This window comes from Dactylosporangium sp. NPDC051087, assembly GCF_055586325.1.
On record NZ_JBVJIJ010000001.1, the window covers coordinates 401,303 to 741,028 of the forward strand.

General features: G+C 70.5%; 312 protein-coding genes, 6 tRNA genes, 1 other RNA gene and 2 pseudogenes (1 of these 321 running past the window's edge). 187 read left to right on the plus strand and 134 right to left on the minus strand.

The window, feature by feature from the left end; genetic code table 11:
- The 3 genes from ACZ6TV_RS01865 to ACZ6TV_RS01875 all read right to left on the minus strand — a co-directional run.
- Positions 1–2,223, minus strand: the 5' portion of a protein-coding gene (locus ACZ6TV_RS01865) for a hypothetical protein (protein WP_465294277.1). It extends 102 nt beyond the left edge of the window; 2,223 of the gene's 2,325 nt are visible here — the first part of the coding sequence; the start codon lies at positions 2,221–2,223; its stop codon lies off the left edge, out of view.
- A gap of 65 nt (positions 2,224–2,288) precedes the next feature.
- Positions 2,289–3,095, minus strand: coding sequence for a MaoC family dehydratase (locus tag ACZ6TV_RS01870; protein WP_465294894.1), 807 nt, complete (start codon positions 3,093–3,095; stop codon positions 2,289–2,291).
- A 10-nt stretch (positions 3,096–3,105) separates the two neighbouring features.
- Complete coding sequence (locus tag ACZ6TV_RS01875; protein ID WP_465294279.1) at positions 3,106–4,419, minus strand: 3-oxoacyl-ACP reductase; 1,314 nt, start codon at positions 4,417–4,419, stop codon at positions 3,106–3,108.
- A gap of 101 nt (positions 4,420–4,520) precedes the next feature.
- On the opposite strand from ACZ6TV_RS01875, the gene ACZ6TV_RS01880 reads away from it, so the two are divergent.
- From ACZ6TV_RS01880 to ACZ6TV_RS01925, 10 genes are all read left to right on the plus strand, one after another.
- Positions 4,521–5,807: an acetyl-CoA C-acetyltransferase gene (locus tag ACZ6TV_RS01880; RefSeq protein WP_465294896.1), complete on the plus strand. Its 1,287-nt coding sequence runs from the start codon at positions 4,521–4,523 to the stop codon at positions 5,805–5,807.
- Between the two features lie 34 nt (positions 5,808–5,841).
- The gene (locus ACZ6TV_RS01885; protein ID WP_465294281.1) at positions 5,842–7,437 is read left to right on the plus strand and encodes a sugar ABC transporter permease; all 1,596 of its coding nucleotides are present in this window, start codon (positions 5,842–5,844) and stop codon (positions 7,435–7,437) included.
- Positions 7,438–7,476: 39 nt separating this feature from the next.
- Complete coding sequence (locus ACZ6TV_RS01890) at positions 7,477–8,058, plus strand: MarR family transcriptional regulator (RefSeq protein ID WP_465294283.1); 582 nt, start codon at positions 7,477–7,479, stop codon at positions 8,056–8,058.
- Between the two features lie 13 nt (positions 8,059–8,071).
- Positions 8,072–8,269: a hypothetical protein gene (locus ACZ6TV_RS01895; RefSeq protein WP_465294285.1), complete on the plus strand. Its 198-nt coding sequence runs from the start codon at positions 8,072–8,074 to the stop codon at positions 8,267–8,269.
- Between the two features lie 5 nt (positions 8,270–8,274).
- Complete coding sequence (locus ACZ6TV_RS01900) at positions 8,275–8,535, plus strand: hypothetical protein (RefSeq protein WP_465294287.1); 261 nt, start codon at positions 8,275–8,277, stop codon at positions 8,533–8,535.
- 33 nt (positions 8,536–8,568) lie between these two features.
- Positions 8,569–10,032, plus strand: a complete 1,464-nt coding sequence (gene purB / locus ACZ6TV_RS01905; protein ID WP_465294289.1) for an adenylosuccinate lyase — start codon at positions 8,569–8,571, stop codon at positions 10,030–10,032.
- Between the two features lie 173 nt (positions 10,033–10,205).
- Complete coding sequence (purS, locus tag ACZ6TV_RS01910; protein ID WP_465294291.1) at positions 10,206–10,472, plus strand: phosphoribosylformylglycinamidine synthase subunit PurS; 267 nt, start codon at positions 10,206–10,208, stop codon at positions 10,470–10,472.
- Complete coding sequence (purQ, locus tag ACZ6TV_RS01915; protein ID WP_465294293.1) at positions 10,469–11,149, plus strand: phosphoribosylformylglycinamidine synthase subunit PurQ; 681 nt, start codon at positions 10,469–10,471, stop codon at positions 11,147–11,149. Before purS ends, purQ begins: the two co-directional genes overlap by 4 nt.
- Positions 11,146–13,587 (plus strand): phosphoribosylformylglycinamidine synthase subunit PurL, encoded by a 2,442-nt coding sequence (purL, locus tag ACZ6TV_RS01920; RefSeq protein WP_465294295.1) that lies wholly within the window; start codon positions 11,146–11,148, stop codon positions 13,585–13,587. The genes purQ and purL overlap by 4 nt, the downstream gene beginning before the upstream one ends.
- Positions 13,588–13,589: 2 nt before the next feature.
- Positions 13,590–14,345: a 2-phosphosulfolactate phosphatase gene (locus ACZ6TV_RS01925; protein ID WP_465294297.1), complete on the plus strand. Its 756-nt coding sequence runs from the start codon at positions 13,590–13,592 to the stop codon at positions 14,343–14,345.
- A gap of 208 nt (positions 14,346–14,553) precedes the next feature.
- Here the strand turns inward: ACZ6TV_RS01925 and ACZ6TV_RS01930 are convergent.
- A tRNA-Ser gene (locus tag ACZ6TV_RS01930) sits at positions 14,554–14,641 on the minus strand.
- 851 nt (positions 14,642–15,492) lie between these two features.
- On the opposite strand from ACZ6TV_RS01930, the gene ACZ6TV_RS01935 reads away from it, so the two are divergent.
- Positions 15,493–16,443, plus strand: a complete 951-nt coding sequence (locus tag ACZ6TV_RS01935) for an NAD(P)H-quinone oxidoreductase (protein ID WP_465294299.1) — start codon at positions 15,493–15,495, stop codon at positions 16,441–16,443.
- On the opposite strand, the gene soxR is transcribed toward ACZ6TV_RS01935, so the two are convergent.
- Together soxR and ACZ6TV_RS01945 are read right to left on the minus strand one after the other, a co-directional pair.
- Positions 16,424–16,867, minus strand: coding sequence for a redox-sensitive transcriptional activator SoxR (gene soxR / locus ACZ6TV_RS01940; protein WP_465294301.1), 444 nt, complete (start codon positions 16,865–16,867; stop codon positions 16,424–16,426). The genes ACZ6TV_RS01935 and soxR overlap by 20 nt on opposite strands.
- A 6-nt stretch (positions 16,868–16,873) precedes the next feature.
- Positions 16,874–17,572 (minus strand): glycosyltransferase family 2 protein, encoded by a 699-nt coding sequence (locus tag ACZ6TV_RS01945; RefSeq protein WP_465294303.1) that lies wholly within the window; start codon positions 17,570–17,572, stop codon positions 16,874–16,876.
- 102 nt (positions 17,573–17,674) lie between these two features.
- Here ACZ6TV_RS01945 and ACZ6TV_RS01950 point away from each other — a divergent pair, with 102 nt between their 5' ends.
- Positions 17,675–18,055 carry a PPOX class F420-dependent oxidoreductase gene (locus ACZ6TV_RS01950; RefSeq protein WP_465294305.1) on the plus strand — a complete coding sequence of 127 codons (381 nt, stop codon included), beginning with the start codon at positions 17,675–17,677 and terminating at the stop codon, positions 18,053–18,055.
- A 120-nt stretch (positions 18,056–18,175) separates the two neighbouring features.
- Here ACZ6TV_RS01950 and ACZ6TV_RS01955 read toward each other — a convergent pair whose 3' ends face one another.
- Both ACZ6TV_RS01955 and ACZ6TV_RS01960 read right to left on the minus strand, forming a co-directional pair.
- The gene (locus tag ACZ6TV_RS01955) at positions 18,176–18,385 is read right to left on the minus strand and encodes a BldC family transcriptional regulator (RefSeq protein WP_033365012.1); all 210 of its coding nucleotides are present in this window, start codon (positions 18,383–18,385) and stop codon (positions 18,176–18,178) included.
- Between the two features lie 730 nt (positions 18,386–19,115).
- Positions 19,116–19,955 (minus strand): DUF8083 family protein, encoded by an 840-nt coding sequence (locus ACZ6TV_RS01960; RefSeq protein ID WP_465294308.1) that lies wholly within the window; start codon positions 19,953–19,955, stop codon positions 19,116–19,118.
- Between the two features lie 99 nt (positions 19,956–20,054).
- On the opposite strand from ACZ6TV_RS01960, the gene ACZ6TV_RS01965 reads away from it, so the two are divergent.
- Both ACZ6TV_RS01965 and ACZ6TV_RS01970 read left to right on the plus strand, forming a co-directional pair.
- On the plus strand, positions 20,055–21,113 hold the full coding sequence (locus tag ACZ6TV_RS01965) for a Glu/Leu/Phe/Val dehydrogenase dimerization domain-containing protein (protein WP_465294310.1): 1,059 nt from the start codon (positions 20,055–20,057) through the stop codon (positions 21,111–21,113).
- 197 nt (positions 21,114–21,310) lie between these two features.
- A complete protein-coding gene (locus ACZ6TV_RS01970; RefSeq protein ID WP_203849284.1) occupies positions 21,311–21,541 on the plus strand; it encodes a DUF3073 domain-containing protein in 231 nt (76 codons plus the stop codon).
- 138 nt (positions 21,542–21,679) lie between these two features.
- On the opposite strand, the gene amcA is transcribed toward ACZ6TV_RS01970, so the two are convergent.
- From amcA to ACZ6TV_RS01995, 5 genes and pseudogenes are all read right to left on the minus strand, one after another.
- Positions 21,680–21,817 (minus strand): multiple cyclophane-containing RiPP AmcA, encoded by a 138-nt coding sequence (gene amcA / locus ACZ6TV_RS01975; RefSeq protein ID WP_442788709.1) that lies wholly within the window; start codon positions 21,815–21,817, stop codon positions 21,680–21,682.
- 33 nt (positions 21,818–21,850) lie between these two features.
- Positions 21,851–22,952 (minus strand): annotated as a pseudogene (amcB, locus tag ACZ6TV_RS01980) (cyclophane-forming radical SAM peptide maturase AmcB); the annotation flags it as partial.
- Positions 22,953–23,099: 147 nt separating this feature from the next.
- The gene (gene purM / locus ACZ6TV_RS01985; protein WP_465294313.1) at positions 23,100–24,254 is read right to left on the minus strand and encodes a phosphoribosylformylglycinamidine cyclo-ligase; all 1,155 of its coding nucleotides are present in this window, start codon (positions 24,252–24,254) and stop codon (positions 23,100–23,102) included.
- A gap of 57 nt (positions 24,255–24,311) precedes the next feature.
- On the minus strand, positions 24,312–25,871 hold the full coding sequence (purF, locus tag ACZ6TV_RS01990) for an amidophosphoribosyltransferase (protein ID WP_465294315.1): 1,560 nt from the start codon (positions 25,869–25,871) through the stop codon (positions 24,312–24,314).
- 183 nt (positions 25,872–26,054) lie between these two features.
- Positions 26,055–26,408 (minus strand): sterol carrier family protein, encoded by a 354-nt coding sequence (locus tag ACZ6TV_RS01995; RefSeq protein WP_465294317.1) that lies wholly within the window; start codon positions 26,406–26,408, stop codon positions 26,055–26,057.
- A gap of 205 nt (positions 26,409–26,613) precedes the next feature.
- Here ACZ6TV_RS01995 and ACZ6TV_RS02000 point away from each other — a divergent pair, with 205 nt between their 5' ends.
- Positions 26,614–28,707, plus strand: coding sequence for a carboxypeptidase regulatory-like domain-containing protein (locus ACZ6TV_RS02000; RefSeq protein WP_465294319.1), 2,094 nt, complete (start codon positions 26,614–26,616; stop codon positions 28,705–28,707).
- A gap of 111 nt (positions 28,708–28,818) precedes the next feature.
- On the opposite strand, the gene ACZ6TV_RS02005 is transcribed toward ACZ6TV_RS02000, so the two are convergent.
- From ACZ6TV_RS02005 to ACZ6TV_RS02025, 5 genes are all read right to left on the minus strand, one after another.
- A complete protein-coding gene (locus ACZ6TV_RS02005) occupies positions 28,819–29,004 on the minus strand; it encodes a hypothetical protein (protein WP_465294321.1) in 186 nt (61 codons plus the stop codon).
- A gap of 143 nt (positions 29,005–29,147) precedes the next feature.
- Positions 29,148–29,663 (minus strand): NUDIX domain-containing protein, encoded by a 516-nt coding sequence (locus ACZ6TV_RS02010; RefSeq protein WP_465294323.1) that lies wholly within the window; start codon positions 29,661–29,663, stop codon positions 29,148–29,150.
- Positions 29,664–29,878: 215 nt separating this feature from the next.
- Positions 29,879–30,802, minus strand: coding sequence for an anti-sigma factor RsbA family regulatory protein (locus tag ACZ6TV_RS02015; protein WP_465294325.1), 924 nt, complete (start codon positions 30,800–30,802; stop codon positions 29,879–29,881).
- Entirely contained in the window at positions 30,799–31,686 is an 888-nt protein-coding gene (locus ACZ6TV_RS02020; protein WP_465294327.1) for an MEDS domain-containing protein, read from the minus strand. Before ACZ6TV_RS02020 ends, ACZ6TV_RS02015 begins: the two co-directional genes overlap by 4 nt.
- 38 nt (positions 31,687–31,724) lie before the next feature.
- Entirely contained in the window at positions 31,725–32,513 is a 789-nt protein-coding gene (locus tag ACZ6TV_RS02025; protein WP_465294329.1) for a hypothetical protein, read from the minus strand.
- 347 nt (positions 32,514–32,860) lie between these two features.
- Between ACZ6TV_RS02025 and ACZ6TV_RS02030 the strand changes: the two are divergent.
- A pseudogene (locus ACZ6TV_RS02030) lies at positions 32,861–33,856 on the plus strand (helix-turn-helix domain-containing protein); the annotation flags it as partial.
- An 84-nt stretch (positions 33,857–33,940) separates the two neighbouring features.
- Here the strand turns inward: ACZ6TV_RS02030 and ACZ6TV_RS02035 are convergent.
- Positions 33,941–34,531, minus strand: a complete 591-nt coding sequence (locus ACZ6TV_RS02035) for a peptide deformylase (protein ID WP_465294331.1) — start codon at positions 34,529–34,531, stop codon at positions 33,941–33,943.
- A 640-nt stretch (positions 34,532–35,171) separates the two neighbouring features.
- Positions 35,172–35,645, minus strand: a complete 474-nt coding sequence (locus tag ACZ6TV_RS02040) for a pyridoxamine 5'-phosphate oxidase family protein (RefSeq protein WP_465294333.1) — start codon at positions 35,643–35,645, stop codon at positions 35,172–35,174.
- A 235-nt stretch (positions 35,646–35,880) separates the two neighbouring features.
- On the opposite strand from ACZ6TV_RS02040, the gene ACZ6TV_RS02045 reads away from it, so the two are divergent.
- From ACZ6TV_RS02045 to ACZ6TV_RS02055, 3 genes are read left to right on the plus strand one after another with little or no spacing between them, the layout of a single operon-like run.
- Positions 35,881–36,993, plus strand: coding sequence for a globin domain-containing protein (locus ACZ6TV_RS02045; RefSeq protein WP_465294335.1), 1,113 nt, complete (start codon positions 35,881–35,883; stop codon positions 36,991–36,993).
- A gap of 57 nt (positions 36,994–37,050) precedes the next feature.
- Positions 37,051–37,800 carry a CPBP family intramembrane glutamic endopeptidase gene (locus tag ACZ6TV_RS02050; protein ID WP_465294337.1) on the plus strand — a complete coding sequence of 250 codons (750 nt, stop codon included), beginning with the start codon at positions 37,051–37,053 and terminating at the stop codon, positions 37,798–37,800.
- A 28-nt stretch (positions 37,801–37,828) separates the two neighbouring features.
- Positions 37,829–40,822, plus strand: a complete 2,994-nt coding sequence (locus ACZ6TV_RS02055; protein ID WP_465294339.1) for a S8 family peptidase — start codon at positions 37,829–37,831, stop codon at positions 40,820–40,822.
- Between the two features lie 67 nt (positions 40,823–40,889).
- On the opposite strand, the gene ACZ6TV_RS02060 is transcribed toward ACZ6TV_RS02055, so the two are convergent.
- A complete protein-coding gene (locus ACZ6TV_RS02060; RefSeq protein WP_465294341.1) occupies positions 40,890–42,152 on the minus strand; it encodes a hypothetical protein in 1,263 nt (420 codons plus the stop codon).
- A gap of 738 nt (positions 42,153–42,890) precedes the next feature.
- Between ACZ6TV_RS02060 and ACZ6TV_RS02065 the strand changes: the two genes are divergently transcribed.
- A tRNA-Ser gene (locus ACZ6TV_RS02065) sits at positions 42,891–42,981 on the plus strand.
- Between the two features lie 44 nt (positions 42,982–43,025).
- A tRNA-Arg gene (locus ACZ6TV_RS02070) sits at positions 43,026–43,098 on the plus strand.
- Positions 43,099–43,212: 114 nt separating this feature from the next.
- Here ACZ6TV_RS02070 and ACZ6TV_RS02075 read toward each other — a convergent pair.
- Positions 43,213–43,641 (minus strand): hypothetical protein, encoded by a 429-nt coding sequence (locus ACZ6TV_RS02075; RefSeq protein ID WP_465294343.1) that lies wholly within the window; start codon positions 43,639–43,641, stop codon positions 43,213–43,215.
- A 265-nt stretch (positions 43,642–43,906) separates the two neighbouring features.
- Between ACZ6TV_RS02075 and lysS the strand changes: the two genes are divergently transcribed.
- Positions 43,907–45,598, plus strand: coding sequence for a lysine--tRNA ligase (gene lysS / locus ACZ6TV_RS02080; protein WP_465294345.1), 1,692 nt, complete (start codon positions 43,907–43,909; stop codon positions 45,596–45,598).
- Between the two features lie 67 nt (positions 45,599–45,665).
- On the opposite strand, the gene ACZ6TV_RS02085 is transcribed toward lysS, so the two are convergent.
- Both ACZ6TV_RS02085 and ACZ6TV_RS02090 read right to left on the minus strand, forming a co-directional pair.
- Positions 45,666–47,027 carry an FAD-binding oxidoreductase gene (locus ACZ6TV_RS02085; RefSeq protein ID WP_465294347.1) on the minus strand — a complete coding sequence of 454 codons (1,362 nt, stop codon included), beginning with the start codon at positions 47,025–47,027 and terminating at the stop codon, positions 45,666–45,668.
- A gap of 267 nt (positions 47,028–47,294) precedes the next feature.
- Positions 47,295–49,166, minus strand: a complete 1,872-nt coding sequence (locus ACZ6TV_RS02090; protein ID WP_465294349.1) for an adenylyl cyclase — start codon at positions 49,164–49,166, stop codon at positions 47,295–47,297.
- A gap of 736 nt (positions 49,167–49,902) precedes the next feature.
- On the opposite strand from ACZ6TV_RS02090, the gene ACZ6TV_RS02095 reads away from it, so the two are divergent.
- From ACZ6TV_RS02095 to ACZ6TV_RS02105, 3 genes are all read left to right on the plus strand, one after another.
- Complete coding sequence (locus tag ACZ6TV_RS02095; RefSeq protein ID WP_465294351.1) at positions 49,903–50,421, plus strand: ricin-type beta-trefoil lectin domain protein; 519 nt, start codon at positions 49,903–49,905, stop codon at positions 50,419–50,421.
- 835 nt (positions 50,422–51,256) lie between these two features.
- Positions 51,257–53,323 (plus strand): DUF8189 domain-containing protein, encoded by a 2,067-nt coding sequence (locus tag ACZ6TV_RS02100; protein ID WP_465294353.1) that lies wholly within the window; start codon positions 51,257–51,259, stop codon positions 53,321–53,323.
- Between the two features lie 84 nt (positions 53,324–53,407).
- Positions 53,408–56,467: an ATP-binding protein gene (locus tag ACZ6TV_RS02105; RefSeq protein ID WP_465294355.1), complete on the plus strand. Its 3,060-nt coding sequence runs from the start codon at positions 53,408–53,410 to the stop codon at positions 56,465–56,467.
- On the opposite strand, the gene ACZ6TV_RS02110 is transcribed toward ACZ6TV_RS02105, so the two are convergent.
- On the minus strand, positions 56,435–57,238 hold the full coding sequence (locus ACZ6TV_RS02110) for an ABC transporter permease (protein WP_465294357.1): 804 nt from the start codon (positions 57,236–57,238) through the stop codon (positions 56,435–56,437). The two genes, ACZ6TV_RS02105 and ACZ6TV_RS02110, sit on opposite strands and share 33 nt — an antisense overlap.
- Entirely contained in the window at positions 57,235–58,197 is a 963-nt protein-coding gene (locus tag ACZ6TV_RS02115) for an ATP-binding cassette domain-containing protein (RefSeq protein WP_465294359.1), read from the minus strand. The genes ACZ6TV_RS02110 and ACZ6TV_RS02115 overlap by 4 nt, the downstream gene beginning before the upstream one ends.
- Positions 58,198–58,273: 76 nt before the next feature.
- Here ACZ6TV_RS02115 and ACZ6TV_RS02120 point away from each other — a divergent pair, with 76 nt between their 5' ends.
- Complete coding sequence (locus ACZ6TV_RS02120; RefSeq protein WP_465294361.1) at positions 58,274–58,882, plus strand: FMN-binding negative transcriptional regulator; 609 nt, start codon at positions 58,274–58,276, stop codon at positions 58,880–58,882.
- Between the two features lie 26 nt (positions 58,883–58,908).
- Here ACZ6TV_RS02120 and ACZ6TV_RS02125 read toward each other — a convergent pair whose 3' ends face one another.
- Positions 58,909–59,949 (minus strand): suppressor of fused domain protein, encoded by a 1,041-nt coding sequence (locus ACZ6TV_RS02125; protein ID WP_465294363.1) that lies wholly within the window; start codon positions 59,947–59,949, stop codon positions 58,909–58,911.
- Positions 59,950–60,008: 59 nt separating this feature from the next.
- Between ACZ6TV_RS02125 and ACZ6TV_RS02130 the strand changes: the two genes are divergently transcribed.
- Complete coding sequence (locus ACZ6TV_RS02130) at positions 60,009–60,470, plus strand: PPOX class F420-dependent oxidoreductase (protein WP_465294365.1); 462 nt, start codon at positions 60,009–60,011, stop codon at positions 60,468–60,470.
- Positions 60,471–60,496: 26 nt separating this feature from the next.
- Here the strand turns inward: ACZ6TV_RS02130 and ACZ6TV_RS02135 are convergent, their stop codons facing one another.
- A complete protein-coding gene (locus ACZ6TV_RS02135) occupies positions 60,497–61,882 on the minus strand; it encodes a hypothetical protein (protein ID WP_465294367.1) in 1,386 nt (461 codons plus the stop codon).
- Positions 61,879–63,189 (minus strand): helix-turn-helix domain-containing protein, encoded by a 1,311-nt coding sequence (locus ACZ6TV_RS02140; RefSeq protein WP_465294369.1) that lies wholly within the window; start codon positions 63,187–63,189, stop codon positions 61,879–61,881. The genes ACZ6TV_RS02135 and ACZ6TV_RS02140 overlap by 4 nt, the downstream gene beginning before the upstream one ends.
- A 148-nt stretch (positions 63,190–63,337) precedes the next feature.
- On the opposite strand from ACZ6TV_RS02140, the gene ACZ6TV_RS02145 reads away from it, so the two are divergent.
- The gene (locus ACZ6TV_RS02145) at positions 63,338–64,639 is read left to right on the plus strand and encodes a carbohydrate-binding protein (protein WP_465294371.1); all 1,302 of its coding nucleotides are present in this window, start codon (positions 63,338–63,340) and stop codon (positions 64,637–64,639) included.
- 7 nt (positions 64,640–64,646) lie between these two features.
- On the opposite strand, the gene ACZ6TV_RS02150 is transcribed toward ACZ6TV_RS02145, so the two are convergent.
- The 3 genes from ACZ6TV_RS02150 to ACZ6TV_RS02160 form a co-directional block, all read right to left on the minus strand.
- Positions 64,647–67,046, minus strand: a complete 2,400-nt coding sequence (locus tag ACZ6TV_RS02150) for an ATP-binding protein (RefSeq protein ID WP_465294899.1) — start codon at positions 67,044–67,046, stop codon at positions 64,647–64,649.
- 1,255 nt (positions 67,047–68,301) lie between these two features.
- Complete coding sequence (locus ACZ6TV_RS02155) at positions 68,302–69,243, minus strand: hypothetical protein (protein WP_465294373.1); 942 nt, start codon at positions 69,241–69,243, stop codon at positions 68,302–68,304.
- An 80-nt stretch (positions 69,244–69,323) separates the two neighbouring features.
- Positions 69,324–69,980, minus strand: a complete 657-nt coding sequence (locus ACZ6TV_RS02160) for an alpha/beta fold hydrolase (protein WP_465294375.1) — start codon at positions 69,978–69,980, stop codon at positions 69,324–69,326.
- 53 nt (positions 69,981–70,033) lie between these two features.
- Here ACZ6TV_RS02160 and ACZ6TV_RS02165 point away from each other — a divergent pair, with 53 nt between their 5' ends.
- Positions 70,034–70,969: a helix-turn-helix transcriptional regulator gene (locus ACZ6TV_RS02165; protein WP_465294377.1), complete on the plus strand. Its 936-nt coding sequence runs from the start codon at positions 70,034–70,036 to the stop codon at positions 70,967–70,969.
- Here ACZ6TV_RS02165 and ACZ6TV_RS02170 read toward each other — a convergent pair.
- The 3 genes from ACZ6TV_RS02170 to ACZ6TV_RS02180 are packed head-to-tail and all read right to left on the minus strand — an operon-like array spanning position 70,956 to position 72,792.
- Positions 70,956–71,267 (minus strand): DUF5808 domain-containing protein, encoded by a 312-nt coding sequence (locus tag ACZ6TV_RS02170; protein ID WP_465294379.1) that lies wholly within the window; start codon positions 71,265–71,267, stop codon positions 70,956–70,958. The two genes, ACZ6TV_RS02165 and ACZ6TV_RS02170, sit on opposite strands and share 14 nt — an antisense overlap.
- A 32-nt stretch (positions 71,268–71,299) precedes the next feature.
- A complete protein-coding gene (locus ACZ6TV_RS02175; RefSeq protein WP_465294381.1) occupies positions 71,300–72,466 on the minus strand; it encodes an RNA polymerase sigma factor in 1,167 nt (388 codons plus the stop codon).
- A complete protein-coding gene (locus tag ACZ6TV_RS02180) occupies positions 72,463–72,792 on the minus strand; it encodes a YciI family protein (RefSeq protein ID WP_465294383.1) in 330 nt (109 codons plus the stop codon). Before ACZ6TV_RS02180 ends, ACZ6TV_RS02175 begins: the two co-directional genes overlap by 4 nt.
- Before the next feature lie 65 nt (positions 72,793–72,857).
- Between ACZ6TV_RS02180 and htpG the strand changes: the two genes are divergently transcribed.
- The 6 genes from htpG to ACZ6TV_RS02210 all read left to right on the plus strand — a co-directional run bounded on the left by htpG (position 72,858) and on the right by ACZ6TV_RS02210 (position 82,270).
- The gene (gene htpG, locus ACZ6TV_RS02185; protein WP_465294385.1) at positions 72,858–74,696 is read left to right on the plus strand and encodes a molecular chaperone HtpG; all 1,839 of its coding nucleotides are present in this window, start codon (positions 72,858–72,860) and stop codon (positions 74,694–74,696) included.
- Positions 74,697–74,944: 248 nt separating this feature from the next.
- Complete coding sequence (locus ACZ6TV_RS02190; protein ID WP_465294901.1) at positions 74,945–75,403, plus strand: hypothetical protein; 459 nt, start codon at positions 74,945–74,947, stop codon at positions 75,401–75,403.
- Entirely contained in the window at positions 75,403–76,773 is a 1,371-nt protein-coding gene (locus tag ACZ6TV_RS02195) for a hypothetical protein (RefSeq protein WP_465294387.1), read from the plus strand. Before ACZ6TV_RS02190 ends, ACZ6TV_RS02195 begins: the two co-directional genes overlap by 1 nt.
- Positions 76,770–78,272 carry a vWA domain-containing protein gene (locus ACZ6TV_RS02200; RefSeq protein ID WP_465294389.1) on the plus strand — a complete coding sequence of 501 codons (1,503 nt, stop codon included), beginning with the start codon at positions 76,770–76,772 and terminating at the stop codon, positions 78,270–78,272. Before ACZ6TV_RS02195 ends, ACZ6TV_RS02200 begins: the two co-directional genes overlap by 4 nt.
- Positions 78,273–78,281: 9 nt before the next feature.
- Entirely contained in the window at positions 78,282–79,397 is a 1,116-nt protein-coding gene (locus ACZ6TV_RS02205) for an ATP-binding protein (protein WP_465294391.1), read from the plus strand.
- Positions 79,394–82,270: a DUF5682 family protein gene (locus tag ACZ6TV_RS02210; protein WP_465294393.1), complete on the plus strand. Its 2,877-nt coding sequence runs from the start codon at positions 79,394–79,396 to the stop codon at positions 82,268–82,270. The genes ACZ6TV_RS02205 and ACZ6TV_RS02210 overlap by 4 nt, the downstream gene beginning before the upstream one ends.
- A gap of 533 nt (positions 82,271–82,803) precedes the next feature.
- On the opposite strand, the gene ACZ6TV_RS02215 is transcribed toward ACZ6TV_RS02210, so the two are convergent.
- Entirely contained in the window at positions 82,804–83,475 is a 672-nt protein-coding gene (locus ACZ6TV_RS02215) for a DUF1963 domain-containing protein (protein WP_465294395.1), read from the minus strand.
- Positions 83,476–83,617: 142 nt separating this feature from the next.
- Here ACZ6TV_RS02215 and ACZ6TV_RS02220 point away from each other — a divergent pair, with 142 nt between their 5' ends.
- Entirely contained in the window at positions 83,618–84,307 is a 690-nt protein-coding gene (locus ACZ6TV_RS02220) for a hypothetical protein (protein WP_465294397.1), read from the plus strand.
- Here ACZ6TV_RS02220 and ACZ6TV_RS02225 read toward each other — a convergent pair.
- A complete protein-coding gene (locus ACZ6TV_RS02225) occupies positions 84,304–84,672 on the minus strand; it encodes a winged helix-turn-helix transcriptional regulator (protein WP_465294399.1) in 369 nt (122 codons plus the stop codon). The genes ACZ6TV_RS02220 and ACZ6TV_RS02225 overlap by 4 nt on opposite strands.
- An 80-nt stretch (positions 84,673–84,752) precedes the next feature.
- Here ACZ6TV_RS02225 and ACZ6TV_RS02230 point away from each other — a divergent pair, with 80 nt between their 5' ends.
- The 4 genes from ACZ6TV_RS02230 (at position 84,753) to ACZ6TV_RS02245 (ending at position 89,215) form a co-directional block, all read left to right on the plus strand.
- Positions 84,753–85,589, plus strand: coding sequence for an SDR family oxidoreductase (locus ACZ6TV_RS02230; RefSeq protein WP_465294401.1), 837 nt, complete (start codon positions 84,753–84,755; stop codon positions 85,587–85,589).
- Positions 85,590–85,638: 49 nt separating this feature from the next.
- Positions 85,639–86,124 carry a SigE family RNA polymerase sigma factor gene (locus tag ACZ6TV_RS02235; RefSeq protein ID WP_465294403.1) on the plus strand — a complete coding sequence of 162 codons (486 nt, stop codon included), beginning with the start codon at positions 85,639–85,641 and terminating at the stop codon, positions 86,122–86,124.
- Positions 86,121–87,191 (plus strand): hypothetical protein, encoded by a 1,071-nt coding sequence (locus ACZ6TV_RS02240; protein ID WP_465294405.1) that lies wholly within the window; start codon positions 86,121–86,123, stop codon positions 87,189–87,191. The genes ACZ6TV_RS02235 and ACZ6TV_RS02240 overlap by 4 nt, the downstream gene beginning before the upstream one ends.
- A 101-nt stretch (positions 87,192–87,292) precedes the next feature.
- Positions 87,293–89,215: an IPT/TIG domain-containing protein gene (locus tag ACZ6TV_RS02245; protein ID WP_465294407.1), complete on the plus strand. Its 1,923-nt coding sequence runs from the start codon at positions 87,293–87,295 to the stop codon at positions 89,213–89,215.
- A 50-nt stretch (positions 89,216–89,265) separates the two neighbouring features.
- Here ACZ6TV_RS02245 and ACZ6TV_RS02250 read toward each other — a convergent pair whose 3' ends face one another.
- Positions 89,266–90,333 carry a hypothetical protein gene (locus ACZ6TV_RS02250; RefSeq protein WP_465294409.1) on the minus strand — a complete coding sequence of 356 codons (1,068 nt, stop codon included), beginning with the start codon at positions 90,331–90,333 and terminating at the stop codon, positions 89,266–89,268.
- Positions 90,334–90,510: 177 nt separating this feature from the next.
- Between ACZ6TV_RS02250 and ACZ6TV_RS02255 the strand changes: the two genes are divergently transcribed.
- From ACZ6TV_RS02255 to ACZ6TV_RS02265, 3 genes are read left to right on the plus strand one after another with little or no spacing between them, the layout of a single operon-like run.
- The gene (locus ACZ6TV_RS02255; RefSeq protein WP_465294411.1) at positions 90,511–91,488 is read left to right on the plus strand and encodes an efflux RND transporter periplasmic adaptor subunit; all 978 of its coding nucleotides are present in this window, start codon (positions 90,511–90,513) and stop codon (positions 91,486–91,488) included.
- A complete protein-coding gene (locus ACZ6TV_RS02260; protein WP_465294413.1) occupies positions 91,485–92,159 on the plus strand; it encodes an ABC transporter ATP-binding protein in 675 nt (224 codons plus the stop codon). The genes ACZ6TV_RS02255 and ACZ6TV_RS02260 overlap by 4 nt, the downstream gene beginning before the upstream one ends.
- On the plus strand, positions 92,156–93,475 hold the full coding sequence (locus ACZ6TV_RS02265) for an ABC transporter permease (RefSeq protein ID WP_465294415.1): 1,320 nt from the start codon (positions 92,156–92,158) through the stop codon (positions 93,473–93,475). Before ACZ6TV_RS02260 ends, ACZ6TV_RS02265 begins: the two co-directional genes overlap by 4 nt.
- A gap of 49 nt (positions 93,476–93,524) precedes the next feature.
- Here the strand turns inward: ACZ6TV_RS02265 and ACZ6TV_RS02270 are convergent, their stop codons facing one another.
- Positions 93,525–95,840: an AbfB domain-containing protein gene (locus ACZ6TV_RS02270; RefSeq protein ID WP_465294417.1), complete on the minus strand. Its 2,316-nt coding sequence runs from the start codon at positions 95,838–95,840 to the stop codon at positions 93,525–93,527.
- A gap of 178 nt (positions 95,841–96,018) precedes the next feature.
- Positions 96,019–98,859 (minus strand): PQQ-dependent sugar dehydrogenase, encoded by a 2,841-nt coding sequence (locus ACZ6TV_RS02275; protein WP_465294419.1) that lies wholly within the window; start codon positions 98,857–98,859, stop codon positions 96,019–96,021.
- Positions 98,860–99,483: 624 nt separating this feature from the next.
- Between ACZ6TV_RS02275 and ACZ6TV_RS02280 the strand changes: the two genes are divergently transcribed.
- Together ACZ6TV_RS02280 and ACZ6TV_RS02285 are read left to right on the plus strand one after the other, a co-directional pair.
- Positions 99,484–100,128, plus strand: coding sequence for a DUF6230 family protein (locus ACZ6TV_RS02280; RefSeq protein WP_465294421.1), 645 nt, complete (start codon positions 99,484–99,486; stop codon positions 100,126–100,128).
- Between the two features lie 79 nt (positions 100,129–100,207).
- Positions 100,208–101,737, plus strand: a complete 1,530-nt coding sequence (locus tag ACZ6TV_RS02285; RefSeq protein ID WP_465294423.1) for a DUF6114 domain-containing protein — start codon at positions 100,208–100,210, stop codon at positions 101,735–101,737.
- Here the strand turns inward: ACZ6TV_RS02285 and ACZ6TV_RS02290 are convergent.
- Both ACZ6TV_RS02290 and ACZ6TV_RS02295 read right to left on the minus strand, forming a co-directional pair.
- A complete protein-coding gene (locus tag ACZ6TV_RS02290; RefSeq protein WP_465294425.1) occupies positions 101,734–102,795 on the minus strand; it encodes a CaiB/BaiF CoA transferase family protein in 1,062 nt (353 codons plus the stop codon). The genes ACZ6TV_RS02285 and ACZ6TV_RS02290 overlap by 4 nt on opposite strands.
- 4 nt (positions 102,796–102,799) lie before the next feature.
- Positions 102,800–104,473, minus strand: a complete 1,674-nt coding sequence (locus tag ACZ6TV_RS02295) for a DUF885 domain-containing protein (RefSeq protein WP_465294427.1) — start codon at positions 104,471–104,473, stop codon at positions 102,800–102,802.
- A 133-nt stretch (positions 104,474–104,606) separates the two neighbouring features.
- Here ACZ6TV_RS02295 and ACZ6TV_RS02300 point away from each other — a divergent pair, with 133 nt between their 5' ends.
- Positions 104,607–105,599 carry a DMT family transporter gene (locus tag ACZ6TV_RS02300; protein WP_465294429.1) on the plus strand — a complete coding sequence of 331 codons (993 nt, stop codon included), beginning with the start codon at positions 104,607–104,609 and terminating at the stop codon, positions 105,597–105,599.
- On the opposite strand, the gene ACZ6TV_RS02305 is transcribed toward ACZ6TV_RS02300, so the two are convergent.
- Together ACZ6TV_RS02305 and ACZ6TV_RS02310 are read right to left on the minus strand one after the other, a co-directional pair.
- A complete protein-coding gene (locus ACZ6TV_RS02305) occupies positions 105,495–106,529 on the minus strand; it encodes a PHP domain-containing protein (RefSeq protein ID WP_465294431.1) in 1,035 nt (344 codons plus the stop codon). The two genes, ACZ6TV_RS02300 and ACZ6TV_RS02305, sit on opposite strands and share 105 nt — an antisense overlap.
- A gap of 3 nt (positions 106,530–106,532) precedes the next feature.
- Positions 106,533–106,985: a hypothetical protein gene (locus tag ACZ6TV_RS02310; RefSeq protein WP_465294433.1), complete on the minus strand. Its 453-nt coding sequence runs from the start codon at positions 106,983–106,985 to the stop codon at positions 106,533–106,535.
- A 70-nt stretch (positions 106,986–107,055) separates the two neighbouring features.
- Between ACZ6TV_RS02310 and mtnA the strand changes: the two genes are divergently transcribed.
- The 5 genes from mtnA to ACZ6TV_RS02335 all read left to right on the plus strand — a co-directional run bounded on the left by mtnA (position 107,056) and on the right by ACZ6TV_RS02335 (position 110,758).
- Positions 107,056–108,009: an S-methyl-5-thioribose-1-phosphate isomerase gene (mtnA, locus tag ACZ6TV_RS02315; protein WP_465294435.1), complete on the plus strand. Its 954-nt coding sequence runs from the start codon at positions 107,056–107,058 to the stop codon at positions 108,007–108,009.
- Positions 108,010–108,278: 269 nt separating this feature from the next.
- The gene (locus ACZ6TV_RS02320; RefSeq protein ID WP_465294437.1) at positions 108,279–108,551 is read left to right on the plus strand and encodes a DUF6232 family protein; all 273 of its coding nucleotides are present in this window, start codon (positions 108,279–108,281) and stop codon (positions 108,549–108,551) included.
- Positions 108,552–108,845: 294 nt separating this feature from the next.
- Complete coding sequence (locus ACZ6TV_RS02325) at positions 108,846–109,769, plus strand: helix-turn-helix domain-containing protein (protein ID WP_465294439.1); 924 nt, start codon at positions 108,846–108,848, stop codon at positions 109,767–109,769.
- Positions 109,770–109,831: 62 nt separating this feature from the next.
- On the plus strand, positions 109,832–110,035 hold the full coding sequence (locus ACZ6TV_RS02330) for a DUF397 domain-containing protein (protein WP_465294441.1): 204 nt from the start codon (positions 109,832–109,834) through the stop codon (positions 110,033–110,035).
- A gap of 522 nt (positions 110,036–110,557) precedes the next feature.
- The gene (locus tag ACZ6TV_RS02335; RefSeq protein WP_465294443.1) at positions 110,558–110,758 is read left to right on the plus strand and encodes a DUF397 domain-containing protein; all 201 of its coding nucleotides are present in this window, start codon (positions 110,558–110,560) and stop codon (positions 110,756–110,758) included.
- 32 nt (positions 110,759–110,790) lie between these two features.
- Here ACZ6TV_RS02335 and ACZ6TV_RS02340 read toward each other — a convergent pair whose 3' ends face one another.
- From ACZ6TV_RS02340 to ACZ6TV_RS02350, 3 genes are all read right to left on the minus strand, one after another.
- Positions 110,791–111,006 (minus strand): DUF397 domain-containing protein, encoded by a 216-nt coding sequence (locus ACZ6TV_RS02340; RefSeq protein WP_465294445.1) that lies wholly within the window; start codon positions 111,004–111,006, stop codon positions 110,791–110,793.
- 381 nt (positions 111,007–111,387) lie between these two features.
- On the minus strand, positions 111,388–111,867 hold the full coding sequence (locus ACZ6TV_RS02345) for a DUF6232 family protein (RefSeq protein WP_465294447.1): 480 nt from the start codon (positions 111,865–111,867) through the stop codon (positions 111,388–111,390).
- A 479-nt stretch (positions 111,868–112,346) separates the two neighbouring features.
- Positions 112,347–113,327, minus strand: a complete 981-nt coding sequence (locus ACZ6TV_RS02350; RefSeq protein WP_465294449.1) for a prephenate dehydrogenase/arogenate dehydrogenase family protein — start codon at positions 113,325–113,327, stop codon at positions 112,347–112,349.
- A gap of 141 nt (positions 113,328–113,468) precedes the next feature.
- On the opposite strand from ACZ6TV_RS02350, the gene ACZ6TV_RS02355 reads away from it, so the two are divergent.
- The 6 genes from ACZ6TV_RS02355 (at position 113,469) to ACZ6TV_RS02380 (ending at position 118,232) form a co-directional block, all read left to right on the plus strand.
- Complete coding sequence (locus ACZ6TV_RS02355) at positions 113,469–114,626, plus strand: NHL repeat-containing protein (protein WP_465294451.1); 1,158 nt, start codon at positions 113,469–113,471, stop codon at positions 114,624–114,626.
- A 76-nt stretch (positions 114,627–114,702) separates the two neighbouring features.
- Positions 114,703–115,326 carry a hypothetical protein gene (locus ACZ6TV_RS02360; RefSeq protein ID WP_465294453.1) on the plus strand — a complete coding sequence of 208 codons (624 nt, stop codon included), beginning with the start codon at positions 114,703–114,705 and terminating at the stop codon, positions 115,324–115,326.
- Between the two features lie 96 nt (positions 115,327–115,422).
- Positions 115,423–115,590, plus strand: a complete 168-nt coding sequence (locus ACZ6TV_RS02365) for a hypothetical protein (RefSeq protein ID WP_354779491.1) — start codon at positions 115,423–115,425, stop codon at positions 115,588–115,590.
- Positions 115,591–115,658: 68 nt separating this feature from the next.
- On the plus strand, positions 115,659–116,180 hold the full coding sequence (locus ACZ6TV_RS02370) for a tRNA adenosine deaminase-associated protein (protein ID WP_465294455.1): 522 nt from the start codon (positions 115,659–115,661) through the stop codon (positions 116,178–116,180).
- 28 nt (positions 116,181–116,208) lie between these two features.
- A complete protein-coding gene (locus ACZ6TV_RS02375) occupies positions 116,209–116,634 on the plus strand; it encodes a nucleoside deaminase (protein ID WP_465294457.1) in 426 nt (141 codons plus the stop codon).
- Between the two features lie 392 nt (positions 116,635–117,026).
- On the plus strand, positions 117,027–118,232 hold the full coding sequence (locus tag ACZ6TV_RS02380) for a Fic family protein (protein WP_465294459.1): 1,206 nt from the start codon (positions 117,027–117,029) through the stop codon (positions 118,230–118,232).
- 91 nt (positions 118,233–118,323) lie between these two features.
- Here the strand turns inward: ACZ6TV_RS02380 and ACZ6TV_RS02385 are convergent.
- Positions 118,324–118,410 (minus strand) — tRNA-Ser (locus ACZ6TV_RS02385).
- A 67-nt stretch (positions 118,411–118,477) separates the two neighbouring features.
- Between ACZ6TV_RS02385 and deoD the strand changes: the two genes are divergently transcribed.
- Positions 118,478–119,185 (plus strand): purine-nucleoside phosphorylase, encoded by a 708-nt coding sequence (deoD, locus tag ACZ6TV_RS02390; protein ID WP_465294461.1) that lies wholly within the window; start codon positions 118,478–118,480, stop codon positions 119,183–119,185.
- Here the strand turns inward: deoD and ACZ6TV_RS02395 are convergent.
- The 4 genes from ACZ6TV_RS02395 to ACZ6TV_RS02410 are packed head-to-tail and all read right to left on the minus strand — an operon-like array spanning position 119,178 to position 122,486.
- Complete coding sequence (locus ACZ6TV_RS02395; protein ID WP_465294463.1) at positions 119,178–120,353, minus strand: ABC transporter permease; 1,176 nt, start codon at positions 120,351–120,353, stop codon at positions 119,178–119,180. The genes deoD and ACZ6TV_RS02395 overlap by 8 nt on opposite strands.
- Positions 120,350–121,000, minus strand: coding sequence for an ABC transporter ATP-binding protein (locus ACZ6TV_RS02400; RefSeq protein WP_465294465.1), 651 nt, complete (start codon positions 120,998–121,000; stop codon positions 120,350–120,352). The genes ACZ6TV_RS02395 and ACZ6TV_RS02400 overlap by 4 nt, the downstream gene beginning before the upstream one ends.
- Positions 120,997–122,025 (minus strand): peptidoglycan-binding protein, encoded by a 1,029-nt coding sequence (locus ACZ6TV_RS02405; RefSeq protein ID WP_465294467.1) that lies wholly within the window; start codon positions 122,023–122,025, stop codon positions 120,997–120,999. Before ACZ6TV_RS02405 ends, ACZ6TV_RS02400 begins: the two co-directional genes overlap by 4 nt.
- Positions 122,022–122,486 carry a hypothetical protein gene (locus ACZ6TV_RS02410; protein ID WP_465294469.1) on the minus strand — a complete coding sequence of 155 codons (465 nt, stop codon included), beginning with the start codon at positions 122,484–122,486 and terminating at the stop codon, positions 122,022–122,024. Before ACZ6TV_RS02410 ends, ACZ6TV_RS02405 begins: the two co-directional genes overlap by 4 nt.
- Before the next feature lie 87 nt (positions 122,487–122,573).
- Between ACZ6TV_RS02410 and ACZ6TV_RS02415 the strand changes: the two genes are divergently transcribed.
- From ACZ6TV_RS02415 to ACZ6TV_RS02440, 6 genes are all read left to right on the plus strand, one after another.
- On the plus strand, positions 122,574–123,230 hold the full coding sequence (locus ACZ6TV_RS02415; RefSeq protein WP_465294471.1) for a response regulator transcription factor: 657 nt from the start codon (positions 122,574–122,576) through the stop codon (positions 123,228–123,230).
- A 166-nt stretch (positions 123,231–123,396) separates the two neighbouring features.
- A complete protein-coding gene (locus ACZ6TV_RS02420; RefSeq protein ID WP_465294473.1) occupies positions 123,397–124,509 on the plus strand; it encodes a sensor histidine kinase in 1,113 nt (370 codons plus the stop codon).
- A 36-nt stretch (positions 124,510–124,545) separates the two neighbouring features.
- A complete protein-coding gene (locus ACZ6TV_RS02425) occupies positions 124,546–125,172 on the plus strand; it encodes a TetR family transcriptional regulator C-terminal domain-containing protein (RefSeq protein WP_465294475.1) in 627 nt (208 codons plus the stop codon).
- Positions 125,169–125,603 (plus strand): acyl-CoA thioesterase, encoded by a 435-nt coding sequence (locus tag ACZ6TV_RS02430; RefSeq protein WP_465294477.1) that lies wholly within the window; start codon positions 125,169–125,171, stop codon positions 125,601–125,603. The genes ACZ6TV_RS02425 and ACZ6TV_RS02430 overlap by 4 nt, the downstream gene beginning before the upstream one ends.
- A 51-nt stretch (positions 125,604–125,654) precedes the next feature.
- Positions 125,655–127,310 (plus strand): methyl-accepting chemotaxis protein, encoded by a 1,656-nt coding sequence (locus ACZ6TV_RS02435; RefSeq protein WP_465294479.1) that lies wholly within the window; start codon positions 125,655–125,657, stop codon positions 127,308–127,310.
- A gap of 44 nt (positions 127,311–127,354) precedes the next feature.
- Positions 127,355–127,861, plus strand: coding sequence for a hypothetical protein (locus ACZ6TV_RS02440; RefSeq protein WP_465294481.1), 507 nt, complete (start codon positions 127,355–127,357; stop codon positions 127,859–127,861).
- A 56-nt stretch (positions 127,862–127,917) separates the two neighbouring features.
- Here ACZ6TV_RS02440 and ACZ6TV_RS02445 read toward each other — a convergent pair.
- Positions 127,918–128,005, minus strand: a tRNA-Ser gene (locus tag ACZ6TV_RS02445).
- A gap of 55 nt (positions 128,006–128,060) precedes the next feature.
- Between ACZ6TV_RS02445 and ffs the strand changes: the two genes are divergently transcribed.
- From ffs to recR, 4 genes are all read left to right on the plus strand, one after another.
- Positions 128,061–128,154, plus strand: an RNA gene (ffs, locus tag ACZ6TV_RS02450) — signal recognition particle sRNA small type.
- A 101-nt stretch (positions 128,155–128,255) separates the two neighbouring features.
- Positions 128,256–131,462, plus strand: coding sequence for a DNA polymerase III subunit gamma and tau (locus ACZ6TV_RS02455; RefSeq protein ID WP_465294903.1), 3,207 nt, complete (start codon positions 128,256–128,258; stop codon positions 131,460–131,462).
- Positions 131,463–131,933: 471 nt separating this feature from the next.
- Positions 131,934–132,254 (plus strand): YbaB/EbfC family nucleoid-associated protein, encoded by a 321-nt coding sequence (locus ACZ6TV_RS02460; protein ID WP_465294905.1) that lies wholly within the window; start codon positions 131,934–131,936, stop codon positions 132,252–132,254.
- A 9-nt stretch (positions 132,255–132,263) separates the two neighbouring features.
- On the plus strand, positions 132,264–132,857 hold the full coding sequence (gene recR, locus ACZ6TV_RS02465; protein ID WP_033364926.1) for a recombination mediator RecR: 594 nt from the start codon (positions 132,264–132,266) through the stop codon (positions 132,855–132,857).
- Positions 132,858–132,913: 56 nt separating this feature from the next.
- On the opposite strand, the gene ACZ6TV_RS02470 is transcribed toward recR, so the two are convergent.
- The 4 genes from ACZ6TV_RS02470 to ACZ6TV_RS02485 all read right to left on the minus strand — a co-directional run bounded on the left by ACZ6TV_RS02470 (position 132,914) and on the right by ACZ6TV_RS02485 (position 137,186).
- Positions 132,914–133,156: a hypothetical protein gene (locus ACZ6TV_RS02470; protein WP_465294484.1), complete on the minus strand. Its 243-nt coding sequence runs from the start codon at positions 133,154–133,156 to the stop codon at positions 132,914–132,916.
- Positions 133,157–133,567: 411 nt separating this feature from the next.
- A complete protein-coding gene (locus ACZ6TV_RS02475) occupies positions 133,568–134,272 on the minus strand; it encodes an HNH endonuclease family protein (protein WP_465294486.1) in 705 nt (234 codons plus the stop codon).
- A gap of 248 nt (positions 134,273–134,520) precedes the next feature.
- Entirely contained in the window at positions 134,521–136,227 is a 1,707-nt protein-coding gene (gene leuA, locus ACZ6TV_RS02480) for a 2-isopropylmalate synthase (RefSeq protein ID WP_465294488.1), read from the minus strand.
- Between the two features lie 155 nt (positions 136,228–136,382).
- A complete protein-coding gene (locus ACZ6TV_RS02485; RefSeq protein WP_465294490.1) occupies positions 136,383–137,186 on the minus strand; it encodes a hypothetical protein in 804 nt (267 codons plus the stop codon).
- 120 nt (positions 137,187–137,306) lie between these two features.
- Between ACZ6TV_RS02485 and ACZ6TV_RS02490 the strand changes: the two genes are divergently transcribed.
- Both ACZ6TV_RS02490 and ACZ6TV_RS02495 read left to right on the plus strand, forming a co-directional pair.
- Complete coding sequence (locus ACZ6TV_RS02490) at positions 137,307–138,572, plus strand: aspartate kinase (protein WP_465294492.1); 1,266 nt, start codon at positions 137,307–137,309, stop codon at positions 138,570–138,572.
- An 11-nt stretch (positions 138,573–138,583) separates the two neighbouring features.
- Complete coding sequence (locus ACZ6TV_RS02495) at positions 138,584–139,648, plus strand: aspartate-semialdehyde dehydrogenase (RefSeq protein ID WP_465294494.1); 1,065 nt, start codon at positions 138,584–138,586, stop codon at positions 139,646–139,648.
- 919 nt (positions 139,649–140,567) lie between these two features.
- Here ACZ6TV_RS02495 and ACZ6TV_RS02500 read toward each other — a convergent pair.
- Positions 140,568–142,211, minus strand: coding sequence for a DNA repair helicase XPB (locus tag ACZ6TV_RS02500; RefSeq protein ID WP_465294496.1), 1,644 nt, complete (start codon positions 142,209–142,211; stop codon positions 140,568–140,570).
- Between the two features lie 298 nt (positions 142,212–142,509).
- Here ACZ6TV_RS02500 and ACZ6TV_RS02505 point away from each other — a divergent pair, with 298 nt between their 5' ends.
- Both ACZ6TV_RS02505 and ACZ6TV_RS02510 read left to right on the plus strand, forming a co-directional pair.
- Positions 142,510–142,704, plus strand: a complete 195-nt coding sequence (locus ACZ6TV_RS02505) for a hypothetical protein (protein WP_465294498.1) — start codon at positions 142,510–142,512, stop codon at positions 142,702–142,704.
- 43 nt (positions 142,705–142,747) lie between these two features.
- Positions 142,748–142,999, plus strand: coding sequence for a hypothetical protein (locus ACZ6TV_RS02510; protein ID WP_465294500.1), 252 nt, complete (start codon positions 142,748–142,750; stop codon positions 142,997–142,999).
- 397 nt (positions 143,000–143,396) lie between these two features.
- On the opposite strand, the gene ACZ6TV_RS02515 is transcribed toward ACZ6TV_RS02510, so the two are convergent.
- A complete protein-coding gene (locus tag ACZ6TV_RS02515) occupies positions 143,397–145,757 on the minus strand; it encodes a helicase-associated domain-containing protein (protein ID WP_465294502.1) in 2,361 nt (786 codons plus the stop codon).
- Positions 145,758–145,834: 77 nt separating this feature from the next.
- Positions 145,835–147,466 carry a glycosyl hydrolase family 18 protein gene (locus ACZ6TV_RS02520; RefSeq protein ID WP_465294504.1) on the minus strand — a complete coding sequence of 544 codons (1,632 nt, stop codon included), beginning with the start codon at positions 147,464–147,466 and terminating at the stop codon, positions 145,835–145,837.
- 42 nt (positions 147,467–147,508) lie between these two features.
- On the opposite strand from ACZ6TV_RS02520, the gene ACZ6TV_RS02525 reads away from it, so the two are divergent.
- Positions 147,509–148,240, plus strand: coding sequence for an HAD family hydrolase (locus tag ACZ6TV_RS02525; RefSeq protein WP_465294506.1), 732 nt, complete (start codon positions 147,509–147,511; stop codon positions 148,238–148,240).
- A 50-nt stretch (positions 148,241–148,290) separates the two neighbouring features.
- Positions 148,291–148,689 carry a cold-shock protein gene (locus ACZ6TV_RS02530; protein ID WP_465294508.1) on the plus strand — a complete coding sequence of 133 codons (399 nt, stop codon included), beginning with the start codon at positions 148,291–148,293 and terminating at the stop codon, positions 148,687–148,689.
- A gap of 15 nt (positions 148,690–148,704) precedes the next feature.
- On the opposite strand, the gene ACZ6TV_RS02535 is transcribed toward ACZ6TV_RS02530, so the two are convergent.
- From ACZ6TV_RS02535 to ACZ6TV_RS02545, 3 genes are all read right to left on the minus strand, one after another.
- Complete coding sequence (locus tag ACZ6TV_RS02535) at positions 148,705–149,523, minus strand: 1,4-dihydroxy-6-naphthoate synthase (protein ID WP_465294907.1); 819 nt, start codon at positions 149,521–149,523, stop codon at positions 148,705–148,707.
- 161 nt (positions 149,524–149,684) lie between these two features.
- The gene (locus tag ACZ6TV_RS02540; RefSeq protein ID WP_465294510.1) at positions 149,685–150,377 is read right to left on the minus strand and encodes a futalosine hydrolase; all 693 of its coding nucleotides are present in this window, start codon (positions 150,375–150,377) and stop codon (positions 149,685–149,687) included.
- Complete coding sequence (locus ACZ6TV_RS02545) at positions 150,374–152,647, minus strand: MFS transporter (protein ID WP_465294512.1); 2,274 nt, start codon at positions 152,645–152,647, stop codon at positions 150,374–150,376. The genes ACZ6TV_RS02540 and ACZ6TV_RS02545 overlap by 4 nt, the downstream gene beginning before the upstream one ends.
- Positions 152,648–152,719: 72 nt before the next feature.
- Here ACZ6TV_RS02545 and ACZ6TV_RS02550 point away from each other — a divergent pair, with 72 nt between their 5' ends.
- Together ACZ6TV_RS02550 and ACZ6TV_RS02555 are read left to right on the plus strand one after the other, a co-directional pair.
- Positions 152,720–153,571 carry a DUF3027 domain-containing protein gene (locus ACZ6TV_RS02550; protein ID WP_465294514.1) on the plus strand — a complete coding sequence of 284 codons (852 nt, stop codon included), beginning with the start codon at positions 152,720–152,722 and terminating at the stop codon, positions 153,569–153,571.
- A gap of 31 nt (positions 153,572–153,602) precedes the next feature.
- Positions 153,603–154,253 carry a helix-turn-helix domain-containing protein gene (locus tag ACZ6TV_RS02555; protein WP_465294516.1) on the plus strand — a complete coding sequence of 217 codons (651 nt, stop codon included), beginning with the start codon at positions 153,603–153,605 and terminating at the stop codon, positions 154,251–154,253.
- On the opposite strand, the gene ACZ6TV_RS02560 is transcribed toward ACZ6TV_RS02555, so the two are convergent.
- Both ACZ6TV_RS02560 and ACZ6TV_RS02565 read right to left on the minus strand, forming a co-directional pair.
- Entirely contained in the window at positions 154,243–154,638 is a 396-nt protein-coding gene (locus ACZ6TV_RS02560) for a VOC family protein (RefSeq protein WP_465294518.1), read from the minus strand. The two genes, ACZ6TV_RS02555 and ACZ6TV_RS02560, sit on opposite strands and share 11 nt — an antisense overlap.
- Before the next feature lie 9 nt (positions 154,639–154,647).
- Positions 154,648–154,881, minus strand: a complete 234-nt coding sequence (locus ACZ6TV_RS02565) for a DUF2530 domain-containing protein (RefSeq protein ID WP_465294909.1) — start codon at positions 154,879–154,881, stop codon at positions 154,648–154,650.
- A 105-nt stretch (positions 154,882–154,986) separates the two neighbouring features.
- Between ACZ6TV_RS02565 and ACZ6TV_RS02570 the strand changes: the two genes are divergently transcribed.
- The 5 genes from ACZ6TV_RS02570 (at position 154,987) to thpR (ending at position 159,810) form a co-directional block, all read left to right on the plus strand.
- Entirely contained in the window at positions 154,987–155,427 is a 441-nt protein-coding gene (locus ACZ6TV_RS02570) for a MarR family winged helix-turn-helix transcriptional regulator (protein ID WP_465294911.1), read from the plus strand.
- Entirely contained in the window at positions 155,424–156,749 is a 1,326-nt protein-coding gene (locus ACZ6TV_RS02575; protein ID WP_465294520.1) for an MFS transporter, read from the plus strand. The genes ACZ6TV_RS02570 and ACZ6TV_RS02575 overlap by 4 nt, the downstream gene beginning before the upstream one ends.
- Positions 156,750–156,796: 47 nt before the next feature.
- Positions 156,797–157,573 carry a maleylpyruvate isomerase family mycothiol-dependent enzyme gene (locus tag ACZ6TV_RS02580; protein ID WP_465294522.1) on the plus strand — a complete coding sequence of 259 codons (777 nt, stop codon included), beginning with the start codon at positions 156,797–156,799 and terminating at the stop codon, positions 157,571–157,573.
- A gap of 1,164 nt (positions 157,574–158,737) precedes the next feature.
- Positions 158,738–159,262 carry a hypothetical protein gene (locus tag ACZ6TV_RS02585; protein ID WP_465294524.1) on the plus strand — a complete coding sequence of 175 codons (525 nt, stop codon included), beginning with the start codon at positions 158,738–158,740 and terminating at the stop codon, positions 159,260–159,262.
- Complete coding sequence (thpR, locus tag ACZ6TV_RS02590; RefSeq protein ID WP_465294526.1) at positions 159,259–159,810, plus strand: RNA 2',3'-cyclic phosphodiesterase; 552 nt, start codon at positions 159,259–159,261, stop codon at positions 159,808–159,810. Before ACZ6TV_RS02585 ends, thpR begins: the two co-directional genes overlap by 4 nt.
- Positions 159,811–159,827: 17 nt before the next feature.
- Here the strand turns inward: thpR and sepH are convergent, their stop codons facing one another.
- The 3 genes from sepH to ACZ6TV_RS02605 all read right to left on the minus strand — a co-directional run bounded on the left by sepH (position 159,828) and on the right by ACZ6TV_RS02605 (position 163,463).
- Positions 159,828–160,943, minus strand: coding sequence for a septation protein SepH (sepH, locus tag ACZ6TV_RS02595; protein ID WP_465294528.1), 1,116 nt, complete (start codon positions 160,941–160,943; stop codon positions 159,828–159,830).
- 192 nt (positions 160,944–161,135) lie between these two features.
- Positions 161,136–162,248, minus strand: a complete 1,113-nt coding sequence (gene serC, locus ACZ6TV_RS02600; RefSeq protein ID WP_465294530.1) for a phosphoserine transaminase — start codon at positions 162,246–162,248, stop codon at positions 161,136–161,138.
- Positions 162,249–162,365: 117 nt separating this feature from the next.
- Entirely contained in the window at positions 162,366–163,463 is a 1,098-nt protein-coding gene (locus ACZ6TV_RS02605; protein ID WP_465294532.1) for a citrate synthase 2, read from the minus strand.
- A gap of 204 nt (positions 163,464–163,667) precedes the next feature.
- Between ACZ6TV_RS02605 and pdxH the strand changes: the two genes are divergently transcribed.
- The 13 genes from pdxH to ACZ6TV_RS02670 all read left to right on the plus strand — a co-directional run bounded on the left by pdxH (position 163,668) and on the right by ACZ6TV_RS02670 (position 176,372).
- A complete protein-coding gene (gene pdxH, locus ACZ6TV_RS02610) occupies positions 163,668–164,264 on the plus strand; it encodes a pyridoxamine 5'-phosphate oxidase (RefSeq protein WP_465294534.1) in 597 nt (198 codons plus the stop codon).
- Entirely contained in the window at positions 164,261–165,496 is a 1,236-nt protein-coding gene (locus ACZ6TV_RS02615) for an MFS transporter (RefSeq protein WP_465294536.1), read from the plus strand. Before pdxH ends, ACZ6TV_RS02615 begins: the two co-directional genes overlap by 4 nt.
- A gap of 16 nt (positions 165,497–165,512) precedes the next feature.
- The gene (locus tag ACZ6TV_RS02620) at positions 165,513–166,451 is read left to right on the plus strand and encodes an aldose 1-epimerase family protein (protein WP_465294538.1); all 939 of its coding nucleotides are present in this window, start codon (positions 165,513–165,515) and stop codon (positions 166,449–166,451) included.
- Positions 166,438–167,052, plus strand: a complete 615-nt coding sequence (locus ACZ6TV_RS02625) for a nitroreductase family protein (protein WP_465294540.1) — start codon at positions 166,438–166,440, stop codon at positions 167,050–167,052. Before ACZ6TV_RS02620 ends, ACZ6TV_RS02625 begins: the two co-directional genes overlap by 14 nt.
- Before the next feature lie 67 nt (positions 167,053–167,119).
- Positions 167,120–167,410 carry a type II toxin-antitoxin system VapB family antitoxin gene (locus ACZ6TV_RS02630; RefSeq protein WP_033364898.1) on the plus strand — a complete coding sequence of 97 codons (291 nt, stop codon included), beginning with the start codon at positions 167,120–167,122 and terminating at the stop codon, positions 167,408–167,410.
- Positions 167,411–167,504: 94 nt separating this feature from the next.
- Positions 167,505–168,671, plus strand: coding sequence for an acyl-CoA dehydrogenase family protein (locus ACZ6TV_RS02635; RefSeq protein ID WP_465294543.1), 1,167 nt, complete (start codon positions 167,505–167,507; stop codon positions 168,669–168,671).
- Between the two features lie 68 nt (positions 168,672–168,739).
- Positions 168,740–169,588: a DUF4230 domain-containing protein gene (locus ACZ6TV_RS02640; RefSeq protein ID WP_465294545.1), complete on the plus strand. Its 849-nt coding sequence runs from the start codon at positions 168,740–168,742 to the stop codon at positions 169,586–169,588.
- Positions 169,589–169,752: 164 nt separating this feature from the next.
- Entirely contained in the window at positions 169,753–171,075 is a 1,323-nt protein-coding gene (locus ACZ6TV_RS02645; RefSeq protein WP_465294547.1) for an ABC transporter ATP-binding protein, read from the plus strand.
- Between the two features lie 138 nt (positions 171,076–171,213).
- The gene (locus tag ACZ6TV_RS02650) at positions 171,214–172,002 is read left to right on the plus strand and encodes a hypothetical protein (protein WP_465294549.1); all 789 of its coding nucleotides are present in this window, start codon (positions 171,214–171,216) and stop codon (positions 172,000–172,002) included.
- A gap of 29 nt (positions 172,003–172,031) precedes the next feature.
- Entirely contained in the window at positions 172,032–172,496 is a 465-nt protein-coding gene (locus ACZ6TV_RS02655) for a DUF4442 domain-containing protein (protein WP_465294551.1), read from the plus strand.
- Between the two features lie 87 nt (positions 172,497–172,583).
- Complete coding sequence (locus ACZ6TV_RS02660; protein WP_465294553.1) at positions 172,584–174,059, plus strand: glycoside hydrolase family 3 protein; 1,476 nt, start codon at positions 172,584–172,586, stop codon at positions 174,057–174,059.
- 62 nt (positions 174,060–174,121) lie between these two features.
- Entirely contained in the window at positions 174,122–174,841 is a 720-nt protein-coding gene (locus ACZ6TV_RS02665; protein ID WP_465294555.1) for an LppX_LprAFG lipoprotein, read from the plus strand.
- A 4-nt stretch (positions 174,842–174,845) separates the two neighbouring features.
- Complete coding sequence (locus ACZ6TV_RS02670; RefSeq protein ID WP_465294557.1) at positions 174,846–176,372, plus strand: MFS transporter; 1,527 nt, start codon at positions 174,846–174,848, stop codon at positions 176,370–176,372.
- 6 nt (positions 176,373–176,378) lie between these two features.
- Here ACZ6TV_RS02670 and ACZ6TV_RS02675 read toward each other — a convergent pair whose 3' ends face one another.
- Complete coding sequence (locus ACZ6TV_RS02675; RefSeq protein WP_465294559.1) at positions 176,379–176,726, minus strand: DUF6401 family natural product biosynthesis protein; 348 nt, start codon at positions 176,724–176,726, stop codon at positions 176,379–176,381.
- Positions 176,727–176,791: 65 nt separating this feature from the next.
- Positions 176,792–176,992 carry a PspC domain-containing protein gene (locus tag ACZ6TV_RS02680; protein WP_465294561.1) on the minus strand — a complete coding sequence of 67 codons (201 nt, stop codon included), beginning with the start codon at positions 176,990–176,992 and terminating at the stop codon, positions 176,792–176,794.
- Positions 176,993–177,210: 218 nt separating this feature from the next.
- Between ACZ6TV_RS02680 and ACZ6TV_RS02685 the strand changes: the two genes are divergently transcribed.
- The 3 genes from ACZ6TV_RS02685 to ACZ6TV_RS02695 are packed head-to-tail and all read left to right on the plus strand — an operon-like array spanning position 177,211 to position 179,642.
- Complete coding sequence (locus ACZ6TV_RS02685; protein WP_465294563.1) at positions 177,211–177,870, plus strand: CAP domain-containing protein; 660 nt, start codon at positions 177,211–177,213, stop codon at positions 177,868–177,870.
- A gap of 20 nt (positions 177,871–177,890) precedes the next feature.
- Positions 177,891–178,409, plus strand: a complete 519-nt coding sequence (locus ACZ6TV_RS02690) for a hypothetical protein (protein WP_465294565.1) — start codon at positions 177,891–177,893, stop codon at positions 178,407–178,409.
- Positions 178,410–178,442: 33 nt separating this feature from the next.
- The gene (locus tag ACZ6TV_RS02695; RefSeq protein WP_465294567.1) at positions 178,443–179,642 is read left to right on the plus strand and encodes an esterase-like activity of phytase family protein; all 1,200 of its coding nucleotides are present in this window, start codon (positions 178,443–178,445) and stop codon (positions 179,640–179,642) included.
- Between the two features lie 3 nt (positions 179,643–179,645).
- On the opposite strand, the gene ACZ6TV_RS02700 is transcribed toward ACZ6TV_RS02695, so the two are convergent.
- Positions 179,646–179,969, minus strand: a complete 324-nt coding sequence (locus ACZ6TV_RS02700) for a DUF6401 family natural product biosynthesis protein (protein WP_465294569.1) — start codon at positions 179,967–179,969, stop codon at positions 179,646–179,648.
- Between the two features lie 105 nt (positions 179,970–180,074).
- Here ACZ6TV_RS02700 and ACZ6TV_RS02705 point away from each other — a divergent pair, with 105 nt between their 5' ends.
- Together ACZ6TV_RS02705 and ACZ6TV_RS02710 are read left to right on the plus strand one after the other, a co-directional pair.
- Entirely contained in the window at positions 180,075–180,524 is a 450-nt protein-coding gene (locus ACZ6TV_RS02705) for a DUF6328 family protein (RefSeq protein ID WP_465294571.1), read from the plus strand.
- A 128-nt stretch (positions 180,525–180,652) separates the two neighbouring features.
- A complete protein-coding gene (locus tag ACZ6TV_RS02710; protein WP_465294572.1) occupies positions 180,653–183,148 on the plus strand; it encodes a glycoside hydrolase family 9 protein in 2,496 nt (831 codons plus the stop codon).
- An 83-nt stretch (positions 183,149–183,231) separates the two neighbouring features.
- Here ACZ6TV_RS02710 and ACZ6TV_RS02715 read toward each other — a convergent pair whose 3' ends face one another.
- From ACZ6TV_RS02715 to ACZ6TV_RS02745, 7 genes are read right to left on the minus strand one after another with little or no spacing between them, the layout of a single operon-like run.
- On the minus strand, positions 183,232–184,029 hold the full coding sequence (locus tag ACZ6TV_RS02715) for an SRPBCC family protein (protein ID WP_465294573.1): 798 nt from the start codon (positions 184,027–184,029) through the stop codon (positions 183,232–183,234).
- The gene (locus tag ACZ6TV_RS02720) at positions 184,013–185,170 is read right to left on the minus strand and encodes a vWA domain-containing protein (RefSeq protein ID WP_465294575.1); all 1,158 of its coding nucleotides are present in this window, start codon (positions 185,168–185,170) and stop codon (positions 184,013–184,015) included. Before ACZ6TV_RS02720 ends, ACZ6TV_RS02715 begins: the two co-directional genes overlap by 17 nt.
- Positions 185,157–186,023: an AAA family ATPase gene (locus tag ACZ6TV_RS02725; protein ID WP_465294577.1), complete on the minus strand. Its 867-nt coding sequence runs from the start codon at positions 186,021–186,023 to the stop codon at positions 185,157–185,159. The genes ACZ6TV_RS02720 and ACZ6TV_RS02725 overlap by 14 nt, the downstream gene beginning before the upstream one ends.
- Positions 186,020–186,934 (minus strand): XdhC family protein, encoded by a 915-nt coding sequence (locus ACZ6TV_RS02730; protein WP_465294579.1) that lies wholly within the window; start codon positions 186,932–186,934, stop codon positions 186,020–186,022. Before ACZ6TV_RS02730 ends, ACZ6TV_RS02725 begins: the two co-directional genes overlap by 4 nt.
- A complete protein-coding gene (locus tag ACZ6TV_RS02735; protein WP_465294581.1) occupies positions 186,931–189,306 on the minus strand; it encodes an aerobic carbon-monoxide dehydrogenase large subunit in 2,376 nt (791 codons plus the stop codon). The genes ACZ6TV_RS02730 and ACZ6TV_RS02735 overlap by 4 nt, the downstream gene beginning before the upstream one ends.
- Positions 189,303–189,788: a (2Fe-2S)-binding protein gene (locus tag ACZ6TV_RS02740; protein WP_465294583.1), complete on the minus strand. Its 486-nt coding sequence runs from the start codon at positions 189,786–189,788 to the stop codon at positions 189,303–189,305. The genes ACZ6TV_RS02735 and ACZ6TV_RS02740 overlap by 4 nt, the downstream gene beginning before the upstream one ends.
- 2 nt (positions 189,789–189,790) lie before the next feature.
- Positions 189,791–190,669: an FAD binding domain-containing protein gene (locus ACZ6TV_RS02745; RefSeq protein ID WP_465294585.1), complete on the minus strand. Its 879-nt coding sequence runs from the start codon at positions 190,667–190,669 to the stop codon at positions 189,791–189,793.
- A gap of 120 nt (positions 190,670–190,789) precedes the next feature.
- Between ACZ6TV_RS02745 and ACZ6TV_RS02750 the strand changes: the two genes are divergently transcribed.
- Positions 190,790–191,635 carry a spermidine synthase gene (locus ACZ6TV_RS02750; RefSeq protein WP_465294587.1) on the plus strand — a complete coding sequence of 282 codons (846 nt, stop codon included), beginning with the start codon at positions 190,790–190,792 and terminating at the stop codon, positions 191,633–191,635.
- A 66-nt stretch (positions 191,636–191,701) separates the two neighbouring features.
- Positions 191,702–192,775, plus strand: coding sequence for a branched-chain amino acid aminotransferase (locus ACZ6TV_RS02755; protein WP_465294589.1), 1,074 nt, complete (start codon positions 191,702–191,704; stop codon positions 192,773–192,775).
- Here ACZ6TV_RS02755 and ACZ6TV_RS02760 read toward each other — a convergent pair.
- Entirely contained in the window at positions 192,772–193,779 is a 1,008-nt protein-coding gene (locus ACZ6TV_RS02760; protein ID WP_465294591.1) for a coiled-coil domain-containing protein, read from the minus strand. The genes ACZ6TV_RS02755 and ACZ6TV_RS02760 overlap by 4 nt on opposite strands.
- Positions 193,780–193,858: 79 nt before the next feature.
- Positions 193,859–194,455 (minus strand): DedA family protein, encoded by a 597-nt coding sequence (locus ACZ6TV_RS02765; protein WP_465294593.1) that lies wholly within the window; start codon positions 194,453–194,455, stop codon positions 193,859–193,861.
- 75 nt (positions 194,456–194,530) lie between these two features.
- Here ACZ6TV_RS02765 and ACZ6TV_RS02770 point away from each other — a divergent pair, with 75 nt between their 5' ends.
- The 7 genes from ACZ6TV_RS02770 to ACZ6TV_RS02800 all read left to right on the plus strand — a co-directional run bounded on the left by ACZ6TV_RS02770 (position 194,531) and on the right by ACZ6TV_RS02800 (position 201,445).
- Positions 194,531–195,697, plus strand: a complete 1,167-nt coding sequence (locus ACZ6TV_RS02770; protein WP_465294595.1) for an MFS transporter — start codon at positions 194,531–194,533, stop codon at positions 195,695–195,697.
- A 59-nt stretch (positions 195,698–195,756) separates the two neighbouring features.
- Positions 195,757–195,978 (plus strand): hypothetical protein, encoded by a 222-nt coding sequence (locus ACZ6TV_RS02775; RefSeq protein ID WP_465294597.1) that lies wholly within the window; start codon positions 195,757–195,759, stop codon positions 195,976–195,978.
- Positions 195,975–197,291: a hypothetical protein gene (locus tag ACZ6TV_RS02780; protein WP_465294599.1), complete on the plus strand. Its 1,317-nt coding sequence runs from the start codon at positions 195,975–195,977 to the stop codon at positions 197,289–197,291. Before ACZ6TV_RS02775 ends, ACZ6TV_RS02780 begins: the two co-directional genes overlap by 4 nt.
- A 147-nt stretch (positions 197,292–197,438) precedes the next feature.
- Positions 197,439–197,801 (plus strand): response regulator, encoded by a 363-nt coding sequence (locus ACZ6TV_RS02785; protein ID WP_465294601.1) that lies wholly within the window; start codon positions 197,439–197,441, stop codon positions 197,799–197,801.
- Positions 197,798–199,837, plus strand: a complete 2,040-nt coding sequence (locus ACZ6TV_RS02790; RefSeq protein ID WP_465294603.1) for an ATP-binding protein — start codon at positions 197,798–197,800, stop codon at positions 199,835–199,837. The genes ACZ6TV_RS02785 and ACZ6TV_RS02790 overlap by 4 nt, the downstream gene beginning before the upstream one ends.
- A gap of 68 nt (positions 199,838–199,905) precedes the next feature.
- Complete coding sequence (locus ACZ6TV_RS02795; RefSeq protein ID WP_465294605.1) at positions 199,906–200,904, plus strand: hypothetical protein; 999 nt, start codon at positions 199,906–199,908, stop codon at positions 200,902–200,904.
- Between the two features lie 184 nt (positions 200,905–201,088).
- Positions 201,089–201,445 carry a response regulator gene (locus ACZ6TV_RS02800; RefSeq protein WP_465294607.1) on the plus strand — a complete coding sequence of 119 codons (357 nt, stop codon included), beginning with the start codon at positions 201,089–201,091 and terminating at the stop codon, positions 201,443–201,445.
- On the opposite strand, the gene ACZ6TV_RS02805 is transcribed toward ACZ6TV_RS02800, so the two are convergent.
- The gene (locus ACZ6TV_RS02805) at positions 201,411–202,070 is read right to left on the minus strand and encodes a response regulator (protein ID WP_465294609.1); all 660 of its coding nucleotides are present in this window, start codon (positions 202,068–202,070) and stop codon (positions 201,411–201,413) included. The genes ACZ6TV_RS02800 and ACZ6TV_RS02805 overlap by 35 nt on opposite strands.
- Positions 202,071–202,111: 41 nt before the next feature.
- Here ACZ6TV_RS02805 and ACZ6TV_RS02810 point away from each other — a divergent pair, with 41 nt between their 5' ends.
- Together ACZ6TV_RS02810 and ACZ6TV_RS02815 are read left to right on the plus strand one after the other, a co-directional pair.
- Positions 202,112–204,022: a CHASE3 domain-containing protein gene (locus ACZ6TV_RS02810; RefSeq protein WP_465294611.1), complete on the plus strand. Its 1,911-nt coding sequence runs from the start codon at positions 202,112–202,114 to the stop codon at positions 204,020–204,022.
- Positions 204,023–204,160: 138 nt separating this feature from the next.
- Entirely contained in the window at positions 204,161–204,400 is a 240-nt protein-coding gene (locus ACZ6TV_RS02815; RefSeq protein ID WP_465294613.1) for a hypothetical protein, read from the plus strand.
- Between the two features lie 121 nt (positions 204,401–204,521).
- On the opposite strand, the gene ACZ6TV_RS02820 is transcribed toward ACZ6TV_RS02815, so the two are convergent.
- The 5 genes from ACZ6TV_RS02820 to ACZ6TV_RS02840 all read right to left on the minus strand — a co-directional run bounded on the left by ACZ6TV_RS02820 (position 204,522) and on the right by ACZ6TV_RS02840 (position 209,474).
- Positions 204,522–205,208 carry a hypothetical protein gene (locus tag ACZ6TV_RS02820; RefSeq protein WP_465294615.1) on the minus strand — a complete coding sequence of 229 codons (687 nt, stop codon included), beginning with the start codon at positions 205,206–205,208 and terminating at the stop codon, positions 204,522–204,524.
- A 155-nt stretch (positions 205,209–205,363) separates the two neighbouring features.
- Positions 205,364–206,821, minus strand: coding sequence for a DUF1996 domain-containing protein (locus ACZ6TV_RS02825; protein ID WP_465294617.1), 1,458 nt, complete (start codon positions 206,819–206,821; stop codon positions 205,364–205,366).
- Positions 206,822–206,927: 106 nt separating this feature from the next.
- A complete protein-coding gene (locus ACZ6TV_RS02830) occupies positions 206,928–207,761 on the minus strand; it encodes a class II fructose-bisphosphate aldolase (RefSeq protein ID WP_465294619.1) in 834 nt (277 codons plus the stop codon).
- Entirely contained in the window at positions 207,742–208,590 is an 849-nt protein-coding gene (locus ACZ6TV_RS02835; RefSeq protein ID WP_465294621.1) for a 1-phosphofructokinase family hexose kinase, read from the minus strand. Before ACZ6TV_RS02835 ends, ACZ6TV_RS02830 begins: the two co-directional genes overlap by 20 nt.
- 8 nt (positions 208,591–208,598) lie before the next feature.
- Entirely contained in the window at positions 208,599–209,474 is an 876-nt protein-coding gene (locus ACZ6TV_RS02840) for an SIS domain-containing protein (protein ID WP_465294623.1), read from the minus strand.
- Positions 209,475–209,563: 89 nt separating this feature from the next.
- Between ACZ6TV_RS02840 and ACZ6TV_RS02845 the strand changes: the two genes are divergently transcribed.
- Positions 209,564–210,340 carry a DeoR/GlpR family DNA-binding transcription regulator gene (locus tag ACZ6TV_RS02845; RefSeq protein ID WP_465294625.1) on the plus strand — a complete coding sequence of 259 codons (777 nt, stop codon included), beginning with the start codon at positions 209,564–209,566 and terminating at the stop codon, positions 210,338–210,340.
- 16 nt (positions 210,341–210,356) lie between these two features.
- On the opposite strand, the gene ACZ6TV_RS02850 is transcribed toward ACZ6TV_RS02845, so the two are convergent.
- On the minus strand, positions 210,357–211,730 hold the full coding sequence (locus ACZ6TV_RS02850; protein WP_465294627.1) for a VWA domain-containing protein: 1,374 nt from the start codon (positions 211,728–211,730) through the stop codon (positions 210,357–210,359).
- A 148-nt stretch (positions 211,731–211,878) separates the two neighbouring features.
- On the opposite strand from ACZ6TV_RS02850, the gene ACZ6TV_RS02855 reads away from it, so the two are divergent.
- Positions 211,879–212,388 carry a hypothetical protein gene (locus ACZ6TV_RS02855; protein WP_465294629.1) on the plus strand — a complete coding sequence of 170 codons (510 nt, stop codon included), beginning with the start codon at positions 211,879–211,881 and terminating at the stop codon, positions 212,386–212,388.
- Between the two features lie 74 nt (positions 212,389–212,462).
- Entirely contained in the window at positions 212,463–212,852 is a 390-nt protein-coding gene (locus ACZ6TV_RS02860) for a hypothetical protein (RefSeq protein WP_465294631.1), read from the plus strand.
- 68 nt (positions 212,853–212,920) lie between these two features.
- Here the strand turns inward: ACZ6TV_RS02860 and ACZ6TV_RS02865 are convergent, their stop codons facing one another.
- A complete protein-coding gene (locus tag ACZ6TV_RS02865) occupies positions 212,921–213,484 on the minus strand; it encodes an HdeD family acid-resistance protein (protein WP_465294633.1) in 564 nt (187 codons plus the stop codon).
- An 89-nt stretch (positions 213,485–213,573) separates the two neighbouring features.
- Positions 213,574–213,939, minus strand: a complete 366-nt coding sequence (locus ACZ6TV_RS02870; protein ID WP_465294635.1) for a DoxX family protein — start codon at positions 213,937–213,939, stop codon at positions 213,574–213,576.
- Positions 213,940–214,047: 108 nt separating this feature from the next.
- On the opposite strand from ACZ6TV_RS02870, the gene ACZ6TV_RS02875 reads away from it, so the two are divergent.
- Positions 214,048–214,425, plus strand: a complete 378-nt coding sequence (locus ACZ6TV_RS02875; protein ID WP_465294637.1) for a winged helix-turn-helix transcriptional regulator — start codon at positions 214,048–214,050, stop codon at positions 214,423–214,425.
- On the opposite strand, the gene ACZ6TV_RS02880 is transcribed toward ACZ6TV_RS02875, so the two are convergent.
- Positions 214,404–215,180 (minus strand): DUF899 domain-containing protein, encoded by a 777-nt coding sequence (locus ACZ6TV_RS02880; protein WP_465294639.1) that lies wholly within the window; start codon positions 215,178–215,180, stop codon positions 214,404–214,406. The genes ACZ6TV_RS02875 and ACZ6TV_RS02880 overlap by 22 nt on opposite strands.
- A 125-nt stretch (positions 215,181–215,305) precedes the next feature.
- Positions 215,306–215,602: a hypothetical protein gene (locus ACZ6TV_RS02885; RefSeq protein ID WP_465294641.1), complete on the minus strand. Its 297-nt coding sequence runs from the start codon at positions 215,600–215,602 to the stop codon at positions 215,306–215,308.
- Between the two features lie 92 nt (positions 215,603–215,694).
- Here ACZ6TV_RS02885 and ACZ6TV_RS02890 point away from each other — a divergent pair, with 92 nt between their 5' ends.
- The 3 genes from ACZ6TV_RS02890 to ACZ6TV_RS02900 all read left to right on the plus strand — a co-directional run bounded on the left by ACZ6TV_RS02890 (position 215,695) and on the right by ACZ6TV_RS02900 (position 217,991).
- The gene (locus ACZ6TV_RS02890; protein WP_465294643.1) at positions 215,695–216,216 is read left to right on the plus strand and encodes a DM13 domain-containing protein; all 522 of its coding nucleotides are present in this window, start codon (positions 215,695–215,697) and stop codon (positions 216,214–216,216) included.
- A gap of 105 nt (positions 216,217–216,321) precedes the next feature.
- Positions 216,322–216,957, plus strand: coding sequence for a response regulator (locus tag ACZ6TV_RS02895; RefSeq protein WP_465294645.1), 636 nt, complete (start codon positions 216,322–216,324; stop codon positions 216,955–216,957).
- Positions 216,954–217,991, plus strand: coding sequence for a sensor histidine kinase (locus tag ACZ6TV_RS02900; protein WP_465294647.1), 1,038 nt, complete (start codon positions 216,954–216,956; stop codon positions 217,989–217,991). Before ACZ6TV_RS02895 ends, ACZ6TV_RS02900 begins: the two co-directional genes overlap by 4 nt.
- A gap of 6 nt (positions 217,992–217,997) precedes the next feature.
- Here ACZ6TV_RS02900 and ACZ6TV_RS02905 read toward each other — a convergent pair whose 3' ends face one another.
- Positions 217,998–218,438: a hypothetical protein gene (locus ACZ6TV_RS02905; protein WP_465294649.1), complete on the minus strand. Its 441-nt coding sequence runs from the start codon at positions 218,436–218,438 to the stop codon at positions 217,998–218,000.
- Positions 218,439–218,562: 124 nt separating this feature from the next.
- Between ACZ6TV_RS02905 and ACZ6TV_RS02910 the strand changes: the two genes are divergently transcribed.
- The 6 genes from ACZ6TV_RS02910 (at position 218,563) to ACZ6TV_RS02935 (ending at position 223,751) form a co-directional block, all read left to right on the plus strand.
- The gene (locus ACZ6TV_RS02910; RefSeq protein WP_465294651.1) at positions 218,563–219,420 is read left to right on the plus strand and encodes an ATP-binding cassette domain-containing protein; all 858 of its coding nucleotides are present in this window, start codon (positions 218,563–218,565) and stop codon (positions 219,418–219,420) included.
- Positions 219,417–220,895 carry a hypothetical protein gene (locus tag ACZ6TV_RS02915; RefSeq protein ID WP_465294653.1) on the plus strand — a complete coding sequence of 493 codons (1,479 nt, stop codon included), beginning with the start codon at positions 219,417–219,419 and terminating at the stop codon, positions 220,893–220,895. Before ACZ6TV_RS02910 ends, ACZ6TV_RS02915 begins: the two co-directional genes overlap by 4 nt.
- A gap of 59 nt (positions 220,896–220,954) precedes the next feature.
- The gene (locus ACZ6TV_RS02920; protein ID WP_465294655.1) at positions 220,955–222,073 is read left to right on the plus strand and encodes a hypothetical protein; all 1,119 of its coding nucleotides are present in this window, start codon (positions 220,955–220,957) and stop codon (positions 222,071–222,073) included.
- 22 nt (positions 222,074–222,095) lie between these two features.
- Positions 222,096–223,139 carry a hypothetical protein gene (locus ACZ6TV_RS02925; protein WP_465294657.1) on the plus strand — a complete coding sequence of 348 codons (1,044 nt, stop codon included), beginning with the start codon at positions 222,096–222,098 and terminating at the stop codon, positions 223,137–223,139.
- 89 nt (positions 223,140–223,228) lie between these two features.
- Positions 223,229–223,603 carry a helix-turn-helix domain-containing protein gene (locus ACZ6TV_RS02930; RefSeq protein ID WP_465294659.1) on the plus strand — a complete coding sequence of 125 codons (375 nt, stop codon included), beginning with the start codon at positions 223,229–223,231 and terminating at the stop codon, positions 223,601–223,603.
- Positions 223,596–223,751 (plus strand): hypothetical protein, encoded by a 156-nt coding sequence (locus ACZ6TV_RS02935; RefSeq protein ID WP_465294661.1) that lies wholly within the window; start codon positions 223,596–223,598, stop codon positions 223,749–223,751. The genes ACZ6TV_RS02930 and ACZ6TV_RS02935 overlap by 8 nt, the downstream gene beginning before the upstream one ends.
- Positions 223,752–223,909: 158 nt before the next feature.
- Here ACZ6TV_RS02935 and ACZ6TV_RS02940 read toward each other — a convergent pair whose 3' ends face one another.
- The 8 genes from ACZ6TV_RS02940 to urtA form a co-directional block, all read right to left on the minus strand.
- The gene (locus ACZ6TV_RS02940) at positions 223,910–224,485 is read right to left on the minus strand and encodes a TetR/AcrR family transcriptional regulator (RefSeq protein WP_465294663.1); all 576 of its coding nucleotides are present in this window, start codon (positions 224,483–224,485) and stop codon (positions 223,910–223,912) included.
- 13 nt (positions 224,486–224,498) lie between these two features.
- Positions 224,499–225,065 (minus strand): TetR/AcrR family transcriptional regulator, encoded by a 567-nt coding sequence (locus tag ACZ6TV_RS02945; protein WP_465294914.1) that lies wholly within the window; start codon positions 225,063–225,065, stop codon positions 224,499–224,501.
- Positions 225,065–226,747 carry a purine-cytosine permease family protein gene (locus ACZ6TV_RS02950; protein WP_465294665.1) on the minus strand — a complete coding sequence of 561 codons (1,683 nt, stop codon included), beginning with the start codon at positions 226,745–226,747 and terminating at the stop codon, positions 225,065–225,067. The genes ACZ6TV_RS02945 and ACZ6TV_RS02950 overlap by 1 nt, the downstream gene beginning before the upstream one ends.
- A gap of 86 nt (positions 226,748–226,833) precedes the next feature.
- Positions 226,834–227,517: an ATP-binding cassette domain-containing protein gene (locus ACZ6TV_RS02955; RefSeq protein ID WP_465294667.1), complete on the minus strand. Its 684-nt coding sequence runs from the start codon at positions 227,515–227,517 to the stop codon at positions 226,834–226,836.
- Positions 227,510–228,331 carry an urea ABC transporter ATP-binding protein UrtD gene (urtD, locus tag ACZ6TV_RS02960; protein ID WP_465294669.1) on the minus strand — a complete coding sequence of 274 codons (822 nt, stop codon included), beginning with the start codon at positions 228,329–228,331 and terminating at the stop codon, positions 227,510–227,512. The genes ACZ6TV_RS02955 and urtD overlap by 8 nt, the downstream gene beginning before the upstream one ends.
- A complete protein-coding gene (gene urtC / locus ACZ6TV_RS02965) occupies positions 228,328–229,410 on the minus strand; it encodes an urea ABC transporter permease subunit UrtC (protein ID WP_465294671.1) in 1,083 nt (360 codons plus the stop codon). The genes urtD and urtC overlap by 4 nt, the downstream gene beginning before the upstream one ends.
- Positions 229,407–230,291, minus strand: a complete 885-nt coding sequence (gene urtB / locus ACZ6TV_RS02970) for an urea ABC transporter permease subunit UrtB (protein WP_465294673.1) — start codon at positions 230,289–230,291, stop codon at positions 229,407–229,409. Before urtB ends, urtC begins: the two co-directional genes overlap by 4 nt.
- A gap of 85 nt (positions 230,292–230,376) precedes the next feature.
- A complete protein-coding gene (gene urtA / locus ACZ6TV_RS02975) occupies positions 230,377–231,672 on the minus strand; it encodes an urea ABC transporter substrate-binding protein (RefSeq protein ID WP_465294675.1) in 1,296 nt (431 codons plus the stop codon).
- 1,523 nt (positions 231,673–233,195) lie between these two features.
- Between urtA and tcmP the strand changes: the two genes are divergently transcribed.
- Positions 233,196–234,311: a three-Cys-motif partner protein TcmP gene (gene tcmP, locus ACZ6TV_RS02980; protein ID WP_465294677.1), complete on the plus strand. Its 1,116-nt coding sequence runs from the start codon at positions 233,196–233,198 to the stop codon at positions 234,309–234,311.
- A gap of 19 nt (positions 234,312–234,330) precedes the next feature.
- On the opposite strand, the gene ACZ6TV_RS02985 is transcribed toward tcmP, so the two are convergent.
- The 3 genes from ACZ6TV_RS02985 to ACZ6TV_RS02995 form a co-directional block, all read right to left on the minus strand.
- The gene (locus ACZ6TV_RS02985) at positions 234,331–235,077 is read right to left on the minus strand and encodes a DUF5131 family protein (protein ID WP_465294679.1); all 747 of its coding nucleotides are present in this window, start codon (positions 235,075–235,077) and stop codon (positions 234,331–234,333) included.
- Between the two features lie 160 nt (positions 235,078–235,237).
- Positions 235,238–236,212: an SUMF1/EgtB/PvdO family nonheme iron enzyme gene (locus tag ACZ6TV_RS02990; RefSeq protein ID WP_465294681.1), complete on the minus strand. Its 975-nt coding sequence runs from the start codon at positions 236,210–236,212 to the stop codon at positions 235,238–235,240.
- Between the two features lie 32 nt (positions 236,213–236,244).
- On the minus strand, positions 236,245–237,024 hold the full coding sequence (locus ACZ6TV_RS02995) for an aminotransferase class IV family protein (protein ID WP_465294683.1): 780 nt from the start codon (positions 237,022–237,024) through the stop codon (positions 236,245–236,247).
- A 372-nt stretch (positions 237,025–237,396) separates the two neighbouring features.
- On the opposite strand from ACZ6TV_RS02995, the gene ACZ6TV_RS03000 reads away from it, so the two are divergent.
- From ACZ6TV_RS03000 to ACZ6TV_RS03050, 11 genes are all read left to right on the plus strand, one after another.
- The gene (locus tag ACZ6TV_RS03000; RefSeq protein ID WP_465294685.1) at positions 237,397–237,663 is read left to right on the plus strand and encodes a hypothetical protein; all 267 of its coding nucleotides are present in this window, start codon (positions 237,397–237,399) and stop codon (positions 237,661–237,663) included.
- A complete protein-coding gene (locus ACZ6TV_RS03005) occupies positions 237,660–238,049 on the plus strand; it encodes a hypothetical protein (RefSeq protein WP_465294687.1) in 390 nt (129 codons plus the stop codon). Before ACZ6TV_RS03000 ends, ACZ6TV_RS03005 begins: the two co-directional genes overlap by 4 nt.
- 142 nt (positions 238,050–238,191) lie before the next feature.
- Positions 238,192–238,920 (plus strand): GntR family transcriptional regulator, encoded by a 729-nt coding sequence (locus ACZ6TV_RS03010; protein WP_465294689.1) that lies wholly within the window; start codon positions 238,192–238,194, stop codon positions 238,918–238,920.
- Between the two features lie 127 nt (positions 238,921–239,047).
- Complete coding sequence (locus tag ACZ6TV_RS03015; RefSeq protein WP_465294691.1) at positions 239,048–239,431, plus strand: transcriptional regulator; 384 nt, start codon at positions 239,048–239,050, stop codon at positions 239,429–239,431.
- Between the two features lie 283 nt (positions 239,432–239,714).
- Positions 239,715–241,316: an FtsK/SpoIIIE domain-containing protein gene (locus ACZ6TV_RS03020; RefSeq protein ID WP_465294693.1), complete on the plus strand. Its 1,602-nt coding sequence runs from the start codon at positions 239,715–239,717 to the stop codon at positions 241,314–241,316.
- Positions 241,313–241,549: a spread protein gene (locus ACZ6TV_RS03025; RefSeq protein ID WP_465294695.1), complete on the plus strand. Its 237-nt coding sequence runs from the start codon at positions 241,313–241,315 to the stop codon at positions 241,547–241,549. The genes ACZ6TV_RS03020 and ACZ6TV_RS03025 overlap by 4 nt, the downstream gene beginning before the upstream one ends.
- Positions 241,550–241,557: 8 nt before the next feature.
- Complete coding sequence (locus ACZ6TV_RS03030; protein WP_465294697.1) at positions 241,558–242,058, plus strand: DUF2637 domain-containing protein; 501 nt, start codon at positions 241,558–241,560, stop codon at positions 242,056–242,058.
- Between the two features lie 14 nt (positions 242,059–242,072).
- Positions 242,073–242,309 carry a hypothetical protein gene (locus ACZ6TV_RS03035; protein ID WP_465294699.1) on the plus strand — a complete coding sequence of 79 codons (237 nt, stop codon included), beginning with the start codon at positions 242,073–242,075 and terminating at the stop codon, positions 242,307–242,309.
- On the plus strand, positions 242,306–244,009 hold the full coding sequence (locus ACZ6TV_RS03040; RefSeq protein WP_465294701.1) for a replication initiator: 1,704 nt from the start codon (positions 242,306–242,308) through the stop codon (positions 244,007–244,009). Before ACZ6TV_RS03035 ends, ACZ6TV_RS03040 begins: the two co-directional genes overlap by 4 nt.
- Complete coding sequence (locus tag ACZ6TV_RS03045) at positions 244,002–244,214, plus strand: helix-turn-helix domain-containing protein (RefSeq protein ID WP_465294703.1); 213 nt, start codon at positions 244,002–244,004, stop codon at positions 244,212–244,214. The genes ACZ6TV_RS03040 and ACZ6TV_RS03045 overlap by 8 nt, the downstream gene beginning before the upstream one ends.
- On the plus strand, positions 244,214–245,371 hold the full coding sequence (locus ACZ6TV_RS03050) for a tyrosine-type recombinase/integrase (RefSeq protein WP_465294705.1): 1,158 nt from the start codon (positions 244,214–244,216) through the stop codon (positions 245,369–245,371). Before ACZ6TV_RS03045 ends, ACZ6TV_RS03050 begins: the two co-directional genes overlap by 1 nt.
- A gap of 10 nt (positions 245,372–245,381) precedes the next feature.
- Here ACZ6TV_RS03050 and ACZ6TV_RS03055 read toward each other — a convergent pair.
- A tRNA-Arg gene (locus ACZ6TV_RS03055) sits at positions 245,382–245,457 on the minus strand.
- A 254-nt stretch (positions 245,458–245,711) separates the two neighbouring features.
- Between ACZ6TV_RS03055 and ACZ6TV_RS03060 the strand changes: the two genes are divergently transcribed.
- The 3 genes from ACZ6TV_RS03060 to ACZ6TV_RS03070 all read left to right on the plus strand — a co-directional run bounded on the left by ACZ6TV_RS03060 (position 245,712) and on the right by ACZ6TV_RS03070 (position 246,886).
- On the plus strand, positions 245,712–246,083 hold the full coding sequence (locus tag ACZ6TV_RS03060) for a type II toxin-antitoxin system RelE/ParE family toxin (RefSeq protein WP_465294707.1): 372 nt from the start codon (positions 245,712–245,714) through the stop codon (positions 246,081–246,083).
- Positions 246,080–246,412 (plus strand): helix-turn-helix domain-containing protein, encoded by a 333-nt coding sequence (locus ACZ6TV_RS03065; RefSeq protein ID WP_465294709.1) that lies wholly within the window; start codon positions 246,080–246,082, stop codon positions 246,410–246,412. Before ACZ6TV_RS03060 ends, ACZ6TV_RS03065 begins: the two co-directional genes overlap by 4 nt.
- 186 nt (positions 246,413–246,598) lie before the next feature.
- Complete coding sequence (locus ACZ6TV_RS03070) at positions 246,599–246,886, plus strand: antitoxin VbhA family protein (RefSeq protein WP_465294711.1); 288 nt, start codon at positions 246,599–246,601, stop codon at positions 246,884–246,886.
- Positions 246,887–247,009: 123 nt separating this feature from the next.
- Here the strand turns inward: ACZ6TV_RS03070 and ACZ6TV_RS03075 are convergent, their stop codons facing one another.
- Positions 247,010–247,636 (minus strand): hypothetical protein, encoded by a 627-nt coding sequence (locus ACZ6TV_RS03075; RefSeq protein WP_465294713.1) that lies wholly within the window; start codon positions 247,634–247,636, stop codon positions 247,010–247,012.
- A 306-nt stretch (positions 247,637–247,942) separates the two neighbouring features.
- Between ACZ6TV_RS03075 and ACZ6TV_RS03080 the strand changes: the two genes are divergently transcribed.
- From ACZ6TV_RS03080 to ACZ6TV_RS03090, 3 genes are all read left to right on the plus strand, one after another.
- Positions 247,943–249,256: a hypothetical protein gene (locus ACZ6TV_RS03080; RefSeq protein WP_465294715.1), complete on the plus strand. Its 1,314-nt coding sequence runs from the start codon at positions 247,943–247,945 to the stop codon at positions 249,254–249,256.
- 2 nt (positions 249,257–249,258) lie between these two features.
- Entirely contained in the window at positions 249,259–251,547 is a 2,289-nt protein-coding gene (locus ACZ6TV_RS03085) for a 2OG-Fe(II) oxygenase (RefSeq protein ID WP_465294717.1), read from the plus strand.
- Positions 251,548–251,610: 63 nt separating this feature from the next.
- Positions 251,611–251,922 (plus strand): hypothetical protein, encoded by a 312-nt coding sequence (locus tag ACZ6TV_RS03090; RefSeq protein ID WP_465294719.1) that lies wholly within the window; start codon positions 251,611–251,613, stop codon positions 251,920–251,922.
- A gap of 45 nt (positions 251,923–251,967) precedes the next feature.
- Here the strand turns inward: ACZ6TV_RS03090 and ACZ6TV_RS03095 are convergent, their stop codons facing one another.
- Positions 251,968–252,459: a DUF6933 domain-containing protein gene (locus ACZ6TV_RS03095; RefSeq protein ID WP_465294721.1), complete on the minus strand. Its 492-nt coding sequence runs from the start codon at positions 252,457–252,459 to the stop codon at positions 251,968–251,970.
- 172 nt (positions 252,460–252,631) lie between these two features.
- Between ACZ6TV_RS03095 and ACZ6TV_RS03100 the strand changes: the two genes are divergently transcribed.
- Both ACZ6TV_RS03100 and ACZ6TV_RS03105 read left to right on the plus strand, forming a co-directional pair.
- Complete coding sequence (locus tag ACZ6TV_RS03100) at positions 252,632–252,967, plus strand: helix-turn-helix transcriptional regulator (protein WP_465294723.1); 336 nt, start codon at positions 252,632–252,634, stop codon at positions 252,965–252,967.
- A 19-nt stretch (positions 252,968–252,986) separates the two neighbouring features.
- On the plus strand, positions 252,987–254,234 hold the full coding sequence (locus ACZ6TV_RS03105) for a type II toxin-antitoxin system HipA family toxin (RefSeq protein WP_465294725.1): 1,248 nt from the start codon (positions 252,987–252,989) through the stop codon (positions 254,232–254,234).
- Positions 254,235–254,318: 84 nt separating this feature from the next.
- On the opposite strand, the gene ACZ6TV_RS03110 is transcribed toward ACZ6TV_RS03105, so the two are convergent.
- Together ACZ6TV_RS03110 and ACZ6TV_RS03115 are read right to left on the minus strand one after the other, a co-directional pair.
- Positions 254,319–254,657, minus strand: a complete 339-nt coding sequence (locus ACZ6TV_RS03110) for a hypothetical protein (protein ID WP_465294727.1) — start codon at positions 254,655–254,657, stop codon at positions 254,319–254,321.
- Positions 254,651–254,947: a helix-turn-helix domain-containing protein gene (locus ACZ6TV_RS03115; protein WP_465294729.1), complete on the minus strand. Its 297-nt coding sequence runs from the start codon at positions 254,945–254,947 to the stop codon at positions 254,651–254,653. Before ACZ6TV_RS03115 ends, ACZ6TV_RS03110 begins: the two co-directional genes overlap by 7 nt.
- Before the next feature lie 1,316 nt (positions 254,948–256,263).
- On the opposite strand from ACZ6TV_RS03115, the gene ACZ6TV_RS03120 reads away from it, so the two are divergent.
- From ACZ6TV_RS03120 to ACZ6TV_RS03150, 7 genes are all read left to right on the plus strand, one after another.
- Entirely contained in the window at positions 256,264–257,151 is an 888-nt protein-coding gene (locus ACZ6TV_RS03120) for a replication-relaxation family protein (protein WP_465294731.1), read from the plus strand.
- Positions 257,148–258,455, plus strand: coding sequence for a BREX system ATP-binding protein BrxD (gene brxD / locus ACZ6TV_RS03125; RefSeq protein ID WP_465294733.1), 1,308 nt, complete (start codon positions 257,148–257,150; stop codon positions 258,453–258,455). Before ACZ6TV_RS03120 ends, brxD begins: the two co-directional genes overlap by 4 nt.
- Positions 258,452–260,572, plus strand: a complete 2,121-nt coding sequence (locus tag ACZ6TV_RS03130; protein WP_465294735.1) for a DEAD/DEAH box helicase — start codon at positions 258,452–258,454, stop codon at positions 260,570–260,572. Before brxD ends, ACZ6TV_RS03130 begins: the two co-directional genes overlap by 4 nt.
- 467 nt (positions 260,573–261,039) lie before the next feature.
- Positions 261,040–261,294 (plus strand): type II toxin-antitoxin system Phd/YefM family antitoxin, encoded by a 255-nt coding sequence (locus ACZ6TV_RS03135; protein WP_465294737.1) that lies wholly within the window; start codon positions 261,040–261,042, stop codon positions 261,292–261,294.
- Complete coding sequence (locus ACZ6TV_RS03140) at positions 261,291–261,614, plus strand: type II toxin-antitoxin system VapC family toxin (RefSeq protein ID WP_465294739.1); 324 nt, start codon at positions 261,291–261,293, stop codon at positions 261,612–261,614. The genes ACZ6TV_RS03135 and ACZ6TV_RS03140 overlap by 4 nt, the downstream gene beginning before the upstream one ends.
- Positions 261,615–261,656: 42 nt before the next feature.
- Entirely contained in the window at positions 261,657–261,944 is a 288-nt protein-coding gene (locus tag ACZ6TV_RS03145) for a helix-turn-helix domain-containing protein (protein ID WP_465294916.1), read from the plus strand.
- A gap of 21 nt (positions 261,945–261,965) precedes the next feature.
- The gene (locus ACZ6TV_RS03150; protein WP_465294741.1) at positions 261,966–262,136 is read left to right on the plus strand and encodes a hypothetical protein; all 171 of its coding nucleotides are present in this window, start codon (positions 261,966–261,968) and stop codon (positions 262,134–262,136) included.
- A 65-nt stretch (positions 262,137–262,201) separates the two neighbouring features.
- Here the strand turns inward: ACZ6TV_RS03150 and ACZ6TV_RS03155 are convergent, their stop codons facing one another.
- On the minus strand, positions 262,202–262,675 hold the full coding sequence (locus ACZ6TV_RS03155) for a DUF6933 domain-containing protein (protein ID WP_465294918.1): 474 nt from the start codon (positions 262,673–262,675) through the stop codon (positions 262,202–262,204).
- Between the two features lie 107 nt (positions 262,676–262,782).
- Here ACZ6TV_RS03155 and ACZ6TV_RS03160 point away from each other — a divergent pair, with 107 nt between their 5' ends.
- Both ACZ6TV_RS03160 and ACZ6TV_RS03165 read left to right on the plus strand, forming a co-directional pair.
- Positions 262,783–262,992 carry a type II toxin-antitoxin system VapB family antitoxin gene (locus ACZ6TV_RS03160; protein WP_465294743.1) on the plus strand — a complete coding sequence of 70 codons (210 nt, stop codon included), beginning with the start codon at positions 262,783–262,785 and terminating at the stop codon, positions 262,990–262,992.
- Positions 262,989–263,414, plus strand: coding sequence for a PIN domain-containing protein (locus ACZ6TV_RS03165; protein ID WP_465294745.1), 426 nt, complete (start codon positions 262,989–262,991; stop codon positions 263,412–263,414). Before ACZ6TV_RS03160 ends, ACZ6TV_RS03165 begins: the two co-directional genes overlap by 4 nt.
- Positions 263,415–263,672: 258 nt before the next feature.
- Here the strand turns inward: ACZ6TV_RS03165 and ACZ6TV_RS03170 are convergent, their stop codons facing one another.
- The 3 genes from ACZ6TV_RS03170 to ACZ6TV_RS03180 form a co-directional block, all read right to left on the minus strand.
- Entirely contained in the window at positions 263,673–263,825 is a 153-nt protein-coding gene (locus ACZ6TV_RS03170) for a hypothetical protein (protein WP_465294747.1), read from the minus strand.
- Between the two features lie 91 nt (positions 263,826–263,916).
- Positions 263,917–264,828: a hypothetical protein gene (locus tag ACZ6TV_RS03175; protein ID WP_465294749.1), complete on the minus strand. Its 912-nt coding sequence runs from the start codon at positions 264,826–264,828 to the stop codon at positions 263,917–263,919.
- Between the two features lie 3 nt (positions 264,829–264,831).
- Positions 264,832–265,140, minus strand: coding sequence for a calcium-binding protein (locus ACZ6TV_RS03180; RefSeq protein WP_465294751.1), 309 nt, complete (start codon positions 265,138–265,140; stop codon positions 264,832–264,834).
- Between the two features lie 59 nt (positions 265,141–265,199).
- On the opposite strand from ACZ6TV_RS03180, the gene ACZ6TV_RS03185 reads away from it, so the two are divergent.
- From ACZ6TV_RS03185 to ACZ6TV_RS03215, 7 genes are all read left to right on the plus strand, one after another.
- Positions 265,200–267,581 carry a TOTE conflict system archaeo-eukaryotic primase domain-containing protein gene (locus ACZ6TV_RS03185; RefSeq protein ID WP_465294753.1) on the plus strand — a complete coding sequence of 794 codons (2,382 nt, stop codon included), beginning with the start codon at positions 265,200–265,202 and terminating at the stop codon, positions 267,579–267,581.
- Positions 267,582–267,717: 136 nt separating this feature from the next.
- Positions 267,718–269,007: a helicase-associated domain-containing protein gene (locus ACZ6TV_RS03190; RefSeq protein ID WP_465294755.1), complete on the plus strand. Its 1,290-nt coding sequence runs from the start codon at positions 267,718–267,720 to the stop codon at positions 269,005–269,007.
- A 251-nt stretch (positions 269,008–269,258) separates the two neighbouring features.
- Positions 269,259–269,513: a type II toxin-antitoxin system Phd/YefM family antitoxin gene (locus ACZ6TV_RS03195; protein ID WP_465294737.1), complete on the plus strand. Its 255-nt coding sequence runs from the start codon at positions 269,259–269,261 to the stop codon at positions 269,511–269,513.
- Positions 269,510–269,884 (plus strand): type II toxin-antitoxin system VapC family toxin, encoded by a 375-nt coding sequence (locus ACZ6TV_RS03200; protein WP_465294757.1) that lies wholly within the window; start codon positions 269,510–269,512, stop codon positions 269,882–269,884. Before ACZ6TV_RS03195 ends, ACZ6TV_RS03200 begins: the two co-directional genes overlap by 4 nt.
- A 6-nt stretch (positions 269,885–269,890) precedes the next feature.
- Entirely contained in the window at positions 269,891–270,343 is a 453-nt protein-coding gene (locus tag ACZ6TV_RS03205) for a hypothetical protein (RefSeq protein ID WP_465294759.1), read from the plus strand.
- Between the two features lie 143 nt (positions 270,344–270,486).
- Positions 270,487–270,798, plus strand: coding sequence for a helix-turn-helix transcriptional regulator (locus ACZ6TV_RS03210; protein ID WP_465294761.1), 312 nt, complete (start codon positions 270,487–270,489; stop codon positions 270,796–270,798).
- A gap of 43 nt (positions 270,799–270,841) precedes the next feature.
- Positions 270,842–272,065, plus strand: coding sequence for a type II toxin-antitoxin system HipA family toxin (locus ACZ6TV_RS03215; protein ID WP_465294763.1), 1,224 nt, complete (start codon positions 270,842–270,844; stop codon positions 272,063–272,065).
- A gap of 30 nt (positions 272,066–272,095) precedes the next feature.
- Here ACZ6TV_RS03215 and ACZ6TV_RS03220 read toward each other — a convergent pair whose 3' ends face one another.
- Together ACZ6TV_RS03220 and ACZ6TV_RS03225 are read right to left on the minus strand one after the other, a co-directional pair.
- Complete coding sequence (locus ACZ6TV_RS03220) at positions 272,096–272,431, minus strand: hypothetical protein (RefSeq protein WP_465294765.1); 336 nt, start codon at positions 272,429–272,431, stop codon at positions 272,096–272,098.
- Complete coding sequence (locus ACZ6TV_RS03225; RefSeq protein WP_465294767.1) at positions 272,428–272,964, minus strand: helix-turn-helix domain-containing protein; 537 nt, start codon at positions 272,962–272,964, stop codon at positions 272,428–272,430. Before ACZ6TV_RS03225 ends, ACZ6TV_RS03220 begins: the two co-directional genes overlap by 4 nt.
- Positions 272,965–273,883: 919 nt before the next feature.
- On the opposite strand from ACZ6TV_RS03225, the gene ACZ6TV_RS03230 reads away from it, so the two are divergent.
- The 5 genes from ACZ6TV_RS03230 to ACZ6TV_RS03250 all read left to right on the plus strand — a co-directional run bounded on the left by ACZ6TV_RS03230 (position 273,884) and on the right by ACZ6TV_RS03250 (position 278,259).
- Complete coding sequence (locus ACZ6TV_RS03230) at positions 273,884–274,708, plus strand: replication-relaxation family protein (protein WP_465294769.1); 825 nt, start codon at positions 273,884–273,886, stop codon at positions 274,706–274,708.
- Positions 274,705–275,406 carry a replication-relaxation family protein gene (locus ACZ6TV_RS03235; protein ID WP_465294771.1) on the plus strand — a complete coding sequence of 234 codons (702 nt, stop codon included), beginning with the start codon at positions 274,705–274,707 and terminating at the stop codon, positions 275,404–275,406. Before ACZ6TV_RS03230 ends, ACZ6TV_RS03235 begins: the two co-directional genes overlap by 4 nt.
- Complete coding sequence (locus ACZ6TV_RS03240; protein ID WP_465294773.1) at positions 275,393–275,605, plus strand: helix-turn-helix transcriptional regulator; 213 nt, start codon at positions 275,393–275,395, stop codon at positions 275,603–275,605. Before ACZ6TV_RS03235 ends, ACZ6TV_RS03240 begins: the two co-directional genes overlap by 14 nt.
- 105 nt (positions 275,606–275,710) lie before the next feature.
- Positions 275,711–277,168 carry a site-specific integrase gene (locus ACZ6TV_RS03245; protein ID WP_465294775.1) on the plus strand — a complete coding sequence of 486 codons (1,458 nt, stop codon included), beginning with the start codon at positions 275,711–275,713 and terminating at the stop codon, positions 277,166–277,168.
- A gap of 173 nt (positions 277,169–277,341) precedes the next feature.
- The gene (locus ACZ6TV_RS03250) at positions 277,342–278,259 is read left to right on the plus strand and encodes an HNH endonuclease (RefSeq protein ID WP_465294777.1); all 918 of its coding nucleotides are present in this window, start codon (positions 277,342–277,344) and stop codon (positions 278,257–278,259) included.
- Positions 278,260–278,279: 20 nt separating this feature from the next.
- Here the strand turns inward: ACZ6TV_RS03250 and ACZ6TV_RS03255 are convergent, their stop codons facing one another.
- Both ACZ6TV_RS03255 and ACZ6TV_RS03260 read right to left on the minus strand, forming a co-directional pair.
- On the minus strand, positions 278,280–280,475 hold the full coding sequence (locus ACZ6TV_RS03255) for a DEAD/DEAH box helicase (protein ID WP_465294920.1): 2,196 nt from the start codon (positions 280,473–280,475) through the stop codon (positions 278,280–278,282).
- An 865-nt stretch (positions 280,476–281,340) separates the two neighbouring features.
- Positions 281,341–281,868: a hypothetical protein gene (locus tag ACZ6TV_RS03260; protein ID WP_465294779.1), complete on the minus strand. Its 528-nt coding sequence runs from the start codon at positions 281,866–281,868 to the stop codon at positions 281,341–281,343.
- 204 nt (positions 281,869–282,072) lie between these two features.
- On the opposite strand from ACZ6TV_RS03260, the gene ACZ6TV_RS03265 reads away from it, so the two are divergent.
- The 8 genes from ACZ6TV_RS03265 to ACZ6TV_RS03300 all read left to right on the plus strand — a co-directional run bounded on the left by ACZ6TV_RS03265 (position 282,073) and on the right by ACZ6TV_RS03300 (position 306,533).
- On the plus strand, positions 282,073–284,001 hold the full coding sequence (locus tag ACZ6TV_RS03265) for an N-6 DNA methylase (RefSeq protein ID WP_465294781.1): 1,929 nt from the start codon (positions 282,073–282,075) through the stop codon (positions 283,999–284,001).
- A gap of 351 nt (positions 284,002–284,352) precedes the next feature.
- Positions 284,353–285,423, plus strand: coding sequence for a serine/threonine-protein kinase (locus ACZ6TV_RS03270; protein ID WP_465294783.1), 1,071 nt, complete (start codon positions 284,353–284,355; stop codon positions 285,421–285,423).
- Positions 285,424–285,698: 275 nt separating this feature from the next.
- Positions 285,699–288,236, plus strand: coding sequence for a helicase-related protein (locus ACZ6TV_RS03275; RefSeq protein WP_465294785.1), 2,538 nt, complete (start codon positions 285,699–285,701; stop codon positions 288,234–288,236).
- A complete protein-coding gene (locus ACZ6TV_RS03280; RefSeq protein ID WP_465294787.1) occupies positions 288,233–293,134 on the plus strand; it encodes a DNA methyltransferase family protein in 4,902 nt (1,633 codons plus the stop codon). The genes ACZ6TV_RS03275 and ACZ6TV_RS03280 overlap by 4 nt, the downstream gene beginning before the upstream one ends.
- Complete coding sequence (locus ACZ6TV_RS03285) at positions 293,131–299,547, plus strand: DEAD/DEAH box helicase (RefSeq protein WP_465294789.1); 6,417 nt, start codon at positions 293,131–293,133, stop codon at positions 299,545–299,547. Before ACZ6TV_RS03280 ends, ACZ6TV_RS03285 begins: the two co-directional genes overlap by 4 nt.
- Positions 299,544–301,721 (plus strand): UvrD-helicase domain-containing protein, encoded by a 2,178-nt coding sequence (locus tag ACZ6TV_RS03290; RefSeq protein ID WP_465294791.1) that lies wholly within the window; start codon positions 299,544–299,546, stop codon positions 301,719–301,721. The genes ACZ6TV_RS03285 and ACZ6TV_RS03290 overlap by 4 nt, the downstream gene beginning before the upstream one ends.
- 91 nt (positions 301,722–301,812) lie before the next feature.
- Positions 301,813–303,198, plus strand: a complete 1,386-nt coding sequence (locus ACZ6TV_RS03295; protein WP_465294922.1) for a protein kinase domain-containing protein — start codon at positions 301,813–301,815, stop codon at positions 303,196–303,198.
- A gap of 266 nt (positions 303,199–303,464) precedes the next feature.
- On the plus strand, positions 303,465–306,533 hold the full coding sequence (locus tag ACZ6TV_RS03300; RefSeq protein ID WP_465294793.1) for an N-6 DNA methylase: 3,069 nt from the start codon (positions 303,465–303,467) through the stop codon (positions 306,531–306,533).
- 263 nt (positions 306,534–306,796) lie between these two features.
- Here the strand turns inward: ACZ6TV_RS03300 and ACZ6TV_RS03305 are convergent, their stop codons facing one another.
- A complete protein-coding gene (locus ACZ6TV_RS03305) occupies positions 306,797–307,690 on the minus strand; it encodes a LysR family transcriptional regulator (RefSeq protein ID WP_465294794.1) in 894 nt (297 codons plus the stop codon).
- Between the two features lie 70 nt (positions 307,691–307,760).
- Between ACZ6TV_RS03305 and ACZ6TV_RS03310 the strand changes: the two genes are divergently transcribed.
- The 3 genes from ACZ6TV_RS03310 to ACZ6TV_RS03320 all read left to right on the plus strand — a co-directional run bounded on the left by ACZ6TV_RS03310 (position 307,761) and on the right by ACZ6TV_RS03320 (position 310,389).
- Positions 307,761–308,702 carry an SLAC1 family transporter gene (locus ACZ6TV_RS03310; RefSeq protein WP_465294796.1) on the plus strand — a complete coding sequence of 314 codons (942 nt, stop codon included), beginning with the start codon at positions 307,761–307,763 and terminating at the stop codon, positions 308,700–308,702.
- Positions 308,703–308,848: 146 nt separating this feature from the next.
- On the plus strand, positions 308,849–309,334 hold the full coding sequence (locus tag ACZ6TV_RS03315; protein ID WP_465294923.1) for a SigE family RNA polymerase sigma factor: 486 nt from the start codon (positions 308,849–308,851) through the stop codon (positions 309,332–309,334).
- Positions 309,331–310,389, plus strand: coding sequence for a hypothetical protein (locus ACZ6TV_RS03320; protein WP_465294798.1), 1,059 nt, complete (start codon positions 309,331–309,333; stop codon positions 310,387–310,389). The genes ACZ6TV_RS03315 and ACZ6TV_RS03320 overlap by 4 nt, the downstream gene beginning before the upstream one ends.
- Before the next feature lie 5 nt (positions 310,390–310,394).
- Here ACZ6TV_RS03320 and ACZ6TV_RS03325 read toward each other — a convergent pair whose 3' ends face one another.
- Positions 310,395–310,931, minus strand: coding sequence for a hypothetical protein (locus tag ACZ6TV_RS03325; RefSeq protein WP_465294800.1), 537 nt, complete (start codon positions 310,929–310,931; stop codon positions 310,395–310,397).
- Positions 310,932–311,095: 164 nt separating this feature from the next.
- On the opposite strand from ACZ6TV_RS03325, the gene ACZ6TV_RS03330 reads away from it, so the two are divergent.
- Positions 311,096–311,461 carry a YciI family protein gene (locus ACZ6TV_RS03330; protein WP_465294802.1) on the plus strand — a complete coding sequence of 122 codons (366 nt, stop codon included), beginning with the start codon at positions 311,096–311,098 and terminating at the stop codon, positions 311,459–311,461.
- Here the strand turns inward: ACZ6TV_RS03330 and ACZ6TV_RS03335 are convergent.
- On the minus strand, positions 311,451–312,137 hold the full coding sequence (locus ACZ6TV_RS03335) for an RluA family pseudouridine synthase (RefSeq protein ID WP_465294804.1): 687 nt from the start codon (positions 312,135–312,137) through the stop codon (positions 311,451–311,453). The two genes, ACZ6TV_RS03330 and ACZ6TV_RS03335, sit on opposite strands and share 11 nt — an antisense overlap.
- 17 nt (positions 312,138–312,154) lie before the next feature.
- Here ACZ6TV_RS03335 and ACZ6TV_RS03340 point away from each other — a divergent pair, with 17 nt between their 5' ends.
- From ACZ6TV_RS03340 to ACZ6TV_RS03350, 3 genes are all read left to right on the plus strand, one after another.
- Complete coding sequence (locus ACZ6TV_RS03340; protein WP_465294806.1) at positions 312,155–313,024, plus strand: RNA polymerase subunit sigma-70; 870 nt, start codon at positions 312,155–312,157, stop codon at positions 313,022–313,024.
- A gap of 83 nt (positions 313,025–313,107) precedes the next feature.
- Positions 313,108–313,722, plus strand: coding sequence for a DedA family protein (locus ACZ6TV_RS03345; RefSeq protein ID WP_465294808.1), 615 nt, complete (start codon positions 313,108–313,110; stop codon positions 313,720–313,722).
- A complete protein-coding gene (locus tag ACZ6TV_RS03350; RefSeq protein WP_465294810.1) occupies positions 313,688–313,891 on the plus strand; it encodes a CsbD family protein in 204 nt (67 codons plus the stop codon). The genes ACZ6TV_RS03345 and ACZ6TV_RS03350 overlap by 35 nt, the downstream gene beginning before the upstream one ends.
- Before the next feature lie 57 nt (positions 313,892–313,948).
- Here ACZ6TV_RS03350 and ACZ6TV_RS03355 read toward each other — a convergent pair whose 3' ends face one another.
- The 4 genes from ACZ6TV_RS03355 to ACZ6TV_RS03370 form a co-directional block, all read right to left on the minus strand.
- Positions 313,949–314,359, minus strand: a complete 411-nt coding sequence (locus tag ACZ6TV_RS03355) for an SPW repeat domain-containing protein (protein ID WP_465294812.1) — start codon at positions 314,357–314,359, stop codon at positions 313,949–313,951.
- Between the two features lie 35 nt (positions 314,360–314,394).
- Positions 314,395–315,984, minus strand: coding sequence for a glycoside hydrolase family 10-like protein (locus tag ACZ6TV_RS03360; RefSeq protein ID WP_465294814.1), 1,590 nt, complete (start codon positions 315,982–315,984; stop codon positions 314,395–314,397).
- Between the two features lie 43 nt (positions 315,985–316,027).
- Positions 316,028–317,236 (minus strand): DUF4407 domain-containing protein, encoded by a 1,209-nt coding sequence (locus tag ACZ6TV_RS03365; RefSeq protein ID WP_465294816.1) that lies wholly within the window; start codon positions 317,234–317,236, stop codon positions 316,028–316,030.
- 136 nt (positions 317,237–317,372) lie between these two features.
- Positions 317,373–317,885, minus strand: coding sequence for a GNAT family N-acetyltransferase (locus ACZ6TV_RS03370; RefSeq protein WP_465294818.1), 513 nt, complete (start codon positions 317,883–317,885; stop codon positions 317,373–317,375).
- Between the two features lie 238 nt (positions 317,886–318,123).
- Here ACZ6TV_RS03370 and ACZ6TV_RS03375 point away from each other — a divergent pair, with 238 nt between their 5' ends.
- The gene (locus tag ACZ6TV_RS03375; protein WP_465294820.1) at positions 318,124–319,266 is read left to right on the plus strand and encodes a helix-turn-helix domain-containing protein; all 1,143 of its coding nucleotides are present in this window, start codon (positions 318,124–318,126) and stop codon (positions 319,264–319,266) included.
- Complete coding sequence (locus tag ACZ6TV_RS03380) at positions 319,263–320,396, plus strand: hypothetical protein (protein ID WP_465294822.1); 1,134 nt, start codon at positions 319,263–319,265, stop codon at positions 320,394–320,396. Before ACZ6TV_RS03375 ends, ACZ6TV_RS03380 begins: the two co-directional genes overlap by 4 nt.
- A gap of 4 nt (positions 320,397–320,400) precedes the next feature.
- On the opposite strand, the gene ACZ6TV_RS03385 is transcribed toward ACZ6TV_RS03380, so the two are convergent.
- Positions 320,401–321,573: a hypothetical protein gene (locus tag ACZ6TV_RS03385; protein WP_465294824.1), complete on the minus strand. Its 1,173-nt coding sequence runs from the start codon at positions 321,571–321,573 to the stop codon at positions 320,401–320,403.
- The gene (locus ACZ6TV_RS03390; RefSeq protein ID WP_465294826.1) at positions 321,570–322,073 is read right to left on the minus strand and encodes a SigE family RNA polymerase sigma factor; all 504 of its coding nucleotides are present in this window, start codon (positions 322,071–322,073) and stop codon (positions 321,570–321,572) included. The genes ACZ6TV_RS03385 and ACZ6TV_RS03390 overlap by 4 nt, the downstream gene beginning before the upstream one ends.
- A 118-nt stretch (positions 322,074–322,191) precedes the next feature.
- Between ACZ6TV_RS03390 and ACZ6TV_RS03395 the strand changes: the two genes are divergently transcribed.
- Positions 322,192–323,661 carry a glutamate-cysteine ligase family protein gene (locus ACZ6TV_RS03395; RefSeq protein ID WP_465294828.1) on the plus strand — a complete coding sequence of 490 codons (1,470 nt, stop codon included), beginning with the start codon at positions 322,192–322,194 and terminating at the stop codon, positions 323,659–323,661.
- Positions 323,662–323,677: 16 nt separating this feature from the next.
- Positions 323,678–324,436, plus strand: a complete 759-nt coding sequence (locus ACZ6TV_RS03400; RefSeq protein WP_465294830.1) for an enoyl-CoA hydratase/isomerase family protein — start codon at positions 323,678–323,680, stop codon at positions 324,434–324,436.
- Here the strand turns inward: ACZ6TV_RS03400 and pdxR are convergent.
- Positions 324,417–325,796 (minus strand): MocR-like pyridoxine biosynthesis transcription factor PdxR, encoded by a 1,380-nt coding sequence (pdxR, locus tag ACZ6TV_RS03405; protein WP_465294832.1) that lies wholly within the window; start codon positions 325,794–325,796, stop codon positions 324,417–324,419. The two genes, ACZ6TV_RS03400 and pdxR, sit on opposite strands and share 20 nt — an antisense overlap.
- 710 nt (positions 325,797–326,506) lie before the next feature.
- On the opposite strand from pdxR, the gene ACZ6TV_RS03410 reads away from it, so the two are divergent.
- Both ACZ6TV_RS03410 and ACZ6TV_RS03415 read left to right on the plus strand, forming a co-directional pair.
- The gene (locus tag ACZ6TV_RS03410; RefSeq protein ID WP_465294834.1) at positions 326,507–326,851 is read left to right on the plus strand and encodes a hypothetical protein; all 345 of its coding nucleotides are present in this window, start codon (positions 326,507–326,509) and stop codon (positions 326,849–326,851) included.
- 28 nt (positions 326,852–326,879) lie between these two features.
- Positions 326,880–327,272, plus strand: coding sequence for a peptidase inhibitor family I36 protein (locus ACZ6TV_RS03415; RefSeq protein ID WP_465294836.1), 393 nt, complete (start codon positions 326,880–326,882; stop codon positions 327,270–327,272).
- A 55-nt stretch (positions 327,273–327,327) separates the two neighbouring features.
- On the opposite strand, the gene ACZ6TV_RS03420 is transcribed toward ACZ6TV_RS03415, so the two are convergent.
- From ACZ6TV_RS03420 to ACZ6TV_RS03445, 6 genes are all read right to left on the minus strand, one after another.
- Complete coding sequence (locus tag ACZ6TV_RS03420) at positions 327,328–328,557, minus strand: bifunctional glycosyltransferase family 2/GtrA family protein (protein ID WP_465294838.1); 1,230 nt, start codon at positions 328,555–328,557, stop codon at positions 327,328–327,330.
- A 112-nt stretch (positions 328,558–328,669) separates the two neighbouring features.
- On the minus strand, positions 328,670–330,649 hold the full coding sequence (locus ACZ6TV_RS03425; RefSeq protein ID WP_465294840.1) for a glycosyltransferase family 39 protein: 1,980 nt from the start codon (positions 330,647–330,649) through the stop codon (positions 328,670–328,672).
- Positions 330,650–330,717: 68 nt separating this feature from the next.
- Positions 330,718–331,407, minus strand: coding sequence for an NRDE family protein (locus ACZ6TV_RS03430; RefSeq protein ID WP_465294842.1), 690 nt, complete (start codon positions 331,405–331,407; stop codon positions 330,718–330,720).
- 11 nt (positions 331,408–331,418) lie between these two features.
- Positions 331,419–333,908, minus strand: a complete 2,490-nt coding sequence (locus tag ACZ6TV_RS03435) for a putative bifunctional diguanylate cyclase/phosphodiesterase (RefSeq protein WP_465294844.1) — start codon at positions 333,906–333,908, stop codon at positions 331,419–331,421.
- Between the two features lie 49 nt (positions 333,909–333,957).
- The gene (locus tag ACZ6TV_RS03440; protein ID WP_465294846.1) at positions 333,958–335,742 is read right to left on the minus strand and encodes a S8 family serine peptidase; all 1,785 of its coding nucleotides are present in this window, start codon (positions 335,740–335,742) and stop codon (positions 333,958–333,960) included.
- A gap of 119 nt (positions 335,743–335,861) precedes the next feature.
- On the minus strand, positions 335,862–336,371 hold the full coding sequence (locus tag ACZ6TV_RS03445; protein WP_465294848.1) for a PaaI family thioesterase: 510 nt from the start codon (positions 336,369–336,371) through the stop codon (positions 335,862–335,864).
- Positions 336,372–336,437: 66 nt separating this feature from the next.
- On the opposite strand from ACZ6TV_RS03445, the gene ACZ6TV_RS03450 reads away from it, so the two are divergent.
- Complete coding sequence (locus ACZ6TV_RS03450; RefSeq protein WP_465294850.1) at positions 336,438–336,932, plus strand: winged helix-turn-helix transcriptional regulator; 495 nt, start codon at positions 336,438–336,440, stop codon at positions 336,930–336,932.
- Here ACZ6TV_RS03450 and ACZ6TV_RS03455 read toward each other — a convergent pair.
- On the minus strand, positions 336,906–337,709 hold the full coding sequence (locus ACZ6TV_RS03455) for an SDR family NAD(P)-dependent oxidoreductase (protein WP_465294852.1): 804 nt from the start codon (positions 337,707–337,709) through the stop codon (positions 336,906–336,908). The genes ACZ6TV_RS03450 and ACZ6TV_RS03455 overlap by 27 nt on opposite strands.
- Before the next feature lie 124 nt (positions 337,710–337,833).
- Positions 337,834–338,466 (minus strand): DUF998 domain-containing protein, encoded by a 633-nt coding sequence (locus ACZ6TV_RS03460; protein WP_465294854.1) that lies wholly within the window; start codon positions 338,464–338,466, stop codon positions 337,834–337,836.
- Between the two features lie 171 nt (positions 338,467–338,637).
- Between ACZ6TV_RS03460 and ACZ6TV_RS03465 the strand changes: the two genes are divergently transcribed.
- Positions 338,638–339,600: a LysR family transcriptional regulator gene (locus tag ACZ6TV_RS03465; protein ID WP_465294856.1), complete on the plus strand. Its 963-nt coding sequence runs from the start codon at positions 338,638–338,640 to the stop codon at positions 339,598–339,600.
- The last annotated feature ends 126 nt before the right edge of the window (positions 339,601–339,726 follow it).

Genomic DNA, 339,726 nt, shown 5'->3' on the forward strand with positions numbered 1-339,726 from the left:
GAACAGCCAGCGTACCCCGTAGCGGTCGCGCAACAGTCCTACCGTTTGGGGTGACGGGTTGCTGAACGCTGCGTCATTGTCGGCGAGGATCTCGGGGCGCCAGTAGGGCACGTAGCCGACCCAGGTCTTGAGCCTCGCGGCCTCGACGTGCGCGGTCGTGGTGAAGCCCCAACCCTCCAGCAACATGCGGCGTTCGCTGTATGCGGTCATCGAGAAATGAAGATCCGTGCAGTCCTTGTTCCACCGCTGGCAGTGCGCGTTTGTGGCGACGAGATCGTCGGGGTCGGAGTGGTCGCGCAGCCAGCGGCCGGCCTCCAGGACGCCGTCGGAGACGATGACCTCACCCTTGACGACGTTCTTCCAGCCGACGTGCGTCGAGTCCCACAGGATCTTGTAGTAGTTCTGGAAGCTGGTGTTGATCCCATATCCCGCGAGGAGCGCCACGACCAGGGCGACGACCATCCCCCGGGAGGCCGGGACCTTGCGGCGGGCCAGCAGCAGCCCGGCGGCGACCAGGACCGCGACGACGGCGAGCGCCGCATAGGGCAGGACGATGTCGCGGGTCAGCGCCGCATAGGAGCCGGTGTTGGCGATGTTGGGCACGTCGCCGCGGCCGGTGATCTGGATCGCCTGGGTGACGGCCATGCCGAGCACGACGAACCCGACGAGGGTCCACGCCCGGCGGGCGGTCAGCCGGCCCGCGGGCAGCAGCGAGTGGAGACCGACGATCGCGGCGACGGCGAGATAGGGCCGGGCGGCCTCGATGAAGAACCGCTGGCTGTCACCGGACTGGCCGGTCAGGATCGTCGCGCCGGCACCCGCGACCCCGATGCCGATCATGGCGACGACGGCGGGCTCCGGCAGGCGGCGGCGCAGCAGCCCGGCGAGCCCCGCCCAGATGCACACCCAGCAGAAGAACAGCAGGACGGCGAGGACCGCCATCCGGCTCGCGACCTCGCCCGTGGCATAGCCGGTGCTGGTGCCGAGCGCGCCGGTGACCAGCGTGAAGAACGGCTTGAGCTCGGTGCCCTGGCTGGTGCCGCCGAAGAGCACGATCTGCGAGAAGACCAGCGCGCCGAACGTGATGCCGAGCCCGATCAGCGCGCCGCGGTGCAGAGTGCGGTGGAAGACCAGCTCGACGCCGATGACCAGCAGCAGGCCGCACAGCAGCAGCGGCAGATAGGTGGCCTTGGCGCCCATGAGACCGGCCAGCAGGACCGTGAAGAACACCCAGCCGCGCAGGTCGCGCCACTCCCGCAGGCGGTCGACGAGCACGATCGTCAGCGGCACCATGAGCAGCGCGCCGAAGGTCTGCGTCGGGCCGCTCCACACGGTGAGCCGCAGCGACGAGCCGTCCTCCAGGGTGCTGAACGCGAGGTTCGTGTAGAACTCCCAGGTGACCCACTGATACGGGTTGGGTGAGAGCACGAACAGGGTCAGCACGCTCGCCGCGACGCCGCTCCACCAGCCGCCGGTGACCTTGCGGGCCAGCACGGCGACGAGCACGGCGAAGGCCATCAGCATCGGCAGCATCGACAGGCGCAGCAGCAGGACCTGCGGCTCGATCCCGGTGACCCAGCTGGTGGCGGCCATCTCGGGATAGACGAACCAGTGATACCAGAGCGGCTCGTCGGTGATCCACGGGACCATCATCGGCATGTGGTGCTTCGCCTCGCCGACCAGCGCGAGGTGGAAGGTCGAGTCGGTGTCGGGGGTCGAGTTGTACGGGAACCGCAACCCATACAGCCGGTAGAACTTGAAGCTCCACAGCAGGGTCATGCCCGCGATCAGCGTCAGCATCCAGCGCCACAGCAGCGGCGGGACGGGCGCGTCGGCGGCGCTGCGCCAGAACCGGCGCAGCGACGGCACCAGCAGGAACGCCGCGACGGTGCCGATCGGCCAGGCCAGGACCAGCAGCGGCAGCCCGAGGAACCGGGCGCCGATGTAGACGAAGACCTCACCGATGTAGCCGAGCGCGAGCCCGGCCGCGACGTCGGCGACGAAGAACCCGCCGCCGCGGCTGAGGAACCGCCACCACAGCGTCCCCGGCAGCGCGATGCCCGCCGCCAGATACAGCGTGAACACGATCGTCGTGGTGGGTGGCACCTCGAAGAACCACAGGGCGGCGGTCGTCGCGACCCACAGCAGCGCCGGCGGCAGCCAGCCCGAGGTCAGCACGCCCCACCGGCGGGTGACCGACGGCTCCGCGGCAGGGCCGGTCACGCTGGGCGAGGTGGCGGTCTGCACGGTCTGGGCCCCCCGAAACGATGGCTCTGGCGCTGAGCAGGTTACCTGACGGTCCCGGCCAGATGCGGTCTGCCGGAACGCCCATCATGCACCCCGAAATCCCACCCCTTACCCTGCGCGACCGCCTCGAAGCCGACCGTGGCGGGCAGCAGGATCGGCAGCTTGAAGGCCACGTCGACGGTGTACGTGTCCGGCAGCCGCCCCTCCAGCGCCGCCAGGCAACGGGCCTTCGTCCACATGCCGTGCGCGATCGTGCGCGGGAACCCGAACACCTTCGCCAGGACCCGCGACGTGTGGATCGGGTTGCGGTCCCCGGACACGGCCGCGTAGTCGGTGCCGACCCGCCGCGGTACCCGCCACACAGCATGCGGCGACGGTGCGGCGGACGGGACACCCGGCGAGGAGGAGCGGTTGGTGCGCCGCAGGTACGTCGACGTGGACGACCACACGAGCCCGCCGTCGACCGTGGCCGTGGCGATGATGTCCAGCTGCGTGCCCTTGTCGTGGGGGCGCAGGGCGTCGGCTCGCACCGACACCTCGAAGGCGGCGGAGGCCGGCAGCGGACCGTGGACCTCGGCACGGTTCTGCACGTGGATCAGCCCGAGCAGCGGAAACGGGAAGTCCCGCCCGGTCATCAGCGCCATGGCCAGGGGAAACGCCACGACGTGCAGGTAGGTGGCGGGCAGCTCGTCGCGCAGCCGGAAGCCGCAGACCCGGTTGTATTCGGCCAGGTGGGCACGGTCGACGGTGACCCCGCCGACCGTGAGCGCGTCCGCCGGCAGTGCGGGGTCCGCCGAGACCCCGCGCCGCAGCGCCGCGGCCCGGTACAAAGGCCCCAGGCGGGGCATCCGCTCCAGGTCAGGCACCGAGCAGGCTCTGTCCGCAGACCCGCACGACGTTGCCCGTGACGCCGCCCGAGGCGGGGTTCGCCAGCCACGCGACCGTCTCGGCGACGTCGACCGGCAGCCCGCCCTGCGACATGCTGTTCATGCGGCGGCCCGCCTCGCGGATGAACATGGGCATGGTGGCCGTCATCTTCGTCTCGATGAAGCCGGGCGCGACCGCGTTGAGGGTCAGGCCGGCCGCGGCGAGCGCCGGGGCGTGCGCCTGGACGAGCCCGATGACGCCCGCCTTCGACGTCGCGTAGTTGGTCTGCCCGCGGTTGCCCGCGATGCCGGACACGGAGGAGACCGCGACGATCCGGCCGTTGCCGCCGAGCAGGTTCTCGGCGAGCAGCACCTCGTTGATCCGCTCCTGGCTGCCGAGGTTGACGTCGAGCACCGACTGCCACTGACCGGCGTCCATCTTGCCGAGCGTCTTGTCGCGGGTGATCCCGGCGTTGTGCACGAAGATGTCGGCGTGCACGTGCCGGGTCGCGATGAAGTCCGCGAGCCGGCGCGGCGCGTCGCCGGCGGTCAGGTCGAGCTGCAGCGCGGTGCCCTTGAGCTCGTTGGCGACCCTGCTCAGGTCCTCGCCGGCGGCGGGCACGTCGAGGCAGACCACGTGCGCGCCGTCGCGGGTGAGCACCGCGGCGATCGCGGCACCGATACCTCTGGCGGCGCCGGTCACGATGGCGGTCTTGCCGACGAGCGGCTGGTCCCAGTCCTCGGGCACGTCGATCGCGGCCGGCCCGACCCGGACGACCTGGCCCGACACGTACGCCGACCGGCCGGACAGCAGGAAGCGCAGCGTCGACTCGATCGCCTCCTCGGCGCCGGGCGCGACGTAGACGAGCTGCGCGGTCCCGCCGCGGCCGATCTCCTTGCCGACGGACCGGACGAAGCCCTCCAGGGCCCGCTGGGCGGTGGCCTCCCGCGCGTCCGCGCACAGCTCGGGCTGGCTGCCCAGGACGATCACCCGGCCGCTGCTACGCAGGGTGCGGATCAGCGGGTGGAAGAAGTCGTACAGAGTGCGCAAACCGTCTGTGTCAACGATGGCGGTCGCGTCGAACACGAGCGCCGCGGTGGGTCCTTCCAGTGGCGCGCCGAGCCTCTCCAGGAGCTTGCGGACCGGCTCGACCAGGCGGCCGCCGCCGTTGACGATGACCTGGCCGTCGATGAGTGGTCTGTCCGGATCGTGCCGCCGCAGCCTCGGCGGGTCGGGCAGGCCGAGCCGTCTGATGAAGAACTTCCCGGCGCCCGAGTGGGCGAAGTTGGCGTAGCGATCGGTCATTGCAGTGCCTCCCCAGTCACAACAAACGCGCTAACCTACTCACGAGTAGGGTAGCGCCAGGCTGCCCTGTCGCACTGAAGGAGACTCCGATGGCCCCCGAAATGACCACGGAACGAGTGGCGATCGTCGGCGGTAATCGCATCCCCTTCGCGCGCTCGGGCAGTGCCTACGCCATTGCATCAAACCAGGACATGCTGACTGCCGCTATAGATGGACTGGTGGCGCGGTTCGGCCTGGCCGGGGAGCGACTCGGCGAGGTCGCGGCGGGTGCGGTGCTCAAACACAGCCGCGATTTCAACCTGACGCGTGAATCCGTGCTCGGCTCCCGCCTCGACCCGCGGACTCCCGCGTACGACGTCCAGCAGGCCTGCGGAACCGGTCTCGAGGCGACGATCCTCGTCGCCAACAAGATCGCCCTCGGCCAGATCGAGTCCGGCATCGCCGGCGGCGTCGACACCACCTCCGACGCGCCCCTCGGCGTCAACGAGGACATGCGGCGGGTGTTCATGGAGCTCAACCGGGCCCGCTCGCTCGGCGCCAGGCTCCGCGCCGTCAGCAAGCTCCGCCCCACCCAGCTCAAACCGGACATCCCGCGCAACTCCGAGCCCAGGACCGGGCTGTCGATGGGCGACTCGGCGGCGCTGACCGCGCTGGAGTTCGGGATCACCCGCGCGGCGCAGGACGAGCTGGCGCTCGCCTCGCACCTGCAGCTGGCCGCCGCCTACGAACGTGGCTTCTTCGACGACCTGATCACGCCGTACCTCGGCCTCCAACGCGACCAGAACCTGCGGCCCGACACGTCGCTGGAGCGGCTCGGCACCCTGAAGCCCGTCTTCGGCCGTGGAGCGTCGGCGACGATGACGGCCGGAAACTCGTCACCCTTGACCGATGGCGCCGCCGTGGTACTGCTGGCGAGCGAGTCCTGGGCCGCGGCGCACAACCTGCCCGTCCTGGCCTACTTCGACACCGCGGAGACCGCCGCGGTCGACTTCGTCCACGGCGGCGACGGCCTGCTCATGGCGCCGACCTACGCGGTGCCCCGGCTGCTCGCCCGCACCGGGCTGAAGCTGCAGGACTTCGACTTCTACGAGATCCACGAGGCCTTCGCCTCGCAGGTCCTCGCCACCCTCAAGGCCTGGGAGGACCCCGCGTTCTGCAAGGAGCGCCTCGGCCTCGACGAGCCCCTCGGCGCGATCGACCGCTCCCGGCTCAACGTCAACGGCTCGTCGCTCGCGGCCGGGCATCCCTTCGCCGCGACCGGCGGCCGGATCGTCGCGACCCTGGCCAAGCTGCTCGCCGAGCGCGGCTCCGGCCGGCGCAAGGTCCGGGGCCTCATCTCCATCTGCGCCGCGGGCGGGCAAGGGGTGACCGCGATCCTTTCGAGGTGAGCGCCGCCGTGGATTCACCCATATCGTTGACGCCATGACGATCCAGCCGACGATGCTCCGGCCGCCGACGCCCCGCCCCGGCTGGCAGGTCGCCGTCGGCCTGATCCTCGCCCTGCCCGCGCTCGTGCTGCTGCTCACGTCCTACGTCGAGCCGCTGTACTGGACCGTGCGCTCCAGCTTCCGCGAGTTCAACGGGCTGCGACTGTCCGAGGGCGGCGCGGCCGCCGGCTGGGACAACTACGACGACGCCTACGCGCAGGGCCGCCTCGCCGACGCCCACTGGTTCGCGCTCAGCCTCGCCGTCGTGCCGATTCTGCTGGTACTGATCCTGTCCCCGGCCCTCGCGTGGGCCGCGAACGCCGGCGGCACCCGGGCGAGATGGATCACCCGGATCATCCTGGCGCTGCCGATCGCCGCCTACGCGCCCGTCGCCATCGCCGTCGCCCTGCGTGACTCGACGTCGACCCGGGCGTCGTACTGGCTGGGCACCTTCGGCCTGGTCGTGGCGCTGGCCACCACCGCCTACCTGGCCACGCTGCGCCGCCGCACCCTGGACTCGCCCCGCAGCCCCGTCCCCGCCGCCCTCGTCGTCGGCGGCCTGGCCGTGCTCACCGTCATCGCGGTCGCGCTGCAGGACTTCACGTTCGCGTTCCTCGGCGGCTTCGGCTCCCGCGCCGACCTCACCCCCGCCCGCCTCATGTACGAGGTCTCCTTCCGCACGATGAGCTTCGGCGCCGGCGCGGCCACCTCGGTGACCCTCCTCGTGCCGCTGATCCTGCTCGGCCTGGTCGCGACGCTCCTGGTGATCCTGCCCCGCACCCGCCTCGAGGTGGACGCGCCGCTCGCCGCCGTCTCCAAGACCCAGCCGATCGTCGCCTGGGTCGTCGGCGGCGTCCTCCTGCTCGCCACGCTTGGCACCGTCTGGTCCGGCCTGTCGCCGTGGCTGTCGGAGATCACCAGCACCGGCCGCGAGGGCGCCCCGTCCACGTTCGTCAACACCTGGCTGCCACCGGTCATCTCCACCCTGATCGGCGTCACCGTCGCCGCCCTCGCCGCGTTCGGGATCAGCGGCCTGCGCCCCCTCGGCCGGCACAGCGAGTGGCTGCTGCTGCCGTTCGGCCTGTTCCTCTTCGTCGGCTCCGCCCCCCTCGCCCTGCGCAACTACGCCGCGGGCGCCACCGCCGACCGGCTCAACTCGTTCCTCGGCCTGATCCCGCCGTCCCGGGTCGCGATCCCGGCCCTGTTCATCCTGGCGCTGCTCTTCCGCGGCCAGGCCCAGCGCCGCGAGGTCCTCCTCCAGGAAGGCCGCCCCGCCCCGTGGACCGGCGTCCTCCTGCCGGCGCTGCCGATGCTCGGCCTGGCCTACGTGGCGACCTGGCTCGTCCAGGTCCAGGACCTGATCTGGCCCCTGATCACCGCCGCCGGCGACCACGCGACCGCGCAGAACCGGCTCCTGCAGGAGACGTTCATGCGCCGCACCGCGAGCACGGACCTGCCCTACGCCCAGCTGATGCCGGTGTGGCTGGTCCTGCTGCTCTTCCTGGGCGTCGCCGCCGCCCAGGTCTTCTACCTGGACCGCGTCGCCCTGCGCGTCGGCCTCCCCGAACGCGACCACCCGCCACGCACCTGACCTGCCAACTTGCACACCCTGCAAGGTAGTATGCAGGGTGTGCAAGCTTCGTCGTTGCTGCTGCCGATCCTGCGTTCGCCGTTCCAGGGTGAGCTGCTGGCGTGGCTCTACCTGCACCCGGACGAGGAGTTCCCGCTCGTCGACCTGGCGCGGCGGCTCGGCGTGTCGCATTCGACCGCCAGCCGCGAGGCGGACCGCCTCGTCGACGCCGGCCTGGTGCTCGACCGCCGTCAGGGCAACCTGCGGCTCATCCGCTCCAATCAGGCGACGGTCGTGACCCGTCCACTCACCGACCTGCTTGCGGTAACATACGGCCCTATGGCCATTATCGGAGAAACGCTCGCCCCGGTCGCCGGCATCGAGCGCGCCTACATCTACGGCTCCTGGGCCGCCCGGTATCGCGGCGAGCCGGGCCCCGTCCCGGGCGACCTGGACGTCCTTGTCGTCGGTGCCCCTGACCCCGACGACGTGTTCGATGCCGCCGCCGCCGCCGAGCGCAGGCTCGGCCGGGAGGTCAACGTGCACACCGTGACGCCTGCCGCCTGGCGCGAGCCGGGCGACGACCCGTTCCTGCGGTCGGTGCACGGCAGGCCGTCCATCGAGCTCGACCTGGCGGCCTGAGATGCGGCCTGAGATGCGCTGGGAGCAGGGCCGCGCGACGCTCGACGACATGCTGGCGAAAGGTTCGCTGGAGCGGGTGCCGCCGAGCCGCGAGCAAGCCGAGGCGATGCTGGACCAGGCCCGCCGCCACCTGGCGGCCGCCGGCACGATCGCCACGGCAGACCCCGTCGGCGCGTATCAGCTGGCGTATGACGCCGCGCGAAAGCGCTGACCGCGGTGCTGGAGAACCAGGGCCTGCGGCCGACCCGCTCCGGCGGCCACATCGCCGTGCTCGACGCGGTGCGAGCCCAGCTCGACCCGCCGCTCGGCGGCGTCCTGCGGCCCTTCGACCGGATGCGCCGGCGGCGCAACGACGCGGAATACCCGTCCGCCCACCGTCCTGAGGTGACCGCGGACGAGGTGGTCGTCGACCGGGTGAAGGTCTCCGAGATCATCGACCTGGCCGCGAAGGTCGTGGACCAGATGAGTCCCTACTGACCCGCGCCGGGTTGCGGCGGCGGGCGGGGTGGGATGCCCCGCGCCGTCGCGTCGGTGGGGCGGGAGAGAATAGGGCACGTGATTCCTAATGTGCTTGCTGGTCGGTACGCGTCGCCTGAGCTGGTGGCGATCTGGTCGCCTGAGGAGAAGGTGCGGTTGGAGCGGCGGCTGTGGCTCGCCGTGCTCACCGCGCAGCGGGACCTCGGGGTCGCGGTGCCGGACGGGGTGGTCGAGGACTACCGGCGGGTGCTCGACGACGTCGACCTGCACAGCATCGCGGAGCGGGAGCGGAGCACCCGGCACGACGTGAAGGCGCGGATCGAGGAGTTCTCCGCGCTCGCCGGGCACGAGCACATCCACAAGGGCATGACGTCGCGGGACCTGACGGAGAACGTCGAGCAGCTGCAGGTCAGGAAGTCCCTGGAGCTGGTCCGGGACCGGATGGTGGCGGCGCTCGCCAGGCTCGCGGCGCGCGCCAGGCAGTACGACGACCTGGTCATGGTCGGCCGGTCGCACAACGTCGCGGCGCAGGCGACCACCCTCGGCAAGAGGTTCGCGAGCGCCGCGGAGGAGCTGCTCATCGCGTACCAGCGGATCGAGAACCTGCTGGAGCGCTACCCGCTGCGCGGGATCAAGGGGCCGGTCGGCACGGCCGCGGACCAGCTGGACCTGCTCGGCGGTGACGCTGACAAGGCCGCCGAGCTGGAGCGCCGGGTCGCGGAGCACCTCGGCTTCGGCACCGTGCTGACCAGCGTCGGCCAGGTGTACCCGCGCTCCCTGGACTTCGACGTGGTGTCGGCCCTGGCGCAGGCGGTCGCGGGACCGTCGAGCCTGGCCACCACGATCCGGCTGATGGCCGGCTACGAGCTGGCGACCGAGGGCTTCAAGAAGGGGCAGGTCGGCTCGTCGGCGATGCCGCACAAGATGAACACGCGCTCCTGCGAGCGGGTCAACGGGCTCGCCGTGATCACCAGGGGCTACCTGTCGATGGTCGGCGAGCTGGCCGGCGACCAGTGGAACGAGGGCGACGTGTCGTGCTCGGTCGTGCGCCGGGTGGCGCTGCCGGACGCGTTCTTCGCCGTCGACGGGCTGTTCGCCACATTCCTGACCGTGCTCGACGAATTCGGGGCATATCCGGCGGTCGTCGCCCGTGAGCTGGACCGGTACCTGCCGTTCCTGGCCACGACGCGGGTCCTGGTCGCCGCCGTCGGCAAAGGCGTCGGCCGTGAGGATGCTCACGAAGCGATCAAGGAGCACGCCGTCTCCGTGGCGCTCGCCATGCGCGAAAAGGGCATCCAGGACAACGACCTGCTGCGGCGGCTGGCCGGCGACGAGCGGCTGCGGTTGACCCAGGACGAGATCGACGCCCTGGTCGCGGACCCGCGGCAGTTCGTCGGAGCGGCATCCGCGCAGGTCAGCGCCATTGCGGACGCGGTGACAGCGGTGGTGGCGAAGCACCCCGAGGCAGGGAGTTACGTGCCGCCGCCCATCCTGTGAGCGCTGGATCTTGGCGCCTGAGCGGGCCGCTAAGATGCGTGTCGGGCGATGTTTCGGGCCTCGCCGCGTGATCAACCGAACCGTGACACGGCCGGTGATCTGCGGCGGAGCCCCGCCCGGTAGGCTCGTGTCGCTCGCCCTCGAGCGCCCGACTCAACTGTCAGGAGTGCCCCGTGGCCCGCGTCGTGGTGGACGTCATGCTCAAACCGGAGATCCTGGACCCCCAGGGTCAGGCGGTCGCGAACGCGCTGCCACGTCTCGGCGTCGCCGACGTGGCATCCGTGCGCATCGGCAAGCGGATCGAGATCGAGTTCGACGGCGCCGCCGACCTCGACCGGGCCCGCGAGATCGCCGACAAGCTCCTCGCCAACCCGGTGATCGAAGACTTCACGCTGCGGGTCGAGGAGACGCCGAGCCTCGTCGAACAGGCGGAGCAGTGACCGCCCGCATCGGCGTCGTCACGTTCCCCGGTTCGCTCGACGACCGCGACGCCGCACGCGCCGTGCACCTGACCGGCGCGGCGCCGATCTCGCTCTGGCACGCCGACGCCGAGCTGTATGGGGTGGACGCCGTCATCCTGCCGGGTGGCTTCTCCTACGGCGACTACCTGCGGGCCGGTGCCATCGCCCGGTTCTCCGCGGTGATGGACTCGATCGTCAAGGCGGCCGGCGACGGCCTGCCCGTGCTGGGCATCTGCAACGGCTTCCAGGTGCTGTGCGAGGCGCACCTGCTGCCGGGCGCGCTGACCCGCAACCAGCACCTGCACTTCCGCAACCGTGACCAGGCGCTGCGCGTGGAGAGCACCGCGACCGCGTGGACGGGCGGGTTCCAGCAGGGCCAGGAGATCGTCATCCCGGTCAAGAACGGCGAAGGCTGCTACATGGCCGACGAGCGCACGCTCGACGAGCTCGAAGGCGAGGGGCGGGTCGTCGCGCGGTACGTCCGCGGCAACCCCAACGGCTCGCTGCACGACATCGCCGCGATCACCAACGCTGCCGGCAACGTCGTCGGGATCATGCCCCACCCGGAGCACGCCGTCGAGGTGCTGACCGGCCCGTCGATCGACGGGCTGGGCATCTTCACGTCCGTGCTCGCACACCTGGGAGCTCGTGTATGACCGCCACGCTGGGTTTCGACACCGTCCCGCACGCCACCGAGACCCCGGACGAAGAGCAGCCCTACGAGGAGCTCGGTCTCCGCGAGGACGAATACGAGCGGATCAAGCAGATCCTGGGCCGCAGGCCGACGAGCTCGGAACTCGCCATGTACTCGATCATGTGGAGCGAGCACTGCTCGTACAAGAGCAGCAAGGTCCACCTGAGGCAGTTCAGCGAGAAGGCCCCGCCCTCCGACCTGATGCTGGCCGGGATCGGGGAAAACGCCGGGGTCATCAAGATTTCCGACGAGATCGCGGTCACGTTCAAGGTCGAGTCGCACAACCACCCCAGCTTCGTCGAGCCGTATCAGGGCGCGGCGACCGGCGTCGGTGGCATCGTCCGCGACATCCTTGCCATGGGCGCCCGCCCGGTCGCCGTGATGGACCCGCTGCGCTTCGGCGCCGCCGACCATGAGGACACCAAGCGCGTCCTGCCCGGCGTCGTCGCCGGCGTCGGCGGCTACGGCAACTGCCTCGGCCTGCCCAACATCGGCGGCGAGGTCGTCTTCGACCCCTGCTACCAGGGCAACCCGCTGGTCAACGCGCTGTGCGTCGGCGTGCTGCCGGTCAACCGCCTGCAGAACAAGGAAGCGCACGGCCCCGGCAACGTGGTCGTCCTGCTCGGCGCCAAGACCGGCCGCGACGGCATCGGCGGCGTGTCCGTCCTGGCCAGCGCCACCTTCGACGCCGACGGCCCGGCCCGCCGCCCGTCGGTGCAGGTGGGTGACCCGTTCATCGAGAAGCTGCTCATCGAGAGCTGCCTCGAGCTGTACGAGCGGGACCTCATCGTCGGTGTGCAGGACCTCGGCGGGGCGGGCCTGACCTGCGCGCTGACCGAGACCAGCGCGTCGGCCGGCACCGGCATGGACGTCAACCTCAACCTGGTGCCGCTGCGCGAAGCGTCGATGGACCCGCAGGAGGTGCTGGCCAGCGAGTCGCAGGAGCGCATGCTCCTCATCGTCGAGCCCGGCAAGCTCGACGAGGTGCTCCGCGTCGCCGAGCGCTGGGGCGTCATCGCCACCGCGATCGGCCGGGTCACCGACGGTGGCCGCCTGGTCATCAGCTGGCACGGCGAGGTCGTCGTCGACGTCCCGCCCGGCTCCCTCGTCGACGACGGCCCGGTCTACGCCCGGCCGATGCGCGAGCCCGCCGACCTGATCCTGCTGCAGGCCGACCGCGCCGAGACGCTGCCCCGGCCGCGCACCGGCGTGGAGCTGCGCGAGACGCTGCTGCGCCTGGCCGCCAGCCCCAACCTGTGCGACAAGAGCTGGGTGACCGAGCAGTACGACCGCTACGTGCAGGGCAACACGATCCTCGCGCAGCCGGAGAACTCGGGCATCATCCGCATCGACGAGCAGACCGGCCTCGGCATCGCGATCTCCACCGACGGCAATGCCCGCTTCGCGCGGCTCGACCCGTACAACGGCGCGAAGCTCGCCCTCGCGGAGTCCTACCGCAACGTGGCCGCCTCCGGCGCCACCCCGCTCGCCGTCACCAACTGCCTCAACTTCGGCTCGCCGGAGGACCCGCAGGTCATGTGGCAGTTCGCGGAAGCGGTCCGCGGCCTCGCCGACGGCTGCCAGGAGCTCGGCATCCCCGTCACCGGCGGCAACGTCAGCTTCTACAACTCCACCGGCTCCCAGGCCATCCACCCCACCCCGGTCGTCGGCGTCCTCGGCGTCCTGTCCAACGTCGGCTCCCGCGTCCCGATGGGCTTCGGCGGCGACAGCGACGTCATCATGCTGCTCGGCGAGACGCAGGAGGAGCTGTCCGGCTCCGAATGGGCCTGGGTGACGCACAACCACCTCGGCGGTCAGCCGCCGCGGGTCAACCTGGTCCGGGAGCGCATCCTCGCCTCCGTCCTCACCGAGGCGGGCGAGCGCGGCCACCTGTCCTCCGCGCACGACCTCTCCGACGGCGGTCTCGCGCAGGCCCTTGTCGAGACGACGCTGCGGTACGACCACGGCGCCAACATCACCCTGCCCGAGGGGCTGAACCCGTTCGTCGCGCTCTTCTCCGAGTCGACGGCCCGGGCCCTGGTGTCCGTGCCCCGCGGCCACGAGAAGGCCTTCGCGGCCCTGTGCGCCCAGCACGGCCTGCCGGCCGTCACGATCGGCACGGTCGACGGCCGCAGCCGCGCGCTGGACGTGCGGGGACAGTTCACGATCTCGCTGGACGAGCTGCGCTCGGCCTGGAAGGGCACGCTGCCGTCTCTGTTCGGCGATGTGTCCACGGACGCTCCCGAGTACGCGTCTGCGTCTTCGGTTGCGTCTTCGGACTCCGCTGAACCGGCTTCCCCTGACGCGTCGTCGGCTGACCAGGTTTCCTCCGACCAGGTTTCGTCCGACCAGGTTTCCTCCGAGCCGGACGACGTGCCGCCCGCCGATCCTGACGCCTGACGATGACCGAGGGCGTCTTCAGCCAGCCCGGCTCGGGCGCCCGCTTCGACTGGGGCCCGGCGGGCGCCGCTGAGCTGGCACGCGTCTGCTCGGTCCTGGTCGTCGTCGACGTCCTGTCCTTCTCCACCGCGGTCGACATCGCCGTCGGCCGCGGTATGCGGGTCCACCCGTTCCCGTGGAGCGACCAGGCCCGCGCGTACGCCGACCGCATCGGCGCCGCGGTCGCCGTCGGCCGTGGCCAGGTCTCCAAGACTTCCCCGTGGTCACTGTCCCCAGCCGCACTGCAGGCCGCCCCCTTCACCGCGGAACTCGTCCTGCCCTCCCCGAACGGCGCCGCCATCTGCTCCGCGGCCGCCTCCACCGGCGTCCCGGTCGTCGCCGCCTGCCTCCGCAACGCCCCCGCCGTGTCCCGCTGGCTCCACGCCAACGGCCACGGCACTGTTTCGTCTCCCGTCGGCGTCGTGGCCGCCGGCGAACTCTGGCCCGACGGCACCCTCCGCCCCTGCGTCGAGGACCTCCTCGGCGCCGCCGCGGTCCTGGACGGCCTGTCGATGCTCGGCGTCCCGCTCTCGGTCGAGTCCGCCGTCACCCTCGCCGCCCTGGCCGCCGTCCGCAACGTCACAGCCGCCGTCCGCCGCTGCGTCAGCGGCCAGGAACTCATCCAGCGCGGCTTCACCGACGACGTCCGCCTGGCCGCCCAGTCCGGCATCTCCCACACCGTCCCGGTCCTGAGCGGCCAGTCCTTCGCCCCCGCCTGAGACCCGCCAGACGCCGCTGACAGGCCGCCTGGGCCACAAGCGCTCGGCGTGGCTGAGCGCCGCCCAGACGAAGCGCAGCCACCCTGATGCCGCGCGCACGCGCGTGAGCCTGCCGCGCGCGAGCGCAGGCAGTGCGAGCTTCAGCGAGCATTGGGGGTGTGGGGTGAGAATCCCCTACGGGGGACGGCCGGAGGCCGGCGGAACACTGCGGAGGGCGTGGGATTCGAACCCACGGAGACGCGGAACGCCTCACCGGTTTTCAAGACCGGCGCCATCGGCCACTAGGCGAGCCCTCCAGTGGAACGTCGAACAGTCTGCCAGATCGTCCCGGGGCGGTGTTGCTCACCCGTGTGAGGGACGCCGGACGTGTTGGGGCGGTGGCGGACCGGGCGACCGCGACCAGATGACATCGTGACACTCCGCCCCAAATGTCGCACCTGAATAGCGTGCGCTGCGCAGACTCAGGGCCAGGGGAAATCTAGGGGCGGGGGCCAAGGGTATGCATCTCTTCTTCAACGATCCACGGGTCGCGTACGTCACCAGGCACCGGCGGATCGTCCGGCATCCGTTGATGGCGCTGGTCGCCGGTGGGGTCGGGGTGGCAGCGCTGGGAGTGGTGATCGGCGCGGCCGGCTGGGAGCCGCCACAGCAGGGGAGCACCACCGGGCCGCGGGCGGCAACCCATCAGGACAGAGCGTTGGGCATGGCCGTGCCGGACCCGGTCAACCTGTATGGCGTCCCGGCCGCCCCCCAGCCGGTCCTCGACCTGGGTGAGCCGCCAAAGACGTTTGCCGCGCCGGCCCGGCCGCAACAGCAGGCGGCCAAGACTCAGGTCAAGCGGGTCGAAAAGGCGAAGGTCCCCCAGGTACCGAAGCCGCAAACGACGACCGAGCCGGCCCCGGAACCCACAAAAGAGCCCACAGCGCAGCCCACAACGCAGCCCACAACGCAGCCCACAACGCAGCCCACAACGCAGCCCACAACAGAGCCGACAGCTGAGCCCACAGCGCAGCCGACCCAAGGACCGGCCCAGGGCCAAGGATGGCCGCACCGCGGGCCGTGGGGGCAGTGGGGGCCATGGGGGCAGGAGCGGTCAGAGCAGAGGCAGGATCAAACGGCGGTCACGCCGTAGCGCAAAATGGACGCCATGCGCGCGATCACGATCGAGCAGCCTGGTGGTCCTGAGGTACTGCGGTGGACGGAGGTCCCCGATCCGGTGCCCGGGCACGACGAGGTGCTGATCGAGGTGCGGGCGGCGGGTGTCAACCGTGCTGATCTCCTGCAGCGGCAGGGGCTCTATCCGCCGCCTGAGGGGGCGCCGCCGTATCCGGGCATGGAGGTGTCCGGCCGGATCGTCGAGTCGAAGGCGCAGCACTGGCACGTCGGCCAGGAGGTGTGCGCGCTGATCTCCGGTGGTGGCTACGCGGAGCTGGCGGTGGCTCCGGCGGGGCAGTTGCTGGCGGTACCGAGGAACGTCAGTCTCGACGACGCCGCCGCGCTGCCCGAGGTGGCGGCGACGGTGTTCTCCAACGTCGTCGAGGTGGCCGGGATCAGGCCGGGGGAGACGCTGCTGGTCCACGGCGGCGGCAGCGGGATCGGCACGTTCGCGGTGCAGCTGGGCAAGGCTCTCGGCGCGCATGTGGTGACGACGGCGCGGGCGGCGAAGCATGAGGCGCTGACGAGGCTCGGCGCGGATCGGGTGATCGACTACACGGCCGAGGATTTCAGCGAGACCGTGAAGGCCGACGTCATCCTCGACATCATCGGCGGCGCCTATCTCAAGGGCAACGTGAAGGCGCTCAACGAGGGTGGCCGCCTGGTCGTGATCGGGATGCAGGGCGGCAGGAAGGCGGAGCTCGACCTCGGGGCGCTGCTGGCGAAGCGGGGCAGCGTGTTCGCGACGGCGTTGCGCTCCAGGACGCCGGCGCAGAAGGCGGCGATCATCCGAGGTGTACGGGAGGAAGTCTGGCCCCTCATCGACGAGGGGTTGATCGGTCCGGTGGTGCACAGCCGGGTGCCGCTGCCGGACGCTGCCGACGCTCACCGGCTGATGGAGTCCAGCGAACACCTCGGGAAGATCATTCTGACCCGGCCGTGAGGATCACCGGGCCGGGGCCGCGGGCGGCGAGCCTGTCGGCGGTGTTGGCGAGGGTGCAGCTGCGCAGCGACAGACAGCCGCATCCGATGCAGCCGGTCAGGGTGTCGCGGAGCCGCTCGAGCAGGGCGATCTGCTCATCGAGGTGGCCGCGCCAGTTGCGGGACAGGCGGGCCCAGTCGGTGCGGGTCGGGGTGCGGCCGGCCGGCAGCGAGGCGAGCGCCTCCTTGATCGTCTCGAGGGGGATGCCGACCTGGGCGGAGATCCTGATGAACGAGACCCGGCGCAGCACGGTGCGCTCGTAGCGGCGCTGGTTGCCGCCGGTGCGGGTGGAGGCGATCAGGCCGAGCTTCTCGTAGAACCGCAGCGCGGAGGGGGCGACCCCGCTGCGCGCCGACAGTTCGCCGATCGTGAGGAGCTCAGCCATGCGGGGTCAGCGCTTTTTGGACGGCTTACGGACGCGCTCGCGGGAGAGGATCCACAGCGCTTCGACGCCGTCTTTCCAGGTGATCTTCTTGCCCTCTTCGCGGGTGCGGGCGCGGTAGCTGATCGGGACCTCGTAGGGCCGGTGCCGGTTGCGCAGGAGCTTGCCGGTGACCTCGGCTTCCATGCCGAACCCGGCGGATTTGATCTGCAGCGACCGGTAGAGCTCGACGGGCATGAGTTTGAAGCAGGTCTCGAGGTCGCCGAGGTAGCAGTTGTACAGCATGTTGGCGGCGGTCGTGACGGCCTTGTTGCCCATGACGTACCAGAACGAGAAGGAGCTGTGGCTGCCGAAGGTGCGATTGCCGTAGACGACGGTGGCGCGGCCGTCGAGGACGGGTTCGAGCAGCTTCGGGATGTCCTGCGGGTCGTATTCGAGGTCGGCGTCGAGGATGACCATGTAGTCACCGGTGGCGTGCTCGACCGCGGTGCGGATCGCCGCGCCTTTGCCTTTGTTGCGTGGGTGCAGGACGACGCGGATGCGTTCGTCGTGCAGCCCGTTGAGGATCTCCGCGGTGCGGTCCCGGCTACCGTCGTCGACGATGACCAGCTCGGTCTCGGTCGGGTAGTTCACGTCCAGCGCTTGTTTCACGGCGTCGGCGACGCGGACTTCCTCGTTGTAGACCGGCATCAGGATCGACAGCTTCATCACGATCTCCGAAGGGTTCGGGCTGGGACCATCAGACTAGCTTCCCATCACCCGTGCGTGTGATTCCGCGTTGGGGGTCGCTGACCTCGTACGGTGTCGCGTATGACGAGCGCAGCGAAGCAGTTGGGCGACGAAGCGTACATCGCGGTGACGACATTCCGCCGCGACGGCACTCCCGTGTCGACGCCTGTGTGGGTGGCGCCGGAGGACGGGGCGTTGATGGTCTGGACCGTCCGCGACTCCGGCAAGGTCAAGAGGATCCGCCGGGACGGCAAGGTGACGGTCGCGCCGTGCACGGTCCGGGGCGTGCCGACCGGCGAGGCGGTGCCGGGGCACGCGACGATCCTCGACGCCGAGGGCGGGAAGACCGCCCGTGAGCTCATCAAGCGCAAGTACGGCCTGCGCGGCCGCCTCTTCGTCTGGATGAGCGTCCGCCGGCGGGGCGCGGACGGGACGGTGGGGGTGCGGATCACGCTGGTCTGAACGGCCGGACCCGCACAAAGCAACGCGCTCGGATCACCGGGGGGTGACGATCCGAGCGCGTTGCTTGTGCAGAAGCGTGTTGTTTTGGCACCGGAGGAGGGTGCGAGGTAGGGTTGCGCCTCAGTCGCCCTGGCGCTGCTGCGGGATCTGCCCCTGGAGCAGGGCGCGCACCTCGGATTCGCGATAGCGGCGGTGCCCACCGAGCGTGCGGATGGCGCTCAGCTTGCCCGCCTTCGCCCATCGGGTGACGGTTTTCGGGTCGACGCGGAACATCGACGCGACCTCAGCCGGCGTTAGCAACGGCTCAGGCTCATGCGTGCGAGATGGCATCGGTCACTCCTCCACAGGTACCCAGGAACGTCGGACGGGGTCCCGCCGGCCGACGCGTTTCCTATGGTCCGGCTAGTCCCCGATGTCCGACATGGGCCGAACGGCTGAAGGTCCCTGTATGGACGGATGATGAATAAGTGAATTTTCCCAATTTGATGACACGAAATGGGATAAAGCGGGACCGGATGTGACGCTCTGTGGGTGAGCAGATACGAATCTAGCTCACCCGACCGGGTGAGCGGTAGCCCACAAAGTCCTCCCAATAACCCATAACGGACACCCCTTCGGAGCGATTCGGTTGCGAAGGGTGACACCCGTTCGGGGATGCCCGGATTCGGACATCCACACCAAGCTATGCCCCGACGGGAGCCGCCGAGGGGTGGTCCGGCGGGTGATTTCCGGGTGGGCTCGCGGCCCGCGGCCACCCACGGGCGCGGCCAAGGTCATGCCGAGCGCCTCGACCGGTCATCGTGCCGTTATTCCACGGATCGAGCAGCGCCCGACTGCGGACCGGCCGGAGTCGTGCGGACCAACCGGGCGGCGACAGGCGGCGACAGGAGCCGGCCAGGGCAGGCCGGACGGGTGGGATGCCTCGGCGAAGGCGGCCCGGGTGGGATGCCCCGGTCGAAGGCGGCCGGGTGGGCGCGGACCTCGACCGATCGTCCCGAGCGCCGACCCGGCCGAAGAGCGTCCCTGCGCGGCGGGCCGGATCATGCGGAGGGGGCGGTGGCTAGTTGCAGCGCTCCAGGAGCTGGACCGCGCGCCAGCGCTCGACGAGCTTCTCGTAGACCTCGGTGGCCTCGTCGGCGTCGCCGCGGGCCACGCTGGACAGGCCGGCCGAGACCAGGCCCGGGGAGTCGTCCTCGACGAGGGTCTCGTCGGGCAGGAGACTGACCAGGCCGCCGTAGTCCAGCTCGACGATCGAGCGGGAGTGGAACTCCTCCAGCCAGCGCGCCGTCTCCTCGACCGCCACCGTGATCGGCGCGTCGCCGATGGCCCGGCGCAGGACCGCATAGGCGCGGTGCGCGCGGCGGCGGGCCTTGGAGATCTCGGTGCGGTAGCGCAGGACCCGGCGGCCGGGGCGCAGCGACAGCTCCCGCTCCTCCAGGTCGACGAAGACGAACCAGCGCAGCGGCACCCCCCACGTGGCGACCTGCTCGTGGACGCGGGGCATGCCGCGCTCCAGGACGTGGTCGCCGCTGCGCCAGTCGTCGACGATGGTCTGGGCGAGGCCGGCGAGGGCCGGTGGGACGAAGGCGTCGGCGATCACGCTCGGCACGCCGTCCCGCGCGGTGAGGGCCGCCTCGGCGACCCGGATGCGCAGATTCCACGGGCAGACGAGGAGCGTGTCGTCGGCCTCCAGGACATAGGCCTCGTCGGGGAGGTCGGGCAGCCGGGTCCAGCTGGCGCCGAGCGCCTCGATGACCGCGGTCCGCTGGCGGCCGGGGCCGTCGGACAGCGCGACGGCCCTGCCCTCCTTCACGTAGCGACGCCAATACAGCTGGTGGTCGCGGTCGAAGGCGGCCAGCGGCTCGTACACCCGCAGGTATGACGCGAAGAGCGACGGCACGGCCCGATCGTCGCACGAAACAGTCGTCTGTCGGTATTAGGGTCGGTATACAGGCGCCGTCTCACGAGGATCGGGCCCCCCACCGACACAGGAGCATCCATGGGTGTCTTCACCACCAGCCACGAGCAGGTCGTCTACTGCCACGACCGGCCGTCCGGCCTGCGCGCGATCATCGCCATCTACTCGACGGCGCTCGGTCCCGCGTTGGGCGGGACCCGGTTCTATCCGTACGCGTCGGAGGACGACGCCCTGCACGACGTGCTCGAGCTGTCGCGCGGGATGGCGTACAAGAACGCGCTCGCGGGTCTGGACCTCGGCGGCGGCAAGGCCGTCATCTGGGGCGACCCGGAGAAGGACAAGAGCGAGGCGCTGCTGCGCGCCTACGGCAGGTTCGTGCAGTCGCTGGGTGGCCGCTACTTCACCGCGTGCGACGTGGGCACGTATGTGCAGGACATGGACGTGGTGGCGAAGGAGACCAGGTTCGTCACGGGACGCTCCGAGTCGCACGGCGGAGCGGGTGATTCGTCGGTCCTTACCGCCTACGGGGTCTTCCAGGGCATGCGGGCCGCCGCCGAGCACCGCTGGGGCAGTCCCACGCTCGCCGGCCGGCGGGTCGGCATCGCCGGTCTCGGCAAGGTCGGCAAGCACCTCACCGAGCACCTGATCGAGGACGGCGCGTCGGTCGTCGCGACCGACGTCGACGAGCGGGCCGTGGACTGGGTCCGCGCCACCTATCCCCAGGTGGACGTCCTGGACAGCAACGAGGCTCTGGTCGCGGCGGATCTCGACGTGTACGCGCCGTGTGCGCTCGGTGGTGCGCTCAGCGACGAGACCGCGGCCGCGCTGAAGGCGAAGATCGTCGCCGGCTCGGCGAACAACCAGCTGGCTCACCCGGGGGTGGAGAAGCTGCTCGCCGAGCGGGACGTGCTCTACGCACCCGACTACGTCGTCAACTCGGGCGGGGTCATCCAGGTGGCCGACGAGATCGAGGGCTTCAACTTCGCCCGGGCCCAGCAGCGGGCGTCCAGGATCTTCCACACGACGCGGGAGATTCTGCAGCTCGCGGAGGCCGAGCGGGTCCCACCGGCGGTTGCGGCCGATCGACTCGCCGAACGGCGGATGGCCGACGTCGGAAGGCTCCGTACGATCCTGTTGTAGGACGTGACGACCACGGTACGACGGTGGTGCTTACCCAACCGGTCCGGTCGGGTAAGCAACGCCACCGAATTGGTCGGTAGGGGCGAGATGCCGAAAGGTGCCCTCGACATGTACCGTAAGAGCCACGAGAGATGCCTGACGTTGTCGGGGCCTGCCGGTAATGGCTGCCCCGTAATTCTGTGCGAGGGGGTCGAGCCATGGGGCGCGGCCGTGCGAAGGCCAAGCAGACTAGGGTGGCCAGGGAGTTGAAGTATCACTCCCCAAACACCGACCTCGACGCGTTGCAGCGCGAGCTCGCGGGCAGCCCGAAGTCTTACGACGACTACGCCGGTTCCGGCGAGCAAGTCGACGATGAGGCCGACGACGAGGACGACGGTAACTACGACGACTCCTCCAGCGACAGCGATTGGCGCTCACGGAGTCGTTGATCATCGGTCTACCCGGCTGACGGGCACGTGGCGACCCCACGTGCCCGCGTCATGTCCGAGACACCCGCGCGGTGGCCGTTCTCTCGACGGCTCACCGCGCGGGTGTTCAGACGTAGCCTGACGCTTCTGGAGCAACCCTCAACGGGGACGGTTGTTCCAGTTGTAGAAGGTCGGGATGTTCTCGAAGTGGTTCCAGGCGCAGACGGCGTTCGCGCCGTCCTCACCACTCGCCTCTGAGCGGGCGGCCCTTGCCACGGCGGCCTCATCGAGCAGCACACGAAGGCCGTCAGCGGCTCCGTGGACGCGCTCGGTGACCGGGTCAGCGTGCTCCGGCATGGTCCAGCACTCCCTCCAGAAGGCAAATCTTGCTGTTCCGGCAGTGATTCGTCTCCGTACCGTCGAACCTGCCGTGCTCGAAGTAGCGGTTCGCCGCGTGGGCGCCACCGCAGAAGCCGAAGTACGGGCAGGTCGAGCGGCACGCCTCGACACCGCGCAGATACTCCGGCACCCATCCGGCCGAGCCCGCCGCGCCGGCCAGGATGGCGGACAGCGGCGTCTCCAGGACGTTGCCGGACGAGAAGTCGCCGTAGTGGGCGTCGGTGAAGCCCGCCAGCTCGGGTGAGAGCAGGAAGACCCGGCCGTCGGCGGCGATCGTCGGGATCGGGTCGAGCGCCGCGGGCAGGACACCGTCGGCGCCGCCGGACAGGACCGCGCCGGCGTAGCGCAGCGTCCACTCGATCTCCCGCACGTGGATGCGCGGGTCGCGCCGCCACGCCGCCACGAGCTCGGCCCAGAACGCGCGGACCGCGCCGGCGCCGAAGTCGTTGTCGCGCGCGTTGACGCCCTCCTGCTCCTCGATGTTGATCCCGAGGACGTCGCAGCCGAGGCCGAGGAAGTAGTCGTAGAGCCGCGTGGCCAGGCCCGGCGCGGGGGCCTTCACGACGCACAGCGCCGAGAAGGGGATCTCGCGGCGCCGCAGCGTCTCGATGCCGCGCTGGATCCGCTGGTACGCCGGGGAGCCCGCCCGATCGATCCGCTCATCATTCAGGTCGGGTGGCCCGTCGACGCTCACACTGACGTGCATCCGGTGCTCGGTGAAGAAGTCGCACCAGTCGTCGTCGATGAGCGTGGCATTCGTCTGCACGTGATGCTCGACGCCCTCGAAGGGGGCCATCAGCTCCAGAAGGGCGGCCCGGCCCGCTGCCAGGGGCTCGCCGCCGTGCCACACCACGGAGAAGCGGTCGTTGCCGGCGGCCCAGCCGTTGACGGACGCCGCCACCGCGGCGGCGGTCGAGGGGCTCATCCGGTCGTTGCGGGACCGGAATGGCAGGTAGCAATACGTGCAGTCAAGGTTGCACAACGTCGTGGGCTGCATCACGACATAACCTGGGATCTGCGAGATGCCCCGCATGCCGCTCCACGACACCGCCCCGTCCTCCTTTTGGGTGTAGGGACGTGTCGCCTCAGCCTAGGTCTCTTGCAGCGCTGCGGTAAGACCCCCGGTGACCGGAATAGGCGAGATTTCCCCAAATCCCGCCTATTCCGACAGCGACAGTGGTCAGCCCCGCGTGTGCGAGCCGACCATCTGCACCTGGCCGGTGCCCTCGATGACCTCGCCGACCTGCCAGGCGTCCAGGCCGCGGCCGGCGAGGAACGCCAGGGTGCGGTCGGCGTCCTCGGCGGAGACGACGGTCAGCATGCCGATGCCCATGTTGAAGGTGCTCTCCATCTCCATGTCGTCGATGCGCCCCTTGGTGCGCACGAGGTCGAAGATGGGCTGCGGCCGCCAGGTCGAGCGGTCGACGACGGCGTCCACGTTCTCCGGCAGGACACGGACCAGGTTGCCCGGGATGCCGCCGCCGGTGACGTGGGCATACGCGTGGACCTCACTCTCGGTGATGAGGTCGAGGCAGTCCTTGGCGTAGATCCGGGTCGGGGTGAGCAGCTCCTCGCCGAGGGTCCGCTGCGAGCCGAACTCGTCGATGACGCTGTCCAGCCGCATCCGGCCGGCGCCGAGCAGCACGTGCCGGACCAGCGAATAGCCGTTGGAGTGCAGGCCGGTGGAGCGCAGGGCGATGACGACGTCGCCGACCTCGACCCGGTCGCGGCCGAGGATCTTGTCCTCTTCCACGACGCCGACGCCGGTGCCGGAGATGTCGTACTCGTCGGGGCGCATGACGCCCGGGTGCTCGGCCGTCTCGCCGCCGAGCAGGGCGCAGCCCGCGTAGCGGCAGCCGTCCGCGATGCCCGCGCCGATCTCGGCGACCCGGTCCGGCACGACCTCGCCGCAGGCGATGTAGTCGAGCAGGAACAGCGGCTCGGCGCCGCAGGCCACCAGGTCGTCGACGACCATCGCGACGAGGTCGATGCCGACCGTGTCGTGGATGCCCATCGCCTGGGCGATGGCGAGCTTCGTGCCGACGCCGTCGGTCGACGAGGCGAGGATCGGGCTCTTGTACTTCTTGAGGTCGAGCCGAAACAGCCCCGCGAACCCGCCGATGTCACCCATGACCTCGGGCCGGTGCGTGCGGTGCACCTTGGTGCGGAGCAGCTCGACGGCCTTCTCGCCGGCGTGGATCGACACGCCCGCGTCCGCATACGTCACGGTGCGCCTGCGGCTCCTGCCGTTGCCGGCGGTCCACAACTGCCGCTCGGGGGTGCTGCCCTGGCCGGTCTCACCGGCCTTCTCGGCGCGCTCATCCACGTGCGTCACTTTCTCCCCTTTGATTGCCTTGGCGGCGACCACCGCATGGTGCTACGGGTGGGCGGGTCACGGGCGCAGCAGTGCGCCCGAGCCGCCCGGACTGGCGGCGACGCTGATCGCGCCGCCGTCCGTCGTGGTGGAAGCGGCCCCCGCAGCGCGCGCCACACCTTCCAGGACGTGCTTGCCGATCACGTTGTCGGCCGGCAGTTCAATCGGATACTGACCGTCGAAGCACGCGCTGCACAGCCGGTTGGCCGGCTGCTCGGTCGCGGCGATCAGGCCGGGCAGCGACACGTAGCCGAGCGAGTCGGCGCCGATCGACCGGCGGATCCCTTCCAGGTCGAGCCCGTTGGCGAGCAGCTCCGCCCGGGTGGCGAAGTCGATGCCGTAGAAGCAGGGCCATTTGACCGGCGGCGACGAGATGCGGACGTGCACTTCGACTGCGCCAGCTTCTCGCAGCATACGCACGATCGCACGTTGGGTGTTCCCGCGCACGATGGAGTCGTCGACCACGACGAGGCGCTTGCCCCGCACGTTGTCGCGCAGCGGGTTGAGCTTGAGCCGGATGCCCAGCTGACGGATCGTCTGGGACGGCTGGATGAAGGTGCGCCCGACGTAGGCGTTCTTGACCAGGCCGTGGCCGAACGGGATGCCGGACTCGGTCGCGTAGCCGATCGCCGCCGGGGTGCCCGACTCGGGCACCGGGATGACCATGTCGGCCTCGACCGGGTGCTCCCTGGCGAGGGTGCGGCCGATCGCCACGCGCGCGGCGTGCACGTTGCGCCCGACGATCGTCGTGTCGGGACGGGCCAGGTAGACATACTCGAACAGGCAGCCCTTGGGGTCGGGGGTGCCGAAGCGCGTCGAGCGCAGGCCGTGCTCGTCGATCGCGATCAGCTCGCCGGGCTCGATCTCCCGCACGACGCTGGCGCCGACGATGTCGAGCGCGGCGGTCTCGCTCGCCACCACCCAGCCGCGCTCGAGCCGGCCGAGGACCAGCGGGCGGACACCGTTGACGTCGCGCGCCGCATACAGGGTGTCCTCGTCCATGAAGACGAAGCAGAACGCGCCCTGCAGGGTCGGCAGCACGTCCATGGCGGCGGCCTCGACCGACAGGTCGGGGCGGGCCGCGAGCAGCGCCGTCACCAGTGCGGTGTCGTTGGTGGAGTTCATCTGGTCGCGGTCGCCCAGCTCGGCCACGCGGCGGGCCAGCTCGGCGGTGTTGACCAGGTTGCCGTTGTGCGCCAGGGCGATCGTCGTGCCGCCGCGGTCCTCGCCGGGGGCGGTCGAACGCAGCGTGGGCTGCGCGTTCTCCCAGTTGGACCCGCCGGTGGTGGAATAGCGCGCGTGGCCGATGGCGATGTGCCCGTGAAGGCTCGCCAGGGTCGGCTCGTCGAAGACCTGCGACACCAGACCGAGGTCCTTGTACACCACCACGCCTGAGCCGTCGGACACTGCGATGCCGGCCGCTTCCTGGCCACGGTGCTGCAGCGCATACAGCCCGTAGTAGGTCATCTTCGCGACCTCTTCGCCCGGCGCCCAGACGCCGAACACACCGCACTTGTCCTGTGGACCTGGACGCTGGGGGTCGAGCTCGTGGCTCAACCGGCCATCGCCTCGGGGCACGTTGCCGCTCCTGTCGTCGCAGTTGCTGAGGGTTGTCGGCGGTGTGGGTCGAGGGGAATCCGACCTGATAGGCGCCGGAATTCGGTCGCCTTCGCGTCCCAAAGTGTACGCGAGGAATTTGGCTTGACGCACAGCCACAGTTCGTGCGCTGTTCGTAGTCGGCGTTGTGCGCGAATCGCGCAGTTACAAGGGCAGATAGCCAGATAAATCAGCACGAACTCCGCTGGCGCGGATCTTCCCGCTGGTGACTGCTTCATGCCACGATTTCCGACCCGTGGCGATCTCGAGCCAGGTGGTGGGGTCGGTCTCCACGACGTTGGGTGGTGTACCTCTCGTATGGCGCGGACCCTCGACACATTGAATCGCACCGTATGGAGGAACCCGCACCTCCACCGAACGGCCGGGAACACGGGACCGCAGGTCAGCCAGGAGCTCCCGCACCGCGTCACGCAGCGCGAACCGGTCCGGCGCGACTCCGGCATCCATCGCATCAAGGACGGTTTGCACCGTTTCGGAATATCGGTGCGGAGTGGACATGCCCGGACAATACGACCGGGTGTGGGCCGGTCGCAACACCCTGCGCCTTTCGCCGACCCCTGTGGACAAGGCATAGTTTGCTGCGGCGCACCATGCAAAGCGAGCCCCGCTCGCATGTTGGACCATCGACAGACATGCTCGGCAGAGACGCTCGGGTGAAGTCAAGATCCGGAGGGGTGTGGACGTGACTACCCACCGACGAGCCTTGCTGCTCCGCGCAGGGGCGGCGGCCGTACTGGTGACGGGCGCGCTGGTCGGCACGGTGGCGACACCGGCCTTCGCGGCGGTCTCCTCAAGCGTGTCCCCGGGCTCGTTCGACATCAACCCTGGCGACACGAAGAACATCGTGGTGACGCTCACGGGCGGACCGCAGGACAACGCGGTCGTTTCGATCTCGATCGACTCCGGCAACGGCAACCTCACCGTCAGGTCGAACGGCAACGGTTGCGACTCCGGTGGCACCTCCGTCACGTGCAACGACGTCGACGTGCCCGAGTCCGGCGACAAGACCGTCACCTTCCAGGTGCAGGCCAAGAACCCGAGCACCCTGCAGGCCGGCACGAACATGAACGGCCTTCAGGCCACCATCACCGCCCCTGGCCTCACCGGTGGCGGCAAGGTGACGATGAACCTGAAGGGCCCCGCGGCGACGCAGCCCGCGTCGAACACCGTGACCGAGGTCTCAGGCACGGTCAACGACTCGACGACCGGCAAGGCCCTCAAGGGCGCCTCGGTCTCCATGGAGGACGGCGCCGGCAAGAGCCGCACCACGACCACCAACGATGCCGGCCAGTACCGCTTCCTCGGCACCGAGGCCAACCCGATCGCGCCCGGCAACATCTCCCTCGCGGTCACGATGAACGGGTACGACGCGGGTTCGAAGACCGTCTCGGTGCAGGCCGGTAAGGGCGCCACCAACCAGCGGATCGCCATCGTGCCGGTCGGCTCGACCGCGTCGCCGATGATCCCGCCGAGCGCCGACGAGTCGACGCCGGTCGGGGAGGACTCGCAGTCGGCGGCGCCGAACGCGGCCAACACGACCAGCACCTCCAGCGACGGTGGCAGCGGCCTCTCCTCTTACATCCTGATCGCGCTCGGCGCGCTCCTGGTCATCTTCGGCATCGTCGCGATCGTGCTGCTCCTGCGCCGTCGCGGTGACGACGACGAAGAGGACCTCGACGAGGAGCCGGCCCCGCGGCGCGGCGGCGGTGGCGGCGCACGCCCCGGCTACCGGCAGGCCCAGGCCGACCCGACGATGGTCGGCGCGATGGGCGGCGCGCCCACGATGATCAACCGGGGCGCCGCCAACGACGCCACCGCGATCGTGCGGCCCGGCCGCGTCAACGACTACGACGTCCCGCCGGACCCCTACGGCGCACCGCTGCCGCGGGCCGGCTCGGGCTACGGCGCGAACGCCGCGGGTGCGGGCTACGGCGCCGCGAACGGCGGCGGCTACAACGACCAGGCGGGCTTCGCGCAGGGTGCCCCCTCGGCCGGCGCGGGCTACGGCCCGTCGTCCCGCCCGGCGGTCGACCCCTACAGCCCCGAGTACGGCGCCGGCGGCGGCTACAACGACCAGGCCGGCTACGGCGGCGGCAACGGTGGCGGTGGCGGCGGCGGTTACGCCGACTCCACCCAGCGCTGGGAGCCGAGCGCCGGCAACGGCTACGCGGGCGGCCAGGGCGGCCAGGGCGGCCAGGGCGGCGGCGCGGGCTACGGTGCCGGCGGCGGTGCCAACGGCTACGGGGCCGAGTCCGGCCAGAACGGCTACGGCGGCGGGTACAACGGCGGCAGCGGCGCGAACGGCTACGGAGCCGACCAGGGCGGCTATGGCCAGGGCGGCGACCAGGGCGGTTACGGCCAGGGCGGCGGTCAGGGCGGTTACGGCGCAGGCGGCGGCCAGGGCGGCTACGGCGGCCAGGGCGGCGACGGCTACGGTCCCGGCGGCGGCGCCAACGGTGGCGGTCAGGGCGGTTACGGCCCGAGCGCCGGCAACGGCTACAACGCCCAGGGCGACTACGACGGCCCGTACGCCGGCCGCGGCGGCTACGAGCCGGCCGCCGGATACGAGCGCGACGGCTACGAGCGCGTCCCCGAGCCCCCGCGCGCCGGCAGCGGGTACGACGGCGGCAACGACAACTACGAGCAGCGCGGCGGTTACGGCGACCCCCAGGGCGCCCGCGGCGCGGCCGGCAACAACAACTACGAGCAGCGCGGCGGCTACGGCGACCCGCAGGGTGCACCTCGCGGCGGCGCGTCGGGCAACAACCGCCGGTCCCTGGACTGGCTGGACGACTGACCCACCCCGGTACATGACGAGAACGGCGCCCCGAGTGGGCGCCGTTTCTCATATCGGCGACCGACCGGGTCGGGGGCTCCGTCGCACCGGCGCCCCCGACCCGTCCGTGCCCTATGTGATGTGGGTGTGGAACGCGACCGCCGCGGGCCGGGAGACGCACGCGGGATCCATGCCCGCGTCCAGGCTCACGTCCAGGCTCGTCGACGGGCGCGGGTGCATCACCCGGAGCCAGCGCACCTTGCGCAGCATCTTGGCGGTGGGGCCGGGCTCCCGGTGGCGGGGCGTGTGGCCGATCATGCTGCTTCCTCAATGAACCAAGTCACGCGACAGAGTGTGCGCGTCCGGCCACGCGATCGTCAGCATGCGAACGGTTCACCTCCCGCACTGGTCAGCTTCCCCCGGAAGGAGGCGAGTAGGTAAGACCGGTGCGTTGAGTAGACCTACCGGTAGCGGTGGCCCATCTCGGCGTGGACGGGCTCACCGGTGGTGAGCGCCGTCAATGCCAGCGACAACCGGCGGCGCAGGGACGCGCGGATCGTGGCGGCCTCCAGCGGCAGCCACCGGAAGCCGTCGAGCTCGTCGGCGGCGGGGCGCACCACCTCGGCGGGGTCGAGGACGCCGCCGTCGAAGACGAACTGCACCTGGTCGCTCCAGGGGCCCCGGCCGGGCGTCCAGTCGACGACCAGGAGGCGGCCGGTGGGCCGGTCGAGGCCGAGCTCCTCGAGTACTTCCCGCCGGCAGCCGGCGGACGGGGACTCGCCGGTCTCGACGATGCCGCCGGGCAGGTCGAGGTAGGGCTTGTAGTTGGGCACGACGAAGAGGATCCGGTCCGCGGAATCCCTGATCAGGGCGCCCGCGGCGACCGTCTTGTGGGCCATGCGCCGGGCGATGCCGGGGTTGAACTCGGCCTCGGGCGGGCCTTCCCCGGCGAAGAACGACGCGGTCTCAGAGTCCATGCAGTGTCCATCCAATGGGGTACGCCGGTCTGCTGATGGTGAACGCATCTTGCGTAATGCAAAGGTTACTGGGCGTCAACCGAGGGGGGAGGTGGTGGCCGATCGGACCGGCCCTCACTGCAACGGGTCCCGCGCGCTGGGGGTAGTACGCGGGACTGGGGGCGGTGCCCGCGCGGGGCACCGCCCCCATGAGACCCACGAAAAGGACGGCCGGGCTAACCGGCCCGGCGCATGTGCAGGCGGACCGTGGTGCCGGCCGGACCGGTGCGCATCTCCAGCAGGTCGCAGATCTGCCGGGCGATCCACAGGCCGTGGCCGCGCTCGGAGTGCGGGTCGGAGCGCAGGAAGCCCAGGAAGTTGCCGGTGGCGGTGCCGGTGTCGGTGATCTCGCAGATGACCCGGCGGTCGGTCGCCCACATGCGGGCCTCGCCCCTGCCCCCGCCGTGGCGCAGGACGTTGGTGGCGATCTCGTTGACGGCGAGGACGAAGTCGTCGATCCGGCCCTCGGCGACGCCGAGCCGCGGGGCGTGGTCGGCGACGAACTGCCGCACCGGCGCCAGGTCGGGATGGATGGGGATCCACTCGACGCCGCCGGTCGGGTACGGCGCGAGCGGCGTGTTCCGGGCCTCGTAGTACGACGCGGGCTCGGTGAAGTCGACGCTGATCTCGCTGGCGGTGCCGACGGCGAGCCGGGGGTGGGTGCGCCGGGCGTCCTCGAGGATCGTGCCGGCGAGGGTGCTGCTGTCGTAGCCGCACATGACCCACGCGCGGGAGTCGGCGAGCGCGACGTTGACGATCGACTCGTACCGGCCCCACTCGGACGTCTCGAGGTCGTCGCGGCCGGCCCAGACGGGCTCGCCGATGACCCGGAGGAAGGCGCTGTCGCCGGCGAGGGCGTCGATGCGGCGGTGGTGCGCGTCGAGGGTGCGGCCGGGGGAGTCGAACCAGCCGGCCGGCTCGAGGAAGGTGACCTGGTCGGCGGCCCCGTTGAGCCGCTCGCGCAGGAGGTCGGTGTTGCCGGTGGAGGTGACGGCGAGGACGGTGTCGCCGCGGTGCACGCCCTCGACGATGAACGGCACGGCCGCCGCGAGGAACTGCTCAGGCGAGTCGAACAGCAACGCCTGGTGGATCAGGGTCATGTCGCCGGCACCCCCGCATCCCCGATGATCAGGCCGGGCGTGGGGTCCCAGCCGGCCATCCGCAGCACGTTGTGCGGTGTCTGGGCCAGGTGGCGGATGTGCAGCGCGCGGTCCGGCGGGAGCGCCTCGGCGGCGCGGACCAGCGTGCGGATGCCGGCGACGTCGATGAAGCGCAGCTCGGCGAGGTCGATCACGACGATCGGCTCGGGCCACCCGGCGGTGTGGGCGAGCGCCTCGCCGAATGCCCCGGCGGTCGACTCGTCGACGGTGCCCACGATGCGCAGGCCGCGCGGCGAATGCGTGGGCACGATGCGCAGGCGGCGGTCGTCGTGCAGCGGGTCGATGCGCACCACGCCCGGGTGCAGGGCCACCAGACCGGAGAAGTCGACCTTGTCGAAGAGGCGTTCGTCGTACTGGCAGATCGCCGCGAGATCGCCGGAGCCGGTGACGGTAGACGCCACCTCCGACTCGTATTCGTGCAGCCGGACCGTGTCGGACAGCGTGCGCAGCGCCCAGCTCATCTCGCCGGTGAGACGCAGGCCCTGGAAGCCGGCGGCGCGGGCGTCGCGGACCGCGTCCCTGATGTTGTCGACGACGGCGCCGGGGTCGAAGTGGTCGTCGGCCGTCGGGCGGATCTCCAGCTGACCGCGGGCGACCGCGAGGGCACCGTCGACGCCGCGCGGGTCGAGCCAGGCGTCGATGGCGCCGGGAGCGGTCCGGTCGGAGAAGTAGAGGACCCGCTCACCACGGACGAGGCCGTCGGCGATGTAGGCGGACACCACCTCGCGCTGCTCGAGATCGCTCGCGAACGGCAGGCACAGGTGATCGCCCAGGCGGACGTGCCCGGTGTGCTTGGTGGAGAAGCTGTCGTTGATGCCCCTCAACTTACCCAGAAGCCCCGGAAATGATGTTTCGCAGACCCCTAGGAGCGGATGCAGCAGGTGGAGCAGACCTTCGGGGTGGGCAACGTGAACGCGAGGCAGCAGGTGCGGCGCCTGATGTCCAGGCCGCCCCCGTCCCGCTCGCTGAGGTCGACGAGGTCGTCGGCGCCGAGCGCGGACAGCACGCGGTGCGCCGTGGACAGGACCGTGGGGGCCGGCGCGACGTAGCCGCGGGAGATCGCGTAGGCGACGCCGGAGGCGACCGAGCCCCAGAGGGTCCGCCGGCCGAGCCGCGCCTGTTTGCGTACCTCGTCGAGCATCGGGTCCAGGTGCGCGTCGACGAGCGAGCGCCGCATGACGCCCAGCAGCTCCTCCTCGTCCTCGACGATGAGCAGCCCGTGGGTCTCGGTGGCGACGATCGGGTCGGTCGCGAGGACGGCGGTGACCGGGCGGCGCAGCGCGAGGGTCAGGAAGGGCTGCCGGTCGGAGAACCGGACCAGCACGTGGTCCGGGGTCATCAGCGGCACCCGTCGCGAGCCGGTGAAGCCGACCACCGCGGGCAGCGCGAGCCAGTACGAGTAGCACTTCCAGGCAAGGGCGGCGGCCGCGTGCGGCTGGGCGTCCCAGCGCCTGGCGGCGGCGGCGAGCCACTCGCCGACCCCACCGGGGGTCAGCATCTCCCCGGCGCCGCGCCAGCCGGGGGTGTGGGAGAGCAGCCCGGTCGACAGCCCCTGGAGTGATTCTTTTCCGTGCCTGAGCCCCATCTGGGCCAGGGTGGCGACCACCGGCGCGAGGGGGTCGACAGCCGTGGGGCTGATCAGGGCGGTCACGTTGGGTCGCCGATCGAGCAGGGGGACACGCTGCGGTGACGCCGCGGAGCGGCGCTCGCCGACTGCGTGTGTGCGGTGCTCACCACCGGTGTGTACCCCCAGACGTGCATGCCAAGCGCTCACGATACCGCGATTAGGTAAGCCTAACCACTCTCTGATTGTCCGACATCCGATGTCACTTTGTGTGACTTCACGGAAGCATGTTGCTGATCTGAGAACGTTGATCAACGCCGATGAGGTGGTGTTGTCAACCCTTTTGTCGGCAAATTGTCCGCTTGACCTGTTCGGCCGGTGACCCACGGGACACTGATCGGGCAGGGGCCGTCTCCCTGCGGGCTGGGCCGGACATGACAACGAGCGACTCTCCCGTGCAGCGGGCGTCAGAGGCGTTCGTCGCGGAGTTCGCGCGGTGGCGCCTCGACCGCGGCATGTCGAAGAAGCAGCTGGCCGCCGCGATGGGGTTCGACGCCTCCTACGTGAGCCACGTCGAGGCCCGCCGTCACCGCCCCACCGAGGACTTCGCCCGGCGTGCCGAGTCGATCCTGCAGAGCGGTGGGGTGATCTGGCAGCGGTACAAGGAGTACGACGAGCTGCGCGCGACCGCCCGTAGCCGGGTCGGGCCGCCCGGGCGTGACCCACCGGTGCCCGACCAGTGGCTGCCGCCTGGCACGGGGCTGGTCGTGGAGCGGGAGACCGCCCGGCTGTCCTACGTCGACGGCAAATATCGGTGCACGGTCCGTCGTGCGCTCTACAACGCCGGCACCGAGCCGGTCACGCGCTACCTGGTGCGGATCTCCGTGGACCGCTACCCGGACGATCCCGCGCGCTCCAACCGCCATCACCATGACCATCCTCTGTCACTGGATGAGCTGCGGCTGGTCGCGTCGTGCGCCGGCGAGCCGATGGAATGGCGGGCGAAGACCGACCGCGACACCCTCAAGGAGTTGTGGCTGCTCTTCGAGAACTCCCAGGGACGCTTTCCGTTGTATCCAGGTCAGCGGACCACCATCGCCTACTCCTGGCACATCGGCATCGACAAGTGGGGACACTGGTTCGAGAGGGCCATCAGGCTGCCCACCCGCCAGCTGACCGTGGAGGTGGATTTCCCGGCGCACATGCGTCCGGTCGTGTGGGGTGTCCAGACCTCGCTCACCGCGGAAGAGGTCCCGCTGCGGACCCCGATCACGCAGGAGCTCGGCCCGGGCGACCGTGCGACGTTCTCGTGGCACACCGAGTCGGCGACCCTGCACGACTTCTACCGGCTGGAATGGCGCTTCAGAGGGGTCAGGCCGGAAGGGGCGGTCGAGGAGCCGGACGGCTGGGACGAGGCCGCCGACAGCATGACGACGGGACCGGCCGACCATTCGTGAAACCCGGGTCCGCGGTGCACCGCCCACCACCGCGGACCGGGCTCGGAGCAACCCCCGCTACGCCACGAAGATCGCCGGGCTTCCTGCCTCGACATGGTCGAGGCAGAGCACGCCGTTGAGGTGGTCGACCTCGTGCAGCACGTCGCGGGCCAGCCGGCCCTGGTCGAAGGTCGCGACGGCGGCCTCGCCGGTGATCGTCCGGTAGCGCACGACCGCGGTGCGGGGGCGGCGCAGCACGCAGCGGAAGTCGAAGAAGCTCAGGCAGCCCTCGCTGGTCTCCTCCCAGTCTTGCCGGTCGGCCGGCCCGACCGTGACCACCTGGGGATTCACCAGCACCAGCTGCGGCGTCCCGGCGGCCCGGAAGACCGCCATCGAGCGCGGCTCGCCGACCTGCGGCGCCGCCAGGCCCATCGCGCCGGTGGTGAACTCGTGCTCCCGCTCCACGGCGTCGGCGACGCTCGTCAGCCGGTCGAGGATCCGCAGCGCCTCATCGCGGTCGTCGGGAAAGCTGAACGGCCTGGTGCCGGACGTGAGGATCGGGCTGCCGAGCTGGACGATGCCCAGACCCGCCATCACCTCGCTGGCTCTGCGCCTGCCGGGGCGCAGGCTGTCCGTCGTGTCACGGCCGGAGGCCACGTCGCTGGTCATTGCTCGCTCCTATGGTTGCCGAGAGGGCGGGTTGCCGAATCGCCACTCAAAGCGGGACCGGTGACCGAACCCCGGATCCGCGTTTGACCATGACCAAATGGACCGGCCGTCATCCGGTCGTTCATCGATCTGCGAACCCGTCGGCCCGAGGAGCCCGCCGGCGGCCATGGTCGTGCCCGGACGCGCGGCGGCAGGCGGTGCGGGAAGTCCGGCGGCACGCCGAGCCGGCGGGACCGCCCGGCGTCGTGCGGCAAGGCGCCGGCGTGGATCCGGAACTCGGCAGGAGAAGCGGGCGACGCCCGCAGGGCCGGCGGATCACCTCCGCCGGCCCTGGGCCATGCCTTCCGCGGGTCTTCGATGTCCCCGCCGCCGAGCAGTACGTCATCGGCGAGCCCGGCGAACCGACCCGTTTTCGTCTTCGAAGCGGACCTGTGGGGCCGGCCCTGCCGGCGGTGCGTGCGCGGCTCGGCGGCGCAGGCCACCTGTGCGGCCGTGACGTCGGTGTCCGCGCGGTCCGCACCGCGGGGAGCCCGGCTCGCACCCATCTACCTAGTGTGAATGACGGTGAACCGGGTGTGAACCCTTGCATAGCTGGCCGGGAATATGTGGCAGCGACCTCCGTCGCTGTCCGGGAGCGCGGCTAGAGCTCGCCCGCGGCGGAGATGTAGGCCGACTCGACGTAGACGGTGATCCAGCGCGCCGGGCGGCGGTCGGCGACCAGGTCCAGCGTCGGGTCGAGGTTGAGGGCACGGTAGGCGCGGCGCATCGCGTCGTCGTCGAGCACCTTCGCCTTGCCGTTGACGTGCAGGCCGATCGCGCCGCGGGCGAAGTCGACGAAGAGGAGGCCGACCCGCGGGTCGCGCTCGATGTCGGTGATCGCCTCGGACAGGCTCGCGTCGTCGAACTCCGGCCACGCGAGCCGGTCCGGGGACAGGACGCGCACGAAGCCGGCGCCGCCGGTGACGAAGGTGCAGTCGTGCCCGTCGTCCGGCTCGCCGGTCGCGACGAACAGCATCTCCTGGCGGCGGACGAAGAGCTGCATCCGGTCGTCGAGCTCGGTGGAGACCTCGCGGGAAAGGTCCTGGGCAAGGTCGCGGTCGGACAGGGTCGGCACGATGCACCTCCGTGAAACGGTCACCTGTCCACAGCCAAACACCGGCCGTGTGCGACGGCCGGACAGTCAGTGCGACGCAGCCGAACGGCCCACCTGTCCAGTGCCTACCAGCGGCGCGTCGAGTGGAAAACAATCGGCGAACACGAGACGTCGCACAGTCAGTGCGATGCGTGGTCGTCCCTGGTAGCGACGCTGGCTCTCCTACGGCACCTACGTTTGACCGCGAAGGGCACCGATGAGCGATCTGTCGCGTTTACTGAAGGAGAGCTGGAGCCTCGTCGAGGAGCAGCAGGACAAGCTCGCCAGCTACTTCTACGCGCGCATGTTCCTGAACAACCCGCAGCTGAGGGACCTCTTCCCGGTCCAGATGGACGTACAGCGCTCCCGGCTTCTCGGCGCGATCGTCACCGCTGTGCAGACCGTCGACGACCCTGACACGTTCGCCGAGTACCTGCTGTCCCTCGGCCGGGACCACCGCAAGTTCCACGTCCAGCCCGAACACTACGACGTCGTCGGCGACGCGCTGATGGAGGCCCTGCGCACGTTCGCCGGCGAGGAGTGGACGATCGAGTTCGACCAGGCGTGGCGCGACGCGTACGCGGTGATCGCCGCCAAGATGATCGCCGGCGCCGAGGCCGACTCCACGAACCCGCCCTACTGGCACGCCGAGGTGCTCTACCACGAGCGCCGTAACCAGGACATCGCCGTCATCACGTGCCGGCCGCTGCAGCCGCTGGAGTACCGCGCGGGGCAGTACATCAGCGTCGAGTGCAAATACCAGCCGCGGCTGTGGCGCGTGTACTCCGCGGCGAACGCCCCCCGCAAGGACGGCTCCATCGACTTCCACGTCCGCGCCGTCGGCGCCGGCTGGGTGTCCTCGGCGCTGGTCAGGAAGGTCCAGCCGGGCGACATGATCCGGCTCGGCGCCCCGATGGGGTCGATGGTGCTGGACCGCCGCTCGACCCGCGACATCGTCTGCGTCGCCGGCGGCACCGGCCTCGCCCCGATCAAGGCGCTGATCGAGGAGATGACCCGGGCCAACCGGACCCGCTGGGTGCACGTCTTCTTCGGCGCCAGGAACCGCGACGACCTGTACGACCTGGCCTGCCTCAACCGGCTCGCGGCCCGCTACCCGTGGCTCTCGGTGGTGGCCGCCACCGCCGACGACCCCGAGTTCCCCGGTGAGCACGGCAAGATCTCCGACGTGGTCGCCCGTTACGGCCCGTGGAACGACCACGACTTCTTCGTCTCCGGCTCGCCGCAGATGGTGCGTTCGACCCTGCGCACCCTCGCGGAGATGCAGGTCCCCGCAATTCGCATCAAATACGACGCCTTCGGGGACTCGTGATACCGGCGGGGGCGCCGTTCGTGCGGGCGGCGCCCCCGCCGAACTACAGTTTCGCCCGTGATCGAAGGGCTGATCGACAAGCGCGCCGTCCGCGTCGAGGTGCTGCTGCTGCTCGGCGTGTCGCTCGGCAGATCCGCGATCCTGTCGATCCTCGCGATCATCGACCGGCTCACCTACGTGAAGCCGCTCTCGGAGCAGACCGCGACGCTCAACCCGTCGATCACCCCGGACCGGCCCTGGCTCGATCTCGCATACCAGCTGGTCTACACGGGTCTGGGCTTCGTCGCTCCGTTGCTCGCCGTGTACCTCCTGCGCCGCGACCACGCGAACTGGCGCCTCGACGTGCGGCCGGCCTCCGACCTCGGCTACGGCACCGGTCTGGCCGCGCTGATCGGCCTGCCGGGGCTCGCGCTCGTCTGGGCCGCGAAGGAACTGGGGATCAGCGCGCAGATCGTGCCGGAGGCGCTCGGCACCCACTGGTGGTCGGTGCCGGTGCTGCTGCTCGCCGCACTGCAGAACGGCGTCCTCGAAGAGATCGTCATGATCGCCTACCTGCTGACCCGGCTGCGGGATCTGGGGTGGAACCCGTGGGTGGCGATCGTGACCAGCGCGGCGATCCGCGGGTCGTACCACCTCTACCAGGGCTTCGGCGGGTTCATCGGCAACTTCGTCATGGGCCTGGTCTTCGGCTGGTTCTACCAGCGGACGAAGCGGGTCATGCCGCTCATCGTCGCCCACACGATCCTGGACATCGTCTCCTTCGTGGGGTACGCGCTGCTCAAGGATCATTTGGCGTTCCTGAGATAGGGCAAATCGCCACAATTAGTCTGGCTGAGTGGGCCGAATCCTTCTCGCCATCACCCTCGTCGCCTCATCCGTCTTCGCGGTGCCGGTCGCGGCGCAGGCGAGGTCGGACACGTCGCTCTACATCGTGCAGCTGGATGGCGACCCGGCCGGCCGGCAGGAGAGCGCGCGGGCCCCGATCCGGGACAACCGCGCGACCGTGCTCCGGCGGGCCGGCATCCGCGAGACCGTCGCCGAATACGACTCGGCCTTCAACGGCTTCGCGGCGGCCCTGACCCCGGCGCAGAAGGCCCGCGTCGAGCAGACCCCCGGCGTCCGGCACGTGTGGGCCGACGAGCGGCGCACCGTCGACACGATCTCCACCCCCGGCTTCCTGGGCCTGACCGGCCCGGCGGGCGCCTGGGCGAGCCAGTTCGGCGACCCGTCCCGCGCCGGCGAGGGCATCATCATCGGCGTCATCGACACCGGCTTCTGGCCGGAGAACCCGAGCCTCGCCGCGCTCCCCGAGCCCCGCCCCGACCAGGCGGTCATCGACAAGAAGTGGAACACCGGCGGCGACAAGTGCGACGAGGGCACCGGCACCGCCCAGCAGCGGATCACCTGCAACAACAAGGTCATCGGCGCCCGCTTCTACGACGGCAGCGGCTTCGGCGGCTGGGAGTCGGAGTTCCACTCGCCGCGCGACTACGACGGGCACGGCACCCACACCGCGACCACCGCCGGCGGCCTGCACGACATCCCCGCCACCATCAACGGCGACGCCGTCGGCAACGTCTCCGGCATGGCACCAGCCGCCCGCATCGCCGTCTACAAGGCGCTGTGGCGGCAGGCCGACGGCGACGGCTCCGGCGGCACCGCCGACCTGCTCGACGCCGTCGACGACGCGGTCAGCGACGGCGTCGACGTCATCAACTACTCCGTCTCCGGCTCCGAGTCGCTGATCGTCGACCCGATCGAGCTGGCCTTCTACAACGCGGCCGCGGCCGGCGTCTTCATCGCCACCTCCGCCGGCAACAGCGGCCCCGACCCGTCGACCGTCGCGCACAACGCGCCCTGGGTGACCACCGTCGCCGCCAGCTCCCACGACCGCGGCGCCGACAAGTCGGTGACCCTCGGCAACGGCAAGACCTACCAGGGCGCCGGCCAGGGACCCGCGGTGCCGTCCGCGCCCCTCGTCGACTCCGTCACCGCCGGCCTCAAGACCGCCGAGGCGGACAAGGTCGAGCTCTGCTACCCGGGCGCGCTCGACCCCGCACTGGTCAAGGGCAAGATCGTGCTCTGCAAACGCGGCGTCAACCCGCGGACCGACAAGAGCATCGCCGTCCGCGACGCCGGCGGGATCGGCATGATCCTCTACAACGCCGACGAGAACTCCCTCAACGCCGACTACCACGTCGTGCCCACGGTCCACGTCGACCACGTCGCCGGGGCCGCGATCAAGGCGTACGTGCGCGGGACGAAACCGACCGCCGCGCTGTCCGCGGTGTCGAAGGTGGTGCCGCGCGCCCCCGCGATGGCCGCCTTCTCCTCCGCCGGGCCCGCCCTCGCCGGCGGCGGCGACCTCATCAAGCCCGACATCACCGCACCCGGCGTCGACATCGTCGCCGGCGTCTCCCCGGCCGGGCACCACGGCAACCTGTACGACGGCGAATCCGGCACCTCGATGTCCAGCCCGCACATCGCCGGCATCGCCGCCCTGATCCGCGCCGCGCACCCCACCTGGTCGCCGTCCGCGGTCCAGTCGGCGCTCATGACGACCGCGAGCGTCTTCGACAACAGCGACGGCATGATCCAGCGCGCCGGGAAGATCGCCGGCCCGTTCGACTACGGCGCCGGACACGTCGCCCCCGCCCGCGCCTTCGACCCCGGCCTCGTCTACGAGTCGGGCCCGCAGGACTGGGCCCGCTACGCGTGCGGCCTCGGCCAGCTCCAGCTGGTCAGTGACTGGTGCGCCACCGTCGGCGAGGCCGACCCCAGCGACCTCAACTACCCGTCGATCGCCGTCGCCGCGCTGCCGGGGACGCAGACGGTCACCCGTACCGTCACCAACGTCTCCGACCAGCCCAGCGTCTACGTCGCCTCGGTCACCCAGCCGCAGGGCCTCGCCGTCACCGTCAGCCCCAGCACCATGACCGTCGGCGCCGGCCAGACCGCCACCTTCAAGGTCACCATCAGGCGCACCGACGGCGCCTTCCGCACCTGGACCTTCGGCTCACTGACCTGGACCGACCTGCGCGGGCACACCGTGCGCAGCCCCATCGGCGCCCGTCCCGTCGCGCTCGCCGGCCCCGGCGAGGTCACCGGCTCCGGCGCGGCCGGCAGCACCACGATCGACCTCACCGGCGGGTACACCGGCAACGTCACGACGAAGCTGTTCGGCCTCACCGCCTCGACGGTCAACCAGCAGAACCTCGTCGGCAGCACGGCCGCCTTCGTGCCCACCGCGCCCGCCACCGGCCCCGCCGTCTTCAAGTTCACCGTCACCGTCCCGGCGGGCACCGAGTTCGGCCGCCTCGCGACGTACGCGGCGGACCACGCCCCGGGCACCGACGTCGACCTCTACGTCTACCAGGACGGCGAACTCGTGGGCCGCAGCGACGGCACCACCGCCGACGAGGAGGTCGCGCTCACGTCACTCGGCGTTTTCGACGTGTACGTGGTGCGCTTCAACGCACCGGCCGCCGCCGACGGGCAACCGGTGAAGGCGCACACGTTCCTCGTCGGTGCCGCTCCGGCCGGCAACTACACCGTGACGCCGTCGGTCGCCCCTGTGAAGCCCGTCCAGAAGGTCACCTTCACCGCCGCCTGGAAGGGCCTGGACCCGGCGAAGCGCTACCTGGGCATGGTCGAGTTCGGCGACGGCACCGCGGCTCGGGCCTGGACCACGATCGCCATCGGCAAGCAGCCCGCCGGGCCGGCTCTTTCCTCCGGGCCCTCTTTCGGGGCCTTGCCCTCCGGGGCTCGTGGGGCACTGCCTTCCGGGGCTCGGGCTTCGGCTTTTGCCGGCACGGACCTGCGGCGGTGATGCCGGTCGTGGCCTCGGGTGTCCGTGGCCTCGGGTGTCCGTGGCTTGGGCGTCCGGGGCCTCGGGGTCAGTCCTCGGCGGCTTGGGTCAGCAGGCCTGACCTGCGGCGGTAGTAGCGGGTGGCACGCATCGCGATGGCCTCGGTCGACCTGACCGCGGCGACCGCGCCGAGCACCGGCCCGATGCCGGGCACCGCCCTGCGGGCGACCTTGACCCCCACGGCCTGCAACAGCCCGCCGCCGATCGTCCGCCCCAGCGGACCCGCGAGTCTCGACACCCCGACCCCGGGCCCGGCCCGCCGCGACCGCTGCGCCTGCTCCGCCGCCATGATGGCGGCCTCCGCGGTGGCGACCTCGGCGTACACCCGCTGCAGCACCAGCAGCTCAGCCGCCCGCTGCCGATCCAGCGGATCGTGCCCGTGCGCCGCGGCGAGGTGCAGCACCAGCTTCGCGTGCAACCAGTTGACCCCGGCCGCCTCGATCAGCAACCCCAGCGACCCGGCCGCCCCCGCCGCGAACCCCTGCCTCCTGGCCCGCCGCACGAACTCCCGCGTGATCGCCCTGGACACCGCGTCCCCGCCGGCCCCGGGATAGTTCAGCGCATACCACTCGACCCGCTGCCGGGCCCCTTCCCCGAGCCTCGCCACGGCGGCCAGGGCGAGCAGCTCCGGCAGGTACGCGGGATTGATCCCCCGCCCCTCCGCCTCGACCACCCCGAGGTCGGTCGGGTCAGCCTCGCCCACCGTGACCGGCCCCTCCTCCGCCACCTCGACAGGCGTCGTCGTGGCGGCCGCCGCGCCGGCGGGCTCCGTCTGAGCGACGGGTTCTGCCTGAGCTACGGGTGTGGGCTCCGCCTCCGCGGCGGGTGTGGGCTCCGCCTGCGTGGCGGGTTCTGCCTGAGCGACGGGCTCCGCCTCTGCGGCGGGTGTGGGCTCCGCCTGCGTGGCGGGTTCTGCCTGAGCAACGGGCTCCGCCTCCGCGGCGGGCGCTGTCTGGGTGGCGGGGATCGCTTGAGTCGTGGGGTCCGTCGGCGCTGTGGGCTTCGGGAAGAGGACCTCTTGGGTCGAGGTCGCCTTGACGGCCGCCTTCTTCGCGGCGGCGGCCTTCGTCGCCGGGGCCTTCTTGGCCGGAGCCTTCTTCACCGGGGCGCTCTTCGCGGGAACAGCCTTCGCCACCGGCTCGACCTCCGCCGGGGGCTCGACGACCGGTGTGGGTGCCTTCTTCGCGGGTGCCTTCTTCGCTGTTGCCTTCTTGGCCACCTTCTTGGCCGGAGCGACCACCTCTGCGGGAGCGACCGTCTCTGCCGGCGGGACCGCCGCTGCGGGAGTCACCACGTCTGCCGGAGTCACCACCGTCGGCGGGGCCACTGGCTCGATGGCTGCCGGTGGCGCGGGCTGCCGAGCCGCTGGAACGTTCTTCGCCGCTGCCCTCGTCACAGGCGTCGCCGCCTTCTTCACGGGCGCCGCCTTTGCCGTGGGCGCTGCCTTCGTCACAGGTGCTGCCTTGGTCGCGGGCGCTGTCTTTGCCGTGGGCGCCGCATTGCTCACCGGCGGGGGCGCCTGCACGGGTGTGGGCTTCGTCGCTGGAGCCGCCTTCAGCGCGGGTGGTGGCCCGGCGGGTGCTGCCTTCTTGACGGGTGCGGGAGCCGGCGGCGGGGTGAAGGGGGTGACCGGCTTGGCCGCCGGGCGCGGGGAGCGGGGTTGCGGTGCCGCCTGACGGTCGGTCTCCGGGACCGGCGGCGGGGCACCGAACGGGGTGGTCGCCGGGCGTGGCGAAGCGGCCGCCGGCGGCGGCGTGTCCGCGGCGGTCTCCTGCGGCGGAGGTTCGAAGCGCAGGGAAGTGTCGCCGAGGACCCGAGGACGGGAAGGGGTCTCGTTGGAAGCCGGAGGCTCGGTGGACTTGGGATCCTCTTCCATTCGCAAGAGCGTAATGCGCCTGCGGGTTTGGCACCTGTCGTGCGACCGGCGGGACCGCCGGACGGGGGCGACGCGCCGGGGGTACACCCACTTTGCCCGGTCCTTCGCTGTCCCTGTATCCTCGGACGGCGGCTCCTGGTGACAGGGGTTGTTGGAGGCTTCGCCTAGTTCGGTCTATGGCGCCGCACTGCTAATGCGGTTTGGGTTTTAAAGCCCATCCCGGGTTCGAATCCCGGAGCCTCCGCGTAAGACCCGCAAAACCTGGTGTGTACACTAGGCGAGCACCGAGCGCCCGTAGCTCAACGGATAGAGCATCTGACTACGGATCAGAAGGTTAGGGGTTCGAGTCCCTTCGGGCGCGCAACATCAAGAGGCGGTTGGGCTGCGGAAACGCAGGTCAACCGCCTCTTTTCCGTAGGAACCCCACCCGGACTCGCCGGCGCGGCTTCGCCACCCGCAGCCCGAGCCTCAGGGCTCAGGTCTGTGCCGCACGGCCCGTCTTGGCCACCCACGTCCCGCTGAGTGCGACCAGAAGCACGACGGCGGCAAGGATCCAGGCGAGCCAGGAAGGACCGTCAGGGCGGACCACGGTCCACGCGACGATCAAGGACCCGATCACCGCGACCGTCAAGACCACCAGATAGCCGACGCCGGCAGCGCCGGCCGGGACGGGCAGCGAAGTTCCCGAGGCCTTCGCCGCGATACGGCTGATCACTCCCACGAGCAGGGCGGCAGCGACGAGAAAAATGCCCGCGATCTGTTGCGGCAGGAGGGCGGCTGCCACGACCGCGGCGCCCGCGATGAATCCGGTTGTCGCGTAATACCACCACGGAACGACGATCTGGCGGTCAGTCCCAATCGACCGGACGACCGGTTCTTGTTCTTCCGCTGAGGCCGGTCCCATAGCCACAGGTCAACACGTGGCCTCATGCCATGTCAATGCCGCACCTCCCGGGGACGGGCGCACGGAACGCAACCGGCCAGGCCGGCTCGCCCGCGGCCCGGCCCCGGGGCGAGCCCGCAGGGGGCTTGCGAAAACGGCTCGCCCGGTCGGAATAGAATTCAGGAGGTCAGGGGTTCGAATCCCTTCGCGCTTACGGCAGAAGAGGCCCCCCACCGCAGGTGGGGGGCCTCTTCTATTTGAGTCGGTGACGGAAGAGTGGGCGATCGTGGCGAGTGAGACAGACAACGACTGGGTCGACCGGTTCGCGGACGAGGTCATCGCGGCATCGGAGCGCCGGGCGCCGGGGAAGCCCGTGGTCTGCGCGTCGGGGCTGAGCCCGTCGGGTCCGGTCCACCTCGGCAACCTTCGTGAGGTGATGACGCCGCACCTGGTCGCGGACGAGATCCGGCGGCGCGGGCACGACGTGGTGCACATCATCTCGTGGGACGACTACGACCGGTTCCGCAAGGTGCCGGCCGGGATCGACCCGTCGTGGGCCCAGCACATCGGCAAGCCCCTTTCGGGCGTACCGGCGCCGCAGGGAAGCCCGCACGCGAACTGGGCCGAGCACTTCAAGGCCGCGATGATCGAGTCGCTCAAGGAGCTCGGCGTCGAATACCGGGGCATCAGCCAGACGGAGATGTACACGTCCGGCGCCTACCGCGAGCAGATCCTCCTCGCCATGCGCGAGCGCGCCAAGATCGATGCCGTTCTCGACCGGTACCGGACGAAGAAGAAGGCGGCCAAGGAGGTCAGCGCCGAGGAGGCCGAGGCCGCCGAGGGTTCCGGCGCCGCGAGCGAGGACGACGGCACCGCCGCGACCGGGTACTACCCGTACAAGCCCTACTGCGGCGGCTGCGGCACCGACCTCACCACCGTCGTGGCCTACGACGACGACACGACCGAGCTGACCTACACGTGCGTGTGCGGGTTCACCGAGAGCGTCCTGCTGTCGGAGTTCAACCGGGGCAAGCTGGTGTGGAAGGTCGACTGGCCGATGCGCTGGGCGTATGAGGGAGTGATCTTCGAGCCGTCCGGCGTCGACCACTCGTCGCCCGGGTCGTCGTTCCAGGTCGGCGGGCAGATCGTGACCGAGGTGTTCGACGGCGAGCAGCCGATCGGCCCGATGTACGCGTTCGTCGGCATCAGCGGCATGGCGAAGATGAGCAGCTCCCGCGGCGCCGTGCCGACCCCGGCCGACGCGCTGGAGATCATGGAGGCGCCGCTGCTGCGCTGGCTGTACGCCCGGCGCCGGCCCAACCAGTCGTTCCAGGTCGCGTTCGACCAGGAGATCCAGCGTATCTACGACGAGTGGGACGCGCTGGAGAAGCGGTTCACCACCGACGCCGCCGGGCCCGCCGACCGTTCGGCCTACCTGCGGGCGTCGCGGACGGCGACCGTCGAGCTGCCCCGCACGCCGCGCCCGGTGCCGTACCGGACGCTCGCCTCGATCGTCGACATCACCACCGGTCAGGCGGAGCAGACCCTGCGCATCCTGCGGGACCTCGACGCCGAGCAGCCGATCACGTCGCTCGACGAGGTCCGGCCGCGCCTGGACCGGGCGCAGCACTGGGTGAACACGCAGGTGCCGGCCGAGTCGCGGACGAAGGTGCGCGACGAGCCGGACAAGGCGATGCTCGACTCGCTGACCGACGAGCAGCGCGAGTCGCTGCGCCTGCTGCTCGACGGCCTGGACGACCACTGGTCCCTCGACGGCCTGACGACGCTGCTGTACGGCGTGCCGAAGATGATGGCGGGCCTGCCGATGGACACCAAGCCGACGCAGGAGCTGAAGGTCGCCCAGCGCGGGTTCTTCGCCCTGCTGTATCACCTGCTGGTCGGCCGCGACACCGGCCCGCGCCTGCCCACCCTGCTCCTCGCCGTCGGCGCCGACCGCGTCCGGGCCCTGCTCAGCTGACCCGGAAGCACCCGACCACCGGTTCCCGGCGACTCGCCGGGGCCGGTCGGTCCGGTTGGCTTTCGCGTCACAGCAGCGCCGGGATCGCGGAGAAGGCGTTGTCCGGGTCGTAGGTGCGCTTGGCGGCCATCAGCCGGGCGAGGTTGCCGGCGTACGAGTCGCGGGCCCGCTCGTCGTCGTCCGGGCCGACCAGGTTCGGGTAGGCGCCGGGCAGCGCGACCGGCTCGAGGGCCTCGACGACCGAGTCGGCCCACGCGCGGTGCCGGTCGGCGGGGTCGCCCGGCGGGAAGACCGCGATCACCTCGACGGGATGGTGCGGCCGGCGGTTCGCGAACGCGGTCGCGCCCGGGTCGACCCGCGCGGCGGCGCCGTGGAAGTGGTTGACGACCAGCGTCGAGAACGGTGAGGTGAGCGCGGCCGCGGCCGTGCTGAGCGCCCCGGCGGCGGCCGGCGACACGTCCGGGAGCCAGCGGCTGCGCAGCAGGTAGTGGTTGCCGCCGGCGATGCTGGCGTCGAACATGCTCAGCGCCGCCGCGTACGGCAGCACACCCACCTGGTCGACGAACGGGTGCCCGAGCGACCGCAGCCGGGCGATCTGCCGCTCCCCTTCGGCGACGTCGGCGCCGGACCAGAACGGGCACAGGAACGGCATCGGCCCGTCCGGCCCCGGCAGGAACCCGGTCATGACGGTCAGCTCGTCGGGGCCGCCGGCGACGACCTCCGCATAGCCGGCGAGGACCGCGGCGGCCTCGGGGAACGGGAACAGCAGCATGCCCGCGAGCACGGTCGGCTGCTCGTACAGGCGGAACCGCAGCCCGGTGACGACCCCGAAGTTGCATCCGCCGCCGCGCAGCGCCCACCACAGCTCAGGGTCGCCGTCCGGTCCGGCGGTCACGGTGCTGCCGTCGGCGAGGACCACCTCGGCGCCGAGCAGGTTGTCCAGGGCGAGCCCGTAGCGGCCGATCAGCGGCCCGTACCCACCGGCGGTGGTCAGCCCGGCCATGCCGACGCCGCCGACGACGCCGGTGGCGGTGACCATGCCGTACGGGCCGGCCGCCGCGAGCAGGTCGGTGGCCGTCGCGCCGCCCTGGACGGTGACGGTGCGCCCCGACGGGTCGGCCGCCGCCCGGCGCATCCCGGTCAGGTCGACGACCAGCCCGCCGTCGCGCAGCGCCCGCCCGGCCCAGTCGTGCCCGCCGGCCCGCACCGACAGCGGCAGCCCGGCCTCCCGCGCCGCCCTGACCGCCGCGCCGACCTCGGCCGCGTCGGTGCACCGTGCGATCACCGCCGGCCGCCGGTCGACGGCCGCGTTCCACACCCGCCGGCCCGCGTCGTAGCCGACGTCGTCCGGCACGAGCAGCCGCTCCCCGAGCAGTGGCCGAAGCCTTGCGACAGCGGTCCCGATCCCGGACACACCGATGGCGGTCATTGCGCCTCCCAGGGTTTGCGATGTCCGGCGACGGTATCTCTGAGTGACGCTCGGTGCCGTCACGAACACGACCCGCTGCGATTGAACCGCCGGGCCGGCCGATCCGTGCGACCACGGCCGCCGGGGGGTCAGTCGCCGTTCATGGCGGCACCGCCGCCGGTGTCCAGGCGGCGGCGCCGCGACCAGGGGACACGGCCGAAACTTTCAGAAACGGTGATGGGCCCACCGCGAGGATCGCGATGGGCCCACCGTGGTGGTGCCGGGGCGTTACGCCGCCGGGTAGTCCGCCAGGTAGATCGGCACGCCGATCATGCTGGTGTCGGCCGGGTTGCCCACGCCGTTGACGACGTGGTTGATGACGCCGGCGCTCAGGTTGACCGTCATGATGTGGTGCAGCTTGACGCCCGGGGTGCTCGGGACCTCGAAGCCGTTCTCGGTCTGGATCGACGGGTTGTTCTGGTTGAAGACGTACACGCCCGCGCCGTACAGGTTGTGGGTCTTCACCTTGTTGTTGACCTTGTAACCGGCGTAGCCCTTGACGCTGCCGTTCATCCAGTCGGCCTGCGTCGGCGGGTCGTAGGGCAGCTCGTTCTGGTACAGGACCGTCGTGCCGCGCTCGCCGTTCCAGACGGTGTTGTACTTCTGGAAGTGCTCGACGAAGAGGCCGGTCGCGGTCACGTTGTCGCCGTTGATGACGGCGCCGTAGCGGCCGGTGTTGGTGACCCAGCGCTGGTTGTCGCCGTTGACGCCGCCGGTGAAGCCCTCGACGCCGTGGTCACCGCGCCACACCCAGGTGTGGTCGATGAGCACGTTGTCGCTGTTGACCTCGAGCGCGGTGTCGGTCTTGCCGATGTGCGGGCCGCCGACGCGGAAGTACACGTCGGACAGCGTGGTCGGGTTCTTCGGGTCGCTGATGCGCAGCCAGTTGTGCTCGCGGCCGACACGCAGCAGGACGTCGGACTCCTTGAGGCCGGCGTCGATGGTGACACCGGCGACGACGATGCCCGGGACGTCGGCGATCTCCAGCGGGGTCGCGCCGTTGACCGCGGTCAGCGTGGCGTGGCCGATGCCGAGGACCACCTGGTTGGGCCAGCGGACCTGGATGCTGTTGGCGACGTCGTACACGCCGGGGGTCAGCAGCAGGTGCTTGCCGGTGAGCAGCGCCAGGTTGATCTTCGCGATCGAGTCGCCCGGCTTGGCGACGTAGAAGTCCGACAGCGGGATGTTGCGGCCCGCGGTCTGGCCGTTCGCCCAGGAGATGCCGCTGGTGCCCTTCGCGGCGCTCGGCACGCGGACCTGGTACCTGCCCTTGGCGTCCACGAAGAGGTACGGCTTCTCCCGGCTGAGCGGGGTCTGCGCGAGAGTGGTGTACGGCGGGTTCGGGAACGCCGAGTCGTCCGGGGCGCCGACGACGCCCGAGAAGACCTGGTTCCACACGCCGTTGGACCAGTTGTCGACCTGGCTGTTACGGGTCAGCCACTGCTGCTGCGAGCCGTTGACGATCGTCCCGGCCTTCGAGTCGGCGATGAAGCCGCCGCTGGCGTACTGCGGGCCGGCGGTGCAGTAGTCCATCAGCGACAGGTTGCCGCCGGTGACGTTGAGCCGGCGCAGCGAGACGGCCTGCGACACGGCCCAGAAGTTGGCCGAGCCGCGGCAGCCGTCCTGGCCCTTGCCGTTGACGTTGATCGACAGGTTGGACAGCGTGCGCCAGAAGTTGACCAGCGCGAGGCAGTTGCTGGTGCCGCCGTTCTCGAGGCAGCGGTTGTACACCTCGACCTTGCCGTTGATGACGACGTCGTTGGGGGACGCGCCCAGACCGGCGATCTCGGTGTAGTAGCCGACCTTGAACTGCAGCGGCTGGTCGGCCGTGCCGTACGTGCCGGGCTTGAAGTAGTACGCGTAGCGGGCGGTGCCCATCTCGTTGTCGACCTGCTTGGCGTAGGTCGCGTCGAGCTTGGCCTGGATCTCGCTGACCGGCGTGCTCGGGTCGAACACGGTGACGTTGGGGCCCAGGTCCTGCGAGCCGCCCTGCGACGGGTGGGCGCCGGCCGCCGTCCCCATCGTGGCGGTGGCGGTCGTCAGCGCAACGCCGAGCACGAATGCCCTGCCGATGTTGCGCCGGCTGTACCACCGCCTCACGGAATGCTCGGACTGGATCGTCATAGGGGTGCGTCCTCTCGATCGTGCGGGCGGGTGAGGTACACGGTGATGGGGTGTAGGAGGAGCTCGCGGTCCTCGCCGGGCGCCACGTGAGAGCGCTCTCTCCAGCGTGTTGTTTCTACCGTGTAAATCCGCCGTGCGCTACGTTCTCGCGCCCCCGATTTCGCCGAAACCGCGCTCCGGGCATGCGAAATACGGACGTTTCCGCGCGATCCATCCGGGGATACTTCGGCGGACACGGTTGTGAAAGCGCTCCAACGCACAGGGTGAGGCGGAGGGTGATTCTTCTGTTCACCCTGCTCGGACGGGATCGGTCGGCGCTGATGCCCGTTACGTTCGCTGCATGTCTCCGGTCCTGGTCCGCCCTTATGTGCGCGTCATCGCGCACCACCAGATACCGCCGCCCGCGCACCTGAACAACACGCCGGTCGCAGCGCGGCCCGTGCCGCCGGAATACCATCCGCGGCATTCCTGGATGACCTTCGTGAACCCGGCATCACCGCCCGCGCCGCGGTCGCGCCGGCACGTGTCGCCGTCGCGCCGCAGAGCGTCGGCCCTGCGCCGGGGGATCTCCCCGTCCCGGCGCGAGACCCCCGTGTCGCGTCGCGAGGCCACGCTGCCGGGGCGCGGGATCTCCCCGTCCCGGCGCAGGGTGCAGTGGCGGCGGAGGGCCCGGTCGCGGCACCATCCGGCGGTCGCCTGGACCGTGCTTGTCATGACGCTGTCCATGACGGGACTCGCGCTGGTCGCCGGCGACCGGGCCGCCACGTCCGCGCCGTCCGGCGAACCCGCCGCCCCCGCGGCACCCGTCGTCGCCGCCGAGGCGGGCCGCCTGCAGACCGCGCTGGTGCCGGCGCCGGGAGAGGCCGGCCTCGCGCCGGCCTCGGCGCCGGCCGCCGCCGCGTCTGTGGTGGTCGCCGGTCCGCTGGTCGGCCCGTCGGGTCTCTGCCTGGACGCGCGTGCCGGCGTGCAGCTGCGCCGCTGCACCGGCGGGGAAAGCCAGATCTGGACCGCGCCGGCCGACGGCACCCTGCGCACCGCGGGCCGCTGCCTGCAACCGGTCTCCGGTCGCCTCAGCCTGGTCCGCTGCACCGGCTCCGCCGCGCAGCAGTGGTACACGACCGGCGGCACGCTGGTCGCCCGCGCGTCGAAGCAGTGCCTGACCGGTCGCGGAGACCGGCTGATCCTGACCCGCTGCGCGGGTGGCACCAGCCAGCGCTGGCAGCTCCCTTAAGACACCGCGCGGCCGCTGTTCGCCGGGCTTCCCTTGGCGGAGCGGCCGCCGTGGCACGAGAAAGGGCCGGCGCCCCGTCGAGCGTCGCCACCATGCCGATCACGACGGCGCGGTCAGCAGCCCGCCGTCCCACCACAGGGTGCCGGCCGGCCCTGCTCCCGTACACGATGAACGGCCGCACGAGTGGCGGCACCAGGGCGCCGACCGCCCCGTTGTGCCGGCCTTGACGGGCGGCGATCACGACGCCGGTGAGAACCCCGAACAGAACCGCGGCGCTGCACACGCCGCCCGGCGCGAACCGCGACACGAGCCGTGCCGCCGGGCCCGTAGCGGCGCCGGCGCGGTGCTCTGCGGCCACGCGGCCGGGGGTGCGCGAATGCGTGGCGGGCGGACGGGATGTCGAAGCTGACCGCTGCCCGGGCGGGGCGCCCACGGTCAGCGGCCCGCGAAAGACGATCTCACGCCTGCGCATGCGTGGAATCGTGCCGCCGGCGCGCCCCGCCGTGGTATTCCCGGCAATGCGCCGCTGAGCTGGGAAGACACGGACCCCGTGCTGCGGATCGGGCGGATCGCGGCGCCTGGGGCGAACGTCCTCACTAGCACGTCCAGGGCCTTGGCCACCTGTCAAAAGGCCTTATTACCCAATTTGCTCCGAAAAGTACAGGACCGCCATACATTGCTAGGAGATGGCGCGTCGGCACCGTAGCTGGCGCCTCGCAACGGGGGGTTGGACGCAATGATTCAAGTGAGCAAACCGCGCGACCGCCGGGCAGGGCCCAGACGCGGCCTGCTCGGCTCGGCGGCTGTTTTGACGATGACCGCGAGCTCCCTCTTGGTGGCGCAACCGGTCTGGGCAGCAAACCTCGCGTCCCTGACGGCGGTGTCCGCTGCGGGCAACGAGCGGCTGACCGTCACCGTGACCCCGAACACCACCACGCCCGACGACGCCACCAGCTACGTGGTCAGCGCGGACGGACCGGACGCCGGCTCCGCGGCCGACGCGACGTGCACCGTCATGTCGGCGGCCGGCGGTCCGTGCGACGTCATGGGTCTGGTCGCCGGCACGACGTACACCGTCACCGTCGCCGCGGCCGGCGGTGGCACGACGGTCACCGGCACGGCGACTGGCGTGATGGTGCCGCTGCTGAGCCCGCCCACCATCGGCACCCCGGTCGCCACCGGCGTGAGCGGCGAGGTCAACGTGGTGTGGACGGGCGTGGCGAACACCCTCGCCACCATCGCCAACTACACCGCGACGGCCTACCTCGGTGGCGCCACGACGGGCAAGACCTGCACGAGCCCGACCAACGCGCTGAGCAACAGCTGCAAGATCTCCGGCCTGACCAACGGCACGGAGTACACGTTCAAGGTCGTGGCGAACGGCGCCAACTCGATCCCGAACTCCGCGGCCAGCAGCGCCAGCGTCGGCGCGACCCCGGGCATCGGCCCCGAGGCGCCGACCGGCGTGGTCGCCAGCGTCACCGCCGCCGGTGTGCCGACGGTGTCGTGGGAAGCGTCGCCCACTGCCGGCGTCACGTACACGGTCGCCGCGTACAAGGAAGGCGTCGCGATCCCCGGCATCACGTGCCCCGTCACCGCCGGATCGATGGCGACGACCTGTGGCGGCACTGCGGTCGCGGCCGGCTTCTCGTACGAGTTCAAGGTCACCGCGGTCAAGGACGGGCTCAGCTCGACCACCGGTGACTCGGGCCCGATCTACATCCTGGGCACGGTCAACCCGCCCACCGACGTCACCGTCACCGGTGGCGACACCGAGGCCACGCTGACCTGGGTCGCGCCCGCCTCGGGCAGTACGGTCACCAAGTACCGGGCGGCCGCGACGGCCGGCGGTGTCTCCAAGGTCTGCGTCACCGACAAGCTGACCTGCACGATCACCGGCCTGACCAACGCGACGGTCTACTCCACTGGCGTTCAGGCCATCAACGCCAACGGCACGCAGGCGACCTCCGCCACCTCCACGCCCACGACGGTGACCCCCGCCGTGGTGCCGAAGCCGGCCCCGGTCGTCGTCACGCCGCCGGCCGACGATGACATCACCGCGACCTCGGCGACCATCGCCTGGACCGCGGCCGCCCCCGTCGGTGGTGCCGCCGTCGTGTACTACGTCGCGACCGCGACCCCGTCCGACCCGGCGGCTGCCGCTGCCGCGGCCCTGAGCTGCACGGCGGTCGCTCCGGCCGTCACCTGCACCATCAACGGCCTCGCGGCCGGCACCGCGTACGACGTCAAGGTCGTCGCCTACGCCAGCGCCACGGCGTTCAGCACCGCGGCCGCCACCACGATCACCACCGCCGCCGCCGCTCCCGGCACCGACGGTGCGATGAAGGGCCCGATCGTCAACAACCACGACGGTCTGGCGCAGATCTTCGCCCGTGGCGGCGACAACAACCTCTACACCAGCGTCCAGGCCGCCAACGGCACCTGGGGCGCCTGGACCAACCTGAGCGGCCTGATCTACAGCGAGCCCGTCGCGGTCAAGAACGCCAACGGCTGGCTCACGGTCTTCGCCATCGGTGGCGACCACTCGATCTGGTCCCGGACGCAGAAGGCCGACGGATCGTTCAACTGGTGGACCCGCCTAGGCAGCGAGCGCTACGCCTCGAAGATCGAGACGGCGCAGAACGCCAACGGCACCATCGCGGTCTTCATCAAGGGCACGGACGGCAACCTGTACTCGAACTGGCAGACCGACGCCGCCGACCCGACCCAGTGGAGCGGCTGGACCAACCTCAGCGGCCTGATCTACAGCGAGCCCACCGCCTTCACCCGGGCGGACGGGATCATGGAGGTCTTCGCCGTCGGTGGTGACGGCCAGGTCTGGCACCGCGTCCAGTCCGCGCCGAACTCCGGCACCTGGAACTGGTGGTCGCACGTTTCCTGAACCACCGCACCACGAGTAGCGGCGAACGCCCCGGGGCCCTCCCCCGGGGCGTTCGTCTGCCCGCAACCCGGGCATGATCGGACCATGCGCGTCACGACCCTCGGGGAGCTGGCCGTCGACGGCCGGCCCGTGAAGGGCGCCCGGCTGGCCGCGGTGGTGCGCTCGCTCGTCGACGCGCGCGGCAGGGCGGTGTCCGTCGGCGCGCTCGTCGACGCCGTCTGGGCCGCGGACCCGCCGGACGACGCGCCCGGCGCGGTGCAGGCGCTGGTGTCCCGCGCCCGGCGGCTGGGGCTGCCCGTGACCGCGGCGCCCGGCGGATATCTGCTGCCCGCCGACGCGGTCGAGGTCGACGCCGTCGTGGCGAGGACACTGCTGGACCGCGGGCGCCGGGCGCTCGACGGCGGCGACCACGAGCAGGCGCGCGAAGCGGCCCGGCGGGCCCGGGCGCTCTTCCCCGAGGTGCCCGACGCCGCCACGAAACTGCTCGCGGACGTCGCCGCGCTCGCCGCGGAGGCCGCGCTCGCCGCCGGCCGGCCCGCCGACGAGACCGACCTGCGCCGACTGGTCGCACACCAGCCGCCGCACGAGCCGTCGGCGGTGCTGCTGGTCCGGGTCCTCGCCGCGCAGGGCCGCGACGCCGAGGCCCTCGACGTGGTCGAGCGGCTGCGCGCCGCGCTCGCCGACGACTACGGCGCCGACCTGTCCGCGCCGGTCGCGGCCGTCCACGTGGCGCTGCTGCGGGGCGAGCTCACCCCGCGGCCCGAGCCGAGGACCACGCTGCCGGCGGGCTGGCGACGCGCGATGACCGCCCTGGTCGGCCGCGAGGACGACGTGACGGCCGTGCTCGCCGCCCTCGGCGCCGCGCCCCTCGTCACCGTCGTCGCCTCGGGCGGCGCCGGCAAGACGCGGCTCGCCGCCGAGGTCGCCCGCCGGGCCGTGGCCGCCGGGCGGGCCGTCCACGTCGTCGAGCTCGCCGGCCTGCGCACCTCCGCGGAGGTGGTCCCCGCGGTGCTGGCCGCGGTCGGTGCCGCGGACCCCGGTGCGGCCCGGGCGGAGTGGCGGGGGCTCGGCGCCGAGGAGCGGCTCCGGCTGGCGGTACCGGAGCTGCACGGGCTCGTCGTGCTCGACAACTGCGAACACGTCCTGGAAGGCGCGGCCGACGCCGTCGCGGAACTGTTCGCCGCGCCGGACCTCGCCGTCCTCGCCACCAGCCGGGCGCCGCTGAGCCTGCCCGGCGAGGTCGTGCACCGGCTCGGGACGCTGCCCGACGCCGCCGCGCTCGACCTCATCGACGCGCGGATCCGGGCCGGCGGGGCGACCCCGGGCGACCCGGAGCGCACCCTGGAGCTGTGCCACCGGCTCGACAACCTCCCGCTCGCGCTGGAGCTCGCCGCGGCCCGGCTGCGGCACATGCCGATCGACGACGTCCTCGCCGGCCTCGCCGACCGGTTCGGGCTGCTCGACGACGCGCTGCGCGGCCTGCCGGACCGGCACGCGAGCCTGTGGGCGATGGTCGACTGGAGCCGCGAACTGCTCGGCGACCCCGACCGGGAGCTGCTGGAGCGGCTGGCGGTGATCCCGGCGCCGTTCACCGCCGCGCTCGCCGGGGCGGTCGCCGGCGGCCGGGACGTCCGCCGCGGGCTGGCGACGCTGGTCGAGCAGTCACTGCTGTCCCTGGCCGCCGGTGAGGACGGCGCACCGCGGTACCGGATGCTGGAGACGGTCCGCGAATACGGCGAGGTCCGGCTCGACGGCGCGGGCACCCGCGACGCGGCGATGGCCGGCCTGGTGCGCTGGGCGGCGGAGCTGACCGCGCGGCTCGGCGCGGACTTCCGCGGCCCGGCCCAGCTGCCGGCCTTCCGGCAGGCCGCCGTCGAACAGGACAACCTGGTCGCGGCCCTGCGCTGGGCGCTGCTGCGCGAGGACGACGGCGCGACGGTCGACATCATGATGGCGCTCGCGCACCTGTGGACGGTCCGCGGGCTGCACCAGGAGGTGGTCACCTGGGCGCTGCTGGTGTTCCGGGCCACCGACCCGGCGGCCCGGCGGCGCTCGGCGCTGCTGCACGCCGGCCCGGCCGTCGACGCCGAACGCGCCACCTGGCTGTGCCTGTTCACCGGGCTCAACGCGTTCGTCGACGACTCGTCCCGCATGTTCGCGCTGGTACTGCACACGCTGCGGTCCCTCGCGGCCCGGCGCGCCGAGGTGTCCGCACGGGCGTGGACGCTCGCCTCGGCGCTGCGGGCACTCGGCTCGCCGGACCTCGACGCGGCCGTGGACGCCGCCGGGGAACTGGTCGCCGATCCCGACCCGTACGTGCAGGGCTTCGGGCTCTTCTTCCGGGCCATCATCAACGAGAACCGCGGCGCGCTCGCCGAGTCCGTCGCCGACGCGACGCGCGCCTACCGGCGGTTCGAGGAGGTCGGCGACCACTGGGGGATGGGGTCGGCGGCGCAGAGCATCGGCACCCGCGGCGGGCCCGGCGCGCACGAGTGGCTGCGGCACAGCGAGCGGCACATGGACCTGCTCGGCGCCGAGCTCGACCTGGGCGCGATCCGGGTCATGCTGGACGCGCGGGCGGCGTTCGAGGGCGACGACGCCGCGGTCGGCCGGCTCCTGGCGGTGACCCGCTCGCCGGACGCGCAGGACTCGGACATCGGCCTGGCGTACCTCGTGCTCGGCCAGCTCGCGCTGTCCCGCGGCGACCTGCCCGGGGCGGCGGCGCACGCGGCGCGGGTCCTGGCCGTCGTCGAGGGATCCACCGTCGGGGTGGTGCAGGTGCGGGTGCTGTACCGCAGCGCCGTCGCCGTCGTGTTCCTGCGGATGGGCGCCGCGGACCGAGCCGCCCAGCTGCTGCTGCAGGCGCGCGACGAGGCGCTGTCCGCCTACGACATCCCGGTCGTCGGGGCCTGGGCCCTGGCCGGCGGGGCGCTCGCCGCGCACCGCGGCGACCCCGCGGCCGGCGAGCTGTGGACGATCGGGCTGCGCATCGGCGGCAACGCCGAGCACCTGTTCCCCGACGGCACCGGGGTCCTCGAGCCGGTCGCGGACCGCTGGAAATGGCACGAGCGGCCGGTGACCGAGGCCACCGACCGCATCCGCGTGCTCATGTCAGACCTTCTTGCGGTAGGCGGCGAGCGCTAGTGGCATGAACACCACCACGAAGCCGGCGCACCAGGCGAGCGTCCACCACACGTGGTTGCCGACCGGCGTGCCGAGGAACAGCCCGCGCATCGACTCGACCAGGTGCGTCAGCGGGTTGACCTTCACGAACCCCTGCATCCAGCCCGGCAGCGTCATCGTGCCGACGAACACGTTGGAGGCGAACGTCAGCGGCATCATCACCAGGAAGCCGATGCCCTGCACCGCGCCGGACGTGCGCACGAGCATCCCGACGAAGACCAGCGCCCAGCTCAGGCACAGCCCGAACAGCACCGCCAGCAGCGCGCCGGCCACCGCGTGCAGCGGGTTCGCGTGGATGCGGAAGCCCATCAGGTACGCGAAGCCGAACGTCGAGATGGTGACGATGACGTACCGGACGACATCGCCGAGCACCGCGCCGATGAGCGGTGCCGAACGGGCGATCGGCAGCGACCGGAACCGGTCGAAGATGCCCTTCTCCAGGTCGCTGTTGAGGTTGACGCCGATCGAGATGGCGCCCATCGCGACCGTCTGGGCGAGGATGCCCGGCATCAGGAACTGCAGGTACTGGTGCGTGCCGCCGGCGACCGCGCCACCGAAGATGTAGACGAAGATGAGCAGGAACAGCGCCGGCTGCACGGTGACGTCGATCAGCGCCTCCGGCGTCCGCCACGTCTTGATCAGGCTGCGTTTCGTGAGCTCCAGCGAGTGGCGTACGAGCCGCAGCGGCTTGAACTGGCTCTTGAGCTGAGGCTGCAGGGCGATGGCGGTCATGCGTTGACTTCTTCCAGGTTGCTGGGGCGGCCGGTCAGGGTGAAGAAGACCTCGTCGAGGCTGGGCAGGTGCAGGGAGAGCTCGGTGACGGCGATCCCCGCCGTGGCGAGCCGGGCGACGGCCTCGGTGAGCGCCTCGTCGCCGCTGACCGGCACCGACAGGACACCCTTGCGGGCCTGCTCGGCCGGCTGCTGCCCGGTCGCGACCGACGCGAGGATCAGCCCGGTCTTCTCCAGGTCCGCGGGGTCCGCGGGGCGCACCTCGAGGGTCTGCCCGCCGACCTTGCGCTTGAGCTGCTCGGGCGTGTCGTTGGCGATGACCCGCCCGTGGTCGATGACGGTGATCTCGTCGGCGAGCGCCTCGGCCTCCTCCAGGTACTGCGTGGTCAGCAGCACCGTCGAGCCGTCCCGGACCAGGGTCCGCACGACGCCCCACATGTCCTCGCGCTTCGACGGGTCCAGCCCGGTCGTCGGCTCGTCCAGGAAGATCACGTCCGGCCGCCCCACCAGGCTCGCGGCCAGGTCGAGCCGCCGGCGCATGCCACCGGAGTAGGTCTTCGCGGGCCGGTCCGCGGCCCCGGTCAGGTCGAACCATTCGAGCAGCTCCCTGGCGCGCTCCTTCGCGTCCCGCTTGCGCAGGTCGAGCAGCGTGCCGAAGAGCACCAGGTTCTGCCGGCCGGTCAGGTCCTCGTCGACACTGGCGTACTGACCGGTCAGCCCGATCCGGGACCGGACCTTCTCGGCGTCGCGGACCACGTCGAAGCCCGCGATGCGGGCCCGCCCGGCGTCCGGCCGCAGCAGCGTCGACAGGATGCGCACGGCGGTCGTCTTGCCGGCGCCGTTGGGCCCGAGCACGCCGTGCACGGTGCCCCGGGGGACCTTGAGGTCGACGCCCTGCAGCGCCCTCGTCTCCCCGAACCGTTTGACGAGGCCCTCGGCCTCGACCATCAGATCTGTCATGCGACCACCGTGCGCGCCCCCGCTGACACGGCACCGACACCGCACCGACACGGCGCCGCTCACTACGCTTGCCGGCATGTACGTGCCCGCGCATTTCGCCGCCCCGTCCGACACCGCCGTGCACGAGCTGCTGTCCAACGCCGGCGCGAGTGACCTGGTCACCTGGGACGGCCAGGGCATGGTGGCCACCACGCTGCCGCTGCTGTTCCACGCGCCCGGCTCCCTGCTCGGCCACGTGGCGCGCAACAACACCCAGTGGCGGCACACCGCCGGCGAGGCGCTCGTCATCGTCCGCGGCCCCGACGCGTACGTGTCGCCGTCGTCGTACGCCACGAAACGCGAACACGGCCGGGTCGTGCCGACCTGGAACTACATCACCGCCCACGTCTACGGCACGCTGATCGCCCACGACGACCCCGCGTGGACCGAGGACCTCGTGCGCCGCCTCACCGACCGCCACGAGTCGGACCGCCCGGCCCCGTGGTCCGTCGACGACGCGCCCCGTCCCTTCATCGAGGGCCAGCTCCGCGCCATCGTCGGCATCGAGCTCGCGATCACCCGCATCGAGGCGAAGTGGAAGCTCAGCCAGAACCGCAGCGCCGAGGACATCGCCGGGGTCAGCGCCGCCCTGCACGCCGGCACCGCCACCGAACGAGCCGTCGCCGCGGCGATGGACCCCGCCTGATCCTGACCGGCGTCTCCGCCGGGGGCTCAGCCGATGCGCTCGACCACGTTGCCGTCGCTGTCGCGGATGAGGGACTGGCGGACCTCGACGATCAGGCCGGGGGCCTCCGGCACGGGGGACACGCCGGCCAGGGGGACCAGGACGCCGGTCAGGTGGTCCAGCGCCTCATCGGTGAGGACGATGCGAAGCGTGTGGGAGTCGTTGGCCTCGCCGAGGCCGTAGCTGCCCGACGAGAACTCGACGCTGCTGTCCGGACCGCTGACGACCAGGGTGCGGCCGAAGCGGAGCCGGCCGCGCAGGATCGCGGCGATGCGCTCGACCGCGTGGGCGCCGACGATCAGGCGATACCCGTCGCCGTCAGGCAGCCAGGCGAACTCGGCGACCGCCAGGCTGCCGGTCGAGGAACCGTAACGGCGGCGGCCGGCGGCGACCTTGTCGGCGAAGTCGCGGATCTCCGTGAACGACGTGCGCCGCAGGTCGGTGACGAACAGCGGCGCGTACGCCGCGGCGAGCTTGAGCACCGCCTCCACGCTCCACGTCTGGGTCGCCGCGTACTCGCCCAGCGTCAGACCGAACACCTGCAGGAACCGCACCCTGCCGAAGGGCGAGTCGATGGTGCCGAGCTCGGGGTCCTCGACGAACGCGACGGCGCGGATCGGCGTCTGGTACCCCAGCGCGATCGGCCCGTTGAGATCCATCTGATGGTTGGCCGCGAACCCGTTGCCGCTGCTGAAGTTGTACCTGGCAAGGTTCTGCAGGAAGTTGGCGGCCCAGATGGGCGGCTCCGTCTCACCCGGCGCCCGCCGCACCCGGAACGTGAACTCGTAACCCCAGCCGGACCACTCGGCGTCAGGATTCGGCGCCGAGTAGAGCTCGCTCATGCCGTAACTGACGATGTGCCAGTGCGGGACCGGCGTCTCACGGGCGTAGAAACTGATCCCGTCGAGCGGATCCGGGCCGCCGAGCGACCATTTCAGCAGCGTGGCGTAGTGCTTGGGCTCGACGCCGGGGTAGAGGCGTTCGAGCGCGGCGTCGATGGCGTCCCAGCCGGGTGCTTCGGAGGTCACCAGCCGACCTAACCACAGTTCGGAAATCCTTCAACCCTTGCTGGGACTAGGGTTGGGGCATGGGTCGTACCATCGCGACAAACACAGACGTGGATCGCTCCGCACTGATCGACTTCCTCTCCAGCAGACACCGGGCGTTGGTCATCACCACCCGGGCCGACGGCCGGCCGCAGGCCTCACCGGTCACCAGCGGCGTCGACGCCGAGGGACGCATCGTCATCTCGACATATCCGGAGCGCGCGAAGATCCGCAACGCCCGCCGCGACAGCCGCGTCTCGGTCGTCGTGCTCTCCGACGAGTGGAACGGGCCCTGGGTCCAGGTCGACGGGGTGGCCGAGGTGCTGGACCTGCCCGAGGCGTTGGAGCCGCTGGTGGAGTACTTCCGCTGCATCTCCGGCGAGCACCCCGACTGGGACGAATACCGCGAGGCGATGCGCCAGCAGGGCAAGTCCCTGCTGCGGATCACCATCGAGTCGTGGGGCCCGATCGCCACAGGCGGATTCCCCGCGCGGCTGGCCTAGTCGGACGGCTTACTCAGACGGCCTGGTCAGACGGCGTGCGTGTCGACGGCGGTCAGGCCGTCGGCGAGGACGGTGAGCGCCTCTTCGGGGCGACGCATCGAGGTCAGCAGGTCGGCCAGGTCGAGCGAGAGCTGGGCAAGTTCCCGCCGCGGCCCGGTCCTGCGAAGGACAGCGATCGCGGCGCGCAGATGCCCCTCAGCCGCCCCGAGATCACCGGCGTCCTGACTCAGCAGCGCATGCACGCGATGCGCCCGCCCCCGCCGAACCTCAGCCGCCGTCGCCCCACCACCGCGCCCGCCGTCCTTGTTCGTGTCGCGTGTCGCAGGGGCGTTGTTGGCGTCGCCGGTGCCGCGTCTGCTGTAGTCGCCGCCGGGTTGGGTCTGGCCGCTGTCTATGCCGGTGACGTCGCCGCCCGCGGAGCCAGTGGGCGCGTCGGCGTGGCCGTCGATCTGCTGGAGCAGGGCGCGCGCCGTCGACGGGTCGCCCAGCGCGCGATGCACCTCCGCCAGGTCCACCAACGCGTCCAGCGCCGCCGGCCCCGCCGACCTGTCCCGCGCCGCCGTCAGATCCGTCAACGCCCCCGCCAGGTCGCCCCTGGAAAGCCGCGCCCGCGCCCGGATCCGATAAGCCCCCGCGATCTCGTCCGCCAGCCACGCCTCCAGCCGGGCCGAAGAAGCCACCGCCAGTGCCGCCCGCGCTTCCGGCAGGTGGCTCGACGCGGCCAGCACGCGAGCCGTCGCCACCTGCGCGGCGACCACCCCGCCGGCAGGCCCGGCCAGCGCCAGCGCCGTCTCCGCGGCCGGTGTCGGGTCCTCGCCCAGGTCGTGCTGGCACAGCGCCAGCAGCGCGTGGATCGCCAGCGTCGCGGCCGGATCCGGCAGCCCCGCCCGCCGCAGCTCGTCGCGGAACCCGGTCAGCAGATACGCCGCATACCCCGGGTCTCCCTGCAGCCGGGCGCACAGGGCGAGCCCGGCGACGGCCGGCGCCCGCAGGTGGGCGAGCGTCGGCGGAATGAGCCGGCGGGCCCGGTCGAAGCAGGCGACGGCGTCGTCGGGCGCGCCGGCCGCCAGGCGCAGGCGGCCCAGCACGACCTCGGCCGTCGCGCGCCGGACGCTGTGCTCGGCCGGGTCGGCGGCGCGTTGCTCATACCAGAGCGGGGGGCGCACCTCCTCCAGCAGGTCGATCTCGATGGACAGGGCGTCGCCGGGGTGGCGGCCGGTGGTGAGCTGCGTGACGTCGACGGACAGGCGGGCGGCGAAGTGGGCGAGGGCGTCGCTGGACGGGACGCGGTGACCGTTTTCGACGGAGGAGACATAGGCGGCGGTGTAGTTGGGCTCGGCGAGGTCGCGCTGCGTCAGCCCCTTGCCGGTGCGCAGGGCCAGGATCCTGCCCCCGACGTCAGCGGCCGTCACAGGGAGCCCGCCTCGGGCAGGCGCGCGGCGGCGAGAAGGCCTCGCCGGAAGCTCTCCGCCGCGCCCTCGACGTTACCCCCGGCCCGCCGCTCCTCGCCCAGCAAGCGGCTCGTCGTCACAAGCTCGGCAACCAGCCCTGACTCCGCGTAACGATCAGCCGCCCTGCTGAGCAGTTGATCGGCGTCCGGTGAGCCGGGAGTGCGGGCACCGGCGATCCGGCCGAGGATCCGGTCCGCCTCGGCCATGCACTCCTGGTGGCGGGTGCGGTGGCAGATGCCGGCGGCCTCCGTCGCGAGCCGCTCCGCCTCGCCCAGGTCGCCGTCGAGCCGCAGTGCCTCGGCGAGCTCGAGCGTCGCACCGGCGAGGTCCTGCACCGCGCCGACCTCGAGCAGGATCGTCCGGGCCTGTTCGAAGCGGCCGGCGGCCTCGCGGACCCGCCCGACGCGCCGCAGCACGTACCCGTGCGCCCACTGGCAGATGCCGATCTCCCGGGTGAGCCCGAGCGAGGTGTAGATGGCGAGGGCCTCGCCGAGGAGCCGCTCGGTGTCGGCGAGGTCGTGGTCGCGGCGCAGCTGGGCGACGGTGACGCTGAACTGCGCGAGCCATTCGCGGTTGCGCACCCGGGGCAGGAGCGGCAGGGCCTCCCGTTCGAGGCGGCGGGCGCGCTCCCGCCAGTCCAGCTCCAGGAACGTGTACACCAGCGCGCTCGTCAACCGGACCAGCGCGTCGGGATCGGGGTCCGTCGCCGCGCGGACGGCGCGCAGCTCGGTCTCCAGCAGCGCGATGGCGTCGCCGGTGGCGCCGGTGATCTGCAGGCAGTAGGCCTCCCGCGCGACCACGGCGGCCCGCAGGGTGACCTCGTCGTCCCCGAGCAGGGTTTTCGCCGTCCTGTACTGCTCGATCGCCGCACCCACGTCGCCGGTGTGCAGGGCGACGTCCCCAGTCAGGTGGACGGCCCGGCACTGCAGCTCGGGCAGCGCGTACCGCCGGGCTTGCAACGCCACGGAGGACGCCTTCGCGGCCGCCTCGGCGGTGCGCCCGCGGGACAGCTCACGGCGTGCCTCGGCGAGCACGTCGGACAGCGTGCCGGCGACGTCGGCGGGCCGGCCGTGCCGCAGGTCGCCGGGGTCGACGCCGAGCGCGCCCGCGATGTGGGCGAGGGTCTCATCCGTCGGGACGCGGACGCCTGCCTCGATCGCGGCCAGGAACGCGCGCGTGTACCGCGGCTCCGCCAGATCCCGCTGCGTCAGCCCGCGGTCGAGGCGCAGCCGCTTGATCCGCGCACCGAGCGGCTCGTCGTCCGTCACCGCGTCACCTTCCCACATCAGCTGCGTATTGACAGCCGACTGTACGAGTCCTAGCGTTCACGCAACAACGACGGTAACTGGAGTTAATTGACCAGTTGCGCACCTGATGCCAGCACCCCCAACCGCACGCCTCCGGGAAGGAACTGCGATGCGCAGAACTGCCCTCGTGCTGTCCGTCACCGTGACCGCCGCCCTGGTCACGACCGGCGTACTCACCCACAACGCACTGGCGGCGGCCGATCCCGCCGCCGCGCCACCGGCGGGCATCGCCCCCGCCGTCTTCACCGCCATGCAGCGTGACCTGCGCCTGACCCCCGCGCAGGTCCGCGACCGGCTGACCCTCGACCAGCGCGCGGCGACCACCCAACAGGTCCTGCGCAAGACCCTCGGCGCCGGCTACGGCGGGACCTGGGTCAGCGCCGACGGCCGCACCGTCACCGTCGGCATCACCGACCGCACCCAGGAGGCGAGCGTCCGCAACCTCGGCGCGACCCCGACCCTGGTCAGCCGCGGCGAGGCACAGCTCGACGCCGTCGTCGCCCGGCTCGACCGGCACTCGGCGTCCGCGCCGCGCACCGTCAAGGGCTGGTATGCGGACCTGCCCACCAACACCGTCGTCGTCCTCGGCTCCGGCGCCTCGGGCTTCCTGGCGGTGGCCGCCGTCGACCCCGCCTCGGTTCGCGTCGAGGCGACCAGCGAGGACCCGAAGCCGTACATCGACGTGGTCGGCGGCAACGCGTACTACATCGGCAGTGGGACCAGGTGCTCGGTCGGCTTCTCCGTCAACGGCGGCTTCGTCTCCGCCGGCCACTGCGGCACCACCGGCGCCCGCACGACCACGCCGAGCGGCACGTTCCGCGGGTCGAGCTTCCCCGGTAACGACTACTCGTGGGTCCAGGTCGACGCCGGCAACACCCCGCGCGGCCTGGTGAACAACTACAGCGGCGGCACGGTCGCCGTGGCCGGCTCGACCGAGGCGGCGGTCGGCGCGTCCGTCTGCCGCTCCGGCTCCACCACCGGCTGGCGCTGCGGCACGATCCAGCAGAAGAACGCGTCCGTCACGTACTCGCAGGGCACCGTGACCGGGCTCGTGCGCTCCAACGCGTGCGCCGAGCCGGGCGACTCCGGCGGCTCGTGGCTGTCCGGCAGCCAGGCGCAGGGCGTGACCTCCGGCGGATCAGGCAACTGCACGTCCGGCGGCACGATGTACTACCAGCCCGTCAACGAGATCCTCCAGGCGTACGGGCTGACCCTGGTCACCTCGGGTGGCGGCCCGAGCCCCACCGCGACGGCCACGACGACCCCGCCGCAGGGCGGAACGTGGGCGCCGAACACCGTCTACGCGACCGGCGCGACCGTCACCTACGGCGGCCGGTCCTACCGCTGCCTGCAAGGCCACACCTCGCAGGTCGGCTGGGAGCCGCCGAACGTCCCGGCGCTGTGGTCATGACACCGGCTTAGTTCGCGGGAATGGGGAGGAGCGGGCCCGACAGCGTCGTCGGGCCCGCTCCGCGGTCCTGCAGCTTCGTGCGTACCTCACCCGCCTTCGGGTGCGCGAGCACGTCCAACGTCCGTAACGACCGCGTCCACGCGGCCCGCGCCTTGTCCCACCGTCCCGTGGCGGCCCAGGTGTCACCGAGCCGGATCGACGCGTCGGCCTCGTTGAACCGGTCGCCCTGCTCGGCGTACCGCAGCAGCGCGTCCTGATAGCGCTCGATCGCCTGGTCGTGCTCGCCGAGCCGGTGGTGGATGTAGCCCAGACTGTCCAGCGTCGCCGCGACCCCGGGCGCGTCGCCGAGCGCCCGCTGCAGCTCAAGGGCCTCCTCGCAGCACTCCAGGGCCAGGTCGTTGTGCCCGAGCCGGGCGTGGTGCCAGCCCACCGAGTTGAGCGCCCTGGCCTGGCCGACCGGGTCGTCCGCCAGCCGGAAGAGCTCCAGCGCCAGCTCGTCGTGCGCGACCGCCTCCGCGAACCTGTCCTGCGTCTCCAACAGCCACGCCAGCGCGTGCACGCACCGCGCCGCCCCGGCATGGTCGGCCAGCTCGACGAACAGGTCGAACGCCACCCGCAGATGCCGCCGCGCCTCCTCGTGCCGGCCGCTGCGGATGCACCCGCCGGACAGGCCGCGATGCGCCAGCGCCAGCGCCGCCCGGTCCCCGAGCCGCTCGGCCGCACCGACGGCGGCCCGCTGCGTGGCGATCCAGTCCCCCCAGTGCCCGCCCCGGTCGAGATGATCAGCCATCGCCCAGGCCAGCCGCCACGCCTCCCGGTCCAGCCCGCCGGCCACCGCGAGCTGCACGGTCGCGATCAGCGCCGGCCGCTGCTCCTCGAACCACGCCGCCGCCCACGCCCAGCTCTCCGGCGTCGCCCGCGGCCTGGCGAGCCGCTGCCCGGCCGTGTTCCGCGACGGGTCGAGCGCCAGCGCCGCGGCCGTCGCCACCTCGACGTAATGCGCGACCAGACGCCCCCGCGCGGCGGCCCGCTCCACCGCGGTCTCGACGCCCCGGGCGAGGTCCGCCGCATACGCACGCAGCAGGTCGTGCATCCCGAACCGCCCCGGCCGCGCCTCGATCACCAGCTGCGCCCGCACGAGCTCGGCCATCATCGGCCGCACCTCGCCCGGCGGCAGATCCGCCAGCGCCGCCGCGGCCTCGATCCCCAGCTGCGGGCTGGGATGCAGCCCGCTCAGCCTGAACAGGCGTTGCGTCTGCTCATCGAGGCGTTGGTACGACCAGGAGAACACCGTCTCGACGTCGGCCTTCGGATCGTCGGACCGCAACGCGTCGAGCCGGCTGTGTGCGCCGGTGAGATCCGCGGCGATCGCGGCGAGACTGAAGTCCGGATGCAGCGCCGCCCGCGCCGCGACGACGGACAGCGCCAGCGGCAGCCGCGCGCACGCCGCGACGATCGCCTCGACCGCCTCCGGCTCCCGATCCGTCCGTCCAGCGCCGATCCGCCCGGCGAGCAGCGCCCTCGCGTCGCCGGCGTCGAGCAGGTCGAGCGTCACCGGGTACGCCCCGTCGGCACTCACCAGATCCGTGAGCTCCGCCCTGCTCGTGACCAGCGCCAGCGCCGCCCCGGTCCCCGGCAGCAGCGGCCTGACCTGCGCCTCCGCCGAGGCGTTGTCCAGCACGATCAGCATCCTCTTGTCCCGCACGAGCTGCCGGTACAGCCGGGCCCGCGCTCCCCCCTCGGCCGGCACCTGCGCGGGCGGTACACCCAGCAACCCCAACGCGACACCGAGCGCGTCGAACGGGCTGACCGGATCGCTGCCGCTCGACCCGCGCAGGTCCAGGAACAGCTGCCCGTCTGGGAACTGCCCGGCGACCCGATGCGCCCAGTGCACGGCGAGCGCCGTCTTGCCCACCCCCGCGGTCCCCGACACCACGATCGGCCGCCGGCGCCTGGCGAGCAGCTCGTCGAGGTGGTCGAGCTGCCCCTTCCGCCCGGCGAACATCCCCAGGTCCGCCGGCAGCTGCCGCGGCGGATCCGGCTCGGCCGGCTCTTTGTCCAGGTCCTTGTCGCGGCGCGGCTCCTCGCCTCGCGACGCCGCTCGCAGGTCCTCGCCCCGCGACGCTGCCCGCAGCTCCTCGACCCGGTCGCGCGCGGCGGCCAGGGCCCGCTGCTCGCCGGGGGTCGCCCCGAGCAGCCGCACCAGGTCGTCGAACCGGTCCGTCGGCGGCAACACCCGCCCGGCAAGGTATTCCCCGACGATCCCGTGCGACCACCCGGTCCTCGCCGCGATCCGCCGGTACGTCAGCCGCGGCCGCCCCTCCCGCCCGGACTGCCGCAGCCGCAGATCCCGCAGGAGCCGGGCAAGCTGCTCCATGGTGCCGACCGTCGCCGCGTCCTCGCGCATGTCGTCCACTACTGCGATTCCTAACGTCCCGCCCGTGCCGCGAATGCCAGTGTCCCCCGCCTCCGCAACCACCACCCCCTGCTATCACCCGGAAGTGCCACACTCGTATACGTCGATCTCGACCGAACCGGGCGAACCCACCCACCTGACCCGGCCGCTCTCCCCCCCACCCGGGTGGTGCAGTGATCAACGTCATTCCCCAGCGACGCCCCCATTCATGCCTCCCGGGACCGCCGCCGCACCGAAGCCGCGTCCACACCCGCTCGGACGGACCCGCCGCGAAACGACCTCGGGCGCCGTCCCACCCCGGCGTCCTTGATGGAACCTGAGCTGCCGAACCGCCCGGCGTGACGGACCTCGATCGCCCGTGCGGCCGGTGTCGCGTGATGCGGCGGAGGCCGCGCCTACGCCGGTGGTGCCGCCCGGCGTGACGGACTTCGATCTGCCGACCGCGCGTGGGATCGCCCCGCGCCCTCAGGAGCAGTGCCCCCTGGATCGCGCCCGGTGCGGCGACCTCGGTGGCCTCGGGTGGCGTCCGGGTTGCAGTGCCGTCTGGATTGCCATGCCGTCCGGGTCGGGCCGTGGCGGCGTGGTTGTTGTGACGGCAGATTCGCTACGGCGGCCGATGTTGCGGAGGGAGGACCGCGACGGTGCACGAGCATTGCCCGGTGTCGCGTGGTGCAGTGGGGGCCCGATTTGCCGGTGTGGTTGGGATCGCCCGGCGCCTCCAAGGGCGGAGGACGGTCCTGATGGCACCCGGTGTCGGCCGGGTGCGGTTGCCTCGGTGACGTCCGGGTTGCCGTGGCGCCTGGTGTTGCGCAGCGCGTCGAACCGCGATGTTGTCTGATGTTGCCCGGTGCGATCAGGCGCGGTGGCCCTGGATTGCGCCCGGTGTTCGCTGGGCGCGGTGGCCTTGGTGCCGGCCGGATTGTCGTGGCGTCCTGGTTGCGGTGCCGACCAGGGCTGCGGTGCCGGGCCTGGTTTGTGGTGCCGGGCCGGGTTGCCGTGGTGCTGGTGCCGCGTAGCGCGCCGGACCGAGATGGAGCGCCGGACCGAGATGGAGCCGAGCGTTGCCCGGTGCTGCCCGGTGCTGCCCGGTGCTGCCCGGGTTTGCGCGTAGCCGCTCGCCACGGTGCGGACGGGAGCGCCACGGCGCCGAAGGGTGAGCAGCAGCGTCGGCCTGCGCCCCCACCGATCCGCGAGCACGCCGCCGAGTGGGGTGACCCAGCCCGGCGAAGGCAGTGGCGGACCCGGGTCACTGCAGGCGGCGGATCTCCCGAGGCAGCCCGCGCATCCAAGCCCGCAGCAGCGGAGTGACCGTGCGTGTCAGCGGGCTGGGTGGGGCGTCGTCGATGGGGGAGGTGAGGTGGTCGCCGGCGAAGACGAACGGGTCGATGAGCGGGGTCGGGCGGTGGCGGTCGTGGGTGTCGCTGCGCTCCAGGGCGTCCTCGACCAGGGTGCGGAAGTCGGCGGGTGCGACGTCCTCGCGGATGGCGCGGATGGCCTCGTGGAGGTGGCGGCGGACGCCGAACTGCTGCTCGTGGGCGGGGGAGCCGACGCCGACGAGGAAGGTCAGGTAGGTGCGGGTGAGGCGGCCGTCGGCGCGGTCGAGATAGCACTCGACGGAGCGGGTCCAGCCGGCGCGGGAGACGGAGAAGCCCAGGCCGACCGTGGTGCCGTCGGCGGCGAGGAGGCGGTGGCAGCCACCGGCTCGCTGGGGGCCGGCGAGCTCGGGGGACCACACCGGGCGGCGGGCGCCGGCGGCGACCATGCGCTCGACGGCGGCGGCCGCGGCTGCCGAGACCCGGCCGCCGGCGACGCTGCCCAGGCCGAGGACGACGGCGGGAGCCATCGGGGTGGTGGCGCGCTCGAAGCTGGGCAGGACGTCGGAGAGCAGGACCGCCTCGAGGGTGCCGCCGGCGGTGACGTGGGCCATGGGGTCGCCGATGGTGAGGGCGGCCATGGACACGAAGGCGGCGCCGGCGAACTCGGCGTCGGTGGGGTCGTCGTCGGGGACGAGCGCCGCCGGGCCGCCGAGGATGCGCCGCAGGAGGGGGTCGACGTCGCCGACGACCGCGGCGAACAGGCCCGGTGGGCCGGCCGCGGTCGAAGGCGCGCGCCGGTGCGGCGTGCGGCGGTGGACGGACTGCTGGCGGTGCCTGCGCTTGTGGCTACGACCACGACTCCCCGGACCCATGCCTGCAGTCTGCACCCACCCCCCGACAAAAAATCGGCGTACACACCGTCAATACGTGCCCGGACCAGCGGAAAGAAAAATCATGAGAGTTGGATCAGCAGCGCCGCGAGGTCGGACGGGCGGCTGAGCATGGCCCAGTGGCCGGTGGGGAGTTCGTGAACGCGGTAGTCGCTGCGGTCCAGGCCGGCGAAGAAGGGGTGGTCGCTGTCGATCATCTGATGGACGACCGCCAGCGGAAACGTGGTGCAGATCAGGTCGGTCGGCGGCTGGGCGGTGGACGAGAGCCGCAGCGGCGACAACGCGCTGGCCAGGGGGTGTGGCACGGCGCGCTGGAACATGGCGGGGGTCAGGCCGGCGAACTGCGCCGGATCGTCGGCCGGGTCGAACGACGGCGGCGGGATGAAGACGCCGTCGGTGTCGCCGGGGGGTGACACGTCGGCCTGCGCGACGCCGTCGGGCAGGGGGCCGCTGTCCACGTAGATCACCCGCGCGACCTTGACCCGATCGGCCGCACCGCGGACCGGCAGCCCGCCGTAGCTGTGCCCGACCAGTACCACCTCCGCGGCGTCGCCCACGGCGGCTGTCACCTGCGAGATGTGCGTGTCGAGGGTGGCGCCCGCGGAGAGGTCGAGGTCCAGCGCGGTCACGTCGTGGCCCGCGGCCCGTAGCGGCGCGGCGACCGCGTCCCAGGCCCAACCGCCGAGCCACATACCGGGAACCAGGATGAAGTGCGTCATGCCACGACCGTAGAACCGAAACCGGGCGGATCCCGCCCTGATAAAAAGAGCAGATGTCGACGGGCAAAGTCCTCGCGTTGCTGGAGCTGCTCCAGGCGCAGCCCGGCCTGACCGGCCCGGAGCTCGCCAGAAGGCTGGAGGTCGACGGCCGCACCGTGCGCAGGTACGCCACGACGCTCGTCGACCTCGGCGTGCCCGTACAGGCGGACCGCGGCCGATACGGTGGCTACCGGCTGATGCCCGGCTACAAGCTGCCGCCCCTGATGCTGACCGACGACGAGGCCGTGTCGGTGGTGTTCGGCCTGCTCACCGCCGCTCGGCAGGGCATGCCGGCGCCGGCGGCGCTCGCGAAGGTCGAGCGGGTCCTGCCGGCCAGGCTGAGGGAACGGGTCCAGGCGGTCCGCGAGACGCTCGGCTTCACGAACCTGGAGAAGACGGCGGTGATGCCGCCGGCCGGGCACCTGCTCACCCTCGGTGAGGCCACCCGCGCGCACCGGCGGGTCCGGGTCACCTACCGGTCGTGGAAGGACGAGGACACGGAGCGGGAGTTCGACCCGTACGGCGTCGTCGTCCACAACGGACGGTGGTACACGGCGGGCCACGACCATCGCAGCGGCGAGGTGCGCACGCTGCGGATCGACCGGATCCAGCGCATTACGGGCCTGGACGCGCACTTCACTCCGCCGGGGGACTTCGACCCTGTCGGGCACATCCTCAGCAGCCTCGCGGCGACACCCTTCCGGCACGAGGTCGAGGTGGTGCTCCGGGCCGAGCTCGCGGAGGTCGCCCAGCGCGTCCCGCCGGCGTTCGGCACCCTCGCCGTGCACCCCGGCGGGGTCCTGCTCACGTGCCGCGCCGAGCGCCTCGACGGGATGGCGCGGATGCTGGCCGGGCTCGGCTGGGACTTCACGATCGAGCGCCCCGACGCGCTACGGGAGGAGGTGACGGCCCTCGCGAGAAGGCTGGAGCGCAACGTCAGTCGTGGTTGAGGGCGGTGCTGAGCACCACCATCGCGACCAGGGAGCCGATCGTGAGCCAGACCAGCCGCCACGTGTAGCGGTGGCCGAAGTTGAGCGTCCACCCCGAGCCCTGCCGCTTCGGCACGAACATCGCCGGGTCGTCGGGGTTGACGTAGAAGCTGCCGCGCCACGCGCGTGGATCGGCGCTCATCCCGCGCCCGTCGCCGCCGTCGCGACGCTTCGGAGCCGGGACCGCGACGATCGCAAGGGCGAGGACGGCGACCATGAAGGCGATCGCGAGGAGCTCGGCCAAGGCTGCGTGGTTCACCATTCGAGCGTGCCACCGCTTGTCACGGTTCTTCAAGTGGAACGTGTCAGAAGGTGCGCCCGCTGCACGTCGTTGCCGGACAGGTCGGCCGCCCGGCGGAACGCCTCCCGCGCCTCCGGCTCCCGGCCGAGCCGCCGCAGCAGCTCGCCGCGGACGACGTGGAACACGTGGTAGCCGGGCAGGTCGAGGGCGTCGACGAGGTCCAGCGCGGCGGCCGGACCGGACACCTCGGCCACGGCCACCGCCCGGTTGAGCGCCACGACGGGTGACGGAGCAAGGTGCAGGAGCTGGTCGTACAGGCGGAGAACCTGCCGCCAGTCGGTGCCGGGTCCATCGGTGTGCACGGCGTTGATCGCGGCCTGCAGCTGATAGACACCGGGCCGGTCGAGGGTGAGGCACTGCCTGACGAGCAGGTGGCCTTCGGCGATGAGGCCGTCGTCCCACCGGCTGCGGTCCTGGTCGCGCAGCAGGACGAGCTCGCCGCCGGGACCGGTCCGTGCGGGGCGCCGCGCCTCGATGAGCAGCATCAGCGCGAGCAGGCCGGTGACCTCGGGCTCGGCGGGCATCAGGTCGTGCAACAGGCGGCCGAGCCGGATCGCCTCCGCGCACAGGTCCGCGCGGATCAGCTGTTCCCCGGAGCTCGCGGTGTACCCCTCGTTGAAGATCAGATAGATGACCGCGAGGACGGGCTGCAGTCGTTCGTGGAGCCGTTCGTCCGGTGGCACCCGGTAGGGGATCCCGGCGTCGCGGATCTTCTGTTTGGCCCGCACGACCCTTTGTGCGACGGTCTTCTCCGGTACGAGCAACGCGTGCGCGATCTCCGCGGTGCTGAGCCCGCCGAGCAGCCGGAGTGTCAGTGGCACCTGGGCGGTCATCGACAGTGCCGGATGGCAGCAGGTGAAGATCAGCCGGAGGAGGTCCGGCCCCTCCTCGGCGGGAGCGTGCAGCAGCGCCGCCTCCCGGTGCCGGTCCTCGCGCTTGGCCTCGCGGCGCAGCCGGTCTACGGCGCGGTTGCGGGCGGTGGTGATGATCCAGCCGGCGGGGCTCGGCGGCGGGCCCTGCGCGGCCCAGTGGGTGACCGCCGCGGCGAACGCCTCCTGCACCGCCTCCTCGGCGAGGTCGATGTCGCCGAGCATCCTGACCAGGACGGCGACCGCGCGCCCGTACTCCTGCCGGAACGCCGACTCGACGGGCGTCATCGAAACGGCCGGACCTCGATCGGCAGCCGGGTGGCGCGCATCGCCCTGCCCGCCCACTCGAGGGCCTCGTCGAGGTCGTCGACCGCGATGACGCAGATGCCGCCGAGGTGCTCCTTGCCCTCGGCGAACGGACCGTCACTGACGAGGTCCGGCCGCACGGTGGTCGCCGACGAGGGTGGCAGCAGCCCGCCGGAGAACACCCAGACGCCCGCGTCGCGCATCGCCAGGTCGAAGGCGGCGACGTCCGCGTTGATGACGGCCATCTCGTCCGGCGACGGCGGCTCGCCCTCGCTCGGTTCGATCACGCTGAGCAGGTACTGCGGCATGGTCACCTTTCTACCCGAGGGCCCACGTATTCTTTTCTGCGGCATCTTCACGGAAGGGGTTTCACGTGAGCAGCGAAACGCTGGAGTTTCAGGCCGAGACGCGGCAGCTCCTGCAATTGATGGTCCACTCGATCTACTCGAACAAGGACATCTTCCTGCGGGAACTGATCTCCAATGCATCCGATGCTCTGGACAAGCTTCGCCTCGAGTCGATGATCGACAAGGATCTGGAGGCCGACACCTCCGACCTGCACATCACGCTCGCGGTCTCGGCCGAGGACCGGACGCTGACCGTCCGGGACAACGGGATCGGGATGTCCCGCGACGACGTCATCCAGCTCATCGGCACGATCGCGAAGTCGGGCACGGCCGAGATGCTGCGCAAGATGCGCGAGTCGAAGGACGCCGCTGCGAAACAGGAGCTGATCGGGCAGTTCGGCGTCGGGTTCTACTCGACGTTCATGGTCGCCGACAAGGTCACGCTGGTGACCCGGCGGGCCGGCGAGACCGGCGGCACCCGCTGGGAGTCCACCGGCGAGGGTACGTATGAGATCGAGCCCGTCGAGGACGCGCCGCAGGGCACGTCCGTGACGCTGCACCTCAAGCCCGAGGACACCGACGACCAGCTGCACGACTACGCCGCGGACCACAAGATCCGCGAGATCGTCAAGCGCTACTCCGACTTCATCGCGTGGCCCATCCGCGTGGAGGGCAAGGACGAGCCGCTCAACTCGATGAAGGCGCTCTGGGCGCGGCCCCGCAGCGAGGTCAGCGACGAGGAGTACCACGAGTTCTACAAGCACGTCTCGCACGACTGGACCGACCCGCTCGAGACCATCCACATGAAGGCCGAGGGCACGTTCGAATACGAGGCCCTGCTCTTCATCCCGTCGCGGGCGCCGTTCGACCTGTTCAGCCGCGACGGCAAGCACGGCGTGCAGCTGTACGTGAAACGCGTCTTCATCATGGACGACTGCGAGGCGCTGACCCCGCAGTACCTGCGATTCGTCAAAGGTGTCGTCGACGCGCACGACCTGTCGCTCAACATCTCCCGTGAGATCCTGCAGCAGGACCGGCAGATCCAGGTGGTGCGCCGGCGACTCGTCAAGAAGGTCCTGTCGACGCTGACGGAGCTGCGGGAGTCCGAGAAGTACCGCACCTTCTGGGCCGAGTTCGGCCGGGCGCTCAAGGAAGGCCTGATCGACGACACCGACAACCGTGACACCCTGCTCGACCTGCTCCTCCTGCCGTCGACGGCGTCCAGCGAGCTGACCTCGCTGCGCGACTACGTGTCGCGGATGAAGGAGGACCAGAAGGACATCTACTTCATGACCGGCGAGTCGCGCGCGATGGTCGAGCACTCGCCGCACATGGAGGCATTCCTCGCCAAGGGCTACGAGGTGCTGATCCTCACCGACCCCGTCGACGAGGTGTGGGTCGAGCGGATCACCGAGTTCGACGGCCACCCGCTGCAGTCGATCGCCAAGGGTCAGGTCGACCTCGGCGCCTCGGAGACGCCCGCCGAGCAGCAGGAGGAGTTCGCGCCGCTGCTCACCTGGCTCGGCGAGCAGCTCGAGAGCGACGTGAAGGAGGTGCGGCTCTCCTCGCGGCTCACCACCTCGGCGGCGTGCATCGTCGGCGACGAGCACGACATCACGCCGACGCTGGAGAAGATGTACCGCGCGATGGGCCAGGAGATGCCGCACACCAAGCGGATCCTGGAGCTGAACCCGTCGCATCCGCTGGTGACGGGCCTGCGCTCGGCGCTCGCGGCCGGCGCCTCCGATCTCACGGAGACCGCGGAGCTGCTCTACGGCGTCGCGCTGCTCGCGGAGGGCGGGGAGCTGAAGGACCCGGCCCACTTCACCCGCCTGGTCGCCGACCGCCTGGCGCGGACGTTGTGATGGTCCTGGAGCCCGCGTAGCGGGTGGCCTGATCTGATCCGGCGGCGACGTGCCCGGGCGCGTCGCCGCCGCATCCAGCGACAATATCGAGCCTGATGAATGGTTTTGCCGGCCCGAAGGTGTTCCGAACTGCCTGAACGTGGCCGTCGGAAATTTTGTCGTACCGATGCTGTAGAACTACCGGCGTCAAGGATCATCCGACGCTGGAGGTCATGGCTGTGGACCCTGTGGATGCCGAGCGGCGCTCGGTGATGCCCATCATCCCGCCGGTGAAGCCCCGCAAGCTGGCCAAGGTGCCGTTCGTCGAGCTCGCCGACGGGCGGTTGCAGGGGGTCGTGTCGAGCGGCTCCGACGTGGAGCGGGTCTATGTCTCCTCGATCGGTGCCGGCAGCCACGGGCTGAGCTGCAGCACCAACAACAACCGGCCCTGCGGCGGGCTGCGCGGCTCCTATCCGTGCAAGCACCTGCAGGCGCTGCTCGACGAGGCGGTCCTGCAATATGGCGCCGACCGGGTCGCCCGCTATCTGCGCATCGAGGTCGAGCAGGGCGTGAGCCTGGCCACCGGGCTCCGCGCGCACCACGAGCCGTCCCCGGCGGCGACCGTGTTCAGCAGCTTCCTGCGGCACCTCGCTTATCTGGAGCTGCCCGACACCACGCTGCCCGTGCCCGAGCTGCACTGGTTCCCGTCGGTCGGGGCGGCCCGCTGATGCTTCCCACCCAGCTCAGCGCCCTCCTCGCCGACCCCGCCGCCGGGGTCGGCGAGGCACTGGACCTCGTCTCCTGCGTCGACCAGGGGCTCGTCGACGGACTGGCCCGCGTCGCACCGTCGGCGTTCGACGGCCTCGCCGACGCGTTCTCCGGCAGCCCGCTGCGCGACCGGGTCGCCGAGGCCGTCGGCAAGATCGCGGCGGGATCGATCTCCGACGAGCACCTGCTCGTGCTGGCCGGGGCCCGGTCGGCGCTGTTCGGTGCCGTCCACGACGGCCTGCTGAGCCAGGCCGACACGGCGCTCGGCCGCACCCGGCTGCCGTGGCCCGGCCGCGTGGGGGACGCCGCCACCGCCGGCAACCTGCTGGCGGGCAGCCGGTCCTGGCTGCGTGAGCTCGCCATCACCGGCTGGCGTGGCGTCGACCACGACCTGGTCACCGCCGCGGGGCAGATCATCGCCGCGGCCCTTGCCGAGCCGCGGCTGCGGCGCCTCGCGACCCTGCTCGACGGGCTCGCCGCCGAGCTGCGCGCGTGCAGCCCGATCGCGACGATGGACCGGCTGCCGGTCCGCCGCTGGGGCGACCTGTGGAGCCGCGCGATGCTCCTCACCCACGACGGCGGGCTGACCACCCCGTCCGAGCCGGTCACCGGCCGCCTGCTGCTGCTCGGCGCCGACGTCCACGAGCACGCCACCGCCGTGCAGGTCCAGATCCACGGCATCCTCGAGACGCCGGGCGCCCCGCGGCTGGTGCGCACCAGCGTCGCCGCACCCAAGGTCGACACCATTGTCGGCCCCGCCGTCTGGCGGCTGTTCGCGGCGCATCCGGTGCTGCTCGGCGCGCTCGCGGAGCGGCTCACCCTCGACGTCACCGACATGCCGCTGCTCGACAGCGGCGACCTCGTCTGGAGCGACGCGCGGGCCAAGGCCGGCCCGCAGGCGGACCCCTTCGCCACGGCCCGGGTCCTGCTGCCCACCGCCGCCGCACCCGCGGTGCCGCCGCTGGAGCGCCACCCGGCCCGCCTCGCCGAGCCCGTCCTCGTCGAGGGCTACAAGGCCACCGACGGCGCGTTCACGATCGGCGAGGCGACGATCGCCGTCGACACCACCCGGCTGCCGTCGTGCGGCCCGCTGACCCCGCAGCTCGTCGCCACCTCGCAGGCCTGCATCGGCCTGCTCCGCTGGGACGCCGGCGCCTGGTCGTTGCAGCCGATCGCGGTCCTCACCTCGGCCAAGCGCCAGTCCGTGGCCGTGCACACCACCGACTGGGCGCTCGGCCCCACCGACCCGAAGGTGGTCAAGGCGGCCGCGGCGGCGGGCGACGCGGTCGCCGTCCTGCGCGAGCGGGCCGGAAGGTTGCTGCGCAAATGAGCGACGAGAACCGCCGCCAGGTCCTCTACTGGCGCATGCTGGCCCGCGTCTTCGAGGCCGACGAGCAGCAGGCCCTGGAGTCGGCGAGCCTCGCCATCGTCGAGGACATCGGCCTGCCCGCGGCCCTGCTCGACCCGGGCGTCTCGGTCGACAACCTCGTCCAGCGCCACCCCGACCTCGCCACCGCCTTCGACGGCCTCATGACCCCCGCGGCAGACAACCCGGGCTCCGGCGGCACCGGCAGCAACGGCGGCGGCCCTGCCAACGGCGGCGGTGGCAACGGCGGTGCTTTCGGTCACGGCGGTGGTGGTGACCTCGCTAGCGGCGCTCCTGGCAGCGGCGGTGGGTCCAGCACCGTCACCGTCCACGCCGGCGGCAGCGGCGGTTCGCCCGGCGGCGGTTCGCCCGGCGGCGGTGTCGCCGGTGGGGACAGCCGCAGTGACGAGGTGCGGCGGGCCGCGCTGGTGTCGAAGCTGCTCATCAACGTGTTCGCCACCGGCAGCGGCAACGTGAGTGCCACCCAGCTGGCCAACTGGCAGGCCGACGCGGGTTGGTTCGAGCGGGCGCTCGGGATGGATCCGGGCGAGCTGCGCGGCAGGCCCAACTCGGGCGGCCTCGCCGGGGTGCTCGGCGGCCTCGAGGGTGACCTGGTCAAGCGGATGCACCTGCGCGAAGTGCTCGCCAACCCGGCCCTCGCCAAGCAGCTCACCCCGAGCATGTCGCTCATCGAGCAGCTGCTGCGGGACAAGGACAACCTGTCGGGCGTCGCGCTCGCCAACGCGAAGGCGCTGATCCGCAGGTTCGTGGACGAGGTCGCCGAGGTGCTGCGCACGCAGGTGCAGCAGAGCAGCGCCGGGGTCATCGACCGGTCGGTGCCGCCGAAGCGGGTCTACCGCAACCTCGACCTCGAGCGCACCATCTGGAAGAACCTGACCAACTGGAGCCCTGAGGACGAGCGGCTCTACGTGGACCGGCTCTTCTACAAGCAGACCGCGAAGCGCACGACGCCGGCGCGGCTCATCGTGGTGGTCGACCAGTCGGGCTCGATGGTGAACGCGATGGTCAACTGCACCATCCTCGCCTCGATCTTCGCCGGGCTGCCGAAGGTGGACGTGCATCTCATCGCGTATGACACGCGGGCGCTGGACCTGACGCCGTGGGTGCACGACCCGTTCGAGGTGCTGCTGCGCACCCGGCTCGGGGGCGGCACCGACGGCACGGTCGCCATGGCGCTCGCGCAGCCGAAGGTCGCCGACCCACGCAACACCGTCGTCGTGTGGATCTCGGACTTCTACGAGTCGCAGTCGCAGCCGCTGTTCGACTCGATGCAGGCGATGCACCGCTCAGGGGTCAAGTTCATCCCGGTCGGCTCCGTCAGCAGCGGCGGCCAGCAGAGCGTCAACCCGTGGTTCCGCCAGCGGTTCAAGGATCTCGGTGCGCCGGTGCTGTCCGGCCACATCCGCAAGCTCGTCACCGAACTCAAGAACTTCCTCGCATAGGAGACCGACATGACCGACGACATGCTGCGCGCCCCCGCCGAGGTCAAGTACGCCGAGGAGCTCGACTGGCTCGAGTCGATCGACGACGGGCCGAAGCCGTTCTCGTGGCGGCTCAGCCCCAAGATGGTCCGCCTGTTCGTGCTCGGTTCCGAGCGCGCCGACGGCCTCGACCGTGAGGTGTCGCAGAAGTGGTTCGGCGACAGGAGCTTCGTCGAGCGCAGCATCGTGACGCTCGCCTCCGACCGTGGCCTGCTGCTCATCGGCGACCCGGGCACCGGCAAGAGCTGGCTCGCCGAGCTGCTGTCCGCCGCGATCTCCCGCAACTCGACGCTCGTCGTGCAGGGCACCGCGGGCACCACCGAGGACCACATCAAGTATTCGTGGAACGTCTCGATGGTCATCGCGAAGGGCCAGTCCCGGGCGTCGATGATCCCGTCGCCGATCATGACGGCGATGGAGCGCGGCGTCATCGGCCGGTTCGAGGAGCTGACCCGCTCGACCAGCGACGTCCAGGACGCCCTGATCTCGATCCTGTCCGAGAAGTACGTGTCGATCCCCGAGCTCGACGACGACAACATCGTGTTCGCGCAGCCCGGCTTCTCGATCATCGCGACGGCCAACAGCCGCGACCGCGGGGTCAACGACCTGTCGTCGGCGCTGAAGCGGCGGTTCAACTTCGTGCGCATCCCGGTCGTGACCAACAAGCGCAGCGAGGCGGAGATCGTGCGGTTCCGCACGACCGAGCTGCTGCGGCGGCACCGCATCGAGCTCGACGTGCCGCCCAACCTGCTCGACATCCTGTTGCAGAGCTTCGCCGACCTGCGCACCGCGGCGGCGTCGGCGACCAGCGACGACGAGAAGCTCGAGTCGGCGCTGTCGACCGCCGAGCAGATCGGCGTGCTGGAGGACGCGATCCTGCACAGCACGTTCTTCGGCGACCGGACCCTGCGCGCCCAGACGCTCGCCGGTTCGCTGGTCGGCTCGCTCGCCCGGCGTACCCCGGAAGACCTCGCGATCCTGAACAAGTACTGGCACGGCGTGGTCGAGCCGCGCAGCAAGCAGGACGGTGGGGAGTGGCCGGCCTTCCTCGAGGGCGGCCGCGAGGCGATCGCCACCTTGTCATGAGTGAGCCGTTCGGGGCGCTGCGGCAGCAGCTCGTCGAGGCGGCGACCGCGTTCGCCGGCTCGCCGGGCGCCGTGCCCGGCATCCTCTCCGGGATCGTCGACGACGTCGACCGGGCGCTGCGCGAGGAGCTGGAGATCTTCCCGGTCTGCCACCACTCGCCGGCGTCCGCCCTCGCCATGGTCCGCAGGCTGCATGAGAAGCAGCCCACGGTGATCTACCTGGAGCTGTGCGAGGACCTCACCCCGCTGCTGACGGAGCTGCGCAACTGCCGGCTGCCGGTGGCGCTGCAGGCGTTCGCGTCCGACCTGGACACGTTCCCCAAGGACTGGGGGCCGCTCAGCGTCATCGCGCCCATCACCGAGGCGTCGGCCGAGTATCAGGCCATCGCCTATGCGCTGGACACGCCCGGCGTCGAGCTCGTGCTCGTCGACCGCTCCACCGACCACGTCTTCCAGTGGCAGCCGCGCACGGACAGCGCCGCGGCCGAGGGCGAGCCGGCGGACGCCGACGCGGCGGACGAGGACGACGCCGGGGCGCTGCACGGCGACGCGGTCGGCATCGAGATCGGCGACCTGCGGCCGCGCTTCGCCGAGCTCGAGGCGCACCTGCTGCACCACGGCAAGGTGCGGCACTGGTCGGAGTGGTGGGACCAGTATGTGGAGCAGCCGCTCGTCGACGCCGACTACGCGACGTACCGGCAGGTCATGGTGCTCATCGGCAGCCTCTTCCGGCGGCTGGCGCCCAGCAGCGCCGAGCGGGTCACCGTCGACGAGGACCGTGAGCGCTACATGTGGACCCGCATGCGGGAGCATCTCGCCACGTCCGGCGTCGACCGGGCCGACTGCCTGTACGTGTGCGGCGCCTTCCACGCGGCCAGCCGGGTCGAGCAGTTCGGCACCGGGCCGGACGCGGCGCCGTTCGAGATCACCCCGCGCACCGCGACGAAGTGGCTCTACGGTCTGATCCCGTCCAGCCACTCCGCCATCGAAGGCCAGTTCGGGCTCGCCTCGGGCTCGGTGTCGATCGCCGCGGCGACGTGGGCGAAGGCGGTCAGCCGGACGAAGCTCGCCACCTTCCAGCTGGAAGGCCAGCGGGGCAGCCGGAAGCGGGCCGCGCAGCCGGCCGCGGCGGCGGTCGGCGCCGCCCCGGTCGCCGACCAGCTGACCCAGTTCCTGGCCAGCCCGCCCGACCTGCACGGGTTCGACGAGGAGGAGCTGCTCGGCTGGTGCGTCGACATCGTCCGGCTGGCCCGCCGCAACGGCTACCTGGCCAGCACCGCGGACGCGATCGCCGTCTTCGAGACCTCGATCCTGCTCGCCGGGATGCGCAACCGGGCCCGGCCCACGCCGTACGACTTCCAGGACGCGGCGGTCACCTGCATCGAGAAGGACGTGACGCCGGGCAGGCGGGACGTGCGCCGGCTCTGCGAGATCCTGCTCGGCGGCGACCGCGTCGGCCAGGTCGGCTACGACGCCCTGCCGCCGCTGGCCCGCGACGTCTACGACCGGCTCACCCCGATCGGTCTCGACCTGCGCAAGAGCACGGTCCAGCGGGCACTGCTCGACCTCAACGGCCGGCCCGAGCTCGGGCCCTGCTCGCATCTGCTGTGGATGCTGCGGTACCTGCTACCCGACGGCGCCGTCCGGCCGATCATGGGCGCACGGCGGCTCGGCGAGCAGTCCATCCAGGAGAGCTGGGATCTTGCGATCGGCAGGCACCAGCGGTACATCATCGAACTCGGCTATGAGGGTGTCACCGTCGAGCAGGTCGTGGAGCGCAGGCTCCGGCGGTCCGTCTACGCACCCGACGCGACCGCGGCCGTCGCCCTGCGCGCGGTCGAGGACTCGATCCTGTTCCTCGGCAGCCGCAGGTTCACCGACGAGCTCGGCGCGCGGGCGGTCGAGCTGCTCGCCGCCGAGCGCACCGTCGACGACGCACCCGACGTCCTGCGCCGCATCCGCCGGCTCCTCGCGCACTACCGCGCCACCGAGCCGGAGCTGCCCGCGTGGTGCGGCTCGTTCGTCACCGCCGGCTACGCGCACTACTGCACCCTGCTGCCGACGGCGTTCGTGGACGACGAGACCGGCGTACGGCAGGTCGGCGCGATGCTCGGCTTCCTCTTCACCATGGAGGGCCTGGCGCTGTCGCTGGGCTGCGACCGGGCCCAGCTCGAGCTCGCCGTCCGGCAGTCACACCCCGAGTCGCCGGCGAAGGTCGCGCTGCTGTGGGCCGCGCAGCACCAGCTCGGCCTGCTGCCGCTGGCGGACCTGCGGGCCAGGTGCGCCGAGCTGCTGCGCAACCCGCTCGTCGTGCCGACGTTCCCGCAGTACCTGAGCGGCTTCGTCCAGGCGCTGGAGCCGGTGCCGAAGCTGGCCGCGTTCGTGGTCGAGGTGATGTCGGACGCGTTCGCGCACCTGCCCGACCCGGTCCTGCTGCCATGGCTCCCGACGCTCATCACGACGCTGCGCGACCAGGCGGGAGAGCTGGTCCCGCTCCTGATCCGCGAGGCGGGCCGCACCTTCCCCGCCACCCTGCCCGCCGTCGACGCCTGGGTCCCGCCATGGGCCGCCGGCGTGGGAGGACCGGGCGCCGCCGGGTCGGGCTCCAGGGCCGTCAGTGGCGCAGCCGGGGAGGGGTCCGAGCGGCGGGAAGCGGCGGTGCCGGTGATGCGGCTGCTGGCCGGGCACCCCTCGGCCTGCGACGCGGTCGCCGAACTGCTGGGAGTCGCCGGCGACGGTGCGGCCGGCCCCGGCTGGCTCGACCTCGATGTGCCCGTGGCAGCCTCCGGCACCGGGCAGTCCGCGGTGCGGAGCCTGCTCGCCGCCCACCCCGAGACGGCGGAAGCCTTGGAGGCGCTGCTGACGGTGGGATAGCCGCCGCGAGGCCAGGTGTTCCGCATGAGGGCAGGGTCCTTCATGCGGAACGCCGCCACGGGCGCCGCCACGACCAGGCCCGGCGGCCAGGCGCGGCACTCCGGCCGGGGCGGGAAGCGGCAGCGGGAAGCAGGCGGTGCCGAAGTAGCCGCGGCGCGGGCAGGCGGTGCCGGGGTAGCGGTTGTGGGGCCGGCTGGGGTTAGAGGTGGCCGCGTTGGCGGCTGGGCGGTGCCGGGGTGACGGCGGTGGAGGCCAGGCGGCGCAGGTGGGACCAGGCAGCGCCGGCGGGACCAGGCGGTGCCGGGGTAGCGGTTGTGGGGCCGGCTGGCGCCAGAGGTGGCCGCGCTGGCGGCTGGGCGGTGCCGGGGTGACGGCGGTGGAGGCCAGGCGGCGCAGGTGGGACCAGGCAGTGCCGATGGGACCAGGCAGTACCGCGGGCCCCAGGCAGTGCCCGGGTAGCGGTTGTGGGGCCGGCTGGGGTTAGAGGTGGCCGCGTTGGCGGCTGGGCGGTGCCGGGGTGACGGCGGTGGGGGTCAGGCGGTTTCCAGGTAGCGGCGGGCGGCGGTGAAGCGGCCGGCGGCGAGGTCGGCCTCGGAGAGCCAGAAGGAGACGTTGACGACCTCCCCCCAGGCGGTGCCCGGCTCGGCTTCGAGCTGCAGCAGCGGGCGGAGGCCGGGCAGGTGCAGGAACGCGTCACGCTGCCAGCCGAGGACCTGGTGGCGGGGTGGCCGGCCGGCGGCGTCCTCGGCGAGCTCGCGGGCGTTCATCGCGCCGACCGGATCGGTGGTGAAGGCGTCGTGGAGGGCCGGGGCGTCGTACGGCGGGACCGAGGCGACCCGGGCGGCGGCGAGGTGCAGCGGCGGGACGACCTGCACGCCGGGCGGGGCCGGGCGGGGCGGCAGACCGGCGGGGACGTGCAGGACCCGGCAGCCGCTGTCGGGTGACTCGCCGGTGGTGAAGGACTCCTCGTGGAAGAAGAGCAGCTCACCGGTGCGCGGCAGGGTCCACGTCTCGGGCAGCAGGCCGGCGAGGTCGGCGCATTCGAGGCGGGCGAGCAGGGCCATGGGGCTGCCGGCGTACGCGGGCCAGTCGGTCCCGTCGGGCAGCCCGGGCAGCCCGCCGTAGCGGTGCGACCGGGTGGCGACCGCTGCCGGGATCACGGTGAGCGAGGCCGCCGGCTCGATCAGGGACTCGAACAGGTGCATACGTGATCCTCGACAAGACACAGGCAAGACACCGACACCGACTCAGACACCAACTCGGACACCAACTCGGACAACGACAGAGACACCGACAAAAACGACAGCGGAAAAGCAGAACTGGCATCGGGACTTTAGCGTGGGACGCATGGATGCCTCGGCGATTGCGGTGAGCGTCGTCGTCTGTTTCGGCGCGGCGGTCGCGCTGATCGTCGTCGCGGCGGTGGTGTCGGCGCGGCGGGAGCGGGCGCGGCGGGACGCGTTGCGGCTCTGGGCGAAGCACAACGGCTGGCAGGTCGTGGAGAGGCCGCAGGTCGACTGGGGGCGGCGGATGCCGGGCAGGAACCGGCGGGGCGTGTCGCTCGCGCTGTTCGGCACGGTCGGCGGGCACCCGGTGAGCATCGCCGATTATTCGTACACGACGTCGTCGACCTCGACGGACGCCAATGGGGCGACGCAGACGACCACGACCACCCATCACCACGTCGCGGTGGTGGTGCGGTTACGGATGCCGCGGCCGACGGTGGCCGTGCACCGGCGTGGCGGCGGGTCGAAGTTGTGGCGGTCGCTGTTCGGCGACAAGGCGACCGCGATCGGCTATGAGGCCTTCGACAGCGCGTACCGGGTGAACGCGAGCGACCCGAGCCTGGTCAGGGCGGTGATCGGCGGCCCGCTGGTCGCGGAGCACGTCGCCGGGCGGCTGCCGGACTGGAGCGTGGAGGGCAACGAGCTGCTGACCTTCCAGCAGGGCCGGATCGGCGCGCCGGAGCGGATTCCCGCGCAGATCGGGCCGCTGCTACGGGTCGCCGACCTGCTGGAGCATCACGCGAGCACCTAGGCCGAGTCGTAGCGGGCCTGCGCGGCGGAGATCGCCGGCATCTCGGCCTCCACGAGGTCGATCAGCTCCAGCAGCTTGGTGGCCACCCTGCGGCCGGGGTCGGTGAGGCTGTATTCGACGCGGGGCGGGATGGTGCTCTGCACCGTGCGCACGACCAGGCCGTCGCGCTCCAGGGCGTGCAGCGTCTGCGACAGCATCTTCTCGCTCACGCCGTCGACGCGGCGGCGCAGCTCGTTGAACCGGTGGGTGCCGTCCAGCAGCGCCGCCATGGACAGGATGCCCCAGCGTCCCGCCACCGTGTCCATGACCGGGCGGGACGTGCAGTTCCTGGCGAAGACGTCGAAGACCAGCCCCTCGTACGACATGAGACAACGGTAACTCAAGGTTTGCACTTTCTATAAGTTAGTGCTTACTTTGAGAGAGTAACCAGGACGAGGGAGTTCTCATGACCATCACCGTCACCGGCGCCACCGGCCAACTGGGCCGCCTGGTCGTCGACGGGCTCCAGCAGCACGGCATCACCGCGGTCGCCGCGGTCCGCGACACCACGAAGGCCACCACCAAGAGCGTGCACGCCGACTACGACCGGCCGGAGACGCTCGTGCCGGCGTTCGAGGGCACCGACAAGCTGCTGCTCATCTCCGGCAGCGAGACCGGCAAGCGGATCGCGCAGCACCGGGCCGTCGTCGACGCCGCCGTCAAGGCCGGGGTCGGCCACATCGTGTACACGAGCATCACCAGCGCCGACACGTCGAGCAACCCGCTCGCGCCCGAGCACAAGGCGACGGAGGACCTCATCGTCGCGTCGGGGCTGCCGTACACCTTCCTGCGCAACAACTGGTATTTCGAGAACTACGCGGGCAGCCTGCCGGCCGCGCTGGAGCACGGCGTGATCCTCGGCGCCGCCGGTGAGGGCCGGATCGCCGCCGCGACCCGCGAGGACTTCGCCGCCGGTGCGGTGGCGGTGCTGACCGGTGAGGGGCACGCCGGGAAGGTCTACGAGTTCGGCGGCGACGCGACCATGTCCATGTCGGACCTGGCCGCCGAGGTGACCGCGCAGTCCGGCACCAAGGTCGCCTACCAGGACCTGCCCGAGGCCGACTACGCGCAGGCACTGATCGGGTTCGGGCTGCCGGAGGGGTTCGCCCGCGTGCTCGCCGCGGCCGACACGTCGATCGCGAACGGTAGCCTCGACCTGGTCAGCGGCGACCTGTCCCGCCTGACCGGCCGCCCGACCACCACACTCGCCGAAGCGGTGGCGAAGGCACTGCCGAAGAAGTAGGGAACGCGACGGCGCCCCGGTGCGTGTACGTGCTGTGAGGACGCCAGTGATGACAGCCGCACCGCCCGGCGACTTCGAGTCGTTCTACCGGGCCGAGGCGGACCGGCTCTACCGTGCGCTCGCCGTGACACTCGGCGACGCGCATCTCGCCCGCGACGCCGCGGACGAGGCGATGGCACGCGCCTACGCCCACTGGGGCCGGGTCCGTGACCACGACAACCCTGGCGGATGGGCGTTCCGCGTCGGACTCAACTGGGCCACCTCCTGGTGGCGCAAGGTCCGGCGGGAGCGCCCATTGCCGTGCACGGACACGGCCAACGGCGTGAAGGAGGGGCCGGACACGCATGCCGGGGCGCTCGCCGCCCTGCGCCGGCTGCCGCTGCCGCAGCGCGCCGTGATCGTCTGCCGGGTCCTGCTGGACCTGTCGACCGTGGAGACCGCCACCGTGCTCGGCATCGCCGAGGGCACGGTCAAGAGCCGGATGGCGCGCGGCCTCGCCGAGCTGCGCCAGACCCTGGGCGAGGAGCAGCAATGACCACCGACGACATCAAGGACACCGTGCTTCGGGCCGCTGCGGCGGTACCGATGAAAAGCTCGGACCTGGAAACCGTGCTCAGACGGCACCGGAGCAACCGCCGGCGCCGCCGAGGTGCCGCGGCGCTGGCAATGGTGGCGGCGGTAGCGGGGGTGGCCGCCGCGACGGTGACGCTGGCCCCGGAGAAGAGCCGGGAACCGCAACAGGTGCAGCCCGGTCAGACGCAGACGGCGGTCAAGGCCGAGCGGATCAGGCTCGACGCCGGCCCGATCCTGGGCCCGAACAAGTCGGGCGACTACGCCACCGTGCCTGACGTCCGGGCGCTGCTGGAGCTCGGCGACAGTGCGGGGATCGTCACCACCCCGGTGCCGGCCACCGCGGTCGACGACATCCGGTCCTGGATCCCGCTCGGCGACGGCCGTTCCGTGGTGCTGGGCGGCAAAGACCTCCGCCCCGGCGAGCAGCGCGAGGACGGCCCCGACGTCACCGGCTACGCGATCCGCCTCCTGGTCCTGGCCCCGGGCGGCCAGGTCACCCAGCAGCGCGAGGTCCGGGTGCAGGGCGAGGACGTCCAGCTCCTCGGCGCGACGGAGACCACGGCCTACCTGTACCGGACCCCCGGCCGCGTCATGGCGCACGACCTCGCCACCGGCGCGGAGCGCCGCCTCGACGTCCAGGCGCCCGACCCGCAGACGCACGGCATGGTGATCCAGGGCGACCTGCTGATCTCCGTCCGGCTGGACTCCTGCGACCTGACGGCGGTCAGCCTCGACGGTGGGAAGGCGCTGTTCGGTGCGCAGTTCTCCACCTGTACCGGCATGCCGGCCATGCGGCTGTCGCCCGACGGCCGGACGCTCGCCGTCGCGATGAGCGACAACGCCGGGACGGTGCGCGTCGCGATGATCAACGTCGCGACTGGCAGCGGCTACGTGTTGCAGGTGGGCGAGGGACAAGGCGTGCTCGGCGTCGGCTGGGCCGGCGGCACGGTGCGGGTCGCCTGGGTGCGCCTGCCCGCACCGGGCGGGCACCCGTTGAGCGAATCGATCCAGGTCGCTGACATCCCGTAGCCCTGTCATCCGACCGGCCGGGGTTCGCGGCAACACCTCATGCTCCCGCCGAGGGGGTCGATGGCAGGCACGTCGCGGTCACCGACCCCTGAGGAGCACGGATGCGCCCTGGATCACAGAAGATCGTCCGCACAGCCTTCGGCCTGTTGATGGCGGTGGGTGGCTCGCTCGTCGCGGTGACCCCCGCCGCCGCGGCCACCACCCCGTCGGTGCTGCCGCACGCCGTCGGCGGGTTCACCGCGCCGACCACCCGGGTCGCCGCGAAGGCGAAGATCGGCGTGTCGGCGGCGCTTCCGGACAGCGCGACGCTGAAGGCCAACCTCCCGGCCGTCGGCGACCAGGGCCAGATCGGCTCGTGCGTGGCCTGGACCATCGCCCATTCGCTCATGGGCTACTACGCGAAGCGCGACGGCGCCGTCGGTGCCCCGTACGCGCCGCTGTACCTCTACATGCGCGCGGTGCAGAAGGGTGGCGCGCCGAACGCGGGTCTGGTGCCGGAGAAGGCACTCACGGAGGCCGCCACCAACGGCGTCGACACGCAGGACGACTACGTCCAGGGCACCACCAACTACTCGGTCCCGCCGACCGCCGCGGAGATCGAGAACGCCAAGAACTACAAGGTCGCCAAGTGGACGACGCTGTGGACCGGCGCCAACCAGGGCAACGCCGGGCAGCTCGCGGTGGAGACGGCGATCGCCGCCGGTTCGCCGGTCGCCATCGGCATGCCGGTCTACAAGGACTTCATGTACCTGACCGGCAACAGCCTCTACAAGACGACCACCGGCACCAACCTCGGCGGCCACATGGTCACCGCGTACGCGTACGACGCCGAGGGCGTGTGGATCCGCAACCAGTGGGGCACCGCGTGGGGCGCCGCCGGCGACGCGCACCTCGCGTGGGCGTTCGTCAACACCAGCGTGCAGGCCGCCTACACCGTCAGCGGCGTGACCACCCCGTCGAAGGTCACCGTGCCCCGGCCGTCGGTGTCGACGCTGTCGCAGGTCCGCGGCCCGATCACGGGCGGCACCGAGGTCACGATCACCGGCGGCAACCTGGCCGGCGCGACGGCGGTCAAGTTCGGCGAGACCGTGGCCCAGTTCCGCAAGGTCGAGGCGAACGGGGTCACCACCCTGGTCGCCACGTCGCCGCCGCACGCCAAGGGCGCCGTGGACGTGACGGTGGCCAACGCCGCCGGGGTCAGCACGCTGAACTCGCAGGCGCGCTTCCTGTACCAGCCGCCGCTGCCGGTCGTGACCAGCCTCAGCGCGGCGAGCGCCAGCACGGTCGGTGGCACCGTCCTCACCATCACCGGCGCGAACCTCGACGGCGCGACCGCGGTCCGCATCGGCGCCAACGCCGCCACCAACGTCAAGGTCATGACGCCGACCTCGGTCGCGTTCACCGTGCCGCCGAAGCTCACGCCCGGCATCTACGACGTCACGGTGGTGACGCCGTCCGGCACCAGCGCGACCGTCGCGGCCGACAAGCTGGCGATCGTCAACCCGCCCGCGCCGACCGTCGCCTCGCTGAGCGTGACCAGCGGGCCGACCTACACCACCACCCCGGTCGTCGTCACCGGCACCAATCTCGGCGGCGTCACGGCGGTCAGCGTCGGCGGCGTGAGCGCCCTGTACCAGCGGGTCTCCGACACCCAGCTGAAGGTGACGATGCCGGTGCACGCGGCCGGTCAGGTGACCGTGCGGATCACCACCGCCGGCGGCACCGTCGAGGGCACCGCCGCGCCGTTCACCTACGTCGCGCCGCCGGCGCCGACCGTGGGCGCGGTGACCCCGTCGACCGGCGGCACGAAGGCGTGGACGACGGTCGAGGTCTCCGGCACCAACTTCATGACCGTGGACCGGGTGCTCTCCAACGGTGCGAACGTCTCCTTCGTCAAGCTGTCGGACACCAAGCTCAAGGTCTACCTGCCGCCGCGCCCCGCGGGCGCCGTCCAGGTCCAGGTCATCACGAAGGGTGGCACCAGCGCAGCTGCCACGGCGTCGACCTTCACCTACAAGGTCTGACGCGGTTGAGGGGGAGGGCGCGACGCGCCCTCCCCCTCAATGCCGGACGGTCAGATGCGCGAGGTGAACGTCGACAGCCAGCGGTCGCTGACCGGCGCTCCGGCGTTGGTGAAGCAGGCGATGGTCACCAGCGCGGTCCCGCCGGCGTCGCTCCACAGCTTCTCCAGGCCGCAGTAGTTCGACGTGTCGCCGAACGCGGTCACCTGCGAGTGCGTCTCCTTCTGGTGCAGGTCCGGATACTTGATGACCATGCCGCCGATGGAGTTGAACCCGAAGCCGTAGACGCTGTTGAAGTTGGTCTGCCCGGCGAACGCGTTGGAGACGTAGCCGAAGTACGCCGGCACGTTCGCGGTCACCGCCCGCTGCCGGTGGAACGAGGCGACGAACTCGGAGTCCATCAGGGCGCCGGTGGCGGGGTTGTAGCAGGCGACCAGCGCGATGACGTCGGTGCCCGACCAGGTCCAGCGGGCCACCTTGCAGCGGCGGGCCTGCGCGTTGGGCTGGACGGCGGTCACCTGGATGTTCCCGGACTGCGCGCCGAGCGAGCCGACGCCGGAGAAGCGCACCGTGTAGTAGCCGGGCGACGACGGGCTGACGCTGACCGGTCCGCCGGTGGAGTTGTACTGCTGCACGATCGCGCCCAGCGAAGTGGACTGCACGGACGCGTAGGTGTTCGCGGCGGGTACCACGCCCGAGCTCAGCGTCCAGAGCACCGTGAACGGCGTGTCGATGGGCACGCCGCCGGGCTTGAAGCATTGGACTTCGACAATCTCGTCGACGCCGGAGATGTTCCAGCGGACCGCCTCACAGAAGCGGCCGTCGGGGTTCACCGCGGTGACGTGCGGGATGCCGCGGGAGGAGGCGACGCCGATCTGCGGGAAGCGCACCAGGTAGCGGCCGGTGGTCACCTTGATCCCGTCGGCCCAGGCGGCCGGGGCGAAGGTCTTCCAGCTGCCCCACTGGTAGTTCATGGGCAGGGTGTTCCACACCGTGATGGTGGGGTCCTTCACGTACGCGAAACCCCAGCGGTCAGGAGTGGCGGCCTGCGCGGGGACGGAGGGGAGGAGGAGGGCTGCCGTCACCATGGCGGTGGCGACGGCGAGCAGTCTTCTGAGCATCCGTGCTCCAATCGATGTTGGTCGATGCCGACGTAACCACTGTGCCGTTGGTTGCACGGAAACGCTGTCGTGTTCAGTACATTTCCTCACCCGGGTGAATCGTTTGACGGGGCATCGCCTCACCCGAACGACCGCTACCCTTTGCCGGACTTCGATCCTTGCTGGGGGTGGACCCGGATGCGACGAATCCTTTTCGCGGTGGCTGCGGCCGGTGTACTGAGTGCACTGGGCGCCTGCACGGCGTCGGGCGCGGAGGAGGTGCGCACTCCCGGCCTCGCCGACCGGGGCGTCACGATGACGACGGTGAAGCCGACCCGCCAGGACCTGGCCAACAAGGTGAGCCTGACCGGCAAGGTGCAGCTGAGTCCCACGTTCGGCCTGGTCGCCCCGATCGACGGGGAGATCCGCTATCTCGACGTCAAGGCGTCGACGAGCACACCGACCAAGCCCACCAAGGTCGCCAACATCTGGGCCGGCGGCAAGGCCACGCCCATCGAGGTGCCCGCCGGCGCCACGTTCAGCGGCCGGCTCGTCGACGACCGGTCCAAGGTGACCGTCGGCATGCCGATCGTCTCGGCGAAGCAGGCCGGCTACGGCGTCGTCGCGGACATCGACGGATCGCAGGCGTACCAGATCTCGGACAAGCTCGAGTCGGTGCAGGCGCAGATCAAGAGCGGCCCCGGGCCGTTCCCGTGCACGGTCCTCGGCACGCTCGCCGCGCTGCCCGCCGGCACGATCCCGGAGCCGGTCACCCCGACAGCGAATCCGTCGGCGCAGCCCACGGCCGCCCCGCCGAGGGTCGTCGGCCAGCAGCAGCAGCCCTCCGAGCCGACGGGCATGCGCCTGGTGTGCGTACCGCCGGCCGACGTCAAAGCGATCAACGGCGCCGCAGCGACCGTCGAGGTGATCACCGCCCGCGTCGCGAACGCCCTCGTCCTGCCCGTCGAGGCGGTCGCCGGCTCGCAGGGCAAGGGCAAGGTCGACGTCATCAAGCCCGACCAGTCGAAGGAGACGGTCGAGGTCACGCTCGGTCTCAGCGACGGGAAGGTCATCGAGATCAAGGGCGGCCTCACCGGCGACGAGACCGTCGCGGTCCCCGGCCCCAACCTGCCGGCCGCCAAGAACCAAGAGCCCATGCCCGGGTTCAGCAAATGAACCCGCTCATCGAGATGCAGGGCATCACCAAGACGCTCAAGGGCCAGCAGGAGCCGCGGTTGATCCTCAACGGGGTCGACCTGACCGTCGAGCCCGGCGAGAGCGTCGCGATCCTCGGCCGCTCCGGCTCCGGCAAGAGCACCCTGCTGAGCCTCATCGGGCTCTTCGACCGGCCGGACGGCGGGCAGTACTTCATGGACGGCCGCGACCTGGCCCGCATCCCCGAACGCAAGGCTGCCGCCCTGCGCAGCGCCCGGTTCGGCTTCGTCTTCCAGCGATTCTTCCTGCTCAAGCACCTCACCGCCGCGCAGAACGTGGCGATGGCGCTGGTCAACGGGCAGGGCTGGCTGCCGCGAAGGCACCGCCGGGCCCGGGTCATGGAGGCGCTCGACCTGGTCGGTATCGCCCACCTGGCCAAGCAGCGGCCGGCCAAGCTGTCCGGCGGCGAGCAGCAGCGTGTCGCGGTGGCCCGGGCGCTGGTGCGGCAGCCGAAGCTGCTGCTCGCCGACGAGCCCACCGGGGCGCTGGACACCGAGACGGGCAACCTCGTCATCGAGGTCATGCGCGCCGCCACCGACCGCGGCTGCGGGCTGATCCTGGTCACGCACGACCATGCCCACGCGGCGAAGATGCAGCGCGTGCTGTCCCTGACCGACGGGGTACTCACATGATCAGGCTTTCGGGCAGACTCCGCTCCGCGCTGATCATCGGTGCGCAGGGCATCCGGTCGCGGAAGCTGCGCACGTTCCTGTCGATGATCAGCCTGTTCCTCGGCGTGCTGGCGGTCGTCACCGTCCAGGCGGGCGCGGAGACGGCGAAGACCCTGCGCCTTGCCGACCTGGAGCTGCACGTCGGCAAGGACGGCACCCGGCAGCTGTACGTACCGTCGATGGCGGACGCGATGGACGCCGCCCTCACCACCGTGGCCGGCCGGCCCGGCGTCGTCGGGATGATGAGCTACCAGGCGATCATCGGCGAGCCGAACGTGCTGCCGATCAACCAGGGCGCCGCACCGTTCGACAACACCGACGGCGGCTACTACGGCCCGGGCATGCAGGTCTACTGCGACCCGATGACCGGCGCGTGCCGGCCCATGGAGCCCGAGGCACAACAGCCCAGGGGCCAGGCGGTGGAGCTCGTGCTGCAGGGCCTGACCGGCGACATCCGGCAGTTCCGCCCGTTCCGCCCGGTCGCCGGCGACTGGCTCGACTTCGGCGGCGACCCGTCCTACTCACCGCGGCTGGTGCTCAACAAGGAGGCGGCGAAGGGCTTCAGCCGCTACCGGATCCCCGCCGAGATGCGGGTCGAGGGCGCGACCGCCAACCCGACGCCGCGCATCGTCGGTGTCATCGACGACGGCAACTCCCAGCCGACCGCCTACGTGCGGGTCGACGAGATGCGCAACTGGATGCCGAAGCCGGTGGCCAACCAGATGTACGGCCCCGGCCTGCAGCTGATGTTCGCCCCGGGCGCGGGGGAGACCGAGGCCCTCGTCATGCGCAAGCTGACCGCGCTCGGCGTACCCCAGGACATGCTGCAGATCCAGACCATCAACGAGCGTAAGAACATCGCGGGCGAGCTGGCGATCATCCGCTGGATCTTCCTCGGCATGGCCGGGCTGGTCCTGCTCATCGGCGTCGCCGGCATCCTCAACGTCGGCCTCGCCACCGTCGGCGAGCGGGTCGAGGAGTTCGCGCTGCGCCGCGCGGTCGGCACGCCGAGGGTCCTGCTGGCCGGCATCGTCCTGGCCGAGACGCTGCTGACCGGGCTGCTGACCGCGGGCGCCGCGATCGGCGTCGGGGTGCTCGCCCTCGACGTCGGCGCCGGCCTGCTCGGCTCGCGGATCCCGCAGCTGCAGGACGTGAGCTTCCCCTGGCAGGCGGGTGTCGCCGGGGTCATCGCGGGCCTGGTCGCGGGTCTGCTCGGCGGCCTGATCCCGGCCGTCCGCGCGGCCCGGATCCCGATCGCCACCGTCATGCGCGCGTAAGCGAAAGGGGCGCCCGCCGAAACGGGCGCCCCTTCCTGGTGAGGAGAAACTACGGGGCCCAGGGGTTGTCCACGGACCACGTGGTGTCCTCGGTGAACGTCGTGGGGTTGTCCCACGCGTTGGGGCCGCCCGGCGTCGCCAGCCACAGCTCCGACGCCCGGTGGCGCAGGAACTGGCCGGGGAAGTTCCAGGCGGTCAGCCGCACCCCGCCGCTGCCCTGCTGGGCGCACCAGGTGGCGTCGGCCTTGAACAGCGCCGAGTTGTCGTTCGCCGCCAGCTTCACCCGGAAGGCCTGGTGCCGCAGGTACTGGCCGGGGTAGTTGCGCGACTCGAACGAGTAGCACGACGAGTCGGCCAGGCCCGGCACGATCCGCCAGGTCGCGTCCTGCTTCAGCAGCGTGCTGCTGTTGGCGTCGACGACCTCGGTGTAGCCGAGGCTGTTCTGGTGCCGGATGTAGCGGGTGGTGCAGCACGGCGTCACGACCCGGAACGACTTGTAGACGTTGGTCGGCAGCGTCGCCGGCGGCGGCGGGTTGGTCGAGGCGTTGATGAGCGCCTGGTTCGCGGCGCGGAACCGGGCCACGTCGACCTTCATCACCTGGCGGTCGTAGGTGAGGAAGCCGTTGCTCTCGTTCTCCACGTCGGTGATCTCGGTGTAGACCGACGCCGACAGGCCCGCCGGCATGCCGCCGGTGCGGATCTGGTCGTACAGGCCGACGATGCGGTTGTTGAGGTTGGTGGCGTTGCCCTGGTCCTCGTAACTGAACCCGTTGCCCGGCGACCATTCGTGGCCGGCCACTTTCAGGCCGAGGCCGCCGAACTCGCCGAGCACCGCGGCGCGGGTCGCGGTCGGCAGGGTGGAGCCGGGACCGACGTAGATGTGGTTGTCGATCACGTCGCCGTTGCCGCCGTCGACGGAGCCGCAGCAGTTGACCCCGCTCATGTTGTTGACCAGGCGGGACGGGTCGTAGGCCTTGACCTCGTTGGCGATGCGGGCCTGGTCGTACTGGCCCCAGCCCTCGTTCTGGTTGACCCACATGACCAGCGACGGCGAGCTGCGGTGCTGGTCGATGATGCGGTCGTACTCGGCCTCCCACTGGGTGCGGGCGGCGGTGGTCGGGTTCTTGCCGGTCGGCATGGCGGGGATGTCCTGCCACACCAGCAGGCCGAGCTGGTCCGCGGCGTAGAACCAGCGCTGCGGCTCGACCTTGATGTGCTTGCGGACCATGTTGAAGCCGAGGTCCTTGTGCGCCTGAAGGTCGGAGCGCAGGGCCGCGTCGGTCGGCGCGGTGTAGATGCCGTCGGGCCAGTAGCCCTGGTCCAGCGTGCCGGACTGGAAGACGAACTGGCCGTTGAGCAGGATGCGCAGCTTGCCGTTGACGTTGCCGACCGAGATCGAGCGCATGCCGGCGTAGCTGCCGACCGAGTCCACCACCGTGGAGCCGCTCTTCAGGTCGATTTTCACGTTGTACAGGAACGGGTCACTGGGCGACCAGCGGTGCGCGTTGGGCACCGGGACGCTGAACGCGGAGCCCGGGTTGCCGTTGGCGGTGCCGACCTGGGTCGACCCGGACAGGACCGTCGCGGTCACGGTGTTGCCGGACAGCCCGGCGCCCTGCACGTTGACCGACAGGGTGTTGTTGGACAGGTTCGGGACCAGGTCCACGCGGGTGATCCTGGCCGTCGGGGTCGGCTCCAGCCAGACCGTCTGCCAGATGCCGGAGGCGCCGGTGTAGAAGATGCCGCCGCCCGCGTGCGGGAGCACGTCGTTGCGGCGCTGCTTGCCGACCGCCTGGCTGCCCGCGTCCGTCGGGTCGTAGACGCCGACGATGATCGTGTTGGTGCCGCCGTTGAGCAGGCCCGTGATGTCGTAGGTGAAGGCGTCGTAGCCTCCGCTGTGGACCGCGCCGGCCTGGGTCCCGTTGACCCACACGGTGGTCTGCCAGTCGACCGCGCCGAAGTTGAGCTGCACCCGGCGGCCGGCCCAGCCCGACGGGACCGTGAAGGTCCGCTTGTACCAGAGCTTGTCGTTCTCCGTGACCTTGCGCTGGATGCCGGACAGCGCGGACTCGACCGGGTAGGGCACCCGGATCTGCTCACCGAACGTGGCCGGCGGGCTGGTCTGACCGCTCCCGGTGACCGCGAAGTCCCAGATGCCGTTGAGGTTCTGCCAGTCGGTGCGGGTCAGCTGCGGGCGGGGGTACTCCGGCAGCGGGTTCGTCGTGGGCACCGAGTTCGTCCACGGCGTGGTCATCGGGGGCGTCTTGGGGGTCCATGCGCTCGCGGGACTCGCCGTGGCGATCACGGTGCCCGCCGTGGCCAGCAACGGTGCCACTGCCAGCGCGAACCATCTGGAGAGCTTCACAGAGGGGCTCCTCGAGGTATGCGTCAGCCCCGGTGGCGGCCGAGGCTGATCCGTGGGGATCCCTCATTGAAGGCGTCCCCACGGACCAACACATAACCTCACGATCCAACGAAGAGTGTCAAGAGTCACTCATCAATATCCCGCACAAGCGCGGGTTTGGACCGCACATTTTCCAACATCAAGCGCCGATGAGTTCGAACTTCTCCCAGGGCCCGATCGCGTCGCGGTTCGCGATGAGCGAGCCGGCGCCGTTGTTCTCCGCCACGACGTACTTGCTGTTCACCGTCGCCTGCAGGCTCTCGCTGCCGTCGGCGTTGCGGATCAGGTTGAAGGTCTCCCACGACCCGGCCGTGGGGCGGTTGGCGAGCAGCGGGTTGGCGCCGCCGTTCTCGGCGCAGACGAACTGACCGGTCGCCTTGGACTTCAGCGCCACCTTGCCACCGCCGAGGTCGACGAGCTCGAACTGCTGCGCGGTGCCGATCGTCGCCGAGTTGGCGATGAGGGCCGTGGTCGCGTTCGCCGCCGTCACGTACTGGTTGTTCGTCAGCGACCGCAGGCTCACCGTCGGGCCGGTGGAGGTGGTCCCGGTGGTGAACGTGAACGCGTCCACGTCGAACAGGTAGCCCGTGCCGCCCTTGAACACCAGGTACAGCGTGGTGGCGCTCGCCGGGCCGGCGACCAGGTTGGCCGTCACGTTGGCGAACGTCTCCCAGCCGCCGGTCGGCGCGACCGTGGCGGTGCCGAGCAGGGTGCCGGTCGGCGAGCCGGCCCGGACCTCGATCGTGCCGCCGGAGCCCGCCGAGGAGACCCGGGCGGTGAACTGGGTGGCGTTGTTCAGCAGGTACGGCGTGTAGGCGATCCAGTCGCCGTTCTCGATGAAGCCGGCGGTGTTGCCACCCTCGGCCGCCGCGTGCGGGGCGATCTGCACGCCCGACTGGGTGCCGTAGTGCTCACCCTGGCGGTGCTTCGGCTGCAGCGTGCGGATCACGTGCGTGGTCAGCCCGCCGTTGTCGGTGTACGCCGCGTCGAAGACGCCGTAGATGTTCGCCGACGCGTCGTGCTCGCCGTCCACCGGCACCGTGATCGAGCCGGTGCAGCCGGTCTTCGAGGTGATCTGGTGGGCGTGGCTGTCGTGGCCCAGCGAGTAGGTCATCGACACCCGCGAGCAGTTGATCGTGCCGTCCTCGGGGTCGGTCACGTTGATCGTGAAGGGCACCGTGTCACCGAAGTTGAACAGCTGGCCCTGCGCCGGGATCGACACGCTCACCTGCGGCGCGGTGTTGCCCACCGTGATCACCGTGCTCGCCGAACCGGTGAGGTTCGTCGGGTCCTTCACGGTGAGCGTCGGGGTCTTCGTGCCGTTGGTGGTGTAGGTGTACGTGGGGTTCGCGGCCGTCGAGTCGGTGGTGCCGTTGCCGTCGAAGTCCCAGGCGTAGCTGAGCGCGCCGCCCTCCGGGTCCGAGCTGCCGGACGAGGAGAAGTTCACGGTCAGCGGGGCGGGGCCGGAGGTCACCGACGCGGTGATCTTCGCCGTCGGGGCGCGGTTGCCGCCGCCGATGTACTCCACCCGGTACAGCGCCTGGTTGCCGCTGCCGGTGCCGTAGTCCAGCACGTACAGCGCGCCGTCCGGGCCGAACGCCATGTCCATGACCTGGGTGCCGGCCCACGGGAACGTGGAGATCTCGCCGGGGGAGCCGTCGGCGTTGACCTTGATCGGCTTGATCCAGCGGCGGCCGTACTCGCCGGCGAAGAACTGGCCGTCGAGGGTCTGCGGGAACTTCACGGCCGAGTTGAGACCGGCGTTGTAGCGGTACACCGGCCCGCCCATCGGCGACTCGGAGCCGCCGCCGAACTCCGGCGGGGTCGAGTCGAAGCCGTAGCGGATCCAGCTCGCCTTGGCGGCGGGCAGCGTGGTCAGACCGGTGTTGCGGAACGAGTTGTTCGTCGGCCCGCCGGTGCAGTTGTACTTGGGGCCGGTGGTGTTGGTGGCGAAGTTCCACTCGTTGTAGGTCTCGGCCGTGGTGTTCGTGCCGGTGCAGTACGGCCAGCCATAGTTGCCGGGGCCGGTGATCCGGTTGAACTCGACCTGGCCGCCGGGGCCGCGGTTCGGGTCCGCCGCGCCCGCGTCGGGGCCGTAGTCGCCGAGGTAGACGATGCCGGTCGGCTTGTCCACGCTCATCCGGAACGGGTTGCGCAGGCCCATCGCGTAGATCTCGGGACGGGTCTTCGCGGTGCCCGGGGCGAACAGGTTGCCCGACGGGATGGCGTACGTGCCGTCGGTGTTGGGCTTGATCCGCAGGACCTTGCCGCGCAGGTCGTTGGTGTTGGCCGAGGAGCGCTGCGCGTCGAACTGCGGGTTGCGGTTGGTCACCTCGTCGATCGGCGCGTACGAGCCGGACTCGAACGGGTTGGTGTCGTCGCCCGTGGTCAGGTACAGGTTGCCGGCCGCGTCGAAGTCGATGTCACCGCCGACGTGGCAGCACTGGCCACGGTCGTTGTTGACGGTCATGACGATCTTCTCGCTGGCCATGTCCAGCGTGTTGTCGGCCTTCATGGTGAAGCGGGAGAGGTTGAGGTGCCCCGCCCACGGCGCGAAGTCCGCCGCGGTGCCCGTCTTCGGCGCGTCGCCGGCCGGGGTGGACAGCGTCGGCGAGTAGTACAGCCAGACCCAGCGGTTGGAGGCGAAGCCGGGGTCGACGGCGACGCCCTGCAGGCCTTCCTCGTCGTGGGTGTAGACCGACAGCTTGGCGGCCTGCTTGGTGTTGCCGGCCGCGTCGGTGACCCGGACTGTGCCGTCACGCGCGGTGTGGATCACCGTGCGGTCCGGCATGACCGCGAGGGACATCGGCTCGCCGAGCTCGGCGCTGCCGAGGGCGAGCTGGACGTGCTGGTAGTCGGAGGCGGGCAGAGGGATGGCGGAGGCCGCGGGCGCGTGGACGATCGCGGCCACGACGGAGCTGCCGGCGGCGAGCGTGGCTGTGGTGAACAGCCTTCTCCACCGGCCAGGGGATGGTGCCATTGCGGGGTGTCCTTCCTGGGCTGATGGGGGTTCCAGCCAGGCAAGACGCGCGCCGATCGCGCTTCCTGTGACCCGCTCGCGGTGGGGCGCCGACCCTTCGCGCGCGCGGGCGAAGACAACTGTGGCGGTGGATGGCGGCCACCGTGTTAGTTATCAGAGCTAACTAACCACCGCGCAGGCAAAACGGCAATGCCGAGTTTTTCGAAACGCGGCATTTGAGGTGTTGTACGGAAAACTCATGGCAGTCGATGTGCATATTGAGAACCTCTGGGGTTTGTCGTTATAGAACCGTGACCTTTTGCAAGATTGCTCACATGTGGTAACCGTCACAGCCGGCGTTTGTCCGCCTTTGCGGGCTTTGAAGCGCGGACACCTCCCGGAAACGCTCCGGTAACCGACCACGGAGCGTAAGAATTCTCGACGTGAGCCGTTACCGGCGAGTAACTACGGGCCTTGTCCGCGCACGACGCAAGCGGCAACATCGTCCGCACGCCCCACTCCCCGGTTCCACCCCCTGCGGACGCAGGGCCGGCAAGGGGCGTCGAGACACCACCACCGGTGCGAGCGCCCGTCGTGACAGGAGCGCCGCACCGCACGCACCCCGCGACCCAAGAGGAGCTTCACGTGTCCGTAGCTCAGGGCAGCGCGCTGAAGGGCCGCACGCGATGGAAGCGTTTCGCTACCGTCGTCGTGCCCGCCACCTTCATCGCCGGCGCCATCGTCTTCGGCCAGGCGACCGGCGCGATCGCCGCGTCGTTCAGCGTCTCCGGCCAGCAGTTCAAGGTCTCCGCCGACAAGCTCGAGGGCACCGGCTTCGTCCAGTACGGCGGCCTCGCCACGGAGAAGGGCGGCAACCCCGCCAACCCGGCCGACCCGAAGAACCACTTCGTGGCCGTCTCCGGCATCAAGTCGGCGAAGCTCTACAACCTGTGCCAGTCGGTCAAGGTCCCCGGGCTGCCCGTCAGCATGGTGATCCACGCCGGCCAGGCCGCGGGTGCCCCCGCCGAGGCGACCGACCTGCTGATCGACCTGACGTCGCTCAAGGGTGACGCCACGTTCGAGAACATCCAGATCGGCATCGACGCGTCCGACCTGACCAAGGGCGGCGCCAACGCCAAGGGCCTGCAGGGCAGCTTCGCCCAGCAGGCGGACAGCGTGGTCATCACCAACCTCAAGCAGGTCGCCTGGTCCACCACGGCCGGCACCTTCAAGCTGACCGGTCTCGACCTGAGCCTCTCCACCGGTGGCACTCCGTTCGAGTGCTTCTAGTCCTACCGCCTGGGCCCGCGGCGTCAAGCACCGCGGGCCCAGTTGTATGTCCCGCTCGCTCCGTCAGCTGGAGGATTCCGTGACCCACGTCGATCGCCGCACCGGCGGCTTCGGACGATGGCGCGACGCGCGCCCCTTCTGGGGTGGGTTGTTCCTGATCCTGTCGGGACTGGAACTGTTCCTCAGCGCCAACCTGCAGCTCGCCCTGGAGGTCCACTTCGGACCGACGGGCTTCCTGTCCTACGTGATCCCCGCGATGCTGCTGCTCTGCGGCGTGCTGACCTGGCTGTCGCCGGCGCAGCGGCTCTTCTACGGGATTCTGGGCACGCTCACCGCGCTGTACTCGATCATCGGGCTCAACCTGGGCGGCTTCTTCCTCGGCATGGTCTTCGGCGTCGTCGGCGGTGGCCTGGCCGCCTCCTGGTCGCCGGGAGCCGAGTCCCCGTCCTCGTCCTCGGAAGAAGACGAGGACACCGGGACCGCCGCGTATGAGCGGGCCGAGCTGGACGACCTGCTCGCCGAGGACACCGCGCCGGACTACGAGCGGCCGTCGCTGCGCAAGTCCACCGACTCGTACGGCTCGTACGACGAGCCCACCACCGAGCAGGCGCCGCCGCCCCGGCACTCCTCAGGGGTGCTGACGGACTCACTGCCGATGTCGCAGCGCAGCCCGTTGCACGACACCCCCTCCTACGGCGGCGCGGGCAGCGCGGACGACCAGCGCCCGCCGAACGGCGACGACGGCCTGCCCAGGCGGCGTGGGCTCGGCGTACCGCTGTTCGCGCTCCTGCTCACCGGCACCGTCGCGGGCGCCTCGGTGTTCGGCGCGACCAACGGGTCCACCCCGGCGTTCGCGGCGCCGACCACCTGCGCCAGCCCTTCCGCCCCGGCGAAGACCGGCAGCCAGCCGGCGCCGAGCGGAGCGGCGACGTCCGCGGCGCCGAGCCCCAGCCCGTCGCCGGCGAAGACCGAGGAGGACAAGCCGGGCCTGCTCGACTGGCTCGGTGACCTCTTCGGCGGCGGCAAGAAGGCCGACCCGGTCCCCTCGGCGTCGGCCACTTCCGCGCCGCCGGCGGCGCTCGCGCCCACCACCGGCCCCTCGGCGCCGGTGCCAGGCACGGCGAAGACGCCTTCCAAGGCGGCGTGCCCGAGCGCCTCGGCCACGCCGAACGACAAGAAGGCCCAGATCGCCGCCGGGCAGCCGTTCGTGGCGGCCGCGCCGTCCATCCTCATCGCCGACCAGATGACCATGGACAGCCTCGTCTACGACGGGGTGGCGGAGCTGACGAAGAAGGACGGCAGCAAGGTCAAGGTGCTGGCGTTCAGCATGAAGAACTCGGTGTCGACCCCGTTCGAGCTGCGGACCCCCGGCGCGCCGAAGCTGCTGCTGACGAAGAGCAGCAAGCTGACCGTCGAGGGCAACGTGAAGTTCTACACGTCGAAGTTCTCCGCGAACGTGCTGGGCATCCTGCCGCTGACCTTCACCCCGTCGTTCCCGCCCCCGCCGATCCCGCTGCCGGGGTACTACACCAACTGCAACATCGAGCTCGTCTACGTGCAGTCCAACGTCCTTCGGGCGCCCGGGCTGAGCATCGCGTACGCCTCCTAAGGGGGTGGAAGTCGATAGGTCACCGGCGTCTCCGACAGCCTGATCGGGGACGCCACGGACCTGGCACCGTCGACTTCCACCACCGGCTCGAGCCCCAGCCGCTCCGCCAGCGCGAACCCCTCCGCCACGGTGTTCACCGGCCCGCACGGCACGCCCGCCCCGGTGAGCGCCTCGATCCAGTGCGCCCGTGGCCTCCGCACCGTCACCGCCTCGATCGCTTCGAGGAGCGCCTCGCGGTGCGCGACCCGGCCGGCGTTCGTGGCGAAGCGGTCGTCCCCGGCCAGCCCCAGCGCCGCGCTGAGCCCGGCGAACTGGCGGTCGTTGCCCACCGCCACCGCGAAGTCACCGTCGCTCGCCCGGAGCGTCTCGTACGGCGCGATGCTCGGATGCCGGTTGCCCATCCGCCGCGGTGCCACGCCGGCGTTGAGGTGGGCCGAGGCCTGGTTGACCAGCCCGGCGAGCAGGCTGCTGAGCAGGTCCACCTCCACCCGCTGGCCGCGGCCGGTGCGCTCCCGGGCGTAGAGCGCCGCCAGGACGCCGGCGGTCAACTGCTGGCCCGCCAGGACGTCGACGAGCGCGACGCCGACCTTCGTGGGCGCGCCGTCCGGGTCGCCGGTGATGGACATGAGACCGCCGACCGCCTGCACGAGGAAGTCGTAGCCGGGGGAGTGGTGCTGCCGGCCGAAGCCGGTGACGCTGGCATAGATGAGCCGGGGGTTGTCGATCTGCCCGTAGCCCAGGCCGAAGCGCTCCATCGTGCCGGGGGCGAAGTTCTCCACCAGTACATCCGCCGCCTGAGCCAACCGGAGCGCCTCGCGCTGCCCGTCGGCGGTGCCGAGGTCGAGCCGCAGGCCGCGCTTGTTGCGGTTGACCGACAGGAAATAGGTGGAGCGGCCGTCGGCGGCGAACGGCGGCCCCCAGGAACGGGTGTCGTCGCCCGCGCCGGGCCGCTCCACCTTGACGACGTCGGCGCCGAGGTCGCCGAGCGTCATCGTGGCGATCGGCCCGGCGAGGACTCTGGAGAAGTCCGCGACGAGGATCCCGTCGAGCGCTCCCATGCTCTTACAGGCGGGCGAGCGCGGCGCGCAGCGGGTCCAGGCCCAGCGAGCCGAGGTTGAGCGCGTCGCGGTGGAAGGCCTTGAGGTCGAACTCGGCGCCCTTGCGGGCCCGGGCGTCGTCGCGGGCGCCCAGCCAGGCACGCTCGCCGAGCTTGTAGGCCGGGGCCTGACCGGGCCAGCCGAGGTAGCGGTTGAGCTCGAAGCGGAGGCTCTTCTCCTCGACCCGGCAGTGCGCGCGCAGGAACTCCCAGCCCAGCTCCGGCGTCCACCGCTCGCCCGGCGCGAAGCCGAACGGGTTGTCGCGGGGGATCTCGAGCTCCAGGTGCATGCCGATGTCGATGATCACGCGGACGGCGCGGAACGCCTGCCCGTCGAGCATGCCGAGCTTGTCGCCCGGGTCGGCGAGGTAGCCCAGCTCGTCCATCAGCCGCTCCGCGTAGAGCGCCCAGCCCTCGCCGTGGCCGCTGGACCAGGCCAGGATCCGGCGCCAGCGGTTGAGCAGCTCCGCCCGCACATACGTCTGGCCGATCTGCAGGTGATGGCCGGGGACGCCCTCGTGGTAGACCGTGGTGACCTCGCGCCAGGTGGAGAAGTCCTCGACGCCCTGCGGCACCGCCCACCACATGCGGCCGGGGCGGGAGAAGTCCTCGCTCGGCCCGGTGTAGTAGATGCCGCCGTCGGACGTCGGCGCCAGCATGCACTCGATCTGCTGCACCTGCTCGGGGATGTCGAAGTGCCGCCCGTTGAGCTCCTGCACGGTCGCCTCGGCGAGCGACTGCATCCAGTCGCGGAACGCCTCCTTGCCGCGGATCGTGCGGGCCGGGTCGGCGTCGAGCGCGGCGACCGCGTCGTCGATCGTGCCACCGGGCACGATCTTGTCCGCGACGGCGCGCATCTCGCTCTCCAGGCGGGCGAGCTCCTCGAAGCCCCACGCGTAGGCCTCGTCGAGGTCGACGGTGGCGCCCAGGAAGTAGCGGGAGGCGAGCTGGTAGCGCTCGCGCCCGGCGGCCTCCTTCTCCCTGCCCAGCGGCGCCAGCTCGCGGCGCAGGAACTCGGCGTGCGCGACCGTCGCGGCGCGGGCCGCCTCCGCCTTGCGCGCCAGCTCGTGCCTGAGGGTGTCACCCAGCCCCTCGCCGACCTTCTCGGCGAGGTCCGGGTAGAAGTTGTCGCCCTCGGGGTCGGCCCAGACGTCGCACTGCTTGGCGACCTCGATGATCTGCCTGGCCGGCGCGACGTGCCCCTGCTGCGCGGCGTGCAGCAGCGAGCGCTGCCACTGCGCCAGCGCGGCCGGCACGGCGCCGAGGCGGTCGTTGATGTTGGACGCGGCCTCCTCGCCCTCGGTGGGCATGAGGTCGAACGAGCTCCGGACCCCGTGCAACGGGCTGGAGATCACGTTGACGTCGCTGGTGATGTCGCCGGCCTCGAACCGCTCCAGGGCGAGCCCTAGGCGCTCCTGCATGGCCTCCTTGGCCACCCGCTCGGTCTCGCTGCCCGGCGTCTGCGCGGCGAGCGCGGCGAGGGTGCGCCGGTCGAGGTCGGCGAGGGCGGCGAAGCCGTCGGGCGAGAGGTCGGTCAACTTGTCGTCATACCCAGCCACTCCGACGAAGGTCGCCCCGATCGGGTCGAGGGGCGCCCACTGCTCGACATAGCTGTTGGCGATGTCATCGATAGATCCCACGGGCCGACCCTACGGGACTTTGTGATGCGCTGTCGCCCGTGTGCAGGCCAATTCGTAAACCGTGGACTGACCTGGGTCCAGACGTCCGAAAACCGCGCGACTACCGGCGTCCGGAGGGCGCAGAGTAAGGCCCATGACGTCCCCCGCTCCTGACGCGTCCCGCTGGCTCCCGGCCTTTCTGGCCGTGGCGTTCATCTGGGGCACCAGCTTCATGTTCATCAAGGACGCGTTGGTCGAGCTCGAGCCGGTCTACGTCGCCGGCTACCGGATCGTCCTCGGCGCGCTCACGCTGCTGATCTTCCTGTTCGCCCGCGGGCTGCGGCCGCCGCGCGGGATGCGGCTGTGGATCCACCTCTTCGTCTACGCGTTCGTCGCCACGTCGGTGCCCTTCACGCTCTTCGGCTACGCCGAGCAACGGGTCCCGTCGGTGCTCGCCGGTATCTGGAACGGCACCGCCCCGCTCACCACACTCGTCGTGACCCTGGTCGCGATGCGGTCGGAGCGCCCGTCGCGCCGCCAGATCGCCGGCCTGCTCGCCGGTTTCGCCGGTGTACTGGTCGTCCTCGGCGTCTGGAACGGGGTGGGCGGCAGCAGTCTCGCCGGGCAGCTCATGCTCCTCGGCGCGGTCACCTGTTACGGCATCGCCTTCAACTACACCCGCTGGCTCATGAAGAACTTCGAGCTGTCGCCGCTGCAGCTGTCCGTCGGCCAGCTGACCATGTCGACGCTGCACCTGCTGATCGCGGCGCCGCTGATCGCCGGCGCGCCGCCGTCGCCGCTGTCCCACTCGCCGCGGGTCTACCTGGCCGTCGTCGCGCTCGGAGTCTTCGGCACCGGCATCGCCTTCGCCCTGAACAACCACGTGGTGCGCACCGCCGGCATCACGACCGGCTCGATGGTGACCTACCTGCCGCCGTTCGTCGGCGCGGTCGCGGGTGTCGTCGTGCTGCACGAGCACCTGACCTGGAACCAGCCGGTGGGCGGCATCATCGTCCTGTGCGGCGTCGGCATCTCCCAGGGGCTATTTGTGCGATTCCGCCCAGCTTCTCAGCTCGGCGGCCGGAAGCGTGTTGACGATCCGGTCGAGCGGGACACCGCAGGCGACGGCGCGCGCGCAACCGTTTGACAGCCAGTCGAGCTGCCCGGGAGCGTGCGCGTCGGTGTCGATCGAGAAGCGGCAGCCCTGCTCGAGCGCGATCCGCAGCAGCCGCTTCGGCGGGTCGAGCCGCTCCGGCCTCGAGTTGATCTCGATCGCCTTGTCGTGCTCGACCGCCGCCGCGAACACCCGCTCCGGATCGAAGCGGCTTTCTGGCCGTGTGCCACGCCCGCCCGTGATAAGGCGCCCCGTGCAATGCCCGAGAATGTCCAGATGCGGGTTCGCCAGGGCGGTGACCATCCGCCGGGTCATCACCTCCGGCTCGTCCTTCAGGTTGCTGTGCACCGACCCGACCACCACGTCGAGGCGCCCCAGCAGCTCGTCGGTCTGGTCGAGGGAGCCGTCGGCGAGGATGTCGACCTCGATGCCCGTCAGGATCCGGAAGGACATGCCCAGGCCCTCGAAGCCCGCGTTGAGGTCGGCGACGACGTCGAGCTGCTCGGTGAGCCGCTCCGCGGACAGCCCCCTCGCCACGGTCAGCCGCGGCGAGTGGTCGGTGAGCACCATGTATTCGTGCCCGATGGCAGCCGCGGCGAGCGCCATCTCGTCGATCGGCGACCCGCCGTCGGACCACTCCGAGTGCGTGTGACAGTCGCCGCGCAGCGCCGCGAGCATCGCGGCGGTCGCCTCGTCGAGGTCCTGGCCGGCGGTCGACTCCAGCCGGCGCAGGTAGACCGGCTCCTCACCGGCGAGCGACTCCACCACGCAGCGCGCGGTGACCTCGCCGACGCCCTTCAGCTCGCCCAGCGTGCCCTTGTGCGCCCGGTCTGCCAGCTCGCCCTCCGGCAGCTTCGCCAGGGTCGCCGCCGCGCCGCGGAACGCGCGGACCCGGTAGGTCTTCTCGCCGGCCCGCTCCAGCAGGAACGCGATGCGCCGCAGATCGGCGAGCGGATCCCTCATGCCCTAAAAGGTAGTGCTCCGCGTCGCCGTGTGCGCGACCACCGTCCGGGTCCGGGTCAGCGTCGCGAACGGGTTCGCGAACTGCAGCACCAGCGCCTTGTACCGCGCCTGCGGCCGGCAGGTGATCATCAGCAGCTGGTCGCCGCCGCGGACGTCCCAGAACGTGCCCCCGTGGACTCCGGCGGTGATCACCCCGTCGACGTGCAGCGCGCCCGGCCGCAGGCTCTTCCTGACAGCCGGCGCCTCCGACCTCGGCACGATCCGGATCGAGGCGATCTCAGCGACCGGGACCTCGACCCTTCCCGTCCCCGCCCACCAGTGGTCAAATCCCTGTGGCTCGATGACCAGAGTCGTGTCGGTGACCGTCAGCTGCAGGTGGGTCGGAATTCTCATCAACGCGACCGGCCCGGCCAACATCAGCCCCAGAACCGTCGCGAGCGCCAATCCGGTGCTCATAACCGCGAATGTACGCCCGTCAACGTTTCCTGTAGGCGGTTTCCGAAAATCCTGACCATTGGGAGTTGACATGCGAACCATCGACTGGGTCGACGGCGCCGTCGTGATCGTCGACCAGACCCGCCTGCCGTCCGACGTGGTCTGGCTCCGTCTGTCCACTGTCGACGAACTGGTCGACGCCATCCAGCGGCTGGCCGTGCGGGGCGCCCCGGCCCTCGGCGTGGCCGGCGCCATGGGCGTCGCCCTGGCCGCCGCGTCGTCGTCGGACCAGGCGGTCGTCCTCGACCTGGTGCACCGGGTCGAGCACGCCCGCCCGACGGCCGTCAACCTCGCCCGCGGCGCCCGCCGCGCCGCCGCCCACCTGCCGTCGCCCGACGCCGTCCTGGCCGAGGCGCTCCGGGTGCGCGACGAGGAGATCCACTCCTCCACCGAAATGGCCCGCCTCGGCGCCGACCTGGTCACGTCGCTGTGTGGCCCCTCGGCCCGCCTGCTGACCCACTGCAACACCGGCGCCCTGGCCACCGTCGTCGGCGGCACCGCGCTCGCGGTCGCCTTCGAGCTGCACCGCCGCGGCACCCTCGCGAGCGTCGTGGCCAGCGAGACCCGCCCCCTGCTGCAGGGCGCCCGCCTCACCACCTGGGAGCTCGCCCGCGCCGGCATCCCGCACCGCCTGGCCGTCGACTCCGCCGGCCCGTTCCTCATGGCCCGCGGCGAGGTCGACGCGGTCATCCTCGGCGCCGACCGCATCTGCGCCAACGGCGACGTGGTCAACAAGGTCGGCAGCTTCTCCCACGCCCTCGGCGCCCGCGCGGCCGGCATCCCCTTCATCTGCGTGGCCCCCGAGTCCACCGTCGACCTGTCCACCCCCACCGGTGCCGAGGTGGAGATCGAGGACCGCGGCCCGGACGAGGTCGTCGGCTCCTCGGCCCCCGCCGGCACCGCCGCGGTGAACCCCGCCTTCGACGTGACCCCGGCGTCCCTGGTGACCGCCATCGTCACCGACACCCGCGTCTGGCACCCCTGACCCGTGTCCGGGTTCTTGGCAAGTTCGCCGGCGCTTCACGCGCAATCTGCTATATAGCTGATGGCGGCCTGGCGCGTGGTGACACCGCATGGGACGATGTGGTTGGCCAACCGGCTCTGGAGGCGTTGAAACACAACAGCACCCGGCGGCCACCGGGTGCTGTTTGTGATCGCTTCCACCTCTACGAACTACGCGGAGGGTCAGCGGTGATACCCACAGCAATCCTTGCGCATCCTGCACCCCTCCGCAAGACCGAGAGGGGAAAGGAGATGCGCACCTTCTATCGGAGTCCGGACATCATGGTCACTACCGACCATTTTGTGGTTCTCCGGCCGAGACCGGTCAACTTCCGGATCACCGAACTCAAGGACGCCTACATCGTCCGGCACGGGTCGGCACCGATCCGGCCGCGGCTGGAGATCAGGGCGCGCTACCTGAGCAGTGATGTCCGACTTTTCATCACGACGGACCCAAGGACCTTTGGACAGGTCCGCCGAGCGCTCATCCGCGCCCTTGAGCAGTCCAAAGCCGCACGTAGTTAGGCTCCAAACGACCGCGCGCGAGAGTTTCCTCGCGCGCGGTTGCCTTGCAGTTCATCAATATGATGCAAAAATGCAACTTGCAATATCGCACCCGGCCGCGTATCAGCTCGTTACCATCCCGTGGGCGACAATCCACTCGCCCGGTAGCAGTGCCGTGCCCTCCCCACAACCCGGGGCACGGCTCAAAGCATTGCAGGCGGCAGCTTTTGGCGTTACCCGCCCTCTACCGGGGGTTCGCGCGTAGGCTCGGAAAATGGCTCACCACCTGCAACGTCGCCGGTGGTGATATGTCCCATGGAGGGGCTGGACGTCATGGCATCGGGTGACACTCCCGCCGTGGCCCGGCGCACGGTTCGCCTGGCGATCCGTGACGCGCGGTTGGCTCGTGGGCTCACTCAAGGCCATGTCGCCGAGGAAATGGAATGGTCGCTTTCGAAGGTCATGCGCATCGAAAGCGGCGAGGTCACCATCTCACAGAATGACCTGAGGCCCCTGCTCGCCTATCTGGGCGTAAAGGACAAGGCAAAGGTCGAAGGCCTCGTCCAGGCCGCGAAGGCGTCCAAGCAGCGCCGCCAATGGTGGGACCAGACCCGCTTCGCAGGGCTTGTCACGCCCGCGATGAAACAATGGTTCAGCTTCGAGGTCGAGGCCACCTCGATGCGAATCTTCTGCAATGGCTTCTTCCCCGGCTTCCTGCAGACCGAGGAGTACGCCCGCGGCGTTCTCACCGCCTACGAGGACGAGCTCACTCCCTCCGAGATCGCGGTCCGGGTGGAGACCCGGGCGCTGCGCCGGCAGGCGATCGCGCAGCGCCGTGTCCGCCCCGAGGCCGAGGTCCTGCTGGACGAGTCGGTGCTGCTGCGGACCCTCGGCAACCCGGGCCTGCTGGGCCGGCAGCTCACCGAGTTGCTCGGCGCCATCAAAGAGGGCTGGGTCATCGCGCGGATCGCGCCGTTCACACTGCCCCCGGCGGGCAGCAGCAACTGGGAAATCTTCTACCTGGGTGCAGAGGATCTTGAGCATGCAGTGCTCTACCGCGAGAACTCGACCAAGGACGAGATCATCGACGACGAAGCCGCGCTCACCAGGCACCTCAGGCAGTGGAACAAGATGTGGCACGCCTCGTTCGACGAGAGCACCTCGAACGAGATGATCGCAACTCGCATCGGCGAGCTGCTGGGTTCCAATAGGCCGACGGGAGTTCACCCGGAGGAATAGGGCACATCCCGGTCCCGGGGTGTGCCCTTTCTGTGTCCTGGCAAGTATCTGGAAGGAACGAAGTGCCACATTCCGCAGCGCCGCTCGTCTGGCGCAAGAGCAAGGCGTGCGCCAGCAACGCATGCGTTGAAGTTGCCGAGCAGGCGAACGAGTTCTTCGTTCGCGACTCGAAGAGCCCGATGGACTCGGCCGTGCTGAGTTTCGATCGCGCTGCCTGGGCCGGGTTCATCTCCGGTCTGAGGACCGGTTCACTGGAGCCGCGCTGAAGTAAAAGACGACGTCAGGGCTGAGTGTAAAGATGGTCAGCCATTCGCCCTTGCACTCAGCCCGTGGTTCCCCCGTTCAAGGTTTCCGATCCCCCGGAAGGACTGAACGACATGACCTGGAGTGAGACCCCGGCCGTAGCCCGCCGCACCGTTCGCCCGCGCGATCCGAGATGCGCGAACGGCTCGGGGTTTCACTCAGGATCAGCTCGTGGGGCGAAGAAGCGACGGCTCATGTCGGCGTGGAGCCGTTCAGCACGGCAGCCGACGAGCGTGCGGCCCGCCTCGATACTCGATCGTCGCGATGACAGGCGCTCCGTCCACCCTCCCGGCATCGGCGGCCTCGACATCGCCCTGCCCTGCGGCGACGGGGCCTGCGCGGTGATGTACCGCGAGAACGACCCGGCGACGCTCACGAGGCGTGCCGGGCGGATCGCAGGATCAGAACTTCCCACGAAGAAGAGAATTCGCGGGAAAAACGCGCCTTAGTCGAGGCGCGCAATCTCCGTAAGGAGGATCCAGAAAATGCAAGATGCACAGGCGCCACTTATGTGGCGCAGGAGCACTGCGTGCCTGAACGGCGCGTGTGTCGAGGTGGCCGATGGCCCCGAAACAACCTTCGTGCGCGATTCGAAGGTTGCCGCGGGACCATTCCTCGAATTCCGCCGTGCGGACTGGGCCGCGTTCATCAGTGAAGTCGCGGGTGGCGGAATGCAGCAGCTCTGACATAGCGCAGTCCGGTTGAGCGCGACGACCCCTCAGTCGCGCTCAGCCGAGTAGGAACCGAACCCCGTCCGGCGGAGCGCCGCAATGAACGCGGACCACTCGTCGGGCCCGAAGGCCAGTCGCTGTCCATCGGGGTTCTTCGAGTCACGCACGAGGACGCCGGCTTCAATGCGCGCCACTTCGACGCACGCATTCGTCGCGCAGGCTTGGCTCCTCCGCCAGATCAACTCGTGCTGGCCGTCCACCATGGGGCCCTCCTCACCTTGGACCTGGCATCCAGAATACGGACGGACCTCGATGGTGCCACATCGATTTTCTCGATCCGGACACTTTGGCATATGTGAATGCCTCATTCATGTGCATACCGGGGTGAAAAGGCAACAGTTGTGGGGGCCGGGGGAGGGAAACCCGCAACGGAAAAAACCGCCCTCAGTCCCCCGAGGAAAGGGGTTGAACCCCCGGACACCCCCCCCCCCCCCGCCCAACTCCCCCCCCCCCCCCCTTTCCCCCCGACCCCATCCCTTTTCCCATCTGGCACTTCCCCTTCCCTGTCCACCCCGGGGAAAACCCCCCCCCCTCCCCCCCCCCCACACCCCCCCCCCCCCCCCCCCACAACTGTCTTCAGGTCGCTAGAGGACCTGGTTGAGCCTCCGGAACGCCTCGTCATAGCCGGCCAGGTCGCGCCGGTCCATGCTTTGCGAACGGGCCTCGAACGCGCGCATGAGCGCTCGTTTGACCTGGCCGAACACCAGCATGTCCGAGGAGGTGAACAATGTGACCCGCACGCCCAGGTGGTGGCCCACCAGGTGCAGCGTGCGGGGTGTGAGCGCGCGTGCCGTGGAGCCGGCGATCGGCGGCGCGACGATCGCGGCGAACGCGAAGAAGAACTCGCCCGCCGAGTCGATCATCGGCCAGGCGACCAGCACGCCGGCCACGGCCAGCACGCCGAGCACCATGAGAACGATCCGGGCCGGGTGGATCGAACCGCGGACGACGTGCACCCCCTGCACCTCGTCCAGCACGTAGACCTGGGGCTCCGGCGACCACAAGGCGAAGATCTCCTCAGTGATCATCAGGTCGGTACTTCGGTAGTACACCGTCGTTGACATTGCTCCCCCTCCATGTCGGGCAAGTCATCGCGGTCGTCCGTGCTGCGAAATGCTTCTAGCGGGTCCCCATCCGCGAGCGAAGCTCGTCGCAGTCAGAGTCGGTTGTCGATCCACATCCGGCCCCCACCGGATGCCTGAGCGGTTGAGACTCTGGCCGTCCATCCGCAACAACAGTATGGATGAGGTGTCTCACAGATCGCCAGACTTCAACCTGCCATATCGCAGATTGACGTACAACGGGTGGCTGTCCCGCAACCAGCTGGGCACGGACGGTGACAAGGGGCCGCCGCGCGGGCGACCCCGGACGGGCGAGGTCAAGGCGTGGTTGGTCAGTGAATGCCGGGCTGCGGCGGGCCCAGACGCCGCCTGGAACCACGCCGGTCACACCTGGATACAACACCGGTATCCAGGCGCGCCCGGCGCGGCCCCAGCCGACGCCTGGACCTCGCCTCGCTCCGACCCCACCGACCAACCACGCCTTAAAGCGCGGGCCGGACGGCCCGGACGGTCTTGCCGTCGTCCGCGACCGACTCGACCCAGCCGCCGACCCGTCCGAGCCGCAGCAGGACGTCGGCCCGGGCGGGCAGGTCGGCGGTCTCGCCCGGCGTGGGGGGCCACGCCTGCCGGGCCGTGTGGCCGGGCGTCAGCCACGGCACCAGCGTCGTGATCGGGTCCGCGCCGTCCAGCGCGGCGCGCGCGGCGGCGAGGTCCGCGAGGACCGCGTCCAGCGCGTCGAGGACCGCCTCGGCGTTGCCGCCGCACATGGCCGCGGTCAGCTCGGGGCGGGCGGCGGCGACCCTGGTGCCGTCGCGGAACGAGCCGGCGCCGAGCGTCCCGGCCAGGGGGTCGGTCGTGATGCGCGCGGCGACCGCGGCGGCGACGAGGTGCGGTACGTGCGAGATGGTGGCGACCGCCTGGTCGTGCTCCTCGGCGGTGGCCGGGACGACCCGCGCGCCGAGGCCGGTGATGAGCGCCGCGAGCTCGATCCAGTCGCGCAGCCCGGCGCCGTCCTCCTCGAGGCACAGCACCCAGGCGCAGCCGTCGAAGAGGCGCGGGTCGGCGGCCGTGAAGCCGGACGTCTCGCGGCCCGCCATCGGGTGGCCGCCGATGAACGTGGCGAGGGCCTGCCCGCCGGTGCGGAGCCGGTCGAGCGCGAGGTCCCGGACGGGTCCCTTGACGGAGGTCACGTCGGTGACGACGCCGACGTACGCCAGGGAGGCCAGCTCGTCGAAGACCCCGCCGACGGCCGGTAGCGGGACGGCGACGACGGCGAGATCGGCGTCGCGGACCGCGTCGGCGACGGTGGCCGTGACGTGCCAGCGGGCGTTGGCGGGCGCCTGGGCGGCGGCGGTGCGGGCGGTCGCCCTGGTGGCGGGGTCGGCGTCGTAGCCGCTGGCATGATGCCCGCGCGCCGCGAGCGCACGTAGGACCGATCCGCCGATCAGTCCGAGTCCGATCACCGCCACGTTCAACGTCGCATCACGCACTGCGGAACTCTCGCACACCACCCGATCACCCGTTCGGCTCGGGACGGCCGCCGAACGCCTTAAGCGTGCCGATTCGATCCTGTTTGAGCGGTTACAACCAGTTAGCGTGTTTGCATGCGACTTTTCCGGCAAATAGTGAGAACCGCGCTCGTCGCGGCGACTGCCACGGCGGTGTACGGGCTCTTCGGCGGTGCCCAGGCGGGTGCCGCGGTCGTCGAGAAGACGCCGCTCATGTCACCGTCGTTCGACGGCACCGTCTGGTCCGTGGCCTACTCATCCGACGGCGGGACCGTCTACGTCGGTGGATCGTTCAGCAAGGCCATCGTCAATGGCAAGAGCATCGCGCGGAGCCGGCTCGCGGCGATCAACACGCGCACCGGTGCCCTGCTCGACTGGGCCCCGGCGGCCGACAACACGGTGCGCGCCCTGGCGGTCGACGGTAACTCTGTGTATGCGGCTGGTGACTTTTCGAAGATTGCCGGGCTCAAGCGGGACTCGCTCGCGGCCATCGACGCGACCACCGGTGCCGTCGGTGCATTCAGTCACGCGGTGTCCGGCACCCCGGTGACCCTCGGGGTCGGCAGCGGGAGGCTGTACGTCGGCGGCAAATTCAGCACGATCGACAGCGCGAAACGGGCCAACCTCGCGGCATTCACCCTCGCGACGGGCGAACTGGACACGGGGTGGGCACCGACCACCGACGACAAGGTGGAGGCGCTCGCCGTGACGGAGAGCCGGGTGTACCTCGGCGGCTCCTTCCACAAGACCAACGGGGTCAGCAACACGTTGCGGCTCACCGCGGTCGACTCGGTCGACGGCAAGCTCGACAAGAACTTCCTGCCGCGGCCGGCCGCCATCGTGCTGGCGGTCGCGGTCGGCCCCGACGGGATCTACATCGGCATGGGTGGGCAGGGCGGACGTGCGGTCGCCTACACCACCTCCGGCAAGGTCAAGTGGACCCGGGTCTTCGACGGTGACGTCCAGGCGGTCGCGGTGCTCGACGGCGTCGCCTACGTCGGCGGCCACTACGACAAGGCGTGCACGACCAACAACAACGGCTCGCAGGGCGCCTGCACCGACGGGTCGGTGTCGCGGATCAAGCTGGCCGCCGTCGACGAGCGCGGCAAGCTCCTCGACTGGGCGCCGCAGGGCAACGGCGTCGCCGGGGTGCGCGCCATGGCCGCCCACCAGTCGCGCGATCAGGTGGTCGCCGGTGGTGAGTTCACCACCATCGGCGGGGTGACCCAGAAGCGGATCGCGTTGTTCAGCTAGCCCTTCGTTTCCTTCGGTAGGTCGCGTGGCGCAGCCCGGTCGTCCCTGTGGGGCGGCCGGGCTAAGCTCCTTTTTCGTGGCAGTGAACGAGTCGCCGTGGAGCTCGCCGGACGCTTCGCGCCCAGCGGGACCGGCACCGGCGTTGCCCAGCACCGCGCATCCCGTCCCACCGCCGCCGAACGGCGCGGCGGGAATGGCACCCTCCAGCGGCGTCCCGGCCGGCGGCGCTCCGCTCAACGGCGCTCTGGTCAATGCCGGACGACCCACCTGGCCCGGTGCCAACGGGCCGCCCGTCATCGGACCGCCGCCACGGCTGTCCGCCACCCGTCCGCTCACCCCAGCCGCGTCGTACGGTGCCTGGCAGGGCGTCATGCGGCCGCCGCCGTTCGTGGTCACGCAGGGCCCGCCACGGCCCGTCTACCGTGAGCCGCTGCCGGTGCGCAGCCAGATGGTCACCGCCGGCGCCGCCGCGGGAGCCGCCTGGATGCTGCTGTTCGGGCTGCTCGCCACGGGCGCCCGCGGGTATATCTGGCTCACCATCATCGCCGGGGTCCTCGCCTGGGTCGCGTCGTTCATCCTTGCGAGGTTCGGCGACCGCGGTGTCGCGGTGGGTGTCGCGCTCTCCAGCGGCATCGCCGTCGCGATCGCCGGGATCGTCGTGGCCTACCGGCTGGCCGGCGGCGACTGGCTGCTCTGGTAGGACTTTTCCGCAGTGAACGGTCACGTTCGGTAGCTGGCATAAGGACTTTGCCGCGTGGTCTTGACGTGGATTGCGGCGAGTATCACTCTCAGCAACATGGCTTTGAGGCTGCAGCGGCTCGATCCCGAGCGGCGTCGTCGGCGGCTCGCGCTGCTGGTCGAGCTCGCGGACGCGAAAGCGCTTCGCGAGCGGCTCCATCCGCGCCGCCTCCGCGCCGACCGGCTCCGCGAGCTCATCGCGACTCGCCGACGACTCGCCGACTAGCCCTGCGCCAACCGTCGTTCTGCTCGAATAGTGTTCTTGGGTAACGACGAACACCGACCGGGGGGACCGTGTCGCACTTCGCTGCCGCTGTCACACGCGGCTCCAAGAGCTGGGCCGCGGCCGAGCTCGACCTCAGTGGCGTCGCCGACGTCGAGGAGATCACCGAACGCCTTCGCGACACCGACCCGGACGCGACGGTGTCACTGCTGTTCGTCGAGTCCGACGACGCGTATCTGGTGATCCTGCGCCTCGACGACGGCGAGGATCTGCGGATCTTCGGCTCCGACTCGATCTTCGCCGCCGAGTCACGCCTCGGCGCCATCCTCCTCGGCGACATCGAGGAGCAGGTGCCGGAGATCGTCGACGAGGAGGCCGACACCGACGACGACGATGACGACGAGGACCGGCCGTCGGCCGAGCCCGACATCGAGCCCGTGGGCGACCCCGAGCTCCTCGCCGACCTGGGCCTGCCCGGCGGTCGGCTGCTGGAGCTGTGCGCCCAGGAGGGCATGCTCCCGGCCGACCTCACCGCGGAGATCTGCCAGGCGATCGGCGCCGGCGACGAGATCGAAGAGCTGCGCGAGGCCTGACCCGGTGCACCAGCGCTGGGAGCCGGCGATGCGGCGGGCCCTGACGGTCGCCGCGTCCGCCGGCCCCGACGTGCCGATCGGGGCGGTCGTCATCGGCCCCGACGGCACGGAGCTCGCCGCCGCCCACAACGAACGCGAGGCCACCGGCGACCCCACCGCGCACGCGGAACTCCTCGCCCTGCGCCGCGCCGCCACCCACCTCGGCGCGTGGCGCCTGGAGGACTGCACCCTCGTGGTCACCGTCGAGCCCTGCACCATGTGCGCGGGCGCCCTGGTGCTCTCCCGCATCGCCACCGTCGTTTTCGGCGCCTGGGAGCCGAAGACAGGCGCCGCGGGCTCACTGTGGGACGTCCTGCGCGACCGCCGACTGACCCACCGTCCTGAGGTGGTCGCCGGTGTACTGGCCGCCGACTCCGCCACGCTGCTCCGCACGTTCTTCAACACCCACCGCTGAAGCGACCGGAAACGCAGGACGCCCGGTCCCTCCGGAGGGAGGTGCCGGGCGTCGCGCTGGCCGAGGTGCGGTGGCGTGGGGATTCGAACCCCGGGACGGCTTGCACCTTCACACGCTTTCGCGGGTCTGCCCACCCGCGTCCGGCACGGACCTGGACAGTCCGTGACCTGTGCGTGAGGGTTCGGCGGACGCTGGCGAATGAGACGACAACTGAGACGATTGACTGACCCGGCGAAGGAGCGAGGGTCCGTCGGAAGCGTGGCGCAGGAGATCCTGAACTCCCGCGACCGTCGTTCAGGATCCTTGAGCTTTTCCTGAATCGGTGGCCAGCGGGTTCAGGAAACCCTGAATCCCTGAGCGAGGCGTTCAGGAAATCGGCCATAATCATGAACGTGGACCTCGATGCACTCCGACGCTCCTTAACCGGTCAGTTGGTCCCGATCACCGGCGTAGACCCACGAACCGGCACTGACTTCCACTACTTCGCGTATGTGCCAAACCCCTTGCCCGCCAGCCCGGAGCTACAACCGCGGACCCTTGACCTGGCCACGAAGGCGGCGATGGCCGTCGCCCGCCTCGATCAGGCAGTGGCTCAGATACCCAACCCTCAGTTGCTCATCCGCCCGATCATCCGCCGTGAGGCGGTGAGCACCTCGGCTCTCGAGGGCACGTACGCCGCGTTCGACGAGGTTCTTGAGGCTGACTTCCTCGCCGAAAGTCAGCAAACGACCGAACAGCGCGAGATCTTCAACTATGTACGCGCTACAGAGATGGCGCTGCGTCTGCTGAAGACCTACCCCATCAGCCGCACTCTCTTGGGTCAGACACAGAAAGAAATCGTTGCCGGTACGCCGGACGACTCCTCCTATGAGGCGGGTGATCTTCGGCGTCACCAGGTTGCGATCGGAAGTAGAGGTCGACCGGTGACCGACGCTCGACTTGTTCCCGCGCCGCCTGGAAGCCACTTGGAGGAGGGTTTCAGCGAGTGGGAGAAGTGGATCAACGCCGAGAACTACATATCGCCGATTGTGAAGCTGGCGCTGGGTCACTACCAGTTCGAGGCGTTGCATCCGTACAACAACGGTAACGGCAGGCTCGGACGCCTGATCATGCTCCTTCAACTGATGCAGGACGGCGTCCTACGTCAGCCGGTTCTGAGTCTTGCGCCCTGGCTTGATGAGCACAAACACGAGTACATCGAGGGTTTGCTCGATGTCAGCCTCACCGGCGACTTCGACTCATGGGTGTCGTTCATCGCCGAGGGCGTGCGAGTGCAGGCTGACGATGCGGTCCAAGCGACTCTTGACTTGGTGGCTCTGAAGGAAGCGATGGTGAAGGCCCTGCGGGATGCCGGCGTGCGAAGTTCTGCTTTGGAATTGGCGGAGATGCTCATCGGTTTCCCCGTGATCGATGTGCCGACGGCCGCCAATTTGCTGAGGAGGCCCTTCGAGACCGCCAATCAGGCCGTCGCGAAACTCGTGAAACACGAGATCCTGCACGAGATCACGGGGCGCCGGATCAACCGGCTGTTCGTGTGCAACGAAGTCCTGCGGATCGTTACCGGCCGCCGGCAAGGCAGCAATCCCACCCTGTTCTGACGATCCGGACCGGGGCGCGGAACTGGGACCAGAACGACGAACGCCCGGCTCGTCCGTGGGGACGAGCCGGGCGTTCACGCTGGCCGAGGTGCGGTGGCGCGGGGATTCGAACCCCGGGAAGGCTTGCACCTTCACACGCTTTCGAGGCGTGCTCCTTAGGCCACTCGGACACGCCACCGCCGAGAAGGCTACCGGATGCCCGGGCGCGTCTGCGCGGGGGATCGCCGTTTGCGAGGATCGGGGGTATGAGCACGCACATCGGCGCTGAGCCGGGCGACATCGCTGAACTTGTCCTGATGCCTGGGGACCCGTTGCGGGCCAAGTGGATCGCCGAGACGTTCCTGGAGGGGGCGCGCTGCTACTCGACGGTGCGCAACATGTTCGGGTACACGGGGACGTTCGAGGGGACGAGGGTCAGTGTCCAGGGGTCGGGGATGGGGATGCCGTCGGCGAGCATCTACGCCCATGAGCTGATCAACGACTACGGGGTGAAATCGCTCGTTCGGGTGGGCAGCTGCGGGGCGCTGGTCGAGTCGCTGAAGCTGCGGGACGTGGTGGCGGCGATCGGGTCGAGCACGGACTCGAACATGAACCGGGCCAGGTTCGACGGGCTGATCGACTACGCGCCGGTCGCGGACTTCGGGCTGCTGCGCAACGCGGTCGACGTGGCCGAGGCGCAGGGCATCGCCATGCGGGTCGGGCCGATCCTCGCCGCGGACGCGTTCTACACGGATCGGCCCGACCTGTACGACCGGCTCGCCGACTACGGGGTGCTCGCGGTGGAAATGGAGTCGGCCGCGCTGTACACGATCGCCGCGCGGTTCCAGGCGAAGGCGCTGACGTTGCTGACGGTCAGCGACCACATCAAGACGGGCGAGCGGACCACCGCGCAGGAGCGGGAGCAGACGTTCGGCCAGATGGTGGAGATCGCGCTGAAGGCGATCATCAGGTAGCCAGGGCGAGGGTCGGTGAGAGCCGGGCGGCCCGCATCGCGGGGACCAGCCCGGCCAGGCCGCCGACGACCAGCGTGGCGGCCAGCCCGCCGGCCGGGGCCCAGAGCGGCACCACGAAGGGCCACCCCTGCAGCAGCGCGTAGCAGCCCGTCACGGCGGTGCCCAGCAGGGCGCCGGCGGCGCCGCCGAGCAGGGACAGCAGTAGCGACTCGGTGAGGAACTGCAGCCGGATCTGGCCCCGCCGGGCGCCGAGGGCCCGCCGGAGGCCGATCTCGGCGCGGCGTTCCAGCACGGAGATGACCATCGTGTTGGCGACGCCGACGCCGCCGACGAGCAGGGCCACCGCGCCCAGGCCGAGCAGGAGGCCGGTGTACGCCGAATCGACCGCCGCGCGGGCGGCCAGGGCGTCGGAGGGGCGGGACACCTGGACCTCGTTCGGCGCTGAAGGGTTGGCGGTCGCGGCGAGCACGGCGGCGACGGAGGCGACGGCGTCCGGGTGGGTCCGGGTGTAGACGGTCGTCGGGTAGCCGTCGAAGCCGAGCAGGGCCGTGGCGGCCGGCCAGCTGACGAGCGCGGCGGTGTCGAGTTCGGGCGCCAGCGGCACCGGTGACAGCACGCCGGCGACCGTGAACCAGTGTCCGCCCAGCCAGACCCGGAGCCCCAGACCCGGCGTCCCCGGGAGGCCGAGCAGGGTGGCGGCCCGCGCCCCGAGCACCACCGTGGGCGCCGGGCCGGTCCCGAGCCATGAGCCGGCGGACATGGTCCCGCCGACGGTGGACGGCAGCGTAGGCGAGGCGGCCAGTACCGCGATGCCGCCCGTCTCCGTGGCGGGGATGCGGTCCGTCCGGTACACCCGCGAGGACACCACCCGGCCGGTCGAGGAGACCGAGGTGACCGGGCCGATCCGGGCGACCATCGCCGGCGCCGTCTCCGGCAGGTGTGACGCCTCCCCGAAGAACGACTTCCCCGGGCCGACCGCGAGCAGGTTCGTGCCCAGGGCGTCGAGCTCGCGGTCGAGCTGCGCCCGGCTCGACGTCGAGATGCCCACCACGGCGATCATGGCCGCGATCCCGATGGCGATGCCCAGCGCCGACAGCACCACCCGCAGCGGACGGGCCCGCAGCCCGGCGGTACCGACGCGGAGGACATCGAAGAAGGACAGCCTCACAGGATCCTCCCGTCGCGCATCGACACCCGCCGGGGCAGGGCCGCCGCGATGTCCCGGTCGTGCGTGATCACCACGACGGTGGTGCCGTCCGCGTGCAGGTCCAGCAGCAGCCGCAGCACCGACCGGCCGGCCGCGGTGTCGAGGTTGCCGGTCGGCTCGTCGGCGAGCAGCAGCGCGGGCGCGCCGACGAGGGCGCGGGCCACGGCGACCCGCTGCCGCTCACCGCCGGACAGCTGATGCGGCCGGTGGGTGGCCCGGTGCCCGAGCCCGACCCGCTCGAGCGCGGCGGCGGCCCGCCGGCGCCGCTCAGCGCGGCCGACCCCCGAATAGAGCAGCCCGTCGGCGACGCCGTCGAGCGCGCTCACGCCCGGCGCCAGGTGGAAATGCTGGAACACGAACCCGATCGTCGTGGCGCGCAGCCCGGACAGCCGGTCGTCGTCGAGCGTCGCGACGTCGAGCCCGGCGATCTCGACGACCCCGCTGGTCGCCCGGTCGAGCGTGCCGATGAGGTTGAGCATCGTCGACTTGCCGGATCCGGACGGGCCCACGATCGCCAGCAGCTCGCCGGCCGCCACCGACAGGGAGACGCCGTCGAGTGCCTGGATGCCGCCGGTGTACGACTTCCGCACGTCCCTGAGCGCGATCATGCCGCGGAGCCGACGGTCAGGCCCTCGCGGACGTCCGGGCCGGAGATCTCCACGCGGCCCTCGGCGAAGAGCCCGGTCGTGACGGCCACGGTCCGGACCGCGTCCCCGTCGAGGAGCTGCAGCCCGTACCCACCCTCGGCGAGGGCGACGAGCGCCGACACCGGCACGCTGAGCACGTCGTCCCGGCGCTCCGCGACGAGCGTGACGTCGACGGGCGCGGAGGAGTAGAAACCGAGCCGGTCCTGCGAGGTCAGGGACACGGTCACGGCGACGGTGACGATCTTCGGCGGCCCCTGCTCGACGGTGGCGACGGCGCCGATCGCGGTGATCGTGCCGGGCACGGTGGCGCCGTCGGGGAGCTTCACCGTCGCCTGGTCGCCGACCGTGGCCAGGCTCTGCTTGGTGACGTCGAGCCTGACCGTCACCTGCCGGTCCCGGCCGGTCCACTCCAGGACGGGGCCGGTCGCGGTGTCGCCGAGGTGCGCCTTGACGGCCCCGACCCGGACCGCGGCGGGCGCCATGACGACCCTGCCGAGCTCGACGACCCCGGTCTCCGGCAGGCCGAGCCGCTCCTGCCAGTCCCGGACCGCCGAGGCCGTCAACGACGTATACGAGTCGTCGACGGTGAACCCCTTGAACCCGAGCGCCGCGAGGTTGGCCTCGAAGGCCGCGACGTCCGCTCCTTCGTCGCCGGCGCGGAGCGTCCTGTGCAGCGGCGCGGGGGCGTACATGAGCAGCACCGGCAGACCGTCCACGTGATAGAGCGGCCCGCCCCGCTCGACGGTGCCACCCTCGGCGGGCAGTCCGGTGATCATGCCGGGCAGCCGGCCGGTGACGGTGGTCGCGGCGCCGAAGTCGAGGGTCCCGTCGACGTCCTCGGTCTCGGTGAGCGTCCCGCGGGTGATCTTCGTGGTCGCCGTGGGGGCGCGGCCGGCGGCGGGCGCCGGGTCGCGGTCCAGCAGCAGCCACCCGCCGGCGCCGGCGAGCAGCAGCACCGGCAGGGCGGTCAGCAGGACCCGCCTCACCGGCCCACCACGCCCTTGCACGCCTCCGCCGCTTCCTGGAACCCGGGGCTGCCCGCCTTCTTCATCAGGTCGGCGACGCCGCTGGCCGGGTCCGGGTCGGGCATGTCGACGCCGTGCTCGCGCATGCATTTGGCGAACTTGCGGGCCTGCTCGAGCTGCTCGGGCGAGAGGTTGCTCAGCGTGCCGCCGCCCGGCAGCAGCCGCTGGCAGGCGGGCATCGCCTCGGTGACCTTGGCGCGGTCCACGTCGGGGCCGAAGTCCAGCGTGCCGTCCGGTCCGGGGTCGGGCACCTCGACGCCGTGCTCGCGCATGCACCGGGCGAACTGCCGGTTGGCCTCCGCCTTGTCCGTGGACGGGGAGGCCGACGCGGCGGTACCCCCGCCGGCGGTGGCAACGGAAGGACCGGCGGTGGATGAACAGGCGGCCAGCAGCAGCACCGCCGTCAGCAGGATTCGTCGCATCCCCGCAGCAGACGCCTCGGCCGATAAACGGGCCGTGAACCCGCGGGCTTACCCCGGGCTTATGCGCCGTGCGGGCACCATGGACCCGTGCGGGTACTGGTGGTCGAGGACGAACAGCTGCTGGCCGACGCGGTCGCCGAAGGCCTGCGCCGGGAGTCGTTCGCGGTCGACGTGGCCTATGACGGCGACGGCGCCCTGGAGCGGCTCGGGGTCAACGAGTACGACGTGCTGATCCTCGACCGGGACCTGCCGTCGGTCGGCGGCGACGAGGTCTGCCGGTGGGTGAGCGCCGAGCTGCCCGAGACCCGGATCCTGATGCTGACGGCCGCCTCGGCGGTCCTCGACCGGGTCGACGGTCTGTCGCTCGGCGCCGACGATTATCTCGGCAAGCCGTTCGCGTTCGCGGAGCTCGTCGCGCGGGTGCGGGCGCTCGGCCGCCGGGCCAGGGCCGCGACGCCGCCGATCCTGGAGCGCGGCGACCTGCGGCTGGATCCCAACCGGCGCGAGGTGTTCCGCGGCGGGCACTATGTCGCGCTGACCCGCAAGGAGTTCGCGGTCCTGGAGGAGCTGCTGCGGGCCGGCGGCGCGGTCCTGAGCGCCGAGCGGCTCCTGGAGCGGGCCTGGGACGAGCACATCGACCCGTTCACCAACGTGCTGCGCGTCACAGTGATGACGTTGCGCCGCAAGCTCGGCGACCCACCGGTGATCGAGACGGTGGCCGGCGTCGGCTACCAGATCCCGTGAGCGGCCAGCGGAGCGGCTCGGGCCGCTCACCATGGGTGCGGGGTGGCCAGCGGAGCGGCTCGGGCCGCTCACCGTGGGTGCGGGGTGGCCAGCGGAGCGGCTCGGGCCGCTCACCATGGGTGCGGGGTGGCTCGGGCCGGCGCCGGAGCGCAGCGGAGGTGACGGCGTGAGCGGGCTGGGGATCCGGACGCGGCTCACCGTCCTGTACGGCGTGCTCTTCCTGCTCGGCGGGACGATCCTGCTCGGCGTCACGTACTTCCTCGTCAAGCAGAACATCCACCAGCGCGGGGCCGGCGCCGCCGTCGACCTGCCGGCGAACATCAAGGTCGGCGACGTCGAGATCAACCAGTTCGTCCAGCAGCTGCAGGCGCGGCAGATGGAGATCGAGCGCAACACCCTGGACGCGCTGCTCACCCAGGGCGCGATCGCGCTCGGCGTGGTGACCGTGATCGGGGTCGGGTTCGGCTGGCTGATGGCGGAGCGGGCGCTGCGGCCCGTCGGGCGGATCACCGAGACCGCCCGACGGGTGGCCGGCGGCAGCCTGCACGAGCGGATCGCGCTGCAGGGCCCGGCCGACGAGATCAAGGAGCTGGCGGACACCTTCGACTCGATGCTGGAGCGGCTCGACACGGCGTTCGACGGGCAGCGGCGGTTCGTGGCCAACGCGTCGCACGAGCTGCGCACGCCGCTGACCATCAACCGCACGCTGATCGAGGTGGCGCTGGGCCGCCCGTCGCCGCCTCCGGAGCTCGTACACCTCGGGGAGACGCTGCTCGCGGTCAACGCCAGGCACGAGCGGCTGATCGACGGGCTGCTGACCCTGGTCGCCTCCGAACAGGCGCTGACCGTGCACGAGAAGGTCGACGTGGCTTCGATCGCCCGGCACGTCACCGCCGCCGGCGGCAGCGCGCGCACCGAGCTGGAGCCGGCCGTCACCGTCGGCGACCCCGTGCTGCTCGAGCGGGTGGTGCAGAACCTCGTCGACAACGCGGCCGCCTACAACGTGCCGGACGGGACGGTCTGGGTCCGGACCCGCACGGACGGCGCGCACGCCGAGCTCGTCGTGGAGAACACCGGCCCGCTCATCCCGGACTACGAGGTGCCGCGGCTGTTCGAACCGTTCCGGCGGCTGCGGTCGCGGACCGGCTCCCAGCACGGGACGGGGCTGGGCCTGTCGATCGTGCGCTCGGTCGCCGTCGCGCACGGCGGGCGGGTCGACGCGCGCCCCCGCGACGGTGGCGGGCTCGTCGTCACGGTGACCCTGCCCACACAAAACTAACCGATCGATCGGTCTTTTAGTTGGTACGGTCATCCTATGGACGGCCGACTCCTGCGCGGTGAGCGCGCCCGCACCGCGACCCTCGACGTGGCCGTCGCGCTGGCGACCGAGTCGGGCCTGGACGGGCTCTCCTTCAGCCAGCTCGCCGAGCGGGCCGGGGTCAGCAAGTCCGGCCTGTTCGCGCACTGGTCGACGAAGGAGGAGCTGCAGCTCGCGGCCGTCGCCCACGCGGAGCGGCGCTTCACCGAGGTGGTCGTGCGCCCGGCACTGCGGGCACCGCGCGGCATCCGCCGGCTGTGGGCGCTGCAGGAGAGCCGCCTGGCCGACATGGCGAGCGGCGCACTGCCCGGCGGCTGCTTCTTCGCCAACGCGCAGTTCGAGTTCACGGTCCGGCCCGGCAGCGTCCGCGACGCGCTCAGCGCCGCCCTCGCCGACTGGCACACCCTGCTGGAGCGGCTGATCGCGGAGGCCGTCGAGCTGGGCGAGCTGCCGGCCGACGTCCCCGCCGCGCAGCTCGCGTTCGAGCTCAACGCGCTGGGCACCGCCGCGGTGTACGAGTCCCGCCTGCTGCGCGCGGACGAGGTCTACACGTATGCGCGGGCGGCCGCCCTCCAGCGGTTGCGCGCCCTGGCCCTCACCCCTGCTCTGGAAGGTCTGACATGACCGCTGCCGTCCTGCCCGGGCACGTCGCCCCGTTCGTCGTGCACTTCGACGACCTCGACGCGATGGGCATCGTGCACAACGCCCGCTACGCCGTCTTCCTGGAGCGCGCCCTGTCGCAGTGGTGGAGCGAGCGCGGCCACTCCTACGCCGGCGGCCGCCCGACCACGTCCGACGTGATGCACGCCGTCGCGGAGTACTCGATCTCCTACCGCGCGCCGGTCCGCGGCACCGGCGAGATCGGCGTCCACTTCTGGATCGAGACCCTCGGCGAGACCAGCGCCGTCTACCGATTCCGCATCCTGTCCGCCGACGGGCGGACCGTCCACGCGGAAGGCCGGCGGGTCAACGTGAAGCTCGACCCGCGCACCCTGCGGCCCGCGCCGTGGAGCGACGACGCCCGCGCGCACGCGAGCACTTTGCTCAGCTCTTAGCCGCCTTCGCCGATCCGTCCTGTATTCGATCCGGACGGAAGGTGCGACAGGATGCAGCGACGGGCCGACATCGAAGTGACCGTGCCGCGCGGGCGGCTCACCGGCCTGCTGGCGGACCTCAGCCTCAACGCGCGCAACGCCCTGGTCGTGGGCGTCGTCGCGCTGGTGGCGCTGATCATCGGCACCGCGTCGCTGTCCACGATGCTGGGCATGCGCGGCGACGTACGCACCATCAAGGCCCATCACCTGGACAGCCTCAGCGACTTCTCGGAGCTGCGCGGCGACATCGGCCTGCTCTACCGCACCGTCTTCGTCTACGTGCTGACCACGTCGTCGCCGAAGGCCACCCCGGCGCAGGTCACGGCGGCCCGCGACAACATCACCCAGGCGGACGCCGGACTCGACCGGCACCTGGACGCCTACCGCAAGGCCGCGTCGTCCTCCCCGGCCCGCCTCGCCGCCGCGGACGCCCTCGCGGCGAGCGTCGCCAACTACCGGCAGCTGCGCAACGCCGCGTTCCTGGGCGAGGGCCCCGCCGGCCGGTCGGCCGTGCCCGACGCGCAGCAACAGCAGCAGGCGGAGCAGATCGAGACGGCGCTGCTCGCCTCGGTGCAGAAGATGCAGGACCTCGAGCTCTCCGAGGCGCAGACCCGGTCCGCGCAGGTGGAGGCGAGGTTCTCGGATGCCCGCAACACCATGATCGTTGCCTATGCGGTGGGTGTACTGCTCGCGCTGGTCCTCGCGGTCTGGGCGGCCCGGCTCACCCGCCGCCAGCTGTCCAGTGTGTCCGTGGCCCTCGGCGCCGTCGCCGCGGGCGATCTGACCATGGCCGCCGAGGTGCGCGGACGCGACGAACTGGGCCGGATGGCGTTCGCCGTCAACGAGGCCCGCACCGGGCTGCGCGACACCGTCTCCTCGCTGACCGCCGGGTCCCGCACCCTCGGCCAGAGCACCTCCCGGCTCACGTCGGTGACGAAGCTCCTGGCCGGCAGCGCGTCGGAGGCCGCCCGGCAGGCCGGGCTGGTCGCCTCCTCGGCGGGCAGCGTGTCCACCAACACCCAGGCGGCGGCGGCCGGCGCCGACGAGATGGACGCCTCGATCCGCGAGATCGCCCGCAACGCCAACGAGGCGGTCACCGTCGCCGCCGAGGCGGTCACCGTCGCGGCGACCACCACCAACACCGTCTCCCAGCTCGGCGCCTCCTCCGCGGAGATCGGCAACATCGTCGCGACCATCACCGCCATCGCGACGCAGACCAACCTGCTCGCCCTCAACGCCACCATCGAGGCCGCCAGGGCCGGCGCGGCCGGCAAGGGCTTCGCGGTCGTGGCCAGCGAGGTCAAGGACCTGGCTCAGGAGACCGCCCGGGCCACCGGCCAGATCTCCGAACAGGTCAGCGCCATCCAGGTCGACACCGCCGAGGCCGTCGAGGCGATCAGCCGCATCAGCGCCATCATCTCGCGCATCAACGAGTACCAGCTCACGATCGCCGCCGCCGTCGAGGAGCAGAGCGCCACGACGAAGGAGATGAGCCGCAGCGTCGCCGACACCGCCGAGTCCTCCACCGACATCGCCACCAACATCACCGGCGTGGCCGGCGCGACCCAGCAGACCACCACCAACCTCGCCGAGGCCGACCAGGCGGTCGCCGACCTGACCCGCCTCAGCGACGAGCTCCAGCAGCTCGCCGGGCGCTTCCGCACCTGACCGCCGCCGGGGAACCTTTTTGGGTTGCCGGCGGTCCAACGGGCATGAGGCTCATCCTGGTCGCCGCCCTGGCGCTGATGCTCGCCGGCTGCACCGGCCGGCCGGACATGACGGCGAAGACGGTCCGATATCAGGCCGACTACCCGCAGTATCAGACGCTGGACGAGCTGTTCGCCGCCGCGGACCTCGTCGCCGAGGTGCGGCTCGAGGCCGGGAGCGAGGTGCGTCCCGCGACGGACACGGTGCCGATGGTGCACACGGTGTTCGCCGCCGCTGTCGTACGGGCGTACAAGGGCCGGGCACCGGCGCGGCTGGAGATCAAGCAGGGCGGCGGCCGCCACCGTGGCACGGAGCACATCGAGGAGGGCGGCATCGGCCTGCGACCCGGCGGTCACTATCTCGTGTTCGTCGAGATGTACGACGACGCGCCGGCCTCACTGCTCAACCCGGCGCAGGGGCAGTACACCCTGGAGGACGACGGCACCGTGCGCCCGGTCGGACCGCCGGGGCTGCACTTCACCCTCGCGGACCTGGCCCGGCTGACCCCCTGAGAGACCGAAACGCCGGGCGGCCCTGGTGGGCTTCCCGGCGTTCTGCCTGGTCAGGCTGGCGGAGGATACGAGATTCGAACTCGTGAGGGTTTTATCCCAACACGCTTTCCAAGCGTGCGCCCTAGGCCTCTAGGCGAATCCTCCGTGCGCCAGGATACCCATGCCTCACCGGCTCCGCGCTACGGGGTATTGTGTTCCTCAAGCCACTCGTGCGGCGTCATCTTACGAACCTCCCCAGGGCCGGAAGGCAGCAAGGATAAGTGAGCTCTGACGGGTGCACGGGTGGCGCCTTCATGTCCGGACCCCGGTCGGGTCGCTGGGCGGGTTTTGTCGGTGCCTGGAGGTACCGTGGTCCCGCTACACCGAGCCGATGACGCGAACGGAGGGACCGCTGGTGGCGCTCGCGCTGTACCGCAAGTACCGCCCTCGCACGTTCGCCGAGGTGATCGGGCAGGAGCACGTCACAGAGCCGCTGTCACAGGCGCTGCGCTCGGGCCGGCTCAACCATGCCTACCTCTTCTCCGGCCCCCGCGGCTGCGGCAAGACGAGCAGCGCCCGCATCCTGGCCCGCTCGCTCAACTGTGAGAAGGGCCCGACGCCGGACCCCTGCGGCGAGTGCGACTCGTGCCGCGCCCTCGCGCCCGACGGCTCCGGCTCCATCGACGTGATCGAGATCGACGCCGCCAGCCACGGTGGCGTCGACGACGCGCGCGACCTGCGGGAGCGGGCGTTCTTCGCGCCCGTCTCCAGCCGCTTCAAGGTCTATGTCATCGACGAGGCCCACATGGTCTCCTCGGCGGGCTTCAACGCGCTGCTCAAGCTCGTCGAGGAGCCGCCGGAATACGTGAAGTTCGTCTTCGCGACCACGGAGCCCGAGAAGGTCCTCGGGACGATCAAGTCCCGCACCCACCACTACCCGTTCCGGCTGATCCCGCCCGGCGTGCTGCGGCCCTATCTGGAGCAGCTGACCACGTCCGAGGGCGTCAAGGTCGAGCCGGCGGTGTTCCCGCTGGTCGTCCGCGCCGGCGCGGGCAGCGCCCGTGACTCGCTGTCGGTCCTCGACCAGCTGATCTCCGGCGCCGGCCCCGACGGCGTCACCTATCAGCGGGCCGTCGCCCTGCTCGGCGTCACCGACGTCGCGCTCATCGACGAGATGTGCGACTCCCTGGCCGCCGACGACGGCCGCGGCGCCTATGGCGTCATCGACCGGGTCGTCGAGGCCGGCCACGACCCGCGGCGCTTCGCCTCCGACCTGCTGGAGCGGCTCCGCGACCTGATTGTCCTGCAGCAGGTGCCCGACGCCGTCGCCAAGGGCCTGCTCGACGCCCCGCACGACCAGCTGGAGCGGATGGGCGCCCAGGCGGCCCAGCTCGGGCAGGCGACGCTGTCCCGCTTCGCCGACATCGTCCACGACGGCCTGACGGAGATGCGCGGCACCACCGCGCCGCGGCTGCTGCTGGAGCTGATCACCGCCCGCATGCTGCTCCCGGGCGCCGACGACGCCAGCAATGCGTTGCTGCAGCGTCTCGAGCGCATGGAGCGGCGCCTGCTCGCGGGCGGTCCCGTTCCCGCCCCGGCGGCGGTCCCGGCCCCTGCGGCCCAGCCCGCTGCGGCTCAGCCCACTGTTGCTCAGGCTCCTGCCGCTCAGCCGCCTGCCGAGGTTGTTCAGCCGCCTGCCGTCCAGGTCTCCGGCGTTCCGGCCCCGGCCGCCGACCGGGTCGACGGTGGGCAGCCCTCCACGTATGTCGCTCAGCCTCCCGCGCAGGAGCCGCAGGGGTATGCGGCCGAGCCGGTCACCGCGGCGGTGGAGCAGGCCCAGCCCGTTTCGCCTCCACCGGCCGCCGCTCCCGCGCCTCCGGTCCCGGCGCAGGGCGTCGGTGCGCTCGACGCCGTCGCCGTCCGCCGGGTGTGGACCGACGTGCTGTCCCTGGTGAGCGGCAGGTCCAAGAAGGCCGCGGCGATCGTCCGCGAGGCGACCGTGCAGGACGTCGAGGGCACCACGCTCGTCCTCGGCTTCAAGCACACCGCGCACGCCAACATGCTCAATGCCTCACCCGACGTGCTGATCGCCGCCCTGAGCGAGCTGCTCGGCGGCAAATGGCAGGTCAGATGCGAGGTCGGCGGCCAGCCCGGCGGCGGAGGCGGAGGCGGCAGCCGCCCCAGCCCACCCCGCCCGACACCGTCCGGCCCCGGCGGTGGGTCGCCCACGCCCTCGGCCCCCGGTGACGGCGGTCCTCGCGGCGGCCCAGCGGTGCCCCAGCAGTCCGCCGAGGGCTGGCCCACTCCTGCCCGCCCGGCGGGCGACCCTGTGCCCGTGGACGCCCGCACGGCGGCCATGAGCGCCGCGTCCCCCCACCCCTCCGGCCCGTCAGGCTCGGGCGGTTCGGCGGGCTTCGGTGGTCCGGCGGGCTCAGGCTCGGGCGGTCCGGCAGGCTTCGGCGGTCCGGCGGGTGCGGGCTCGGGCGGTCCGGCGGGCGCAGGTGACGGCTGGCCCACGCCGGCGGCCGTGCCCGGAGGTTTCCAGACAGCTCAGGCCCCGACCGGCACGTCGCAGGCCCACGCCGATCACCAGCCTTCCCAGTCGCGCGGTGCTTTCCCCGGCGGTGACCAGTCCCGTGACGGCCTTCCGCACGGCGGGCACTCCGGCGCCGGGCAGCCCATCAGCGGGTCGTCGACCCCAGGCCGGCCCGGCGGCGATATGCCCGGCAGCGGTCAGTTCAGCGGCGGCCTGCCTGGCAGCGCTCCACTCGGTGGCGCTCAGCCCGGTGGTGGATTGCCGGGCGGCGGTCAGTCGCACGGTGGTGCGCAGGGTTCTGGGCAGGCCGGCGGCGGGTGGCCGACACCGGCGGTCCCGGGCGGTGGGGCGGGGCAGTCCGACGGCTGGCCGGCACCCGCGGTGCCCGGCGGTGGGGCGGCGGGACGGTCCGACGGCTGGCCGGCGCCTGCGGTGCCGGGCGGGGCGATCCGGACGCCGTCCGGTGGGACCTTGGCTGACCCGCGCGGTTCGGCCGGCGATCAGACGCCGGCGGGTGGCGGCCAGGTGAGCGAGTGGCCCGTCACGGCCACGCCCGGGGGTTCGGCGTCAGGTGGGCAGACGCAGGTCGCGACCAGGCCGCAGGGGGACAGACCGGCGTTCAACGGCGGCGGCGGGCACGGTCCCGGTGGCGACGCGCAGGGCCTTGCCAACGGCACCCAGGGCGCGCCGGGCGGTGGTCCGGCCGCCGCGGCGCACGGTTCCAACGGTGCGCGCACGCAGGGCGGCCGGCAGGCCCCCGGCGGCAAACCGCAGAACGGTGCCCGGCCGCGCAGCGCGATCGAGCAGGCCCGGGAGGCGGCCAGCAGGGCGGCGAACGCTCCTCGCCGGGGGACGGCCGCGGCCGCGCCGGTGGTCGAGTCGGCGTGGGAGGGCATGGGGGCGGACGAGCCGCCGTATGACCCGGAGTATGACCGGCCCGTCGCCGATCCGCGGTTTCCGGGCTTGGACCCTGGGGATGAGCTGCTCGACGACGCCAACTCGGTCCGGGAGTCCAGCGAGGAGGCCGCGCTGCGGCTGCTCAGCGAGGCACTCGGGGCGGAGAAGATCGGCGAGACCACGAGCTGAGACCAACAAACCACGAGCCGAGATCAACAGAGCACGAGCTGAGACCAGCAGAGCACGAGCGGAGACCGACAGGGCGCGCTGATACCGACCGCGCACGCTGAGACCGTCGGAGCACGAGCGGAAATCGACGAGCGCGAGCTGGGATCAGCGGAGCACGAGGCAGGACCGACGGGCGTGACCTGCGACCGGAGGCTCTCCGCGGTCCGGCCGCCGCCGGAAGGACCCAGGTCAGGGCCGGGCAGAGTAACGGCGACGACAGGTTCGCGGCGGGTGCGGGTTCTGCGGCGCGACAGGCTCGCGGCGCGGGGCAGGCTCGCGGCGCGGGGGCAGGTTCGCGGTTGCCGGGGTGTGGCGGTGGCGAGACTGACCGCCGGCTGAGGTATACCAGCTACACGAGCCAGGGTAAGACCAGCTGAGCATTGACCGAATATCGAAGAGGAGCAGATCGTGCGCCCCGGTGGACAGCCCAACCTGCAGCAGATGATGAAGCAGGCGCAGAAGATGCAGCAGCAGATGGTCGCCGCGCAGGCCGAGCTGGCCGAGACCGAGCTGACCGGCACGGCCGGTGGCGGTCTCGTCACGGCCGTCGTGCGCGGGTCGGGTGAGATCGTCAGCGTCAAGATCGACCCGAAGGTGGTCGACCCGGATGACGTGGAGACCCTCGAGGACCTGGTGGTGGCGGCGCTGCACAATGCCGCGCAGGCCGCGAAGGACCTGACGGAGGAGAAGATGGGGCCGCTGACCGCGGGTCTCGGTGGGTTGGGCGGCGGCCTCGGGCTGCCCGGATTCTAACCGCCGCAGATGTACGAAGGTGCCATCCAGGACCTGATCGACGAGCTGGGCAGGCTGCCCGGGGTCGGTCCGAAGAGCGCGCAGCGGATCGCGTTCCACGTGCTGTCGTCCGACCCGTCGGACGTGAAGCGGCTCGCCCAGGCGCTGACGCGGGTGAAGGAGCTCGTGCGGTTCTGCACGCGCTGCTTCAACGTGGCGGAGTCGGACCTGTGCCGGATCTGCCGCGACCCGCGCCGCAGCGACGAGGTGTTCTGCGTCGTCGAGGAGCCCAAGGACGTCGTGGCGATCGAGCGGACGGGTGAGTTCCGGGGCAGGTATCACGTGCTCGGCGGGGCGATCAACCCGCTCGAGGGCGTGGGACCGGACAACCTGAAGGTCCGGGAGCTGATGATGCGGCTCGCCGACGGCACCTGCAAGGAGCTGATCCTCGCGACCGACCCCAACACCGAGGGGGAGGCCACCGCGACGTACCTGGCGCTGCTGGTCAAGCCGATGGGGCTCAACGTGACCCGGCTGGCCAGCGGACTTCCGGTCGGCGGCGACCTCGAATACGCGGACGAGATCACGCTCGGCCGCGCGTTCGAGGGCCGCCGAGCGGTCTGAAGCCAGCGTTCTGAAGCCAGCGGGCAGCCTGAAGCGGGCGGGCTGAGCCGGGCGGCTCAGCCCTCGGGGCGGTTCAGGATGCCGACCGCCACGGCGTGGACGGCGGCGATGTCGGCGGGGTTGCCGAGGTGGGTCTTGGTGCCGGTCACCACGTACCACTCCTCGGCGTCCTTGTACTGCACCCGCACGAGCGCGGCGCCGCTGGCGTCGACCTCGGACCGCAGGGTCAGCTCGCCGGTGACGACGCCGACCTCGTCGGTCATCACCCCGCCGGGCCCCGCCATGATGTCCGTCGTCAACGGCGCCGCCGACCCGCCGCCCGGAGCGGCCTCGGCCGAAGCACCGGCAGCGCCGGGAGCACCGGCAGCGTCGGAAGCAGAGGCACCAGCGGCACCAGCGGCACCAGCGGCACCAGAAGCATCAGCAGTACCGGCAGCGTCAGAAGCCGCAGCCCCGGCAGCCGGATCAGCGGGCGCCGCGGAAGCCGGAGACGATGCAGCAGCCGGAGCAGCCGGAGCCGCGGCCGCCGGAGTGGCAGGCGCCGAGGCGGCCTGTACATCAGCAGCGGCCGCGACTGGAGCCGCTGCCGGGGGAGTTGGTGCGGGGGCGGCCGATGCCTCCGTTGTAGCCGGTGCCGCTCCTGGCCCCGGTGCCGCGTCTGCCATTCCGGCCGCCCTTCGATCGCACGAGAAAACGAGTATGCGCGCTGCCTACTTGCAGGTCGCCAGCATGTCCGTCAGCGCCGACTTCTCGGCGGCGGTGACGGTCAGCTTGTAGAAGCTCTTCACCGTTACCCAGTCTTGCGCATACGTGCACCAGTAGGCCTTGTTCGGCGGCTTCCACGTCGACGGGTCCTGGTCACCCTTGGACCGGTTCGACTGGAGGCTGACGGCGAAGAGCTGCGGCCTGGTCAGGTCGTTGGCGAACTGCTTGCGCTGCTCGTCGGTCCACTTGCTCGCACCGGACCGCCAGCCGGCGGCGAGCGGCACCATGTGGTCGATGTCGAGCGCCTTCGGGTCGGTGAGGTCCTTGTCGTCGTACAGGCTGTGCCAGTTACCGGAAAGGATCTTGCATTCGGCGTCGGCCTTGACGTTCTTGCCGTCACGCTTGAGCACGACGTCGCGGGTGTCGCAGCCGTCGCCCTGCCCGATCCAGTGGGTGAACTTCTCGCGGCTGTAGCCGGCCATCGACCCAGCTGCGGCGACGGTGAGCTGGTCGAGCGCGGCCGCGGCGCCGGCGGGGTTGCCGGCGGGCGGCTTCGACGCGCCGGTGGTCGCACCACCGTTGCCCGCGGTGGTCGACGAGCTGGGCGCGGCCGCGCCCGGCGTGGAGGAGACCTCGCAGCTGCCGGCGCCGGTGAGCACCGTGGCGAGCGCGAGGGCGAGGATGACGGCTTTGCCGTTGGAGGGGCGCACGCCACCACTGTGCGGCATCGACGCACGCGGCGCGCGCAGCGCCACGGTGCGATTCCCGACACGAGCGGGCGACGGGCCTCGTCGAGCCGGGACCGTGGTCCCTGTCGCACGGGACACCGCGCCCGGCAGGATCAGCCGCATGCGAACGAAAACCTGGGCAGGACCCACATAAATCGGACGACAGTGCAGCAGGATCCGCGTGTGTCGCGGAGGCCGGCCCCCGGAAGGGCCGGCCTCCGGCGGACGGCTCAGCCGCGGTTCGCGGCGCTCAGCACGGCACGCAACGATGCGGTCACAATGTTCGCGTCGATGCCGACACCCCAGAAGGTCCGGCCGTCGACGGAGCACTCGACATACGCCGCGGCCTGTGCGCTCTCACCCGCGGTGAGGGCGTGCTCGGCGTAGTCCAGGACCCGCACGTCGACGCCGAAGTCGCCCAGCGCGTGCACGAACGCGTCGATCGGGCCGTTGCCGGTGGCGGAGACCGACCGGACCTCGCCGTCGACCGCCACGTCGGCCGTCAGCGTGACCTTGCCGTCCACCGTGGAGGCCTCGTACCCCTGCAGCGCGAACCGGCGGTCGGAGAAGTACTCCGCGGAGAAGAAGTCCCACATCGCCTGCGGGCTGACCTCGCCGCCCTCGTCGTCGGTGTGCCGCTGCACGACGCCGGAGAACTCGATCTGCAGCCGGCGCGGCAGGTCCAGGTGGTGCTCGGACTTCATGACGTAGGCGACGCCGCCCTTGCCGGACTGCGAGTTGACCCGGATGACCGCCTCGTAGGAGCGGCCCACGTCCTTGGGGTCGATCGGCAGGTACGGCACGCCCCAGGTGAAGCGGTCGACCTCGACGCCCGCGGCCGCCGCGTCCCGCTGCAACGCGTCGAAGCCCTTCTTGATCGCGTCCTGGTGGGAGCCGGAGAAGGCCGTGTAGACCAGGTCGCCGGCATACGGGTGGCGCTCGTGCACGGGCAGCTGGTTGCAGTACTCGACGGTGCGCTTGACCTCGTCGATGTTGGAGAAGTCGATCTGCGGGTCGACGCCCTGGGAGAACAGGTTCAGCCCCAGCGTGACCAGGTCGACGTTGCCGGTGCGCTCACCGTTGCCGAACAGGCAGCCCTCGACCCGGTCGGCGCCGGCCAGCAGGCCCAGCTCGGCGGCGGCGACGGCGGTGCCCCGGTCGTTGTGCGGGTGCAGCGACAGCACGACCGACTCGCGCCGCGGCAGGTTGCGCGACATCCACTCGATGGAGTCGGCGTAGACGTTGGGGGTCGCCATTTCCACCGTGGCCGGCAGGTTGACGATCAGCGGGCGGTCGGGGGTCGGCTGCAGCACGTCGATGACGGCGCTGCAGACCTCCAGCGCGTAGTCCAGCTCGGTGCCCGTGTAGGACTCCGGCGAGTACTCGTAGTAGATCTCCGTGTCGGGCGTGATCGCCTCGGCGTACTTCTGGCACAGCCGCGCCGCGCTGGTGGCGATGTCGGTGATCCCGGCCTTGTCCAGGCCGAACACGACCCGGCGCTGCAGCGTGGACGTCGAGTTGTAGAAGTGCACGATGGCCCGCTTCGCGCCGCGCAGCGACTCGAACGTCCGCTCGATCAGGGTGTCCCGGCACTGGGTCAGGACCTGGATGGTGACGTCCTCGGGGATCAGGTCCTGCTCGATCAGCGTCCGCACGAAGTCGAAGTCGGTCTGCGACGCGGACGGGAAACCTACCTCGATCTCCTTGTAGCCCATGCGGACCAGCAGGCCGAACATGCGGCGCTTGCGCTCCACGGACATCGGGTCGATCAGCGCCTGGTTGCCGTCGCGCAGGTCCACCGCGCACCAGCGGGGCGCGACCTTGACCTCACGGGAGGGCCATTGGCGGTCGGTCAGCGGGACCGGGAACTGTTCACTGAACGGCCGGTAGCGCTCTACGGGCATCCGGCTGGCGGTCTGATTGGCGATCTCTGACATGGTCTCTTGCTCCTGGGAAAAAGGGCCGAAGAAGGTCGACCGGCAGGAGCGCGCAGACGCGACTCAACCCCGCGACGAGGTGCCGGCCTGTCGGGCCTCGTCGCGGCGACGAAGAAGGAGAACCGTCTGCCACATGTCGAGCGAGAGCCTACCACTCACCGGGAGCGCGAGATCGACGGTGCGACCGACGGTGACGAAGATGACGGTTTCGGTGGAGGCGGCGACGTCGTTCCGAGCGGAGCGGTGGTGACGACCGGCCCCGGCAGGGTGATCGTCTCGGGTGCCGGCGCCGGGTCCCCGGTGAGCGTCAGCTGGCCGAGCGGGATCTTGGCGGCGACCAGCATGCCCCGGTCGTTGTAGCAGAACACGCCGGCGTCGATCGGCGGCTGTACCGCGGTGACCCCGGGCTCGACCGCGAAGCACGGCGCGGACGTGCCCGCCAGCGGCTCCGCGGGCGACACGGCCAGGGGCACCTGCCGGTCGAGCAGCACGTCGAGCCAGGCGATGAAGACGTACTGCAGCTTCGGGTCGATCGCGACCGGCAGCTTCTTGTTCGTGGCGGCGACCCGCACGCAGCCGCTCGCCGGGTTGATCGCGCACTGGTAGACGCCCTCGGGCCGGTTCGCGATCGCGACGTCGGCGGTGCCGCCGAGCGCGCCACCCTGGATGTCGACCCGCCAGGTGCGGTCGGTGGCGACCGTGACCAGCACCGAACGCGGCGCCTTGCCCTGCACGACGAGGGTGTACGCGGCGATGTACCGCTGGTCCTTGGCGACCGCGACCCTGGCGGCGAGCTGGCCGCGGGGGTCCGCCTGCGCGGGCGCCCCGGTCGCCGGGGCCGACGGCATGGCCACCGGCTCGGCGGAGCCGCAGGCCGCCAGCAGCACCCCGGTGATCACGGCGAGCGCCGTGCCGGTGGTCACAGTGATCGCGGTTGCCCGGCCCTGACGTGAGCGCACGTGCGTATTCTCGCCTGCCGGGCGGCCGGATCGTGGGAACGCCACTCCCGGGGGACACCTGCCGCCGGTACGCTCGGCTGCGTTGACATCGCCCGTACGGGTGGAAAGGAGCTCGACGGCGTGGCGCTGATCGTGCAGAAGTATGGCGGGTCGTCCGTCGCCAACGCCGAGCGCATCAAGCGCGTCGCCGAGCGGATCGTCGACACGCGGAAAGCCGGCAACGAGGTCGTCGTGGTCGTCTCGGCCATGGGCGACACCACCGACGAGCTCCTCGACCTCGCGTCGCAGGTCAGCCCGGTCCCGGCGGGCCGCGAGCTGGACATGTTGCTGACCGCCGGCGAGCGCATCTCCATGGCGCTGCTCGCGATGGCGATCAACAATCTGGGTTACGAGGCCAGGTCGTACACCGGCAGCCAAGCGGGCGTGATCACCACCTCGACGCACGGCCGGGCCCGGATCATCGACGTCACCCCGGGCCGCCTCCGCGGCGCGCTCGACGAGGGCGCCATCGCGATCGTCGCCGGCTTCCAGGGTGTGTCGCAGGACACCAAGGACATCACCACCCTCGGCCGGGGCGGCTCGGACACCACGGCCGTCGCGCTCGCCGCGGCGCTGCACTCCGACGTGTGCGAGATCTACACCGACGTCGACGGGATCTTCACCGCCGACCCGCGGGTCGCGAAGAACGCACGGCACATCAAGCAGATCACCTACGAGGAGATGCTCGAGCTGGCCGCCTGCGGCGCGAAGGTGCTGCACCTGCGCAGCGTCGAATACGCGCGGCGGTTCAACCTGCCGATCCACGTCCGCTCGTCATACTCGACCGCCAACGGCACCATGGTCACCGGATCGATAGAGGACCTTCCTGTGGAGCAAGCACTCATCACCGGCGTCGCGCACGACCGCAGCGAAGCGAAGATCACCATCGTCGGCGTGCCCGACCAGCCGGGTGTCGCCGCGCGGATCTTCCAGACGGTCGCCGCCGCCGAGACCAACATCGACATGATCGTGCAGAACGTGTCGACCGAGGGCACCGGCCGCACCGACATCTCCTTCACGCTGCCGAAGACCGACGGCGCCACCGCCAAGGCCGCGCTCGAGCGGGTCAAGGCCACCGTCGACTTCCGCGAGATCCTGTTCGACGACCACGTCGGCAAGGTCTCCCTCATCGGCGCCGGCATGCGCTCCAACCCGGGCGTCGCGGCCAAGCTCTTCGCCGCCCTCGCCGAGGCCGGCGTCAACATCGAGATGATCTCCACCTCGGAGATCCGGGTGTCCGTCGTCTGCCGCGACACCGACCTCGACGTCGCCGTCCGCGCCATCCACGACGCATTCGAGCTGGGCGGCACCGAGGAAGCCGTGGTGTACGCGGGGACCGGACGGTAGGTTCGCTCGTTATGAGCGCGTTACCAACGCTGGCCGTCGTCGGTGCCACCGGCGCCGTCGGCACCGTCATGTGTGAGCTGCTCTCCTCCCGCAAGAACATGTGGGGGGAGATCCGCCTCGTCGCCTCCAAACGCTCCGCCGGCCGCACCCTGGTCGTGCGGGGCGAGGAGGTCGTCGTCCAGGAACTCGCCGCCGACGTCTTCGACGGCGTCGACGTGGCGATGTTCGACGTCCCCGACGAGGTCTCCGCCGAGTGGGCCCCGATCGCCGTCTCCCGCGGCGCCATCGCGGTCGACAACTCCGGCGCCTTCCGCATGGATCCCGATGTACCGCTGGTCGTGCCGGAGATCAATCCCGAGCAGTCCCGCAACCGCCCCAAGGGCATCATCGCCAACGCGAACTGCACCACCCTCGCGATGATCGTGGCGCTCGCCCCGCTGCACCGCGAATACGGCCTCAAGGAGCTGGTCCTGGCGTCGTACCAGGCAGTCTCCGGCGCGGGCAAAGACGGCGTCGACACGCTGCTCAGCCAGATTTCCCGGGTCGCCGGCAACCCTTCGCTCGGCTCCCGCTCCGGCAACGTCCGCCAAGCGGTCGGCGACGACCTCGGCCCGTTCCCGGCGCCGCTCGCGCTCAACGTGGTCCCCTGGGCAGGCTCGCTCCGCGACGCCGGCTGGTCCTCCGAAGAGCTCAAGATGCGCAACGAGTCCCGCAAGATCCTCGGCCTGCCCGACCTGAAGGTCTCCGCCACCTGCGTCCGCGTCCCGGTCGTCACCGGCCACTCCGTCGCCATCCACGCCGTCTTCGGCGTCGAGGTCGACGCCGAGGGCGCCCGCGAGGTCCTGCGCCACGCCCCCGGCGTGATCCTGGTCGACGACCCCGCCGCCGGCGAGTTCCCGATGCCGATCGACGCCGTGGGCACCGACCCGTCGTGGGTCGGCCGCATCCGCCGCTCGATCGACGACCCTCGCGCCCTGGACCTCTTCGTCACCGGCGACAACCTCCGCAAGGGCGCCGCCCTCAACACCGCCCAGATCGCCGAGCTCCTCTCCAAGGAACTCCAGACCTCATCCTGACCCCCGCCCCCGGCCCGGCAACCTGCCGCGCCGACCACCGGGCCCGGGTCGCATTCGTTGCCCTGGTTGCGACCTGACCGTGCCCGGGCTGACCGGCCCATCGCCCTGGTCACGCCGGCGACCATCCGTCCGATGGCAGGCCTGCCCGGCACGAGTCAGCGTTGGAGTGCCGGGCCCGCCAGGCCTTGACCTGCCGCAGACCCCGCTCTAATGCCCGGCGCCGACCTGCCCCTGATGCTGGCGGCCTCCCACCCCGGGCAGCAGGCGGCGTGGCTGGTCCAGCCCTGGTCGGCTCGGCTCACCGGGCTCAGCCTGGCTCGGCTCACCGGGCTCGGCTCGGCTGGCTCGGCTCGCTCGACCATCAGGCTCGGGCACGAACAGTGGGGGTGTCGACCTGCCTGCGAACCGACCCGTGCCGACGCCGGCCAGCACCGCTCTACCGGGTCCGCAGCCAGCGGGTCGACTCCGCTGCCAACCTCTGGCGTTTGCGCCTGCGGTCCGCAGCCCCGGCGACCGGTGCTGTGAACTTCGGGCGGGTCGGCGCGCCTGCCCTGCTCCGCTGCGGTTCTCGTCAGGCAGTGGCCCGCCCGGCGCCGATCATCAGCCTCGGGCGCAGGCGAGCGAGTTCCGCCCGCCGAGCACCTCTGGCGTTTGCGCCTGCGGTCCGCAGCCCCGGCGACCGATGCTGTGAACCAGGGCAGGTCGGCGACCGATCGCCGCGCCTGGCCTGGTCCGCTGTGGTCCATGCCGGGCAGCGGCCGCCCGGCACAGACCCGGCGCCGATCATCAACTCCGGGCGCGGCAGGCGAGGTCCGCCCGCCGGGCACTTCTCCCGCTTGCACCTGCGGTCCGCAGCCGACGACAGTGCGCCGAACCCGAGCGCCCGCACCCCGTCAAGGTGGTGCTCGGGTGTGCGGCGCTACGGGGCGAGCACGTCGTCAGCGTCCGTGATGGTGTACGCGTAGCCCTGCTCAGCCAGAAAGCGCTGCCTGTGCGCCGCATACTCGGTGTCGATCGTGTCCCGGGCCACGACCGTGTAGAAGTGGGCCTGGCGTTTGTCGGCCTTCGGGCGCAGGACGCGGCCGAGACGCTGGGCCTCCTCCTGGCGGGAGCCGAAGCTGCCCGACACCTGGATCGCCACGGCGGCCTCGGGAAGGTCGATGGAGAAGTTGCCGACGCGGGAGATGACCAGCGTCTTGAGCTCGCCGGTGCGGAACGCGTCGAACAGGCGCTCGCGCTCCTTGTTGGTCGTCGACCCCTGCACGATCGGGGCGTCCAGGAACTCGCCCAGCTGGTGCAGTTGATCGATGTAGCCGCCGATGACCAGGATCTGGTCGCCCTTGTGCCGCTCGACCAGGGCGCGGACCACGGGCAGCTTCGTGCGGGCGGTGGCGGCGACCCGATAGCGCTCCTCGGGCTCGGCGACCGCATAGGCCATCCGCTCGCTGTCGGTGAGCGTGACGCGGACCTCGACGCACTCGGCCGGGGCGATCCAGCCCTGTGCCTCGATGTCCTTCCACGGCGCGTCGTAACGCTTCGGGCCGATCAGGGAGAACACGTCGCCCTCGCGACCGTCCTCGCGGACCAGGGTCGCGGTCAGGCCGAGCCGGCGCCTGGCCTGCAGGTCGGCGGTGAACCGGAAGATCGGCGCGGGCAGCAGGTGGACCTCGTCATAGACGATGAGGCCCCAGTCGCGGGCACCGAACAGGTCCAGGTGCGGGAACGCGCCGCCGCGGCGGGTGGTCAGCACCTGATACGTGGCGATCGTGACCGGGCGGATCTCCTTGCGCTCGCCGGAGTATTCGCCGATCTCCTCTTCGGTCAGGCTGGTGCGCGCGATCAGCTCGCGCTTCCACTGCCGTCCGGCGACCGTGTTGGTCACCAGGATCAGGGTGGTCGCCTTGGCCTCCGCCATGGCGGCCGCGCCGACGAGGGTCTTGCCGGCGCCGCAGGGCAGGACGACGACGCCGGAGCCGCCGGCCCAGAACGAGTCGACCGCCTCGCGCTGATAGGAACGCAGGACCCAGCCGTCCTCGGCCAGGTCGATCTGGTGCGCCTCGCCGTCGACATAGCCCGCGAGGTCCTCCGCGGGCCAGCCCAGCTTCAGCAGTGCCTGCTTGAGCCGGCCGCGCTCGGACGCGTGGACGATGAGGGTGTCGGCGTCGATGTTGGCGCCGAGCATCCCGGCCAGCTTCTTGCTCTTGCCGACCTCGACCAGCACGGCACGGTCCAGGCCGCGCAGGACGAGCCCGTGGACCGGGTCGTTGAGCAGCTGGAGGCGGCCATAGCGGTCCATCGTCTCGGCGATGTCGACGAGCAGCGCGTGGGGAACCGGGTATCGCGAGAACCGCAGCAGCGCGTCGACGACCCCCTCGGCGTCATGCCCGGCGGCACGCGCATTCCACAGGCCGAGCGGCGTCAGGCGATAGGTGTGCACGTGCTCCGGCGAGCGCTCCAGCTCGGCGAACGGCGCGATCGCCATCCTGCACGCCAGTGCGTCGGGATGGTCGACCTCAAGCAGCAGGGTCTTGTCGGACTGGACGATCAATGGACCTTCGGGCACGGGAACCAGTGTCGCACGCACCTATGACAGTTCCCGAAATGTGGGAGATTTCGAATTCGCGCAACCTTCAGGGGGTCGGATCGCGTCTGAATTTATGACGGCCACGTGGTGGTTGGCGATCGACTCGCCTCCATCGCTTGTCATGTCGCTGTTGTGCCCGTAAGTCGGTGGTGGAGCCGGACGTCCGCGTTCGGATCGGGATATGGCGGTGTGGTCGCGGGGGCCGGCTACCGCCTTTCTTCCCGATCGGTATCGGGGGTGGGCGCGTCGTCCGCTCCGCCTCCGTAGACTGGTCGGCGTGCGTCGGCGGTTGGGTGACGGAGCGGCCTTGGCGTTCGGCGGGCTCGCCGCGGCGGCGGTGGCCGTCGGCTGGTTTCTGCTGTCGTCGCAGGTGGTGCACACCGACGTCCAGACCGCGGTCAGCGAGTCCCTCGGCGCGATCCTCGTCCTCATGCTGGTCGTCTCCGTGATCGGGTCCATCCGCCGGGGTTGATGAGGGCCGTGACAGCGGGCGATGAGTCGGTACGCTGTGGAAGGTGACCGATCTGGAGGGCACGCCGGCATCGACAGTCGACGATGACGCCCGGGCCGGTTTCTCACCGCTGGCGATGCTCGGCGTCGCCACCGTCGGCGCGCTGGGCCTGACCTGGTTCCTGGTGTCGTGGCTGGTGCTCGGCAGCCCGCTCACCGACGCGATCGGCGAGACGGTCGGCAGCCTCGCCGTGATCCTGCTCATCGTCTCGATCATCGGCGCCGCCCGCGCGGACGACTCCCCCGGTCGCGGCTGAGTTCACGCAGTTTCGGCCGCGGCAGGTGTACGGCCACCGCAACGCCCGACCCGCGACCCTTCCGGTTTCGTGACCGACGGCCGGGCCACGACCGAGTGCCCAGGGCCGCCCTCGCCGCGCTCCTGCTGCTCAAACAGCAGCTGCGCTCCTGCTGCTCAAAAAACAGCAGCTGCGCTCCTGGTGCTCGAGACAGCAGCAGCGCGCCTAGCAGGACCGCACCCGTGACCCGGCGCAGGCCCGTCACCGACGGGACGCCACCGGATCCAGCGGGTGGGAGCCGGCGGGGGCCGCGGGCCGGACGTGCCGTCGGCGCCAGGAGAAGCCGTCAGGCCCGACGGCCGCCCGATCCGGAGGCCGGACCAAGCGCTGACGGAAGCGCCGGAGCAGCCGTGCACTCCTACACGGAGCCGTCCTCCGGCGCGGCGGCCGTGATGCGGTGCAGGGCGAACGTGTGCAGCATCTCGGTCCGCTCGTCCTCGGCACGCAGATAACCGCCGCCCATCGACACGGGCCTGACCAGGCGGGACGCGGTGGCGCCGTGGGAGTCGACATAGCCGACCCAGACGCGGGTCTTGTCGCGCAGCGCCTGCTGGAGGACCTCGAGCGCCTCGGTGTGCGACGACGTGGACGCGCCGTTGGCGCGGACGGTCACGGGGGCGCGGCGGGCCACGCGGGCGGCGGCGTCGCCACGACGGATCTGCTCGATGACACCCGCGAGGCGTGGCGTGGACAGCCGGGCCGCGGCGGCCGGGTCCTCGATGCCGCGGTGCGCCCAGCTGGGGCGGGGCGGGCCGCGCCGGGCCTTGGGGCGGGTCAGGACGGCGGCGCCGGTCGAGTCCTCCTGGATCGGCGGATAGCCGGCCTCGCGGAGGGCCTCCAGGAGGCGCGCGGGGGTGTGGCGGCTGGCCAGGACGGTCGGGGCGAGCCGGCGCAGGGTGAGCGCCTGGAGGCGGCGGTCGGCGAGGACCTCGGCGATCAGGGTCTCGTCGTCGCTGCGGACATAGGAGTTGGCCGAGCCGATGCGCATGCCGCCGTGGCGGCGGGCCATGTCGTCGATGAGGTAGGTGAGGGTCTGCGGGACAGGGGTGCGGGAGCGGCGGGCGAGCAGCGCGTGCAGGTCGGCGGCGCTGTAGCCGGCGTCGAGGCTGCGGCGGACCGACTCGGCGGTGATGCGGAAGACGCTGGCGGACTCCTGGACGCCGAGCAGCTCGAGCTCGCCGGCGAGGGTCGGCTCGGGCGGGCCGGGCACGATGACGGACAGGTCGGCCTGGAGCAGGACGTGGTCGACCGGGGGCGGCAGGAGCGTGTCGAGCAGGGCCGCGGAGCCGGTGAGCGCGGTGCCGTCGGGCGCGTTGAGGCCGAGCGGGTCGTCGGTGTCGACGCTGCCGGAGGTCACCTCGTCGACGACCAGCCGGCCATAGCCGGTGAGGCCGCCATAGCCGGTCAGGCCGAGGAGGGCGGCCTCGGCGAGATTGGCCTCGACCGCCGCGGCGGCGCTGCGCGACACCCGGCGCGGGGTGCGCCAGGAGAGCAGGTCGACGACGTCGGACGGAGCGATGGTGGCACCCGGCGGGAGCTCGGCCAGGACCTGCAGCGCGGCACGGCGCTGGGCGGGAGCGCCGGGGCGGGACAGCTCGGGGGCGAGCGCGTTGAACGGGCGGTCGCGGTCGTCGCGCTGGCCGATGAGCGACGGTGCCCTGGTCATCGTCAGCCAGGTCACGGCGATGCGGTGCCAGCGGGCGGCGATGCCGAAGGCGCGCCACACGTCATAGGCGACCGTGGGCAGGAAGACGCTCTCGACCCGCTTGTTGTCGATGATCTCCTCGCCGAGCAGGCCCGCGGCGGCGGCGATCTCGACCAGGAGAGCGGCGGCCTGCTCGTCGACGCCGACGAGCTTGGCGAGGCGGCGGAGGTCGCGCACGCCCATGCCGCCGGAGCGCAGCACGGTCGGGGGGTCGGCGTTGATCGCCTCGATCAGCGCCTCAAGATTGCGCACCAGCTCGAGCACCTGGCCGGCGCCGGCGCGGTCGAGCTGGGCGACGTCGCGGGCCGGGGTCTGCACCTGCGGCGGGTCGGGGTGCAGCTGGCCGAGCGGGCCGCCGTCGCGGCGCAGGACGAGCGACACCTCCACCGGCAGCTCGACGGCGTCGCGGCTGACCGCGACCAGCAGGTGCTGCTCGACCAGCCAGCCCACCGGCGAGTCGGGACCGGCCTTCAGATTGACGGTGCCGACGGGTGGGCCCGCGGCGAGCCGGTCGAGCACCGCGCGGGCGGCGGGCGGCGCGGCGAGCAGTGTGCGGCGCAGCTTCGCGGCGTCGGCGGCCAGTGCGCCGGCGAGCGGGTCGAGGTCGGCGGCGGGCCGGCCGAGCCCCGCCGGATAGGGGGAGCAGACCTCGTCGACGGCGCCGACGATGCGCAGGGCGCTGTCGTGTCCATAGGCGATGCCGTGCTGCAGCAGCAGGTCGATCGCGCCGCGCACCCGCACGGCCTCGACCCCGGAGGCGGCGGTGAGCGCCAGGACCGCCTCGGTGGACGTGGTGTGGCCAATGCGCGTGTACCGCAGCGCGTCGAGAATCTCCAGCGTGAACGTGTCGAGCCCATCGAGCGCGCGGGCCACCGCCACGCGCGACTGGGCACGATGTGCCAGTGCGGAGAAGTCCGAAGGGGGCGGGATGACCAGATCCGGGCGCAGCCGGATGAGCGCCATCAGCCCGTCGTCGGGCAGGGCGCGGAAATGGTCTGCGAGCGAGGTAGTCATCTCACCTCATACGCTAACCGCCCGGTATGACAAAAGAGGGCGGGGCCACCGGCCCCGCCCTCTCTCGTAGGTGGTTGTTACTTCAGACCGTTGCTCACCGCGGTGATCAGCTCACCGTTGGTGGTGTCGCCCGAGAGCTCCCAGAAGAAGGAGCCGCCCAGGCCCTGGGTCTTGGCGTAGCTCATCTTGCCCTGGATCGTGGCCGGGGTGTCGTAGCTCCACCAGTTGTTGCCGCACTTGGCGTACGCCGTGCCGCCGACCGTGCCGGTGGCCGGGCAGGTGTTCTTGAGGACCTTGTAGTCCTCGATGCCCGTCTCGTACGTGCCGGGGGCTCCACCGGTCGCCGTGCCACCGGGCGCGGTCTGGGTGACGCCGGTCCAGCCGCGGCCGTAGAAGCCGACGCCGAGCAGCAGCTTGTTGGACGGAACGCCCTTGGCCTTGAGCTTGGCGATCGCGGCCTCGGAGCAGAAGCCCGCCTGCGGGATGCCCGAGTAGCAGCTCAGCGGCGAGTGCGGGGCGGTCGGGCCCTGCGCGGCGAAGGCGCCGAAGTAGTCGTACGTCATCGGCATGAACCAGTCGAGGTTGCCGACCGCACCGGCGTAGTCCGCGGCGTCGATCTTGCCACCGTTGCTGCCGTCGGCCGTGATGGCCGCGGTGACCAGCTTGCTGGAGCCGAACTTGGCGCGCAGCGCGGCGATCACGTTCTTGAACGCGTTCGGGCCACTGGCGTCACACTGCAGACCACAGGCGTTCGGGTACTCCCAGTCGATGTCGATGCCGTCGAAGACACCGGCCCAGCGCGGGTCGTTGACCAGGTTGTAGCAGGAGTTCGCGAACGCGGTCGGGTTGGCGGCGGCCTGGGTGAAGCCGGCCGACCAGGTCCAACCACCGAAGGACCAGATCACCTTCAGGTGCGGGTACTTCGCCTTGAGCTTCTTGAGCTGGTTGAAGCTGCCGCGCAGCGGCTGGTCCCAGGTGTCCGCGACGCCGTCGACCGACTCGGCAGCGGTGTAGGCCTTGTCGTAGTCGGCGTAGCTGTCACCGATGGAGCACTGGCCACCGGTCGTGTTGCCGAACGCGTACAGGATGTGGGTCAGCTTGGCGGCCGAGCCACTCGTGTCGATGTTCTTCACGTGGTAGTTGCGGCCGTAAACGCCCCACTCCGCGAAGTAGCCGACGACCTTCTTGCCGCTCGGGGGGTTCGAGGTCGGCGGGTTGGAGGTCGGGGGGTTCGAGGTGGGCGGGTTCGACGTCGGGGGCTTGGACGTCGGAGGAGTCGAGGTCGGCGGGTTGGTGGTGGGGGTGCCACCGCTACACGTCACGCCGTTGATCTTGCAGTTGATCGGCGGCTTCGCGCCGCTGCCGTTCATGCCCCAGCTGAAGCTGGCACCGGCGGCGAGCGTCGGCGACCATGACTTGTTCTTGGCGACGTAGTGCTGACCGGTGCGCACGACGTCTGCGTCCCAGAAGCTCGTGATCTGACCGCCCGCGGGCAGGTCGAACTCAAGAGTCCACCCGTTGATGGCGCTGGCGGTGCCGTTCGTGATCTTGTAGTTGGCGCCCCAGCCGCTGCCCCAGTCCTGGTCGACCGTGAACGTTGCGCTGAGGTTGCCGGCGGCGTTGGCGGTAGTGGTGACGATAGGGACGACGGCCCCGGCCACTGCCAGCGCGGCGGCGACGATGAGGCCGTTGCGGACGGATCGTTTCATCGCGTCTCCTGGATGATCCTTTAGGAAACTTTCCTAAAAGTGTTGGAGACGTTAGTGGTCGAAGTCTCACCCCGTCAACTGGTGATCGGTGAGTATTTCGATGGCTCACCTATCGTGACCTGGGCATCCTTAAAGGTGTCTCAACAACCGGTTGTCATTGGCTTTGACCTTGACATGACGCTCCTCGACACCAGGCCCGGAATTGCCGCGACCTGGCGGGCGCTCACAGCGCACACCGGCGTGCACGTCGACGCCGACCTCGCCGTTTCGCGCCTCGGTCCACCGCTGAGGGCGGAGATGTCCGAATGGTTCCCGGCCTCCGAGGTCGAGGAGGCGGTCCGTATTTATCGTGACCTGTACGTTTCGCATGCGATCGCCCCGGCGCTGGCCCTGCCGGGCGCGCTGGCCGCCCTTGCGGCGGTCCGCTCCGCCGGCGGACGGATCGTGGTGATCACGTCGAAGCTGGGCAGGCTCGCATCGCTCCATCTCGCCCATCTGGACATTCCGGTCGACGAGGTGCACGGCGACGTCTTCGCCGCGGAGAAGGCGTCGGTACTGAAGGCGATCGGCGCAACGGCGTACGTCGGCGATCACGTGGCGGACATGCAGGCCGGAGTCCTCGCCGGCGTGCCCGTCCTGGGCGTGACGACCGGGCCCTGCTCCGCCGCTGACCTGCGGGCCGCCGGCGCGACGGATGTGGGCGCCGATCTGCACGCGTTCCCGGCGTTTCTCCGGCGCGTGATCTCGGTTGGCCGTCCGGGAAGCGGTGACTAGCCTTGTGGTGTTGTGGGTGGGACGGGTCAAACACTGGGGAGCAGGGCAGCGTGCCGACGGGTCGAGTGAAGTGGTACGACACGGAGAAGGGTTTCGGGTTCCTCACCAGCGACGACGGCGGCGACGTCTTCGTGCACAAGGCGGCGCTGCCGGCGAGTGCGGGTGAGTTGAAGACCGGCCAGCGGGTCGAGTTCGGGGTGGTGGAGAGCCGCAAGGGCAACCAGGCGATGCACGTCAAGCTCCTCGACGCGCCGCCCTCCGTGACCGAGGCGCGCGCCGTGGCCAACCGTCGCCAGCCCGATGAGCTGCACGGCCTGATCGAGGACATGATCAAGGTCCTCGAGGCGAAGATCCAGCCCGACCTGCGACGGGGGCGGTATCCGGACCGGAAGACCGCCAAGACCGTCGCGGAAGCCGTGCATCTGGTGGCGCGGGAGCTGGAAGTTTAAGGTTCGACCGGCTTTTCAGACGCCGACGAGGGGTGTGGCTGGGACCAGCCCCTCGGCGGCGGCCCTGGTCAGCAGGGCGTCGACCGCGGCGTGACCGTCCGGGCCGAGCGACGAGGTGAACTCGTTGACGTAGAGCCCGATGTGCTGGTCGACGACCGCCTGCTCCATCTCCTGGGCGTGTTCCAGGATGTACTGCCGGCTGCGGGTGGGATCGGCCCAGGCCTGCCGCACCGACTCCTTGATCCATGCGGTGGCCTGCTCGGGATCGACCCGGTCGCGGTGCGCGATGATCGCCCCCAGCGGGATCGGCAGCCCGGTGTCGCCCTCCCACCATTCCCCGAGGTCGGCGAGCGCATGCAAGCCGTGCCGCTGGAATGTGAACCGCGCCTCGTGAATCACCAGACCGGCGTCGAACTGCCCCTTGGCCACCGCCGGCATGATCTCCGCGAACGGCACGATCTCCACGCGCTTCGGCGGAGCACCCGCCGACCACAGGCGCATCAGCAGATATGCGGTGGTGCGGTCGCCCGGCACCGCCACGGTCCTGCCCTCCAGGCTGGTGATCGCCTGATCCTTGACCAGCACCAGCGGGCCGCAACCGCGCCCGAGCGCCCCGCCGCACGGCAGCAACGTGTACTTGTCCAGCAGCCACGGCAGCGCCGCGTAACTGACCTTGACCAGGTCGAACTCGCCCCGCTCGGCGGCGGTGTTGGTCACGTCGACATCGGCATACGTCACGTCGAACGCCGGTGCCCCCGGCACCAGCCCGTGCGCGAGCGCGTGAAAGACGAACGTGTCGTTGGGGCACGGCGAAAAGGCGAGCGAGAGCGTCACAACCCCGAATCTAACCCCGAATTCCGCAACCACACGCCGAGTGGCGAAACGCCCGCTGTGACCCTTGCAACGCAGTTGACGTCCGTAAATGCGCGATCCTCATGATCCGGAAGACTTCTTGTTGCCCTGGCGACAACAACTCTTCCGGATCATGGGTGCCGTCAGCGGCCGGCGAGGGTCGCGAAGGCCTCGCGGAGGGTTTCGAGGGCCTGCGGGATGCGCCAGGCGGCCCGGTCGCGGGGGCCGACGGCGTTGGAGACGGTGCGGATCTCGCCGAACGCGGTGCCCGGCCAGAGACGGGCGGCGGTGGCGACGCCGAACCCCTCCATGGCCTCCGCGACGGCGTCCGGGTGCCGCTTCTCGACCGCTTCTTTGCTCTCGGCGGTGCCGGTGACCGTGGAAACGGTGAGGACGGGCCCGCCGACGGCCTCGGGCAGCGCCTGGCGCAGGGTGCGGAGCAGGGCCGGGTCCGCGTCGTGGCGGGCGGTGCCGAAGCCGAGGTCGTCGACAATCTCGAACCCGTCAGGACCCGCGGCGCCGAGGTCGGCGGCGATGGTCTCGGTGGCGACGACGAGGCCACCGATCTCGACCCGTCCGGCGAAACCACCCGCGATCCCTGCTGAGAGGACCACCCCGAAGGGCCGGCCGTCGTTGACCGCCGTCGTCGTGAACTGCGCGGTCACGGCCGCCGCAGCAGCTGGACCGACCCCCGCGGCGACCACGACGATCGGGGCGCCGGACTCGAGGTCGTCGGGGCGTGGGTCGGTGATGCCGAGGCCGGCGAGCACGGTGGTCCGCTCGATGTCGACGGCCGTGACGATCAAGGCGCGGTCATGTCCGAGGAACGGTCTCATCGGTCTTCATCCTCCAGGCGTCTGGTCGGGTCGATGCCTGAGGGGCGATACAGCGTGTATCCCGGCGGGGCGAGCGGCGCCGCCCCGTCCTCCACGTCGACAGAAGGCATCCGCCGCGTCGCGTCGGCCGGCTGGCGAGAACCGGCCGAGCCGCCCGCCGCACCAGCACCACCGCCGGAGCCACTACCGGAGCCGCCACCAGGGCCACCGCCGGCCGGCTCGGCTGCGGGGCCGGTGGCGGGGCGCCGGCGGCGCCACCCGAACCGGCGCCGCGACTGGTCACCCCCGGCGCTCTGATCGACGGTCGGTGTCTCGTCGCCGGGACCGGCCTGGGACGGCATCCGCCGGGTCCCACCGGCATCGGCGGCCGCGGGCCGGGGCACGGTCGTGGCGTCAGACCCACCCGGCCCACCCCGCCGGCCGAAGCCGCCGGTGCCGCCGGAACCAGAACCGCCGGCGCCGCCGGAACCAGAAAGCCCGGCCCCGCCCGAGGCGCCACCGGGTCCGTAGCCTCCGGAGCCGGAACCAGAACCACCGGCTCCGCCTGTGGCACCACCCGCCGGCCCGCCGGCCCGAACGCCCGAGCCACCGCCAGCCGAACTGCCACCAAACGCACCGTCACCACTCGAACCGCCACCGCCTGAACCGCCACCGCCTGAACCGCCACCGCCTGAACCGCCACCGCCTGAACCGCCACCGCCTGAACCGCCACGGCCCGCACCGGCACCGGCAGTGCCCGCGCCGCTCGCGCCGCCGCCACGGCCCGCACCGCCACTACCACCGCCGGACGAACCGCCGCCCACATCGCCACCGCGCACGCTGTCGCTGCCGGTCGAACCGCCGCCGGACCCGCCCGTCGAGCCGCCGGACTTTGAGGCAGCGGCCGTGACCGGGTCGGTGGGGGACTCGTCGTGGTCGAGCGGGGCGCCGCGCAGGCGCTCCTTGCGCAGGGCGATCGCCGACCAGATCGCCCGCACCGCGCCGAGCCCGATGAACACGGCGGCCACGATCATGCCCCAGCCGCTGCCGAACGGGATGAGCCCGACCGCGCCGCCGAGCACCCACGCCACCATGAGCAGCGTCTCGGAGTGGGCGAACGCGCTGGCCCTGACCTGCTCGTCGGCGCGCTCCTGGATCGAGGCGTCGACGGCGAGCTTGGCCAGGCCGCTCGCGATCGCTGTGACCAGGCACAGCAGCGCGACGGCGCCCAGCGAGTTGCGGTCGGCGGCGATCAGCGCCACGAACGCGGTGATCGCGATCCCGATCGCCTGCAGCAGCGCCGGGCGCCGGATGCGCAGCCGGGTGCCCACCGCGGTCGCCAGGAACGAGCCGACGCCGAGCGCCGCGGCCACGACCACGATCGCCACCTGCTCGGACAGCTTCCACGGGCCGAGGCCGACGGGGAGCGAACGGTCCTTGATCGCGAACGCCAGGAACAGCGTCAGGAAGCCATAGAGCGCGCGCAGGGTCGCGCTGCCGATCAGGGCGCCGACGACGACCCGGCCGGAGAGCACCTTCGCGCCGCGGTGGCTCGGGCGCTGCAGGACACGCGGGACCTGCTCGGGCGGGTCCGAGTCGGCGCGCGGCGGCAGCCGGAGGGACGTGACCATGCCGTAGAAGAACACGATGATCGACAGCCGCAGCGGCCACTGCGGGCCGAACTGCGCCGCGACCAGGCCGACCGGCAGAACGAGCGCCCCGGCGAACGTGCCATAGACGGAGGCGCGGGCCCCGGCCTCGGACAGGCCGAGCCCCTTGGGCAGCACCCGGGGCACGGCGGCGCTCCTGGCGACGCCATAGGCGCGGGAGAGCACGAGCATGCCGAACGCGGCCGGATAGAGCGCCCAGCCGGTGAGGTGCTCGGAGATCAGGACGGCCAGGAACGCCCGGCCGAGCATCGTCGTGGCGAGCGCATAGCGGCGGCCGTGCCGGAACCGGTCGAGCACCGGCCCCACGATCGGCGCCAGCAGCGCGAACGGCAGCATCGTCACGATCAGATAAAGCGCGACCCGGTCGCGGGCCTCGCCCGCCGGCACCGAGAAGAAGATCGTGCCGGCGAGGCCGAGCGCGACGAGCGTGTCGCCGGCGCAGGACGCCGCGTGCAGGTCGAGCAGGCGGAGCATGCCGGTCTCACCGCCGGCGCCCCGCTCGCGGGCGCGCAGCATGCCGCGCCCCACGAACCGGCCGGCCCGGGCGCCGCCGACAGTGGCGACCCGTGCTGCTCGCACGGTCGTCACCACGGTCTGCGCCACGCCTCGAATCACCGACATGCCCCCCATCCTGAACCATGGGTGCGACAGTTTCCGGCCACGCCGGGGCCGCCGTGCTCATCAGGCGTGGCGATGAGGAAGAATGGAGGGGTGACAGCCTCGACTACCCCGACCCGCTCCAGCGGCCGCGCGGGGAAGCCTGACCAGGTCTGCGCGGACGCCGTGGAGATCGCCCGCCTCGGGCTGGACGTCGTCGACCCCGACCACATCGGCGAGCATCTCGGCGTCGTTTCCGAAGGTGAGCGGCTCGTCACCCACTTCTTCGCCTGTGGCCTGCCCGGATATCGGGGCTGGCGCTGGGCGGTGAGCGTGACCCGCATCCCGCGCAGCAAGCAGGTGACGATCTGCGAGTCGACGCTGCTGCCGGGCCCTGAGGCGCTGCGCGCGCCCGAGTGGGTGCCGTGGCAGGAGCGGTTGCAGCCGGGCGACCTGGGCGTCGGAGACCTTCTGCCGACACCCGCGGATGACGTGCGGCTCGCGCCCGGCTATGTCCAGTCGGACGACCCGGCGGTCGAGGAGACCAACTGGGAGCTCGGCCTCGGCCGGGTCCGGGTGCTGTCCCGCGAGGGGCGGCTCGACGCCGCCCAGCGCTGGTATGACGGCGACCGGGGCCCCAACGCGCCGATCTCGGTGGCCGCGCCGTCGGCCGCCCGGTGCGGCTCGTGCGGGTTCTACCTGCAGCTCGCCGGGTCGATGCGGCAGGCGTTCGGGGTGTGCGGCAACGAGTATGCGCCCGACGACGCCCAGGTCGTCTCGGTCGACCACGGCTGCGGCGCGCACTCCGAGGTGCTGGTCGAGCAGGTCCAGGCGGTCGACGAGCTGCCCACGGTGTTCGACGACAGCGAGGTCGAGTCGGTGTCGGTGAGCCGCGCCCACGGATCGGTCGACGAGGCCGAGCCCGCCGAGCCCTATGGCCACGGCTGAGCGGGGTTACCGGGAGCGACCGTCGCGGACGATGGACGCGACGGTCTGGCAGCTGGGCCCGGGCGGGAGCGCGGAGTTCCGCATCCTGCCCGACGGCTGCATGGACGTGATCCATCATCAGGGCGGCGAGCTGCTCGTCGCCGGCCCTGACACGGTCGCGAAGCTGGGGACGAGCCCGGCGGGCCGCACGTACACGGCGATCCGCTTCGATCCGGGGCAGGCCCCCGGCATCCTCGGGGTCCACGCCGACGAGCTGCGCGACCAGCGGGTCCCGCTGTCGGCGTTGTGGCCGTCAGCGCGGGTCAGGCGGCTGCAGGAGCGGCTGGACGAGGCCGCCGACCCGGCCGCGGATCTCGAGGCGGCATTTGAAAGGAACGACACTTCGGACGAGCGCTGGGTGCGTGCGCTGGTCGAGCGGATCAGGGCACAGCGGCCGGTCGCGGAGGTCGCCGCCGAGCTCAACCTCAGCGAGCGTCAGCTGCACCGCCGTGGCCTGCACCTTTTCGGGTACGGGCTGAAGACCCTCTCCCGCATCCTGCGCGTCAACACGGCACTCGACCTGGCCCGCCGTGGCATGCCGTTCGGCCTGGTGGCCGCCAGCAGCGGCTACGCCGACCAGGCACACCTCTCGCGAGAAGTGAAGGCGCTGGCCGGCGCGCCGCTGAGCACCGTCATCCGATAGTGCAGTAGAGATCGACCCCGTGCCCGTCCGGGTCGTGCAGGACGGCGTAGCGCATGCCCCAGAAGGCGTCCCAGGGTGCGAGGTGACCCTCGTACCCTGCGGAAATCATCATCTCGTAGACCTTGTCGACCTCGGCGGGCGTGTCGCACTCGAACCCGATGGCCGAGCGGCCGTCGCCGCGCGCGCCCGGCTTCCATTCGGGATCGAACGACCGGATCGTCTCCTCGGTGTCCCAGCAGATCCGCATGCCACCGGGCAGCGTGTGCTCGGCGTGCGGGGCGGCGTCCTGGTCGGCCGGCACGTCGAGGCCGAGCAGGCGGTAGAAGGCCAGCGTCCTGGGCATGTCGGCCACCACGAGGCCGATGTAGTTGAGTGTGGGTGCCATGCCCCGAGGCTATTCGCCGCCGGTCTGCCCGGTCTTGAACGAATCGGACGCCGCGCGCCGGCGCCTGCGGTTGCGGTCGTGCACCACCATGGTCAGCCCGCCCGGAATGCCCCAGAGCACCCCGGCGACCGCGATGCCGAACCAGCTGCCGTGCCCGGCCTCGGCCAGCTCGTCGCGGAACGGCAGCATCACGAGCACCGCGAGAATCCACAGGCCGATCCCGGCGAGGGCGAACGGCACCATCGGCGGGTCGAGCGGCTTCGGCTGGCTGGTCACGCCGCACACGGTACTCCCGTGATCACCGACACAGGTCGTTAGCCAAGCTCATTAGGTATGCTAACGACTGTGATGGTGAGAACTCCGAAGATCACTGGCGCGCAGCTCGCGGCGGCGCTGCGGGACAGCATCACCAGACTCAACCGCAGGCTGCGCCAGGCGCGGCCGATCGGCGACCTGACGATCACCCAGCTCTCGGCGCTGACCAGCCTCGAGCTCAACGGCGCGCTGACTCCCCGCGAGCTGGCCGACGCCGAGCGGGTGCAGCCGCCGACCCTCACCAAGATCGTGGCGAAGCTGGAGGAGCGCGGCCTCGTCCAGCGCACCCCGCACCCGACCGACGGCCGGCAGGTCATCCTCGCCGCCACCGAGGCGGGCCGGGCCGTCATCGCCGAACACCGCCGCGCCCGCGACGAGTGGCTGGCCAAGCAGCTCGCCGCACTCACTCCGGACGAGCGCGAGACGCTCGGGAAGGCGGCCGAGATCCTCGGCCGAATAGGTCGCAGCGCATGACCGTCTTCGGTTCGCTGAAGGTCCGCAACTACCGGTTGTTCACAACCGGCCAGCTCGTCAAGCTTCTCGGCACGTGGATGATGTTCGTGGCGCAGGACTGGCTCGTCCTGCAGCTCTCGGACAACTCGCCGACCGCCCTCGGCGTGGTCACGGCGTTGCAGTTCACGCCCGTTCTGCTGCTCACATTGTACGGGGGGCAGCTCGCCGACCGGTTCGACAAGCGGCGTCTGCTCCTCATCGCCAACGCCGCTTCCGCCCTGGTCGCGACCCTGCTCGGGGTGCTGGTCGTGACCGGCGTCGTGACCCTCTGGTGGGTGTTCGTGACGGCCGCCCTCTTCGGCGTGATCAGCGCGATCGAGACCCCCGTCCGGCAGTCGTTCGTCTCCGAACTGGTCGGCAAGGAGCTGCTGCCCAACGCGCTCTCGCTGTCCTCCGCAACGTTCAACACGGCCCGGGTCGTCGGCCCCGCGATCGCCGGCCTGATCATCGCGCTGATGCACGACCGCACCGGCCCGATCTTCCTGCTGACCGCCGGGCTGTGTCTCGCGCCGCTGGTCGGGCTGACCCGCATGCGCACCGCCGAGCTGTTCCGTGTCGAACGACCGCCGATCTCGGCGAGCGATGCCCGTACCATCGACGGACTCCGCTATGTGAAGCGCCGGCCGGACCTCAGCCTCGCCATCTTCCTGGTCCTCGTCGTCGGGCTTTTCGGCTTCAACTTCCAGCTCACGCTCGCCGTCCTCGCGAAGGTCGAGTTCAAGGTCGACGCGCAGTACTTCGGCCTGCTCTCGACCGCGCTCGCCGTCGGCGCGCTCGGCGGCGCACTGGCCAGCTCCCGCCGCCGGGTCAGGCCGTCGGCCTACGTGGTGCTCGCCGCCGCGGTGCTGTTCGGGGGGTTCGAGATGCTCGTCGGGTTCGCGCCCACGTTCGTCACGGCCGTGCTGCTGCTCCTGCCCACCGGCTTCTTCATGATCTACTTCGCGCAGGCCGCGAACCAGCGCGTCCAGCTCGGCACGGACCCCGAGTTCCGCGGCCGCGTCATGGCGCTGTACGTCCTGGTCTTCCTCGGCAGCACACCCATCGGGTCACTGCTCATCGGGTGGTGCGCCGAGCAGTACGGGCCGCGCTCCGGCATCTGGATCGGCGGGCTCGCGTCGCTGCTGGCCACGCTCGTGATGGCCGCCCTGCAACTGCGCAAGGTCGGCGGGAAGGTGAGCGTCCACCTGCGCCCCCGCCCGCACCTGCACGTGTTCGAACCGGCCCGCAAGGACACCCCGGCGTTCGAGCTCCGGGTGCCGCGCGTGCGGCCCGCTGTGCGCTGATCTTGTTCGCCGGTTTTTTGTCGTACCCATGTGGTTAGGTCGCGGGCATGGAGCCATCGCGATTGCTGGAATGTCTTGCCGCCGACCAACGGCGGCTCCGGGATGTGGCCGCCTCGGACCTGGCCGCGGCGGTGCCGAGCTGTCCCGGCTGGACCGTCGCCGACCTGGTCAGGCACGTCGCCGAGGTCTATCTGCACAAGGCCGAGACGATGCGGCTCAACGCCTTCCCCGACCCCTGGCCACCAGCCGGCCTCGACGGTGAGGACACGATCGCGCTGCTGGACCGCGCCTATGCCGCCCTCACCGCCGAGTTCGCCGCCCGCGACGTCGCCGCGCCGTCACGCACCTGGCACGAGCCCGACCAGACCGTCGGCTTCTGGGTCCGGCGGATGGCGCAGGAGACCGTGATCCACCGCCTCGACGCGGAGCTGGCGCTCGGCGTGCCGGCCGCCCCGATCCCCGACGACCTGGCGATCGACGGGATCGACGAGGTGCTGAAGCTGTTCGTGGGCTATGGCTCGCACGCCTGGCACGACGACTTCGAGCCCGTCCTCGCCGGCGCCAAGGGCCGCACGGTCATCGTCGGCGTCGACGGCGGCCCGGGCTGGCTGATCCGCACCGACGCCGGTGGAGCCGACATCACCGACGCCGACCCGGCGACCGCCGCCTCGACCTCCGTGGACGCCACGGTGAGCGGCAGCGCGACGGGACTGCTGCGCTGGCTGTGGGCCCGCGAGTCGCCGGGGGTGTCGCAGGCCCAGGCCGAGGGCGACGAGACCGCCCTGACCGAGCTGCGCAACCTGCTGGTGGCCTCGACGCAGTAGCGCCCGCCGCTCGGCGTGGTTTTTCTGGGGTTGCCGCTGGTCTGGGCTGTTTCCGGGGTTGCCGCCGGTCTGGAGGGTGTCGGCGGCTCGGGTGGGGTGCGCGGGAGACGAGGGTTGGCTGACCGACGGGGGCGGCCGACCGGGCGTCGAAGGCGTTCCTTGCCGTAGCTGGTGACGGCGGAAGGACCACGACAGTGTCGCCCGGTCACGGTGGCGTCCGGTCACGGCGGCTCTGCATGTGCGCCGTCACGGCGTGGGCGGGCCACGGCGGGTTGGTTGGCCGAGCGAGCTCGACTGTTTGTGCAGGTGGGGAGGGGCTTGACGGGAGCGGCAATGATCGAAGCGGTGGACTAGCGACGATCCGCGGACGATCCGGTGGCGACGAGGGGTGCTACCGGATCGTCCTACGGCTCACTGACCCACCCGCCACTCTGCGGCGCCGCGCTGCCGAGCTTCCGGCGCCCGCACTGCGTCGTGGAACTCTGCCGGGATAGCCGCGCTGGGCAGGTCGCGCTGGGCAGGGTTGCTTCGGTGAGGTCCTATTCCTCGCCGTGCTGTCGCTGCGGAGTCACGTTGAGCGTCTGCGCGTCACCTCGTTGCGCTTGGTCGCCGTGTCGGCTTCGCCTGGGACCGATTCCTTGCCGTCGGGGTGCCGCCACGTCGTGCCGAACGTCGCCCGGCACCGCGTGTCGCTCTGCCGCCGCGTTCTCCAGGGTGGCGTCTCGCTCCTCTGCGGTGTCCCGCCTCGAGCCGTGTCCCGCCGTGGGACGGCGTTCTGCCTCTGAGCGACGTCTCGGACGCGAGATGGCGTCCTGCTCCAGCGCCGCTCCGGGGTGGCGTCTCGCTCCGTCGTGGTGGTGTCCCGCCCTCGGATGACGTCTCGCTGCGGGACGGCTTTCTGCTGTCGGGGTGGTGTCCCGGACCGTGGTGATTCTTCGCTCCAGCGCCGCGCTCTCCGGGGTGGAAGGTCTCGTTCCCCTTCAGCGCCTCGTTCGCCCGGGATGGCGTCCCGCCCGGGTGGCGTGCGACGGATGGTGTCCGCTCCAGTGCCAGGTCCTCCAGGAGGTGGTGTGGTCGGTCGACCGGCGGGGGATGGTTGCGAGTCGGTGCCGAAGTTGGGGCAATCGGTGGCGGTCGTTGTTTCGGTGGGCTTAGCCTCATGGGGTGGGCGTGCTGCGGGGCCTGCTGGTCGTCGGCGCCATAGGGCTGATCGCCGTGGCGCCGTGTCTGGTCTGCCTGCTGCTCATCTCCGCGGACGAGATGTTCGAGCGGGTCGGGCGGGCCGTCATGCGGGGAGCGCGGGGACTCAGGAAGTTGGTCCGGCGCAGAGACCCCGAGTGGCGGGACGGGCCCGTGCGACGGTGGTGGCATCTGAGCTGGGCGGGACGGGCCGTGCACAAGGCGGTGCCCGCCCCGGAGCCCGAAGCGCCGCCGATCGAGCAGCTGGCGGCGGATCTAAGGCGGCTCAACAGGCTGCGGGTCGGGGTGGCGACCAGGTCGCCGGTGTGGTTCAACGCGGTGCAGCGGGCGTATGACGGGGCGTTGCGGGTCGCGTGCGCGCAGCTCGGGATCGACCAGTACCTTGACGAGGTGAGCGGGGTCGACCTGGAGGTTGAGCGGTTGAGGGTCGAGGGTGAGCTGCAGCGGGCCGGGTTGGCGTTGCGTGACACAAAAACCGGTCAGCGGTGAGGTTGTTCATCGCGGCGTATCTCCCGGCGGACGTCGAGCGGCACCTCGCTGAGATGACCGGGGCGCTCAACGTGAAGCGGCCGATGCCGGAGGGCAGGTCGCTGCGGGTCGTGCCGGTCGAGCAGTGGCACATGACGCTGGCGTTCATCGGTGAGGTCGAGGACACGAAGCAGGACGCCGCGGTGGCGGCGTTGCACGCGTTGCCGCGGCTGGTGCCGGAGGTGAGGATCGCCGGTGGGAGGACGTTCGGGCGGGGGAAGTTCACGACGCTGGTCGCGAAGGTCGACGGGGACGTGGCACCGCTCGGCGACGCGGTCAGGGCGGCGCTGAAGAAGCGCAGGGTGCCGTTCGACCACAGGCCGTTGCAGCCGCACGTGACGATCGCGCGGCCGTCGGACCGGCTGCCGGTGGACGAGCTCAAGGCCGACCTGGAGGCGCTGGACGCTTACCGGGGACCGTTGTGGCGGCTCGACGACGTACGGCTGATGAAAAGCGAACTCGGGCCGAAGCCGCACTACACAGCGCTGGCGACGACCCGAGACACGTGAGCGGGCGCCCGCTGAGATCAGCTGGTTTCCCGGGCTGCTGACGGGGCGCCGCCGAACAGGACGTCGTCCCAGCTGGGCAGGCGCTTGCGCGGCTTCTCCGAGGCGGCCGGCTGCTCCGGGGAGGCGGCCGACGGCGTGTTGCGGCGCGGGCGGAGCACGGCGAGCGACGGCACCGCCGGGATCTCCTTGCTCTGGTCGCTGTCGTCGTCGAACGGCGAACGGCCGATGAGCGCGGCGGCGCCACGGGCCCGGTTCTCGCCCTGGACGACCGGGGCCGGCGCGAGCGGCTCCTCCGAAGCCGAGGCGGGGGACGAGCCCAGCGGACGGTCGAGCGAGGCGAGCAGCGCGTCGCGGCCGGCCCGGATCGGGTCCGGGTTCATCGCGCCCAGCCCGCGGCCCCGCGACGGCTGGCCGGTCGACGGCTGGACGTTGGACGGGCGGATCAGGTCGTGGCCGCCGCTGCCGTGCCGCAGCGGGTCGGGGCGCGCGCCGAGGTCGCCGCGGCTGGTCTCGCCGCGGCTGGGCATGGCGCGGTCCGGCGCCGGCGGCTCCTGGCCCAGCACGTGCGGGGCGCGCTCGGTGCACAGGTACTGCGCCATGTCGTCGTGCGGCGCGACCTGCTGGCGGGCCTTGTCCAGCTCCCACACGGCCTGGGCGGTCGCCTTGCCGCTCGGCCACGTCGCGGTGATCCGCCAGGTGCCGTCCTCGCGCCGGTAGGCATCCCAGGAGATCTTCTCCGTGTCGATGCCGTGCTGGCCGAGGCGCGCGTCGACGACCTCGGCGAGGGACGAGCCCTTGTCGGAGGTCTTCAGCCGGGTGCGGCGGGCGTGCTGGGCGAGCATGGCCCGCTCCTGCAGGACCGGGCCGGCATAGCGCAGGACGCGGTCGACGGGGACACCGGCGACCCGGGCGACCTCTTCGGCGGACTCGCCGGAGCGGATGCGGGCCTGGATGTCGCGCGGCGCGAGCTGCGACGCGGCGGTCTCCATCGTCGCGGTCGGGTGGCTCTGGTCGGGACGCAGAGCGCTGTGCACCCGGTCGTCGATCGGGAGCGCGAGCAGCCGGCCGACCTCATCGGCGAGGACGAACGCTTGACCGTCCTCGGAGAGGGCGACAAATCGCACAGGCCGCATAGCGTGCCTCCGTCCCACCCGCATCGGCGCCGACTTTCCCGGCACCACTCGGTCACAGTACGCGTAACCCTAGCTGGAACGAAGCATGCCGCGCCGACAGAAAGCAAGACGGAAAGCAAACACGAACGCCCGCCACCAGAGAAAACTGCCGAATTGGCGGCGGGCATTCGAACATACAATCGAAAATAGCGACTACAGGCGTTCGATGACGTAATCGATGGACGCCGTCAGCGCCTCGACGTCGGCGGGGTCGACGGTCGGGAACATCGCGATCCGCAGCTGGTTGCGGCCGAGCTTGCGATACGGGTCGGTGTCCACGATCCCGTTGGCGCGCAGCACCTTCGCCAGCTTCGTGGCGTCCACGGAGTCGGCGAAGTCGATGGTGCCGACCACGTTGGACCTGATCGAGGCGTCGGTGACGAACGGGGTCGCGACCGGCGAGCGCTCGGCCCACCCGTACAGGACGGAAGCCGACTCGGCGCTGCGCTTGGTGGCGAAGGAGAGGCCGCCGCCGGCGTTCATCCAGTCGACCTGCTCGGCGGTGAGGAAGATCGTCGACAGCGCCGGTGTGTTGTAGGTCTGCTCGAGGCGCGAGTTGTCGATCGCGGTCTGCAGGTCGAAGAAGTCGGGGATGTACCGGCCGGACTCCTTGATCTCCGCGGCGCGGGCGATCGCGGCGGGCGACATGATCGCGATCCACAGGCCGCCGTCGGAGCCGAAGCACTTCTGCGGGGCGAAGTAGTAGACGTCGGTCTGAGTGAGGTCGACGTCGAGACCACCGGCGGCGGAGGTGGCGTCGGTGAGGACCAGCGCATCGGCGGAGCCGACCCGCTTGACCGGCACGGAGACGCCGGTCGAGGTCTCGTTCTGCGGGGAGCAGTACGTGTCGACGCCGTCCTCGGCCCGCAGGAAGGCGGCGGTGCCCGGGTCGGCCTTGATGATCGTCGGGTCGCCGATGAACGGCGCCTTCTTCGCGGCGCTGCCGAACTTCGCGCCGAACTCGCCGAAGCTGGCGAACTGCGCCCGGTCGCGGATGAGGCCGAAGACCGCGATCTCCCAGAACGCGGTGCTGCCGCCGTTGCCCAGGACGACCTCGTAGCCGTCGGGGATGCTGAACAGCTCGGCGAAGCCGCGCCGGAGGCGGGCGACCTCGTCGCGGACGGTCTTCTGCCGGTGGCTGGTGCCGAGGTAGGAGGTCGCGACACCGGCGAGGGCCTGCACGGCCTCGGGCCGGACCTTGCTCGGGCCTGAGCCGAAGCGGCCGTCGGCGGGCTTCAGCTCATCGGGAATGCGGATGTCGACCATGATGTGGGTACTCCGGGATGCGGCGGCGGGCGGGCAGGTACGGGTACCCCCGCGATCCTGCCACTTCCGCCGCCGCGATCCAGGTCGATTCAGCGCGCAGGGCGACGCGCGTCACAGTTACCCGACGCGGGACCAGCCCTCGACGTCCTGCGGCTTGCGCGGGCCGGGACCCACGTAGGTGGCGGACGGCCGGACCAGGCGGCCCAGCTCCTTCTGCTCGAGGATGTGCGCGCTCCATCCGGCGACCCGGGCGCAGGTGAACATCGACGTGAACATGTGCGCCGGTACCTCGGCGAAGTCCAGGACGACGGCGGACCAGAACTCGACGTTGGTGGCGAGCACCCGGTCGGGGCGGCGGGCGTGCAGCTCGGCGAGGGCCGCCTTCTCCAGGGCCTCGGCGATCTCGAAGCGCGGCGCGCCGAGCTCCTTGGCCGTGCGGCGCAGCACGCGGGCGCGCGGGTCCTCGGCGCGGTAGACGCGGTGGCCGAAGCCCATCAGCCGCTCGCCACGGTCCAGGACGCCCTTGACGTATCCCTCGGCGTCGCCGCTGCGCTCGACGGCCTCGATCATGCCCAGCACGCGGGAGGGCGCACCGCCGTGCAGCGGGCCGGACAGCGCGCCGATGCCGGAGGAGATGCAGGCCGCGGCGTCGGCGCCGGTGGAGGCGACGACCCGGGTGGTGAACGTGGAGGCGTTCATGCCGTGCTCGGCGGCGGAGATGAAGTACGCGTCGACGGCCTTGACGTGCCGCGGGTCGGGGTCGCCCCGCCAGCGCCGCATGAAGCGCTCGACGACCGTGTCCGCCTTGTCGATCTCCTTCTGCGGCACGGCCGGCAGCCCCAGGCCGCGGGCGGCCTGCGCGACGAACGACAGCGCGGTGACGCTGACCCGGGCGAGGTCCTCGCGGGCCTGCGAGGTCTCGATGTCCAGCAGCTGGCCGAGGCCCCAGTACGGCGCGAGCATCGCCACCGCGGACTGCACGTCCACCCGGATGTCACCCGAGTGCACGGGCACCGGGAACGGCTCGGCCGGCGGCAGGCCGGGGCCGAACTTGCCGTCGACCAGGAGCGCCCAAACGTTGCCGAACGACACCTGGCCGATGAGATCCTCGATGTCGACGCCGCGATAGCGCAGCGCGCCGCCTTCCTTGTCGGGCTCCGCGATCTCGGATTCGAAGGCGATGACGCCCTCGAGTCCCGGCTTGAAATCGGACATCTCGCACTCCTGCTGTTTCGGGGGTGTCTGACTAGGTTTGTTACCCGCCGGTGTTCCCTCTGACATCTTCGCCCCGGCGGGGTGCCGGCGCCGACTGAACGGTGGCTCAAATGTGTCTTACGTGACACATCTTCACGCATCTGTGATCGCCGGAGGAAGGATGTGAGCGTGAGACCCAGCACATCGCCGCAAGATTTGTCGCGGATGAGGAACGAGTACACCGGCGAACTGACCGAGCAAGGGCTCGCCGGAACCTGGCTCGAACAGTTCGCGACATGGTTCGCCGACGCGGTGGAGGCGGGCCTGCCGGAGCCCAACGCGATGCTGCTGGCGACCGCCGACGGCAGCGGCCGGCCGAGCGCGCGGACCGTGTTGCTCAAGGGCTATGACCAGCGCGGATTCACGTTCTTCACCAACTACGAGTCGCGCAAGGGCACCGACCTGGCGCAGAACCCGCAGGCCTGCCTGGTGTTCCCCTGGTACCCCCTGCACCGCCAGGTGGTCGTCAACGGTCCGGTCGAAAAGGTGTCCCGCGAGGAGACCGAGGAGTACTTCGCGATCCGCCCGCCGGGAGCCCAGATCGGGGCGTGGGCAAGTCCACAATCGCGGGTGATCGGATCCCGCGACGAGCTGCGGGTGCTCGTGGAGGAGGCCGAGGCCCTGCACCCGACGGGAGCGCCCCCGCACTGGGGCGGGTTCCGGGTCGGACCGCACGAGGTGGAGTTCTGGCAGGGCCGTGCCAGCAGGCTGCACGATCGCCTCCGGTACACCGGCGGCCGCGTCGAACGACTCGCGCCGTGACGCTGCAGGAGACCCTGCGCAAGCACGTGATCGACGTCCGGCCGCTGCGGCACGTCGCCTACCGGCGGATCTTCGTGGGCAACGCGGTGTCGTTCTTCGGGGTCCAGTTCACCGCGGTCGCCGTGCCGGTCCAGGTGTACGAGATCACGAAGTCGGCGCTGTGGGTGGGCATCGCGAGCTTCGTCGGCCTGGTGCCGCTGATCGTGTTCTCGATCTGGGGCGGTGCGATCGCGGACGCGTTCGACCGGCGCAAGGTGCTGCTCACCAGCTCGACGCTGATGTGGCTCACGACGCTCGGCCTGCTCGCGCAGGCGGTGCTGCACGTGGACAGCCCGTATCTCATGCTCGCACTGATCGCGGCCCAGTCGGCGGCGTTCGGCGTGAACAGCCCCGTCCGGCAGGCGATCATCCCGGCGCTGATCGACGAGGGCGAGGTCGCCGCGGCCAACACGCTGAGCTTCACCGCCTCCAGCGTCTCCTCGATCTTCGGCCCGGTCGGCGCGGGCCTGGTGATCGCGAACGCCGACTTCGCCGTCGCGTACGCCGTCGACGCCGTGCTCTTCACGATCGTCCTCTGGGCGGCGATGCGGCTGCCGTCGCTGCCGCCCGCGGGGGTGACCAAGGCCACCGGCGGGCTCCGGGACATCCGCGACGGCCTGCGGTTCCTCGCCGGCTCGAAGGTCATCCTGCTGACGTTCGCGATCGACATCGTGGCGATGGTCCTGGCGATGCCCAAGGCCCTCTTCCCGGTCGTCGCCGACCAGCGCTACGGCCCGGCGTCGCTGGGCTGGCTCTACGCGTCGATCGCGATCGGCTCGACCCTCGCGGGCCTCACGTCCGGCTGGATCGGCCGCGTCCACCGGCAGGGCGTCGCGCTGGTGCTCGCCGTCGTCGGCTGGGGCCTCGCGGTCGCCGCCGCCGGAGCGGTCCCGTGGCTGTGGGCGTGTGTAGCTTTCATGGCCCTCGCCGGGGCCGCCGACATGATCAGCGGCGTGTACCGCCAGACGGTGCTCCTCAGCGCACCCGACGCGATGCGGGGCCGGCTGCAGGGTGTGTTCTTCGCCGTGGTCGCCGGAGGTCCACGTCTGGGTGACCTTCGGGCCGGCTCGGTGGCCGACGCGACCGGCGCCACGTTCTCCTGGGTCAGCGGCGGGATCGCGGCCGCCGCCGTGGCCGTGCTGATCGGTCTGATGTTTCCCGTACTGCTTCGGTACACCGACCGGTCGGACTGACGATATTGTCGCGCCCATGGACACCGCCGCCGCCGCGCAGCTCTCGCACGCCCCTTCGGGTACACAGTGGACGATCACCTCGGGCGGCCATGAGGCCGTCATCGTCGAGGTCGGCGGTGGCGTGCGCAGTTACACCGTCAACGGCGCCGACGTCATCGCCGGTTTCGCCGAGGAGGAGCGGGCCGTCGGCTGCGCCGGCCAGGTCCTCGCCCCGTGGCCCAACCGCATCCGCGACGGGCAGTATGCGTTCGGCGGCGACCACCTGCAGCTGCCGCTGACCGAGCCCGAGCGGCACAACGCCATCCACGGCCTGGTCAACTGGGCCCGCTGGCGGCTCGTCGACGCCGCGCCCGACAGCGTGACGCTCGAGCACGACCTCGTGCCGCAGCCGGGGTACCCGTGGCCGCTGCGCATGCGCACGACGTGGTCCGTCGGCGAGGACGGCCTGCGCGCCGAGCACGAGGTGACCAACACCGGCTCGGAGGCGGCGCCGTTCGGCCTCGCCACCCACCCGTACGTGCTGGTGCCGGACGTGGCGGTGGACGACCTCACGCTGAAGGTCCCGGCCCGCAGCCGGCTGCTCGTCGACTCCCGCCTCCTGCCGATCGGCGCGGCCCGCGTCGCCGGCACCGAGTACGACTTCGTGGAGGGCCGCCGCCTCGGCAGCACCGTCCTCGACACGGCCTTCGGCGAGGTGGAGCCCGACGCCGACGGCGGCTCGAAGGTCACGGTCACCGCGCCCGACGGCCGCGGCGTCACGGTCTGGGCCGACTCGTCGTTCGGCTGGTGGCAGGTGTACTCCTCCGACACGCTGCCCGCCGATCGGCTGCGCAAGGCGCTCGCCATCGAGCCGATGACCTGCCCACCCGACGCGTTCCGTTCGGGGCGTGATGTGGTGACCCTGGAGCCGGGAACGTCCTGGCAGGGGGTTTGGGGGATCCGTGGAACTGTCTGAGGCGATCCGCCGGCGGCGGATGGTGCGCAACTACGACGCGTCGCGCCCGGTGGACCCGGCGCTGGTCGACAAGCTGCTGGGGTATGCGACGCACGCCCCGTCGGCGGGCTTCTCCCAAGGCTGGGAGTTCCTCGTCCTGACGTCGGCGGAGGACCGGGCGAAGTTCTGGGCGGCCACCACGCCGCCCGACGGCGCCACCTCGTGGCTGGACGGGATGAGCCAGGCGCCGGTGATCGTCGTGCCGCACAGCCACCGCGACGCGTATCTCGACCGCTACGCCGAGCCCGACAAGGGCTGGTCCGACCGCGACGAGGCCCGCTGGCCGGTGCCGTACTGGCACATCGACACCGGCATGGCGAGCCTGCTGGTGCTGCTCGGCGCGGTCGACGAGGGGCTGGGCGCGTGCTTCTTCGGCATCCCGCCGGCCTCCGACGCCGCGTACCGGACGGCGTTCGGGGTGCCGGACGAATACACGCCGATCGGCGCCATGACCATCGGCTACCGGGCGCCGGACACGAAGTCGCCGTCACTCAAACGTGGCCGCCGCGAGGCGCAGACCATCACCCACCACGGCCACTGGAGCGCCAGCATCGACTTGTGACCACGCTGGGCGTCGGTTCTGTCGCACCGGGTCGGTACCCTGGCACGGTCAGGGGGGTGAGACGTTCATGATCTTCAAGGCGGTCCGCGACGGTCGGCCTTATCCGGAACATGGGCTGACGCTGAAACAGTGGTCCGAGATCCCGCCGCGCCCGGTGCGGCTCGACCAGCTCATCACCACGAAGCGGGAGCTGGCGCTCGACAAGCTGCTCGCCGAGGACTCCACGTTCTACGGCGACCTGTTCCCGCACGTGGTCCAGTGGGAGAACGGGTTGTATCTGGAGGACGGGCTGCACCGCGCCCTGCGCGCGGCGCTGCAACAACGCACCTCGATCCACGCGAGGGTCCTGCAGGCGTGACGCACGCGCGGCGGGGGCGGCCACCGGCCGTCTCCGCCGGGCTGACAGCCACTGCGAGGTCGTCCGCCGCCCGTCTAGGCTTACAGTGTTAGTTATGACGACCCGGCCGCTGGACCTGCTCGACGTCGACGCGCTCCACGACGAGGAGGAGCTGGCGATCCGTGCCGTCGTCCGGCGCGTCGTCGACGACCATGTCCGCCCCAACGTGGCCGACTGGTATGAGCGCGGCCAGGTGCCGGTCCGCGACCTGGCCAAGGAGTTCGCCTCCGTCGGGCTGCTCGGCATGCATCTGACCGGCTACGGCTGCGCCGGCTCCAGCGCCGTCGCCTACGGCCTGGCGTGCCTGGAGCTGGAGGCCGGCGACTCCGGCGTGCGCAGCCTGGTCAGCGTCCAGGGCTCCCTGGCGATGTTCGCGATCTGGAAGTACGGCTCCGACGAGCACAAGGACCGCTGGCTGCCCGGCATGGCGTCCGGCGACCTCATCGGCTGCTTCGGCCTGACCGAGCCCGACCACGGCTCCGACCCGGGCTCCATGGCGACCCGGGCCCGCCGCGACGGCGACGACTGGATCCTCGACGGCACCAAGATGTGGATCACCAACGCGCCGGTCGCCGACGTGGCCGTCGTGTGGGCGCGCACCGAGGCGGGTGTCAACGGGTTCGTCGTGCCGATGGACACGCCGGGCGTGACGGCCCGCGAGGTGAAGCACAAGCTGTCGCTGCGGGCCTCGTGCACCGGCGAGATCGTCCTCGACGGGGTGCGGCTGCCGGCCGGCGCGCTCCTGCCGGAGGCGAAGGGGCTGAAGGCGCCGCTGTCGTGTCTCACCGAGGCGCGGTACGGCATCGTGTGGGGCGCGCTCGGCGCCGCCCGCGACAGCCTGCACACCGCCCTGGACTACGCCGGGGCGCGGGAGCAGTTCGGCCGGCCGATCGCCGGCTTCCAGCTGACCCAGGCGAAGTTCGCCGACGCCGCCGTCGAGCTGCAGAAGGGCTACCTGCTGGCGGTGCACCTCGGCCGCCGCGCCGACGCCGGGGTGCTCAAGCCCGAGCAGGTCAGCGTCGGCAAGCTCAACAACGTCCGGGAGGCGCTCGCCATCGCCCGGCAGTGCCGCACGATCCTCGGCGCCAACGGCATCAGCGCGGAGTATCCGGTGATGCGGCACGCCGCCAACCTGGAGACGGTGCTCACCTACGAGGGAACCTCGGAGATCCATCAGCTGGTCATCGGCCAGAAGCTGACGGGGCTCGCCGCGTTCGGCTGAGATCGATTCGCGGCGCTTTACGGACCCCTCTACCGTGATAGGGAGAAGATCCTCCCGGAGGAGTCAGCATGGCCCGCAACGACGAAACCGTGACCCCCGACGACTCGGACGACGTGCCGACGCAGCGGCGTGAGCCGGACCCGAGGACCGCCGAATACCCCGAGATCGAGTCCGGGCCCGCTGACGACCGGGGCAAGGGCTGGTCGCCGAAGATCGGCGACCGGGTCGACCCGCGGGAGCGCCCGGAGCCGATCGTCGTGCCCGTCAGGGCCGGCGGCGGCGCGATGCGCGGACTGTTCTGGCTGGTCGCCACGATCGGCCTGATCGTCGCGCTGGTGCTCGGGGCCAAGACGATCGGGCTGTTCCCCGACCTGAAGAACCCGTTCGCGAAGGAGCAGACCGACCGCAGCGGCCCCGCGCTGCTCAAGTCCGTGCAGGATTTGAGCCAGTATGTCGCCGCCGAGGGCAACTTCGAGGTCATCGTCGACGTGCAGAAGGACCGCAAGTACATCCCGGACTTCCTGGTCAACGAGCGGATCCTGTTCGTCGCCGCCGGGTCGGTGGAGGTCTACGTCGACTTCGCCGGGATCGGGCAGGGCGCGGTGAAGGAGTCCGAGGACCGGCGGACGGTCGAGATCACGCTGCCGGCGCCGCAGCTGCGCCCGGTGCGGATCAACAACGACCGCAGCTACGTCTACCAGGAGGACCGCGGCCTGTTCAACCGGCTCGCGGACGCCTTCAAGTCGGACCCGAACCGGCTCCAGGAGGTCTACAAGCTCGCCGAGCAGAAGATCGGCGCGGCGGCCAAGGAGGCCGGTCTCAGCAAGCGCGCGGAGGAGAACACCCGCAAGATGCTCCAGCAGTTCCTGGGGGCTCTCGGATACACGTCGGTGACCGTAAAATTCCCCGCGTCATAGCGGGAGGCGTCACTGGCAACTTCCCTTGCAGTAGTTGCGCGGTAACACGCCGAACACTGGTCATTTACCCGATGGACCAACTTGCGTGCCCCTCGTCACAGTACTTGACTCGGGGTAACTGAGTTATCCGCGAACTGCACTGCTGACCTGGGGCGGAGGTGACGGTGGCTACCGTCGCACTCAAAGATGTGATGAAGGTTTTCGCCGACGGCACGGTGGCCGTCGACCGAGTGAACCTTGACGTGGGACAGGGCGAGTTCATGGTGCTCCTCGGTCCCAGCGGCTGCGGCAAGTCGACCTTGCTGCGCATGGTCGCCGGCCTCGAGGACCCGACCTCGGGTGCCATCATGCTCGACGGCGACCTCGCCAACGACCTCCCGCCGCGGGAGCGCGGTGTGGCCATGGTCTTCCAGGACTTCGCGCTGTATCCGCACATGACCGTCGGGGAGAACATCGGCTTCCCCCTGCGGCTGTCCGGGGTCGAGCCGGAGCCGCGGGCCGAGCAGGTCGCCGAGGTCGCCAGCGCGCTGGGCATCGGTGACGTGCTCGCCCGCAAGCCCGGGCAGCTGTCCGGTGGCCAGCGCCAGCGGGTGGCGATGGGTCGCGCCATCGTCCGCCGGCCGAAGCTCTTCCTCATGGACGAGCCGCTGTCCAACCTGGACAGCGGGCTGCGGGCGGAGCTGCGCGCGGAGATCTCCGGCCTGGTCCGCGAGCTCGGCGTCACCACCATCTACGTCACGCACGACCAGGCCGAGGCGCTCACCATGGCCGACCGGGTCGCGATCCTGCGCAAGGGCGTGCTCCAGGACGTCGGCACACCCACCCAGGTGTATGGGCGACCGGCCACGCTCTACGTCGCCGCGTTCCTCGGCAGCCCTCGGATGAACCTGCTCGAGGCCGAGGTCTACGTGCACCTCGACCGGCACATCGCGCTGCACATGGGCGACCAGGTGCTGCACCTGCCGTGGAATGACCTGCGCTCCCGCCAGGTGGCGCACTTCCACGGCGAGCGGATCGTCATCGGCGTGCGCGCCGAGGCGCTCACCCCGGTGCCGGACACGACCGGCGGCGACGTGCTGCGCGGCCGGATCCGCTACCTGGAGCACCACGGCCACGAGTCGCTCGCGTTCCTCGACATCGGCGCGACCGCCGTCATCGTCGACGAGATCGGCGCGCCGCCGACCGACATCCCGATCAACGGGGGCGGGCTGAAGCGCTTCGTCAGCAAGCTCACCGGCCGCACCGGCGGCGCCGACGAGCTGGAGCTCGTCGGCGCCGGAAACGGCCGCGCCGGGCGTCGCGCGCCCCAGCGCGACAGTGTCCTGAGCGACCCGGGCCGTCACCACCGCCGCCCGGCGGAGCTCGCGGTGCGACTCGCGCCGTATCCGGCGGTCACGCATGGTCACCCATTGACTGTCGCCGTTCGTATGGAAGCACTGCACTTTTTCGACGAAAGGGGACAGCGCATCGACGTGGGGTGGCGCTGAAGCCTGCGGCGAACTGGCCCTCCGATGTAGGGATTGGTCCGGTGCTGGCGCCCGCCTGCTACGGGGCGGTGCTGGGCGCGTCGCACAGCTTCGGTCAGGCGGGGCCTGTCGGCGCTGAAGCTGCCGCTGCTGTTCCTGATGACGCTCGCGATCTGCCTGCCGACGCTCTGCCTGTTCAACCTGGTGTTCGGCGCCAGGCTCCAGGTCCGGCAGGCACTCGCACTGGTCATGGTCACGATCACGGTGACCGCCGTGCTGTCGCTGGTGTTCGCGCCGATCAGCCTGTTCTTCCTGCTCACGGCGTTCAGCTACTCGTTCTACAAGATTCTCGACGTGGCGGTCCTCGCGTTGACCGCCTTCGTCGGGCTCAAGTTCCTCACCAGCGGCATGCACGCGCTGAACGCCCACACCGCGGCGGCCGCCGCGGCGAAGCGCGAGGCCCAGGCGGCACAGGAGCGGGCCGAGGCCCAGGCGGTCGCCGAGCTCGCCATCCCCTCGGACGACGCGCCGGTGTCGCCGGCCCCCGCCGGGACGGCCGGCGCGGGCGAGAGCAAGGCGGCTGTCCCGGCCGCGTCGGTGTCGGCCGGGGCCGCGGCGCCCCAGCAGTCCAACGGGGCGGGCCAGACCGCCGTGGGGTATCCGCCGAAGCGGTCGCTGCTGATGCCCGACGGTCGCTACGCGTACCCGGTGGCGCCGCCCCTGCCCGGCCAGCGGCCCGTCGCGGCCGCGGACCTGCCGCCGGGTGAGCGGCCGGCCAGCATGACGCTGCTGCACGTGTGGATCCTGCTGTTCGGTTTCGTCGGCACCCAGCCGGCGTGGACGCTGCGCCCGTTCGTCGGCGAGCCGCACGAGCCGTTCCAGGTGTTCCGCCCGATCGAGGGCAACTTCTACGTCAGCATCATCCACACGATCGGCGAGCTCTTCTAAGCGTTGCTACCGGTGGGTAACATCACCGCATGACCATTGACGCCAAGGCTCTGGCCACGAATCTGATCGACGCGGTCCCGTTCGCGCGCACCGTCGGTGTCGAGATCACCGACGTGCGGGTGGATGGCGACGACGTCACCGCCACCGCCACGCTTCCCGACGAGGAGCGGCTGCACAACCACGTCGCCGGGCCGCACGCCGGCGCGATCTTCACGCTCGCCGAGACCGCGTCCGGCGCCGTGGTGATGGCGGCGTTCGGTGAGCACCTCGCGCTCGGCACCCCGCTCGCGGTGCGGTCGGACATCGCGTACCGCAAACTCGCCGCCGGCCCGGTCCGCGCGATCGCCCGGCTCGGCCGCCCCGTCGGGGATGTTCTGGCCGAGCTTCAGGCGGGCGAGCGCCCCGAATTTCCCGTCGTCATCGAGGTCACGCGGGCCGATGGGGCGGTGACCACCGAGATGACCGTCGTCTGGACCATTCGCCCGCATCGATGACAGCGTCGTTAACTACTGGAAGGTTTCTTGACTATTACTGAGATGTGATGTGACCATTCTCGCCAGGCGCGAAGGGTGGTTTTACGCATGGACGCAAGCACGGGGGACGACCTGGTGAGCATGGCGAACGCCGTGCTCCAGCCGGGATTCGTGGGCAAGGAGCCCCCGCCCTGGGTCCGCCGCCGCCTCGCCGAAGGGCTCGGCGGCGTCGTGCTCTTCGCCCGTAACGTCGTCGACCGGGACCAGGTCGCCGAGCTGACCGCGGCGCTGCGGGCGGAGCGTCCCGACGTCATCGTCGCCATCGACGAAGAGGCCGGCGACGTCACCCGCATCGACGCGCACAACGGCAGCCCGTGGCCCGGCAACCTCGCCCTCGGCGCGATCGACGACCCGGCGCTGACCCGCGAGGTCGCCTGCCACATCGGCCGCGACCTGGCATCGGTCGGCATCACCTTCGACTACGCGCCGGACGCCGACGTCAACTCCGACCCCAACAACCCGGTCATCGGCTCCCGCGCGTTCGGCGCCGAGCCCGAGCGGGTCGCCCGGCACACCGCGGCGTGGATCACCGGGCTGCAGGAGGCCGGGGTCGCCGCCTGCGCGAAGCACTTCCCCGGCCACGGCAACACCAGCGTCGACTCGCACCTGGACGTGCCGATCATCAAGGCCGGGCGGGCCGACCTCAACGCGACCGAGCTGGTGCCGTTCCGCGCGGCGATCGCCGCCGGCGTCCAGGCCGTCATGAGCGCCCACCTGCGCGTCCCCGCGCTCGACCCGGAGCTGCCGGCCACACTCAGCCGCCGGATCATGACCGAGCTGCTCCGCGGCGAGCTCGGCTTCCAGGGCCTGATCGTCACCGACGGCATCGAGATGCGGGCCATCTCCGACCGCTTCGGCATCGCCCACGCCACCGTCCTCGCGCTGGCCGCCGGCGCTGACGCGATCTGTGTCGGCGGTGACCACGCCGACGAGGAGACCGCCACCCAGCTGCGCGACGCCATCGTCGCCGCCGTGCGCGCCGGGGAGCTGCCCGAGTCGCGGCTCGCCGACGCCGCCGCCCGGGTCGCCCGGCTGGCCGCCTGGTCCGCCGCCGCGCCCCGCGTGCCGGTGGATCCCAAGGCCGCCGCGCTCGGGCTGTCCGCGGCCCGGCGGGCGCTGCGCATCACCGCCCCGGACGCGACGTTCCCGCTCACCGCCGCCGCGTACGTGATCGAGTTCCAGCCGGAGCTCAACTTCGCGATCGCCCCGGAGACGCCGTGGGGGCTCATCGCGCCCCTCGCCGAGCTGGTCCCGGACACCTTGGGCGTGCGCCTGTCGTCGGAGGAAGGCCTGCCCGACGCGCTGCAGGCGTCCGTCGGTCGTCCGCTGCTGCTGGTGGTACGAGACCCGCACCGCTACCCGTGGATCACCGACGCGCTGCGGGCCTCGCTCGCCGTGCGCCCGGACGCGGTGGTGGTCGAGATGGGCGTGCCCGCCGCACCGCGCGGTGACCTGCACATCGCCACGTTCGGCGCGACGGCGGCCTCGGGCCGGGCGGTCGCCGAGCTCCTCGCCGGCCGGTGACGCGGGTGTCGCGCACGGTCACGGCATGCCCGTTGTTTCCCTGCTCGGTCTAGCATGCCGGTATGTCCCGCACCCGTGCTCTGCTGGGCGGCGTCACCGCCGCCGCGCTGCTCCTCGTCGCCCTGACCGGCTGCACCAGCAAGTCCGAAGAGGACGCGCCGGGGAAGGCGGATCCCAACCTGCCGGCCGCCGACGGGCTGCTCAAGGAGTCCGCCACCGCGATGGGCGGGATCAAGACGGCGAAGTTCCTCATCAGCGCCGACGGCACCATCGCCGGCGTGGCGCTCAAGCGCGCCGACGGCGTGCTGACCAAGGAGGGCAACGCCCAGGGCACCGCGCAGGTCGAGCAGATGGGCGCGACGGTCGACCTGGCGTTCACCATCGTGGGCCAGACCATGTATCTCAAGGGTCCGACCGGCGACTATCAGCAGCTGCCCCTCGCGCTCGCCGCCTCCGTCTACGACCCCTCGGCGATCCTCGACCCCGAGCGTGGCATCGCCAAGGTCGTCGGCACCGCCACCGGCGGCAGGACCGAAGCCACCGAGACCGTCGACGGCCAGGAGACCTATCGGGTCGCCGCCGACAACTCCTCGCAGACCCTGGTCAACGTGGTGCCCGGCGTGACCGGCACGGTGCCCGGCAAGTTCTGGATCGCCAAGGACGGCAAGAAGCTGCTGAAGGCCGCGTTCACGCTGCCCGCCGTCGGTGAGGCCAAGGGCGGCACGGTCACGATCACGTTCAAGGAGTTCGACGCCCCGGTCACCGTCACCGCGCCGAAGTAGCCGCATGGACGTCCTGGTGGAGGCCGCCCCCGGCGGCACCCGGCGGCGGCTCGCGATCGGCGTGGGCGGCGTGGCGGTGCTGCTCGCCGCGCTCGACGCCTATGTGGTCGTCGGGGTCCTCACCGACATCATGGACTCGCTGCACATCGCCGACACCCGGCTGGAGCGGGTCACCCCGGTCGTGACCGGCTTCCTGCTCGGCTATGTCGCCGGGATGCCGCTGCTCGGGTCGCTGTCGGACCGCTTCGGGCGCCGGGCGCTGCTGGTGGCGAGCCTGCTCGGGTTCGGCGCCGGCTCCGCGCTGACCGCCGCCTCCGGCGACTCCCTGTGGCTGCTCACCAGCGGCCGCACCCTGCAGGGCATCGCCGGCGGCGCGCTGCTGCCGGTCACCGTCGCCCTCGTCAGCGACCTGTGGCCCGACCGCAACCGGCACCTCGTGCTCGGCACCGTCGGCGCGGCGCAGGAGCTCGGCAGCGTCCTCGGCCCGCTCTACGGGGTGGCCGTCGCCGCCCTCCTCGGCAGCTGGCGCGGCATCTTCTGGCTCAACCTGCCGCTCGTCGCCGTCGCGATCGTCCTCGTCTGGCGCGCCGTGCCCGGCGGCCCGACCGCCACGGCGGCGCCGCGCAGGACCGACCTCGTCGGCGGGCTGCTGCTCGCGCTCGTCCTCGGCGCGGTCGTCGTCGCCCTGTACAACCCCGACCCCGAGCGATCCGTCCTGCCCTCATGGGGCTGGCCGGTCCTCGCCGGCGGCGCGGTCGTCGCAGTCTTCTTCGTGCTGTGGGAGCGCCGCGCCCGCACCCGGCTGCTCGACCTGACCGGCGCCGCGAAGGGCCCGTTCTTCGCCGCCCTCACCGCCAGCTTCTGCGCCGGCGTGGCCCTGATGGTGACCCTGGTCGACGTCGAGCTGGTCGCGCAGACGCTCCTCGGCAGGTCGGGCGTCGAGGCCACCCTGGTCCTGACCCGCTTCCTGATCGCCCTGCCCGCCGGCGCCGTCCTCGGCGGCCTGCTCCTGCGCGGCGACCGGCTCGGCGAGCGGGTCGTCACGGTCGGCGGGCTGCTGCTCGCCGCCGTCGCGTATGTGCTCGTCGCGAGCTGGCCCGCCGACGTGCTCGCCGCGCGGTATGCGGGGATCCTGCCCAGGCTGGACACGGACCTCGCGCTCGCGGGGCTGGGGCTCGGGCTGGTCATCGCGCCGCTGTCGGCCGCGGTGCTGCGGGCGACGCCGGCGGCGCAGCACGGGGTGGCGTCGTCCGCGGTGGTCGTGGCGCGGACGATGGGCATGCTGATCGGGGTCGCCGCGCTGACGGCGTGGGGCCTGCACCGCTTCCACGAGCTGACCGCGAAGCTGGACTTTCCGCTGGTGTTCGGCAAGCCCGCCGACGAGCAGAGGCGCATGATGGCGGCCTACGCAGACGCCCTGCGGGAAGCGCTGCGCACCGAGTATCGGGAGATCTTCCTGATCACGGCCGTGGTCTGTGTGGCCGGTGCGGTGGCGGCAGGCTTCCTCGGACGCGGGCGGCGGCCGGAGTGACGGCGGTCAGACGTGACCGCCGGTCCGGGCCAGGGCGCAGATGGAGATCAGGCGGACCGTCGGCCACTCGGCCTTCGACCAGTCCACCTCCGACGTGGGCGGCAGCTGCCACTGGGCCTCGATGAGCGCGTCGCGCACGCCGGTGGCGTAGCTGGCCAGGGACACGGCGTTCGGGCCGTGCTCCGGGTCGCCGAGCGCGTCGCGGACCGAGGCCGCGTGCTGGTCGACCGCGGCCTGGAGGCCGGCGGACGAGGCGGCGGCCGCCAGGCCGGACTCGCCGAGCCAGGTCATCAACCCGTTGAGGGTCGAGCGGGCGGCGGTGTGACGGGTGGCTTCGGCGATGTCTTTGAACATGCCTCCGAGTTCGACCGGCCGGATGCCCGGTTGACCGGTGAACCCGGAGCGCACCCGTGCGGACCTCAGTTGTAACTGGGCGAGCTCGACTCGTCGGGCATCAGCACCCACAGCACGATGTAGACCACGAACTGCGGGCCCGGCAGCAGGCACGAGATGACGAAGATGAACCGCATGACGTTGGGCGACATGCCGAACCGGCGGGCGAGGCCGGAGCAGACGCCGGCGATCCAACGGTTGTCCCGGGGCCTGACCAGTCTGGACATTGCAGCTCCTTCATTCGGTGTGTGACTCAACCGTATGGATGCCCGGGGCGGCCGCCCTCCAACCTTTGACGGAACTTTGCGGTGCCGTCCACTAGGGACCCACCCGCACGGGTAGCCGAGTGGTTGCCGACCGTTGCGGGGCAGTTGACCTCCTTAGCCGGGCTGTGAGCGACCCGATACCCATTGCGTCAAGCTCACCGACGGAAGGTTTTCTCATCGTGACCCGGTTCCCTCGCCGTGCCACCGTCCTCGCCGCCGTGCTGCTCGCCGCGCCGCTCGGCTTCACGATCACCAGCACCGCAGCGGCCGCCGCCCCCGCCGCCGCGCAGGCCGTCAGCGTCGCCGGTGACGTCGTCGCCAGCGCCGACGTCGCGGCCAAGGTGTCGAAGTCGAAGAAGAAGAAAAAGAAGAAGACCACGGCGAAGAAGCCGGCCGCGACCCCGACGACCCCGGCCGTCAAGCCGACGACGCCGACCACCAAGCCGGTGGAGAGCAGCTCGCTGGAGACCGAGGTCGTCACGCTCACCAACAACTACCGCGTCGCCAACGGCTGCGGCGCCATGCGCATCGACACCAAGCTGGTCGCCGCCGCCCGCGCGCACAGCACCGACATGGTGACGAACAACTTCTTCAGCCACACCGGATCCAACGGCAGCACGTTCGTGCAGCGTGAGGTCGCGGCCGGGTACACCACCGGGGCGTCGGCGGAGAACATCGCCTGGGGTTACCGCTCGCCCAAGGAGGTCGTCGACGGCTGGATCGCCAGCCCCGGCCACAAGGCCAACATCCTCAACTGCGGCTCCGTCGCGGTCGGTGTCGGCCTCGCGTACAAGGCCGACGGGACCCCGTACTGGACCCAGGACTTCGGCCGCGTCTGAAACCCGTGTAGAAAGCTTGCGTGACCCTACGCAAAGCCGTGCTGTCGGCGGGCGTCGTCCTGGCGCTCGCCGGCTGCGGCGATGACTCGTCCGGCAAGGCGCAACAGCCCGACACGCAGCGCAACGGCGGGATCTACGACACCGTCGACGTGTGCGGCCTCGCCACCGACGACCAGCTCAAGGCCGCGCTCGGCGAGGCGCCGGGCGACAAGGAGCGCCGCGACACCGACTCGCTCAAGGCGTGCGCGGTCGACGGCGCCTCCGGCGGCTTCTACCTGTTCCTCTCGGTGGTCCGCCCGTCGATGGGCGCGTCGCAGCAGGTCGCCTACGACAGGAACGCGGCGGCCGACGCGAAGCAGATCGACGCGACCACGTTCTCGTTCGCCGACGCCGGCCAGGCATACGTGGAGACCGCCGACGGCGAGCTGGTCGTGCGGGCGTCGTTCGTCTACTACCAGGACGGCGGCACCATCACCGACGCACCGGCCGTCGTCGATCGGCTGCGCACGCTTCTCGGCGCCATCACCAAGAAAACGTAGGCGGTTCATCCGGGCCTCCTACCGTCGCGGCCCATGAGGAATCTCCGACGCATCGGTGCCGGCGCGGGTCTCGGCGTGCTGACGCTCGCGCTCGCCGCGCCCAGCGCCTCCGCCCACAGTGGACAGCACGACTCGTTCGGCCGGGCCACCCTGACCGGGTTCGCCGCGCTGCCCGCGGCCACGTTCGTCTCCGCCAGCGACCCGTCGGGCTCGCTGCTGGGCGGCACGCCGTCCAACGGGATCACCCCGCCGTTCGCCGACCAGCCCATCCAGGGCTTCAGCGGCATCGTCCGCAACGGCGACGGCACGTTCGAGGTGCTGTCCGACAACGGCTACGGCAACAAGGCCAACAGCGGCGACTTCGTCCTGCGCATCCAGCGGGTCGCGCCCGACTACGGCACGAAGACGGTCGACGTGGTCGGCGGCATCAACCTCACCGACCCCAACGGCTTCGTGCCGTTCGCGCTGACCCGGCCCGACCGGGTGCTCACCGGGTCCGACTTCGACGTCGAGTCGATCCAGCGGGCCAAGGACGGCACCTACTGGATCGGCGACGAGTTCGGCCCGTACCTGCTGCACTTCGACCGCGCCGGCCGGCTGCTGCAGGCGCCGATCCCGCTCGACGGCGTGCGCGCGCCGGAGAACCCGGCCGGGAACCCGAACCTCAACAGCAGCAAGGGCTTCGAGGGCCTTGCCCAGTCGCCCGACGGCCGGAAGCTCTACGCGCTGCTGGAGGGCACCGTCGCGGGCGACACCGCCGGGTCGCTGCGGCTCAACGAGTTCGACGTGGCGTCGGCGCGGTACACGGGGAAGCGCTGGATCTACCAGCTGGAGGACCCGGCCAACGCGATCGGCGACGCGATCGCCGTCGACGACGACCGGTTCCTCGTCATCGAGCGCGACAACGGCCAGGGCGCGACCGCGAAGTTCAAGCGGATCTACCTCGCCGACCGGCGCGACCGCAACCGTGACGGCAAGCTCGACAAGACGCTGGTCGCGGATCTCATGGACATCGCCGACCCGCGCCGCCTCGGTGGGAGCTCGGCGACCTTCACGTTCCCGTTCCAGACCATCGAGGACGTCGTCATCCTCGACGACCGCACGCTCGGCGTGGTCAACGACAACAACTTCCCGTTCTCCAGCGGGCGCACGCCGGGCCAGCCCGACAACAACGAGTTCATCACCATCCGGCTGACGGACCCGCTGCACGCGGACAAGCGCTTCCTCAGGTAGCTCCTAGGTCGGGATCAGCGAGCAGACCGCCAGCAGGCGGAGCATCGCCCAGGTCGGGCGGGACCAGTCGTCCAGGGTCTCGCCCGCGTCCCGGGCGGCGTCGCGGATCGCCGCCGCGTAGCCGGCGAGGGCCACCGGGTCGAGCAGCGTGCCGCCGAGGGACTCCCGGATCGCGGCGGCGTGCTGGTCGACCCGCGCCAGCAGGTCGGGGCGGGCGGCGACCGCCACCCGGCCGGGTCGTCCCACGGCGGACGCGAGCTCGGCCAGTCCGGCCCGGGCGATCCACGCGCGTCGGCCGGACGTCAGCTCATCGAAGGGTGCGCTCACGTTCGCGACCATAAGCCCAGCATGCGATCGGTCGCAGCCCCGACGCGCCGGGTTTGGCCCGATCGCCAAGTTCGTCCCGCCGACCCGTTGGGTAAATGGACCCGCATGGCCGATCGCGACGAAACCCCGGATGAGCGGTTCGACCGGAACTGGAATGAATTGCTCCAGGAGCTGCGGGTCGCCCAGACCGGGGTGCAGATCCTGTTCGCGTTCCTGCTGGTGATCCCCTTCAACCAGCGGTTCGCCGAGATCACGGACGTGCAGCGGGGCACGTACATCGTGACGCTGCTGCTCACCGCGCTGGCCACGCTGTGCCTGATCGCGCCGGTCAGCCATCACCGCATCCTGTTCCGCCGGGGGCGCAAGAAGGACCTCGTGACCGCCAGCAGCAACCTGGCCGCGATCGGCCTCGTGTTCCTGTGGCTGTCGGTGACCGGCGCCGTCTTCCTGGTCTTCGAGGTCGTGGTCGCCATGTCATGGGCGATCGCCGTGGGTGCCGCGCTCGGGATCTCCTTCATCGTGGTCTGGTACGTCTTCCCGACACTCAAACGCTGAGCACCTATTGACACTCCGTGTGCTGTAGGCCACAGTGGGAGCGCTCCCATTTCCCTTCCGCCACAAGGGGTGTCTGTGTGAAGCGCAAACTTTCGCTTGCCTTAGTCGCGGCGGTGCTGGTCGTGCCGATGACCGCATCCGCCGCATTCGCCGATCCGGCCGAACAGATCGTCAACGGCACCTTCGACAGCGGCACCGACCCGTGGTGGTGGACCGGCAACGCGCCGGCCTCCGTCGTGGACGGCAAGCTGTGCGCGAACATCCCCGCCGGGACCACCAACCCGTGGGACGCCATCATCGGGCAGAACGCGGTCAAGCTGGAGGCGGGCGAGTCCTACAAGCTCTCCTTCTCCGCCAGCGCCACCACGCCGGTGACCGTCCGGGCGAACGTGCAGCTCGCGGCGCCGCCATACACGCAGGAGCTCTCCGCCGCTCCGGCGCTGACCGCCACGCCGCAGACGTACAGTTACACCTTCACCGCGGCGGCCGACACCGACGCGGGTCAGGTCGCGTTCCAGGTCGGCGGCAGCGCCGTCGCGTGGACGCTGTGCCTCGACGACATCTCGCTGCAGGGAGGTGCACCGCCGCCCGTGTACGTGCCGGACACCGGCCCGCGGGTGCGGGTCAACCAGGTCGGTTACCTCACCAACGGCCCGAAGGCCGCCACGGTCGTCACCGAGGCGACCGCGGGCCTGCCGTGGCAGCTGCGCAACGCCGCCGGCACGGTCGTCGCCACCGGCACGACCACCCCCGCCGGCGTCGACGCCACGTCCGGCCAGAACGTCCAGACGGCCGACTTCAGCTCCTACGCCGTCAAGGGCGCGGGCTACACGCTCACCGCCGACGGCGAGACCAGCGTGCCCTTCGACATCGGCGTCAACGACGCCTACGAGAAGCTCCGCGCCGACTCGCTGTCGTGGTACTACACCCAGCGCAGCGGCATCGAGATCCTCGACAGCATCGCCCCCGGCTACGCCCGCGCCGCCGGTCACCTCGGCGTCGCGCCCAACCAGGGCGACACCGACGTGCCGTGCCAGCCCGGCGTCTGCGACTACCGGCTCGACGTGCGCGGCGGCTGGTACGACGCCGGCGACCACGGCAAGTACGTCGTCAACGGCGGCATCTCGGTCTACCAGCTGCTGAGCACCTTCGAGCGGACCAAGGTCGCGTCCGGTGCCCGCGCGGACAAGCTCGGCGACGGCTCGCTGCGCATCCCGGAGCACGGCAACCAGGTGCCCGACGTCCTCGACGAGGCGCGCTGGGAGCTGGAGTTCATGCTGCGCATGCAGGTCCCCGCCGGCAAGCCGCTCGCGGGCATGGTCCACCACAAGGTGCACGACGCCGCGTGGACCGGACTGCCGCTCGACCCCGCCGCCGACCCGCAGCCGCGCGAGCTGCACGCGCCGTCGACGGCCGCCACGCTCAACCTGGCCGCCACCGCCGCTCAGGGCGCCCGGCTCTTCCAGCCCTACGACAAGGCGTTCGCGGCCAAGCTCCTCGCCGCGGCGCGGACGGCATACACGGCGGCGCTGGCCAACCCGGCCCGCTACGCCCTCGTCACCGACGGCACCGGCGGCGGCGCGTACGACGACGACAACGTCACCGACGAGTTCTACTGGGCCGCGGCGGAGCTGTTCATCAGCACCGGCGAGAAGGTCTACCAGGACGCGGTCGTAGCGTCGCCGTGGCACACCGCCGACGTGTTCCGCCCGGAGGGCTTCGACTGGAAGTTCACCGCGACGGCCGGCCGGCTCGACCTGGCGACCGTGCCCAACGCGCTGCCCGACCGGGCGCGGGTGCGGCAGTCCGTTGTGGACGGTGCCCGCGGCTACCTGCAGACGCTCAAGGGCAACGCCTACAACATCGCCTACAACCCGAGCAACGGGAAGTTCGACTGGGGCTCCAACGGCCTCGTCGTGAACAACCTGGCCGTCATCGCCACCGCCTACGACATCAGCGGCGACACCGCGTTCCGCGACGGCGTCCTGACCGGCATGGACTACATCCTCGGCCGCAACGCGCTCAACCAGTCCTACGTGACCGGCTACGGCGAGCGGGCGTCGCACAACCAGCACTCGCGGATGTACGCCCACCAGCTCAACCCGGCACTGCCCAACCCGCCGGCCGGGTCGCTGTCCGGCGGCCCGAACTCCTCGATCCAGGACCCCGTCGCGGCGAAGATCCTGCCGGGCTGCAAGCCGCAGTTCTGCTACCTCGACGACATCGAGTCATGGTCGACCAACGAGATCACCATCAACTGGAACTCGGCGCTGTCGTTCGTGGCGTCGTTCCTGGCGGACCAGGGTGAGGGCGGCGCGGTCGCGAAGTCGCCGTGCACCGTGACCTACACCCGGGTCCTGGACCTCGGCGGCGTGTACATCGCCTCGGCGACGGTCCGCAACACCTCGAAGCAGACGCTGAGCAACTGGTCGCTGCGCTTCGCCTACACCGGCACCCAGAAGGTCGAACTGGCGGTCAACGGCACCGCCACGCAGGCCGGCGCCTCGGTGCAGGTCAAGCCGTGGCAGGCCAAGCTGAAGCCGGGAGAGTCGACGACGATCCTGCTCATCGGCAAGGTTGCATGGGGTCCGAACGCGGCCCCGGCGGTCTTCACCTGCGGTTGATTGGGCGGCCGCATCGGATGGGGTGAGGAAAAACGAGGGGCACCGGCCGCGACCCGGCCGGTGCCCCTCGCCCTGTCCGGGTCTCAGACCAGCCAGACGACCAGCGCGACGACGATCGCCACCAGGACGACGACCGGGACCGCGATCTTGATGATGTTGCCGGTCCCGGCCGTCTCCAGCAGGTTGACCGGCTCCGCTTCGGGTCCGTCGATGGTACGGACGGGGGCGGCGCTCTGCTCGGTGACCTGAGCGGCCTGCGCGGCGGGCGCGCTGGTGACACCGTTGGCGTCGGGCACGTTGTGGGCCGGCAGGATCGCGTCGACCTCGGCGACCTGCTCGGCCGTGGGCTCGGCGACGGCAGCGGGCTCGGCGACGGCAGCGGGCTCGGCGGCGGTGGTGGGCTCGGCGGCGACCGGCGCGGCGGCCGCAACGGGCGGGTCCGCCGCGAGCTGGGCCTCCAGGTTGGTGACGAACTGGCCGAGCAGCCGGGTGCTGATGTCGCCGATCGTGCTGCGGCCCATCTGCGCGAGGGGGCCGGCGATCGTCAGGTCCGTCTCCACGGTCACCTTCGTCGCGTCGCCCTCGGGCGTCAGTACGGCGGTGACGAGGGCGGACGCGCGGCCCTTGCCGGACGCGTCGCGGCCGCGGGCGTCGATGACCGCGCGGTGTGCGGCGGCGTCGCGCTCCTTGAAGGTGGCGACGCCCGAGAACTGGGCGGTCATCGGACCGACCTTCACCTTGACCTTGCCGTGGTACTCGTCGCCCTGCACGGAGGTGAGCTGGGCGCCCGGCATGCAGGGGGCGATCCGCTCCAGGTCGGTCAGGACGGTCCAGGTCTCGGCGAGGGGGCGGTGGACGACGAACTCATTGGTGAGCAGCATGACGGGCACCTTCTCTGAGGGCAGCGAGGAGGGGATCCAGATCGGTGAGGGTGTGGGCGCTGACCACCGCGTCGCAGTAGGGCCACGCGGCGGCCATCCCGCCGACGAGCGGCCGGTATCGGGGACTCTGGGTGCGGGGGTTGACCCAGACGATGCGGTGGGCGAGCCGGGACAGCCGGGCCATCTCGGTGCCGACCTGCGCCGGGTCGCCGGTCTCCCAGCCGTCGGAGACGATGAGCACGACCGCGCCGCGGGCCATGCCGCGCCGGCCGTAGGTGTCGTTGAAGGACTTCAGCGCGCCGCCGATGCGGGTGCCGCCGGACCAGTCGGGGGCGGCCTGCCCGGCGCGGTGCAGGGCGACCGCCGGGCGGGTCCGGGCGAGGATCTTCGTCAGGCGGGTCAGTCTGGTGGCGAAGGTGAACACCTCGGCCCGGGAGGTGCCGGCCGCGCAGTACAGCAGCTGCAGCATCGCCCTGGCGTAGGGCTCCATCGACCCGGAGATGTCGCACAGCGCGACCAGCCGCCGGGGGCGCAGGCGCGGCTCGCGCCGCATCAGCCGGACCGGATGCCCGCCGGTGCGCCGGGCCCGCCGCAGCGTGGCCCGCAGGTCGACGGCGTCGCCGAAGGCCCGCGAGCGCATCCTGCGCGTCTTGCGGGGTGGGGTGGCGACGGCGAGCCGCCGCATCAGGTCCTCCAGGGAGGCAAGCTCGTCTGGGGTGAGGGTGGCGAAGTCGCGCGACGCGAGCCGTTCCGTCGCGCTGCCCACGGTGGCGACCGGGATCTCGATCTCCCGGCCGGTGGACGCGGTTCCGGCCGGCGGCGGCCCCGCGGAGGGAGTGCTGCCGGACGTGGCGGTGGTGGTGGAGGCGCCGGTGGCGTTCGGGTCGCCACGGAAGTCGGCGACGTCGTCGAAGTAGCCGCGGAAGACGGCGTCGAAGACCCGGTCGAGGATCTCGAACTGCTCTGGGTGGCAGGTCAGCGTCGCCCGCGCGCAGCGGTGCAGCTCCGCGGTCGTGCCCGGGGCGAGCAGCGTGACCGCCCGCGCGAAGCGCTCGCTGCGGTCCGGCCCGACGGGCAGCCCGGCGTCGTGCAGTGCCGCACCGAAGGCGGCGACGAGCCCGGCTAAGTCACCCCGTGACAAGGTCCGCCAGTCCCGTCCGGCGGGCCAGCTCCTCGTCCTCGCGGTACTTCAGGACCGCGCCGAGGGTCGCCTCCGCGGACTTGTCGTCCAGGGGCAGGCCCAGCAAGCGCAGCGCGTTGGCCCAGCTGATCGCCTCGGCGACGCCCGGCGGCTTGGTCAGGTCCAGCCCGCGCAGCCGCGACACCGCGCCCGCGACCTGCGCCGCGAGGAGCTCGTCGGCGCCCGGCACCCGCCGGCGGATGATCGCGGCGACCCGGTGCGCGTCCGGGTAGCCGATCCAGTGGTACAGGCAGCGGCGCAGCAACGCGTCGTGCAGGTCGCGGGTCCGGTTGCTGGTGAGCACGACGACCGGCGGCACGACGGCGGTCCGGGTGCCGAGCTCGGGGATCGTCACCGACCCCTCCGCGAGCAGCTCGAAGAGGAACGCCTCGAACTCGTCGTCGGCCCGGTCGACCTCGTCGATGAGCAGCACCGCGGGGCGCGGCCCGGGATGCTCGACCGCGGCCAGCAGCGGGCGGCGCAGCAGGTACTCGGGCGCGAAGAGGTCCGCCTCGCGAGGGACCTCGCCGCGGGCCTCGGCCAGGCGGATCCCGAGCAGCTGGCGGGGGTAGTTCCACTCGTACAGGGCCTCGGCGGCGCTGAGCCCCTCGTAGCACTGCAAACGGATCAGCGGGGTGTCCAGCGCCGCCGCGAGGGCGCCCGCGGCGGCGGTCTTGCCGACCCCGGGCTCTCCCTCCAGCAGGATCGGCTGGCCGAGCCGCACCGACAGGAACAGCGCCGTGGCGAGCCCCTGGTCGGCGAGGTAGCCCTGCCCGGACAGCCCGTCGACCAGGTCCTCGATGGACGCCGTCACAGGTACCGGGCCGGGTTGTCGATGAACGCCCGCCGGCAGCCGGAGCCGCAGAAGTAGTACTTCACGCCCTCGTGCTCGTACTGCAGGGCGTCCGGCGAGATCGCCACGTCCATCGCGCACACGACGTCCTTGGCCACCGCGACCTTGGACACCGGCTGGAGCAACGGCAGCTCGATCCGGCCGGGCGGCGGCGCGGTCTGCCGGGGACGGCCGGCGATGACCTCGGCGAGGATGGAGAGCGCGACCTCGGGTGCTGTCCGCGCACCGATGTCCAGACCGGCGGGCGCGTGGATGCGCGACTTCTCCGCGGCCGTCAACGAAAGCTCCCCCAGCACGGCGGAGGCCCGCTTGCGGCTGGCGACCAGGGCGACGTACGGCACACCGGCCTTGACCGCCGCGGTGAGCGCCTCGACCTCGTCGCGGCCGTGCGAAGCGACCACGACCGCCGACGCGTCCAGCGGCAGCGAGGCGACGGAGCCGATGACCGCTTCCCACCCGATCGAGCGGGCCACGTCGACCATCGCGCGGGCGACGGGTGCTTCTCCCTGCACGTACACCAGCGGCGCCGGGATCATCGTCTCCAGGAAGATCTCCAGGGTGCCCCCGGACAGGCACGGGTTGGAGACGGTGAGCAGACCCTCCCGCTCATCGGAAGCGCCGTCCGGGGCGCCGTCGGGCGTGATCCTCAGCAGGGTCGACTCGCCCGTCTCCAGCAGCCGCAGCCCCTGGAGACGGACGGTGGACTCGGCGCAGGTGCCGCCGACGAACCCCTCCATCGTGCCGTCCGGCAGCACGAGGGCGCGGTCGCCCGCCTTGGCGCTGGTCGGCCGCTCGGCACGCACCACCGTCGCGAGGACGAACGGGGTGCGGTCCGCGCGCAGCCGATCGGCACGATGAAGGAGATTCGTCATGAGATCGCCAGGTCCGTTCGGATCGGGCGGCCCTGCGCGGCGCGCCACACGTTGGACGGGGTGAGCGGCATGTCGGCGTGCCGGACCCCGAGCGGCTTCAGCGCGTCGAGGACGGCGTTGACCACGGCCGCGGGCGAGCCGACGGTCGCGGACTCGCCGACGCCCTTGGCGCCGATCGGGTGGTGCGGCGACGGCGTGACCGTCTCGCCGAGCTCCCACGACGGGCACTCCAGCGAGGTCGGCAGCAGGTAGTCCATGAGCGACGCGCCGAGGTGGTTGCCGTCCTCGTCGAACGCCATGAGCTGCATGAGCGCCATGCCGATGCCGTCGGCGAGGCCGCCGTGCACCTGGCCCTCGACGATCATCGGGTTGATCCGCACGCCGCAGTCGTCCACGGCGATGAACCGGCGGACCTTGACCTGGCCGGTGGCCGGGTCGACGTCGACGACGCAGATGTACGCGCCGAACGGGTAGGTCAGGTTCGGCGGGTTGTAGACCGTCGTCGCGTCCAGGTGGCCCTCGACGCCCTCGGGCAGCTCCAGGCTGGAGTGCGCGGCCATGGCGATCTCCTGGATCGTCTTGGCCTGGTCGGGGTCGCCCTTGACGAAGAACTTGCCCTTCTCCCAGTCCAGGTCGTCCGGGGACACCTCGAGCATCGCCGACGCCACGATCCGGGCCCGGTCACGGACCTTGCGGGCCACGATCGCGGTCGCCGCGCCCGACACCGGGGTGGAGCGGGAGCCGTAGGTGCCGAGACCGAACGGGGTCTGGTCGGTGTCGCCGTGCACGACGTCGATGTCGTCGGGGGAGATGCCGAGCTCCTCGGCGACGATCTGCGCGAACGTCGTCTCGTGCCCCTGCCCCTGCGTCTGCACCGACAGCCGCAGCACCGCCTTGCCGGTCGGGTGGACCCGCAGCTCGGCGCCGTCGGCCATGCCCAGGCCGAGGATGTCCATGTGCTTGCGGGGGCCGGCCCCGACGCCCTCGGTGAAGAAGCTGATGCCGATGCCCATGTACTCGCCGCGCTGCAGCTTCTCGGCCTGCTCGACGCGCAGCTTCTCGTACCCGACCATGTCCATGGCCAGGCGCAGCGCCTTCGGGTAGTCGCCGGAGTCGTACTCCCAGCCGGTGGGCGTGGTGTACGGGAACTGCGCCGGCTGGAGCAGGTTCTTCATCCGCAGCTCGGCCGGGTCCATCTTCAGCTCGAACGCGAGCACGTCGATCATGCGCTCGACGAGGTACGCCGCCTCGGTGATCCGGAACGAGCAGGCGTACGCCACGCCGCCGGGTGCCTTGTTGGTGTACACGCCGGTGACGTCGCAGGACGCCGCCTCCAGGTCGTAGGACCCGGTGAAGATGTGGAAGAAGCCGGCCGGGAACTTCGTCGGCTGGGCGGTGCCGTTGAAGGCGCCGTGGTCGGCGAGGACCTTGACCCGCAGGGCGCGGATCTTGCCGTCCTTCGTCGCCGCGATCTCGCCGCGCATGTGGTAGTCGCGGGCGAACGCGGTGGCCGTCAGGTGCTCGTTGCGGTCCTCCATCCACTTCACCGGCTTGCCGGTGACGATGGAGCCGACGATCGCCAGGACGTAGCCGGGGTAGATGCCGACCTTGCCGCCGAAGCCGCCGCCGATGTCGGGGGAGATGACCCGGATCTTGTGCTCCGGCAGGCCCGCGACGAGCGCGTAGACCGTCCGGTGCGCGTGCGGCGCCTGGGTGGTCGAGTAGATCGTCAGCTTGCCGCTGACCTTGTCGAAGTCGGCGACCGCGCCGCACGTCTCCAGCGGCGAGGGGTGCACCCGCGGGTACAGGATGTCCTCGCCGACGACGACCTCCGACGAGGCGAAGACCGCGTCGGTCTTCTCCTTGTCGCCGGCGGACCAGTCGAAGATGTGGTTGTCGGTCTTGCCCTCCTTGTCGTCCCGGATGACCGGGGCGCCTTCGGCGAGGGCCTGCTTCGCGTCGGCGACGACGGGCAGCGGCTCGTACTCGACCTCGATGAGCTCCAGGGCGTCGCGCGCGATGTAGTGGTTGTCGGCTACGACGAACGCGACCTCCTGGTTCTGGAAGCGCACCTTGTCGGTCGCGAGCACGGCCTGGGTGTCGTAGGACAGGGTCGGCATCCAGGCGAGGCTGAGCGTCTCCAGGACCGCACCGGTGATGACGGCCTTGACACCCGGCAGCGCCTCGGCCGCGCTCGTGTCGATCGAGACGATCTTCGCGTGGGCGTACGGGCTGCGCAGGAACGAACCGTGCAGCATGCCGGGCAGGTTCACGTCGTCGACGTAGTTGCCCTTGCCCCGCACGAACCGCGCGTCCTCCTTGCGGTGCATGCGGCCGAAGCCCATGGGCGTCGGATTCTCGGTCACGGTCATGAGTTCGCCTCCGCCTTCTCCGCTGCCTCGTGCTCGGCGGCCCAGCGGACCGAGCGCACGATGTTCTCGTAGCCCGTGCACCGGCAGATCTGGCCGGAGATCGCCTCGCGGATCTCCTGCTCCGACGGGTCGGGGTTCTTGTCGAGCAGGCAGCGGGCGGTGAGCATCATGCCGGGGGTGCAGAAGCCGCACTGCAGGCCGTGGCACTGCACGAAGCCCTGCTGGACCGGGTCCAGGCCGTCGGCGCGCTCGAGGCCCTCGACGGTGCCGACCTGCTTGCCGTCGGCCATCACCGCCAGGACGGTGCAGGATTTGACGGGCACGCCGTCCAGGGTCACGGTGCACACGCCGCAGTTGGACGTATCGCAGCCCCAGTGCGTCCCGGTGAGGCCCAGCTCGTTGCGCAGGAAGTGCACCAGCAGCAGCCGGGGCTCCACGTCGCGGGTGTGGCTCTCGCCGTTCACCGTCACGGTGATCTGCATCGTCACGCCTCCTGACCCCGGGCGCGGGCGGCCGCGGCGCGCAGCGCGCGCACGGTCAGCTCGCCGGCGAGGTGCCGCTTGTAGTCGACCGGTCCGCGCTGGTCGGCGACCGGGTTGCTGTGCTCCGCGGCGATGCGTCCCGCCTCGGCGAAGCTCTCCTCAGTGGCCGGCTTGCCGACGAGGTACGCCTCGGCCTCCGCGGCGCGGAAGTGCTCGGCGCCGACCGCGGCCAGGCCGATGCCGACGGTGCTGACGGCACCGTTGCTGTCGGTCCAGATCGCGGCGCCGGCCGCGGCGACCGCCCAGTCACCGACCCGCCGCTCCACCTTGACGTACGCGGAGCCGCCACCCGGGCGGATCGGCACGCGCACCTCGGTGAGCAGCTCGCCGGCCTCGACGACCGTCTCGTAGGGCCCGACGTGGAACTCGGTCAGCGGCACGGTCCGCGACCCCCGCGGACCGTTGATCACGACCGAGGCGCCGACGGCGGCGAACGCGGCGGAGAGGTCCTCGGCCGGGTCGGCCTGGCACAGGGAGCCGCCGACGGTGCCGCGGTTGCGCACGATCGGGTCGGCGATCACCCGCTCCGCGTCGCGGAAGATGCGGTAGTGCTCCTCGACGAGCGCGGAGTCGAGCAGCTCGGCGTGCCGGGTCAGCGCGCCGATGCGCAGCTGGTCGCCCTCCACGCGGATGTAGGACAGCTCGCTGACGTCGTTGATGTCGATCAGCGCCGTCGGCCGGGCCAGGCGGAGCTTCATCATCGGGATCAGGCTGTGACCGCCGGCGATGACCCGGGCGTCCTCGCCCCACTGGGACAGCAGGTCGAGGGTCTGGCTCACCGTCGTCGCTTTTGCATATTCGAATGCGGCGGGTACTTGCATCGCGCCTCCGCGTGAGGAGTTCGTTCGGGCACCAACGGGAGAATGTTCGTCCTAAAGGCGACATTGAACAACACCCGATGACAAAAATTCTTCATGTGAACCATAGCTACGGTTGGGCCCATGGGTCGTCAGAGGCATGGTTCCGGCATCGTCGAGGCGGTCGACGGCGGCGTCGCTGAGCTGCGCCCCGACGACGGGCGGCCGGGCCGGTGGACGCTGCTCGTCGACGGGTATCCGCAGTCCGCCGTCGACCTGGAGGATCCGGGCCGGCTCGACTTCGAGTACATGCGCCGCCTCGCGTCGATCGTCGACGGGGTCGCACCCGCCGGCGCCCCCTTGTCGGTGCTGCACCTGGGCGGCGGCGCGCTCACGATGGCCCGCTACGTCGCCGCGACCAGGCCCGGCTCGTCGCAGCGGGTCGTCGAGCTCGACGCGGCGCTGATCGACCTCGTGCGCCGGGTGCTGCCGCTGCCGCGCGGCGCCGACATCCGCGTCCGGGCCATGGACGCCCGCGCCGCGGTCGAATCGATGTCCGGCGGTCGCTTCGATCTCATCATCGTCGACGTGTACCGGGGTGCCCGGGTGCCGGCGCACCTCGCTTCGCTGGAGTTCCTGACCGCCGCGGCGAGGCTGCTGCGCCCCGGCGGCGTCTACGCGGCGAACCTCGCCGACGGCTCCGGGCTGCCGTTCGCCCGGGGGCAGGTCGCCACGCTCAGGTCGCTCTACAGCGACGTCTGCCTGCTGGCCGAGCCGTCGGTGCTGCGCGGCCGGCGCTTCGGCAACGTCATCCTGGCCGCGTCGTCGGTGCCGCTGCCGGTCGCCGGGCTGGCCCGGGCCGGCGCCGCCGACGCGTTCCCGGCGCGGCTCGTGCGCGGCGGCGACCTGGACCGGCTGGTCGCCGGGGCGAGAGTGGTGACGGACGCGGTCGCCACCGAGTCTCCCGCGCCGCCGCGCGAACTTTTCTGATATAGCTACTGCCCAGTTCCCGGGAAGATCCTTAGGCATCGTTCAGTAAGCGCTTACAGTCGCGGAATGCTCGAATTCGCCACCGTTGCCGCGTCCCGCCGCTCGACCGCGGAACGCGCCGCCCTGATGAGCGACCCCGGTTTCGGTCGCGTCTTCACCGATCACATGGTCACCGTGCGATATGCCGAAACGAAGGGCTGGTATGACGCGCGGCTCGAGCCGTTCGGCCCGCTCTCGCTCTCGCCGGCGACCGCCGCCCTGCACTACGGGCAGGAGATCTTCGAGGGCCTGAAGGCCTACGCGCAGCCCGACGGCGGCGTCGCCCTCTTCCGCCCCGACGCCAACGCCCGCCGCCTCAACGTCACCGCCGGGCGGCTGGCCATGCCGCAGCTGCCCGAGGAGCTGTTCCTGCGGTCCATCGAGGTGCTGGTCGACGCGGACCGGGAATGGGTGCCCACCCGCGAGGGGCAGAGCCTGTACCTGCGCCCGTTCATGATCGCGACCGACCCGTTCCTGGGCGTGCGGCCGTCCCTGGAGTACCTGTTCGCCGTCATCGCCTCGCCGGCCGGTTCCTACTTCGCGGGCGGCGCCAAGCCCGTCACGATGTGGGTCACCCAGGAGTATTCGCGGGCCGCGCCCGGCGGCACCGGCGCGGTGAAGACCGCGGCCAACTACGCCGCCAGCCTCCTCGCCCAGGCGCAGGCCCAGGAGGCCGGCTGCGACCAGGTGGTCTTCCTCGACGCGGTCGAGCGCCGGTACATCGAGGAGGCCGGCAGCAACAACCTCTTCTTCGTCTACGACGGCGAGCTGGTGACCCCGCCGCTCAACGGCTCGATCCTGCCGGGCGTCACCCGCGACTCGGTGCTGCGGCTCGCCGCCCACCTGGGCCTCACGGTCACCGAGCGGCCCTACAGCCTCGACGAGTGGCGCGAGGACGCCCGCTCGGGCCGGCTGAAGGAGACCTTCGCCAGCGGCACCGGCGTCGTCATCAGCTCGATCGGCACCGCCCGCACGGCGGACGGCGAGTTCAGCATCGCCGGAGCCGTCGAGGGCCCCTTCACCGCGAAGATCCGCGACACGCTCGTCGGCATCCAGCGCGGCACGGTCGAGGACCCCTTCGGCTGGCGGCGCACCCTCTAATACATCGAGAGATGCACGTGGTTGGTGTGGTCGCTGGACGGGTCGCCGTTGCCGCCGCTGTATGAGTGCCAGCCGGCGGCCGGCGTCCACACCTGGCGGAACCAGATGACGTAGAGCACGCCGAGCGCGCTCGCGTTGCGCACGAAGAACGCGGCGAGGTTGCCGCCGTAGGTCTTGTCCCCGCCGGTCGCGACCCCGCCGAAGCCGCCCGCCTGGGCGGCGAAGTCGCACGCACGGCCCTTCGGATGCTCATACGGTCCGGAGGGCCGGAAGCACGAGTAGTAGCGCGTGAAGCCGGCCTTCTGGGCCTCCTTCGCCGCGTGGATGGTGCGGGGCGTGACGCAGCCGGTCGTGGTCGGGTCGTCGATGATGCAGTTCTCTTTCGGCCACGAGCCGTTGGCGTTGCGCGGCGCCGGCGTCGCCAGGGGCGAGTTGACGTTGACGTAGCCGTTGGCCCGGCCGCCCATCTTCACCAGGGCCGCCTCGGCGTCTTTCTTCTTCTTCGCCATGACGTCGGTCTGCGCCTGCTGCTGGGCGACCTCCGCGTCGACGGCCTTCTTCGCCTCGCCGAGCTCCCGCTGCAGTTTGGTGAGCTCGGCGATCTGCCGGTCGTTGTAGCGGGCGATGGTGTTGACCATCATCGTGCGCTCCATGAACGACTCGGCGTTGTCGCTCTGGATCAGCGCCGCGGCGGTGCGGACCCCGCCGGTGCGGTAGGCGGCGCCGGCGATGACGTTGACCTCGGCGAGGATCACGTCCAGCTGGCGCTGCATCGCCTCGACCTTCGTGTTGAGCTCGGCCTGGCGCTGCTTGGAGACCTCCAGGATGCCCTGGGCGTCGAGGAAGTCACCGTTGGCCTTGTCCAGGAGCTCACCGAGGGTCATGTTGGCGGTGCCCTCGTCCGGTGCGGCGGTCGGATCGCCGGGCGCCGCGCCGGCCGGCACCGCCCACGCACCGATCATGACGAGCGCAGCGAGCAGCGATGCGATGATGCGCTTGCGCAACGGGATCCCTTCCGCGGGGCAGGTCAGCCGTCAGATTACCGACTGCCTCCGCGAAGCACAGGACCCAGAACGCGTACGTTCAGCTACCGACCGTAGCCATGCGGCGGGTCGTGAACAGCGCCACCCAGCCGAACGTCAGGCCGAGACCCACCGTCACCAGCGTGGTCATACTCCCGGTCGGGAGCAGCCCCGACACCCGCGTGGCGGCGAAGCCGAGACTCACGTAGAGCCCGCCCCACAGGGCCGAGCCGAGCGCCGCGGAGCGCAGGAACCGCAGGTACGGCATCCGCAGCCCGCCGGCCGCGAGCGGCACGAGCGTGTTCAGGAACGGCAGGAACGGCGCCGTGACCAGGATCCGGGTGCCGCCGGTGCGGACCACGTGGTCGGCCTTCGCCCAGCGCGCCTCGCCGATCCAGCGGCCGAACCGGCCCTCGCGCAGCCGCTGCCCGAACGTCCAGCCGACGACGAAACTCAGTGACCAACCGGCGAGGCAGCCTGCGATGATCCAGCCGAGGCTGCTCAGCGGGTCGGCCGCGCCGGCCGTGGTGAGGATGGCGACATCGGCCGGGATGAGGATGCCGAGCAGCGGGATGGAGTCGAGCAGCATGACGAGCCCGAGCGCCAGCCCCAGCAGTGCGGCGGGCAGGCTGTACATCGGTTCGAGCCACTCGGTCATGTGGATGACGCTATGGCCGAGCGCATAAGAGACACATCAGGGAGCGACCCCGAGTCGACCCCGAGTGGATTCCGGGTGCTGCTAGGGGCACGCGGCGTCTCGTACGCCGGCGACGCGCTGAGCATGGTCGCGCTGATGCTGCACGTGGCCGGCTCGACCGGGCAGGCCCTCGCGGTCGCCGCCCTGCTGCTCGCCGGCGACTTCGTGCCGTCGCTGGTCGCGCCCTTCGCCGGGGCGCTCGCCGACCGCTTCGACCGGCGCCGCCTGATGATCGGCTGCGAGCTGCTCCAGGCGCTGACGGTCGCCCTCATCGCGCTGCTGCTGCCGTCACTGTGGCTGCTGCTGGCGTTCGTCGCCGTGCGGGCCGTCGCCGGGCAGGTCTTCCAGCCGGCGTCGCGGGCCGCCGTGCCGTCCCTGGTCCCCGGGCCGCGCCTGGCCGCCGCCAACGCCCGCCTCGGGCTGGTCACCAACATCGCCGAGCTGGGCGGCCCGCTGCTGGCCGCGGCGCTGCTGCCGTGGCTCGGCACCCGCGGCGTCCTGGCGGTCGACGCGGCGTCGTTCCTGGTCTCCGCCGCGCTGCTGACCCGGCTGCCGCAGCTCGCCCGGGTCGCCACAGAGGGCTCGCTCTGGCAGGGCGCCGGGACCGGCCTGCGGTATCTGGCCCGGCACCGGAGCGTGCGGGTGATCGCGCTCGGCTTCTGCGGGGTCGTCCTGTGCACCGGCGTCGACGACGTCGCCCTGGTCGTCCTCGCCACGGAGCACCTGCACACGGGCGACTCGGTGGCCGCCCTCCTGCTCGGCGCCGTCGGTCTCGGTCTCACCGCCGGCTACGCGCTGCTGGCTGGGCTGCTGGCAAGGCTCGGCGACCGGGCGCGGATGGCGGTGCTGTTCGTCGCTGGCCTCGCCGTCAGCGCCGCCGGCAACCTGCTCACCGGGGCGCTCGCCCAGGTCGCGTGGGCGGCCGGGGTGGTCTTCGCGATGCAGGCCGGGCGCGGCCTGGGCATCGCCGCGATCGACGTGGGCAGCAACACGCTGCTGCAGCGGCTCGTCCCGGACGAGCTGCTCGGGCGGGTGTTCGCCAACCTGTACGGCGCCGTCGGCGCGGCCGCCGCGCTGTCCTACCTGGGTGGCGGCCTGCTGCTGGACGCCACCGACGCGCCCACCACGCTGATCGTGGCCGGCGCCGGCGGGGTGCTCGCCGCTCTTCTGTGTGGCGCCGCACTCGCCCGGCGCGTCGATTGAGGACATCGACGGGGTTTTTGCTAGCGTCCCCGCTAGCAAACGGCTAGCAGGAGTGTGGGTTGGAAGCGACAGACAACGCGGTGACGATGCCGCCACAGCGCGCCAGGTTCGAGCGCGTGCAGCTCAACACCCGGGTCAGGGTCGAGATCGAGCAGACCCTGCAGCGCTTCGTCGAAGACCACAACACCACGGTGCAGAGCTCCGTGGACCTCGCGCTGGCCGAGTTCCTCGCGGCACGGGGCTACCCGCTGCCCGCAACGGATGACAGGAGAAGCCGGTGAGCACCCGGCCGGGAATCGTTGAACTCGACGCGGACCTGCAGAAGACCGTCCGCCGCACCTCATACATGCGCCAGCTGTTCTACTTCGTCGTGCTGCTGGTCGCCCTCGCCGGGCAGGTCTCCGGCGCGGTCGAGGCGCTCGGCATCCCGCTGCTGTGGGCTGTCCCCGCCGTCGGCGCGCTGGAGCTGGGCGGCATCGTGGTCCTCGCCAACGCCGACGTCCGGCGGCGGCTCGGCGAGCGCGCGACGGCCTCGCGGGTACTGTCCGCGGCCATTGCCGGCTTCGCGGTCGCGTTCAACTGGATGGCGCACGAGAACAAGCTGCTCGCCGGCTTCTTCGCCGGCATGTCGGCGCTGGGCTACCTGGTGTGGCTGATGCACACCGAGAACCAGCGCCGCGACCGGCTGCGGGCCACCGGCGACCTGCCGCCGACCACCCCGGCGTATGAGGTGGTCGGCCACTGGATCCGCCACCCGTGGCTGACCCTGCGCGCGAAGAACCTGGCCAAGGCCGACGACCGGCTCGGCCTCTACACCTCCATCGCCGCGGCCCGCGCCGAGAAGCGCAAGGAGGTGCGCACGAAGGCGATCGCCAAGGTGCTGCACCGCAAGATCCGCGCCGCGGTCGACCCGACGACGGCCGACATCGCCGTCGCCGTCTACGACCTCGACGAGATCGCCGTGCGGCTCGCCGACGGCGCCGACTACGACGGCCTCACCGCGCTCATCGCCGCCGACCTGTCCCCGGCCCGCCTGGCGTCCGACGCCCGGGTCATCTCGGTCGTCGACGAGCCCGCGCCCCGCCCGGTGATCGCGGAGCCGGCCCTGCCGTCGCCGGAGGAGCAGCTGACCCTGCCCGAGGTGCCGCAGGTGGCGGAGGTGCAGGAGGTGCCCGAGACGGTGCCGGAGCCGCCGGCCCGGACCGTCTCACCGCTCGGCGAGCTGCGGGGCGAGATCGGCGAGCTCCTGCCCACTCCCGCGCCGCGCCGGGCCCGTGGCCAGTCGAAGGTCGTCACGGCGGAGCAGGTGGCGCCGGACCTGGGCGACGAGCCCACGCTCACGCCGAGCCGGGCCATCCGTGAGGGCTCCCTGCGCAGCCAGGTCCACGCCGCGCTCCACGAGCACGTCCCGGACAACGACCCCCGCGACACCATGACCCTGACGTCCTTCGTCGGTGACCTGCTCGACCTCAACGACGTCGAGCGCCTGACCGCTTCCAATTACGTCCGGACCTGGAAACGCGAGGTCGACGCCGGCCGCCGGTCCTCGGTCAACGGCCGTCACCTGCAGGACGTGATTCCAGCCAAGCGGTGACGCGCTGTTTCCAGCTCCCCGGCCCCGGCGGCCGCGGTTCCGTGGGGGGTTCCCACCCCACACCTCCCATGCGCCACTCCGTGACGCACTCAAGCTCAACACACCCCCTCGCCTGTCGATCAGAACGGTGACAGGCGGGGGGCCGGTATGGCGCGGATTCTGGTCGTGGACGACGAGCAGGACGTCCTTGAGCTGATCGTCAGGCGGTTGCGCGGCGACGGGCACGAGGTCCTCTCCGCCGGCAGCGGCACCGAGGCGCTCGACGCGGTCGCCCTGCACGGGCTGCCCGAGGCCGCGATCCTCGACGTGGACCTGCCCGGCATGGACGGCATCGAGCTGCTGCACCTGCTGCGCGAGCAGCGCGCCGACCTGCCCGCCATGTTCCTCACCGTGCTGTGGGACGGCGAGGTCGTCGCACGCGTGCGCGACACCGGGGCCCTGTACATCCGCAAACCCTTCACCATCGAGAGCCTCAGAACGGCGCTCGACATGGTGCTGGTGCCCGGATGATGGCCTCGCTCGGGCGGACCGTCGCCTGGTCCGCGCTCTGCCTCCTCGCCACCTTCGCGGGGCGGATGACCATCATCGACGGGACCAGCCTCAGCCTGGTGTGGCCGGCCGCGGGCGTCACCGTCATGTGGTTCTCGATGCAGCGGCGGGCCCGGCTGCGCTGGCTTGACCCGCTGATGCTCGGGATCATCACCGTCACCGTGAACCTGGTGACCGACGCGCCGCTCACGCTCGCCCTGTGGTTCTTCGTGGCCAACCTGGTGCAGGTGGGCGTGTTCCTGCGGGTGCACGCCCGGCTCAGCCCCGGGCTGTGGGGCGCCGGCGGTGCGGCGCCGCTGTCGCGCTCCGCCGACCTGTGGCGGCTGCTGGTCGCCACCGCACTGGGCACCGCCGCCGGCGCCGCGATCGGGCCGACCGCGATCTGGCTGGTCACCGGCCGTTTCTCCTGGCTGGACGCGGCCGTCTGGTTCACCCGCAACGGCGTCAGCATCCTGCTGATCGTGGCCGTCGGGCTGCGGGTCGGGCACCACTGGCGCAGCGGCATCCACCTGCGCCGGGTCGCGCCGCTGCGCCTCGCCGAATATGCCGCGCTCATCGTGTGCTCGATCAGCGCGTACGTCGTCGGCTTCGCCCTGAACCACGGCCTGCCGCTGGCGTTTCCGCTGCTCGCCGTCACGGTGTGGGCGGGGCTGCGGCTGCACACCACCTTCGTCGTCCTGCACGACCTGGGTCTCGGCACGCTCGCCGTGCTGTTCACGCTCAACGGTGACGGCCCGTTCGCCTCGATCGCGTCGCACCAGACGCGGGCACTGATCGCGCAGGCGTTCGTCGGCATGGTCGCCATCGTCGGGCTGTCCATCGCCCTCGGCCGCGACGAGCGCAACGAGCTGCTGCACCGGCTCACCGACACCGGCCGGGCCGCGGCCGCGCAGGCCCAGCTGCTGACCACCATCGTCGACTCGATGCGGGAAGGCCTCGCCGTGGTCCGGGCGGACGGCAGCTGGGCGATGCGCAACCCCGCCGCCCTGGCCCTGCTCGGCGGGGTGACCAGCGGCACCGGCGCGGTCGCGGATCCGGACCACTACGGCCTCTTCCGCCCCGACGGCACCCCGCTGCCGCAGGAGGAGATGGCGCACACCCGGGCCCTCGCCGGCGAGGACGTGCCCAGCATGGAGCTGCTGGTGCGCAACTGCGGCGTCCCCGACGGCAGGATCCTGAGCGTCAGCGCGCGCCGGCTGGAGGGCGACGACGGCGTCGTGGTCGTCTTCCACGACGTCACGGCCGAACGGCGGCAGCGCGACGAGCTCACGTCCTTCGCCGGCGTGGTCGCCCACGACCTGCTCAACCCGCTGACCACGATCGACGGCTGGGCGGAGAACCTCGACGAGGGGCTGCGTGCCATGCCCGACACGGCCGCGCAGCGCGACGCCGTCGACAGCCTCAGCCGGATCGTGCGGGCCTCCGGCCGCATGCGGCACCTGATCAACGACCTTCTCGCGTACACCACCAGCCGCAACGCCATGATCGCGCCGGTCGACGTGCGGCTGCGGGACCTCATCAGGGACGTGACCACGGCCCGCGCCGACCTGGCGGCGACGGGCGCCACCCCGGCGCCGGTGTTCACCCTCGGCCGCCTGCACGACGTGCACGCCGACCCGGTGCTGCTCCGCCAGCTCGTCGACAACCTGATCAACAACGCGGTGAAGTACACCGCCGCGGGTGTCGTGCCGAGCATCGCGATCAGCTCGGAGCGGATCGTGGGCGACCTGGTCCGGGTCGACATCACCGACAACGGCATCGGGATCCCGGCCGGGCAGCACGAGGCGATCTTCAACAACTTCCACCGGGCGCACCGCTCCGCCGGGTACGCCGGCACCGGCCTCGGCCTGGCGATCTGCAAACGGATCGTGGAGCGGCACGGCGGCGCGATCGTGGCGGTGGACAACCCCGCCGGGGGCACCAGGTTCGCCTTCACGCTGCCGAAGGCGATGCGCAGTGTCGTAGACCACCCTGTTAAAGCGAACGTTCGTTCTTGACGCGACCGCGCCCGGGCCGCATGCTCGTGGTAAGCGAATGAACGTTCTTTTTTTAAGGGAGACCTCCGATGGCACCCACCGCAACCCGGTCGGCCTGGCCCCGCGTCGGCGCGATCGTGCTCCTGCTCACCGCGCTGCTCAGCCTGATCATGATCGCGTTCGCCTGGCCCGCGACCCGGTCCAGCGTCCACGACATCCCGATCGCCGTCGCCGGCCCGCCCGCCGCCACCGCGCAGGTCGCCCAGCAGCTGCAGGCCAAGCGCCCCGGCACCTTCGACGTGACCGTCGTGGACGGCACCGCGGCCGCCGAGCGGCTCATCCTCGACCGCGACGTCTACGGCGCCATCGACGTTTCCAGCGGCCGGCCGCAACTGATCATCGCCACGGCCGCCGGCCCCGCCGTCGCCCAGGCCCTCCAGCAGGTTGCCCAGGCGCTGGGCGGCGCCGAGCCGGCCGTGCCGGTCCGCGACCTGGTGCCGCTGCCCGCCGACGACCAGCGCGGCGCCGGCCTGGCCGCGGGCGCGCTGCCGCTCGTGCTCGGCGGGATCGCCGCCGCGGGCATCCTCACCACGCTCGTGATCGGCGTCGCGCGCCGCATCGCCGGGGCGCTGGCCTTCTCCGTCACCGGCGCGCTCGCCCTCACCGCGATCCTGCAGTTCTGGCTCGGCTCGATCGAGGGCTCCTACTGGCTCAACAGCGGCGCGGTCGCGCTCGGCATCGCCGCGACCGCCCTGACCATCCTCGGCCTGGAGTCGCTGCTCGGCGCCGCCGGCCTAGGCCTCGGCGCGGCGACCATGATGCTGCTGGGAAACCCGCTGTCGGGGTTGAACAGTGCCCCGGAGATGCTCCCGTCCGGCTGGGGCACGCTCGGCCAGTACCTCCCGCCGGGGGCGGCCGGCTCGCTGCTGCGCAGCACGGCCTTCTTCGACGGACACGCCGCCGCGCCGCACGTCTGGGTGCTGGCCGGCTGGGCGGCCCTCGGCCTGGCCCTCGCCGCCCTGGCGGCGGTGCGCACCGCTCGCCGCCCCGCCGCGGCGGAGCCGGCAGCTGAGCTGGTCACCGTCTGACACCTGCTCATCCGCCACCTCGCGATCAGCGCTTCCCGTCGGCCCTCCCAGCCGGCGGGAAGCTCGCTCCGCGCCTCCTCCAGTGGCCGCTCGCGGCGCTTTTTCCGGCGCGGGTGTCGTTCTGCGGGTGCTCTTCCTGTTAGCCGCAAGGTCGGTCGGCGCTTCGCCTGGCACCGTTCAAGGTATGACGATCCGCTGCGTCATCGTCGACGACTCGGAGCGCTTCCGGGCAGGTGCCAGGCGTTTGCTGACCGCGCAGGGCATCTCGGTCGTCGCGGACGCGGCTGACAGCCAGGAGGCGCTACGGGTCATCCATGCGTCCAACCCGGACGTCGTCCTGGTGGACGTCGGCCTCGGTGAGGAGAGCGGTTTCGATCTCGCGGCGCGGATCGAGACCGCTCCCGTCATCATGGTGTCGGCGTTCGCCGCCGAGGAGGTCGCGGACCTGATCGCCGACAGCAGGGCGATCGGCTTCCTGCCGAAGGAGCACCTGTCGGCGTCCGCGATCACGTGCCTGATGACGCGGATTCGAGGAACGTGAGGACGGCCAGGACCCGCCGGTGCGTCTCGTCGGTCTCGGGCAGGTCGAGCTTCGTCAGGATCGACCTGACGTGCTTCTCGACCGTGCCTTCGGTGACCCACAGTTGCTTGGCCACACCCGCGTTGGACCTGCCCTCCGCCATCAGGGCGAGGACCTCCCGCTCGCGCGGGCTCAGCACGTCGAGCGGATCCCGCCGCCGGTGCGCCGCGACGAGCTCCTGCACCACCGCCGGGTCGACCACCGTCCCGCCGTCCTGCACCCGCTGCAGCGTCTCCAGGAACTCCTCGACGTCGGTGATCCGGGTCTTGAGCAGATAGCCGATCCGCTCGCCGCTGGCCAGCAGCTCGATCGCGTGCTCCACCTCGACGAACGCCGACAGCACGAGGATCGCCACCGACGGGAACCTGGCCCTGATCTCCCTCGCCGCGGCCAGGCCCTCGTTGGTGTGGGTCGGCGGCATGCGGATGTCGACGACCGCCAGGTCGGGCTTGACCTCCTCGACCAGCCGCAACAGGTGTGTCCCGTCGTCGGCGATGCCGGCCACGGAATACCCGTGACGGTCCAGCAGGCTGGCGAGGCCCTCCCGCAGCAGTACGTCATCATCGGCGATCACCACAGATGTCATCAAATCCAACATATCCCCGCTTCAGGGGGTAGGACACCCTCATGCATGGGGGGTTGACGCTCCGGCTCGGGGTGACCTGTGCGCTCTTCACGCTTCTGATCAGCACGGCGTTCGCGGCGATCCTGCTGTCGGTCTACCAGCTGCGGTCCGCCGTGCTCACGGTCACCAGGGCCGAGCGCGCGGTGTCGGCGGCGACCACCCTCGAACGGCTCCTGCTGGACGTGGAGGCGGGCCGGCGCGGCTTCGCGCTCACCCGCGACCCGGCGCTGCTGGTGCCCTGGAAAGCGGCGCAGGAGCAGGTCCCCGAACAGCAGGAGGAGCTGGCCTCGGCGGTGGCCGGCGACCGGGCGCAGGCGGAACGGGTCGCCGCGCTCAACGTCGAGGTCACGGCCTACCTCGACGACTACGCCGACCCGTCCATCGCCATGGAGGAGGGCGCCGTGCCGAAGAACATCAACGCCGCCTCGATCCTCGACGGGCAGCGGAAGATCTCCGGGCTGCGCGCGCAGTTCGACGACTTCGCCAACGAGCAGCGGCACATCGTGGATCGCGGCCGGCACGAGGCGATGCTCGCCGGCCAGCGTGCCCTCGTCGCCGGGATCGCCGGCTTCGTCACGTCGCTGCTGGCCGTCGCCATTTTGACCCGCTCCCTCGCCGTGATGGTGGTCCGGCCGCTGCATCGGCTGGTGTCCGCCGCCGCCGAGGTCGCCCGCGGCGATCTGAGCGTCCGCGTCGTCCCTGACGCGCCGGTGGAGATCGGCAGCATGCAGCGCACGTTCAACTCGATGGTCGGCGCCCTGCAACGCAGCCGCGCCACGCTCAGCGCGGTCGCCGCCGAGCAGGCGGCGCTGCGCCGGGTGGCGACCGTCGCCGCCAAGGGCAAGCCGGCCGAGTCGGTGTTCGGCGCCGTCACGGAGGAGGCCGGCAAGCTCTTCGGCGCCGACGCCACCGCCCTGCTGCGCTTCGAGCCCGACGGCGGCGCCACCGTCGTGGCCAGCTGGTGCGAGGACGCCGCGCACCGCATCGCGCTGGGCCGGGTCAAGCTGCAGCACGAAGGGGTCAGCAGCCGGGTCCTGCGCTCCGGCAAGCCGGTCCGGCTGGAGGGCCCGCAGAGCGCGGGCTTCCTGGCCCGGGAGTTCGGCGACGTCTCGATCCGCTCCGCGATCGGCGCGCCCATCCTCGTCGCCGGCCGCACCTGGGGGGTGCTGAAGGCCCTGTCGACCTGCGCCCGGCCGCTGCTGCAGCACGACGCCGCCCGGGCCGCCGAGTTCACCGACCTGGTCGCCAGCGCGATCGCCAACTCGCAGGCCCGCGCCGACCTGACCGCGTCACGGGCCAGGGTCGTCGCCGCGACCGACGAGAGCCGCCGCCGGATCGAACGCGACCTGCACGACGGCACCCAGCAGCGGCTGATCGCGCTGCTGCTGCAGCTGCGGGAGACCGAGACCCAGGTCGAGGGCGGGCTGCGGCCGCGGCTGCGGGGGATCGGCACCGACCTCTCCGAGGCCATCGAAGAGCTGCGCGAGCTCGCCCGCGGCATCCACCCCTCGATCCTGTCCGAGGGCGGCCTGGTGCCCGCCATCAAGTCGCTCGGCCGCAGGTCGCCGGTACCGGTGGAGGTCCGCCTCAACCTGCCCGCCCGCCTCGACACGAAGATCGAGATCGGGGCCTACTACGTCGTCGCCGAGGCGCTCACGAACGCGATCCGGCACGCCAACGCGACGCTGATCTGCGTCCGCGCCTCGATCGTCGACGGGTTTCTCGATCTCTCCATCGAGGACGACGGTGTCGGCGGCGCCGATCCGCACACCGGCACCGGACTGATCGGCCTCGGCGACCGGGTCGCCGCCCTCGGCGGCACGATGCACATCGCCAGCCGGCACGGCCGGGGCACCACGCTGGAGGTCAAGATTCCGCTGGTGAACGCACTCGATGAGGGTGATGCCGGTTGAGAACCCGGTGGCAGCCAGCCGGTATGTCCGGGTCGGGAAACCCGCAGGGCCAGACGGATGCTGGCCCAGATGCTCCGCCCCCTCACCCGAGCGACGGTGGACAGGACACCCCCGGACCTCTGTGAGAGGTGAGCCACCATGACGACCTGCCTGGTCGACCCGGTCCTGTGCATGGCCCTGTTCGTCTCCGACACCCCCAACCACGCCGATCTGGACGACGCCACGGTCCGCGTCACCGTCGACAAGACCCTTGACCAGCTCGGCCCGGACGAGTGCTACGCCCGCGCCGCCGAGGTCTTCGGCGACCGCCCCGAGGTGGCGCTGGACCGCATCCAGTGGGCGCGCACACTGTGCTCCCGCGCCCTGGCCTCCGTCTAGCCTGCCAGTACCAGCACCAGTACCAGCACCTGCTCCGAGCCGGTGGCCGGTCGAGGCGAACTGTCGCCACCCCCGACGCCGCCGTGTTCGTGATCGCCGCCACCGGATGCGACCGGGGGTCTCAGTTCCCGGCTGGCGGCTGACCCTGCTGCCCGCCCTGGGCCGGCGCCTGGCCGGTGATCGTGGTCGCGGTCGCGGTGTCGCCGCTGAGCGTGCCGACGACGGTCACCGTGTCGCCGACCTGCACGTCGGCGATCGCGCCGCCGCTCACCGTCGTCGAGGACGTGACCGCGAACGTGGTGGCGTGGCCGTCGGCGCTCTTCGCGGTGATCGACGAGGCGCTGACCGCCGTCACGGTCCCCGTCTGCAGGCGCCGCGTGACGTAGCCGCCGTTGTTGTCGGAGGCCACGAAGTCGCCGTACATCAGCCCGGAGAGGCCGGAAGCGCCGCGGCCCATGCGCCCGCCGGCACCGCCCATGTCCCCGGGAGCCCCCTGACCGCCGCCACCCTGACCGCCCTGGGCGCCCTGCGCACCCTGGACGCCGGTCTGCTGGCTGGTGGACGCGCCGCCGTCACTGGACGCGCGGATGACGGCGAACCCGCCGCCACCGATCACCAGCGCCGCGACCACCCCCACGACGGCGGTCCTGAAGCGTGACGACTTGGCCTGCGGCGCCGGCGTGGTGGTCGGGGCGAGCGGCTCGGGGGAGGCGTGGCTCGGCTCGGTCAGGTGCGGCACGGGGGTGCCGTTGACCGGGGCGGCCTCAGGGGCGGCCCAGCCAGGGGTGGTCTGATCGGTGCTGCTCATGCTGTCGCTCCCGAGGTCGGTCGGCCCGGTGGGCCGTTGGGAGCAACTCTCGCGGCCGTCCCTGCGAGCAACGTCCGCCGAACTTGGCAGCGAGCTGTGAAAAGCGGACAGGCCACCCGTGGCGGCGGGTGGCCTGTCCAAGAAAGCCGGCAGGGTCAGAAGTTGCCCGCCGAGTTGCACTTGTACCCCTGGTCGAGGCAGTCCCGGACGCGCCGGGCCAGCTCCTCGGGCTCCCACGCGTTGAAGAAGTCCGCGTGCATCGAGTAGCCGTTGCCGGAGGAGAGCGTGATCCCGGTCGTGTTGGTGTTCAGCGGGTACGCGATGACGAACGACACCGACGGGATCGGCACCGGGTGCGACTTCGGGCAGGCGCCGGTGTAGTCGCCGTTGGCCATGTGGTCCTTGTGGTTCGGGCTGTCCAGGTGCACGCCGTCCCAGCAGTCGGGGAACGTGATCTGCCGGACCAGCTCGGCCGTCGGGGCGCAGACCGGGTACTCGCCGTCCGGGGTGCGGCCGGTCGAGCCGCCGATGCCCGCGCACCAGAAGTGGTTGCCCTGCTTGTCGGGCGTGTCCGTCTGGGTCTTCGCGTCGCCGGCGATCATCCGCAGACCGAGCGGGAACGGCTGGGTCTTGCTCGGGTCCTTCAGCCGCGACCCGTAGTAGATGGTGACGGCGCCCTTCGGGTCGACGACCTTGCCGTTCTGGTACAGGGTGGGAATCCAGTAGGCGGAGTGGTCACCGGTCGGGTTGCAGGTCGTGTTGCCCGCCAGGAGGCTCTCGGTGGTCGAGGCGGCGTCGGTGGTCTTGTTGCCGAAGAACGTGTGGTTGTGCGCGGCGCCGGTCAGGCCGGGGAAGACGATCGGGTCGTCGTTGTTGTGGTGGCTCACCGTGCACTGCGCGTTGAACTCGGGGACCTTCACCGGGTTGTTGGTGACCGGCTTCGGCTTGCGGGCGAAGAACGCGGCGGTGTCCGCGGCCTGCTTCGCCGCGTCGACGGTCGGCCAGCCGGTCTGCGGCGGCGGAGGCGCGCTCGTCGGAGCCTTGGTCCCGGTGGCGGAGGCGGTGGGCGAGCCGGGGACGGTGGCCGTCGGCGTCCGCTTGAACTGCAGCCAGTTGACGTTGATGAAGTCGCCGCCCTGGTCGCTCTTGAGCACGAGGAAGACGGTCTGCCTGCCGGTCAGCGCCGTCGGGCTGACGACGGTCTTCGTGGTCCACGTCTGCCAGCCGCCGGTGTAGTTCACCGGGTAGCTGGCCAGGAGCTCACCTGTCTGCGTGCCGGCCCGCAGCTCGACCGTGCCACCCGCGCGGCTGGCCGCGGCGACGCGGACGCCGGCGGTCAGGGAGCCGGGGCCGCCGAGGTCGACGTTGTCGTAGCGCATCCAGTCGCCGTTGGCGAGCCATCCGACGTTCTTGCCGCCGCCGGTGTCGCCGGTGTTCTCGGTCCTGGCGCCGTTCTGCGCGCTCCAGGCCTCGGCCTGGATCAGGCCGTCCGTGTCGGTCTGCTCGGCGCCCGCGGTGGTGGTGACGATGACGGTCGTGGCGACCGCGCCGACGACCGGCACGGCGAGAAGTGCGAGAAGGGTGCGTCGTCTGGTCTGCCGCTGGGTCGGCATGAGCCCTCCGGTCCAAGGTCGGTTGGGACAAGCAACGCGACCGTAGACACCCGGAGAGCGCTCTCTCAAGCTGTCTCGAGAGATCTAAGTCGAACGTAAACGTGGCCTAAAGCTCGGTCACCACCCGCAATGAGCGCGTCACCGTCTCGGCCATCGCGGTCCGCGCGGCCTTCAGATACTTGCGCGGGTCGACGACGGCGGCGTCCTGCAACGAGGAGCGGACCGCGCCGGTGAACGCGACGTTCAGCGCCGTCCCGATATTGATCTTCACCAGGCCGCCGCGGACCGCCGCCCGCAGCTCGTCGTCCGGCACGCCGGACGACCCGTGCAGCACCAGCGGCACCGGCACCGCGCCCTTCAGCGCTGCGATCAGCGCGTGGTCGAGGGCCGCCGTCCGGGTCGTCATCGCGTGGCTCGACCCGACCGCGACCGCGAGAGCGTCGACGCCGGTCGCCGCGACATAGGCCGCCGCTTCCGCCGGATCCGTCCGTACGCCGGGAGCGTGCGCGCCGTCCTTGCCGCCGACCTCGCCGAGCTCGCTCTCCACCCAGATCCCGGCGGCGTGCCCGCGCAGGACCGCGGCCCGCGTCGCCGACACGTTCGCGTCGAACGGCAGCTTCGACGCGTCGTACATCGCCGAACCGAACCCGTGCGAAGCGGCCTGGTCGAACAGCTCGTCGCTCTCCACATGGTCCAGGTGCAGCCCGACCGGCACCGTCGACAGCTCGGCCACGCGCCGCGCCGCCGCCGCGATCGGCCCGAGCCGCCCGCCGTGGAACTTCACCGCGTTCTCGCTGATCTGCAGCACCACCGGGCACCCCGCCGCCTCCGCCCCGGCGACGATGGCCTCGGCGTGCTCGACGGTGATGACGTTGAACGCGCCGACGCCGGTGTTCGCGCCGCGCGCGGCCTCGACGATCTCACCCGTGGGGCTGAACATGGACCCGTTCCTTCGTCGCTCGGTAGTGGTTGATGTCGATCTCGCCGGCGACCGGGGCGGCGACCGCCGCGCCGGCCAGGGCGACCGCGTCCGCGAGCAGCTCCGGCCACGGCGTGCCGTCGCGCAGGCCGCGGGCGAGGGCCGCCGCGCACGCGTCGCCGGCGCCGGTCGGGTTGCCGGTCACGACCTCCGGCGGGGCCGCCCGCCACGACCCGCCCGCGGTCCGCGCGATCAGCCCGCGCGGGCCGTGCGACTCGACGACGGCCGCCGGGCCGCCGCGCAGGAAGCGCAGCTCGTCCGCGTTGGGCTTCACGATGTCCGGGCCGGCCTCGGCACCCAGCCCGAGCGCCTCGCCGCTGGTGTCCAGGACGCTGCGGCAGCCGTACCGCGCGGCGAGCGCGACGAGCACGGCGTACGCGTCCGCCGGCAGACCCTGCGGCAGCGACCCGGACAGCACGACCACCGCCGCGTCCTTGACGAGCGCCGCGAAGTGCCGCTGGAACGCGGCCCACTCCTCGCCGGTGACGACTGGTCCCGGCTCCCACAGCCCGGTCGCGTCGTGCCGGTCGACGACGGTCACGGTCCGCCGCGTCTCGCCGCCGATGGCGACGAAGCTGTGCGGGACCGCGGTCCTCGCCTCGACGACCGCGCCCGTCGCGCCGCCGAGCAGCCCGGTCGCGAGCACCGGCTCGCCCAGCGCGCGCAGCACCCCGGCGACGTTGAGCCCCTTGCCCCCGGCCCGCTCCCTGACGTCCGCGACGCGGTGCGTGGCGTGCGGCACGAGCAGGTCGACCGCGTACGTGACGTCCAGCGCGGGGTTCAGCGTCACCGTGACGATCATGGTTGGCTCAGGATCACGGACCGGGTCAGCAGCCTGGGCCGGTCCGGGTCGAGGCCCTTGTGTTCCGCGAGCGCGACCGCGAACCGCTGCGCCAGCACGAGCTGGGCGAGCGGGTCGAAGCCGTTGCGGACGGGCTCCGCGCCGGCGCCGCGGATCGTGTCGTCGAGCGACCCGGGCACCGCGCCGAACGCCCACACCAGGCTCTTCGTCCCGGCGACGGCGACCGGTCCGTGCCGGTAGTCCATCGCCGGGTACGACTCCGACCAGGCCTGCGCCGCCTCGCGGACCTTGAGCGCCGCCTCGTGCGCCAGCCCGACGGTCCAGCCGGTGCCGAGGAACACCAGATGCTCGACGGCGCCCACGTCCGCCGGGAGGTCGACGCCGAGCACCGCCTCGCCGTCGGCGACGAGATGGGACAGGTCCTCCCCGTAGGCGTTGCGCGCCACCGTCAGCAGCGTGGTCGGGAACCTGGTCTGCACGACGCTGCGCTCGTCGGCGAAGTCCAGCAGGATGCGCTCGTCGACCAGGTCGTCGACCGGCTCCCCGGCCACGGCCGTCACCGCCACGCGACGGATGCCCGCCGGCAGCTTCCTGAGCGCGTCGAGCACCTCGGTCGAGGTGCCCGACCTCGTGAGGGCGATGACCCGGTCGTACCGGCGGCGCGGCACGAACTCGGAGGCGCAGACGGCGTCGGTCTCCCCGAAGCCGTTGGATTCGCGCAGCTCGGCCAGGCTCTGTGCCATGAACCACGACGTGCCGCAGCCCAGCACCAGCACGCGCTCGCCTCGTGCGGCCAGCGCGCTGCCGTCCACGGTCAGTGCCTTCGCCCACGTCTCGGGCTGGCTGGCGATCTCCCTCGCGGTGTCCGTCATGCCCACCAGGGTTGCGCGAATCTCGTTCGCTTCTCAAGCTATCTTGCTCAAGTGGACATTCTGAACTGCACGTTTTGCTTGGCTGATCGATGAGCCGCCGCCGTGCCGATCGCGTCTCGGCGATCCTGACCCGGGTCTCGGGCAGCGGCTCGATCGACGCCGGCGCGCTGGCCTCCGAGTTCGGCGTGTCGACCGCCACGATCCGCCGCGACCTGCAGACCCTCGAGGACCAGAAGCTCCTCGCCCGCACGCACGGCGGCGCGGTCGCCGCGTCCCCGTCGGCCGGGCTCACCGAGCTGCCGGTCCGCTACCGCACCGGCCAGCACCGCGAGGCGAAGGCCCGCATCGCGCAGCGCGCCTTTGACCTGCTGCCCCACGGCCCGCTGACGCTGGGCCTCACCGGCGGCACGACCACCCACCTGCTGGCCAGGCTCCTCACCGCCCGCGTGGACCTGACCGTCGTGACCAACGCGGTCAACATCGCCGCCGAGCTCGCCCTCCGCCCACGCCTGAAACTCATCATGACCGGCGGCGTCACCCGTACCCAGTCCTACGAGCTCGTCGGGCCGATCGCGGACCGTACCCTCAACGGCCTGCACCTGCAGGTGGCCGTCATCGGCGTCGACGGGATCACGGCGAGCGGCGGCCTCACCACCCACGACGACATCGAGGCGCACACCAACGCCACCATGCTGCGCCGCGCCGCCCGCGTCATCGTCGTGGCCGACGGCTCGAAGATCGGCCGCGACTGCCTGGCGACGATCGCCCCGCTCACCGAGGCCGCCACCCTGATCACCGACCCGTCCGCCGACGAGGCCGCCCTCGCCGCCGTCCGGGCCACCGGCGTCCAGGTCGTCATCGCCTGACCCGCGCCGCCGACCGTCAGAGAATGCCGGCGGTGGTCGCCGCCGCGTACCAGCGGCTGACGAAGCTCTCGAAGATGTGGCCGTACAGGTGCTCGTCGGACAGCATGTCGATGTCGTCGATCGGGAAGAAACCGGCGTTGTCGACCATGCCGCCGCGGACGTTGTCGAGGCGGTCGAGGATGCCGTAGTCGGCGACGCCGAGGCCGAGGAACATCCAGTACACGGGCCGGTTGCTCGAACGGATCAGCAGCTCGGTGATCTGTTTCTCCGCGTGGACGCCGCCGTCGGACCAGAACAGCACCAGGGTCGGGTGCGGGGACGGCTCGGCGGCCGTCCAGTCGAGGATCTCCTTCATGACGCGGGGCTCGAAGTTGCCGCCCTCGGCGCGTTTCTTGTCGCCGGCCTGGCGGTCCAGGTAGGCGGGGGCGGTGGCGACGCTGACCGGGGCGGAGCGGACCGGGAAGTCGCCGAAGAACCAGACCTCCATCTCGCCGTTGTCGTCGAGAAGGTCGGCGATGGCGACCATGCGCTCCAGGGAGCGTTGCATGACGCCGCTGCGGAAGAGTTTCTTCGTCGATCCGCTGCAGTCGATGGCCAGCACGACGCGGAACGTGCGTCCGTCCAGGCCGCTCTTCACGAGCGACACCGCGACGGCGTATTTGCGCAGGTCGACGCTCGAAGCGCCGGGTGCCGGCTTGGCCAGGCTGATCTGCTTCGCCTTCGTGAGGGCGACAGCGGCCGACGCGGGCGCGGGCGCGGACGCCGGCGGGGCGAACGCCGGTGCGGGTGCCGCGGACGCGGGCGGGGCGAACGCAGGTGCGGGTGGCGCGGGTGGGGCGAAGGCCGGTGCGGGCGTTGCCGGCGCCGGCGGGGCGTCGTCGACGGCCAGACCCGCGTCGGTGACGAGGCCGCGCAGGCCGTCGGTGAACCCGTCGCCGACGCAGCGGACCTTGATCGCGTCGCGGTGGCGGTAGACGTCGCCGACGATGAGGGCGTCCTGCACGTCGGGCCTGCCGAGGTCCAGGGTGTACAGCTCGCCACCCGGACCGTGCAGGGCGGCGCGCAGCCCCGGCACCGCGGCGAACGTGCCGGCCGCGACGGTCAGGCCGATCCGGACGCGTGCCGTCGCGCCGGACCAGGCGCCCGGGGTGACCTCGAGCCGGTGCCGGGTGACCCCGCCGGTGGTCTCGGGGGGCAGCCAGCGCGCGCCGGCGCCGGCGGGCTGGTTGTAGAAGACCATGGCCTCGTCGCCGGGCGCGCGGCCGGACTCGTCCAGCAGGAACGCCACCAGGTCCACCTCGGGTCCGGCCGCGTGGCTGACCTCGACGGTGTACGACGCCGCCGCCGGCAACGCGGTGTTCTGCCCTCGGGCCAGGATCGCATCGGTCACGCCGACGATTGGACCACAGCCGGTCCAGGTCCGGACGTTCATGCCGGTCGGGTGGGGTGTGGTGGCGCTATGTGACCGGATGGTGGACACGTAAGCGCGCGCCGGTGACCCGGCCGCGAGAAGAGGACCCGCTGATCAGGGAGTGCCCATGACCAGTACCACCGCCGAACGTGGCCGCACCGAGTCCGGCGAGCGCGAAGGGGACGAGGGTTCGCTGCATCCGCTGCTGCTGGCGGCGCTGATGTCCCGCCGTGAGGAGCGCGGCGACGCGATCTTCGAACACCCGCTGCTGATCGCCGCGCTCGCCCGGCGCCGCCGCGACGACGACAGCGAGACCAGCATGATCGAGCACCCGCTCCTGCTTGCCGCGCTCGCTCGGCGTCGCCGGGAGGACGAGGGTGAGGGCAGCATGATCGAGCACCCGCTCCTGCTTGCCGCGCTCGCCCGGCGTCGCCGGGAGGACGAGGGTGAGGGCAGCATCATCGAGCACCCGCTCCTGCTCGCCGCGCTCGCCCGGCGCCGGCGGGAGGACGAGGGTGAGAGCGGCGGCATCATGGACAACCCGCTCCTGCTCATGGCCCTCGCGTCACGCAAGCGGCGGGGCAAGAACATCGTCGAGCACCCGCTGCTGCTTGCGGCGCTCATGTCCCGCAACTGACCGTGCAGTGTTCCCGTCCTCCGGCGTACCAGCCGGAGGGCGGGACATTCGTCCATCCGAGGGAGGCACCCATCGTGGCGGCTGAATCATCGACACCACACGATCCCGACCAACCGCATCAGGTCGAGGCGCTGATCGACGAGCTGATCCTGGAGATCCTCGACAGCGCCGACCAGGGCACCGCGAGGACGGCGCGGACGGCGCGGCCCGGGAGCATGCTCGAGGGTGTCCGGGCCAGCATGTCCCGGACCGACACGGGCGGCTCCACCCTGGAGCGGATGCTGATCGCCGAGGCGCTCGCCGGTGTCCTGGCCGACGCGCTCGCACCGGCACTCGCCGAGGTGCTGGCGCCCAGGATCATGAAGGTCCTGGACGGCGCGGACGACGCGACGCCGGTCGCCGCGCGGAGGCCCGCGAAAGCGGCGTCGGGCCGGTCCCACGCCCGCAAGTCGGAACCGAAGTAAGCGGGTTCCCGCCCGACTGAGGCGGCCGCTCTCCTCGCCTGCGGAGAGAGCGGCCGCCTCGCGGCAACTCAGGACGCGTGCGCCTCGCGGCGCATGATGAAGGCGAACGCGATCTCCACGCAGCCGATCACCAGGGCGGTGATGCCGGTCAGCAGGATCATCGCGGTGAGCGACACGCTCGGCCACACCACGAACACCAGCCCGACGACCAGCGACGTGACACCCATCGCCGTCAGCCACGTCCGGGTCCGGCCGTGCGTCATCAGCCCGATGCCGATCTCCGACACGCCGACCATCAGCCAGGCCAGCCCGACGATCAGCGCGAGCACCACCACCCCGTCGGCGACGTCGCGCAGGCACGCTATGCCCGCCACCACCATCACGGCGCCGACCACGCCGGTCAGCATGCGCCGGCCCAGCGCCTCATGATCGGTGAGCGCCGCCGCGAGCCGCATCACGCCGGCCACGATCAGCCACAGGCCGACCAGTGCGCCGAGGACCTTCAGTGTCTCGCCCGGCCAGGCGAGCACCACAATGCCGAACAGTGCCGTGACCACACCCAGGATCAGCGTCTGCCGGAACGGTACGACCGCCGATTCCGACGACTTGTGCACCGCGGGGAACGTCGTCATGGTTCCTCCTCACCTCGCTTCCACCCCACAGTTCACCTTCCTGGGCGGGTGTGGCATCGCCCGCGGAGGGTGGTGGGTGTCCGGGGTGGTCAGAGCCAGGTGGTGCCGAGCCAGACGGTCACGGCGGCGGTCACGAGCAGCCCGATGTTGAGCCCGATCAGCCGGGCCTCGCCGCGCGTCAGGTGCACCACGATGCCACCGACCTGGATCAGCACCAGCCCGGCCGCCGCGGCGACCGCGAGCCACGGCGCGATCCCGGTCAGCGGCGGCAGGATCAGCCCGGCCGCGCCCAGCACCTCCAGCACCCCGATCGTCCTGACCACCGGCATCGGGATCCGGTCGACCCAGCCCATCATCGGCCGCAACCGCTCCTGGCTCTGCGCCACCTTCTTGCCCCCGGCGTACAGGTAGAACACCGCGAGCAGCCCGCCGACGATCCAGTACGCGATCTCCATGTGTACCCCTCACCAGGACGGTTACCAGTCGTAACTGGCCACATGATGCGTCACTATTGGAGGGCTTACAAAAGGCACACGAGTGTGCGTGACGCACAAGGGACGGTCATGTCGCAGTACGAGCACACCTGCATGATCCGGGGTGACGGCGGCGCCACGCTCCGCGCGATCCTCGACCAGATCTGCAACAAGTGGACCCTGCTGATCGTGGCGACCCTGGACCAGGGCACGCTCCGCTTCACCGACCTGCAGCACCAGATCCCCGGCATCTCCCAGCGGATGCTCACCCTCACCCTGCGCCACCTGGAGCGTGACGGCCTGGTCGCGAGGACCGTTTACGCCGAGGTCCCGCCGCGCGTCGAGTACACGCTGACCGCCACCGGCAAGAGCCTGATCCCACCGGCCCTCGCCCTCGCCGGCTGGGCCATCGAGCACGTCCCGCACATCGAGGCCAGCCGGGCCGCCTACGAGTCCCGCGCCACCTGATACTCGTCCTTGCGGCGCCACCAGATGCCGGTCTCGTTGCGGCCCAGGGGCGCGCGGTCGAGCCACGGGTACATGCCCCAGACGGCGTCGACGCCGCGCTCGTAGCTGGAGTACGTGTGGTAAACGGCGCCGTCCTCGTCGAGGGCGAACGCGCTGACGCCGGGGCCCTGCTGGCGGTACGTGGAGAAGTCGGTGCCCGTCCCGGCGGCGAGCTCGACCAGGTCGGCGCGCAGGTCGGGGGCCGAGAGCGGGCGGACGTCCAGCTGCCGGTAGTTGTACTCGACACTGCCGGTCCGCCACTCCTGCGCGGAGTGCGTCACGCGGAAGTCGTAGTTGAAGTCGCTGCCGGCCGACGACGCCCAGGGAAACGTCCAGCCCATGCGCCGCTTGTACGCCTGCAGCTTCGGCAGCGGGGCCTGCGACACCGCGTGCAGCGTGACGTCGTGGTTCGCCAGATGGACGACGGACCCGTTGAACCCGTCCGCGATCGACGAGCACGACGGGCAGCCGGCGGTGTAGTCGGGCCCGAACATGAAGTGGTAGACGAGCAGCTGCGAGTTGCCGCGGAACAGGTCGGCGAGACCGGCCGGCCCGTCGTCGGTGTCGAAGCGGTACTCCTTGTCGACCCTGACCCACGGCAGCTCCTGCCGCTGCCGGGCGACGTCGTCGCCGCGCCGGGTGAGCTCCTTCTCCGCTTCGAGCAGCTCCATCCGCGCCGCGAGCCATTCCTCCCGCGAACCGACCTTGTGCTCCATGATCCCGCTCCCTTCCGTGACTGCCACCTGAATCAACGCAACCCAACGGTTGCACATTCTGCTTCGAATAGCAACCGTTGGGTTGCGTTGGTGGTGACGGCCGTGCGGCGGCGGCGCGGGTGGCCTCAGGCGGTGGCGAGAGCGAGGACGGTCAGGACGACGGCGGCCGCGACGAGGGCGGCCACGACGAGGGGTTTCGCGTGCCGGTGACCGAAGTTGAACGTCCCGTGGCGCAGGAGGGAGCCCGGGACGATCAGGCGGGGGTCGGCCTTGTTGACGTAGAAGGGGCCCCGCCAGGCGCGGGCGTCGGTGCCGTCGTCGTCGGGCTCGATCGGCGGCGCGTCCCGGGGCATCGCCAGCATGACCAGGACCGCGATGACCGCGGTCACACCGACCATCAGCAGCGGGGCAAGCGGTGACATGCGTCGATCATCGCATCGACGGCGAACTGTAAGGGCCCCGTAAGCGGGCGGACCCTGGAAACGGGCGGGCGGCGGGCGGTTGACTCAGGGGCATGAGGTGGAAGCCGCTCGTGGCCGCAGCGCTCGTCGTCGTGCTGGGGTTCGGCCTGTACTGGTTCGCGCCGTGGCGCCTGTTCACCGACACCACCGTGAACGAGCCGCTGACGGCCCCGGCGGCGACCGCGACCCCGGCGACGACAGCGACGGCGACCGCGACGGCGGCGACCGCGACGGTGGTCAGGAGCGGCGAGTTCGTCGCGCACGAGCACGCCACGTCGGGCAGGGCCAGCATCGTGCGCGCGGCGGACGGCGTACACCACCTGGAGATCGAAGGGCTGGACACCTCGGACGGGCCCGATCTGCGGGTGTGGCTCACCGACCAGACGGTCGTCGGCGGCAAGGCCGGCTGGCGGGTCTTCGACGACGGCACGTGGGTCGAGCTCGGCAAGCTCAAGGGCAACAAAGGCAACCAGACCTACGAGATCCCCGCGACCGCCGACCTCACCGCCCTGCGGTCCGTGACCATCTGGTGCAAACGCTTCGCCGTGTCGTTCGGGGCGGCGCAGCTCGCTTGAGGCGTGTCTGGTCAGTGGATGCCGGGCTGCGGCGGGCCCAGACGCCGCCTGGAACCACGCCTCGCTCCGACCCCACTGACCAAACACGCCTTAAGCTTGGCCGCTGTGACGATCCGCGTGCTCATCGCCGACGACCAGGCCATGGTCCGCGACGGGCTGCGCCGGATCCTCGGCGCCGAGCCCGACCTGGACGTGGTCGCCGAGGCCGCCGACGGCGTCGAGGCGCTGCGCCTGGCGAGGGAGCTCACGCCGGACGTCGCGCTGCTCGACATCCGGATGCCGCGCATGGACGGGCTCACCGTCACCCGGCACCTGGCCGGCGGGCCGACCCGGGTCGTCGTCGTGACCACGTTCGACCTGGACGAATACGTCTACCCGGCGCTGCGCGACGGCGCCTCCGGCTTCCTGCTCAAACGGTCGGGGCCGGCGCTGCTGGCCGAGGCGGTCCGCGCCGCGCACGCGGGGGACAGCCTGATCAGCCCGTCGATCACGGTCCGGCTGCTCAGGCACGTCACCGGTCCCCGGCCGGTCCGGCCGGCGCCGGTCGAGCAGCTCACCGAGCGGGAGCTGGAGGTCGCCGCGCACGTCGGCGCCGGGCGGACCAACGCGGAGATCGGCGCGGAGCTGTTCATCTCGGCCGGGACGGTGAAGACCCACGTGGCGGCCATCCAGCGCAAGCTCGGCGTCCGCAACCGCGTCGGCATCGCCGTGTGGGCCTGGGACACGGGCACGGTGGCGTGACCGCCCTGAAGGTCACCACGGCCGTGCTGGTGGGGCTGCTGTGGCTGTGCGCGCTGCCGTTGACCGGCCCGCCCGGCATCGTCCCCGGCGCCGCGGCGGTCGCCGCCGTCGCGGTCGCGGTCCTGGCCCGCACGCCGTGGCCCGCGACGGCCGTCGCCGCCGTCTCCGTCCTGGCGGACGTGGTCTACCGCGGTCCGCCGGAGCCGCCCGCGGTGTGGGCGCCGTTCGAGTACGCCGCGCTGACGGTCCTCCTGGTCGCGCTCGCGCGCAGAGGGCCGGCGCCCGCCGCCGTCGCGGTGGGACTGGCCGCGACGCTGTTGCCGCTGCGCATGTCGCTGCACGTGCCCGGCGACCGGTTGGAGGCGTCGGTGCTGCTCGTCGGCGCCGCGTTCTTCGCCACGGTCTGCGCCGCCGGCGCCGGGCTGTACCTGCGGCTCGGCGACCATCGCAGAGCGCTGGCGGAGGAGCGGGCCCGCCGGGCGCACCGCCTGGACCTCGCCAGGGACCTGCACGACCTGGTCGCGCACGAGGTGACCGGGATCGTGGTCGCCGCGCAGGCGGCCGGGCTGCCGGACATCGAGGCGGCGGGGCTGCGCGCGCTGGACGCCATGGACCGGATGGTCAGCACGCTGCGGGGCCCCGTGTCGCAGCGGATCCACGGCGTCCAGGACCTGCCGGACGTGGTGCGCCGCTTCTCCTCGACCGGTCCGGCCACGGCCGGCCTGTCCATGCCGGAGCTCCCGGACATGTCGGACGAGGCCTCGAAGGCGGCCTATCACGTGGTGATCGAGGCGCTGACCAACGTCCGCCGGCACGCCCCCGCCGCGACCGCGGTGACGGTGGCCGTGACCGCGCGGCAAGGGACGGTCGAGCTGGTCGTCACCAACGACGGCAGCGACCCGGGACCGGTCCGGGACGGCGGCGGCACCGGCCTCGCCGGCCTCGACGAACGCGTCCGGGCGCTCGGCGGTGACCTGCACGCCGGCCCGCACGCCGGCGGCTGGCGGGTGACCTGCCACCTGCCAGCCGCCTGAGGGGTGTCAGGAGTCGCTGAGGGTGATGACGGTGATCAGCGCGGCGATCAGGATGAACGGCACGAACACCCCGATGATGCTGGCCGGCCGGGCCATCAACGGCTTGCCCGGGTCCATCGGCCGGCCGGCACCGCCGTACGGCGACGGCTGCGGCGGCGCGAGGCTCGCGACCTTGCCCCGGTTGATCAGGTTCCACAGCACGATGAACGGCGCGATGAAGAACGAGCCGTAGCTGTACCAACCCTGGATGAGGGTCTTCGAGGTCATCTCGCGGAACGTGGCCAGGCCGCAGTCCCGGCAGAACGGGCCGTCGACGTGGCGGAACTGCATCGCGATGATCAGGCCGCGGTGCCCGCGGAACTTCGTCTTCGCGGTGGGGACGTTGCTGCAGAAGCGGCAAGGGGTGAGCTGGGCAGCCTGCTGTTGCTGCTGAGCCGACATGGACATGGTCTTTCCTCCCGTGAACGGGCAACAGGCTACGACATCCCCGGCGGCCGTGGGGGGCACCCGTGGGCGCCGGATCTGCCGTTCGGCAGATGTGCGCGCGCCCCGATGTCGTGACGCTGGGAGCATGCTGGAGCTGATCGACATCACGAAGATCTACAAGGGCCAGAAACGCGCGGTCGACGGGCTCACGCTGCGGCTCGGACCCGGCCTGGTGGGTCTGCTCGGACCGAACGGGGCGGGCAAGTCCTCGCTGCTGCGCATCGCGGCGACGGTCACCCGGCCGACCCGCGGCGAGGTCCGCTTCGACGGCGGCGACGCGATCGCCAGGCCCGGCCCGCTGCGCCGCGCGCTCGGCTACCTGCCGCAGGACTTCGGCGTCTACCCGCACCTCACCGGCCACGAGTTCCTCACCTACCTGGCGGCGGTCCGCGGCCTGTCGCACCGGTCCGCCCGGGCCCGCGTCGGCGAACTCCTCGACCTGGTCAACCTCGGCCACGCCGCGAAACGCCGGCTCGGCGGCTACTCCGGCGGCATGCTGCGCCGGATCGGCATCGCGCAGGCGCTGCTCGCCGACCCGCGGATCATCATCGTCGACGAACCGACCGCGGGGCTCGACCCGGAGGAGCGGGTGCGCTTCCGCAACCTGCTGAGCGACCTGTCCGCGGACCGGTCGGTGCTGCTGTCCACGCACATCGTCTCCGACATCGAGTCGGTCGCGACCCGGATCGTCGTCGTCACCGCCGGCCGGATCCGCTTCGACGGCGAGGCCACCGACCTGGTGCGCCGCGTGGCCGGGCACGTCTGGGAGCTGACCGTGCCCCCCGCCGAGCTGGCCGGCGTCCAGCAGCGCATGCCGGTGACCCGGCTGATCCGCGCCGGCGACCACGTCAAGGTCCGGGTCCTCGCGGTGCGGCGGCCCACGCCGGACGCGACGCCGGTCGCCCCGGACCTCGAGGACGCCTACCTGGCGGTGACCCGATGACCGCGCTGTGGGGGCTGGCGCTCGCCGACTTCCGCGAGCGGGTGCGGCGGCCCGCGTACATCGTGATGCTGATCTCGGCGGTCGGCCTCGGCTGGCTGGCGGTGCCGCCGCCCGGCGCGCAGTGGGTCGTCCTGGACGCCGGCGGCCAGCGCGGGCTCTACACCAGCGCGTACGTCGGCCTGGTGACCGCCCTGACCAGCGCCCTGTGGCTCACGTTCGTCGGCTTCTACCTCGTCCGCGACACCGTCGCCCGCGACGTGCGGACCGGCGTCGGCCAGCTGCTCGCCGCGAGCCCGCTGCGCACGCCCGTGTACCTCGCCGGCAAGTTCGCCAGCAACCTCCTCGTCCTCGGCTCGATGGCCGCCACCCTCGCCGCCACCGCGCTCGCCCTGCAGCTGCTGCGCGGCGAGTCGCGGACCGTCGACCTGCCCGGCCTGCTCGCGCCGTTCGTGTTCCTCGCGGCGCCGATGCTGGCGGTGACCGCCGCCGCGGCGCTGCTGTGGGACGCGACCCCGCTGTTGCGGTCCGGCTTCGGCAACATCCTGTGGTTCTTCGTCTGGATGGTCGGCGCGATCGGCGGCCAGTCGGCGTCCGCCCCGCTCGGCGGCATCGGCGTCGCGCAGCTGGCGGGGACGATGCCGGCGACCGCCGAGTCGTTCGGGCTCGGCCTCATGTACGTCGACAGTCCACTGCGGACCTTCGAGTGGCCCGGACTGCCGCTGGACGCCGGTTTCGTCGCGTCCCGGGTCACGCTGACACTGCTCGCGGCGCTCGTCGCCCTCCTGCCGGCGCTGTGGTTCCACCGCTTCGACGTCCCGGCATCGGCCGGCCCCGCGCCGGCCGAGGCGCCCGCTCCCGCTGTCTACAAAGGACTCCCGCCGACCTCCGCGGTGCGCGGGTTCGCCGTGCTCCGCCTGGTGAGCGCCTCGGCGCTGCTCCTGGTGCGGGGAACGCCGTGGTGGTGGTGGACCGGCGCGGCGCTGCTGGCCCTCGCCGGGCTCGCCGCCCCGCCCGGACCCGTCCTCGCGGCCATCTGGATCTGGCCGGTGGTGCTGTGGTCCCGCCTCGGCACCCGCCACGACGCCCGGGCCATCCTCGCGCCCTATCCGTTCTTCCTGGGCCGCTTTCTCGCGGAGTTCGCGGCGGGTGTACTGCTGTCCGCCCTGACCGCGGCGCCGCCGGCCTTGCGCATGCTGGCGTCCGCCGACGCGCGCGGGCTGGCCGCATGGGCCGCGGGCGCCCTGTTCATCCCGGCACTGGCGCTCGCCCTCGGCACGCTCACCGGCACCCCGCGCACCTTCCAGGCCGTGTACACCATCCTCTGGTACATGCTGATCAACGACGTCACGGCGCTGGACTTCATGGGAGCACTCGGCCCGGACGGCCCACCACCGTGGTCGGTCGCCACGCTCGCGGCAGCCTTGGTCGCTCTTTCCTGCGGCCAGAACATCTGGCGAGGCTGGAGGCGTCTGTAGGGGGTGACGTTCGAGGAGTTCGTGCACAGCAGGGGCGCCGCCCTGTTGAGGAGTTCCCGATGACGACCCAGCTCGAGCAGGACCTCGCGACCGTGTTCGACGCGCACGCCGGCGACGCCGTCGACACCGACGCCCTCGCCGCCGCCGCGACCGCCCGCGGCCGCCGCCTGCGAGCCAGGACCGTCACCGTCCGCGGCGCGGCGGCGGTCGCGCTGGTCGGGACCATCGCGGCGGCGGCTTTCGTCTCGGCTCCCGCCGCGCCGCCGTCCTCGCCGGCGGATCTGTTCCTTTCCGTGGACCCGTCCGTGGACCCTGACTGGGCGCGCCGCCCGCCGCTCGGCGGCTGGTCCGTGCCTCCGCTGCCCCGCGCGGACCTCCCCGCCGACCCCTCGAAGATCGGCACCGACCCGTCCCTGCTGCACTTCACCGTCGACGAGTGGAGCGTCGAGTCCGCGCACACCACCTGGCACTCCAGCGCGGGCATCGAGACGATCACCTTCACCAGGGACTCCGTCTCCTACCAGGTCTCCCTGGCCCGCACCGCCGACCCGCTCGACCTCCTGCTGGCCCGCGAGAACAGGGACCCGAGCGGCCACCTGCCGACCCCCACCGACAAGGGCGGCGGCCTGTACGCGTTCACCACCGGCCCGATGCGGGGCTTCTACTACCTGCGCTGGCAACCGGTCCCCGGCGTCTTCGCCCAGCTGTTCGCCGACGGCGGCCCCCTCACCGTGGCCGACCAGATCAGGTCCCGCACCCGCCTCGACACCACCGTCCGCTGCACCACCCCGGTCCATCTGACCGCCCTCCCGGCCGGCGCCGCCCTGCTCGGCTGCGAGACGACCCTGTCCGGCACCGACCTGCCCGGCCGCCTGGTCTATTCCACCCTCTGGGTAGGCGAGAACACGGTCGACCAGGCCTCCATCATGATCACCAACCGTCACGCCGCCACTTCTCCGCCGACCACCTCCCTGACGGTGGCCGGCCGGCCCGCCACGGTCTTCACCGACGACCAGCAACGCCCGAGCGTCGAGTTCGCCGACTTCAACGGCGTTTGGATCCATGTGGCGGGCACCGGCTCGTACAGGGGTCCGGCGGTGCTGGCGGTCGCAGAAGCCATCCGGGTCGACGCCGACCCCCAGGTCCCGTCCACCTGGCCCGCCCGCCTGGTCCCCTGACCGTCCTTCTAGAGTCGGCGCCGTGAGAGCGGTGGACTGGCTGCCCGAGGCACTGCACCCGGTAGCGATGCGCCTGGCGCACGCCGATCAACTCGCTTTCGAGTTGGCCGAGATCGCGCTGGCGTGGTCGCGAGGGCCGAATGACGAGGGACCGCTGACGCTGAGGCAGGTGGAGCGGACGCCGGGCCATCTGGACGTCGAGGTGGCCACGATCAGGCCGGTGCCGCCCATCGCCGCCATGTTGTTCAGCGAGGCCGTCCACCACCTCCGGTCGGCGATCGACAACGTGGTGTTTTACATGGTGGAGCGAAATCGCGATGAGCCGCTGACCGACTCGCACGCTCGGGCCGTGAGCATGCTGATTTACGAGGACCCGAAGAAGTTCGAGAGCAAGGTGACGAGCCTCGAGAGGCAGGGGCTGACGGAGTTCGCGGCCACCGCCACCTTGGGCAAGCGCATCGCAGCGCTCCAGCCCTTCGCCGACAAGGCATCCGTCCCGGCGGTTCTGCCGGCCTTGTCGATGCTGATGGGCGGCCCCGATCCGGCCAGCGAGCATCCGCTGGTACTGCTCCGCGACTACTCCAACGAGGACAAGCACCGCACCATCCGCCTCGCGGCCGGCCGGTCGCTGGTTCAGCGGCTGGACGACGTGCGACGAACACGCCAGCTCGGCATGCGGTACATCGAGGTCGGCACCGTCCTCGAGGTGGTCCAGAAGGGCGTGTTCACCCCTGTGGACATCTCGCCCGCGCTGCACGTGCAGCGCCCGGACGGCGGCGTCTGGGTCGGCCCCGGCTATGAGCTCGACTGCCTTTCGCGGCACGTCGCCGATGTCGTGCTGCCCACGCTGATCACCGGCATGGCCTTGCCGGACGGACTACCCGCGCAGGTGGACCTGAGCGACACCGGAACGCCGCTGGCTGAACGTCTGCGGCAGGGCGGGAACATGCGCGCACACGATCGTGCCCGTGAGTTGGCCGGGAAGGCGTACCGGGAGGCGATGGAGCGGGACTGGCGGTTCCCGCCGATCGTGGCCGGGGCCGACCCGGAGAATGAGAAGTCCTGAGTAGCGTTTCGTCCGCTTGATGCGGAGCTCTGCTGTCGCCCAGCGCCTAGCGCGGTCTTGACCGTCGCGACCGCTCATCGGCCAGGACAGTGCCTGGTGGCGGTCACCTTCATCGACGACAACGCACACCGCACATCAGCGCCGCCCACATCGCCGCCGCGCACGTCACCATCCGCACCCTGCAGCTCGCGTTCCACCGCCACCGCGACACCACCCCGATGACCTACCTGCGACGCGTCCGTCTGGACGGCGCCCACCGTGATCTACAGACCGGCGATCCGGCCACCACCACCGTCGGCGAGACCGCCATCCGCTGCGGCTTTCCCGACCACTGCCGGTTCACCTCGCCTACCTACGTGTCAACCCAGCCGCACCCTGCGCCACTGGACGCGCGCGGGGTCCGCACAGTGGCGGTGTCCGGCAGAAGTGTGTGGGTGATGGAGGAGGTGGGGGTGCATGGCTGATCAGGGCGGCGGCGGGGACGAGTTGTCGGCGGTGGTCGGCGACGCGCAGGTCGTTCGGGCCTACGGCACGGAAGGGCCGGATCACCGGTGCGTGGCGGTCAACGCGATGTTCCGGGCGTACACAGGACGCCAGCCCACCACATTTTGAGCCTGGTCAACCTGCCCCACACCACCACCGACCCCCACCTGGACGCACCAGCCGAGTCCGCCGGCACCTGATCCCACCGGCCAACGCCATGATGCGCTTTCCGGTTGCCCGCGGCGGCGGGCTGACGTGGCGATCGTGCGTTTTTCGGCGACGCGGCCCTACGGGGCGACGCGGTCGCGGATGCTGTCGAGCACCGCCTCCGCCGCCCACGCGGCGGCGTCGGCGATGTCCCGCCGGTCCATGCCGAACTCGCGGCGAAACGTCACCCAGGTCGCGGCGGAGTCGAGGTGGGACAGCGCCACGATGACCGCCCTGCGCTGCGCCGCGTCGAGGGACGGTACCTCGGCATCCAGCAGCCGCTCGAGGTGCGGCCGGCTGAGCGACGGCGCCGCGCCGCTCACGCCGCGCATCGTCGTCTCGGCGACGACGTGCGCGAGCTCCGGGCGCTCGTCGTACCGCTGCATCGCGTCGCGGATCGCGAGGGGGATGTCGAAGATCGAGTGCGACTCCTCGCGGGCGAACACCGTCGCCTCGATCCACGCCGCGGTCGCCAGCAGCAGGTCGACCCGCGTGGGATAGTTGCGGAACACCGTGCGCTCGGCGATGCCGGCCCGGCGCGCGACGAGCCGGAAGGACACGTCGTCGCTGCCGACCTCCTCGATCAGCTCGGCATAGGCGGCGAGGATCGCCGCTTGCGTGCCGCTCAGCGCCGGGACGTCGGTCGGACCGGTCACGGCTTCGGCCCGGTCACGGCTTCGCCCATGTCGGGTCGGGCAGCCTCGCGAGCATGGTGCCCACGGCGCGGTCGAACGCGTCGCAGATCTCGGCGGCGTCCATGTCGAAGCCCGTGCGCAGTCGCGCCCAGAACATCGCCGACGAGAAGTACCGCAGGGATGCCGCGACCCGCCGCCGATCCCGCCGGTTGAGCGTCGAGGCCGACACGTCGAGCATCGCCTCGATCGCCCGCGTGATGTAGGCGGGCTCGGCGTCGAGCGTCGGCGAGATCGCGGACGCCCGTGCGCCGACGTATGCGTACGCGGGCGACGCGTCGAACGCGCGGAAGCGGTCGTGCACGGCGGCGCGGAAATCGGCCACGGTCACGAACGGCGGCAGCGGGAAGTGGCGCTGCTCGATCCAGTTCGACAGTGCGGCGAGCAGGTGCGCGCGCGTGGGGTACTGGCGGTAGACCGTGCGCTCCGAGATGCCGACCTCGTCGGCGAGGGCGCGGTAGGAGATGTCGTCGAACGTGTGCTCACGCAGCAGCGTCGCAGCGCTCGCCAGAATCGCGGTCGCGGTGTCGACCGGCTCCTCCATCACGTTCCCCTGCCTCGGTCGGTCGCCCGGTGCGGGGGGCCGGTGACTTCCGGCGGAAGCACGTAGCGATCGGTGCTGTCGAGCGTGAGGGCCAGCGAAGAGACGTATTGCAACTGTCCGTGCACCCCACGCTGGGCCGAGGCAAGCATATCCGGCCGCTCGAACATGTACCCGGTGACGTGGCAGCGGAACCGTTCACCCGAGGGGTTGCCGTGCTCGTCGAACAGGGGGGAGTCGATGCCGTCGGAGCGGCGGCGGAGGTAGTAGCGCCCCCGCGTGGCGAGGGCCATGACCGGCGTGGCGACGAACGCGACGCCGATCGCGATGAGCACCGAGAACGGCTTGACGGCGGGACCGAGCAGCCCGGCGAACGCGAGCAGCGAAAGCACCGAGGCGAGGCCCACCGACACGAGGCCCACCGGGTTCCAGTCGTGCAGCATGCCGCGGCGGAACTCCGGGAAGCGCGGCGAGATGCGCAGCACCCATTTGTTGATCGCGATATCGGTGGCGATCGTCACGAGCCATGCCATGACGACGTTCGCGTAGAGGCTCAGTACGAAGGAGATGAGGGTGAAGACGTCCAGCATCATGAGCCCGTATGCGATCACGAGGTTGAGCAGCACGAAGATCGTGCGACCCGGGTAGTGCTTCGCGACCCGGGTGAAGACGTTCGACCAGGCGAGCGAGCCCGAGTACGCGTTCGTCACGTTGATCTTCACCTGCGCGACCACGATGAGCACGAGGGCGAGCACGATCGCGAGCCAGTTGGGGAGCAGGGTCTGGTACATGCCGACGAACTGCTTGACCGGTTCGGTCGCGTTGTGCCCGAGGGTGGGATCCACCTTCACGAGGACGTAGACGGCGAGGAACACCCCGATCATCTGTTTGGTACTGCTGAAGATGACCCAGCCGGGGCCGGCCAACGCGAACGACGTCCACCACGAGCGGGCGTTCGCCGGCGTGCGCGGCGGCATGGCGCGGATGTAGTCGATCTGCTCCGCCAGCTGCGGGGTGAGGGCAAAGCACACGGCCGCGCTGGAGACGACGGCGCCGAAACTGATCGAGCCGTCGGATTTGCCGCTGAACGACATGAAGGCGCGCACCGACTCGGGGTCGGAGACGAGGATCCACAGCAGCGGCAGCAGGGCGAGGGCGAGCCACATGGGCGTGGTCCAGAAGTGCAGGCGCTCCAGTGCGCGCATGCCGTAGATGACGATCGGGATCACGACCACGGTCGAGATGAGATAGCCGAGCCACAGCGGCGTCCCCGTCGCCACCTGCAGCCCCTGCGCCATGATGGCGCCCTCCAGCGCGAAGAAGATGCAGGTGAAACCCGCGAAGACCACCGTTGTGATGATCGAGCCGTAGTAGCCGAATCCCGAGCCGCGGGCGATGAGGTCGAGGTCGAGGTTGTAGCGGGCGGCGTAGTAGGCGACGGGTACGCCCACGATGACGATGATGACCGCCGCGAACAGGATGCCGAGCACGGCGTTGGTGGTGCCGTGGTCGATGCCGACGCTCGCGCCGATCGAGAAATCGGCGAGGAACGCGATGGACCCGAGGGCGGTCGCGCCGACGGAGGCCGCGCTCCAGCGACGGAAGGTGCGCGGCACATATCGGAAGGCATAGTCCTCGAGGCTGTCCTCCGCGGCCGCGCGCGCGTTGCCTGTTCTGCTCGCCATGGCATCCCCTCACGCGCTACGCGTGGGGCATCTTCCGGGCCCGTTGTTACGGCGGCGTTGCGGGCCCGGAAAACGGTAATGTCGGCTCAGATCGCCATGGCGGCCCGCACGGTGGAGACGGCTGCCGAGCCCCCTTCATCGGTCTGTGTGACGAATCCCGAGGCGAGCACGACGTAACGCTCGGCGGCCTCCAGGGCGAAGCCGATGTGCTGCTCGACGAGCAGCACGTTGATGCCCTCACTGGCCAGTTGCACGATGGTGTGCTCGATCTCGGCGACGATCGTGGGCTGGATGCCTTCGGTCGGCTCGTCGAGGATGAGCAGTTTCGGCTCGGTGATCAGGGCGCGGGCGATCGCGAGCTGCTGGCGCTGCCCGCCGGAGAGCAGACCGGCCTTCCGGCTGGCGAACTGCTGCAGTGCGGGGAAGCGGGCCAGCTGCTCGTCGATGAGGGCCTTGCCGCGCTTGCGCCCATCCGCGACGAGCTGCAGGTTTTCGAGGGTGCTGAGCTGGCCGAAGGCCTGCTGACCCTGCGGCACGTACGCCATGCCGCGTGCGACGCGCTTGTTGGGGGCGAGCGAGGAGATGTCTTCGCCGTCGAAGTACACCCGGCCCTTCGTCGGTTTGATGAGCCCGATCGCGACCCGCAGCAGCGTCGTCTTGCCGGCGCCGTTGTGGCCGAGCACGGCCACCACCTTCCCGGCCGGCACCGTCACTCCGTGCAGCACCCGCGTGCGCCCGTAGCCGGCCTCGATGTCGGTGAGCTCAAGCATGCGCGTCCTCCTGCAGCGAACCGGCTACCGTTTCTGGTACGACCGCCATGGCAGCCGTCGTCGCGGCTCCCGCGGTGCCGAGGTACACCTCCTGCACCTTGGGGTCGGCCTGCACCTGCGCGACCGTGCCCTGGGAGAGCACTTTGCCCTGGTGCAGCACCGTCACGCGGGTGGCGTAGCGGCGCATGAAGTCCATGTCGTGCTCGACCACCAGCACGATGCGCTTCGCCGCGATGCGCTGCAGCAGCTCGCCGGTGGCGGTGCGCTCGTCATGGCTCATTCCGGCGACCGGCTCGTCAAGCAGAAGCACCTGCGCATCCTGTACGAGCAACATCGCGATCTCGAGCCACTGCTTCTGCCCGTGCGACAGGATGCCGGCCGGGGTGTTGAGCTCGTCGGTGAGTCCCGTCTCTTCGAGGGCCCGCTCGATGGACGGGTCGACGCCCCGCCGGGTCCGCAGCAGCGCGGCCCAGTGACGGTGCCGGCCGGCGGCGATGTCCAGGTTCTGCAGCACCGAGAGCTCGTTGAAGACGCTGGCGGTCTGGAAGGTACGGCCCACCCCGAGCCGGACGATCTTGTGCACCGGCCGGCCGAGCAGCTCCTGCTCGCCGAGCTTCGCCGACCCGGTGCCCGCGGAGAGCCCCGTGATGGCGTCGATGCAGGTCGTCTTGCCGGCACCGTTCGGGCCGATGAGGAACCGGACCTCGCCGGGGTGCGCGTCGAAGGAGACGCCACCGACCGCGACGAAACCGGAGAACTCGACCCGGAGGTCGGTGACGACGAGCGAGTCGCCTGAGGAAGTGGGCCTGGTCATGACGCCACCTCCTCAAGCTGCCGGGTGGCGGGCTTCTCGGCCGGGTCCCGGCGCGCTGTTCTGAACCTGGCCGGCAACGAGGACAGTCCTTTCGGCAGGAAGAGGATGACGACGATGAACAGCAGGCCGATGATGTAGGTCCAGCCCTCGGGCCAGGTGGAGCCGAGGCTCGACTGCCCCCAGCCGACCGCGATCGCGCCGAGCGCCGGGCCGAAGAGCGAGGCGCGGCCACCGAACGCGACGCCCGCGATCATGAGAATCGAGGCGGCCGCCCCGATCTCGGCCGGCGTGATGATGCCGACGATCGGCACGAACATCGCACCGCCGATGCTGGCCATCAGCGCCGCGCCGACGAAGGCGACGAGCTTGACGTTGGCCGGATCGTAGCCGAGGAAACGCACCCGCTCCTCGGCGTCGCGGGTGGCGACGAGGAGCTCACCGAAGCGGCTGCGGTACAGCTGCCACACCACGAGCAGGCAGATCACGAGCAGCGCGGCCGTGATGAGGTACACCATGGTCCGGTTCGCCGGGTCGTTGAGCACGTACCCGAAGAAGTACTTGAAGTCGCTGAGGCCGGTGTCCCCGCCGGTCTCCCGGATCGTGGAGCTGACCAGGGTGGCGAGCGCGACGGCGAGCGCCTGGGTCAGGATCGCGAAGTAGGCGCCCTTCACCCGGCGCTTGAACAGCGCGTAGCCGAGCAGGCCGGCCGCGACCACCGGCAGCACCACGATCGCCAGCAGGGTGAACGCCGCGCTGCGGAACGGTTCCCAGAACGCGGGGAGCGGCGCGAGCGGGTCGTAGAGCACCATGAATCCCGGTACCCCGTCACCGGCGGTCTCCAGCGTCAGGTGCATGGCCATCGAGTAGGCGCCGAGGGCGAAGAACACGCCCTGGCCCATGACGAGCATCCCGCCGCGACCCCAGGCCAGGCCGATGCCGACGGCGGCGATCGCCCAGCAGCAGTACTTGCCGAGGTTGCTGAGCCAGTGGTCGGTGAGCACCAGCGGCGCGATCCCGAGGAGCAGGACGGCGAACACCCCGATGCCGGCGAGGGAGAAATGTGGCTTCAGTTTGGTCATGCCAGGCTCCTGGTCCGCACCGTGAACAGGCCCTGCGGGCGCGCCTGCAGGAAGACGATCACGAGGATGAAGGCGAGCACCTGCGCGAGGCTGCCGGTCGTCCAGTAGGCGAAGCACGAGAGGCCGACGCCGACCGCCAACGCGGCGATGATGGTGCCCTTGAGCTGGCCGATGCCGCCGGCGGCGACGACGAGGAAGGCCGGGATGATGTACTGCGCGCCCATCTGGGAGTTGGTGCCGCCGATGAGCGACGCGGCCACGCCGGCGACCCCGGCCAGCCCTGAGCCGACGAAGAAGGTCAGCCGGTCGACGGTGCGGGTGGAGATGCCGGCGGTCTCGGCGAGGTCCCGGTTCTGCACGGTCGCCCGGATGCGGCGGCCGAACGAGGTGTACTTGAGCCAGGCCGCCAGCGCGCCGACGCAGACCGCCGCGAGCACGATGGTGAACACCTGCCGCAGCGGCCAGTCGTAGCCGAGGATGGTCCACTGCCCGTCGAGCCAGCTCGGCTTCTTCACCGGCACGCCCTGGGACGGGAAGATCTGCAGCGCCGCCTGCTGCAGGATCAGGCTGGCGCCGACCGTGACAAGCAGGGTGTCCAGTGGCCTTCGGTACATCCACTGAATGATGCTGACCTCCAGCAGGAGGCCGAACAGTCCGGCGACGACGAACGCGACCGGCAGCGCGACCGGGATCGACAGGTCGCTGGAGTCGATGACCTGCTGGACGAGGTAGGCGGTGAACGCGCCGATCATGAGGAACTCGCCGTGGGCCATGTTGATCACGCCCATCTGACCGAACGTGAGCGAGAGGCCGAGCGCGGCGAGCAGGAGCAGCGCACCCTGTGCACTGCCGTTCAGCAGCGGTGGGATCAATCCGTCCACGTGCTCTCGCTCTCTGTGCGGGGTTTCGGACGCGGGGCCGCTCGACGCAGCCCCGCGTCCGGATGGGTGGTTTTCGGGGGGTTGGTTAGCCGGCGGCCTTCACGAGCTGGTCGCGGACGGTCGCCGGGAACCAGTCGTAGCCCTTGAGGAACGGGTCGGGTTTGATGAAGCTGTCGGAAGCCCAGGCGATGTCGAACTGGTTGCTGGCGTTGATCTTGCCGATGTGACCCGGCTTCGAGATGTGGTGGTTCTCGCCGTCGAGCTCGACCTTGCCTTCCGGCGCGTCGAACGAGATGCCGCCCTTCTTCGCCGCCGCGTTCACCGCGTTGACGTCGAACGAGCCGGCCGCCTCGACCAGGGCCTTGTAGAGGTACAGCGAGATGTAGGCGGCCTCCATCGGGTCGGAGGTGACGCCGCTGCTGTTCGGGTACGCCTTCCAGCTGTCGATGAACTTCTGGTTGGTGGGCGTCTTGAGCGACTGGAAGTAGTTCCACGACGCGTAGTGGCCGGTGACCGCGTGGCCCATGGCCGGCGCCTCCTCCTCGGCGATCGACACCGAGATGATCGGCGTCGTCTCCGCGGTGAGGCCGGCGTCGTAGTACGCCTTGATGAAGCCGACGTTCGACGAGCCGTTGATGGTGTTGAAGATGAAGTCCGGCTTGGCCGCCTTGATCTTCGCCACCTGGGTGGTCCAGTCGTCCTTGTCGAGGGGCACGTACTCCTCACCGACGATCTTGATGCCGAGCTTGGCCGCGTAGAGCTTGATGATCGCGTTCGCGGTGCGCGGGAAGACGTAGTCACTGCCGGCGAGGAACAGGTTCTTCACGCCCTTGGAGGCGAGGAAGTCCATCGCGGGGATGATCTGCTGGTTGGTGGTCGCGCCGGTGTAGTAGATGTTCGGCGACGCCTCAAGACCCTCGTACTGCACCGGGTAGAAGAAGAGGCCGTTGTTCTTCTCGACGACCGGCTTGACGGCCTTACGGGAGGACGAGGTCCAGCCGCCGAAGATCGCGGCGACACAGTCCTGGGTGAGCAGCTTCTCGGTCTTCTCCGCGAAGGTGGGCCAGTCGGTGGCGCCGTCCTCCTGGACGTACTTGATCTTCTTCCCGAGAATGCCCCCGCCGGCGTTGATCTCGTCGGCGGCCATGTGCAGCACGTTGGAGACGGTCTTCTCGGAGATCGCCATACCGCCGGTCAGGGAGTTGAGGAAGCCGAGCTTGACGGAGTCACCGGAGGTGTCGATGCAGCTGGACGCCGCAACCGACCCGGCGGGCGTCTCTTCGCCGGCTTTGGCGCCACAGCCGGCGAGCACGAGGGCCACGGTCGTCCCGATGGCGCCCGCGGCCACAAGCGTGCGCAGCCGCTTGCTGGTGATGGACATATGTGAGAACTCCGTTCCTGGTAACGGGGGCGTGACGCCTGGGTCGCGGCACGGCGGATACGCATGTCCAGGGCGAACCGCCGGCGTCCCGAGCGCCCCACCCCTTGTCGCCGGCCAGGTACAGCCGACTGCGCAGGTGAGAGCAGGTTGACCGCGCGTCATTACTCTGACATTTCTTGACCGTTCCAACTCTGTAACCACAAACCCGCCTGTGGTTAAAAGTCCCTGCAAATACGTGGAAACGCGCGGAATGGCGATGTCAAAGTACTGTCACGGCCGCCGAGGGCGTGGCGCGCATGGCACACTTCTGACATCACAGAGCGTCACTTGAGAGGATGCCGCCGGGCCGGTCGAGTCGTCGGATCGCCAGGTCGGCACCCACCACGGGGATGTTCGACGTGACTGACGATCAGGTCAGGCGCAGGGTTATGGCGCCGCTCATTTGCTGAGCGCGGGTTCGATCCCTGCCCCATCGGCATTCGCGCTCGCCGGAGGGATGCCGTTTCCGCTGGTAGAGACCTTGCGAGGCGCGCGGTTGTCCCCGCGCTCGGGTGCCCCCGGCAGGATTCGAACCTGCGACACACGGTTTAGGAATTGGATCACGGCGCGCTCTGCCGATGCCCTGACCTGCTCTGACCTGGTGTTGCGTCGCCTGCCGGGGGTGTCTTGCTGCCCGTGATTGGCCGTCGTTGACCCCTGTTACTGGCACGCGGATGGCACGCCCCCGACCCTCGCCCCAAGCTCCTCCGTACACCCGTCATGCACCCCTGGGAAGCGGGCCGCCGGCGGGGGTGCCTCGCCCGCGCGGACGGTCAGGTCCCGTGCGGACGCTCGGCGCCCCCGCCGGCGGCCCGCTTGGCCTTGCCTGCGTGACGGGGGTGCGGAGGAGCGCCCCCTCCGGGACCCAGAGGCCCGCCGGGAGGCAAGAGGGCAACTACACGCGGAGGGCAACGCTGCGGGAGCGACGGTCTTTCGCCCGGCGGACGTCGCGGTAGCCCAAATCTGGCTGAGCCGCCTCGACCGTAGCTGGCATATCGGCCGAGCTGTCGACGTGCCTGGCTGCTCTCTCAGGCGTCTTCTGTACGGCTCGGGCGTGGTGTCCCGGCCGGGCGGGCTTCCGGCGCCGGCCCGCAGGGCCGGGCGCCGCTTGCCCGCCGAGCCGGGTGTCCACGTCCGAGCCTGCGCCGAAGGCGCCTTGATCTAGTACAGCCAGATTCGGCAACACACAAGATTCCGTCAGGCCAGGCCCATCGGTCAGTACCTACCGGCCACCTCACATCAGACGTACATCTGCGGCATGCTGAGTAAGAACAGATCCGGACCGTGACCGTTACTGTGATTGACGTACGGCGATGGTTGGGCCGTGTCATCCGTGATGTCGCTTCTCCCACGCCGTGCCTCGACCCATGGGTCACATGCCGAAAATTGGGACACGATCGAGGGCTAGTATCGATCACGCTAGTGACGTAATGTGACTAGATGAGCACGCTAAGCAAACGTGATTGTCTATTGCAGGAGTCGCCATGCAGCCTGTAGGTCGTCGCGCCCAGATGGAAGAGACCATCTACCCTAGCGATCCATATACGTTCATCAAGCATCGGGCGTACGCGCACTACCTCAATTGCTGGCTTCCGGTTTTCCTCCAGTCCCGTGATTCTGCGACCGTGGTTGACGCGTTCGCCGGAGCGGGTATCTACTCCCAAGGTGATCCTGGTTCTTCCGTTGTCGTCGCCAACACGCTCTTAAACCATTCGCGCTTGGATCGCTTTCGGGGCATGCTTGAACTTCTCTCATTGGAGGAGAGAGCCGATCGAGCCGAGGAACTCGAACGCCAAATGAAGAGGTTGCCTCGTCATCCGAAGCTATTCTGGAGAGTATTGCCGCCGGGATCACTCTCCAGCAACGTAGTTCGCTTGCAGCAGTTCACTCATAGGAACGACCCGCGAAATCCCGTTCTATGGCTGCTTGATCCATACGGCCCCGCCGGTCTGACTGCCGAACTGGTTCAGTCATGCATGGAAAGCGGTCCGCGGGATGAGGTGGTCATCTCGTTCTTCAGTAAGGAAATGCACCAACGCAAGACCGTTGCCTCGTGGCAGACGGGTATGGACCGGCATTTCGGCGACGACTCGTGGCGAGCTGTTCTAAATTGCCCGGATCAAGCGGACGGCATGAGGGTTTTGGTGGAGAATTACTGCGCTCTTTGGCGCGCAAGAGGGTTCTTCGCTAGCGTCTTCGCCGTTAGGGTGCCCACTGAACTCGCCAGGTACTACCTAGTCTTCCTGACCCATGCGGAGCGTGGCTTGGAGTGCTGGACCAAGATGCTTCGCCAACTGGATCCTATTGCAGGAGAAGGGGCGTCGCCTTACACCATTCAAAATCCTTCACTTTTCGACGGAAACGGCATTTTGTTTACCGAGAAGATGCAAAGGGTTCTGCGGGATTTCGAGGGTCAAGAGAAGACTTGGCAGGAATTGAGGATCGCGGCAATGCAAGCTGGACAATCCGATAAGATCCTCCGCGCTGCCCTCTCGGATCTAGGAGAGAAGGGCCTTGCTTTCCGCGTTCAACCGCTTGAGTCGAAGACGCCGTGGCCGGACAATTGCACAATTCGAATCTATTCGGAAAGTGATCTTTAGAACTGGAATAGGCAGTCAGCTAGGCGGCCTGCTTCGTTGGCATTTCATCCCAGGTTCTGCCTTCAAGGATACGTCCGGCTTCCTTAGGAGTTCGCCCACCCCATTGTTTGAAGAAGAATGGAACACTACTTTCGGCGCACTGGTCTCGGAGTTCTGTAATCCAGCCTATATCCACAGCTCGATGATTTGGTCCGCTCTCACCGCCGACGATCACCCAACCAATCCCTGTTAGGTTGACCTTCCCTAGGCTGCCTAGCAGAGGCTCGCAAGACAAGAATCGGACGGCGGCGGGCACTCGTCGAAGCTCGTCCACACGGTGTAATTGCCCGCTTGCTTCTACCGACACGCCCATCCAAACGTTCTCCGGCCAAGTCAGCTGATCCGACAACAACCTGAGGCGTCGTGCGCGTTTAGTAAGCACTTGGAAGGTGTGTTGCGGGCACCCTTCCATTGTGGCGAACACGCTCTTAATGAACGACACAGGAACACGTGCGTGAAAAAGATCGCTCATGGAATTCACAAACACCAGGCGCGGCGCCCGCCACCGCCGAGGTATATTAAGTGAATCATCGTGTGTTTGAAGACCGAACCCAGGTCCGGACGTTCGGACGTCCCCGTCCGTCTGGTACTTCGCTTGGCCCATCGCCTTTAGCCGCTTGGACAGCGTCAGCGCGTAGCAATTGTCACAGCCAGGGGATATTCGGTCGCATCCGGTGGTTGGATTCCAAGTTGCCTGGGTCCACTCGATCGCTGATCCATCCGCCATGTCGGACCTCGCTCACTCTAGATCTGCCTGCATCGATCACGCTACCGATCCTGCGCCCCGGGGGCCACATGGCGCGCGGACCTGCCTGGAGAACTCTCCTTCGTCTCGCCAGTTCTCTGTCGCCCGAGGCACTCTCGTCCCTTGATCATGTTCTTGAGCGCTAGGACCGGACCGCCTCAACGTTCGCCGGCAGCGCCGCACAACGAAAACCGGTGTCGTCGTCACTCATACCAACGGCAGCGTCGTTGAACAGAGACGGAGTGCAGCGCAGAAACGGACTCGTGAAGGCACTGCCCTTGAGTTCGAACCGACTGTCCTCGGACTCGGTTGAGCACCATTCCCACGTATTGCCGCACATGTCGTAGACGCCGTATGGGCTGACGCCGCTGGCGTAGCGGTCAACTGGGGTGGTGCTGCGGATGCCGTTCTCGCGGCAGTTGCACTTGGCTGGGGTGCGTTGGCTGCCCCACGGGTAGATGTCACCACGGGTGCCTCGGGCGGCCTTCTCCCACTGCTGGCTCGTCGGTAGCGACTTGCCCGCCCATTGCGCGTATGCGTTGGCGTCGTGCCATGTCACGAACACAACGGGGTGGTCGAGCTGGTCCGCCGGTGGCTTGCCGTCTTCCCAGTGCTGGGGCGGCGTCGCGTCGGTGGCGGCGATATATCGGGCGTAGTCGGCGTTCGTGGTCGGGTAGACGTCGATGTAGAACGCCGGAAGGTAGACCGGCTCGTTGTCCGCGCCGGCGAAGAAGATCCCGGCGTCGACGAGGGTCATCAGCTTGCCGTCGACGGGGTGGCGGATGTGGTGTTCGTCGCCGACCGGGATGTCGTCGTCCTGGGGCTGGCCGTTGGTGGGGTGCGTCATGGTGTGCTCCTGGGCCTGAGGGGTCGGCGCAGGTCCAACGGTGTCCGCGAATCTGGCCTGAACGTCCATGTTGGACGCGGCGAGTGACGTGTCAAGAGCGGACTGGTTCACCGGGCGAGGGATGATGGCCTCGCCGCCGGCTTCCCACTTGGAGATCATTCGCTCGCTGACGCCGAGGTGGCCGGCGAACTCGCGGATGCTCATGCGCTTGGCTTCGCGGAGGGCTCGAATCTCGCGGCCGGTCCAGCGTTGGACGGTGATCGTCGCCATGACCAGAAAGCTCCGTTGGGCGTCGCGGTGCTCTACAGGGACTCAGCCGGGATCTCCTCGTACTCCTTGCGGAGCGTTTCGAGGATTGGGTGATCCGCTGGAAACTCTACGTGGTCGATGGCTGAGATAGCACGCACGCCGATCGTGGTGTTGGTGGCGAACGCGGCCTGCATCCCCGAAAGGTCCTGCAACCGAACGGGGGCAAGGGTGGTGTGCTCATGGACCTGCTGCAGCAGACGCATGGTGACGCCGGGCAGGACTTCGGCGTTCGGCCAGATGACCTGCTCGCCGTCGTAGAACGCGACGTTCCACGTCGGACCTTCGCTGATGTACCCGTCGGCGTCGGCGAACAGGGCGTCGTCGAACTCGGCGAGCTGGGCGGCGCGGCGGTGCCATAGCGTGCCGAACAGGCCGATGTGCTTCACCTCGGGCAGGTCGCGGGTGTACGTCGCTGATCGCACCCGCCACGGCTCGACCGGGCCGGTCGGCACCTCGCGGGTGGTCACCAGTACCTGCGGCGTGGCTGGAGCGCTGGGGCGTCCGAGCGGCAGGTTCGGGTCGAAGACGGTGACCCGGGTGACGAAGACGCCGTCGCGTCCGGCGACGGACTGCCGTACCCAGGCGCGGATCTGGTCGCGGTCGAGCTCGGCGCCGAACAGCAGCCGGCTGTCGCGGACGAGGCGCTCAAGGTGGTGCGAGAACCCTCGGATGTGCTGGTCGTCGACGCGCATGGACGTGAAGTGTCCGTAGTTCACCATCGCCAGCGCCCGCAGCTCGTCGGGGGCTACAGGTTCGCCGTTCAGCTCCGCCATGCGACCAGTCTTGCAGCGCAAGTGCAGCGGTAGGGACATCGGGTGCAGTGAAAGTTCAGTGCTGAGGCAGCGTGAGGGCGTGGGGTCCGGACCGTACAAACGGAACCCTTGAGGCATGAGCAGCGAGCGTCGTATCTCGATGGTGGTCCCGGCCGGTGCCACCGATGCCGGTCGTGGCCGTAGCTCCTGCTGGGGCTGTGAGGGGCGCGGCTTCCGGGTCGCTTCCCGCCTGCGGCGGTTGAGCGTTGATGACGGGGGCGTTCAGTACGCGGTGCGGGTCTGCCCGGAGTGCCTCGGTAGACCACTGCTCGCTGCCTGACACGTTCCTCAACGTCGAACGGAGGTCCACGCGTGCGAGATTCGTTGCACAAGGTGGCTGAACTGCGCGTCGCGCCAGAGCCCGATTCTGCCCTCAACGCGTGCTCGCTGCGGTCATGGCATGCGGTCGACGACGATGGTGACCTCGTCCTGGTCGTCAAGGACGATCAGACGACCGTCGTCATCGGCGTCGGCTTCGGTGACGCATGGGACGCTGCGATCCGTGCGATGGAAGCGCTCGGAGTCGAAGTGACCAACTACGCGTCACGGCTTCGGGAGAAGGCGGCGAAGCAGCAGCGAGTGGCGGAGAGCGGCTCATGACGGCGACTGCCGACCGCGCCCAGGTCAACGACGGCGATGGGGCGGAGCTGCTGTACGAGATCGCGGTGACGCTGCTGCCGATGATCGGGCGTTGCGTCGAGCTGTCGGCCGGCGAGCAGGTGACCCGTCACGGGAACCGTCTGGACGGTCCGGATGACCGGCGGCTCGTCATCGCCGACATCGCGCAGCGTTGGGGGCGGCTCGACTACGCGGATCGCGCATCCTTCGGGCGGGACTGGCGGGCCGCGGTTGCCGCGTACACCGTCGACTACGTGGACACGGTCGAGGCGGAGTCGCCCGGACCGAACGAGTACGAGCAGTGGGGGCATGAGGCGACGATGGCGCTCGTCTGGCGTCAGCACGCGGACAGCCTGCGAACCGAATAGCCGGCGACCCGACGGCCCCGACCGCTGAGCATGCCGCTCGGGTCGGGGCCGCTGTGTTGGCTCGCCCGATCGTGGGATGACAGGAACGGGCGACGAATATAAGCTCTTGACAAGCTATGTTGTCGTCTTGAGGTGAGCCGTCATGCCGATCGAGTACACGCCGCCGAAGTACGTGACGATCGTCAACGCGCTCCAGGCTCGCATCGAAGAGGGCACGTACGCGTCGGGCGAGATGCTGCCCAGCGAAACGGCGCTGATGAAGGAGTTCGACACCTCCCGTCCGACGGTGGTGCGGTCGCTGGAGATCCTGCGGCAGGCCGGCTGGATCGAGACACAGCAGGGCAAGGGCAGGTTTGCGCGGTCGAAGCCGGTCGAGCCGCGGTCGTTGCCTGCCCATGCTGTGGCTCTCCTGTCCGACGAGGTTGGCGGCAGCGTCCGGGTTGTCGACGTCGTCGAGGTCCCGGCGCCTCCACGCGCGGCGGCGGCGTTGGACATCAGCGAGGGTGCGCCGATCGTGGTGCGGCGGCGGCTCGTCAGCGTCGATGAGGTCGGCCCCGTCGAGCTGGGCACGATCTACATGCCTGCCGCTCTCGCCGCCGGTACCGGTGTCGGCCTGCCCGGTCCGCTTCCGGAAGGGCTGCTGCGCCATGTCGCGGTTCGCAAGGGCGTGCAGTTTGACCGGGCGACGGAGCGGATCTCGGCCCGGCCGGCGACCGGCGAGGAGTGCGAACTGCTGGGGATCGAGCCTGGGGAGTGGGTGCTGACCGCGATGTTCTCCGTCTTCACGCGTACCGGTCAACTTGCCTTCGCGCTGGAGGTTGCCGTACCGCCGGCGCGGCAGGAATTCGAGGACTCGTTCTCGATTGCTTAGACGGCGCGTTGGCGTTGCTCAATCTCGCCCACATCGCCAAATTTCTCTGTCTGACTACTTAACAAGCTAGGCCTACTCGCTACACTGGAGTCACCTAACAAGTTAAGCGGTCAAACGGAGGAGTTCGGTGGCGCTCAAGGGTGGTAGTCGGTTCTCGATCCGGTTTGAGGACGTGTTCCCGGCGGGCTGCGTGCTGGTGCCGGATTCGATCGTCGAGGCGCAGGACTACAACGAGGTGACGAAGGCCCGCACGCCTGCACTTGACAAGTTGACCGGTCAGCGGGTGTGGACGGTCCGGGTGATGGACATGGACCCGGACCTGGCGGGGCGGGCGCGGGAGGTGGCGGTCAAGGTGTCCGCTCCGGTGCAGCCGGTCCCGGACAGCGGGGCGCCGTTCGCGCCGGTGGAGTTCGAGGGGATGACGGTCACGCCGTACGTCGGTCCGACCGGTCGGCTCGCGTACTCGTACCGTGCGGCCGGGTTCAAGACGGCGGCTCGCAAGGCCGCGTAAGCGATTCAAGCGCGGGGCGGTCTGTACGCCGTAGGAAGCCCGGACCGCCCCGCTGCCCATCCAAGCCCATTGCTGAGGTGTGGAAGGCGGTTTCATCATGCCCATTTCTGGGCGGCGTCGCCAACCCTGCCCCGGCCAACTCCTGCTGCTCATGCCTGTTGCGCGCGATGCGCGGGGCCGTTTCACCCGCTGGTTCACCGGGATGCCACGCCAATGGCTGGCGGTCCGCCGGGACGCGCGGGGGCGGTTCGCAGCGCTGGCGCCTGCGTAGGAAAGGTCGAAGGTGAACAGGAACACCAACGTCCCGCTGGTCAACTTCCGGCGCCTGTCCATCCCGGCGCCGTGGTGGCTGGTCATGTGGATCGTCATCCCGTACCTGCTGTACAAGACCACCGTCGGGCTCGTCCGGCTGATGCCGGTGCTGTGGCGCAACCGCACCTCCGTCACCCTCGCCATCCTCGCCGTGTGGCTGTGGCACGAGCACGGCTGGGAGATCCTCGCCCTGTTCGCCGGGGTCGCCGGCGCCACGGTCGGTGTGTGGTGGTGGCGGTGGCGGTCGTGGTGCGAACGCCTGATCGTGCTGCCGATGCTGTCCTGGTGGCAGCGGCTGTTCGTGTACGGCCTGCACTGGCGCGAGGCGATGACCGTCTGCCGCCTCGCCGAACGGTTCGAGCAGAAGCTCAACGTGCCGAAGCTGCTGCGGGTCCGCTGCACGTACGCCACCGACGAAGTCCTGCTGCGGATGCCGCGCGGCCAGAACCCCGACGACTACCACGCGGCCGCGGCGAACCTGGCGTACTCGTTCGGCGCCCGCATCTGCCGCGTCTACTCCGGCCGCCGCGAACAGCCACCCGCCCGCACCAACCGGTTCCTGCGCCTGCTGGACCGGTTCCGCTACCGCGACCGGCCCCGCCTGGTCTGGCTGGTGTTCGTCCGCCGCGACCCGCTGCGCCGCACCGTTCCCGCGTTCGACATCCCCGAGGAAACCGACCTGGAAGCGCTGCCGCTCGGCGTCCGCGAGGACCTCGTCCGGTACGTCTTGCGCCTCCTCGCCACCCACGTCCTCATCGTCGGCGCGACCAGGGCCGGCAAGGGCTCGGTGCAGTGGTCGCTGATCCGGGCGCTCGCCCCGGCGATCCGCACGGGCCTGGTCCGGCTGTGGGGCATCGACCCGAAAGGCGGGGTGGAGCTGTCCCTCGGCCGGGAACTGTTCGCCCGGTACGAGTACGCCACCGTCCCGCCGATGGTCGCCATGCTCGAAGAGCTTGTGGAGGTGATGCGGGAGCGGCAGGCACGCATGCAGGGCAAGACCCGCGCCCACACACCCACCCTCGACGAACCGCTGTACGTACTCATGGTCGACGAAATCCTCGCCCTCGTCGCGCTCCTGCAGGACGCCGACCTCCGGGCGCGGGCAAAGGCCGCTTTGGCGATGCTCCTCACGCAGGGCGCGGGTCTCGGCGTCCTCGTCATCGGCGCGACGCAGGACCCGCGGAAGGAGGTCGTCGAGCTCCGCGACTTCTTCCCCACCCGGATCGCGCTCAGGCTCAACGAACCCAACCACGTCGACCTCGTCCTCGGACAAGGCTCCCGCGCCCGCGGCGCCCTCTGCGACCAGCTCTCCGCCCGCCCCTCCATGCGCGGCATCGGCTACGTCGTCCTCGACGACCGCCCCGAACCGGAAAGGGTCCGGTTCGCCTACGTCACCGACGACGAGATCCGCGACATGGCCGCCCGGTACGCCGCACCGGACGTCGTGCAGCGGCCGGCGCCGGCACCGCAGCAGCGGCAGGAACCCAAGCACCTCTACAAGCCGGGACGGCACACGCAAGGGCCGCTGCTGCCGGACTCGCTGACGAACTTCCTCGACGGTGAGGCGGCATGACCCGCCGCTTCTACCGCCTCCGCGCACCACACGTGCTGACCGGCTCGTCCGCAGTCACCGTCCGGGTCACCGACGGCGAAGACCTCTACCTCGCCGTTGGTGCGGGCCGCCGGCGGATGTACGTCACGCCCGCTGAGGCGTGGGCGCTGTGGCGGTGCCTGTCCGAAGCCGTCGCCTCCACCGGCGAGCCACCGGACTGGATCCGCGTCCCGATCACCCCGAAAGCCAAGTGAGGCAACACATGCGGCTCCACGCCGAAAGCGTCGTCCTGGTCGTCATCCTCCTCGTGGTCGCGGGCATGGCCGGTGCGGCGTCGTTCACCCACGTCCACGACTGGACCATGGCCAACTCCCCGGCCGGTACGGCGGACTGGTTCGGGTGGGCGAACGCCGCCATCTCCGAACTCGTCCCGATCGCCTGCGCGCTCGTCATCCGGCGCCGCCGCCGGACCGGGGAGTCGACGCGGTACCCGTTCGCGGTCCTCACCGCAGCGGTCCTGCTGTCGCTGTCGGCGCAACTGGCGGTGGCGAAGCCGGGCATCTCCGGTGGCCTGCTCGCCGCCGTCCCTGCGCTGGCGTTCATGGCCCTGGTGAAGCTCGTCCTGTCCACGAAACCGATCCCGGCTCCGGCCGTCCGCGAAACACCGGTCGCCCAGGTCCCGGCGCCCGATCCGCTGCCGGTCGTGGCACCGCCCGTGTTCCAGCGCGTCAACGGCGCGATTCCGTCCGCAGTGGTCAAGTGAAGGAGGCACCCACCATGCACCTGCTCCACTCCCTCATCGAAGCGGTCGCCGACCGGCTGCACGCCTCCACCGACGCGAACGCCCGCGCACAGGGCCTCGCCGTGCAGCGGCTGCCGTGGGGCGGTCGGCGCATCGGACACCCGATGGTCGGCCAGTACGCCGCCGCGCGCCGCGAACGGCTGCTCCGCGGAGACGCCGACATCGTCGACCGGATGTTCCTCGACGTCCAGCAGCCCACGGGCCGCCGATGACCGTCGACACGTTGCCCGACCTCGAAACCGAACCCGAGGTCGGGCCGCGCCCCGGCTCCCGCGCCGCCCGCATGCTGATGCCCCTCGCCGCAGACGTCGTCAAGGACATGGCCACCGAATACGGCGTCTGCCTCCGCCCGATCGGCCTGCGCCGCACCGACCTCGCGACCGGCCAGACCGAAATCATCGACGTACCGTGCGGCGCCACCCGCGAGGACAAGTGCGTCCCCTGCGCCAAACGGGCACGACGGCTGCGCAAGACGCAGATCCGGGAGGGCTGGCACCGCACCGACGAACCCGCCCCGGCACCGGACCCGGCGACGGAGGAACACCGGTCGCTGATCAGCCTCCGCGCGCACCTCGAGTACTTCCGCGACCAAGCGGTCCGGGAATCCAAGTGGGACGAGGTCGGGGAGGTCGACGACGCGATCCGCGAGGTGGAGGAAGCCATCGCCGCGGAAGGGCTCCGCGGGACGGTGGCGCCGTCGCATGACCAGCCTGAGGAACCGAAGCGGCAACGCTCGACCCGCCGGCGGCAGGACGCACCCGCGCTCCCGCGGCAGAAGGTCCGGCCGCACACCGTGGGCCGCGTCTACACCGCGCCGGACGGCACCGAACACCGGCCGTCGATGTGGCTGACGATGACCCTCGACTCGTACGGCCCCGTACGAGAAGACGGCTCACCGGTGAACCCGTCCACATACGACTACCGGCGCGCAGCCTGGGACGCGATCACGTTCCCGCGGCTGCTCGACCGGTTCTGGCAGAACCTCCGGCGTTGCGTCGGCTGGAACGTCCAGTACGCCGGCTGCGTCGAGCCCCAACGACGCCTCGCGCCGCACGCCCACTTTGCGATCCGCGGCACCATCTCCCGCGCGGTCCTGCGAGAGGTTGCGGCGGCCACCTACCACCAGGTGTGGTGGCCTCGCGTCGACAAGCCCACGCATCGGCCGGTCTGGGACGCGGACGCCGAAGCGTGGTGCGACCCGGACAGCGGCGCGCCGTTGCCCACATGGGACGAGGCGCTCGACGCGATCGACGAAGACCCCGACGCTGAGCCGGCGCACGTGATCCGGTTCGGCAAACACGTCGACGCCCGCGGCGTGGCCGCCGACAGCAAGGACATCGACCGCACCGTCGGCTACATCACGAAGTACATCACCAAGTCCGCCGCTGACTGCCACACCGTGACGACCGACCGGCAACGGGCGCACCTCGAACGGCTCTGGCACGAGCTGCGCGTCACGCCGTGCTCGGAGCGGTGCGCGAACTGGCTGCTGTACGGCATCCAGCCGAAGAAGGCGCACGCCAAACTGCGTCCCGGCAACTGCAAAGGCAAGGTCCACCAACGCGCCACCCTCGGCATCGGCGGCCGACGCATCCTCGTTTCCCGCGACTGGTCCGGAAAGACCCTCGCCGACCACCGCCACGACGCCCGCGCCTGGGTGACGACCCTCCTCGGCGTCGCCGACGGCATCGACCAGGTCCCGGCGCCCGACGCGAACCCGGGCACGCCTCAGAAGATCGCGTGGGAGCTGGCGAAGCCGAACGACCCTGACATGCCGCCGATGCGACATCGCCTACTGCGGGCGCTCGCGCAGCGCATCCAGTGGCGCAACGCCCTCAACGCTGCCAGGGACCGGGCGGCGCAGTACGAGCAGACATCCAGCGACAACGGGGAGGAACGCAACGGTGAGTGACCGGCTGTTGAAGGTCGCAGAGGTGGCCGAACGGCTCGGAGTGACGGAACGGTTCGTGCGCCGGCTGATCGCCGAACGCCGGATCGAGTACGTCAAGGCTGGCACCCACGTACGGATCAAAGAGCAAGCGCTCGCTGTCTACATCGACGAGTCCACTGTGGTTCCGATCCGCATGGGCTTGCACAGCAACGGATTGGTGGCTTGATGACTGACAAGAAGCGACGTCGATTCGGCGCCGTTCGGCAACTCCCGTCCGGCCAGTGGCAGGCGCGCTACTCCGGTCCGGACGGTCAGATGCACCCAGCGCCGCAGACGTACCCGACCAAGCCACTCGCAGAGAAGTTTCTCAGCGTGACGGAGGGCGACATCGCGTCGGGCCGCTGGATCTCACCGCTTGCGGCGAAGATGCCCGTCTCGCAATGGGCCAACCAGTGGTTCGCTGCGTCGCAGTCGCGCTGGAAGGTCAAGACGCAGGAGACCTACCGCTCGGTCCTCGACCGGCTGATCGTGCGCCATCTCGGGGCGGTGAAGCTCGGCGCACTCCGTCCGCTCGCGGTGACCCGGTGGGTCGGCATGCTCGCCGAGACGGTGAGTGCGTCGCAAGTCCGGCAGGCGTACCGGCTCCTGGCGCAGATCATGGCCTCGGCCGTCGACAACGGCATGATCCCGGTGACTCCATGCCGTGGTGGTCGCGTCGCTGGCCTCCCTCGGCTTCCGCACGCCAAGCCGAACGTCCTCACGCCCGGGGATGTCGCCCGTCTTTCGGCAAAGTGCGAGCTGCCCGACCGGGTCCTGGTCCTGCTGCTCGCGTACGCCGGGCTCCGGATCGGCGAGGCGCTCCCGCTGCGTCGCCGATCCTTCGACCTGCCGGACCGCCGGCTGATCGTCGCCGAGGCTGTCTCGCAGGTACGCGGCGGCTCGGTGATCGGTACACCGAAGAACCACCAGCAGCGGGAGCTGACCCTGCCCTCGTTCGTGGTCGACGCGGTGGCGGAACTGCTCGGCAACCTGCCCAAGGGTGAGGACGTGTTCCTGTTCGGCGGCCGGCAGAAGCACACGAAGGGGCGACAGCAGAGTTACTACGGCTTCCGCGCCCGGTTCCGCGAGGCGGTCAAGGCGGCCGGCCTCGACGGGGTGAAGCCGCACGACCTCCGAGCCACGCACGCGTCCTGGGTCTCGGACTCGCACGGCATCCTCGTCGCTGCCGCCCGGCTCGGCCACGCCGACGCCAGCGTCACGACCAGGCATTACGCTCGCCCGCTCGGCGGCAAGGACGAAGAGGTCGCGGCGCACCTCGACAAGGTGGCTCGCAAGGCTAGTGGCACGCGGATGGCACGCAAGATCAAGAAAAACGTGCCATAAGCCTCTGACCTGGTGCCCCCGGCAGGATTCGAACCTGCGACACACGGTTTAGGAAACCGTTGCTCTATCCCCTGAGCTACGAGGGCGCGATGAGCAGTGTACCGACGCCCCCGCTGACCTGCGTCGGCATATCCCGCCCCGGCGTGGCTCCGGTGCGTTCGGGCTGGTGGAACCAGCGCTCGATCACACAATCGGCGTTTGCGATGGGTGGGGTCCGTCCGGTATGCCCGGTTGGCTCGCCGTGACCCTGGTGGTTCGCTTCGCCGAGCACTCGTCGAGATCCTGCGGCGGGCCGGGCAGGTCCTTGGAACTGAATATAAGTCCGGCTTATACTCGGAGGATGTGGGATGTCAGGCTGCATCCGGACGTCGAGGCGTGGTTCTTGGAGCTGTGTCGTATTGACCCGACGACTGCTGACCTGGTCGCCGAGGCGATCGACGTTCTGACTGAGCAAGGGCCGGCGCTCGGTCGGCCACTGGTCGATCGCCTCAAGGGCAGCCTGTACCAGAACATGAAGGAGCTGCGACCGGGTTCAGCCGGCCGCTCCGAGGTTAGGATGATCTTCGCGTTCGATCCGGCGCGCGAGGCGATCTTTCTGGTGGCCGGGGACAAGTCCGGACAATGGCAGACGTGGTATCGCAATGCGATCCCGCTTGCGGACACTCGGTACGCCGACCATCTCGCGGCGCTGAAAGAGGAGGGCCAGTCGTGACCGAGGCTTCGAACTGGCAGGACGTGAAGGCAAAGGCTCGCGCCGCCGACCCGACCTGGGATAGCGCCGAGCGGGTTGCTCGCCGCCAGCAGATGCGAGAGCAGATGCTGGCCTCGGTCAGCGGTGCTCAACTGGCTGAGATCCGCAAACAGCTCGGCGTCACGCAGGCCCAGCTAGCTGAAGCGGCCGGGCTGACGCAGGCGCGTATCAGTCAGATCGAGAACGGCGACGCCGTCGGGCTGGAGACACTGCGGGCCTATGTGGTCGGGCTCGGCGGCCAACTCGACATCGTCGCCCGCATCGGCAACATCCAGCTCAACGTGGCCTGACCGGGCGGCCTTCCAACTGGCAGCAGCCGATGCACTTAGCGGCCGACGAGCCCCGTGCGGCAGCACCTGCTCGCCGCCTCGTCGTTGGTCCGTCGGCTGCTGCCCGGTGGCAGAAGGCGACGATCCCGTAGCCGAGGACATCTGCGAGAGCTGGACGGAGCCGGCGTGCCAAAGGATGGAGGACTCATGACCGAGTTCCACGACTGGGAGGATATTCGCGCCGACCTCGACGACGGAGACAGCGAGGCGTTGGCCGCGGAACGGGCACGGACTGAAGCGTGGATCAGCGCTGTCGAGGTCTTCGACGAGCTGACCGCCGAACGGAATCAGTCTGTTGCGCAAGCCGCCGGCTCCGTGCGAGCCGAAGAGCTCACGATCAGCTCGGATGCCGAGGCGATCATGGAGCGCTGGGCTCGCGGTGAGCTCAGTACGACCCAGATGCGAGAACTGGTTCGGCAGCTCTGCACCTTATGACCGTCGACCTGTACAGCGACCCGGCTTCCGGGGTGCTCGCTATCGGTTCGGTATCACGTCGGACGCGGCGAAGGTCGGTCGAGGGCTGTCGAAGGCGTGAATCCTCACCGGCGTTCGCGGTGTCTAGAACGGTCGGTCGATGTCCCAGCGGTCTTTGAGGACAAGGTAGATCGTGCCTATCCAGCCTTCGTCCTCGAATCCGGCGGCTTCCTGCGCGATTCTGACGAACCCGTCCGGTATGGCAACGGTGCAGGCGCGGCGGAACTGCTCCCGTGCATGATCTGCTCCTCGGATCTGCGGCGCCACCACAAGGTCCTGGTCGTCGGGAACAGCGCCTGCCAGGTACCCGCCGACCGCGTTGATCAGCTCCGCGCGTTCGCCGAACGCGCCCGGTTCGATGCGGACCCGGTTGCTGTACAGCTCGACCTTCATGTCAGGCGGCAGTTGAGCCTGGTAGTGCTCCCAGCAGGCGATGATCTGATCGGACTGGGCCGGTGTCGGTGCGGTGATGCCGAAGGTCGTGGCGAGCGGCTCGAATCGGAGCCCCTGCCATTCGATGCTGCCGGTGGTGGTGTCCACCCGCTCCACGGCGATCGCGGCGTCGCCGATGTGCCGCCGAGCCGCGGCGCGGGCCTCGGCCAGGCCCGCTTCGTCGTGGTCGGCTTCGACTGTCAGCTCGTCACCGGTGGACAGAAACACGGCCCAGACGCCGCTGTACCGGTGCTGGTAGGTGATGGAGATCGGATCCATGGGGCGAACTGTGCCATGAACGCCGCGGCTGCATAACGTCGAACATCAGGGGCAGCTTGATCATGCGTACGTACGCTTGGCCGCGGTGAGTACCGCGACCCGCCGGCGCGCCCGGTCACCACCCAGGTCGATCGCTGGCGACGATGGCCTCTCGAAGGCCGTCGCACGGAATGAGGCGCGGGGGTACGCCAGGGAGCATGCCGTGGCGGCGGCTGCGGCGGATGGCGCGTCGCTGGTCGGGTTCGAGGGCCGCGATGCCCGAAGTGTCGCGGCCGGGCGTCGGATACCCGTGGATAGGATGCCGCCGTGCCCGTGTCTCGGAAGCGGAAGAAGAAGTCTCAGTCCGGCGGCCGGTCCTCCCGCCAGCCGATGGTCTCGCCGCGTGGCGGGTCCGCGGGAGCCGGTGTCTTCGGTGAGCTGTTCGAGTATCGGCAGAAGCTCGCCGAGCATCGCACCACGCTGGCCGGGAATGCAGCCGGGGCGTTGATTGACGCCTTGATCGCGAGTGCCCCAGGGCGGTCCGACGACGACCTCGAAGACGACTTCTGCGTTCGCTACGGCGCGGCGATGGTGTCCTTCGAGGACGGCTCCGTGGAGGACATCGTCAATCCGGAGGACCTCGTCGGCGCGTTGCTGTCGGCGCTTGACGAGCGGTTCCACAAGCCGGCGGAGGCTGGTGGGGACGTCGCTGTTCTCCAGCGGCTGCTGGCTGTCGTCGCCGGTGTGCTGCCGTTCCCGCTCAGCGAGTCCGCGAACGATCTGATCTTGGCGCATCTGGATGCCCGCACGGCGAAGCGGGCCGCGCGCGGGCGTGCTGTGACCGGTCCTGTGTTGTGGGCACGCGACGTCTACGGCACCCGTTGGGCGGTGGTTGCGCCGTTCACGTCCGACACGGGCCCGGACCGCTGGTACCTGTGGGACGTGGACACCTGTGGATACGAAGTGCTCACCGTGCACAGCGGCTTCCATGCTTCGGCCGAGGCCGCGGTGGCCGCTTGGCGGGAGTCGGTCGGGCAGGCCGCGGCGGGTGAGGCGGTCCTGACGGTGGTGGATGACTCGGAGACGCTCGACGTCCTGCTGCGGGGCGAGGTCGAGGGGATACGGATCGGCGGGGAGGACGAGGAGCAGTACGCCGAGTTCTTGCGCAGCCGGCGGCTCGGTAGGACGGCGCGGAAGGCGGTACGGCGGGTGCGCGGGCGCGCCTTCGTGCGGCTGACGGCCGCCGACGCCGCGGCGCAGTTCGCCCAGCGGCTGCGGCAGATCGACTATCACGGTGGGATCGTCGGCGAAGGGGACGACGCCGGTCCTGTCGGCCCCGCCGAACTTGCTGAGGAATTGGCCGAGTCCTGGGACCCACACGATGACCCAACGCTCTACCCGTTGTGCTCGCCGCACAAGGTCGCGGTCTCCGTGCTGCACCTGCGGGACTTCTTCCAGGATGACTTCGCCGCCGAGCTCGTCGCGCTGCTGCCCGAATGGATCCGCTTCCTGGCGGAGCACACCGCAATGCCGGCGGAGTTGACTGAGCGGTGCCTCGCGTACGCCTCGGGTGAGCTCCAGTTTCCCGGAATCCTCGACGACCGAGGACGGTCGAATCCCATGGCACGGGTGGCCGAGTAACGGTGGCTACGGTTTTCGCGCGCGACCGGTTCGCGGGCCTTCTGGGCGAGGGTGCAACTGCGGGATCGTTCAGCGCGCGACGCACCGCCCGTCTCGACGACCTGCGGCTGGAGGTCGTCGGTGTCGGCCCGATCACCCTGCCCGTCCCGGTCCGGCAGGCGAAAGAGCTTTGCCTGATCGGTCGGCCGGCCCGGTTCGGTAAGGGCGAGCAGACGCTGCTGGACGCCAAGGTCCGCGACACGTGGGAGGTCCCGAAGAGTCGCGTGAAGATCGACAAACGGCAGTGGAGCGCCACGCTGCGGCACGTCCTCAAGCGCCTGCGTGCCGACCTCGGCCTGCCGGAGGGATGCGAGCTGACGGCCGAGTTCCACGCGATGCTGGTGTACGCGCCAGGCCAGTTCTTCGCTCCGCACCAGGACTCGGAGAAGGCTGACGCCATGATCGGGACCCTGGTCGTGACGCTGCCCTCGGCAGCCACGGGCGGTGTACTCGTGGTCGAGCACGCCGGCCGGACCGCGACGTACCGGTCGTCGAAGGAATCACTGTCGTTCGTGGCCTTCTATGCCGACTGCCGTCACCACGTCCGTCCGGTCATGTCGGGCTACCGGGTCGTGCTGACGTACAACCTGTTGCTCAAGGGTGACCCGGTCGCTGCGGCAGCCGGACGGACCGACCCTGGCCTGGCGGTCGAACTGGCCAGCTGCCTGAACCAGCACTTCGGCGATTCGGACGAGCCCGCCCGCCTGGTCTACCTGCTCGACCACGAATACACCCAGCGTGGGCTGGGGTGGGTCCGCCTCAAGGGAGACGATGCCAGCCGCGGCGCGTTGGTCCGGGCGGCGGCACTTGCCGCCGACTGCGAGGTTGCCCTGGCCTTGGCGGAGGTGCACGAGCAGTGGAGCGCCGAGGACGCAGTGCCAAGCGGCCAGTACTGGGACGACGGAGACGAGACGGAGGATGACGGGGACTACGAACTGCAGGAGCTCATCGAGTCGACGACCAGGCTCGACTGCTGGCTGGATGAGGGTGGCGAGGCCACGCCCACCTCATTGATCGTCTACGACGACGAGGTCTGCGCGACGACGCCGACGGCGGACCTGTCGCCACACGCCTCGTCGTACGAGGGCTACATGGGCAACTACGGCAACACCCTGGAGCGCTGGTACCGCAGAGCGGCAATCGTGGTTTGGCCGCGCCGGTGGGCCTTCGCGATCCGTGCGCAGGCCTCGCCCGCGTGGGCACTCGATCGGCTCGCCGACCTGGTCCGGGCGGGCAACGTGGCCGAGGCTCGTGAGGCCGCCGCCACGCTCGCCTCCTTCTGGAGCGTGGTGGCGAAGGCGAACGCCGAGCAGCTGTTGGGCAAGACGCTCGCGGTCGCCCACGACCTGGACGAGCCCGGCAGCTCAGCCATGTTGCTCGCGCCGTTCCAGATCGAGATGCTGGGCCGCTCTCATGCTGCGTCGCTCGCCCGGGTCGCCGTGCGCTACGGCGATTCCTGGACCCGCGAACTGGTCGACGTCTGGTTCGGCCGCGATCGACCGGCGTACCTGTTGTCATCGCAGCCGCAGCGGGCGGTGTGGCTGGAGTCCCTGCCAGCCGTATGCGATGCGTTGCGCGAGGCGCCCGAAGCCGGTGGGCCGGTGGGCCGGCTGGTGTCCGCCGCCGCCTGGACCCAGCTGCGGGAATCGGTGGACAGGATGCTGCAATACCCCGCTCCGAGCCACCGGCACGCGGCGCTGAGTGAACTCGGGCCGGCTGTCGCCGGTCTGCTGCTGAGCACGGCGAGCCTCGCGGTGGCGGACCTGCGCGACGAGATGGTCGCCTTCCTGCGCAGCGACAATGATGATCTGGTCTGGTGCGCCATGTCCGCGCTCCGCGCAGCCCGCACGGCTGGCCGCGATACCCGCCGCGCCGCAGGACTCGACGTCATTGCACGCCATTGCGCCGCGCGGCTTGCGACTCGGCTGGCCCAGCCGACCCGGTCCGCCGACGACTGGTCGATCGAGTTGCCGGAGGGCTGCCACTGCGAACTGTGCCAGACCCTGGACGCGTTCCTCGCCGACAGATCACGGCGCTCCTTCGACTGGCCGCTGGCAGAACAACGGCGCCGGCATGTCCACGCCCGGATCGACCAGCACGAGTTGCCGGTACGCCATCAAACCCGACGTAGCGGACGACCTTACACACTGGTATTGACCAAGGCGGAGGCACTCTTCGCACGCGAGCGAGAGGCCCGCCAGCGCGACCAGACCGACCTCGCCTGGCTCGGCAGAACATTCGACGCCCGGTGAACACGCTTCGCCGAGCACGCGTCGAGCCGTCGTACCACCCGAACGTGACAGCCCCGATGCGCATTGGCCCAGCTGGTTCGGCGGGCGTTCCGGGGCCGGGCATCCGCCCAGGCCGCGCTCGCCGAGGCCGAAGTCCACTCGGCAGACGAGACCCGGATCGAGACACTGCAGCAGGCGCTGACCGAGGCGGTCGCGGAAGACTCCGCGTTAGAAACGGATCTACAAGCGGTGTGGCGCGACCTTTCGCCACACCTGACCGCCGGTTACGGCGGCGTGGCCAACAACGTCTCCGGCACCATCGAGGGCAACGTGGTGCAGGCCCGTGACGTCCACGGCGGCATCTCCTTCGGCACTCCTGGCCGAACCGAGTCCTGAGCGGTCCCGGAACTCCAGCCGGCCGATCTCAGTGTTGGGTCTGGCTCATCGGGCTTGACGGTGCAGTGAGAGCTGATGCTGGAAGGCGTTCCTCGGGGTGGTGTGGGTGCGGTACAGCGGGCTGCACGGCGTGGCGGCCAGCCAGGTCTCCAGGTCGTCGAGTTCTCGTTCTCTGCCGTGGTCGGCGAGGAATGTGAACTCGGTCATGATCCCGACGACGCTGCGGTTGGCGGTCGGGGCGATCCGGCGGGTGGTCATCTGTTCGACCTCGGCGGCGATCGTCGCGGCGTCGGCGCCGTACGTGGCCATGGTCGTGGCGATGCGGTCGACGGCGCGGGCCAGCGCGGTGGCGGCGGGTGCGAGCGGCAGGAGGACCGGCAGCAGGGTTGTCTCGTTGACCAGCAGTAGCACGTCCGGTCGCCATGCGAACCGGGTGGCGTACCAGTCGCCGAGGGCGGTGGTGGACTGCTCACCCGCGCGCAGGTCCGGCGTGCCTATCCGGTCGCGGAGCTTCTTGGTCGCACGCACGATCAGCACCGCAACATCATGGCAGTGGCGTAGCCGTTCCCCCTGGTTGAGCACGTCGGTGGCGGCAGTCGTACGGCGTACGTACTGCGGAATCTTGACCGTCGACGCTGCGGCAGCCGCTGGCGTTGATAAAACGACAGTTAGCGCATGTTAGCGTTGTTTTATCGAAGATGAGGGTGTGATGGCGAAGCGGACGAGGTCGTTCATGCCGACCACCCGGGCGGCTGTTGCGCTGCTCGGTTCCCTGATCGCTGCCGCACGCAAGGAGCGCGGTTGGACGGCTGCGGACCTGGCCGAACGTGTCGGGGTGCAGCCGCACACCATCGGGCGTCTCGAGCGGGGCGAGCCGACGGTGGCTGTGGGCCTGGTGTTCGAGGCTGCGGTGGTCGTCGGGGTGCCGCTGTTCGCTTCGGACGAGCGGGAGCTGCCCGCCTTGGCCGCGGCCGCGAGGCAGCGGCTGGCGCTGCTGCCGGCTCGGGTGACCAAGCCAGCGGTCGTCGTCGACGACAACTTCTGACCGCGCGCGAAGGAGAGGCATGGCACCGCTGCGGGATGCGTTCGTGTGGGTGTGGCTGCCTGGCGCGACGGAGCCGGTGGTCGCCGGCCGGGTCGTCGCGGTGGACGGCGAGCGTTACGTGTTCGCGTACGGCCGGAGTTATCTGGCGCGTCCCGACGCGGTCTCGCTGTATGCGCCGGAGCTGCCGCTGCGGGAGGGGCCGATCGAACCGCTGCGGGATCTGCCGCTGGCGGGCTGCCTCCGCGACGCCAGCCCCGACGCGTGGGGTCGGCGGGTCATCCTCGCTCGCCGGTTCGGTCACGTTGACCGCGACGCGGACACCGGAGCCTTGGACGAGCTGACGTACCTGCTCGGCTCGGGCTCCGACCGGGTCGGCGGGCTGGACTTCCAGGCCAGCGCTACCGAGTACGTCGCGCGGGACGAGACGGCCGAGCTGGCTGAGCTCATCGGCGCGGCTGAGGCGCTCGAGGCCGGCCTGCCGCTGTCGCCGGCGCTGGGCGAGGCGCTGACCCGGGGTACGTCCATCGGTGGTGCCCGCCCGAAGGTCACGCTGCTCGACCAGGGGCGGCGCCTGATCGCCAAGTTGTCCTCGACCGGGGACTACTACCCCGTGGTCAAGGCGGAGGCCGTCGGGATGATCCTTGCCCGGCGGGTGGGCCTGCAGGTCGCTGCCTGCGAGGTCGTCCGCTGCGCTGGGCGCGATGTGCTGCTCGTGGAGCGCTTCGACCGCACCGAGGTACCAGGGCAGCGCCGCATGATGGTCTCGGCGCTGACCATCCTCGGCGAGGACGAGATGGGCGCGCGGCACGCCGGCTACCCGGACCTCGCGGACGCGGTCCGCAAGCAGTTCACCGACGCCGCCCAGCATCTGCGTGAGCTGTTCGCGAGGATGGTCTTCAACGTCTGCATCGGCAACACCGACGATCATCTGCGCAATCACGCCGCGTTCTGGGACGGTGCGCGGTTGTCGCTGACCCCTGCGTACGACCTGTGCCCGCAGCCGCGCAGCGGCGAAACCGCGAACCAGGCCCTGAACGTCACCCGCATCCCCGGCGAGCGGGCCAGCCAGCTGCGGCTGTGCCGCAAGGCCGCGCCGGAGTTCCTGCTCTCCGACCGTGACGCCGAGCAGATCATCGAGGATCAACTCGAAGTCATCCGTCGCGATTGGGACGACGCCGCCGATGAGGCACAGCTGACGGAGGCGGAACGTAACCAGCTGTGGCAACGACAGATCCTGAACCCGTACATCCACTACGACCAGGCGTGAGGACGTACGGCCAAGAGTCTCCCGCGCTGCGGGCAGTGGCCTTCCTGGCCGCGAATGAGCGCTGCTACCCGCCGCGTTCGGCGATCACCCGGGCAGGTCGCTGGCAGCGAAGGGCGCTCGCAGGCCGTCGCACGGGATGAGGCGCGGTGGTACGCCAGGAAGCACGGCGTGGCGGCGGCTGCCGCAGATGGCGCATCGCTGGTCGGGTTCGAGGGTCCAGGCGAGGAAGCGTCGGTACAGCGTCGCCGGGTCGGTGTCGTCCAGCTCTCGTTGGGCGATGGCCATGAGCTTGGCCATGTTCTGTGGGAGCGCGGCCGGGTCGGTGGTCGACAGGTTCCGTTGTGCTTCGGTGCATGGCCAGGGGAGTCCGTCGACGGTGCAGGTCCAGGACGGGCGGGTGACCCGGTGGGCGGTGCTCACCATCGGCCTCCCGTGTGGCGGCGCTTCCGGTCGGCTGCTGCAGCCCGGCGCAGGACGGTCACGGGGACGTCGAGCGAGTCGGCGATGACGGTCAGCAGCGGTGCTGTTGGAAGGCGCACGCCGCGTTCGTACCGGGAGATCTCGTGGCGGGTGAAGGTCGGGCGTCCGGACCTGGCGCACAACTGATCTGCCAGATCGCCTTGGGTCAGGCCGAGCTGGCGCCTGCGGCGGGTGATCAGCTGACCGAAGCTGACCGCGGTCGCTGGATCGTTGCGTGGTGGTACGTCTGACACGAGGTCTCCCCTGCCGGTGGATTTCGGGACGGCTGGACGTTGATGAACGCTCGCCTTCGCCGGGGAGTCAAGTCGTCGCTGTCGATGGACATGATCTGGACGGCCGTGTCGTGCCCAATGTCGAACCGGCGCGCCGGCGTACTGCCGGACACCTTGATGTCCGGCACGGCTTGGACATGTCAGACGGCCGTCGTGACACCGGCGCCGACAGGGGACCGGTGCGGCGCACGGCGGTCATGACATGCGATCTGGACGAGCCGGTGACACCCGTCGCCGGCGCACTGTCAGGCCGGCGACGATCGTGTCACGGGTGGGTGGCGACGGGTATGTCACGTGCGAACTCGCGACGATATCAATCGATGATCTTCATTGACAGCCCAGACGTCATAGCCGGCACGGTCACCGCAGAGTCGGCTCGCCGCCATGGTCAAGTGGCCCTTCACCTGGTGATTGACATTCATCACGGCGGGTTGACATGTCACGTGGACCCGGCGCGGCGCGTGGCACGCAGGCGGAGTGACATGCGAATGACATCCGGCGGCGCGCTGTGACAAGCATTCGTGACATCGATACATGTTGTTGTCACTCGTCAGTGGCACGCAGGCCATGTCATCGACGGTAGTCGTTGACATGCGTGTGTCCGTGTCCTGCCGCCGGCGCGGCAGCCAGCAGCCGTGACACGGCAGGCGGGCATCGACACCACCGTCGACCGCAAGATCTGGCGTGACGCCACATCCGCCGTTCGCTCATCGCCGTCGGCCGATCCGTCGCCGCGCACAACCACTCACAGGGACCGGCTCCCGCTGTGAGTGGCTCGCCGCCGTAGCACGTGACGCTCACAGGGAGCCCGGTCGGGCGCTCACAGCGACTCACAAGCCGCTCACAGCGCAGGTCCACTGCTGTGAGCGGCCCGCTGCCGTACCACACGACGCTCACAGGAAGCCCGGCTCGGCGCTCACAGCGCAGTCACAAACCCGGTCCGGACGCTGTGTGAGCGGCTGTGAGCGGTGGGGGGTGTTCGCCAGCGCTCACAAAGGGCGGATAGGGGGATGTAGGGCTCGACGGCCGGTGGCGGGTTCCGCAGGCCGATCGAGCTGGCGCCGTCGCCGTTTGCCGGACCTCTCGGGGTCGGCACCCGCGTTGCCGTCGGTGCTGGCGTCCTTGTTGACCGCCGTCATGGCGTCCGTCTTGATCCGGACCCCACAACGGACGTCGCCAGTCGCTGTCCCTGCAGCACGTGCCCCGTCCCGCCGGTCGGGCGGCGGCTCAGAGACACGTTGCGTTCTCTTCCCTCCGTACCAGATGAAAGGAAAACCATGCCTGATCAGGTCTTGCGGGTGCAGTCGGTGTTGACTGCCCGCGACCATCAACTCCTCGACTGGCTTTACGACCATGGGGTCCTGACGACCGGGCAGATCGCTGAGGCGCTGTTCCCGTCGCTGGACTTCGCGCAGCATCGCCTGCAGCGGCTCATTGCGCTGAAGGTGGTGGACCGGTTCCGGCCGTTCCGGGCGGAGGGTGGTTCGTATCCGTTCCACTACGTCATCGATCAGCTCGGCGCTGAGGTCGTCGCGGCGCAACGCGACGAGCCGGTGCCCAGACCTGGGTACGCGAAGGCGATCCGGCGTCGTTGGACCGCCTCGCGGATCCTGCAGCATCGCCTTGGGGTCGTCCCGGTCGCTGTCCTCGTACCTGATGAGACTCGCAACCGGGCCGGGCTGGACCTGCTGCCGCCGCAGGAACCCACCTGGTGGCTCACCTCCGCAGCCGCTCCGCGGCCGCCTGCCGCGCCGCCGGCCCCGAAGGCCACGACCGCCAAGAGCCGCGGAGATCGTCAGGACGGCCCGACCCTGTTCGACCTGAGCCCGCAGGCCACCGAGCAGCCAGCGGTGACACTCGGCCGCGCCATCGTGACCAGCGCCGTCTACAAGGCACAGCGAAGGATCACCGGCCGCCTCATCGTGACCGACGATCAGATCGCGAGCATCATCGACGCGCTGGCAGGGGCGGCTGCCAACCGGCTGGCGCCCACCCTCGCCGCCCAAGCCCTCGGCGTCGCCCAGACCCGGCTCCGGGGTGCGCTGACGCAGGTTCAGCAACTGCTCAACATCGAGGGGTATGCCGTTCTGGCCGCCGAACCAGCGACTGGCATGGTCACGCTCGACGTCACACTTCTGACCGAGCAGTTCGAGGTGCCCTCGTGACGCTGGACGTCTCCCAGCGGCGCCGACGCGAAGTGATCGACGCGCTTCGCCGTGGGACTGTCCCGGAGAGCGGACTCGACCTGCTCGCGGTGGGCCTCGACCGATTTTCCGCCGCTCTCGACAGTGAGCTCGACACGGTTAGCTCCGGTGGCGCCGTGTTCAAGGCGGTATGGGGCGAGTACGGCGCCGGCAAGACATTCTTCACGCGACACCTTGCCGAGCGGGCTCTTCGCCGCGGATTCGCCGCGGCCGAAGTGCAGATCTCCGAGACACAGACGCCGCTGCACCGGCTGGAGACCGTGTACCGGCGCATCACCGAGTCCATGCGCACGGCGTCGATACCACCCAGCGCGTTCCGCGCTGTTCTTGACTCCTGGCTGTTCACGCTGGAGGCCGATGCGCTCGAAGCTGATCCCGCCGCGCAGGCTGACGTGGGCGCGGCGGTGGATCGGCTCCTCGAACAGCGGCTCGTCCAGGTCAGCAAGCACTCCCCGCTCTTCGCGCTGGCGTTGCGCGGCTATCGGGCAACATTGAGCTCGGGTGACACCGTCGTCGCTGACGGCCTGGCCGCATGGATGGCCGGACAGCCGCAGGTCGCGGTGTCGGCGAAACGAGCTGCCGGAATCCGCGGCGAGCTCGACCATTTCGGCGCCATGGCCTTCCTCCAGGGGTTGCTCACCGTCCTACGGGACGCCGGCCATCCGGGATTGGTCCTTGTCCTCGATGAGGTCGAAACGCTGCAACGGGTCCGTGGCGACGTCCGGGACAAGGCACTTAACGCGCTGCGACAGCTGATTGACGAGGTGCACTCCGGCCGCTTTCCCGGGCTGTACCTCATCATCACCGGTACGCCGGCGTTCTACGACGGGCAGCAGGGTGTGCAGCGGCTCGCCCCACTGGCGCAACGGCTCGCCGTCGACTTCGGCACTGATCCGAGATTCGACAATCCCAGGGCTGTGCAGATCCGCCTGCCTGGCTTCACTATCGAGTCCCTGGTCGAGCTGGGTGGCCGCGTTCGAGACCTCTACGCAGACGGGTCATCTGCTCCCGACCGGATACGGGTTCTGGTCGACGAGGCGTACCTTGACCAGCTGGCTCGTGCCGTTGCCGGCGGCCTCGGGGGGAAAGTCGGCATCGTGCCGCGCCTGTATCTGAAGAAGGTGGTGGGCGATGTCCTCGACCGGGTCGACCAGTTCCGGGACTTCGACCCCAGGCAGCACTATGCGCCGACCATGTCGGCAGCGGAGATGACCGACGTGGAACGCAACGCCGCAAGCGCCGACGACATCACACTGGACCTGTGACAAGCGCCGACGTGCTGCATCCCGTACTGCTGCACCACATCGTCAACTCCCTGCAATGGTCAGGCCTGCGACCCCTGCAGGATGCTGCTGTGGAGCCGCTTCTGGCCGGCGACGACGCGCTCCTTCTCGCTCCGACCGCTGGGGGCAAGACCGAAGCCGCAGCGTTTCCGTTGTTGTCCCGGATGGCCGCCGAGGGCTGGTCCGGAACGTCAGTGCTTTACCTCTGCCCGCTCAAAGCCCTGCTCAACAATCTGCTGCCGCGCTGGGAACGCTACGCCGACTGGCTGGGACGGCGAGCAGCGCTCTGGCATGGCGACGTCACCGCGTCTCGACGGCGGGCCATTTTGGCTGCCCGCCCGGACGTGCTTCTGACCACGCCGGAATCCCTGGAGTCGATGCTGGTCAGCCGCAACGTTGACCATCGGGCGTTCTTCGCCGGCCTGCGGACCGTGGTCATTGACGAGGTACACGCCTTTGCCGGCGACGACCGCGGCTGGCATCTCCTTGCCGTTCTGGAACGCCTGACCCATCTGATCGGCCGTCCCGTTCAGCGGATCGGGCTCTCGGCAACCGTGGGCAATCCGGATCGCCTGCTGACCTGGTTGCAGGGCTCCGGGGCGGGTGTTCGGGCCGGACACGTCATCGCTCCTGACCTGACGGTCGCCGCGACGGCGACCGGGGCGACAGCTCCGCCGGGCGAGATCGAGCTTGACTTCGTTGGCTCCCTGCAAAACGCTGCCGCCGTGCTCGCCGGACTTCACTCCGGTGAGAAACGGCTGGTCTTCTGCGAATCTCGCCAGGCCGTAGAACAGCTCGGCAGTCTCCTGCGGGAGCGTGGCATCACCACCTTCTTGTCACACGCCTCGCTGTCCGCTGACGAGAGAAGACGCTCAGAAGAGGCGTTCGCCGAGGCGCGTGACTGCGTCATCGTTTCGACCAGCACGCTCGAACTGGGAATCGATGTTGGTGACCTCGACCGAGTCATTCAGATCGATGCTCCCTCGACCGTGGCCTCGTTCCTGCAACGACTCGGGCGTACGGGACGGCGGCCCAGCAGCATCCGCAACTGTCTCTTCCTTACCCGCAGCGGAGACGCCCTGCTGGAGGCAGCGGCCTTGCTGGTGCTCTGGGGGCGCGGATGGGTCGAGCCAGTCGTTGCCCCGCCCGAGCCGCGGCACATCGTCGCCCAGCAGATGCTCGCGCTCTGCCTGCAAGAACACCGAGTGGGAGATCAGAACTGGTCGCAGTGGTGGAACGGTCTCGACCCCTTCGGGCGCGGCGCCACCCCGATTATTCGCCATCTAGTTGATCAGGGCTACCTCGACAGCGACAGCGACATGCTTTATATCGGCCCTGAAGCTGAACGGCGCTTCGGGCACCGCCACTTCATGGGCATGACGGCAGTATTCACCGGAGCGCCCGAATTCACCGTCCTCGTAGGCCGCGATGAGCTGGGCCGCGTCGATCCTGCGCTGCTCACTGAGGAGGTGCAGGGCGACCGTCGATTGCTACTCAACGGGCGAAGTTGGCGGGTTACCTACATCGACTGGCGGCGCCGCCGCTGCTTTGTCGAACCCGCCGAGAGCGGCGGAAAAGCTCGCTGGATGACCGGGGGCTGGTCAGGCCTCAGTTTCGAGCTGAGCCGTGCTATGCGTGAGGTGCTTCTCGGCGCAGATCCTCCGGTGAAGCTCACTCACCGCGCAGTGAAGCGCCTCGCCCATGAGCGGGAAGAACGATCCCCGCTGGTGCATCCGGGAGGCAGCGTCATCCTTCGCGATCGGCAAGGCGATGACCTGCGGTGGTGGACCTGGGCCGGTTTCCGCGCGAACGCCACCTTGGCGGCCACGCTGACCGAGGTGGTCGACCCGATCCAACGCTTTGATGACTGCCAGGTCCGCCTCCGGGCGGATCTTACTCGCGAAGAATGGCGGACACTCGTCGCCGATGCAGATCAGCGTCTGTGCTTGCCCGAGGTCAACAAGAAGGCTCTCGACGGACTCAAGTTCAGCGAAGCGCTGCCGGAGCGACTCGCGCTGGCGACGTTGGCGGCTCGCCTCGCCGATCTCGATGGCGCAACCACTGTCCTGCAGGAGCCGACACGGTTCGCTCTGTTGTAGCCGGGCAGCGCGTCAGTCTGGCTGTGTAACGTGTTCGAGCTTGGTGTCGAAATGGTCACGAAATAGCACAATTCTGCGGATCGCACAGCTGCTGTTCCCGACGGCGAGCCCGACGTCAACGCCGCGAATATGCAGGACACGCCCCAGTGGACTGATGATCCAGCGGAATTAGGAAACCGATGCTCTATCCCCTGAGCTACGAGGGCGCGATGAGCAGTGTACCGACGCCCCCACTGACCTGCGTCGGCATATCCCACCCCGGCGTGACCTGGGTTCGTTCGGGCTGGTGGGAGCGGGGACCGATCACACAATCGGCGTTTGCGATGGTCGCGATCCGTCCGGTATGCCCGGCTGGTTCGCCGTGACCCAGGGTGGTTCGCTTCGTCGAGCACTCGTCGAGCACTCGTCGAGCCGTAGCGTCGGCGATGCCCACGGACTAAGCTATTAGCTAACCGGGAGGTGTTGGTATGTCGGCGGAGGCCGTGCACTTCAACATGCATGAGGCCAAGACGAACCTGTCAAGGATCATCGAGCGTGTGGAGCGTGGAGAGGAGATCATCATCGATCGGGCGGGCACGCCGGTGGCGAAGGTCGTGCCCTTGGTGCGTCGGGTGAACCGCACCGCCATCGGCTCGCTCGCAGGGCAGCTGGACCTCAGCGGTGACTGGGATTCACCCCAGACCAACGCGGAGATCGCGGCCGACTTCGGGATCGGCGGATGAGCCTGCTGCTGGATACCCACGTCGCACTGTGGGCCATCACGGGTGATTCCACATTGGGGCAGGACTTCCTCGAGCGCCTGCGCCACGACCCGGATATCTTCCTGTCTCCGGTCAGCCTGTGGGAGATCACTATCAAGCAGTCCACCGGAAAGCTGGCCGGGCCGCCGGACCTGGCGGAGCGGGTCCGGGACATGGGGTTCCACGAACTGCCCGTCACGTATGCGCACGGCGTCGCCGCCGGCCGTCTCCCGCCGCACCATCGTGACCCGTTCGGCCGGATGCTGGTGGCTCTAGGCGAGCAGCGGACACACTCGTGTTAGCGCTGCGGCCGGCGTTCGAAGGTAGCAGGAGACTGGGACGACATCCGCGCGGAGCTTGACGACGGCGACAGTGATGCGTTGAACGCGGAACGGGCGCGGACCGAGGCGTGGGTCAGTGCCTTCCACCTCGCCGAGGAGCGCAAGCGGCTCGGGCTCACGCAGCGGCAGGTCGCCGACCTCATGGGCGTCACACCCGGCCGGGTCAGCCAGATCGAGAACGGCGACCTGGACGTCAACGAGGTCGCCACCCTCAGCCGGTACGCGCAGGCGCTGGGCGCCCGGCTTCGCATCATCTTCGACTACGGCGACGACCTGCGGCAGATCGCCTAAAACTGTGCCAGGAAGGGCGCCATGATCGAGGCTTCGAACTGGCGGGACGTCAAGGAATGGGCTCGCGCTGCCGACCTGACCTGGGACAGCGCCGAGCGGGTGGCCCGGCGCCGGGAGATGCGAGAGCAGATGCTGGCCTGGGCAAGCGGCGCTCAGCTGACTGACATTCGCCAGCAGCTCGGCGTGACGTGAGCAGACGGTTGATGCCGTTTCTCTCGCGGACGAGTTCGCGCCTGATTGCTGCCGCGCCTGAGCGCTCATCGAGCCAGGCGGTGCCGGAAGGCGTTCTTCGGAGTGATGTGGGTGCGGTACAGCGGGCTGCATGGCGTGGCGGCCAGCCATGCCTCCAGGTCGTCGAGCTCCCGTCCCCGGCAGCGTTCGGCGAGGAACGTGAACTCGGTCATGATCCCGACGACGCTGCGGTTGGCGGTCGGGGCGATCCGTCGGTTGCTCATATGTTCGACCTCGGCAGCGACCAGCTCGTTGTCAGCGCCGTACTCAGCCATGATCGCGGCGATGCGGTCGGCGGCACGGGACAGCGCGGTGGCGGCGGGTGCGCGCGGAAGGAGGATCGGCAGCAGGGTCGTCTCGTTGACCAGCAATAACACATCCGGTCGCCATGCGAACCGAGTGGCGTACCACTCACCGAGCGCGGTGGTCGACTGCTCACCCCCGTGTAGGTCTGCCGCGCCCATTCGGTCGCGGAGCTTCTTGGTCGCGCGCACGATCATCACGGCGGAATCAAGGCAGTGGCGTGGCGACGTCCTCCGCCGAGTACTCGTTGAGCGCCGATCAATTGTATATACTGTCAATCGAGGTTGGATATATGGGGGGTGCTATGACCAAGAAGCTCATCGACATCGACTTGGACGCACTGGCGGAGGCGACAGCCCTGCTCGGAACAAAGACGCAGAAGGACACCATCAACACCGCGCTGCGCGAGGTGGCAGCCGTTCAGCGTCGCGCCAAAGCGCTGGACGAGCTGACCGAGATCGCCACCACCGGCGCGTTCGATCACCTCCTTGACAAGGGGAACTACCGGCCGTGAGCACAGTCCGGTTCCTTGCCGACACGAGTGCCGTGGTGCGCCTGCTGCGCAACCGGCGGGTGCAGGAGCTGTGGCAACCGCAGCTGCGGGCCGGCGTCATCGGCATCTGCACTCTCACTGAACTCGAGTTCCTCCGCGGAGTGCAGTCCAAGGCCGACCACGACCGGTATGCAGCCTTGTTGGGATCGGTCTTTACGTGGGTGGTGACCCCGGACGACGTGTGGCAACGGGCCGCCGAGGTCCAGCAGATGCTCGCGGACGGTTCGGAGCACCAGGGACCCAGCGCGGTCGACCTGCTCGTGGCGGCAACCGCCGAGCTGTCCGGCCTCTCGCTGCTGCACTACGACCACGACTTCGAAACGATCGCGCGGACGACCCAGCAACCAACCACCTGGCTGGCGGCTCCTGGCTCGATCGACTGACCTGGGCATCGGCTTTCCACGCGGGTGGTTACGCGGTGGGGCTTGGTACTTGCTCGTCCGCGATGTGGGCGGCGTGGAGCAAGGCGCGCCCGCTGCCGGCAGCAATCTCGCCTAGCTCCACGGTGGGATCGTTCGGGTCGAAGGTGGCTTCCTCCGCCCACCGCGTCGTGGTCTCGTCGGCGCCGATCGGCACAGGGGCGCAAGCGGCATGCGGTTCCGAGGTCATCGGTAGCTTCTCTCGATCAGGTTTGGGCCTGCTCAATTGGCCGTGCTGACGTACAGGCCGGCGCGTTCCAGGCGGTCCAGCAGGCTCGGCTTGCGGGCGTGCTCCTGACACAACTGGTGGATCCGTCCGCGGAACGTCTTGCGTTGGCCGTCGCGCTCGCCGAGGGCCTTCAGGTCGACCAGCAATACGACTGCTGCGTCGTACTCCTTGGGTTTCTTGGTCGCGATCAGGTCCGCAACTCGCTGCCACGCGCGTTCCGGGTCGGCGGCCAGCTCGTCAAGACGCTGCTCGCGGGCCGCTGCGACCGCTGCTTCGCGGCGTGCCTGTTCGGGCCGCCTTGCGCTCCTGTTTCTGCCGCTCCCGTGCTGCCCAGCGGGTCTCCGCGCCGGCCAGCAACTCGCCCACCGTACGGCCGCCGCCTGCAGTCTCGATGGTCGCGCCGCCGCCGTACCGGCGCAGCAGCTCGGCACGAAGGTGCACGCCGTCGCCGCGCAGCAGCCGGACGATGGCCTCGTCCTTGTCCGCGGCTGGCAGCTGCCGCACCCACTTGGTCAACGCCGCCGCTGACGGCTTCCGCGTGCTCAGTGACGCGCTGGCCTGGGCCGCCGTTTCAAGGAGGTCCTGATCCACACGGAGGAAGTCGGCGAGGCTGCGCAGCGGCCCGGACAGTGTGGCCAGGCCGGGCGGCACCGGCGGCTCCAACGTGTCCTCGTCCAGCTCCTGGTTCTGCACGCACAGCAACCACGCCAGGTAGAGCAGCCGGGTGTCGCCGGCGGCCAGCTCCGCCCGGGCAGGGACGATCGCCGCGAGGGCGGCCTCGTCCTCCCACCACTCCTCATCGCCGTCCTCGTCCTCACTGTGCAGGTCGAGGATCACCTGCTCGCCCGTGATCACCGAGGATGCGGCGTCACCCACGCAGTACGTCGCCGCGAGCGCCGGGTCCAGCAGTGATGCGGGCAGCCGTAGCGCGATCCGGCGGGTGCCCCAGTTCGCCAGGTACAGGTGGGCGTCGAAGTACCGTCGCATCCAGTCGCGGGGATCGGCCTTCAGGTCGCCCCACTCGTAGGTGTTGACGAAGCTCGACGCGCTGATCCGGCCGCGGGTCGACACCGCACGCAGCTCGCCCTGCTCTGCAACGGTCAGCGGCCGGTCGATCGCCACGAACTCGTAGTACTGGTACTCGCTCACAAGTCATCCGCCCCAATGCCGGTACGCCTCGATCCACTCCGAACCGTCCGGCGGCGGATCCGGCAGCGGGAGGTCGAGGATCGCGATCGCCTGCCGCTCCCGACCCCGGTGGCAGATCGCCACGACCCGCTGGCCCCTCAGGTCCACCTTCCGGACCGTGACCTCGACACCGAGGACCTGCGTCGTGAACGGCAGTGCGAGGTTGTCCTCGATCATGGTGTACAGGCCGGTCAACTGCTCATCTTCGTTGTAGCAGTCGACGGTCGCGTCTTCGACCAACGCATCGAGTTCTTTCCGGCTCAGCGAACCCACCGCCGGAGGATAGCGGAGACCATCGGTAGCGGCGCTGAAGAGCGTGCGACGATCCTGCCATGGGCGCCGACGTGACGGTGGAGAGCGAACTTGCCCGGCTGCGCCGTGAGCTGGAGCGTGTGCGGGCGGAGAACGTCCGCCTGTCGCGTCTGCTGGACCTGCGGGGTCAGGACACCGCTCCGCCGCCGGAGCAACTGTCCGCGGCCGTCGCACCGCCGGGCCTGGTCCATATGGCGTCACCGGTGGCGGACAAACTGGCCCTGTACGCCGACCGGTTCCGGGCCCGGGCCGACGTGTACGCAGTGCGGTGGGAGAACAACCGAACCGGCACGAGCGGATGGATGCCCGCGGTCGCCGGCGGCTGGCGCAAGGGAGCCGACCGGAAAGCTGCCACGTATCTCCCGCTCACCGCCGAGGTCGTCTCGGCGCACCTGGTGGGTGACCTCTTCATCGGGCTGTACCCACTGCTCAGCGACAACTCATGCCACTTCGTCGTGGCGGACTTCGACGGCCCGGCCGCGATGCTCGACGCGCTCGCCTACACCAAAGCGGCTCGCGCGAGCGGGGTACCGGCGGCGCTCGAGATCTCCCAGTCCGGGCGTGGCGCACACGTGTGGGTGTTCTTCACCGAAGCGATCTCGGCAGCCACTGCCCGCGGCGTCGGCACCGCGCTGATCCACGAGGCCACGGTGCTGCGCGGCACGATGGACCTGCGTTCCTACGACCGGTTGTTTCCGAACCAGGATGTGCTGCCCGAGGGTGGCTTCGGGAACCTGATCGCCGCGCCGCTGCAGGGCCGCCGCCGCAGGGACGGGTTGACGGCGTTCCTGGACCTGGCGGCGCTGGAGCCGCACGAGGATCAGTGGGCGTACCTGTCGACCCTCGATCGGCTCAGCCCGGGCGACGCGACCAGGGTCGCCCGGCGCGCGAAACAGGCGGTCGTCGGCGCCGACGTCGCCACGCTGAGCAGGTCCGACGCCACGAAGGTGCATCCGCCGCTTCCCGCAGTCCTGCACGCGGAGCTCGGCGCCGGGCTGAGCGTTGACGCCGCCCAGCTGACACCTGCGGCGCTGTCGACGTTCAAGCACGCGGCATCCATGGCCAACCCGAAGTTCTACGAACTCCAGCGCCTGCGCAAATCCACCTGGGACACGCCGCGGTTCATCCGCGGATACGACCTGACCGCCGACGACCGATTGGTCCTGCCGCGCGGACTGCGCCACACCGTCGAAGTGATCGTCGAGGGCGCCGGATCACGCCTCGCCGTCACGGACGTGCGAAATCCTGGCCGCGAGATCGACGTCGCCTGTACAGCACAGCTCAACACCGGACAGAGCGCGGCGGTCGGCGCGTTGCTCGCGCATGACGACGGTGTCCTCGTCGCACCGCCCGGGTCGGGCAAGACCGTCATGGCCTGCGCGGTGATCGCCGAGCGGGGAACGGCGACCCTCGTCCTTGTCGACCGGAAGGCGCTGGCCGAGCAGTGGCGCACCCGGATCGAGCAGTTCCTGGGCATCAAGCCAGGGCAGGTCGGTGGCGGCAGGCGCAAGCTCGGCGGGGTGGTGGACATCGCCATGCTACCCTCCCTGGCCAGGCGTGATGACGTCGCCGAACTCACCAGCGGCTACGGGCACGTCATCGTCGACGAATGCCACCATCTCGCGGCCGCCGCGTACGACCATTCGGTCAAACGCATCGCCGCACAGTTCTGGCTCGGCCTCACCGCCACCCCGGCCCGGCGTGACGGACTTGGTGAACTCGTCCTCTGGCAACTCGGACCAGTCCGGCACACCATCACCCATGACGTACCCGGCAACGACGATCAGGGCACGCTCCTGGAGGTCTTGGAGACCGGAGCCGGACCACGGCGGCTGCTGTACCTGCACGAGACTGCCTTCGCGTATCGCTCCGACGATGCCGAGCCGTCCGCTCCCACCGCAATCGCCGAAGCGCACCGAGCCCTCGCCGTGGACGAGGCACGCAACACCCAGCTTGTCGCCGACGTGACCGCCGCCCTGCAACGCGGGCGCAACTGCCTGGTGCTCACCCGGCGAGTCGCGCACGTCGAGTCGCTCACCTCCGCGCTCGCTTCGCGCGGCCACCGGGCCCTTGTGCTGCAGGGCGGGATGTCCACCACCGACCGGCGTGCCGCTGTGGGCCTGCTCGCCGACGCCAAGGCCGGCGACGGCGTACTCGTTGTCGGTACAACGCCGTTCATCGGCGAGGGGTTCGACGCACCTGCCCTCGACACGCTGTTCCTGGCCGCGCCGGTCTCCTACGACGGGCTGCTCATCCAATGCGCCGGCCGGGTGATCCGCGCCGCGCCCGGAAAGGCCGTCGCTGAGGTCCACGACTACCACGACCGCGACACCCCGATCCTCGCCGCGTCGCTCCAACGCCGCATGCCCGGCTACCGTGCACTCGGCTTCGCCAAGGCATAGCAACTGCCGGACTTGATCAGCAACGCATAGGGGGCGGGTGTCACGGGGCGTAGGTATCCGCCTAACGTGGTCGGCTATGCATGGCGCGAACGAGCTGCCCGATGTCGATGAAGCTGCCGACGACGGAACGGTCCGTTTGACAGGGGCTGAGGCGCTGGCCAACGTGCTGGCCGTGCTGCAGCTGTGCGGCGCGGGCAAGCTGCGCTGCAGCGAGAAGACCCAGCGGCCGTCCGCCGCCACCGTTGCGGGGGTGGCGGAGGTACTGGCCAGCGGGGACTTCTACCCCACGGAGCCGATCGCGGCGTTCGCCTGGCCGCTGCTGATCCAGGCCGGCGGGCTCGCCGAACTGGCCGGCGGCCGGTTGCAGTTGACCGCGAAGGGTCGCACCGCGTTGGGCCGGCCGCCGGCCGAGACGATCCGTGCGCTGTGGCGCTCCTGGGTCGGTAAGGCGGTCATCGACGAACTGAGCCGGGTCGAGCACATCAAGGGCCAGCGCACCGCCAACACGCTGACCTCGGCGAAGACCCGCCGGCAGACGGTTGCCGCGGCGCTGTCCAGCTGCCCGGCCAGCGAGTGGATGGCGATCGACGACCTGTTCGACAACATGCGCAGCGGCGGATTGTCGCCGACGGTGGCGCGCAGCGACCGGGCGTTGTGGCGGTTGTACCTCACCGATCCTCAGTACGGCAGCCTCGGCTACGCCGGGTTCGCGGACTGGCCGGTCCTGGAGGGCCGGTACACGCTGGCGGTGCTGTTCGAATACGCCGGCACACTGGGCCTGTTCGACCTCGACTACACCGACCCTGCCGGCGCCCGGGACGACTTCCGCGGCAACTGGGGCACCGACGAGCTGGAGTATCTCAGCCGCTACGACGGGCTGCGGGCGGTGCGGCTCAATGCTCTGGGCGCCTACGCCTTGGGCCTGAGCGACCGCTACCAGGCACCCACGGCGGATGCGGCGGTGGCCGGGGCGTTGAAGGTGCTGCCCAACCTCGACATCGTGGTCACCGGCGAGCTGCCGCCGTCCGACCGGCTGATGCTCGACGCGTATGCGCAACGCACCGCGGACCGGGTCTGGGCATTGCGCGAGGCGACCCTGCTGGCCGCGCTGGACGCCGGCCGCGGGCTCGATCAGCTGCGCGAGTTCCTGGCCGTCCGCGCGACCCACGAGTTGCCCAATCCGGTGACCACCCTGCTGACCGACGTCGCGGCCCGTGCCGGGCGGCTCCGCAACCTCGGTGTGGTCCGCCTGGTGGAGTGCGCCGACCCGGCGCTCGCCGTCCTGATCGCGGGTGACCGGCGGCTGCGTGGCCTGTGCCAGCCGGTCGGTGACCGGCACCTGGCCGTGGCCGTGGACCGGGAGCCGGAGTTCCGCAAGGCGCTACGGGCGCTGGGCCACATGCTGCCCAGCGACACCCCGGCCTGAACTGAGGAGGTTGGCCGGCTGCCGGGTAGGCGTGGTGCGGAACCTCCGCACCAGCCAGGCGACCGCCCTACCGGGGCTCAGCCTGCGGGACATTGCCGTCAACGGCTGATGGCCGGTGTGGTCGCCACCCGGTCGCGACCCTGCTCGACGGAGGCAGCCGTGCCCTGCCGGTTCCGACGTGAACGTACGCCGGGGCCGTGGCCGTGGCGATGCCCACGGACTAAGCTATTAGCTAACCGGGAGGTGTTGGTATGTCGGCGGAGGCCGTGCACTTCAACATGCATGAGGCCAAGACGAACCTGTCAAGGATCATCGAGCGTGTGGAGCGTGGAGAGGAGATCATCATCGATCGGGCGGGCACGCCGGTGGCGAAGGTCGTGCCCTTGGTGCGTCGGGTGAACCGCACCGCCATCGGCTCGCTCGCAGGGCAGCTGGACCTCAGCGGTGACTGGGATTCACCCCAGACCAACGCGGAGATCGCGGCCGACTTCGGGATCGGCGGATGAGCCTGCTGCTGGATACCCACGTCGCACTGTGGGCCATCACGGGTGATTCCACATTGGGGCAGGACTTCCTCGAGCGCCTGCGCCACGACCCGGATATCTTCCTGTCTCCGGTCAGCCTGTGGGAGATCACTATCAAGCAGTCCACCGGAAAGCTGGCCGGGCCGCCGGACCTGGCGGAGCGGGTCCGGGACATGGGGTTCCACGAACTGCCCGTCACGTATGCGCACGGCGTCGCCGCCGGCCGTCTCCCGCCGCACCATCGTGACCCGTTCGGCCGGATGCTGGTGGCTCAGGCGGCCACCGAAGGGTTGACCCTGGCCTCCCGAGACGCATCCGTGGCGCTGTACGACGTGGACATCCTCAAGGTCTGACAGGCTTTGCGTGACGACCCCCACCGTGGAGACCGACGTCCTGGCCGGACCTTCAGGCACCGCCGCGAAATACGCTGGCATACCGAGAAACCTGCGCATCTGATCAGCGAGGCCACACAGGCGCACGAGGCTGAGTCTCCGGCCCAGCGTCAACTGCCGGTGGCTTCGGTCGGCGTTGCGGAGAGATCAGGTGGATCGCTGCCGCTCGACATGGTTGCGGCTGCCGCGGACGAGCGCCTTTCTGCCCTTGCCGGTGATCTGCGATACCCGCTGCGGCGAGAGGCCGAACACGCGGTCGGCATCGCGGACGGTCGTGCCATCGGCGATCAGGCGATCCAGCGCCCGCTTCGTCGCCTCGGCCGCGCGCCGGTCAGCCTGCTGCGCCTCCTACCAGGCTCGAAGCGCGTTGAGGACGTCCTCGACGTCAGTCAGGGACCTCGGGTCGCACGGTCACCGTGAACGAGTCCGGCGCGACGTCCAGAAACAGCGCAACTTGGCGATACGCGTGCCAGGACCCTTGATGTTGATAAACGACTGCAAGGCCGTGTTAGCGTTGTTTTATCGAAGGTGAGGGTGTGATGCCAAAGCGAACGAGGTCCTACATGCCGACGACCAGGGCTGCCGTTGCGCTGCTCGGTTCCCAGATCGCCGCCGCCCGCAAGGAGCGCGGCTGGACGGCCGCGGACCTGGCCGAGCGCGTGGGGGTGCAGCCGCACACCATCGGGCGTCTTGAGAGGGGTGAGCCGACCGTGGCGGTCGGCCTGGCGTTCGAGGCTGCGGTGGTCGTCGGCGTGCCGCTGTTCGGTGCGGAGGAGGGGGAGCTGCCCGCCCTGGCCGCGGCCGCGAGGCAGCGGCTGGCCCTGCTGCCCGCTCGAGTGACCAAGCCGGCGATCGTCGTCGACGACAACTTCTGACCTCGTACGGAGGAGCGGCATGGCACCACCGCGGGATTCCTTTGTGTGGGCTTGGCTGCCCGGCGCGACGGGGCCGGTCGTCGCGGGCCGGGTCGTCGCGGTGGACGGTGACCGGTACGTCTTCGCATACGGCCAGAGCTACCTGGCGCGCCCCGACGCGGTCCCGCTGTACGCGCCCGAGCTGCCGCTGCGGGAAGGGCCGATCGAACCGCGGCGGAACCTGCCGCTGGCGGGCTGCCTCCGCGACGCCAGCCCCGACGCGTGGGGCCGGCGCGTCATCCTGGCCCGCCGGTTCGGCCACCTCGACCGCGACGCGGACACCGCAGCCCTGGACGAGCTGACCTACATGCTGACCTCCGGCTCCGACCGCGTCGGCGGGTTGGACTTCCAGGCCAGCGCCACCGAGTACGTCGCGCGGAACGAGACGGCGGAGCCGGCCGAGCTGATCGGCGCCGCCGAGGCGCTCGAGGCTGGCCGGCCACTGTCACCCGCGCTCGGCGAGGCGTTGACGCGGGGCACGTCCATCGGTGGCGCCCGTCCCAAGGTCACCGTGCTCGACCAGGGGCGCCACCTGATCGCCAAGCTGTCCTCGACGAGCGACTACTACCCCGTGGTCAAGGCGGAGGCCGTCGGGATGATCCTCGCCCGGCGGGTGGGCCTGGACGTCGCTGCCTGCGAAGTCATCCGGTGCGCTGGCCGTGACGTGCTGCTCGTGGAACGCTTCGACCGCACCGCGGTACCCGGGCAGCGGCGCATGATGGTCTCGGCGCTGACGATCCTGGGTGAGGACGAGATGGGCGCGCGGCACGCCGGCTACCCGGACCTCGCGGACGCGGTCCGCAAGCAGTTCACCGACGCCGGCCAGCACCTGCGTGAGCTGTTCGCGCGGATGGTCTTCAACGTCTGTATCGGCAACACCGACGACCACCTGCGCAACCACGCCGCCTTCTGGGACGGCGCACAACTGGCGCTGACCCCCGCGTACGACCTGTGCCCCCAGCCGCGCAGCGGCGAAACCGCCAACCAGGCCCTGAACATCACGCGCACGCCCGGCGAGCGCGCCAGCCAGCTGCGGTTGTGCCGCAAGGCCGCACCAGAGTTCCTGCTCTCCGACCACGACGCCGACCAGATCATCGAGACGCAGCTCGAGATCATCCGCCGCGACTGGGACGACGCCGCCGACGAGGCGCAACTGACGAAAGCGGAGCGCAGCCAACTGTGGCAGCGACAAATCCTGAACCCGTACATCCACTACGACCAGGCGTGACGACGTACGTTCAGGAGTCTTCTGCTTCGGCTACCCGGGCAGGTCCCTGCCTGCGAGGGCCGTTCGCAGGCCGTCGCACGGGATGAAGCGCGGCGGTACGCCGGGGATCACGGCGTGGCGGCGGCTGCCGCAGATGGCGCATCGCTGGTCGGGTTCGAGGGTCCACGCGAGGAAGCGCCGGTACAGCGTTGCGGGGTCGGTGTCGTCCAGCTCTCGTTGGGCGATGGCCATGAGGTTGGCCATGAGCTGGCGCAGCATGGCCGGGTCGTTGTTCCGCAGGCTCCGCTGCGCCTCGGTACACGGCCACGGAAGTCCGTCGACGGCGCAGGTCCAGGACGGGCGGACGACCCGGTGGGTGGCGCTCAACGTCGGCTCCCCGCGTGCCGGCGTTTCCGGTCGGCGGCTGCGGTCCGGCGCAGGACGGCCATGGGGAGATCGAGCGAGTCGGCTATGGCGGTCAGCAGCGGTGCCGTCGGGATGCGCAGGCCGCGCTCGTACCGCGAGATTTCGTGGCGGGTGAAGGTCGGGCGTCCGGACCTGGCGCACAACTGGTCTGCCAGGTCGCCTTGGGTCAGGCCGAGTTGGCGCCTGCGGCGGGTGATCAGCTGGCCGAAGCTGTCCGCGGTCGCTGGGTCGTGGCGTGGCGGTACGTCTGACACGAGTCCTCCCCTGCCGGTGGATTTCCGGGATGGCTGGACGTCGATGAACGCTCGCCTTTGCCACGGAGTCAAGTCGTCGTTGTCGATGGACGTGATTCGGACGGCCGTCGTGACGCCATCGCCGACAGGCGGACTGGCACGGCACGCGACGGTTGCGACATGCGGCGCGGACAACGCTGTGACATCGTCGCCGGCGTGCGACGCGGCGCTGGCGACGATCGTGTCACCGGTGAGTGACATCGGGTGCGGCGACTGTGACAGCAGGGCCTGTCACGCCCAAGCTTGTGGCGATGTCAATTGATGATCTTCGTCGACATTCCGCGGTGCCACGGCTGACATCACCGCCGCGGTACAGCCCTCCGCCAAGGTCAAGTGACTTCTCACCTGGTGTTTGACATGCCGTCACGTTGGGGTGGCATGTCATATCGACCCACCGCGCGTTGCGCGCGATTGGATCGACACGCCAGTGACATCCGGCGGCGCGCCGTGACAGGCGGTTCCTGACATCGACTTGTGTCGTTGACACGGCGATGACAGATGAGCGATGTCATTGATGATCGCCGTTGACATATGCATGTCCGCGCTCTGCTGCTGGTAGTCAACAGTCCGCGTGACGCGGCGGACGTATCGACACTGCGCGTTGACCGAGCCCTCGGCGCTCACAACCGCTCACAGCGATCGGTTCCGCTGTGAGCGGCTCGCCGCCCGGCGCTCACAGCAGCTCACACGCACTCACAGCGCAAGTCCTGCCCGTACCACTTGACGCTCACAGGAAGCCCGGCCCGGCGCTCACAGCGACTCACGGCGCGCTCACAAACCCGGCCCGGACGCCGTGTGAGCGGCTGTGAGCGGAGGGGGCGTTCGCCAGCGCTCACAAAGGCGGATAGGAGGGTGCAGGGCTCGACGGCCGGTGGCGGGGCCGACGGGCCGATCGAGCAGGTGCCGTCGCCGTTGGCTACGGACCCCGTGAGGTCCGTAGGCGCTTTGCCGTCAGTGCTGGCGTCCTTGTTGACCGCCGTCATGGCGTCCGTCTTGATCCGGACCCCACAACGGACCGCGCGGGCCGCTGTCCCTGCAGCACGTGCCCCGTCCCGCCGTTCGGGCGGCGGCTCAGAGACACGTTGCGTTCTCTCCCTCCGTACCAGATGAAAGGAAAACCGTGCCTGATCAGGTCTTGCGGGTGCAGTCGGTGTTGACTGCCCGTGACCATCAACTCCTCGACTGGCTCTACGACCATGGGGTCCTGACGACTGGGCAGATCGCTGAGGCGCTGTTCCCGTCGCTGGACTTCGCGCAGCATCGCCTGCAGCGGCTCATTGCGCTGAAGGTGGTGGATCGGTTCCGGCCGTTCCGGGCCGAGGGCGGTTCGTATCCGTTCCACTACGTCATCGACCAGCTCGGCGCCGAGGTTGTCGCGGCGCAACGCGACGAGCCGGTGCCCAGACCTGGGTACGCGAAGGCGATCCGGCGCCGTTGGACCGCCTCCCGGATCCTGCAGCATCGCCTCGGGGTGAACGGCTTCTTCACCCAGCTCGCCGGACACGCAGCGCACGAGCTGCAGCGGTGGTGGCCCGAGTCGCGGTGCAGTGTGCCGGGCGCGTTCGCCGGACCGGGCGACCGAGTGGAGCTCATCACGCAGACCCTCATCCGCCCTGACGGGCACGGTGTCTGGTCCGGGGTGCCGTTCTTCCTCGAGTACGACACCGGCGGCGAGCCCCTCACCGAACTGCTGCGCAAGCTCGCCGGGTACGCCCGGTTCACAGCGCTCGGCGGGCCGGCGTGGCCGGTCCTGCTGTGGCTGCACTCGCCGGACCGAGAACACCACCTGCATCAGCGGCTCGCCGACCTCGGCCCGCTCGGGGTGCCGGTCGCTACCGCCGCCCGCGTTCCCGGCGTTCACCCCGCCACCGGGCCCTGGTGGCTGCACGGCCACCCCGGGCCGCTCGCCCTTGCTGACCTGCCTATCGGAGGCACACAACCGTGAAGACCACGTTCTCTCTCACCGACCTGTGCGGCCTCATGCCGCGCGACCGCTGGGCCATCGACATGCTCGCTGAGCACCAGGCCCTGACCACCGAGCAGCTCACCGCGCTCGGCTACGACACCACGTCGGTCGCCGCTGGTCGACGACTGCGGGCGCTGGCCCGTCTCGGCTGGCTCGTCCGCGTCGACTCGGCCTGGCTGCTTGGGCCGTTCGGCGTCCAGCTGCGCCGGCCCGTTTCTGGCGAGCCGGATCTGACCACCAACCAGTTCTTCGTCGACCTGGCCGCTTCTGCGCGTACGCAGGCCGGCACCGACCTTCGGGCCTGGCGGTCCGTACCCGCTCCGTACGGCGAGTACCTGCACCACGGCAAGCGCATCGGGTTCTGGTACCAGCGCGACCCGGGTGGCCCGCCGTCGCGCTGGCTGCGCCGGTACCGATCCCTCGCCGCCGACACCGGTGTCAGCCTGCTGCTCGTCACCACCGACGACCCGGACCGCTTCGGGCGCCACTCGGGCGAGCTGACCATCGCGACCAGTCGCCCCGGTGAGCTCGCCTGGCATGTCCGCGGTGAACGCCTTGCCTTGCACGAGCTCCCCGACTCGGAGCAGCTCGATCCGTCGGTGCACCCGATCTACGACCCGCAGCGGCCGTACGACGAGGCCGTCGCCGACGGCGCGTACTCCTATGCCCGCGCATAGCGCCTGGACTCCCGAGCGACTCCGTGCGCTCGGACCGACCACCGACCTCGCCACCGCCGCGGAGATCCTCGGCATCTCGCGGTCCGCCGCGTACAAGCTCGCCCGCCGCGGCGCGTTCCCCGTGCCGCTGCTCAAGGTCGGCGCTGTTCATCGCGTGCCGACCGCGCCGTTGCTCGCCGCTATCCACCTCGACGCGTAAGGAACCGTCGGCGCTCGCCCGCCGCGACTTGAACGCGCTGGCGAGGCGAGCGTCGATGGTCCACGACAAACCGTTGCCCACCCTGATCGGAGCACACCACCGACCATGGCAGAAGGAAGCATCTTCAAACGCTGCGGCTGCCGCGACCCGCACACCGACAAGCCGTACGGCACCCACTGCCAGCAACTCCGTCGCCCGAACCGTTCCTGGAACCCGCAGCACGGGCACTGGGCGTACCAACTCGAACTGCCGCCGACTCTTGAGGGGCAACGGCGGCTGCTGCGCCGCGCCGGCATCGCCACCCGCCAGCAGGCAGTCGCCGAACGCGACCACGCCCGCGCCCTACTGGGACTGGCCGGCCGAGACCGCCGCCGCCAGGTCGAGATCGGCGACGTCATCCAGAACGCGGTACGCCACCGCCTCCCGTTCCCCGACGTCGACCGCGTCCGCCAACGCCTGCGCGGCGACGGCCCCCTCGGCGACATGCCCACCGTCGGCGAGTACCTCACCACCTGGCTCGAACACCTCACCGCCGACATCAACACCATCAACGGGTACGAGTCCATCGTCCGGGTCCATCTCATCCCGTACCTCGGCGACGTACCCCTCGACAAGCTGCGCACCAGCCACCTGCGGGCGATGTTCGTGGCCATGGAACACCGCAACGCCGAGATCCGCTCGCTCAAGGCAAGCCCGGACCCGGCGGTCCGCAGGACCGTCGCTCGAGTCCGCCCCACCGGGCCGGTCACCCGGCACCACATCCGGGCCGTACTGCGCAAGGCGATCAACGACGCCCTCGCCGACGAACTCATCGTCGGCTCCAACCCCGCCATGCTCGTCAAGACACCCGCCGACCGCGCCCTGCCGATTGTGTGGGAGGACGAACGCGTCGAACGGTGGCAGGCCACCGGCGAAGTCCCCGGGCCGGTCATGGTCTGGACCGCCGAACAGGTCGCCACCTTTCTCGACTACGTCGCCGACCACGACCAGGTGATCCACCCGATGCTGCACCTGATGGCGTACCGCGGCATGCGCCGAGGAGAAACGGTCGGACTGCGCGACACCGAAGTGCGGCTCGCCAGGCGCGAACTGACCGTCAACAACCAGATCGCCATCATGGGGCATCGGACCATCCAGAAACCGCCGAAGAGCCGTGCCGGTAACCGGGACATCGCCCTCGACGCCGACACCGTTCGGGCGCTCACGGCGTACGGGGCGCTTCGCGCGACATGGCGGCTCGCGGCCGGGGAGGCGTGGCCGGACACCGGGCTGTTCTTCGTCCGCCCCGACGGGCAACCGTGGCATCCGAACGCGTTCAGCGCACGGTTCCGCCTGCTGGCCCGGAAGGCAGGGATGCCGCCGGTACGGCTGCACGACCTACGGCACTCGGCGGCGACCATCGCCCTGGACGCGGGGATCGACATCAAGGTCGTGTCCGAGCAACTCGGCCACTCGACCACCACATTGACCCGGGACACCTACCAGAGCGTCACCAAACAGATGCACCAAGACGCGGCCGACGCCGTCGCTGCCAGAATCGCAGGCAAAGCAACCACGTTGTGATCGGAGATTCCGAGTAACTCCGCCATCGGGGCCTCCTCGGCAGCCTGTTGACCTGCCCCTATAGCTGCGATGGCGAGCTTGGTTAGTCCTCAAGATGGCTGCCGTGCTCAACCGGCGCTCGGACGAGGCCGACCCGTACGGCAAACTCGTCTGTTGTGAGGGCCTATGTTGGTGTGACAGACGGCGATTGGTATCGGTTCCTTGCCGAGCGACCGAACCTGCAAGAGGTCAACTTCTGGCGGCCGTCCAGCAAGCAGGCCTTCCACGCTGTCCAGATCGGAGAGCCGTTCTTCTTCAAGACCCACCATCCGCATAACCGGGTCGTTGGCGGTGGCTTCTTCAGCGGCTTCGCGCGGCTACCGATTTCCACCGCCTGGGAGTTGTATGGCGAGGGCAACGGCGCTGCCAGCCTCCATCAGATGCGCGAGGATATCGGCCGCTACCGGCGCGAACCGATCCCACTACACGAGGATCCGGACATCGGGTGCCTGTTCATCCGCGACACTCGCTTCTTCGAACCCGACGCGATCGCGGGGCCGCCACCCGACTTCGCCTCGAACATCGTGCAGGGCAAGGGCTACGACCTGGCCGAAAGTGGGTCTGCCCGGTACTTCCTGGACCTCTTTCACCGGCTTACCGGAACGGACGTCGAGATCGACCTGAGCGCGCCGTGGCATCGAGGCGGACCGGTGTACGGAGACCCGAGGCTCCGGCCGCAACGGCTTGGGCAGCAGGCCTTCCAGGGTGTCGTGCTCGATGCCTACCACCGCCGCTGCGCAATCACCGGAGCGAAGATCCGACCTGTGCTGCAGGCAGCGCACATTCTGCCGCTGCCGAACGGCGGCGAGCACCGGCTCGACAACGGCCTGTTGCTGCGCTCCGACGTCCACATCATGTTCGATCGCGGGTACCTCAGCATCGACCCGTCGTACCGCCTGATGGTCAGCCCTCGACTCCGCGCAGACTTCGGCAACGGCGAGGAGTTCTACTCGCGGAGCGGAGAGCAGATCGCCGTCCCGGAACGTAAGCCTGACCGACCGAACCGGGAATTCCTTGAGTGGCACGTCGAGACCATGTTCAAAGCCGCCTGACGGGCGCCGCACCTGCCCGACTATCGCCGACGCTTGTCCTGAGTGCTGTTCGTCGAGCGATCACAGGCTGGGCAGTGGTAGCGCATGTCCGTGGTACCGCGACTGGGCAGCTCGAAGCGGACGAGCATGCGCCGGCAGCGCCCGCAGTCATCTCCGAGCTGCCCGGTGCCGGGAACTGTCTGAGATCGCTTGCGGCGTTGGGTGCGGCGGACCAGGTCGGCGAAGGCCCTGTTCTCGGTTCGGAGCACGACGCCAGGGTCCGGGCCGAGGAGCGAGCCGCCCGCTGACCAGACCACGTCACCAATAACGGCGCTCGACTCGAGAATCGGTGTACAGAGGCGGATGTTGACCCCTTGACGTCGGGCGTGCAGAGCCTCCGCCGGCGGAAAGCCGTCGCGTTCCGGCTCAATCCAGATCGTGTCGGGTCGGGCATCTCCCTCTGTCGGTGGCAGCGCTCGCAGTGCCGGTAGCAGTGTCTGCAGACCCACCAACGGTGCGGTGGGCAGCCACATCTCGACGGTTGCGGCGTTGCTGATGTCGTCGCGCAACCGGCGCAGTACCGACTCGCGCGGAACATGTTCGGTGGCGCCGTTCGACAGTCCAATCGCCTCTTGCCAGCTCAGCTTGGTCGCGCTGTCGAGAAGGTGGGCGAAGAATCGCCACAGCGGACCTGCGGACGAACCCCTGCAGTGCAATTGATTCAGCGCGCCGACGACCACGAGGTGGTCCCGCGCTCGGCTCGCCGCCACGTTGAGCAGGCGGGGACCGGTGCTGCCAGCGTCGTCCTCGGTGAACCACCGATGGAGCTTGGTCAGGCCGTGGCCGGTGTCGACAGTGTCGTAGACGACGATGTCACGCTCGTCGCCTTGGAACCGATGGACAGTCGAGGACGCCCACCCGTTGAGGCCGGACTCGATGAGTAGCGACTCCAGCAGGCGCGCCTGGGCTGCGAACGGCGTGATCATCGCCAGGTCGCGAGTCTGGGTCGTGGCCCCACCGAGCAGCGCGGCGACCAGCTGGGAATGCATGAGGTTGTACCTGGAGGCGCCGCCCTGCCGTCGGGCGGTGCGGGCGGCAAGCCCAGATGTATCGAGCACGACGAGGTCACTACGCGCCCAAGCCGCCTGACTGCGCCGTTCCCGGAAGAGCACCACGTCCGCGGTGATCAGTGGGCTCTCCCGATAGAACGCGGTGCTGACCACCTGAGCGATGGCATAACGCATGCGGTACTGGGTGTTCAGTGCCGCCAGCCGGTTCGGGGTACGCCCGTCCTGGACGGCACGCGCGATGCCGGCCTTTTCGAACGGACTCTTGTGCAACCACTCCTGAGCAGCGGGGGTGTCCGCCAGGACCACCGGAGGAAGTTGGCGGAAATCGCCCGCAAGGACCGTGTGACCGGAACCGGCACCAGCCACCAACATGGCAAGCGTTGCGGTCGTCATGCTCGCCTCGTCGAGCACAACGACGTCGAAGGTCAGCGACTTCAGAGTGTCAAGCATCGTCTGGTGAGCAGTGGCCGCCACCACTGCTGCCTTCCGGCAGATCTTGCGGCGCGCCTCCAGCAGGAGGCGATCCAATCCAGCAGCAATGGCATTGAGCTCGGCGATCTGGTTCTCCAGATCGGAGCGCCTTCGTTGTTGACTGTCCGTCAACGCAAGCTTGATCCGGCGAAGTTCGGCCAACGCCTGCCGGCACTGCCGGAGCTGGTTTCCGACGCGCACCCGCTCCTCGGCGACCGCTGCACCGCGTTCCGCGGCGATGGCGTCGACCAGTACGGCACCGCCGGCTGGATGCGCGACGAGCGTGTCAGTGGGCTGGCCCAGGCGGACCAGGGCACCTCCGCTGGCAAGTTGTGGTGTCCGCTTGAGCACCGATACGACCGCCACGTCCAAGGCCGCGTTGGTCGGGGCGGCCAGCAGCACTCGCTTGCCTCGGGCGTACAGCGCGGCCACCAGCGCTGAAATCGTTGTCGTCTTGCCGGTGCCCGGCGGCCCCCACAACCACGTTGTGCCGTGCTCCAACGCGAGCTCCACGGCATGTCGCTGGCCGTCGTTGAGCTGGTCCGCTTCGTCGGGACCCAGGCGCTCAGTCGCTGGAGCTTGGGACAGGCTGCTCGGATTGTCGGGGCTGACGGCGGCCAGGCAGCCTCGGCGTTGAAGCCTGGACCACCATGCATCAGCTCCCGCAGTCGTCGACTCTGGAGGCTGAGCAGCCAGGAAAGGTCCAGCCGGAGGGTTGCCTCCCGGGTCGCTGCCGGTGCGTCCGGCGGCACCGACAGCGTGACCACGGTGCCGAACACCGAGATGACATCGACTTCAAGGTGCAGGTCGTCCACGATGAGCACGCCACGGGTTCCTTCAGCGGCACCGATCTCACTCTGGGCCTCGAACCGGACGAGCCGTCGGCTCGCTGTCCTCCCGGCTTCATGGCCATCGACGAGGGACACGTCTGTCTCAGTGCGCCGGCTGGTCACTTTCGCCAGTTCGTCAGCGAGTGCCCGACATGCCCCCTGCACCGCCGACTCCCAGCCAACGGGGACGGGCCCGATCGAGGCCAAGGGCTCGGGTGTCGCCAAATCCAACGCAACGGCAAACCGCTGGACATGGATCGCTGCGCGGCGCTCCGCTCGGCTGTGCGACGGCTGCACTCCGCCGGTGCGTTGCGCTGGCATCTGCGTCGTCGTATCGGCCGACGGATTGGTCGCGACAGCAGGCGGTGCCCAACCTCTTGGCGTCCAGACGTCATCCTTCAGATCGGCGATGCCGTGGGTACGGCACGTTTCCCACACCACGCCGACATCGGCTCGCAGACCGGCCTGCCGGAGCCTCGCCAGCAGCTCTTCCTGCGGCATCGGTCCTGCCGCCAGCGCTCGTTGCACGAGGGTGACAAGCCTTGACGCCCGGCCGCTCGCCATCCGCGAAACCTTTCTGGACAGGTCGGCGCCGCCGCCAGGAGGGTGTGGCGGCGTGCCGCTTGATCGATGACGGTAGTCGCGCCGCGCTTTGGTGTCCGCAACCGTCCGTGCAGGATCTGCTACCGATCCGGGGAGCGGCTGGCGCCACGAAGGAGTGGTGGTTGGCGTTACGGGTTGACCCAGTAGGCGAGGTTCTCGAACGACGGGGCGAACTGGACCTGTGCGCCCTTCAGCTGCGCCGCGGTGCCTTCGAAGACGAGGTTGCCCGCGGCCGTCTGGCCGGCGCCGATGTCGCCGGAGTGGAGCTGGTTCTTCACGCCGATGTCGAAGCCGGAGTCGAGCTTGGTGCCGTCACCGGCGAGCATCGACCAGTGGAACTGGTTGTAGTCCATCTTGCCGGTCTTGCAGGTGATCGAGACGGCCGCGACGATCACCTTGCCCTGCATCTTCACGCTCTTGACGACGACTTCACCGGTCGAGCCGTCGGACATCGAAAGCACGCCGACCTCGCCCACGGCGAGCTTCTTCGGGCCCTCGGGTGCGGCGGCCGGGGTGTCTTTGCCGGCATCGGCGACCGGTGCGCCGGAGCCGGTCGCGGCGGGTGCCTTGCTGACGGTGTCGCTCTTCGGGACAGCGCCGCAGGCGAGGACGAACAGTGCCAACGCGGCGGCCAGTCCGGTGACGATTTTGCGCATGATGCTGTCGCTCCTTCGAGGGATGGAACCCCGGGCAGGCGCTCCTGGCACGGGGTGACGCGGTGCGGGGTCTACGTCAGGTACGCGGTGTCCGTCGAACCCGATGCGGACGCAACGCGAGATCCGGCGTCGATGTCAATGAGAGCATTGTCCGTGAACCCTGTCAACAGACAAGATGCTTGACACCTATGTCACGATGTTGAGGTGCAGGAGGACCCCACCATCACGGCGGCGGAGATTGCCCGGCTCGCCGGGGTCGGCCGCGCCGCGGTGAGTAACTGGCGCAAGCGGCATGCGGACTTCCCCGCTCCGGTCGGCGGTACGCCGGCGAGCCCCGAGTTCGCTGTAGCCGAGATCGAGCGATGGCTGCACCGGCAGGGCAAGGCACCCCAGTTGTCCACTGTGGACAAGTTGTGGCGGCAGATCGTCGCCGCGGCTGACAACCCCACGGCCACGCTTGCGTCGGTCGCCGCGATCTTGGTCACCCGCCAGCGCAATGGGCGGGCCAGCGCTGGATGGGTCGAACCGGACGTCAGGTACCTGCTGCCGGAGATCGACAACCTGGCCGACGAGCTAGGAGCCCGAGCGGCGTTCGAGGAGCTGTGGCGACGGTTTTCCGAGCCCTCGCCCGGCCGTCCGCGGGCCACGCCGGACGACCTCGCCGATCTGATGGTCAGGCTCGCCGACGTCGACGGCGGCACGATGCTCGATCCAGCGGCTGGCTCCGGGGGCGCCCTGCAGGCCGCGGCCCGCGCCGGATGCACATCGGCGTACGGGCAGGAGCTCGACGAACCCCTCGCTCGCCTCGCCACACTGTGGTTGGAGCTGTGTAACGTGCCCGGCGAGGTCATGACCGGCGACTCGTTGCGCGCCGACGCGTTCGTCGGGCGCAGCTTCGACGCCGTCGTCAGTCACCCGCCGTTCGGGGTCACCAACTGGGGCCAGGAGGAACTCGGACACGACCCTCGCTGGGACTACGGCGCGCCGCCGCGGACCGAACCTGAATTGGCCTGGGTGCAGCACGCGCTGGCACATCTGCGTCCAGGTGGCCGTGCTGTGCTGCTGATGCCGCCCTCAGCCGCGAGCCGCAAAGCCGGCCGGCGCATCCGCGCTGAGCTGTTGCGTCGCGGCGCGCTGCGCGCGGTGGTGGCGTTACCCGGCGGAGCCGCCGCTCCGCATGCGGTACCCCTGCACCTATGGCTGTTGCAGCGACCCGTTCCGGACGCGCCGGCACCCGCGCGGACATTGCTGATCGACGCCGCGGGCAACCAGCAGGATTGCTACGCCCGGGTGCTGGTGCTGGCACGTACCATCGCCGGCGCACCTGACACCGTCATCGACGAGCCCGGCTTCGCCCGGGCGGTTCCAGTGATCGACCTGCTCGACGAGGACGTCGATCTCACTCCCGCCCGGCGACAACCAGCCGGCGGGGAGCAAACCGGGGAACGGTTGGTTCGCACGCGTGAACGGCTCGCGGCAGTCGTCACCGAACTGCCCCGTCTGATGCCACCGGCCGCCACCGCGTCAGATACTGGCGCCGCCGCGCCAACCGTCTCCGTCACCGAGTTGGTCCGCACCGGTGCGGTGCAACTGATCGGACCTATCCGGGCCGCCGGTACCGACGACGACGATCCATCCGGCGTGAGCGATGAGCCGCCGGTGCTGACCGTGCAGGACGTGCTGCAGGGGCATGCCGCCTCAGGGCGTGGCGCTGGGCGGCTGGGCCAGGAGATCCGCGTGACTGCCGGTGACGTGGTGGTGCCCATGGTCGCGCGACAGCTCACCGCCCGGGTAGTCACCGCAGACGGTCCGGTGCTAGGCCGCAATCTTTATCTGCTACGCCCGAATCCGGCCGCGCTCGACCCGTGGTTCCTTGCCGGACAACTCCGGACATCCGGCAATGAGAAGCAGGCGAGCAGCCTGGCGGGTACGTTGCGGTTTGACATCCGCCGAGCCCAGATACGCCGGCTGCCATTGGCGGAGCAGCGTGCGCATGGCGTGGCATTCCGCCGACTGGTCGCCTTCGAAAGCGCGCTGCGCGAAGCGGCTGCCCTCGGCGCCGAACTCGTCCAACTCACCGCTGACGGCCTGGCCAACGGTGTAATCCGGCCCGACGATGCCGGGGCCTGGTGACAGTGTTTGCACACCGAATAGACATCGGTTATTTCCAATTCGTCAACCGGCACGCCGGCAGTGGTGACCGATACGACGGATGTGGTGCGCCTGACGCCGGGCTATCCACCTGTCATCGACCGGCGGCTGGCGATGGCCGCCGATCGGGGGAAGGCGCAAAGGCGAGATCACTGTGATACTGCCTACCTGCAACAAGGGGATCACCGGGCGTCGACACAGGCGAACGACGACCGCGCCTCGCGCATCGCTGAATGGTCTGCCGACAATCCCTGCAGTCGGTGCCCGGCACGCGTGCGCGCACTGGTTGTCGGCCGGTCTCCGTATTGAGCCGGGGCCGCACGAGGGGGACAGATGACGCTGAAGCTGACGACGATCGGCGAATATCAGCTGGTACAGCCGCTCGGGTCTGGCGGCATGGGCGACGTGTACTTCGCTGTGTCGCCGACCGCCGACCGGGTCGCCGTCAAGGTCGTCAAGCGTCACCTGGTGATGGACCCGACGATCCGCGACCGCTTCGCTTCGGAGCTGGAGAGCCTCAAGCTGGTGTACGGCTCACGAGTGGCCCGGCTGGAAAACGCCGACCTCACCGCAGATCCAGCATGGCTCGCCGTCGAATACATACCAGGGCTGACCCTGCGGCAGTACGTCGACGACCGCGGTCCGCTGCCATTGCCGCTCGCCGCGATGATCGGCGCGATGCTGGCCGACGGCCTAGCGAAGGTGCACCAGGCCGGTCTGCTGCACCGCGACCTCAAGCCACAGAACATCATTCTCGGCCCGGACGGCCCAATGGTGATCGACTTCGGGCTAGCAGTGCTTCGGGACCGGGAAAGCTACCTGACCGCCCCGGGCGAGCTGGTAGGCACCCCGGCGTACATGTCGCCCGAACAGGTGAAAGGCGAGCGGGACCTGACCCCGGCCGCCGACATCTACGGGCTGGCAGCCACGCTGGTGCTCGCGCTCACCGGCCACGGCCTCTACCCGGCGACCAATTCATGGGGACTGCTGCTGCGGATCACCGACCCGGCCGACCTGCCGGACCTGACTGGAGTGCCGGCCGAGCTCGTACCCCTGATCGGAGCGATGCTCGCCTTCGACCCGACCGCTCGGCCCACCCTCGACACGGCGCGGAAACGCCTGCTGAAAGTCGCCACTGCAGGCGGGGTGCCGGCGAGCGATCTGCGCCGGCAGATCCACGAGTCGACCTATGACCGCAGCACGGAACTCATCGTCCCGCCGCACCTGACCGACCCGAAACAGGATCCCGAGGCGGATCCGACCGGCGGCACCGTCGTGCCACCCGACTTGCCGGAACCCGAGCCGACTCCGGTCGAACCTACGCCTAAGGTCAAGCCGCGACCTGACGTTATGTGGCTTATCGAGAAGGTGCGCCGCCAGTACGCCCGCCGGTCGACGTTGTAGGAAGGTTCTGTCCGATGACCAACCCGGAGTCCGCATCGTTTGCGCCCGGCGCTCGAATCCTCGTCCGCGACGAGGAGTGGCTCGTCCGCACCGCGAAGCCGACGCCCCACGACGGCACCATGATCAAGGCCGTCGGCGTGTCGGAGTTCGTGCAGGACGTGGAAGCGACCTTCTTCACCGGTCTGGAGGACGTCCACGCCATGCGGCCGGAGGACACAGTCCTCGTCCAGGACACCTCGTCACGGTTCCGCCGCGGCCGGCTCTTCCTCGAGGCGGTGCTGCGGCGCACCCCGCTGCCACGATCGGAGCGAGGGCTGGCGCTGGCCGACCGCTTCCTGCTGGACCCGCTGCCCTACCAGCAGCGACCCGTGGAACTGGCGCTGTCCGGCCTGCGCCCACGGATCCTGCTGGCCGATGTGGTGGGCCTGGGCAAGACGTTGGAGATCGGGCTGATCCTTGCCGAGCTGATCCGCCGCGGCCGCGGTGACCGGATTCTGGTCGTCTCGCCGCAGCAGGTGCTGGAGCAGTTCCAGCGGGAGCTGTGGACCCGCTTCGCGATCCCGCTCGTGCGACTCGACTCGACCGGCATCCAGCGCATCCAGCAGGAGATCCCGGCAGGCCGAAACCCGTTCACCTACTTCAAGCGGGCCATCATCTCGGTCGACACGCTCAAGGACGCCGGCCAGTTCGGCCACCACCTCGACGCGATCACCTGGGACGTCGTCGTCGTCGACGAGTCCCACAATCTCATCAACAAAGGCACCCAGCGCAACGAACTGGCCCGGCGGCTGGCGGCGAAGACCGACGCGCTGCTGCTGGCCAGCGCCACCCCGCACAACGGTGACAAGGAGTCGTTCGCCGAGCTCATCTCGCTGCTCGACCCTGCCGCCATCGCCAACAAGAAGGACTACAAGGCGAAGGACATCGAGCATCTGTACCTGCGCCGCACGAAGATCAGCCCGGAGGTCCGCGACGCCATCGGCGACCGCTGGGCCGACCGAGGACCCTCGGTGCCGCTGCATTGTCCCGCCAGCCCCGCCGAAGAGAAGATCTTCGCCGAGCTGACCGAGGTGTGGTTGGCCGGCCAGTGGAGCGACCAGCCGTTGCGTGGCCTGGACCGGCTGTTCCCGTACACCTTGCTGAAGTCCTTCCTCTCCTCCCACAAGGCACTCGCAGCCACCGTCGACGCCCGGCGCAAGAAGGCGACCGGCACCGAAGCCGTCGCGCTGGACCGGCTGGCCGAGCTGACGTCGGTCATGACCGACCGCGACTCCAGCAAGCTCAACCGGCTCGTCGCCGAGCTCGAGAAGATCGGGATCAAGCCGGGAAGCACGATGCGGGCCGTGGTGTTCTCCGAGCGGGTACCGACGCTGAAGTGGCTCGCCGAGGTCGTGCCGGGCAAGCTCGGCCTCAAGCCCGGCGCGGTTCGCGTCATGCACGGCGGGCTGACCGACGCCGACGAGCAGAAGGTCCTCCAGGAGTTCGAGCTGGAAAGCAGCGAGGTGCGCCTGCTCTTCACCGGCGACGTCGCCTCCGAAGGCGTCAACCTGCATCAACAGTGCCACCACCTGATCCACTACGACATCCCGTGGAGCTTGATCCGCATCGAGCAACGCAACGGCCGCATCGACCGCTACGGGCAGCGCTTCCAGCCGCAGTTCCGCGCCCTGATCCTTACCTCCGAGGTCCTCGACGCCAAGGACGACCGGACGGTCGCCGAGAAGCTGCTCGACCGGGAGGAGATCGCGCACCGCAGCCTCGGCAGCGTCGAAGCGATGACCGGCCTGTACGACGCCAAGGTGGAAGAGGACCGGCTGGTCAAGGACCTGCTCGAGGGCAAGACAGTGGACGAGTCCTACGATGCCGGCTTCTCTGTGGACGTGCTGGCGAACCTGGTGGCAGGTATCGGGGAGACTCCGGCGTCGATCGAGGCGCCACGGGCGCGGGTGCCCAAGCTCTTCGACTCGACGAGCGAGTTTGTCGACGTTGCGCTCGGCGAGCTCTACGACGACAAGCCCGAGGACGCCATCGACTTGCGCCGCGAGGACGAACTGATGACTTTTCTAGCCCCCGACGACCTCATGCACCGGCTATCCGACCTGCCGAAGTCGTACCTCAAGGCGCATGAGGAAGGCGAAAAGCTGCGTCTCAAGGTCACCTTTGACCGCAAGCTTGGGCAGCGCAAACTCGACGAGGCGCGCAAGGCCACGACCACGACCTGGCCCGACATCGCGTTCCTCAGCGATGTTCATCCGATGGTCGACTGGCTGGTCGACAAGGTGCTGATCCGGCTCGGCCGCCAGCAGGCGCCGGTCCTCACCGCGGACGTCGATGGTCCGGTTTTCCTGGTACAGGGCGTCTACGGCAACCGCCTCGGCCAGCCCACCGTGGTTGAGTGGATGGCGGTGTCCGGGCTTCCCAGCACGCCGGTCATCGAGCCGATGGACGAGGCGCTGGCCGCGGCCGGCGTCGGCCCGAAGATGGTCAACCGGGCCGTGGCCGTCCCGCTTGACGACGTGCAGGCGCTGGTACAGCAAGCCGTCGCCGCCGCCCGCCGGCACCTTGCGGACAAGCGCGACGAGTGGGCCGCAGCCAACGCCGAACCGCTGCGCAGATACCGGGAACGGCTCACGCGGTTCGAACAGCAGAGCTTGCTGGACGAGCTGCCGGCCCCGTTGCAGCAGAAGCGCCGTACTCGGGTGCGAGCCACCGTCGATGAGCAGAACGACCTGCTCGACCGGCTGGAAGCCGCAGGTGATCCGCTGCTGCGCGTGCTCGCCGTCCTCGTCAACGCTCCGGAGACTGTCGCATGAGTTTTGAATCGCTGACCAACCGCGGCGAATACCTCTCCGCGCACTACCTCGCCGAGGTCCTGCCGACCACCCTCAAGGGTGGGCTGTACAAGCGGTGGGCAGAGGAGGAGAAGGCCGGCCGAGTCACACCACGGGCCGGGTTGCGCCGCTTCCGCCGCGACTACTTCAACGCCAAGACCGAACTGGCCGACCTCGAGCTCTTCGACCCTGACCGACTCCGCAAACTGCACAACGAGATCCTGAAACAGCTCAGCTTCGATCCCGCGCCGCAGATCGTCACCGTCGAGCGGGCCGGGAAGGACCACGAAATTCCGGTCGTCCACGCCGACCTGACTGCTGGCCACGGCATCGTCGCCATCGACTGCGGCTGGGCGGCCGATACCGACGCCGCCCAAGACCCCGCCGACGCCGGTCGACTGCTCACTCCGGTTACCCTTGCGGACGGCCAGACGATCGAAACCGGCGCGAAGCTCGCCTCCTGGCTCTTTGCCACCGACAACCCACCCCGCTACGTGCTGATCCTCAGCGGCGGCGTCATCACCCTCGCCGATCGCAGCGTCTGGGGTGAGGGACGCTACCTCGCGGTGAGCCTCGACATCGCGTACGGACGCAACGACGACAAGGAACTCGACGTCATCGCGGCGCTGTTCGGCGCCGACTCCTTGCGCCCACCGGCGGAAGGCGGCAGCGAGCCGCTCGCCGACCTGGTTGCCGGTTCCCGTCAGCACGCGGTCGGCGTCTCCAGCGAGCTGCGTGAAGGGCTGCGTGTCTCGGTCGAACTGATCGCCAACGAGGTGCTCGACCGGATCCGCCAGGCCGGCTACCAGCCGCAGCAGGTGATGGACCTGGACGAGCTGGCCAAGGAACTGGGCCGCGAGGCGCTGCGCTACCTGTACCGGATCCTGTTCCTGCTGTACGCCGAGGCGAGACCCGAACTGGGCGTCCTGCCTGCGAACGACCCCGAATACGTCGAGGGCTACAGCCTGGGGCGTCTCGGCGACCTGATCTCGCGCCGGATGGCCCCCTCGGCCGAGGGCGGCTTTCACCTGTACGAGTCGCTCGACCTGCTGTTCCGTATGGTCAACGAGGGTCACCGGCCGCGAAACGGCCAGCAGGCGGAGGAGAAGGACAGCGAAGGGGAGGGCCTGCGCTTCGAGCCGATGCGGTCGGACCTCTTCCTGCCCAGCGCGATCAGGCTGATCGGCCGGCAGATCCCGCAGCCCGGCAGCGACCCGGACGACCCCGACGGCCCTAGGCTCGACACCCGGCTGCGCAACGCCACCATGTACCAGGTGCTGCGCCGGCTCATGCTCAGCAAGGGCAGCGGGAAGGGCCGGGGCGGCTTCATCTCGTACGCACAGCTCGGCATCAACCAGCTCGGCGCCGTCTACGAGGGCCTGATGTCCTACACCGGTTTCGTCGCGGTCGAGCAGCTCTACGAGGTGGCCAAGAACGGCGACCCCAAGGACGGCTCCTGGATGATTCCGGCGTCCAAAGTGGACGAGTACGACGACAGTGTCTTTGTCTACAAGGAGAACGCCTACACCGGCGTCCGTAGCCGGGTGACGTACGAGCCGGGCTCGTTCGTCTACCGGCTCGCCGGCCGCGACCGGCAGACCAGCGCCTCCTATTACACCCCGCAGTCCCTGACCGAGGTCACCGTCCAGCTCGCGCTGAAGTACCGTCTCGACCAGGGCGGCACCGTCACCCCGGCCCGGGAATTGCTCGACTGGACTATCTGCGAACCGGCGCTCGGTTCGGGCGCGTTCCTCAATGAGGCCATCAACCAGGTTGCCGCCGAGTACCTGCGTCGCCGCCAGGAGGAGCTCGGCGTTAGCCTCGACCCAGAGCAGTATCACCTCGAACTCCAGCGGGCAAAGGCGTACATCGCGCTGCACAACTGCTACGGCGTCGACCTCAACCGCACCGCTGTTGAGCTTGCCGAGGTGTCGCTCTGGCTCAACGTCATGCACGCCGGGCTCCAGGCTCCCTGGTTCGGCCTGCACCTCCAGCGCGGCAACTCCCTGATCGGCGGGCGTCGGCAGACATACACTCCGAAGCAGCTCGCCGATAAGTCGTGGCTGACGACGGCGCCCAAAGACCAGCCGTTCCGCGACGGCCCGATCGATGAGGGCACTATCCACCACTTCTTGCTGCCCGCCGACGGTTGGGGCGTGGTCGCCGGGGAAAAGGAGGCCCGCGAGCTCGCGGCCATGGAGGTCGACAGGCTCAAGAAGTGGCGGACGGCGATGAAGCGCGTGCCGTCGGCCAAGGGAAAGCAGTCACAAGTGAAACGGCTGCAAGCACTGGCCTTTCGCGTCGAGTACCTGTGGCACCTGGTGCAACGACGCCTGGGAATCTCCGAGCAAGAGATCCGCCGCGACGTCAATGTGTGGGAAGCGCAGAATCTGCCGAAAGTCTCCGAAGCAGTTCCACGCGAGAAAGTCCTTGCGGACCTGACAAGGCCCGACACGCCGTACTGGCGGCTCAAAACCCTGATGGACGTTTGGTGCGCGCTGTGGTTCTGGCCGCTGGACAAGGTCGGCCTGCTTGACGGCTCCGACCCGGCTTACCTTTCCGGGTCTGTCGAGGTCACCCACGTCAAGGATCTACCGGTGTACGACGAGTCGACGGTCTACGAGACGCAAGACCTTTTCGGTCAGGTAGAGCCACAGCAACTCAGGCTACCGACCAAGGTAGCTGGCACCCGCAAGATGACGGTGGCCGAACAGCTCCGCAAGCAGGTACCGCTTGCGGATTTGGACGACTGGCTTACCTTCGCCGAAGCACTCATCGGCCGCTCAGACATCCCAGCGGACTCATTGGTGAGCGACTTCGAGTCCTTAAGCGAGCTCGGCGTCTACGAAAACGACCTGGTCGGCTTGATGGGCATGGACGAGTCGTTCCGTCTCGCGGACCGCTTTCCCTGGATGCAGACGGCCGAGGCCATCGTCGAGCAGCAAGGATTTTTCCACTGGGAGCTGGCATTCGCCCAGGCCTTCGCCAAGGGCGGGTTCGATCTCCAAGTGGGCAACCCTCCGTGGGTGCGACCCGATTGGAAGCAAGACGCAGTACTTGCCGAAATCGACCCGTGGTTTAAGCTGGCAGACAAGCCGGATGCTCTGGTCAAAGCCGATCGCCGGATCAAGGTGCTCGAACCGTCGCAGTCCCGAGCCAGCTATTTGGCAGAGCTAACGTTCAACAGCGGCATCGGTGCATCCCTCGGCAGCCCTGCGACCTATCCCTTGTTCGAAGGCACGCGGCCGAACCTATATCGCGCCTTTATGTGCAACGTTTGGCGCCATCTGAGTACGAGCGGCACCTCGGGACTAATTCACCCTGACACTCACTTCAGCGGCGTCGATGAGGGAAGGCTGCGCGCCGCGGCATACCGGTACCTTCGCCTGCACGGCAGTTTTGTCAACGCGGCAAACTGGGCATTTGCCGATCCGGGGAGAACTCTCGAATTCGGCGTACACATTTACGGACACGAGCAGGAAGTTGACTTTCTGCACCTCAGTCAACTTTTCGGCGCCAGAGTGGTCACCGAATCTCTCGTGCATGATGGCACCGGCGTTGAGCCCGGCCAGAAGTCTCGTGGCAAATGGGATACTCGTCCCCACAGGGCGAGGGTCATCCGAGTGGACGCGAGTCTTCTCGAGACGTGGCGCCGCCTCCGCGGCGAGACGGCGCCGATCGAGCAAACACCGCTGCTCTATCCGATTACCACGCTGGAACAGGGAGCGATCTCGGCGCTGGCTAGCGTCGATAGGCGCCTCGCCTCCCGAAAGCCGTACATCAGCTTCGGCTACGACGAAGGCCTAGCCAAGCGAGCCGGGATTCTGAAGAAGCAAGCCAGTGACGTCGGGTCGCTGGCGGACGTCGTGCTCCAAGGCACGCATTTCGGCATCTCGACACCCTTTGCTAAAGAGCCGAACAATCCATTCAAGAATGGCAAAGATTGGGTCTCGCTAGAAATTCCGATTCTCGCAGAGGAGTTCGTACCTCGGGTAGCGCTGGTTCGCGGTTGTGACGTCGTAACCTACCAACAGGCTCAAGACCTATGGGAGAACCGCTCCTACACCACCTATCCCCGACTGGTCTGGCGGGCAATGATCGACCCGAAGAGCACGGAGCGGTCGTTGTTTGCCTCCTTGATGGTGCCTGGGCCTGCCCACGTGCACGCCGTCCATTCCTTAGCGTTCGACGACGCTCGGCTGACGGCCCTTGTGGCGGGGTTCTGGTCCGCTTTGCCGTTGGACTATCTACTTCGAATCACAGGCCGGACAAACCACGGCGCCGCGGAAGCCAAGCTCATGCCCGACGTGGACCCTCGGCATCCGCTTGCCGATGCGCTTCTACTCCGAGCCCTTCGACTCAACTGCTTGACGCAGGCCTACGGCGAACTATGGCAATCCCTGTTTAACGTGCACTGGTCGAGCGAACGCTGGGCGGTTGGATGGCCGGCGCTTCGACCGCTAAGCGACGTGGAGTCCGCTTGGTTGCCAGCAACCCCACTGCGAACCGAGCGTGAGCGTCGCTGCGCGCTTGTCGAAATCGACGCGCTCGTCGCCGTTTGGCTGGGCATGACGACCGACGAGTTGATCGCGATCCTGCGCTCGCGGTACCCAATCCTCACGGATCGGGAGGATCAGATGTGGTTCGACGCGACCGGCCGACGCCTCGCTGCCGATCCGTACGCTTTCGGCTTCGGGCAGACCAAGGAGCACTACGAACAATTGACGACCTACCTGGACAATCCGGAGCGGAGTTCGATGCCGGACGGTTACACACCCCCGTTTTACAAGGCAGATCGGGAAAATGAGTACCGTCAGGCGCACGCAGTGTTCAGTAAACGGCTGCAGGATGCAATTGATGCAGGGTGGACACCATCATGAGGCCGACCGTCGCCGCCAACACCTTGCAGGTGAGCCTAACCCAATACCTGACCACGACGTTCGGGCTGACCGATGGGGGCGTCCGACGAGGGCTTGAGCGGTTTCTGTCTCACCCCGAGCACGGCGTCTTCCGTGGCCCATACCTAAGGATTCGCACGCCATTCCGGCCGGCGGGCGATGGTTGGCGCTCTCACCTGGAGTGGGCACCCGACGGGTTCACGCCCTACGTTCATCAGGCCAAGTCGTTTGAACGTTTGTCCACAAAGGATAAGATCGCCGAGCCGACGCTGATCACCACGGGGACCGGCTCAGGCAAGACGGAGTCGTTCCTCATCCCGGTGCTCGACCACTGTCAGCGTGCCAGGCGTAACGGTCGAATCGGCGTCAAGGCGATCCTGTTGTACCCCATGAACGCCCTCGCCACCGACCAGACTCAGCGGATCAACGAACTGCTCTCCGACCCGGCGCTCAGCCAGGTCACTGCCGGTCTCTACATCGGTGACGTGGCGGCCACCGAGTACGCGCACGTGATGACGAAGCGGTCCGAGATGCGGCGCACGCCGCCGGACATCCTCATCACCAACTACAAGATGCTCGACCTCCTGCTGCAGCGGGCCGATGACCTGCCGCTGTGGGACGGCGCTGACCCGGCGTACGTGGTCCTGGACGAGTTCCACAGCTACGACGGCGCGCAGGGCACTGATGTGGCGATGCTGCTGCGGCGTCTCGGCGCGGCGCTTGGCCTGAGCAGCGACCGGCCGCTCGGCTCGATCTGCCCAGTCGCCACCTCCGCCACGCTCGGCGAGGGCGGCGGCAAGGACGGGCGGACGGCGATCCGCGAAGTTGCCGAGCAGGTGTTCGGCGTCGCATTCGACGAGGGTTCGCTGGTCGGCGAGGACCGCTACGAGCCGGGCGAGTTCGTCGCCCACCAGGACTTCAACCTGCCGCTGCCCGACCCGGAGGACCTCGCCGCGGTCGACGACCGCGGCGGCGACCCGATGTCGAAGGTCGCCGAACTGCTGCTCGGCGAGGACTGCGTGAAGGACCCCGCGCGCCTCGGCACGCTGCTGCGACAGCATCCGTTGACGAAGGCGGTACTCGACTCCCTCGGCGTCGAGCCGCGGACCTTCGGCGAGGTCATCGAGATCCTGCCGCGCAAGAACGCGACCGGCTGGGGCAGCGCGATGAAGACCCGGCCCGAGATCACCGCGAAGGCCCTCGCACGGTTCGTGGGCCTGCTGTCGCTCGCGCACAACCCGGAGGCGCCGGGCCGCCCGTTGCTCAACATCGAGACCCACCTGTGGGTCCGGGCCGTGTCGCGCCTGCTGCGCGGCGTCGCCAACGAGACCCTGTTCGGCTGGTACGGCGAGCCGCCGCGCGACCTGGACCCGTTCGCCCCGGAGATCGACGCCGTCGTGGCCGACACGCGCTACCAGAGGCTGCCTGCGATCTACTGCCGCCACTGCGGACGGTCCGGCTGGATGGCGCTGTCGCCCGAGAAGGACCCGACCGAGCTCGAGGTCGATCCGGACAAGATCTACCGCGCGAGCGTGAGCCGGGACAAGCGGCGGGTGCGGGCGTTCATCGCCGCCACGGACGACGAGGTGCAGCAGCGGTCGCGGGGTCTGCTGGTGCTGGAGTACGGCCGGCGCGTCCGCCCGTTCGACCCGCAGCGGGACCGGGAAAGCACCGACCAGTCGGTTGTCGTGCTGGGTGACGTGATGGCGATCGACGCGGCGGAGGCGGACCGCTGCCCGTCGTGCGAGATGGACCACGGCATCCGATTCCTCGGCGCGGGTCTCGCGACGCTCGCGTCGGTGGCCATCACGCAGCTGTTCACTGGTGGCGAGCTGGCGCCCGCCGAGCGCAAGACGCTGCTGTTCAACGACTCGGTGCAGGACGCCGCGCACCGGGCCGGATTCGTCGCCAACCGGTCGTACGCCTTCTCGCTGCGTTCGCTCCTGGCCAGTCAGCTGCGGCCGGGCGTACCGGTCGGGCTGGACGAGCTGCTCGTCGACATGATCGACGCGGCGGTGGAGCCGGAGATCCTGTCCACCGTGGTGCCGCCCGATCTGCATGACCAGCCTGGCGTTGACAGCCTGCTCGCGGGCGAGCACGCGGGTACGCATGAGACCTGGACGCTGATCGCCGAGCGGCTCGCGTTCGCCGCCGTGATGGAGGTCGGGCTGCGGGCCCGGCAGGGCCGGACGCTGGAGCTGACCCGTTCCGTCGCCGTTGAGGTGATGCTCGACGACCCGGCGCAGGCCGCGGCGCTGTGCCGTGACGTCCAGCTGACCGGGCCGGGGCAGCTCGACGGGCAGCTGCCGGACGACGCGCGGTACCTGGCCTTCCTGCGAGGCCTGCTGGAGCGGCTGCGGACCCGCGGCGCGATCTACCACGAGTGGCTATCTCCGTACCTGAAGCGCGGTGGCACCCGCTGGCAGGTGTGGGGTGGCCGACCGGCGGGAATGCCCGCGTTCCCTCGCGGCGTCTCAGCGCCCGCGTTCCTGCTCGCCAGCCCGAAGGCCAAGTCGGAGTTCGACGCGATCACCGCGCGGGGCAACTGGTACCAGGACTGGACGTCCCGCTGCCTCGGCCTGGACCCTCACGAGAGTTCGGCGTACCTTTCGCGGCTGCTACCCGCCCTAGCCGCGGCCGGCATCGTCGCGGCCGGCAGCACCGAGGACGGCAACACGGTGTTCGGGCTGCTGCCCGGCCACCTGCGGGTGACCCGCCTCGACGAAACGGCCGCCGTCGCCGCCGGCGTCGGCTGCGACACCTGCCACTGGCAACAGACCGAGCACCCGGAGCGGGTCGACGACTGGATCGGCCAGCCGTGCCGGCAGTACCGCTGCACCGGCCGCCTGCGCGCCGTGACCGACGACACCGCGCCGGACGACTACTACCGGCGGCTCTACCTGGAGAGCCCGGTCTTCAGGGTGGTCACCGGCGAACACACCGGCATGCTGACCCGCGCCCAGCGGGAGACCGTCGAGCAGCAGTTCCGCGGCGGCACCCGGTACACCGATCCGAATGTGCTGTCGTGCACGCCGACCCTCGAGATGGGCATCGACATCGGCGCGCTGTCCGCGGTCGTGCTGGCATCACTGCCCAACGGCCCAGCCAACTACGTGCAGCGGGCCGGTCGCGCCGGACGTAAGAGCGGCAACGCGTTCGTGCTGACCCTGGTCGGCCGGTCCGAGCGGGACCGGTACTACCTCACCGAACCCCGCGACATGATCGCCGGGCAGATCGTCCCGCCAGGCTGCTTTCTGTCGGCGGTGGAGATCCTGCGCCGGCAGTACCTGGCCCACCTCATCGACCTCGCCGCCCGCGACCGGCTGCCCGGGGTGCTGCCACTGCCCCGCCGCGCTCACGTCCTGTTCGGTCCGAGCGGATGGCTCGCCAGCCTCGCCCACGCCGGTCAGCGCGACGGCAGCCGGCTGGTCGAGGTGTTCCTCGGCCTGTTCGGCGCCAACGTGTCACTGGCCGCCGCGCAGCAGTTGCGAGAGTTCGCCGACACCGGGATCACCGACCGGGTCAAGGAGGCGGAGGAAGCATGGGAGTCCCGCTTGGCCGACCTGCGCCGACGCCTTCAGGGCATCGACCAGACCGCGGGCACGCTGGTCGCCAGCGACCCGGACCACGCCCGCGAGCTGAAGATGCTCCGTGCCGAGGCGAAAGCGGTCCGTAAGCGGCTCGCCGAGATCGGGTCGGCCGCCGCGCACGGCACGCTCGTCGAGCTCGGCCTGCTGCCCAACTACGCGCTCATCGACAGCCGGACCGTGCTGGAGGCGACCCTCACCTGGGAGGAGCAGGCCCCGGACGGTGCCCGGCGCTTCCACAGTGAGCTGCGCGAGTACGACCGGCCGGCCCGGCAGGCGCTGGTGGAGATCGCACCGGGCAACACGTACTACGTGCGCGGCTACAAGCACGAGATCTCCGGGCTGGACATCGGCCCGGCGGACCGGCCGGCGTATGAGCTGTGGCGGGTCTGCGCCCAGTGCGGGTACGTGCGGACCCATCTGGCGCAGGAGGACACCAGCGCGTGTCCGCGCTGCCATGACCAGGGCATCGCCGACCACGGCCAGCTGTTCAAGGTGCTGCAGCCAACCCGGGTGCTGACCCGCGACAAGCGCGACGACGCGCGGATCCGGGACGACAACGACGACCGTGACCGCCGGTTCTACGCCACCACCGTCACCGTTGACGTCGACCCCGACCGGGTCGACTCGTGGCGTCACGCGCGGGACACCTTCGGGGTCGACTACACGCGGCACGCGATGATCCGCCACTTCAACCTGGGCGCTCAGCGATTCGACCGGGCCACGGAGGCGTTCGCCGGCGACGAGGTGCGGATCAACCCGTTCTACACGTGTACCGCGTGCGGCGGCACGACCGTGGACGGCAGGCCCGTGGTCAGCCAGGAACTCGCCGCGCAGGCGTCCGGATCGACGGTGGTCCCCGGTGCCGAGCATCACCGGCCGTGGTGCCAGCACCGGCGCTCGCCGAGCACGGCCGAGCACGTCGAGCTGATCCTTGCGCACGAACTGCAGACCGAGGCCCTGCGGATCCTCATCCCTGCGGTGACCGCGGTCGTGGAGGAGCGGGTCGTGTCATTCGCCGCGGCCGTCCGGCTCGGCATCGCCGCCGAATACGGCGGCGACCCGGCCCACCTGCGGATCGCCAGCGCCACCATGCCCGACGGGCAGAGCGGCGGCACCCGGAACTTCGTCGTCGTCTACGACACCCAGCCGCAAGGCACCGGGTACCTGCACCGGCTGGCACACCCGGAGGAGTTCCGCGGCATCCTGGAGAAGGCCCGCGAACTGATCGGCGCCTGCATGTGCCAGCACGAGGGCCGGGCGGCGTGCCATCGGTGCCTGCTGCGTTACGCCCGCAACGACGAGTTCCCGCTGATGAGCCGGGCCGAGGCGCTCGGCATGCTGGACCAGCTCCTCGACGGCTGGCAGATCCAGGAAGGCACGCGCACCGACGAGATCTCGCTCATCCACCAGGTGGAGAGTGAGCTGGAGATGCGGTTCCTCAACAAGCTGCTGGCACGGTCGGGCATGCCGCAGTCCGGCGTGCGGATCGACAAGCGCACCGACCAGGACGGCGCCCGCATCGCCGATGTGCGACTGACCGCGCCGAACGGCCGCGACGTGACGCACTGGCAGATGAAGCTGCAGAACACCATCCGGGGTACCCGCCCCGACGTGCACTTCAGGCGCCTCGACGCGCCGTCGCCGGAGGTCGCCGTCTACCTCGACGGGTTCAAGTACCACGCGTCGCCGGAGTACAACCGGCTCGCGGACGACGCCGAGAAGCGGGGCCGGCTGCGCGCCCACGGCTACTACGTCTTCGCTGTCACCTGGAACGATGTCGACGCCTGGGGCAACACGGACAGCACCGCACCTTGGGTGCCGTACGGCGGTCTCGCCCAGCAGGCCGCACGCAGCCTCTACCGGCAGACCGCCCCGAACGCCGACCCCGCCGATCTGGAGCGGTTCGTCTGGACCAACCCCGTCGACCTGCTGTTGCACTTCCTCGCCGATCCTGACGAGGCACGCTGGCGCGCCCGTGCCGAAGCGGCTCTTGCCGGTCTGCTCGTCCAGGCGCAGGAGAAGACGGCCGCCGACTCCAGCGGCATCGGCGAGCGCATCGTCGCGGCAGTGCGCGGCGAGCCGCTGCCACCGGCAGCCTCGGGAAAGATCGTGCTGGTTCGCGCAAAGGACACCGCCGACTGCCCGGTGACCATGATCATCGACAGCCGTAACGCGCCCCCCGTGTGGTCAGCGTTGACAGTCATCGACGACCTGCCGGCGACGGTGGCCGGCGACGGCCACAAGCAACGCTGGGCCGGCTGGCTGAGCTGGGGCAACATCATGCAGTTCCTGGCCGGTGGCGGAGGGGACGGCGCACAGTTGGCGTTGTCCACCGTCGACTCGTTCGACCCGGCCTCCCTCACGGTCACGGAAGGCACCGGGCTCGTCCTGGCTCAGCGGGCGCTCGCCCTCGACGAGGAGACGGCGACCTGGCTCGGCGTCACGGCGGAGACCAAGCCGGTCGAGCCGCCCAGCGTGCAGACCGACTCGCCGTGGCAGGAGGTGCTGCGGTACCTGGATTCGGAGGAGTCCGCACTGGAGGCACTCGTGCAAAGCCTGGCCCGTCGCGGTCTACCGCTGCCTGTCGTCGGCTACGAGCTCGGCAATCAGGGGTGGCCTGCAGAGGTGGCCTGGCCCAACCAGCGCATCGCCATCGTGCTCTCCGGCTCGCACGACGATCCGGAGACCGCCGACCGGGACCGAGCGTACGCGGCCGCTGGCTGGCGCGCGCGGACGGCGCAGGAATGGTCGGTCGAAGAACTTGCGGCGCAGATCGAAGCCATGAGCGGGGAAGGACGTCGATGACCACCGGAGCCACGCTGCGGATGCTGGACCGTGCCGACAAGGAGGTCATGAAACTCACCCGAGCCGATATCGGCGCGGTCTACGAGTTCATGCACAAGTTCCGGCACAACCCGGACAACCCCGGCCTCGACCTCAAGACGCTGAACGGCGACTCCCGGCTCATGTCGGCGCGGGTGAATCGCGAACACCGGGCACTGCTGCTGCACATCGCCGACCGGGACTACCTGCTGGTTGCCGTCGAGCACCGCAGCGCGGTCTACAAAGACCTGGACCGGTACGCCTACCGCATCAACCGGGTCACCGGCGGCATCGAAGTGGTCGACCTCGCGCCGGTCGGGGACAGCATCGTCGGTCGGGTGGTGCCACCGGAACCCGAACCCGAACCGGTCCTCAAGCCCCTCTTCGACGCCTACACCGACCCGCAACTCCTCGAACTGGGTGTGGCCGAGCCGCTGCTTCCGCAGATCCGCGCGTTGACCACCGAAGCGGAGCTGCTCGAACTGCTCGACCGCGCACCCCAGCTCACCACTGACGTGCTGTTCGCCCTGTTCGACGGCACGCCGTACGCCGACGTGCTGGCCCAGATCACCGACCCGGTGCGTGCCGAGGAGCCGGTCAACCCGGAGGACTTCGAGGCCGCCGTCGAGCGGCCGGCCACGCAGGTCACCTCCGATGACGAGGCGCTGCAGGCCATGCTCGGCGAGTCGTTCGAGCGTTGGCAGATCTTCCTGCATCCGACTCAGCGGAAACTGGTCGAACGGCGTTACAGCGGGCCCGCGCGGGTCGGCGGCGGTCCCGGCACCGGGAAGACGATCGTCGCCCTGCACCGGGTCGCCCACCTCGTGCAGCAGTTGCCGGCCGGGTCGGACAAGCCGATCCTGCTCACCACCTTCAACCGCAACCTTGCGGCCGACCTGCGCACCCGACTCATTGCCCTCGGCGGCCAGGAGTTGGTGTCGCGGGTCGACATCGTCAACATCGACAAGCTGGCCAGTCGTGTCGTGGCCGAGGCGAAGACCGGTGCCACGAAGCGTGTCGTCGACGACAACAAGGTGTCTGAGCTCTGGCAGAGCTTCCTGATGGAGACCGGCGACTCCGGGTGGGACGCCGAGTTCCTCGCGGCAGAGTGGACACAGGTGATCCTCGGCCAGGTGCTCAACTCGCGGACCGACTACTTCAAGGCCCGCCGGCCCAATCGCGGTCGTAGTCTCACCAGGGCCGAACGTGACCAGGTCTGGCAGCTCACCGAACGATTCACCAACTGGCTCGACGGGCAGGGCGTCTGGACGTGGCGGCAAGTCGCCGAACGCGCGGCACGTCTGGAGATCGACCGAGCCGCATTGGCGACGAACTCGGAGGAAAGCTCCGGCAGTCTCCGCCGCCACCGGTACCGGCACGTCGTCGTCGATGAGGCTCAGGACCTCAGCGCCGCACACTGGAAGATGCTGCGCGCCATGGTCCCGGCCGGTCCTGACGACCTGTTCCTCGTCGGCGACACCCACCAGCGCATCTACGACAACCATGTGACGCTGGGCAGCCTCGGTATCAACATTCGCGGCCGCTCCTCGCGGCTGACGTTGAGCTACCGCACGACGCGACAGATCCTGGCCGCAGCATTGGAGATCATGAGCGGCGAGGTGTACGACGACCTCGACGGCGGCGAGGAGAACCTGGCGGGCTACCGGTCACTCCTGCGAGGCGACAGGCCGACGTTCCGGGGCGCTGCTACATGGGCACAGGAGCGCGACCTCATCGCCGAGCAGTTGCGCCTGTGGGGCAACCCGACGGACGGATCAGTGGCCATCTGCGTGCCGACCCGGGAACTTGCCGGAGACGTCACGACACGGCTGGAAGCCGACGGGGTGCGCGTCGTGGAGATCGGACCGGACGGGCCGAAGCATACCGACGGCGTCCACATCGGCACGATGCACCGGTTCAAGGGGCTGGAGTATCAGCGAATGATCATCGCCGGGGTCAGCGACGGACTGATGCCGCGACAGATGATCAGCCGGTACCGTGACACCGACCCGAAGCGCTACCAGCTCGAACGGCAGAAGGACCGGTCGCTGCTGTTCGTCGCTGCCACCCGTGCCCGCGACGAACTTGCCGTCTCCTGGCACGGCACACCCAGCCCGTTCCTTACCAGTCGGCTCGTCCAACTGCAGGCAAACTGAGCACGACCGTGCTCGCGTTCGGCGCGGCGGATCACAAGCGGAAGGGTAGGCGGCAGTGCAGGCGCGCACTCGCATCGGCGATCGGTACGAGGTGACGTACCCGGTCGGCCGGGGTGGCATGGGTGAGGTCTGGGCCGGCTACGACGAGAAGCTCGATCGGCCGGTGGCCCTCAAGTTTCTCCGGCAACCCGGGTTGGTGGAGAGAGAGCGGGACACCGCGGTTGAGCGCTTCATGCGCGAAGCGCGGGCCATTGCACGGCTCGATCATCCAGGTGTGCCGACCGTCCACGATGTCGGGTTCCACGAGGACAACATCTACATCGTCATGCAGCTCGTGCCGGGACTTGTCCTCGCTGACCTGCTCGCCGAACGCGGCAGGCTCTCCGTTCCATGGGCCGCCGCGATCGGGGCGCAGATCTGCTCGGTTCTCGCCGCGGCGCACACCGCGTCGCTGGTGCACCGCGACCTCAAACCGCTGAACGTGATGATCACCCCGACCGGCACGGTCAAGGTTCTCGACTTCGGCGTCGCCGCTCTGCTCGGGGCAGATCTGCCCCGGCTCACCGTCACTGGCCAGGCCCTCGGCACACCCGCCTACATCGCTCCTGAGCAGGCACTGAGTGGTGCCGTCGGACCGCGCACCGACCTTTACGCACTCGGCTGCGTCCTCTTCGAGTTGCTGACCGGGTCACCGCCCTATCCGGCCGACAACGCCGCCGACATGCTGCATCGGCATCAGGATGACCCGATCCCGCTGATCGATGAGCACCGGGAAGGCGTCCCGGAGGGCGTCGTCCGGCTCGTGACACGGCTGCTCGCCAAGAACCCGAAGGACCGTCCGGCGTCCGCCGCCGAGGTGTACGAGCTGCTCGTCCCCTTCGCCACCACACAGAGCGACCTCGGCGAAGACATGCCGGCCGTCATGCCCAACGGGCAGTCCATCGACCCGACCATGCCGCACCGCTATCCCTTCGGTCCACTGCCACTCACGCCGACGACGGTCGAGATGCTCGCTGTACCGAAGCCTCCGTCGACAGCAGCGTTGGAGGACGTCCACGACCGGGCGCGGGCCCTCGCTGAGGCGGAACGCTTCACCCAAGCAGCCGAGCTGTTGCGAACGGCGCTGCAGGCCGCGGCAAGTAGGCAGGGCGCGAATTCGCCGAAGCTTCTCTCCCTCCGGCTCGACCTGGCCAACCTGTACATGCTGGCGGGCGCCTACCGAGAGGCGTTGCTTGAGTTCACCCGGCTCGAATCCGATCTCGCCGCGCTGCCGGGCGCCGACCATGACCTTGTCTGGCATTGCTGGCAGCAAGCTGCTATATGTCACGCCGAGTTGGGCGACGTGCCGGCAGCGCAAGACAAGCTCGCAGTATTGCTGGCGGACGCTCAGCGGGTCGGTGAGCCCAGCTCGTTCAACGTCGCGCAGGTCGAAGCGCTGTTGAGCACCCTCACCGGTTTCGACCAAGGACCGAGTTGACGAAGAGCCCACGTGGCTGACGGTCGGCGATCCAGCTGGAGGGCTTGCCGGTCACCGATCTGGCCCGGACGAGGGCATTGGAACCGAGGAGTTTTGGCGGCATCGCCTCACGCTGCCAAGTCAGCAGCCGAGCGTCGACATGATCACTCTTCGCATTGTCAACACTTCGCTGAGTAAGAATGTCGACACGGACCGAATCTACACATAGAGCAATTTAGACATCACTATATGTTATGGCTACCGATCGCAGTCGACCCGCAAGGAGCATGCGACAACGCCACGACGCACCTCGGCCGGTCGCTCAACCAGGTTTTCCGGAGTCGCTGCTCCCGCTGATGGCGGACATTGCAAATCGCGACCTACCTCGGTCAGAGGCGACTTTGCAGGCGGACATCCGCCAGCTGCTGACAGCAGCCGACTTCGGGCTCGCGGATCATGATCTCGATGTGGTCCACTTGGAAGCCCATGCTGGCGGAGGACATCGGATTGACATTGAGCTGGGCTGCACGGTTATCGAGGTGAAGAAAAGGCTGAGCCAAGGCCGAACATTTTCAGCAGCCGAACGACAGTTAAGCGACTACGTAAGGTCCCGCAACCACGCCACTGGGCAGCGTTATACAGGCATTCTGACCGACGGCGCCACTTGGCATGCTTACCACCTTTTGAACGGCAATCTGATCAGAGTAGATACTCACTCCCTGGCCTCGCGTCGCCCCGACGGCTTGGCGTTATTCTACTGGCTTGAAGGTGTACTTGCTACCCGTACGGGAGTCGATCCGACGCCCACGGAGATCGTACAAAGGCTCGGGGCAAACAGCACGTCACACAAGCTGGATCTAGCCGCCGTAACCGACCTCTACGAGCAGCATAAACATTTGGCGACTGTCCAACTAAAACGGAAGCTCTGGGCCGACCTACTTGGCAGCGCGTTGGGCACTCAGTTTGTCAACGAGGACCACCTGTTCATTGAACATACTTTGCTTATGAACAGCGCCCACATCATTGCGCACCTGGTTGTTGGCCTCGACGTTCTGGCGCTGCAGCCGGCAACGCTATTGAGTGGCCAGCAGTTCGAGCGCTCCAGCATTTTCGGCATGGTGGAGCACGACTTCTTTGGGTGGACCCTAGAGGTTCCGGATGGTGCGCCGTTCATTCAAGGTTTAGCCCGGCACTTAACTCGATTCGACTGGAGTGCTGTAAATCACGACGTTCTGAAGGTTCTTTATGAATCTATTATTGGCCCGGATATGCGCCGCCGCATGGGCGAATATTACACGCCGGACTGGCTCGCAGAGGGCATAGTTGATGCCGCAGTAGTTCAGCCTCTTACTCAACGGGTCCTAGACCCGTCGTGCGGTTCTGGAACCTTTCTTTTTCACGCCGTACGTCGATATTTAGCGGCAGCAGAAGCCATAGAACAACCGACTAAAGAGTCACTGACCGCCTTGTCTCGCCAAGTCGTCGGCGTCGACCTTCATCCGGTCGCGGTCGCGCTGGCAAGAGTGACGTACCTGCTAGCGATCGGACGCGATCGGCTGGCCGACAAGAGTCGAGGCCCGGTCACCATTCCGGTGTATCTCGGCGACAGCATGCAATGGCGTGAGCGACTGGACCTCTTTACGGCCGATCACATGAAAATTAGCGCTGGCCATGGTGCTAGTCTGTACGAGGATTGGTTGCGTTTTCCGAGGCATCTGTTGGACGACCCAAGCCGGTTCGACCAAATTGTTATGCAGTTGGCCGCCCTGGCAGCCAAGCCCCGCGACCGGGATACCGTCCCATCGCTACAAGCTCTTTTCCATCGGATGGCGATCGCCGAGGCTGATCAAACCATGATCAGCGATACGTTCGCTGCGATGTGTCGACTGCAGGACGAAGGCCGCAATCACATTTGGAGTTACTTTCTGCGCAACCTGGCACGTCCGATCTGGTTCGCTATGCCGGAAAATCGTGTAGACGTTCTAATCGGAAACCCGCCATGGTTGTCGTATCGCAACATGCCTAAAGACATGCAGGCCAGCTTCAAGCGACTCTCCCAAGATCGGGGCCTCTGGCACGGTGGTGGAGCGGCGACGCATCAAGATCTGTCAGGCCTTTTCGTTGCTCGCTCGATCCAGCAATACCTGAAACCAGGAGGGTCCTTCGCATTCGTGCTACCCAACGCGGCTTTGGACCGGGGACACTTCCACGGTTTCCGCACCGGCTGGTATGAAGACCCTGCCGAGCCAACCGCGATATCTTTTTCTGAAACCTGGGATCTGCGCCGCGTCCGCCCGCACCTTTTCATGCGTGGTGCCAGTGTCGTCTTCGGTACCCGAACCTCGATACACGAACGACGACGTATGTCTTTAGTAACTGATCGCTGGTCGGGTCACATACAAGCGACGGGCTCATGGCATGAGACGCTACGACATATCGAGCGGCGGGCCGCCGAACTGGTTATCCAAGAACCGGGAGCAGGCGACTCACCGTATCGCCCACGCTTCAATCAAGGAGCAACGATAGTGCCGCGAATGTTGTTCTTCGTGGAAACTCAGCGGGCTGGACCGCTGGGCCTCCATACCGGCCACCGGAAGATTCGCTCGTCCAGAAGCAGCTATGAGAAGGAGCCCTGGAAATTCCTAGAGGATCTGGAGGGGGTCGTCGAGGATGACTTCATTCACCCCGTCCTCCTTGGGGAAAACGTGCTTCCGTATCGGGTACTTCCGGCACGAGAGGCAGTGATCCCGCTCGAACGGGGGAAGTTACTCGACGGTGCCGATCCCCGTCTGGACTATTACCCTGGCCTGGCGGAGTGGTGGCGGCAGGCGGAGGCAATCTGGGAGCGCCATCGCAGCAGCACTCGCCTGACCTTGCTGCAGCAGTTGAACTTTCGCCATAAACTCACCGACCAGATACCGGCGTCGCCTCTGCGTCTCGCATATAGCGCGTCTGGGATGCACGTGGCGGCAGCGGTGGTGAATGATCCCCGGGCACTCATCGAGCACAAGCTTTACTGGGCAACCATAGTGAGCGAAAATGAGGGACGCTTCCTATGTGCAATCCTGAACAGTCCGACCGTTACTGATCTCGTTCGTCCGATGATGTCGTACGGCAAAGACGAGCGGGATATAGATAAGCACATCTGGAGTCTCCCAATCCCATTGTTCGACCCGATGAACTCGACGCATCAGGAACTGGTCGAGAATGGTCTACAACAGGCGAATGTTGTCGCGGGACTTGATCTAGATGTTGAGCAGAGTTTCGTCGCCCAGCGGCGCCGTATCCGGGCCGCGCTGGCTAATCACCCTTCGACCGTAGCCATCGAAAACATCGTTACCGACTTGCTAGCCTGATCGCGGCAGGTTATCGAGCCTTCACTCGTAGGTGAGCGAAAAGGGCACGAAGCGCGGCAATCCCGCCGATCACACGATTGTAGTTCGCGACGCAGAGCAATGGTGTTAGCACGACGAATGCGCGGGACACGCCGCTGCCGGTGAAAAATCCAGCGGAATTAGGAAACCGTTGCTCTATCCCCTGAGCTACGAGGGCGCGAGCCACCAGAGTACCGGGCGGCCTGTGCGATCAGGGTGCCAGGGGCAGGGCGGCTCGCGCCACGTTATTTGGGGGTGGCGATGGTGAAGAGGTCGCGTTCCGGGCCCGTGAGTTGCATGCCGGCGGGCCAGATGGCGCGGAGGTTGCGGCGCAGGTCGGCGCCGGTGACGGGGATGGCCTTCAGGGTGCCGGCGGACAGGTCGGCGGTGACCGCGAGCGAACTCAGCACCGCCGGTGTGTCGCCGAAGGCGACGGCGTGCTTGATGGCGGTGGTCGAGGACAGTTCCAGCAGCGGGGGAGTCGACGAGCCGAGCGCCTGTTCGAGGGCGCGGCGGGTGCCTGAGCCGGCTTCCCGGGTCACGAGCGGCGTGGCGGCGAGTTCGGTGGCGGTGATGCCGCGGCGGCGGCGGGTCCAGGGGTGGCCGGGGGCGACGACGACGGTGAGGCTGTCGGTGGCGACGGTCGCGGCGTGCAGGCCCGGTGGCAGGTCGGGGCCTTCGACGAACCCGAGCGGGGTGTCGCCGGCCAGGACGCGGGCGGCGACGTCGGCGGAGTTGGCGGACTGCAGGACGACGCTGAGGTCGGGGTGGGCAGTGCGGAGGGCGACGAGCCAGGCCGGCAGCAGGTATTCGGCGATCGTTTGACTGGCCGCGACCGCGAGGCGGCGGGTGTGGGTGTCGCGGAGCGCGGCGGCGCCGAGGGCCAGCGCGGAGGCGGCGTCCACGGCGGTGCGGGCCCAGTCTGCCACGAGGGCGCCGGTCGGGGTGAGGGTCGTGCCGCGGGTGGTGCGGTGCAGGAGGGTGAGGCCGAGGCGCCGTTCCAGTTGGCGGAGCCGGGCGCTGGCGGCGGGCTGGGAGACGCGGTGTTCGAGTGCGGCGCGGCCGACGCTGCCCAGGCGGGCCACCGACAGCAGCAGGTCGTAGCTGGTCAGGTCGGCGACCTGCGGCGGTAACGGCATAACCCCAGCCTATGGCTGCATCAGGTGCAGGCGGCTACCGGTACACCGGCGGAAGATCAACGCTGATGGCGTGAGACCGAACCGGTTTGCCGCCGTGATGGGCACGGGCATTGTCGCGAACGCCGCTGTGACGTTGCCGGTGCAGGTGTACGGGCAGCGTCAGGCTGCTGTTGTCGTGTGGGGCGCGGCGGCGTGCCTCCTGCTGGTCCTGGTGTTGGGTCGGGGGAGGTCGGAGACGCGCAACGGGGCGTTGCCGATGGCGATCATGACGGTTGGCGCGGGTGCGCTGCTGGCGGGGCATGTCCTGGTCGGTCAGGCGGTTGCCGTGGCCGTGGACGCGGTGCTGTGGTGCGTGGGCACGGGGATCGGCGTCGCGACGGCCGGGGTGACGCTGTTCAGGCAAACAACAAAGACGCTGTTCAGGCAAACAACGAAACAGAACGACACCGCTGAGGGGCCGGCCCGGCTGCTGCCCGTCGTGCCGCCGCTGGTGTCGGCGTCCACCGGCGCGCTGCTGCTGCCGCACGTGCCCGGCGCGCTCGGCGCCGTCCTGCTCGGCGCGTGCCTGGTCCTGCTCGCGGCGGGGCTGCCGGTTGCGGCCTGGACCATCGCGGCGGTGTGCCGGGGGCCGCTGACCGCGCCGGGCGTGTGGATCGTCCTCGGCCCGCTCGGGCAGTCGGCGACCGCCGCGCTGCTGCTGGGCCGCGCCACCGGGCATGCGACGTGGGCGCTGGTCCTGGCGGTGCCGGTCCTGTGCGGCGCCCTCGCGTGGTTCGTCGCCGCGACGGTCGTCACCGCCGCCACGGTACGCGGCGGCGCGAGCTTCTCCATCGGCTGGTGGAGTCTCACGTTCCCGGTCGGGACGGTGGTCACGGGCGTCTCGGGGGTCGCCGCGCAGACGGGTTCGGCGGCGGTGGGGTGGCTGGCGGCCGGCCTGTACCTCGTGCTGGTCGCGGCCTGGCTCACCGTCTCGCTGCTGTCGTCGGCCGCCAAGGTGCCCGCCGTGGCCTGACCAAAGGCCGGCCTGACAGAAAGTCCGGCTGAAAGAAGTCGGGGCGGGAGTCAACAGGGGTGGGGGTGCGAGGGCTCTGTCTGGTGACATGGTCCTGCGAAGGGGGACGAGGCGTGGTGACCCTGCAACCGTCCGGCGTGCACGTCGTGGGGTTCGAGGCGTTCGTCGCCGCTCGAGGGGCGGCGCTCGTGCGGTTCGCGATCCTGCTCACCGGTGACGACCATCGGGCCGAGGACCTCGTGCAGGAGGCCCTCGCCAAGGCGTATCTGCGGTGGGCGGGGATCCGGCGGGTCGACGATCCCGAGGTGTACGTGCGCCGCCTGATCCTCAACGGGTCGCGGTCGTGGTGGCGGCGCCGGGCGAACCGGGAGGTGCCGGTCGAGCGAGCGCCCGACCGGACGGCGCCGGGGGACCTGAGCGGGGAGACGGCGGAGCGGGACGAGCTGTGGCGGCTGGTCGCTGGGCTTCCGTTGCGGCAACGGGCCGTCGTCGTCCTGCGGTACTACGAGGACCTCGACGACGCGGCGATCGCGCGGGTGCTCGAGTGCTCGCAGGTGACGGTCCGGACGCATGCGATGCGGGCGCTGGCCAGGCTACGGGGGCATCTCAACGACGCGGAGGGGCAGGCATGAGCGGCATCGAGACGAGGCTGGCGCGGAGCCTCGCGGCGCGGGCCGGCAGGGGACAGGTCGAGGTCGGCGAGCTCGCCGGGCGGGCGATGGCCACGGCCCGCCGGATCAGGACGCGGCGCAGGGTGGCCGGGGGTGCCGCGCTGGTGGTGCTGGTGTTGGCGGGGGCTTTCGGCGTACGGACGCTGCTGCCGGAACGCAAGGACACGACGCTGCCCGTGGCGCTCGGGATTCCGTCGGCGCTGAGCCGGCCGGAGGGGATCGGTCAGGACCCGGGGCTGCTGCACTTCGACCTCGACCTGCGGCGGCTGCCGGGGGACGCGCGGCCCGCGGTCGTCGTGTGGAGCTCCGAGGAGGACAGCGAGTCGGTGGCCGTGTACGCCGCCGACGACAGGTTGATCGCGGCGGTGCATCTGGCGCCGAGCGCGGTGGATCTGCGGCGGGGGCTGCCGTCGTTCGACGAGGCTGCGGTGGACACCACGGTCGGCGGGCGGCCGGGGAAGGTGGGCACGGTCGAGGTCGGCAACCTGATGCCGTACGCGGATCTGCGCTGGGAGCCACGGGACGGGATCTTCGCGGCGGTGTGGGCGCGGGACCGGGCGACGGCGGAGCGGGTGTTCGACGCCGTGTGGCTGGACAGGGTGCAGCGGTGCGTGACGCCGATGCGGCTCTCGGCGCTGCCGGCCGGGGCGAGCTGGACCGAGTGCCAGACGGCGCTGCGGGTCGATCAGGTGCCGGGGCGGTACGTGTGGGCGTGGTCGACGCTGATGATCTGGCAGCCCGCCGTCGAGCTGGTGCAGCTGTGGGCCGGCGAGCGGGGCAACGCGCAGTTCAAGCAGGACCGGGTCGTCGCCGGGCGGCCCGCGCAGTGGCTCACCGAAGGCATGCGGGGGCTGTGGATTCCCGAGTTCGGGCCGGTCAGCGTGCACATCCTGGAGGGGACCCCGTTTCACGCGGACCTGCTCAGCGAGGAGGAGGCCGTCTGGTACGCCGAGCGCCTGCAGATCTCCGAGGACCTCACGAACCCGGAGGCCTGGCCGACGGCGGCGATCCGGTAGGAGCCTCAGAGCGCGAGCACGGCGGCGGCGAGCAGGAGGCCCGCCAGGACGCCGACCCGCATGCTGCCGAACCTGACGGTGACCGCGGTCAGCAGCAGCTGCACGACGAAGGCGAAGAGGAACAGCGGCCCGAAGAGCAGGGCGGACAGGCCGGCCGCCGTGACGACCGCGAGCGGGCCGTCGACCGGGAGCCGGGGCAGCAGGTACCCGTGGAAGTACACCTGCTGCACCGCGGCCGCCGCGAGCAGCCAGCCGACCGAGCGGTCCACCTCGAAGAGCAGAGCCACCCCGAACGTGACCGCCAGCAGGCTCGGCAGCAGCACGAGGTACATGCGCGGCGGCAGACGGCGGCGGAACGACAGCAGACCGGGCGCCCCGGCGTCGCGCAGCAGCAGCCCGAGCTGGAGAGGAAGGGCCACCGCGAACGCCAGTGGCGCGCTGAACAGGAACGCCACCGAGACCGGCAGCAGGTGCAGGGCGAGCGTCGCGGGCCAGCCGAGCCGCTGGACCGGGCGTCGCGTCGCGCTCATCGTCACGGTCATGGATCGACCGTATGAGCGGCGGGGCGCCGGCCCCAGCCCGCTGTCTACCGTGTCCGGGGTATGGCTGGCCCTACCCCCTTGGAAAAATAAATCCGGGACGCGTGTCGGATCGGGGGCGGCCCGTTCGAGGGACCGGTGAAGGCACCTTCTGATAGGAGATGGACATGCGTTATCTCGTGCTGCTGAAGGGCACCACCCCCGGCACCCCGCCCCCGCCCGAACTGATGGCCGCGATCATGAAGCTCGGCGAGGACGCCACCGCCGCCGGCGCGCTGCTCGACACGGCGGGGCTCGCGCCCAGCGCCGACAGCGCCAGGGTCACGGTCACCGGCGGGGCGCTCGACGTGGTCGACGGACCGTTCGCCGAGACCAAGGAGATGATCAGCTACGCGGTGTACCAGGTGCGCACCAAGGCCGAGGCGACGGAGTGGACGACCCGGTTCATGAAGCTGCACCGCGACCTGTGGCCCGGCTGGGAGGGCGAGGCCGAGGTCCACCGCGCGTTCGGCCCCGAGGACTTCACGGGCTGAACGGCGGGAACGACTCGTCCGGCGGCGCCTCCACCGTGACGCGCCGCCCGGCGTGGTCGAACGACAGACGCCACGCGTGCAGGCAGGTCCGGCCTTCCGGGACCTTGTCGAACAGCGGGTCGCCGACGATCGGATGGCCGACCCAGGCGAGATGCACCCGGATCTGGTGCCGCCGGCCGGTCAGCGGGTTGGCGATCACCAGGGCGCGTTCGTCGTCCTGCCACGGTACGCGCAGCTCGGTCACCGAAGGGTAGGTCGGGACCTGGTCGAACACGGCGGATGCCGGCACCGACCAGGTCCCGCCGTCCAGCGTGATGGCCTCCCGCGGCGCCGCGATCCGCACCCGGTTCTTCCGCCCGACACTCAGCGGCAGGTCGATCCGCTGCCCCGCGACGCCTCCGGGGCTGACCAGCGCCAGGTACTCCTTCGACACCGTCCGCTTGTTGAACTGCCGGGTCAGCCCGCCGTGCGTGGCCAGGTCCTTCGCGAACAGGATCACGCCCGAGGTGACCTTGTCGATGCGGTGCGCCGGGAACAGCGTCTCACCGGCGTCGGCGGCCATCCTGACCAGGTCGGACTCGTGCCGCTCGCCCATGACGGACACCCCGACCGGCTTGTCCAGCACCAGCACCGTGTCGTCCTCGAAGAGCACGTGCTTCCGGTAGTCCGCCCACATCGCCCTAACATACGGTGGTGGAGGAGTACCGCCGCGAGCTGGAGGTCCACTGCTACCGGCTGCTCGGCTCGCTGCACGAGGCCGAGGACCTGGTCCAGGAGACGTATCTGAAGGCCTGGCGCGCCCGCGACACCTTCGACGGCCGGTCGTCGGTGCGGACGTGGCTGTACCGGATCGCCACCAACACCTGCCTCGACGCGCTGCGGGCCCGTCCGAGGCGGGCGCTGCCGATCGACCTGGCACCGGGCGAGGCCGAGCACTGGCTGGAGCCGATCCCCGACACCGTGCTCGACGCGGCCCGCCCGGAGGGCGCGCTGCTGGCGAAGGAGCGGGTGGAGCTCGCGTTCCTCGCCGCGCTGCAGCACCTGCCGCCCAGGCAGCGGGCCGTGCTCATCCTCCGCGACGTGCTCGACTGGTCCGCCGCGGAGACCGCGTCGCTGCTGGACATGACCGTCCCGGCCGTCAACAGCGCCCTGCAACGCGCGAAGGCCCGGGTGCCCGTCCCGGCCGGCCCGACGACCCCCGCGGACCACGAGATCGCCCGCCGCTACGCCGAGGCCTTCCAGCGCGCCGACATCACCGCCATGATCGCCCTGCTCGCCGATGACGTCAGGGCGTCCATGCCGCCGCTGCGCCTCTGGTTCCGGGGCAGGACCGCCGTCGAGGAGGCCGTCCGGGCAAGCCGCCCGTCCATCGGCGAGGTCCGCTTCCGCAGCACGTCGGCCAACCACCGCCCGGCGATCGTCGCCCACATCCGCCCGCCGGGCGAATCCACCTGGCAGCCGTGGGGCGTGTCGGTCTTCACCGTGACCGGCGGCCAGATCACCGAGATGATCGCCTTCCACGACCCCGCCGTCGTCACCCTCTTCGACCGCGCAGCCGCCTGAGCTGCCGCGGTAGGGGCAGCCCCACTGAAGATCGGTGGGGTGGCACCCGTGTCGGAAACGGCCGGGGTGGGCACGGTTGAAGGGTGCAGTGGGCCTACGTCGTGATCTTCGTGCTGCTGGTGGCGGACTGCCTCCTGCCGGTGCTGCCGGCGGAGACCAGTGTCATCGCCGGCGGGGCGCTCGCGGCCGGTGGGCAGCTCAGGCTGCCGGTGGTGCTGGCCGCGACCGTGGCCGCCGTCGCGGCCGGGGATCTGCTGACGCATGAGGCGGCGCGGCGCGGCGGGCGCAGGCTGTTCGGCAGGTGGACGCGGCGGGGCCGGCCGCGCAGGGTCCTGGCCAGGGTGAGCGGGGCGCTGCACCGGCGGGGCGGCGCGATCGTGGCGGCGGGCCGGTTCGTGCCGATGGGCCGCACCGCGGTCGCCGTGGCCACCGGGTTCGCGAGGTTCCCGCGGCGCCGGTTCGTGCCCCCGCTGCTCGCCGGGGCGGTCCTGTGGAGCTGCTACATGGTGTCGCTCGGGTACCTCGGCGGGCGCGTGTTCGAGCAGCCGTACACGGCCGCCGGGGTGGGCACTGTGGTGTCCATCGCAGTGACGGCGGTGTTTGCCGCATGGCAAATGAGGGCATCCCGGAGAGTGCAAGACGGGCCGAGTGAAAGGATCAGCGATGAGCTTCACGGACAAGGTCGAGCACAAGGCTGAAGAGCTCAAGGGTGCCGCCAAGGAGAAGTTCGGCGACGCCACGGACAACGAGCGACTGCAGGCCGAGGGCGCCGCTGAGCGTGCCGCCGCCAAGGCGAAGCAGGCAGGCGACCACGTCAAGGACGCCGGCGCTGACGTCAAGGACGCGTTCACGCACCGGACCAGCTGACGGATCTGACACTCATCGGGCCCGCCCCAGCACCATGGGGGCGGGCCCGAAGTCTGTTCAAGACGAGGCCGACAGCCCGGTGCAGATCAGCATCAGCAGGCCCACGACGAGGTCGTTCGCCGTCGGGGCGCTGAACCCGTACTGCAGCACCAGCGGGGCGAGCAGCAACCAGCCGGCCAGCCCGGCGGTGACCCAGGCCAGCGCCGGGGTGGGCCGCAGCAGCCGGACCATGGTGACGATCGCGACGGCGATCCCGACCACGGCGTCGCTCCAGAAGACGTCGTAGCGGGCGGCGCCGATGTACCCGATGGGCACCGCGGACACGACCAGCCAGACGGCGGCGAGGAACACCACGGTGAGGAACGGGGCCGGCGAGGCCTCCCGGCGCGCGGTGCGCTCCTCGACGTCGATGGTGACCCGGGAGTGGGCGGGGGTCGTGAAGTCCTGGTCGGAGATGAAGCTCGTCACCGACAGAACCTCGCGCGGACGGGGATGACCCGTAATCACCTCGCCGGAGTGCTCTCGTTCCACGAGCGGTCCAGGGACGTCACGCAGTACCTGGCGCCGGCGTCCGGGACGGTCAGCGAGCCGTCGCCGCCGCGGCGCACCGCCAGCAGCACGGCCTTGTCGCCCTTCACCTGGTAGACGGCCGAGTTGGTGCCCTTGCCCTTCCAGCTGAGCGACGTGCCGGACAGCGTCACGCGCGGCGGGGCGGGGATGTCGGCGGGCAGCTGCGTCATGATCGGCGGCAGCGCCGGCGTCGGGTAGAAGCTCGCCGCGTACTTCGACACCGATCCGAGCGTGTCGTTGCGCATGCTCTTGGCGCTGAAGTGGACGCTGCCGCTGACCTGTGGGTACTTCCGGTTCAGGGCGAGCTGGCGGTCCAGCTCGGCGGGGTCGGACCAGGCGCCGGACTGCCCGACGCGGTAGTCCGCCTGGCCGATCCACAGCTGCACGTCGGTGTCCTTGACCACGTCCGCCCACCAGGGCAGCAGCTTCGCGTAGTCGGCGACGTCGAAGCCGATGTTCCAGTACAGCTGCGGCACGATGTAGTCGAGCCACTCCTTCTGCACCCAGAGCTTGGTGTCGGCGTAGATCTCGTCGTAGGACTGCAGGCCGCGGGTCGGGGACCCGGTGGGGTCGGTGCGGTCGTTGCGCCAGATGCCGAACGGGCTGATGCCGAACTTCACCCACGGCTTCAGCTTGTGGATCTTGTCGTGCATCTCCTGGACGAGTTTGTTGACGTTGTCGCGGCGCCAGTCGGCGCGGCTCATCCCGTTGCCGTACATCGCGTAGGCGGGGCCGTCCGGGTACTCCTGCTTGTTGACCGGGTACTGGTAGAAGAAGTCGTCGAAGTGCACCCCGTCGACGTCGTAGTTCTTGACGGCCTCCAGCATCGAGTCCTCGACGAACTCGCGGGCGGCCGGGATGCCGGGGTTGAAGTGCAGCCGGCTGCCGCCGGTGCCGACCGCCGGGTAGACGACCGCCCACTCGGGGTGCTGCCGCAGCGGGTGGTCGGGCGCGAGCGCGTTGATGTCGGGTCCGGCCCCGGCCGGTGCGGGCTGGCTGCCCCGGTACGGGTTGAACCAGGCGTGGAACTCCAGCCCGCGGGCGTGCGTCTCGTCGATCATCCAGCGCATCAGGTCGAAGCCCGGCGCCTTCCCCCGCACCCCCGTGATCCACTCGGACCAGGGCGCGTACTTGGAGGGCCACAGCGCGTCACCGCTCGGTCGCACGTGGACGAAGACGGCGTTGAGGTTGCGCTTGCCGGCGAGGTCGAGCCAGCCCAGATACTCGGACTTGATCTGCTCGTCGGGCAGGCCGGGGCGGCTGGGCCAGTCGATGTTCTCGACCGTGGTGATCCAGATGCCGCGCAGCTCCCGCGGCGCGCTCAGCGGCACGCCGTCGCAGCGCAGGTCGGCGCGCGGCCGGGACCGGTCGGCGCGTTCCTCGGCGCGCACGGACGGGGTGGCGCTGGACGACGGCGAGGTCAGCCACACCGCGCGGACGAAGCCGATCCCGCCGACCACCGCGAGGACGATGCCGATGACGATCGGCAGCACCGGGGCGCGGCGCGTGGGGGTGTGACGCACGTCGACCAGTCTGCCCGGGGCGGTTGCCCCTTTTGCAAGTGATTCAGGAAGTTCTGGACGAAGAGGGGAGGGACTGGTCCTCCAGTTCCGCCAGGAGCCGGGCGGTCGCCTGCTCGACGGCGGCGTCGACGAGGCGCCGCTCCGCGACGACCGTGTCGAGGCCGTCGCCGGCCACGTCCCGGGCCGCCTCGGCGACGCGGAGCTCCTGCTCATGACGGCGGGTCGCGGTCAGTTCCCGGCGGCGCGCGTCGCGGGCCTCGGTCCGCTCGTACGCGTTGCCGTGCGAGACGAGCTTCAGCCACACCGCCGCGCAGTCGAGGCAGACCAGGAGCGCGGCGACGCCCAGGTAGAAGAAGCCGAAACCCCAGAAGTCGCTCTTGACCAGGTGCCACATGGCGGTCGTCCGGGCGCCGAACCCGGCGCCGGCCTCGACCGAGCGCCGGTTCGCGGCGCGCTGCCCGGCGATCTGCTCGTTGAGCGCGGCCACCTGCTTCGCTCGATCCAGCCGGGCGCTCTCCTGGGTCTTCTGCAGCGCGGCCGCCTCGTCGTCGAGCCGGGTCGCCTCGGCGGTCAGTGCCCGCGACTGCTGCACGAGGGTGTCGCAGAACCCTCCGGCCGGGCAGCCGGCCCGCCGGGTGACGCCGTCGGCACGGGAGTCGGCGAGGGCCTTGTCGTAGACCGTGGCGGCCTCCGCGCGCTTGGCGGCGGCGAGCCCGTGCAGGTCGGCGACCGCCGCGTCGTCGTCGGCGTCCTGCTGGTGCAGCGCGTCGACCTGCTCGGTGAACGCGGCGATCGCACCGGCCCGCTCCAGCTCGATGAGCTGACGGTTGTGCACGGTACCGAGGTACGCGTCGATCTCGCCCTTGTACCGGGCCAGCATGAGCGGCTCGGTGATGACGACGGCGAAGAGCAGGGCGAGCAGCAGCCGGCCCGCGTAGAGCCCGAGCGTCCTGCGGCGCAGCAGCAGCTGCGGGTCGGCGGACTCGAGCTGGTCGTAGCTGACCGCGACCCGCCCGACGACGGCCCGGTCGTAGGCGATCACGGCGGCCGCGACCGGCGGGCCGACCAGCCACTGCCACCAGGGGTGGGCGTAGTTGGTGCTCGCGTCGACGAACGACGCGGCGCCGACGATCGCATAGACGCCGTACAGCAGGATGAAGACCCCGATCGAGCGGTACAGCGCCCGGTCGGTGTGCGTCCGCACGCTCGCGGGGTTCACGTTGGCGACCCTGAGGAGGAAGGTACGCGCCATGATCACGACGGTACGCGAGTATAAGTCGCATTTAGGGTGTTTCTAAAAGGCCCTCCTTCAAGCGCCGATCATCGACGCGGGCGAGGTCGTGCGGGCCGGCGACAGGACCGACCCGCGGGACCCCGCCCTGCGGCGGCTACTGACCGTCCAGGTCCTTGACCAGGATCCTGCACAGCTCCGGCTCGCGGACCTCACTGCCGTCCTTGAACACCACGTAGTAGGTGTCGACCAGGCCGTACGGCCATTCCGCGAACCCCAGCCGCAGATACAGGCGCTCGGCGCCGGCGTTGTCCAGGCCGATGCCGAGCGCCAGCTGCGCGTGCCCCCGCGCTCGGACCACCCGCTCGGCGGCGTGGACCAGCGCGGTCCCGATGCGGTTGTTGCGCAACCGCTCCACCACCCGCAGCCGGTTGAGCAACGGCACGCCCGGCAGGTGCTTGCGCAGCTCGGCCTCTTCGGCGTCCTCGAACCAGACATAGACACAGCCCACGGCCTCGCCGTGCAGCCATGCCACCAGGAGGACGCCGTTGTCCTCGGACTGTCGTGCCATTCGCTCGGCGAAGAATGACGCGTCACCGAACGCGGCGACCACGAGATCGAGCTCGTGCGCGATCGCGGGTCTGACCTCCAGAGCATGATCTGACAACACTCAGCAATAGTGCCTTCTCGTGCGACCCCGGTCGATGTGGTGGCCGATGAGCACCGGGGTCGGGGCGGGGCGGCGATCCACCACCCCGACCCCGGCACCCGCACTGCCGGGCCGTCCCCTCCACCGGTCCGACCTGTGCAGGTCACGGAATGGACTTGCCTGAAGTCAGCCTAAACTTCAGTACGGGCTGAAGCAACGCATCGATCTCAGCCGTTTGACCTGCGGTTTGCTATGGTGAATGCCGTCAGAGGAATTCATTCACCTGCTGAAGTCCGAATCGCAGGAAAGGGTGCTCATGGCGGCGCCGACAGCAAATGCGAAGTCCAGACTGGCGCTCCGGCTGAAGTCGCTGCGGACCGAGACCGGCGGCGCCGCGCTGACCCAGAGCCAGCTCGCCAAGGCCCTCGGCGTCAGCCCGCCGCTCATCTCGTCGTGGGAGTCGCCCGGCAAGCCCGACCTGCCGCCGACCGGCAGGATCAGCTCCTATGCCCGGCTGTTCTGCACCGTGCGCTCCTTCGACGGCGGCCGCGTCCGGCTGCTCGTCGAGGACGAGCTCGACGCCGACGAGCAGGCCCGCCGCCGCGAGCTCGAGGAGGAGCTGCTCGCCCTCCGCGACGCCGCCAACGGCACCCCCGCCCCCGTCCGGCACGCCGACGAGGACCTGCGCCGGCTGCACAGCGGGCCGCTCTTCTTCGCCGACGGCCGCCCGATCACCATCGTGTGCGCCCGGCTGCCACCCGAGTTCCGGCGCAACATGCCGTATGTCGACCCGGCCGAGCCCGACTACACCGAGTCCTACACGTATGCCGACCTCGACACCCTCCTCGAGCTGCACGGCCACATCCGCGCCGCCAACCCGCTCAGCGCCATCCACATCCGCGCCGACGACGCCCTGTCCGCCGACGACCTCACCACCCACCTCGTCCTGCTCGGCGGCGTCGACTGGAACTTCCTCACCCGCACCCTGCTCACCCGGCTCGACGTGCCCGTCGCCCAGCACGACCGGCTCGGCGACGACGAGACCGGCGCCGCGTTCCAGGTGGGCTCCGGCGACGACGTGCAGGTCTTCGCCCCGACCCTCGTCGACGGCCAGCTCGTCGAGGACGTCGCCCACTTCCACCGGGCGCCCAACCCCTACAACCGCCTGCGGACCGTCACCATCTTCAACGGCATGTTCGGCCGCGGCACCTACGGCGCGGTGCGCTCGCTCACCGACGTGAGGTTCCGCGATCGCAACGGTGGGTACCTCGCAACCCGGTTCGCGTCCCGCGATACCTTCAGCATCCTCACGTCGGTGCAGATCGTCAGAGGGGAAGTCTTGACTCCTGACTGGACGGTCCCCGAGACCCGGCTGCACGAATGGCCGGAGCTCACGGAGTGACCCGAGGACCGCAACCGGTCCCACCGCGGGTGCACGCGCACCACGCGTCGCACACGCGACTGCTCAGCACCGCCACGGTCCGCTCCACCCGTCCCGCCGGCGTCAACGCCGTCATCGTGCCGACCGCCCGGCCGTACGGGTATCTCCGCGACGCGGCCGAGCTCGTCAAGGCCCTCAACTGCCAGCTGATCGTGCTGTGCAGCAAGTGGGCCGACGCCGGCCGGGCCCTCGACCTCGCCGCCGACGTCGGCGTCCGGGTCGTCACCGTCGACGTCGAGCACGACCAGCCGCGCCTGCCCGACCTGCGCACCTCGTCCCTGCTCGCCGAGCGGGACTGGCGGCGCTTCTCCCGCAGGACCGACACCAGCCTGAAGCGCAACGTCGGCCTGGCCCTGGCCCGCATGGTCGGCTGGCGCTTCGTGCTCTTCCTCGACGACGACATCCGCGTCGAGGAGCCCGGCGACATCTGGGACGCCGCCGCGCTCGCCGAGACCCACGCCGCCGTCGGCCTCGTCAACCACGGCTTCCCCGACAACTCGGTCGTCTGCCACGCGCACCGGCGCACCGGCGGCATCCAGGGCACCTTCGTCGGCGGTGGCGCGCTCGTCGTCCAGGTCAACCGCACCACCTCGTTCTTCCCCAACATCTACAACGAGGACTGGTTCTTCCTGCTCAACGGCCACGGCATCGACCCTGTCACCATGGTCGGCAAGGTCACCCAGAAGGAATACGACCCCTTCCGCGACACCGTCCGCGCCCGCGGCGAGGAGTTCGGCGACACCCTCGCCGAGGGCGTCTACGCGCTGCTCGACGACGGCAAGACCATCGACGCCGCCGACGTCGGCTACTGGGCCTCCTACCTCCAGGTCCGCCGCGACTTCATCCAGCAGGTCATCGAGCGCCTGCCCCGCGCCGCTGTCGCCGACGACGCCGAACGCCACCGCATGGCCGCCGCCCTCGCCGGAGCCCACGGCCGCAGCCTCACCATCACCCCCGACCTGTGCGTGGACTACCTGCGCGCCTGGTCCGCCGACCGCCGGCACTGGCAGTCGTGGCTCGGCAAGCTCCCGCACAAGCCGTCGGCCGAGGCGGCGTTGCGCTACCTCGGCCTCAAGCCCCACGTCGCCTGACCGCTCAGCAGCTCCAGATCAGTCCGCCGTTGTCGCCCCCGCCGGCCGGCTGCCGCGCCGCGCCCAGGATCGTCCTGCCGCCGGCGAAGTACACGTCGGCCCGCTGACCGCCGTCCGGCGTGGGCAGGGCGGTGACGGTGCCGTTGTGCCAGATCGCGACGGTGGGGGGCGCCGTGCCGTCCGGCGTCCTGAGCCGGCCGACGAGCCCGCCCTCCGCGACCGCCGCCACCGGCTCGAAGGTGTCGAAGACCTCGCTCACGCCGGTGATCATGTTGTACCGGAAGCCGCCGTCCTGCCGGCCGCCGAACACCCAGGGTCCGTCGACCCCGATGACCGCAGCTCCGGCGGGCAACGGGCGGCGGCCGGTGACCGGGCCAAGCTCCCGGACCACCGTGGTGGTGCCGTCGGGCCGCCACAGCGCGAGCAGCCGGGCGCTTCCCGGTGCGTCGCCGTCGCCCGCCGGCACCGTGCCGACGATCGTGCCGTCGTCGGCGAGCGCGATCGTGCTGGCGCCCTCGCCGGTGTCGACCACCTCGACCGTCCCCGGCCGGGCGGCCGGCCACAGCAGGGTGTCGCCTTCGAGGGCCCGCGGCTTGCCGCCCCAGCCGAGCACGTCGCCCCGGGCGTTGACGGCGGTGCTCTGCCCCACGTAGCCGGGATCCGGCAGCGGCAGGAGCGTGGTCCGCCCGTCGCGGTGCACCCACGGCACCCCGTCGAAGTACTGGTCGGTCATCGAGTAGCCGGCGATGACCCCGGAGGGGTTGACCGCGGCGGCGAACACGAACGCCTCAGAGACGACCGACACGTCCACGTAGGTGGGCCGGCCGCCGTCGACCGACACCGTCGGGCCCTTGCCGGTGAAACCGCTGCCGTCGCGCATGTTCGTGACGGCGATCCGGCCGCTCGGGTCGACCAGGTCCATGGGCGACTCCGGCGTCCGCACCGTGCAGACCCACGGCGACGGCTGCGGCTGCACCGGCAGGGGCGCCGGTGCCGGGCGCACCGCCAGCGCCACGCCGGCCGCCGCGACCAGGATCACCGCGGCGACCGCCGTCACCGCCACCGTCTGGTTGCGGAGCTCGCGCCGGCGGCCGGTCCGCACCGCGGCGGCCAGGTCCACAGTGGACGGCGGCAGCCGGTCGGGATCGAAGTCGATGATCTTCAGTAGGTCGCTCATGCCGTCCTCCCCGTGAACGCGTCGCTGCCGAGGTGGCGGCGCAGCGCCGCCAGGCCGTCGGAGGTCTGGCTCTTGACCGTGCCCTCCGTGACGCCCAGCGTGACCGCCACCTCGGCGACCGGGAGGTCGGACAGGAACCGCAGCACGAGCACCGCGCGCTGCCTGGCCGGCAACGTGCGCAGCGCGGCCCGTACGGCCATCGCCTCGTCGACGGCCGGCCCCGTGACCGGTCGTTCCGGAAGCGTGTCCGTCAGCCGTACCCGCGACCAGGGTTTCCGCTCTTCCCGCAGAAACGTCCTGATCAGCATCTTCCGCACGTAGGCGTCGACGTGCTCGACGCCGGCCACGTGCTTCCAGTGCGTGTACAGGTCCGCTGCCGTGCTCTGCACGATGTCGTCCGCGCGGTGGAAGTCGCCGGTCAGCAGCGCCGCCAGACGGCGCAGCTGTGGCATCCGCGTCCGCAGATACTCCACGTACTCGTGTTCCAGTTCCTCGCGCACGTGACCTCCTCGGTATCTCAAGGCGTCCGGGGGCGCGTCAGGTTGGGAGACAGGAGTAAAAAGTTGTCGAGCGTGGTATGCCAGATGAACGCACCGGCTGCGCGCGGAGGTGGCACGCATGGGCAAGGACGTCGAAACGACCGAGTTCAGCCGCGAAGACCGTATGCGTTATCGCGACAAGGTGCGCCAGTGCCTCGACGCGTTCGCGAGGATGCTCGCCGACGCGCACTTCGAGGACGGCGAAGGCATGAGCGGCCTGGAGATCGAGCTCAACCTCGTCGACGAGCGGCACGACCCGGCGCTGCGCAACCAGCGGGTCCTCGACGCCCTCGCCGACCCGGCGTTCGTCACCGAGCTCGGCCAGTTCAACATCGAGATCAACGTCCCGCCGCGGCGCCTCGCCGGCGACGGGCTGGCCGGCTTCGAGGACCAGGTGCGCGCCAGCCTCAACGCCGCCGAGGAGCACGCCGCGAGCGTCGACACCCGGCTCGCGATGATCGGCATCCTGCCGACGCTGCGCCGCGACCAGCTCACCCCCGACGTGCTGTCCGCCAACCCGCGGTATGCGCTGCTCAACGAGCAGATCTTCGCGGCACGCGGCGAGGACCTCCTCATCGCCATCGACGGCGTCGAGCGGCTGCACGTGCGCTGCGACTCGATCGCCCCCGAGGCGGCCTGCACCAGCGTCCAGTTCCACCTGCAGGTCAGCCCGCAGCAGTTCGCCGCGCACTGGAACGCGGCCCAGGCCATCGCCGGCGTCCAGGTCGCCCTCGGCGCCAACGCGCCCTTCCTCTTCGGCAGCGAGCTGTGGCGCGAGACCCGCATCCCGCTGTTCGAGCAGGCCACCGACACCCGCGCCGAGGAGCTCAAGTCGCAGGGCGTGCGCCCCCGCGTCTGGTTCGGCGAGCGCTGGATCACCTCGATCTTCGACCTCTTCGAGGAGAACGTCCGCTACTTCCCGTCGCTGCTGCCCATCTGCGAGGAGGAGGACCCGATCGCCGTCCTCGACGGCGGCGGCGTCCCGAAGCTCGGCGAGCTCCGCCTGCACAACGGCACCGTGTACCGCTGGAACCGCCCCATCTACGACGTCGTCGGCGGCAAGCCGCACGTGCGGGTCGAGAACCGGGTCCTTCCCGCCGGCCCGACCGTCGTGGACAGCATGGCCAACGCCGCGTTCTACTTCGGCCTCGTGCGCCGCCTCGCCGAGCAGGACCGTCCCGTCTGGACCCAGATGTCCTTCGGTGCCGCCGAGGAGAACTTCCACACCGCGGCCCGGCACGGCATCGACGCCGCCGTGTTCTGGCCCGGTCTCGGCGCGGTCCCCGTCACCGAGCTGGTCCTGCGCCGCCTGCTGCCGCTGGCCCGCGAGGGCCTCGACGGCTGGGGGGTGGACCCCTCCCACCGCGACCGCCTGCTCGGCATCATCGAGCAGCGCTGCCTCACCGCCCGTAACGGCGCCACCTGGCAGGTCGAGACCGTCCACCGCATCGCCGGCTCCGGCCAGATCGACCGCGACGACACCATGCGCAAGCTCCTTGAGGAATATCTCCCACGCATGCACTCCAACACCCCGGTCCACGAGTGGTGATCGCACACTGGACCCCGTGACGAGTTCGGACGGGCAGCTCCGGGTCGCGGTCGACGGCGCGGTGGCGACCATGGTCATCGACAACCCCGGCAAGCGCAACGCGATGACCGCCGCCATGTGGCGGGCCGTGCCGACGCTGCTGGAAGGCCTGGCCGCTGACCCGGCGGTCAAGGTCGTGGTCGTCGAGGGGGCGGGCGGCACGTTCTGCGCCGGTGCCGACATCGGCGACGCCGCGGCCATCGCCGCCGACGGGGAGGACAGCGTCGCCGTCCGGGCCGAGCTGGCCCTCGCGGCCTTTCCGAAGCCGACGATCGCCCGTGTCGACGGGTTCTGCGTGGGCGGCGGGTGCCAGCTGGCGGTCGCCTGCGACCTGCGGTTCGCCGCCGACGACAGCCGCTTCGGCATCACGCCGGCGAAGCTCGGCATCGTCTATCCGGCCTCGACGACCCGGCGGCTGGTCGCGCTCGTCGGCCCGGCCAGGGCCAAGCTGCTGCTCTTCACCGGCGAGCTGATCGACGCCGGGGCCGCCGAAAGGATCGGCCTCGTCGACGCCGTCGTCGCTCCCGGTCTGCTCGCCGCGCTGGTACGGGACACCGCCGCCACCATCGCTGCCCGCTCCCAGCTCAGCGTCCGGGCGGCCAAGTCCATCATCGACGGCCACGACCTCCCGGTACGCCAGGACCCCGCCGAGATCGCGGAAGGCATCGCGGCCTTCAGGGAGCGCCGCAGCCCTTCCTGGCCGGCCGAGGACGCCGTCAGGTCGCCGCAGGCGTGAGACATGCGGTGAGGGCCTCGACCGCGGCGGCGACGCGGGCGGTCGGCAGGGCCCCGAAGCCGATGAGCAGCCCGGCCGCCGGCTCGGCGGTGTCGTGGTAGGTGCGGTGCAGGGAGCTCATCAGCACCCCGCCCGCGGTGGCGCGGCGCAGCAGCTCGTCGTCGGCGGGGGTGTCCGGGCCGAGCACGGCCAGGTGCAGGCCGGCGTGCGCGGGCACGAGACGGTAGCCGTCCGGAAGACGCTGCCGTAGCTGCCGGCAGACCCGGTGGTAGCGCTGGCCGTAGACGGTGCGGGCGCGGCGCACGTGCCGGCCGAGGTGGCCGTCGTCGATGAACGACGTCAGTGCCTGCTGGGTGGCCTCCGGCGGGCTCCAGTCGATCACCTGACGGGCGGCGGTGATCGCCGGGATCAGGGTCGGCGGTGCGGCCAGGAAACCGACGCGGATCGCGGGGCTGAGGGTCTTGCTGAACGTGCCCACGTAGATGACCCGCCCGTCGCGGTCCATGCGGTGCAACGGCTCCAGCGGGCGCGCCGTGTGCCGGAACTCGCTGTCGTAGTCGTCCTCGACGATCGCGGCGCCGGCCCGGCCGGCCCAGCGCAGCAGGTCCAGCCGCCGCCGGCGGTCCAGGACGACGCCGAGCGGGTACTGGTGCGACGGGGTCACGTACACCAGCCGGGCCGCGGCGGGGACCGCCTCGACGACGATGCCATGCTCGTCGACGGGCACGCCGACGACCGTGAGGCCCTGCGCGCGCAGCAGCTCGTGCACCGGCGGGTATCCGGGCTCCTCCATGCCGACCACGTCGCCGGGTTTCAGCAGGACCCGCGCCACGAGGTCGACGGCGTGCGCGGCGCCGGAGGTCACCACGAGGTGCGCGGGGTGCACCGTGATCCCGCGGGACGTGGCCAGCCAGCGCGACAGGGCGGCGCGCAGGCCGGCGCTACCGGCCGGGTCACCGTACTGCGCCGGGTGCTGCCGCAGCCCCGCCAGGAGGCACCGCCGCCAGGCGACGGCCGGGAACAGGCCGAGGTCGACGCGGCCGGTCCGCAGGCCGAAGCGGGCCTCGGCCTCCGGCTCGGGGTCGTAGGCGCGCACCGACGCCGCCAGCGGGGTCGGGGTCAGCGCCGCCGGCGGGTCGGCGCCGGTGCCCGGTCCCAGGTCGCCGGAGACGATGCTGCCGCCGCCCGACCGGCCTTCGACATAGCCCTCCGCGGTCAACCGGCCGTAAGCCTCCGTCACCGTCGAACGGGCCAGTCCGAGGTCGGCGGCCACCGCCCGGCTCGGCAGCAGCCGGTCGCCCGGGCCGAGCCGGCCTTCCAGGATCGCGTCGCGGACCTGCTCGTACAGCTGACGGCTCACGGACCGGCGGTCGTCTGGATCGATGAACAGCTCCACGCGTGTCCCAACTTGGTCGGGTCGAGGGCGTCGTGTTTGGACCTGCCGCGAACGGCCGCCCCGCCATAGCGTCACCACGAGGTTGCCCGGAAATCGCGGAATTAGTGCCTGACACAACTTTGGCAACCATATGTGGCGAATGCAGAGGGAGGCCAGACCGATGTCGAGGCGAACAGCCCGCCGCGCGCTGGCGGTCGCCGCGGCGCTCGCCGTCGCCGCCGGTGCCGCCGGGTGGGTGCGGGCCGGCGCGGACGGCCGGCCGCCGGCGGCATCCGGCGCGCCGGTGACGGCGGCCGACCGGGAACTGCTCCGCCGCGCCGAGCAGCGCCTGATCAAACGGTGCATGCAGCGCCACGGGTACCGCTACACCGAGCAGCCGCCACCGCCACCGGCCGCCCGGGACTTCCCGTACGTCATCGACGACGCCGCCTGGGCGCGCGAGTACGGGTTCGGCGCAAGCGCCCCCGGAACCGGCGAGGAGGACCCCGACGTGTGGCAGCTGTCGCCCGAGCGGCGGGAGGGCCCGGCAGCGGACGCTCAGCGGCACCGGCCGGAGGCTCACCGCCACCGTTCCGGGCCTCGGCCGGGTCTCCACGGCCCACAACGGCTGCACGGCCGACGCGCGGCGGGTCCTCTACACCGACCTCGCCGGCTGGTATCAGGCCCGGCGGGTCGTGGACCACATCAACGTCCACGTCAGCAACCAGGTGGTCGAGGACCCGAGATACCGCACCGCGCTGGCCGCCTGGTCCGCCTGCGTCCGCGACCACGGCTACCCGGCCGGCACACCGTACGAGCTGCGCGCCCTCATGGAGGAACAGCCCCGGGCCGTGGCGGTCGCCGCGGCCGAGACCGAGGCGGGTTGCGCCGGCTCGACCCCCCTGACCGGGACCGTTCAGGCCCTGGAACGGATCTACCGTCCACCGGCGGAGAGGAGGTTCTCCCACGAACGGGAAGCGCTCGAGTCCTTCGAACAGCGGGCGATTCCCCGGGCCAGGCAGGTCCTGGCCGCGTCCTGACCGTACAAACGCGAAAGGGGTTACGAACATGAGCAAGGCACTGAAGGCACTGGTGGCCACGCTGCCCGCGGTCGCGATCGCCCTGGTGGCGTTCCCGTCCGCCGCGCAGGCCCACCGCAACGACTGCTTCGAGCGCAACAACTTCTGCGCCTGGAGCGCCGACAACTACGAAGGCCGCCGCGTCAGGTGGAACCAGGGCGTCAACGACACGAACTGGGGCGTCCACCGCGGGATGCACGACGATGCCGAGTCGCTGTACAACCACACCGAGTCGAGCACCACGGTGCCGGACAACGTCCAGGTGTTCCTGAACGTCGACTACGGGATCAGGGGCATCTGCATCGAGCCCATGGAGTTCGTCGACACGGCGATGAACGACAACGACTACGACTCCCACACCTGGGTGCATTCCTGCGGCTGAGCACCGGCCGTCGCACGGGCCGCGCGCGACGGTGCGCGGTCCGTGCGGCCCGGGGTCAGGCCTTGCGGAACACCCACACCCGCATCAGCACGAAGCGGAGCACCGTCGCGGCCAGGTTGGCGGTCACGAGGACCAGCAGCTCCAGGGCCCGCACCGAGGTGTCCACCAGGGCGAGGGAGCCCGACGTGAGCGCCAGGCCGAGCGCGAACAGCAGCAGGCCCTGCAGGTGGTGCCGGCCGGCGTGCGCGGCGCCCCGCACGGAGAACGTCAGCCGCCGGTTGAGCGCCGTGTTACCGACGGCGGTGATCAGCAGCGCCGCGAAGTTCGCCGCCTGCGCGCCCGTCAGCGGCCGCAGCACGGCGAACAGCAGCAGGTACGCCATCGTCGACAGGACCCCGACCGCGGCGAAGCGCAGCAGCTGCGACGGCATCGCCGCCGGCACGCCCGCCGCGACGAGCGGCTCCCGGCCGAACTTCGAGCGCAGCGACTGCAGCGGCAGCGACCCGTTGAGCAGCCCCCGGCCCAGCCGGGCGATCCCGCGGAGGTCCTCGACGGCGGTGGCGACGATGTCGACCCGGCTGTCGGGGTCGTCGACCCAGTCGACCGGCACCTCGTGGATGCGTAGCCCGGCCCGCTGCGCCAGCACGAGCAGCTCGGTGTCGAAGAACCATCCGGTGTCCTGCACCAGCGGCAGCAGCTGCTCGGCGACGTCGGCGCGGATGGCCTTGAAGCCGCACTGCGCGTCCGAGAAGCCCACCCGCAACGTTCCGCGCAGCAGCAGGTTGTACGACCGGGAGATGAACTGGCGCTTCGCGCCCCGCACGACCCGGGAGCCGGGCGCCAGCCTGGTGCCGATCGAGACGTCCGAGTGCCCGGACAGCAGCGGCGCGACCAGCGGCAGCAACGCGTTGAGGTCGGTGCTGAGGTCGACGTCCATGTAGGCGAGGACCGGCGCGTCGGAGCCGTCCCACGCGGCGCGCAGCGCCCGCCCGCGGCCCTTCTCGCCCAGGTGCAGCACCTCGACGCCGGGCAGCTCGCCGACCAGGCCGGTGGCGACCGCGAGGGTCCCGTCGGTGCTGGCGTTGTCGGCGACCGTGATCCGGAAGGGATACGGGAACGTGGCCGTGAGGTGCGCGTGCAGCCGGCGCACGCACGGCCCGAGGTCACGCTCCTCGTTGTGCACGGGGACGACGACGTCCAGGACCGTGTTGACGGCCAGGGCCGCGGTGGCGTCGGCGGGGGCGTCGGCGGTGGCTGCTGTGCGTGGGAACGTCGTTGTCGTCATGTCACCAAGGTCGGCTCCGCGGCTTCCGGCACCTTGTGGCGTTCCTGTGGCGCACCTGTGAAACGCGAAGGGCCGCCCCGGTTTCCGGAGCGGCCCCTTTGTGCTGGTGGGACTACGACAGGTCGTACACGGTGATCCCGCCGACGGTCTGCGCGGTGTAGTTCGCCGCCACCCACGCGGCGATCTCCGCGCTGACGCTGCTGCCGCCGTTGCTGCGCCCGCCGACGCCGGCCCCGCCGATGAAGTAGTGGATCTCGCCGTCGGCGACGTACTGCTGGAACCGCGCGAGGCTCGGCGCGGGGTCGCTGCCGTTGAACCCGCCGATGGCCATCACCGGGAGCTCGGTGGCCAGCTGGTACCCGGAGGCGCTGTTGGACCCGACGGCCGCGCCGACCCAGGTGTACCGCGACGCGTCGTCCCGCAGCAGCGCCACCAGCTCGGCGCTGGGGGTGGTGGCGTTGAGCAGCCCGCCCATGCCGCCGCCGCCCATACCGCCGCCGCCCCGCTGACCGCCGCCGCCGGGCATCGCGCCGGTGCCGCCTGTGGTGCCGCCCGGGGGAGTGCCGCCGGGTCCGAAGCCGCCACCGTTGCGGAAGCCGCCGCCGCGGCCACCGCCGAAGCCCGAACCGGCGACCGCCGGACCCGCCGTGACGATGGATCCCGAGTGCGGCGTGGCGATCGTGTTCGCGGAGTAGGCGACCGGACCGCCGAGCAGCGCGAACAGCGCCGCCGCCGCGGCCACGATCCCGGTCCGCCGGGCGAGCCGCGCCCCGAGCCGCTGGCCGGCCAGCAGCCCCACCGCACCGGCGGCGCCGGCCAGCAGGACCGCGGTCCGCAGCCACGGGTGGAAGTCGGTGGCGCGGGAGAGCAGGACGTAGGACCAGACCGCGCTGACCGCGACCGTCGCGGCGAGGGTGAGCAGCGCGAAGAGGTCCCCGCGCCGGCGCCACAGGGTGGCCGTGCCCATCGCGACCAGCGCGCCGATCGCCGGCGCCAGGGCCACCGTGTAGTAGTCGTGGAAGATGCCCTGCATGGTGCTGAAGACGACGGCGGTCACCACCAGCCAGCCGCCCCACAGCACGTAGGCGGCCTTGTGCGTAGACCAGACGAGGCCCGCGACCAGGAAGATCAGCGCCGTCGGCAGCAGCCACGACGCCTGGCCGCCGGTCTGCCCGTCGAAGAGCCGCGACCAGCCGGTCTCGCCCCACCCGCCGCCGTTGCCGCCCCCGCCGCCTCCGACGCTGCCGGTCTCGTTGCCCGTGATCCTGCCGAGGCCGTTGTACCCCAGCGTGAGCTCCAGGATCGAGTTGGTCTGCGAGCCGCCGACGTACGGCCGCCATGACGCGGGCACGAGCTCGACGACCGCCACCCACCAGCCCGCGGAGGCGACGAGCGCCGCGCCGGCGACCAGCAGCTGGACGAGCCTGCGGCCCCACCCGGTCGGCGCGAACAGCAGGTACGCGAGCGCGAACGCCGGCACCACCAGCAGCGCCTGCAGCATCTTGGTCAGGAAGCCGAAGCCGACACTGCTCCCGGCGAACACCAGCCACCACGTGCTGCCCCGCTCCAGGGCCCGCACCATGCCGTACACGCCGGCGACGAGCAGCAGCACGAGCAGCGCGTCGGGATTGTTGAACCGGAACATCAGCGTGGCGATCGGCGTGGTCGCGAGCACCGCCCCGGCGAGCAGCCCGGCCGCCGGGCCGTGCCACCGGCGGACCGTCAGGTACAGCACCCAAACGGTCGCCACCCCGATCAGCGCCTGCGGCACCAGGATGCTCCACGAGCTGAGCCCGAAGATCCGCACCGACAGCCCGGTCACCCACAGCGCGGCGGGCGTCTTGTCGACGGTGATGAAGTTCGACGCGTCCGACGAGCCGAAGAACCACGCCTTCCAGCTCTGCGAGCCGGCCTGCGCCGCCGCCGCGTAGAACGCGTTGCCCCACCCCGACGCGGCGAGGTTCCACACGTACGCCACCAGCGTCCCGGCGAGCAGCACCCCGAGCGCGGGCCGCACCCACACCGGGTCCCGCGGTGGCGTCCCTGCGGGTGCGTCGGCGATGGCATCGGGCCGGGTAAGCGTCGTCGTCATGCCCCGAGACTGCGACCCGGCCCTGCCAGCACCTTGCACCCCACCTGTGCGCCACCTGTGAGTCGGCGCTACCGGGGCAGCGGGACCTCCGTCCACGTGGCGTCGGGGCCGGGGGCGGTGGCGAAGTCGTAGCGGGCGGCGGTCGGGGAGAGGGCGACCAGGGCGGCGGAGCCCGAGCCGTACTCCAGGCCGTCGACCTCGCGGTGCACGATCAGCGGGCGCGGGGCGGCGCCGGTGAACGTGCCGCCGGACAGCAACGGGACCCAGTCGCCCCAGGCATCGTGGGTGGCGGTGCCGGGGCGCAGCGGCGGGGTGGCGGCGGCGCGCAGCTGGGCGAAGTCGTTGACGTCGACGCCCTGGTTGACGATCACGTGGTCGCCGGGGGGAAGGGACCGTTCGGTGAGTTCCACGCCGTCCCAGGACAGGACGGTGACGGCGGCAGGCGTCGCGCGGACCAGGTGGAAGGCGTCGAACCCGGAGAAGTCCGCCGGCAGCGGGCCGAGCGTCAGGGTGCCCCTGGTCGGGCGGTCGCCGAGGGGCGGCAGCGGCGGGAAGCCGTTGAGCAGCGCGGCGACGGACGGGGCGACGGGGTCGACGGCCAGCCAGGTGCCGCCGCCGGTGCTGTCGCGCCCCCCGAAGCGGCCGGGCCAGTGCTCGGCGGGCGGCTCCCAGGGACGGGCCAGGTACTCGTCGCGGACCGCGGCCAGCAGGACGGGCCAGGTGGCGGCGGGGTCGAAGCGGAGGAGCACGGTGCACATGCGGGGAAAGGTTATGCCTGTCCGAGTTGCGGCACCCGCGCGGTCAGCCAGTCGGCGAACTCGTCGGCCGGCAGCGGCTTGGAGATGAAGTAGCCCTGGACCAGGTTGCAGCCCTCCTGGCGCAGGTGGTTGAGGGTCTGCTCGTCCTCGACGCCCTCGGCGACGACCTCCAGGTCCAGCGCGTGCCCGAGCTGTACGGCGGAGCGCACGACCGCCCGGTCGCGGTGGTCGACGGCGATGCGCTGGACGAACGACTTGTCGATCTTCATCTCGTGGATGGGGAGCTCGCGGAGGCGGCCGAGGGAGGAGTACCCGGTGCCGAAGTCGTCGATGGCGAGCTTGACGCCGAGTGCGTGGAGCCGGTCGAGGGTCACGAGGCTGCCGGCCGGATCGTCCATGATGCTGCTCTCGGTGATCTCCAGGGTCAGGCCGCTGGCCGGTACACCTGTCTGACCGAGCAGCCGGGCGACGATGTCGGGCAGGTCGGCCTCCTGCAGGCTGTTGGGGGACAGGTTGACCGCGACGTGCATGTCGTGCCCCATCCGCCGCCACGAGGCGCAGCGGCGCAGCGCGACCTCCAGCACGTGCAGCGTCAGCGGCCGGATCAGGCCGGACGTCTCGGCGAGCGGGATGAACTCGTCCGGCGGGACGAAGCCGTGCGCCGGGTGGTGCCAGCGGGCGAGTGCCTCGGCGCCGCGGACGACGCCGGTGGCGGTCTCCAGCTTCGGCTGGAAGACGACGACGAGGTCGTGGCGCTGGATGGCTTCCCGCAGGTCGGCGACCATGGCGAGGCGGCGGGGGCTGTTGCGGTCGTCGTCGGACTGGTAGACGCGCACCCCGGTCCGGGTGGTCTTGGCGACGTACATGGCGACGTCGGCCCGCTGGATGAGGGTCTTCGCGTCGTGGCCGTGCTCGGGCGCGAGCGCGATGCCGATGCTGACGCGGGCGTTGAGGCGCAGGTGGCCGATGGCGATCGGCTGCTCCATGGCGGCGGCGAGGTCGTCGCCGATCGCCACGGCGACCTCCCGGGTGCGGATGCCGGGCAGCAGGACGGCGAACTCGTCGCCGCCGAAGCGGGCGACGGTGCCGCGGTCGCCGAGGCGGCCCTGCAGCCGGTCGCCGACCTGCCGCAGCAGCGTGTCGCCGATGTCGTGGCCGAGCGCGTCGTTGACGTCCTTGAACCGGTCGAGGTCCATCAGCAGCATCGCGACCGGGGTCCCCTGGGCGCGCAGCGCGTCGGTGAGCGACTGGAAGCGCTGCCGGTTGGGCAGGCCGGTCAGCGGGTCGTACAGCGCCAGGTGCTCCTTCTGCGCGACCTCCTGCCGCAGCTCGTCCAGGAGCCTGGCCTTGGTGAGGGAGAGGCTGGCGTGGTTGGCGAGGGCCTGGAACAGCCGGACGTGCTGCTCGCCGAAGGTCGGGATGTCCGGGAGGCTGTCGGCGACGAAGAGCACGCCGGTGGCGCCGTCGCTGAGCGGCACGGGCACCGCGATGCCGTCGATGATGGACCCGACGACGCGGCTGCCCTTGGCGACCAGGACCGGGGTGCCGGTGCGGGCGGGCTGCCACCACGCCGTCTCGGGCAGGGCGTCGATGACGGTGGTGTCGAGCTGGTGCCGGCCGTGCATCCGCATCCGGATCTGGGTGCCGTCCGGCCCGGGCATGATCAGCTCGGCGCGTTCGGCGCGGAGCTGGTCGCGGGCCTGCTCGAGCACGATCCGGGCGACGCCGCCGGTGTCCAGGACACCGTCGAGGGACCGGGTGAAGGTGTAGAGCTCCTCGACCTGCGCGTGGCCCTGGCTCTGGCTGACGTAGGAGCGGTACGCCAGGTACGTGACCGTCGAGACGATCGCGAGCAGGGCGATCGACCGTGGGTCGCGGTCGATGGCGAGGATGCTGATCAGGCCGATGCTGGTGGTGATCGCGACGAGCGGCAGGCCCTGCAGCGCGCTCGGCAGGCGCTTCCACTCGCTCGGGTCGTCGTGCAGCGCGATGACGGCGGTGACGAGGACCGCGGCGACGACGTCGGAGAAGAGCATGACCACGAGGACGTAGAGCCACTGCACCGGTCCGACGTCGGTCGGCTCCGGGCCGGCGAGGGCGCGCAGCATCACGGACGCGGCGGTGGTTTGCACGCCGAGGAGGGCGACGTTGAAGCCGAGCTTCACGCCGCGCTGGCCACGCAGCACGACCAGGCCGAGGCCGCCGCCGAGGAGCCGGACGGCGAGCAGCAGGGTCGGGTCGACCGAGAGCAGCCCGAGGACCATCGGGATCTCGCTGAGGCTCATCGCGTGACCGCCGCGGCGGACCCGGATGTGCACCGCGAAACCCTCGGTGAGCGCGAACGCGGCGCCGAGCAGGATCAGCGGCAGCGCGTCGGGGGCCGACGGCAGTCCGCCGTGCTGGACGCGCAGGCCGTGCGCCACGATGGTGGCGACACCCAACCAGAGGCTGAGCGCCGCCACCCGTGCGTCCGGGCGCGTCCACGCAGGTGCTTTCTTCATGACCGTCCCGGAATCGCCCTTTGTTCGAGGGTTTCTGCCTTGGTGCCGGTTACTGCCAGATGGCGTCTGACCAGTAGCTTCCACTCCAAGTTCGGCCGCTCCACGTGCTACCTGACCAAGTTCGGCCACTCCATGTGCGGCCGTCCCACACGGCGCCGCTCCAGGTGCGCCCGCTCCAGGTGCGCCCGGCCCAGCTGTTGCCGGACCAGCCGACCGCGACCCAGCTGCGGCCGATCGTGGTGTTGCCGCCCAGCGAGGTGCCCGTCCAGGTCGCGCCGTTCCAGGTGCCGCCGGTCCACGCGGTGCCGGCGGTCGCCGACTTCGCCCAGTTCGCGGCGGTCCACGGCCGGCCCATGATGTCCTTCTCACCGGTCAGCTCGACCCCGGTGACCGGGTCCGCCACGTGCGCGGAGCCCCGGGAGGCCTCCAGGGTGCCCGTGCCGGTCGTCGACGCCCACGTCTGTGTCGCGTTGGTGGGGGTCGGCGCCTCGATCGCCTTCTTGACGTTGAGCTGGCCGGAGCCCCGGCCGAGGACGTCCCCGGCGCTCATCGTGTCGGCGGTGCTCACCAGGAGCTTCTTGACCTGGTCGGGGGTCAGGCCGGGGCGCTGCTGCAGCAGGAGCGCCGCGGCGCCGGACGTGATTGCCGCGGCCTGCGAGCTGCCGCTGCCCCGGAAGTACCGGCCGGTCGTGTCGCCCGGGACGAGCCCGGTGGGGTAGTTCACGTCCACGTAGGCGCCCGGGTCCCGCAGGCCGACGATCGAGCGACCGGGTGCGGTCAGGTCGGCGGTCCGGGTGGTGTTTCCGCGGGTACTGAACTCGGCCAGGACGTCGTCGGACCGGGAGTCCGTGCCCATCGAGTCGGCGGCGCCGACCGCGATGACGTACGGGTTGGCCGCCGGCATCGACAGCGCGGTGCGGCTCTTGCCGTCGTTGCCGGCCGAGACCACGACCGTGATGCCCTTCTTCCAGGCCGCCTCGACCGCGTGCGACAGCGGGTCGAGCTTCGCGTCCTGGTAGCTGTCCGTGCCGAAGGACAGGTTCAGTACCTTGATGTTCAGCCCCGGGTCGTTGCGGTGCGTGACGACCCAGTCGATCCCGGCGATGACCTGCGAGACGTCGGTGGCGCCGTCGGCGGTGGCGACCTTGACGCTGATCAGCGTCGAGGTGGGTGCCATGCCGGTGAAGTTGGTCGGCGAGTCGACGGTCCGGAAGTTGGTGCCCGGGTCGCGGCCGGCGATCAGCCCGGCCATGTGCGTGCCGTGCCCGAACGTGTCGACGTAGCGCAGGTTGGCCGCCTGCGACTCGAACGACAGGTCGGGGCCGTTGACGATCCGGGTCGGGTCGTTGAGGCCCGCGACCGGCGTGACACCGGAGTCGATCAGGGCGATGCCGACGCCGGTGCCGCCGATCGGCCTGCCGCTGGCGTCGTCCTTCTTCCACACGTCCAGCGCGCCGGTCGCGCGCACGACGCTGAACATCGAGTTGGCGTCGCCGTCGGCGCGCCATCGCTCGGCCTGCAGCGCCACCTCGCCGTCAATGGTCACGGACCGCACGCCCGGTGCGGCCCTCAGAGCGGACAGTTGCGTATCTGGTACCTCGGCCGTGAAGCTCTCCACGATCGACAGTGCCCGGCCGACCGTCCCGCCGGCGCGGTCGACCGCGCGGGCGGCCGCGCCGGCGTCGTCATAGGCGACGATGACGCGGGTCAGATGGTCGGCGGCCGACACCGTCGGTGGCGCGGCGGCTGCCGGCACGCTCGGGACGGCCACCCCGGCGATCGTGACGATCGCTGCTGCGGCGGCACCCAGTGCGCTCCGGTGACTGCTTGGCATTCGGTCCCCTTCCATGGGTCGACGACTCGCCGTGATCCATGGTTCAGCAGCCCGTAGCGCAGCGTTGTCACCAGGTCGGACACTCTTCGCTGATCAGACCTTACGCAGAGTGTCGCTCGTCACGCTGTGAGGTCGAACAGCATGCAGCTCGACGTGGCGTGCGCGACCATCCCGCCCCGCGAGTCGGTGATCACGGCCTGCGCGAGAGCGGTCCGCCGGCCCTTGGACAGCACGGTGCCCTCGCAGGTCAGCGTGCCGGAGGCGATCGACGCGGGGCGCAGGAACTTCGTCGTGAGGTCGAGCGAGGTGTACCCGACGCCGGCCGGCAACGTCGAGTGCACGGCGCAGGCGGCGGCCGTGTCGAGCAGGGTCGCCAGGACGCCGCCGTGCACGCTGCCCAGCGGGTTGTAGTGGAACTCCTGCGGCTCCAGCGTGACGACGACCCTGCCCGGCTCGGCCTCGATCCGCCCGGCGCCCAGCAGGTGCGTGATCGGCGGGGCGGGCAGCTCGCCGCGGGCCATCGCCTGGAGCACCTCCAGGCCGCTGCGCCGGCCGATCTCGGCCGCGTTGAGCATCGGGTCGGACCACGTGAACGTACGGCTGCGGAGCCCATCCTGAGTCTGCGTCATGGATGCAGCCTGGTCGCCCCGGGCTGGATCTGTCAACAAGACCCAGGTACGGGTTAGCCTGGCGGCATGAGGCCTGTGGCACTGGACTGGTCTGTCGACAACTGCACCATCGGCGCGGCGATGGCGATCCTCGGCGAGAAGTGGACCGTCGTCGTGCTGCGCGAGGTCTTCAACGGCATCCACCGCTTCGACGACATGCGGGTGCGCACCGGCATCCCCCGGCAGGTCCTCACCAACCGGCTCGGCATGCTGGTGGACAACGGCGTCCTGCGCCGGGTGCCCTACCGGGAGCCGGGCTCGCGGGCCCGCGACGAGTACCGGATCACCGAGAAGGGCTTCGACCTGTATCCGCTGCTCGTCGCGGTCAGGGAGTGGGGCGACCGGTATCTGGCCGGTCCGGAGGGCCCGCCGCTGGACACGGTCCACCGTGACTGCGGCGCGCCGGTGCACGCGGTGCTGGTCTGCGAGTCCGGCCACGCCGAGGTGCCCCCGCGCGACGTCGTGCCCCGTCCGGGCCGGGGCGCCCGCCGCAGGCTAGCGGTCGCCGATGGCGGCCAGTGACGCGTTCCACAGGCGGGCCGCGCGGGCCGGCGAGGTCGAGCGGGGCGTCGCGCCGAAGGGTTGCCGCAGGAAGTAGTAGCCGCCCGGGACCAGGTCGTGCGCGGGGGCGTCGGCGAGCCAGAGCAGGGTGTCCGCGGCCCGCTGCGGGGATGTGAACAGCACCGGGATCAGCTTGCCGAGCATGAAGAGCGGGCTGGTGGTGGCGAACCGGCTGCGCACCAGGCCCGGGAAGAACGCCACCGGCAGGATGCCCAGCTCCGTCCAGCGGCGGGCGGCCTCGACGGTGAACAGGACGTTGGCCTGCTTCGACGAGCCGTAGGCGAGCCAGCGGCTGCGGTGCCACAGGGAGTCGCGCAGCGGCCGGTCGACGTCCAGTACGCCCCACGCCTCGGCCAGGGACGCGGTCGTGATCAACCGGGTCGGTGCCCGGAGCAGGTCGAGCAGCAGGTGCGCCAGCTCGAAGCCCGCCAGGTGGTTGACCTGCAGGCAGGCCGGGCCGCGAAACAACCCGCCGGCGTTGTTGACGAGCACGTCGATCCGGTCGCAGGCGGCGCGGACCCGGCCGGCGGCGTCGCGCACCTGGGCGGGGTCGGCGAAGTCGGCGCGGACCGCGACCGGGTCCGCCGCCCCGGCCTGTCTGACCGCCTCCAGGGCGGCCGCCAGCCGCCCTTCGTGCCGGCCGAGGAGGACGACCCGGTCGCCGGCAGCCGCGAACCGGCGCGCCGCGGCGAGACCGATGCCCGCGCTGCCGCCCGTGACGACGACGGTCCGCGTCACGCCGCCACGCTCCTGTGGCCGGCGGTGGGTCGTTTGTCGTTCTCGGCTCCGGGCCGGTGGCCGGCGAGCGCCCGTGCCGTGTTCTCGGCTCCGCGCCGGTGGCCGGCGGTGGGCTGTGGGCTGTTCACGGCTTCGCGCGCAGGTGGATGGCGGCGGTGTGGACCAGCCAGGCGGACACGCCCACCAGGGCGGCGCGCTCCATCAGGCCCGTGAACAGGCCGCGGCCGAGGAGCAGGATGCCGATCGCGGACAGGATCAGCGGCGGGAAGGCCAGCAGCACCCCGAGCCGCCCCGCACGGCGCAGCGTCGTGTCGTCGGGTTGCGTGGCGTACACCAGGATCGCCGCCGCGAGCAGCAGCAGCGCACCGATCGCCCCGGCGGCGTGGATCAGGTCCCGCGGCTGCGGCGTCTCATACGGCGGCAGCGGACACCCGGGCGAACACGTGACCGCGCCGGACAGCGCCGCGAGCGGGGCGGCCAGGGCGATCGCCGCTCCGGCCACCCCCGCCGGGACGAGCCGCAGCGCCGCGAACGCGTGCCGGGCGGTGTGCCGGGCCGGCACCGCCAGGAACGCCAGGGACGCCGCCAGGAGCAGCATGCTGACCCGGTAGAGCGTCGGGTGGGGCGCGCCGGCGATGCCGGACTCGCTCACATAGCGCCACGGCGCCGAGCCGGCCACGGAGAAGGCCAGCCCGGTCGCGCCGATCGCCGCGGTCGCGGTGGCGGCACCGGCGCACCAGCGGCGGGGGGAGGGCACCCGCCAAGCCTACGACCCGCGCCGGACCGTTCCATAACACGACCGCATACCCTTGGGGGGTATATCGGCAATCGACCGACGTGTTTCGATGATGTGTCGATCTGCGAAAACGGTGAGTCTCGATGGCCCCGGGGTCTTCTCCCCATCCCGCAGACGCCCTACCGTCTGCATATGGATCTGGAGCTGCGGCATCTGCGGGTCGTGTGCGCGATCGCGGACGCAGGCAGTGTCACGAAGGCCGCCTCCGTGCTGGGGCTCGCGCAGCCGGCGCTGACCGCACAGCTGCAGCGCATCGAGCGGGCCCTCGGCGGGCTGCTGTTCGAGCGGGACCGGCGCGGGGCGCGGGCGACACCGCTGGGCGAGCTGGTCCTCGCCCGGGCGCGGGTGCTGCTGCCGGCGGTGAAGGGCCTGCAGGACGAGGCGACGCGGCTGGCCAGCACGAAGGACCGCGCGGGGCGGTACCGTATCGGCGCGGTCAACGGCCCGATCCTCGGCGGCCTGGTCCACCGCATCAGCAGCAACCACCCGGGCGCCCAGGTCAGCACGCACGCGTCGTGGTCCGCCGCGGAGCTCGGCGACCAGGTCCTCGCCGGCAAGCTGGACTTCGTCCTGGTGGGCGCCTGCGGCGACGCGCCGCCCGCGACGGACAACGGGCTCGCCTGGCGGGTCGTGGCCGCGGATCCGGTGTTCCTGCTGCTGCCGGAGGGGCACCGCCTCGCCGACCGGGACGAGGTCGACCTGGCCGAGCTCGCCGACGCCCAGTGGGTCGCCGCGCCCGGCGACGGCTGCTTCTCCTCGTGCCACGCGGCGGCCTGCGCCCGGGCCGGCTTCACCCCGAAGGTGCTCTTCGAGACCGAGGTCCGCGGGGCGATCGACCTCATCGAGTCCGGCGACGCGGTCGGGCTGTGCCAGGCGACGCTCCGGCCGATGGCCGGTCTCGCCGCGGTGCCGATCCAGGGCGCGCCGCTGCACTGGCGGCAGATGCTCGGCTGGCTGCCCGACGGTCCCGCCGCGGACGTCGCGGGGCAGGTCTGGGCGTATGCGATCGAGGCCTACGCCGACGCGGTGCGCAAGAACGACCGGTACACGGCCTGGCTGGGCCGCCACCCAGACAGAAGAGGGCTGGCCCTGTAGGGCCAGCCCTCTAACGGTTTCGCCTGATCAGCCGGTGAAGGTCGCGGTGATCTGGGTGAACTGCCAGTTGTTCTGGGCGATGCCGCTGCAGTTGGAGACGACGCCGCCGCCGGGGCAGGGGCGGTC

Bases quoted from the DNA above. Each gene is read 5' to 3' on its own strand.
- ACZ6TV_RS02365 (WP_354779491.1), top strand. From the start codon at position 115,423: ATGGCTTTGAGGCTGCAGCGGCTCGATCCCGAGCGGCGTCGTCGGCGG.
- ACZ6TV_RS02015 (WP_465294325.1), bottom strand. From the start codon at position 30,802: ATGACCCTGATCCACCAGGCGTTGCTGTTCGACTCGCCTGAGCAGTTC.
- sepH (WP_465294528.1), bottom strand. From the start codon at position 160,943: ATGCGGCCTGTGCGATTTGTCGCCCTCTCCGAGGACGGTCAAGCGTTC.
- ACZ6TV_RS02145 (WP_465294371.1), top strand. From the start codon at position 63,338: ATGCGCAGAACTGCCCTCGTGCTGTCCGTCACCGTGACCGCCGCCCTG.
- ACZ6TV_RS03445 (WP_465294848.1), bottom strand. From the start codon at position 336,371: ATGACGCAGACTCAGGATGGGCTCCGCAGCCGTACGTTCACGTGGTCC.
- ACZ6TV_RS02570 (WP_465294911.1), top strand. From the start codon at position 154,987: ATGGTGAGAACTCCGAAGATCACTGGCGCGCAGCTCGCGGCGGCGCTG.
- ACZ6TV_RS01995 (WP_465294317.1), bottom strand. From the start codon at position 26,408: ATGTCCACTCCGCACCGATATTCCGAAACGGTGCAAACCGTCCTTGAT.
- ACZ6TV_RS03365 (WP_465294816.1), bottom strand. From the start codon at position 317,236: ATGGCGCGTACCTTCCTCCTCAGGGTCGCCAACGTGAACCCCGCGAGC.
- ACZ6TV_RS02635 (WP_465294543.1), top strand. From the start codon at position 167,505: ATGACGACCCGGCCGCTGGACCTGCTCGACGTCGACGCGCTCCACGAC.
- ACZ6TV_RS02275 (WP_465294419.1), bottom strand. From the start codon at position 98,859: ATGGCACCATCCCCTGGCCGGTGGAGAAGGCTGTTCACCACAGCCACG.
- ACZ6TV_RS02095 (WP_465294351.1), top strand. From the start codon at position 49,903: ATGACGCTGTCCATGACGGGACTCGCGCTGGTCGCCGGCGACCGGGCC.
- ACZ6TV_RS01880 (WP_465294896.1), top strand. From the start codon at position 4,521: ATGACCACGGAACGAGTGGCGATCGTCGGCGGTAATCGCATCCCCTTC.
- ACZ6TV_RS03240 (WP_465294773.1), top strand. From the start codon at position 275,393: ATGCCCGCGCATAGCGCCTGGACTCCCGAGCGACTCCGTGCGCTCGGA.
- ACZ6TV_RS02550 (WP_465294514.1), top strand. From the start codon at position 152,720: ATGAGGAAGAATGGAGGGGTGACAGCCTCGACTACCCCGACCCGCTCC.
- ACZ6TV_RS03005 (WP_465294687.1), top strand. From the start codon at position 237,660: ATGACGGCGACTGCCGACCGCGCCCAGGTCAACGACGGCGATGGGGCG.
- ACZ6TV_RS03465 (WP_465294856.1), top strand. From the start codon at position 338,638: ATGGATCTGGAGCTGCGGCATCTGCGGGTCGTGTGCGCGATCGCGGAC.
- ACZ6TV_RS02605 (WP_465294532.1), bottom strand. From the start codon at position 163,463: ATGTCCGATTTCAAGCCGGGACTCGAGGGCGTCATCGCCTTCGAATCC.
- ACZ6TV_RS02340 (WP_465294445.1), bottom strand. From the start codon at position 111,006: ATGGTGGACGGCCAGCACGAGTTGATCTGGCGGAGGAGCCAAGCCTGC.
- ACZ6TV_RS02515 (WP_465294502.1), bottom strand. From the start codon at position 145,757: ATGACTACCTCGCTCGCAGACCATTTCCGCGCCCTGCCCGACGACGGG.
- ACZ6TV_RS03260 (WP_465294779.1), bottom strand. From the start codon at position 281,868: ATGCGCAAAATCGTCACCGGACTGGCCGCCGCGTTGGCACTGTTCGTC.
- ACZ6TV_RS02820 (WP_465294615.1), bottom strand. From the start codon at position 205,208: ATGAGCAGCACCGATCAGACCACCCCTGGCTGGGCCGCCCCTGAGGCC.
- ACZ6TV_RS03030 (WP_465294697.1), top strand. From the start codon at position 241,558: ATGCGGCTCCACGCCGAAAGCGTCGTCCTGGTCGTCATCCTCCTCGTG.
- ACZ6TV_RS02120 (WP_465294361.1), top strand. From the start codon at position 58,274: ATGTACGTGCCCGCGCATTTCGCCGCCCCGTCCGACACCGCCGTGCAC.
- ACZ6TV_RS03100 (WP_465294723.1), top strand. From the start codon at position 252,632: ATGGCGAAGCGGACGAGGTCGTTCATGCCGACCACCCGGGCGGCTGTT.
- ACZ6TV_RS03245 (WP_465294775.1), top strand. From the start codon at position 275,711: ATGGCAGAAGGAAGCATCTTCAAACGCTGCGGCTGCCGCGACCCGCAC.
- ACZ6TV_RS03320 (WP_465294798.1), top strand. From the start codon at position 309,331: ATGAGCGGCATCGAGACGAGGCTGGCGCGGAGCCTCGCGGCGCGGGCC.
- ACZ6TV_RS02440 (WP_465294481.1), top strand. From the start codon at position 127,355: ATGAGGCTCATCCTGGTCGCCGCCCTGGCGCTGATGCTCGCCGGCTGC.
- deoD (WP_465294461.1), top strand. From the start codon at position 118,478: ATGAGCACGCACATCGGCGCTGAGCCGGGCGACATCGCTGAACTTGTC.
- ACZ6TV_RS02995 (WP_465294683.1), bottom strand. From the start codon at position 237,024: ATGGCGGAGCTGAACGGCGAACCTGTAGCCCCCGACGAGCTGCGGGCG.
- ACZ6TV_RS03280 (WP_465294787.1), top strand. From the start codon at position 288,233: ATGAGTTTTGAATCGCTGACCAACCGCGGCGAATACCTCTCCGCGCAC.
- ACZ6TV_RS02335 (WP_465294443.1), top strand. From the start codon at position 110,558: ATGCAAGATGCACAGGCGCCACTTATGTGGCGCAGGAGCACTGCGTGC.
- ACZ6TV_RS02290 (WP_465294425.1), bottom strand. From the start codon at position 102,795: ATGGGAGCGCTCGACGGGATCCTCGTCGCGGACTTCTCCAGAGTCCTC.
- ACZ6TV_RS02075 (WP_465294343.1), bottom strand. From the start codon at position 43,641: ATGGGACCGGCCTCAGCGGAAGAACAAGAACCGGTCGTCCGGTCGATT.
- ACZ6TV_RS02255 (WP_465294411.1), top strand. From the start codon at position 90,511: ATGCGACGAATCCTTTTCGCGGTGGCTGCGGCCGGTGTACTGAGTGCA.
- ACZ6TV_RS03435 (WP_465294844.1), bottom strand. From the start codon at position 333,908: ATGAAGAAAGCACCTGCGTGGACGCGCCCGGACGCACGGGTGGCGGCG.
- ACZ6TV_RS02195 (WP_465294387.1), top strand. From the start codon at position 75,403: ATGCTTCCCACCCAGCTCAGCGCCCTCCTCGCCGACCCCGCCGCCGGG.
- pdxH (WP_465294534.1), top strand. From the start codon at position 163,668: ATGAGGAACGAGTACACCGGCGAACTGACCGAGCAAGGGCTCGCCGGA.
- ACZ6TV_RS02435 (WP_465294479.1), top strand. From the start codon at position 125,655: ATGCAGCGACGGGCCGACATCGAAGTGACCGTGCCGCGCGGGCGGCTC.
- ACZ6TV_RS03350 (WP_465294810.1), top strand. From the start codon at position 313,688: ATGAGCTTCACGGACAAGGTCGAGCACAAGGCTGAAGAGCTCAAGGGT.
- ACZ6TV_RS02310 (WP_465294433.1), bottom strand. From the start codon at position 106,985: ATGAGCACCGGATTGGCGCTCGCGACGGTTCTGGGGCTGATGTTGGCC.
- ACZ6TV_RS02320 (WP_465294437.1), top strand. From the start codon at position 108,279: ATGCGCACCTTCTATCGGAGTCCGGACATCATGGTCACTACCGACCAT.
- ACZ6TV_RS03185 (WP_465294753.1), top strand. From the start codon at position 265,200: ATGGGCGCCGACGTGACGGTGGAGAGCGAACTTGCCCGGCTGCGCCGT.
- ACZ6TV_RS03075 (WP_465294713.1), bottom strand. From the start codon at position 247,636: ATGGATCCGATCTCCATCACCTACCAGCACCGGTACAGCGGCGTCTGG.
- ACZ6TV_RS02150 (WP_465294899.1), bottom strand. From the start codon at position 67,046: ATGCGCGAGGACGCGGCGACGGTCGGCACCATGGAGCAGCTTGCCCGG.
- ACZ6TV_RS02540 (WP_465294510.1), bottom strand. From the start codon at position 150,377: ATGAGACCGTTCCTCGGACATGACCGCGCCTTGATCGTCACGGCCGTC.
- ACZ6TV_RS01875 (WP_465294279.1), bottom strand. From the start codon at position 4,419: ATGACCGATCGCTACGCCAACTTCGCCCACTCGGGCGCCGGGAAGTTC.
- ACZ6TV_RS02265 (WP_465294415.1), top strand. From the start codon at position 92,156: ATGATCAGGCTTTCGGGCAGACTCCGCTCCGCGCTGATCATCGGTGCG.
- ACZ6TV_RS02210 (WP_465294393.1), top strand. From the start codon at position 79,394: ATGAGTGAGCCGTTCGGGGCGCTGCGGCAGCAGCTCGTCGAGGCGGCG.
- ACZ6TV_RS03385 (WP_465294824.1), bottom strand. From the start codon at position 321,573: ATGAGCGACCTACTGAAGATCATCGACTTCGATCCCGACCGGCTGCCG.
- ACZ6TV_RS02200 (WP_465294389.1), top strand. From the start codon at position 76,770: ATGAGCGACGAGAACCGCCGCCAGGTCCTCTACTGGCGCATGCTGGCC.
- ACZ6TV_RS02910 (WP_465294651.1), top strand. From the start codon at position 218,563: ATGCTGGAGCTGATCGACATCACGAAGATCTACAAGGGCCAGAAACGC.
- ACZ6TV_RS02710 (WP_465294572.1), top strand. From the start codon at position 180,653: ATGACCGCATCCGCCGCATTCGCCGATCCGGCCGAACAGATCGTCAAC.
- ACZ6TV_RS03305 (WP_465294794.1), bottom strand. From the start codon at position 307,690: ATGCCGTTACCGCCGCAGGTCGCCGACCTGACCAGCTACGACCTGCTG.
- ACZ6TV_RS02665 (WP_465294555.1), top strand. From the start codon at position 174,122: ATGTCCCGCACCCGTGCTCTGCTGGGCGGCGTCACCGCCGCCGCGCTG.
- ACZ6TV_RS02955 (WP_465294667.1), bottom strand. From the start codon at position 227,517: ATGCTTGAGCTCACCGACATCGAGGCCGGCTACGGGCGCACGCGGGTG.
- ACZ6TV_RS03155 (WP_465294918.1), bottom strand. From the start codon at position 262,675: ATGATCGTGCGCGCGACCAAGAAGCTCCGCGACCGAATGGGCGCGGCA.
- ACZ6TV_RS02890 (WP_465294643.1), top strand. From the start codon at position 215,695: ATGAGGTGGAAGCCGCTCGTGGCCGCAGCGCTCGTCGTCGTGCTGGGG.
- ACZ6TV_RS02915 (WP_465294653.1), top strand. From the start codon at position 219,417: ATGACCGCGCTGTGGGGGCTGGCGCTCGCCGACTTCCGCGAGCGGGTG.
- ACZ6TV_RS03425 (WP_465294840.1), bottom strand. From the start codon at position 330,649: ATGACGACGACGCTTACCCGGCCCGATGCCATCGCCGACGCACCCGCA.
- ACZ6TV_RS02825 (WP_465294617.1), bottom strand. From the start codon at position 206,821: ATGCCGACCCAGCGGCAGACCAGACGACGCACCCTTCTCGCACTTCTC.
- ACZ6TV_RS03025 (WP_465294695.1), top strand. From the start codon at position 241,313: ATGACCCGCCGCTTCTACCGCCTCCGCGCACCACACGTGCTGACCGGC.
- mtnA (WP_465294435.1), top strand. From the start codon at position 107,056: ATGCGAACCATCGACTGGGTCGACGGCGCCGTCGTGATCGTCGACCAG.
- ACZ6TV_RS02260 (WP_465294413.1), top strand. From the start codon at position 91,485: ATGAACCCGCTCATCGAGATGCAGGGCATCACCAAGACGCTCAAGGGC.
- ACZ6TV_RS02660 (WP_465294553.1), top strand. From the start codon at position 172,584: ATGGACGCAAGCACGGGGGACGACCTGGTGAGCATGGCGAACGCCGTG.
- ACZ6TV_RS02905 (WP_465294649.1), bottom strand. From the start codon at position 218,438: ATGTCCATGTCGGCTCAGCAGCAACAGCAGGCTGCCCAGCTCACCCCT.
- ACZ6TV_RS02805 (WP_465294609.1), bottom strand. From the start codon at position 202,070: ATGACATCTGTGGTGATCGCCGATGATGACGTACTGCTGCGGGAGGGC.
- purL (WP_465294295.1), top strand. From the start codon at position 11,146: ATGACCGCCACGCTGGGTTTCGACACCGTCCCGCACGCCACCGAGACC.
- ACZ6TV_RS03300 (WP_465294793.1), top strand. From the start codon at position 303,465: ATGCGACAACGCCACGACGCACCTCGGCCGGTCGCTCAACCAGGTTTT.
- ACZ6TV_RS02815 (WP_465294613.1), top strand. From the start codon at position 204,161: ATGACGACCTGCCTGGTCGACCCGGTCCTGTGCATGGCCCTGTTCGTC.
- ACZ6TV_RS01965 (WP_465294310.1), top strand. From the start codon at position 20,055: ATGGGTGTCTTCACCACCAGCCACGAGCAGGTCGTCTACTGCCACGAC.
- ACZ6TV_RS03035 (WP_465294699.1), top strand. From the start codon at position 242,073: ATGCACCTGCTCCACTCCCTCATCGAAGCGGTCGCCGACCGGCTGCAC.
- ACZ6TV_RS02235 (WP_465294403.1), top strand. From the start codon at position 85,639: ATGACAGCCGCACCGCCCGGCGACTTCGAGTCGTTCTACCGGGCCGAG.
- ACZ6TV_RS03330 (WP_465294802.1), top strand. From the start codon at position 311,096: ATGCGTTATCTCGTGCTGCTGAAGGGCACCACCCCCGGCACCCCGCCC.
- ACZ6TV_RS01925 (WP_465294297.1), top strand. From the start codon at position 13,590: ATGACCGAGGGCGTCTTCAGCCAGCCCGGCTCGGGCGCCCGCTTCGAC.
- ACZ6TV_RS02620 (WP_465294538.1), top strand. From the start codon at position 165,513: ATGGACACCGCCGCCGCCGCGCAGCTCTCGCACGCCCCTTCGGGTACA.
- ACZ6TV_RS02680 (WP_465294561.1), bottom strand. From the start codon at position 176,992: ATGTCCAGACTGGTCAGGCCCCGGGACAACCGTTGGATCGCCGGCGTC.
- soxR (WP_465294301.1), bottom strand. From the start codon at position 16,867: ATGGCTGAGCTCCTCACGATCGGCGAACTGTCGGCGCGCAGCGGGGTC.
- ACZ6TV_RS02630 (WP_033364898.1), top strand. From the start codon at position 167,120: ATGATCTTCAAGGCGGTCCGCGACGGTCGGCCTTATCCGGAACATGGG.
- ACZ6TV_RS03105 (WP_465294725.1), top strand. From the start codon at position 252,987: ATGGCACCGCTGCGGGATGCGTTCGTGTGGGTGTGGCTGCCTGGCGCG.
- ACZ6TV_RS02560 (WP_465294518.1), bottom strand. From the start codon at position 154,638: ATGGCACCCACACTCAACTACATCGGCCTCGTGGTGGCCGACATGCCC.
- ACZ6TV_RS02920 (WP_465294655.1), top strand. From the start codon at position 220,955: ATGACGACCCAGCTCGAGCAGGACCTCGCGACCGTGTTCGACGCGCAC.
- ACZ6TV_RS01955 (WP_033365012.1), bottom strand. From the start codon at position 18,385: ATGCCATCTCGCACGCATGAGCCTGAGCCGTTGCTAACGCCGGCTGAG.
- ACZ6TV_RS02875 (WP_465294637.1), top strand. From the start codon at position 214,048: ATGTCGCAGTACGAGCACACCTGCATGATCCGGGGTGACGGCGGCGCC.
- ACZ6TV_RS02880 (WP_465294639.1), bottom strand. From the start codon at position 215,180: ATGGAGCACAAGGTCGGTTCGCGGGAGGAATGGCTCGCGGCGCGGATG.
- ACZ6TV_RS02755 (WP_465294589.1), top strand. From the start codon at position 191,702: ATGCTCGAATTCGCCACCGTTGCCGCGTCCCGCCGCTCGACCGCGGAA.
- ACZ6TV_RS02175 (WP_465294381.1), bottom strand. From the start codon at position 72,466: ATGACGCCCGTCGAGTCGGCGTTCCGGCAGGAGTACGGGCGCGCGGTC.
- ACZ6TV_RS03120 (WP_465294731.1), top strand. From the start codon at position 256,264: ATGCCTGATCAGGTCTTGCGGGTGCAGTCGGTGTTGACTGCCCGCGAC.
- ACZ6TV_RS01935 (WP_465294299.1), top strand. From the start codon at position 15,493: ATGCGCGCGATCACGATCGAGCAGCCTGGTGGTCCTGAGGTACTGCGG.
- ACZ6TV_RS02495 (WP_465294494.1), top strand. From the start codon at position 138,584: ATGAGCGCGTTACCAACGCTGGCCGTCGTCGGTGCCACCGGCGCCGTC.
- ACZ6TV_RS02650 (WP_465294549.1), top strand. From the start codon at position 171,214: ATGACGCTCGCGATCTGCCTGCCGACGCTCTGCCTGTTCAACCTGGTG.
- ACZ6TV_RS02110 (WP_465294357.1), bottom strand. From the start codon at position 57,238: ATGACCGCCATCGCCCTGCAGCCTCAGCTCAAGAGCCAGTTCAAGCCG.
- ACZ6TV_RS02740 (WP_465294583.1), bottom strand. From the start codon at position 189,788: ATGCAGATCACCGTGACGGTGAACGGCGAGAGCCACACCCGCGACGTG.
- serC (WP_465294530.1), bottom strand. From the start codon at position 162,248: ATGGTCGACATCCGCATTCCCGATGAGCTGAAGCCCGCCGACGGCCGC.
- ACZ6TV_RS02745 (WP_465294585.1), bottom strand. From the start codon at position 190,669: ATGCAAGTACCCGCCGCATTCGAATATGCAAAAGCGACGACGGTGAGC.
- ACZ6TV_RS02230 (WP_465294401.1), top strand. From the start codon at position 84,753: ATGACCATCACCGTCACCGGCGCCACCGGCCAACTGGGCCGCCTGGTC.
- ACZ6TV_RS03140 (WP_465294739.1), top strand. From the start codon at position 261,291: ATGAGCCTGCTGCTGGATACCCACGTCGCACTGTGGGCCATCACGGGT.
- ACZ6TV_RS02105 (WP_465294355.1), top strand. From the start codon at position 53,408: ATGCGCGTCACGACCCTCGGGGAGCTGGCCGTCGACGGCCGGCCCGTG.
- ACZ6TV_RS03450 (WP_465294850.1), top strand. From the start codon at position 336,438: ATGAGGCCTGTGGCACTGGACTGGTCTGTCGACAACTGCACCATCGGC.
- ACZ6TV_RS02045 (WP_465294335.1), top strand. From the start codon at position 35,881: ATGAGCGATCTGTCGCGTTTACTGAAGGAGAGCTGGAGCCTCGTCGAG.
- ACZ6TV_RS03415 (WP_465294836.1), top strand. From the start codon at position 326,880: ATGAGCAAGGCACTGAAGGCACTGGTGGCCACGCTGCCCGCGGTCGCG.
- ACZ6TV_RS02400 (WP_465294465.1), bottom strand. From the start codon at position 121,000: ATGATCGCGCTCAGGGACGTGCGGAAGTCGTACACCGGCGGCATCCAG.
- ACZ6TV_RS02795 (WP_465294605.1), top strand. From the start codon at position 199,906: ATGGCACCCACCGCAACCCGGTCGGCCTGGCCCCGCGTCGGCGCGATC.
- ACZ6TV_RS03200 (WP_465294757.1), top strand. From the start codon at position 269,510: ATGAGCCTGCTGCTGGATACCCACGTCGCACTGTGGGCCATCACGGGT.
- ACZ6TV_RS02555 (WP_465294516.1), top strand. From the start codon at position 153,603: ATGGACGCGACGGTCTGGCAGCTGGGCCCGGGCGGGAGCGCGGAGTTC.
- ACZ6TV_RS02085 (WP_465294347.1), bottom strand. From the start codon at position 47,027: ATGACCGCCATCGGTGTGTCCGGGATCGGGACCGCTGTCGCAAGGCTT.
- ACZ6TV_RS03060 (WP_465294707.1), top strand. From the start codon at position 245,712: ATGTGGGATGTCAGGCTGCATCCGGACGTCGAGGCGTGGTTCTTGGAG.
- ACZ6TV_RS02580 (WP_465294522.1), top strand. From the start codon at position 156,797: ATGGAGCCATCGCGATTGCTGGAATGTCTTGCCGCCGACCAACGGCGG.
- ACZ6TV_RS02160 (WP_465294375.1), bottom strand. From the start codon at position 69,980: ATGACGCACTTCATCCTGGTTCCCGGTATGTGGCTCGGCGGTTGGGCC.
- ACZ6TV_RS02840 (WP_465294623.1), bottom strand. From the start codon at position 209,474: ATGACGGACACCGCGAGGGAGATCGCCAGCCAGCCCGAGACGTGGGCG.
- ACZ6TV_RS02640 (WP_465294545.1), top strand. From the start codon at position 168,740: ATGGCCCGCAACGACGAAACCGTGACCCCCGACGACTCGGACGACGTG.
- ACZ6TV_RS02950 (WP_465294665.1), bottom strand. From the start codon at position 226,747: ATGGCGAGCAGAACAGGCAACGCGCGCGCGGCCGCGGAGGACAGCCTC.
- ACZ6TV_RS02425 (WP_465294475.1), top strand. From the start codon at position 124,546: ATGGACGGCCGACTCCTGCGCGGTGAGCGCGCCCGCACCGCGACCCTC.
- ACZ6TV_RS02220 (WP_465294397.1), top strand. From the start codon at position 83,618: ATGGATGCCTCGGCGATTGCGGTGAGCGTCGTCGTCTGTTTCGGCGCG.
- urtA (WP_465294675.1), bottom strand. From the start codon at position 231,672: ATGTCCATCACCAGCAAGCGGCTGCGCACGCTTGTGGCCGCGGGCGCC.
- ACZ6TV_RS02165 (WP_465294377.1), top strand. From the start codon at position 70,034: ATGTCGACGGGCAAAGTCCTCGCGTTGCTGGAGCTGCTCCAGGCGCAG.
- ACZ6TV_RS02430 (WP_465294477.1), top strand. From the start codon at position 125,169: ATGACCGCTGCCGTCCTGCCCGGGCACGTCGCCCCGTTCGTCGTGCAC.
- ACZ6TV_RS02750 (WP_465294587.1), top strand. From the start codon at position 190,790: ATGGGTCGTCAGAGGCATGGTTCCGGCATCGTCGAGGCGGTCGACGGC.
- ACZ6TV_RS02670 (WP_465294557.1), top strand. From the start codon at position 174,846: ATGGACGTCCTGGTGGAGGCCGCCCCCGGCGGCACCCGGCGGCGGCTC.
- ACZ6TV_RS02305 (WP_465294431.1), bottom strand. From the start codon at position 106,529: ATGAGGGATCCGCTCGCCGATCTGCGGCGCATCGCGTTCCTGCTGGAG.
- recR (WP_033364926.1), top strand. From the start codon at position 132,264: ATGTACGAAGGTGCCATCCAGGACCTGATCGACGAGCTGGGCAGGCTG.
- ACZ6TV_RS02300 (WP_465294429.1), top strand. From the start codon at position 104,607: ATGACGTCCCCCGCTCCTGACGCGTCCCGCTGGCTCCCGGCCTTTCTG.
- ACZ6TV_RS02180 (WP_465294383.1), bottom strand. From the start codon at position 72,792: ATGCCGCAGTACCTGCTCAGCGTGATCGAACCGAGCGAGGGCGAGCCG.
- ACZ6TV_RS02675 (WP_465294559.1), bottom strand. From the start codon at position 176,726: ATGTTCAAAGACATCGCCGAAGCCACCCGTCACACCGCCGCCCGCTCG.
- ACZ6TV_RS02870 (WP_465294635.1), bottom strand. From the start codon at position 213,939: ATGGAGATCGCGTACTGGATCGTCGGCGGGCTGCTCGCGGTGTTCTAC.
- ACZ6TV_RS03335 (WP_465294804.1), bottom strand. From the start codon at position 312,137: ATGTGGGCGGACTACCGGAAGCACGTGCTCTTCGAGGACGACACGGTG.
- ACZ6TV_RS02705 (WP_465294571.1), top strand. From the start codon at position 180,075: ATGGCCGATCGCGACGAAACCCCGGATGAGCGGTTCGACCGGAACTGG.
- ACZ6TV_RS01950 (WP_465294305.1), top strand. From the start codon at position 17,675: ATGACGAGCGCAGCGAAGCAGTTGGGCGACGAAGCGTACATCGCGGTG.
- ACZ6TV_RS02865 (WP_465294633.1), bottom strand. From the start codon at position 213,484: ATGACGACGTTCCCCGCGGTGCACAAGTCGTCGGAATCGGCGGTCGTA.
- ACZ6TV_RS02885 (WP_465294641.1), bottom strand. From the start codon at position 215,602: ATGTCACCGCTTGCCCCGCTGCTGATGGTCGGTGTGACCGCGGTCATC.
- purB (WP_465294289.1), top strand. From the start codon at position 8,569: ATGCCCCGCGCCGTCGCGTCGGTGGGGCGGGAGAGAATAGGGCACGTG.
- ACZ6TV_RS01970 (WP_203849284.1), top strand. From the start codon at position 21,311: ATGGGGCGCGGCCGTGCGAAGGCCAAGCAGACTAGGGTGGCCAGGGAG.
- ACZ6TV_RS02035 (WP_465294331.1), bottom strand. From the start codon at position 34,531: ATGACCAGCGACGTGGCCTCCGGCCGTGACACGACGGACAGCCTGCGC.
- ACZ6TV_RS02655 (WP_465294551.1), top strand. From the start codon at position 172,032: ATGACCATTGACGCCAAGGCTCTGGCCACGAATCTGATCGACGCGGTC.
- ACZ6TV_RS02355 (WP_465294451.1), top strand. From the start codon at position 113,469: ATGCGACTTTTCCGGCAAATAGTGAGAACCGCGCTCGTCGCGGCGACT.
- ACZ6TV_RS02765 (WP_465294593.1), bottom strand. From the start codon at position 194,455: ATGACCGAGTGGCTCGAACCGATGTACAGCCTGCCCGCCGCACTGCTG.
- ACZ6TV_RS03395 (WP_465294828.1), top strand. From the start codon at position 322,192: ATGGGCAAGGACGTCGAAACGACCGAGTTCAGCCGCGAAGACCGTATG.
- ACZ6TV_RS01885 (WP_465294281.1), top strand. From the start codon at position 5,842: ATGACGATCCAGCCGACGATGCTCCGGCCGCCGACGCCCCGCCCCGGC.
- ACZ6TV_RS02565 (WP_465294909.1), bottom strand. From the start codon at position 154,881: ATGGTGCCGTTCGCCCTCGCCGGGATCGGCCTGTGGATTCTCGCGGTG.
- urtC (WP_465294671.1), bottom strand. From the start codon at position 229,410: ATGACCAAACTGAAGCCACATTTCTCCCTCGCCGGCATCGGGGTGTTC.
- ACZ6TV_RS03225 (WP_465294767.1), bottom strand. From the start codon at position 272,964: ATGTCACTCACCGGTGACACGATCGTCGCCAGCGCCGCGTCGCACGCC.
- ACZ6TV_RS02130 (WP_465294365.1), top strand. From the start codon at position 60,009: ATGGGTCGTACCATCGCGACAAACACAGACGTGGATCGCTCCGCACTG.
- ACZ6TV_RS03195 (WP_465294737.1), top strand. From the start codon at position 269,259: ATGTCGGCGGAGGCCGTGCACTTCAACATGCATGAGGCCAAGACGAAC.
- ACZ6TV_RS02990 (WP_465294681.1), bottom strand. From the start codon at position 236,212: ATGGCGACGATCACCGTCCAACGCTGGACCGGCCGCGAGATTCGAGCC.
- ACZ6TV_RS03010 (WP_465294689.1), top strand. From the start codon at position 238,192: ATGCCGATCGAGTACACGCCGCCGAAGTACGTGACGATCGTCAACGCG.
- ACZ6TV_RS03420 (WP_465294838.1), bottom strand. From the start codon at position 328,557: ATGACGACAACGACGTTCCCACGCACAGCAGCCACCGCCGACGCCCCC.
- ACZ6TV_RS02810 (WP_465294611.1), top strand. From the start codon at position 202,112: ATGCATGGGGGGTTGACGCTCCGGCTCGGGGTGACCTGTGCGCTCTTC.
- ACZ6TV_RS02695 (WP_465294567.1), top strand. From the start codon at position 178,443: ATGAGGAATCTCCGACGCATCGGTGCCGGCGCGGGTCTCGGCGTGCTG.
- ACZ6TV_RS02730 (WP_465294579.1), bottom strand. From the start codon at position 186,934: ATGACGAATCTCCTTCATCGTGCCGATCGGCTGCGCGCGGACCGCACC.
- ACZ6TV_RS03110 (WP_465294727.1), bottom strand. From the start codon at position 254,657: ATGGTGAGCACCGCCCACCGGGTCACCCGCCCGTCCTGGACCTGCACC.
- ACZ6TV_RS02855 (WP_465294629.1), top strand. From the start codon at position 211,879: ATGACCAGTACCACCGCCGAACGTGGCCGCACCGAGTCCGGCGAGCGC.
- ACZ6TV_RS01895 (WP_465294285.1), top strand. From the start codon at position 8,072: ATGCGCTGGGAGCAGGGCCGCGCGACGCTCGACGACATGCTGGCGAAA.
- ACZ6TV_RS02215 (WP_465294395.1), bottom strand. From the start codon at position 83,475: ATGCACCTGTTCGAGTCCCTGATCGAGCCGGCGGCCTCGCTCACCGTG.
- ACZ6TV_RS02010 (WP_465294323.1), bottom strand. From the start codon at position 29,663: ATGGACTCTGAGACCGCGTCGTTCTTCGCCGGGGAAGGCCCGCCCGAG.
- ACZ6TV_RS02240 (WP_465294405.1), top strand. From the start codon at position 86,121: ATGACCACCGACGACATCAAGGACACCGTGCTTCGGGCCGCTGCGGCG.
- ACZ6TV_RS02115 (WP_465294359.1), bottom strand. From the start codon at position 58,197: ATGACAGATCTGATGGTCGAGGCCGAGGGCCTCGTCAAACGGTTCGGG.
- ACZ6TV_RS02225 (WP_465294399.1), bottom strand. From the start codon at position 84,672: ATGTCGTACGAGGGGCTGGTCTTCGACGTCTTCGCCAGGAACTGCACG.
- ACZ6TV_RS03440 (WP_465294846.1), bottom strand. From the start codon at position 335,742: ATGCCAAGCAGTCACCGGAGCGCACTGGGTGCCGCCGCAGCAGCGATC.
- ACZ6TV_RS02985 (WP_465294679.1), bottom strand. From the start codon at position 235,077: ATGGCGGATGGATCAGCGATCGAGTGGACCCAGGCAACTTGGAATCCA.
- ACZ6TV_RS02545 (WP_465294512.1), bottom strand. From the start codon at position 152,647: ATGTCGGTGATTCGAGGCGTGGCGCAGACCGTGGTGACGACCGTGCGA.
- ACZ6TV_RS02935 (WP_465294661.1), top strand. From the start codon at position 223,596: ATGGCTGATCAGGGCGGCGGCGGGGACGAGTTGTCGGCGGTGGTCGGC.
- ACZ6TV_RS03375 (WP_465294820.1), top strand. From the start codon at position 318,124: ATGCCGTCAGAGGAATTCATTCACCTGCTGAAGTCCGAATCGCAGGAA.
- ACZ6TV_RS02520 (WP_465294504.1), bottom strand. From the start codon at position 147,466: ATGAAACGATCCGTCCGCAACGGCCTCATCGTCGCCGCCGCGCTGGCA.
- ACZ6TV_RS03270 (WP_465294783.1), top strand. From the start codon at position 284,353: ATGACGCTGAAGCTGACGACGATCGGCGAATATCAGCTGGTACAGCCG.
- ACZ6TV_RS02245 (WP_465294407.1), top strand. From the start codon at position 87,293: ATGCGCCCTGGATCACAGAAGATCGTCCGCACAGCCTTCGGCCTGTTG.
- ACZ6TV_RS02410 (WP_465294469.1), bottom strand. From the start codon at position 122,486: ATGCGACGAATCCTGCTGACGGCGGTGCTGCTGCTGGCCGCCTGTTCA.
- ACZ6TV_RS02345 (WP_465294447.1), bottom strand. From the start codon at position 111,867: ATGTCAACGACGGTGTACTACCGAAGTACCGACCTGATGATCACTGAG.
- ACZ6TV_RS02845 (WP_465294625.1), top strand. From the start codon at position 209,564: ATGAGCCGCCGCCGTGCCGATCGCGTCTCGGCGATCCTGACCCGGGTC.
- ACZ6TV_RS02205 (WP_465294391.1), top strand. From the start codon at position 78,282: ATGACCGACGACATGCTGCGCGCCCCCGCCGAGGTCAAGTACGCCGAG.
- ACZ6TV_RS03150 (WP_465294741.1), top strand. From the start codon at position 261,966: ATGATCGAGGCTTCGAACTGGCGGGACGTCAAGGAATGGGCTCGCGCT.
- ACZ6TV_RS03070 (WP_465294711.1), top strand. From the start codon at position 246,599: ATGACCGAGTTCCACGACTGGGAGGATATTCGCGCCGACCTCGACGAC.
- tcmP (WP_465294677.1), top strand. From the start codon at position 233,196: ATGCAGCCTGTAGGTCGTCGCGCCCAGATGGAAGAGACCATCTACCCT.
- ACZ6TV_RS02250 (WP_465294409.1), bottom strand. From the start codon at position 90,333: ATGCTCAGAAGACTGCTCGCCGTCGCCACCGCCATGGTGACGGCAGCC.
- ACZ6TV_RS02800 (WP_465294607.1), top strand. From the start codon at position 201,089: ATGACGATCCGCTGCGTCATCGTCGACGACTCGGAGCGCTTCCGGGCA.
- ACZ6TV_RS03285 (WP_465294789.1), top strand. From the start codon at position 293,131: ATGAGGCCGACCGTCGCCGCCAACACCTTGCAGGTGAGCCTAACCCAA.
- ACZ6TV_RS01870 (WP_465294894.1), bottom strand. From the start codon at position 3,095: ATGCCCCGCCTGGGGCCTTTGTACCGGGCCGCGGCGCTGCGGCGCGGG.
- ACZ6TV_RS03430 (WP_465294842.1), bottom strand. From the start codon at position 331,407: ATGTGCACCGTGCTCCTCCGCTTCGACCCCGCCGCCACCTGGCCCGTC.
- ACZ6TV_RS03050 (WP_465294705.1), top strand. From the start codon at position 244,214: ATGACTGACAAGAAGCGACGTCGATTCGGCGCCGTTCGGCAACTCCCG.
- ACZ6TV_RS03290 (WP_465294791.1), top strand. From the start codon at position 299,544: ATGACCACCGGAGCCACGCTGCGGATGCTGGACCGTGCCGACAAGGAG.
- ACZ6TV_RS03210 (WP_465294761.1), top strand. From the start codon at position 270,487: ATGCCGACGACCAGGGCTGCCGTTGCGCTGCTCGGTTCCCAGATCGCC.
- ACZ6TV_RS02785 (WP_465294601.1), top strand. From the start codon at position 197,439: ATGGCGCGGATTCTGGTCGTGGACGACGAGCAGGACGTCCTTGAGCTG.
- urtD (WP_465294669.1), bottom strand. From the start codon at position 228,331: ATGACCAGGCCCACTTCCTCAGGCGACTCGCTCGTCGTCACCGACCTC.
- ACZ6TV_RS02790 (WP_465294603.1), top strand. From the start codon at position 197,798: ATGATGGCCTCGCTCGGGCGGACCGTCGCCTGGTCCGCGCTCTGCCTC.
- ACZ6TV_RS02575 (WP_465294520.1), top strand. From the start codon at position 155,424: ATGACCGTCTTCGGTTCGCTGAAGGTCCGCAACTACCGGTTGTTCACA.
- ACZ6TV_RS02375 (WP_465294457.1), top strand. From the start codon at position 116,209: ATGCGGCGGGCCCTGACGGTCGCCGCGTCCGCCGGCCCCGACGTGCCG.
- ACZ6TV_RS02325 (WP_465294439.1), top strand. From the start codon at position 108,846: ATGGAGGGGCTGGACGTCATGGCATCGGGTGACACTCCCGCCGTGGCC.
- ACZ6TV_RS02005 (WP_465294321.1), bottom strand. From the start codon at position 29,004: ATGATCGGCCACACGCCCCGCCACCGGGAGCCCGGCCCCACCGCCAAG.
- ACZ6TV_RS02945 (WP_465294914.1), bottom strand. From the start codon at position 225,065: ATGGAGGAGCCGGTCGACACCGCGACCGCGATTCTGGCGAGCGCTGCG.
- ACZ6TV_RS03040 (WP_465294701.1), top strand. From the start codon at position 242,306: ATGACCGTCGACACGTTGCCCGACCTCGAAACCGAACCCGAGGTCGGG.
- ACZ6TV_RS02735 (WP_465294581.1), bottom strand. From the start codon at position 189,306: ATGACCGTGACCGAGAATCCGACGCCCATGGGCTTCGGCCGCATGCAC.
- ACZ6TV_RS02715 (WP_465294573.1), bottom strand. From the start codon at position 184,029: ATGCTGCTCACCAATGAGTTCGTCGTCCACCGCCCCCTCGCCGAGACC.
- ACZ6TV_RS03135 (WP_465294737.1), top strand. From the start codon at position 261,040: ATGTCGGCGGAGGCCGTGCACTTCAACATGCATGAGGCCAAGACGAAC.
- ACZ6TV_RS03160 (WP_465294743.1), top strand. From the start codon at position 262,783: ATGACCAAGAAGCTCATCGACATCGACTTGGACGCACTGGCGGAGGCG.
- ACZ6TV_RS02155 (WP_465294373.1), bottom strand. From the start codon at position 69,243: ATGGGTCCGGGGAGTCGTGGTCGTAGCCACAAGCGCAGGCACCGCCAG.
- leuA (WP_465294488.1), bottom strand. From the start codon at position 136,227: ATGTCAGAGATCGCCAATCAGACCGCCAGCCGGATGCCCGTAGAGCGC.
- ACZ6TV_RS03325 (WP_465294800.1), bottom strand. From the start codon at position 310,931: ATGACCGTGACGATGAGCGCGACGCGACGCCCGGTCCAGCGGCTCGGC.
- ACZ6TV_RS02830 (WP_465294619.1), bottom strand. From the start codon at position 207,761: ATGTTCAGCCCCACGGGTGAGATCGTCGAGGCCGCGCGCGGCGCGAAC.
- ACZ6TV_RS01945 (WP_465294303.1), bottom strand. From the start codon at position 17,572: ATGAAGCTGTCGATCCTGATGCCGGTCTACAACGAGGAAGTCCGCGTC.